The organism is Planomicrobium sp. CPCC 101079 (genome assembly GCF_007859275.1).
In the GTDB taxonomy this organism is placed as follows: Bacteria; Bacillota; Bacilli; order Bacillales_A; family Planococcaceae; genus Planococcus.
In genome coordinates this window covers 112,559-475,351 of the sequence record NZ_VOHC01000021.1, presented here as the reverse complement: position 1 = coordinate 475,351, position 362,793 = coordinate 112,559, and the positions used below count along the sequence as shown (strand labels likewise).

Annotated in this window: 355 protein-coding genes, 1 tRNA gene, 1 riboswitch and 3 other annotated features (1 of these 360 running past the window's edge); of the genes, 267 read left to right on the top strand and 89 right to left on the bottom strand. The window is 43.6% G+C overall.

Annotation, left to right across the window (positions count from 1 at the left end):
* Positions 1 to 627 precede the first annotated feature (627 nt).
* On the bottom strand, positions 628 to 1,656 hold the full coding sequence (locus FQV28_RS10275; RefSeq protein ID WP_146496182.1) for a LysM peptidoglycan-binding domain-containing protein: 1,029 nt from the start codon (positions 1,654 to 1,656) through the stop codon (positions 628 to 630).
* A gap of 259 nt (positions 1,657 to 1,915) precedes the next feature.
* Between FQV28_RS10275 and FQV28_RS10270 the strand changes: the two genes are divergently transcribed.
* Entirely contained in the window at positions 1,916 to 3,277 is a 1,362-nt protein-coding gene (locus tag FQV28_RS10270) for an APC family permease (RefSeq protein ID WP_146496181.1), read from the top strand.
* Positions 3,278 to 3,298: 21 nt separating this feature from the next.
* Complete coding sequence (locus tag FQV28_RS10265) at positions 3,299 to 4,063, top strand: SDR family oxidoreductase (protein WP_146496179.1); 765 nt, start codon at positions 3,299 to 3,301, stop codon at positions 4,061 to 4,063.
* 33 nt (positions 4,064 to 4,096) lie between these two features.
* Here FQV28_RS10265 and FQV28_RS10260 read toward each other — a convergent pair whose 3' ends face one another.
* The 4 genes from FQV28_RS10260 to tagD all read right to left on the bottom strand — a co-directional run bounded on the left by FQV28_RS10260 (position 4,097) and on the right by tagD (position 9,008).
* Positions 4,097 to 5,629, bottom strand: coding sequence for a glycosyltransferase family 2 protein (locus FQV28_RS10260; protein ID WP_146496177.1), 1,533 nt, complete (start codon positions 5,627 to 5,629; stop codon positions 4,097 to 4,099).
* Positions 5,630 to 5,771: 142 nt separating this feature from the next.
* Entirely contained in the window at positions 5,772 to 7,292 is a 1,521-nt protein-coding gene (locus FQV28_RS10255) for a glycosyltransferase family 2 protein (RefSeq protein ID WP_146496175.1), read from the bottom strand.
* A gap of 166 nt (positions 7,293 to 7,458) precedes the next feature.
* Positions 7,459 to 8,619 (bottom strand): CDP-glycerol glycerophosphotransferase family protein, encoded by a 1,161-nt coding sequence (locus FQV28_RS10250; RefSeq protein WP_146496173.1) that lies wholly within the window; start codon positions 8,617 to 8,619, stop codon positions 7,459 to 7,461.
* Positions 8,616 to 9,008, bottom strand: a complete 393-nt coding sequence (gene tagD, locus FQV28_RS10245) for a glycerol-3-phosphate cytidylyltransferase (RefSeq protein ID WP_146496171.1) — start codon at positions 9,006 to 9,008, stop codon at positions 8,616 to 8,618. The genes FQV28_RS10250 and tagD overlap by 4 nt, the downstream gene beginning before the upstream one ends.
* Before the next feature lie 1,416 nt (positions 9,009 to 10,424).
* Between tagD and FQV28_RS19665 the strand changes: the two genes are divergently transcribed.
* Entirely contained in the window at positions 10,425 to 11,540 is a 1,116-nt protein-coding gene (locus FQV28_RS19665) for a CDP-glycerol glycerophosphotransferase family protein (RefSeq protein WP_146496210.1), read from the top strand.
* A 167-nt stretch (positions 11,541 to 11,707) separates the two neighbouring features.
* Complete coding sequence (locus FQV28_RS10235; RefSeq protein ID WP_146496208.1) at positions 11,708 to 12,814, top strand: CDP-glycerol glycerophosphotransferase family protein; 1,107 nt, start codon at positions 11,708 to 11,710, stop codon at positions 12,812 to 12,814.
* A gap of 168 nt (positions 12,815 to 12,982) precedes the next feature.
* Here the strand turns inward: FQV28_RS10235 and FQV28_RS10230 are convergent, their stop codons facing one another.
* The gene (locus FQV28_RS10230; RefSeq protein ID WP_146496169.1) at positions 12,983 to 13,729 is read right to left on the bottom strand and encodes a WecB/TagA/CpsF family glycosyltransferase; all 747 of its coding nucleotides are present in this window, start codon (positions 13,727 to 13,729) and stop codon (positions 12,983 to 12,985) included.
* A 186-nt stretch (positions 13,730 to 13,915) separates the two neighbouring features.
* Here FQV28_RS10230 and FQV28_RS10225 point away from each other — a divergent pair, with 186 nt between their 5' ends.
* The 5 genes from FQV28_RS10225 to FQV28_RS10205 all read left to right on the top strand — a co-directional run bounded on the left by FQV28_RS10225 (position 13,916) and on the right by FQV28_RS10205 (position 18,556).
* A complete protein-coding gene (locus FQV28_RS10225) occupies positions 13,916 to 15,388 on the top strand; it encodes a glycosyltransferase (RefSeq protein WP_186763836.1) in 1,473 nt (490 codons plus the stop codon).
* A gap of 131 nt (positions 15,389 to 15,519) precedes the next feature.
* Positions 15,520 to 15,786 carry a DUF2188 domain-containing protein gene (locus tag FQV28_RS10220; RefSeq protein WP_146496165.1) on the top strand — a complete coding sequence of 89 codons (267 nt, stop codon included), beginning with the start codon at positions 15,520 to 15,522 and terminating at the stop codon, positions 15,784 to 15,786.
* Positions 15,787 to 15,922: 136 nt separating this feature from the next.
* Positions 15,923 to 16,387: an Lrp/AsnC family transcriptional regulator gene (locus tag FQV28_RS19215; protein ID WP_186763835.1), complete on the top strand. Its 465-nt coding sequence runs from the start codon at positions 15,923 to 15,925 to the stop codon at positions 16,385 to 16,387.
* Positions 16,388 to 16,607: 220 nt separating this feature from the next.
* The gene (locus FQV28_RS10210; RefSeq protein ID WP_146496161.1) at positions 16,608 to 17,684 is read left to right on the top strand and encodes a M42 family metallopeptidase; all 1,077 of its coding nucleotides are present in this window, start codon (positions 16,608 to 16,610) and stop codon (positions 17,682 to 17,684) included.
* Positions 17,681 to 18,556: a DUF1028 domain-containing protein gene (locus tag FQV28_RS10205; RefSeq protein WP_146496159.1), complete on the top strand. Its 876-nt coding sequence runs from the start codon at positions 17,681 to 17,683 to the stop codon at positions 18,554 to 18,556. The genes FQV28_RS10210 and FQV28_RS10205 overlap by 4 nt, the downstream gene beginning before the upstream one ends.
* A gap of 623 nt (positions 18,557 to 19,179) precedes the next feature.
* Here FQV28_RS10205 and FQV28_RS10200 read toward each other — a convergent pair.
* Both FQV28_RS10200 and FQV28_RS10195 read right to left on the bottom strand, forming a co-directional pair.
* Positions 19,180 to 22,365 carry an efflux RND transporter permease subunit gene (locus tag FQV28_RS10200; protein ID WP_146496157.1) on the bottom strand — a complete coding sequence of 1,062 codons (3,186 nt, stop codon included), beginning with the start codon at positions 22,363 to 22,365 and terminating at the stop codon, positions 19,180 to 19,182.
* A 14-nt stretch (positions 22,366 to 22,379) separates the two neighbouring features.
* Positions 22,380 to 23,198, bottom strand: a complete 819-nt coding sequence (locus FQV28_RS10195) for a TetR/AcrR family transcriptional regulator (RefSeq protein WP_146496156.1) — start codon at positions 23,196 to 23,198, stop codon at positions 22,380 to 22,382.
* A gap of 249 nt (positions 23,199 to 23,447) precedes the next feature.
* Here FQV28_RS10195 and FQV28_RS10190 point away from each other — a divergent pair, with 249 nt between their 5' ends.
* Positions 23,448 to 23,963 carry a GyrI-like domain-containing protein gene (locus tag FQV28_RS10190; protein ID WP_255472887.1) on the top strand — a complete coding sequence of 172 codons (516 nt, stop codon included), beginning with the start codon at positions 23,448 to 23,450 and terminating at the stop codon, positions 23,961 to 23,963.
* Positions 23,964 to 24,033: 70 nt separating this feature from the next.
* Here FQV28_RS10190 and FQV28_RS10185 read toward each other — a convergent pair whose 3' ends face one another.
* A complete protein-coding gene (locus FQV28_RS10185) occupies positions 24,034 to 24,492 on the bottom strand; it encodes a competence protein ComK (protein ID WP_146496152.1) in 459 nt (152 codons plus the stop codon).
* A gap of 236 nt (positions 24,493 to 24,728) precedes the next feature.
* On the opposite strand from FQV28_RS10185, the gene FQV28_RS10180 reads away from it, so the two are divergent.
* Positions 24,729 to 25,226: a sigma-70 family RNA polymerase sigma factor gene (locus FQV28_RS10180; protein ID WP_146496150.1), complete on the top strand. Its 498-nt coding sequence runs from the start codon at positions 24,729 to 24,731 to the stop codon at positions 25,224 to 25,226.
* 144 nt (positions 25,227 to 25,370) lie between these two features.
* On the opposite strand, the gene uvsE is transcribed toward FQV28_RS10180, so the two are convergent.
* Entirely contained in the window at positions 25,371 to 26,243 is an 873-nt protein-coding gene (uvsE, locus tag FQV28_RS10175) for a UV DNA damage repair endonuclease UvsE (RefSeq protein WP_146496148.1), read from the bottom strand.
* A gap of 112 nt (positions 26,244 to 26,355) precedes the next feature.
* On the opposite strand from uvsE, the gene FQV28_RS10170 reads away from it, so the two are divergent.
* Positions 26,356 to 26,841 carry an SRPBCC family protein gene (locus tag FQV28_RS10170; RefSeq protein ID WP_146496146.1) on the top strand — a complete coding sequence of 162 codons (486 nt, stop codon included), beginning with the start codon at positions 26,356 to 26,358 and terminating at the stop codon, positions 26,839 to 26,841.
* 44 nt (positions 26,842 to 26,885) lie between these two features.
* Here the strand turns inward: FQV28_RS10170 and FQV28_RS10165 are convergent, their stop codons facing one another.
* Both FQV28_RS10165 and FQV28_RS10160 read right to left on the bottom strand, forming a co-directional pair.
* Positions 26,886 to 27,644: an NRDE family protein gene (locus FQV28_RS10165; protein ID WP_146496145.1), complete on the bottom strand. Its 759-nt coding sequence runs from the start codon at positions 27,642 to 27,644 to the stop codon at positions 26,886 to 26,888.
* 170 nt (positions 27,645 to 27,814) lie between these two features.
* Positions 27,815 to 28,738, bottom strand: coding sequence for an LCP family glycopolymer transferase (locus tag FQV28_RS10160; protein ID WP_255472876.1), 924 nt, complete (start codon positions 28,736 to 28,738; stop codon positions 27,815 to 27,817).
* A gap of 425 nt (positions 28,739 to 29,163) precedes the next feature.
* Here FQV28_RS10160 and FQV28_RS10155 point away from each other — a divergent pair, with 425 nt between their 5' ends.
* The 12 genes from FQV28_RS10155 (at position 29,164) to ystJ (ending at position 43,397) form a co-directional block, all read left to right on the top strand.
* A complete protein-coding gene (locus tag FQV28_RS10155) occupies positions 29,164 to 32,385 on the top strand; it encodes an ATP-binding protein (protein ID WP_186763834.1) in 3,222 nt (1,073 codons plus the stop codon).
* A gap of 22 nt (positions 32,386 to 32,407) precedes the next feature.
* On the top strand, positions 32,408 to 33,103 hold the full coding sequence (locus tag FQV28_RS10150) for a response regulator transcription factor (protein WP_146496141.1): 696 nt from the start codon (positions 32,408 to 32,410) through the stop codon (positions 33,101 to 33,103).
* A 159-nt stretch (positions 33,104 to 33,262) separates the two neighbouring features.
* A complete protein-coding gene (locus FQV28_RS10145; protein ID WP_186763833.1) occupies positions 33,263 to 33,721 on the top strand; it encodes a DUF4870 domain-containing protein in 459 nt (152 codons plus the stop codon).
* A complete protein-coding gene (locus tag FQV28_RS10140; RefSeq protein ID WP_146496139.1) occupies positions 33,722 to 34,510 on the top strand; it encodes a YveK family protein in 789 nt (262 codons plus the stop codon). It abuts the gene before it with no gap.
* Positions 34,452 to 35,147, top strand: coding sequence for a CpsD/CapB family tyrosine-protein kinase (locus FQV28_RS10135; protein WP_146496137.1), 696 nt, complete (start codon positions 34,452 to 34,454; stop codon positions 35,145 to 35,147). Before FQV28_RS10140 ends, FQV28_RS10135 begins: the two co-directional genes overlap by 59 nt.
* Before the next feature lie 37 nt (positions 35,148 to 35,184).
* Positions 35,185 to 37,053, top strand: a complete 1,869-nt coding sequence (locus tag FQV28_RS10130; RefSeq protein ID WP_146496135.1) for a polysaccharide biosynthesis protein — start codon at positions 35,185 to 35,187, stop codon at positions 37,051 to 37,053.
* Positions 37,054 to 37,138: 85 nt separating this feature from the next.
* Positions 37,139 to 38,518, top strand: coding sequence for a phenylacetate--CoA ligase family protein (locus FQV28_RS10125; protein WP_146496133.1), 1,380 nt, complete (start codon positions 37,139 to 37,141; stop codon positions 38,516 to 38,518).
* A gap of 212 nt (positions 38,519 to 38,730) precedes the next feature.
* On the top strand, positions 38,731 to 39,921 hold the full coding sequence (locus FQV28_RS10120; protein ID WP_146496131.1) for an aminotransferase class I/II-fold pyridoxal phosphate-dependent enzyme: 1,191 nt from the start codon (positions 38,731 to 38,733) through the stop codon (positions 39,919 to 39,921).
* Positions 39,922 to 39,959: 38 nt separating this feature from the next.
* Complete coding sequence (locus FQV28_RS10115; protein WP_146496129.1) at positions 39,960 to 40,541, top strand: sugar transferase; 582 nt, start codon at positions 39,960 to 39,962, stop codon at positions 40,539 to 40,541.
* Positions 40,542 to 40,839: 298 nt separating this feature from the next.
* A complete protein-coding gene (locus FQV28_RS10110) occupies positions 40,840 to 41,169 on the top strand; it encodes a hypothetical protein (RefSeq protein ID WP_146496127.1) in 330 nt (109 codons plus the stop codon).
* A 120-nt stretch (positions 41,170 to 41,289) separates the two neighbouring features.
* Entirely contained in the window at positions 41,290 to 41,967 is a 678-nt protein-coding gene (locus FQV28_RS10105; protein WP_146496126.1) for a hypothetical protein, read from the top strand.
* 212 nt (positions 41,968 to 42,179) lie between these two features.
* A complete protein-coding gene (gene ystJ, locus FQV28_RS10100) occupies positions 42,180 to 43,397 on the top strand; it encodes an NADP-dependent malic enzyme (protein WP_146496124.1) in 1,218 nt (405 codons plus the stop codon).
* A 72-nt stretch (positions 43,398 to 43,469) separates the two neighbouring features.
* Here the strand turns inward: ystJ and FQV28_RS10095 are convergent, their stop codons facing one another.
* The 4 genes from FQV28_RS10095 to FQV28_RS10080 all read right to left on the bottom strand — a co-directional run bounded on the left by FQV28_RS10095 (position 43,470) and on the right by FQV28_RS10080 (position 46,079).
* Positions 43,470 to 44,576 (bottom strand): 5-methyltetrahydropteroyltriglutamate--homocysteine S-methyltransferase, encoded by a 1,107-nt coding sequence (locus FQV28_RS10095; protein WP_146496122.1) that lies wholly within the window; start codon positions 44,574 to 44,576, stop codon positions 43,470 to 43,472.
* Between the two features lie 88 nt (positions 44,577 to 44,664).
* A riboswitch (SAM riboswitch) is annotated at positions 44,665 to 44,769 on the bottom strand.
* A 170-nt stretch (positions 44,770 to 44,939) separates the two neighbouring features.
* Positions 44,940 to 45,302: a GNAT family N-acetyltransferase gene (locus tag FQV28_RS10090; protein ID WP_146496120.1), complete on the bottom strand. Its 363-nt coding sequence runs from the start codon at positions 45,300 to 45,302 to the stop codon at positions 44,940 to 44,942.
* A 113-nt stretch (positions 45,303 to 45,415) separates the two neighbouring features.
* A complete protein-coding gene (locus FQV28_RS10085) occupies positions 45,416 to 45,844 on the bottom strand; it encodes a hypothetical protein (RefSeq protein ID WP_146496118.1) in 429 nt (142 codons plus the stop codon).
* A 19-nt stretch (positions 45,845 to 45,863) separates the two neighbouring features.
* On the bottom strand, positions 45,864 to 46,079 hold the full coding sequence (locus FQV28_RS10080) for a hypothetical protein (RefSeq protein WP_146496116.1): 216 nt from the start codon (positions 46,077 to 46,079) through the stop codon (positions 45,864 to 45,866).
* A 453-nt stretch (positions 46,080 to 46,532) separates the two neighbouring features.
* On the opposite strand from FQV28_RS10080, the gene FQV28_RS10075 reads away from it, so the two are divergent.
* The gene (locus FQV28_RS10075) at positions 46,533 to 47,540 is read left to right on the top strand and encodes an LLM class flavin-dependent oxidoreductase (protein WP_146496114.1); all 1,008 of its coding nucleotides are present in this window, start codon (positions 46,533 to 46,535) and stop codon (positions 47,538 to 47,540) included.
* Positions 47,541 to 47,625: 85 nt separating this feature from the next.
* Here the strand turns inward: FQV28_RS10075 and FQV28_RS19210 are convergent, their stop codons facing one another.
* The gene (locus FQV28_RS19210; protein ID WP_186763832.1) at positions 47,626 to 47,796 is read right to left on the bottom strand and encodes a hypothetical protein; all 171 of its coding nucleotides are present in this window, start codon (positions 47,794 to 47,796) and stop codon (positions 47,626 to 47,628) included.
* Positions 47,797 to 47,959: 163 nt separating this feature from the next.
* On the opposite strand from FQV28_RS19210, the gene FQV28_RS10070 reads away from it, so the two are divergent.
* A complete protein-coding gene (locus FQV28_RS10070; RefSeq protein WP_146496112.1) occupies positions 47,960 to 48,760 on the top strand; it encodes a serine hydrolase in 801 nt (266 codons plus the stop codon).
* A 23-nt stretch (positions 48,761 to 48,783) separates the two neighbouring features.
* Here the strand turns inward: FQV28_RS10070 and FQV28_RS10065 are convergent, their stop codons facing one another.
* Genes FQV28_RS10065 through FQV28_RS10055 form a run of 3 tightly spaced genes read right to left on the bottom strand, consistent with a single transcriptional unit; the run spans position 48,784 to position 50,984 of the window.
* Entirely contained in the window at positions 48,784 to 49,506 is a 723-nt protein-coding gene (locus FQV28_RS10065) for an amino acid ABC transporter ATP-binding protein (protein WP_146496110.1), read from the bottom strand.
* Positions 49,499 to 50,158 (bottom strand): amino acid ABC transporter permease, encoded by a 660-nt coding sequence (locus FQV28_RS10060; RefSeq protein ID WP_146496108.1) that lies wholly within the window; start codon positions 50,156 to 50,158, stop codon positions 49,499 to 49,501. Before FQV28_RS10060 ends, FQV28_RS10065 begins: the two co-directional genes overlap by 8 nt.
* A 34-nt stretch (positions 50,159 to 50,192) precedes the next feature.
* Entirely contained in the window at positions 50,193 to 50,984 is a 792-nt protein-coding gene (locus FQV28_RS10055) for an ABC transporter substrate-binding protein (protein ID WP_146496106.1), read from the bottom strand.
* A gap of 176 nt (positions 50,985 to 51,160) precedes the next feature.
* Between FQV28_RS10055 and FQV28_RS10050 the strand changes: the two genes are divergently transcribed.
* Positions 51,161 to 51,766, top strand: coding sequence for a pyroglutamyl-peptidase I (locus FQV28_RS10050; RefSeq protein ID WP_146496104.1), 606 nt, complete (start codon positions 51,161 to 51,163; stop codon positions 51,764 to 51,766).
* A 45-nt stretch (positions 51,767 to 51,811) separates the two neighbouring features.
* On the opposite strand, the gene FQV28_RS10045 is transcribed toward FQV28_RS10050, so the two are convergent.
* Positions 51,812 to 52,471 carry an HAD family hydrolase gene (locus FQV28_RS10045; protein WP_146496102.1) on the bottom strand — a complete coding sequence of 220 codons (660 nt, stop codon included), beginning with the start codon at positions 52,469 to 52,471 and terminating at the stop codon, positions 51,812 to 51,814.
* Positions 52,472 to 52,630: 159 nt separating this feature from the next.
* Between FQV28_RS10045 and FQV28_RS10040 the strand changes: the two genes are divergently transcribed.
* The 11 genes from FQV28_RS10040 (at position 52,631) to FQV28_RS09990 (ending at position 62,704) form a co-directional block, all read left to right on the top strand.
* Positions 52,631 to 52,921, top strand: coding sequence for a hypothetical protein (locus tag FQV28_RS10040; protein WP_146496100.1), 291 nt, complete (start codon positions 52,631 to 52,633; stop codon positions 52,919 to 52,921).
* A 217-nt stretch (positions 52,922 to 53,138) separates the two neighbouring features.
* A complete protein-coding gene (locus FQV28_RS10035; protein WP_146496098.1) occupies positions 53,139 to 54,143 on the top strand; it encodes a LacI family DNA-binding transcriptional regulator in 1,005 nt (334 codons plus the stop codon).
* Positions 54,144 to 54,163: 20 nt separating this feature from the next.
* Positions 54,164 to 55,120 (top strand): sugar kinase, encoded by a 957-nt coding sequence (locus FQV28_RS10030; protein WP_146496096.1) that lies wholly within the window; start codon positions 54,164 to 54,166, stop codon positions 55,118 to 55,120.
* 98 nt (positions 55,121 to 55,218) lie between these two features.
* Entirely contained in the window at positions 55,219 to 56,229 is a 1,011-nt protein-coding gene (allD, locus tag FQV28_RS10025; RefSeq protein ID WP_146496094.1) for an ureidoglycolate dehydrogenase, read from the top strand.
* Positions 56,230 to 56,279: 50 nt separating this feature from the next.
* Complete coding sequence (locus FQV28_RS10020) at positions 56,280 to 57,284, top strand: TRAP transporter substrate-binding protein (RefSeq protein WP_146496092.1); 1,005 nt, start codon at positions 56,280 to 56,282, stop codon at positions 57,282 to 57,284.
* A gap of 67 nt (positions 57,285 to 57,351) precedes the next feature.
* Positions 57,352 to 57,849: a TRAP transporter small permease gene (locus FQV28_RS10015; RefSeq protein ID WP_146496091.1), complete on the top strand. Its 498-nt coding sequence runs from the start codon at positions 57,352 to 57,354 to the stop codon at positions 57,847 to 57,849.
* A complete protein-coding gene (locus FQV28_RS10010; protein WP_146496089.1) occupies positions 57,849 to 59,120 on the top strand; it encodes a TRAP transporter large permease in 1,272 nt (423 codons plus the stop codon). The genes FQV28_RS10015 and FQV28_RS10010 overlap by 1 nt, the downstream gene beginning before the upstream one ends.
* A 12-nt stretch (positions 59,121 to 59,132) precedes the next feature.
* Complete coding sequence (locus tag FQV28_RS10005) at positions 59,133 to 60,152, top strand: zinc-binding alcohol dehydrogenase family protein (RefSeq protein ID WP_146496087.1); 1,020 nt, start codon at positions 59,133 to 59,135, stop codon at positions 60,150 to 60,152.
* An 11-nt stretch (positions 60,153 to 60,163) separates the two neighbouring features.
* Positions 60,164 to 60,784, top strand: a complete 621-nt coding sequence (locus tag FQV28_RS10000; protein ID WP_146496085.1) for a bifunctional 2-keto-4-hydroxyglutarate aldolase/2-keto-3-deoxy-6-phosphogluconate aldolase — start codon at positions 60,164 to 60,166, stop codon at positions 60,782 to 60,784.
* 13 nt (positions 60,785 to 60,797) lie between these two features.
* Positions 60,798 to 61,856: a mannonate dehydratase gene (gene uxuA, locus FQV28_RS09995; RefSeq protein ID WP_146496083.1), complete on the top strand. Its 1,059-nt coding sequence runs from the start codon at positions 60,798 to 60,800 to the stop codon at positions 61,854 to 61,856.
* Positions 61,857 to 61,867: 11 nt separating this feature from the next.
* The gene (locus tag FQV28_RS09990; protein ID WP_146496081.1) at positions 61,868 to 62,704 is read left to right on the top strand and encodes an SDR family oxidoreductase; all 837 of its coding nucleotides are present in this window, start codon (positions 61,868 to 61,870) and stop codon (positions 62,702 to 62,704) included.
* A gap of 125 nt (positions 62,705 to 62,829) precedes the next feature.
* On the opposite strand, the gene FQV28_RS09985 is transcribed toward FQV28_RS09990, so the two are convergent.
* The gene (locus tag FQV28_RS09985; RefSeq protein ID WP_146496079.1) at positions 62,830 to 65,496 is read right to left on the bottom strand and encodes a phosphoenolpyruvate synthase; all 2,667 of its coding nucleotides are present in this window, start codon (positions 65,494 to 65,496) and stop codon (positions 62,830 to 62,832) included.
* A gap of 244 nt (positions 65,497 to 65,740) precedes the next feature.
* Between FQV28_RS09985 and FQV28_RS09980 the strand changes: the two genes are divergently transcribed.
* Positions 65,741 to 66,235, top strand: coding sequence for a cupin domain-containing protein (locus FQV28_RS09980; RefSeq protein WP_146496077.1), 495 nt, complete (start codon positions 65,741 to 65,743; stop codon positions 66,233 to 66,235).
* Between the two features lie 41 nt (positions 66,236 to 66,276).
* Here FQV28_RS09980 and FQV28_RS09975 read toward each other — a convergent pair whose 3' ends face one another.
* The 3 genes from FQV28_RS09975 to FQV28_RS09965 all read right to left on the bottom strand — a co-directional run bounded on the left by FQV28_RS09975 (position 66,277) and on the right by FQV28_RS09965 (position 69,793).
* Complete coding sequence (locus FQV28_RS09975) at positions 66,277 to 67,458, bottom strand: iron-containing alcohol dehydrogenase (protein ID WP_146496075.1); 1,182 nt, start codon at positions 67,456 to 67,458, stop codon at positions 66,277 to 66,279.
* Positions 67,459 to 67,473: 15 nt separating this feature from the next.
* Positions 67,474 to 68,322 (bottom strand): AhlS family quorum-quenching N-acyl homoserine lactonase, encoded by an 849-nt coding sequence (gene ahlS / locus FQV28_RS09970; protein ID WP_146496072.1) that lies wholly within the window; start codon positions 68,320 to 68,322, stop codon positions 67,474 to 67,476.
* Positions 68,323 to 68,428: 106 nt separating this feature from the next.
* Entirely contained in the window at positions 68,429 to 69,793 is a 1,365-nt protein-coding gene (locus tag FQV28_RS09965; RefSeq protein ID WP_146496202.1) for an aspartate kinase, read from the bottom strand.
* A gap of 122 nt (positions 69,794 to 69,915) precedes the next feature.
* On the opposite strand from FQV28_RS09965, the gene FQV28_RS09960 reads away from it, so the two are divergent.
* From FQV28_RS09960 to thrB, 3 genes are read left to right on the top strand one after another with little or no spacing between them, the layout of a single operon-like run.
* Positions 69,916 to 71,208 carry a homoserine dehydrogenase gene (locus tag FQV28_RS09960; protein WP_146496070.1) on the top strand — a complete coding sequence of 431 codons (1,293 nt, stop codon included), beginning with the start codon at positions 69,916 to 69,918 and terminating at the stop codon, positions 71,206 to 71,208.
* On the top strand, positions 71,205 to 72,266 hold the full coding sequence (thrC, locus tag FQV28_RS09955; RefSeq protein WP_146496068.1) for a threonine synthase: 1,062 nt from the start codon (positions 71,205 to 71,207) through the stop codon (positions 72,264 to 72,266). Before FQV28_RS09960 ends, thrC begins: the two co-directional genes overlap by 4 nt.
* Complete coding sequence (thrB, locus tag FQV28_RS09950; RefSeq protein WP_146496066.1) at positions 72,263 to 73,168, top strand: homoserine kinase; 906 nt, start codon at positions 72,263 to 72,265, stop codon at positions 73,166 to 73,168. The genes thrC and thrB overlap by 4 nt, the downstream gene beginning before the upstream one ends.
* 57 nt (positions 73,169 to 73,225) lie before the next feature.
* On the opposite strand, the gene FQV28_RS09945 is transcribed toward thrB, so the two are convergent.
* Entirely contained in the window at positions 73,226 to 74,650 is a 1,425-nt protein-coding gene (locus FQV28_RS09945) for an NAD-dependent succinate-semialdehyde dehydrogenase (RefSeq protein ID WP_146496064.1), read from the bottom strand.
* A gap of 337 nt (positions 74,651 to 74,987) precedes the next feature.
* Between FQV28_RS09945 and FQV28_RS09940 the strand changes: the two genes are divergently transcribed.
* The 10 genes from FQV28_RS09940 to FQV28_RS09895 all read left to right on the top strand — a co-directional run bounded on the left by FQV28_RS09940 (position 74,988) and on the right by FQV28_RS09895 (position 85,484).
* Positions 74,988 to 76,184 (top strand): hypothetical protein, encoded by a 1,197-nt coding sequence (locus FQV28_RS09940; protein ID WP_146496062.1) that lies wholly within the window; start codon positions 74,988 to 74,990, stop codon positions 76,182 to 76,184.
* Between the two features lie 18 nt (positions 76,185 to 76,202).
* Positions 76,203 to 77,378 carry an amidohydrolase gene (locus FQV28_RS09935; protein WP_146496060.1) on the top strand — a complete coding sequence of 392 codons (1,176 nt, stop codon included), beginning with the start codon at positions 76,203 to 76,205 and terminating at the stop codon, positions 77,376 to 77,378.
* Positions 77,379 to 77,388: 10 nt separating this feature from the next.
* Positions 77,389 to 78,693, top strand: a complete 1,305-nt coding sequence (locus tag FQV28_RS09930; protein WP_146496058.1) for a M20 family metallo-hydrolase — start codon at positions 77,389 to 77,391, stop codon at positions 78,691 to 78,693.
* A 164-nt stretch (positions 78,694 to 78,857) separates the two neighbouring features.
* Positions 78,858 to 79,157 carry an RPC34 RNA polymerase subunit family protein gene (locus FQV28_RS09925; RefSeq protein ID WP_146496056.1) on the top strand — a complete coding sequence of 100 codons (300 nt, stop codon included), beginning with the start codon at positions 78,858 to 78,860 and terminating at the stop codon, positions 79,155 to 79,157.
* A 1,148-nt stretch (positions 79,158 to 80,305) separates the two neighbouring features.
* Entirely contained in the window at positions 80,306 to 80,989 is a 684-nt protein-coding gene (locus FQV28_RS09920) for a YveK family protein (RefSeq protein WP_186763831.1), read from the top strand.
* A complete protein-coding gene (locus tag FQV28_RS09915; protein WP_255472875.1) occupies positions 80,989 to 82,032 on the top strand; it encodes a GNAT family N-acetyltransferase in 1,044 nt (347 codons plus the stop codon). Before FQV28_RS09920 ends, FQV28_RS09915 begins: the two co-directional genes overlap by 1 nt.
* A gap of 52 nt (positions 82,033 to 82,084) precedes the next feature.
* A complete protein-coding gene (locus tag FQV28_RS09910; RefSeq protein WP_146496051.1) occupies positions 82,085 to 82,558 on the top strand; it encodes a Rossmann-fold NAD(P)-binding domain-containing protein in 474 nt (157 codons plus the stop codon).
* 35 nt (positions 82,559 to 82,593) lie between these two features.
* On the top strand, positions 82,594 to 82,914 hold the full coding sequence (locus FQV28_RS09905) for an MGMT family protein (RefSeq protein ID WP_146496049.1): 321 nt from the start codon (positions 82,594 to 82,596) through the stop codon (positions 82,912 to 82,914).
* A gap of 132 nt (positions 82,915 to 83,046) precedes the next feature.
* Positions 83,047 to 84,108, top strand: coding sequence for a calcium/proton exchanger (cax, locus tag FQV28_RS09900; RefSeq protein ID WP_146496047.1), 1,062 nt, complete (start codon positions 83,047 to 83,049; stop codon positions 84,106 to 84,108).
* Between the two features lie 74 nt (positions 84,109 to 84,182).
* On the top strand, positions 84,183 to 85,484 hold the full coding sequence (locus FQV28_RS09895) for a glucose-6-phosphate isomerase (RefSeq protein ID WP_146496198.1): 1,302 nt from the start codon (positions 84,183 to 84,185) through the stop codon (positions 85,482 to 85,484).
* 55 nt (positions 85,485 to 85,539) lie between these two features.
* Here FQV28_RS09895 and FQV28_RS09890 read toward each other — a convergent pair whose 3' ends face one another.
* Both FQV28_RS09890 and FQV28_RS09885 read right to left on the bottom strand, forming a co-directional pair.
* Positions 85,540 to 85,926: a hypothetical protein gene (locus FQV28_RS09890; RefSeq protein WP_146496045.1), complete on the bottom strand. Its 387-nt coding sequence runs from the start codon at positions 85,924 to 85,926 to the stop codon at positions 85,540 to 85,542.
* A 12-nt stretch (positions 85,927 to 85,938) separates the two neighbouring features.
* On the bottom strand, positions 85,939 to 87,228 hold the full coding sequence (locus FQV28_RS09885; protein ID WP_146496043.1) for a helix-turn-helix transcriptional regulator: 1,290 nt from the start codon (positions 87,226 to 87,228) through the stop codon (positions 85,939 to 85,941).
* Positions 87,229 to 87,750: 522 nt separating this feature from the next.
* Between FQV28_RS09885 and FQV28_RS09880 the strand changes: the two genes are divergently transcribed.
* Both FQV28_RS09880 and FQV28_RS09875 read left to right on the top strand, forming a co-directional pair.
* Positions 87,751 to 88,302: a YflT domain-containing protein gene (locus FQV28_RS09880; RefSeq protein WP_146496041.1), complete on the top strand. Its 552-nt coding sequence runs from the start codon at positions 87,751 to 87,753 to the stop codon at positions 88,300 to 88,302.
* A 222-nt stretch (positions 88,303 to 88,524) separates the two neighbouring features.
* Positions 88,525 to 89,445 (top strand): YflT domain-containing protein, encoded by a 921-nt coding sequence (locus FQV28_RS09875; protein WP_146496039.1) that lies wholly within the window; start codon positions 88,525 to 88,527, stop codon positions 89,443 to 89,445.
* 231 nt (positions 89,446 to 89,676) lie between these two features.
* On the opposite strand, the gene FQV28_RS09870 is transcribed toward FQV28_RS09875, so the two are convergent.
* Positions 89,677 to 89,868: a CsbD family protein gene (locus tag FQV28_RS09870; protein ID WP_106534212.1), complete on the bottom strand. Its 192-nt coding sequence runs from the start codon at positions 89,866 to 89,868 to the stop codon at positions 89,677 to 89,679.
* 93 nt (positions 89,869 to 89,961) lie between these two features.
* The gene (locus FQV28_RS09865; RefSeq protein WP_146496037.1) at positions 89,962 to 90,246 is read right to left on the bottom strand and encodes a hypothetical protein; all 285 of its coding nucleotides are present in this window, start codon (positions 90,244 to 90,246) and stop codon (positions 89,962 to 89,964) included.
* A 394-nt stretch (positions 90,247 to 90,640) separates the two neighbouring features.
* Here FQV28_RS09865 and FQV28_RS09860 point away from each other — a divergent pair, with 394 nt between their 5' ends.
* Positions 90,641 to 91,717 carry a glycosyltransferase family 4 protein gene (locus tag FQV28_RS09860; RefSeq protein ID WP_146496035.1) on the top strand — a complete coding sequence of 359 codons (1,077 nt, stop codon included), beginning with the start codon at positions 90,641 to 90,643 and terminating at the stop codon, positions 91,715 to 91,717.
* A 62-nt stretch (positions 91,718 to 91,779) separates the two neighbouring features.
* Here FQV28_RS09860 and FQV28_RS09855 read toward each other — a convergent pair whose 3' ends face one another.
* Positions 91,780 to 92,829, bottom strand: coding sequence for an LCP family protein (locus FQV28_RS09855; RefSeq protein WP_146496033.1), 1,050 nt, complete (start codon positions 92,827 to 92,829; stop codon positions 91,780 to 91,782).
* 118 nt (positions 92,830 to 92,947) lie between these two features.
* Positions 92,948 to 93,583, bottom strand: coding sequence for a YigZ family protein (locus FQV28_RS09850; protein ID WP_146496031.1), 636 nt, complete (start codon positions 93,581 to 93,583; stop codon positions 92,948 to 92,950).
* Between the two features lie 160 nt (positions 93,584 to 93,743).
* On the opposite strand from FQV28_RS09850, the gene FQV28_RS09845 reads away from it, so the two are divergent.
* The 5 genes from FQV28_RS09845 to FQV28_RS19485 all read left to right on the top strand — a co-directional run bounded on the left by FQV28_RS09845 (position 93,744) and on the right by FQV28_RS19485 (position 98,354).
* A complete protein-coding gene (locus FQV28_RS09845; RefSeq protein ID WP_146496029.1) occupies positions 93,744 to 94,889 on the top strand; it encodes a sensor histidine kinase in 1,146 nt (381 codons plus the stop codon).
* Positions 94,890 to 94,916: 27 nt separating this feature from the next.
* Positions 94,917 to 95,591 (top strand): response regulator, encoded by a 675-nt coding sequence (locus FQV28_RS09840; RefSeq protein WP_146496027.1) that lies wholly within the window; start codon positions 94,917 to 94,919, stop codon positions 95,589 to 95,591.
* A 118-nt stretch (positions 95,592 to 95,709) separates the two neighbouring features.
* Positions 95,710 to 96,270: a nuclear transport factor 2 family protein gene (locus tag FQV28_RS09835; protein ID WP_146496025.1), complete on the top strand. Its 561-nt coding sequence runs from the start codon at positions 95,710 to 95,712 to the stop codon at positions 96,268 to 96,270.
* Between the two features lie 93 nt (positions 96,271 to 96,363).
* Positions 96,364 to 97,698, top strand: a complete 1,335-nt coding sequence (locus tag FQV28_RS09830) for an ATP-dependent helicase ComFA (protein ID WP_370455125.1) — start codon at positions 96,364 to 96,366, stop codon at positions 97,696 to 97,698.
* A complete protein-coding gene (locus tag FQV28_RS19485) occupies positions 97,695 to 98,354 on the top strand; it encodes a ComF family protein (RefSeq protein WP_255472874.1) in 660 nt (219 codons plus the stop codon). Before FQV28_RS09830 ends, FQV28_RS19485 begins: the two co-directional genes overlap by 4 nt.
* Positions 98,355 to 98,388: 34 nt before the next feature.
* Here FQV28_RS19485 and FQV28_RS09820 read toward each other — a convergent pair whose 3' ends face one another.
* The gene (locus FQV28_RS09820; RefSeq protein ID WP_146496021.1) at positions 98,389 to 99,096 is read right to left on the bottom strand and encodes an SDR family NAD(P)-dependent oxidoreductase; all 708 of its coding nucleotides are present in this window, start codon (positions 99,094 to 99,096) and stop codon (positions 98,389 to 98,391) included.
* 124 nt (positions 99,097 to 99,220) lie between these two features.
* Between FQV28_RS09820 and hpf the strand changes: the two genes are divergently transcribed.
* The 12 genes from hpf (at position 99,221) to FQV28_RS09760 (ending at position 112,019) form a co-directional block, all read left to right on the top strand.
* Positions 99,221 to 99,790: a ribosome hibernation-promoting factor, HPF/YfiA family gene (gene hpf / locus FQV28_RS09815; RefSeq protein WP_146496019.1), complete on the top strand. Its 570-nt coding sequence runs from the start codon at positions 99,221 to 99,223 to the stop codon at positions 99,788 to 99,790.
* A gap of 262 nt (positions 99,791 to 100,052) precedes the next feature.
* On the top strand, positions 100,053 to 102,572 hold the full coding sequence (gene secA / locus FQV28_RS09810) for a preprotein translocase subunit SecA (RefSeq protein WP_146496018.1): 2,520 nt from the start codon (positions 100,053 to 100,055) through the stop codon (positions 102,570 to 102,572).
* Positions 102,573 to 102,638: 66 nt separating this feature from the next.
* A protein-coding gene (gene prfB, locus FQV28_RS09805; RefSeq protein ID WP_146496194.1) for a peptide chain release factor 2 occupies positions 102,639 to 103,740 on the top strand; the annotation gives its coding sequence in 2 pieces (ribosomal slippage) (positions 102,639 to 102,710 and positions 102,712 to 103,740; 1,101 coding nt in all).
* Between the two features lie 149 nt (positions 103,741 to 103,889).
* The gene (locus FQV28_RS09800) at positions 103,890 to 104,765 is read left to right on the top strand and encodes a YitT family protein (protein ID WP_146496016.1); all 876 of its coding nucleotides are present in this window, start codon (positions 103,890 to 103,892) and stop codon (positions 104,763 to 104,765) included.
* A gap of 52 nt (positions 104,766 to 104,817) precedes the next feature.
* Positions 104,818 to 105,162 carry a cytochrome c551 gene (cccB, locus tag FQV28_RS09795; RefSeq protein ID WP_146496014.1) on the top strand — a complete coding sequence of 115 codons (345 nt, stop codon included), beginning with the start codon at positions 104,818 to 104,820 and terminating at the stop codon, positions 105,160 to 105,162.
* 263 nt (positions 105,163 to 105,425) lie between these two features.
* Positions 105,426 to 106,112 carry a cell division ATP-binding protein FtsE gene (gene ftsE, locus FQV28_RS09790; protein ID WP_146496012.1) on the top strand — a complete coding sequence of 229 codons (687 nt, stop codon included), beginning with the start codon at positions 105,426 to 105,428 and terminating at the stop codon, positions 106,110 to 106,112.
* Positions 106,102 to 106,986, top strand: a complete 885-nt coding sequence (gene ftsX, locus FQV28_RS09785; RefSeq protein ID WP_146496010.1) for a permease-like cell division protein FtsX — start codon at positions 106,102 to 106,104, stop codon at positions 106,984 to 106,986. The genes ftsE and ftsX overlap by 11 nt, the downstream gene beginning before the upstream one ends.
* A 187-nt stretch (positions 106,987 to 107,173) precedes the next feature.
* Entirely contained in the window at positions 107,174 to 108,490 is a 1,317-nt protein-coding gene (locus FQV28_RS09780; protein ID WP_146496008.1) for a murein hydrolase activator EnvC family protein, read from the top strand.
* A gap of 322 nt (positions 108,491 to 108,812) precedes the next feature.
* Positions 108,813 to 109,388, top strand: a complete 576-nt coding sequence (locus FQV28_RS09775; RefSeq protein ID WP_146496006.1) for a peroxiredoxin family protein — start codon at positions 108,813 to 108,815, stop codon at positions 109,386 to 109,388.
* A gap of 12 nt (positions 109,389 to 109,400) precedes the next feature.
* Positions 109,401 to 110,507: a trans-sulfuration enzyme family protein gene (locus tag FQV28_RS09770; protein WP_146496004.1), complete on the top strand. Its 1,107-nt coding sequence runs from the start codon at positions 109,401 to 109,403 to the stop codon at positions 110,505 to 110,507.
* A 180-nt stretch (positions 110,508 to 110,687) separates the two neighbouring features.
* Entirely contained in the window at positions 110,688 to 111,749 is a 1,062-nt protein-coding gene (locus tag FQV28_RS09765) for a PDZ domain-containing protein (protein WP_255472873.1), read from the top strand.
* 12 nt (positions 111,750 to 111,761) lie between these two features.
* Positions 111,762 to 112,019 carry a CsbA family protein gene (locus FQV28_RS09760; RefSeq protein ID WP_146496002.1) on the top strand — a complete coding sequence of 86 codons (258 nt, stop codon included), beginning with the start codon at positions 111,762 to 111,764 and terminating at the stop codon, positions 112,017 to 112,019.
* A gap of 42 nt (positions 112,020 to 112,061) precedes the next feature.
* Here FQV28_RS09760 and FQV28_RS09755 read toward each other — a convergent pair whose 3' ends face one another.
* Both FQV28_RS09755 and FQV28_RS09750 read right to left on the bottom strand, forming a co-directional pair.
* Entirely contained in the window at positions 112,062 to 112,370 is a 309-nt protein-coding gene (locus FQV28_RS09755) for an AzlD domain-containing protein (protein WP_146496001.1), read from the bottom strand.
* Entirely contained in the window at positions 112,370 to 113,062 is a 693-nt protein-coding gene (locus tag FQV28_RS09750; RefSeq protein WP_146495999.1) for an AzlC family ABC transporter permease, read from the bottom strand. The genes FQV28_RS09755 and FQV28_RS09750 overlap by 1 nt, the downstream gene beginning before the upstream one ends.
* A 359-nt stretch (positions 113,063 to 113,421) precedes the next feature.
* Between FQV28_RS09750 and FQV28_RS09745 the strand changes: the two genes are divergently transcribed.
* From FQV28_RS09745 to FQV28_RS09715, 7 genes are all read left to right on the top strand, one after another.
* On the top strand, positions 113,422 to 114,051 hold the full coding sequence (locus tag FQV28_RS09745) for a TVP38/TMEM64 family protein (RefSeq protein ID WP_146495998.1): 630 nt from the start codon (positions 113,422 to 113,424) through the stop codon (positions 114,049 to 114,051).
* A gap of 74 nt (positions 114,052 to 114,125) precedes the next feature.
* Positions 114,126 to 117,605, top strand: a complete 3,480-nt coding sequence (gene addB, locus FQV28_RS09740; RefSeq protein ID WP_146495996.1) for a helicase-exonuclease AddAB subunit AddB — start codon at positions 114,126 to 114,128, stop codon at positions 117,603 to 117,605.
* Positions 117,583 to 121,194, top strand: coding sequence for a helicase-exonuclease AddAB subunit AddA (gene addA / locus FQV28_RS09735; protein ID WP_146495994.1), 3,612 nt, complete (start codon positions 117,583 to 117,585; stop codon positions 121,192 to 121,194). Before addB ends, addA begins: the two co-directional genes overlap by 23 nt.
* Before the next feature lie 10 nt (positions 121,195 to 121,204).
* Complete coding sequence (locus FQV28_RS09730) at positions 121,205 to 122,383, top strand: DUF418 domain-containing protein (protein ID WP_146495992.1); 1,179 nt, start codon at positions 121,205 to 121,207, stop codon at positions 122,381 to 122,383.
* Between the two features lie 43 nt (positions 122,384 to 122,426).
* Positions 122,427 to 123,326: a fumarylacetoacetate hydrolase family protein gene (locus FQV28_RS09725; protein ID WP_146495990.1), complete on the top strand. Its 900-nt coding sequence runs from the start codon at positions 122,427 to 122,429 to the stop codon at positions 123,324 to 123,326.
* A gap of 70 nt (positions 123,327 to 123,396) precedes the next feature.
* Positions 123,397 to 123,777 (top strand): YisL family protein, encoded by a 381-nt coding sequence (locus FQV28_RS09720; RefSeq protein WP_146495988.1) that lies wholly within the window; start codon positions 123,397 to 123,399, stop codon positions 123,775 to 123,777.
* 241 nt (positions 123,778 to 124,018) lie between these two features.
* On the top strand, positions 124,019 to 125,473 hold the full coding sequence (locus tag FQV28_RS09715; RefSeq protein ID WP_146495986.1) for an alpha-amylase family glycosyl hydrolase: 1,455 nt from the start codon (positions 124,019 to 124,021) through the stop codon (positions 125,471 to 125,473).
* 39 nt (positions 125,474 to 125,512) lie between these two features.
* On the opposite strand, the gene FQV28_RS09710 is transcribed toward FQV28_RS09715, so the two are convergent.
* Positions 125,513 to 126,364, bottom strand: a complete 852-nt coding sequence (locus FQV28_RS09710) for a DegV family protein (protein WP_146495984.1) — start codon at positions 126,362 to 126,364, stop codon at positions 125,513 to 125,515.
* Positions 126,365 to 126,384: 20 nt separating this feature from the next.
* Positions 126,385 to 127,191 carry a Cof-type HAD-IIB family hydrolase gene (locus FQV28_RS09705; RefSeq protein ID WP_146495982.1) on the bottom strand — a complete coding sequence of 269 codons (807 nt, stop codon included), beginning with the start codon at positions 127,189 to 127,191 and terminating at the stop codon, positions 126,385 to 126,387.
* Between the two features lie 229 nt (positions 127,192 to 127,420).
* Between FQV28_RS09705 and FQV28_RS09700 the strand changes: the two genes are divergently transcribed.
* The 3 genes from FQV28_RS09700 to FQV28_RS09690 all read left to right on the top strand — a co-directional run bounded on the left by FQV28_RS09700 (position 127,421) and on the right by FQV28_RS09690 (position 130,839).
* Positions 127,421 to 128,188 (top strand): prolyl oligopeptidase family serine peptidase, encoded by a 768-nt coding sequence (locus FQV28_RS09700; protein ID WP_146495980.1) that lies wholly within the window; start codon positions 127,421 to 127,423, stop codon positions 128,186 to 128,188.
* 65 nt (positions 128,189 to 128,253) lie between these two features.
* Positions 128,254 to 128,562, top strand: a complete 309-nt coding sequence (locus tag FQV28_RS09695; protein WP_146495978.1) for a metal-sulfur cluster assembly factor — start codon at positions 128,254 to 128,256, stop codon at positions 128,560 to 128,562.
* A gap of 132 nt (positions 128,563 to 128,694) precedes the next feature.
* Positions 128,695 to 130,839 (top strand): ATP-dependent Clp protease ATP-binding subunit, encoded by a 2,145-nt coding sequence (locus FQV28_RS09690; protein ID WP_146495976.1) that lies wholly within the window; start codon positions 128,695 to 128,697, stop codon positions 130,837 to 130,839.
* Positions 130,840 to 130,857: 18 nt separating this feature from the next.
* Here FQV28_RS09690 and FQV28_RS09685 read toward each other — a convergent pair whose 3' ends face one another.
* Entirely contained in the window at positions 130,858 to 131,043 is a 186-nt protein-coding gene (locus FQV28_RS09685) for a YjzD family protein (RefSeq protein WP_146495974.1), read from the bottom strand.
* A gap of 187 nt (positions 131,044 to 131,230) precedes the next feature.
* Between FQV28_RS09685 and FQV28_RS09680 the strand changes: the two genes are divergently transcribed.
* From FQV28_RS09680 to FQV28_RS19470, 11 genes are all read left to right on the top strand, one after another.
* On the top strand, positions 131,231 to 132,166 hold the full coding sequence (locus FQV28_RS09680) for a beta-ketoacyl-ACP synthase III (RefSeq protein ID WP_146495972.1): 936 nt from the start codon (positions 131,231 to 131,233) through the stop codon (positions 132,164 to 132,166).
* 27 nt (positions 132,167 to 132,193) lie between these two features.
* Positions 132,194 to 133,435 carry a beta-ketoacyl-ACP synthase II gene (gene fabF / locus FQV28_RS09675; RefSeq protein ID WP_146495970.1) on the top strand — a complete coding sequence of 414 codons (1,242 nt, stop codon included), beginning with the start codon at positions 132,194 to 132,196 and terminating at the stop codon, positions 133,433 to 133,435.
* 185 nt (positions 133,436 to 133,620) lie between these two features.
* Complete coding sequence (locus FQV28_RS09670; protein WP_146495969.1) at positions 133,621 to 134,673, top strand: ABC transporter ATP-binding protein; 1,053 nt, start codon at positions 133,621 to 133,623, stop codon at positions 134,671 to 134,673.
* A complete protein-coding gene (locus FQV28_RS09665; protein WP_146495966.1) occupies positions 134,670 to 135,680 on the top strand; it encodes an ABC transporter ATP-binding protein in 1,011 nt (336 codons plus the stop codon). Before FQV28_RS09670 ends, FQV28_RS09665 begins: the two co-directional genes overlap by 4 nt.
* 27 nt (positions 135,681 to 135,707) lie before the next feature.
* Complete coding sequence (opp4A, locus tag FQV28_RS09660; RefSeq protein ID WP_146495964.1) at positions 135,708 to 137,426, top strand: oligopeptide ABC transporter substrate-binding protein; 1,719 nt, start codon at positions 135,708 to 135,710, stop codon at positions 137,424 to 137,426.
* Positions 137,427 to 137,580: 154 nt separating this feature from the next.
* Positions 137,581 to 138,546, top strand: a complete 966-nt coding sequence (gene opp4B, locus FQV28_RS09655; RefSeq protein ID WP_146495963.1) for an oligopeptide ABC transporter permease — start codon at positions 137,581 to 137,583, stop codon at positions 138,544 to 138,546.
* A 15-nt stretch (positions 138,547 to 138,561) separates the two neighbouring features.
* On the top strand, positions 138,562 to 139,479 hold the full coding sequence (gene opp4C, locus FQV28_RS09650) for an oligopeptide ABC transporter permease (RefSeq protein ID WP_146495961.1): 918 nt from the start codon (positions 138,562 to 138,564) through the stop codon (positions 139,477 to 139,479).
* A gap of 300 nt (positions 139,480 to 139,779) precedes the next feature.
* The gene (locus FQV28_RS09645) at positions 139,780 to 141,489 is read left to right on the top strand and encodes a peptide ABC transporter substrate-binding protein (RefSeq protein ID WP_146495958.1); all 1,710 of its coding nucleotides are present in this window, start codon (positions 139,780 to 139,782) and stop codon (positions 141,487 to 141,489) included.
* On the top strand, positions 141,413 to 141,781 hold the full coding sequence (locus FQV28_RS19480; RefSeq protein WP_255472871.1) for an ABC transporter substrate-binding protein: 369 nt from the start codon (positions 141,413 to 141,415) through the stop codon (positions 141,779 to 141,781). The genes FQV28_RS09645 and FQV28_RS19480 overlap by 77 nt, the downstream gene beginning before the upstream one ends.
* A 24-nt stretch (positions 141,782 to 141,805) precedes the next feature.
* Complete coding sequence (locus FQV28_RS19475) at positions 141,806 to 142,018, top strand: hypothetical protein (RefSeq protein WP_255472870.1); 213 nt, start codon at positions 141,806 to 141,808, stop codon at positions 142,016 to 142,018.
* A gap of 12 nt (positions 142,019 to 142,030) precedes the next feature.
* The gene (locus FQV28_RS19470) at positions 142,031 to 142,174 is read left to right on the top strand and encodes a hypothetical protein (protein WP_255472869.1); all 144 of its coding nucleotides are present in this window, start codon (positions 142,031 to 142,033) and stop codon (positions 142,172 to 142,174) included.
* Between the two features lie 105 nt (positions 142,175 to 142,279).
* Here FQV28_RS19470 and trpS read toward each other — a convergent pair whose 3' ends face one another.
* Together trpS and FQV28_RS09630 are read right to left on the bottom strand one after the other, a co-directional pair.
* Positions 142,280 to 143,269 carry a tryptophan--tRNA ligase gene (trpS, locus tag FQV28_RS09635; RefSeq protein WP_146495940.1) on the bottom strand — a complete coding sequence of 330 codons (990 nt, stop codon included), beginning with the start codon at positions 143,267 to 143,269 and terminating at the stop codon, positions 142,280 to 142,282.
* Between the two features lie 44 nt (positions 143,270 to 143,313).
* Positions 143,314 to 143,526, bottom strand: a binding site (T-box leader).
* A gap of 42 nt (positions 143,527 to 143,568) precedes the next feature.
* Complete coding sequence (locus FQV28_RS09630) at positions 143,569 to 143,910, bottom strand: DUF3899 domain-containing protein (RefSeq protein WP_146495938.1); 342 nt, start codon at positions 143,908 to 143,910, stop codon at positions 143,569 to 143,571.
* A gap of 245 nt (positions 143,911 to 144,155) precedes the next feature.
* Between FQV28_RS09630 and FQV28_RS09625 the strand changes: the two genes are divergently transcribed.
* The 10 genes from FQV28_RS09625 (at position 144,156) to pepF (ending at position 156,024) form a co-directional block, all read left to right on the top strand.
* Positions 144,156 to 145,862, top strand: coding sequence for a peptide ABC transporter substrate-binding protein (locus tag FQV28_RS09625; RefSeq protein WP_146495936.1), 1,707 nt, complete (start codon positions 144,156 to 144,158; stop codon positions 145,860 to 145,862).
* Positions 145,863 to 146,053: 191 nt separating this feature from the next.
* A complete protein-coding gene (gene opp3b, locus FQV28_RS09620) occupies positions 146,054 to 146,989 on the top strand; it encodes an oligopeptide ABC transporter permease (RefSeq protein WP_146495934.1) in 936 nt (311 codons plus the stop codon).
* Complete coding sequence (opp3C, locus tag FQV28_RS09615; protein ID WP_146495932.1) at positions 146,989 to 148,008, top strand: oligopeptide ABC transporter permease; 1,020 nt, start codon at positions 146,989 to 146,991, stop codon at positions 148,006 to 148,008. The genes opp3b and opp3C overlap by 1 nt, the downstream gene beginning before the upstream one ends.
* A 15-nt stretch (positions 148,009 to 148,023) precedes the next feature.
* Positions 148,024 to 149,079, top strand: coding sequence for an ABC transporter ATP-binding protein (locus FQV28_RS09610; RefSeq protein ID WP_146495930.1), 1,056 nt, complete (start codon positions 148,024 to 148,026; stop codon positions 149,077 to 149,079).
* Positions 149,079 to 150,017 carry an ABC transporter ATP-binding protein gene (locus FQV28_RS09605; protein ID WP_146495928.1) on the top strand — a complete coding sequence of 313 codons (939 nt, stop codon included), beginning with the start codon at positions 149,079 to 149,081 and terminating at the stop codon, positions 150,015 to 150,017. The genes FQV28_RS09610 and FQV28_RS09605 overlap by 1 nt, the downstream gene beginning before the upstream one ends.
* 103 nt (positions 150,018 to 150,120) lie before the next feature.
* On the top strand, positions 150,121 to 151,323 hold the full coding sequence (locus tag FQV28_RS09600) for a putative glycoside hydrolase (protein ID WP_146495926.1): 1,203 nt from the start codon (positions 150,121 to 150,123) through the stop codon (positions 151,321 to 151,323).
* 371 nt (positions 151,324 to 151,694) lie between these two features.
* Positions 151,695 to 152,090: a transcriptional regulator SpxA gene (gene spxA / locus FQV28_RS09595; protein WP_181313694.1), complete on the top strand. Its 396-nt coding sequence runs from the start codon at positions 151,695 to 151,697 to the stop codon at positions 152,088 to 152,090.
* 248 nt (positions 152,091 to 152,338) lie between these two features.
* On the top strand, positions 152,339 to 152,995 hold the full coding sequence (gene mecA, locus FQV28_RS09590) for an adaptor protein MecA (RefSeq protein WP_146495924.1): 657 nt from the start codon (positions 152,339 to 152,341) through the stop codon (positions 152,993 to 152,995).
* A gap of 26 nt (positions 152,996 to 153,021) precedes the next feature.
* Positions 153,022 to 154,155: a competence protein CoiA gene (locus FQV28_RS09585; protein WP_222433259.1), complete on the top strand. Its 1,134-nt coding sequence runs from the start codon at positions 153,022 to 153,024 to the stop codon at positions 154,153 to 154,155.
* Between the two features lie 60 nt (positions 154,156 to 154,215).
* Entirely contained in the window at positions 154,216 to 156,024 is a 1,809-nt protein-coding gene (pepF, locus tag FQV28_RS09580; RefSeq protein ID WP_146495920.1) for an oligoendopeptidase F, read from the top strand.
* Positions 156,025 to 156,426: 402 nt separating this feature from the next.
* Here pepF and FQV28_RS09575 read toward each other — a convergent pair whose 3' ends face one another.
* From FQV28_RS09575 to FQV28_RS09565, 3 genes are all read right to left on the bottom strand, one after another.
* On the bottom strand, positions 156,427 to 157,224 hold the full coding sequence (locus FQV28_RS09575) for a ClpXP adapter SpxH family protein (protein ID WP_146495918.1): 798 nt from the start codon (positions 157,222 to 157,224) through the stop codon (positions 156,427 to 156,429).
* Positions 157,221 to 157,619 (bottom strand): globin domain-containing protein, encoded by a 399-nt coding sequence (locus FQV28_RS09570; RefSeq protein ID WP_146495916.1) that lies wholly within the window; start codon positions 157,617 to 157,619, stop codon positions 157,221 to 157,223. The genes FQV28_RS09575 and FQV28_RS09570 overlap by 4 nt, the downstream gene beginning before the upstream one ends.
* Before the next feature lie 124 nt (positions 157,620 to 157,743).
* On the bottom strand, positions 157,744 to 158,325 hold the full coding sequence (locus FQV28_RS09565) for a CYTH domain-containing protein (protein ID WP_146495913.1): 582 nt from the start codon (positions 158,323 to 158,325) through the stop codon (positions 157,744 to 157,746).
* Positions 158,326 to 158,560: 235 nt separating this feature from the next.
* On the opposite strand from FQV28_RS09565, the gene yjbM reads away from it, so the two are divergent.
* Genes yjbM through FQV28_RS09550 form a run of 3 tightly spaced genes read left to right on the top strand, consistent with a single transcriptional unit; the run spans position 158,561 to position 160,922 of the window.
* Positions 158,561 to 159,238 (top strand): GTP diphosphokinase, encoded by a 678-nt coding sequence (gene yjbM / locus FQV28_RS09560; RefSeq protein WP_146495911.1) that lies wholly within the window; start codon positions 158,561 to 158,563, stop codon positions 159,236 to 159,238.
* Complete coding sequence (locus FQV28_RS09555; protein WP_146495909.1) at positions 159,235 to 160,035, top strand: NAD kinase; 801 nt, start codon at positions 159,235 to 159,237, stop codon at positions 160,033 to 160,035. The genes yjbM and FQV28_RS09555 overlap by 4 nt, the downstream gene beginning before the upstream one ends.
* 11 nt (positions 160,036 to 160,046) lie before the next feature.
* Entirely contained in the window at positions 160,047 to 160,922 is an 876-nt protein-coding gene (locus FQV28_RS09550) for an RluA family pseudouridine synthase (RefSeq protein ID WP_146495907.1), read from the top strand.
* On the opposite strand, the gene prpE is transcribed toward FQV28_RS09550, so the two are convergent.
* Positions 160,919 to 161,656 carry a bis(5'-nucleosyl)-tetraphosphatase PrpE gene (gene prpE / locus FQV28_RS09545; protein WP_146495905.1) on the bottom strand — a complete coding sequence of 246 codons (738 nt, stop codon included), beginning with the start codon at positions 161,654 to 161,656 and terminating at the stop codon, positions 160,919 to 160,921. The two genes, FQV28_RS09550 and prpE, sit on opposite strands and share 4 nt — an antisense overlap.
* Positions 161,657 to 161,757: 101 nt before the next feature.
* Here prpE and mgtE point away from each other — a divergent pair, with 101 nt between their 5' ends.
* Together mgtE and fabI are read left to right on the top strand one after the other, a co-directional pair.
* Positions 161,758 to 163,128, top strand: coding sequence for a magnesium transporter (gene mgtE, locus FQV28_RS09540; RefSeq protein WP_146495903.1), 1,371 nt, complete (start codon positions 161,758 to 161,760; stop codon positions 163,126 to 163,128).
* A gap of 88 nt (positions 163,129 to 163,216) precedes the next feature.
* Positions 163,217 to 163,987, top strand: coding sequence for an enoyl-ACP reductase FabI (gene fabI / locus FQV28_RS09535; RefSeq protein ID WP_146495901.1), 771 nt, complete (start codon positions 163,217 to 163,219; stop codon positions 163,985 to 163,987).
* Between the two features lie 320 nt (positions 163,988 to 164,307).
* On the opposite strand, the gene FQV28_RS09530 is transcribed toward fabI, so the two are convergent.
* The 3 genes from FQV28_RS09530 to FQV28_RS09520 form a co-directional block, all read right to left on the bottom strand.
* Complete coding sequence (locus FQV28_RS09530) at positions 164,308 to 164,739, bottom strand: GNAT family N-acetyltransferase (RefSeq protein WP_146495899.1); 432 nt, start codon at positions 164,737 to 164,739, stop codon at positions 164,308 to 164,310.
* Complete coding sequence (locus tag FQV28_RS09525) at positions 164,740 to 165,258, bottom strand: YjcG family protein (protein WP_146495897.1); 519 nt, start codon at positions 165,256 to 165,258, stop codon at positions 164,740 to 164,742.
* Positions 165,259 to 165,334: 76 nt separating this feature from the next.
* Positions 165,335 to 166,057, bottom strand: coding sequence for an alpha/beta hydrolase (locus FQV28_RS09520; protein ID WP_146495895.1), 723 nt, complete (start codon positions 166,055 to 166,057; stop codon positions 165,335 to 165,337).
* A 102-nt stretch (positions 166,058 to 166,159) separates the two neighbouring features.
* Here FQV28_RS09520 and FQV28_RS09515 point away from each other — a divergent pair, with 102 nt between their 5' ends.
* From FQV28_RS09515 to FQV28_RS09500, 4 genes are all read left to right on the top strand, one after another.
* Positions 166,160 to 166,744: a phosphatidylglycerophosphatase A family protein gene (locus tag FQV28_RS09515; RefSeq protein ID WP_146495893.1), complete on the top strand. Its 585-nt coding sequence runs from the start codon at positions 166,160 to 166,162 to the stop codon at positions 166,742 to 166,744.
* A gap of 226 nt (positions 166,745 to 166,970) precedes the next feature.
* Positions 166,971 to 167,966 carry a TAXI family TRAP transporter solute-binding subunit gene (locus FQV28_RS09510; RefSeq protein WP_146495891.1) on the top strand — a complete coding sequence of 332 codons (996 nt, stop codon included), beginning with the start codon at positions 166,971 to 166,973 and terminating at the stop codon, positions 167,964 to 167,966.
* A gap of 72 nt (positions 167,967 to 168,038) precedes the next feature.
* Positions 168,039 to 168,563, top strand: a complete 525-nt coding sequence (locus FQV28_RS09505) for a DUF1850 domain-containing protein (protein ID WP_146495889.1) — start codon at positions 168,039 to 168,041, stop codon at positions 168,561 to 168,563.
* Entirely contained in the window at positions 168,553 to 170,586 is a 2,034-nt protein-coding gene (locus tag FQV28_RS09500; RefSeq protein WP_146495887.1) for a TRAP transporter permease, read from the top strand. The genes FQV28_RS09505 and FQV28_RS09500 overlap by 11 nt, the downstream gene beginning before the upstream one ends.
* A gap of 128 nt (positions 170,587 to 170,714) precedes the next feature.
* Here FQV28_RS09500 and FQV28_RS09495 read toward each other — a convergent pair.
* The 3 genes from FQV28_RS09495 to FQV28_RS09485 all read right to left on the bottom strand — a co-directional run bounded on the left by FQV28_RS09495 (position 170,715) and on the right by FQV28_RS09485 (position 172,181).
* Positions 170,715 to 170,787 (bottom strand) — tRNA-Val (locus FQV28_RS09495).
* Positions 170,788 to 170,930: 143 nt separating this feature from the next.
* On the bottom strand, positions 170,931 to 171,452 hold the full coding sequence (locus FQV28_RS09490; protein WP_146495885.1) for a 2'-5' RNA ligase family protein: 522 nt from the start codon (positions 171,450 to 171,452) through the stop codon (positions 170,931 to 170,933).
* Between the two features lie 15 nt (positions 171,453 to 171,467).
* Positions 171,468 to 172,181 carry a thermonuclease family protein gene (locus FQV28_RS09485; RefSeq protein ID WP_146495883.1) on the bottom strand — a complete coding sequence of 238 codons (714 nt, stop codon included), beginning with the start codon at positions 172,179 to 172,181 and terminating at the stop codon, positions 171,468 to 171,470.
* Positions 172,182 to 172,276: 95 nt separating this feature from the next.
* Between FQV28_RS09485 and FQV28_RS09480 the strand changes: the two genes are divergently transcribed.
* Positions 172,277 to 173,113, top strand: coding sequence for a DNA-3-methyladenine glycosylase family protein (locus FQV28_RS09480; protein WP_146495881.1), 837 nt, complete (start codon positions 172,277 to 172,279; stop codon positions 173,111 to 173,113).
* A gap of 86 nt (positions 173,114 to 173,199) precedes the next feature.
* On the opposite strand, the gene FQV28_RS19205 is transcribed toward FQV28_RS09480, so the two are convergent.
* Complete coding sequence (locus FQV28_RS19205; RefSeq protein ID WP_186763829.1) at positions 173,200 to 173,343, bottom strand: hypothetical protein; 144 nt, start codon at positions 173,341 to 173,343, stop codon at positions 173,200 to 173,202.
* A 122-nt stretch (positions 173,344 to 173,465) separates the two neighbouring features.
* Here FQV28_RS19205 and FQV28_RS09475 point away from each other — a divergent pair, with 122 nt between their 5' ends.
* The 18 genes from FQV28_RS09475 to FQV28_RS09390 all read left to right on the top strand — a co-directional run bounded on the left by FQV28_RS09475 (position 173,466) and on the right by FQV28_RS09390 (position 193,371).
* Positions 173,466 to 174,401: a Gfo/Idh/MocA family protein gene (locus tag FQV28_RS09475; RefSeq protein WP_146495879.1), complete on the top strand. Its 936-nt coding sequence runs from the start codon at positions 173,466 to 173,468 to the stop codon at positions 174,399 to 174,401.
* Positions 174,402 to 174,417: 16 nt separating this feature from the next.
* Positions 174,418 to 175,806 carry an aldehyde dehydrogenase gene (locus FQV28_RS09470; RefSeq protein ID WP_146495877.1) on the top strand — a complete coding sequence of 463 codons (1,389 nt, stop codon included), beginning with the start codon at positions 174,418 to 174,420 and terminating at the stop codon, positions 175,804 to 175,806.
* Positions 175,807 to 175,868: 62 nt separating this feature from the next.
* Positions 175,869 to 176,567: a response regulator transcription factor gene (locus FQV28_RS09465; protein ID WP_146495875.1), complete on the top strand. Its 699-nt coding sequence runs from the start codon at positions 175,869 to 175,871 to the stop codon at positions 176,565 to 176,567.
* Entirely contained in the window at positions 176,551 to 177,918 is a 1,368-nt protein-coding gene (locus tag FQV28_RS09460) for a sensor histidine kinase (RefSeq protein WP_146495873.1), read from the top strand. Before FQV28_RS09465 ends, FQV28_RS09460 begins: the two co-directional genes overlap by 17 nt.
* Positions 177,919 to 177,920: 2 nt before the next feature.
* A complete protein-coding gene (locus FQV28_RS09455; protein ID WP_186763828.1) occupies positions 177,921 to 178,604 on the top strand; it encodes a PepSY domain-containing protein in 684 nt (227 codons plus the stop codon).
* Between the two features lie 138 nt (positions 178,605 to 178,742).
* Positions 178,743 to 179,387: a PepSY domain-containing protein gene (locus FQV28_RS09450; RefSeq protein ID WP_186763827.1), complete on the top strand. Its 645-nt coding sequence runs from the start codon at positions 178,743 to 178,745 to the stop codon at positions 179,385 to 179,387.
* Positions 179,338 to 179,526 carry a hypothetical protein gene (locus FQV28_RS09445; protein ID WP_222433257.1) on the top strand — a complete coding sequence of 63 codons (189 nt, stop codon included), beginning with the start codon at positions 179,338 to 179,340 and terminating at the stop codon, positions 179,524 to 179,526. Before FQV28_RS09450 ends, FQV28_RS09445 begins: the two co-directional genes overlap by 50 nt.
* Before the next feature lie 119 nt (positions 179,527 to 179,645).
* On the top strand, positions 179,646 to 180,698 hold the full coding sequence (locus FQV28_RS09440) for a M42 family metallopeptidase (protein ID WP_146495865.1): 1,053 nt from the start codon (positions 179,646 to 179,648) through the stop codon (positions 180,696 to 180,698).
* A 14-nt stretch (positions 180,699 to 180,712) separates the two neighbouring features.
* Positions 180,713 to 182,185 carry a UDP-N-acetylmuramoyl-L-alanyl-D-glutamate--2,6-diaminopimelate ligase gene (locus tag FQV28_RS09435; RefSeq protein ID WP_146495863.1) on the top strand — a complete coding sequence of 491 codons (1,473 nt, stop codon included), beginning with the start codon at positions 180,713 to 180,715 and terminating at the stop codon, positions 182,183 to 182,185.
* Positions 182,186 to 182,277: 92 nt separating this feature from the next.
* Positions 182,278 to 183,846, top strand: a complete 1,569-nt coding sequence (locus FQV28_RS09430; protein WP_146495861.1) for a peptide chain release factor 3 — start codon at positions 182,278 to 182,280, stop codon at positions 183,844 to 183,846.
* Between the two features lie 156 nt (positions 183,847 to 184,002).
* Positions 184,003 to 187,068, top strand: a complete 3,066-nt coding sequence (locus tag FQV28_RS09425; RefSeq protein WP_146495859.1) for an efflux RND transporter permease subunit — start codon at positions 184,003 to 184,005, stop codon at positions 187,066 to 187,068.
* Between the two features lie 96 nt (positions 187,069 to 187,164).
* Positions 187,165 to 188,244, top strand: coding sequence for an SDR family oxidoreductase (locus tag FQV28_RS09420; protein ID WP_146495857.1), 1,080 nt, complete (start codon positions 187,165 to 187,167; stop codon positions 188,242 to 188,244).
* A gap of 220 nt (positions 188,245 to 188,464) precedes the next feature.
* Positions 188,465 to 189,232, top strand: a complete 768-nt coding sequence (locus FQV28_RS09415) for a TerC family protein (RefSeq protein ID WP_146495855.1) — start codon at positions 188,465 to 188,467, stop codon at positions 189,230 to 189,232.
* A gap of 182 nt (positions 189,233 to 189,414) precedes the next feature.
* On the top strand, positions 189,415 to 190,161 hold the full coding sequence (gene sigI, locus FQV28_RS09410; RefSeq protein WP_146495853.1) for an RNA polymerase sigma-I factor: 747 nt from the start codon (positions 189,415 to 189,417) through the stop codon (positions 190,159 to 190,161).
* The gene (locus FQV28_RS09405) at positions 190,161 to 190,664 is read left to right on the top strand and encodes an anti-sigma-I factor RsgI family protein (protein ID WP_146495851.1); all 504 of its coding nucleotides are present in this window, start codon (positions 190,161 to 190,163) and stop codon (positions 190,662 to 190,664) included. Before sigI ends, FQV28_RS09405 begins: the two co-directional genes overlap by 1 nt.
* The gene (locus FQV28_RS19200; protein ID WP_186763826.1) at positions 190,655 to 191,365 is read left to right on the top strand and encodes a hypothetical protein; all 711 of its coding nucleotides are present in this window, start codon (positions 190,655 to 190,657) and stop codon (positions 191,363 to 191,365) included. Before FQV28_RS09405 ends, FQV28_RS19200 begins: the two co-directional genes overlap by 10 nt.
* 122 nt (positions 191,366 to 191,487) lie before the next feature.
* Positions 191,488 to 192,837, top strand: coding sequence for a TrkH family potassium uptake protein (locus FQV28_RS09395; RefSeq protein WP_146495849.1), 1,350 nt, complete (start codon positions 191,488 to 191,490; stop codon positions 192,835 to 192,837).
* A gap of 90 nt (positions 192,838 to 192,927) precedes the next feature.
* Positions 192,928 to 193,371, top strand: a complete 444-nt coding sequence (locus tag FQV28_RS09390; RefSeq protein WP_146495847.1) for a MarR family winged helix-turn-helix transcriptional regulator — start codon at positions 192,928 to 192,930, stop codon at positions 193,369 to 193,371.
* Between the two features lie 125 nt (positions 193,372 to 193,496).
* On the opposite strand, the gene FQV28_RS09385 is transcribed toward FQV28_RS09390, so the two are convergent.
* Positions 193,497 to 194,114, bottom strand: coding sequence for a CPBP family intramembrane glutamic endopeptidase (locus FQV28_RS09385; protein WP_146495846.1), 618 nt, complete (start codon positions 194,112 to 194,114; stop codon positions 193,497 to 193,499).
* Between the two features lie 227 nt (positions 194,115 to 194,341).
* On the opposite strand from FQV28_RS09385, the gene FQV28_RS09380 reads away from it, so the two are divergent.
* The 5 genes from FQV28_RS09380 (at position 194,342) to FQV28_RS09360 (ending at position 198,899) form a co-directional block, all read left to right on the top strand.
* Positions 194,342 to 194,530 carry a hypothetical protein gene (locus FQV28_RS09380; protein WP_146495844.1) on the top strand — a complete coding sequence of 63 codons (189 nt, stop codon included), beginning with the start codon at positions 194,342 to 194,344 and terminating at the stop codon, positions 194,528 to 194,530.
* A 36-nt stretch (positions 194,531 to 194,566) separates the two neighbouring features.
* A complete protein-coding gene (locus tag FQV28_RS09375; RefSeq protein ID WP_146495842.1) occupies positions 194,567 to 195,502 on the top strand; it encodes an AAA family ATPase in 936 nt (311 codons plus the stop codon).
* The gene (locus FQV28_RS09370; RefSeq protein ID WP_146495840.1) at positions 195,503 to 196,657 is read left to right on the top strand and encodes a DUF58 domain-containing protein; all 1,155 of its coding nucleotides are present in this window, start codon (positions 195,503 to 195,505) and stop codon (positions 196,655 to 196,657) included. It abuts the gene before it with no gap.
* On the top strand, positions 196,654 to 197,871 hold the full coding sequence (locus FQV28_RS09365; protein WP_146495838.1) for a hypothetical protein: 1,218 nt from the start codon (positions 196,654 to 196,656) through the stop codon (positions 197,869 to 197,871). Before FQV28_RS09370 ends, FQV28_RS09365 begins: the two co-directional genes overlap by 4 nt.
* Before the next feature lie 143 nt (positions 197,872 to 198,014).
* Positions 198,015 to 198,899: an NAD(P)-dependent oxidoreductase gene (locus FQV28_RS09360; protein ID WP_255472885.1), complete on the top strand. Its 885-nt coding sequence runs from the start codon at positions 198,015 to 198,017 to the stop codon at positions 198,897 to 198,899.
* A 37-nt stretch (positions 198,900 to 198,936) separates the two neighbouring features.
* Here FQV28_RS09360 and FQV28_RS09355 read toward each other — a convergent pair whose 3' ends face one another.
* Positions 198,937 to 199,398, bottom strand: coding sequence for a YkyB family protein (locus tag FQV28_RS09355; RefSeq protein WP_146495834.1), 462 nt, complete (start codon positions 199,396 to 199,398; stop codon positions 198,937 to 198,939).
* A 138-nt stretch (positions 199,399 to 199,536) separates the two neighbouring features.
* Between FQV28_RS09355 and fadH the strand changes: the two genes are divergently transcribed.
* The 14 genes from fadH to FQV28_RS09285 all read left to right on the top strand — a co-directional run bounded on the left by fadH (position 199,537) and on the right by FQV28_RS09285 (position 217,164).
* Complete coding sequence (gene fadH, locus FQV28_RS09350) at positions 199,537 to 200,304, top strand: 2,4-dienoyl-CoA reductase (RefSeq protein ID WP_146495832.1); 768 nt, start codon at positions 199,537 to 199,539, stop codon at positions 200,302 to 200,304.
* Between the two features lie 105 nt (positions 200,305 to 200,409).
* Positions 200,410 to 200,859 (top strand): cyclic-di-AMP-binding protein CbpB, encoded by a 450-nt coding sequence (cbpB, locus tag FQV28_RS09345; RefSeq protein ID WP_146495830.1) that lies wholly within the window; start codon positions 200,410 to 200,412, stop codon positions 200,857 to 200,859.
* A gap of 64 nt (positions 200,860 to 200,923) precedes the next feature.
* Positions 200,924 to 202,402, top strand: a complete 1,479-nt coding sequence (locus tag FQV28_RS09340; protein WP_146495828.1) for an MDR family MFS transporter — start codon at positions 200,924 to 200,926, stop codon at positions 202,400 to 202,402.
* Positions 202,392 to 203,267 carry a transcriptional regulator CcpC gene (locus FQV28_RS09335; RefSeq protein WP_146495826.1) on the top strand — a complete coding sequence of 292 codons (876 nt, stop codon included), beginning with the start codon at positions 202,392 to 202,394 and terminating at the stop codon, positions 203,265 to 203,267. The genes FQV28_RS09340 and FQV28_RS09335 overlap by 11 nt, the downstream gene beginning before the upstream one ends.
* 65 nt (positions 203,268 to 203,332) lie before the next feature.
* A complete protein-coding gene (gene dapD, locus FQV28_RS09330; protein WP_146495824.1) occupies positions 203,333 to 204,046 on the top strand; it encodes a 2,3,4,5-tetrahydropyridine-2,6-dicarboxylate N-acetyltransferase in 714 nt (237 codons plus the stop codon).
* A gap of 12 nt (positions 204,047 to 204,058) precedes the next feature.
* On the top strand, positions 204,059 to 205,174 hold the full coding sequence (locus tag FQV28_RS09325) for an N-acetyldiaminopimelate deacetylase (protein WP_146495822.1): 1,116 nt from the start codon (positions 204,059 to 204,061) through the stop codon (positions 205,172 to 205,174).
* 260 nt (positions 205,175 to 205,434) lie between these two features.
* Positions 205,435 to 207,795: a hypothetical protein gene (locus FQV28_RS09320; protein ID WP_146495820.1), complete on the top strand. Its 2,361-nt coding sequence runs from the start codon at positions 205,435 to 205,437 to the stop codon at positions 207,793 to 207,795.
* A complete protein-coding gene (locus tag FQV28_RS09315) occupies positions 207,792 to 208,727 on the top strand; it encodes an ABC transporter ATP-binding protein (RefSeq protein ID WP_146495818.1) in 936 nt (311 codons plus the stop codon). Before FQV28_RS09320 ends, FQV28_RS09315 begins: the two co-directional genes overlap by 4 nt.
* Positions 208,724 to 209,566, top strand: a complete 843-nt coding sequence (locus FQV28_RS09310; RefSeq protein ID WP_146495816.1) for an ABC transporter permease — start codon at positions 208,724 to 208,726, stop codon at positions 209,564 to 209,566. The genes FQV28_RS09315 and FQV28_RS09310 overlap by 4 nt, the downstream gene beginning before the upstream one ends.
* A gap of 12 nt (positions 209,567 to 209,578) precedes the next feature.
* Positions 209,579 to 211,000 carry a hypothetical protein gene (locus tag FQV28_RS09305; protein WP_146495814.1) on the top strand — a complete coding sequence of 474 codons (1,422 nt, stop codon included), beginning with the start codon at positions 209,579 to 209,581 and terminating at the stop codon, positions 210,998 to 211,000.
* A gap of 15 nt (positions 211,001 to 211,015) precedes the next feature.
* Entirely contained in the window at positions 211,016 to 212,008 is a 993-nt protein-coding gene (locus tag FQV28_RS09300; RefSeq protein WP_146495812.1) for an AAA family ATPase, read from the top strand.
* Positions 212,005 to 212,865 carry a DUF58 domain-containing protein gene (locus FQV28_RS09295; protein ID WP_146495810.1) on the top strand — a complete coding sequence of 287 codons (861 nt, stop codon included), beginning with the start codon at positions 212,005 to 212,007 and terminating at the stop codon, positions 212,863 to 212,865. Before FQV28_RS09300 ends, FQV28_RS09295 begins: the two co-directional genes overlap by 4 nt.
* 11 nt (positions 212,866 to 212,876) lie before the next feature.
* A complete protein-coding gene (locus FQV28_RS09290; RefSeq protein WP_146495808.1) occupies positions 212,877 to 214,610 on the top strand; it encodes a vWA domain-containing protein in 1,734 nt (577 codons plus the stop codon).
* A complete protein-coding gene (locus FQV28_RS09285) occupies positions 214,597 to 217,164 on the top strand; it encodes a VWA domain-containing protein (RefSeq protein WP_255472884.1) in 2,568 nt (855 codons plus the stop codon). The genes FQV28_RS09290 and FQV28_RS09285 overlap by 14 nt, the downstream gene beginning before the upstream one ends.
* 34 nt (positions 217,165 to 217,198) lie before the next feature.
* Here FQV28_RS09285 and FQV28_RS09280 read toward each other — a convergent pair whose 3' ends face one another.
* The 6 genes from FQV28_RS09280 to FQV28_RS09255 all read right to left on the bottom strand — a co-directional run bounded on the left by FQV28_RS09280 (position 217,199) and on the right by FQV28_RS09255 (position 222,837).
* Positions 217,199 to 218,389: an MFS transporter gene (locus FQV28_RS09280; RefSeq protein WP_146495804.1), complete on the bottom strand. Its 1,191-nt coding sequence runs from the start codon at positions 218,387 to 218,389 to the stop codon at positions 217,199 to 217,201.
* Positions 218,390 to 218,496: 107 nt separating this feature from the next.
* A complete protein-coding gene (locus FQV28_RS09275) occupies positions 218,497 to 219,576 on the bottom strand; it encodes an ABC transporter substrate-binding protein (RefSeq protein WP_146495802.1) in 1,080 nt (359 codons plus the stop codon).
* A complete protein-coding gene (locus FQV28_RS09270) occupies positions 219,573 to 220,379 on the bottom strand; it encodes an ABC transporter permease (protein ID WP_146495800.1) in 807 nt (268 codons plus the stop codon). Before FQV28_RS09270 ends, FQV28_RS09275 begins: the two co-directional genes overlap by 4 nt.
* A complete protein-coding gene (locus tag FQV28_RS09265) occupies positions 220,363 to 221,184 on the bottom strand; it encodes an ABC transporter permease (protein ID WP_146495798.1) in 822 nt (273 codons plus the stop codon). Before FQV28_RS09265 ends, FQV28_RS09270 begins: the two co-directional genes overlap by 17 nt.
* Positions 221,174 to 222,280 (bottom strand): ABC transporter ATP-binding protein, encoded by a 1,107-nt coding sequence (locus tag FQV28_RS09260; protein ID WP_146495796.1) that lies wholly within the window; start codon positions 222,278 to 222,280, stop codon positions 221,174 to 221,176. The genes FQV28_RS09265 and FQV28_RS09260 overlap by 11 nt, the downstream gene beginning before the upstream one ends.
* Before the next feature lie 17 nt (positions 222,281 to 222,297).
* The gene (locus tag FQV28_RS09255) at positions 222,298 to 222,837 is read right to left on the bottom strand and encodes a helix-turn-helix domain-containing protein (RefSeq protein WP_146495794.1); all 540 of its coding nucleotides are present in this window, start codon (positions 222,835 to 222,837) and stop codon (positions 222,298 to 222,300) included.
* A 286-nt stretch (positions 222,838 to 223,123) separates the two neighbouring features.
* Between FQV28_RS09255 and FQV28_RS09250 the strand changes: the two genes are divergently transcribed.
* Together FQV28_RS09250 and FQV28_RS09245 are read left to right on the top strand one after the other, a co-directional pair.
* Positions 223,124 to 223,420, top strand: a complete 297-nt coding sequence (locus FQV28_RS09250; protein WP_146495792.1) for a hypothetical protein — start codon at positions 223,124 to 223,126, stop codon at positions 223,418 to 223,420.
* Between the two features lie 115 nt (positions 223,421 to 223,535).
* Positions 223,536 to 224,195 carry a potassium channel family protein gene (locus tag FQV28_RS09245; protein ID WP_146495790.1) on the top strand — a complete coding sequence of 220 codons (660 nt, stop codon included), beginning with the start codon at positions 223,536 to 223,538 and terminating at the stop codon, positions 224,193 to 224,195.
* Between the two features lie 40 nt (positions 224,196 to 224,235).
* Here the strand turns inward: FQV28_RS09245 and rnjA are convergent, their stop codons facing one another.
* Together rnjA and FQV28_RS09235 are read right to left on the bottom strand one after the other, a co-directional pair.
* Positions 224,236 to 225,903 carry a ribonuclease J1 gene (gene rnjA / locus FQV28_RS09240; RefSeq protein WP_146495788.1) on the bottom strand — a complete coding sequence of 556 codons (1,668 nt, stop codon included), beginning with the start codon at positions 225,901 to 225,903 and terminating at the stop codon, positions 224,236 to 224,238.
* A gap of 2 nt (positions 225,904 to 225,905) precedes the next feature.
* Positions 225,906 to 226,118 (bottom strand): DNA-dependent RNA polymerase subunit epsilon, encoded by a 213-nt coding sequence (locus FQV28_RS09235; RefSeq protein ID WP_146495786.1) that lies wholly within the window; start codon positions 226,116 to 226,118, stop codon positions 225,906 to 225,908.
* Between the two features lie 278 nt (positions 226,119 to 226,396).
* Between FQV28_RS09235 and FQV28_RS09230 the strand changes: the two genes are divergently transcribed.
* Positions 226,397 to 227,167 carry a Cof-type HAD-IIB family hydrolase gene (locus tag FQV28_RS09230; protein ID WP_146495784.1) on the top strand — a complete coding sequence of 257 codons (771 nt, stop codon included), beginning with the start codon at positions 226,397 to 226,399 and terminating at the stop codon, positions 227,165 to 227,167.
* A 15-nt stretch (positions 227,168 to 227,182) separates the two neighbouring features.
* Here FQV28_RS09230 and def (FQV28_RS09225) read toward each other — a convergent pair whose 3' ends face one another.
* Positions 227,183 to 227,749 (bottom strand): peptide deformylase, encoded by a 567-nt coding sequence (def, locus tag FQV28_RS09225; protein ID WP_146495782.1) that lies wholly within the window; start codon positions 227,747 to 227,749, stop codon positions 227,183 to 227,185.
* Between the two features lie 144 nt (positions 227,750 to 227,893).
* Here def (FQV28_RS09225) and FQV28_RS09220 point away from each other — a divergent pair, with 144 nt between their 5' ends.
* From FQV28_RS09220 to FQV28_RS09195, 6 genes are all read left to right on the top strand, one after another.
* On the top strand, positions 227,894 to 228,532 hold the full coding sequence (locus FQV28_RS09220; RefSeq protein ID WP_146495780.1) for a YkyA family protein: 639 nt from the start codon (positions 227,894 to 227,896) through the stop codon (positions 228,530 to 228,532).
* A 260-nt stretch (positions 228,533 to 228,792) separates the two neighbouring features.
* Positions 228,793 to 229,905 carry a pyruvate dehydrogenase (acetyl-transferring) E1 component subunit alpha gene (gene pdhA, locus FQV28_RS09215; RefSeq protein WP_146495778.1) on the top strand — a complete coding sequence of 371 codons (1,113 nt, stop codon included), beginning with the start codon at positions 228,793 to 228,795 and terminating at the stop codon, positions 229,903 to 229,905.
* A gap of 3 nt (positions 229,906 to 229,908) precedes the next feature.
* Positions 229,909 to 230,886, top strand: coding sequence for an alpha-ketoacid dehydrogenase subunit beta (locus tag FQV28_RS09210; protein ID WP_146495776.1), 978 nt, complete (start codon positions 229,909 to 229,911; stop codon positions 230,884 to 230,886).
* A 28-nt stretch (positions 230,887 to 230,914) separates the two neighbouring features.
* Entirely contained in the window at positions 230,915 to 232,300 is a 1,386-nt protein-coding gene (locus tag FQV28_RS09205; protein WP_146495774.1) for a dihydrolipoamide acetyltransferase family protein, read from the top strand.
* Positions 232,301 to 232,304: 4 nt separating this feature from the next.
* Positions 232,305 to 233,714 carry a dihydrolipoyl dehydrogenase gene (gene lpdA, locus FQV28_RS09200; RefSeq protein ID WP_146495772.1) on the top strand — a complete coding sequence of 470 codons (1,410 nt, stop codon included), beginning with the start codon at positions 232,305 to 232,307 and terminating at the stop codon, positions 233,712 to 233,714.
* Positions 233,715 to 233,937: 223 nt separating this feature from the next.
* Positions 233,938 to 234,792 (top strand): polysaccharide deacetylase family protein, encoded by an 855-nt coding sequence (locus FQV28_RS09195; RefSeq protein ID WP_146495770.1) that lies wholly within the window; start codon positions 233,938 to 233,940, stop codon positions 234,790 to 234,792.
* Between the two features lie 47 nt (positions 234,793 to 234,839).
* On the opposite strand, the gene FQV28_RS09190 is transcribed toward FQV28_RS09195, so the two are convergent.
* Entirely contained in the window at positions 234,840 to 236,309 is a 1,470-nt protein-coding gene (locus tag FQV28_RS09190) for an aminotransferase class I/II-fold pyridoxal phosphate-dependent enzyme (protein ID WP_146495768.1), read from the bottom strand.
* Between the two features lie 136 nt (positions 236,310 to 236,445).
* On the opposite strand from FQV28_RS09190, the gene FQV28_RS09185 reads away from it, so the two are divergent.
* Positions 236,446 to 237,408 (top strand): NAD(P)H-dependent flavin oxidoreductase, encoded by a 963-nt coding sequence (locus tag FQV28_RS09185; protein ID WP_146495766.1) that lies wholly within the window; start codon positions 236,446 to 236,448, stop codon positions 237,406 to 237,408.
* Positions 237,409 to 237,426: 18 nt separating this feature from the next.
* The gene (locus tag FQV28_RS09180; protein WP_146495765.1) at positions 237,427 to 237,705 is read left to right on the top strand and encodes a UPF0223 family protein; all 279 of its coding nucleotides are present in this window, start codon (positions 237,427 to 237,429) and stop codon (positions 237,703 to 237,705) included.
* A gap of 188 nt (positions 237,706 to 237,893) precedes the next feature.
* On the opposite strand, the gene FQV28_RS09175 is transcribed toward FQV28_RS09180, so the two are convergent.
* Complete coding sequence (locus FQV28_RS09175; protein ID WP_146495763.1) at positions 237,894 to 238,514, bottom strand: YktB family protein; 621 nt, start codon at positions 238,512 to 238,514, stop codon at positions 237,894 to 237,896.
* A gap of 163 nt (positions 238,515 to 238,677) precedes the next feature.
* Between FQV28_RS09175 and FQV28_RS09170 the strand changes: the two genes are divergently transcribed.
* A complete protein-coding gene (locus tag FQV28_RS09170; protein ID WP_146495761.1) occupies positions 238,678 to 238,872 on the top strand; it encodes a hypothetical protein in 195 nt (64 codons plus the stop codon).
* A gap of 87 nt (positions 238,873 to 238,959) precedes the next feature.
* Positions 238,960 to 239,751 (top strand): inositol monophosphatase family protein, encoded by a 792-nt coding sequence (locus FQV28_RS09165; RefSeq protein ID WP_146495759.1) that lies wholly within the window; start codon positions 238,960 to 238,962, stop codon positions 239,749 to 239,751.
* A gap of 37 nt (positions 239,752 to 239,788) precedes the next feature.
* On the opposite strand, the gene FQV28_RS09160 is transcribed toward FQV28_RS09165, so the two are convergent.
* Positions 239,789 to 239,974 carry a YlaF family protein gene (locus tag FQV28_RS09160; RefSeq protein WP_146495757.1) on the bottom strand — a complete coding sequence of 62 codons (186 nt, stop codon included), beginning with the start codon at positions 239,972 to 239,974 and terminating at the stop codon, positions 239,789 to 239,791.
* A gap of 109 nt (positions 239,975 to 240,083) precedes the next feature.
* On the opposite strand from FQV28_RS09160, the gene typA reads away from it, so the two are divergent.
* Both typA and FQV28_RS09150 read left to right on the top strand, forming a co-directional pair.
* The gene (typA, locus tag FQV28_RS09155) at positions 240,084 to 241,931 is read left to right on the top strand and encodes a translational GTPase TypA (RefSeq protein WP_106534659.1); all 1,848 of its coding nucleotides are present in this window, start codon (positions 240,084 to 240,086) and stop codon (positions 241,929 to 241,931) included.
* A gap of 28 nt (positions 241,932 to 241,959) precedes the next feature.
* Positions 241,960 to 242,289 carry a YlaH-like family protein gene (locus tag FQV28_RS09150; protein ID WP_146495755.1) on the top strand — a complete coding sequence of 110 codons (330 nt, stop codon included), beginning with the start codon at positions 241,960 to 241,962 and terminating at the stop codon, positions 242,287 to 242,289.
* On the opposite strand, the gene FQV28_RS09145 is transcribed toward FQV28_RS09150, so the two are convergent.
* From FQV28_RS09145 to FQV28_RS09135, 3 genes are read right to left on the bottom strand one after another with little or no spacing between them, the layout of a single operon-like run.
* On the bottom strand, positions 242,283 to 242,732 hold the full coding sequence (locus FQV28_RS09145; protein WP_146495753.1) for a hypothetical protein: 450 nt from the start codon (positions 242,730 to 242,732) through the stop codon (positions 242,283 to 242,285). The genes FQV28_RS09150 and FQV28_RS09145 overlap by 7 nt on opposite strands.
* Positions 242,732 to 242,935, bottom strand: a complete 204-nt coding sequence (locus tag FQV28_RS09140; RefSeq protein WP_146495751.1) for a YlaI family protein — start codon at positions 242,933 to 242,935, stop codon at positions 242,732 to 242,734. Before FQV28_RS09140 ends, FQV28_RS09145 begins: the two co-directional genes overlap by 1 nt.
* A gap of 11 nt (positions 242,936 to 242,946) precedes the next feature.
* Positions 242,947 to 243,453, bottom strand: a complete 507-nt coding sequence (locus FQV28_RS09135; RefSeq protein ID WP_146495749.1) for a peptidyl-prolyl cis-trans isomerase — start codon at positions 243,451 to 243,453, stop codon at positions 242,947 to 242,949.
* Between the two features lie 165 nt (positions 243,454 to 243,618).
* Between FQV28_RS09135 and FQV28_RS09130 the strand changes: the two genes are divergently transcribed.
* The 3 genes from FQV28_RS09130 (at position 243,619) to pyc (ending at position 248,591) form a co-directional block, all read left to right on the top strand.
* On the top strand, positions 243,619 to 243,900 hold the full coding sequence (locus FQV28_RS09130; RefSeq protein ID WP_146495747.1) for an Fpa/YlaN family protein: 282 nt from the start codon (positions 243,619 to 243,621) through the stop codon (positions 243,898 to 243,900).
* Positions 243,901 to 243,968: 68 nt separating this feature from the next.
* Positions 243,969 to 245,135, top strand: a complete 1,167-nt coding sequence (locus FQV28_RS09125) for an FtsW/RodA/SpoVE family cell cycle protein (RefSeq protein WP_146495746.1) — start codon at positions 243,969 to 243,971, stop codon at positions 245,133 to 245,135.
* A gap of 15 nt (positions 245,136 to 245,150) precedes the next feature.
* The gene (gene pyc / locus FQV28_RS09120; RefSeq protein WP_146495744.1) at positions 245,151 to 248,591 is read left to right on the top strand and encodes a pyruvate carboxylase; all 3,441 of its coding nucleotides are present in this window, start codon (positions 245,151 to 245,153) and stop codon (positions 248,589 to 248,591) included.
* A 30-nt stretch (positions 248,592 to 248,621) separates the two neighbouring features.
* Here the strand turns inward: pyc and FQV28_RS09115 are convergent, their stop codons facing one another.
* Positions 248,622 to 249,539, bottom strand: coding sequence for a COX15/CtaA family protein (locus tag FQV28_RS09115; protein ID WP_146495742.1), 918 nt, complete (start codon positions 249,537 to 249,539; stop codon positions 248,622 to 248,624).
* Positions 249,540 to 249,887: 348 nt separating this feature from the next.
* On the opposite strand from FQV28_RS09115, the gene cyoE reads away from it, so the two are divergent.
* From cyoE to FQV28_RS09080, 7 genes are all read left to right on the top strand, one after another.
* Positions 249,888 to 250,811 (top strand): heme o synthase, encoded by a 924-nt coding sequence (gene cyoE / locus FQV28_RS09110; RefSeq protein ID WP_146495740.1) that lies wholly within the window; start codon positions 249,888 to 249,890, stop codon positions 250,809 to 250,811.
* 53 nt (positions 250,812 to 250,864) lie between these two features.
* A complete protein-coding gene (gene coxB / locus FQV28_RS09105) occupies positions 250,865 to 251,950 on the top strand; it encodes a cytochrome c oxidase subunit II (RefSeq protein WP_146495738.1) in 1,086 nt (361 codons plus the stop codon).
* A 32-nt stretch (positions 251,951 to 251,982) separates the two neighbouring features.
* The gene (gene ctaD, locus FQV28_RS09100) at positions 251,983 to 253,863 is read left to right on the top strand and encodes a cytochrome c oxidase subunit I (protein WP_146495736.1); all 1,881 of its coding nucleotides are present in this window, start codon (positions 251,983 to 251,985) and stop codon (positions 253,861 to 253,863) included.
* Positions 253,853 to 254,479: a cytochrome (ubi)quinol oxidase subunit III gene (locus FQV28_RS09095; RefSeq protein WP_146495735.1), complete on the top strand. Its 627-nt coding sequence runs from the start codon at positions 253,853 to 253,855 to the stop codon at positions 254,477 to 254,479. The genes ctaD and FQV28_RS09095 overlap by 11 nt, the downstream gene beginning before the upstream one ends.
* A gap of 1 nt (position 254,480) precedes the next feature.
* Positions 254,481 to 254,813, top strand: a complete 333-nt coding sequence (gene ctaF, locus FQV28_RS09090; protein WP_146495733.1) for a cytochrome c oxidase subunit IVB — start codon at positions 254,481 to 254,483, stop codon at positions 254,811 to 254,813.
* Positions 254,814 to 255,286: 473 nt separating this feature from the next.
* Complete coding sequence (ctaG, locus tag FQV28_RS09085) at positions 255,287 to 256,210, top strand: cytochrome c oxidase assembly factor CtaG (protein WP_146495731.1); 924 nt, start codon at positions 255,287 to 255,289, stop codon at positions 256,208 to 256,210.
* A gap of 24 nt (positions 256,211 to 256,234) precedes the next feature.
* Positions 256,235 to 256,696, top strand: a complete 462-nt coding sequence (locus FQV28_RS09080) for a DUF420 domain-containing protein (protein ID WP_146495729.1) — start codon at positions 256,235 to 256,237, stop codon at positions 256,694 to 256,696.
* A gap of 75 nt (positions 256,697 to 256,771) precedes the next feature.
* Here FQV28_RS09080 and FQV28_RS09075 read toward each other — a convergent pair whose 3' ends face one another.
* Positions 256,772 to 257,137, bottom strand: a complete 366-nt coding sequence (locus tag FQV28_RS09075; RefSeq protein WP_146495727.1) for a YugN family protein — start codon at positions 257,135 to 257,137, stop codon at positions 256,772 to 256,774.
* 142 nt (positions 257,138 to 257,279) lie between these two features.
* Here FQV28_RS09075 and FQV28_RS09070 point away from each other — a divergent pair, with 142 nt between their 5' ends.
* Complete coding sequence (locus FQV28_RS09070) at positions 257,280 to 258,344, top strand: CAP domain-containing protein (protein WP_146495725.1); 1,065 nt, start codon at positions 257,280 to 257,282, stop codon at positions 258,342 to 258,344.
* Positions 258,345 to 258,356: 12 nt separating this feature from the next.
* Here the strand turns inward: FQV28_RS09070 and FQV28_RS09065 are convergent, their stop codons facing one another.
* The gene (locus FQV28_RS09065; protein WP_146495723.1) at positions 258,357 to 258,836 is read right to left on the bottom strand and encodes a PaaI family thioesterase; all 480 of its coding nucleotides are present in this window, start codon (positions 258,834 to 258,836) and stop codon (positions 258,357 to 258,359) included.
* Positions 258,837 to 258,912: 76 nt separating this feature from the next.
* Between FQV28_RS09065 and FQV28_RS09060 the strand changes: the two genes are divergently transcribed.
* On the top strand, positions 258,913 to 259,359 hold the full coding sequence (locus FQV28_RS09060) for a YlbF/YmcA family competence regulator (RefSeq protein ID WP_146495721.1): 447 nt from the start codon (positions 258,913 to 258,915) through the stop codon (positions 259,357 to 259,359).
* Positions 259,360 to 259,473: 114 nt separating this feature from the next.
* Here the strand turns inward: FQV28_RS09060 and FQV28_RS09055 are convergent, their stop codons facing one another.
* Positions 259,474 to 260,385: a glycerophosphodiester phosphodiesterase family protein gene (locus FQV28_RS09055; protein ID WP_146495719.1), complete on the bottom strand. Its 912-nt coding sequence runs from the start codon at positions 260,383 to 260,385 to the stop codon at positions 259,474 to 259,476.
* Between the two features lie 267 nt (positions 260,386 to 260,652).
* On the opposite strand from FQV28_RS09055, the gene FQV28_RS09050 reads away from it, so the two are divergent.
* Positions 260,653 to 260,925 (top strand): YlbG family protein, encoded by a 273-nt coding sequence (locus tag FQV28_RS09050; protein WP_146495717.1) that lies wholly within the window; start codon positions 260,653 to 260,655, stop codon positions 260,923 to 260,925.
* Here the strand turns inward: FQV28_RS09050 and FQV28_RS09045 are convergent, their stop codons facing one another.
* Entirely contained in the window at positions 260,926 to 261,306 is a 381-nt protein-coding gene (locus FQV28_RS09045) for a DUF7147 family protein (protein WP_146495715.1), read from the bottom strand.
* 81 nt (positions 261,307 to 261,387) lie between these two features.
* Between FQV28_RS09045 and rsmD the strand changes: the two genes are divergently transcribed.
* The 3 genes from rsmD to FQV28_RS09030 are packed head-to-tail and all read left to right on the top strand — an operon-like array spanning position 261,388 to position 263,516.
* On the top strand, positions 261,388 to 261,963 hold the full coding sequence (gene rsmD / locus FQV28_RS09040; RefSeq protein ID WP_146495713.1) for a 16S rRNA (guanine(966)-N(2))-methyltransferase RsmD: 576 nt from the start codon (positions 261,388 to 261,390) through the stop codon (positions 261,961 to 261,963).
* Positions 261,956 to 262,435 (top strand): pantetheine-phosphate adenylyltransferase, encoded by a 480-nt coding sequence (gene coaD, locus FQV28_RS09035; protein ID WP_146495711.1) that lies wholly within the window; start codon positions 261,956 to 261,958, stop codon positions 262,433 to 262,435. The genes rsmD and coaD overlap by 8 nt, the downstream gene beginning before the upstream one ends.
* A 55-nt stretch (positions 262,436 to 262,490) precedes the next feature.
* Positions 262,491 to 263,516, top strand: coding sequence for a SepM family pheromone-processing serine protease (locus FQV28_RS09030; protein ID WP_146495709.1), 1,026 nt, complete (start codon positions 262,491 to 262,493; stop codon positions 263,514 to 263,516).
* Here the strand turns inward: FQV28_RS09030 and FQV28_RS09025 are convergent.
* Complete coding sequence (locus tag FQV28_RS09025) at positions 263,504 to 264,703, bottom strand: nucleotidyltransferase (protein ID WP_146495707.1); 1,200 nt, start codon at positions 264,701 to 264,703, stop codon at positions 263,504 to 263,506. The genes FQV28_RS09030 and FQV28_RS09025 overlap by 13 nt on opposite strands.
* 127 nt (positions 264,704 to 264,830) lie before the next feature.
* On the opposite strand from FQV28_RS09025, the gene FQV28_RS09020 reads away from it, so the two are divergent.
* The 9 genes from FQV28_RS09020 (at position 264,831) to FQV28_RS08980 (ending at position 272,129) form a co-directional block, all read left to right on the top strand.
* Positions 264,831 to 265,364 carry a YceD family protein gene (locus FQV28_RS09020; RefSeq protein ID WP_146495705.1) on the top strand — a complete coding sequence of 178 codons (534 nt, stop codon included), beginning with the start codon at positions 264,831 to 264,833 and terminating at the stop codon, positions 265,362 to 265,364.
* Positions 265,365 to 265,388: 24 nt separating this feature from the next.
* Positions 265,389 to 265,562: a 50S ribosomal protein L32 gene (rpmF, locus tag FQV28_RS09015; protein WP_106534910.1), complete on the top strand. Its 174-nt coding sequence runs from the start codon at positions 265,389 to 265,391 to the stop codon at positions 265,560 to 265,562.
* A 78-nt stretch (positions 265,563 to 265,640) separates the two neighbouring features.
* On the top strand, positions 265,641 to 266,402 hold the full coding sequence (locus FQV28_RS09010) for an enoyl-CoA hydratase/isomerase family protein (RefSeq protein ID WP_146495703.1): 762 nt from the start codon (positions 265,641 to 265,643) through the stop codon (positions 266,400 to 266,402).
* Between the two features lie 164 nt (positions 266,403 to 266,566).
* Positions 266,567 to 267,481 (top strand): hypothetical protein, encoded by a 915-nt coding sequence (locus FQV28_RS09005; protein ID WP_146495701.1) that lies wholly within the window; start codon positions 266,567 to 266,569, stop codon positions 267,479 to 267,481.
* A 167-nt stretch (positions 267,482 to 267,648) separates the two neighbouring features.
* Positions 267,649 to 268,998 carry an acetyl-CoA carboxylase biotin carboxylase subunit gene (locus FQV28_RS09000; RefSeq protein ID WP_146495698.1) on the top strand — a complete coding sequence of 450 codons (1,350 nt, stop codon included), beginning with the start codon at positions 267,649 to 267,651 and terminating at the stop codon, positions 268,996 to 268,998.
* On the top strand, positions 268,995 to 269,210 hold the full coding sequence (locus FQV28_RS08995) for an acyl-CoA carboxylase biotin carboxyl carrier protein subunit (protein ID WP_146495696.1): 216 nt from the start codon (positions 268,995 to 268,997) through the stop codon (positions 269,208 to 269,210). Before FQV28_RS09000 ends, FQV28_RS08995 begins: the two co-directional genes overlap by 4 nt.
* Before the next feature lie 30 nt (positions 269,211 to 269,240).
* The gene (locus FQV28_RS08990) at positions 269,241 to 270,791 is read left to right on the top strand and encodes an acyl-CoA carboxylase subunit beta (protein WP_146495694.1); all 1,551 of its coding nucleotides are present in this window, start codon (positions 269,241 to 269,243) and stop codon (positions 270,789 to 270,791) included.
* Between the two features lie 80 nt (positions 270,792 to 270,871).
* Positions 270,872 to 271,729, top strand: a complete 858-nt coding sequence (locus tag FQV28_RS08985; protein WP_146495692.1) for a 2-dehydropantoate 2-reductase — start codon at positions 270,872 to 270,874, stop codon at positions 271,727 to 271,729.
* Position 271,730: 1 nt separating this feature from the next.
* Positions 271,731 to 272,129, top strand: a complete 399-nt coding sequence (locus FQV28_RS08980) for a DUF3397 family protein (protein WP_146495690.1) — start codon at positions 271,731 to 271,733, stop codon at positions 272,127 to 272,129.
* 108 nt (positions 272,130 to 272,237) lie between these two features.
* On the opposite strand, the gene FQV28_RS08975 is transcribed toward FQV28_RS08980, so the two are convergent.
* Positions 272,238 to 272,420 carry a hypothetical protein gene (locus FQV28_RS08975; protein ID WP_146495688.1) on the bottom strand — a complete coding sequence of 61 codons (183 nt, stop codon included), beginning with the start codon at positions 272,418 to 272,420 and terminating at the stop codon, positions 272,238 to 272,240.
* A gap of 291 nt (positions 272,421 to 272,711) precedes the next feature.
* Between FQV28_RS08975 and bshC the strand changes: the two genes are divergently transcribed.
* The 32 genes from bshC to FQV28_RS08815 all read left to right on the top strand — a co-directional run bounded on the left by bshC (position 272,712) and on the right by FQV28_RS08815 (position 306,439).
* On the top strand, positions 272,712 to 274,331 hold the full coding sequence (gene bshC / locus FQV28_RS08970) for a bacillithiol biosynthesis cysteine-adding enzyme BshC (protein ID WP_146495686.1): 1,620 nt from the start codon (positions 272,712 to 272,714) through the stop codon (positions 274,329 to 274,331).
* 148 nt (positions 274,332 to 274,479) lie between these two features.
* A complete protein-coding gene (gene mraZ / locus FQV28_RS08965; protein WP_146495684.1) occupies positions 274,480 to 274,911 on the top strand; it encodes a division/cell wall cluster transcriptional repressor MraZ in 432 nt (143 codons plus the stop codon).
* Positions 274,912 to 274,932: 21 nt separating this feature from the next.
* Entirely contained in the window at positions 274,933 to 275,871 is a 939-nt protein-coding gene (gene rsmH / locus FQV28_RS08960) for a 16S rRNA (cytosine(1402)-N(4))-methyltransferase RsmH (protein ID WP_146495682.1), read from the top strand.
* A gap of 12 nt (positions 275,872 to 275,883) precedes the next feature.
* Positions 275,884 to 276,243, top strand: coding sequence for a cell division protein FtsL (gene ftsL / locus FQV28_RS08955; RefSeq protein WP_146495680.1), 360 nt, complete (start codon positions 275,884 to 275,886; stop codon positions 276,241 to 276,243).
* Positions 276,240 to 278,498 (top strand): penicillin-binding protein, encoded by a 2,259-nt coding sequence (locus FQV28_RS08950; protein WP_146495678.1) that lies wholly within the window; start codon positions 276,240 to 276,242, stop codon positions 278,496 to 278,498. The genes ftsL and FQV28_RS08950 overlap by 4 nt, the downstream gene beginning before the upstream one ends.
* Positions 278,499 to 278,546: 48 nt before the next feature.
* Positions 278,547 to 279,515, top strand: coding sequence for a phospho-N-acetylmuramoyl-pentapeptide-transferase (gene mraY / locus FQV28_RS08945; protein ID WP_146495676.1), 969 nt, complete (start codon positions 278,547 to 278,549; stop codon positions 279,513 to 279,515).
* Entirely contained in the window at positions 279,516 to 280,880 is a 1,365-nt protein-coding gene (murD, locus tag FQV28_RS08940; RefSeq protein WP_146495674.1) for a UDP-N-acetylmuramoyl-L-alanine--D-glutamate ligase, read from the top strand.
* 19 nt (positions 280,881 to 280,899) lie between these two features.
* Complete coding sequence (locus FQV28_RS08935; RefSeq protein ID WP_146495672.1) at positions 280,900 to 281,685, top strand: cell division protein FtsQ/DivIB; 786 nt, start codon at positions 280,900 to 280,902, stop codon at positions 281,683 to 281,685.
* A complete protein-coding gene (locus FQV28_RS08930) occupies positions 281,663 to 282,388 on the top strand; it encodes a DUF881 domain-containing protein (RefSeq protein ID WP_146495670.1) in 726 nt (241 codons plus the stop codon). The genes FQV28_RS08935 and FQV28_RS08930 overlap by 23 nt, the downstream gene beginning before the upstream one ends.
* Before the next feature lie 16 nt (positions 282,389 to 282,404).
* Positions 282,405 to 283,121, top strand: a complete 717-nt coding sequence (locus FQV28_RS08925) for a DUF881 domain-containing protein (protein WP_146495668.1) — start codon at positions 282,405 to 282,407, stop codon at positions 283,119 to 283,121.
* Between the two features lie 2 nt (positions 283,122 to 283,123).
* Positions 283,124 to 283,489 (top strand): small basic family protein, encoded by a 366-nt coding sequence (locus tag FQV28_RS08920; RefSeq protein ID WP_146495666.1) that lies wholly within the window; start codon positions 283,124 to 283,126, stop codon positions 283,487 to 283,489.
* Between the two features lie 101 nt (positions 283,490 to 283,590).
* A complete protein-coding gene (gene ftsA / locus FQV28_RS08915) occupies positions 283,591 to 284,880 on the top strand; it encodes a cell division protein FtsA (RefSeq protein WP_146495664.1) in 1,290 nt (429 codons plus the stop codon).
* Positions 284,881 to 284,934: 54 nt separating this feature from the next.
* On the top strand, positions 284,935 to 286,113 hold the full coding sequence (ftsZ, locus tag FQV28_RS08910) for a cell division protein FtsZ (protein ID WP_146495662.1): 1,179 nt from the start codon (positions 284,935 to 284,937) through the stop codon (positions 286,111 to 286,113).
* 162 nt (positions 286,114 to 286,275) lie between these two features.
* Positions 286,276 to 286,941, top strand: coding sequence for a YggS family pyridoxal phosphate-dependent enzyme (locus FQV28_RS08905; RefSeq protein WP_146495660.1), 666 nt, complete (start codon positions 286,276 to 286,278; stop codon positions 286,939 to 286,941).
* A gap of 2 nt (positions 286,942 to 286,943) precedes the next feature.
* Positions 286,944 to 287,417, top strand: a complete 474-nt coding sequence (locus FQV28_RS08900) for a cell division protein SepF (protein ID WP_146495658.1) — start codon at positions 286,944 to 286,946, stop codon at positions 287,415 to 287,417.
* Positions 287,418 to 287,437: 20 nt separating this feature from the next.
* The gene (locus FQV28_RS08895) at positions 287,438 to 287,701 is read left to right on the top strand and encodes a YggT family protein (protein WP_146495656.1); all 264 of its coding nucleotides are present in this window, start codon (positions 287,438 to 287,440) and stop codon (positions 287,699 to 287,701) included.
* Between the two features lie 63 nt (positions 287,702 to 287,764).
* Positions 287,765 to 288,550, top strand: coding sequence for a YlmH family RNA-binding protein (locus tag FQV28_RS08890; RefSeq protein ID WP_146495654.1), 786 nt, complete (start codon positions 287,765 to 287,767; stop codon positions 288,548 to 288,550).
* Between the two features lie 94 nt (positions 288,551 to 288,644).
* Entirely contained in the window at positions 288,645 to 289,166 is a 522-nt protein-coding gene (locus FQV28_RS08885) for a DivIVA domain-containing protein (protein WP_146495652.1), read from the top strand.
* A 71-nt stretch (positions 289,167 to 289,237) separates the two neighbouring features.
* Positions 289,238 to 289,453, top strand: a binding site (T-box leader).
* A gap of 44 nt (positions 289,454 to 289,497) precedes the next feature.
* On the top strand, positions 289,498 to 292,260 hold the full coding sequence (gene ileS, locus FQV28_RS08880) for an isoleucine--tRNA ligase (RefSeq protein WP_146495650.1): 2,763 nt from the start codon (positions 289,498 to 289,500) through the stop codon (positions 292,258 to 292,260).
* Positions 292,261 to 292,533: 273 nt separating this feature from the next.
* Positions 292,534 to 293,010 carry a signal peptidase II gene (lspA, locus tag FQV28_RS08875; protein ID WP_146495648.1) on the top strand — a complete coding sequence of 159 codons (477 nt, stop codon included), beginning with the start codon at positions 292,534 to 292,536 and terminating at the stop codon, positions 293,008 to 293,010.
* Positions 293,010 to 293,921, top strand: a complete 912-nt coding sequence (locus FQV28_RS08870; protein WP_146495646.1) for an RluA family pseudouridine synthase — start codon at positions 293,010 to 293,012, stop codon at positions 293,919 to 293,921. Before lspA ends, FQV28_RS08870 begins: the two co-directional genes overlap by 1 nt.
* 189 nt (positions 293,922 to 294,110) lie before the next feature.
* A complete protein-coding gene (gene pyrR, locus FQV28_RS08865) occupies positions 294,111 to 294,650 on the top strand; it encodes a bifunctional pyr operon transcriptional regulator/uracil phosphoribosyltransferase PyrR (protein ID WP_146495644.1) in 540 nt (179 codons plus the stop codon).
* Positions 294,651 to 294,673: 23 nt separating this feature from the next.
* A complete protein-coding gene (locus FQV28_RS08860) occupies positions 294,674 to 295,960 on the top strand; it encodes a solute carrier family 23 protein (RefSeq protein ID WP_304608783.1) in 1,287 nt (428 codons plus the stop codon).
* 125 nt (positions 295,961 to 296,085) lie between these two features.
* Positions 296,086 to 296,955, top strand: coding sequence for an aspartate carbamoyltransferase catalytic subunit (locus FQV28_RS08855; protein WP_146495640.1), 870 nt, complete (start codon positions 296,086 to 296,088; stop codon positions 296,953 to 296,955).
* Between the two features lie 2 nt (positions 296,956 to 296,957).
* Positions 296,958 to 298,238 carry a dihydroorotase gene (locus FQV28_RS08850; protein ID WP_146495638.1) on the top strand — a complete coding sequence of 427 codons (1,281 nt, stop codon included), beginning with the start codon at positions 296,958 to 296,960 and terminating at the stop codon, positions 298,236 to 298,238.
* Positions 298,235 to 299,329, top strand: coding sequence for a carbamoyl phosphate synthase small subunit (locus FQV28_RS08845; RefSeq protein WP_146495636.1), 1,095 nt, complete (start codon positions 298,235 to 298,237; stop codon positions 299,327 to 299,329). The genes FQV28_RS08850 and FQV28_RS08845 overlap by 4 nt, the downstream gene beginning before the upstream one ends.
* On the top strand, positions 299,322 to 302,510 hold the full coding sequence (gene carB, locus FQV28_RS08840) for a carbamoyl-phosphate synthase large subunit (protein ID WP_146495633.1): 3,189 nt from the start codon (positions 299,322 to 299,324) through the stop codon (positions 302,508 to 302,510). The genes FQV28_RS08845 and carB overlap by 8 nt, the downstream gene beginning before the upstream one ends.
* Positions 302,507 to 303,274, top strand: coding sequence for a dihydroorotate dehydrogenase electron transfer subunit (locus FQV28_RS08835; RefSeq protein ID WP_146495631.1), 768 nt, complete (start codon positions 302,507 to 302,509; stop codon positions 303,272 to 303,274). The genes carB and FQV28_RS08835 overlap by 4 nt, the downstream gene beginning before the upstream one ends.
* Positions 303,271 to 304,185, top strand: coding sequence for a dihydroorotate dehydrogenase (locus tag FQV28_RS08830; protein ID WP_146495629.1), 915 nt, complete (start codon positions 303,271 to 303,273; stop codon positions 304,183 to 304,185). The genes FQV28_RS08835 and FQV28_RS08830 overlap by 4 nt, the downstream gene beginning before the upstream one ends.
* The gene (gene pyrF, locus FQV28_RS08825; protein WP_146495627.1) at positions 304,182 to 304,871 is read left to right on the top strand and encodes an orotidine-5'-phosphate decarboxylase; all 690 of its coding nucleotides are present in this window, start codon (positions 304,182 to 304,184) and stop codon (positions 304,869 to 304,871) included. Before FQV28_RS08830 ends, pyrF begins: the two co-directional genes overlap by 4 nt.
* Positions 304,868 to 305,503 (top strand): orotate phosphoribosyltransferase, encoded by a 636-nt coding sequence (gene pyrE, locus FQV28_RS08820; RefSeq protein WP_146495625.1) that lies wholly within the window; start codon positions 304,868 to 304,870, stop codon positions 305,501 to 305,503. Before pyrF ends, pyrE begins: the two co-directional genes overlap by 4 nt.
* A gap of 390 nt (positions 305,504 to 305,893) precedes the next feature.
* Positions 305,894 to 306,439, top strand: a complete 546-nt coding sequence (locus FQV28_RS08815) for a Type 1 glutamine amidotransferase-like domain-containing protein (RefSeq protein ID WP_146495623.1) — start codon at positions 305,894 to 305,896, stop codon at positions 306,437 to 306,439.
* 188 nt (positions 306,440 to 306,627) lie between these two features.
* On the opposite strand, the gene pabB is transcribed toward FQV28_RS08815, so the two are convergent.
* Both pabB and FQV28_RS08805 read right to left on the bottom strand, forming a co-directional pair.
* Positions 306,628 to 308,376, bottom strand: a complete 1,749-nt coding sequence (gene pabB / locus FQV28_RS08810; RefSeq protein WP_146495621.1) for an aminodeoxychorismate synthase component I — start codon at positions 308,374 to 308,376, stop codon at positions 306,628 to 306,630.
* Positions 308,351 to 308,965: an anthranilate synthase component II gene (locus tag FQV28_RS08805; protein ID WP_146495619.1), complete on the bottom strand. Its 615-nt coding sequence runs from the start codon at positions 308,963 to 308,965 to the stop codon at positions 308,351 to 308,353. The genes pabB and FQV28_RS08805 overlap by 26 nt, the downstream gene beginning before the upstream one ends.
* A 103-nt stretch (positions 308,966 to 309,068) precedes the next feature.
* On the opposite strand from FQV28_RS08805, the gene FQV28_RS08800 reads away from it, so the two are divergent.
* From FQV28_RS08800 to FQV28_RS08785, 4 genes are all read left to right on the top strand, one after another.
* Positions 309,069 to 309,242, top strand: coding sequence for a hypothetical protein (locus tag FQV28_RS08800; protein ID WP_186763824.1), 174 nt, complete (start codon positions 309,069 to 309,071; stop codon positions 309,240 to 309,242).
* A 134-nt stretch (positions 309,243 to 309,376) separates the two neighbouring features.
* Entirely contained in the window at positions 309,377 to 310,705 is a 1,329-nt protein-coding gene (locus FQV28_RS08795; RefSeq protein ID WP_146495615.1) for a D-serine ammonia-lyase, read from the top strand.
* 95 nt (positions 310,706 to 310,800) lie between these two features.
* Complete coding sequence (locus tag FQV28_RS08790) at positions 310,801 to 311,004, top strand: hypothetical protein (RefSeq protein WP_370455126.1); 204 nt, start codon at positions 310,801 to 310,803, stop codon at positions 311,002 to 311,004.
* 138 nt (positions 311,005 to 311,142) lie between these two features.
* Complete coding sequence (locus tag FQV28_RS08785) at positions 311,143 to 311,901, top strand: hypothetical protein (protein WP_146495611.1); 759 nt, start codon at positions 311,143 to 311,145, stop codon at positions 311,899 to 311,901.
* A 351-nt stretch (positions 311,902 to 312,252) separates the two neighbouring features.
* On the opposite strand, the gene cuyB is transcribed toward FQV28_RS08785, so the two are convergent.
* The gene (cuyB, locus tag FQV28_RS08780) at positions 312,253 to 312,987 is read right to left on the bottom strand and encodes a cysteate racemase (RefSeq protein ID WP_146495609.1); all 735 of its coding nucleotides are present in this window, start codon (positions 312,985 to 312,987) and stop codon (positions 312,253 to 312,255) included.
* 3 nt (positions 312,988 to 312,990) lie between these two features.
* Complete coding sequence (locus FQV28_RS08775) at positions 312,991 to 314,214, bottom strand: carboxylate--amine ligase (RefSeq protein WP_146495607.1); 1,224 nt, start codon at positions 314,212 to 314,214, stop codon at positions 312,991 to 312,993.
* 553 nt (positions 314,215 to 314,767) lie between these two features.
* Positions 314,768 to 314,975, top strand: a binding site (T-box leader).
* A 45-nt stretch (positions 314,976 to 315,020) separates the two neighbouring features.
* Here FQV28_RS08775 and argS point away from each other — a divergent pair.
* Together argS and FQV28_RS08765 are read left to right on the top strand one after the other, a co-directional pair.
* Complete coding sequence (gene argS, locus FQV28_RS08770) at positions 315,021 to 316,709, top strand: arginine--tRNA ligase (RefSeq protein ID WP_146495605.1); 1,689 nt, start codon at positions 315,021 to 315,023, stop codon at positions 316,707 to 316,709.
* A gap of 84 nt (positions 316,710 to 316,793) precedes the next feature.
* The gene (locus FQV28_RS08765) at positions 316,794 to 317,219 is read left to right on the top strand and encodes a VOC family protein (protein ID WP_146495603.1); all 426 of its coding nucleotides are present in this window, start codon (positions 316,794 to 316,796) and stop codon (positions 317,217 to 317,219) included.
* A 320-nt stretch (positions 317,220 to 317,539) separates the two neighbouring features.
* Here the strand turns inward: FQV28_RS08765 and FQV28_RS08760 are convergent, their stop codons facing one another.
* The 3 genes from FQV28_RS08760 to FQV28_RS08750 all read right to left on the bottom strand — a co-directional run bounded on the left by FQV28_RS08760 (position 317,540) and on the right by FQV28_RS08750 (position 320,977).
* Positions 317,540 to 318,217: an amino acid ABC transporter permease gene (locus tag FQV28_RS08760; RefSeq protein ID WP_146495601.1), complete on the bottom strand. Its 678-nt coding sequence runs from the start codon at positions 318,215 to 318,217 to the stop codon at positions 317,540 to 317,542.
* A gap of 21 nt (positions 318,218 to 318,238) precedes the next feature.
* Complete coding sequence (locus FQV28_RS08755; RefSeq protein WP_146495599.1) at positions 318,239 to 319,087, bottom strand: transporter substrate-binding domain-containing protein; 849 nt, start codon at positions 319,085 to 319,087, stop codon at positions 318,239 to 318,241.
* Between the two features lie 225 nt (positions 319,088 to 319,312).
* Positions 319,313 to 320,977 (bottom strand): Rqc2 family fibronectin-binding protein, encoded by a 1,665-nt coding sequence (locus FQV28_RS08750; protein WP_146495597.1) that lies wholly within the window; start codon positions 320,975 to 320,977, stop codon positions 319,313 to 319,315.
* A gap of 108 nt (positions 320,978 to 321,085) precedes the next feature.
* Between FQV28_RS08750 and FQV28_RS08745 the strand changes: the two genes are divergently transcribed.
* The 13 genes from FQV28_RS08745 to FQV28_RS08685 all read left to right on the top strand — a co-directional run bounded on the left by FQV28_RS08745 (position 321,086) and on the right by FQV28_RS08685 (position 333,698).
* Positions 321,086 to 321,370, top strand: a complete 285-nt coding sequence (locus FQV28_RS08745; protein ID WP_146495595.1) for an extracellular matrix/biofilm biosynthesis regulator RemA family protein — start codon at positions 321,086 to 321,088, stop codon at positions 321,368 to 321,370.
* A gap of 1 nt (position 321,371) precedes the next feature.
* Positions 321,372 to 321,992, top strand: a complete 621-nt coding sequence (gene gmk / locus FQV28_RS08740; protein WP_146495593.1) for a guanylate kinase — start codon at positions 321,372 to 321,374, stop codon at positions 321,990 to 321,992.
* Positions 321,992 to 322,216, top strand: coding sequence for a DNA-directed RNA polymerase subunit omega (gene rpoZ / locus FQV28_RS08735; protein ID WP_146495591.1), 225 nt, complete (start codon positions 321,992 to 321,994; stop codon positions 322,214 to 322,216). The genes gmk and rpoZ overlap by 1 nt, the downstream gene beginning before the upstream one ends.
* Positions 322,217 to 322,290: 74 nt before the next feature.
* Complete coding sequence (gene coaBC / locus FQV28_RS08730) at positions 322,291 to 323,496, top strand: bifunctional phosphopantothenoylcysteine decarboxylase/phosphopantothenate--cysteine ligase CoaBC (RefSeq protein ID WP_146495589.1); 1,206 nt, start codon at positions 322,291 to 322,293, stop codon at positions 323,494 to 323,496.
* The gene (gene priA / locus FQV28_RS08725) at positions 323,486 to 325,882 is read left to right on the top strand and encodes a primosomal protein N' (RefSeq protein WP_146495587.1); all 2,397 of its coding nucleotides are present in this window, start codon (positions 323,486 to 323,488) and stop codon (positions 325,880 to 325,882) included. Before coaBC ends, priA begins: the two co-directional genes overlap by 11 nt.
* 18 nt (positions 325,883 to 325,900) lie before the next feature.
* Positions 325,901 to 326,425 carry a peptide deformylase gene (gene def, locus FQV28_RS08720; RefSeq protein ID WP_146495585.1) on the top strand — a complete coding sequence of 175 codons (525 nt, stop codon included), beginning with the start codon at positions 325,901 to 325,903 and terminating at the stop codon, positions 326,423 to 326,425.
* On the top strand, positions 326,422 to 327,354 hold the full coding sequence (fmt, locus tag FQV28_RS08715) for a methionyl-tRNA formyltransferase (RefSeq protein ID WP_146495583.1): 933 nt from the start codon (positions 326,422 to 326,424) through the stop codon (positions 327,352 to 327,354). The genes def (FQV28_RS08720) and fmt overlap by 4 nt, the downstream gene beginning before the upstream one ends.
* Positions 327,351 to 328,688: a 16S rRNA (cytosine(967)-C(5))-methyltransferase RsmB gene (gene rsmB / locus FQV28_RS08710; RefSeq protein WP_146495581.1), complete on the top strand. Its 1,338-nt coding sequence runs from the start codon at positions 327,351 to 327,353 to the stop codon at positions 328,686 to 328,688. Before fmt ends, rsmB begins: the two co-directional genes overlap by 4 nt.
* A 44-nt stretch (positions 328,689 to 328,732) precedes the next feature.
* Complete coding sequence (locus tag FQV28_RS08705; RefSeq protein ID WP_146495579.1) at positions 328,733 to 329,482, top strand: Stp1/IreP family PP2C-type Ser/Thr phosphatase; 750 nt, start codon at positions 328,733 to 328,735, stop codon at positions 329,480 to 329,482.
* Positions 329,483 to 329,484: 2 nt separating this feature from the next.
* The gene (gene pknB, locus FQV28_RS08700; RefSeq protein WP_146495577.1) at positions 329,485 to 331,470 is read left to right on the top strand and encodes a Stk1 family PASTA domain-containing Ser/Thr kinase; all 1,986 of its coding nucleotides are present in this window, start codon (positions 329,485 to 329,487) and stop codon (positions 331,468 to 331,470) included.
* Between the two features lie 38 nt (positions 331,471 to 331,508).
* Complete coding sequence (gene rsgA, locus FQV28_RS08695; RefSeq protein ID WP_146495575.1) at positions 331,509 to 332,405, top strand: ribosome small subunit-dependent GTPase A; 897 nt, start codon at positions 331,509 to 331,511, stop codon at positions 332,403 to 332,405.
* Positions 332,398 to 333,063: a ribulose-phosphate 3-epimerase gene (rpe, locus tag FQV28_RS08690; protein ID WP_146495573.1), complete on the top strand. Its 666-nt coding sequence runs from the start codon at positions 332,398 to 332,400 to the stop codon at positions 333,061 to 333,063. The genes rsgA and rpe overlap by 8 nt, the downstream gene beginning before the upstream one ends.
* Positions 333,060 to 333,698 (top strand): thiamine diphosphokinase, encoded by a 639-nt coding sequence (locus FQV28_RS08685; RefSeq protein WP_146495571.1) that lies wholly within the window; start codon positions 333,060 to 333,062, stop codon positions 333,696 to 333,698. The genes rpe and FQV28_RS08685 overlap by 4 nt, the downstream gene beginning before the upstream one ends.
* A gap of 139 nt (positions 333,699 to 333,837) precedes the next feature.
* Here the strand turns inward: FQV28_RS08685 and rpmB are convergent, their stop codons facing one another.
* On the bottom strand, positions 333,838 to 334,026 hold the full coding sequence (rpmB, locus tag FQV28_RS08680) for a 50S ribosomal protein L28 (RefSeq protein WP_106531973.1): 189 nt from the start codon (positions 334,024 to 334,026) through the stop codon (positions 333,838 to 333,840).
* 220 nt (positions 334,027 to 334,246) lie between these two features.
* On the opposite strand from rpmB, the gene FQV28_RS08675 reads away from it, so the two are divergent.
* From FQV28_RS08675 to sucD, 25 genes are all read left to right on the top strand, one after another.
* On the top strand, positions 334,247 to 334,609 hold the full coding sequence (locus FQV28_RS08675) for an Asp23/Gls24 family envelope stress response protein (protein ID WP_146495569.1): 363 nt from the start codon (positions 334,247 to 334,249) through the stop codon (positions 334,607 to 334,609).
* An 18-nt stretch (positions 334,610 to 334,627) separates the two neighbouring features.
* Positions 334,628 to 336,280 (top strand): DAK2 domain-containing protein, encoded by a 1,653-nt coding sequence (locus tag FQV28_RS08670; protein ID WP_146495567.1) that lies wholly within the window; start codon positions 334,628 to 334,630, stop codon positions 336,278 to 336,280.
* 160 nt (positions 336,281 to 336,440) lie between these two features.
* On the top strand, positions 336,441 to 337,103 hold the full coding sequence (sdaAB, locus tag FQV28_RS08665) for an L-serine ammonia-lyase, iron-sulfur-dependent subunit beta (protein ID WP_146495565.1): 663 nt from the start codon (positions 336,441 to 336,443) through the stop codon (positions 337,101 to 337,103).
* 15 nt (positions 337,104 to 337,118) lie between these two features.
* Positions 337,119 to 338,018, top strand: coding sequence for an L-serine ammonia-lyase, iron-sulfur-dependent, subunit alpha (gene sdaAA, locus FQV28_RS08660; protein ID WP_146495563.1), 900 nt, complete (start codon positions 337,119 to 337,121; stop codon positions 338,016 to 338,018).
* Complete coding sequence (gene recG, locus FQV28_RS08655; protein ID WP_255472855.1) at positions 337,987 to 340,050, top strand: ATP-dependent DNA helicase RecG; 2,064 nt, start codon at positions 337,987 to 337,989, stop codon at positions 340,048 to 340,050. The genes sdaAA and recG overlap by 32 nt, the downstream gene beginning before the upstream one ends.
* A 91-nt stretch (positions 340,051 to 340,141) precedes the next feature.
* Complete coding sequence (gene fapR, locus FQV28_RS08650) at positions 340,142 to 340,726, top strand: transcription factor FapR (RefSeq protein WP_146495561.1); 585 nt, start codon at positions 340,142 to 340,144, stop codon at positions 340,724 to 340,726.
* Positions 340,723 to 341,718, top strand: coding sequence for a phosphate acyltransferase PlsX (gene plsX / locus FQV28_RS08645; RefSeq protein ID WP_146495559.1), 996 nt, complete (start codon positions 340,723 to 340,725; stop codon positions 341,716 to 341,718). The genes fapR and plsX overlap by 4 nt, the downstream gene beginning before the upstream one ends.
* A complete protein-coding gene (gene fabD, locus FQV28_RS08640; RefSeq protein ID WP_146495557.1) occupies positions 341,711 to 342,646 on the top strand; it encodes an ACP S-malonyltransferase in 936 nt (311 codons plus the stop codon). Before plsX ends, fabD begins: the two co-directional genes overlap by 8 nt.
* Positions 342,643 to 343,389 carry a 3-oxoacyl-[acyl-carrier-protein] reductase gene (fabG, locus tag FQV28_RS08635; RefSeq protein WP_146495555.1) on the top strand — a complete coding sequence of 249 codons (747 nt, stop codon included), beginning with the start codon at positions 342,643 to 342,645 and terminating at the stop codon, positions 343,387 to 343,389. Before fabD ends, fabG begins: the two co-directional genes overlap by 4 nt.
* Before the next feature lie 40 nt (positions 343,390 to 343,429).
* Positions 343,430 to 343,663 (top strand): acyl carrier protein, encoded by a 234-nt coding sequence (acpP, locus tag FQV28_RS08630; RefSeq protein ID WP_146495553.1) that lies wholly within the window; start codon positions 343,430 to 343,432, stop codon positions 343,661 to 343,663.
* Positions 343,664 to 343,999: 336 nt separating this feature from the next.
* The gene (gene rnc, locus FQV28_RS08625) at positions 344,000 to 344,755 is read left to right on the top strand and encodes a ribonuclease III (RefSeq protein ID WP_146495551.1); all 756 of its coding nucleotides are present in this window, start codon (positions 344,000 to 344,002) and stop codon (positions 344,753 to 344,755) included.
* Between the two features lie 4 nt (positions 344,756 to 344,759).
* A complete protein-coding gene (smc, locus tag FQV28_RS08620; RefSeq protein ID WP_146495550.1) occupies positions 344,760 to 348,308 on the top strand; it encodes a chromosome segregation protein SMC in 3,549 nt (1,182 codons plus the stop codon).
* 15 nt (positions 348,309 to 348,323) lie between these two features.
* A complete protein-coding gene (ftsY, locus tag FQV28_RS08615; RefSeq protein WP_146495549.1) occupies positions 348,324 to 349,340 on the top strand; it encodes a signal recognition particle-docking protein FtsY in 1,017 nt (338 codons plus the stop codon).
* A gap of 67 nt (positions 349,341 to 349,407) precedes the next feature.
* Positions 349,408 to 349,731 (top strand): putative DNA-binding protein, encoded by a 324-nt coding sequence (locus FQV28_RS08610; protein ID WP_146495547.1) that lies wholly within the window; start codon positions 349,408 to 349,410, stop codon positions 349,729 to 349,731.
* A 12-nt stretch (positions 349,732 to 349,743) separates the two neighbouring features.
* A complete protein-coding gene (gene ffh / locus FQV28_RS08605; RefSeq protein ID WP_146495545.1) occupies positions 349,744 to 351,105 on the top strand; it encodes a signal recognition particle protein in 1,362 nt (453 codons plus the stop codon).
* Positions 351,106 to 351,324: 219 nt separating this feature from the next.
* Positions 351,325 to 351,597, top strand: a complete 273-nt coding sequence (rpsP, locus tag FQV28_RS08600; protein WP_084245140.1) for a 30S ribosomal protein S16 — start codon at positions 351,325 to 351,327, stop codon at positions 351,595 to 351,597.
* Positions 351,598 to 351,610: 13 nt separating this feature from the next.
* Positions 351,611 to 351,844: a KH domain-containing protein gene (locus FQV28_RS08595; protein WP_106531959.1), complete on the top strand. Its 234-nt coding sequence runs from the start codon at positions 351,611 to 351,613 to the stop codon at positions 351,842 to 351,844.
* Between the two features lie 71 nt (positions 351,845 to 351,915).
* Positions 351,916 to 352,434: a ribosome maturation factor RimM gene (gene rimM, locus FQV28_RS08590; RefSeq protein ID WP_146495543.1), complete on the top strand. Its 519-nt coding sequence runs from the start codon at positions 351,916 to 351,918 to the stop codon at positions 352,432 to 352,434.
* Positions 352,431 to 353,159, top strand: a complete 729-nt coding sequence (gene trmD / locus FQV28_RS08585; RefSeq protein ID WP_146495541.1) for a tRNA (guanosine(37)-N1)-methyltransferase TrmD — start codon at positions 352,431 to 352,433, stop codon at positions 353,157 to 353,159. The genes rimM and trmD overlap by 4 nt, the downstream gene beginning before the upstream one ends.
* Positions 353,160 to 353,292: 133 nt before the next feature.
* Positions 353,293 to 353,637: a 50S ribosomal protein L19 gene (gene rplS, locus FQV28_RS08580; protein WP_146495539.1), complete on the top strand. Its 345-nt coding sequence runs from the start codon at positions 353,293 to 353,295 to the stop codon at positions 353,635 to 353,637.
* A 160-nt stretch (positions 353,638 to 353,797) separates the two neighbouring features.
* On the top strand, positions 353,798 to 354,355 hold the full coding sequence (lepB, locus tag FQV28_RS08575) for a signal peptidase I (protein ID WP_146495538.1): 558 nt from the start codon (positions 353,798 to 353,800) through the stop codon (positions 354,353 to 354,355).
* A gap of 11 nt (positions 354,356 to 354,366) precedes the next feature.
* On the top strand, positions 354,367 to 355,239 hold the full coding sequence (gene ylqF, locus FQV28_RS08570; protein WP_146495536.1) for a ribosome biogenesis GTPase YlqF: 873 nt from the start codon (positions 354,367 to 354,369) through the stop codon (positions 355,237 to 355,239).
* Positions 355,240 to 355,313: 74 nt separating this feature from the next.
* Positions 355,314 to 356,096, top strand: coding sequence for a ribonuclease HII (locus FQV28_RS08565; protein ID WP_146495534.1), 783 nt, complete (start codon positions 355,314 to 355,316; stop codon positions 356,094 to 356,096).
* 112 nt (positions 356,097 to 356,208) lie between these two features.
* Entirely contained in the window at positions 356,209 to 357,369 is a 1,161-nt protein-coding gene (gene sucC, locus FQV28_RS08560; RefSeq protein ID WP_146495532.1) for an ADP-forming succinate--CoA ligase subunit beta, read from the top strand.
* A gap of 17 nt (positions 357,370 to 357,386) precedes the next feature.
* Positions 357,387 to 358,289, top strand: a complete 903-nt coding sequence (gene sucD / locus FQV28_RS08555; RefSeq protein ID WP_146495530.1) for a succinate--CoA ligase subunit alpha — start codon at positions 357,387 to 357,389, stop codon at positions 358,287 to 358,289.
* 88 nt (positions 358,290 to 358,377) lie between these two features.
* Here the strand turns inward: sucD and FQV28_RS08550 are convergent, their stop codons facing one another.
* From FQV28_RS08550 to FQV28_RS08545, 3 genes are all read right to left on the bottom strand, one after another.
* The gene (locus FQV28_RS08550; RefSeq protein ID WP_146495528.1) at positions 358,378 to 359,571 is read right to left on the bottom strand and encodes a tyrosine-type recombinase/integrase; all 1,194 of its coding nucleotides are present in this window, start codon (positions 359,569 to 359,571) and stop codon (positions 358,378 to 358,380) included.
* Positions 359,572 to 359,676: 105 nt separating this feature from the next.
* Positions 359,677 to 359,853 carry a hypothetical protein gene (locus FQV28_RS19195; protein ID WP_186763823.1) on the bottom strand — a complete coding sequence of 59 codons (177 nt, stop codon included), beginning with the start codon at positions 359,851 to 359,853 and terminating at the stop codon, positions 359,677 to 359,679.
* 18 nt (positions 359,854 to 359,871) lie between these two features.
* Positions 359,872 to 360,333, bottom strand: a complete 462-nt coding sequence (locus tag FQV28_RS08545) for an ImmA/IrrE family metallo-endopeptidase (RefSeq protein WP_146495526.1) — start codon at positions 360,331 to 360,333, stop codon at positions 359,872 to 359,874.
* Positions 360,334 to 360,505: 172 nt separating this feature from the next.
* Between FQV28_RS08545 and FQV28_RS19190 the strand changes: the two genes are divergently transcribed.
* Positions 360,506 to 360,667, top strand: a complete 162-nt coding sequence (locus FQV28_RS19190) for a hypothetical protein (RefSeq protein ID WP_186763822.1) — start codon at positions 360,506 to 360,508, stop codon at positions 360,665 to 360,667.
* On the opposite strand, the gene FQV28_RS08540 is transcribed toward FQV28_RS19190, so the two are convergent.
* The 3 genes from FQV28_RS08540 to FQV28_RS08530 all read right to left on the bottom strand — a co-directional run.
* Positions 360,651 to 361,616, bottom strand: a complete 966-nt coding sequence (locus tag FQV28_RS08540; protein WP_146495524.1) for a DUF6414 family protein — start codon at positions 361,614 to 361,616, stop codon at positions 360,651 to 360,653. The genes FQV28_RS19190 and FQV28_RS08540 overlap by 17 nt on opposite strands.
* Before the next feature lie 107 nt (positions 361,617 to 361,723).
* Complete coding sequence (locus FQV28_RS19185) at positions 361,724 to 362,452, bottom strand: PH domain-containing protein (RefSeq protein WP_186763821.1); 729 nt, start codon at positions 362,450 to 362,452, stop codon at positions 361,724 to 361,726.
* A 54-nt stretch (positions 362,453 to 362,506) separates the two neighbouring features.
* Positions 362,507 to 362,793: the 3' portion of a helix-turn-helix domain-containing protein gene (locus FQV28_RS08530; RefSeq protein WP_146495522.1), read on the bottom strand. Its footprint extends 61 nt past the window's final position; the window shows 287 of its 348 coding nt (coding positions 62-348); its start codon lies off the right edge, out of view; it ends in the stop codon at positions 362,507 to 362,509.

Below are 362,793 nucleotides of genomic sequence, written 5' to 3'. Positions count from 1 at the left end.
GAGCCGGTTTCCTGGTTCGGATTCGACGATCCACGCGTCCGCACGACTTCCCTTCACTTCTACAAAAAAAGAGTAGCACAAACCATGGCCATGGTTTGTGCTACTCATGTTAGTATGTTTCCGCGGGGTGCGGCCTAAGCCTCCTCGCTCGCTGGCGCTCCCTGCGGGGTCTCAGGTCTCGTACCATTCCCGCAGGAAAAAACGGTGCTCCTGCATCGCTTCGCTGCTTCGTCGCAAACAAGTTGGTCGAACTGCCTTCGCCCAACTTGCTCGCCGCCTTCCGCTGCATGTCGCTTCTTTTCAGTCGCTTTGGAGATGCTCTACACTCATGATCGGTTGAGCAACTTCGCTGGTGGTGTTTCCAGCTCTCTAGATGGGAGCCAAGCGGCGGAGAAAACCGTACTGCTCCTGCGCAAGCTCGTCGCAAAGTAGTGGCCGAATGCGGTTCGGCCATTACTTGCCTGCGGGGCAGCGCAAGCTCGTCGCAAAGCTATTGGCCAAAATAACTTCGGCCAATAGCTTCGCAGCTGGTTGGCGAACTATCGGTTAAGGAATCCTCGCTCATACAATGTTAACTTTTTCACCTAACAAAACCGGACAAGGGAATAGACCCCTTGTCCGGTTTTGTTAGTTTGGGATGGTTAAAACTTGGCCGACCCGAATCAAGTTGTAGTTGGTGATGTTGTTCGCTGCCGCCAGTTTGGCTACCGTAACCTTGTGCTTTTTCGCGATGCTGTAAAGCGTATCGCCAGCTTTTACTGTGTATTTAACAGTGGCTGCCGGTGGAGGTGAGGCGTTTTTTGAAGGTATGATCAGTACTTGCCCGACACGGATCAAGTTATAGTTGGTGATCTTGTTCGCTTTTGCAAGTGCCGCTACCGTTACGCCATGTTTTTTCGCGATGCTGTAAAGTGTGTCCCCGGCTTTGACTGTATATTTTGCGCCAGTTGAAGGAGGCTGTTTCAATTTTAGGATTTCAGAAACAGTGACAAATGAGTAGCCTTTCGCTTTCAGCTTGGAAATCATGCCAGGAAGCGCTCCGGGAGTACCGGATGCCCCAGCTCCAGTATGCATCAATACAATGGTGCCCGGCACAACGTTGTTAACCACTTTGTTGGTGATGGAAGCGGCAGAAACGCCTTTCCAGTCCACTGTATCGATGTTCCAGTGGATGGTATGGGTATAGCCGGCATTGCCGACCGCGGCCAATACTGCGGCGTTAGTTGTGCCAAAAGGTGCCCTAAAAAGCGGTTTGGTCGACTTGCCGGTGATTTTCTTGATCGTTGCTTCCGTCTTATCTAGTTCGGCTTTTATTTTGGCGGCTGACAGTTTGGTAAAGTCGGGATGTGAAAAAGAATGGTTGCCGAGCTGGTGGCCTTTCGCGACGATATTCTTAATGGCTTGAGGGTGTTTTTCTGCTCCGGAACCGGTTAAGAAGAACGTAGCCTTTACGTTATTGGCTGATAAGGTATCCAAAATTTTTTGAATGTTGGTGCCATCGGATCCGTCATCGAACGTGAGCGCAATTACTTTGCTTGTAGTAGTGCCTTTTGTGACCCATTTTGAAGTGGCTGCTTCACTTTGGCTGGAGAAAGAGAAAAAGGTGAATAAGACTAACATAAGGACTGCAATCAACTTAACTAGCTTTGAACTCATTTTGCACACCCCTTATTCAAGTTACACCGATGAAAATAGTGTATGTATAAGCCATAGGTATATGAGCAAAAAGTAACAGTTAAAGAGGATTTATAGAGTTTTATTTTAATTTAATAGTATATTTTTATTATAGCATAATGTATTATTATAATGCTATCTAATTATTTTTTATATTCTAACAACTGGTAAATGCATTGCTTCAAGGTTCTAAAATCCAAGATCTTCCTTCTCACTCATTCCAAAAAGGAGGTATGAAAAAATGGCGCAGAGCAGCAATGAAAAGGGCAGTGAAACTGGGTATAAGCAGGAGTTGAAGCGGTCGCTGACTTTTTGGGATTTAATGATCTATGGGCTTGTTTTTATGGTTCCGATTGCACCTTTTGGAATTTATGGTGTAGTGGCGCAAGGTTCAAACGGGATGGTGGCGCTGGCATACTTGATCGGCATGGTGGCGATGATTTTCACAGCGCTCAGTTATGCGACCATGTCCGAAGCGTTTCCGATTGCCGGATCTGTTTACTCCTACGCACAACGGGGAATTAACGATTCAGCAGGATTTTTAGCTGGCTGGCTGATTTTATTGGATTATATTTTTGTACCCGCACTTTTATATTTGGTCAGTGCGGCGGCTCTTCATGATATCGTCCCGGAAATTCCCTTGTTGGTATGGCTTGTGTTATTCATTGCAATCAATACAGTGATCAATGTCATCGGAATTGAGTTTACTGCAAGGGCCAATAAAATCATCATCGTGCTTGAATTAATCGTCTTGGCAATTTTTGTAGCTGTCGGGATTTTTGCCATTGTCCAAGGTGTAAATGGAGCAGAGTTTACGTTTAAGCCGCTATATGATCCAAATCAGTTTAGCCTTGGACTTGTAATGGGCGCGGTGAGCATTGCGGTTTTGAGTTTCTTGGGATTTGATGCAATTGCAACGCTTGCGGAAGAATCGAAAGGCGGCAGAAAAGCGGTCGGCAATGCTATCATTGTTTCTCTCCTTGTAGTCGGCGTGCTATTCATCATTCAGACATGGGTGGCAGCGCTCATATGGCCCGACTATACGTCGTTTGAAAATGCCGATGTGGCATTTTATCAGATTGCCGAAATTGCTGGCGGGGCATGGTTAAAATGGCTGACGATTATTGCTACTGCCGTTGCATGGGGGATTGCGGACGCGTTGGTGGCTCAAGCAGCCATCTCAAGAGTTCTATACAGCATGGCACGCGACCGGAAACTGCCAAAAATATTGGCGAAAGTGCATCCGAAATACCGGACGCCTTATATCAGCACAATTCTAGTCGCTGTGATTTCGCTTCTCGTCACTTCTTTTTTTGCGAACCGGATTGGGGAACTGGCATCTGTCATCAATTTCGGGGCATTGACGGCATTCTTGTTTTTGCATGTTTCGGTAGTTACCTATTTTCTGGGGAAAAAGAAAAGCAGAAATTACTTGAAGCATTTAGTTTTGCCGGTTATCGGATTTTTAATTATCGGTTATGTTTGGTACAATTTGGATGCTTTATCAAAGCAGCTGGGGTTTGTTTGGCTCGCAATTGGTATTGTCTATTTAAGCTTCTTGAAGTTGACAAAAAGGGATACAAAACTCGATCTGGGAGAATAAATTCATCAAGGGGGAACTCGGGTGGAATTGACAGGCAACACAATATTGATCACTGGAGGAGCATCTGGAATCGGCCTGGCGCTTGCAGTGCGCTTTTTGCAGACTGGCAATAAAGTCATTGTTGCAGGACGAGGGGAAGAAAGGCTTAAAGCGGCGCAAAAGTTGCATCCGAAGCTTCATACAATGGTTTGTGATGTGTCGAAAGAACAAGAGCGGTTGGAACTTGTGGCCAGGCTTTTGAAAGAATTTCCTGAAGTTAATGTGCTAGTTAATAATGCAGGGATCCAACAACGTGTAAACTTGTTAGAAGCCAACGAAGATTGGGCACACTACCAAAATGAAATTGCAATTAATGTTGAGGGGCCAATCCATCTTAGCATGTTGCTATTGCCACAATTAAAAAAGCAGAAAAAAGGCGCCGTCATTAACGTATCTTCAGGCTTGGCAATCCGGCCTGGCGCATGGGTTCCTATATACAGTGCGACGAAAGCGGCAATCCATTCATTCACTCAATCGCTGCGGCTTCAATTGTCAGAAACCGATGTTACCGTGATTGAGATTTTGCCGCCCGCTGTAAATACCGATCTCGGAGGCGCCGGTGTCCATCAGTCAGGGGCACCACTTGATGAATTTACTGACGAAGTGTTTGAACGCTTGCGGCAAGGAGACCTTGAAATCGGATACGGCGACTCGGAAAAAAGGCTGCATCTGTCCGGAAAGGAAACCGATTTGGGCGCGAAGGAGGCTTGGGAAAATTTTAAGAAGAACAACTCGGATTTTCAGTGACAAAAAACCCGGTCAGCCTAAGCTGATCGGGTTTTAGGTTGATTTGGAAATTTTGAACCCTAAATTGGAATTGATGGTCGTGTAGAAATTGAACAGCCGGTTCTCGAATTCAACTTGTTCTTGTTTGAGGATGTTGAGTTTCCGGTAGCCATTATACCGGATGAACATCTCATAGCTGCCTGTCGGTAAAGAATCCAGTTGTTCAGTATCGATAACGGCATTTGTCCCGCCAGTATTATTCACGCGGAAATCAAATATGTACTCCTCATTGACATTTTTGCGGCTTCTGAAAACCAATTCACTTATGCTCTCTGTATAGTCGCCAAAAACTTGGGCTTCCAGCTTATATTGGCCGCCTTCGAATGTGCCATTTCGAAAGAGTGCGAGCATGGGGACACGAATATGCCTAAACTCGCCATGAAAAATAGGGACAATCAAGTAAGGCATATTTTCTTTTATGATGTATTGCTTGTATTTTTCGGTGCGGTTCCACCGTACGAGAGCTTCAAGGCCCTGATAATCTTTCTGCATGAAAAGTTGGTAAATGACTTTGTTGATTGGATAAAAGAAGTTTTCAGTAAAATCATACCGAAGATCATGGGCAATATCCAGGACTTGCTGGAATTTCTCATAATAGCCTTTTTTATTCTTGCTTTTTAGAAAATGCTGCCGTTCAAAAAGCCGGGTGATGGAGTCAAATTCAATCAAGCGATTCATGACTGCTTGTTCCTGCTCAACTGGCAGTTTTTTTTGTTTTACATATTCAATCACTTTAATATTGGAATCCATCTTTTCGAAGATATCGGTTTGCTTTGTTAGTGACTCCGCGTTTTCATCCAGCCGATTCAGATAAGAAACCACTTGTTTTGTTGTTGAAACCGTCCTGCAATTAGTTAGCACATCGATGAAAAACTGTTTATCTTCAGCAAATTTCATCTCGGGAAAGCGGATATTATGATCCAATAGGAGCTGTCGGCGCAACATTCGCGCGTTTGGCGCCAAATGCTGAAACATGCTAGGCACGTCGTACGGGGAGACGCTTCTTCTTTCTGCAACAGACTGGTGTTCGCCGATAATTTTCTGTTCTTTAGATGTTTCTTTCATCGTACGGCCGACTGCGTAATCATCGCCGGTTTCTTCTAAAATAGCATATAGCGTTTCAAGTCCTTCCGGTTCAAGGCGGTCATCAGCGTCCAAAAAGGTGATGTATTCGGAACTCGCAAGCTCAATTCCTAAGTTTCTTGGTTTGGAAGGAGAACCGCTGTTTTCTTTTAGAAAAACGATGACGATGTTTTTGTGCTTTTTGGCATAGTCCCATAAGATTTCCCGGGAAGAGTCACTGGATCGGTCGTCTACTAATATATATTCAATGTTATCAAAGTGAAGTGTCTGGTTGATGACTGATTCAATGGTATTGGCTAAAAAGGAAGCGGCGTTGTAAACTGGCGTAACTACGGTTACTTTAGCTTTTTTGGGAGATTTTCCTTTGTTTTTCACGAAATATCCTTCGCTATTATATGCCACATCTTTTTCTTCGTTAAATTTCCGTGTACCAAACCCAAACATGCTATCACTCCTTGTAAGGACTAGTAGTTCCAATATACCATCAAATAACTGAATTTTAAAACATTTAATCGAAGGAATGCTGTCAAATTAGAAGTGAAAAAAAAGGCATTTTGACTAATCAAAATGCCTTTTGGTCAAATGCTTATGAAAGTTTTGAGTCCATTGATAAGGGGCTATCGATATACGTGCTATAAGTTTCTTGAATAAATTTGACTTGTTCCGGGAGGACAAATCGAAGTTTCCGGAAACTGTCGAATTGGATAAACTTTTCAAAATTAGAGGAAGGAAAGGCTTTTAATGGAATTATTGCCGTAAACGAAATTTCTCCTCCGGCGTTTTCAATTTCAAAATCAAAAATGTATTCCTCATTCACGTTTTTTCTATTCCGGAAAACCAAGCCGCTTACTTGATGTGTGTAATCGCCAAAAACTTTAAATTTCAAACTGTCTCTCTTCCCGGAAAGATGTTCATTTATATAGATTGCAAGCATTGGCACGCGGATATACTTGAAAGTTCCTTTGAAGAAAGGGACGACCATATAGGGTAAATTGCCTTTGATGATGTACTGTTTGTTTTTTTCGTTCTTATTCCATTTTACTAATGCCTCAATGTGCGAATATTTTCCTTGCTGAAAGAGTTGATAAATAGTTTTGCTAAGCGGATAAAAGAAATTTTCCGAGATATCATAGTTAAGATCTTTGGCGGAATCAAGTGCTTCTTGAAATTTAGCATAATAGGCTGCTTTGTTTCGACTCTCAGAAAAGTGGGCAGGATCGAAAAGCTGGATGATGAAATCAAACTCATAGAGACGGTTAAGAACCATCTTTTCTTGCTCAATTGGCAGGTTCTTTTTCTTAATATGGTCAATGACTTTCAAATTGGTATCCATTTTTTCAAAAACGTCGGTTTGTTTTGTCAGCGATTCACCGTTTTCATCCAAACGGTTCAAGTAAGAAATGGCGTGTTTCGTTGTAGAGACCGTTTTGCTATGGATGATAACATCCATGTAAAATTGCTTGTCTTCGGCATACTTCATATTGGGAAAACGGATTCCATGATCGATCAATAGCTGCCGCTTCATAATCTTGGCGTTTGACCCCATATGATGGAACATATCTGGAACGGAGAAAGGCGAAACGCTTCTTCTTTCCATGCAAGATTGATGTTCGCCGACAATTTTGCTGCCTTTGGAAGTTTCTTTAATGGTTTTGCCCACTGCATAATCATCGCCTGTTTCTTCTAAAATAGCTGCCAGGTTTTTCAAGCAATCTTCTTCTAGCCAGTCATCAGCGTCTAAGAAACAAATAAATTCAGAGCTGGCCAGTTCAATTCCTAAATTTCTAGGTGTTGAGGGAGAACCAGTATTTTCTTTTAAAAAAACCGCAACAATATTCTCGTATCGTTGGGCATAATTCCACAAAATGGACCGAGAGGAATCGGTGGAGCGGTCATCCACCAAAATAAATTCGATGTTTTTGAATTGGAGAGATTGGTTAATCACTGAATTGATGGTTTTCCCCAAAAACTTTTCAGCATTATAGACGGGAGTGACAACAGTCACCTTGCTTTCTCTGGATAGCGTATCCCTATTTTTTATAAATTTCCCTTGTATATCGTAGGGAACTTCTTCTTCGTTAAATATTTTATTGTGCAGTTTTTTCATTTAATCATCCTCCTTCGTATTGCTAAATATATCACATAATTGTTAGAAAAAATAAAAAATTCAGATAAATTAATATAAAGTGCTGAAAAAATGTATTCATGACATATAAAAAAAGGGAACCTAACACCATAGGATTCCCTTTATCTCGTACTATTAAACTAAAAAGTTAATCACGATAAATCGTTGAAATTAAATTTTCCGTGGATTTTCCAGTAGAAAATGTGTTCCAGTGGAAACGGAACTGTTCAATTTTTTCAAAATCAATTTGGGGATTCATGATTTCTTCAAGGACTTCTTGCGTATTTTTAGCAATTGGTCCGGGAAAGTAAAGGCTGGTTTCAGCCCATAATCCTTGGCTTTGGCCATAAGATTCCAGGTCATATGTAAAGAAGATCATTTTTTTGTTGAGCAGCGAAAACTCAAATGGGATAGAAGAATAATCGGTGATCAAAATATCGCTGGCAACCAATAATTCATTGATATGTGGGTAATTATTAACTACTAGAATCCGCGGGTGGTCCGGCACATGAGTAGCTTCATGAACAGCCGGATGCAGCCGGATTAACAACATGTAGCTCTCATCTAATGCTTCGGTGAATTTTTCCATATCCAATTGGAGGTCCATTTGATGAAGAGATCCTTTTCTAAAAGTCGGAGCGTACAGTACGACTTTTTTGCCTTGGATAGCAGGGTAAGTTTCCGCCACATTTTGAAGGCTACGGGCTTTGGCTTCTGCATCAAAGTAAAAATCAGTTTGCGGAACGCCTGTGTAAAGAAAATGGCCCGCATCTAAGTGGAAGGCTTCTGAAAAGATATCCGCCATCTGTTGTGAAGAAACGGGAATGAATTGAAAACGATTGTATACCTGCTGGAACCGTTTTTTTGCCCGTTCGCTTCTGGTATGAGTTTCTGGTTCGCTCCAGCCGAATTTTTTTATGGCGCCTGCTGCATGCCAAAGCTGGATGCATTTTACTTTCTGCCGAAATTGAATGGCTGCTAAAAAGCCCATGTAGTTATCGATAAAAACATATTTGGATGTAGCCAAATGGTAGATGGATTTTACAAAATGAATTAAATTGGTTGTTTCAAACGAATAAATGGTTTTGTTATCCGAAGGAATCTCGGAAAAATCGATTTTGCATTTTTTTTGATTGAGAAAGATGAGGGGATGAGTTTCCTTGAGCGCCAGTTGTTGTGCGATGAAAAAGGCATTATCTCCGAATGAAGAAACAAAGACCGTTTTATCCCGCAGCGGAAACAGCTTGAAAAAAGCGAAAGCGATGCGGAATAGTAAAAGGTAAAGTGTGATGAAAGCTTCTTTTATCATTGGTTATTCAATAAGTCCATCTTAATCTTCGTTGTAGAAATGCCATCTGTTCTTGGCAAGTACACCACTTCGCAATATTCTTTCAGTTCGTCGAATTTTCCTTCCCAATCAGAACCCATCACAAAAAGATCGATATCGTATTTTTGAATATCTTGGACTTTCTGCTCCCAATTATGTTCAGGAATCACTTCATCGACATAGCGAATTGACTGAAGGATCATTTTCCGTTCTTCGTATGCGTGATAGGCGGCCTTGCCCTTCAATTCATTGAATTCATCTGAAGATAGGCCGACAATCAGGTAATCCCCCTGCTCTTTAGCTCTTCTTAAAATATTGATGTGTCCATGATGGATCAAATCAAATGTTCCGTAAGTAATCACTTTTTTCATATATGCCTTCACTCCACAAAAGGTATTTTCTTTGACTTATTAAAATGTTGCGATTGTTTATTATATGTTATCATCTTTTATAACTAATGAAAATATTAAGCAGAAAAGGAGAAGTCTATGATTGTATATTCCGATCATGTTCAACTGCTTGCTCATTCCACGGATGAAATAAACTTTTTTCTGACAGGAAGTACCCAGGTGTTTAATATTGACTTGAATCAGATTACAATCAACAAACCTTTTGCCATAGGAGAGTATTCATTAGAAGATCAAGTGTTGATCAAGGTTGAGGCCTGCCGCCATGATTTCATAATTTATATGAAAACTGGAAAGGTATTTATAGTGAGAGTCAGCCATGAACCTAACCTTGACTTTCAGCCGAGTTCCAATTCATACAAGCTGATTTTGGAATGCTTTTCTGAGGAGGTTTCCTTCAAGCAGACTAGCGAAACTTCTTTTTCCTTGTTCAATCAAAAAGGTGTATATTTATTTAGTATACACGATATTGTAACACAACAGGCTCCGGAATACATACACCCCGTAGACCTTGGCTTAACCACAATAGAATATCGCTATCTGCTAGTGGGAAAAGCCAGTTATGATAAGTTCTGCACTTTTGTTATGTACGATTTATTCAGAAAAGAATTATCTACTAAAAACATTGTATTCGAAGTGGAGTCAAACGATGCGGATTTGGAATACCGCTTGTTAAGCCCGGAGTTGTTGGAAATTTCTTCTGAAATTGCAAAGGCGGTTTTCGACTTTAGAAAGGTCAGCGCGAAAGGGAGTAAGCTCTTTGAATTTTATGAAATGGAACTTCATCGCGATAAACACCTGCTTGGGTCATTCAATATAAATGGTGCAAAATTCTTTTTGCACAATAGACAAAGCGGCGTTTACTTGACGCGTGAGAACGCAGCAAAAGTTACAGGCTATCGTTCAAAGATGAAGGTGCGCTTTTTAGGAAAGCATCTCTATATTTTCGGAAGAAGCACCCATTATGCCTATAAAGCGAGTGGGAAATACGAGTTCCTTTATAAAGGAGAACAGGGAGAACCGATTGCAAGATTCCATAGGCCGGTAAAAGTCAGATTTTTTAAAAGATATGGATATTTTAAAGTGCCGCTTGATGCATTAAAGACGGAGCTTGGGGAGCCTGTACGGTTTTTTCTAGGAAATTCAACTACACCGATGCATACGTTAAAACTGACCCAAGGCCGCAGGAAAGCTAAACTTTTGGCTTTTAAAAAGTTTGACGGCCAAGCAGCTTTAATTACGACAAGTTCTTACAATACTGTTTCTTGCTCGAATACTTCGGAAACAGAAGAACTTAAGTTCTCTAAGCGGATTGAAAAGAAGGCGGCAAATTTCAAAAACGGCAAACTGGTAATGCTGCTGATCCGACTGTTTTTCGGTATGATGGGACGCATGCGGCGCAAAGAAAAACTGGTGATGTTTGAAAGCTTCCATGCCAAGCAGTATAGCGATAATCCGCGCGCCATCTATGAATACATGAAAGAATACCATCCAGAGTATCGCTTGCTTTGGAGCATTGATAAACAAGCAGAGCCATTATTTGGCGATTTTGGGGTCCCGTATGTCCGGCGTTTTACGCTGAGTTGGTTTTTGACGTTTCCCCGTGCGAAATATTGGGTAAACAATGTTCGGCTACCTGCATGGATGCCTAAACCACAGGAAACGATCTTCGTCCAAACATGGCACGGAACTCCTCTCAAAAAGCTCGGAATCGATATTGAAGAAATCCACATGCCGGGCACTAAAACAAGCACTTACAAAAAGAATTTTGTAATTGAATCTTCTAAATGGGATTATCTTGTTTCACCGAACGCCTATTCAACAGAAATCTTCAGAAGAGCTTTCCATTTCAAAGGCAAGGTTATCGAATCCGGATATCCCAGAAATGATGTATTGGCAAATGCTTCCCCAGAGAACATTGAACACATCAAGAAAAACTTGGGAATCCCCGATGAAAAGAAAATCATGCTGTATGCGCCGACTTGGCGGGACAATGAATTTTACCAAAAAGGGAAGTACAAATTCCAATTTCAATTTGACTTGGATAATTGGAAAAAAGAATTTGGGGAAGAATGGGTTCTGTTGTCGCGAATGCATTACTTAGTGGCAGAGAACTTTGATTTTTCCGCTCATGCCGGAACAGTATACGATGTCTCGGCATATCCCGATATTCGGGACTTATACCTAGTTTCCGATATGATGGTTACGGATTATTCATCGGTGTTTTTTGATTATGCCATTTTGAATCGGCCAATCATTTTCTTTATGTACGATTTAGAAAAATACCGGAACGAACTGAGAGGCTTTTATATTAATATTGAAGAAGATGCACCAGGACCTATTGTACAGACCGAAGAAGAGTTATTTCGAGCAATGCGCGAACTCATGCATTCCAATGTCCAATTGAATCCGAAATTCGTTGCTTTTAGAAACAAGTTTGCTTCTCTAGAAGATGGCCATGCGTCTGAACGCGTGGTTAAAAGTTTTTTGGAGTAGTGCAGTGAAAAGATTCATGATATGATACTTTCTTCAAGGAGTGCTTATTGTAAAATTTTAACATATTTTATAATGAAATTGCTATGATGCAGAAATGAGGCCGCGCAGTGATAAAAAATCTAATTAAGAAAGCTAACAAACAAAATAAACGGCGAATGCTTTTCGCCATGATGAGCCAGTTGCCGCGTAAACAGAAATTGGTAATGTTTGAAAGTTTCCATGCCAAGCAGTATAGCGACAACCCCCGTGCGATTTATGAGTATATGAAGGAAAACCATAAAGATTATGAATTGCTATGGAGCATCGATCCGTCTGCTGAACAGATGTTTATCGACCTGAATGTCCCTTACGTTATCCGATACACGTGGGACTGGTTTAAAACTTTCCCTCGAGCCAAGTATTGGGTTAATAATGTCCGGCTGCCCGGTTGGATGCCAAAGCCGAAAGATACGGTTTATGTCCAAACTTGGCACGGTACCCCTTTAAAAAAATTGGGTGTTGATATTGAAGAAGTCCATATGCCGGGGACGCAGACAGATACCTACAAAAAGAATTTTATCGCTGAAACCCGGAAATGGGACTATCTTGTATCGCCGAATCCATACGCGACGGAAATTCTGACGCGCGCGTTTGCTTTTCGCGGCAAAGTCATTGAATCAGGATATCCACGAAATGACGTGTTGGCTCTTCCATCCGAAAGCCTCATTCGCAGCTTAAAAGAAAAGTTAGGAATTCCTGCCGAAAAGAAAGTCATGCTCTATGCACCAACGTGGCGGGATGATGAATTTTATCAGCGAGGAAAATACAAATTCAAATTCCAATTTGATATGGAAAAGTGGCAACAGGAATTTGGTGATGAATGGGTAATGTTATCGCGTATGCATTATTTGGTTGTTGAGAACTTTGACTTTTCCGCATATGACGGAATGGTTTATGATGTTTCCTCTTACCCCGATATCCGGGACCTCTACTTGATCTCGGATTTGATGATTACAGACTACTCTTCTGTTTTCTTTGATTATGCAATATTGAATCGCCCGGTAATATTCTTTATGTATGATTTGGAAAAGTATCGGGATACGCTGCGGGGATTTTACATAGATATCGAACAAGAGGCGCCAGGTCCGATTGCACAAACGGAAGAGGAATTGTTCCAGGCAATTCGCCAATTGATTCAATCGCCGCCGCGTTCCAACGCTTTTAAAGAAAAATTTTCATCACTAGAAGATGGCCAAGCAACCAAACGGGTCGTCGAAGCCTTTCTAAAGTCGTAAAGTTTCTGAAGAAAAAAATCCCGAAAGCACCAAGCGGATGCTTTCAGGATTTTTTAGCTATATGTTGAATAAAAAGGGGCGATTGCATAGATTTCGGCTTTTGGCGAAAATCATCTTTAAAACGGAATTTAGAAGATGATTCTTTTTTCGGCTTATAAATGCAGCGCTTTATTTACTTCTGTGTTGGGATGTCCATTTTTGCCTGTAGACTTCAGCTACGAAAATTGGCAATTTCAACATCCGTTTTCCTCGAGTCGGTTGTGTGATCAAACGATGGAACCATTCCAAATTCCGGTCGAGCCAAAATTTTGGTGCTCTTTTCACATTGCCAGACAATACATCAAAACTGCCTCCGACACCCATTAACACTGAATGAGGAAATAAATGCCGATAAGAAGTGATCCATTTTTCCTGCAAGGGAGCACCAAGGCCAACGAAAACAAAATCAGGATTTGTAGAGGCGATTTCTTCAGCGACATTTTGCGTTAATCCTGCATAGCCGTGCTTTGTTCCAGCGACTAGCAGATTCGGATAAAGCTCTTTCGCTCGATTGATTGCCTCAACAGCGATTCCTTCTTTTGCACCGAAAAAATAAACGGATTTCCGGTTTTCACTCGCATATGCCAAGAACGTATGGACAAGGTCATAGCCTGTAATTTTTTCCTGAAGCGGTTTGCCCAGTATATTAGAAGCTTTTATCACTCCAGAACCGTCTGGAATGATGTAATCTGCTTGTAAAAGGGCTTCCCGATAAGAAGGAGAATTTTTTGCATTCATAATGATTTCAGGGTTTGCGGTAACAATGAAGACGTTTTTCTGTTTTTGGTCAAGCTCCTGGTAAACAAGCTTGAGAAATTCTTCTCTTTTTAAATTGTCGATCGGTATGCCGACAATAGTTAATTTTTTGTGGGCCAAAAAATCTCACCTCCTAAAAGACTGGCATGAACCAAAATTATAGCTTTCCAACATTGCTTTATCAAGATGCAATAAGAAAACTTAGAACTAAGTTTTGTACTGCTTATAAAATATTTCGATGAACTTTGAAGCAAACTAGCAAATTACAGGTTTTAAATAAGGATTTACAAGAAGGGGATGGTGGAAATGGTTACTGAAAACAAGATGAACTATGTAGTTACATCCATTTTGCGTGCGGAATTTGGAGGCAGGACTAAAGCGTTGATTCAGAGGACCAAGAATTTGAACGAACATTTCGGCCTGGAATTTACTCTAGTGACCACCAATTACAATGCGAATTATAATAATATTTACGACCATTATTATGAAAAAGGCTATGCCAATGAAAAGATAGGGTTTGAAAACGTATATGACTATTTTTCCGGCAGAAACTACAAAAATAACGAAATAGTGGAGCATCCGATTGAAATTCCAGGTTATAATGTCCGGCCAAATGAAAAAAACCATACATATAAATATTATAAGAACGGCCAATTTGTGCGTTTGAGAACCTATGATCAAACAACGGGAAAATTGAAATTTGATGACATTATCGTGCCTGGTTCTTCGCAGCGGAGAATCCGTTATGAATATAACGATTTTGGACTATGCCATAGAAAGATAATGTACAAGCCTAATACTTTAAATAAAATCGAAGAAATTTTTTATGACGATCAAGGCAAAATCTATCTTTCTTTCAGCCATACTGGAGAAGATGAAAATTCCATATGGCGCGGGCATCTCCTGCATAACAACACTATTATCGCTTTAAAAGATGAAAAAGATTTTTTCCGTTATGCTTTTGACCATATCCTGCAAGCCGGGGGTGTGACATTCTGCGATGCAAGAATCTTGGACCAGTCTTTGCTGAACTGCAGTATCGCTACAAAAAAATACTTCATTTTGCATAATTCCCATAATGTCACAGGAACAATTGCCAAGACCTATCAGTATTTGATCGAGCATGCAGACAAAGCGGATAAAATAATTGTCTTAACCCGTGAACAACTGAGTGATTTACTGGATTTGGGGATTGATCCCGCCAGAATGACTGTCATCCCGCATAGCATGGATGATGCGGAAACGGTGGATTTTGCTTCTCGAAAGCCTGAGAAAAAATTTGTCTTTATCGGCAGAATCGTTCCGCAAAAACAAGTCCACCATATTGTCCGTGCCTTTAGCCAAGTGGCTGAAAAATATCCGGACTACTGGATGGAAATTTACGGAGACGGAAAAGAGACGGGAGATGTTTCACAGCTTATCGATGAACTGGGGCTCGGGGAAAATGTGAAGATGATGGGCAGGACCGACAATATTCAAAGTGTTTTCCGAAATGCCATCGCTTCTGTAATATCAAGCCATTATGAAGGATTTGGACTGGTCATTATGGAAAGTCTCCATTATGGATGCCCTGTTATATCGTATGACTTCAAGTATGGCCCGAAAGATCTTCTGACGGACGGAGAAAACGGCTATATCATTGAAAAAGACAATATTGATTTGTTGGCGGATACAATCATCAAAATGATTGAAAATCCGATTACAGAAGTAAAACTATCAAACGACTATTACTTGTCCAGTACCATCGAAAAATGGGGCCGCTTATTAGAGCAGCAGTAATCATAGAAACCGCTCTCTGAGAGCGGTTTTTCCATTTGGGTTATAGGTGCATTATTTTTTGAAGATTGGGTAAAGACAGATTGTAAGATGTTTCGCTAGGTGAACCTATACTCAATAGAGGAGGCTTTCTGATGGCAGACAACAATAATGGCAACGAAGAACGCGACCAGTATTTTGAAGACCGTGCAGGCACTGAAAACGCCAGATTCCATGCAGTCCCTTATGAAGGCAGCTGGGCAGTGAAAAAAGAAGGGGAAGACGATCCAATATCCACCCATGATTCGAAATCTGAAGCTGCGGAAGAAGCTAAAAGACAAGCTCAAGAAGCAGGAACAATGGCAATTCTGCATGACGAAGACGGCCAGATTGAAACACAGGAGAATTACCAGGAAGAATGAGATGTGCGAGCCCGGAAGGAGAGATAGTTCTCTTCTCCGGGTTTTTCTTTCTTTAAAATTCTTTTGTAACTATCTAAAGTTGTGCTATTCTTTTTTTAACATATGGAAACAGCAAGGAATGTGGGGGGAGATTGGCATGACGGGAGAACAGGTTGAAGGAATTGATGAATTGGATTTAAAGATTTTATCGTTTTTGCAAGATGATGGACGGATGACATTCAAAGAGATTGCCACTAGGATCGGTGTTGCAGAAAGAACGGTCAGGCTGCGTGTTTCAAGCTTACGGGAAACCGGAGTCTTGTCGATAGTGGGTGTAGTGAGTCCCATGAAAGTCGGATTAAATACCATGGCCGTTGTTCAAATTGTTGCCGAGCAGCAAAAAATCCAGCAATGCATTAATGAGTTGGTTGAACTCGATGAGGTGCGTTTTGTGTCATTGACAACTGGCGAATATCAAATCTTGTTAGAAGTTTGTGTTAGTTCCCAAGAAGAGCTTGGTGGATTTATCGAAGGAAAGCTTAGCGGCATAACTGGCATTCTCCGAATGAATAGTATTTTAGAATTAAAGATCTTCAAGAACAAATTCAATTTTATCCGCTAATAGCAGGGAAAATTCCATACATGTTCTAGCGCATTTATTGTTAATAAATGTGCTGCTTTTTTTGTTCAATAGATTATGTATTTTGAAAATTTAATTGATTTCTAAAAATTCCTTCGGTATAGTTTAAGGGTAAGTAGGTTGCATAAAAGTAATAATATAGATATTTTTTACTTTAAAAAACAAAAAAAGTCAATTTCATTACTATATTAGGAGGGTTTTTGTGAAAGAATTATTAGAAAGATTAACGTCGATACATGGGCCATGCGGTTATGAAGACGAAGTTGCCATATACATCGCCAACCGCTTGAAGGGGCAAGTGGATTCAATCGAAATCGATAATGCCGGAAACTTGATTGCCATCAAAAAAGGGCAAAAACCCGGTCCAAGAATTATTGTCGCTGCCCATATGGACGAAGTCGGCTTTATCGTAAAAAAGATTGAGGAAAACGGGTTGATCCGTTTTGAGAAATTAGGGGGGCATGATGACCGGATTCTGCTCTCCCAGCGTGTGCAAATAAAAACAGCAACGGGGCTGCGGACAGGAGTAATTGGAACAATTTCCGCGCATATGGTGAAATTTGATGATCCTGCAAAAGTGCGAATCCATCGGAACTTGTATATTGATGTCGGAGCTGCAAGCCGGGAGGAAGTTATGGAGTTAGGCATCGAAATCGGCGACTCGATTTCTTGGTTCCCGCATTTCGACTTTTTGACGGAAACACGTATTGCCGGCAAAGCATTTGATGACCGGGCAGGATGTGCAATTTTGGTAAAGGCGCTTGAGGATCTTGATCCAGCCGATTTTGCAGGAGAAGTAACCGCTATCTTCACGGTGCAAGAAGAAGTAGGCTTGCGCGGAGCGCGTGTAGCTGCCCATCAGTTCGATGGTGATGTTGCAATCGCGCTCGATACGACAGCCGTCAGTGACACACCCGAGGAAATGATGGACAAAACTTTAGAGCTAGGTGCAGGAGTCGGGATCAAAGTTATTGATTTCAGTTTGATTGCCAATAAGAAAGTGAAAAACCATTTGGTGAAAGTAGCGAAAGAACAAGGATTGGCTTACCAATTGGAAGTGTTTCCAGGAATCGGGACGGATGCGGGCGAGTTGAGCGTCGCTCAGCATGGCATACCAGCGGGGGTTTTGTCTATACCGTCCCGTTATGCGCATTCCTCGATTGAAGTGGTTGACTTGAATGATGTAGAAGCGACAAGGCAGCTATTAGTGGCATTTATTAAAGACATGAAGTATGCGGCGGATTACCGAGTGAAACTGGATTTGGAGGAAGCAAAATGACCCGAACAGTAAAAAAAGACCAATTGGTTGCGACATTTTCCATCGTCGGGGCAGACCCGAATACTGGAGAAGTGGGTGTTGCGGTCCAATCGAAATTTTTAGCAGTTGGTTCTGTTGTGCCTTGGGCCAAAGCCAATGTTGGAGCAGTTGCAACTCAATCATGGGCAAATACAAATTATGGTCCGAGAGGCTTGGAGCTATTAGAAAAAGGGCTGTCGCCTGAAGAAGCCATTTCAAAGCTTGTGGAGGATGACCCGGGAAAAAATTTGCGCCAAGTGGCCATCATCAACCATAAAGGTGAAGCAAGCGCTTTTACAGGAGAAGAATGCTTTGACTGGGCGGGCCATAAGGTCGGTAAACACCATTCAAGCCAAGGCAATATCTTGGTCAGTGAAGAAACGGTGACCGCCATGAGTGAAACGTTCGAACAAACGAAAGGGACGCTTACAGAGCGACTGCTTAATGCACTTTCTGCGGCACAAAATGCTGGAGGCGATAGCCGCGGCAAACAATCAGCGGCAATTTACGTCTTGCAAGAAGGAGCGGGTTATGGCGGCTACAATGACGTCAAAGTCGACTTGCGTGTCGATGACCATCCGGAGCCGATCGAAGAACTGCGGCGGCTGTATGAACTCCACAAGATTTACAATATGCCAACCGAGGAAGTTGTAGAAATAGAAGGGGAAGTCTTTGAAGAAATCAAGAGTAAGCTAGTGCAGCTTGGCTTCTTGAATACGGCGGATCAACTTGAATATGAAGGTGAAGTAAAAGAAGCGTTCAAAGCTTTTGCGCTTGGTGAGAATTTTGACGATCGCTGGTCGGAAGAATCCCAAGTCGATGTATTAGTACTGGAGTTTTTGAGAAAAAAATAATGCTGTAAAGCCGCTCATTGGGAGGGGCTTTTTTGCTGCCGCTGGGATGCGCTTTAATACACATGATGTATATGCCTTTTACTGGTATGTATTTTGAACATAACAAAGCATGCCCAACTAAAAAACAGCACTCTCATAAGAGAGTGCTGTTACCAGGCTTTCGAGAAACTCTTGTTGCTCTTTTCACATGGACGCTTTCCACGGGGTGCGGCCTAAGCCTCCTCGCTCGCTGCGAAAACCTTGTGCTCCTGTCTCTGCATCGCTGCGCTAGCTTCGTCGCAAACAAGTTGGTCGAACTGCCTTCGCCCAACTTGTTTGCGACGAAGCTGCATGTCACTTCTTTTCATTCGCTTTGGAGATGCTCTACACTCATGATTTTTTGGGCGAATTCGCTGGTGGTATTTCCTGCTCTCCCGGTAGGGAGCCAAGCGGCGGAGACGCCTGCGGGATAGCGAGACAGCCGAGACCCCGCAAGACGCGAAGCGGCTGAGGAGGCTTGGCGCTCGCCCGCGGCAAGCGCAGCTGGTTGGCGAAATATCGGTTAAGAAATGCTCGCTCATATACCATTAACTTTCTCAACAAGCTGAAAACAGCACTCTCATAAGAGAGTGCTGTTTCGTTATCTATTGATTTGCTGCTTTTCTCCGGAACTTGGAGAATACTTCATATACGATCGGTACAATAACAAGCGTCAGCAATGTTGAACTGATCAAACCGCCGATTACCGTAATGCCAAGTCCTTTTGAAATCAAACCGCCGCCTTCTGCGCCAATTGCGAGAGGGATCAACGCGCCGACTGTAGCAAGTGCTGTCATTAAGATAGGACGCAGACGTGTAGAACCTGCTTCAAGAAGCGCTTCGCGTGTTGTGAAACCTTCTTTTTCTTTATGGATAACGCGGTCGATCAATACGATTGCATTTGTTACCACAATCCCAATTAACATCAAGACACCAATCAATGCGTTGACGCTTAATGGCTCATTTGAAATCCAGAGCGCTACAAGCACCCCAATCACTGTAAATGGCAGCGAGAATAAAATGGCCAATGGCGCAAGGGCACCGCCGAAAGTTACGACGAGCACGAAGTAAACGATGGCAATCGCCGCAAGCATGGCAAGGCCAAGCTGTGTAAACGATTCATTGATTTGTTCGGTAACACCGCCGTGATCGATTGTCACGCCGCTCGGCAAGTCCAATTCGCTTACTTTTTCGTCAAGATTGGCCGAAATTTCTGCCGCATTATTTCCGATCACTTCAGCGGATAAAGAAGCGTACATTTTGCCGTCTCTTCGGTTGATGGTATCCGGCGATTTACCTTCTTCAACTTCCATCAAATCGCCGATGGAAACCATAAATCCTAAAGCCGTTGGAACTTCGACGTCCGTCACATCATCAATTCCACTGTATTCTGTCTCTTCAACTTCCACATAAACGTTGACGTCTTTGCCTTCGTGTTTAACAGTTGTTAGAACCGGTGCTTCCCCGGCGTTGCTTAATGCCATGCCGATTTGCGCAGATGTCAGCCCGGCATGCCCCAGCGTTTCTTGATCCGCGACTAATGTATATTGATCATAAGCTTCAGAGAGGCTCGATTCTACTTTCTCAAGGCCTTTGTCTTCTTCCATCAAAGGCTGAATATCGTCAATAGCCGACTGGATGTCTTCTACATTGTTTCCATAGACATATAATTCAAGCCCTGAAGATCCCGTAGAAGCAAAGTCCATCGTCTGCCATTCGCCGGCACCTGTTTCGTTGTTCAGTTTTTCAATCAGTTTGCCGCCTTCATCGCTGAAGTTTTCAAACTCGCTGTCGTACTCGATAAAGAAAAGTGCGGAATTGTCGCCTCCTCCTCCCATGGCAGCCATCGAGTTGCCGCTGCTGCCGATAGAATATTGATAAGAGGTGACGCCTTCCCGAGCATCGACCAGTTCTTCTGCATCCTGGGCAATCTGTTCAACATCTTGGCGTGTTTGGCCTGGTTCCGGGCTATATGTCGCCATAACCATTTTTTGTTCTTCTTCCGGCAAGAAACTAACCCCAATAATAGGAACAAGGAAGAAGCTTGCTGCTAAAAGAACGGCAGCTCCGCCAAAAGTGATGATTTTATGGTTCAATGTCCATTCCAGGATACGTTTATAGCCATTGGCCATTTTCCCTGGTTTTTCTTCGTGGTTTTTATTTTTCTGTGCCGATAGGTTTTGAAGCTGCTTGCCGTACATTGAATGGGCAAGCATCGGTACGATGGTTACCGCTACAAGCAGGGAGGCCGAAAGTGCAAATACCACTGCGAGAGCAAATGGCAAGAACAACTCACCGATTTGCCCGCTGACGAGCGCAAGCGGCAAGAACACCGCAATTGTCACGACAGTAGACGAGAAAATCGGGACAAACATTTCCCGTGTCGCTTCTCGGATCAATTCTTTTCCTCGCAATTTTTCTCCTGGCAGAGCCATGCGGCGATAGATATTTTCAATGACAACAATCGAATCATCGATAACCCGTCCGATTGCTACAGTTAACGCGCCTAATGTCATGATGTTTAAGGTAATATCCATTTGGTTCAATAAGAAAATCGCGATTAACAGCGATAATGGAATGGAGATGATGGAAATAATCGTCGTCTTAAAGCTGCGCAAGAACACCAAAATAATGATCACCGCAAATAAAATACCGAACAATGCTTTGCTGAGCATCGTTTCGACCGATTGCTCAATCGGCTCGCCTTGGTCGAAAGTAGAGGAAATTGTAACCCCGTATTCTTCTTCGAGGTCTGCTGAAATGTCCTTAACGGCATTAACCACTTCTACTGTGTTGGCATCTGGTGCTTTAACGATCTGCACCCCGATTGATTCTTCGCCATTGGTGCGGGAAATGGATTCGGCTTCGCTGACCAATTCGATAGTAGCCAGTTCACTTAATGAGACTGTTGGAACTTCAGTTGGTGCAGCGGCCGCGGGAGTTGTAGCAGCTGGATTTTGAACAGTCCCATTAACAGGTTGTGTTGAAGCAGAAGCAATATCTGCACCAGGAGCTGGCATTGCCCCGCTAGCTGGAGTTTCAGCCTGAGGAACAGCCGGAATTTGTATATTTTCCAAGTCCTCGATAGTTGAAATATTGCCGTCAATGACTAGATTTTTCAATTCACCATCAAAGTCAGTCAATCCAAGCGGGAATGAGACGTTTGAACCTTGAATCATCTGTTGGATCGTTTCTTGCGTCAATCCGTATTGAGCTAACTTATCGTCATCAAATGCCATAGTGACTTTTTGGATGCGCTGGCCGGATACTTGCGCTTCCGATAAACCTTCAACTCCTTCAAGTTCTGGAAGGATATTGTCTTCAACCAGCTTCGTCAATTCTTCGGAAGAACGATCAGGATTACTGATGCTTAGCGCAAGAACAGGAAAGGCATCCAAACTGATCCGCGATACTTGCGGCTCATTTGCCGCTTCAGGAAGTGAAACTTCAGCAAGCGCAGCTTCCACTTCACGCGTGGCTTCATCCATATCGGTATCAAATGTAAACTGGATTTGAAGCGTGGAAGCGTTGGCCATTGAAGAAGAGGTCACCAAATCCACGCCATTCAAGTTTTGGACTCTCTGTTCTAATGGAATCGTTACTTCTTCAGCAATTTCATCTGGTGCTGCTCCAGGATATGTAGTGATGACAGTGACGGCGGGGATGGTGATGTTTGGAATCGATTCTTGTTTCATCGTCAATCCGGCGTAAAGACCAGCCACTACAACCATTATGGTCAATATCCATATGGCGAACTTATTTTTCAAGGAAAAATCAATGATTTTTTTCAAGTCTTACACTCCTTCTATATCAGCTTTTCTAAGCGATTGACATCATGTTCCAATTGCTGTTCTTGTTTCAAATAAACAAGCAAGGCTTCAACCAAAAAGATTTTTGGTTCCTTTTTGCCAAGTTCTTTTTTTAGCAACTCAAAGGATGGCAAAAGCCTGTCATTTTCTGAAGATAGTCTTTGTATCTTGTCTTCAATGCCTTTTAAAAGTTCATTTCGCTGGTCAATAAATGTCTGTTCTTCTGAAAGTACCGGGTCCAGCTCATCCAATTGCTGAACAATTGCATGGATGCTCCCAGTAATAAAAGCACTCAATTTTATTGGAGACACTTGTTTGCTTTCAAAAATCAATGTTATGAAATATTCCCGCAGCATACCGCCGAGCACAGTGGCCAAGTCAAGCAGGAAGGGCTCCACTTTAGATCCAAATGCTTCAAGTATGCTTTTTTTGTGAGAAGCCATTGCAGACGTTTGAAGTTCTTGGAAAAGAGCCGCTATTTGTTCACTTTCGCTGGGCGGAAAATCTTTGAAGACCATAAGGAAAAATTCATGATTATCTAAGACCCTTTCAATTTCAATTGCTATTTTCCGATTGAACACTTCCAGCGGATCTAAGTGTTCCAAGAAATGTATCGCGGATGTTTCAGAAATAATTTCCTCATGGTGCTGCTTGATAATTTCGATAAACAAGCTTTCTTTTGAATCAAAATGTTTGTAAAACGCTCCTTTAGAGATGCCGGAAGCTTGTGCAATTTCTTGAACAGACGTCTGATGAAAGCCTTTCATTGAAAAAAAATGCACCGCTTGTTTCATCAATTCTCTTCTTTTATCCATTTCATCCTCCTCGAAACCGATTGGTCATAAAAAGTAACCACTTGGTCACTGCCTTAGATTAAAGCTTTTAGAGGACTACTGTCAATTTGTATAACGCTTTTTAATATGTCAATATTATGGCTGCGAAATAGAAGTGGGTGTAGGCTTAGATTTATCAGTTAGGCGTAATGGAAAACTGTTTGGGGTATTGATTTTATAAAGCAGCAAAATCCATTAAAGCAGAAGAGAAAGGGGGAATGCGTGTTGGTGATGAGGTATATCAGTGAGCCATTTGTAGAAGAACTGCTTGAAACTCCTTATTTGGGTATTGCAATTCAGGCAACGCTTCTGGAGTGGGGCAAAGTGATCGAACTTGCAGAAGAACTGGTTGATTGGCTTGAGAAAAGGGGAGTCGAACCTGCCGGGCCGCTGTTTTACAGGTATTGGATCATAGGCAATGAAAAGGAAGCGTATCATTTAGAAGTGGGAATTCCAGTCGAGCGGCCCATAGCAGGAGATGAACAGATCCTTTCGAGTATGATTCCAGGCGGATCGTACGTTACGGCAGTGCATCAGGGGCATCCAGATCATTTGGCAAAATCGCTTAACGAATTAGAGATATGGGCGAAAAAAGAAGAATTGGAGCTGGACAAGCGCTGGGAAGGCGAGATCGAGATTTGGAATGGCCGATTTGAAAGCTATTTGACAAATCCGGACACAGAACCTGATCCGAATAAGTGGGAAATCCGAATTTCCTACTTGTTGCTGCGTGATGACGCAGCATAATAGCAAAGACACCTCTCTATAGGCTGGCATTAGCCAGCCTATAGAGAGGTGTCTTTTTTTAAGATTTATTCTAACCTCGGACTCTCATGTAATAATACAGCATTTCATACATCCGCGTCCGTTGTTTTTGCAAAGTATGCATAGAAACATTCACTTCTGCTGCCACTTGGTATTGATCATAGATGAGACGAGTCTTGGTTGAGGTGAGCGATTCCATTCGATAATCTTGATTGAAAATCCATACGCATTCAGGATGAGTCGGAGACTTAGTGGGATATGCCGCTACTCCATCTTCCGAAATCAAAAGAGTGGTCTTTTTGTATTGGTGAAGATTGTGCCGTGTAGCTTTTACGCGCCCTTCATAGGTCGATGCATAAAGCATGCATGCTTTGTTCATAAGCGTAAGAGCAGAGTAAGAAGAATAATACACGCCATTTTTTGTAACAATTTTCGACTTGCAGCCGTTCTCAAAAGAAGACACTACAAATAACACAGACCGATCAATTAATCTTTCATCTGATTGCTTCAATAAATTGCTCCCCTTTCTTTATTCTAGAAAAGTGTATCATTTGAACTATTCTAAATCAACGAATTTTTTTGAAATAGGATATTTATTTACAAATAAATAGATTATATTACCCGTTTAGTGGGTTTAAAAGGGATTTTTACTAGACCAAATAGCACAAAAAGCAATTGGCATATTCAATTGAGGTATTTTATATTGAACAAACCCGGGAATAAAACGAACGTTCAGAAGGAAAAAAAGTGGATCATTTTGAGAAAGTGTTGGAACAGTATACGCCCATGATTTCTGCTATTATCCGTAAACTTCATATTTATCGCGATTTTGAGGTGTATCGGCAAGCGGGTAAGGTGGGGTTATGGCAAGCTTACAACAGATTCAATGATACGAAAGGGAATTTCACACCTTTTGCTTATAGGAGTATTTACGGAGCCATACTTGACGAGTTGAAACACGAAGCTCGTTTCACATCCCAGGTTACTGTAGTGGAAAACGAAAATTTCGAAGAACTGATAGATTCCCGCTGGACTGATGAATTGCCTGAATGGCTTGATCGTATCACGTTGACTGCAGAAGAACGTAAATTATTGGAGGTGTTATTTGTAGAAGGCAGAAGCCTATCGGAACAGGCTGTTCTTTACTCGTTGTCTTTGGCTGGCATGAAAAAACGGAGAGAGCGTTTATTAAAAAAAGTGAGAAGGCAATTGCCAAAAGATAAAGCGGATATCTTTAGAGTGTAATGCCGTTATGGAAACTGGCAGCGGACCGACAAGGAGAAGGCGCTGTTTTCATGCTGCTTGTTATAGCCAGCCATACTCTCACAGTCATCGATAGTAGAGTTCCTCAACAAATAAAAAGCGGCTGCCCAATCAGGCAGCCGCTTTTTATTTGTTCAACAATTTACGGACAAAAGGGAGCACCGCTTGTTCTTTCAGTTTTGCTTCAAACATGATATCCGCGTCCGTTCCTTTTAATACTAAGAGCAGCTGTTCGAAGTCCTCTGCTGAAACTAAATCGTGATGGCGCAAATCGGTAAATCCTTCCTTGCCAGTACTAATGTGTATTTTGGGGGTGCCGAATCCTTTCCAGGTTGCCAAAATTTCATCAAAATCAATTGGCTCTCCATCGTTTTTAACGTTGTGATGGTGGATGTCCAAACAAATGGGAACACCGCACATTTTACTGACATCAAGGACGTCCCGAACAGTAAACGTTTTGTCGTCATTTTCGAGCCGAATTCTTCTTCGCAAGCTATCGGACAACTTTAAATAATTTTCTGCAAAACGTTTTTTTGCGGCTTCTTTGTCGCCATAAGCGCCGCCTGTATGCACAATGATGTCATTTCCTCCAAGCAGCCGGATCAGTTTGTCGTGGTACTCAAGATCCTCAATCGATTTTTCCAGCACTTCCGGCTTTTGGGCATTTAACACCGTATACTGGCCTGGATGGACAGATACTCTCATCTGGTGGGTTTCCACCAGCGCACGGATTTTGTCCGCCAGCGCCAGAAAGTCTGGATCTTCCCACCATACCCAATCGTTCACCGGATGGGTTGATAATGGAACAATTGTGCTTGATGCACGGTAAAATAATATATCATTTTCGATGTTCCATTTAACAACTTCAAGTGTGGTTTCCATATTTTTTAAGGTTAATTCTTTTATTTTTCCCGTTCCTTCCGCTTGCGCAGTTGCAAGCCGCAAAGTTTTAAAAACGGTTTTCAGTTCAGTATTCATGCAGGCATAGCCAAGTCTCATGATGTTCAACTCCTTCGTTATGCTATACCCATCTCAAGCAGCCTGCATTCCTCCTCGACAGATCTTTCCTGTATAATGTAAAAGAGAAATACCTTAAGGAGGAATGGATGCGATGCGAGCAGAAATTATCCAGGTAGAATATGGCTATTCAGCAACTTTTCAGCGGCAGTTTGAACAAAATGCAGAACAGGTATGGACAATGCTCACAGACAATGAAAAATTGCAGTTATGGTTTCCTGAGCTGAGGGTGGAAAAGTTAGAAAAAGGCGGATTTCTTTCGTTCAATATGGGCGACGGCACATTTGACAACATGACCATTACGGACTATCAAGAGGGCAAAACATTGGCGTTCGAGTGGGGGGAAGATGAGGTGCGTTTTGAACTTGAAGAGGAAGGCGGCGGTACAAAACTTTGGCTGATTGAATTCATCAGCCGGTTTACTCCTCATACAGCTCGTGATTTAGCCGGGTGGCATGTCTGTCTGGATGTGATCCAAGCGCTTTTAGATAAACAAGCAATCGAGCGCGAAAAAGAGTGGGAGCGCGAATATCCAGAATACAAGCGGCTGGTAGACAGCATGGGTGTTACGTTCGATTAAATATTTTATAAATAAATCCATCCTTTCTTGATGAAGGGATGGATTTATTTTACTTTAAAATTAAAGATTTGCTCATCATTCTGTTCGCCATTTTTGAATGTCTTCTCTGCAAAAGTAATGGTGCCGTCATAGTCAACCAATACGACAGAAGCAGAACGCGTGCCATAGTCAGGGGTTTTGATAAACATTGCCGATAGCTTTCTTTCGAATTCCAAGCCGATTCCCGTACGTGGCAACTCTGAATCAGAAGCTTGCTCTGAATTTGCCAGTATGTTGAAAAGAGAATCGAGTTCCACTTCTTCGTGAGAAGAAAGGTAGTCATACAGGTACTTTTTGCCTTTGATTACCTTGGGCCATGGTGTATCGAGCAGATGGTTGCTAAGGCCATACGTTCCTGGTGCAATTTCGGTAACGGCTGGTTGAATATTATTATAATAAAACAAACGGTCAGCATCACCGACCAATAAATTAAATCCGGTATAGTCAGTAGGATTGATTGCAGCCAAAAAATCAGTGGGCGACTGGGTCCCCGCAAGATAATCCCTTACCAAAGCCCCTCTTGAAATTTTGCCGGCTTCCGGTTTAGAAGGGTCACGAAAATTCGTTAGAGCGGCAAACTTTCCTGTTTTGTCGACTCCTAGCCATGTGCCGCCTTGCTCTAAATCCCGGCCTGCCAATATGGAAGGGGTGTCTTCCCAAAAATGCGCAGATTCTGTAGGACGGCCATAGAATTCATCCCGGTTAGCCGCCACAACCAGTTTGTATTTGGGATGCTTCTGGAATTGAAAATTAATCAAACACATAAAGTGAACCTCCTTTTTCCGTAATTATATAGCAGGGAAAGAAATGTGGACAGAATTTAGAAAAGCTGAACCTAAAGGAATTCCTGTTAGTAGGGAAAGTGAATGAAGGAATGGCAAAAAAAGAACAGGCATCAATTTTCCCTGCTCTTTTTTTGATAGATAAGTTTTAATTACTTTATTTCCAGATGTTCTTTTAATTTTCGTTGAACGGATTCAAGCTCATGCGGATTCATTTTGTAATACCAAATATTATCGATGGTTACGCCTGTGCCTTTTTCAAAATGAATTTGATCGATAGTTTGAATCGTACCCCGGTAGTTTTTTTGAATATCCATCAATTCACCGAAACTGATGCTCATTTTGACGTTGTCTCCCAACGCATTAAAAATTTTTTTGTAATTGACCAAGGTGTTTGCTGAAGCTGTTTTTTCCATTATGCTTTTAATTACTTGTTTTTGCCGGTCTTGTCGACCGAAATCTCCATTTGGATCTTGCTTTCTCATCTTCACGTAGCGCAATGCTTGCTCGCCATTAATGGTTTGTTCTCCTGCCTTAAAATCCTCGAAAGCAATCGGGCTGTCGACGGTTACCCCGCCTACTGCATCAACAATGTCCTGGAACCCTTCCATATTCACCTGCACAGCATAATCGATAGGGATATCTAATAAGTTTTCTACCGATTCCATTGACATCATCACTCCTCCAAAAGCATAGGCATGATTGATTTTATCCTGTATTCCGTAACCTACAATTTCTGTATAAGTGTCTCTCGGGATGCTGACCATTTTTATAGAATGTTCTTTCGGGTTCAAAGTTAAGACAATCATAGTATCGGACCTTCCTCGATCATCTTCGCGTTCATCTACTCCAAGAAGCAAGAAAGAGATGGGGGGCTTCTCTTTCAAAACAACTTTTTCAGGACGCTTAACGGATACCTCCCTGGCAATTGGCTCGTGGATTTCATTTAGGGTGCTGGTGGCATCCGGAACCAAAAAGAACAAATAAGCGGCTGCGGCAATAAGAGTGAGTGCTATAGCCCAACTCGCCCCTCGTATCAATCTTCTTTTAGGGTTTTGTAGATTCCTTTTTTTCAATTATTTCAGTCCTTTCTAGGTCCATAAAAGCATACGTTAGGAAATTATAGGTAGTGTGAACCTTCTATTGTATTTTCTTTATACTAAATGCTTCTAATTAATAGGTCAATATATTTAATTGAATTTTCAGATATAAAAATGTTTAAATATTCTATGATAAATGATATGATTTCAATAAATCTATTAACCCACTTGATTTAAATTATTTAGGTTTTAATGCCTAGTTGTTTTTGAAAATTATTGTTTTTTAAATTTTTAAAATTAAAAAGGCTATTCCAGTAAGGCCTAATCATGCTTAATTTTTTGTTTTACAGAATTTTGAATAGTAGAGGTGTATACATATGCCCGTTTTCTATCGCAATTTCCCGACAATAGTAAAATTTCTTTTTATCTTTTTTGTTTTATTGTTTTTTGGCGGAACAGGGATGAAAAATACTGGTGTTGGGGCAGGAGAAGAATTGCTGCAGCTTCAAGAAAACACGGAACGATTGAAAGTCAACGGGGAAATTAATATTTTGGAAGATCCTGAAGGAAAGTTCACAATCGAAGAAGTAACCCAATTGACTTTAGATCTGCAATTTTTCCCGACTGAAAACCAGATCCTCAATGAGGGTTATACCTCTTCAGCTTATTGGGTAAAACTTGAGGTGCAAAACAAAGCGCCGGGCAAAAGTTGGTTGCTTGAATTAAGTGAACCGTCAATTGACAGTGCGGTTCTTTACTCGCCAAATATGTCTGGTGGCTATGATGCTGAAAAAGCCGGACGCGAAACTTCAATAGACGCCAGGGAACATTTTCATAATAACTTCGCATTCAATTTGAATTCTGATTCAACTGCTACTGAAACTTTTTACTTGCGTGTCCAATCATCAGGACCGCTTCAACTTCCGCTCACTATATGGGAGCAAACAGCTTTTGAAGAACATACCCGCAATATGACTTTATTAATTGGATTATTCAGCGGAATTGGTGTTGGTATTTTGTTTTATTATTTTATGCAATTTCTAAAGCATCGGGAAAGCAGCTATTTTTACTTTGTCTTTTTCGTCCTGTCGATGTTTTTTACCGTAACTTCTATGGCTGGACTTAATTTTTCTTATATTTGGCCGGAATGGACTTGGTGGAGCCGCCATTCCACATTATTTTTTATAGGAATGAGCAGCATTGCCATTTTGCTTCTGACCAAAAGCTTTTTAGATACCCAGCGCCGATTGCCTAAATCAATAAAATTCTTTCATCTCTTGATCGCCATAAACTGGGTGCTTCTATTCATCCTATTTTTCTCTTATGAAGCGGTCCGCCTGCTATTGCCGATTTCCTTGCTGGCTTCGGCCTTTACAGTTTTAGCTTTGTCTTCCGTACTTTGGAAGAGTGGTATTGTGTATGCCCGTTATTTTGCAGTCGCTTCTATTTTATTGATAATTGGCATTGGAATTTCTATTTTTATGACAGTTGGAATTTTTCCTTTGATAATAAGAAACCAGTTGGGATCTAATTTAGCAGTTCTTGCAGGAATTCTGCTTTTTGCTTTTGGATTGAATGACAAGGCCTACGTAAAAGAGAGAGAACAAATTGAGCGAGAACGAAAAGCGACTGAGCGGCAACGCCTCGCAATGGAGTCGTTGAAGCATGCGACTGAACGAAAAGATGAGTTGTTGGCTTTTACTTCTCATGGATTGCGTACACCGCTTTATGGAATGATTGGCATTGCCGAATCGCTGCAGGAGGTTACAGCAGGACGCTTGCCGCCTGCTATAAATAGCCAATTAGGCATGATTGTTTCAAGCGGCAAAAAATTGGCGCATATGATCAATGATATTTTAGACTTTTCAAAGTTAAAGCAAAACAACTTGAATATTCATGCAGAGCCGGTCGAATTAAAAAAAGTTGCCGACAATGTACTTGCTGTTTGTGGACCGCTTGTAAAAAATGAAGAAATCCAGCTTTACCATACAATTCCTGCAGAGTTGCCGAAAGTCATCGCAGACCCCGAACGGGTTGAACAAATTTTCTATAACCTGATTGGAAATTCGATCAAATACACTTCGGCTGGGGAAATTACCATTTCTGCAAAAAAAATTGGAAAACAAGTGGAAATTTCAGTGAGAGATACCGGGACGGGAATTCAAGAAGACCGGCTTTCACATTTGTTTGAACCTTTTCATAAAGAAACAAACGGCAGTGAAGAGGAAATTGAAGGGTTTGGAATCGGATTAAATATTACAAAACGCCTTGTGGAATTACAAGGGGGCTGGCTGGATGTTGAATCAGAAGTCGGAGTCGGTTCAACTTTCAGTTTTACGTTGCCATTATATATCGAAGAAAATATAGAAGAGACGAAGCCGGTTAAAGAGCCTTTTATCGAGGAATTGACAGCTTCCCAGCTAGCGAACACGTTAGTCAACCGGAAAAGCGGAAAAAGGCATATTCGCATTTTAGTCGTTGAGAACGACGAAGTTAACCGGCAAATGCTGACTTACCAATTGATTCAAGCTGGCTATAAAGTCTCTTCGGCAGCAGAAGGAAAAGATGTGCTTCAGCTATTGGAAGATGAGCAGATGGACTTGATCGTTCTGGATGGGTCTTTGGCAGATATGGACGGAGATGAGCTGTGCCGGCAAATACGTATGAAATATACATTGACGGAACTGCCGATATTGATGTTATCCGATAAAACAGGATTACAGGAAAAGACAAATGCATTTACTGCTGGAGCAAACGATTATTTGATCAAGCCATGCGACAAAGAAGAATTTCTTTTGCGCATTGAAACACTCGCGAATTTGAGAAGCCTAACTCAAGAAATCACCAACCTCAATTACTTTCTTGAGCGAAATGTCAAAGAGCGGACGATGGCGCTTGAAATTACCAATATGAATTTGGTGACAGTTAATGATGAAATCCAAGAAATTGAAAAGGCAAGAAATGAAATGCTTTCAACGATATCACATGAACTTGGAACACCGATCACACTGATCCACAGCTATATCCAAGCGGTTAAGGAAAGTCTGATTGACGAAAAAAACCCGCGCTATTTGGACATGATTCACAATAAACTGCTGCTTTTAGAGCGTCTAACAGAAGATCTGGTGGAACTTGGAAAGTATAAAACTGGGAATATGACGTTGCGGTTTCAACAAGTCCGGCTTGGCGATTGGCTAGAACGCCTCATTCAAGGGATGGAATCGGATGTTAAGCAAAGCGGTCGTTTCTTTGAACATATCAAGAAAGAACGCAATAGTTGGCAAAATGATTTAATGCTATCTATTGATGTAGACCGCGTTGACCAAGTTTTTTCGAACGTTCTTTGGAATGCTGTAAAACATACTGATTCTGAAGACGGCAAGATTACCATATCAGCAGAAATTTTTTCGTCAGGAAAAGAAGGGGCTGTGCTGGAGCATGAAGGGTTTGATGCAGAAGTGATCATAAAAGTAGCTGATACGGGCTGTGGCATCGACGAAGAAGTACTTCCTCATATTTTTGACCGTTTCTTCAAAAAGGGCGATTCTTCCGACTATAAAGGCAGCGGGCTCGGACTGGCGATTGCGAAAGAAATCATCCTTTCCCACAAAGGTGAAATCTGGGCTGAAAGTGAAATAGGAAAAGGCAGCATTTTCTACATTGCCTTGCCATTAAATTTTTAATGCGAGAATTGGAGGAAAGCTTATGAAAACCGCTACTGTATTAATTATTGAAGATGAAGATGGAATCCGTGAATTGATCCGGTTGTTTCTGGTGAAAAAGGGGTATCGGGCAATTGAAGCGGAAGATGGTTATAAAGCGTTGGAAATATTGGCTAAAGAAACGCCGGATCTAGTTTTACTTGATATAGAAATGCCGGGAATGAACGGACTTGAAGTGTGCGAGCAAATACGTCTGCAAACAAAGCTGCCCATTCTTTTTGTCAGCTATAGGAAAGAGCTGACATATAAGATTCAAGGGCTTGAAGTGGGTGGAGATGATTATATTACAAAGCCATTTGATTTCAATGAACTGGAGGCTCGCATAAGAGCCATACTGAGACGAAATGGCTGGACAAACGGGGAAGAAGAGAAACTTTCCGTGCTGGAATTCAAAGATATGCATATCCATATTGATGCAAGAGAGCTTTACATCGATGGAAAGCCTGTAAGGTTATACCATAAAGAATTTCAATTGCTGTTGCTTCTTGCTCAAACACCTAACCGTGTGTGGACGGCAGAACAACTATACGATCGGGTTTGGGGTTATTATTCAGATGGAGATATGCAAACAGTGAAAGTGCACATAAGCAATTTAAGGCGCAAGGTAGAAAAGGATCCATCGAATCCAATCTATATACAAACTGTACGTGGCTTCGGTTATAAATTTTCATTCAGCTAAAAGCTGAAAAGTCTCTTCCTTTCTGTCAAGAATGACAGAAAGGAAGAGACTTTTTTTGTCCGGAAAATAATAATTCTAACTATTTAAATAATTTAACTTCTTTTTAACCTCAACACCTTAGCATTAGATCAAATGATTTTTGAAAAGGAGGAAGTAAAAATGGTTGGAAATCATATTAAAATACCAGAGAAAAAAAACCTTGGCAGTTTAGAAAAACAAACTGTATTTAAAAGAACTGAAGAATTGAATACTACAAACTCTCAAGGAACTTCATTAGGTTTGTCGGAAAACATCACTGGATCTCTAACATATTTGTTTGGCTTTATAACAGGTATCATCATTCTGTTATTTGAAAAGGAAAATCGCTTTGTCAGATTCCATGCAACACAATCCATTTTCGTATCGCTTATTTTTTTCGCCTTGTTTACAGTTTCGGGAATGGTACCGATTGTGGGCTGGTTGTTCGAAGCTATCCTTTTGCCTATTGGTTTAGTGCTCTGGATTATCATGATGTTGAATGCCTATGAAGGAAAATATTCGAAGATTCTTTACGTCGGAAACTTTGCTGAAAAGCAATTTCAAAGAAAAGTAAATAAAAAGAAACTTGAGGTGAATTAAATGGAAGGTTCGTTCAATACTAAAGATTTTTTTAGCAAATTAAAGAAAAGGCTCCCAATAATAATCGTTATAACCTTATTGTGCACAGTGTTAAGTGGTGTCTTAAGCTACAAGTTCCTTCAGCCGGTTTATCAAGCTTCCACTCAAATTCTTGTTAATCAGGCCGCAGGTGCAGCAACAGAAGGACAAGCTTTAGATATTGAGTCGAATATTCAATTGATTAGTACGTATAACGTCATTATTAAAAGTCCAGTGATTCTTACGGCAGTTATTGAAGAACTAAAGCTTGAAGATACTGTGGCCACATTGAACGAGCGAATTACAGTCAGCAGTACAGAAAAATCTCAAGTTCTTCAAATTGATGTTGAAGACGGGTCTATGGAAAATGCTGTTGTCATTTCCAATACTATAGCGTCTGTTTTCCAAGAAGAAATTAAAAATCTAATGAATACAGATAATGTCAGAATCCTGGCTCCTGCAGAAATACCTGCTGTTCCAAAGCCTATTAAACCCGATCCTTTATTGAATATGGCAATTGGTGCGGTTGTTGGGTTTATGTTCGGCTTAGGGCTTGTTATTTTACTAGATCAAATGAATACAACAGTTCGCACAGAGGAAGATATTGAAGAGATTATCGGCCTTCACGTACTCGGAGTTGTCAGTTCTTCTAAAGCAGAAAAAGCAGTGAGAAAAACCACTACGTTAAATAATGAAAAGGGGATGAAGGACCATGTTGAAATCGAAAAAAAACAAGCCATTAGCAACTCGAAAATTGGTGGCTCGTACTAATCCTAATTCAATCGTAACTGAACAATACCGTACTATTCGCAGCAATATCAATTTTTCGCTTCCAAGCGCTGATATGAAAACATTGCTTTTCACATCAGCTTCAAAAGAAGAAGGAAAGTCAACCACTTCCGGAAACATTGCAATTGTCTATGCAGAATCAGGAAAAAAAGTACTGCTGGTTGATGCCGATATGAGACGTCCGACTTTACACCATACATTTCGGATGAGCAATAAAGTAGGTTTGTCAAACCTGCTTTTAAATAAAGGGAGCCTGCAAGACGCAATAAAGAAAAGCGGGATCCGCGGGTTAGACCTTTTGATGAGCGGCCAGATTCCATCAAATCCAGCAGAGCTTCTTGATTCAGAAGCGATGAATAGACTGATTGATGAACTTAGGGAGAAATATGACCTTATTATATTTGACTCACCGCCAATTCTAGCGGTAACCGATGCGAAAATTTTAGCAAACAAATGCGACGGAACGGTATTAATCGTTAATACAGGAAAGACAGAAAAAGAAAGCGTAACTAAAGCACGGGATGCTTTGGCTACAGCAAAAGCTTTTATCCTGGGAGTCGTGCTGAATAATTATCCGAAAAATAAAAACAGTGAATACTATCAAAGTTATGAGAGTTGAAACTTTCTAAATTGAAGAATGAGAAGGGGTAATTCAATTGACTATTAGAAAGAGGATTATGTCATTATTTATCATTGATTCGTTGATCATTCTTTCTTCGATTTATGCTTGTGCGTTATTTTTATATCCCTTTGAGAATGTGTTAAGGGATCGAATGCTTTTAATAAGTACCATTACTCTTTTCATTGCCCATCATTCTTTTGCTTGGCATTATGGTTTATATCGAAAATATTGGTCTTATGCTTCAGTCGAAGAGGTAAAGTCAATTGCCAAAGCAGTTACGCTTACTTTATTTGTTGCCCTTGTTATGCAATATGTTTATTCAGAAGTTTTATATCTGAGAACTTTGCTATTAACTTGGATGCTGCTTATTTTGCTGCTCGGGGCTTCCAGACTATCCTTAAGAGTTTTTAATGAGAGCTCAATCAAACGAAAAAACATTCAGTCCAGCAGAACAATGATTATCGGAGCAGGGCAAGCAGGGAGAATGATCGCTCAACAAATGAAGCAAAATCCACTTTGGGGAAAGAACCCTGTGGTTTTTGTAGATGATGATAAGAGAAAATGGCAATTAGAGATTTATGGTATTGAAGTAGTGGGAACAATGAAGAATATTTCGGATCTTGTACTTCAGTACCACATTGAAGAAATCGTAATAGCAATTCCATCTTTATCCAAAAAAGAAATGGCCGAACTAACTAGAGTTTGTATTGATACGGGCGTCAAAACACAGACAATACCTCGCCTCGAAGACCTGATATCTGGAAAAATCACTGTTAATGATATTCGAGACGTCAAAATTGAGGATTTGCTTGGCCGTGAAGAAGTAAAACTGGATATGGCAAAAGTAGAAGAGAAACTAGCAAATAAAACAATCATGGTTACTGGTGCTGGCGGGTCTATAGGTTCAGAATTATGCCGGCAAATATCTGTATTGAAACCAGCGAGAATTCTATTACTGGGGCACGGAGAAAATTCTATATACACAATCGATAAGGAGCTGCGCGGAAAATTGTTGAATGGTACAGAAATTGTACCTATAATTGCTGACATTCAAGACCGCGAACGTATTTTTAAAATAATAGAAGAGCATAGACCAGATATTATTTATCATGCAGCTGCACATAAACATGTTCCGCTTATGGAAGCCAATCCATTTGAAGCTGTTAAAAACAATATATTTGGAACAAAAAATGTTGCAGAAGCTGCACATAAATATAATGTAGGAAATTTCGTCATGATATCAACTGATAAAGCAGTCAATCCACCAAATATTATGGGTGCTTCAAAACGCTTTGCTGAAATGATTATTCAAAACTTAGCGACATCAAGCAAAACGACATTTGCGGCTGTTCGATTTGGCAACGTTCTTGGTTCCAGAGGAAGCGTAGTCCCTCTGTTTAAAGAGCAAATTGCAAAAGGCGGCCCAGTAACGGTGACAGATCCAGAAATGACTCGTTATTTTATGACAATTCCAGAGGCTTCTCGATTAGTAATTCAAGCGGGGCTGCTTGCCAATGGAGGAGAAGTATTTGTATTGGACATGGGGGAGCCAGTCAAAATTGTCGATTTGGCTCGTAATATGATCAAACTTTCTGGTTATGAAGAAAGAGAGATTAAAATTCAATTTACCGGTATGCGCCCTGGAGAAAAAATGTATGAAGAACTTCTTGATGCGAGCGAAATTCAATCCGAAAAAATATTTCCGAAGATTTATATTGGAAAATCAACCCCAATCAGTATTGGGGAAATGAATATGGTTCTGAAAGATCTTCCATATATGTCCGAGAAAGAAATAAAAGAGAAATTACTCAGTTTAGCCAATAGAAAAGTCAAAAGAACTGAAATGGAAAAAGAAAGATGGCAGAAGAATTGGAAACAAGAAGGAGAGTTACACAGGATATAAAACAAACAAATTTCTACTGAAAGAGAGAGATATCTCTAATTATACTCACTTGATGTAATCGAAATCCAATTAGGAGGATATGTGGATGCATAACTTGCAGAGACGAGTATATGAAAAAGCTCCTGTTTTTTTACAAAATATATTACTTAGTCTTGAGGGTTATAGAAAGACAAAAAATGTGTACGGCGATGTTTATTATTCCCATTTAATTGAACTTGCCAATAAAAATCATTTAAAGGAAGAAGAGGTTCGCAAGTACCAAGAGAAGGAACTGCGCAAACTTATTCAGCATGCTGTAAATAATAGTCCTTTTTATAAAGAATTCTATAAAGGAATTGATATAGCAGAAATACAAACAATAGAAGATCTAAAAAAGCTGCCAGTTCTTGATAAAGAAACATTAGAGAAAAACATTAATTTTATCCATACGAATCATAGAAGTTCAATAATTAGGATTTTGGCATCTAATAAAACGGGTAAACCACTTAAATTTCTTTTTACTAAAGAGGATATTCAAAAAAGAATAGCACTTCGTGATTTTTTCAGAAAACAGCACGGTGCTATTAATTTGGAAATGAAACGTGCTTCATTTAGTTCGAGATGGCTCATCCCTACGAAACAGCAAAAAAATTTGCTGTGGAGAAATAACTTTTATATGAAGCAAAGACTGTATTCAGCCCATTACTGTTCAGAACAAAATGCTGAATTATTTGTTTCGGACTTGGAGGAGTACAAGCCCGACTTTATCGATGGTCTACCCTCAGCTCTTTTCGAAATTGCTAAATATATCAACAAAAACAAAGTCATTCTATCATTTAAGCCTATTGCTATCTTTACTGTTTACGAAAAACTCTATTCGCACCACCGAAGGGAAATTGAAGAAGCTTTCGGATGTCCCATCCGTGATCAATATTTTTCGTCGGAAGGTGTGCCCCTTATCTCGGAATGCGTTAAAGGAAAACTGCATTATAATCTATTTTCCGGAGTATTAGAGTCTTCAGTAGAAGGAGATATGATTGTTACTTGTTTCACTACTCAAGGTACACCACTTATTCGCTATAACATTGGAGACGAATTAAAGCTAATAAAGAATCAGACAAAATGTGAGTGCGGCTCAATACACCCAGTTATCGAATACATTAATACCAGTGTTCCTGAGTATCTTCAATCAAAAAGCAACGGAAAGCTCACTTCAATATACTTCTCTAGGATCTGGAGCAATTTCCCTGAAGGGATAAACAAAATTCAGTTTATACAAAATTCAGAGGAATCAATTGATGTGCTTATTGAAGGAACAGAAAATTATACAAATGCTATTACTGAATCGATACATAACACCATGGAATATCTTTTCGGAAGAGATATGACTTTCAATATTCGTATTGTTGACGAAATTCCATATCTAACAGAAAAAGATTTTCACTTGGTTGTAAACAATGTGGCGAGTAGAAAGTATCTTTGTTAGTGATAGGCATTTACCATGTTCGCGGATTTATTGCAGAAGTTATAAAACCTGATTTCTATTTTCTGAAAATTAAGATAAGTAATCAGTCTTCTCATAAAGTTAAATTCACTAGGTTAAAATAACTGACTTAATGATTTTTAAATCATCAATACGATTTGCCCAAATGACTATGAAGGAGAGAAAAAAATGAAAAATGACTTGAGGGATGTATTATGAAACTATTGCCGATAGATCAAAAAACAATCTATATATCTAAAAGCGAAACCAAAGAACATATCTCCTTATCAATTCCTCATATGACAGGAAAAGAAAAAAAATACATCAATGAAGCTTTCGATACAAACTGGATTGCTCCTATCGGTCCGAATATCAATCACTTTGAACAAGAACTTGCAGCGTATGTTGGAGTAAAAGGCGGAGCGGCACTTTCTTCTGGGACTGCAGCCATCCACCTCTCTTTGCAGCTGCTCGGTATAGGCAAAGGGGATCTGGTGTTTTGTTCGAGCTTAACTTTTGCAGCAAGTGCTAACCCCATCTTTTATGTTGGAGCTGAGCCAGTATTCATTGATTCGGAAGATGAAACCTGGAATATGTCTCCTATAGCTTTGCGAAAAGCGTTTGAGCAGGTTGCTAGAAAAGGGAAAATCCCAAAAGCTGTTATTGTCGTGAATTTATATGGCCAAAGTGCCAAAATGGACGAATTGCTTGCAATATGCGATGAGTATGAAGTGCCGGTTATCGAAGATGCGGCAGAGTCTTTAGGGTCAACATATAAAGGGAAGAAAAGTGGAACCTTAGGAAAATTCGGCGTCTTTTCTTTTAATGGAAACAAAATTATTACAACTTCAGGCGGAGGCATGCTTGTTTCGAACGATTTAAATGCAATTGAATACACAAAGTTCTTGGCATCTCAAGCAAAAGATCCAGCTCCTTATTACCAACATAGCAAAATAGGCTTTAACTATCGCATGAGTAATATCCTAGCAGGGATTGGAAGGGCGCAGTTGGAAGTCATAGAAGACCGAGTTGCCGCAAGAAGGAGCGTCTATAGGGCATATGAAGAGGGATTAAGCGGAATTAGGGCTATAAAATTCCAGCCTGAACTTGAAGGAACTTATTCCAACAGGTGGTTGTCCGTTCTGACAATAGATCCCCATTTGTCTTCAGTGACACCAAGCGACGTCATGTCTGCATTAAGTGCCGAAAATATTGAAACGCGCCATGTCTGGAAACCGTTGCATCAGCAGCCGATTTTCAAAGACTGTTTATTTTTCACAGCAGGAGATGAAAAACCGACTAGTGATGTACTGTTTGAGCAAGGACTATGCCTTCCTTCTAGTTCGAGTTTGAGCAAGGCGCATCAAGATCGAGTAATAAACAATCTGAAAAAATTATTCTCCTGAGATGAACGCATTTATTTCTATTATTGGGAGAGGATAAAATGTATGGAATCTCTAAAAGGGTATTTGATCTTTGCATATCATTGATTGCACTCACTCTCCTCAGTCCACTTTTTTTTACTATAGCGCTTATTATTAAAGTGGACTCTAATGGCCCTGTTTTGTTCCGGGAAAAACGGATTGGCAAGGAAGGTAAAACATTCGAAATCTACAAGTTCCGCACGATGAATTTGCATACGCTTGATGGATCAACAGAGAACCCTTTAAACATGAAAGATGATGTTACACGGTATGGCAGGTGGCTGCGCAAAACAAGCTTGGACGAATTGCCTCAACTTATGAATATACTGTGTGGCGAGATGTCTTTTGTTGGTCCGCGACCCGCGCCTTATGACCAATACGAACTCATTCGAATGCGGGAAGAAATGGGTGTGAACAATTTGGTGCCAGGCCTCACAGGCTTTACTCAAGTGAAAGGACACGATTTTATTTCTAATTTTGAAAAAGTGGCTTTTGATTCTTATTATGTGAGAAATAGGAGTTTTCAATTGGATATGAAAGTTCTTTTGTGGACAGTTCGGTATGTGATGAAAACTGAAAGTGTACGGGTTGATTTCGAATAACCACACAGTCTGATAAAAGAATAAAGTTCTTTGTCCTGTGTAGATATTTTTCTATACAGGTTATTTTTTTAGCTGCTAATGTGTTTAAAAAAGACGAAACGCTATAGATTATATGAAATGAGTCTTCAAGATTCTTTAAATCTTGAGAACGCTAAAGTGCCAAAAACAATTTATCTATGAAGCTCCACATTCTGCTTTCACTTGTTTTTCAGAAAATGCGGTTTAGTAAAATTTTCGCCAGGTCTAATTCTATAAAAAAACGGGTAAAAGAGAAAAGAGATCAAAGGAGGAGATTACTGTGGATATTCAGGCGAAAAGGGATTTATTGAAAGATAAGTTTGGAAATTATTACATCATTTCTAATGCGTCTGGAGAGGAGCTGACAGTTATCAATGTGGCGGTTTATTACGCGTTCAACCAAATGCTGGATGAATCGTTGATTGCGAAAGTGAAAGAAAAGTATCCAAACAAAGTGGCAATCGGAAAATACTTGGCTGACTTGGCTGAAGAACACATTGAACGGCTTGAAAGTTCAGAGAGTGAAGGCCGCATTTACGATTTTAAAGAAGTGCAAAAACATTATAAGCTTCATGTGAAACCGATCTACGATAAGTCGCTGCATATGTAAAGGCGCTTGGCATCAAAGAATTTTTGCTTTGGTGCCAAGTTTTTTATTTTATAATTCATCATTTTTTGTGTAACTCCGGTTTATTGGTATACGTCTACTTTGAAAAAGGAGCGGGGAAAAATGAAACATTTGATGAAAGCAGGCATTTTAGTAGTCGTCTTGTTTTTAAGTGCTTTTGTCGGCATGCCTTCAGCGGCGTCAGTGGCAAAAACAGATGTTTCCACAGCAGCAGTTCAGCCAGCCAGCAATGATATCGGCACAGTGGCCAAGAAATCTCATCGCCTTCAAGCGTATGACTATTTTATGAAAGATGGAACAACCGCCCATTTTGAAGGCAAAGGAAATGAATATGCTGATCTCACTATCCGCACAGAATATTTGAAAGAAAATCATGTGGCGCTTTATGAAGATAATGGAGGAACGGTCGTATTGCGGGTTTACCGCCTAAGCAAAAACCGAGTTGAACTAGTCAAATGGGAAGCGGAGTTTTATAAAGAATATAATCCGACAGTAAAACAATTACGAGCGTTAAAGCCGATTTCCGTCTACTTGAAATTCCCGATTAAAAAGGGGGAAACCGTAGATGGCCGCAAGATTGTAAATACAGATGCTGCTGTTTCAACTCCCTACAAAAAATTCAAAAAAGCTATAGTGTTTGAGAGCAAAAGCAAAGATGGCGCTATTAACAGAACGTATTTTGTGAAAGGCTTTGGTGAAGTGAAACGCGAATTCATCATGAAAGAAGGAAAAAACACTTTCAAGGTCACATCAAGCCTCGAATCCATTAAAAAACAATAGAGAAGAAAAGTGTACCCGCGCAGCTTTGTGCGGGTTTTGTGGTGAATAAAATAATAGAAGAAAAAATATCGGCAAGATGGAAAGCCCAATTATTGACCTGGCTTTTATATGTCTCATACTAAAGTCTGAAAAGTTTAAAAAATTTGTAAATTATCTTTTATTTCTGATTTTATTCGTTATAATAGACAAATATGAAAAAGGGAGATGAGGCAATGTCTAATTTGAAAAACGATTCTCTTCAACTGCATCGCAAGCATCAAGGGAAATTAGAAGTTCGTTCGAAAGTGGCAGTAAAGAATCAGAGTGATTTAAGCTTGGCCTATTCTCCTGGCGTTGCAGAACCATGCAAGGAAATTGCCGAAGAACCGGAAAAAGTTTACGAATATACGATGAAAGGAAATACGGTAGCCGTTGTGACAGACGGTACGGCAGTCCTTGGGCTCGGCAATATAGGGCCAGCAGCGGCATTGCCGGTCATGGAGGGGAAGGCGCTGCTTTTCAAAACCTTTGCGGGTGTGGATGCATTCCCGATCTGTCTTGATACAACGGATCCGGAAACCATCATCCAAACAGTTAAAATGCTGGAACCGGGATTTGGCGGAGTGAACTTAGAAGATATTTCAGCCCCAGCATGTTTCATCATTGAGCAGCGCTTGAAAGAGGAGATGAATATTCCTGTGTTCCACGACGATCAGCATGGAACAGCGATAGTCACACTTGCTGGACTTGTTAACGCGTTAAAGCTGACAAAGCGGAAAGTAGCCGGGACGAAAGTGGTAGTGAACGGAGCGGGGGCAGCCGGCATTGCAGTCGTCAAACTTCTGCATTCCTACGGTTTTTCCGATATGGTAATGTGCGATACGAAAGGCGCGATTTTTGAAGGGAGAACCTATGGAATGAACCCATATAAAGAAGAAATCGGCAGAATGACAAATCGTGAGAAGAAGAAGGGTTTATTGGATGAAGTTATCCAAGGAACTGACGTTTTCATCGGGGTGTCGGCTGAAGGTGCCTTGAAACCTGAAATGGTCAAATCGATGAACAAAGATTCAATTATTTTTGCCATGGCCAATCCGAATCCTGAAATTTTGCCTCATCTTGCGAAAGAAGCGGGCGCAAAAGTGGTTGGTACAGGGCGTTCGGATTTTCCCAACCAAGTCAATAATGTATTGGCTTTTCCAGGGATATTCAGAGGAGCGCTTGACGTGCAGGCAAGCGACATCAACGACGCTATGAAAATTGCTGCGGTCGAAGCCATTGCCGAATTATTGAACGATCAGGAAATTCGCGAAGATTTTATCATTCCACCGCCATTCGATGCGCGTGTAGCGCCAGCAGTTGCAGAAGCGGTTGCCAAAGCCGCCGTAGCAAGTGGCGTTGCGAGAAACCGGCATTCTTTCGAAACAGTAGCACAGCCGCTTCAAACTTAAAACAAACAGGACTGATGGGCTTTCACTAATAAAGAAAAAAATCCCTTTTCGTAGTGAAAAGGGATTTTTTCTTTATCCGTTCAAAATTTCTTTAGAAAGGTCGACGATGTATTTTAATTTATTCCATTGCTGCTCTTCTGTCAGAAGATTGCCATGGTGCGTTGAAGCGAATCCGCATTGCGGCGACAAACAAATTTGTTCAAGCGGCACAAACTGGCTTGCTTCCTTTACGCGGGATTTGATTAGTTCTTTGTCTTCCAATTCACCGTGTTTCGAAGTGAAAACTCCAAGAACCACTTTGGCGCCACCTTTAGGGACATGTTCAAGAGGCTGGAAGCTGCCAGAGCGTTCGTCGTCATATTCCAGGAAAAAGCCATCAACTTGTTCTTTTGCAAACAACGTCGGTGCTATCAGTGCATAGCTTCCTTCAAAAGCCCAGTCGGATTGGTAGTTGCCGCGGCAGAGATGCGTAGTCACGCTCAAGTCTTCAGGCTTTCCTTCCAGTACGCCGTTAGCTACCCGCAATGCCAAATCGATCAAGTATTCGCGTGAATACTGCTTGTCGTTAAAAGGAATATCAGGCGAAGAAAGCCCGGCAATGTAAACGTCATCCAACTGGATATAGCGAGCGCCTGCATCGTAGAAAGTTTTGATAGCATCTCGGTATGCCTGAATCACGTCTTGTGCATATACTTCGATATCCGGATATAAGCTAACGTCTCGAATGCCTTCATTGAAAAATTGGTTAGGGCTTGGAATTGTCAGTTTTGCGACGGCTCGGTCTGCGACAATTTCTTTAAATTCAATAAAATCTTTAACAAAAGGGTGATCCGGAGAGAAAGAGATTTTTCCGATATTCCGTACATCGTACGCTTCCGTTTCAACATGTTTAAATCTGTAACCGTGGTCAGGAGTATATCCCTCAAACCCATTGATGTGAGCCATAAAGTCTGTATGCCAAAAAGTACGGCGGAATTCGCCATCCGTTACGGCTTGAAGGCCGACTTCAATTTGCTTGTCAACAATCCGTTTGATTTCTCTTGTTTCCACTTCCCGCAATTGTTCTGCTGAAATGGTGCCTTCTTTAAATTCCTTCCGAGCTTTATGTATTGAATCTGGGCGGAGCAAACTTCCTACGTGGTCTGCTTTGAATGGTGCTTGAGTGACGATAACAGTCATGAAAGATTCCTACTTTCTTTTTTAGGTTTACAAAGACAAAACAGGGGCTTTCTTCAAAAGAAGAAAGCCCCTGTTACGGTAAGCGTCCTTCTCATCTTCTAGGCATACGCCTATTGGAATTAGCACCGTGGCCTATTCAGGCTGGTTGCTGAGACTTCACCGGGCCAAATCCCTCCGTCTCTCTTGATAAGAAATAAGCTATGAAATTGTCTGTGTACTTAATATATTTAAGCTTAAAGTATATTGTTGAAAAGTGCAATAGAAGAATTGAAATAGTACAAAAACTTAATTTATTTGATGGATTCCTGGCTTGCCGAATGAGAAAAGGCTCCATTGAAAATGGAGCCTTTTAAAAGAAATAGATTATATTAACGCTAATTTTGCTTCAGAACATTTTTTCAAGAAGGCCTCGGTACACGTTGTGCCGCGCATTTGCTGGGCCGGCATTAATTGCTGGATTTTTTCTACCATGGCGTGGCCGATTCCTTCGCCATGGAAAGATGGGTTTACGGAAATATGCTGAAGCGTAAAATGGCCATCAGCTACTTCAATACCGACTAAGCCAACAAATGCTTCTCCTTCTTTCCAAAGGAATAGGTGCCAATTTGGATTTGTTTGATATATATTCATCGTTTCTTTTAGCTTTTTCAGTTCTCGCTCTTTGGGCATAAAAGATAACAATCCCATAGCGATTTTTTCACATGATTTCTTATATCGAACCAACATAATTGAACGTTCATCTCCATCTCAAGAGGTTTCATCCCGTTGTCATTATAACCAATACAAAGTATTCCCGATTTTTTTCGGAATAAACATAAAAACTCGAAGAAAATTATTTGTCAGTAAAGCGATATTATATGGTTTTCGAGAGGCTCTATCGTTTTAAACGCTGCTGAAAGGCGGCTGGCGAAATGTTCAGGAGGCTCCATTGTTTCAATGCGGTACGATATGAGCCGAAGGTTTGCCGTCAATTTCTGGTGGCAGTCAGCAGGCAGAGGAATGGCATGTTCTTTTAATGTAAAGGAGAAAGCAAGAAGTTCTTCAGGCAAAAGAAGGATTTCGGCTTTGTTGTGGGCGTTTCCGTTGTCTGCCAATTCCTCAAATGAAATGGCTGAGTCCAATGTGCAAGTGAGGAGTGCTTGGTCTACCAAAATATCGAATGTCCGATTTATGATGAGTTGGCATTTTTGGGCTTGTAAGTTAAAACTTGCTTGCATCAATTCAGCGACTTTTGCAGCGGTTTGAGTGATCCGTTCTTTTTCAGGCATGCCTCTGTTCTCCTTTCAACTATGCTTGTACATTTGAGTGCGCTTTAACGGTTAATTGAAGCGATTGGCAATACGGGCATTTTTCATAAGATTCCTCTTTTTCCAGCTGCTCGATATACTTCTCACAATCGATAAACTCTCTTTTATCCGTGGGAGTCCCTACAAATCCACAGCGATCTCCAGCATATTGCCTCTTATGGATTCGCTTTTTCTTATGGTCTACGAAGTAATTCAAAGCGATCGCTTCCTTTCTTTGTGAAGAAATAAGCTGTTTTACAAATTCTTAAATTATTAATGCTTGTATGAACGGACTAACAAATTCCCAAATACAGTTGTTGAAAAAGAAAATAACATGGTAAACGACAAAAACCGAAAAGAGCTCTATTTGAGAGGATTCTTTTCGGCTTTGTTAGCAGCACTATTGTCTGCAACATGCGACCAAATGCTATAAACTTTAGTAATATAAGGGATTAAGTTTTAAATTTAACGTTTATTTTTGGATTCGGATGCAATTGGAAACGCTAGTGTTTTCCATTGACCTTTAGCATAATCGATTTTTATCAAAAAGTATATAAATTTATTTCAATTTTTATAATACTTTTATATATATTTTAATGTACACCATAAGCATAATACATGTATCCAAATGGAAAAATCGCTACAATGGAACATACAAGGAGTGAAGAAGATGCAAACTAAGAAATTTGAACATATACCTTTATCGGTTCTTGATCTGGCTCCGGTAAATGAAGGAAGCGATGCGGCGCAATCGTTTAAAAACAGCGCTGAGCTTGCGCAGCATGTAGAGGGATGGGGGTTTACCCGTTACTGGCTTGCTGAACACCATAATATGCCTGGCATAGGCAGTTCTGCAACAGCGGTTTTAATCGGTCATATTGCGGGAGCCACAGAGACCATACGTGTCGGTTCGGGGGGCATCATGTTGCCCAACCATGCGCCGTTAGTAATTGCTGAACAATTTGGTACGCTCGAAACCCTTTATCCAGGCAGAATCGACTTAGGTTTAGGGCGTGCGCCAGGAAGTGACCAGGCAACAGCCTACGCACTCCGCAGAACGCTGCAGAGCAGCGGGGATGATTTCCCGGAGCAAGTGGCAGAACTTGAAGAGTATTTTTCCGACAACACGTCAGCTCGTGTTCGGGCTTATCCAGGAGTTGGTTTGAACATTCCACTTTGGCTGTTAGGTTCGAGCGGATTTAGTGCACAACTTGCAGCTTTCAAAGGATTGCCATTTTCATTTGCAAGCCATTTTGCACCGGATTATACCATGCAAGCGCTGCAGCTTTATCATCAAAATTTCAAACCATCTGCTGTATTAAAAGAACCATATGCAATGGTTGGGGTCAATGTTATTGCGGCTGATTCGCAAGAACGTGCGGAATGGCTGGCGACTTCACAGCAGCAGCAAATGTTCTCGCTTATGCGAGGAATGCCGACTATGTTGAAAGCGCCGATTGACCGATTAGAGGATGTATGGTCAGAACGGGAAATTTCAATGTTTCATGAAAAATTAGAAACAGAATCAATGATTGTCGGAACTCCGGATGTGGTTCGAGAAAAATTGAGAAACTTCATCTTGAAAACGAGAGCCAATGAAGTAATCATCAACTCTCAAATTTATCATCAAGAAGACCGTCTGCGCTCTTATGAAATAGTGGCAGAATTAATGGAATAACATCAAATCCCCCGCTCTTTAGAGCGAGGGATTTTTCCTGCCATGAAAAACACCTTCTATAAATAGAAGGTGAGGGAGTCAGATATTATTGAAGATTTTTTGCCTTTGCTTCTTCACGTTTGTTTTCTTCCAGAAAATCGTCTTCCTCGACAGCCGCATATTCAGGCCCGCCTTCGCCAATCATATTGAGGGCAGCAATGTAGTCTTCGTCTAGTTGACGGACAACTTCTTTTGGGAATGCACGTGCACGATCCATAATTGATAACCTCCTTGTGTGAATTGCGTAAAAGCTGTGCAGAAGGAAGGCAATCTCTATCTAAACTTATTATACGGAATTATTAAATAATTTTAAAGTGGATAAGCTTGAAGGATTTTATTTTCACTTGTCGAACTACATAATTAGGAAATGAGGGTGAGAAATGGCGTTTACAACATTAAAAAAGAAAATTGAAGAACGGCTTTTAAATGTTGATAGCAATTATAGTATGTTCATTGAAACGGAAGGACAATCCATAAGCATCAATCCTGACAAAAAAATGCGGGCTGCAAGTGTTATCAAGTTGCCCATATTAATTGAAGGCTATCGGCAAATTGACAACGGTGAAATCAACGCTAAGGTTGGAATTGTCTGGAGCGAAAAGGACTTGGTTGGAGGAAGCGGAGTTTTAGCCGATTTGACTTCAGTCCATGAATTATCGCTGCCAGATATATTAATGCTTATGACCATTGTGTCGGACAACACGGCTTCTAACTTGGCGATCAAGCATTTAAGCATTGAAAAAATCAATAGGCTTTCTGAAGTGCTTGGATGCACAAACACAATATTAGGGCGTCAATTTATGGATTTCGAAGCGGCTGAAAAAGGGCTTGATAATTATACTTCTGCCAGGGACATGGTTCTTTTCCTAAAAGAAGCGGAAACAGGAAAAATACTATCGGAAGAAAGCAAACAGCAAGTCAAACATGCATTAAGCCAGCAGCAATTTGTGGCCAATTTACATGGCCGCTTTGATGAAAACAGTGAAGTGATAATCGCAAGTAAATCGGGAAGTTTGGAAGGCGTGGTGAATGACGTTGGCATATTTGAGTACAGAGGCATGAAAGTGTATGCTGCAGTCTTGCTGGACAACTTGCCTGACAACCATACGGGACAGGAAATCATTGCGGACATTGGCTGGTATGTATATGAATACTTGCACGAAACAGATAAAACCCGCTAAGCGTTTGCTTTAGCGGGAATTTTTTATAACACTTTTTCAAGAAAATCTCGGGCACGGTCGGTTCTAGGGTTATTGAAGAATTCTACCGGATTGCCTTCTTCCACCAATACGCCATGATCTAAAAACAAAACGCGGTCTGCCACTTCACGGGCAAAACCCATTTCGTGGGTGACAACTGCCATCGTCATTCCCGATTTCGCTAGATCTTTCATAACATCAAGCACTTCCTTAACCATTTCAGGATCGAGTGCAGAGGTCGGTTCATCAAAAAGCATTAGTTCCGGTTCCATCGCAAGCGCCCGTGCAATGGCGACACGTTGTTTTTGGCCGCCGGACAAACTGCTGGGATAGGCTTTTTCTTTAGGGGATAAGCCGACACGCTTCAACAAAACGCGTGCCTTTTCTTCAGCGACCGATTTTTTTTCGCCTTTTACTTTAATCGGCGCATAAGTCAAGTTCTCAAGAACTGTCATATGAGGAAACAAATGAAAATGCTGAAAAACCATCCCGATTTGCTGGCGGATTTTTTGGTTATCTTTTTTAGATTCCATCAAGTTTTGTCCACCAATCAAGATGGTTCCGGATGTAGGTGTTTCAAGCAGATTCAAGCAGCGAAGAAAGGTTGATTTTCCGGATCCCGAAGGCCCGATAATCGATACCACTTGGCCTTTTTTTATTTCAGTTGTAATATCTTTCAATACTTCATGATTGCCAAAACTTTTGTGCAGCTTTTCTACCTTAATCACTCTTTTTCAGCCTCCGTTCGAACATTCTGCCGATTACTGTTAACCCCATGACGAGACACCAGTAGATGACGCCGACAAAGAGCAGCGGTTCGAAATTGCGGAACAGATCAGCCCCGACCACTTGTGCACGGCGCATCAAATCCAAATAGCCAATGGTCGATACGATGGCGGATTCTTTTGTTAACGTGATAAATTCGTTCATCAATGCAGGCAGGATGTTTTTTAAAGCCTGCGGCAAAATAATGTCTTTCATCATCGCCCGATAAGGGATTCCAAGAGCATGGGCGGCTTCCATCTGCCCTTTATCAACTGCCTGGATTCCAGCGCGGATAATTTCTGAAATGTAGGCCGATGAGTTTAGCCCGAATGCCAAAATGGCAGCTAAAAATGCGTCGATATCATAGCCCGTCAATTGCGGAACCGCATAGTAAATAATCATCAACTGCAAAATGAGCGGCGTTCCACGGAATACAGAAGTATACGCGTCTGCAGCCCATCTTAACGGTTTGATATGGCTGATTTTACAAAGCGCCAAAAGGGTGCCGAAAATGGCTCCCAGAATAATGGCGAAAAAAACAAATTTTAATGTAACCCAAATCCCTTCAAGCATGAAAGGGATATAGGGCACCATTTGCGAAAAATCCAAATTCATAGTTTACATCTCTTTTCCGAAATTATAATGATGGTTATTCAGTCAATTCTTCTGAAAGCCATTTGTCTTTCAGTTCTTGAAGTTTGCCGCTTTCTTCCGCTTTTTTCAAGACTTCATTGACATCATCCACTAATTCGCTGCCTTTAGGGAAAGCAACAGCCATACCGGGTGAACTTGTTGTTGGATCATCAAAATGGGCCAAATCCTGAGCTTCTGTATAACCGAGCCCTGCTGCCTTGTCCATATAAACTGCATCGACGCGGTTGCTCAAAAGTTCTTGGATTAAAGCGCCCGATTCATCCAGTGCTTTTATCTCGAAGTTAATCCCTTCATCTGCTTTGATTTGGTTAGCGCCTTCTTCTTGAATAGAGCCAAGCTGGACTCCAAGCGTCTTGCCTTCCAAATCTTCCAGAGATTTGATGGAAGAATCTTTTGTAGTAATAAAGATTTCACCTGAACGGTTGTATTCGGTAGAGAAGTCAACGTTTTCTTTGCGTTCGTCAGTTGCTGACATTCCTGATAACACCATATCCACCCGGTTATTTTGTAAAGCACCGATCAATCCGTCAAATTTCATATCTGTAATTTTCAATTCGTAGCCAAGTTCGTCTGCTATATGATTCGCGAGGTCAATATCAAAACCGACAAATTCGCCTTCAGGATTACGTGATTCAAAGGGTGCAAAATCTGCTGAAGTAGCCATTTCCAATACTTTTTCCTCTGAAGAGCCGCCAGAACTTGATTGGCTTTCTTCTGCGCTGCCACAGGCCCCCAAAAGTAAAGCGAGTGATGCACACATTGCGATAAAGGTATTATTCTTTTTCATTTGTTTTTCCCCCAATAATATATTTATGGATATTTATTCGATAAAATGAATTTTAACAGATATATATTCATTTGTGAAGATTATTTATGCGAGAAAACCGTTTTTTATAAATTAAATAAATTCTGGATATTTGGTAAAAAAACGTCGTATAATGGGATAAAGTAGGAGGAGATAATGTGAAGAAGTTATTGCTGACAGGATTTGAGCCTTTTTTGGATTTTACAGTAAATCCAACGATGAAAATAGTTGAAGAGTTGGATGGAATGGAAATCGGGGGATATACCATAATCGGCAAAATAATGCCTGTTGATTTTGGATCTTCCGGTGCTAAACTTTTAAGCTTTATAGAAAAAATAAAGCCAGATGCCGTCATTTCGCTCGGCTTGGCTGCAGGCCGCTATAAAATGACGCCCGAACGGATAGCCATCAACTTCAAAGATGGCCCTGTAGACAACGAGGGCTATAAACCAGTGGATGAACCGATCAAGGAGGAAGGGGAGCCGGGGTATCTATCAACTCTGCCTATCCGCAAAATGGTGGAACGGCTAATAGAAAATAACTTGCCTGCTGAGATATCAAACACTGCTGGTGCATATTTATGCAATAATGTAATGTATGAGGGCTTGCATTATGCTAAAACCCGTAATCCGGGTATGCCATCAGGCTTTCTCCATATTCCGGCTTCCCATGAATTAGCGATTCAGCACGGACGGATTCCGAGTTGGTCCCACGATGACTTAGTACTCGGTGTAAGGATTTGCATAGAAGCTTTAAGCGAATAGAACAAAAAGAGCGCTGCAGTACATTGCAGCGCTCTTTTTTATTTTTTATAAAATTTCCCAATTACGCTGCTTTGCTACAGTAAGGAGGCGTGGCTCAGGCTGAACAGCTACAGGATGGCCGACAAGTTCCAAGACAGGCAGATCAGAATGGCTGTCGCCATAGGCAAAGCTATTTTTCCAATCGATATCTTTTCCTTTTAGAATCTCTTTTATTTTTTCAGTTTTTAAGGGGCCTTGTATGTGTGAAATAGAAGCCTTGTGATCCAACACATTGTTTTTATACGGAATTTCAGTGCCAATGATCGTTCTGATAGGCATCTGCTGAGTTGCGGCATATAAAAGAGGTGTGAATGCGCCTGAAACAAGCATTACATAATCATCGTTTGCGACGTGCTCCTTAAGCCGCTCGACCACATGCTGGTTCATGTCTCCGTGCATTTTAGCGGCAATTTCTCCAAAAAAGTTTTCCAGATCGTTTTGGGAAAAAGTCTCAAGGGCTTCTAAATAGGCTTGGACAGAACGCGCTCGCATTTTCTTTTCGGAGTAAATTTTCAGCTTGCTGCCAATATAAGGAGGCAAAATGGATCGGAAAAATTGGCGATAGCGGCTACTGTACTCAGGATGATGCTTCAAATGGTCCATCATCAATTGAAAAGTTTCTTTTGAATATAAAGTTCCATCAAAATCAAATATGGCAACGCGCATTTTTATCACTCCAGTTCTTCAAAAATTCTCTTGATCTCATCATATCTAAAAAGGGGAGTCTCAGCTAGTCATTGCTATATATGCTGCCAGGTTTATCCAACTTCTTCCTTTGGGTATAGAAAAGAAAATTAGCCAGCATCAGAACTAGGAGGATGAACCATGCATAAACAGCGAATTACAGTAGGGTACGTGGAGCTGACAGAAGAAGAAAGTGACCGACTTTTCCAAGAAGTGAAAAAAGATAAGGAAGTAGAAAATTACAGCGATCTTCAAATTTTGATGAATGACTTTGATTCCCGGATTATTGAACCGGAGTTTAAGCCTTTAGCAGATGTGTTGGCAGAAGAAGCGCCAGAGGAAATTGACGGTCCGACTGAACGGTATATCGAGATATTCAACAAACTTGAAAATGATTCGCGATACCGAATAAAATCATCCAACCAAGAATAAAGGAGACCGTTCGAGCTGAAGCTTGAACGGTTTTTTTGTTCGGGAGAAGCTCCATCATTTCGTGTTTCTTCTTGTAGATAGTTTCCAGTTTAAGGGTGTGAAAAATTGCAATCTTTCAAAACATTATTTTTTTGCAAATAAGCCATTGACTTTGAAAAGGCTTTCATTTAAGATTTTACTAAATCGATTTACTAAACCGGTTTTGTGAGGAGAGCCCATGAAAAAAATAACTATGCAAGACGTAGCGTTAAAAGCAGGTGTTTCAAAAAGTACGGTCTCACAATATATAAACAACCGGTATGAGTTTATGGGTGTTTCGACCAAATTGAGAGTGGAAGAAGCGATTAAAGAACTTGGCTATATACCCAACCATGTAGCAAAAAGTTTGAAGCAAAAAAGATCCGGTACGATTGGCGTGATCGTTGCGAATATCCTGCACACTTTCTCGACAGAGATCATTCGGGCAATAGAAGATGTCTGTGAAAGAAATAGCTGTCATTTATTTGTCTGCAATGCGGATGATCAACCAGAAAAAGAACGGCTTTACATTAATATGCTTTTGGCAAAGCAAGTGGATGGCCTGATTATCTTCCCTACAGATGGCAATCAGGAATATTATAAGCAGTTGAAAAGAGAAGCATTTCCTATTGTATTTGTCGACAGAATGATAGATGAACCGATTTACCCGACGATTTTGCTCGATAATGTAAGCGCTTCTAAAATAGCTATTGAAAAGCTGGTCGAAAAAGGCAGGAATAAAATCGGTCTCGTATCGACATCCATAGCTCAAAAGGTAACACCCCGAGTTGAGCGAATAAACGGATATAAAAGTGCGTTATCGCTAAATGGACTAACCGGTGAAGCGGATTGGATAGTTGCAGAAGAACGCCACTTGATTGAAAAAAATTTAGAAGCTCTATGGAAAATGGAAAATCGTCCTAATGCTTTTTTTGCCACCAATGATTTGGCGCTGATTGAACTACTAAAGTTCGTTAAAAAAAATAACCTAGCTATACCAGAAGATATTAGCATTATTACAATAGATGATTCGCCTTTTCTGGAAATTGCCACTACCCCTATCTCGGTGATCAAACAACCAACTTTTGATATGGGAAAAGATGCAGCTGAAATGCTGCTGCGGATGATCGGAAGCAAAAAAGTCGATGAAGTCTATGAAGAGCGCAGGTACCCACCTGTTTTAATCGAAAGAGAGTCAATATAAAGTCACTGGAGGGGAACAATTTGCCTAAGGAATTTGGTGTGTTAACAATTGGGGATGCCATGATTACGATGAACCCAAAAACAACAGGGCCATTGCGCTATGTTGACCAATTCGAGCGAAAAGTTGGCGGAGCTGAAATGAATTTTGCAATCGGATGCGCTCGTTTAGGTTTGAAAAGCAGATGGATCAGCCGCCTTGGAAAAGATGAATTCGGAAAAGTAATTTATAATTTTGCACGCGGAGAAGGTATTGATGTTTCAGCAGTCGAATTTATTGAAGGAATACCAACATCATTAAATTTCAAAGAAATACATGCAAGTGGTGCTGGAAAAACTTATTACTACCGAAACCCATCACCTATTGTTGAACTTAAAGAAGAAGATATCTCAGAAGAAATGCTCGATGGTATAGATGTAGTGCACTTGACTGGTGTTTACTTGGCAATTGCCGAAAAGAATTTGCTCATCGCACAAAAAATAATCAAACTCGCCAAACAAAAAGGAATTCTTATTTCTTTTGACCCGAACATCCGGCTTAAGCTTTGGAGTATCGAAAAAGCCAGACAAGCTTATGAAACCGTTTTCCCGGAAGTCGATATTTTACTGACGGGGCTTGATGAAATCCAAATGATTTCAGGCAAGCAAACGATTGAAGAATTAGTAGAATACGTAGAGAATTTTGGTATTCGTGATTTTGTCATTAAAGATGGCGAAAAGGGATCGAAATTGTTTAGAAGCGGCCGATGGACTGAATCGCCAGGATTTGCCGTTACGCCAATTGATACGGTTGGGGCAGGGGACGGTTTTGATGCGGGTTATATTTATGGAATATTGAACGAATTGAACGAAGAAGACTTGCTCCGTTTTGCTAACGGCGTTGGAGCGCTAGTCACAACCGTGACCGGAGACAATGAAGGGCTTCCATATTTAGAAGAGGTTCAAGACTTTGTCAGCAACAAAAAAGTTGTGGAACGCTGATTGAATGTGGCCAGTGTTGACGGTGCTCTAACTGCCTATTGATATATTACAGCAAATCCATAGTAAGCAATAGACCAACTTAGAATAGGGGAGAAGTCATGGCTACGGTCAAAGTGCCTTTTGAGGAAGTCGAAAGTTTAATTGAAAAAAAGTTAATCAAAGCAGGGGTCTCAGCTGAACATGCTGCAAAAGTGGCGCAAATCTTGATCCATGCCGATCTGCGTGGGGTTAACTCCCACGGGGCTTTGCGGACAGAACATTATATAAATCGGCTCGAGGCTGGGGGAATAAATCCGAAACCGGAAATTTCTTTCAAACCCACTGGTCCGGTGACCGGCATCGTTGATGGTGATGACGGATTCGGGCATGTGATAGCAGATAAAGCCATGGGCCATGCTATAGAAATGGCAAAGGAGAACGGCGTCGGAATGGTGACTGCTATGAACAGCAGCCACTGCGGTGCACTTAGCTATTTTGTTCAAGAAGCGACCAAACATAATTTGATCGGCATCGCGATGACCCATACAGATAAAATCGTTGTGCCATTCGGCGGTAAAGAGGCTTTTCTAGGAACTAACCCTATTGCATACGGAGTACCTGCGAAATCGGAAAAACCATTCATTTTAGATATGGCAACATCAAATGTGGCCTTAGGAAAAATCTTGCAGCATAAAGAAGAAGGCAAGGAAATTCCATTAGGCTGGGGGGTGGATGAACAAGGAGCTCCTGTTACCGATCCAGCAAAGGTGGTTTCTTTATCACCTTTCGGCGGCCCTAAAGGATCGGGATTATCCATGATTGTCGACATCTTTTCCGGGTTGCTGGCAGGGATGGCCTTTGGACCACATGTCAATAAAATGTATGATGATTTGGATAAAAAAAGAAAGCTTGGCCATTATTTTTGTGCCATTAACCCATCTTTCTTTACAGATCAAGAAAACTTTTTAACGCAGATGGATGCAATGATCCAAGAAATACGGGAAGTTCCTCCGGCGGAAGGCTTTGCAAGCGTCTTGGTTCCTGGAGAAATCGAGCAAAGAAATGAAGAGCGAAACAAGGAAACGGGCGTTCAAATTGCAGCTACTACGTATAATTACTTGAAAGCGTAAGCTTTCGAGTGGTGATAAAGCAATACACTATATTTAAAGGGGAGAATAACATGAAGAAGAAATGGTTAACAGGAATTTTCGCTTCGGTTCTGGTTTTAGGGGCATGCGGTTCTGATAATGCAAGTGAAAGTGAAGGCGGTTCTGGGTCTGGAGAAACCATCCAATGGGAGTTCGGCCATTTGGCTGACGAAAACCACATTTGGCATAAAACAGCTCAAAAATTCGAGGAATTAGTAGAAACAAACTCAGATGGACAAATGGAAATCACTATTTACCCGAACAACTCGCTAGGTGGAGAAACAGATACCATCAACTCGATCCAAGCTGGAAGTGCGGATATGGTAATTTCTGGAGAAACTTTGCAAAACTGGGCTCCAAACGCCGCATTGATGGCAGTTCCTTATGCTTTCCGTGATTTAGAGCATGTTAAATCGGTGGTTGAAGGAGAAATTGGTGAGCAGATCAAACAAGAAATCAGCGATGAAGCGGGATTGACTGCTCTTTACTACCATACACGCGCACCAAGAAATCTAACATCAAATGAACCAATTGAAACACCGGAAGATTTGGCAGGGTTCAGCATGCGTGTACCGAACGTGCCGTTGTTCTTGGATGTTTGGCAAGCTGCTGGCGCATCCCCGCAAGTAATGGATTTCAATGAAGTATTTACTGGATTGCAGCAAGGGGTTATTGACGGGCAGGAAAACCCGGTCGACTTGATCCAAAGTGGTGGATTGGCTGAAGTCCAAGATTACGTAAACCGTACAGAGCACGTATATTCATGGATTTACATTTTGGTAGGGAATGAACAATACAATGCGCTTTCAGATGAATTAAAGCAAGTTGTCCAAGATGCTGCTGCTGAAGCCCAAACATATGGCGAAGAATTATATGAATCAGAAATTTCAACGATTGAACAGGAATTGCAGGATGAAGGAATGGAATTCGTGGATGTTGACCAAGATGCATTCCGTGAAGCGATGACTCCTGCTGTCGAAGCTGCTTTGACACCTGAACAATTGGAACTGTACAACCAAATTTTAGCTGTTGAATAATATGTGAGTAAGGCACCTTTGGCTAATTAGCCAATCGTGCCTTTCCATTAGGAAAGGGTGAAATCGAATGTCGCTGTTCCGAAAATTGATAGACCGGACGCTCGCTTTCTTAACGATTGCCAGTTTCTCAGGTGTCATTATTGTTGTTACAATTCAAATCATTTCTCGTTTCGCTCCATTCTCATTTATCTGGACGGAAGAATTGACGCGTTATTTATTTCTTTATGGAATAAGCTTTGGCGCCCCTTTAGCATTAATGCGAAATGAATTTATCAATGTGGACATGCTCCTCAATAAAATGCCTGATAACTTCCGCAGATACTATGAAGTGCTTATTTATTTAACAATTATTTTGTTAAGCTTGGTAATGGCAAGAGAAGCTTATGGCTTCACGTTGCTTGGCAGCAACCAAAGATCGGCAACATTGCCATTCCAAATGTCGGTGGTCCATGCATCATTGCTGATTTTAAGTGTGTTCATAGCTTTTTATGCAGTGATAAAAATTATCGACCTGTTGAAAAACAAGCAAGATTACAGCCAGAACTTTGGAGGCGATGATTACTAATGGCAACTATGCTGTTTTTATCTTTTATTGTACTTATCTTTTTGGGAGTCCCAGTTGCTTTTAGCTTAGGGCTTGCCTCATTGCTTTATCTTTTCCTTGCTGATATACCGCTCAATATCATCCCGCAGCGCATGTTCGGCGGCTTGAATTCATTTGTCTTGCTTTGTATACCAGGATTTATCCTGGCAGGCAACTTGATGAATGCAGGAGGCATTACAGAACGCATCATCAAATTTGCCAATGACCTTTTCGGCCATATCCGTGGCGGTCTTGGCCTTGCAAACGTAGGGGCTTCGATGGGATTTGCAGGAATTTCAGGAACTGCTCTTGCCGACACTGCGAGCATCGGATCAATTTTAATACCTGCAATGAAAAAAGAAGGCTACGGAGCCGGGTTTTCAGCAGCAGTAACGGCGAGTTCTTCTACAGTAGGACCGATTATCCCGCCTTCTTTGCCGATGATCATCGTCGGGACGCTTGCTTCGTTATCGATTGGCGACTTGTTCTTGGCGGGTGCAGTTCCAGGCATTCTTTTAGGCCTCGGTTTGATGATTCCAACTTATTTTATTTCAGTTAAACGTAACTATCCCAAAGGCGAGCGGCAATCGCTAAAGACGATCTGGAAAAGTTTCATGGGTGCCTTCTGGGCAATATTGATGACTGTCATCATACTCTATGGAATTTTGGGAGGCTTCTTTACACCGACTGAAGCAGCGGTTGTTTCCGTTCTTTACGCTTTTGTTATCGGCATTTTTGTATATAAAGAATTGCCAATCAAAAAAATACCTGAGATTATGTTGTCATCTATGACAGCCACTGCTTCCATCATGCTGCTTGTTGGATTTGCAAACCTTTTCGGCTGGATTATGGTGCGAGAACAGATTCCTCAATTAGTGGCAGAGTCCATCTTAGGTATTTCGACAAATGCTATTATTGTTATTCTTTTGATCAATTTGCTCTTGCTGTTTGTCGGAACATTTATGGAAACTATTGCGGCTCTGGTTATTTTGTTCCCGGTTCTTCTGCCAGTCGCAATTACTGTCGGCATGGACCCTATCCAATTCGGAGTCATGATGGTATTGAATCTGGTTATCGGACTGGTTACGCCGCCGGTCGGCGTCTGTCTCTTTGTCGCTTCCCAGATCGGCAAAGTTTCGATTGGGAAAACAGCAAGAGAGCTTCTGCCATTTTTAGGTGTAAGCTTAGCCGTTTTGATGCTGGTTGCATTTATCCCGCAAATTACATTGTTCTTGCCAAGTTTATTTGAATAAGGAGGTCATTTTATGAAAGCTGTTCAAGTTCCCACAGCACACGACTTACAGATTATCGAACAGGAACGTCCAACGATCAAAGAAAATGATGAGGTTTTAGTAAAAGTGAAACGAGTTGGGATTTGTGGTTCTGATATGCATATTTATCATGGAACAAATCCTTTGGCTACATACCCGCGGATTGTCGGCCATGAAGTGGCGGGCGAAGTGGTTGAGGTCGGAAGTTCAGTAGAAACTCTGCAAGTAGGAGATCATGTGGTCGTTGAACCGATCAACTACTGCGGCGAATGCTATGCATGCCGCAAGGGCCGGCCCAATGTCTGTGAAAAATTATCGGTCTTTGGTGTCCATGAAGACGGCGGCATGCGCGAATACGCAGTTCTGCCTGAAAAACAGCTGCATGCAGTGAGCAAAGAGTTGAGCTGGGATGAAATCGTATTGGCGGAACCTTATACGATCGGTGCGCAAGCTGTATGGCGCGGAAACGTAGAAGCAGGCGATACGGTATTGATCCAAGGCTGCGGCCCAATCGGCATTTGTATTTTAAAGCTTGCAAAAATTGCTGGTGCAACGGTCTACATGACTGATTTGAGTGAAGAACGCATGGCTTTTGCGAAGGAAAGCGGTGCGGATGTCGTAATCAATGCCGGCAAGGAATCAGTAAAAGACCGCATTCTTGAACTGACGAATGGGGGAGGCCCGAACGTCGTTATTGATGCAGTCGGAATGCCGGCTACTGTTGAACTAAGCATCGATTTGGTTTCGCCTGCTGGATATGTAGTGGTTCTTGGATTTGATGAACGTCCATCGGCTATCCCGCAATTGCCAATTACAAAAAAAGAAGTCACAATTGTTGGTTCAAGGCTCCAAACAAACCAGTTCGGGAAAGTAGTCGAATTAATGAATAGCGGAGAATTGAAGTCCGATGGCTTAACAACTCATAAATTTGCGTTGGCTGATGTTCAGGAAGCCTTCACATTTGTTGAAAAAAATCCGGACAAAGTGCGTAAAGCATTGGTTGTCTTTGAATAAGGAGCAAATTCATGATTCCTAAAATGGAGATTTACCAACGATTGCTTGAATCGAAAATCGTTGCAGTTATTCGAGGGAAAGATGCAGAAGAAGCTGCGGCAATTACAGAAGCTGCTGTTGCTGGAGGCCTGGACGCAATTGAGCTGACATACACAACTCCTAATGTTGCGCGCGTGTTTGAAAAGTTGGCCGATTCAGAAGTGTTGATCGGTGCAGGGACCGTATTGGATGCTGAAACAGCACGCCATGCAATATTGCACGGTGCAAAATTCGTAGTCAGCCCACATTTTGATCCCGCAATTGCAACTTTATGCAATCGTTACAGCACGCCTTATCTTCCAGGCTGTATGACGATCAAGGAAATGGTGCAGGCAACCGAATGGGGCTGTGATATTTTAAAATTGTTCCCAGCCAATGGCTTTGAACCTTCCTTTATCGGCTCGGTTAATGGCCCCCTCCCAAATGTTCGTATTATGCCAACTGGCGGCATCAACATCAACAATATGAATGCATGGTTGGATGCCGGAGCTGTTGCAGTCGGAATCGGCAGTGATTTAACAAAGACATATCGGGCATCAGGCGAAGAAGCTGTGAGCCAATTAGTGAAAGAATATCTTGGTAAACTATCTTAAAAGGAGCGGTTACATGAATATCACGTTTCGCTGGTACGGGCGCGGAAATGACAGCGTCCAATTAGAACAGGTCAAGCAAATTCCGGGAACAAAAGGAATTGTCTGGGCACTTCATCATAAACCGGCCGGGGAAGTCTGGTCTAAAGAAGAAATTCAATCAGAAGTGGAATATATCCAATCCTTTGGTTTTCATACAGACGTCGTCGAAAGCGTCAATGTGCACGAGTCGATAAAACTGGGCAATGCTGAACGAGACCAGTATATCGAGAATTACAAGGAAACGATCCGCAATCTTGGAGAAGCTGGAGTAAAAGTAATTTGCTATAACTTCATGCCGATTTTTGACTGGACGCGTACCGCTTTGTATCATCCGCTGCCGGATGGTTCAACTGCATTATTTTTTGAAAAACAAAAAATCGAATCGTTGGACCCTGCAGAATTGATCGAAACGGTCTCTGCGGCTTCAGATATGACTTTGCCGGGATGGGAACCGGAAAAGATGGCTCGTATCCAAGAATTGTTTGCTGCGTATGAAGGCATGGATGAAGAGCAGTTGTGGGAAAATCTCGCTTATTTCCTTAAGGCGATTTTGCCTACTGCGGAGGCAAATGGCATCCAAATGGCTATCCACCCGGATGATCCACCTTGGTCGATTTTTGGCTTGCCACGCATCATGACGGGTGAAAAGAGCTGGGAAAGGCTTATCACCATTTCAGATTCTCCTTCGAACGGTATTACGTTTTGTACTGGTTCAATGGGCGCTAATCCTGAAAATGATATGGTCGACCTTGCTTCAAAATATGCCAAGCATTCTCCGTTTGCCCATCTCCGCAATGTGAAAATTTTTGAAAATGGCGATTTCATTGAGACTTCCCATTACACACAAGACGGATCGATTGATTTGAATGGAGTAGTCAAAGAACTTTCAAAGCAAAATTACACTGGCTATGCACGTCCCGACCATGGCCGCCATATTTGGGATGAGAAATGCAGACCAGGGTACGGTTTATACGACCGTGCGCTTGGAATTATGTACCTTCTAGGGCTTTGGGATGCACATCAAACAAAATAAAGGAGGATTTTATGTTTTCTTCTCATGAAAATCTCGCTGGGCGAGTAGCTGTAATTACGGGCGGAAGTGGTGTGTTGTGCTCAGAGATGGCGCGGCAGCTTGCAGCTCAAGGTGTAAAAGTTGCAATTTTAAACAGAACGGAAGAAAAAGGCCAAGTTGTAGCGGAAGAAATTCAAAAGCAGGGCGGCGAAGCTTTAGCGGTTGCTGCTGATGTTTTGGACCGCAACTCTTTAGAACGCGCAAAAGCGCAAATACTAGAAGCTTATGGCAAAATTGACATCTTGATTAACGGGGCTGGAGGAAACCACCCTGATGCGATTACCGATACTGAAATCCATGACGATGAAGCGCAAGGAAAATCATTTTTCGACTTACAAGAAGATGGATTCTCAAGAGTGTTCGCAAGCAACTTCACTGGATCCTTCCTTGCGAGCCAAGTGTTTGGAAAGGAATTATTAAAGCGGGAAGCTCCTGTGATTCTTAATATCTCGTCCATGAGCGCTTATTCGCCGATGACGAAAGTTCCGGCTTACAGTGCAGCCAAATCTGCAATTAATAATTTTACAATGTGGATGGCTGTTCATTTTGCTGAACAAAACTTGCGTGTGAATGCCATTGCACCTGGATTTTTCTTAACTTCACAAAACAAAGACTTGCTGACTAAACCAGACGGTTCATTGACGCCCAGATCAGAAAAAATCATGGCTAGTACGCCGATGAAGCGGTTCGGTGAACCAGTGGACCTGGTGGGCACTATGCTATGGTTATTGGATGAAAACTATTCCCGTTTTGTAACTGGCGTCACTATTCCAGTTGACGGAGGATTTCTTGCCTATTCAGGAGTATAAAATATAGAATAATGATAGAAAAAAGGTTGCTGCTACCAATACTTCTTGGTGTCAGCAGCCTTTTTTTATTTCTTTGACAAGACTAAAAATCAAGGCAGCGAAGCATTTTACTGGAAAGAAGAACATTACTCGCGGTGGAGGATTTCTACAAAACCATGGGTTCCGTCTACACGAAGCCGATCACCATTTTTTATGGACTGGGTTGCGCCATCGACGCCGACCACAGCGGGAATGCCGTATTCCCGAGCTACAACAGAACCATGCGTCATCATGCCGCCAACTTCTGTCACCAGCCCGATCGCTGATGTGAATAAGGGGGTCCATCCGGGATCAGTAAATGGAGCTACCAAGATTTCTCCAGGCTTGAGCTGGGCGTCTTCCGGATTTAGAACAACTCTCGCCGTACCTTCAACAAGCCCAGCAGAAACGCCAGAACCATTTAATGCCCCTTCCGGTCCGCCAAGACTGGCCGGTCTGCCGTTAAGCATTTCGCCATCACTTGTCAAGATGCGTGGTGATTGCAATTTATGGTCTAGTTGATGCTTTCTTTCCCGGGTTTCTATAATGCCTTTTTTCAGCACAGCGTTGTTATTTTCAAGTAACAAGATAAGTTCTTCCAGGCTCAAATAAAAAATTTCCTCCGTTTTTTTCAGTACTCCTTCTTCTACAAGAAAACGGGCGTCTTCAAGCATGGCACGTTTGTACAGATACAGGAGCCGTATAAGCGCAAATTTATGGTGTTCGCGCATACCCATAAAGTTTCGATAAGCCTTCAACAGCCTTGCCGTCCATCTTTTTTCAATGGAGTTATATTGAGAAAGAATGTACCGACAAGTTTCTTCCGCGTCCAGCTCGCCTTGGTAAAACTTATTGCGGTGCTCACCAGGAGCAGTGGTCTGAATATGGCTAATGATGGAAGGGACGAGCAGTGCCGGTTCTTCAGCCCAGCGAGTTTTCGTGATATCAATTTCTCCAGCACAGCGGGAGCCATATATGCTTAAAAAACGTTCAAGCCGTAATTTAAATTTATCTCCGCCTGGCACATCGCTCAATCCCTCGTAAAAATGGCCCTTATTGAAACTTTGCAAATAGGCGACAAGCTCTGGCTGGCTTCTGGCTTCGTCGGCCAGATCGCCAAGTTCAATACCCATTTCAGTGGTCACATTGCCAGGAAGCGATTTATACAGTTTACTGAGCAGAACCGCAGCTTCTGGCTCCCCGAACTTCTGTTTCAGTTTTTTTTCAAGTTTTCCAGATGCAAGCATTCCCGCAATCACATAAGGGACAATTTTCGTTAGAATATCTGGAAACATATTGCGCATATTGCGCTGGATCAAGCGGATTCGTTCAGCGCCCGACAGCATAGCCAGCATGTTTTCGTGTTCTTTAACTTTCCTATTGATAAAGATAATTGCTTTCTTGTTTGCTTTTGCCGGATCGCTGAATAAGAGATTTCTGCCGGCTTTTAGCATAACCGGAGCAACATGCGGTGCCATTCTGAATACAGTTCGGGCGACGGCTTTAGGAGCCACAGTTATTTGTTGGAATTCCTGGCGGTTAGTGGTTTCAGCTAAAGCGGCTGCCATGGCCGCATCCATCCCGCCCATAAGCTTTAAAATACGGCGGCGCAAAGGGGGGAGGGATAAGGCTTTGCTGAAATCGGCAAAAGCTCTGCCTCCCGCTTCGCGCAATACCCGTTCAGCAGTATCCGCAGGAGTAGGCGTCAAAAAGTCCGTTACATTGCTGAGCAGTGAAATCCCCAAAGGTTTCATCGGTGCCGTCATCATCTGGATATAGCCGAAGTTAATAAAAACGTGAAAATCCGTATCAGCAACTGCTGGCAGAGGAAATAACGACGTAATTGGACGGCTCTGGAGAATGAAAAACTGATCGTCTGCAAAAGCCCATTCGATATCTTGTTCAGACCCGTAATGATTTTCGATTTGCTGGCCAATAGCAGCGAGCTCTAAAATCTGTTCATCTGTTAATGCTTGCGCTTCCTGTCGTTCAAAGGGAAGGGGATGAGTAATGGTACCGCCTTCGGGCAAAGGGAATATCGCGAGCTCTTTTTTCGAGATTTGTTTATGGATAATTCGGCCGGCCCGCACTTGATACAAGTCAGCGGTGACGAGACCTGCAACTAGCGCTTCGCCAAGGCCATAGCTTGCGTCAATAGAGACGGTATGACGATGGCCTGTAACCGGGTCCGCGGTAAACAGGATGCCGGAAACTTGGGGAAACACCATTTCCTGAATGACAACGGAAAGATAGACCGTGCGGTGTCCGAAGCCGTTTTTCGCACGGTAAGAGACGGCGCGGTCAGTAAAGAGGGAAGCCCAGCAGTCTTGGACAGCTTTTAAGAGCGGCTCTTGTCCGACAATATTCAAGAAAGTATCTTGCTGCCCGGCGAATGAAGCGGAAGGCAAATCCTCAGCTGTCGCACTGGAGCGGACTGCAAATGATTTTTGGTCACCGGTTGAACGCCAAGCGGCAATAATTGCGTCTTTAATATCACCTGGCATATTAAGGGAAGAGAGGTGAACGCGTATTTGTCGGGCGACTTCGCTGATTTGCTGCAAATCGTCAAAGCGAAGTCCATCAAGTTGATCGAAAAACCCTTCCATTTCACTGCTTGTCTGCAAAAAAGCTTGATAAGCAAAAGTAGATACGCAGAATCCTTGTGGCACCGGAAATCCGGCTTTTGTCATTTCACCTAAATTTGCGCCTTTTCCGCCAACATAAGGCAAATGGGTTTTGTCAATTTCACTAAAGTCCAGTACATACGGCTCCATGCTCAGCACCTCCGTGGATGACTTATTCACAATGATTCTTCTACTTCTGTCCGGCCAATACCTCTTTCTCAAATGTAAATATCCTTCATAAAACATTTTTTAGCAGCTGAAGAATTTTTCATTGCTCTATGGGCATAAGTAACGAAATGTGTAGTATGGACAGCTGCTTGGCTTAGGATAAAACACGCTTGTTTTATCAGGTATCAGCAGGGTAAACCTTCTATATACAAAGGAGTGATTGAAAATGGAAAATGCAAGCTTTCATCATTTTGAAGACGACGGGAACATTCCGAACAACCCGACACTTCCAGTAATTATTTATTCGGGTGTTTTTGCTGCTGATCCTGAAAAAATCGAATCTGTATTCAATCAAAACAATTGGACAAATAGCTGGACGGATGGCGTTTTTGATTACCACCATTATCACAGCAACACGCACGAAGTGTTAGGCGTGAAATCGGGAACTGCTGAAATTCAACTAGGCGGGGAATCGGGCGAAAGTTTTAACGTTTCTGTAGGGGATGTCGTGGTGTTGCCGGCCGGGACGGGACATAAAAAGCTCTCAGGAAGCGATAATTTTCAGGTGGTCGGAGCCTATCCGGACGGTGCTGAACCGGATCTTAAGACCGGGGAACGGGAAGACCGCCCGGACGTATTGGAATCCATTCTGGATGCTCCATTGCCTGCAAGTGATCCGGTTTTCGGAAAAGAAGGCCCTGTTGTAAACAATTGGACATAAGAAGACACCCGGATTGCCAAGCAATCCGGGTGTCTTCCGATTCAAGCAGGTTCAGTTGCGATTCCGTCAAAAGCTGATTGATAAATTTTGCGGATATCCGCTTCAAGCAAGGGAAGAGGGCTTCTTGCTAAAATTCGTTTTTGCTTGACGCCATCAGCGGTCAGGCTGTCAAGGGCAGTTTCCGGAATGTTGAAACCAGCTAAAGTAGAAGGAATGCCAACATCTTGGACGATACGCTTCAGTTCATCGACGCATTTATATGAAGCTTCTTTGTCAGATAAGAAACTGGAGTTGCCGCCAAGTGCGTCCAGTATGTCTGCCATACGTGTTTCACAGCTCTTGCGGATATAACTCATAACGTATGGCAAAAGAACCGCATTCGAATCTCCATGTGCAATATGAAATTGGCCTCCAAGCGGGTAGGCGAGCGCATGTACTCCAGCTACGCCTGCATTAAAGAATGACAGGCCAGCAAGAAAACTTCCATGGCTCATATCCGTCCGGGCTCCTTTGTCTTCGCCGTTTCGCACTGCGGTTCGGAGCGACCGCGCAATCAAGCGGATTGCTTGAAGCGCCAATGCATCGGTAGCCGGGCTCGCATTCACTGAAATATATGCTTCAACTGCATGGGTCAAAGCATCAATGCCAGTGGCTGCTGTGACTTTCGGCGGCACCGAAACAGTCAATTCAGGATCGACGATGGCAACGTCGGTCAACAGAAAATCATGCGTCACCACATCTTTTGTCGTCTCCAAAGAAAGCACCGCGATATTGGTCACTTCTGAACCAGTCCCGGAAGTAGTTGGTATTAAAACGAGCGGCAATCCTTTTCTTTCGACGCTGCGGCTGCCAGTCAAATTCAAATAATCAGCGACTGCACCTTCATGCGTCGCCAATACGGCGGCAAGTTTCGCCAAATCAAGTGCACTGCCTCCGCCCACGCCGATGACCATATCGAATCCGTTATCACGGGTGAATGCCACCAAACTTTCTCCTTTTTCAAGAGGCGGTTCGGGAACGACATCGGTATAGACTGTCACTTCGTAGCCGGCGTTATTCAAAGGACCTGTCACCCGGTCGGTCAAGCCAATCTTTGCAAGCATAGGGTCTGTTACCACCAGTATTTTTTTTGGTGCGTATTTTCCAACTTCAGGCAGGAGCTGTTTAAGGGCCCCCCATCCCGTATAACTCAACGGGGCGAACACCAGTTTTGAAAAACTCATCTATTCCCACCTCCGTTATTCGTAATAGCCTTCTGTCGATTTTCGGAATCTCTTGAACTGCTCGGCATCATGGCCAAACCAGACATCCGAATTTGTTTCATTGGCAATTCGGCGGATTTTCTCCACTGTGGCATTATAGCCGACAGAATCGTATAAAATTCCTGGTGGTTTGATTGGAGGACCGTAGCTTTCTGCTGTGTAGATAGCATCGGAAGCCAGGATAATGCCGCCGGTTTCCGGCATATTGATCTGAAGGCCGAGCATACCCCAAGCATGGCCGCTGCCAAAATTCAGCAGATGAATGCCTTCTGCCAACTTCAAGCCGTCTTCGGTCCGTTTGACAGTCTTCCATTGAAGATTGTTTTTGATCCAGGCATCAATATCGCCCCATATGTAAGCTCCTTCTTTCTGGTTGCGGGCATAAGTTTGCAACGCGCCATTAAGTTCATCTTCGTGAACAATAATCGTCGCGTTAGTGAAGAGTTCGAGACATCCTGCGTGGTCTAGGTGGAGGTGGGAAGCTACGACATATTTAATATCTTCGGGCCGAACATTTAATTCTTCCAAACGGTGGTGCAAATAGCATTCTTCCGGCATATCAATCGGAAACAGGGACTGTGTAGCCTGTCCCCAGCGGCCGTTTACCCCCATGGCTTCCGGATTGCAAGCCGTATCGAACAGTATTTTGCCTTCAGGATGATCGATTAACACCGTATAGACGGGAAAAGTCACCATTTCGCTAGGGGGATTAGGGTTTTCGATGCTTGCCGGATTATGCATGGAGATTAAATAGTTCTTATCCATGCTCAGCGTGCCATTGTCCATCACGTACAACTTCGGATTCGCCTTAAGTATTCCTGTCATTCTTTCTCCTCCTTTCAGAATGACTTTATGATATCACAATTTTCTGATAACTAAACGATTTAAATCAAGAAAAAAAACCGTTTGAGAAAAAATACTCAAACGGCCTTCAATGGATATAAGCGGGGGAAAAAAATTCCTTATACAATTCTTTTAAAATTTTCTCTTCATCATGTTTCAGAACGCCAAATACAAGGCTGACTTCGGATGATCCCTGATTGATCATCTCGATATTGGCACCTGTCCGAGCTATGGCATCAGTGGCGCGGGCAGCAAGCCCGACTGTATGGTTCATGCCTTCTCCAACAAGCACTACCATGGAAAAGCCTCCGCGTATATGGACATCATCTGCTTCTAATTCATTTTTTACTCGGTTGATGATTCGTTCTTCTTTATCGGCAGCCAACTGATGGTTGCGCAAAATAACTGAAAGATTGTCAATTCCTGAAGGGATGTGTTCATAAGAGATTTCTTCATCTTCAAGGATTTGCAGCAGCTTTCGCCCAAATCCAATTTCCCGGTTCATCAAATATTTACTGACATATAGAGTCGAAAATCCGTCGGCGGCTGATATGCCAGTAACAGGATTTTTGGAATGGCTTCTTTCGGCAACAATCATGGTGCCAGGAGCGTTAGGATTGTTTGTGTTTTTAATGCATACAGGTATGGATTCTTTAAAAGCCGGCATAAGTGCTTCGTCGTGAAATACAGAAAAACCGGCATAGGACAGTTCCCGCATTTCCCTGTAGGTCATTTGCTGGATCTCAATTGGGCTTTCGACAATCTTCGGATTTGCCGCGAAGACACAATCGACATCTGTAAAGTTCTCATATAAATCAGCTTTTACCGCTGCTGCAATAATCGATCCGGTAATGTCGGATCCGCCTCGTTCGAATGTCCGCAATGTTCCAGTTTCCGTGAAGCCAAAAAAACCAGGAAAAACACAGATGAGTTCTTTTTGGCGTAAAGAAGCTAAATGGCCATAAGATTGCGGCAATACCCGTGCGCGTTCGGGGAAATCAGCAAGTAGAAGGCCGGCTTCACGGGGATCAATATACTCTGAGCTCATTCCCAGGTCATTAAGGTAAGCTGCGAGCACTTTTGCTGAATTGTCTTCTCCGCCCGCTTTTAACCGATCCGAAAATAGTATAGGATCTGATTTATCGAAGGAGAGCCTTTCGATAAAATCTTGTTCAATTGTTGCCATGATGCTGTCTCCCAGATTCAAATCATCTGCAATTTGCTTATACCTATTTAGAACGTTAGTGAGCGGCTTTTCTATATCTTCGCCGGAAAGGGCGGCAGCGGAAAGGGTAATCAGCAAATCAGTGACTTTGGTATCGCTGTCATATCGCTTTCCAGGCGCGGATACGACGATAATTTTTCTGGAGCTGTCTGTTCGGATGATATTTGCAACTTTTTCTAGTTGTTGAGCGCTTGCAAGGGAAGTTCCGCCAAATTTGCACACTTTCATCATATCAAATCCCATCATGTAAATTCTTTAAGGGTTGTTTTAATTGGGAGACAATACTATAATGTCTCTATGCAATAAACAACTGTATTTACACAGTGTACAAAGTTTAGGAGGAGTCGTCAATGCACAATGAGATTTCAATCGGATTATTAGGTTTGGGAACAGTCGGCAGCGGAGTGGCTACAATTCTACAGCAGCATCAAGAAGATCTGCGCCATAAATTAGGGACCCAAGTCACCATCAAAAAAGTTCTAGTTAAGGATACCACGAAAGAACGAGTTTCCCCTTTGGATTCAAGCATTTTCACCGATGATATTGAAGAAGTACTTAATGACCCTTCTTTGGATATTATTGTGGAAGTGATGGGAGGCATGGATGGAGCAAAACAAGCGATTGAGAGTGCTTTGCGTGCAGGCAAGCAGGTAGTTACTGCAAATAAGGACGTCATGGCTGAACATGGCCACGAGTTGCTGAAGTTAGCCGATGAAAAAAAATGCGATTTGTTTTATGAAGCCAGTGTGGCAGGCGGTATTCCAATCATCCGGACTTTAGAAGATGGCTTGGCTTCTGATCGGATTGCGGGGTTGATGGGAATTGTCAACGGTACGACAAACTTTATCCTAACAAAAATGAAGCAGGAAAATATGAGTTATGAAGAAGCTCTGGCGAAAGCTACTGAACTAGGTTTTGCAGAGGCTGACCCATCATCTGATGTAGACGGATGGGATGCAGCGCGCAAAATGGTCATCTTATCTTCGCTCGCTTTTTCTACAGAAGTCCGATTAGAAGATGTATTGGTCCGAAGTATGAAAGAAATCCAGACGGGAGATCTTGAAATTGCTGAAGGATTTGGCTATACGATCAAGATGGTCGGCTCTTCAAAAAAAGACGAAGATGGCATTGAAGTGGCTGTCGAGCCGATTCTCCTGCCGAATTTGCACCCGCTCGCTTCTGTTAATAATGAGTTCAATGCTGTGTACATATACGGTGAAGCCGTAGGAGAAACAATGCTTTATGGACCGGGCGCCGGTTCGCTTCCTACAGCTACTTCTGTAGTTTCGGATATCATCGCAGCTTGCCGGAATCTGCTGCTGGAAGTGAATGGCAAACGATTGCATGCAGCCCAGCATGCCCTTATCATAAAAGAAGAGAAGTTCCGGTTCGCCAAATACCTGCATCGTTTGCTCGTCAACGATGAAGTTGGCGTGCTGACGCAATTGACGGCGATATACAGCAAGCACGGAGCAAGCCTTCAATCGGTCATGCAGCATCCCGTGGAAAAAGATGGCCAGGCAGAGCTTGTGTTACTGACCCACAAGATTTCACGTGAGCAGCATTTAAACGTTATTGATGATATCAAAGGATTGGCAAGCGTGATCAGCCATTACCGAATCGAAGGAGAGAGTTCTATATGAATTGGCCAGGATTGATTGAACAGTATAAAGAGTGGCTTCCGGTAACAGAAAAAACGCCGGCATTAACACTTCAAGAAGGCAATACGCCGCTCGTGCATTTAGAAAAACTATCCGAAAAATGGGGGATTAACCTCCATGTAAAGTTAGAAGGCGCCAATCCTACCGGTTCTTTCAAGGACCGGGGCATGGTCATGGCCGTTGCGAAAGCGAAAGAAGAAGGCAAAACAATTTTGGTTTGCGCATCAACCGGCAATACATCCGCTTCCGCGGCAGCATATGGTGCGAGAGCAGGTATGCGGACCATTGTTGTCATTCCGGAAGGACGCATTGCACTTGGAAAGCTGGCGCAAGCGAAAATGTACGGTGCGGAAATCTTGGCGATCAAGGGCAATTTTGACGAAGCATTGAAAATGGTTCGTGAAGTTGGACAAGAAGCAGGCATTGCCTTAGTCAACTCTGTGAATCCTTACCGTTTGGAAGGGCAGAAAACAATCGCTTTTGAAATCATCGATCAGCTTGGAAGTGTGCCGGATGTTCTGGCACTGCCGGTAGGCAACGCCGGAAACATCTCGGCCAATTGGAAAGGCTTTACTGAATACGCTGGCAAATACGGCGGAAAGCGTCCTTCACTGCTCGGTGTCCAAGCTGCAGGAGCGGCTCCGATTGTCAATAATGCTGTTGTTGAAAATCCTGAAACAGTAGCTACGGCCATACGGATTGGCAACCCTGCGAGCTGGCAGCTGGCACTTAATGCACTTGAGGAATCGAACGGTTCTATTTTAGCTGTAACAGATGAAGAAATACTGGAGGCTTATCAAATGCTTGCTTCTCAAGAAGGTGTTTTTGCAGAGCCGGCATCTTGCGCTTCAATTGCTGGTCTAAAAAAACAAGTGGAAAACGGAATAGTGAAACAAGGGGCTACAGTAGTCGCCATTCTTACAGGCAACGGCTTAAAAGACCCGGAAACGGCCATTTCAGTCAATGAACACAAAGCTCAGCTCGTCCCTGAAGATATGGAGCGTTTCTGGCAGTCCCTAAAAGAAGGCGTCAAGCTATGAGCTGGAAAGAGTTTTCAGTCACAGTTCCCGCTTCGACCGCTAACCTCGGTCCTGGTTTTGACTCTATTGGGCTTGCGCTTGATTTGCATTTGACGATAGATGTATTGAAAGCTGATGAATGGTCAATCGAGTATAAGCAAAATGATTATCAGGCATTTTCCAGTGTCTCAGATAATCTGATCTTGAAAGCTGCAAAAACAGTAGCTCAACAAGCTGGGCGTAAGCTGCCGTCTGCCAAGCTCCTCGTAGATACGGACATCCCGCTCGGCCGTGGGCTTGGAAGCAGCGCGTCGGCCATTGCGGCAGGCATTGAAATAGCAGACCGATTGCTAAACCTCGGCTTGCCCATGCAAGAGAAGGTGAAGCTGGGCAGTAAAATGGAAGGGCATCCGGATAATATATCCGCATCTTTTCTTGGAGGATTAACGATTTCTTATTTTGAAGGGGAAGAACTTGAAGTGGTGCATATCCCTGAAGTGCAAATTGGCGTCATCATCCTAGTACCCCCACAACAATTCTTGACGGTTGAAGCAAGAAATCTATTGCCGCTATCGCTGGAATATCCAGTAGCGGTTCGCGGCAGTGCAGCGAGCAATGTGCTGTCTGCAGCTCTTGCCACAGGTGACTGGGAGAAGGCGGGCAAGATGATGCAAAGGGATGCTTTCCATGAGCCATTCCGCAAAAGTAAGTTTATTGATTTTGATAAGATTCAAAGTTCATGTAAAGAAAACGGGGCGTATGGTTCTGCAATCAGCGGAGCCGGCCCCTCATTATTCATTGCTGTTCCTAAAAAGCGGGAAAGAGAAATAGGCGACAGATTGAAAAATGAGTTTCCTAATTACGAATGCCTTATAACACGCCCAGCCTCTTCAGGAATACAAATTAACGAAAAGGTAATGTAAAGCAAAAAAAAGGTGCAGGAATGAACTTCCTGCACCTTTTTTCTATTCTATTGCTTTTTATAATTTGATGGAAACATATTTAGTTTCTAAAAAAGCTTCCAACCCTTCCTGTCCGCCTTCTCGTCCGATGCCGCTTTCCTTCATCCCTCCAAAAGGAGCTTGCGCAGTAGAGGGAGCACCATCATTCCAGCCGACAATGCCGTATTCCAAGTTCTCTGCAATGTAAGTTCCGCGAGATAAGCTATCGGTAAAGAAATAAGCTGCGAGGCCAAAACGAGTGTCATTTGCTAATCGAATCGCTTCTTCATCTGTATCAAATGCCATGATGGGAGCAACTGGCCCAAACGTTTCCTCATTCATGACGAGCATTTCCTGAGTCGCATTGATCAGTACAGTCGGATTGTAGAAGAAAGCGCCGTTTTCAGCTTTGCCATCCCCGCCGACTAAAACTTTCGCGCCTTTTTCCACTGCGTCCTGTACATGGCGCTCAGATTTTTCATAGCCGTCCTGGTCGACGAGCGGCCCGATCTGGACCCCTTCATCCATGCCGTTGCCAACCTTGAGCTTAGCGGTCGCTTCCTGCAGCCGTTTTGAAAATTCGTCTACGATTGCCCGCTGAACATAAATTCGGTTTCCGCATACACATGTTTGGCCGGCGTTCCGGAATTTCGAGGCCATAACACCTTCAACTGCCAAGTCCATATTAGCGTCGTCGCAAACAATGATTGGAGCATGGCCGCCAAGTTCCAGTGATAAATTCAGCATGGAATCGGCGCTTTGTTTCATCAATTCTTTGCCGATTTCAGTAGATCCTGTAAAGGTCAATTTCCGTACAGCGGGATGGCTGGTGAAGACCTTGCCGATTTTGCTGGCGCTGCCGGTCACTAAATTGATGACGCCTTTTGGAAAACCGGCTTCTTCTGCCAGCTCATACATGCGTACTGCAGTCAGCGGCGTCAGTTTTGCTGGTTTTGCAACAAATGTACAGCCGGCTGCTAATGCAGGTGCCATTTTTCTGGCCATCATAGCCGCAGGGAAATTCCATGGCGTGATGGAAACCACTACTCCGACCGGCTGTTTTAAGACTTGGATCCGTTTGCCTTCTTTTGTTGCTGGAACAAGGCGCCCATACGAACGCTTCACTTCTTCAGCAAACCATGAAATGAAGGAAGCGGAGTATTCGATTTCACCAATCGATTCAGCCAAAGGTTTTCCCATTTCCTTTGTCATGATTTCTGCGACTTCTTGTTTATGCTCCATTAAAAGATCATGCCATTTCATCAAAAGGGAAGCGCGTTCGTAGACTGTTGTTTTTGACCATGTGGCGAAAGCGGCTGAAGCAGCTTCAACGGCAGCCGTTGCTTCTTCCTCCCCGCCATTTGGAATCGTGCCGAATTTTTCCCCGGTCGCTGGATTCATGACGTCAATTACGCCATTTCCTGAAGTTGACCATTCACCGTTAATATAATGTTTTCCTTCCATCTTGCAACTCCTCCTTAGAATAAATTACTATCCTATTCAAGTACCTCCATAGAAGAATACGTAAACTCTATAGGTTTTTTTAAGAGACAAAGACAATGAGATGCCAAAAAAAAAAGATTTTTTAATCGATAATTCTATTTTGCGGAATATGCAATATATAGCCTTTGGTATCGTTTTCAATATACAGCAATGGATTCATAATATATCATAATTTCTAAATTGTCATTTTATTCTATTTATAATGAAACGCAACTGTGATACTATTATTCAATCACTTTATCACAATAGAGAAAGAGTGAAAAAAGAAAATAGTCAGGGGAAAGAGGAGGAAGAAGAAATGGCTCAAATGCTAGCTTTTTCGATTTTGGTCTTAATTTTATTTATTGGAGAAATTGTCTCTATACGGACACGAGCATGGATTCCTTCCATATTCATAAGTGCAATTTTGTTCTTGATAGGATATTGGACATTCTTCCCTGCAGATATCGTGTCGTTGGCAGGAGTGCCGCCAGCTGTTGCAACGCTTCTAATTTATTTATTGATCACTAACATGGGTACGTTATTATCACTTAACGAGTTAAAAGCCCAATGGAGAACTATTTTAATCGCATTAGCAGGGATTGCAGGAATTGTTGCTGCGCTGTTTAGCATAGGCACGCTGCTCTTCGACTTTCAAACGGTTGTTGTTGCGATTCCGCCATTGGTTGGCGGTGTAGTTTCGGCATTGATTATGTCAGAAGGTGCGGAAGCTGCCGGATTGCCGACTTTGGCCGTCTTTGCGATCGTTATATATGTTATGCAAGGTTTCGCTGGGTATCCGTTGACTTCTATCATGCTAAAAAGAGAAGGCAAAAACTTACTGAAAAAATACCGCAACAACGAACTGACGGAGCGGAAGCTGGTAGAAGAGCAGCCGGCAACTCCTGAGGGAGAGCTGCGGGAACCAAAGATGTTTGCAAGGATGCCAGAAAAGTACAATACAGACTTTTTCAAGTTTACCCGTTTAGCATTTGTCGGTTATTTAGCTTATTTAGTTTCAACGTTAGTAGCGCCAGTTGTTGAAATCAGCCCGTTCGTCCTTTGTTTGTTCTTCGGAGTAATCGGGCGCAGCATCGGATTTCTGGAGCGGCATCCATTGCAAAAAGCGAATGCTTTTGGATTCGCGATCATGGGACTATTGCTGTTTATCTTTGATGGCCTAAAAAATGCAACGCCGAGCATGATGCTCGAAATTGTCTATCCGCTTGTCGCTTGTATTGTAATCGGCGTTGCCGGCATGTATGTTTTCTCCTTTATCATGGGGAAAATCCTGAAAGTAAGCAAAGAGATGGCGTTTGCAGTATCCTTGACGGCATTATACGGGTTCCCTGCTGATTACATCATTACTGTAGAGGTTATTAACGCCTTGACAAAGGACGCAAGGGAACGGGAAGTGTTGATGAGCCATATGCTGCCTCCAATGCTTGTTGCCGGATTTATCACTGTTACCATCGTATCTGTCATATTAGCCGGTATTTTTGTCGGTTTCTTATAAAACGGGAGGGAATATATCTTGATAAATGAAACAATCAAAAAAGCAATCAAAGAAAATAGCGAAGAAATAATTAAGATTCGCCAAAAGCTTCACAGTGAGCCCGAATTATCATGGGAAGAATATAAAACTTCACAGTATGTGTATGAATATTTGCAAAGTCTTGGCATCGAATGCCGCAAAACAGAACCGACAGGTGTCATCGGTGAACTGGCCGGAGGAAAACAAGGCAAGACTGTAGCGCTTCGCGCAGATATGGATGCTTTGTCGGTGGAAGAGTTGAATGAAGATTTGCCGTATAAATCTGGAGAAAAAGGAAAAATGCATGCATGCGGGCATGATGCCCACACAGCCATGCTTCTGGCTGCTGCTAAAGCTTTGGCAGAAGTGAAAGAAGAGTTGCCAGGAACTGTACGTTTTATATTCCAGCCTGCGGAAGAAGTGGCAACTGGAGCTAAAGCGATGGTGAAGCAGGGAGCTGTAGATGGTGTCGATAACGTTTTCGGCATCCATATTTGGTCTCAATCGCCAACCCATAGTGTTTCTTGTTCACCCGGGCCATCTTTTGCATCTGCTGATATTTTTAAAGTGAACTTTAAAGGAAGAGGCGGGCACGGAGCGATGCCGCAAGCGTGCATTGATGCAGCAGTCATCGCTTCATCGTTCGTCATGAATATACAGTCTGTCGTTTCACGGACAATCGACCCGGCACAGCCAGCAGTAATAACGGTCGGCAAAATGGTTGTCGGCACACGTTTTAATGTAATTGCTGAAAATGCGGAAATCGAAGGCACTGTGCGTTGTTTTGATCCAGAGGTTCGCGATCATATTGAAAAGCAGCTTCAAATCTATGCCGACCATACAGCTTCAATTTACGGGGGAACGGCCGAATTGGAGTATATCCGGGGAACGCAAGCAGTTATCAATGGAAACGAAAGCGCGGAACTTGTGCAGCAAGTGGCGGTTGAAGCATTCGGTGAAGACCGTCTATACGATGAAAAACCGACAATGGGCGGTGAAGATTTTTCCTTTTACTTGGATGAAGTGCCAGGCAGTTTTGCTCTTGTCGGCAGCGGGAATCCGGAAAAAGATACGGAATGGGCCCATCACCATGGAAGATTTAATGTTGATGAGGAAGCGCTGGAAACCGGTGCTGAACTTTACGCCCAATATGCTTGGGCTTATTTAAACAAATAGGAGGGACAATATGACTGTTAGCGAAACAAATCCGGTTTATGAAGACTTGATGAAGGACTATGACAGCGGTTTAACTCACTCAGGAGTAAACGGTGAACGTTTAGCCAGACGGCTTCATGAATTATCATTTATCGGTTACACGCAAGTAGGCGGAGTGAAGCGTCCTGGCTTATCAGATGAAGAAAAAAAAGCGAAAGAACTCGTAAAGACGTGGATGGCTGAAGCGGGCTTAACCGTATCAGAAGATGGTGCTGGTAACGTAAAAGGGCGGCTTGCAGGAAGAGATGAAAGCAGCCGCGCGATTGCTTCAGGATCCCATGTTGATAGCGTCCCAAATGGCGGCAATTTCGATGGGCCTCTCGGCGTCTTATCAGCTTTAGAAGTTGTGGAGTCCTGGAAGGAAACTGGCTATGTACCGCCGAAACCCTATGAAGTCATTATTTTTACTGATGAGGAAGGTTCACGTTTCAACAGTGGCTTGAGCGGAAGCCGGGCGATGACCGGCGCGCTAAGTGAAGAGGAAATGGACCAGTTGCGGGATTATAATGGAGAAACGTTAGAACAGGTACTTTCAAAGTATGGCAGTTCCCTGCAAGCATTCAAAGACGCAAAGCGAGATGTTAGCGAGCTGGAGCTGTTTGTGGAAGTTCATATAGAGCAAGGTAAAAAGCTGGAAAAAGCGGATCAGCCCGTTGGAATTGTCAGTGGAATTGCAGGACCGGCTTGGCTGGAAGCAGAATTCAGTGGAGAAGCCGGGCATGCCGGCAACACTCCGATGGCCGGCAGGAGAGATCCCCTAGTAGCGGCGGCAGCTTTCATTTCAGCAATTCCAGACTTTCCTGAACAAGTAAGTGAGACAGCAGTAGCTACTGTCGGTAAACTCGAAGTGTCACCGAACGGCATTAATGTTATCCCTGAAAAAGTGACGCTGCATGTGGACATTCGAGATATTTATGAAGACCCTCGTGATCATCTACTGGAAATGATCCGAAAAGAGGCGGAAGCGATAGCCGATACCCGGGAAATTCAATTAAATATCAAACAAAATACAAAAATCCAGCCTGTTCCTATTGCAAAGGATTTACAAGCTAACCTAGCCGATTCTTTAGAGAAATTCAATATCTCACCGACTTATATACCAAGTGGCGCTGGGCATGATGCGATGATCCTTGGAAGGCATATTCCAGTGGCTATGCTCTTTGTAAGAAGTAAAGAAGGCATTAGCCATAATCCAAAAGAATGGTCTTCTTTGAATGATTGTGTAACTGGAGTCCATGTATTGAAAGATTTTATAGAAAAAGCAATGGATCAATGAAAACGGCCGCCCTCAAAAGGGGCGGTTTTTTATTTGCAAAAAAAGAGAAGATGTTTTATTAGAATTGTTAGACTAATTTCATTTTTAATGTATATTTGATATAAATGTGGGTATATATGTAAATATAGATGAGGTTGAAAGTAAAAAATTAGGAGGTAATTCTAATGATATCAGTTAAGAGAAACGGTGAATATGGCTCTGTGCCTTTTTCAGACACGAAAACCATAGATATATGGAGGGAAAGTTTCTCTTCAGAATCAGAACGAATAGCGGAATTAGGGGAAAAGTTTATGCGATATTTTATGAAGAATGCTACAAGAGAAGGCGTGCTCTTTAAAACTATTAAAGAAATAACAGGAGATTTGAACATGCCGCACCAAACTTTATCAAAAATATTAAAAACCCTGGAAGATCAAAAGATTATTTATCGCCGAAATGGAATTATTGGATTATGGAAAGATTAAAATAAAACCTCACTCCTAAGAGTGAGGTTCTTTTTTCAGGCTGACGAGAAACTCTTGTTGCTCTTTTCACATTTCGCTCCAGGCGGACGCTTTCCGCGGGGTGCGGCCTAAGCCTCCTCGCTCGCTTTGAAAACCTTTGCTCCTGCATCGCTGCGCTAGCTTCGTCGCAAATGAGCTGGACAAATTACTTTTGCCCAACCCATTCCCTGCGGGGTCTCAGGACTCGCACCATTCCCGCAGGAAAAAACGGTGCTCCTGCATCGCTTCGCTGCTTCGTCGCAAACAAGTTGGTCGAACTGCCTTCGCCCAACTTGCTCGCCGCCTTCCGCTGCATGTCGCTTCTTTTCATTCGCTTTGGAGATGCTCTGCACTCCTGATTGTTTGGGTTAATTCGCTGGTGGTGTTTCCTGCTCTCCCGATAGGGAGCCAAGCGGCGGAGAGAACCGTACTGCTCCTGCAGCTGCGCTTCGTCGCAAAGACTTGACCTCGCTTGCTTCGGTCAATGTCTTGCCTGCGGGATAGCGAGACAGCCCAGACCCCGCAAGGCGCGAAGCGGCTGAGGAGGCTTGGCGCTCGCCCGCGGCATTTAAAACATATGCTCCTGCGCAAGCTCGTCGCAAAGCTATTGGCCAAAATAACTTCGGCCAATAGCTTCGCAGCCGGTTGGCGAACTATCGGTTAAGGAATGCTCGCTCATACAACGTTAACTTTCTCAACAAGCTGAAAAAAGAACCTCACTCCTAAGAGTGAGGTTCTTTTATTTGTTCAAAACTATCGAGCAATAAAAACTAAAGTATATAAAATAATAAACTAAATATTTTGAAAATAGTTCATAAGTCTATTAAAGAAGAAAATAATCCCATATTTTAATATATCGCCTATGAATACCCTTGAAATTAAGAGTGATAAAGATTTGATTACAAAAACAATTAAATACACGGAATGATCGAATATACCTAGTCTTGTAATATTTGTAACTATAGTAAATATACTGATAGACTATATGCTTATTAAACGTAAAAAAACATATGATTTTTTCGTAAAAAGAGTAGATGGAACTAAAAATATATGATATAAATGAACTACAATTATCTGAATTTTTAGAAATGGTATTCAACTCCCAGCTAATTTGGAAGGAGGCAACGGGAATGGGCGAAGAAGTTAATATCCTAAATATCATAAAAAGTTTGAAAAAACGCTTGAATTTGATTCTTTCTGTAACTTTTTTATCAATAGCGACGGTTTGGCTTCTTCTTGTTTTTGTTATAGCACCGGATTTTCAAGCTACTACGCAAATTTGGATGGAAGAACCGGCCGCTGAAACACCAGAGGAAGAAGTGAGCAGTAATAAGGCTGATCCGGTATTGATAAATGCTTATGGCCAACTCTTAAAAAGCAGGGATGTCCTTGATCTGACCATTAAGGAGTTAAATCTTGAGTATTCAATACACGAGCTGAATGAGTTGATTACTGTTACGCATGCAACAAATACCCAGGTATTGAATATTACAGTCAGCAGTAGTGACAGTAGAGAAGCAGTGGAAATTGCCAACGCTTTGACCAGCATACTACAGGAAATGCTAATGGAATGGTTGGGAATGGATAATGTAACCATTATTGCCAAAGCATCAGAAGAAACTGTGGTTTCTTCATTGGATGAAAATTTAATCTTCGGTCTTGGCTTGGCAGGGGCGTTTGGCCTTATCGTTGGGGTCTTGATCGCCTTCATCATCGAAATGTTGAATATCTCCTTGAAAAATAATAACCGTGGATTAAGAAGAAAAAGAAGAAAGAAAGACGAAGAAGCGACATTGCAAACTGTGTTTAAATGATGCCGCAGCTGAAAACAGGGGTGAAGAGTATGTACGAGCTAGTGTCCGTAAGTGAACATATACGGTGGCAAAAAATTCTGGATATGTTCCAGCTTTCGGATATCTATTATACGGTCCAGTACTTTTTAAGTGCCACCAAGCTGGATCCTGGTGAACCTCTGCTTTTCTATTATATAGACGATGAAGGAGAAGTTGCCTACCCGTTTATCAAAAGGCTGATAGACGAAGAGGATGCTGCTTACTTTGATGCCACCACCCCTTTCGGCTATGGCGGTCCATTACTGAAGATAAAGGGAGACGCAACCAAGTTAATAGAAAATTTCAGAAATGCTTTCATAAAATTTTGTTCGGAAGAAAAAATTGTTGCGGAAACAATCCGTTTTCACCCTTTGAATGATAATGCTTCTTTTTTTAAAGAATACCTAACTCTATATCCAATGTATGCTACCTATACGTTGAGCCTTAAACAGCCATTACAAAATTTGCTAGATTATAAAAGCGGTATTTCCGACAATCCGACTGCGGACAGCCAAGTAGTTATAAAAAAACTTGGAACTGTACGGCACATGTTCGAATTTCTTGTCTTGTATTATTCATCAGCGCGAAGAAGAGAAGAAGCTGACAGCTATTATTTTTTTACCAACGATTATTTTGAAGCACTTATAAGTTCATTAGGATCTAATTTACATTTGTTTGGCGCTTACCGTGGAGAGAAGTTGATTTCTGCTTGTTATGTATTGGCCGAAGGCGACACTATATTTCACCACCTGGAAGGAAGCATTTCAGAGCAGGAGGCTGGAGCGGCTTGGAAATCTCTGCTGTTAAAAATTGCGGAATGGGGAAAAGAAAATTATTTCTCGTATTTTCACTTAGGTGGAGACTTTCACAGTGACGATGACCACATCAAAAGATTAAAACAAGAAATAAGCAATATGGAGCCGGATATATTCTATATCGGACACTATGTACATGACACTGCTGCATACAATAGATTGCTTTCTTCTAAAGAAACGGATATGGCCAAACGATATAGGTATGGATGATTACAGAAATCAAAATAGGACCTAATTAATATAATGCCTAGGAGGTACATATATGAGATACTTGCAATATAAAGGGCTACTAGAAAGGGAAAATAAAAAATCTTTAAAGAAGATCATGTATGAAACGTGTGTTACTGAGGGCTTGAACGCTTCTTTAGGAGCCAAGAAATTAGGAATTGCGAAAGAGGTTTTCGTCTATTGGCGCAAACATTACCGATTAGAACAGAGACAAATTTTATTTGATCAAACAGTGGAAGATATAAAAAAATACAAATCTCTTTATGCCGATGAAGCAAAAAGCATCGATTTGGATCGTCCGTTACTTCATCAAGACGAAAAATCGCTTCAAGGTTTAAGCGAAGCAATTGAACGAACAGTCGAGTATTATAAATATCTTCATTATAAAAGCGAAGGGTTGGCCCTTGAAACAGCTAAATTGCCTTTGTACAAATTTAGCAGGAATGTGGTGGACTCGTATTATGATGGAAAAATTCTGGATGGCTTGAATCAACCGTCTAATACTTAATGGATGAAATTAAAAGAAGTTAGGATTGAACACGCATGCAGCCGTTTACAGAAAAAGCGATACACATTATTCGAAATGTCCCTGTTGGAAAAGTTATGACATATGGCCAAGTTGCCAGATGCGCTGGAAGCCCGCGGGGAGCCAGGCAAGTTGCCAGGCTGTTGCATAGCATGAGTGAGAAGAATGGTTTGCCGTGGCACCGGATAGTCAACGCCCAAGGAATCATAGTGCTTGCTGACGAAGAATCCCGATACGCGCAACGCGCTCTTCTTGAGGAAGAAGGGGTGAAAGTCAGTCGGCATGGGCAGATTGATTTGGACATTTATCGATACGATCCAGAAGAAAATAATACATAATCTTGGTTCAGTTTTAACATTTTGAACAATTTAATCTTGATGACTACTAAAGCCCATAACTTTATGGGCTTTTTTAGTTAGAGAACTTTAAAGCGGGGGTATGAGATACTATGAAATTTTAGGAGGGGTTTTATGAATAGAATATTTGGCATTTTAGTTTTGGTCAGCGTACCCCTGGCAGTTATTGGTTCACTTATGCATTGGTCAAGTATTGTGATGTTTGTCATTTGTTCGATAAGTGTTGTGGCATTGTCCAGTTTTATGGGAAGAGCGACTGAGAGCTTAGCAATTGTAAGCGGACCAAGAATTGGCGGGCTTTTGAATGCCACTTTCGGGAATGCAGTAGAACTTATTATTTCTATATTTGCGCTTAAAGCAGGACTAGTCGGAGTTGTATTAGCTTCTCTGACAGGTTCCGTCCTAGGAAACTTGCTTCTTGTGGGTGGACTTTCCTTCTTTCTTGGCGGCATCAAGTTTAAAAGGCAAAAGTTCAATGTTCACGATGCATCACATAATTCCGGTTTGTTGATATTTGCGGTAATCGTCGCTTTTGTTATTCCGGAAATCTTTACGATGACCATGAACGAAAACGAAACCCTTTATTTGAGTGTCGGTATATCAGTCATTTTGATTTTGCTATATTTGGCAGGTTTAGTATTCAAACTGGTTACTCATCGTGGCGTTTATGCACATGCTGATGTAGAAAATGAAGCGGGGCCATCCCATGAAGAACCTGAATGGTCCAAGGGAAAAGCTTTAATCATTTTGTTTGCTGCTACTCTGGTTGTTGCCTTTGTTTCAGAAAATCTGGTCCATACGTTTGAAGATGTAGGAGAGCAATTTGGTTGGTCAGAATTATTCATAGGAGTTATTATTGTAGCGATTGTAGGGAATGCAGCGGAACATGCTTCCGCACTTATAATGGCGATGAAAAACAAAATGGATATCGCAGTCGAAATTGCAATTGGCTCCACGCTTCAAGTTGCGATGTTTGTCGCACCACTTCTCGTAATCATTTCCCTTTTTATGCCTCAAAAAATGCCGCTCGTATTTACCATGTCGGAACTCGTGGCTATGATAACAGCTGTTTTTCTAGCGATCAATATTATGAATGATGGCGAATCCAACTGGTTTGAAGGGTTAACTCTGATTGCCGCATATCTTATTATGGGCATCGGTTTTTATTTCTTATAAGTTATTCAAATAACTTTCATTGTATATGACAACTCATGGTAAAATAAAGTAAATAAAAAAAGGCGGTGGTCCACATAAAAACAGTAGATTTGAACGATAAGTATGTAAAGGGCTTTGTAGAATCAGAAGAGTTGGCTGCATTGCAAGCGTTTGTCGAAGTTGCACACGAAAGAATGCAAAACAAGACAGCTTTGGGATCTGATTATTTAGGTTGGTTGGATTGGCCATCTGAAATGGATGAAGCAGAGCTAACGAGAATTGAAGAAGCGGCTCAGAAAATACGGGAAAAGGCAGATGTTTTAGTAGTTATTGGCATTGGCGGTTCGTATTTAGGGACAAAAGCTGTCAACGAATTGCTTGGCTCTTCGTTCGGATTTGGCGAAACTGAGATAATTTATGCTGGCCAGAATATAAGCGGAAAGTATATGGAAGATCTTTTGACATATATCAAAGGCAAAAATGTTGCCCTGAATGTTATTTCCAAATCAGGAACTACTACGGAACCGGCAATTGCTTTCAGAATGCTGCGCACTTGGATGTATGAAACTTATGGCGAAGAGGCGAAGGATCGAATTTTTGCCACCACAGATGAGACAGGTGGGGCACTTCGGAAAAACGTCGATGCCAACGGTTATACTTCTTTTGTAATCCCTGGAGATGTCGGCGGAAGATATTCTGTATTGACTGCGGTTGGATTGCTTCCATTAGCAGCGGCAGGAGTCGATATCCGAGCATTGCTCAAAGGTGCGGAACAAGCGGAACAAGAGTTGCAGGCAGTTGACTTGTCTTCAAATGCTGCATATACATATGCGGCTTATCGCCAAATTTTAAACAGCCGCGGATTTTCAGTGGAAGTTCTTGCAAGCTTTGAACCTTCAATGAGTGCATTCCATGAATGGTGGAAGCAATTATTCGGTGAAAGCGAAGGCAAGCAAGGAAAAGGTATTTTCCCGGCATCGGTAGTCTACTCAACTGATCTTCATTCAATGGGCCAATATATGCAAAATGGCCGTCGGATGCTATTTGAAACGATGATCCGTTTTACGGAAGACCAACAAAAGAGCCAAATTCCTTTCGATGAAAATGACGAAGACGGCTTGAATTATTTAACGGATAAAACTTTGCATGAAGTTAATATGCAAGCATTGGAAGCGACAGCATTAGCTCATGTTGAAGGCGGCGTCCCAGTCATCACATTGGATGTAGGGAAGATCGATGCCCATCATGTAGGATACTTAATTTATTTCTTCATGAAATCATGCGCCATGAGCGCCTATCTGTCTGGGGTCAATCCATTTGACCAGCCAGGAGTAGAGCTTTACAAACAAAACATGTTTGAACTGCTTGGGAAACCAGGTTACGAGAAAAAAGACTGAGCTATAAAAAAAGCCCGTTACTCTAGAAAAAGAGTAACGGGCTTTAAATTTCATATTAAACTGTGAAGTTTTTAATGGACCAAGGCTCAGGAATGCGGTCAGCAACTTGGTATTTAGCAGCCCAAGGCTCAGGAATGCGGTCAGCAACCTGGTATTTAGCAGCCCAAGGCTCAGGAATGCGGTCAGCAACCTGGTATTTAGCAGCCCAAGGCTCAGGGATGCGGTCAGCAACCTGGTATTTAGCAGCCCAAGGCTCAGGGATGCGGTCGGCAACTTGGTATTTAGCAGCCCAAGGCTCAGGGATGCGGTCGGCAACTTGGTATTTAGCAGCCCAAGGTTCAGGGATGCGGTCAGCAACTTCACTACCTTGCTCCTTATTTAATGTTGTAAAAGTAGTGACAGTTAATAAAACGGCAAGAGAAAGAGTAACAATTTTCTTCATTTTTTCCACTCCCTATTTAATCATTAATAAATTTTTATAAGCTTTCTTTGAATGTTGGAACATAAGGGCAGCTTCCTTATATTTTCCTTGTTCAAAGTAAGTATTACCCAAATAACCATAATAGAAACCTATTTCATAATGCTTATTGTTGGCTTTTAACAGAGGGACTAACTTCTCTACAACATATTCTTCAAAATTAGCAATTTCCTCTTCGATATAAAAAGACAAACACATAAATTCAACATAAACTTCTTTAAATCCAGTGTTTGAAGGGGTTTCTAAACTTAAGTTCTTTTCCTTAATAATATTATGTCCTTTATCTAATAAAGCTTTTGCATTTTCTAGGTTATTTAGTTCAAGATGACACTTTATTAGAATACAATAACTTAATAATAAATCGGAAGTATATTCTTTAGGAAGATACTCTATAGCATTTTCCACATGATGAATAGCTAATTCGTAGTTTTGAAAGTTAAAATACAGATATCCATAATTATACTCAGTAGTAAATTTAAGTATATCAACATCTAACTTATTGCCAATAGTAACGGCATGTTTAAAGTGTTCTTCTGCTTTTTTATAATTGCCCATTCTTCTTTCATTAATAGCAATGTTTAAATGACATTCGACTATTCTTTTTGGTATAAATTCTTGTTGATAAATCTTTAAAGCAAGCTCTGAGTATTTTGAAGCTACTGTAAGCTCCCAGCATTGAGCAGCAGATATACCAATAGAATAATACAAATCACCTAATTCAGATGTAGAGATAGAAGGGGGCGAAATCTTTTCTGCCATTAAATAGGTTTTTAATGCCTGTTCAAAATCATTCAAAATATAGTTATAGTTCCCATTGTATTTATGAAACAAATAGAATTGCTCTTGATTCATAAATTCTTTAAAACGATCCATTTCTTTAATTTTTTCTTCTGCGCTATCCAAATCACCAGTAATAATAAAATAGCGAATTTGCTGAATGGAATATTCTAATTCTATATCTTCATCTACATGCAATAATGGATGATCATGAATATCGGCATACTGCTCCATAATTTTACCTTTATTTTGTGGATGTAATAAGGATGATTTAAAGTTTTTTACAAGAACTTTTCCAATAGGGTTGTCTTTTGGTGCTAAAGAAATTTCTAATTTTTTGCATAGAGCTTGCAAATCCTGTAAAGAAGGAGCTTTAATGCCAGCTTCAATCTTTTTTAACTCCTTTGGAGAAATGATTCCGGATGCAAGTTCTTCTAAGCTGATTTTCTTTTTAATGCGATGATATTTAAGCCGTGATCCGATTTCCATTGATTCTCTCCTTTCCATTTGCATGGGCAGTACGTCAATCATCCATGTAGGAGAGTTACTGTCTGGGGTTATTGATTTTTCTTCAAAATAAGAAAAAGTGGATTTGTTGAGTACGATTTTCTTCGCCCCCGTTATTCATAGTATGCTTTTTAATAAATCTTTTATTCATAATATCATCAATTTTCAAAATAGACTGCATTTTATATGGTTATATTTTCAAAAACATAAAAAAAGTAAAAATTACCTAGTTTAAAAAACATAACCGCAAGAAGGCCCTATTTTATAATAGTCGATGAAATCCGATTTTCGTAAAAGCATACGAGGAGAAGAATAGCGCTCACATTCGTAAATGCTCTTTTTTATATTATATGTACGTAATGGTAAATTTAACAAGAGGTTTTTATTATTTCCAATGAACTAATTATTTTAAGGAAAAATACAGGAGTTACTGCTTACGTTTAAGGGATCTTCTATTACGGGTAATGTAATTAAAATAGCGATTTTTAACTGGAGGTTTCGTATATGGATAAAGATAAACAAGTTGTTGCAGTGGTCTACTCTGAACAGGAAGCATTATCAAAAATTGAAGACCTTAAACTACAAGGTTATGATGAAAATAGAATTCACGTAATGGCAGAAGATCAAAATCATTTCGATCGTATTGAAAATGAATCTGGTGTTGATGGCGAAAAGGCGGGATCGTTCAAAGATTCGTTTAAAGGGATTTTTTCCGGAGGCGCCAAAGCCCTTGATGGAGTTAAGTCGCTTGGGTTAAGTGAGTCCGAAACAGAACGGTACTCTGAAAATGTTTCGCAAGGCGGTATTCTGATTTACGTGGAGAATGAGCGAAAACGGCCATTGGATGTATTGGAGGAAGGTGGTTTTCGCGACCGGGAAGGAAATCGCGTAGAGCCTTCTACAAATGAATTTGTAAATTCAATTGACAATGAATACGATGAACAAGAAGACCGTTTTGAAAGAGGAGAAAGTTTTCAAGAAGACCCGAAACTTGTTAAAGACCAGGAACATCTAACGTTTTCTTCTATTGACAATAAGCCCGGCGCTAGAAAATAATATACGAGCAAAAGCCCAGTCAGTATTTTTGACTGGGCTTTTTATGTGATTACGCGCTGCTTGTATATGGTTTTAGCTATTTTGAAAAGAATATTATACTGGTTTATTTAGAATATTGATGAAGCTTGTGTAGTTATGAAGTTGCATATTAGTACTCTATGTTTTAGGGTTCGGTTTGTTCGGGTAAACAAACCTTAAGACAGTTTACAGGAGGCTGAACAAATGAATCAATCAAATTATGAATTTCAAATGCTTTATAGCCAAGAAGAACTGATTAACAAAATCAAAGATCTAAAAGCACGCGGATACCATGAAAGTGATTTACATGTTCTTGTGAATGATTCTTCTGTCATCAACTTGGTCGATGACGAAAGTGATCTTCACACTCATGAAGCGAACTCAATGGGCAGCAAGTTCAAATCAATGTTTAGTGGAGAAGATGCGGTACGCACGGAACTAGGAAAACTTGATTTGGATAGTGAGACGAAGGATGCGTATCAGCGGGATCTTGAAAACGGGGCGATTCTTCTCTATACGGATCGACACACCGAAGGAAGAGAACCCCATACTTCAGCAACATATGCTGAAGATACTCGCGTGATTCGAAGCGATGAAGTAGGGAGGAATACAGCTATTGCACCGCTTGGAAGAGATCTTGAACGCGATGACTTGAGGCATAATGATGCTAAGATAGTAGATAAAGACGTGGATTCTAATGTATCCAGCAATCGTTATTCAGATGAAATCTACACGAGCGAAGTGCCAAGAGAAGAACAGCACGGCGATACGATGAAAGACTCCCGTGTGAAAGGGGAAAATATTCACCCTACAGGAGGGGCAGCCCCTAAAGATGAAGGAGTTCCTGAAGAAAAGATCATGGATCATGAACCGGGCCTGCAAACAACAGAAGGACAAGACAACCTAAATCGTGAAGACGGCGTTAACCGCCGACAGGACGAGCAATCTCCGGGTGTTGATCCTAATTTGGGACCGGCGCCGTTCGGCCGCGATTCAGAGGAAGAACATTTGTTGAACGATCGAAGAGATGGTTTTGGCCAAGAGCAAAATCCTAGAGATGCGCGTCCTTTGCATGAAGATGCAAATAAAAAGACGGGAACTCCACCGACTCCAAGATTGTTTTAAATTACCGCAGCCTCAGAAATGAGGCTGTTTTTATATGGTCTTTCTTTAGATGGGATTTTTCATCGCTGCAACCAAACGTATGGGGAACTAGAACTTGGTTATTACAAGGGAATGTCGAGTGCGGAAACCTCAAAGTAAGTTTATGAAGCGGAAATAGATTTTCTGCAATAATGTGGGAAGGGCTGTTTGCTGCTCAAGGACAAAATAAAAACCGGTCAAATGACCGGTTTTTTAATGTTTAGGTTTAGTAGCGTCTTTAAATTCGCCAACGGTTTTTTGGAACTCGCCTTTAGCTTTGTCCATTTTACCTTCGTTTTGCTTTTGGCGGTCACCAGTAGCATTGCCCACTTGGTCTTTAATCTCGCCTTTGCCTTTGCTTACAGCACTTTTGAGTTTGTCAGAAAGTCCTCCATTGTCGCTCATTGAAATTTCCTCCTTCTTGTTATCATACCTTACCTTCTGTTTAACCTAATTTTTGAATTAGTAAACCTAGAGCTCTATCTGATAGGAATTAAGCTAGGAAGTCAGAGCGATTAAAGTAGTTTTCGCGGCGTCTTGAACACTGCTGCAAAGATCCTGTTCAGCTAATCTTCTGAGTGTAGTAATTGGTGTATGAGAATTTTGCGCAGCACCTTTTCTCACTATTGCGTGTTGATCCATGGACAAGTCGACTAATAATCCTACGCAAGTGATCGTTTTGGCCAATTCGGCTCGCAGTTCGTACCTCATTTTAAGCACAGCTGCTTCATCCCAAGGAGACCATTCGGTTTTCACTGCATAAAATTGCAGATCGCCATTCATTCCGGTTTGCACCTCTAGTCGAATTAATTATAATATTCTAACTAACAATATTATATCATAACGAAAGAAAAATACTAGATGACGGTCGGCCGATAACAGATTTTGATCTGGCTGAATTTAAAATTTTATGTATTGCTACCGATGGGTGGATTTTTTAGAAGAAGCAGTAAATTAAGCGTGCGACGGTGCACTTTTCACTTGCAGTAAAATTAGGCATAGGCCGAAATTTTTTCAATATGAGGTAAAACTAACGAAACCTTCTGCGATAATGCACGTCTAAGTACTCAAAAGATTGAACAAAATGGATATAGATAAGGTTTTATTTTATACTGCGAGGTGGTATAATCAACTAATGGATTCTTATGTATATTGATGAGTTCGAAGGAGGATAAATATGCTATACCTTACTATGGTTGTGGCATTCATCGCTTCGATTGTTCTGACTCCGGTTGTTAAGCGACTTGCTTTTCGTTTAGGAGCAGTCGACCGTCCCAATTTTCGAAAAGTGCATGCAAAAATTATGCCGCGTTTAGGCGGTTTAGCTATATTTGGATCGTTTTTAATCGGGTATTTTATCTTGCGCCCCAGTGAACCGGCATTCGGACCGGCGGAAGCGGGATTTATCCCTCTTGATTCAGCGATATTGATCGGTGCTTTTCTGATTATCATTACAGGTGTTTTAGATGATATATTTGAAATAACAGCCAAAGCAAAATTGGCGGGACAGTTTTTAGCGGCCAGTATCATAGTTATTGGCGGCGGTTTGGAAATTTCGTTCATTAACTTGCCGTTTGGCGGGGAGCTGGATTTCGGTTATTTCAGTATTCCGTTAACCCTTATTTGGATTATCGGGATCACAAACGCCATTAATTTGATTGATGGGCTTGATGGCTTAGCGACGGGCGTATCTTCTATTGCGCTGATGACCTTATCGGTAATGGCCTTTATCATGGGAGATATGTTTGTCATGACACTCGCGGCATTGCTTGCAGCTAGTTCGCTTGGGTTTTTATTTTATAATTTCCACCCGGCAAAGATTTTTCTGGGGGATACAGGGGCGTTGTTCTTAGGATTCATGATTTCTGTTTTTGCCTTGATGGGCTTTAAGAATGTCACGATTGTCGCCCTCATTATTCCGATCATCATGTTAGGCGTTCCGATTTCCGATACTTTCTTTGCAATTGTCCGCCGTTTGCGCGAAAAACAGCCGTTGTCAGCAGCTGACAAATCGCATTTGCATCATTGCTTGTTGAATATCGGTTTTTCGCATAGCCAGACGGTATTAATCATTTATGGGGTAGCCATTTTGTTTGGGCTTGCTGCGTTGTTATTTTCACAAGCGACATTATGGGGAGGCATTTTGCTGGTCAGCCTCATATTGATCGCAATTGAGTTGTTTGTAGAAGTGGTTGGATTAGCAGGAAAGAATTATCGGCCTCTTATTAATTTTGTTAAAATGTTCGGGAAATAACGGATTGGACAAATGCTTTTGTCCAATCCGTTTTTATATTGCCAAATAAAAAACCTCACAGTTTACTGTGAGGTTTCATTGCTTTGCTGATTTTCTGCAAGTTCAGTATCTCCGTTATCGGATAAACTCGATGTGTCTGGCTGTAAACCTAAGTGGCTGCGTAAAATATCCTGTACTTCTACAAGCGATTCTTCGTTAAGCTGCCAGTAGTAGATGCCGGTCGACATATCATCGTACCCCTCGACAGTCAACGTTTCCACATCCGGCTTGCCGCCTTTAGCATATTCGAAAAATGCCTGCATGTCTTGGAATGATAAGTTGGTTTTCATATTATCGCCAACGGCTTCAATCACATCGTCGTACTTGGTGATAGAACCAGCTGATAAAGCTTTATCCATTATCGCCTGCAAAATCATTTGCTGGCGTTTTCCGCGTTCGATATCATTATCGTAATGGCGCGTTCTGGCAAGTGCAAGAGCTTCACTGCCGTTAAGGTTTTGAACGCCTTTTTCAAGGACAATCGCATTTTTCTTGTCGTTTTCATCTTGTTCTTTCAAGTCATATGGAACTTCAGCTGTAATGCCGCCGAGTGCATCAACAACATCGATGAAGGCATCAAAGTTCATATTGACATAATAATCGACAGGCACAGCCAATAATTCTTCCACTGCTTCAATAGTAGAAGAAGGCCCGTTAAATCCGTATGCATGAGTAATTTTATCTTCATAACCTGCATCTGGAATGAGTGTATACGTATCACGGGGAATGCTGACAAGCTTTACGGATTTATCGGCGTTGTTCAACGTGGCAAGCACCAAGGCGTCTGAACGTGTATTGCTAGCGGCTGCGCCGCGTTTTGCACTATTATCCACACCGATGAATAAAATGGAGATGTCATCATGCAGTGGTTCAACTTGTTCTTCGCGAAGTTCAGACATTTCTCGGTCTTCAAGTTGTTGAAATGCTAAATTTGCGGCATTTTCTGCTTTTTTTACAAGGTATATTCCATAAGCGGATCCACAAATCAATAGTGAAATAGCCAATGTCAAAAGAACTTTAATAGTCGTACGTTTTCTGCTCGACTTAGTCTTTCGATAATTTTTACGGTTCATGGTTAAAGCTCCTTTTTTAGGGATGGCTAACCGAGTATTCAATTCGATTTTTCCAATTTGTCCTTAAACTTTTAAAATCTATTATACAGCTAAATCCCCACGGCGTAAACGAAAAGTCTCATGTTAATTTAAATTCCAGAAATTCTTTTTCGAAACAGCGAACCTCCGCTTGTCCATTGGTAATTTCGTTTATCCAATCGATAAAGATTGGCTCTTTTTCTGAAGGAATGTGAACATAAAGGTCAACCCCGTCTGTATATTGGATTTCTTTAAGTAGGTATTCAGACTGGCGAATTTCATTTTCTACCTTGCCAAGCCAAGTATAATCGATGGAAATTTTCATCAGGTGATGAAGCTTGCGCTCGACAATGCCGGCAGCATTTAAAGCTTCTGTGGTCACTTTTCCGTATGCCCGGATCAAACCGCCGCCGCCCAATTTAATGCCGCCATAATAGCGGGTTATAACAATCACTACATCTTTCAACCCTTGTTTTTTCAAAACTTCCAAGATTGGGACGCCCGCTGTTCCACTTGGTTCCCCATCATCATTTGCTTTTTGGATAGAGTCATGTTCGCCGATCAGGTAAGCGGAGCAATTGTGGGTGGCAGAGCGGTGAATGCTTTTTATGGAGTTAATAAATTCAATCGCTTCTGTTTCAGTTTCCGCTCTTGCGGCATGGCCGATAAACCGTGATTTTTGAATAATAATTTCCGCTTCTGCTAATTCGCCTACGGTTTTGTAATTCTCTCGCATTTTAATTCCCCCTGTAGTAGAATATAATCAGATAATTAGTAATATGTTTATTTATACGACTTTCCTCATATAGTGATATACTTGTTAACATTATAGCAGGCATAAAGAAATAAAGTTTATTCACTTTAGCATAGTGGAGTCCAGCTAAGGCGGTTATAAAATGGCTAATAAAATGAATGGAAAAGCGTTAGATTCCATTTTTGATCATTTGATTGCAACTATGGAGCAGTCAAAACAGGAAATTTTTTCAATTAGTGAACAAAGCCGGCAAAGTTACGAGGAAATGAAAGATCAGCTTGAAGAAGTGCGTACTAATATTTCTCGTGTCATTAAAGCTGGAGACTTATTAGAAGAAAAAACACGCACTGCCCGCAGACGGCTTGCCGAAGTTTCCCGTTCGTTTGGATCGTTCACTGAAAACCAAGTCAAGCAAGCGTATGAACAAGCAAACGATTTGCAGATTCAATTGGCGTTAAATCGTTCCGAAGAAAAGCAGCATCGAAAGAAAAGGGATGGTCTGCAGCGCCGTCTGCAGACTTTGCTGCAAACGATTGAACGGGCTGAACGCTTAGTCAACCAAGTTAACGTTGCAACAAACTACCTGACATCCGATTTGGAAGATGTAGGAGAGGCCATTGATAATACAAAGCTAAAGCAAGATTATAGCCTGCGTATTATTGAAGCGCAAGAAGATGAGCGAAAACGGCTGTCACGGGAAATCCACGATGGCCCAGCCCAAATGATGGCGAACGTTCTTCTTCGTTCTGATCTCATCGAGCGGACGTACCGGGAAAAAGGATCTGAGGCAGCTTTTCGGGAAATATCTTCTTTAAAAGAAATGGTTCGTGATGCTCTTACCGAAGTCAGAAGAATTATTTATGATTTGCGACCGATGGCGTTAGATGATTTAGGACTTGTGCCTACATTGAAAAAATATCTTGAAACTATTGAAGATTATAATCAAAACATAAAAATTTCGTTTCAATCAAATGGCATGGAAGTCAGATTGCCTGCCAATCATGAAACGTCAATTTTCCGGCTGGTGCAAGAAGCTACATCGAATGCGATTCGGCACGGCAAGGCAACAAAGATTGAAGTTAAAGTGGAATGGCTGAAAGACCAAGTAACCATCGTTGTAAAAGACAACGGCTCTGGGTTTGACCAAAGCATTGTGAAAAATCAATCATTCGGCTTAATCGGCATGAAAGAAAGAATCGATTTAATAGAAGGTGATTTTTTCATCAACTCTTCTCCAGGAAATGGGACAGTTTTGATGTTTCAAATCCCTTTTAAACGGGGTATATAAGATACGGTATTCAAGGAGGACAACATAATGACAAAAATAATTATTGTAGATGATCACCAACTATTCCGTGAAGGGGTTAAACGGATTTTAGATTTTGAAGATTCTTTTGAAGTCGTCGCAGAAGGCGGAGACGGAAATGAAGTCCTCAAGTTGTATGAAGAATACAAACCGGATGTGGTATTGATGGACATCAACATGCCACAGAAAAACGGAGTAGAAGCGACTGGAGAATTGATGGAGAAATATCCGGACGCTAAAGTCATTATGCTGTCAATTCACGACGATGAATCATACGTGACACACGCATTAAAAACAGGCGCGCTTGGCTATATGTTAAAAGAAATGGACGCTGAAGCGATTATTCAGGCGATCAAAGTGGTAGCAAAAGGCGGTTCTTATTTGCATCCGAAAGTCACACGCAACTTGGTAATGGAATTCCGCCGTTTAAGCGAGCGGGAAAACAAGGGTTCTTTCCATCAAACAGAAATCCGTCGCCCTTATCATTTGCTGACAAAGCGTGAAAGTGAAGTTCTTCAATTATTGACAGATGGCCAAAGCAACCGGGTAATCGGCGAGACTTTATTCATTTCAGAAAAAACGGTTAAAAACCACGTTTCCAGCATTCTTCAAAAAATGCAGGTGAATGACCGGACTCAGGCGGTTGTAACAGCTATTAAAAATGGCTGGGTAGAAGTACGCTGATTTAAATAAAAACCTTGCTGCATTAGCAGCAAGGTTTTTTATATTTTCTATGGTCACAGTTTCTTCATTTGAATTACAATTCCTGCTGTGGCAAAATGAAACGCAGGAGGAATGATGGATGAAAAAAATGATGGTAATTGCAGGCTTGGCGTTAGCGTTAGCTGCGTGTTCGGATTCAGCAGCGCCTTCGGTAAATGAAAATACGGTCGAAGACGGCAATTCGGCAAACGAAAACAATGCAGTCGACCATGGAATAGAAGATGAGTCAGTAGGTTTTACATTAGGTGATGACGGAGAAGTGGTGGAAGCGGATGTTCCGAAAGAAGCAGCGGATGAAATACTAGCGGCTTACAAAGAATACATTGATGCTTTCAATGAAGAAGACTTAAATCGGTATATGAATGTAATTGCTTCAAAACCTGATGGCTTTGACCGCGAGGAAGACGAAGCTTCACTAAAAGAAGCATTTAAAGCTTATGATACCAGTTATAAAACAAGCAATGAAACAATTGTTGGATATGAGGAAAACCGGGCAGAAGTTTTCGCGGAAATTGATGTCTTAGTGGAAGAACCTGAAACGGATAGAAGTACGAAACAATCCGGACGACAAGTTGTTGTATTTATAAAAGAGGATGGAAACTGGAAAGTTACTAGCCTTCATTTTATCGGCAACCAATAAAAACTTCTCGCTTTTAAAGCGAGAAGTTTTTTCGTTTTTCTTGGAAGAATTCTGGTAAACTGGCAAAGAAGGCAGAGAACATTAGAAAGGAAGATGCTGGTGACAGAATTGGAACAATTTTTGACAGGCCGCATTTGGCTTAGGGACTTTATGCCATTTGCACAAAAAGAAGTGGACGCCGCAATTTCCGCTGGAAAAATAGGTATTAAAAAGGGCATAACAGAAAACAAAGAATGTGCCCGTTGTCTGGAAAAATCCCCCCAGAAAATTATTTCGTTTTATTGTGCAAACTGCCAAGGAATTTGTTATTATTGCCGGCATTGCTTGAAAATGGGCCGCATCAGTTCTTGCACGGAACTGATTTATTGGGCGGACCCCTCTCCAAACCCTCAATCTCCGCATTCGTTTACATGGAATGGTGTGCTGACAAATGCTCAGCAACGTGCTTCTGATGAAGTGCTGGAGAGCCTCTCCCTTAATCAATCCCATCTTGTGTATGCCGTCTGCGGCGCCGGAAAAACCGAGTTATTGTTTCCGCCGCTTGCCAAAGCTCTGGAGAAAGGGCAGCGCGTCTGCATTGCCGCTCCCAGAACTGATGTCGTTTTGGAGTTGTCGCCGCGTATAAAAGCGGTTTTTCCAGATACTGTCGTCCATACACTATATGGCGGTTCTCCGGAAGAAACCGGTTTTGCAACTATTGTCGTTGCGACTACCCATCAGCTGTATCGATTCGAAGACACTTTTGATGTCATCATTGTTGATGAAGCGGATGCTTTTCCTTATTCTTGCGATCCATCTCTCGAACGCGCCGTGATGAAAGCAAAAAGGAGCGAAGCGCCAATCGTTTATGTATCGGCGACGCCTTCTGACCGTTTACTGAAAGAGATTTCGAAGCAATCTCGAATTTTTAGCAGGTTCCATGGCCATCCTTTGCCGGTTCCGAGGTTTCAATCGTTATGGAACTACAAAAAAACCTTTGCCAGAAATAAAATACCCATATTGTTAACTCGTTGGATAGAAGACAGGCTTGCCAAGAAAGAGCCTTTCCTGGTATTTTTCCCGACCATCGAGTTGATCGAACAAGTAGTCCCGCTTTTTAAGATGTTGAATGAACGCATTGAAGCTGTCCACGCATCCGATCCAGGGCGGAAAGAAAAGGTGATGAAACTGCGTAAAGGAGAGCTTCCCGGAGTTCTTACTTCCACAATATTGGAACGGGGAATTACAATTCCGAATATCCAAGTTGCCGTTGTAGGGGCGGATGAATCGATCTTTAATGCTTCGGCATTAATTCAAATCGCAGGAAGGGCCGGGAGAGCACCTGATTTTCCGGCTGGTGATGTCGTATTTTTTCATAATGGCATTGTGCGGCAAATGGACAAGGCGAAGCGGCAAATCATTTCCTATAACAGAGGAGAGTTTGTATGAACTGTTATTTATGTGAGCGTGTGCTGCCATTTTTGCCTTCTTGGAGAGGCTTGTTTTTTAATGATTTTCAACAAGTGATTTGTGAAAAGTGCAAAAGCGGATTTGAACGGATCAGCGGTGTGGTTTGCCCGATGTGTGGATCGGCAAGCGAGGGTCTGTGCAAGGATTGTCTTTACTGGGAAACGACAGAGTATGCGGGCCTTCTGCGGAGCGGCACGAGTTTGTACTATTATAATGAGGCGATGAAAGACTACTTGCATCAATATAAGTTTTTGAAGGACATTGTACTTTCGGAAGTGTTCGTGAGTGAACTGCGCAATGAACTAAGCCGAACGAAAGCAATTATTGTTCCAGTCCCCATGCATCCGCACAAAATGAAAGAGAGGACGTTTTCTCAAGTGGATTGCATATTAGATGCTGCGGGTCTGAGCTATTCACATTATTTGACGAAGAGCGAACAAGTCCAAGGCAAAAAGACAAAAAGAGAGCGTATGTCTACTCCGGATCTTTTCTTTTGGAATGGCAGAGCCGTTCCGGAAAAAATTCTTTTAGTGGACGATTTGTATACTACCGGAACAACGATACGCCACGCTGCAAAAGAGTTGAAAAAAGCGGGTGCTGTGGAAATTTCATTTTTCACCCTGATTCGAGGCTAAGAAAACAGCCGTCCGGAATTCCGGACGGCTGTTTTCAATGTTCATAAATCATTTTCCGTGTCATGCCGCCATCGATGTTCAGGCATTCACCGGTGATAAACGAGTTGCGCGGATCACATAAGAAAAGGCAGGCGCGTGCAATGTCGTCCACCTTACCGACACGCCCACTCCAATGCTGGCTATGGTCGACTTCTCGCAATTCGTCTGTTTCACCAGTATGAATCCAGCCGGGAGCGATGGAATTGACCCGGATTTCTTTTTCGCTCAAAGTAGCGGCCAGCGAATGGGTCAGCGCGTAAATGCCGCCTTTTGAAGCGGAATATGTTTCAGTGTTCGGTTCTGACATAAAAGCACGGGTTGAAGCCATATTGACAATTGCACGGATATCCCCAGTCATATAGCGTGCCGCTTCGCGGCTGCAGATAAAGACGCTTTTTAAGTTGGTGTCAAGAACACGGTTCCAATCCGCTTCTTCAATCTCCCAAATAGACTTGAATTCCGATACGCCAGCATTATTGATCAACGCGTGAATTTCCCCGTAATCTTGCTGGATTTGCGCAAATACGTCTATTACTTGCTGAAAGTTTCCTACATCGCAGTGCCTGGCATCTACTCCTTCAAGAGTAAACATTTCTAGGTCCAACCCGATCACACGGGCATTTTCAGACACGAAATGCTGGGCTATACTCTTCCCGATGCCATTTGCGGCTCCTGTTACAACGATGGTTTTATCAGTAAACATCCTATCATCTCCTTCCATTTAGTTTACCTGTTTTATCATACTGCAAAACTTTTTTACGTTTTAAGGAGGAGCGGAAAGGGAAGATATAGAATTGTATAGATAGATACAAGAAGGAGGAGTTAAGATGCTACAATTTAATATTAAAGCAGACAACGTAGAAGCAACTCCAGCGGTTCGTGACTATATTGAGAAAAAAATAAGCAAGATTGAGCGTTACTTCCCCGAAGGAACGAACGCTACAGCGATGGTTTATTTGAAATCAATCAACCACAGCCAAACAAAAGTGGAAGTTACGATACCGATGAAGAACTTAACCCTACGAGGCGAAGAAAGCCATATAGAGTTATATGCGGCGATCGATTTGATTGTAAGTAAATTGGAGCGCCAAATCCGAAAATACAAAACAAAGGTAAACCGTAAATTCCGTGACCGAGATGGCATTGGTGTTGCATTTGCGGCAGCTGAAAATGAATTGAGAAACCAAAATGAAGAAGCGGAAGAAGAAGATGATCTGACAATCGTCCGCACAAAACAATTTGATTTAAAACCGATGGATGAAGAAGAAGCGGTTTTGCAGATGAATATGCTGGGCCATGATTTCTTTGTGTTCACCGATGCAGAGTCGAACGGAACAAATATTGTCTATAAACGCAAAGATGGCAGCTATGGTTTAATTGAAACAAGTTCTTCATAACCGATAAATGAAAAGCCTCTCGTGATGAGAGGCTTTTTTGTTTGGCTTAAATTCATACGCTTCGACGCGGAACTAAACACTCCCGGATATTTGCACCGATGTATATGCAGTGTTAAAATAGGAAGTGAGATTTTTCGAAAAGACATAGAACGTGCAAGGGAATTAGGGGATTTTAAAAGCATTGCGTTAAAAATTATACTATTATAGCAAAGGCGATCCGGCCATTTTATCAGGCCAGACACTATGCAGGGAGCGGTTATAAATGCTTGGAGTATTGAATAAAGTATTCGACCCAAATAAACGGGACTTAAAAAGATTTGAAAAAATAGCGGATGAAGTAGAAGCGCTGGCTTCAGACTTTGCTGCTCTTTCTGATGAAAAGCTTCAAGGGAAAACGCCAGACTTAATGGAGCGCTACCAGAAAGGCGAAACTTTGGATGCGTTATTGGTAGAAGCGTTCGCAACAGTGCGCGAAGCATCAAAGCGGGTCTTGGGCATGTTCCCGTTCCGTGTCCAAATAATGGGGGCAATTTCCCTTCATGAAGGCAATATTTCCGAGATGAAAACAGGGGAAGGTAAAACATTAACTTCCACTATGGCAGTATATTTAAACGCTTTATCAAAAAAAGGCGTACATGTTGTAACTGTCAACGAATATTTGGCAAGCCGGGATGCTGAAGAAATGGGCAAGCTATTCCAATGGCTTGGTCTATCGATTGGCTTGAACTTGAACAGCCTAACGAAAGAAGAAAAAAGAGAAGCTTACGCTTCTGATATCACATACAGCACAAATAATGAGCTTGGCTTTGATTATTTACGCGACAATATGGTTCTTTATAAAGAAGAGATGGTTCAGCGCGAGTTGAATTATGCGGTTATCGATGAAGTCGATTCAATTTTGATTGATGAAGCGCGTACGCCTCTGATTATTTCTGGACAAGCTGCAAAAGCTGCGCAGCTTTATATGCAGGCAAATGCTTTTATCCGTATCTTGACTAAAGATACCGATTATACGTATGACGAAACCACTAAAGGCGTCATGTTGACGGAAGATGGCATTGAAAAAGTGGAAAAAGCCTTCGGAATCGAAAACTTATTCGACATGAACCATGTGCGATTGAACCATGCTATCAATCAGGCTTTAAAAGCGCATGTAACAATGCACAAAGATGTTGATTATGTTGTCCAAGATGGTGAAGTGATTATTGTCGATCAGTTTACAGGGCGTTTGATGAAAGGCCGCCGCTATTCGGACGGACTGCATCAAGCGATTGAGGCAAAAGAAGGTCTGGAAGTGCAAAACGAATCGATGACCATGGCAACAATCACTTTCCAGAACTATTTCCGTATGTACAATAAGCTCTCCGGTATGACAGGGACAGCGAAGACAGAGGAAGAAGAATTCCGCAACATCTATAATATGAACGTTATTGCAATTCCAACAAACAAACCAATCATCCGGGATGACCGTGTTGATTTGATCTACGCAACGATCGCCGGGAAATACAAAGCAGTGGGCGATGATATCGCAGAACGCCATAAAAAAGGCCAACCGGTATTAGTAGGTACAGTTGCCATTGAAACTTCTGAAATCATTTCGGACTATTTGACGAAAAAAGGCATTAAACATTCTGTCTTGAATGCTAAGAACCATGCTTTCGAAGCAGAGATCATTTTGAACGCAGGCCAAAAAGGCGCCGTAACAATTGCGACAAACATGGCGGGACGGGGTACCGATATTAAACTTGGTGAAGGTGTTCGGGAAGTCGGCGGTTTGGCCGTTCTCGGTACGGAGCGCCATGAATCTCGCCGGATCGATAACCAGCTTCGCGGACGCTCAGGCCGTCAAGGGGATCCAGGGGTTACTCAATTTTATCTGTCTCTTGAAGATGACTTGATGCGCCGTTTCGGTTCTGATGCAATGCGCAACATGATGGGGAAACTTGGAATGGACGATTCTCAGCCCCTGCAGTCGCGCATGGTTACGCGCTCTGTAGAATCAGCTCAAAAACGCGTGGAAGGCAATAACTTTGATGCACGGAAACGCTTGCTCCAGTATGATGATGTATTGCGCCAACAGCGCGAAATCATTTATAAAGAGCGTATGGAAGTAATTGAGACGGATGACATGCGCGCCTTGGTCGAGAAAATGATCGACAGCACGATCGACCGGATGGTAGCGGTGCATACGGCAGAAGAAAAACAAGAAGAGTGGCACCTGAAGTCTCTTGCTGACACAATTGCTGCTAATTTGCTGCCGGAGAATACAATTACCGAAGCAGATTTACAAGACAAATCTCAGGAAGAAATTACCGATTTGATCAGATCGGAAGTCACGAAGCATTACGATGAAAAAGAAGCGGAATTGACTTCGGAGCGCATGCGCGAGTTTGAAAAAGTTGTTCTTCTTCGTTCAATCGATTCTAAATGGATCGATCACATCGATGCTATGGATCAACTGCGCCAAGGAATTCATTTGCGCGCGTACGGTCAAAATGATCCACTCCGCGAATACCAGAATGAAGGATTTAATATGTTCGAAGCAATGGTTGAAGCCATTGAAGAAGATGTAGCCAAATATGCCATGAAAGCGGAAATCCGCAATAACTTGGAGCGACAAGAAGTGGCTAAGGGCCAAGCAGTCAATCCGAAAGAGGATGGGCCGCCTGTTAAAAAGAAAAAAGAGCCGGCTCGCAAAAATGTTGAAATCGGCCGGAATGATGCGTGCCCTTGCGGCAGCGGCAAGAAATACAAAAACTGCCATGGGGCAGCAGCACTATAAGAAGCATGAACAAGGCCGAAGAGCATTAAGCTCTTCGGTGTTATTTTGAGGAGGAACATATACATGATGGATTTAGCAGACATCCGCAATGAGCTCGACAAATCAGCCAAGAAATTGGCGGACTTTAGGGGGTCTCTTTGACTTAGAGAACAAAGAGGCACGGATTCAAGAATTAGATGAAATGATGATTGACCCTGATTTCTGGAACAATCAAGAAAAGGCTCAAATAGTCATTTCCGAATTGAATGGTTTAAAAGAGATTGTTAATACGTATCATGGGTTTGTCGAGACGCAGGAAAACCTGGAAATGACACTCGAACTTCTTCGCGAAGAAACGGATGAAGATCTGCACGAAGAACTTAGTTCCGAAATGAAGTCATTCATGTCCGAACTAAGTGATTATGAATTACAAATGCTGTTAAGCGAACCATACGATAAAAATAATGCCATATTGGAATTGCATCCAGGAGCCGGCGGCACGGAGTCGCAAGACTGGTGTTCTATGCTTTTGCGCATGTACACACGCTGGGCTGAAAAACGGGGCTTCAAAGTAGAAACACTCGACTATCTTGCAGGCGATGAAGCAGGAGTCAAATCCGTAACGTTAGGCATTAAAGGCCATAATGCATACGGTTATTTGAAAGCTGAAAAAGGCGTTCACCGTCTTGTTCGTATTTCTCCGTTCGATTCATCAGGGCGACGCCATACATCTTTCGTGTCATGCGAAGTTATGCCTGAATTCACAGGGGAAATCGAAATCGATATCCGCACAGAAGATCTGAAAATTGATACGTACCGGGCAAGCGGAGCCGGTGGTCAGCACATTAACACGACTGATTCTGCTGTTCGGATTACGCACTTGCCGACTGGCGCAGTTGTGACATGCCAGCAAGAACGTTCTCAAATTAAGAACCGCGAAAAAGCAATGCAAATGTTAAAGGCGAAATTATACGCACTTAAGATTGAAGAGCAGGAAGCGCAATTGCTCGAAATCCGTGGTGAACAAAAAGAAATCGGATGGGGAAGCCAAATCCGTTCTTATGTGTTCCATCCGTATTCAATGGTAAAAGACCATCGCACCAATTTCGAAACAGGCAATTTGCAAGCTGTCATGGATGGGGACATTGATGGGTTTATCAATTCTCTTCTTCGTTCTAAAATGCAATGATTTAAAAGGCTCGGAGCAAATAATGCTCCGAGCCTTTTTCTTATTGGTTTAAAGCTGTACTTTAGCTGGATGAAGTTCACAAGAAGCGCGCCATTTGCTATACTCTGACAGGGTTGATACGAACATATATGGAAAGAGGCATTATAGACATGAAGAAGAAAAAACAACAACGTGTATACAACGAACCGCATCCAGTATTATCCGCTGTAAGGGATTATCTTGGAGTTCTTATCGGATCTGCTATTGTGGCCATTGCCTTCAACGTCCTTTTGCTGCCTAATGAAGTGGCATCAGGAGGCGTCAGTGGAATCAGTACTATTTTATATGGGCTTTTTGAATGGAAGCCGGCTTTTGTGCAATGGACATTCAATATACCTTTGTTTATCGCAGGAGTCATTCTCTTAGGCAAGCATTTTGGCATTAAGACAGCAGTTGGAACCCTATTTCTGCCGTTCGTCGTGTTTATGACAGAGGCATGGGAGCCGTGGACGCTTAATCCATTGCTTGGTTCTTTGTTTGGCGGCATCATGGTTGGCCTTGGTCTGGGCATCGTCTTCCGGGCAAAAGCTTCAACCGGCGGCACGGATTTGGCCGCACAAATCATTACAAAATATACTGGCCTTTCGCTGGGAACAAGTATTGCTTTGATTGATGGCTTGATCGTTTTGGCAGCAGCTTTTGTCTTCGATATTGAAAGTGGGCTTTATGCCTTGGTCGGTTTGTTCGTCACAACAAAAACAATTGATCTTGTTCAAATCGGCTTTGGCCGTTCCAAGTTGGTTTATATTATTACCAATAAACAAGCCGAAGTACGAGATGCTATTTATGAAGAAGTAGATCGAGGAGTTACCAAGCTTGCCGCAACCGGAGGTTATACGGATACCGAGAAGCCGCTGCTGATGGTTGTCGTCCATCAAACTGAATTTACTCGCTTGAAGCAAGTGGTGAAATTGATCGATCCTTCTGCCTTCGTGATTGTTTCAGATGCTTCTGAAGTTCTTGGTGAAGGTTTTAAACGTTCTTAAACTAGGTATACTTTAATTAACTTGAAAAAACATCTTGGAGGAGGCAACATACATGAAAAAAGGATTGTTAACATTGATGTTAGGCTCTGCGCTTGCGTTAGGGGCTTGTGGCGGCGGCGGAGGCGGAGAAACTACAACTGAACCTGCGCCTGCAGAAGGCGGTTCAGGCTCATCTTCAGTAGATCCCGAACAAGTCGTACAACAAAATTGTATTTCCTGCCATGGTGAAAATTTAGAAGGCGCGGGAAATTTTCCAGCATTAAATAACGTAGGCTCTCGTTTATCCCAAGAAGAAATTCGCAGTGTAATTGATAATGGGCAAGGAGCCATGCCAGCGGATATTATTGAAGGCGAAGAAGCAGATGCAGTTGCGGAATGGTTAGCAAGCAAAAAATAAACCGGCTGATAAGCCGGTTTTTTTGTGCGCAGGAATTCAAATAATAGACACATTTTAACCATTTATAGTAATTATATATGAAAAAAAGCATGTTTTATTGCAATAAATAGAGCCTTAAGGCATTATTTTTTGAAAAAAACTAAAAACAATTGAAACACAACTGTAATACAAAAACAGGTTTAAGGTGATATAATAAGTCAGTCGGAAATTTTCAGCGGAAATGCAAATTGGAGAAAATCCAATAACTATAGGTGGTTAAGTACATGATTCAAATGAAGAATGTTTATAAAAAATATCCGAATGGCATCGTTGCTCTCAACGGGCTAACAGTTGAAATCGAGCAAGGTGAATTCGTGTATGTAGTAGGGCCAAGTGGTGCAGGGAAGTCGACGTTCATCAAAATGATGTATCGTGAAGAACGCCCAACTTCAGGCCAAATGTTAATCAATAATGTAGATATTGCTACATTAAAAAGCAAAAAAGTTCCAATGCTTCGCCGTCAAATCGGCGTTGTATTCCAAGATTTCAAGCTTCTTCCGAGATTGAATGTATACGAGAATGTTGCGTTTGCTCTGGAAGTCATCGAAGAAACACCTGAAATGATTCGGAAACGGGTTATGGAAGTGCTGGATTTGGTAGGATTGAAACATAAAGCACGGATGTTCCCGACAGAGTTGTCTGGCGGGGAACAGCAACGGGTTTCCATTGCACGTTCGATCGTCAACAAACCGAAAGTGGTAATTGCCGATGAGCCTACAGGTAATTTAGATCCTGAGACTTCTTGGGATATCATGGATTTGTTTGAACGAATCAATGCGACAGGAACAACTATATTAATGGCTACTCACAACCGTGAAGTGGTTAATAAAAGAAGACATCGTGTTATTGCAATTGAAGGCGGCTTGATTGTTCGCGATGTAGCTGGAGGTGACTACGGCTATGAAGGCTAGAACATTAACGCGGCATTTCAGGGAAAGTTTGAAAAGTTTAGGGCGCAATAGCTGGATGACTTTTGCTTCTGTCAGTGCAGTTACTGTGACATTGCTTTTAGTCGGTGTGTTCGTCTTAATCATGATGAACTTGAACAAAGTGGCCGATGATTTGGAAAATGATGTGGAAATTAAAACTTTCGTTTCTTTAGAAGCGGATGATGCTAGAATAGAAGCAATACAAGCAACAATACAATCCATGCCAGGCGTTGAATCCGTAGAATTTTCGACAAAAGAAGAAGAGTTGACAGATTTGGTTCTTGATTTTGGTGATGAATTGAGTTTGTTCCAGCAAAGCAACCCGTTGTTTGATGTTTTCTATGTAAAAGCAACGGAACCTCAACAAACAGAGCAAGTAGCGATTGAAATTGCAAAATTAGACAATATTGAAGACGTGAAATACGGTGAAGGCAAAATTGAAAAGTTGTTTAACTTTTTGAATTTGGGACGGAATGTTGGCTTGGTGCTCATTCTGGCATTGCTGTTTACTGCAATGTTCTTGATCTCCAACACAATACGCATTACGATTGTAGCTAGACGTCATGAAATAGAAATTATGAAATTAGTAGGCGCAACCAACTGGTTTGTCAGAGTTCCGTTTATCTTGGAAGGTATGTGGCTGGGCTTGTTGGGATCGATTCTTCCAATCGCGCTCGTTTCTATGCTTTATTACCAGGTAACTGATTTTGCGCAACCGAAGCTTAGTGGTGAAATGATTCAATTGCTTGACTTGACTCCGTTCATTTATCAAGTGAGCGCATTGATCTTAGTGATGGGTGTGTTTATCGGAATTTGGGGAAGTTTCATGTCCATCCGTAAATTCTTGCGCGTCTAAAGAAAGAAGAGTGCTCTGTTAAAGGTTATTGTTGATTTTTTTAGAAGGAACAAAGGATACGCGCTCTTGTCGAAAAGAGCGCGATTCCCTTCAAAATCAATAAATTCGTTTAACAGAGTTTTTTAATAGAAAAAACTAGATAGAGAAAGATAGGCAAAGAACGTAAAGCCGAAAGGGGAACACGAACTTGAGCACGAAATCGAAATGGATGTTGTCAGGTATTTCATCTGTGTTAGCATTAACCATATTGATGCCAACAGTTGCAAATGCGGACAAATTGAGTGATTTGGAGCAGAAGCAGCAAGAAGCGCTGCAGCAAAAAAATGAGTTGACTTCCGATATCAGCAAAAAAAATGAGAAAATGACTGAGAATGCTTCGAAGCTAGAAAAGCTTATGGCAAAAATTGAGGACTTGAACCGCAAGATTGAAGAAACAACCGCAAAAATTGATAGCGTCCAAGCGGATATCGACTATACGAAAGCTGAAATCGATGAATTGAAAAAATCAATCGAAGAGCTTGAGCGTAAAATAGCGGAACGCGAAGCGCTGCTTGAAGAACGTGCCCGGGCGATTCAAAAAAGCGGAGGCTCAGTAGATTACGTCGATGTGCTTCTTGGAGCCAACAACTTTGTCGATTTTATCGACCGTTTCTCAGCGGTTAACACGCTGATCGAAGCCGACCGTGAAATCATGCGCGAACAAGCAGCCGATAAAAAACTATTGGCGGAACAAAAAGCGCAAGTGGAAACAAAGCTGGCTGAACAAGAGCAGCGACGTGCAGAACTGGTTGCCCTCAACGATAAATTGAACGGCCAAAAGAAAGAACAAGCCGGATTTGTAGAAGAATTGAAGGCTGAACAAAAGCGGCTGGCAAAAGAAAAATCGAAATTGGTTCAGCAGCGCAACGAAGCTATCAACGTTAGCTCGAAATTAGAAAAACAGATTGAAAAAGAACAAAATCGCCTAGCGGAATTAGCCCGCAAAGCGGAAGCAGAGCGCCAGCGCAAACTTGCGGCTGAGCGCAAAGCAGCTGCCCAAAAAGCGCGAGCTTCAAATTCTATGTCTTCTTACACGGCTCCAGCGAAAGTTTCAAGTTCAGGATTCATCACACCGACTTCTGGCCGATTTACATCTAAATTCGGTTGGCGCAACATTGGTGATGGCCCTGAATTCCATCAAGGAGTAGATATCGCGAACAGTGTCGGCACAAATGTTAAAGCAGCAGCAAGCGGCTATGTTTCATTTTCAGGCAGCATGGGCGGTTATGGCAATGTCGTCATCCTTACACACTCGATCAATGGACAAACTCATGCCACTGTTTATGCACATTTGAATTCGATTGACGTTTCCGCTGGACAAGAAGTGTCGCAAGGCCAACGCGTCGGCGGAATGGGCAACACAGGCCGTTCAACTGGATCCCACCTTCATTTTGAGATTCATGTCGGGCCATGGAATGGCGCCCGTACGAATGCAGTCAATCCTGCATCATTTGTATCGCTATAAGTTGAAACAGCCGGCATCTTCTAAGATGCCGGCTGTTTTATTTGTTAGGCATCTTTTTCGATAACACGATAAAGTGGAACAAAGGGGCCATTCTGTAAAACAGCTTCGCTAATCCGCTTGCCCAGAAAAATGAAGATTGGCCGCCCCCAGAAAGCACTCGTATTTTACATCTTACTGACTGAAGAGCAAAGCGTCTATTTGAAGCAAAAGAAAGAGCTAGCGAGAATTTTTCTGCCGGTTTTAAGTAGGAAATTCATTGCTTCATTAGTGGAATATTGAGTGTGTTCTATCGTATGATGAACAGGAACGGAGTGAAGAGGAAATGCCGAAAAAAATAATAGGCTTGTTGCTGATTGCGGTTATGATCGGAATCACGGTTGCAGGAGTTGTTAAAAATAATATTGAAGAAAACGAATCACTTGAAACAATGTCTGTTGGCACTGAGGTAGATTTTTTGGCTACAAAAGAAGGACTGGCACCAGGGGAAGTCGCACCTGATTTTGAGTTAACCACTTTGTCGGGGGAAACGGTCAAGTTATCGGATTATAAAGGGAAAAAAGTGATTTTAAATTTCTGGGCTTCATGGTGCCCGCCTTGCAAAGCAGAGATGCCGCTCATGCAAAATTATTATGATGGAGCGCAAGAGGAAAACGTGGAAATCTTAGCTGTAAATTTAACGACAGAAGATCGTGGAATGACTAAAGTCCAGGAATTTGTAAGCGCCAATAACCTGACGTTCCCTATTCCACTTGATAAAGAAGGCGATATCGGTTCCATCTATCAAGCTGTTACGATACCAACTTCTTATATGATCGATACGGAAGGCCGGATTCAAAACAAACACCTCGGGCCGATGGACGAAAAAGCTATGAAAGATTATATTGCCAATTTAAAATAAGGAGTCGGGGCCATGAAGTCGCTTGAAACGATGTCGGTGCATACGGCGCGAGCAGAAGAACGGATTATCCAACCGAAAGTTATGCCGATTTTTCAAACATCTGCTTTCTCTTTTTCTTCTTTAGAAGAAATGGAAGGTTATTACGAAGGAAATGGAACTTATCTGTATTCCCGGACTGCTAATCCAAATACCGATGCTCTAGGGCAGACAGTGGCTGAGCTAGAGGGCGCACCCAAAGGGGTAGCTGCAGCTTCGGGGATGGCGGCCATACTTGCAGGCATCCTATCAGTCGTTCAAACGGGAGACCGTGTGCTGGCTGCTGAAGATGTTTACGGAGGAACATTTTTTTTGTTGAAACAAGAACTTATACGAATGGGAATAGAAGTCCATTTTGCCGATTTTTCGGATAAAGCTTCTATTGAACAGCATCTTATCGACTACCCGGAAGTGAAACTGATGGTCAGTGAATCTATCACGAATCCATTCTTGCGGGTAGAAGATGTCGCCGGGATTTGCAGATTAGCAAGGCAGTATGGCGTGAAAGTGATGATCGACAATACATTTGCAACACCATATACTGAAAGACCATACGCTAGTGGCGCTGATTTAGTCGTCCACAGCGCGACAAAGTATTTAGGCGGACATGGAGATGTTACAGCGGGGGTTCTAACAGGGCATGCGGATTTGATTAAGCAAGCAGAAGCGCGTATCGTCAGCCTTGGCATGAACTTAAGCCCGTTTGAAGCTTGGTTGGCGATTAGGGGCATCAAAACATTGGCGCTCCGCATGAAAACTCAAACGGAAAATGCCAAGGCGATCGCAGCTTTTTTAGAAGGAAAGGCGCGCGTCTGGTATCCGGGCAAAGGAGCGATTGTAACATTCGAACTTCCGGAACATGTGGACGTATATCGGTTTTTTTCTGCTCTCGGTTGGATTGATATTGTGCCGACGCTTGCAGGAGTTGAGACAACCGTCTCCTATCCGTATAGTACGTCACACCGTGAGCTTTCAGAGGAAGAAAAACAGAAAATCGGCGTGACTAAACAAACGGTCCGTTTGTCAGCAGGCATAGAAGGAATCCATGATATTTTGGATCAACTTAGTGCTGCATTCAATTAACTGAAAAAGAAGTGCAGAATACGGCATTTCTTTGGTACAATGATAAGAAACGTGTGTTGCCGGTGATGGGAAGGTGTTTAGAACGTGTTAATGGATATTGTGCTTGACATAGGTAGGTTTTTTATTAATCCCGTTTTTTACATATCGCTAATAGCCGCAGTTCTTCTAGGGTATTTTCGTGTGAAAAAAGAGCGGAAAGCATTTAGGACGCGTATTGTTTGGGGATGGACAGAGCTGGTTGGTTTGCTGAAAGACGGCTTTTTGTTTGCAGTTATATTGTCCATTCTAATTGTTGGGATCGGTTTAGTGGTTCCGATGGAATGGACGATTGCGTTGAGCATTGTCAGCATATTGATGGTGGTGTCCGGTTTTTATTACTTAGGGTCATTTGTTTATTTGTCAGCAGCGGCTGTGTTTCTTGGTTGGCTGATGGGCACGAATGGCTGGTCTGTTGATTTCGGCTTTTTCCAATATGATGGCCTTTTCTTCTCCTGGAATTGGCTGCTTCCAGTTGCTTTGATCACAGGAGCAATTGTTCTGATTGAGGGATGGCTTGTCAGAAAACACGGCGCTGTTTCTGCTTCACCAAGATTGGAAAAATCGTCGCGGGGATTAATGGCAGCCTTCTACAACTCAAAGCGGTTATGGCTTCTTCCTGTGTTGCTGGTCGTACCGGGATCATTAGTGGAATCGTATGCTCCATACTGGCCGCAACTGCCGATTGGGGAAAGTGTGTTTTCATTTATTCTGTTTCCAGTTGTTTTTGGTTTCCAAAACCGTGCGCGGAAAACTTTGCCGATCTATTTGTTTCCACTTATCGGAAAATCCATTATGATTGCCGGAGGTTCGATCATCGCTTTGGCTTTAGGTGCCTTCCTATGGCAGCCGATGGCTTTAGTCGCGTTGCTGGCCGGTTTGCTGGCACGTTTAGGAATCTCCATATTCTATACAGTCAAAGAGCGCCAAGGCAATCATGCGGTCACTCCTCAGGCTCTAGGAGTAATGATTGTCGATGTGCTCCCGGACTCGCCTGCCGACAAAATGGGCTTGATTCGCGGAGAAGTAATCCGCAAAGTGAATGGGTTGACGGTATCAAACGAATCGGAGCTGTATGAAGCGATTCAAGTTAATGCTGCGCATTGCCGCTTGGAAGTATTGGACCACAACAAGGAAGTCCGGCTTCGCCAGCATGTCATTTTCCGTCACGATCATCACCGCCTCGGATTAATCGTAGTGAAATAAGGAGACAGGAAAATGGAATCGATGTTTACAAAATTTTTATTGTCTTTATTAGTGCCTGGCCTGCTTGTGGTGCTTTTCACGCGAGTGACTTTCCATCATATTGTTGGTTTGGTTTTGACGGTTGCGCTGATAGCCGCCGCAGTTTATGCGGGGTATACGAATACGTGGTTTTTATACGTTGTCAACGCTGCATCCTTAACTATAGGGTTTTGGTATGCGACTAATATGTATAACAAACGCAAAAAAGCCGAAACTCATGAAAATGAGTGACGGCTTTTTTGCTTTGCATCTTTCTGAATTCTATAGAAGAAATTAAAAAATCAAGCTGTAAATTGCCAACACGGCGATCGAACCGAGTACAACTACCATAACATTGGCACCAGCAAAGGCAAAGCCGAATGCGGCAGCTGTGCCAATAATGCCAAACCAAATATTTTCTTCCTGAACAAAAAAAATAGCTGGAAAAATTAATGCACCAAGAACTGCATAAGGAATATTCCGAAGCACGTGCTGCACGGAAATGGGAAGCTCCCGCCCTTCTAGAAATGTTAGCGGGATTGCCCGCGGAAGATAAGTCACTGCCGCCATTCCAAAAATCATCCACCAATACCATCCACCCATTAAGATTTCACCTCTTTTGGAGAAATAAGTTCGACGAAGACTGCTGAAACCAAAGTTGAAACCATAATGGCCCACCCGGTTGAAAGCCAGCCAGTAAAATAAAAGAATGAATTGGTAAGAGCAGCAATGGCTGCAAGGCTCACCACTTTGCGGTTGCCGCGCATTGAAGGAACAAGAAGTCCGACAAACATAGCGTATAGCGCAATCGACATCGATGCTTGAAGAAATTGCGGCAGATTGGCGCCAATCAAATGGCCGATTGCCGTGAAAATGACCCAGCTGCCGTATGAAATGAGTATGACGCCAGCTGCAAACGCCGTGCGTAATCTGCCCCCTTTTTGGGTGGCCAATACTGAAAACGATTCATCGGTAACGCCAAAAGCATATAATGCTTTTTTCCACCGGGCATCCGGCTGCATCTTTTCGTTGAGTGCGGCCGTCATTAAGAAGTGCCGGATGTTGACGATAAATGTATTTAAGACGATGACTGCTGGAGCGACACCAGCGGCAATCAATGAAAGTGATATGTATTGCGCAGCTCCTGCAAAAACAAAAATGCTCATGGCAGTCGCTTCAGTAATGGAAAGCCCTGTTGTTTTTGCGAGCAAGCCGAAAGTGAGGGCTATCGGAAAATAGCCGATTGCTATGCTGGTGCCGGCTTTTAGTCCTGCAGTAAATCCACGTGTATCCAATTGCCTCTCTCCTTATGCATAAGTATTTCTCTTTTCCAAATCCGAGGAAAGAGTGTAAAGTAATGATAAACGTACATCATGTATTTTTTTATATCAGAAAATCCAAGCTGAAATCAAGAGTTTCTGAAATATTCGCTTTTACCCCATTTTTACCCCGTATTGTAAAAAGTCTATAGTTTCAGTGTATCATTTGATTTCTATTAAAAAAAGAAACTGGAAAAATAAGCATTCTTGCTGAGCTCTGGTTGTGTTAATGCAGTCCACCTTTGGTTTCCACGCAGTAATAAACCTACATTGAAGATAAAAGAAAGCTGGCTTGTTGGCGAGCTAGATAAATTTATGAATAAGGGATGGACAATATGACAGATATCGTTTCTTGGGAAAATATATATGAGTTAACTCAATCGTACCGTGCGTTAGGGCCAATTATAGGAGTGCTGCTTCCATTTCTTGAATCGTTTCTTCCTTTTTTGCCTTTGTTTGCTTTTGTTGTGGCAAATGCGACGGCTTATGGGTTTTGGATCGGTTTTCTTTTATCGTGGGGAGGAACGGTGGCAGGGTCATATGCGGTATTTTTGATAGTCCGGAAATTTGGCCAAGCCCGTTTTTTAAATTTCATGACCCGGCATAAAAGGGTGCAGAAGCTTATCCATTGGGTAGAGCGAAATGGTTTCGGCCCGCTTTTTTTATTAATTTGTTTTCCTTTTACTCCTTCTGCACTGGTGAACCTAGTGGCTGGCTTAGCAAATATACGCAGGCATTATTATTTGGCGACATTAATGGCAGGGAAATTTGTCATGGTCTTTGTCGTCACTTTTGTCGGGCATGATATTCGTGCGCTCTTTAATCAGCCAATCCGTACTGCTATTGTTGTTTTGCTTATTGCGCTGCTGTATATTATTGGGAAAGTTCTCGAAAACCGGATGAATAAAAAAGCGGAAGCTGAGTTTCGCCGAGTAAGGGCAGAACGGAGAAAAGAACAGCCGTAAGAGAGCTGCAGTGGATTTTATAGTGATTTTCCTTTAAAATAAGAACAGATGTTCCTAGTGGGAGAGGTGATTTTGTGCCATTACGAGTTGTATATGGACGTGCAGGTTCTGGAAAAACCCGGTTCATGCAAAATGAAATTGTAGAGGAATTAAAACAACGGGCAGACGGCGATCCAATCTTTTTGATCGTACCTGACCAAATGTCTTTTTCAACTGAGTATCGGTTATCAACAACAGATGGCATGAGAGGAACGATCCGAGCACAAGCCATGACTTTCAAACGCTTAGCATGGCGGGTGTTGCAGGAAGTTGGAGGCATTAGCCGAAAAGAAGTGGATACGTTTGGCTATCGCATGCTGATCCGCAGTTTACTGGAAGAACACCGGGAAGATTTTCAACTGTTCCGGCGGGCTGCCGGAAAAAGAGGGTTTACTGACCAAATCGAACAATTGGTCAAAGAGTTTTCAAGATATTGTGTGGCATGCGACGAATTGACGAACATTCGCTCCTCGCTGTCTGAAGCGGGAGCTCCGCGGACCTTGCTTGATAAAGCGGAAGATCTGGAACTGATCCTTACAGAAATTGAAAGTCGCCTTGGAAAAGTGTTTGTCGATTCGGAGGGGCATTTAGCATTGCTATCGGAAAAAATAAAGCATTCCGAAATAGTAAAACATGCTGAAATTTACCTGGATGGGTTTGTAACGTTCACTGCACGAGAATTTGAAATTATTGGTGAATTAATGAAGTATGCGAAATCAGTGACGATTGCATTGCCGTTGGATGATCGGACAGATCCACATGATGAACAGGCGCTGTTTTATCAATCGGCAAATACTGCTCAGCGATTGGTTGAGCAGGCCAAAAAAGAAGGAGTGGCTATTGAGCCTTCCGTCCGCATGCATTCTTCACGCCGTTTTAACAATCCGGAGCTTTCCCATCTTGAGCAGCATTTTGATGACTATCCTGTGAAAAAAATAGCATCTGATGGAAATGTCTCCATTATTGAATCTTCCAATAGAAGAGCGGAAATGCATGCCATTGCTAGAAGCATTCGCAATCAAGTGAGAGAGGGCATGCGGTATAACGAAATTGCCTTGTTGTATCGTGATCCTGAGGTCTATGATGAATTGATCAATACGATTTTCCCGCAGTACGATATTCCTTATTTCATCAGCCGAAAAAAATCAATGCTCCATCATCCATTGATTGAGTTTAGCCGATCGGTATTAGAAGCTGTACTGTCCAATTATTCGTACGAACCGGTTTTCCGGGCTGTTAAGACAGACTTGTTCTTTCCAGAGGGAAGCGTTTTAAAATGGCGTGAAAGAAGCGATGTGTTAGAAAACTTTATCATTGCGAATGGCATTTACGGTGAACGGTGGTTTGAGGAAAATCGTTGGTTTTACAAGAAATACCGGGGATTGGAATTTCATACGGGCATCCAAACCGATGAGGAATTAGCGCTGCAGATGGAATTGCATGCTGTCCGCGATTTGGTGCGGGAGCCGCTTGCACGCTTGAAAACGGACTTGGAAGATTGCGTTACAGGAAAAGAAATCGCTCAAGCCCTGTTTTTATTCATAGAAGAGATGGAAGTCTATGCAAAAATTCAGCACCTTAAAGAGCGGGAGGAAGCTGAACACCGGTTGCTTGCCGCGACAGAGCATGAGCAAGCTTGGAACCAATGGATCGGTGTGCTGGACCAGTTTGTTTTAATGTTCGGCGATAAGGAACTTGAACTTGCTACTGCAGTAAAAATTTTGGACGAAGGATTTGAAACGCTGGAATTTTCGCGTATCCCAACATCCCTTGACCAAGTGACAGTATCAAAAATTGACTTGGCGCGTTTGATGGACATCAAATCAGTTTTTGTAATTGGAGCCAATGACGGAGTCTTGCCGAGAAGAGTCGAACAAGAAGGTTTGTTGACAGACGCAGACCGGGATTGGTTTGCCCAAATCGGCATCGAATTGGCGCCGTCTTCCAGAATGAGGCTCATGGACGAAACCTATATGGTGTACCGGGCATTCACTTCGGCATCCGATTTGCTGACAGTGTCTTACCCAATTGCGGATGAAGAAGGAAAGGCGCTTCTGCCTTCGCTTTATATTCAAAAATTGGTTGATATGCTTGGCGTCGATATTCTTCCAGCAGTTATAGATCCTGAAGAGTTGAGTGAAGGGGCGCATCTGGATTATATTTCACATCCACGGGCGACTTTAGCCTATTTGACTTCTCAATTGCGCGGCGGGGGCGAATTGCCGGCAGAATGGAAGGCTGTACTCGCTTATTACCACAGTGATCCGTTTTGGTCTTCAGTGGTGGATCGAATTCTTACGCCGATCAAATCGAATAAAGCTGATGAACTGCGTGAAGAAATTGCGGAACCTTTATACGGAACTCCCATTTCTTCGAGCGTGTCACGTGTTGAAACCTATTTCAGCTGCCCGTTTGCCCATTACGTGCAATATGGACTTCGGCTTGAAGAGCGAAATCAGTATAAGTTGGCTCCGCCTGCAATGGGGGATTTGTTCCATGCGGCCATCAAGTGGATTTCAGATGAAGTAAATAGACTGGATGTTTCGTGGTCTTCACTGACGCGAAAACAGTGCCAAGAGCTGGCGAAGCAAGCGATGGAACAGTTGGCGCCTTATTTTGTCAATCATATTTTAATCAGCTCCCACCGTTACCGCTATATTCAGCATAAGCTGGAAGGCATTATCCGCCAAACAGCCTTTATGCTGAGCAAGCACGCGAAAGTGACGGGATTTGCACCGGTCGCATTGGATGTCGGATTTGGACCGAAAGAAACCATTCCGCCGCTGGACATTGATTTGAAAAAAGGACGCAAAATGAATGTGCGCGGACGGATCGACCGCATCGATTCGACAAAGATCAACGACAAACCGTATATCCGCATTGTCGATTACAAATCATCAAAACAAGGGCTTGATTTAAGCGATGTGTATCACGGCCTTGCGCTTCAGACTTTTACTTACCTTGATGTTGCGTTGACTCATTCAGAGCGCTGGCTGGGTGAATCTGCTGAACCGGCGGGCGTCCTTTATTTTCATATGCACAATCCGATGCTGAAATTGACTAAGTTAATGACTTCCGAGGAGCTTGAAGAAGAAGTGGCCAAGTCATTCAAGATGAATGGTCTTGTAGTGGAGGACCCGGCGGTTATTTATGCGATGGACGAAGAGATTGAAGGGTTCTCGAACGTCATTCCGGTACGGATGAACAAAAAGGGCGAAATATCGAAATCCCAATCCAAAACAGTCATGAAAGACGATATGGAAGTGATCCGCAAATTTGTCCGCAACAAGCACCAAAGTGCCGGCAATGGCATTTTGGAAGGGGACACGCGCATCATTCCTTATAAAGTGAAAGACGATACGCCGTGCCAGTTCTGCTCGTACCGTTCAATCTGCCAGTTTGATCCGGCAGATCCCGAGCAGTCGTATCGGAAGCTTCCGGCGCTGCCAGCCGATAAAGCGGTGGAATTGATACGAAAGGAGACGACAGACAATGATTCCGACAAAACCAGCTGATGCCACCTGGACAGATGAACAATGGCAAGCGATATGGGCAAAGGGACAAGACATGCTCGTTTCCGCTGCCGCCGGTTCGGGGAAAACCGCAGTCTTGATCAATCGGATGATTGAAAAAGTGCTGGATGAAAAAAATCCAATTTCGGTCGATGAGCTGTTGGTTGTAACATTTACCAATGCCTCAGCCGCAGAAATGCGCCATCGTATGTCAAATGCGCTCGAAAAAGCAGTGGCTGCTAATCCCGAGTCCAAACATTTGCGCAAGCAGCTTCGTTTAATCAACAAAGCTCAAATTTCGACACTGCATTCGTTTTGCCTGCAGGTGGTCAAGCAGTACGCTTATTTGCTGGAAATTGATCCAGGTTTCCGCATTGCCAATGAAACGGAAGCAGCGCTGCTGCGCGATGATGTGATGGAAGCGGTTCTTGAATCGGCTTATGAAGGCGAAGGGGCGGATGAAGTCTACCGCTTGGCGGACAGCTTCACATCCGACCGAAACGACCAGGCGATGGAAGTGCTGATCAGCAAACTATACGATTATTCGCGTGTCCATCCACACCCAGAGCGTTGGCTTGGGCAAGTTCCGGCGCTATACGATGTGCCGCTCGGCGCGTCCATCGACAGTTTGCCGTTTATCGGCGATTTAAAAATGACCATCCGCCATGCGCTAGAAGAAGCGATGCAAGTGACGCGAGAAGGCGAACGGATTGCCAATGCTCCAGATGGACCAGCCGGGTTGGCGGCAACTTTTGAAATGGACGCTGCTGTTATCCAAACCGCAATCGAAGCGCTTGAAGAATCGTGGGAAAGCGTTTATTCCCTAGCTAGGACGTTCTCATGGGCAAAAGCGGCAACCATACGGAAAGACTCATGCGATCCTGAGTTGGCTGAAGAAGCAAAAGCCAAGCGCAATCAAGCGAAGAAAATCGTCAAAGATGTGTTTGAAGCATATTTCGTACGGACGCCGAAGCGCTTACTGGATGAAATGCGTGAAATGGCGCCTTTGATGAAAACGCTTGTCCGATTGACGCAAACTTTTGCGGAACAATACAAGGCGCTGAAAATCGACCGTGCGCTTGTCGACTTTTCCGATTTAGAACATTACGCGCTGCAGATTCTATCGGATGAGGGAAAACCTTCCCCTATTGCTTTAGACTACCAGAAGCTTTTTAAAGAAGTTCTCGTAGATGAATATCAAGATACCAATATGCTGCAAGAAACAATTTTAAACCTAGTAAAGTCAGGGGATGAAGAAACGGGCAACCTCTTTATGGTAGGAGATGTTAAACAATCCATTTACCGTTTCCGCTTGGCTGAGCCGATGCTGTTTTTGGGCAAGTACTCCCGCTTTACGAAAGAGGCAGTACAAACTGGACTGCGCATTGATTTAAATGCAAATTTCAGAAGCCGCAAAGAAGTATTGGATGGAACGAATTACATTTTCTCTCAAATCATGGGAGAACGGGTCGGTGAGATTGATTACGATGAAGCGGCCGCCTTGAAAGCGCTGGCGCCGTATCCAGATCAAGATGTGCCGATAAAGCTCACATTGATCCATGAACCGGAAGCTGAAGATGAAAATGCTGTCGACGATGATTTGGAAAAATCGCAGTGGGAAGCCCGTTACATTGCAGGCAAAATTCGTGAGTTGATGGAAAAAGAAACGTTTATTTACGATCCTTGGAAACAAGCGCAACGGAAATTGGAGTACAGCGACATTGTTGTGCTGATGCGTTCAATGACCTGGTCAGGCGATTTTGCCGATGAATTTAAAAAAGCCGGTATTCCACTTTATGCTGAACTTACGGGCGGTTATTTTGACGCCCTTGAAGTCATGATCATGATGAACACCTTGCGCGTGATCGATAACCCGTACCAAGACATTCCGCTTGTCTCAGTGCTTAGAGCTCCATTTATTGGATTGGCGGAAAATGAGCTGGCGGAAATTCGATTAGCCGCACCGCAAGCTTCGTTTTATGAAGCGGTGAAAACATTTATTCGCGGCGGTTCTGGAATCGATCCGGCTGCCGCAGAGAAGCTGCGCCGCTTTGTCGTTCAGTTGGAAGACTGGCGCAATTTGGCTCGAAGAGGTTCGCTGGCTGAATTGATTTGGCAAGTCTATCTTGATACGAATTATTACGAGATGGTTGGTGCCATGTCGAATGGCAAGCAGCGCCAAGCGAATTTGCGCGCTCTGCATGACCGTGCGCTGGAATATGAGAAAACATCGTTCCGCGGGTTGTTCCGCTTTCTGCGCTTTATTGACCGGATGCGGGAACGAGGAGACGATTTAGGGACGGCCAAGTCTTTAAGCGAAAAAGAAAATGTTGTCAGGCTGATGACGGTTCATAAATCGAAAGGTCTGGAGTTTCCGGTCGTCTTTTTCGCTGGGCTTGGAAGATCGTTCAACGAAATGGATTTCCGGAAATCGTACTTGCTTGACCAAGATTACGGACTTGCCGTAAAAGCGGTGAATCCGGAAACGCGCATTGAGTATACGTCTTTGCCGTTTTTAGCGGTCAAGGAGGTAAAGGAATTGCAGATGAAAGCAGAAGAGATGCGGGTCTTGTATGTGGCGATGACACGTGCAAAAGAACGGCTGTACTTAACTGCTTCTGTTAAAGAGATCGATAAGCTGTTTGAAAAATGGAAAGTGGCAGCAACGGACGTGCGGCTCCCAGAATTTGTCCGGTCGCGTGCGAAAGGCTATTTGGACTGGATCGGGCCAGCATTGTCCCGCCATCCGGATGCTGCTGCTATCTTTAATTTGAACGGCAATGTCCTGCCGCACCACTCGCGCTTTCATATTTCGGTCGTGGAAACCCGTGATCTTCTTTCAGCAACAGCGAGTATAGAGGATTTGCTGCACACGAAAACCGGAGAAAAAGATTTTACAGAAGAAGTCGCGAACCGCTTCGACTTTCGTTATCCGCATCAACACACTGTAGAAAAAAGATCAAAGCAATCAGTTTCTGAGATGAAACGGCTGCAAATGCTGCAGCGTTTGGATGAACCTGAATCTTTTATCCAAACCGCTACTGCTGAACGACGCACCATTTTCAATCGGCCGGATTTTATGCAAGATAAACGATTGTCTGCAGCCGATATTGGGACAGCCGTCCACGCGGTCATGCAGCATATTCCACTAGATCGAAAATTGTCAGCTGCAGAAATCAAGGAATTCATCGAAACATTGGTCGGCATGGAAATTTTGTCGCCAGATGAAGGCAAAGCCATCAAGGTCTCTGAAATTGAACGTTTTTATGAAAGTGAAATTGCTGAGCGTCTGATGAAAGCAACGAACATTAAACGGGAAGTTCCATTTACGTATGCCAGAGAGGATGCGGAAGGTGACCGACAAATCATCCAAGGGATTGTTGATTGTTTGTTTGAAGAAGCGGATGGTTGGGTATTGCTCGATTACAAAACGGACCGGATCCGGCAGCTTTCGGATGTGCCGCGCGAAATGTCAGCTAGGTATACAGTACAGCTGACGGTTTATCAAGAGGCAGTCGAAGCCATTTTGCGCATTCCAATCAAAGAACGGTTGTTGTATTTGTTTGCCGCTGGCCATGAAGTGAAAATATAGGAGGATTTATGTGAAATTACAACCCGTTGCGTTGAATGAACGGGTGGAAGCGATTGATATGATGAGGGGCTTTTCGCTTCTCGGCATATTAATCATCAATATGTTGACCTTCCACTCTCCCTTATCATACGTGAATCCGTATACGTACTATACCCGGCCATATGATGCTGAAATTTACGGGTTTATTGATATTTTTATCCAAGCGAGCTTCTATCCGCTATTTTCTATGCTCTTCGGATACGGTTTAGCAATGCAATTTTTAAAAGCCCAAGAAAAAAAACAGGCATTCGCACCACTGGCTGCGAGACGATTGTTGGTATTGCTTGGCATCGGCATTCTGCATGCGTTTCTTCTCTGGTATGGCGATATATTAATCACTTATGCAATAATCGGCTTGTTGCTGATCGGTATGCTGCATCTTCCATCCAAGCTGCTGGTAGGGCTGGCAGCCCTGATTTATACAGTGCCGCATGCCCTGATTCTTGCCTTGATGTTTATTGCGGTATCAGTCAATCCGAATTATTATGCCGGCATACAGGCCGTACAAAGTTCAATTGACGCTTACGCAAACGGAACTTTTATTGATATTTTTGGTCAACGTCTGTCAGATTGGGTATACAGCAATAACCCGTTCAATTTTATCGTGTTGATTGCGACCATTTTGCCATTTATGATGGTTGGTGCAGCCGCCGCTAAGTGGCGGTTGATTGAACGTGCCAAACAATATCGAAAGGTGTGGATCCTCCTTGCTCTGGTACCGCTCATAATCGGGTTGCTGCTAAAAGCTACGCCTCAATTGGTCGACAAGAATCTCGCATTTATTTATTTGCAAGACATTTTTGGCGGACCGCTAGTCGCAACCGGTTACGCGGCAATTATTGCTTTGCTTGCTCAAAACTCCAGCTTCCGGAAACTTTTGCGGCCACTTGGCCAAGTCGGGCGCATGTCGCTGACTGTTTACATTATGCAATCACTGATTGCGACATTTATTTTTTATTCGTATGGATTTGGTTTGTACGGAAAAGTGGACTTATTGACAGGGACGCTGATTGCTCTTGGAATTTTCGCCATTCAGTTGATTTTTGCGGAATTGTGGTTGTCCAAATTCAATCAAGGGCCACTTGAAAAAATATGGAGAAGATGGACTTATGGGAAAAGTTTCGAAAAAAATAGCAATTCAAAACCTTGAATGTGTATAATGAATGGAATCAAAGAAAAGGAGTGTTTAACGAATGAAGCTGTTATCGTTTCGCTATGGAGAAAAAGAACGTTTTGGACCGAAAGTGAAAAAAGAAGAAGCCGTATGGGATGTACTTGAAATACAACAACAATTAGAGGTTTTACCATCTTTTCCGGCACAGCTGATTGAAGGGATCTCGCAGGGTATGGAATTTGTGGAACAAATCCGCAAATTAGTGGAGGCTGCTTCCCAATCTGAGCGACCTGAAGATTTCAAACACTCTTATTCGGAAATCGAATGGCTGGCGCCTATTTCAAGAACTCCTAAAAACATTATTGCGATTGGCAAAAACTATGCGGATCACGCTAAAGAAATGGGGGCAGAAGCTCCCGAGGATTTAGTGGTTTTCACCAAAGCGCCGAATTGCATTGTGCCGGATGAGGCAACAGTGCCAGCCCATAGCGAATTAACGGATTCATACGATTATGAAGGTGAGTTGGCGGTAGTTATCGGAAAAGCAGGCAAGTCGATTCCGAAGCAATTGGCTTATGATTATGTTTTTGGTTATACGATTGCCAATGATTTAACGGCTCGTGACATTCAAAGCAAGCATCAGCAGTACTTCCTTGGCAAAAGCTTAGAAGGATCTTGCCCAATGGGACCGTATTTGGTAACGAAAGATGAAATCCCGGAGGCGCAAAATCTATCGATTGTTACAAAAGTAAATGATGAAGTCCGCCAAAACGGCAATACTGATGACATGATCCGCCGTGTTGATGAAATCGTCGCTGAAGTGTCAAAATACGTTGCGCTTGAACCGGGCGATGTTATCTTGACTGGAACGCCTGCTGGTGTCGGCAAAGGCTTTACTCCACCGAAATTCTTAAAAGCTGGCGATACGGTGAAAGTTTCCATCGAGTCAATCGGAACACTCGTCACACATTTGTCATAACGGCAAGTTTGTCATTTAGTCCCTCGGTTATGCTAAACTGAGAAGGACTAAATTATAAAGAGGTGACGTTTTGGGAATTTTAACTGATTCGACTCATTTACACATTACGACTTGGGTCATTGCGCTTGTACTCTTCTTGGTAGCGGCGTTTATGGACCGAAACAGCAAAGGGCGCAAAATCACGCATATGATCCTTCGCTTGTTCTACGTCCTGGTCATCATCACAGGCCTGGCATTGTTTATCGAGCATTCTTCATTTGACGCGATGCAATACGGATTGAAATTCCTATTTGGAATATTGACAATCGGTATGATGGAAATGGTTTTGGTTCGTTCGAAAAAACAAAAACCGACAACGCTTTTCTGGGGGTTGTTCGTGGTATTCTTATTCGTAACAATGTTCTTCGGCTTCAAATTGCCGGTGGGCATCAACTTTTTAGCAAACTTATAAAAAACAAGCGCATTTGCGCTTGTTTTTTTTACTTGCCCGAAATTTTACATTTCATACATCGGTTATGGGCTAAAGTGAAGCCCGAAGAAAAAGCCTGCTTTCGCGAGGAATTCACAGTTTAGACGAAACCTCCCGAAAGAAACTCGACTTTCTTGAACTTAGCGTAGCAGCAAAACTTGGATTTTGTTAAAATGAATCGGGTGTAACAGAATCTAGTTGCCTCATTGAAGGAGGATTTAAATTGAAAGCAAAGTGGATCTTAAGCATTTTTATCGGAATGCTGATCATAAGCATGGCAAGTCCGGCAACAGCAGCAGACGATTCGCTCGAGCTGCAAGATGAAAGCATATATGATGTTTTGGTTGACCGTTTTTTCAACAAACAAATCCAAAACGATTATGAAGTGAACGGAGCAGACCCAGCCGCATTTAATGGGGGAGACTTTGCGGGATTAACTGGAGAAATCAACCACATTAGTGAAATGGGCTTTACAGTCCTATCGATTGGACCTGTTTTTTCTTCTGCTAGTTATGACGGCAAAGAAGTTCTCGATTATAGTAAGTTAGAGCGCCATTTTGGAACAGAAGAAGAATTGAAAGCATTAATTGATACAACCCACGAAGTGGGCATGAAAATAATAGTGGATGTTCCGACACAGCAGGTAAGCGCAGATCATGTGTGGGTGAAAGAAAATCCAGAATGGTTTATAGAAAATGAGGACGGAACCTTTGCTTTGGATATGGCCAATCCCGATGCGCAAGCAGCTTTGACTGACTTTACCACGGGCTTCATTTCCAACTATCAAGTTGACGGATTGCGTTTACAGCAAACAAGCTCCATCAACCCAGAGTTTATTGGCTCTTTCTCAAAAGCTATAAAAAGTGTTCGGGATATTTACTTGTTGAGCGATCAGGAAATGGAAGCTATTGAGGGGCTTGATGCTACAGTTTTGCCTGGCATAGAAGACGCGCTCCGCAGCACTTACAAAAACTTCGACCAAGAATCATCAGCTTTGTTTGACTTGATGAAAACAAGTGAAGGAAACTTGATTCGAGTTGATTCAATTCCCAATTCTCGTTTCACATCAGATATCGTTGCTGAAAAAGGATATCCGCCTACACGCTGGAATCTGCTATTTACGCAATTGTTTACAATGCCAGGAATTCCGGTTATGCAATATGGCTCTGAAATTGCTATGAATGGTAAACAGGCTCCTGAAACGCACCAAATCATGGATTTAGGAGTAGACCCGGAAATGGCCGAGCACATCACCAATCTCAATACATTGCGCAACACGTCTGAAGCATTGCGGACCGGGGATTTGGAAGTACTGCACGAAGAAGATGGATGGCTCGTCTATAAACGTTCCAACGATGAAGAAACGTGGATCATTGCCATCAACAATTCTTCCGAAACTAAAAATATCTCCTTGCCGGCAGATGTTATCGGCAGCGATAAAGAAATGCGCGGCTTGTTTGAAAATGATATCGTTCGCCAAGAAGCAAATGGCGAATATTTGATCACGTTGGATAGAGAAGTCGGAGAGACGTTCAACGTTATTGATGAACGTGGATTCAATAAAGCCTATATTGCAGCTTTGATAGTCCTCTATGTTGTCTTTATGATTTTCCTGCGCATTGTATGGAAAAAAGGCAAACAGCGAAAGGCCGATGAAGCCGCAAAAGCAACCGCATAAAAAAAGCACCTATCCCCAAGGATAGGTGCTTTTTACTTTTTACAGTGCCCGGTTTAAGAAGAAAACAGCGAGTGTCCCAGGTCCGGTATGGGCAGCAATCACTGAACCAATCAAATAAGTCTCCACATTTTTTGGACGAAAATGCTCTTCAATTTCTTTTTTTACGAAATTGGCGAACTCTTCATCGTCTCCGTGGCTAATGGCAATTGTCTGGTTTTTAAGCTGCTCGCCGCGTGTTTCCATGAGCTCGATCATCCGCTTGACAACTTTCTTGCGACCGCGCAGTTTTTCAATAGGCACCAATTTGCCTTCCTCGACATGAAGCAGGGGTTTGATGTTCAACAAGCCGCCGACAAAAGCGCTGCCTTTGGAGATGCGCCCGCCTCGAGCCATATAATCCAAATCTTCTACGGTGAACAAACTTTCCATATGGTCGGCCATAGTACGCACCCGTTCAATAACTTCACTGAGCGGCTGTCCGGCATCCCGAAGTCTAGCCGCTTCTTTCACTAGAAGTCCATACCCGAGTGATGCAGCTTTCGAATCCAGAATGGTCAACTTTAATTCCGGGAAGTCTTCACGCACTTGGTCGGCTACCATAACAGCAGTATTATACGTACCGGACAATTCGGAAGAAAAAGCGATATAAAAACCTTCATCTCCGTCTTTTGCGAGTTGTTCGAACGCCGCCAGCATTTCATCGGGCGATGCTTGAGAAGTTTTAGGCTGAACGCCCGAGCGAATCGCATCATAGACTTTTTTAGAATGGATGGTTCGGATGTCTTCATATTCCTCCTCGCCGATATGGACGCGCAGCGGAAATAAAACCACTTGTTCTTTTTCGAAAAACTCTTTTGGCAAATCTGAAGCGCTGTCCGCAAATAATCTCATTTAGATCCCCCAGTTTCTACTTACAGTTTTAAACGGTCAATTAGTAATTCAGCAATTCCATCTTCATTGTTTGTTAAAGTGATTTCATTTGCAATATTTTTCAGCGGCTCAATGGCGTTGCCCATGGCGACTCCTAAACCTGCATATTCCAGCATCTCCAAATCGTTGTCTTCATCGCCAAAAGCGATAATGTTTTCTTTCGGTATACCAAGGGATTTGGACACCCGATCGATGCCGACTGCCTTGCTTAGTCCGCTTTTGACTATTTCAATAACATGCCAAGGAGCGCCCCATCTTCTATGGTCGATCACTTCGGCATGGACGGAAGACAAATGCTCATGGATGGACTGCACTTTTTCAACCGGCGCATGGATGAGCATCGACGTCGGGTCCACTTTTAAATAACTTCGCAGGTCACCGGTAGTGATGCTTGGATCGCCGAATCGGAAAATATCCATAAGCTTTTCATCGTGATAATGAACATACACATCATCTAACACTTCCGCTACAATGTTATAAAAGTCAAACTCGTGCATCGATTCGACCACTTCATGGACAACATCAAGTGAAATCGGGGTATGGTGGGTTCCCCAGTTTGTATCAGTTGGATGGTGGACAAAGGCTCCATTAAAATTAACAATCGGTGTAGTCAGTCCAAGTTCTTTATAATAAACTTCGCTCGAACGAAAAGGGCGCCCTGTAGCGATCATTACTTGATGGCCGGCATCTAAAGCTTTTCCCAATGTGCTTTTCGTTTTCTCAGAGATGACTTTTTGATCAGTCAATAATGTGCCGTCCAAATCAAGGACGATTAAATGTTGTTTCATAAATAGCCGTCTCCTTTCTCTACATGTATAGTGTAGCGATAATTAGCGCCTTCCGTCAAAAAAATATTGAGAAAAAGTAGAATCAAGAAAGAGAAAGAAAAGAGGAGTGCCCTGCCTTCCTCGATTTTACATAAATATCACAAAGGGATTGTTTGCCGGCTGGCAGGAACATTGGTACGATTGTTAATAGTAAATAACAGTTAAAGAGAGTAAAAGGATGTGGAATAAGGTGAAAGTAGAACATGAAGTGTGGAGAGGAATTCCCTTGCTCCATGTAGCGCCGGAACAGCAATGGAGCGAGCCGCTGCCAACAGTGGTATTTTTTCATGGCATAACAAGTGCGAAAGAACACAATCTGCACTATGCGTACCAGTTGGCGGAAAAAGGAGTGCGTGTACTTTTGCCCGATGCACTTTTGCATGGCGAACGGACTGAGAATTTATCAGAAATGCAGCTGATTGTCCGCTTCTGGGAAATTATATTGAACTCTATAAAAGAGTTGGACTACATAAACCAAATCGCCCATGACAAGCAATTAGTCAAAGGGGAGATGGCAATTGGGGGAACGTCGATGGGCGGCATCACGACGCTTGGCGCATTGGCAGCTTACCCATGGATTAAAGCGGCATCTGTTATGATGGGCGCCGGCAACTACGTCGAGCTTTCGAAAGGGCAAATTGTCCAATTTGAGTCGCGGGGTTATCAGCTGCCGTTTTCAGAGCAGCAGCGCGAAGAGTTGTTTGAGACATTGGGCAGTTTTGACAGCACGAAAAATTTGGAAGCTTTCAATCAGCGCCCGGTTTTCTTTTGGCACGGGGAACAAGATCCAGTTGTGGCTTTTGAACCGACATTCAACTTATACAACCAGTTGAAAGAATACTACCGGGAAGCACCTGAACTTCTTTATTTTATGAGGGAAAGGGAAGCGGGGCATGCAGTCAGCCGCCAAGGAATGCTGGCTGCGACCGATTGGCTGGCCAAGCATGTAAAAGCTTAAGCAAGTAAATTTCAATTCAGCAAAAAGTTTGCTAAGATTAAAAGACAGAAAAGGGAGGGGATTTTATGGATCAAGATATGCGCGATAGCATCATGGGTGCTTTAGAACAAGTCATTGACCCGGAGCTTGGTGTTGATATTGTTAACTTAGGATTAGTATATGATGTCGATATGTCCGAAGAAGGCTTTACGGTTGTAACGATGACATTAACTTCAATGGGATGCCCAATGGGGCCGCAAATTGTAGATATGGTTAAACATGCTTTATATGAATTGCCAGAAGTGAGCGAAGTCGATGTTAAAATCGTCTGGCAGCCGGTTTGGGGAAAAGATAAAATGTCCCGTTACGCGAAAATGGCACTTGGCGTTCGCTAAAAATATTTTTACAAGCACCTGTCCAGTTATACTTTGGACAGGTTTTTTCATGCGTTTTAATTGCCATTGCCCATAAAATCTCTTATAATTGAATTAGTCAAATAAGGTCAAACTCTTGAAGGAGTGATTTTAATGGTTCGATTCAATACAGAAGAACAAAAAAAGCCGCTCGAACAATATGGGCGTAATATGGTGGAAGAAGCCCGGTCTGGAAAAATGGATCCGGTCATTGGACGAGACCAGGAAATCCGCAACGTAATCCGGATTCTATCCCGAAAAACGAAAAATAATCCGGTGTTAATTGGTGAACCAGGGGTTGGTAAAACGGCAATCGTTGAAGGACTGGCACAGCGCATTGTCCGAAATGACGTGCCGGAAGGCCTTAAAGAAAAGGTCATTTACGAGCTGGACATGAGCGCATTGATAGCAGGCGCAAAATACCGTGGGGAATTTGAGGAGCGGCTAAAAAGCGTCTTAAAGCAAGTGAAAGACAGCGAAGGCCAAATCATCTTATTTATCGATGAAATCCATACAATTGTCGGCGCCGGGAAAACGGAAGGTGCGATGGATGCGGGGAATATGTTGAAACCGATGCTTGCGCGCGGGGAATTGTTCTGCATTGGCGCAACGACGCTTGATGAATACCGGATGCACATTGAAAAAGATCCGGCACTTGAGCGGCGCTTCCAGCAAGTGATGGTGCGGGAACCTTCTGTCGAAGATACGGTTTCGATTTTGCGCGGATTGAAAGAACGTTTCGAACTTCATCACGCCGTGCGCATCCATGACCGTGCCATCGTGGCGGCAGCGGCCATGTCCGACCGCTATATCACAGAGCGGTTTCTGCCGGACAAAGCGATTGACTTGATTGACGAAGCCTGTGCCATGATCCGCACGGAAATCGATTCGATGCCGCAAGAACTTGACGAAGTAACAAGACGCCTCATGCAGCTGGAAATTGAAGAGCAGGCGCTGATGAAAGAAAAGGACGCTGCAAGTAAAACGCGCCTTGAGACGTTGCGCAAGGAAATTGCTGATCTAAAAGCAGCTTCAGGAGATATGCAAAAGCAATGGTCGGAAGAAAAAGATTCATTGAAGAAAATCCAGGCTATGCGTGAACAGCTGGACCAGTACCGCAGACAATTGGAAGATGCAGAGAACAAGTACGACTTAAACTTGGCCGCTGAACTTCGCCACGGCAAAATTCCAGCGCTGGAAAAAGAACTGGCGGGGTTAGAAAAAGAATTGGAACACGAAGGGGCAGAACGCCTTCTGCGGGAAGAAGTGACAGAAGAGGAAATTGCGGGCATTGTGGCGCGCTGGACAGGCATTCCAGTTACAAAGCTGGTGGAAGGCGAACGCGAAAAATTGCTGCGCTTGGGTGAAACGTTGAAACAACGGGTCATCGGCCAGGACAATGCTGTGCGTTTGGTTACGGAAGCAGTATGGCGCGCACGTGCAGGCATTAAAGATGAGCATAAACCGATTGGATCGTTCATCTTTTTAGGACCGACCGGAGTGGGGAAAACCGAACTGGCAAAATCCTTAGCCGCGAACCTTTTTGATTCCGAAGACCATTTTATCCGCATCGATATGTCTGAGTATATGGAAAAGCATAGCGTATCCCGCCTCGTCGGGGCACCTCCTGGATATATCGGCTATGAAGAAGGTGGCCAATTAACAGAAGCGGTGCGGCGTAATCCGTATTCTGTTGTCCTGTTGGATGAAATCGAGAAAGCGCATCCGGATGTAGCCAATATCTTGTTGCAAATTCTTGATGATGGACGCATTACAGACAGCCAAGGGCGCCTCGTCAACTTCTCAAATACCGTTGTTATTATGACCTCCAACATCGGCTCTGCATTTATTGGAGACGAAAGCGATGAACACGATATTGAAGATATTGTGATGGCTGAACTGCGCCGGCACTTCAAGCCGGAATTGTTGAACCGCATTGATGACATTGTCATCTTCCATGCCTTGAACAATTCGCATTTCTATGGCATCGCGAAAAAGATGCTTTCAGAACTGGCAAGCCGGATGCGCCAACAGCAAATCGACTTGTCGGTCGATGATTCAGTGGTCGAGTATATTGTGGAAGCGGGTACTGATGCAGTTTTCGGTGCACGCCCATTGAAACGCTTTATCCAGCGGGAAATTGAAACGAATATTGCCCGGGAACTGATCAAAGGCGATATAACGCCTAATTCGTTGCTCCAGTTAACGATGGAAAACAAAGAGTTGAAAATCAGCAAAAAAGAAGCGCAATCCGATTGACGGATTGCGCTTCTTTTATTAATGTTTTTCAGGTGCCGGACTGTCCGGGATGATTGAAGAAATTACAAAGATCAACACGGAAACAACCAAAGAAATGTAAAGTCCATTCATAAAATCGAAGTGAACGTTTTGTACAGCGCTTACTACATAGTTGAGCAAGGAAATCAATAAAAATGACCATAAGAAAGTTCCAATAAATCGCATCTAATTTCACCTCTACATAAAATATCTTCATTCATCATATCATACGCGCCCTCCGACAGAAAGAATGTTTCATTTTTTTAGCGATATTTTGTCGGAAGTATGTCAATCAGTTGAAAAAAAGGCAGCATTGACGTATTATTAATACCAGGTACTAATAAGTGATGATAAGCGAAAAGAGGGGCTATCGATGAATGCAGGAATAATCGGTATCGGCAGATGTCTGCCAGAAGATAAATTAACGAATTTCGACTTGGAAAAACGTATGGATACTTCTGATGAATGGATACGTACGATGACAGGGATAGAAGAACGCCGGATTGCCAAGGACGAGCAAGATACGTCGCATATGGCGAGAGCAGCTGCTCAAAAGGCAATTGAAGATGCCGGCATCGATCCAGCAGAAATCGGTTTGATTTTAGTGGCTACAGTTACTGGAGACCAGCCGTTTCCATCCATGGCTTGTATGATCCAACAGGAAATTGGTGCTGTCAATGCAGCTGCAATGGATCTTTCGGCAGCATGTGCCGGGTTTATGTATGGCGCAGTTACGGCAAAACAGTTTATCGAATCGGATGTATACAAGTATGTGCTGGTAGTCGGCGTGGAAAAACTATCTAAAATCACCAACTGGGAAGACCGCAATACTGCAGTGCTCTTTGGCGACGGAGCGGGGGCAGCAGTCCTCGGCAAGGTTTCAGAAGGCAGAGGGATTTTGTCGTTCGAACTTGGAGCAGATGGCAGCGGCGGAAAACATTTGTACCAGGAAGAGAAATTTTTAATGATGAATGGCCGGGAAGTTTTTAAGTTTGCAGTGCGCCAAATGGGCGAATCGGCTGAAGCGGTTATTGAAAAAGCGGGGCTGACAAAAGAAGACGTCGACTTCCTGATCCCTCATCAAGCGAATATCCGCATTATGGAAGCTTCGCGCCAGCGTTTGGATCTTCCAATCGAAAAGATGTCAAAAACAATCCATAAATACGGCAATACATCCGCCGCATCAATTCCAATTTCACTTGTAGAAGATGTGGAAGAAGGCCGGATCAAAGATGACGATTTGGTCGTCATGGTAGGATTCGGTGGCGGATTGACTTGGGGCGCAATTGCAATGAGATGGGGCAAATAATAAGATATGAGAAAGGAAGAAAATAGAATGTCGAATCGTCGTGTAGTCATTACGGGTACGGGTGCTGTGACGCCACTAGGAAACAATATAGAATCCACATGGGAAGGCATAAAAGCGGGGAAATCAGGTATTGGCCCTTTAACAAGGCTTGATACAGAAAAATTCCCTGCAAAAATTGCTGCGGAAGTAAGAGATTTTTCTATTGAAGATTACATTGAAAAGAAAGAAGCGCGTAAAATGGACCGTTTTACGCATTATGCACTCGCAGCTTCAATTATGGCCATGAAAGATTCCGGACTTGAGCTGGACGAAGAAACTGCTCTCCGGACGGGCGTCTGGATAGGATCCGGAATCGGCGGCATGGAAACTATCGAAAACCAAATGGATGTGCTGAACGATCGTGGCGTTCGCCGCATCAGCCCATTTTTAATTCCGATGATTATTCCGGACATGGCATCTGGCCAAGTATCCATTTACTTTGGAGCCAAAGGCATCAATTCATGTTCAGTAACGGCATGTGCTTCTGGAACAAATTCCATCGGGGATGCTTTCAAAGTGATTCAGCGTGGAGATGCCGATGTGATGATTTCTGGCGGTGCAGAAGCGCCGATTACCAGACTTTCAGTTGCAGGCTTTACCGCAAATACAGCACTAACTACGAATGAAGACGTGGCTACCGCTTCACGTCCTTTTGACAAAAACCGCGACGGATTTGTTATTGGCGAAGGAGCAGGCATTGTTATTTTAGAAGAGTACGAACACGCAAAAGCGCGTGGCGCTAAAATCTATGCTGAAGTGGTCGGCTATGGTTCAACTGGAGATGCTCACCACATCACTGCGCCTGCACCAGGTGGAGAAGGTGCAGCGCGTGCCATGGTTCAAGCCATCGAAGATGCTGGGATCAACAAAACGGATATCGGTTACATTAATGCCCATGGTACAAGTACGCCATACAATGATTTATTTGAAACAATGGCCGTCAAATCGGTATTTGAAGAACATGCCTATAAGCTTGGCATGAGTTCGACCAAATCGATGACTGGCCACTTGCTTGGCGCAGCTGGTGGAATTGAAGCGATTTTCACAGCGCTGGCACTGAAAGAAGGCATCATGCCTCCAACTACAAATTATGGTACGCCGGACGAAGAATGCGATTTGGACTATGTGCCAAACGAAGCGCGAAAAGCCGATCTTGCTTACGCTATGAGCAATTCCCTTGGCTTTGGCGGACACAATGCGTCATTAGTAATGAAAAAATTTGAAGAATGATTTTTATGCACCTTGCCGTCCCGGCAAGGTGTTTTTTTGTGCGATTATACAAAAAAACGGCAGTGAAAAGTAAGAATACAAAGAAAATTTATAAAACTTTATAAAAACATATTGCAGTTGTAATACTTTTGTAATAAAATTTGAATTAGTAAGAATTGCCAGAAAATAATCCAAGAGGTGTTCAAATGTCTGCTAACTATGCATCAACTCACAAGACACCCCTTCTTCAAGTAAAAAATCTCCAGACGGGGTTTAAGATTGATGGAGATTACTTCAATGCAGTAGAAGGTGTTTCATTTAATGTTCAACGAAAACAGATTGTAGGCGTCGTAGGTGAATCTGGCTGTGGAAAAAGTGTCATGTCCTTATCGATCATGCAGCTTTTGCCGGAAGGAATAGGAAAAATACGCGGCGGAGAAATTGAATTTGAAGGTGAAGCCATTTCAAAGCTGTCTGATAAAAAAATGAACAAAATCAGAGGCAAAGATATTTCAATGATTTTTCAGGAGCCAATGACTTCGTTAAATCCCGTTTTTACCATCGGTTATCAAATACAGGAAGTCATTTTAAATCATGAAAAAATTTCGAAAAAAGAAGCTCGCAATCAGTCAATCTCCCTTTTGAAAAGCGTAGGAATTCCACGTGCCGATAAAATTGTAGACGAATATCCTCACCAATTGTCTGGCGGAATGCGGCAGCGGGTGATGATTGCAATGGCAATCGCTTGCCAGCCGAAACTATTGATCGCTGATGAGCCGACTACAGCATTGGACGTTACCGTACAGGCCCAGATTCTCGAATTATTAAAAAGCATCCAAGAAGCCAATGATATGTCAATCATTCTAATCACACACGACTTGGGAGTTGTAGCGGAAATTTGTGATGAAGTATTGGTGATGTATGCGGGAAAAATAGTTGAACGGGCGACTGTTGAAGAGCTTTTCAATAACCCTAAACATCCATATACCGATCTTCTGATGAAAGCCATTCCCAAAATGGATGAAGACGTTGAAAAATTAGCGACGATAGATGGGTTAGTTCCTTCGATTACAAAAATGCCGCAAGTCGGCTGCCGTTTTTCAAACCGTTGCCCAAGAGCGATGCCGGAATGTATGACGATCACTCCACAGCTTGGGGAAGTCGCTGCCGGACATGAAACAGCTTGCCTATTATACGATGCAAGCTGGCCAACTGAAGAAAAACGCCAACGAGAAAGAGAGGGAGCATCTGCTGTATGACAACAAGAGACTTTATACAAGAACGAATAGACAGCCTCCAGAACCGTGATGTGTTGCTAGAAATACAGAATTTAAAGACCTATTACCCTGTCACGGGCGGCTTTTTTAAAAGGGTCGTCGGCAACGTGAAAGCAGTGGATAATGTTTCGTTCGCTATCCGAAAAGGGGAGACCCTTGGTTTGGTCGGTGAATCCGGATGCGGAAAATCGACTACCGGCCGCACCATCTTGCGGCTCTTGAAACCGACAGATGGGAAAATTTTGTTTGAAGGCAAGGACATTACCAAACTTTCAGGTTCTAAGCTTCAACAAGCACGCCGCGATTTTCAGATGGTTTTCCAAGATCCTTATGCGTCGTTGAATCCAATGCAGATGGTAGGGGATATTGTTGCCGAACCAATTCTCAATTATGAGAAGCGCAGCAAAAAAGAATTGGAACCGGAAATCAAAAAGTTATTGACGCGCGTCGGCTTGCCAGAAGAAGCCTACTATAAATACGCGCACGAATTTTCTGGTGGCCAACGGCAGCGCATAGGGATTGCCCGCGCGTTGGCTTTAAACCCCAAATTGATAGTAGCGGATGAACCTGTTTCTGCACTAGATGTTTCTGTGCAATCCCAAGTTTTGAACTTGCTGAAAGAACTGCAAATCGAATTCGATTTGACTTATCTGTTTATCGCGCATGATCTTAGCGTAGTAAAGCATATGAGCGATCGAATCGGAGTGATGTATTTGGGCAATCTCGTTGAGCTTGCTTCAAATAGAGATTTATACAGAGAGCCGCTTCATCCTTACACACAAGCCTTGATTTCTGCGATTCCAGAACCGAATACGGCAGTCAAGAAAGAACGGATTGTGTTGAAGGGCGATGTGCCGAGCCCGCAAAACCCGCCGACTGGCTGCCCGTTCCATACGCGCTGCCCGATGGCGATGGAAGTTTGTTCTAAAGACAAGCCTCTATTGACAGAAGTGCGGCCAGGCCATCACGTAGCTTGCCATCTGTATTGATCAAAAAAATTTTTTAGGGGGAACAACATGAAGAACAAATCCTTATTTTTGCTTTTGGCTATGCTTCTTGTAGTGTCTGCATTTTTAGCGGCATGCGGTGGAGGAAGCAGTAGTGAAACATCAAATGAGTCAGACACGAAAGAAAAAGCAGCAGAAGGGGAACCGCAAAAAGGCGGAACATTAGTTTATGGTATTGATGCACCGCCAGAAGGACTGTTCAATGCAGCGTTTTATGGCATTCAAACAGATGCAGAAGTTATTTCTCTCTATGATGAAGCACTGATCGAATATAACGAGAAGTTAGAGCCTATCCCGAACGTTGCATCTTGGGAAACAGAAGACAATAAAGTATTTACATTCACATTTAAAGAAGGCGTAAAATGGCACAATGGCGAAGAATTGACAGTAAATGACTGGGTTTTCGCATTTGAAACTATTGCAAACAAAGACTATGACGGACCGCGCTATACAAATGTCCAAACTATTGAAGGCGCTGAAGCATTCCGCAACGGCGAAGCAGATTCAATTTCAGGGCTTGAAGTAATTAGCGATTACGAAATCAAAATCACTTTTGATGAAGCACGCGTTAACAACTTGACTAACCTTTGGGCATACCCTCTTCCAGAATCAGTTTTAGGGGATGTACCAGTAGCTGAAATGTCAGCATCAGAATGGGTGCGTACAACTCCGATCGGAATTGGGCCATTTAAAGTGGACAAAATTGTTCCTGGTGAGTCAGTGGAATTCTCTCGAAATGATGAGTACTGGAATGGCGATGTCAACCTTGACAAAATCATTTTGCGCGTTATCGACAACACATCTGTTGTAGGGGCTTTGCAAAATGGCGATGTGGACATGATCTCCCTTCAACCGGTAACTGCACCAGAAGTAAAACCGCTTGAAAACATCAATATCACCACTTATCCAGGGCTTACTTATTATTATGTAGGATTTAAGCTTGGCAAGTTTGATAGCGAAAAACAGACGATTACAGAAGAAGTTCCAAAATACCAAAGCAAAGAATTGCGCCAAGCAATGATGTATGCGATGAACCGCCAAGAATGGGTAGATGCCTTCTTCTTCGGCTATGCGAACGTTGTCAACAAGCCAGTACCGTCTGCACACTGGAACGCTGCTGATGACAGTGAGTTGAACACTTACGAATACGATCCAGAAAAAGCAAAACAAATTTTAGATGATGCAGGCTATGTCGATACAAATGGCGATGGCTTCCGTGAAGATCCGAATGGCGACGAGTTTGTTGTGAAGTTCACTCATTATGCTACAGGGAATCCAACATTTGAATCACGTGCCCAAGCAATTACACAATACTGGGAAGCTGTTGGCCTTAAATCTGAACTTGAAATGGTAGAAGTCAACTTGTACTACGAAATGGTAGAAAAAGATGATCCAGCTATCGAAACGTTCTTTGGCGGTTGGGGAACTGGCGTAGATCCAGATCCATCCGGTTTGTGGAAAGCGGATCAATTGTGGAACTACCCACGTTACAATAATCCAGAATCCGACAAGTTGCTTGATGATGCATTAAACATTGAGATTGTTGGAGATGATCAAGAAAAACGCAAAGAGTTGTATGTTGAATGGCAAAAAATTGTGAACGAAGATCTTCCAATGCTGTATATTGCAGAACTTGAAGAAATTGTAGCGTTGAACAAGCGTGTCGGCGGGGCTACTTATGACGTTTCTGGTCAAAATAACCCGGCTGAATGGTATGTAACAGAATAATAATAGCAAAATTTTCAACGATGGGTTTCAAACCCATCGTTGAAAATAATTTTAAAGCTCTTATGCACGGTAAGGAGTGTTTGGCAGCAAGATCAAATAACTCTTGCCGTGCCGGAGAGCCCAGCTAAGAACGATACAGACAAGGAGAGTATACATGCTGAAATATTCATTGAGACGATTACTTGGAATGATTCCTATGCTCATCCTAATATCCATAGTGGTTTTTTCTTTAGCTAAAATTATGCCTGGGGATTCATTGAGCGGAGAAATAGATCCGAATAATACGAATCCGGAATATATTGCAGAGATGAGGGAGAAATTAGGCTATAATGATCCTCTTCCTGTACAGTATTTCAATTGGATCACAGGATTTATGCAAGGCGATTTTGGGAAATCTACAAAATACAAAACGCCTGTTGCGGATGTAATTATAGAAAAACTTCCGAATACGCTTTTTCTGGGAATTATGGCGCTCGTTATCACATATATATTGGCATTTTTAATGGGGATGTATTCCGGAAGAAAGCCATATACGATCGGAGATAACGCAATAGCGGGAATCAATTATGTCATGCTTGCAATTCCTTCTTTTGTTGCCGCAGTATTCGCTATTTACTTTTTTGCTTTCCAATTAAACTGGTTTCCTTTCGGCGGCTCGGTGGATATTATCGTTGAAGAAGGCACTCCCGAATACTGGTTAAGCAGATTGCATCATGTTTTGCTGCCGGCAATTGTTCTTGGAGCCATGAGTACGGCTTCCTATACACAATTTTTGCGCAACGATATTATCGAAAATTCACGGAAAGATTATGTGCGGACAGCCCGTGCAAAAGGGACGCCGATAGCTAAAATCTACAATGTCCATATTTTGCGCAACTCCATTATTCCACTTGTTACGTTCCTAGGTTTTGATTTTGCAGCTTTGATCGGCGGAGCAATTATTACGGAAACTATCTTTACGTACCCTGGCATCGGCCAATTGTTCTTGGATTCTGTCAGTTCGAGAGACTATCCGACCCTAATGGCACTGACTATGCTATTGTCGTTCTTGACGTTGGCTGGTAACTTATTGGCAGACTTACTGTACGGAATTGTAGATCCACGAATTCGAATGGACTAAGGAGGAAGCAGGAAAATGGCCACAACATCAACTCTAACGCAGCAAAAGAAGCCGGAAAGAAGCTTATCTCCTTGGCAAATAGCTAGGAAAAAATTCTTTAAAAATAAACTAGCCATGATTAGTTCGGCCTTTATCATTATAGTAACGCTCTTATCACTAGCCGCTCCATTTTTAGCGCCTTATCTATCTCCAATTCCGGATGTATCTAAAGTCAATATCAGTTCTATGAATATCACACCAAACAGTGATCATTGGCTCGGGACAGATAAAAGCGGAAGAGATGTTTTGACAAGACTGTTATATGGCGGCCGGATTTCATTATTGGTCGGTTTTAGTGCCACTTTGCTAGTCATTTCAATTGGGACAATCGTTGGTTCGATTGCTGGATTTTTTGGTGGATTTGTCGACAGCATGTTAATGAGATTTACTGATTTTGTTCTAAACTTTCCGTTTTTAGTATTTGTTATTGTATTGAACACCATATTAATGGGGATTATCGATGGGCTTTGGGTGCTGATCATTGTTATTGGCGTCTTGAGCTGGGGCGGTGTTGCCCGCCTTGTACGAAGTAAAGTGTTAGCGGAAAAAGAAAATGAATATATTATGGCAGCTTTATCTATCGGTTGCTCACCATTTAAAGTTATCGTAAAACACCTGTTGCCAAACGTTATGTCGACAATTATTGTCCAGGCGACATTGATTTTTGCCAGTATGATTGTCGTAGAATCTGCTTTGAGTTATTTGGGCTTCGGCGTTCCGCAATCCACGCCAAGTTGGGGGAATATGCTTTCTTCTGCGAATGAGCCGGATGTGCTTCAAGGCAAGCAATGGATTTGGATGCCGCCAGCATTGATTATCATTTTTACAATTTTATCGATTAACTTTATCGGAGAAGGATTGAAGGATGCTTTAAATCCAAAATCATTGAGGTAATAATTTCGCTTAAAAGCAAAAATGAAATCTAAAAAAGCATAGGTAAGTTTTGCCTTAACGTTGCAGTGTATAAATCCAGTTCTTAAATTTTGGGATAAAAAGAAGGTGCAGGAAACACTGCATCTTCTTTTTTTATATATTATAGAAGAAACTTTATTTAACTAGTGAAACAGAGAAATTCAAGTATCAAATAAATAGTATAAAATTAATATATTAGCGGATTAATACTATTAATACCGGCTTATAAGAGGTAAAATGAAAGTAGATTTAATTTTCTGAAAAAAATAGGAGGTTTTACAAGTGAAGAAAGGCAGAATGATGCTTTTGCTTGTCCTCGTTTTGGTGTTTGGAGTCTTTTTAGTGGCTTGCAGCGGCAGTGGCGATACCACTACCGGGCCGGCAGAAAGCGGAGGAGAAGAAGCTGGGGGAGGTGGGGCAACAGGGGAACCGGATGCAATCCAAGAATTGAATTTGATGGAACGCGCAGAAATTCCAACAATGGATTCGACAATTGCTGAGGACGAAGTGGCGTTTAACATTTTAAACAATGTAAATGAAGGGTTATTTCGTTTGAACCAAGAAAATGTTGCAGAACCAGCAATTGCTGAAAGCGAGCCGGAAATCAGCGAAGACGGATTGACGTACACGTTCACGTTGCGTGATGCAAACTGGTCTGATGGCAGCCCGGTTACAGCCCATGATTTCGTGTTTGCTTGGCAAAAAGCTGTGGATCCGGAAATAGGTTCTCCTTATGGCCCTTATATGATGGGCGGAACAATCAAGAACGCTACAGAAGTTGCAGCAGGTGATATGGACAAAGTAGAACTGGGGGTAGAAGCCATAGATGACAAAACATTGGTGGTTACATTAGAACGTCCCGTCCCTTACTTTATCTCTTTAATGTCATTCGGTACCTTCCTCCCGCAAAAAGAAGACTTTGTTACGGAAAAAGGCGACGATTATGCTACGAATTCAGATAATATTCTCTACAACGGTCCTTTTATGATGACAGATTGGGACGGCACCGGCCTTACATGGTCACTGGAGAAAAATCCGGAATATTGGGATGCTGAAACGGTGCAACTTGATAAAATTAATTATGACGTAGTAAAAGAACCGAGCACGGCAGTTAACCTTTATACATCAGGTGAAAAAGACCGAGCTGGCTTGACCGGTGAATTCGCTATGCAATATGCGCAAGATCCTGAAGTGGTTAGGGAACTCGATCCAAGTACGTTCTACTTGAAATTCAACCAAGAGCGCAATGGAGAAAGAACTCCCTTAGCAAATGCCAATATCCGGAAAGCTCTTGCAATGGCTTATAACAAACAAGACTTGACTGATGTGGTCCTTGCAGATGGTTCGCTTCCTGCCAATTACTTGGTTCCAGCTGAGTTTGCTTTTGATGAAAATCAAACGGATTTCAGGGAAGTGAATGGCGACATGCTAGCTTTTAACGCAGAAGAAGCCCAAACATTATGGGCACAAGGGTTAGAAGAAGAAGGATTGACGGAACTGACCTTGGAACTGCTTGGTGGAGATACAGAAACTGCAAAAAGCGCAGATGAATATATGAAAGCTCAGTTAGAAGGAAATTTAGAAGGATTAACAGTTGAACTTAAAGCAGTTCCTTTCTCAGTACGGTTAGAACTGGATGAAGCTCAGGATTATGATTTACAAAGCGCTGGATGGGGACCGGATTATCAAGACCCAATGACATTTCTTGATTTGTTTACGACAGATTCTCCTCAAAACAAAATGTCTTACTCGAATGCAGAGTTTGATGCGCTGATTGAATCTGCAAAAGGGGAACTCGCACAAGATCCAGTTGCACGTTGGGATGCAATGGCTCAAGCAGAAAGAATTTTACTTGAAGAAGACGCTGCCATTGCTCCGACCTACCAGCGAGGCCATATGTCACTTCAAAAACCATATGTTCAGGGAATTGTCTCTCACCCGTTCGGAGGGAATTACGGATATAAGTGGGCATATATTTCAGGGAAGCAATAACGATATACAAGAGCCTGCAATTGCTGCAGGTTCTTTTTTTGGGGTAGATATATTTATCAATGTTAATGAAGGGCTTTTCCGTCTGAATCAGGAAAACACTGCTGAACCAGCCATTACACAAGGAGAACCAGAAGTAAGTGAAGACGGATTGGTCTATACATTTAAATTGCGTAAAGCCAATTGGCATGATGGAAATCCAGTAACTGCAGATGATTTTGTTTTTGCTTGGCAATGGGCAATCGATCACGAAACCGGTTCGTCTTATGAGCCTTACATGATTGCGGGTTTATAAAGTTTAACCTTTAATTGAAAGTCCGTGCCATTCAATGTTCGCCTCGAATTGGATGAAGCTCAAGACTATGAGCTGCAAAGTGCTGTTTGGAGGACAGATTACCAAGACCCGATGACATACTTGGATTTGTTTGTGACGGATTCCCTGCAAAATCGGATGTCTTATTCTAATAGCGAGTTTGATGCTTTGATTGATCTAGCATTAAACCCAACAGTCCGTTGGAATGCAATGGCATAAGCTGAAAGAATATTGATTGAAGAAGATGCTGCTGTTGCGCCGGTTTACCAGTTTGGTTTCACCGTTCTTCAGAAACCGTACGTAAAAGGAGTTGTCAAGCATCCATTTGGCGGACAATTCGGCTATAAGTGGGTGTATATCTCAAGGAAAGAGTAGAGTTTTTCAAACCAATCTTTACTCTTTGGATTAGTGACAACGATAGATGAGGGACGGAAAAAATAATTCAATAAAAAAAGAGGCTGCAATATGCAGCCTCTTTTTTTATTTGCGCTTACGGCCAAGGCCCATCGCATTTTCCATTTTTTTGAGTGTTTTACTGGCAATAGCATTGGCTTTCTCAGCGCCTCTATCAAGAATAAGATCCAATTCTTCAGAGTCCAGCAACTCTTTATAGCGTTCCTGGATCGGAGCAAGGTGTTCGGTCACGGCCACAGCCACAGCGGCTTTAAAATCTCCATAGCCAGAACCTTCATATTTTTTCTCAAGTTCTTTGATAGTCGTATTTGTAAGAGCTGCCTCGATAGTCAACAGGTTCGAAACCCCAGGTTTGTTTTCTGGATCAAATTTCACAATGCCTTCTGAATCTGTAACCGCGCTTTTGATTTTCTTTTCAATTGTCTTCAAATCGTCCAGCAGCGAAATGACTCCTTTTTTATTGGAATCGGATTTGCTCATTTTTTTGGTTGGATCTTGCAGAGACATAATGCGAGCACCATTTTTGGCAACGCGGATTTCTGGAATAGTCAAAACATCATTGAATTTCTTATTAAAACGCTCCGCTAGATCACGCGTCAGCTCAATGTGCTGTTTTTGGTCGTCCCCGACAGGAACTATGTCTGTTTGATACAAAAGAATATCCGCAGCCATTAATGGCGGATAAGTTAACAACCCAGACGAAACGGAAGTGTTTTTAGCGGATTTGTCTTTATACTGGGTCATCCGTTCAAGTTCTCCAATTGTTGAAATGCATTGCATCATCCAGCCGGCTTGGGTATGGGCTGGAACTTCGGACTGAATGAATAACGTTGCTTTTTCCGGATCGATGCCCACCGCAAGATAAAGAGCAGCAAGTGATTTAATAGTTTTTCTAAGTTCGAGCCGGTCTTGCGGCATCGTAATTGCATGCAAGTCCACAATGCAAAAAATGCAGTCAAACTCGTCTTGGAGTTCCGTAAATTGTTTAAATGCGCCGATATAATTTCCGAGTGTAACGGTACCGGTAGGCTGGACGCCTGAAAAAATTTTTTTCATCCAAATTCCTCCTCATAATAAAAAACACAGCACACATCCCAGAAAAAAGGGACGAATGATGTGTTTTCCGCGGTACCACCCTAGTTGCCAATTTATGGCCACTCTTCTTCGTAACGTGAAGAACACGGAATCGGCTACTGCAAGTTCACCCATTCAGCTCAAAAGCCCATTCAATGCAGCACTTCATCTGTTTCCACCAGCCACAGACTCTCTTTATAGAAGGAACTGCATTTACTCTTCTTTCTCATCGCTTGATTATATTTGCTATTATAATACACAGAAGTTTTTTTTCGCAACGTTTATAATTCGTAAATTACAAGCATTAAACCCATTACGGCCAGTGTGATGGATCCGATAATCAATAAAGGGGCACTCGAAAAATCGAGGAGTTCTGAAGGCGGCCGCATTTCTTCGTCTTCAATAGTACTTTTGGCTTTAAAAACTTTTCTCATGCTAATGGTAAATATATCGAAAACGCCTGTTCGTATAACAAATATCCATAAGCCTATAAATACTATAATGCCACCATAAATAAAAGAGTTATTAATATAGGACAATAATGTTAAATTTTCGGCTCTAAAAAGAATGGTTAAAAAAATAAGGAGTTGAACGGCAACTATTCCAATTATTGTTTTTTTCACTATTTATACACCTCAGTTCCCTTCTAGTTTAGAAGAATTTTTAGGAAAAATCAAAAAAAACATTAATTTTTTTTAAAAAGTCAAGTGCTTATAAATCCCATAATCACGCGACTTTTACTTAACATGATTGTCATACTATTGTTACAATAGCGATTATGATTTCAAAAAAGTACTGTACAATAAAAAAAGAATATGTATAATTAACTGTGTACCAAGTTTTCAGAAAATTTAAGGGGGACAATCAAGTGAAGAACAGCAAGTTATTTTGGCTACTTAGCCTAGTTTTAGTTCTTAGTGCCTTCTTAGCTGCCTGCGGCGGCGGAGGAGATTCTAGCTCTGAAACAACTACAGAAACAGAAGAAGGAACATCAGAAAGCGGTGCTTCAGGCGAACCAGACGCAGAGCAAGTATTGAACTTGATCGAGAGTGCTGAAATTCCAACTATGGATTCGGCTATCGCTGAAGACGCTGTAGCATTTAATATCTTGAACAACGTTAACGAAGGCCTTTACCGTTTAAACCAAGAAAACGTAGCTGAGCCAGCACTAGCTGAAGGCGAACCAACAATCAGCGAAGACGGCTTGACTTACACTTTTAAACTGCGTGACGCTAACTGGGATAATGGCGAGCCTGTAACTGCTCAAGATTTCGTATTCGCTTGGCAGCGTGCGATCGATCCTGCAACTGGATCTCCTTACGGTCCTTATATGATGGGCGGCACAATCAAAAACGCTGCAAAAATCGCAGCTGACGAAATGGAAAAAGAAGAACTAGGAGTTAAAGCGGTTGACGAAAAAACTTTAGAGGTGACTCTTGAGCGTCCAACTCCATACTTCCTTTCATTGATGTCATTCGGTACATTCTTGCCACAAAACGAGAAATTTGTTACTGAAAAAGGCGACGACTATGCTTCAAACTCTGATAACTTGCTTTCTAACGGACCATTCAAACTTACAAACTGGGATGGCACTGGCCTTACTTGGTCAATGGAGAAAAACCCTGAGTACTGGGACGCAGAAACAGTTCAACTTGAAACAATCAATGTCGATGTTGTAAAAGAACCTGCTACTGCAGTTAACCTTTACAACTCTGGCGAAAAAGACCGTGCTGGACTATCAGGCGAATTTGCATTGCAATACGCTGACAACGAAGAAGTAGTAAAAGAATTAGAACCAACAGTTTTCTACTTGAAATTTAACCAAGAACGCAACGGAGAAAAAACTCCACTTGCAAACGTTAATATCCGTAAAGCCATTGCTATGGCATTCAACAAACAAGATTTGGTAGATGTAGTTCTTGCAAACGGATCACTTCCTGCTAACTACTTAGTGCCAACTGAATTTACTTTTGATGAAAACAAAGCAGATTTCCGCGAAGTAAATGGCGACGTACTTTCTTTCAATGCTGAAGAAGCGAAGAAACTATGGGCTCAAGGCTTAGAAGAAGAAGGCGTATCAGAAGTAACGCTTGAACTTCTTGGTGGAGACACTGAAACTGCTAAGAGCATGGATGAGTACTTGAAATCACAATTAGAAGAAAACCTTGAAGGTTTGACAGTTGAACTTAAGGCTGTTCCTTTCCAAGTACGTCTTGAACTTGATCAAAACCAAGACTATGAAATCCAAACTGCTGGATGGGGTCCTGACTATCAAGATCCGATGACATTCATCGATTTGTTCGTAACAGATTCTTCTCAAAACAGAATGTCTTACTCTAATGCAGAATATGATGCATTAGTTGAATCTGCAAAAGGTGATCTTGCACAAGATGTAGCTGCTCGTTGGGATGCAATGGCTCAAGCTGAAAAACTTTTGCTTGAAGAAGCTGCAATCGCTCCAATTTACCAGCGTGGGTTGATGTCACTTCAAAAACCATACGTACAAGGAATTGTTACTCACCCATTCGGTGGAGATTACAGCTACAAGTGGGCTTACATTTCTGGAAAACAATAATTTAACTTTGCCACTGTAAAAAAATAGAGAGAGAGTATATCACTGCTGAAGTGCATATACTCTCTTTTATAATGTATGAAAATTCACGGAAAATTACACATTTTCTGCTAACTAGAGAAAAAAACATGCGGAACTGTTTTATTAAACAGAATGCTTGTATAATAGAACTAATCATTTTTGGAGGTGCTATTATGGCACGATATATTGGTAAGCGCTTAATATATATGTTTATCACTTTAGCGTTGATCGCAACATTCACTTTTTTCCTAATGAAGATTTTACCAGGTTCCCCCGTCGCTTCCGCAGATAAATTATCTCCTGAACAAAGGGCAGTTGTAGAAGCAAGATATGGTCTTGATAAACCTCTACCGGTTCAGTATTTTGACTATATGTTCGGTCTTGCGCAAGGTGATTTGGGTATATCCATCAACCAATTCAAAGGCGCAAACGTTACAGATGTCATCCAGAGCCGTATGGGGCCGTCAGCGCAGATTGGTTTCCAAGGGATGCTTTTAGGTACTTTTTTAGGTGTTTTGCTTGGAATGATTGCAGCGTTGCGCCAGAATACTTGGGTGGATTATTCTAGCACCTTGGTGGCCATCGTAGGAATATCAATTCCATCATTTGTTTTTGCATCCATGCTCCAGTATTTCTTTGCTTTAAAATTAGAGTGGTTCCCGGTAGCGCTATGGAAAGACGGTTTTATGTCGAGCGTATTGCCATCCATTGCCCTTGCTATGTTCCCGCTTGCGACAGCAGCCCGTTTTATTCGAACGGAAATGATTGAAGTACTTGGTTCCGATTATATAACACTTGCCCGTGCAAAAGGTGCAAGCGGTTCGGAAATCGCGTTCAAACACGCATTCCGTAATGCTTTGATTCCTCTTATTACGGTTCTTGGACCGATGGCGGTTGGTATTTTAACCGGTTCTCTAGTAGTTGAACAGATTTTCGCCATCCCTGGAATTGGGGAACAGTTTGTTAAATCCATCATGGTTAACGACTTCTCAATTATTATGGGCACAACTATTTTCTTCTCGGTATTCTTAATTGTTGTAATATTGATTGTCGATATTTTATACGGCATCATCGATCCTCGGATTCGTCTTTCAGGAGGTAAAAGTTAATGACTCAAAATCTCGAAAAATTACCAAAAGGCTCTTTTGAACGCATTACTGTCAGCGCAGAACAAGCCGAACGCATTTCAAAGCCGAGCGTCAGCTTCTGGCAGGATGCCTGGTACCGTCTCCGCAAAAATAAGGGAGCTCTTGTCAGCTTAGTGCTGTTTGCTTTAATTGTGATCATGTCTTTCTTAGGGCCGGTTATCAGCCCTTATGAGCCAAATGCTCAAACAATTACACATGCGAATTTGCCGCCAAAAATCCCGGTCATTGAAAACTTAGGCATTTTTGATGGAGTGGGTACACTCGGCGGTAAAGAAGTTGATTTATATGAACTGAAAAAAGTTGAAGTCAACTATTGGTTTGGTACAGATGGACTTGGCCGCGATATGTTTTCGCGTGTTTGGAAAGGGACTCAAGTTTCCTTGTTCATTGCTTTTGTGGCAGCAGCAATTGATATGATAATTGGGGTAATTTACGGAGGGATTTCCGGTTATTTTGGCGGACGCGTGGATGACATTATGCAGCGTATTGTTGAAATTCTTACTGGTATTCCAAACCTTGTTGTCGTAATTCTCTTTATCCTAATAATGGATCCTGGTATTTTAGCGATCATTATCGCCTTGACGATTACCGGATGGACTGGAATGTCCCGGGTAGTGCGTGGGCAAGTGCTGAAATATAAGAGCCAGGAGTTTGTGTTAGCTTCTAGAACTCTAGGGGCGAGCGACAGCCGCATTATTTGGAAGCATTTAATGCCGAACGTTCTTGGCATTATCATTATTAACACAATGTTCACGATTCCTAGCGCCATTTTCTTTGAAGCATTCTTAAGCTTCATTGGATTAGGATTACAGGCACCTGACGCATCGCTTGGTACGTTGATCAACGATGGTTACAAGTTGATTCAATACCAACCGCATATTCTTGCGATTCCGGCTGTTGTCTTGAGCTTAATCATGATTGCCTTCAACTTGATCGGTGATGGCCTTCGTGATGCTCTTGATCCTAAGATGAAAGATTAAGGAGGAAAGACTGAAATGGAGAAAATTCTACAAGTTAAAGATCTGGAGCTTTCCTTCAACACGTTTGCTGGTGAAGTAAAAGCGATCCGTGGAGTTAACTTTGATTTATATAAAGGTGAAACGTTGGCAATTGTAGGAGAGTCGGGTTCAGGTAAATCGGTTACTACGAAATCCATTATGCGCCTGCTGCCCGAGAACTCTGCTGAATTTAAAAATGGGGAAATCCTGTTTGGTGGCCGTGACTTAACGAAACTGTCGGATAAAGAAATGCAAAAAATTCGAGGAAAAGAAATTGCGATGATTTTCCAGGATCCAATGACATCTTTAAATCCCACAATGCCTATCGGCCGCCAGTTGACAGAACCACTTTTGAAACACCAAAAAATCAGCAAAGCTGAAGCGAAAAAAGTGGCAATCGATTTGTTGCGCTTAGTAGGTATGCCAAAACCGGAACTTCGGATGAAGCAATATCCTCACCAGTTTTCAGGCGGACAGCGCCAGCGGATTGTTATTGCAATCTCATTGGCGTGCAATCCTCAAATCCTGATTGCTGATGAACCGACTACAGCATTAGATGTAACAATCCAAGCACAAATTCTGGAGCTCATGAAAGACCTTCAGAAGAAAATTGACACGTCGATCATTTTCATTACTCATGACCTTGGTGTAGTTGCGAACGTAGCTGACCGTGTGGCCGTTATGTATGGAGGGAAGATCGTAGAAATCGGTACTGTAGATGAAATCTTCTACAACCCTCAACATCCATATACATGGGGATTGTTGAGTTCGATGCCGTCTTTGGATGCGGCTGATGAAAAACTATATGCTATTCCAGGAACACCGCCAGATTTGCTTGCTCCGCCAAAAGGAGATGCATTTGCGCTTCGGAGCGAATATGCAATGCAAATCGATATGGAGCAAAACCCTCCATTTTTTAAAGTCAGCGATTCCCATTATGCAGCTACATGGCTCTTGCATCCGGATGCGCCTCGAGTAGAGCCGCCGGCAACCGTTATTGAGCGCATGAAAAAGTTCCCAGGAAGCAGATATTACGAAGGGAGCAGAGTATAATGGCTGAAAAATTACTGGAGATTAAAAATTTAAAACAGCATTTCAACGTTGGAAAAGCAAACGAAGTGCGTGCAGTAGACGATATCAGTTTTGATATATACAGAGGTGAGACCTTAGGGTTGGTTGGCGAATCAGGCTGCGGAAAGTCGACGACTGGACGCTCAATCATTCGTTTGTATGACGCGACTTCAGGAGATGTGTTTTTTGAAGGCGAAAACGTCCATGGCAAAAAGTCTAAAAAGGACTTGAAAAAATTCAACCGCAAAATGCAGATGATTTTCCAAGATCCATATGCATCGTTGAACCCACGTATGAAAGTCATGGATATTGTTGCTGAAGGAATTGATATTCATGGTTTGGCAAAAAATGCGGCGGAGCGAAAGCAAATGGTTTTCGATTTGCTGGAAACTGTCGGATTGAACAAAGAACACGCGAACCGCTACCCTCACGAATTTTCGGGCGGTCAGCGCCAGCGTCTTGGGATTGCGCGTGCTCTAGCAGTTGATCCGGATTTCATCATTGCCGATGAGCCGATTTCTGCTCTTGATGTGTCGATCCAAGCTCAAGTGGTTAACTTGCTAAAAGAACTGCAAGAAGAAAAAGGGCTGACCTATCTATTTATCGCGCACGATTTATCAATGGTTAAATACATTTCTGACCGCATTGGTGTTATGTACTTTGGGAAATTAGTTGAACTTGCCCCGGCAGAAGATTTGTATAAAAATCCTATGCATCCTTACACTCAATCTTTGCTGTCGGCGATTCCGCTGCCAGATCCAGATTATGAGCGCAACCGGGTACGGAAATCGTACGATCCAGCAGTCCATAATTATGCAGAAGGCGAAGATGTGCGTATGAGAGAAATTACACCTGGCCATTTTGTGCAATGTTCAGAACGTGAATTTGAATCGTTAAAAGCAACTTCAGCACGTATATAAAAAGAAGCAATGCCATTTATTTGGCATTGCTTCTTTTTATATGTTTCAATCTATTAAAATAGTGCTAAAATGAAAGGAGAAAACTAGAGAGGATGAAGGCATCATGAAATGGACCATATGGACCACTGCCGGCGTACTGGCTCTAAGTATGCTGAGCATGCCTACTGCTTTGGCAGCAGAAGGGGAGGCGTCAGATTTTACACCCCGTACATACGATGCTATAAGCATCGACACCAACTTACTGGCTGTTTCACAACTGTACAAATACGACTCTGGCCTTTCTTTTGAGTATCCTGATGCAGTCCGCGGCATTTTTGTTACTGCTCATTCTGCAGGCGGTGAGCGGTTTGATACGCTAGTGGATTTAGTGGATTCGACTGACCTAAATGCAATGGTCATAGATATTAAAGAAGATCTTGGTTATCTAACCTATATACCAAAAAAGGATTCCGAATTGGCTAAATTAGATATCGGCCAGCCGTTTATGAAAGACCCCCGAAAAATTCTTGAGGTGTTGGAGGAAAAAGAGATTTATCCAATAGCACGTGTAGTAGTATTTAAAGATTCTGTGCTTGCTAAAGAAAGGCCGGATCTGTCGTTTGTGGACGGAGCTTCGGTATGGAAAAACAACAGCGGAGATTCGTTTGTAAATCCATTCTTAAAAGAAGTATGGGATTACAATGTCCAAATCGCCATTGAGGCCGCAAAACTCGGTTTTAAGGAAATTCAATTTGATTATGTTCGTTTTCCTGAAGGGTTTGAAAAGCGAGCAGAAACACTTGAATATTCAATGGGGGATTATGAAGATTCCAATCTTGATCCGGTTCAGCGCCGTGTAGAAGCAGTGACTGATTTTGTCGCATATGCACGCGAGCAATTAAAACCATACGATGTGGAAGTTTCAGTGGATATTTTTGGTTATTCAGCGACGCTGCCTGAAGCGCCTGGCATCGGACAAAACTTCTCGAAAATCTCGGAAAATGTGGACGTTATCTCTTCAATGATTTATCCAAGCCATTGGACATCATATTTCGGTATTGCGAAACCCGACTTAGAACCATATAAATTGGTTTCGGAATACGCAAAAGTCGAAAACAAAAAGCTGAGTGAGCTGAAAAGCCCTCCAACTTCGCGCCCGTGGCTGCAAGATTTTACCGCCTCATATCTTGGAAGCGGCAATTATATGAACTATGGAAAAGCGGAAGTGGAAGCACAAATCAAAGCGCTTAAAGACAACGGAATTGATGAGTATTTGCTGTGGAATGCCGGCAATACGTACTCAAAAGGCGTAGACTATACCCCTTAATTGTCCCAGCATAAGAAAAAGAGCCGATTCAACCGAATGGGCTCTTTTTCTATGGAACCAAATGGGTTTAAAAACGTACTATAAGTATAAGAATAATTTTCAAGAAGAAAATGTAATTGAGAATAAAAAAATACAGAAATATGTTTAAATGCGGATTGTCCGGGGTAAAAAAAAGTATACTAACATTTGTTAATGATATTTAACGATAATGTGACAATCCCTATAGCATTTCTAAATTTTTTGTCAATAGTGTATTTATTTTTCGATAAGTATTGTATAATGAATGTAAAGCCTCTAGATTATACTGATTCTAATTTGATAATAGATAAATTTGTATTTTCTTGATACTCGAAAGGAAGTGTTCAATTATGATGGTAACTTTATTTACTTCACCAAGCTGTACTTCTTGCCGAAAAGCTAAAGCATGGTTGGAAGAACATGAAATTCCATATACAGAACGCAATATTTTTTCTGAACCATTAACTATTAGTGAAATTAAAGAAATTTTGCGTATGACAGAAGATGGAACAGACGAAATCATTTCGACTCGTTCGAAAATTTTCCAAAAACTGAATGTGGATGTTGAAAGTTTACCGCTTCAACGTTTATACGAATTGATTCAAGAGCATCCTGGATTGCTTCGCCGTCCAATTATCATGGATGAAAAGCGGCTGCAAGTTGGTTACAACGAAGATGAAATTCGCCGTTTCCTTCCACGCAAAGTACGAGCATACCAGTTGCTTGAAGCACAGCGTTTGGTAAACTGACACATATGCTAAAAAGCTGTCCGGTCTTTATGGCACCTCATAATGGATCTTAGGACAGCTTTTCTATATTTATTGCTGTTGCAATTATCTGTGAATTAAACTAAACTACTATATACTTGAAGCAGAAGATGATTTCAAGCAGAACCTTTTTCTTTAAACCCTAAAGGCGATATAATGAGAAGAGCAACATTGCACGACTTATGAGGAAATCCTCTTAGTCCAATTCGAAAGGAAAGGAGAGGTGTAAAATGGAAATAGAACGCATAAATGACAACACAGTGAAATTTTACATTTCCTATCTAGACGTAGAAGAGCGTGGGTTTAGTCGTGATGAAATCTGGTTTAACAGAGACAAAAGTGAAGAGCTTTTCTGGGAAATGATGGATGAGGTCAACGAAGAAGCTGACTTTGTCATGGAAGGCCCTCTCTGGATTCAAGTCCAAGCAATGGATAAAGGACTTGAAGTAACGGTAACTAAAGCTCAACTTACGAAAGATGGGCAGAAACTGGATTTGCCCGATGATATAGATGATCGTCGTAAAATGTTTGCAAGTGAAGATGCAGTTGCGCCGGAATTTGATGAGTTTGAACCAGTGTTTGATGAACCTGATTTTAAGAAATTGGAATACACATTCGTGTTTTCGGAAGTAGACGAATTGTTGCCAATTGCTCGTAGGTTGATGTACGTACCGATTGAAACAGCTCTTTACCACTTCGAGAACAAATACTATCTGTATACTAGCTTCGATGAAATTTTGCATTCGGATGAAGATGTTAAGAACAATGTAAGCGTCTTTACTGAATACTTGCAAATGTCTCCTGTTACTATCCATCGATTAGAAGAGTATGGAAAAGAGATTTTCAAAGAAGATGCACTGTCAAATGTGCTCCATTATTTCGGATAAGGCCTCCTTTAGGAGGTCTTTTTTTATTGTCTTTTTGCTGGAGGTTTTTTACAATAGAAAAAAGGAGAGTGATTTGTATTTTAGTGGCAGCTATAAAAGACGGTGACTTGTTTTACTTGACGCGGCCGTACATAAAAGAAGAGCTAAAGGCAGTTAAAAGCAACATGCAGTTTTTTTGTCCCACATGCGGTTCGCCTGTCATCCTGAAAATTGGAGAAGTTAAACTTCCACACTTTGCGCATAAAACCCTTTCTTACTGTGACTCATACAGTGAACCTGAATCCTCTTTACACCTTCAAGGAAAAACCCTGCTTTATCAATTCTTCTCATCAAAAACCTCCACAGTTGAACTCGAAAAATATTTTCCTGCTATCCGCCAAAGGGCCGACCTGTTAGTCGATCGGCATACCGCCATTGAATTCCAATGCAGTCCTATTCCAGCGGCTCAAATCGCCGCAAGGTCTCTTGGATACACACAAGTGGGTGTGCCCTCTGTTTGGATAGGGGGATTGGGAAAACCGCTGGCAGAGGGCATCCAGCAGTTGAAATTAGCTGAATGGAAAAAAGAAATGTTGCAGCGAAAGCAGCAGTGTCCCTATCTTATTATGTACGCGCCAGAAGAAAACCGTTTCTATTACTATTCCAATTTGATTTTTATTAGCGGTACACAGTGGATTGGAAAAGTAAAGTCTCTTGATGCTTCGCGTCAGCGATTTCCTTTTGCGGTTCCTAAAAGAGTGACAGAAAAGGAATTTGAAACGATATATAGTTTGTTTTATCAAACGCGAAAAAAATTCATATCTTCTCAGTATTATGCTAAAAATAGAATGCAAAATCCTTTTTGGCGAAGTTGCTACGAATTGCAGCTGGATATCAGAAGATTGCCAGATGCAATTGGTGTTCCGGTGAAGAACGCTGAAATCATTTTTTGCAATTCGGTGTTGTGGCAAATGCAAGCTATCGAAGCAACCCAAAAAGGAATATCCGTAACTTCCTTGGTTCAATCAGGAAAAATACCGGTTCATCATCGAGCTGCGGCCAAAGAAGCAGAGGCACTTCTGGAGTCATACTTGTCTTTGTATGATAAGTTAAAAGGGAAGTCTAATGGACAAGCTGGCTTCATGAATCTTTTATATGATTCTTATTGCAAAACCTTATGAAAATTGAGAAAATATAAAGTAGTTCGATTCCCTAAAGAAAGGGAAAAAGGAGGAAATAGAATGTCGAATAAAACATTGACACGAAATGAAGTTCCAACTGAATTAACTTGGAAATTAGAAGATATTTTTGCAACGGATGAGCTGTGGGAAGCAGAGTTCAAAGAAGTAGCCGAACTGGCTGAAAAATCCGCTTCGTACCAAGGGAAGTTAAAAGAAGGCGCAGAAGCATTGTACGAGGTATTGGTATATAGAGATGAACTGTACGAGCGTGTTCAAAAACTTTATACATACTCGCATATGCGCTATGACCAAGACACAACCAATTCAAAGTATCAAGCGATGGATAGCCGCATGAAGTCATTGTACGCAAGAATTTCGGCAGGCTTGTCATTTTTAACGCCGGAAATTTTGGAACTGGACGAATCGGTGCTTAACGGCTATATAGAGGGCCATGAAGGCTTGAGTTTGTACAAGCAAGCATTGGCTGAACTGAACTCCATGCGGCCTCATGTGCTGCCTGCCGAGCAGGAATCCTTGTTGGCGCAGCTTGCGGAAGTGGGCGGTGCATCTTCAGAAACGTTTGGCATGCTGAACAACGCCGATTTAGAATTTCCAACTATTGAAAATGAAAAAGGCGAACAAGTGCAAATCACGCACGGGAACTATAGCAAATTGTTAGAGAGCAAAGACCGCCGCGTCCGGGAAGCAGCTTTTAAAGCGGTATATGACACATATGGAAAATTCCGCAATACGTTTGCTTCTACACTTTCCGGCAACATTAAGCGTGATAATGTCAACGCGCGTATCCGTAAATTTGAGTCTGCCCGGCAAGCTGCTTTAGCAGATAACCATATTCCAGAAACTGTTTACGATAATTTGGTTGAAACGGTAAACGACAACCTGCACTTGCTTCATCGCTATGCGGCGCTCCGCAAGGAAGTGTTAGGAGTTGATAAAGTCCATATGTACGATATGTATACACCGCTTGTCCAAGAGGTGGAGATGGAGATTCCTTACGAAAAAGCGACTGATCTGGTGCTTAAAGGACTAGATGCTCTGGGTGAAGAATATACAGGCATTGTTGAAACTGGCATAAACAATCGCTGGGTGGATGTGAAAGAAAACAAAGGGAAGCGCAGCGGCGCATACTCTTCAGGTGCATACGGAACCAATCCATACATTTTGATGAACTGGCAAGACAATGTGAACAATTTGTTTACGCTGGCCCATGAATTCGGTCATAGTGTCCATAGCTATTACACACGCAGTTCCCAGCCTTTCGTTTATGGAAACTATTCTATTTTTGTTGCGGAAGTAGCTTCTACCTGCAACGAAGCGCTATTGAACGAATATATGGTCAAGACAACCGAGGATGACCAGGAACGCATTTATCTCTTGAATTACTGGCTGGACGGTTTTAGAGGAACCGTATTCCGCCAAACGATGTTTGCAGAATTTGAACATTTGATCCATCAGATGGACCAAAACGGGGAAGCCTTAACAGCCGACCGATTGACAGAAGTCTACTACGGGCTGAACAAAAAGTATTTTGGCGAAGATGTGGCAGTAGACGAAGAAATCGGATTGGAATGGACGCGTATCCCGCATTTTTACTATAATTACTATGTTTATCAATATGCGACTGGGTTTAGTGCAGCAACTGCATTGAGCAAGGGGATTTTGGAAGAAGGGCAGCCTGCGGTCGATCGATACATCAACGAATTCCTGAAGGCAGGAAGTTCGGATTACCCAATTGAAGTGTTGAAAAAAGCAGGGGTCGATATGACTTCTTCTGGACCAATTGAAGAAGCGTGCCAGGTCTTTGAACAGAAGCTGAATGAATTGGAAAAACTATTGTTGAAAAAATAATTGGGGAAGAAGAAGCGTCGGCATTCCTTCGCTTCTTCTTTTTTTGTTTTTCTGAAATAATAAAAATGGATAAGTTGATTTTAAAAAGCTTTTCATTTTGACAATTTTGTGAAAATGTATGTGAAAGATTGTATTAACTATTATTTCGTGATAAGGTTATACTGTGAAATAAATCACATACAAACATACACCCCTTTGTTTGAGCGTGAACATTTCTCCCATCCCCTTTGTGTAATAGAAAAGGCTCCTTCCGGACGTGGAAGGGGCCTTTTCTCATTAATAAAGTTTTATGAATTTTTTGTGCAGCCCTTTTTAAAGGGAAATCCTAAATGATTCAAAATTAAAATTAAAATTATGCAAGCTGTGAAACTAAAATAACCTATCCGCCAATTGGCGGATAGGTTATTTTAGTTTCCATAATGTATCGTCAGCTAAACAAATGCGTTCTAATTTTTGCTGAAGCATTTGTTTCTTTAATTCGCGTTCTGCTGTCTGTTCGGAAATATTATAGATTGATGCTATTTCTCTTGTTGCCAAAGTAGAATATTTAGAAAAAAGTTCCTCCATAGATGGCGGATTCTGCTTGTTTAAGCTTTCAGTGCCAAGCATTTCCTGCAAGATGGTTTGGTATACGTTATAAGGATAAAGACCAGATACTTTTACACCTTCGTCTTCGATGCATTCATTGAAAAACACGATACTTGGAACTTCGTTAACTTCCATTTCACGGGTAATTTGCAGATCGCATTGAAAAGCTTTCGCTGTATGTACCGAGTGGAAGTCACGTTTGAATTCTTCCTGGTCCAGCTCCGCTTCTCCTGCAATTTCCAATAAAACTGAATAACAAGCTACATCTTTTGTCTTCAACAATAAGTTTTCCTGCAACTTATGCAAAAAACGGTTTCCTGCCCGCTTTCCTTGAAGTTCAGCAGCCTTTACTGCCACAGAAGCTAGTACCGGGTGGGAAAGATTGTCGATATCGATAATTGACGTTTTGCCGATGGAATTCAAATTAGCCAATTTGGTGCTAAGTACAATTTGCATTGAAAAATAATGGCCATATTCGATTTGTAACTTGCGTATAATGGATTGAAGTTCCCAGCACTGAGAATTGAGCGGGTCCATGAAAATATACAATTCCAACGGTTTGAGCGTGCTCGATTTTTCAGGAGTTTCCGGGACAAACTCTGTATTGCTCACTCCAGTTCCTCCTCACTATCTTGTTCATTGACCATATGGTGCGCAGTCAAAACAAGGCGATTATAGAAGGTCTCACGAAACTTGCCTGATAGACCCACTTCATCCATCGCTTCGCTCATACACTCTAGCCATGCTTGGGCACGGTCGGGAGTGACAGGGAATGGATGATGGCGCATTTTCAATCGTGGATGCCCATGTTCTTCTGAATATATATTAGGTCCGCCTAAATATTGTGTCATAAACTGTTTTTGTTTTCGTGCGGTTTCGGTTAAGTCGTTAGGAAAGATCGGCTGCAGCTTTGGATGCTGTGCCACACGAGCATAAAATGCATCGATTAACTGTGACAGGCGTTCCGCACCAATTTCTTCGTACGGAATAATCGGTTTTCCAGTCATCATTGTGTCTCCTTTGCTTTAGCTGTAAATTCATTCTAACAACGGAGAGGAAATTTCTCAAACAAATCGACTGAGCCATGAGAGGCAAAACAGCAAATATTGTAAATTTCCGATCATTAAACGTTTAAAATTGCGATTTAGCAGCTTTCATGAAACGGGCAATTTTTTTATCTGCAGGATGGACAGGTATGTCGTGTTCAGTTAAAAAACGGTTGAATTTTTGCTGCCCAGCGGCTGCATCCGTCACTTCGTACTCAACCTCGAAATCTTCTTGGCCATTGTAAAGTGAATGGTCCAGTACCAGCAAGCCGCCATTATATTCGAATTCTATGCGGTGAGTGACCAATGTGCCGATGGGGCGAAGCGCTTTCCAGTCAATACCTTGTTCAGTTAGCGCTTGCAGCACTTCAATGGCATCAAATGAAACGGCGTGTTGGATGTTTTGCGCTTCTTGTGCAGTCAAAAGATCTGTGATCTCAAAATTTCCTTCTTGAGCCGGAATTTTCAGTGTGCATTCGTACCGGTCCGATTTCTTCCGAATGCGAAGAGCGCAGCGCTTTTCTTTCAATTGAAAATCGCGTGTATCAAAATACTGGTTTTCTTGGGTCACAGCATTGCTTGGCTGAAACTTAAAAAAAGATAGAAGTTCTTCGTATTTTTCCTGAGTCAGCATATTTTTAAATTCGATTTCAAGTTCTTTTGTCATTTTACACACCTCTCTGTTAATTTTATTATCGGATAGTTTTCGGCAAACTGCAACGATGCAAGAGCTGTGTTAAAATATTACTAGCGTCAGCTATAAAAGAGAATACTTTGCAAAAACTGATAGAAGTAAAAACAGGCTTGCCGAAGAGTGTGTAAAGGCAGGCAGCTGCGAAGCAGCAGAAATTTTCATGAGGCACTTGCTTCACGAGCGTAAAAAGAAGCGGGGAGGACCACCTATGGGTCAATGGGATCGTTTTTTAGCACCATATAAACAAGCGGTAGATGAATTGAAGATAAAATTTAAAGGCATGCGCGGGCAATTTGAAACTGAAAACACAAATTCGCCGATTGAATTTGTCACGGGCCGCGTAAAGCCATTGGCAAGCATTTATGATAAAACACTTGAAAAAGGCATTCCCTTTGAACCTTCAGAAAAACTTGCCCATGAACTTCAGGATATTGCAGGAATTCGGATGATGTGCCAGTTTGTCAGCGATATTGAAACCGTGGTTGGACTGCTGCGGCAACGGAACGATCTTCGGATTGTAGAAGAGAAAGATTATATCTCCCAGAAAAAGCAAAGCGGATACCGTTCTTACCATGTTATTGTCGAATATCCCGTGCAAACCATTAATGGCGAACAGCAGATTCTGGTAGAAATCCAAATTCGTACATTGGCAATGAATTTCTGGGCATCAATCGAGCATTCGCTCAATTACAAGTATAAAGGTGTTTTTCCGGAAGAGATCAAGCTTCGGCTGCAGCGAGCAGCTGAAGCTGCATTTCAGCTGGATGCAGAAATGTCGAAAATTCGTGATGAAATCCAGGAAGCCCAGGCGTATTTCAGTGAATACAAAGAATCGGCGAAGAAGCATTTTCCAACTGACAGGGAAGGGGAGCAAACTAACAAATGAAATTTTTTATCATATCCAGAACTGATGACCTTTCAAATGATTTAATGGCGAAAGCACGTGCTTATCTAGAAGATTTTGATATGGCATGGGACGAAGAAGCGCCGGATGTAGTCCTTTCAATTGGTGGGGACGGAACGTTGCTTCATGCCTTCCATAAGTACAAAGACCAGTTGGATACCGTAGCTTTTGTCGGTATACATACCGGACATCTCGGATTTTATGCAGATTGGAAGCCTATTGAGATCGAAAAGCTGGTATTGTCTATTGCCAAAAAAGATTACGAAGTTATTGAGTATCCATTAGTGGAAGTGAGTGTCCACTACCAGAATTCCGAAAAGCCGGCCGTTTATCTTGCTTTAAATGAATCTACAGTGAAGTCTCCTGAAGTGACGCTTGTTATGGATGTCTTTTTGAATGAAAGCCATTTTGAACGTTTCAGAGGCGACGGCTTATGCATGTCAACTCCTTCTGGAAGCACGGCCTACAACAAAGCTTTAGGCGGGGCCATTATCCATCCGTCCCTGCAGGCGATGCAGCTGACCGAAATGGCGTCCATTAATAATCGAGTGTTCCGTACAGTGGGATCGCCGCTAGTCTTGCCTGCTCATCACCGATGCGTGCTGCGCCCAGTAAAAGCACCTGATTTTATGGTGACAATCGACCATATCCAGTTGCTTCATAAAGATGTTAAATCGATTGAGTATAGAGTAGCTGATGAAAAAGTCCGATTCGCTCGCTTCCGTGCGTTCCCGTTTTGGAAACGGGTCCATGATTCTTTCATTGACAACGATAAATAAAGGTGGAAAAAATGAAACCATTTCAATTAACTTATGTCGCCGCGGATTCCATACTCCTTCGGGAAGCATTAAGCGGCTGGGGGATTTCCAAGCGGACGCTGGCATCTGTCAAGTATAGCGGCGGCCGAATTTTAGTGAACGGCAAGGAAGTAACGGTCCGGCATGTCTTGGAAAAAGATGATGCCGTGACCGTTATTTTTCCGAACGAAGAACGTGGAGAGGGATTGATTGCAGAGGAAGGGCCGCTAAAGGTCGTGTATGAAGATGAAGCCTTGCTGATCATCGATAAGCCGCCGGTCCAAAATACGATTCCGTCGCGTGAACATCCGACAGGAAGCCTTGCCAATATTGTGGCGAAGTATTTTGAAGACCAGGGCATTCCCGCAACCCTTCATATCGCCACGCGCCTTGACCGTGATACTTCGGGTCTTGTGTGTATCGCAAAAAACCGCCATATTCATCATATGCTTTCCATGCAGCAGCAGGAAAAAAAGATGAAACGGCGGTATCAAGCGCTTGTCCATGGCCAGCTAGAGAAAACGGAACTTGTCATTACAGAACCGATCGGCAGAAAAAGCACCAGCATCATTGAAAGAGAAGTGCGCCAAGACGGCCAATTTGCAGAAACGCAAGTGCAGGTATTGCGCCATTTTGATGGCTATTCGCATGTGAAACTCCAGCTTAACACTGGCCGGACCCACCAAATCAGGGTTCATCTTTCCCATATCGGCCACCCGCTGCTCGGTGATGATCTTTACGGCGGCAAGCGGGATCTGATAGCCCGCCAAGCGCTTCATTGCGGTGAATTGGAACTGATCCATCCGACGACCGGAAAGCTGTTGAGCTTTGCTTCACCGTTGAATGGGGATATGGCAAAGCTGCTTTAAGTGAATTTATGGAAGCGGTCGGGCTGATATGGTTGAAAGGAAGGGACGGCAGCAATCGTTTTCTCAGGATACCGGAATGCAGTAAGGGAGCCGCCGAACACGCAGCCGGTGTCAATGTTTGCAGTATTGTTTAGGATATATGGTTCTTCTGTAGGTGTATGTCCATAAACAATCCATTTGTCCCCTTTATAGGATTGTGCCCAATCTCTTCTGACTGGACGGCCGAATGCATCGACTTTTCCAGTTGTATCGCCATATAGCACAAAAGCGGCAATGTTTTTGCTGATAGGCTTACCTATCATGTCATCTTTGATGCCAGCATGGGCGACAACCAGGCCGCCTTCAAATTCCAGGTATAGGGGCAATTCTTCATAAAACCGCAAATAGCGGGAGCGGAATTGCTGTTGTTCTTTTTTGGGCAAGCGGTGCCATTCATTGATTGTCGTTTCTAACCCATGGGTTAATTGGACGCGGTTGCCTTTAAAAAAACGATAAAGTTTATTGCAATGATTGCCGGGGCAATAATAGAGGGTGCGGTTATCTTGCATTGAAAACAATAAACGCAGTACGGCAAGCGAGTCAGGTCCCCGATCCATTGCGTCGCCGACAAAAACAAGCTGGCGCCCTTCCTGATGGACAAATTGGCCTTTCCTTTTTTCATAGCCTAGTACGTGGAGAAGCTCGAGAAGTTCGGCATAACACCCATGAATATCGCCAATGATGTCGTATTTCAATCGAATCACCTCATAGATCAAAATTGCCTCTGTACATAGACATAGTGTAACGTATAGAATACAAAAGCAGGAAGTTAAACACTTGAAAGGAGGGAGCATACATGATTGAAGAAAAAACAGTACGCGATGAAGAATTGAACGAAGAACTGTTGATGGAGTTATTAGAACGCGGGGAAGTTGAAGCGTTCAGGGAAGAGTTTTTATCATACCATCCATACGATCAAGCTGTATTTTATGAAAAAGCCGAACCGGAAATGCGCGAACTGCTGTATCAGTATCTCTCTCCGAAGGAAATGGCCCTCATTTTTGCGGCCATTGATCTGGACGATGAAGAATACGAAGAGTTTTTTAAAGAACTCAATTCGATATACGCTGCCGATATGCTTTCGAATATGTCGACAGACGATGCAGTGGACGTTCTTAATAACCTTAACAAAGAACAAGTGGCCACTTATTTGTCGATCATGGATAAAGAGTCTGCCAGACAAATAAAAGACTTACTGCATTACGAAGAATATACAGCCGGATCTATTATGACGACAGAATTTGTGGCTATCCCACAAAATTCCACTGTTCGATCAGCTATGAACATCCTGAGAAATGCTGCGCCAAATGCAGAAACTATTTATTATGTTTTTGTTATTGACGGCGAGCGCAAATTGACAGGGATTGTCACATTGCGTGATTTAATCATCGCAGATGAAGACACGCTCATTTCTGCCATCATGAGTGAACGAGTTGTTAGTGTTTCGGTTGGAGAAGACCAGGAAGAAGTTGCCCGGATGATCAAAGATTATGATTTCTTGGCAATGCCGGTTGTGGATTTCCAAAATCATTTGCTGGGCATCATCACGGTCGATGATATTATTGACGTTTTGGATGAAGAAGCATCTGATGACTATTCCAAACTTGCTGGGGTCACTGATATGGACAACTTTGATAAAGGACCCTTCACTGCTGCGAAAAAACGATTGCCTTGGCTGATTTTATTGACATTCCTGGGTATGCTTACTGCTAATTTGATGGGGCTTTTTGAAGCAACGTTGGATCAAGTGGCGCTGCTTGCGGTTTTTATCCCGCTTATTGCCGGCATGGCCGGAAATAGCGGTACACAAGCACTCGCCGTAGCAGTCCGCGGTATTGCTACAGGAGATATTGAAGAGGAAAGCAAGGTCAAACTGCTGTTGAGAGAAGCCGGAACGGGATTGATCACGGGTGTAGTTTGTGGAATAGTGGTCATTGGCCTCGTTTACTTCTGGAAAGGCGAATTGCTGATCGGTGTGTTGGTCGGCACAGCTGTCATGGGGTCTATTTTTGTGGCGACGCTTGCCGGTTCTTTTATCCCGTTGTTGATTCACCGGATGAAAATTGATCCAGCTGTCGCTTCGGGACCTTTCATCACGACTTTAAATGACATCATTTCAATTTTGATTTATCTTGGCTTAGCGACCACATTTTTAAGCCAGCTCTAGAAAAGTGCGAATTGCACTTTTCTTTTTTATAAGGTAATATTAGCACCAGGTAATAAATTGAGATAATAATAGTGCAGGAGGAATCGGAATGTCGATATCATTAGCAGGAAAAACTTTTGTTATTATGGGTGTTGCAAACAAACGCAGTATTGCATGGGGAATTGCCCGGTCACTTGACCAGTCAGGTGCTCGCCTAATTTTTACATATGCCGGGGAGCGCTTTGAAAAATCAGTACGCGATTTGGTTGCGACGCTTGATGGCAACCACGACCTCGTTTTGCCGTGTGACGTAACGAGCGATGAGGATGTAGAACGATGCTTCGAAACCATTAAAGAAGAAGTCGGGACGATTCACGGCCTGGCTCATTGCATCGCCTTTGCTAAAACGGAAGAATTGGCTGGCAACTTCTCGGATACATCAAGAGACGGATTCTTGCTTGCGCAAAACATTTCTGCATATTCTTTGACAATCATTTCGAAATACGCGAAGCCGCTTATGGCAGAAGGCGGAAGCATTGTAGCGTTAACGTATATCGGCGGCGAGCGCGTTATGCCGAACTACAACGTGATGGGTGTTGCAAAAGCATCTCTTGAAATGTCAGTTCGTTACTTGGCAGCAGATCTTGGCAAGCATAACATTCGCGTAAATGCCATTTCTTCTGGCCCAATCCGGACTTTATCTGCAAAAGGGATCAGCGACTTTAACACCATCCTTCATGAAATCGAAGAAAAAGCACCGCTGCACCGTAACACAACTCCAGAAGAAGTTGGGGATACGGCAGTGTTCCTATTTAGCGAAATGTCACGCGGCATCACAGGAGAAACCATCCACGTCGATAGCGGCTACCATGTTCTTTAAGATTTAATAAAAGCAGCTCTGCCGATGAGGCAGAGCTGCTTTTATCTTATCGAGGAACTTTATGAATAGTTGAGTTGGTATTATGTCGCCTGGCTGCACCGCTGGCGTCTTCGCTGCTTGCTCCCTTAATGGAGCAGAAAGCTGTGAGCCGTCATGCCAAAGAATTCAACCATGTAGAGGAGAAACAGGGAGGAAGCCAGCTGCTTGTTCGATTCTTTCTTCCATTTCCACTCGTTGTTTTGCCAGGTTTGAGCCTAAACCTTAGGCGGTGGGAATACTGAAATAAAAAAGCAGATCAGCCAATAAAGCTGATCTGCTTTTTATAATATATTTTTTTCCATAGAACGATGGGAGATGCCAGCTTCAAAAAATTCTGGTGAAGTGATGGCATAGCCCAGTTTTTCGTAAAAAGGAATTGCGTATGATTGCGCATTCAATTTTAATTTGTTCATTCCAATAGTACGTGCATGTTCTTCCATTGCTTCCATGACCAAGACACCGATGTGCTGCCCTCGGTATTCAGACAAGACACAGACGCGTTCAACTTTGCCGGTGCCTGGCTCCAGTTCACGGATGCGGCCAGCAGCTATCGGCTGTTCAAGCTGATAACCGACAAAATGGACCGCTGTTGCATCGTTCGCATCCATTTCAATAGTTGCCGGAACACCTTGTTCTTCAATAAACACGGTTCTCCGGACTTCCATGGCTTGTTCTTTTTCTAAAGGGGTAGTGGCTACTTTAACTTTTTGCAACTATTGCTCATCTCCAGTTAAACGGAATGTATCAAAAACTGTCCAAGAACCATCTTCCAATTGATAAAGCAGGTGAATCCGGTCGATGATTTCTTCGTGGTCAACTCCCGCCATTTTTAATTGCCCAAAAACATCAGCGTGTTCTGCATCAGACATTTTTTGTGCAATGGTTATATGCGGCACATACGTATACTTTGTTTCTTTGCTAAAAGGCTCTGAATGCAAATCTTTATGGATCGCCAAAATTTCTGGGGTTGGATCAACCTTGAAAAACAACGTGTTGGTCAATGGTGAAAAAGAACTGACGCGGGAAGCACGCAATTGGAAAGGTCGATGGCGTTTTGCAATCTTTGCAATTTCATCGGATATTTCTTTGATTTGGTTATCATCCGCTTCAAATGCATCTTTCAATGTCATGTGAGGGGTGATCTGCTCATAATGCGGATCATAGCGTTTTCGATAAGAATTGGCTAAATCCTGTAATTTTTTTGATGGAAATGCAACAACGCCATATTTCATAAAATAGCCTCCTAATCAATTGAAATCATTTACTGTTTTCATTATAACAAAGTGTCGAAAGATTGGAAAAGCACAATCAATGCCCGAAGTTTTGAATGAGGGCCCGCTTCAAGTCAGGCTGCCAGTGCTTCCATGTATGGTCGCCATCGAACTCATCGTAAAAAATAGAAAACCCTTTTTGCTGCATCAACGAATTCAATTGCCGATTTGGCTCTAAAAAATCAGCTGTTCCGCCACTAGTCAATTTGACAGCGGTTTCCCCTTTGCCGATAACATGGTAGACAGTGAACGAATTGGCTGACTGGAAATTGCGTACCTTTTCAAGCAATTCATAGCTTACTTTAGGTGACTGTAAAATGACACGGCCGAATATATTCGGGTATTTCAGGGCGGCAGCAAGAGAAACTGTAGCAGCCAGGGAATCGCCAATCAGTGCTCGACCCATACCGACCTGGTAAGTGGGATACTTTTCGTCGAGGAAAGGCACGAGTTCATGGGCCAAAAAGCGCAAATAAGCTTCGTGCTGTTCGCCGGCCGGTTCGTATTTTCGGCTGCGGTCTTTGACACTCTTATACGGGACGCCGACAAAAATAATATTCTCAATTTCCTTATTTTCCAGCAACTCATCCGCCACCCGCGGCACACGGCCAAGCTGAAAATAATCCTTGCCATCTGAAGCAATGACTACCGTGTACTTATATAAAGGCGAATAGTTGGATGGAAGGTAAACAAGCAGCTGCATTTCTTCCTGCAATTCGTTGCTGTAAATGGATAAGTCTTGCACTGTTCCTCTGTTCATGAAAATCCTCCTAGATGGGTTTGTACGAAAATTGTAACATATTCCTTCAAGAGGGGTATAATGGGGGAAGAAGGCAAACCAATAGAGAGAGGGGTTTTATCTATGGATGGAGGAAAATTTCGCGTTCATTCAGACGATGTGACAAAAGCGACACACGAAGCTTTAATTCGAAGAGGCGTTACTAATGAAGATATCGCCAAAATCGTTTTGGAAATGCAATTGCCTTATAACGAAGGTTTGACGATTGAACATTGCATCGAATCTGTGGAAAGCGTTTTGCGCAAACGTGAAATGCAGCACGCGCTTTTGGTTGGTGTGGAACTTGACGAACTTGCTGAACAAGGAAAACTTTCACGTCCGCTCCAATCGATTGTCGGTACGGACGAAGGACTGTTCGGTGTCGATGAAATGATCGGCCTCGGTGCGGTACTGACATATGGCAGCATTGCTGTCACAACGTTCGGCCATTTGGATAAAAACAAAATCGGCGTTATCCGCAAGTTGGACACCAAAGCGGGAGGCGCTGTCCATACGTTCTTGGATGATCTTGTTGCAAGTGTAGCCGCTTGCGCATCAGCACGCATTGCTCATCGTACCCGCGATTTGGAAGAGCAAGGCAAGACGTTCGAAGATCTGGCACCTGAAGAAACGGCGCCGGAAACGAAGATCGAGGGAACGGAAACTTGAATTTCAACTAGACACAAAGCTTTAAGGAATCCCAGCAGCAAGCGAAGCATTTGCTGATGGGATTTTTTATATGCTCTATATTTTTACAAGTTAAAATACGGAAGTTCAGAGCTTGCTTTTCCAAGCACATAATTATAATCAGAAAAATTCGTGTTTCAATAGATAGAAAGTAATGTTATGATAAAAAAGAGAAAAAATGAAATTATCAAAAAAGGGGGAGCTATTAATGACTAAAAAGAAATCAGGTTTATTTGCGACATTTGCTTTAGCGGGAACTTTACTTCTTGCAGGCTGCGGTGGCGGTGAAGAATCCACGTCTAGCGGCGGTGGAAGCGAAGGCGGCGGCGAAGCGGCAAATCCGGAATTCCTTAGCGTGTTGACTGGTGGTACGACAGGAACTTATTATCCGTTGGGTGGAGCCATGGCTCAAATTATTGAAACTGAAACAGGCATTGACACTACAGCAGAATCTTCCCAAGCTTCGGCAGCTAATATGACTGCCCTTGCAGACGGTTCGGGTCAGATTGCGTTTGTGCAAACAGATACTGCTTTTTACGCATCTGAAGGAACGAATATGTTTGAAGGCGAAGTAATTGATACCGTTTCCGCAATCGGCGCCCTTTACCCTGAAACGATCCAATTGGTCACGACTGAAGGTTCGGGCATCACTTCATTTGAAGATCTTGCCGGCAAAAGCGTTTCAGTTGGTGCACCGGGTTCAGGCACTTATATTAACGCAGAGCAGCTTTTGGAAATCCATGGCATGACAATGGAAGACGTTGAAGCGCAGAACTTGGATTTCGCTGAGTCCCAAGAAAGCTTGCAGTCAGGCCAGATTGAAGCTGCGTTCATCACAGCAGGGACGCCTACGGGAGCGGTTGAGGGCTTGAGCGCTACTGCAGATGTTGCAATTGTGCCGGTAGCACAAGACAAAGCTGATGCACTGATTGAGAAGTATCCATACTATGCTCATGATACAGTGCCGGCAGACACTTACGGCATCCCAGAGGAAGTTCCGACGGTTTCCGTATTGGCCATGTTAGTTGTCCAAAATGACCTTTCAGAAGATCTTGTTTATGACATTACCAAAGCGATCTATGAGAACACGGATCAAATCCAGCATGCTAAAGCCGCGTTCATCAAACCTGAAACAGCCCTTGAAGGAATCGGCATCCCGGTTCATCCAGGAGCTCAAAGATACTTTGACGAAGTAAATCAATAAGTGTAAAAAATAATGACGATAAAGCGCAAGCTTTATCGTCGTTATTTATGTTTGTGAAAAGGAGAAAAAGTAATGGAACTCAAGCGGGAAAATTGGATTTTTATTTCCATATTCGCTCTTCTTTTGACAGTTTCTGCAGCTCTATTTGCTCCGCTGCAGAAAAATTATGTGTTTATAAACAATAAAAGCGATAAAGTTGCAGCTTATATTCCCATGGTGGACACTGCTTTCCAAATAAAGTACACTCATTCGATTCATCTTTCCGACGTTTTGGAAAGTTACAAAACACTTCCTGACAATACTTTAGTAGCAACGGAACTGGAGTATGAAGATTTTAATATCGGGATGCCTTCAGATGCAGGAGAAGGAGAGGAATTTGTCGAAAAAGACGGGAAATACTTTATCAAAAATATGGAGAGGAATATGCCGGAATTTAGGATGCTTGTCGGAGATGTGGATGCGGGATTGTCTTTTTTGATCCAAAAAAAAGAACTTGATTTAAAAGCGACACTTGAACGGGGAACCTCTTATACATTCCGGGTCCAACGTTTATCTTTTTTTCAGCTATTAAAAGGAGTGAACATCTATGAGCAATAAAATGCCGCCAGAAGAAAGAGAAGAAATGAAGCTTCCTCATGATGAGGACAATTTTGTTTCTGAAGAAAAACAGAAAGAGATTTTACAGAAATACGATCCTGAATCAAACACACGAGACTTGGTAGGCATTGCAAAACATGTAGTGTTTTATGGGTTATTAGCTTTTTCATTATTTCAATTGTATACAGCTATATTCGGACAGTACACTGCGTATATCCAACGTTCTATCCACTTAGGATTTGCGCTCTCGCTTATTTTCATATTGTTCCCAGCACGCAAAAGAAAAGGGGAGCGCCATAAAGTTGCTTGGTATGATTATATTTTATCCTTACTGGCTATAGCTGTGGCCTTGTATTGGCCAATCATGTATGAAGACCTGGTTTTCCGGGTTGGACGTGTAAGCGAAATGGATTTAATTGTAGGGATTTTGGCCGTTCTGCTGACGCTTGAAGCGACGCGCCGAGCTGTCGGACTTCCGATTACAATTATTTCTTCCTTGTTTTTGGCATACGCCTTTTTTGGCCCTTATTTTCCTGGATTCTTGCGGCACCGCGGACAAGATCTCGATTCAGTAATTCAATTGATGTTCTATACAACAGACGGGATTTTAGGTACGCCGATCAGTGTTTCCGCAACGTTTATCTTTGTCTTTTTATTGTTCGGGGCGTTTTTAGTGAAAACCGGTGTTGGCCAGTACTTCAATGATCTGGCCGTATCATTAGCCGGCCATTTGACTGGTGGGCCTGCGAAAGTCGCAATCTTTTCCAGTGCGCTTCAAGGTACGATTTCCGGAAGTTCGGTCGCCAACGTCGTAACTTCAGGATCTTATACCATCCCAATGATGAAAAAGCTAGGATATAAAAAGGAATTTGCAGGGGGAGTTGAAGCGGCAGCATCAACTGGAGGGCAAATCATGCCGCCGATTATGGGAGCCGCCGCTTTCCTGATGGTCGAGTTTATCGGTGGTGTAACTTATTGGGAAATCGCGAAAGCTGCTGCGATTCCAGCCATCTTGTATTTCTCTGGGGTTTGGATCATGACCCATTTGGAAGCGAAACGGACAGGATTAAAGGGATTGTCGAAAGAGGAAATGCCTGACCGGAAAGAAGTACTGAAAAAATTATATTTGCTTCTTCCAATCGTGGCTATCATTTATTTCCTGTTTATCGGCATTCCGACCATGCATGCGGCCTTATACGGAATCGTGCTGACGGTAGTGGTCAGTGCGTTCAATAAAGAGACGCGCCTTGGCTTTAAAGATATCGTCCATGCGCTAGTTGATGGTGCGCGAACAGCATTGGCTGTTGCTGCTGCAACGGCGGCGGCAGGAATCATTGTCGGGGTCGTTGTCAAGACGGGACTCGGATTAGGCTTGGCAAACGGCTTGGTTTCCGCATCCGGAGGCAATATTTTGCTGACGCTCTTCTTTACAATGCTTGCTTCGATCGTATTGGGAATGGGTTCGCCTACAACGGCAAATTATGTTATTACTTCAACTATTGCGGCACCGGCAATCATTGCATTATTAATGATTGACCAGCCTTTCGGAGCCGCTGTGCCATTAGTTGTTGCATTGTCTGCCCATTTATTTGTTTTCTACTTTGGAATCATTGCAGATATTACCCCTCCAGTGGCACTTGCAGCTTTTGCCGCATCGGGAATATCGGGCGGAGAGCCGATAAAGACTGGATTTATTGCTGCAAAGCTTGCAGCTGCAGCGTTCATCATTCCGTATATGTTTGTACTAAGCCCCGCGCTTTTGATGATTGATACAACTTGGTCGGAGCTCATATGGGTGCTAATCACCGCATTTACAGGAATGATAGCAATCGGTGCTGGTTTGATCGGATTCTGGTACCGGAAACTCAACTGGATTGAACGGATTATTGCGTTTGCAACCGGTTTGGCCTTGATTTACCCGGAAGGCACATCTGACGCAATCGGAGCGATTGTATTCGTTATTCTTTTTGTTATTCAATGGATATCACGCGAAAAGAAAGTGCCGCGCACTTCAGAAGCGTAATAGAAAAAAGGCGGGAGCAATAGCTCCCGCCTTTTTATGCAACAAAGATCATTTTAATATATGTGAAGAAATACTCGGAAAAGCAAAGAAAAAACCGCCTGAACTTTTGTTCAGGCGGTTTTTAAATATGATTCCTACTGGGCTCGAACCAGCGACCTCTACCCTGTCAAGGTAGCGCTCTCCCAGCTGAGCTAAGGAATCTCATTTCCAGGACAAATATTATTATATATTGTGTGCTGGAAGGAAGTCAACAAGTTTTTTGGATTATAAGAACCTTGTTGAGTAAGAGCGGAAGGCATCCACCTGGAGCAACTCTTATAAATCACCCGATAAGTTCAACTTCTCTACTCTGAAAGAAATACGCTCCATTCCGTTTGGGCACGTCCATTTGCGATGGACCAGCATTCAATGGCCGTGGCGGTTCCGTGGAACGGCTCGAATTCCAGGGCAAGGCGAGCAAACAATGGACCCCAAAAAGGCGCCGCAACATTGTTCATGACAGTAACGTGCGGAACCCAGTTGTCTGGCAAATAAAGTGTGTCTTGCCCGGTAAACTCACGGGTCGACAAGTTGAGGGAACGGTGCAGATCGGCCAAATCATGGGTTATAACGGGCGACAAATAAAAAGTCCCTTTTTGCTTGAAAAAACCGAGAGAGGCAAAAGATATTGGCAACTGCTTGAACAATTCAGCCCACGGTTCTACCGCTTTTTTCAGGTCAAGCGGTTTGGTTTGAGAGAAAGATTGCAGCGTAATATGGGGAGGCAAGGACGTTTCATTTTTTAAACTTGCCACTTTCCCCTGTTCTTGCATCGTTTCAATTTTAGTAGATGATGCGTAATCAAACCGCAATACGATAACTTGCATTTCAAATCCTCCTCTTCACTGGCCAGCGCTTCTAAAGCCGGCATCGCGTGCTTCTTGTTCTGAACAGAACCATTCTTCCGGATTGGTTTGTTCATAAGAGCCGCTTCCCGGTAAATGATAGATCTTATTTCCATTTCGATTGATATTGCCTTTAATGTCGCATTTGCCGCTGCTTTCTTTTTTAGGGGAGTTAGTTGCACCGTAAGCATCGGCATTAAATCCTCTGTCAGTTGAGTAATTTTCGAATTCCCAGATTCCGGTTCCGGCGTCCCGCGCTTGTTGTTCCGCTTCTTCAAATTCATCAACATACCGTGTGTTCGGCGGATATACATACGCTACTCGCGCAAGGCCGGACTTGAGCATTTGTTCCTGTACGCTTTCGCCATCGACATAAATGTAAGCGAGCAGCCTGCCGTAATCATCAAAGCGGTCGCCAACATCAAACTCGATCGACACATCGCCAGATTCGATGATTCGCTTGTTTTCTTGGGTAGCATCTTTGCCAAGAGGCTGTTCCCCAAGTGTCGGGTGATTGGTTTCCGGGGTATCTACCAACAAATAACGAACGGTTTCTTCTTTTCCTTGAAACATGATCTTAATGGTATCCCCGTCGATGACAGAGGTCACTTCTACGTCAATTTGGTCTGTGGAGCCGCCCGTGTCAGTCGATTCAATCAAGCCGCAGCCAGAGAGCAGCAAAAGGCAGAGCATCCCAATAACTTGTTTCATTATACATCCCTGCTTTCTGAGTTCATTATATTTTGTTGAAGTGCTGCTTGCAATCGAATACACGTTCGTTTACGGTTGAAGCAAGGGGGGAGAGCATGCTAATTTCATTGCCGTTTATGTATGATTTTGGCCGGGCACTGGATCGCTTATCTTTGGATCCGCTGCACGCTGTCGACTTGTCTGAAAACAGTGTCAAAGTACCAATGAGCGAAGGGAATAGTGTTACAGTCAAAGCACTTGGTACAACAGAAAAGCCGGTTTTTGCCATCGAAGGCGCGAAGGATGGGCAGGAAGAGAAAGTGAAGGAGCTTTTTCATTTTCACCGATCCTTAGAGCCGATCAACGAACATTTCAAAGGAACCAATCTTGGCCATCTTTTTGAAGAACATAGAGGCACGCCGCTGATCCGTGAATTTTCCCTATATGGCTCTTTGATGAAAAGCATTATCCATCAGCAATTGAATTTGTCTTTTGCCCATACGTTGACGTGCCGGTTTGTCCAGAAATACGGACAGGAAAAGGATGGGGTTTGGTTTTATCCAGAGCCGGACATTATAGCTAATATAGATGTACTGGAGTTGCGGGAGCTGCAGTTCAGCACAAGAAAAGCGGAATATGTGATTGGATTGTCGAAAGCGATTGCCGAAGGAAAGTTGAATATTGAAGGGATGGAAGCAAGAACAGATGAAGAGATTACAGCGGAACTGATTGCTTATCGTGGCGTTGGCCCGTGGACTGCCCAAAACTTCCTGTTGTTTGGGTTAGGGCGGCCCAATTTGTTTCCGCTGGCGGACATCGGCTTGCAAAATGCACTGAAAATCCAGTGGCAAATGAAAGAAAAGCCGAAAGCTGAAGAAATTATAAGGCACTTGCCTGACTGGTCGCCGTATTTGTCGTATGCGGCATTATACCTGTGGCGCAGTCTGGAATGAAAATCAATACAAAACGCCTTTTTCCACAAGTAAGCGAAAAGGCGTTTTTATGTACCTATGCAATTAGAGGCAAATTGTGCGCCCAATTATGCGTTTGACTCCATGTCGAAATGGGTTTCGCTAAAGTATAAGAAAGATTCTTGTTCGATGTCCTCCAATTTTTCTTTGTTCAAACCAATTTCAAGTTCTCCTGAGAAAATAGGTTCCCACCAGTTTGGTTGATTGTTCATGATGCATTCCTCCTCGAAATTTTTGATCTTAATTGTTTGACTATTCTATACCCCCAAAGGTTACACTATTAAACAGAGAAACGTAATTTAAGCCATTTGGCCATGAGGGGAAGAGGGGTTTCATGATATCAATCGGCATTATTGGAGCAGGCATTGTAGGCGAACGGATCATTAAACAGATTCAGCAAGAAAATGGTGTAGAGATATTGGCGGTATATGACGAACAGCAAGAACGCTTGGAAACACTTCACAAAACATATGGGGTGCCGATTGCTGAAACGCTGGAAGAAGTATTGAATTCACAGATAGACTGGCTGTATATCGGCACGCCGCCGTCTTCCCATTCGGCTATTGCCAGGCTAGCGGCAAACGCAGGCATCCATGTGTTAAGCGAAAAGCCGCTTGCGCATAATGTTGAAGACGGGGAAGCGATGGTCAAAGCGGCGCAGGATTCACGTGTGCAGACTGCCATGCATTTTCCGCTTATGTACAGCCCATCTGTCCGCGAGATGGCTAAAAGGATTCGAAATGGCAGCATCGGGAAAATCGTGCGAGTGGAGCTGCAGACGTTTTTTCCGGATTGGCCGCGTGCTTGGCAGCAAAATCCGTGGATTGCTTCACGGAGCCAAGGCGGATTTGTCCGGGAAGTGTTTCCGCATTACTTACAGCTGATTCATCGCTTGTTCGGCGAACTCGAAATCGAGTCGCACCACATCACCTATCCGGCCCAGCCTGACAAATGCGAAACGGGCGTTATCGCCCAGGCGGTCGCCCTGCAGGATGAAATTCCGGTTTTGCTAACGGGCTTGAGCGGCATCGGGCAAAAGGAATTGCTGGAGTTCAAAGTATACGGCGAAAAAGGCGTGTTGACTTTGGAGAATTGGTCGGCACTTTATGTTTCGGAAAAATATGAAGAACGGAAACAGCTTGCCGATTTAAAGCCTGTGCCTTCTTTGTTTGAAGAAATGAAAAAACATTCCGCATTGCTTGTGCCTTTTGAAGAAGGGCTGATCATTCAGCGCTATATCGATTTTTTATTGACTGATAAAAAAAGTTGAGCTGAGGAGGGAAAAAATGAATTTTACAGCAATTGATGTTGAACGGATGATTGAGGAACAACACGATTATTTTTATACCGGCGCAACAAAATCGGCGGATTTCCGGATCGACCAATTAGGCCGGCTGAAAGAAGCCATCATCGCCCGCCAAGAACGGGTTATCGACGCATTAAAGAAAGACTTGGGCAAAGGCGAGTTTGAGGCATACACAACAGAAGTTGGTTTTGTTCTAGATAACATCAGCAGCATGTCCAAAAATATTAAAGAGTGGATGGAACCAGAAAAAGTGAAAACCCCACTCCACCTTCAGCCTGCCAAAAGTTTTATCGTTCGGGAACCGTATGGCTCGGTACTGATCATCGGCCCTTTCAACTATCCTTTTCAGCTGGTCATGGAGCCATTGATCGGCGCAATCATCGGAGGAAATTGCGCTGTCGTTAAACCATCGGAAGCAACGTCGAATGTTGCAGCTGTTATTCGTGAGATTATTGAAGACACGTTTCCGCCTTATTACATCCGTGTCGTTGAAGGCGAAAAAGACGAAGTGACCGCATTGATCCATGCATCGTTCGACTATATATTCTTCACTGGCAGTGTTAACGTCGGAAAAGTCATTATGAAAGCAGCTGCTGAAAAGTTGACGCCAATTACGTTGGAGCTTGGCGGGAAAAGTCCAGCCATCGTCGACCAGACAGCCAATCTGGAATTGGCAGCTAAACGGATTGCTTGGGGCAAGCTATTGAATACCGGCCAAACGTGTGTAGCTCCCGACTATGTGTGCGTCCATGAATCTGTAAAAGAAGAATTTCTGGAAAAGCTTCAAAAAACGATTGTCAGCTTTTACGGGAAAGATGCCCAAAAAAGCCCCGATTATGGCCGCATCGTCAATGAACGCCATTTTGACCGGTTAGCAGACATCATCCAGAAGGAATCCTCACATATTATTTATGGAGGTAAACTGGACCACAAAGATTTGTATATCGAACCGACCATTTTGGACAATATTGGTTGGAACAGCCCATCGATGGAGGATGAGTTGTTTGGTCCCGTTTTGCCTGTTATCACATATACAGATCTGCCAAAACTGTTAAGCCAGATTCGCAAATTGCCAAAACCGCTTTCTGCTTATCTGTTTTCCGAAAACGAACGCGCCATCCAGTTTTTCTTGGATAAATTGCCGTTCGGTGGTGGATGCATCAATGATACGGTCTCTCATGTGGCCAGTTCGTATTTGCCGTTTGGAGGAGTCGGCTCTTCCGGCGTCAATTCTTATCATGGAAAAGCGAGCTTTGAAGTATTCACACACGGAAAAGCAATATTGAAAAAATCAACAAAGTTCTCGACTGATTTGTTGTACCCGCCATATAAACGAAAAGTAAAACTTGTCCGAACAGTATTGAAATAAGCGGCCCTCGGGTCGCTTTTTTCTTTTTACTCCTGCTATGATGGAGGCAAGAGGTGATCGGAATGGCAGAGCGCATACTTATCGTGGAAGATGAAAAAAGCATTGCCCGCGTATTGGAACTTGAACTTACATATGAAGGATATGAAACGGCAGTAGCCTATACGGGAGCAGAAGGGCTGATCAAGTTCCGGGAAAATGACTGGAATTTAATCTTGCTCGATTTGATGCTTCCGGAAATTCATGGCTTGGATGTGTTGAAACGCATCCGGTCCTCAAATCTCGATACGCCGGTTATTTTGCTGACAGCTAAAAGCGACGTCAAAGACAAAGTGGCCGGACTGGATTTAGGCGCCAACGATTATGTCACAAAGCCGTTTGAAATTGAAGAGCTGCTGGCTAGGATCCGTGCATGCTTACGTCTCAATAATGGAACTAACAACAAGGATGTGCACCGTTTCGAGGAGCTGGAACTGAATGAAAGCACGAGGGATGTTTCAAGGAATGGCCGAGTCATTGAGCTGACTCCCAGGGAATTTGATTTGCTCTTGTACTTGATGCAGCATCCGCAGCAAGTGCTCAGCCGCGAACAAGTGCTGAATGCGGTTTGGGGTTATGATTATTATGGCGACACCAATGTCATCGACGTCTATATCCGCTATTTGCGGAAAAAAATAGATGCCGGAGAAACTTCAACTTATATTCAGACTGTCCGAGGGATAGGCTATGTGCTGAAGGAGCATCCGAATGAAGCTGAAAAATAAAATTCATCTATGGTCGACGCTCCTGATGCTGGTCATTTTAATCGTATTAATGGCTGTTGTTTATATCACATTCAGCCGCCTGGCCATTTCAACAGAAGTCAGCCAGCTGGAAACAGAAGTCGAGGCCATTGTCACTACTTTCAATGCCAACCCGACAGACAATCCGAGTGCTGTATTGCGTGCATTCGTGCCGTCTTATGGTTTGATCAAAGTGGTCGATGGCAATGTGGAGCTGATCCGGGAAATCCGGGATCCGCAAACGACGGGTGAATTCCCTATTGAGGCGCAAGAAAACTCAGGGACACTCCAAGTGGACAATAACCGGTTTGCTTATGTCCAAACGCCAATCATCTGGACAGACGGTGAAATAGCGACGCTCCTTGTTGCGCAAGAACTGCGCGACGTCTCCAGCAATTTGCAGACCCTCCGGCTCGTATTGATCACCGTTACTTTGCTGGCGATGATTCCGATTGTCCTTTCCAATGCAGCTCTCGGCCGGCTCATCACCAAGCCGATCACCAATTTGACAACTACAATGACACGGATACAGGACAGCGGACAGTTTGAGAAGCTGCCGATCGATCAAGAGACGGATGATGAAGTCGGACAAATGGGCAAGACATTCAACGGAATGATGGATCTTCTAGAAGAAAACTACCGAAAACAGGAAGAATTTGTTTCGAATGCATCCCATGAACTGAGAACGCCGTTAACCGTTATCGGCAGCTATGCGAAGTTATTGCAGCGCCAAGGAATGGGCGATGAACAAGTTGCCGAAGAAAGCCTGAATGCCATCCAAGCTGAATCCGGCCGGATGAAGAACTTGATCGAGCAATTGCTCCATATCGCTCGGCGCAGTGAAGCCCAGTTAGAACTCACGGAAGCTGATTTGATCGAGATACTGAATCAAGCCACAACGGCACTGCGGACTTCTTATAACCGGGAATTAGTGTTGTTAACCGATGAATCCCATATAAATATCAAAACGGACGTTTCAAAACTAAAGCAATTGCTCTATATTCTTTTAGACAATGCATTGAAATACAGCGCTGGCCGAATAGAGGTGGCTGTTCGGAACAAAGAGGATTTGGTGATTCAAATCCGTGATTATGGCATCGGCATTCCGAAAGAATCGCTGCCTTATGTTTTTGACCGCTTTTACCGGGTCGATAAAGCGCGCAGCCGTGAAACCGGCGGATTTGGCCTTGGCCTATCCTTAGCCAAGCAACTCGCTGACGGTCTTGGGGCCAAGCTGGAAATTGAAAGCGTAGAACACCTGGGCACAACAGTTTCGATCATTTTCTCATCGGATTTTAATGTTAAGGCGATACAATTGTCTGAGGAGGGATGATGATGCGGAAATGGATCATTATGGCTTTGGCCACTGTTTTTCTTGGTGCCGTTGTTTTGGGCTTGCTGCTGAGCAGGCAGACGGGCGGCGAAGAAATTAATGCCGAAGAAGCCGGAGCTAAAGTGGAAGAGTTATATGACGGAAAAGTGGAAGAAACGCGCACTGCCGGTGATAGTTATGAAGTGAAGTTTGCCCGCGAAGGCGGCCAGTATGCAGCGGTAGTCGATAAAGAGAGCGGACAAATTAGGTCTGTAGAGTTGATCCGAAAATCGGAAACGCCGCAAAAGCTGACTGAAGATGAAGCGGCCGCCATTGCTCTACAAGAAGCGGAAGGGGAAGCGGGGAAAGTAGTCTATTCAAAAGAAAGCAATGAATTTCAAGTGGAAGTCAAAGGGGCGGAGAAAATTTCGACCGTTTTTGTGTCCGCTGATACCGGAGAAGTCCGGAAAATAACAAATGAAGCTGTGGAAGCAAAACCTGCGTCAGAACCGGTTATTACCCAAGACAAAGCAATCGGGATTGCGAAAAAAACTTTAGATGGAGAAGTCGGGGAAGTGGAATTTGTCGCTTCTGAAGACGGCGGCTACTACTTGGTGGATATCGAAAACGAAGAAACCGAACAAGAAGTGCTCGTTCAAGTCCATGCCATTCGTGGTGAAACGATGACCGTAGAGTGGGACGACTGATAAATTCCGCTAAAAAACAAAAAGCGAAAACCTGAGAAACATTTCATGGTTTTCTCATCATTTTCTCATAAAGCCTTAACGGTCTTCTCAGAAGCGGGGGCTATAGTAAAGGCATACCGAAGAAGGAGGAGATCAATGATGAAAAAAACCATTTACGCTGCAACGACTGCCGGAGTTCTAGGTTTTGGAGGAATTGTTTTTGCAAATGTAGATTCAGCGGAAACTTTAACAAGCCAACCCGCAAATCAACCGCCAGCCGCAGAGAGCCAAAATGCAACAAGTGAGAAATTGCTGTCATTTGAAGAAGCATCAAAGAAAGCATTGGAAATCGCCAATGGAACCATCACGGACATCGAACTTGATGACGATAAGAACAAGCCACATTACGAAGTAGAGATCCGCCATGAAGGATATGAATATGATTTGAAATTGGATGCCGTCAGTGGAGCCATTTTAAGGCAAGATCGTGAGAAAGAAGATGAGGACGACGGCGCTGAAAAACCTGCTGACGGCATCATCAGTTCTAATGAAGCGGTCGAAGCTGCGCGTACCGTAGCAAAAGGACAAGTAAAAGAAGTCCACTTGGATGATGATGATGATGATGATAACGGATCGGTAAACTATGAAGTCGAGCTGAGAGATGGCAAGACAGAACATGAAGTAAGCGTCAATGCGATGGATGGTTCAGCGGCTTTACAAGCATCAGGTAACGATGATGACGATGACGACGATGATGACAAAGACGATAACGATGACGACGATGATGACAACGACGATGACTGAATTTAAGAAACAAAAAAGGAGCCGGCCGGCTCCTTTTTTGTTTCATTGCCGCCAGACAATTGCCGCTTGCATATTGGCGTTTGATACAGACACGGCCTGTCTTCAAATTCATCCGGATGTTTTATTCAGACGGGGATAATCGTAAAACGCTCCGCAGAGCAGTTTTCTTTCGATAGATTTCATCCATACAGCTATATATTTGGCTGTCAGAAACCGTTTGATTTTGATATGATTAAAAGATCAGGGGGGCGTTCGGAAATGGCGTATGAATGGAAACAAAGCGAAACGATTGAACTCTTAAATAGATTGGTCGATATTCCAAGTCCGTCGGGTTATACACAGACGATAATGGAACTCATCCGTGAATTGTTGTCAGAATGGAAAGTCGAGTACACGACGACTAGAAAAGGCGGCGTCATCGCCACTATCAAAGGGCAGGATCAAGAACGCCACCGTTTATTAACAGCGCATGTTGATACACTTGGAGCCATGGTCAAAGAAATTAAACCAAGCGGCCGTTTGAAATTGTCATTAGTCGGCGGGTTTAAATTTAATGCGGTTGAAGGCGAAAACTGCCTGATCCACAAAGCGGACGGTTCTGTTGTCTCAGGAACCATTTTGCTGCATCAAACGACGGTTCACGTATATAAAGACGCAGGCTCTGCAGAACGCAATGAAAACAACATGGAGGTCCGGTTGGATGAAAAAGCTTTTTCTGAATCGGAAGTCCGTGCTCTCGGCATAGAAGTCGGAGATTTTGTTTCTTTCTCGCCGCGCTTCAACACAACAGATTCGGGTTACATTAAATCACGCCACTTGGACGATAAGGCGAGTACGGCATTATTGCTTCAATTGGTAAAAAGCTTGAGTTCTTCTGATGAAATACTGCCGCACACTACCCATTTTTACATATCAAACAATGAAGAAATAGGCTATGGCGGAAATTCCAACATCCCGCAACAAACAGAAGAATACATTGCGGTTGACATGGGAGCGATTGGAGACGGCCAAGCATCAGACGAATACACAGTTTCCATTTGCGCCAAAGATTCCAGCGGGCCGTACCATTACGGTTTGACGCGCCACTTGGTCGACTTAGCGAAAACAAATAAAATACCATACAAAGTGGACATCTATCCGTACTATGGTTCTGATGCTTCTGCAGCTATCAGTGCTGGATATGATGTCAAGCACGCGTTATTTGGTCCGGGAATTGAAGCTTCGCATTCATATGAACGGACACATACGGATTCACTAAAAGCTGCGGCAGCATTGCTTCATGCGTATGTATTGTCGCCGCTGGTTCCCTAATTAGGAGGATTTACATGAACATCAAGCACTTACTAGAAAATATTCCCTACACAAAAATAGACGGCGTTTTGCCGGAAAATATTTCTCATATCACGATGGATTCCAGAGATGTTAAAGAAGATTCTCTGTTTGTCTGTATCAAAGGGTATACGGTCGATGGCCATAATTTTGCTGAATTGGCTGCAAAGAGCGGGGCTACAGTCATCCTGTCAGAAAAGCCCCTCACAGTTCAGAATGCAGCAGTGGTTATTGTTGAAGATACTGTACGCGCGCTTGGAAAGTTGGCTGCTGAATTTTACGGTTATCCTTCTAAAGAAATGCAGATGATTGGCGTTACCGGCACGAATGGCAAAACGAGCGTAGCTGGCATGCTTCATGCCATGTTGATGGAATTGGGCAAAAAATCGGCGCTGACTGGAACTATCGGTTTCAATTTGAATGGAGAGCTGTATCCATCGGCGAACACCACAAGCGATGCGCTGACCACACAGCAAATGATTTTCCGTGCCAAAGAAGAAGGTTGCTCTCATATGTCGATGGAAGTCTCTTCGCATGGGCTGGTTCTCGGCCGCTTGGCGGGCGTGGAGTTCAATACAGCAATCTTTACGAACTTGACGCATGACCACTTGGACTTCCACGGAACGATGGAGGAATACGGCCATGCAAAAGGGCTATTGTTTTCGCAGCTCGGCCAAGATTTGGCTGAAAAAAAGCAAGCCGTGTTGAATGCAGATGATCCTTGGTCCGAACAGTTTGCTAAAATGACGCCGCATCCGGTGTATACGTACGGTGTCCACAGCGATGCCCAGTTCAAGGCCGACAATATTGAAATGGACCACAAAGGAACTACGTTCACGCTAACGTGCAGTGAAGGCGAATTTCCGGTAGCCATGCGTTTATTGGGCCATTTTAATGTTTCTAATGCACTTGCAGCCATTACGGCGCTTTATGCAGAAGGCTTTGCGCTAGAAGATATTTTGGCAGCTTTAGCAGTTATTCCGCCGGTAGAAGGGCGCATGCAAAAAGTCGAAGTGGACGCGCCGATTACGATTTTTATCGATTATGCGCATACGCCGGATGCGATTGAAAAAGCATTGAACGCGGTTGAAGATTTCAAAAAAAATAAAGTGATTTTTTTAGTGGGGACAGGCGGCAACCGCGACAAATCCAAGCGCCCAAGCATGGCTGAAAAAGCTTCACTTGCGGACTATGTCGTTCTCACAACAGACGATCCGCGCTATGAAGAGTACGACAGCATTTTAGGCGACTTGAAAATCGGGATGACCCATGACAACTTTGCATGCATCGGTGACCGTGCGGATGCAGTGCGGCATGCTGTACAGCAGGCGGAGCGGGGAGATATAATTATCTTAGCCGGTAAAGGGCATGAAGATTACCAGATTATCGAATCGACCAAATATCCGCACAGTGATAAAGAGATTGCTATTAGAGAAGCAAAGAAAAAATTCCAGGAAAAAGAGGCCTAAGCGGCTTCTTTTTTTGTGCGAAAGCTTATAATTCTTGTTTTTTCCGACCGCGTTCTCTAATATGAAGAGAGTAGATTAAAGGAGCGTAAATGATGTCAGATCAATTAAAAAATGAAATTCAAAATAGAAGAACTTTCGCTATTATTTCCCACCCGGATGCAGGGAAAACAACGTTAACCGAAAAATTGTTATTGTTTGGCGGCGCAATTCGCGACGCCGGCACAGTAAAAGGCAAGAAAACCGGGAAGTTCGCTACTTCCGACTGGATGGAAATCGAGAAGCAGCGTGGAATCTCCGTTACTTCCTCAGTAATGCAATTCGATTATAGCGGCCACCGTGTCAATATTTTGGATACCCCGGGACACCAAGATTTCAGTGAAGATACTTACCGTACATTGATGGCAGTAGACAGTGCCGTCATGATCATCGATGTTGCAAAAGGGATTGAAGCGCAGACTGTGAAACTGTTCAAAGTTTGTAAAATGCGCGGGATTCCGATTTTTACTTTTATCAACAAAATGGACCGCCAAGGAAAAGAACCGCTTGAATTGATGGAAGAACTTGAGGAAGTTCTTGGCATCGAATCGTATGCTATGAACTGGCCAATCGGTATGGGCAAAGAGTTTTTGGGAATCTATGACCGCTACAACAAGCGTGTAGAACCGTTCCGGACAGAGGGCGAACGTTTTCTGGCAATTGACGAAGACGGCGAGCTAATCGAAGACCATGAAATGAAAAAAACTTCTTATTATACACAAGCGATGGAAGATATTGCGCTGCTTGATGAAGCAGGCAACGATTTTTCTATTGACCGTGTGAAAAAAGGAGAACTTACGCCGGTCTTTTTCGGCAGTGCACTTGCCAATTTTGGCGTCGAGACTTTCTTGGAAACATACCTTCAGTTTGCTCCTTCGCCGCAGCCGCGCGAAACAAAAGAACAAGAAGAGATCAATCCAGTGGATATGCCTTTCTCAGGATTTATCTTTAAAATCCAAGCCAACATGAACCCGGCCCACCGAGACCGGATTGCTTTTGTGCGCATCGTGTCCGGCAAGTTTGAACGCGGCATGAACGTTACGCTTGCACGTACAGGAAAGTCGTTCAAACTGTCCCAGACCACACAGTTTTTGGCTGATGACCGTGAAACGGTAAGCGAAGCTGTAGCAGGTGATATTATCGGTTTGCATGATGTGGGGAATTATCAAATTGGTGATACACTTACAAGTGGAAAAAAATTCCAATTCGAGAATCTTCCGCAATTCACACCTGAGCTTTTTATGAAAGTGACAGCGAAAAACGTCATGAAGCAAAAACATTTCCATAAAGGAATCCTGCAATTGGTGCAAGAGGGCGCCATTCAATACTACAAAACTTTGCATCTGGAAGAAGTCATCCTTGGCGCAGTCGGCCAGCTTCAATTTGAAGTGTTCGAACACCGAATGAAAAACGAATATAATGTTGAAGTTCGGATGGAGCCAATTGGCTCCAAAATCGCACGCTGGATCGAGAACGAAGAAGATGTTAAAGAATCGATGTCGAGCGGACGTTCAATGCTCGTAAAAGACCGCTTTGACAATTTGGTGTTTTTGTTCGAAAACGAATTTGCCACTCGCTGGTTCCAAGACAAAAACCCGGAAATTCGCCTGTATAGTTTGCTGTAATCGAAAAACCTGCGCAAGCAGGTTTTTTATTTGTCCAAATTAAGAAAACTGCCTGTTATTTTCTTCTAGTTCTCAAACACTTGATAGATTAAAATTTGCGGTTCTATTTATTTTTTTTTATGATTAAAGGACGAGACAAAGAGAGGTTTGGGGCAAATGCATATTAGTGATTTTTCAATAAGAAGACCAGTCTTTACCATCGTCATTATGTTTTTGATTATTATTCTAGGCGCGGTTTCTTTTTTTAAGATACCGATAACGCTTATACCGGAATTGAATCCACCGATTGGTGTGGTTGTGACCAATTACCCAGGGGCAAGCCCCACAGAAGTAAATGAAAAAGTGACCAAGCCCTTAGAAGCAAACCTTTCCACCCTTCCAGGAATCGATTCTTTGCAGTCTTCTTCGGAAGAAGGATCAAATTTCATCTTGCTGGAATTTGATTGGTCAACGAATATAGAGGATGTGCAGGCGGATATTATGCAGCGGATCGATCAAACTATAATTCCGGAGGACTCCAACAAGCCTCAGTTTTTCAAATTTGATCCTGCCCAGTTTCCAATCATTCAATTGGCCATTCGCGCTTCAGGAAGCGGAGAAGATGTCCGTGTATTGGCGGAAGAACTGGAAACTGAACTTCTTCAAACAGAAGGAGTTGCGAACGTTAATGTTTCAGGTTCTTTGATCGAGGAAATTCAAGTATCGTTAGACCAGGGAAAACTTGAAGACCGGGGACTGCAGCAATCGGACATTGTCCAACTGATTCAATCGAATAACATCTCCATGCCTGGAGAAACCATTGAGACCGAAGATGGGCGGCAATTGACCACCCGTGTTCTCAGCTCTTTGACTAGTGCAGATGACATTCGCGATTTAGTTGTGACGGTTAATCCTATGGACGGAGAGAATATCACGATTGGAGACGTAGCGGAAGTTTCCGTAGCAGAACAGGAAGCCAGCAGCGAAACGCGGGCCAATGAGGAGCCGGCGGTATTGCTATCTGCTTTACAGGAATCAGGCGCCAATACAGCAGATGTCTCCCAAGCTTTTCAAGAAAAGCTTGATGAATTGCTGCAGGAGGATCGCTTTGAAGGTGTAGAAGCAGATATTTTGTTTGATCAAGGGGATTATGTGCAGCTTGCGGTCAGCAATATCGGCCAAACTCTTATTTATGGCGGGATTTTTGCAATGCTCGTGCTCTTTTTCTTTTTGCGGGGCATCAAGAGCCCGATTATTATTGGCGTAGCCATTCCATATTCGGTCATTGTGACATTTGTGCTTATGTACTTTGCAGATTTTGCGCTAAATATCATGACACTCGGGGCGTTGGCTCTTGGCATCGGGATGCTCGTTGACAACGCAATTGTCGTGATTGAAAATATCGAACGGCACCTTTCAATGGGAAAAAATCCTAAACAAGCTGCTTCAGAAGGAACGAAAGAAGTGGCAGGAGCCATCACGGCTTCCACGCTTACGACTGTTGCTGTTTTCGTGCCGGTCATGTTCATCACCGGATTGATCGGGGAAATTTTCTTTGAATTTGCCGTAACGATATCTTTCAGTTTGTTCGCCAGTCTCGCTGTCGCTTTAACTGTTATCCCAATGCTTGCTGCCCAGTTGTTGAAAAAGCCGAGAGGCAATATAGAAGCAAGACAGCGGCGTTCAAAAGGGCTTAAGAACTTCCAACGCTCTATTGTATGGGCATTGGCGCATCGTTTTATACTGTTAGCGGCTGCACTGTTATTTTTAGCTTTGGGATCCTTCGGCGTTTACCAAGTAGGTACCGAATTCCTGCCAGCAACAGATGAAGGTTTTATTAGTGTAGCGGTTGAATTAGAAAATGGTTCATCCCGCAACGCCACTGATGAAGTCGTAAATGTAATTGAAGAAGAACTGGAAAAAGAAGAAGATGTTGAAGTGTTTGTCAGTTTGATCGGAAATACTCAACAAGGACAGGCTCAAGGCACATCCCAAGCCAATATAGCTGAAGTCTATATTAAAATGCTGCCTCTAGAAGATCGTGAACGCTCGGTTTTTGAATTTGTGGACGAAGTTCAGCCCCGGGTGCTGGAAAAAGTAGGCGAGCGTGCTGAAGTGAATTTCAACCTTCAGACTGCAGCCGGATCTTCGCCAAACACCTTATCGTTCACAGTGACAGATACAGATAAAGAACGCCTTGATGAAGCGGTCAGCAAAATCAGTACGGCTTTACGCGAAGTTCCGGAAGTTACCGAATTAACAAATGACCGGGAAGACACAATCGAAGAAATTCAGATGGTGATCAAAAAAGATGAAGCGACAACAAATGGGCTTGCTCCTGCCCAAATTTCCCAAACTGTCAATAATATGACCAGGGGCGTGTTGGCTACCCAAGTGTTAGCTGAGAACGATGATATATTGAATGTCTATGTGGAACTGGATCCAAATGATAGAGACAGCGTGGAAAAGTTGCGCAATCTTAAGCTGCGGGCTCCTGCCGGCCAATTTGTGGAACTTCAAGACTTAGCTGAAATTGATGTTTTGGAAGGTCCTGTAGACATAAAGCGCACAAACCAAGCGGATAGCGTAGCTTTTACCTTACAGCATAATTCAGATGTGACGCTTGGCGAAATGTCTGATGAAGTGGACAAAGCACTAGAAGATCTCAACTTGTCTGAAGATACTTTGATTCAATTTGGCGGTGACCGGGAGTTATTGGACAATGCGAAAAACGATATGATTTTGGCTGTTGCATTAGCGGTTGTCCTAGTTTACATCGTCATGGCTGCTCAATTTGAGTCGTTCAAGTATCCATTTGTTATTATGTTTACTGTTCCCTTAATGGTCATTGGCGTATCAATCGGCCTATTCGTTACACAAACTCCGATAAGTATTACGGCAGTTATCGGCATACTTGTCTTGGTAGGGATTGTAGTCAACAACGGGATCGTTCTCGTCGACTATATCAATCAAAGGAAAGCCGCCGGAATGGAATCCTATGAGGCCATTATCACATCTGTACGTGACCGGTTGCGGCCAATTCTGATGACAGCATTAACCACCATACTAGGGTTGCTGCCTCTTGCCCTAGGGATTGGAGAAGGAACTGAAATCAATCAGCCTATGGGTATTACTGTAATCGGCGGATTGATAAGCTCGACCTTCTTATCGTTGTATATTGTGCCGATTGTCTATAGTCTTTTTGATCGGCAAACAAGAAAAATGAACCGAAAACGTGCATAGTAAGAGTTCCGGAATGTCTAATTCCGGAACTCCTTTGATTTGCTCCCCCTTTACTATTCGAATATTTAGTATGATGGAACAAAGGGGGGGAACGAGATGAAAGAAATCGTTTTTACAGGTTTTCCAGGGTTTATCGCCAGCCAATTGATTCGCAAATTCGCAGCTGATGTTGCTCAGGTGACAGCTATTGTTTTACCTTCCGAGCGCTGGAAAGCCGAACAGGAGGCAGCCCGAATCCAAGTGGAAACAGGAAGCGAACCAATCCGTTTGATCGAAGGGGATATTACAAAAGCGGGTCTCGGTTTGAGCCAAAAGGACAGGGCTGAGTTTGCCGGCAAGAAAATCATTTTTTGGCACTTAGCGGCAATATACGATTTAGCTGTTCCAAGAAAACTGGCCTGGAAAGTGAATGTAGACGGCACTAAAAATGTGAACGATTTTGTCAAAGAGCTGCCAAGCCTCGAACGGTATATGTACTTCAGCACCGCTTACGTAGCGGGCATGCGGGAAGGCTGCTTGCTTGAAAATGAATTGATTCGACCTGATAAGTTCAAAAATTTTTATGAAGAGACAAAATTTGAAGCAGAAGTATTGGTCAATCAAATGAAAAAAATGCTGCCGGTTACAATTATCCGGCCAGGCATTGTCAGGGGCCATTCCAAAACCGGGCAAACTGTGAAATTCGATGGTCCGTATTTTTTCCTGAATCTGATCGACCGCGCCAGTAAGCTGCCAGTCATTCCGTATATTGGGCATTCTACGGCTTATATTAATGTTGTGCCGGTCGATTACATTATTGAAGCTTCGGCATACCTCAGTACATTAAAAGAGGCAGAAGGAAAGACAGTCCATTTAACGGATCCCCATCCGCATCCGGTAGAAGAAGTATACCGTTCCATGGTCTTTCATATGACTGGGAAAATACCGAAAAACCGCATTCCCCACAAACTGGCTGCAGCTTCACTTGCTTTATCTCCGGTACGGAAATTACTTGGAGTAGAGGCGGAAACCTTAGATTATCTGACATGGCATGCTTCTTTTGATACGCGTATCGCCGAGAGCTTGCTTTCTGGCAGCGGCATTTGTTGCGCGGATTTTCTTGAAACAATGCCGGAGATGGTATCTTTTTATCAGCGCCATAAAAAAGATAAGAAACGCCACGTTGCCATTCATTAGTAAAATGTTTAAAAGATTTGAAACGATGGTATACATGCATTACAACTCAATAACTTTTGGCGTTCAGTCAAAGGGGAGTAGCTGTGGGGAAACCTATTTCATAGTCGTCAAGACATGGCTAAACGCCATCGGTTATGATAGCAATATTACTTGCTTAGCGAGACCTTTGCCTCTTTAGGGGCAGAGGTCTTTTTGCTGGCGAAATTTAGGAGGAGAATAGGTGGAAGCCATATTATTAGAATATGCCTGGGTTTTGCTGGTCCTCGTAGGTTTAGAAGGCCTGTTAGCCGCAGATAATGCGGTAGTAATGGCAGTTATGGTAAAACATTTGCCGAAAGACAGACAGAAAAAAGCATTATTTTATGGTTTGGTTGGCGCTTTCGTTTTCCGGTTTTCAGCTTTGTTCATGATTACATTGCTCGTGGATATTTGGCAAATTCAAGCTTTAGGAGCTGCTTATTTGTTGTTCATCTCCATTAAAAACGTCTGGGATCAACAAAAAGGCAAAAAAGATAACGTGCTTGATGAAATCAAGGAACCGAAAAAAGGCTCCAGCTTCTGGATGACCGTTTTGAAGGTGGAATTGGCGGATATTGCGTTTGCTATTGATTCTATGTTGGCGGCTGTAGCTTTAGCGGTAACACTGCCGCATTTAGGCGGATTTGACATTGGCGGAATCAATGCAGGCCAATTTATTGTAATGCTAGCTGGCGGTTTGATCGGTGTGATTCTCATGCGTTTTGCCGCCCATAAATTTGTTCAGCTTCTGGAAAAATACCCGCAGCTCGAAACAGCTGCTTTTGTTGTTGTCGGCTGGGTTGGCGTCAAGCTTTTGGTCATTACGCTGTCCCATGAAAACGTCGCCGTCTTGCCTCATGAATTTCCTCATTCCACAACATGGAATATCATTTTCTGGACTGTATTGGTCGGAATCGTAGTCATTGGTGGAATTTTAGGCGCCAGACAAAACAAACAAGAAAATGCATAGTTTTGAAAGGCTTCCATTATGGAGGCCTTTTTATTTGCCTGTAAATCGTGGAGACGGACAGAAAAAGCAGAGAAGGCTCGAATAGTTATATAGTATTGCTTAAAAAATATTAAGGCTCTTTTCAATTCCAAATTCTGCCGTTACAATCAGTATTAATGCCAGATTGAAAAGAGGTGAACAGCATGCTGCTGTCGATTATATCGGGAGTTTTTGGACAAGGAGAAAAATCAGATGCTGAAGTGCTAGCGGTGCAAGCACAAAAAGGCAATGAAGAAGCAATGCAAGATTTGCTCTATTTTTACACTCCTTTTATGAAAAAAACGGCGGCTCAAGTATGCAAGCGGTTCATCGATGACCACGATGATGAATATAGTATTGCTTTGACAGCATTTCATGAAGCTGTTGAGAAATTTGAAGAAGGGAAGAATGCTTCCTTTTTAACGTTTGCTCATATGGTTATCCGGAGAAGGATGATTGATTTTATCCGAAAAGAAGCAGGGCGCCATGAGTATAGCCATGATTTTAGAAACAATAGCGAAGAAGAGACAGGGAGCCGTATTTCAGATGGGGAAGCGTTGGAGCGTTTCCATGTTCAGCAGCAAGCTGAAAAAAGACGCGATGAAATTCTTCTTTTTGATAAAATGCTCACTGAATATGGGTTGTCATTCCAAATTTTAGCGGACGCTTCTCCTGCACATGAAGATGCCCGCAGAACTGCAATTCAAATTTCCCAGTTGGTTGTAGAGACTGATGAATACAAAACGTACTTGCTTGAAAAAAAGAAATTGCCAGTGAAAGATATCGAGCAATTGGTCAAGGTTTCACGGAAAACGATTGAACGGAACCGAAAATACATAATTGCTATAGCGTTACTATTAATGAGCGATTTGCATTATCTAAAAGATTATTTAAAGGAGCGGTTAAACTGATGCAGATGCAAAAAGGTATTTGTGTAGAACTGAAGGATAACCGTTCTGTCTTCATCCTGCCAAATGGGCGGTTTGTTAAAGGGCGGCCGGCTGCAGACATAGGCATAGGCGAAGAAGGCTATTTTTATCCAATGGCTAAAAAGAAAAGTGCTTTAAAAATAGCTTGGGCACCGGTTCTTGCTGCTGCTGCAATTTTTGCTATCATCTTTGCACTTCTATCCCCGCCTCAAGAAGCATACGCTTATATTCAAGTGCAGATTAATCCAGGTGTGGAACTTGGAATTGGCGAAGATGGAAAAATCATATCTTTGCGCGGTCTAAACAAAGACGGTGAAGAGCTTGCAGACAGCCTAAAAGGGTGGAAAAACCAGCCGCTCGACTATGTTTTGGACAAGGTGATTTCTGTTTCCTTGACCAATTCCACAAAGGAGATCACTATTACGACTGTAAATGGGACAGAAACTGACTTGCCGCTGGAAAGACGGTTAAAGCTGTGTCATTGAAAGTTGCAAAAGATGATGTGGCAGTCCAATTAAAAAAGGCAACAAAAGCCCAATGGAGAAAATCAGTTAAAGAGAAAGTTCCGGTCAGCCAGTTGGTTTCTGACTCTACACTGATACAGCACAAAAAAACAGAACCGAGCAATGAAACCGAAGATGAAGCAAAGAACACAGGCGGCGAAACAAACAAAGAGGAAAAAGCTAAGAATAAAACTAAAGAAAAAGACCAGGCTAAAGAGCCAAAAAAGACTAAAGAAAAAGAAAAAGCTAAAGAAAAAGCTAAAGAACAAGCTAATGAAAAGGCTAAAGAAAAAGCTAAAGAAAAAGCTAAAGAAAAAGCTAAAGAAAAAGCTAAAGAAAAAGCTAAAGAAAAAGCTAAAGAAAAAGCTAATGAAAAGGCTAAAGAAAAAACTGAAAGCAGAAAAAACGAGCCTTCCGGTGAACCAAGAAAAAAAGAGGGAAAATCTCTTCAATTGAAAAAGAAAGAAGATGAAACAAAAACCAAATCAAAAAACAATTCCGATTCCAAGGCAATAGATCAAAAAGACAAGAGTCCAAAAGTTAAAGAAAAGCAAAAAGAACAACCAAAGCAAGCTAAGAAAAACAATGCAACTAAAAAGGAAAATACAAATGCCTCCAATAAGAAAGAAAAAACCGAAAAGCAGCCAAAGGAAAAGCGGAAAAGTAACAAGAAAAAAGAATAAACTATCAAAAGCAGTTGTTTGATGGAAGACAAAGGAAAGAGATTTTCACGAATCTCTTTCTTTTTAGTGATTCTTTTCTTAAAATGGGTAGAGGACGAAAGCTGAAAGGAATAATGATCATCATGAATAAAACGTTTCAAAGAATCCGCAGCGCAACTCCTGCACAGGCTATCGTTGCGTATTATTTTATAGCGACCGCTATTTCCTTTCTTTTGCTTAGGCTGCCAAATGTGCACCGGCCTGGCGTAGAAGTGTCTATAATTGATACGCTTTTTACCGCTGTAAGTGCTGTGAGTGTTACAGGCTTGACCGCAGTGAACATTGCGGAAACTTATTCGGTATATGGGATTATCGTAATTATTTTCATTTTGCAGTTAGGCGGAATCGGCATCATGTCGATTGGTACGTTTTTTTGGCTGATAATCGGGAAACGAATTGGCTTAAGAGAACGGCAGCTGATCATGGTAGACCATAATCAGCTGAATATGTCAGGCGTCGTTATGCTCATCCGGAACATCATCAGTATTTTGCTGATTATCGAAGCTACAGGGGCTATCATTTTTACATTATATTTCACCCAATATTATGATACATTCAATGAAGCATTGCTCCATGGCGTTTTTGCTGCTGTTTCTGCGACGACCAATGGCGGCTTTGATATCACAGGGCAATCTTTAGTACCTTATTTTAATGATTATTTTGTGCAGATTCTGAATATGATATTAATCATTCTAGGAGCTATTGGTTTTCCGGTTTTAATCGAAGTGAAGGAGTTTCTTTCAAACAAAAATAAGAATTTCCGTTTTTCTCTGTTTACCAAAATCACCACTTCTACTTTTGCTATTTTGCTGGTGATTGGCACATTGGGGATCTTATTGCTGGAAATGACGAAAGCTTTTAAAGGCTTGAACTGGCACGAAATGCTTTTTGCCTCCATGTTCCACTCGGTTTCTACCCGCTCAGGCGGCTTGGTTACGTTTGACGTCACCCAGTTCAGTGATGCAACAAGCACATTCCTGAGCGCAATGATGTTTATCGGCGCATCTCCAAGTTCAGTCGGCGGAGGGATTCGTACAACCACTTTTGCAATCGCCATACTGTTTTTGATCAATTTTGCGCGAGGAAAAAACACCATCCAGATTTTCAAACGGGAAATTCAATTAATAGATGTTTTTCGTGCTTTTGCTGTTATCATATTGGCTATTTTTATCGTACTAGCAGCTACAATGGCTTTACTAATTACCGAACCGAATGCTTCTTTAGTGGAAATTATATTTGAAATCACTTCTGCTTTCGGAACATGCGGGATGTCGCTCGGCTTGACCAGTGATTTATCGGTCACCGGGAAATTGATTATTATGATTCTAATGTTTATCGGCCGCGTCGGCTTGATTTCTTTCCTGTACACAATAGGAGGAAAGACAGATGCGACAAACTTCCATTATCCGAAAGAACGCGTAATTATCGGATAACATTTTAGGGGGAGTAAAGCCGTGCCATTTCAGCCAAAAAGAGCTATAATTAGAGTATTAAAGGTTAACAAGTGGAAAAGAGTGGTTAATGTGAATGAAGAAGTAAAGCAATCCTTAAAACTATTTATCGTTTTATCCAGAGCCCATAAAGCGATTTCCGAACAGACCAATCATTTTTTTCAAGAGAACGGAGTCAACCCGACTGAATTTGCTGTGTTGGAACTTCTTTACCATAAAGGGAAACAGCCGCTCCAAAAAATCGGCGGAAAAATTCTGTTGGCCAGCGGATCGATTACATATGTTATCGACAAACTGGAAAAACGAGGATTTATCACCCGCGTAAATTGCCCGACTGATCGCCGTGTCACATATGCGGAGATATCAGAAAAAGGCAAAGAGTTTATGGCAGAAATTTTTCCTGAGCATGAGAAGAAACTGCATGAATTGACAAGCGCATTATCGCACGATGAAAAAGAACAGGCGATTGAATTGATGAAAAAGCTTGGCCTTTCGATTAAAGACTTGTCTTACTGAACATACAAAAAGACGTATTGGATTTTTTCCGATACGTCTTTTTTGTATGTTTTGGCCAGAAATATTATTGTAGAAAAACCCGTACAGAAGAATGCTGCACGGGTTGGCGTTGAACCATTGGCTCATTATGGCATCGGCAATGGTTGGACTAAAAACAGCAGGACAATCATGACAAGATGCGCGATGATAATGAGCGGCATGCTCCGTTTCCATTCGTACAGCGCCCCTAAAACTAGGCCTGCCGCGAGTCCGGCGAATTGACCGGGCCAAAATCCGCCGACCCCAAGGGCAAGTCCAAAAAGAACAGAAGACAAAAGAATGGCGGTAAATGTTGGCATGTACCGTTTCAGTTGCTGTTGGACAAAACCGCGCCAAAAAACTTCTTCACCCGGAACAATGATGAACATTAGGAGCAAATAATGCCAAATGGATGTCGGCGCCAAGACTGCCAGAAAATTTGATACGCTGTTGTCAATATGTATGGGAAAGAATTGAAGCAGGCGATAACCAAGGGCGATGATTCCATATATGAGTGTGCCATAGCCAAGACCGAAAATCAGTGATTTCCAGGTAGGCAGTTCATCGGAAATTTTGCTGAAAACAATCGAAGCTGACATTAGAACGAGTATAGCAAATGGATACATGTACCAGAAAATTGCAGTATTCTCAAATGACCAGTTGTAGAGCCAAAAAGCCAATGGAATAAAAAGAATGAGTTTATGGCTTTTAAAAAATCTGAACATAAAAATCCTCCTAAATATAAAAACCGAACTTCTGCATCGAAAGAACGGCAAGAACAAAGATGGTTCTCCTCTATAGTTATTGTATAATAATGGAGAGTCCTTCTATTGCAAATGGGGAAGTAACCACTTCAAGAGAGTGATTTTTATTGAATGGACGGAATCTTATTCGTTCGTTGATTATTATAACAGAATTTGCTGCATTATATGAAAGCAAAAGGAGAATTGAGATGACAGATTACAACAGAATGCTCGACCAGTTAAAAGCTGGGGAGATATCCTCGGCTACTATCCAGAAAGAAGAATTTTTGGATTTTCGTGCGGTGTTGATCACCCGCCCCGACTTCAAGCATTTCAGGGGTACTGCATTCCATCATGGCACAACCGTTTATACGTACACCGAGGATCCAGCTAAATAAATCGTGGAGAATTAGCAAAAACAAGGGGGAAATATTGTGGGGAGTCTAGCCAGAGTAAAGGCACATCTAAATGAATTGGTTGTAGGCAGAGAGAAAGAAATCGATTTTATGTTAATTGCGTTAATCCAAGAAGGGCATGTCTTGCTTGAAAGTGTGCCAGGATCAGGAAAAACATGGATGGCAAAAGCATTTGCAGGTTCTTTCCAAGGCCTTTTTCAGCGCTTGCAATTTACACCGGATGTGCTGCCTTCCGACGTTACAGGCATCCGTTTTTTTAATCCGAAATCGCAAGAGTTCGAACTCCGTCCAGGCGCAGTCTTGACTAATTTGCTGCTGGCAGATGAAATTAATCGCGCTACGCCGCGGACCCAATCCAGTTTGCTTGAAGCAATGGAAGAAAAACAGGCAACGATAGACGGGGAAACAGTGCAATTACCCAATCCATTTATCGTAATTGCAACACAAAATCCAGTGGAATCGCAACAAGGCACATTTCCACTTCCAGCAGCACAATTGGACCGCTTTCTGTTTCGACTGGAAATCGGTTACCCGAATTTTGAAGAAGAAATGGCGATTATCCGCAATTTCCGCGATAACGTATCCCATAAAAAAGAAATCCGCTCTGTCGCTTCAATCGAAGAAGTCCGGGAATGGTCGGCATCGGCGAAAAAAGTGGCGGTTCATGAAGACATTGAGAAGTATATTGTGGCACTTGTGCGAGCTACCCGGGAGCACCCGATGATCGAGCTTGGATTGAGTTCGCGTGCTGCATTAGCACTTGTCCATGCGGCTCAGGGAAAAGCATTTATCGATGGCCGTGCTTTTGTGACACCGGACGATGTTAAATACATATTTGAACCGGTGGCAATTCACCGGATTTTACTGAATCCGGAAGGCATGCTCATCCATGACCCTGCCGACGTGCTGCGAAAAATCGCTCTAACAATAGCTTCGCCGGTTGAGGCGCTTTGAATGGTCTGGATACGCCATGACTATAATGCTAAAAGCATAAAAGGCCTTTTCGGATTATTGGCTGTATTCTTTTTCTTATTGGTGATCTTCCTGCAATTTTCTGCTGCCGCAATCATAGCGTCTGTCTTGGTTGTTGTGGGCCTGCAACTGCTTTATTTCAAGCATGTCGGCAAAAAATTGGAATTCCGAAATATTAAAAGCCGAAAACGTATTTTAAACGGCGGAGAAACTTCGTGGGAACTTGAATTTGAAAATAAGGGCCTTCCGATTTGGGGAGGAATATTAAAACTTTCCTTTCACGATGCCGTTACACCCCTAGGGAATGATACAAGCAACTTTACAGAAACGCTTGAAATGGATGTGCCGTTTACGATTGGACTAAATCAGAAGGTGGTTGTGCGCATTCCATTGATCGGGCGAAAAAGAGGTTTATCAAGGATTCACAAAATGGAACTCATCATTCCGCATCCTTTTGCAGAAGGAAGTGCGACTCTTGAATATCAGCCGATGGTTTTGCAGGAACTTCTTGTCTATCCGAAATTGGGGAATATTTCGCTGGCATATATTCCAGCGCGCCAAAAACCGGGCCAATTCAACCTGAAACATTCACTATTCGATGATGTATTCCAGCCAGTTGGCACGCGGGATTATGTGCCGACCGACCAGTTCAATCAAATTCACTGGAAAGCAAGCGTGCGTGCCCAGACGCTTCAAACAAAAATTTACGCCAAAGTGACGAATGAATCGATGCTATTTATTCTGGATGCGGCAAGCGGATATGCGACAATCCACAATTTAGAAGAGCGCATCGAAGAACTGGCTGGCTATATTGAAAATTGCTACGCTGAAAATATTCCATACGCTATCGCCATCAATATGCGCTCAGCCGGCAAATTCCCATACTTTTATCTAGCGGCTGAAGCAGGAACCACCCAACGGCAAAAAGCTTTAGAGATGTTGTCGGTTATATCGAAAAATCATTCAACTATTCCGCTTCGTTCGATGCTGGCACATCTGGATGTCCATATCGACTTGCCGTTCAGTACGTATTTATTGACCGATGAATTGGCAGATGCAAGCCGTTTTATCGCAAAATGGCAGGCACGGACCAATTTAGGCATTTTAGAAAGCCATAAAGGAGGGGAGACGGCATGACCCAGCGTTTTCTTGCAGCTTCGAATTTCATGCTCGATGCCTTCCTGCTTTCATTATTTCTTGTTTTTATCGATATTAAGATGGATGCCCCGCCGCCGTTTGTTTGGCTTGTGCTTAGTGGAGTTGTGGCGTTCGCAGCGTTTTTTACATTTCTAAAAGTTTCTTACAAGCCGGGCCTTGCATTGTTAATCGGGGCGGGATTAATGTGCTCCGCTTTTTTTGCCGGCGCTTCTATGATTGCTGTACTGATTTTTATACTAGCAGCTGTTTATCGGCTGCATATGCGGTTTTCGGCTAATGAAGAAGAGATTGAATCAGATAGCAGGTATCTGCTTAAATTTATTTTGCTGTTTGGGGCTGTGCTGTTTATCAGCCTGATCAATCCGGCAGGCGGAAAAAGCGGCATTCTTTATACTATCGCCATTACCGCCATTTCTTTTTATGTAGTATCCCGGTTGCTGCACCGCTATATGAAATACAGAAACGATGGTGCTTCACTCAAGCAGCTATTGCTTACGGCCATCGGTATTTTGGGGTTGTCTGCCGCTGGAGGCGTGATGGTCTATTCCATAATTGATGACACGAGATATGCGTTGGGAGCTTTGCTAGGCGGGCTATTCCGCATCGCTTTGTGGCCGCTGGCTTTTTTGATGGACAAACTGGTGGTTTTTTTGAATGGCTTGTCGAGCGAAGAACAAAAGCAGCAAAATATTGAAAACATGGATACACAAGATCCTGTGGATTCGCTGGCTGATGGAGCGAATCCTGCAGCAGCCGATCTTCCTTTTGAACTTATTTTCACTGGAATTTTGCTTGTTCTGCTTTTTTCGCTTTTTCTTTGGCTGCGCAAAACAAAAAACGAAAAAGAAGAAAAGAAGGAAGCAAACAATATTGAGATTGAACGATCTGCTGTTGCTCCTCTCCAATCTTCAACGGCAACTCCAGAACTTCGGTATGCAATTGTAGAGTTGGACATTGTCCGTGAAGCGTTCCGTGATTTCGAGCAGGCTGCAAAACGAGCGGATAAAGGGCGGGACAAACACGAAACTGTTCGGGAATGGCTGAAACGAATGGAATGGACAACAAACGACCAGTTTTTCGAAACTTATGATTTTGTCCGGTACGGCAATGGACAGATTTCAGAAACAAAAGCGCTGCCATTTTTGGAAGAAATACAAAAAATAAAAGAAAAATATTTGAAATTAAATGTTTAAAGAGGTGCCTTAGGGGTATTGTATATTTGAACACAGCAACATTCTCATTTCCCCCTTTTGTGGTCGGTCCGTTCTACGGATCGGCTTCTTTTTTTGTTTTAAAACAGACGGTGAATTAACTGAAGATTTTTGATAAACTGAAGATAAGCGGAAGGGGAGGATCTCAGATGAAATTAGGATTTATTGGAACAGGAGTTATGGGCAATAGTTTAGTGAAGCATTTGCTGGACAATCACCACGAAGTGGCCATCTATACACGCACAGCCAAAAAGGCTGAGAACCTAGTGGAAGCAGGAGCAATGCTTTTTGAATCGCCGAAGCAAGTGGCAGACAAAGCTGACGTGATTTTCACGATGGTCGGCTATCCACAAGATGTGGAAGAAGTTTATTTTGGAGAAAATGGTTTGTTGCAGCACGCTAAAGAAAATGCGGTCTTGATTGATTTGACGACGTCAAAACCGAATTTGGCACAGCGAATTTTTCAAGCGGCAGCTGAAAGAGGAATACATACACTTGATGCTCCTGTCTCTGGCGGTGATATCGGTGCACAAAAAGGGACGCTATCCATCATGGTAGGCGGCGAACAGCCGACATTTATCAGCGTGCTGCCTTTACTGGAACTGTTTGGCGAGAACATCATTTATCAAGGGCCGGCCGGATCCGGCCAGCATACCAAAATGTGCAACCAAATCAACATTGCGTCCAATATGATCGGCGTGTGCGAGTCTCTCATCTATGCAAAAAAAGCAGGGCTTGACCCAGAAACGGTTTTAAGGTCAATTTCCACAGGGGCAGCCGGTTCTTGGTCATTGTCGAACTTGGCTCCGCGGATGATAAAAGAGGATTTTGAACCTGGCTTCTACATCAAGCATTTTATCAAAGACATGAAAATAGCGGCGGAAGAAGCAGAGGCGTGGGGATTGGATCTGCCCGGCCTGCGTTTATCGCTTCAAATGTACGAAAGCTTAGCGGCCGAAGGCTATAATGACAATGGAACACAGACACTCATCAAGTATTTCGACAAATAAAAAAGCTAGAGACTGCAACAGTCTAAAGCTTTCAGGTTTAGTCAAAATATGACTTTTTGGGTGTGTAAAACCGGTCTGTCTGCCGAGTGGTATAGGGCTTCGGGATTGCTGGCACTGGCGATTTTTTCTTTTCCGGCTGCAAACCCGTCAATTCACTTAGAATTTCTTTCGCCACTTTTAAATTCATGCGGCTTGGTGGATTGCGGTACGACTCATCCAAGTGGCCCAAATGGTCAAGTTGCTCAAAGTCTTCTTTTTTCGGTAGCATATGAAAGTAATATTCACCGCATTTGACGAGGACTGAAGATTGCTGTTGACTTTTCCGAGGGTTTTTACTGAAGTGTAGGCCGATTTTCTTAGCGCGGCCTTGAAGAATCATTGCCATGAGCGCTTCTTTTTTCAAAGCGTACAAGTATTGGTTATCGGGTGCAGTTTTTGCATGCCTGTTGACGGTGAAAATTGCTTGTGCAATATCCGCTTCCGATTTTCGAACTGCCATGAACTCATTCCTTTCTAAGAAAATAAAATAATTTTCTGCTTCTTTATCATATCAAAATTTTCTGTAAGTGTATACCGAACAAGAACATAGGCAGCTAGTATTTTTTCTTCAGAATTATAATGCAGAGGGGGATATGAAATGTATTCAGACAAAACGATTATTGTCACAGGCGGTTCAAGCGGAATAGGGCTGCATATGGCAAAGAAGTTCGCTTCAGAAGGAGCAAACGTTGTCATTACGGGCCGTGATATGGAGCGCTTAAACGAAGCGGTCGTCCAAATAAAAGGAGCGCGTGGATCAGTCGAAGTATTCCAAATGGATGTCCGCGAGCCGGAACATGCCAAAGCGATGGTAAAGTTTGCACATGATACATTTGGAAGAGTGGATGGTCTAGTGAATAATGCCGCCGGGAATTTCATCGTCCATGCGGAGAAGCTATCGCCAAATGGCTGGAAATCCGTTATCGACATTGTCTTGAACGGAACGTTTTTCTGCTCGCATGCCGCCGGAAATTATTGGATTGAAAATGGCATAAAGGGGAATATTCTTAATATGCTAGCTACATACGCTTGGAATGCGGGGGCGGGTGTAGCTCATTCGGCTGCCGCAAAAGCGGGTGTCATGTCGTTGACACGGACATTGGCCGTCGAGTGGGGCACTCAGTATGGTATTCGGGTAAATGGCATTGCCCCAGGGCCGATTGAGCGGACAGGCGGAGCTGATAAGCTGTGGGAATCTGAAAAAGCTGCCAAACGCACGCTTGAATCGATTCCGCTGGGGCGTTTAGGCAAGCCGGAAGAAGTCGCGGAACTTGCTGCATTCATCATGTCTGATAAAGCTTCGTATATGAACGGCGAAATTGTGACACTTGATGGCGGACAATGGCTGAATAAATTTCCATTTTAAGAAAAGATAGCGCTCACAATTAAATAGTTTCAGTTAAGATGTTGTGTTATGATGAAGGCGAATCGTTTAAATTCTTTATCACGGGCAGCAGAAGGAGTAATGCACATGATTTCATTACCGAGCAGAGATTTTCTTGAAACTCGAATTGAAGATTACATCATTTCGTCTGAAAAAGTTGCTCATGTTCAATTAGGCAATAGTGCTGAACATGCATTGCTTGTATTAACGAAAACAGGTTATTCGGCAGTACCCGTTCTAGATTTGAAATACCGGTTTTGCGGTTTGATCAATGCGCAGCGCATAACGGAGTCAATTTTAGGCATGAATCACATCGAATACGAACGTTTGCCGGAAATACGAGTCGAAGAGATTATGCAGACGGATCTTACCTTAATTAAAATAAACGACCGCTTCCAGCGGGCATTGGATTTGTTGATCAACCAGAACTTTCTTTGTGTAGTGGACGATGAAGGCATGTTTATGGGGATTTTAACTCGGCGCGTCATCTTGAAGCAATTGAAAAAGCAAATCTACCAAATCAGAAACACTCAATAAAGGATGATGAAAGGTCTCTTTAAAGAGGCCTTTTTTCTGTCGGCGGGAAGAAGGTACATAACTTATGAAAAAAACGAATCGCCCTCTTGTGTTGGCATCGGTGATGCTTGCCATGTTTATTGGAGCTGTTGAAGCGACTATCGTTTCCACCGCAATGCCAAGCATTTCAGCGGATCTTGGAGGGTTTTCCAAATACAGCTGGGTTTTTTCGGCTTATCTTTTGATGAGCACAGTAACAGTGCTCTTATACGGGAAATTATCTGATATTTTCGGCAGGAAACCGGTCTTTACTGTCGGAATTTTGCTGTTTTTGGCTGGTTCTTTAATATGCGGTTTTGCCACATCCATGGAAGAACTCATTTTTTACCGTTTTATACAAGGGGTTGGCGCTGGGGCGGTCTTGCCAATTGCAACTACCATAGTCGGAGATATTTATTCGGCAGAAGAGCGTGCAAAAATTCAAGGGTATTTATCGAGTGTATGGGGCATATCTGCAGTGACCGGCCCAGCGATTGGCGGGGTGTTAGTCGCTACGATTGGTTGGGAATACGTTTTTTGGGTAAACATTCCGCTTGGCATTTTGGCGTTGCTTGGGGTTATGCTGTTTTTAGTAGAGCCGCCAAAACATCAAAAGCCTTCGATTGACTATGCGGGCGCTTTAATGTTAACGGTGTCGCTTACTTGTTTTCTTTACTGGCTCGTTGAAGGCGGAGTCGGATTCAATTGGATTTCTAACGAAACGCTGCTGTTATTAAGCGGCACTTTGGCCAGCGCAATTATTTTTGTGATGATCGAGCGAAGAGCAAAAGATCCGATGATGCCTTTTGATATTTGGAAAAACAAGGCGATTCTCTATGCAAATTTGGTGTCATTAGCGACCGGGATTATTGTCATCGGAGTTACCAGCTATTTGCCTACTTACGTTACAGGTGTGATGGAACAGCCTGCAGCAATCGCGGGATTTACGTTAACGGCTATGTCGATCGGCTGGCCGGTGGCTGCATTTTTTTCGGGAAGGCTGTTGATTCGGATCGGTTATTTTCGGACGACGCTCGCTGGTTGTATTTTTCTGGTGATCGGCACCTTGCTATTTGTTTTTATGCGCCCGGAATCTGGGCCTTTTTGGGCTGCAACTTCCAGCTTTTTCGTCGGTGTCGGCATGGGGCTCACAAGCACAGCGTTTATCGTATCGATTCAGGCGGCAGTTTCCTATGAACAGCGCGGATCGGCCACGGCATCATTCATGTTTATGCGGAACTTGGGCAGCACCATGGGAGTGGCGCTTCTTGGAAGCATCTTAAATTCATCGCTATTAAATTACTTTAATGACCGGGGCGAAAACATGTCAGTCGAAGCCATCAATGGCTTGCTGACAGAAAAAAGCCGATCCAGCATTTCAACTGAAACCTTGGTTTTTTTGCAGGAAGGACTGTCCTCATCGCTTCAAAATGTCTATAGTGTAACGGCGTTGTTTGCGGCGGTCAGCTTAATGCTGATTTTCGGCTTGCCAAGAAAGAAAGGGGCGAAAAGCAATGTCAAATGAAGAACTGATTATAAAAGTGCTTGCTGAAGAAGGAAATATGAGAAAAGCGGCTGAACGCCTCTTCCTGTCCCAGCCGGCTCTTTCTCAGCGGCTTCAATCAATTGAAAAAGAGTGGGGGGAACAATTGTTTATCCGCTCTCAAAAAGGGTTGACTCCGACGCCGGCAGGGGAATTGGTCATTGGCTATTCCAATGAAGTGCTGCAGCGCAAAGAAGAAGTATTTGAAGTGCTGCATACCTTAACATCAAAAGTGCATGGCACATTGAAAATCGCCTGTGCGACAATCATCGGCCAAAATTGGCTGCCCAAAGTGCTTAAGGACTTTGTCACCCTTTATCCTGAAGCGAAAATTCAACTCATAACCGGCTGGAGCTCGGAGATTGCAAGGGCGCTCTATGAAGGGGAGGCGCATATCGGCATCGTTCGGGGCCATACCGATTGGAAAGGCCCTAAAATCCATTTGTTCAGGGATATCTTATATTTAGTGGATAAAGAAATCGATTCACTGGACCAAGTAATGGAAACGGAGCGGCCATTTATCCAATTTAAAAGCGATTCCAATTATTACGAAGAAATTCAGCAGTGGTGGCAAAAACATTTCGATTCCAACCCCAAGCGGCAAATTACGGTTGACCAAATCGAAACGTGCAAGCAGATGGCCGTCAATGGAATCGGATACGCTATATTGCCGTCGATTACATTGAATGGTACAGAAAATGTCCACACTGTACCGCTTTCAAGCAATGCAGAAGAACTGGAATTAACAAGAGACACTTGGCTGATCGGCTATGAGTCGGCTTTTCATTTGCGGCAAGTGGAGGCATTCGTAGAAATTGTAAAAAAACACGCCGCTTTATTTGAGTGAAGTGGATGAATTTTTATTCAACTTCCGATATAATTGATTCATTACTTATAGAAAGAGGTTTGATGATGAAACAAATGGATGCAAATGAAATTATCTCGTACATACAGAATGCGAAAAAGACGACGCCTGTAAAAGTCTATGTAAAAGGCGAGAACGTGGCATCGCTTGATTTTGGCGCTTCTGCCAAAGTTTTTGGCGAAAACAACAGTGCAACAGTATTTGGTGAATGGTCTGAAATCCAACCTGTATTGGAAGCAAACTCATCCGCTATTGAAGACTATGCTGTGGAAAACGACCGCAGAAATTCTGCCATTCCGTTGCTTGATATGAAAAATGTCAACAGCCGAATTGAACCGGGCGCTTTCATCCGTGAAAATGTTGAAATTGGAAATAACTGTGTAATCATGATGGGTGCTGTCATCAATATCGGTTCAGTGATCGGTGATGGAACCATGATCGATATGGGCGTAGTCCTTGGCGGCCGCGCAACTGTCGGCAAAAACTGCCACATTGGCGCAGGTGCTGTCTTGGCTGGTGTTATCGAGCCGGCTTCAGCCACGCCAGTTATCGTAGAGGACGATGTCATGATCGGCGCTAATGCAGTGGTCCTTGAAGGCGTCCGCATCGGCAAAGGGGCTGTTGTTGCAGCAGGTGCAGTTGTTATCGAAGATGTTCCTGAGAACTCAGTGGTCGGCGGAACTCCGGCACGAGTCTTGAAGCTGATGGATGAAAAAACTCGCTCGAAAACAGAAATCAAACACGAACTAAGACAGCTTTAATTGGTGCTTCACATGGATTTAGTGAAAATCAGAAGAGACTTGCACGAAATTCCGGAAATCGGCTTCCAAGAAGTTAAAACCCAGCACTATTTACTTGAACGCATTTCTTCGCTTCCACAGGAAAAGCTGGAAGTAGCCCAATGGAGAACTGGAATCGCAGTGAAAGTTGCAGGAGTGAATCCAACGAAAACCATCGGATGGCGGACGGATATCGACGGCTTGCCGATTGCTGAAGAAACGGGTTTGCCATTCAGTTCAGTGCATCCAGGTTTTATGCACGCATGCGGACATGATATCCATATGGCGACGGCGCTTGGTCTTTTGGAAAAATTGATCGAAGAGCCACTTGAGAACGACACAGTAGTTTTGTTTCAGCCGGCAGAAGAAGGTCCAGGCGGTGCGTTGCCGTTATTGGAATGGCTAAAAACCGATAAGCAGGATTTTTTGCCGGACCTGATTTGCGCCTTGCATGTGGCGCCGGAACATCCGGTTGGAACAGTGGCGACAAAACCAGGCTTGTTATTCGCCAATACGTCTGAGCTGTTCATCGATCTGCATGGCAAAGGCGGGCACGCCGCTTATCCCCATTTAACGGAAGACATGGCGGTCGCAGCGGCATCGCTGCTGATGCAGCTGCAGACGATTGTCAGCCGCAACATCAATCCGATGGACAGCGCGGTGCTCACGGTCGGCAAGCTAAGCGCCGGTACTGTACAGAACATCATTGCCGAACATGCAAGGTTAGAAGGAACAATCCGGACGTTGAACAACGAGTCAATGGCAAAGGTTAAAAAGCGCATCGAGGCAATTTGCCGGGCAGTTGAAGAAGCTTACAATTGCCGTGTGTCCATCGATTATGGTTCCAGCTATCTTGAAGTTGATAATGATGCGGTGCTTGCCGAAGAATTTTTGAAGTTTGCGGAAACATTTGATGGCATTAAAGCCATAAGAAGCGAAGCCGCTATGACCGGTGAAGACTTTGGCTATTTTACAGCTGAGATTCCAGGGGTGATGTTTTGGGCAGGTGTAGATTCCGAATTTGGCCTCCACCATTCAAAGCTTAATCCTGATGAAGCGATTCTTGGAATCATGCCAAGCTTTATCCATCAATTTTTTAAAACACTTTAACAGAAAGGCTGTCGAGATATTATTTCTCGACAGCCTTTCTTGTCGTTCTATGCACTTTTCATACCTTCAGTAAGTGCAGCTATGCAGAAGGTGTTTTGCGAAAAGGCCTGATGCCTGTTCAGCATTTCTATGCGAAGAAAAAATGCCGTCAAACAGCAAACAAACTGCTGCCGAGTGGCTAACTTTTTTTCTGTGAAGAAGGAACTATTTAACATGCGCAACGTACTAATTGGAAGAGAGTATAAAAAGGGGGATACATTATGCATAGTCGCTTGGTAGCCATAGTGGCAAGCGCAATTTTATGTGGATTATTTTTGTTGCCGCAAGCTTCGCTTGCTGCTCCGAATATAACCGTTGATGCAAGTGCCGGGCTGCAAAATAAAGTGAAATACGAGAAAGGCTTGCCGCTTCAATTCACATTAACGAACAATGGGTCGGCTTTTTCAGGCGATTTGGTGCTCAGCTATTCTGAAAGCTATTCATTGGGGGCAGGATTAGCTGTGCCGATTGAACTAGCCAGTGGAGAAACCAAAACCATACAGGTGGCATCAACAGGATTATCCGACATGTCATATATGGCTAGCATATCCAGCCAAAATATATTTTTATTTGAAGGTGGTTGGAAGGAAGGGAAATCCATCAAGTATAATGGATCAAAAACATTAAAGCCAAATTACTTCACACCGATGGATCTTTTTATAGCCAGTTTGACATCCAATTCCGACCGCCTTCAACAACTGAAAGAAGTCTCGGCAGGCAGCAGTGGAACTCCACAATTGTTCCACTTAAACCAAATGAACCAATTTAAGTTGCCGACAGAAGCGGTGGCTTGGGAAATTGTTGATTATTTAGTGATTGATGAATTTGCGTATAGCGACTTGCCCGATGCGGTTCAGCAAGCTGTTCTTCAGTGGGTTCAGCAAGGCGGCCATGTGGTGGTCGGCTCGACTGGGAATCTGTCCGCGGAACTCGGCAACTTAAGTGAATTTTTGCCGCTGGATATAGGTGGACCTTTAGAAGCCGCAGTTCCAGGCTTGGAAGAGCAAGTTCCGGCATTTGAAGCTACAACGAAAGATGGCGCAAAAATTCTTTTGGAAGACAAAGGGCAAGTGCTCGCTGCGAGCCGACAAATCGGCTCTGGGACATTGACGCAAACCAGCTTTTCTTTAGGGGATGAAAGTGTTTCATCTCAAAAAGGGTATCCTAAACTTATGAGCGGGTTTCTTCAAAACACCAGCACTTTGAATGCAAACTTCCAAGGCGAAACTTTGTCGGAAAGGATGGCTTACCAAGTCGGGGAAGTCAACGAATTGTTTGAAAGCTTTGCGGTATCGAAAACATTGATCATGGGTATTATCATTCTTTATATTCTACTAATTATTCCAGTGCTTTATGTCATATTAAAGAAAAAGGACAAGCGTGAATATGCTTGGTTCATTATCCCGGCAGCAGCAATCCTGACTTCTATCGGCCTTTTTGCACTTGGCGCAAAAGATCGCATCGGCAATGCCCAAATTCAGCAAACTGGATTTTTTGAAGTGGATGCAAATAATGGATTGAATGGCTATTACATTAATTCTTTGTTATCGAATCGAGGCGGAGATTACCAATTCAAGGCTCCTGCTTCTACGACGATGAGCTACCGCCTGAAGTCGCAAATGACAGAGGAAGAGCCTCATCAAGCGGCAATATTAGAGCGGCAGGTTGCCGGCAATAGTATGACTTTGCGCGATATGCGTTATTGGTCTGTATCTTCGATCATGGGCGAATCTTATATTGAAAATACCGGAGATTTTGATGTCCAGTTAAATGTGGCGAATCGTACAATAGCGGGAACCATCACCAATAACTTCCCATTTGCAATAGAAGACGTTTCAATCTGGACAGGAACCCGCTTAATGTCGCTAGGGAATTTAAATCCTGGCCAAGAACTCCAAGTTGAGGAAACGATCAACTCGGATATATTGGCTCCTGCATCTTCCGTTGGCCAGCCTTACGGTTATCAGCCGATTGCCGATGCAAAAGCTTTAGCTCAGGCAAGGCGGCAGTCGCTCGTTACAATTTCGTACGATGAACTTGAAGACAAGGGTACAGCTCCTTACGTAATCGGCTATACAAAAGATGCTATTGTACCAATTTCATTGGAGGAGCAACGGGCTTCCGTTTCTTCACTTCATTTGATTGCTCAAAGCTTTAAGCCAGAAACGGCATTGAGCGGAAATATTACATTGGATGCAGAAACGTTCAATATGGAAGTGACAAGTGTAAACCAGCAGGCATATTTCGAGAACGTTTCAGACGACCCTTATTACTACTATTTCGATGACGGCGACTATGAAATAACCTATCAAGTAATTGAAGCGATTGATACGAAACAGGCAAAATGGGAAGAATTAGGAGTTAGCTTGGCGACATCAGGACCTGCAATTTCCATCTTTAACGCCAAGACCAATAAATACGAAGAAATCACAGGCAGCCGCCATACATTAGATAAACAAGTGGAACAATATATTTCTCCGGAAGGCACCATCAAATTTTCACTAGAAATGAGAGCTGGGGCTTCAAGTGCACCGGAAGTCGCATTACCGAAACTTAAGTTGAAAGGAGAGGTAGCGCCATGATTGAAACGGTAGGATTAACGAAAAAATACGGCTCTTTCTATGCCTTGAAGGATTTGAATCTGACTGTGGAAGATGGAACTGTGTTCGGTTTTGTCGGAGCTAACGGCGCCGGAAAATCTACAACCTTCTCCATATTGGCTACACTTCTACAACCAACTGCCGGTGATGCTTTTGTCAACGGATTAAGTGTCATTAAACACCCGCATGAAGTAAGGAAACAGATTGGGTATATGCCGGACTTTTTTGGCGTTTATGATCAGCTAAAGGCTGATGAGTACTTGGATTTTTACGGTGCCAGCTACGGTTTGAAACCGAAAGAGCGGGAAGTGCTAATCCCGAAATTGCTGGAGCTTGTCAACTTGGAGCATAAACGCTACGAATATGTCGATTTGCTGTCCCGCGGAATGAAGCAGCGGCTTTGCCTCGCGCGGGCATTGATCCATGACCCGAAAATCCTCATTTTGGATGAACCGGCATCTGGGCTGGATCCGAGGGCACGCGTAGAAATGCGTGATATTTTAAAAGAATTAAAAGCTATGGGCAAGACAATTTTGATATCTTCCCATATCTTGCCTGAACTAGCGGAAATGTGCGACAGCATCGGAGTCATCGATTCTGGGGAACTGATTGCCACAGGTTCGGTCGCTGATATCCAAGCACAGCTCCAAAGTGAAAAAGTGATGCGCGTAAAGATAGCGGGACCGGCCAAAGAGGCGATGTTGTTCTTCGAAAATGATCCATATGTTTCTAAAATTGTTGAAATACCCGAAAAAAAGCTTATACAATTTCTTTATAGAGGAACAGAAGAAGACCAGTTAATATTATTGCAAAAAGCAGTGGCCCGGCAATTACCGATTTTATCTTTTGCAGAGGAAGAAACTGACTTAGAAGATGTCTTCATGGCAATCACGAAAGGGGCGGAAGTCAAATGAAAACGCTCCTGGCAAATCCCGTGCTAGTAAAGGAGATTAAATTGCGGTTCCGCAATATGAAGAGTTTTACTGGGATTTTGTTTTATCTGATCGCGATGAGCATCTTTGTTTTTGGCTTTATTCTTTTGACGACTTCCTTTAGCGGAAGCGGTTATTTCCGCCCGGATGAAAGCTTTATGCTGTTTAGCATGATGACTTATATCCAATTAGGGCTCATTCTCTTTATTACGCCTGCTTTGACAGCAGGAACGATCAGCACAGAACGGGAAAAGCAGACGTTGAATATTTTGCTGACAACGTCGCAGACATCCTTCCAAATCATATTTGGGAAAATGACCTCGTCTATCGCTTTCTTGTTATTGATGATCATTTCTGGGCTTCCTATTTATAGTTTAGTATTTTTATATGGAGGCGTTTCACCCAACCAGCTTTTTGTCATTTTCTTGTTTTACTTGTTGACGTTATTGACAATCGGAAGCATTGGTGTGATGTTTTCAACCCTTATCCGAAAAACGATCGTCGCGATTATTGCGACCTATAGCGCAATGATATTCCTTGTAGCGGTAACAGGCTTTTTTATGATCATTTCAATGCAAATTTCACAAATGGGCATGGGCGCTGCAAGCTTTTCGCCATTCACGCATTTTTGGGCCAGCATCAACCCGGCGGTAGTTATGTTCACTTTGCTGCAGCCGGCATATGCCAATGAAATTCAGGGAATGACATTAGTGCCTTTGCCGCTTTGGGCAGGATATTTTATTGTTTATGCTGGGCTGGCGGCCTGCTCTCTTTTGGTAGCGGTGAAACGTCTGCGGGTAAATATGAATAAATACAAATAAGGAGGAGAAGATATGGACAGCCGGGAAATTAAGAAATACGTAGCAAAAACCAACCGGTTTTTAAAAATCGTGCATATCGGCAAAGCATTTCAAAAAGCTCTGTTCTTTGGATTGGCTGCTGCCATATTAATGCTTTTCATATCCCGGCTGTTTATCCTTCCTTATTATGAATTTTATTCATATGGAATAGGCATCCTGCTTTTTCTAATGTGGCTCTTCACTGCACTTTACCATTTGCCGAAACGGAAACAAGCAGTCCGCACGCTTGATCGGTTCACGCCTCATAATCTGCTTTTGACGGTTTGGCAGTCTGGAGAAGACAATACATTAACAAAAGCTCTAGCCACAAAAACAGAAGAGATTCTGCCGTTCAGCTATCAGCTATTTCAAAAAGAGCCGAAAAACTGGCTGCTCGGCAAGTGGCTGGCAGGTTCATTGCTTAGTGGAGTTCTGCTTGTGCTGTTGATTGTTTTTCCAGGCACGCTGCAGCAGCAGGCAAAGGAAATTGAACGCGAGCAGGAATTGATTGAAGAAATGGAAGAAAAAATTGCAGAAGTCGAAGAAAAAGCGGAAATCGGACAAGTGAAAAAGGAATTGGAAGAGCTGCAGGAAACGGTCAAAAAGAGTGAAACGGCAGAACAAGCTTTAAAGGAAATGGTCAAAAAGCAAAAAGAATTGAATTTACAAAAACAGCAGGCAAATGGAGATGCACAAGATACTCTGAAGAAAGAACTGGAAATTGCCTCCGGAGAGTTAGCAGAACAAGCTGGCAAAACCCAGACATCCTTAAGCAATATGGGGAAACCAGTTCCTTTTCCTCTTGAACAAACCATAGCCAATAGCAACTCATCGGCTGTTGCCGAAGGTTCCGGATCTTCATCTTCCGAAGCATCAGGAAATGCTGGAGAAAGCGGTTCTTCAAATAGTGACGGTTCGGAACAAAGCCAAGGACAGAGCCAGGGCCAAGGACAGGGAGAGGGACAAGGACAGAGCCAAGGTGAGGGCCAAGGCCAGGGACAGAGTCAAAGTCAGGCCCAAGGACAGGGACAAGGACAAGGACAAGGACAAGGACAAGGCCAAGGACAAGGACAGGGCCAAGGACAAGGACAGGGTCAAGGACAGGGACAAGGACAAGGACAAGGTCAGGGGCAAGGAGCAGGACTTGGGCAGGGCAGTCGGGAGCTCTTGACAGTTCCTTCAAGAATTGGCGGCTCAGGTGGAACCGAAGTAGACAACGGTGAGCTTGGCGAGGGGCAAGCGGCGAGCGAACAGCAAGGGGCAGTGCCGACTGAGAAAGGCGAGGCACGCCCTTATTCAGAAGCTGTAGGTGATTATTCAGAATCATATTTTTCAAGCGCAGAGCGAATGCAATTGCCTCAGGATCTGCAAAAAGTTGTGGAACAATATTTCACTTCAATAGAAACTGAAGAGTAGAAAGCAGGGGAAGACATGACATTGACACCAGATCAATTTACAGAAATGAGTAAACGGCTACAAGAAGTTCGGGAGGAAATTGGCCTCTTTATTGTTGGGCAGGAAGAAGCAGTCGAATTTTCCTTATACGCCATTTTGGCTGATGGCCATGCCCTTCTCGAAGGATTGCCGGGGCTTGGAAAAACGATGCTGATCCGGACCATTTCCGAAGTTTTGGATTTATCATTTTCACGTATTCAATTTACCCCGGATTTAATGCCCTCGGATATTACAGGAACCAATTTAATTGAGCGTGATGCAGACGGAAAGCAGCATTTTTCGTTCAGGGAAGGCCCAATTTTTCATCAGATGGTTTTAGCCGATGAGATTAACCGGGCGACGCCAAAGACACAAAGCGCCCTTTTAGAAGCGATGGGCGAAAAGACGGTGACCATTTTAGGAGAGACCAAACCGATGGCACGTCCGTTTTTTGTCTTGGCAACACAAAACCCGATAGAAATGGAAGGAACGTATCCATTGCCGGAAGCGCAAATGGATCGCTTCCTCTGTAAAATACTAGTTGCTTATCCCAATCGGGCCGAGCTGGCGGAAATCAGTAGGCGGACAACTGGAGCGGAAACAATTCAACTGGAAAAGAAGATGGCGGCGCATGAATTGCTGGAAGCCCAGCAATTGGCCAAATCTGTCATGATTGCTGAAGATATATTAATGGTGGCTGTTGATATCATTCAAAACACCAACCCGCTTGAAAGTGAAGTCGGCCAGATTCAGGAATTTGTGCAATACGGAAGTGGCCCCCGGGGCTTGCAGAGTTTAATTCGATTGGCGAAGGCGCGAGCATTGGTGGATGGGCGTTTTCATGTATCAATTGGCGATTTAAAGCATGTAGCCAAACCGGTTTTGCGGCACCGATTGCTGCTGAATTATGAAGGGGAAGCATCCGGCGAAAGTGTTGACGAATTGATCGGGTTAATTTTAGAAAGTGCTGGGAAAGGCGTATTGAGATGACAGTGCTGCAGTTGCCAAGTGATTGGATAAGCCGTTTGAGCCGTTATTCGATTGGTACAAAAGCAAAAATTCGCGGCCATCACAAAGGGTCGCACCTTTCTATGCGTTTTGGTTCTTCATTGGATTTCTCGGATTTCCGGGAATATCATCTTGGAGATGATGTCCGCCACATCGATTGGAACGTTTATGCCCGCACTGAAAAAGTTTACATAAAACGTTTTTTGGACGAGCAGGAAATGCGTGTTCATTTGCTGGTCGATAGTTCAAAATCGATGCAGCAAAAATGGCTGTTTACGAAACAACTGGCTTTTTCGCTTGGCATGATGGTATTGTCGCGAGAAGACCGGTTGACAGTTTCTGCCGGGCAGAAACAAGTTGCGCCATTTCGGAAAAAAGGGAAATCGGCCAGGAAGTTGTTTGAACATTTTATTTCGAATTTGCCAGAGCCGACTGCTTTGTCGTTTGCCAAAACAGCAAGTTTTCATGCAGCTAAAGACTCGACTGTTTTATTTATCTTGTCAGATGGATTAGAGCCTATTGAAGATTGGCAGCAGTTTTTCAAACAGGCGCCCAAATACTCGCATGACGTCCGTTTTTTGCATATCCTTTCAGAAAATGAAAGGATGCCTGAGTATGCCGGAGATGTACGATTTATTGATGATGAAACAGGAGAAGCCATCAATGTAACCCTGACGCCAAGCGCTTATGTCAGTTACCGGGAAAAAAGGGAACTGCACGAAAAGGGGTTAGAGGCACTGTGCCGAAAGCATGGCATTCATTACTTGCAAGTTTCTATTGAAGAAGGAATACAGCATGTATTGTTTCAGCAGATGGCTCGAAAAAAATGGATCGAATGAGGTGAAGCGGCGTGAGTTTTTCAGGATGGGGATATGTATGGACTGCAGTTATGCCGCTTGCTGTACTGTTGTATTACTTTTTCCGCAAAAAATACAAAGACCAGCGGGTTTCCTCGACATTATTTTGGCGAGAACTGATGAAAGAAATTCGGGCATCGCCTTATTTGAAAAAGCTGCAGCATCATGCATTGCTTTATTTGCAGTTGGCCGCGTTAATGATTTGTGTTTTTGCGCTTTTAGGTCCGCATTTGAATTCAAAAACATTGGAAGGCAATGAATTCATCTTTGTTGTCGATACTTCTGCTACGATGCTCGCAGGGGAACCTAACGCTTTTAAACGTCACCAAGAATTGATGAAAAGCTTGAGCGCCCAAACCGGTGGTAAACCGATCACCGTTGTAACAACGGGAGCAAATCCGGAAATAATTGCGAGAAAAGAACAGAGTACCAAAAGATTGGAAAATGCGATAGGCGAGTTAGCGGTCACCTATGAAAATGCGGAAATCGAGCAAACCTTACTTTTCGCTGAAACGCTTGTCGATGACGAATCTACTGTAATCCATGTATTTACAGATGCGCTGGACCGTTCCCTCCTAGCCAACAAAGTTGACCAGGTTTACGAAGTTCATGCTATCGAAGAACCTTTGCGAAACGCTTCAATACGCCAATTCGGGTTATCTGAAACGGCGGAAGGCACTCGGGCGATTGTCCAAGTTGTTAACGAAACCGAGCAAGCTATTTCCGGCAAACTCATCCTTACCGGTGGGGATGTGGAGAAGACGGCCGATATTCAATTAGAAGCTCAGGGAGAACTGTTGGTGCCATTTGAACAATTGTCTAATCAACCAATCTGGCAAGCGGAGCTGCAAATTGAAGACGATTATCCCGCTGATAATACCATGGCAGCATTTGCCAATGAAGCGGTAAATGGCGTCGCGGTTGATTCTTCGCTCCATGAATTGGTCGGCACCGGTTTTAGTTCGCTGAATGTCGAAGTGAATTTGATGGAACCTGGACAATTGGCGCAAGCCGGTGCCATGCCGCTTGTCACCAATCAAACCGAATTGCTGGAAAGCGAAGTGCCGCTTTTGCTTATTGGGCGAAATGATGAAAATACCCATCCGGTGGCGGGTACAATTGAAACCGTTCCGCATGCACTTTTCACATATGCACCACTGGATGATGTATATATATCGGAAATCTATCCGCCATTCAAAGGTTATGAAACTATTGCATCAATTGATGGCGAGCCGTTGGTACAGTTGTCTCCGGAAGGGGATATTGCTGTATTGACCGATATACAACTGACAGATTGGCCACTCCGTCCATCATTTCCGCTGTTTTTATGGAGCGCAGTCGAAGAATTGTCTGGAACAGAGGATTTTCTGGGATTTTTCCAGCCGAATGAGCAGCGTGCTGTGTCACTCGCTTCAAAAAGTGGAGAATGGGAAATTTATAAAGACGGTGAATATCTCCATTCCTATATGGAAGGGCAAGGGCCGTTTACCGCGCCAAGGCAACCTGGATATTATGATGTTGTAGGAGACGGAAGAACATTGAAATTGATTGTGCAATTGAGCAATGAGGAAAAAACAATAGCAGGAGGATCCAGCTATAAAATAGGGCAAGCGGAAACGACGACTGAAACAGTAGAGTTTTCAATTGTTCCATGGCTGCTTTTTTTGGTGTTGTTTCTTCTTGTAGCGGAATGGGAGGTGTATCGCCGTGGAAATGCGCATCGATAATCCCATTTGGCTTTGGTTTTGTCTGCCGGCGTTGTTGTATTTTGGAGTTATTGCCATCAAAACATGGCCGGCAAGTTCCCTGCTATACCGCACCGTCTACGGATTGCGTGTGGCGGCTGTTGCGTTATTGATTTTTGCGCTGACTGATCCTGCTCTTTATCGGGCAGAAAAACAAGAACAAATCATTTTCTTAATGGACCGTTCTGCTTCAATGGCAGGCCTGGAAACGGATATGTCTACAACAATTAATGAGGCAATATCTAAAAAAGAAAACAATCAACTGGCAGGTGTTTATACGTTTGCGGAAGATTTCCAAGCCTTGGTCCCTATATCGAAAGATCAGCAGCCATTGCCTGTGGATGTTGGTATCAACCAAAACAAGCATACCAATATCGCCCAAGCACTCGAACTTGCCGCGAATAGCGGAAATAAGGATTTAGCAACTCGGATTGTATTGCTGACCGACGGCAATGAAACACAAGGATCAGCTCTTGAGAGTCTGGAAAGGCTGCAATCCGAACGTTTGCAAGTGGATGTTTTCCCGCTAAAGCAGCAAGCGGAAGCCGATGCGGCAATCAGCCGGTTTGAAACTCCGGAACGCGCATTTCTAGGAGAAGCACAAGCATTTTCCGTAACCATTCAAGCAGAAGCCGAAACTGCAGCTCGCTTGGTTTTTTCTGTAAATGACCGGGAATTTGATCAAAAAGAGATATTTTTATCAGCAGGAAATAATGCATTTTCCTACTCTTATCCTGCTGAAGAGGAAGGACTTGTAAAATACGAAGCGCGGATAGAGGTCGCTGAGGATGCTTTTTTGGAGAACAACGAATTGGCCAGCATTACAGATATAGGGGGAACGCCGGAAGTGCTGGTTGTCAGCGGCGAAGAACAAAGTCCAATACCGTCGATGCTCGATACACAAAGAATCAATGTTTCGGAAATGCCGGCACCAAAACTTCCGCAAAATTTGTCATCGATTCTCGGCTATGATGCTATTATTTTTGATAATGTACCCGCGACTTCGCTTGGCGAGCAACAAATGAAAGTCATCGAACAAGCGGTAAAGCAATTTGGACTTGGCTTTATGATGGTGGGCGGCGACCAAAGCTATGGCCTTGGCGGATATTTCAAAACGCCTATTGAACAGCTGCTGCCCGTCGAGATGGAAGTAAAAGGCAAGCATGAATTGCCTTCTCTTGGGCTTATCATAGTCATGGACCGTTCTGGCAGTATGGCAGGCGGCAAAATGGAACTTGCGAAGGAGGCAGCTGCACGTTCTATAGAGTTGCTGAGGAAAGATGATACGGTCGGTGTAATCGCATTTGACGACCGTCCGTGGGAAATTGTTCCGACTGAAAAATTGAGTGATCCAAAAGAAGCGACGGATAAGATTTTGGCCGTGACACCGGGCGGGGGGACGGAAATATACAAGTCGCTCGAGGAAGCTTACAACCAGCTGGAAGGCTTGGAACTGCAGCGCAAGCACATTATCTTATTAACCGATGGGCAGTCAGCCACTACCAAAGATTATGGTGCATTGATTGAAGAGGGCATAGAAAGCAATGTTACGTTATCGACCGTTTCAATCGGGCAAGATGCTGACAAGAGTTTATTGGAAGGATTGGCTGAGTCTGGGAACGGCCGGTTTTATGATGTAACTGACGCTACAACCATTCCAGCTATTTTATCCCGAGAAACCATTATGATGTCGCGTACCTACATCGTTGATGAACCGTTTTATCCGACTGTCTACGCTAGTAAATGGGATCCGCTTTTTGCAGAAGGCGTTCCGCAGATGAACACATACATCGCTACAACTGCAAAAGGAACCGCTTCAGTTGCATTAGAAAGCGAAGAAGAGGATCCCGTGCTTACAACCTGGAATTACGGGCTTGGGAAATCAATTGCCTATACATCAGGCAGCGGAGCATGGAGCGGCGGCTTCCAAAGCTGGGAAAACTGGCCAGCTTTTTGGAACCGCAGCGTTTCCGAGCTGCTCCCGGCTTTTGAAGAAGTGCCGTTTTCAGTAACAAAAAAAGCTCAGGGCGTTTATACAGTAGAAGATCCATCACATTTATCAGCTATATTGGATGTAACCGTAGTAGATGAAAAAGGCGAAGAGCTGCCGATTCAAATTCAGCCGATTGCCCCAGGAAAAGTGGAGGTTATGCTTGATGCTGAACCGGGGTTAGTGTTTTTTAGCATTTCCAATGAAACTGGGGCTGCCTATAAAACCGGGCTGACTGTTCCGTACGGCGATGAATATCGGATAGATGAGCCCAATATGGCCATGCTTACGACAATTGCAGAAAGAACGGGCGGAACACTAGTGGACTCGCTAGAGGGGGCGTTCCGGGATATCCCATATGAAAGTGGAACAAAGGAGCCGATCCGGCAACAGTTGCTTTTAGCTGCAATGATTTTATTTTTCATGGACATTACATTGCGGCGTTTTGGCTTGAGGCTGCCGAAAAAGCCGCCTAAAAAAGTTGAAGAAGCTGAAACCGTCCCGCAAACAGTGGAACAATTGATAAAAGCGAAAAAGAGAAGTTAGTCTCTTTTTCGCTTTTATTTTTGTTATAACAAGTTTAGGTTCTGCTTAGTTCCAATAAGTGCTGCTTTTTTAATGACCAAATATTAGCAAGGAAGAAGCAGCCGAGCAATATGACGGTTCCGGCGATATAGGGGAAGCTGATATTGACGTCAAATAAAATTCCAGCCAGAGTAGGGCCAATCATAGTGCCCAAGCTCATATAAGCATTGTTCATACCAGCTGCAAAGCCTTGCTCATCGCCCGCAAGTTTCGATATCAACGTGTTGATCGCTGGTCGAAGAAGCGCAGCGGCGGTAAAGAAGACGGAAGATACAAGCAAGATTGTCCAATAAGTATCGACGAACAAAACGGCAACCATCGTAATCGACAAAATGATTAAATTTACCAGAATGATCTTCATTTCGCCATAGCGCTTGAACAATCTTTCGATGATGAAAGTTTGCACTATAACTCCTGCAAATCCGCCGACTGTCATCAATACGGCGATATCTGTCGGCGTATAATTATATTTATGGTCGACATAAAGAGAAATGGTCGACTGAAAATTTGCGAGTCCGAAGGAGAAAAGCAGCATAACAAGCAGCATAATAAAATACGGTGTTGCAGTAGAACGTTTCATCTGCCGGAAAAGATTTTCCCGTTTCTCCCTGTTGTTTGGAACAGAAGGTACAATGTTCGGCAGGACAAAGAATGATATAGCTGCAGCAATCAATGCAACAGATGAAGCGACATAAAAAGGGAATTGCAAACTGACTCCTGCCAAGAAACCGCCGACTCCTGGACCGATTGTAAAGCCAAGCGACATGGAAGCGCCAAGCAACCCCATGCCTCTTCCGCGTTCTTCATAAGTAGTGATATCCGCGACAAAAGCCATCATCGGCGGAATTAAAAATGCTGAACCAAGGCCGGTGAAAAAACGTGCCAAATATAGAATCCAAAGGTCAGTGGCCAGTCCAAAAACAAGCTGAGACAGTCCAAAAACAATCAATCCAAAAACAATCAAATTTTTTCGGCCGTATTTGTCCGATAATTGTCCGGAAATGGGGGAGAACAAAAATTGCGCAAGAGCAAAAGTAGCGATTAATGTTCCAAGTGCTTGTCCGGCAACGCCGAAAGTTTCTAGGTAGGCGGGCATGATCGGAAGAATCAGACCTATTCCGCTCATTGCGATAAACATATTAAACATCAACACATAGAGCGCAAAGTTATTTGATTTTGTTGCCATCGGCAATCCTTCTCTCTTCGTTGTTTCGTGTTCCTAAAGTTTAGCATATCTGACTGAACAACTATACCCGAATTTCAGCAAAAAAAACAAGCAGGAAAACCTGCTTGTTAATTTTTCATATCCATTTTAAACTCCAAAAACAATTCGTTGTAGACTCCAAGCATTTCAGGACCTAAATTTTTGTAAACCTCCAGCCGTTCGCGAAGTTCCTCCGGCGGATAGAAACGCTCGTCTTCTATGACTTCCGCGTCCATAAGCTCAGTAGCGGCTTGGTTTGGCGTCGAGTAGCCGACATAACTAGTGTTTTGTGCTGCCACTTCAGCTTCAAGCATGAAGTTGATAAACTCGTGCGCGCCTTCTGCATTGCCGGCCGTTTTTGGAATAACCATGTTGTCGAACCAAAGGTTGGAACCTTCTTTTGGAACAGAATAATCGATGTTCTCATTGACGAACATCATATCAGCTGCCTGACCGGACCAGGTAAGGGCAATGGCTGCTTCTTCACGGCGCATCATTTCGACAATTTCATCGCCGATTACGGCCTTGACATTTGGTCCGAGCGTTTTCAATTTGTCCGTCGCTTGCCGCAACTCGGAGAGGTCCGTAGAGTTCAGGGAATAGTTTAAACTGTTCAGGCCCATGCCAATTGCTTCCCGTGCACTATCGACAATAATAACTTCTTCTTTTAGGCTTGGATCCCATAAATCGTTCCAGCTTTCAAAAGACTGCCCCTCTAATAAGGCAGGATTGTAGGCAATTCCAACTGTTCCCCAGAAATAGGGGATAGAGTACTTGTTGCCGGGATCAAAAGGCAAATCCAGAAAATAAGGATCAATGTTCTTTAGATTCGGTATTTTTTCATGGTCGATGGGAAGAAGCAATTCACTTTCTTTCATTTTTTCAATTGCATATTCAGACGGCATTGCAACATCATAGGAAGTGCCGCCTTGTTCAATTTTTGTCATCATTGCTTCATTTGAATCAAATGTTTCATAAATCACTTTTGTGTTTGTTTCTTCTTCAAACCGGGCAATCAGTTCAGGATCGATGTATTCTCCCCAATTAAAGACCGTTATCGTTGTACCCCCAGAAGTAGTGGCAGAACCTTTTTCCAGCAGGGAAACGCCATAGAATAACAGCGCAACTATCAGCAGAATTGCGATACTCGCACGCAGGATTTCTTTCATAATTTGTTCCCTCCTGTTTCCACGGGCTGGCGGCTACGTTGATTAAAGAAATAATAACCAACGACCAATAAGAGAGTTATGATGAAAATTAATGCAGACAGTGCATTGATTGTCAGTGTGATCCCTGCCCGAGCCATCGAATAAATTTCTACGGAAAGGGTAGAGAAGCCGTTGCCTGTGACAAAAAAAGTCACTGCAAAATCATCAAGCGAATACGTCAACGCCAGAAAAAAGCCGGCAAAGATTCCTGGTTTGATGTATGGGATAATGACCCGTGTTAAAATGTCTCGCTTAGAAGCGCCGAGATCCGCAGCTGCATCGATCAAGGAACTGCTCATTTCCTGCAATTTCGGCAGAACCATAATGACAACAATGGGAATGCTGAAGGCGATATGCGAAATCAGGACCGAAGCAAAGCCCAGCTTGACGCCGACCATAGTAAACAAAATAAGAAACGAAGCACCGATGATGACATCGGGGCTGACGATTAAAATTGTATTGAGCGATAAAACGGCGTTGCGCATATTGCGATTGCGCAAAAAGACGATGCCAATTGCACCGAGAACACCAATTGCCGTCGCAATCAGGGAAGACAGCAAAGCCACAATGACAGTGTTCAGCAAAATAATAATAAGCCGGGTATCGTTAAATACCGCTGCATAATGCTCCAGTGTAAATCCTTCATAGCTTGACATTGTACCGCCGCTATTGAACGAATAAAAAATCAAATAAAAAATTGGCGCATACAAAATGAAAAAAACTAATGCTAAATATAACTTCGCGACCTTACTTAGTTTTCCCACTAATGGCACCTCCTCTATCTTTTTGTCCTGTAAGCATCATGACGATGATCATAAACAAAATCAGAAAGACGGCGATGGTCGACCCCATACCCCAGTTTTGTGTAACCAAGAATTGCTGTTCAATTGCTGTGCCCAGTGTGATAACTTTGTTGCCCGAAATAAGGCGGGTGATCACGAATAGGGACAAAGCAGGGATAAAGACAGCCTGTATCCCTGATTTAACGCCATTTAGCGTCAAGGGGAAAATAACACGCCGGAATGTCACCCATGATGATGCGCCGAGGTCGCGAGATGCATCGAACAATGCAGGATTCAACTTATCCAGTGAATTGAAAATCGGCAATATCATGAATGGAATGAAAATATAAACGGCTACAAAGATAAAACTGAAGTCGGTAAACAAAATCTGCTGCCTGCTGCCAAAAGTGCTAATCACTTTGTTGACAGGGCCGTACAAGCCAAAAATCCCGATAAAAGCATAAGCTTTCAGCAGCAGATTGATCCAGGAAGGGATGATGATCAGCAACAGCCACAACTGCTTATTTTTTGTTTTAGTCAGCCAATAGGCCGTTGGGTAGGCAATCGCTATTGTAATCAAGGTGACAAGAAACGCATACCAAAAAGAGCTTAGCGTCATCCGGAAATAAACAGATGAAAAGAAGTTTTGGTAATTGGAAAATGTGAAATCACCTGTGATATTGAAAAATGAATAATATACAACTAACGCAATAGGTGCAACAACAAACAAAACTATCCAAAGATAGTAGGGGATCATATAGTAAAAACGAGGGGCTTTAGTTTTCATAATTCAGCACCCCATAAGAATCTAGTCTCGCATCAAAAGCTTCTTCAGATTCGTTCAACCGCATAACATGAATATCCTCAGGATCGAAGTCCAGTCCGATTTTTGCGCCAACTTCCGCTTTTTTCGTAGAGTGGACAAGCCACTCATTGCCGACAGCATCAATTGTAGAAATTTCATAATGTACACCTCTGAATAATTGCGTATCAACGGTTACAGCGATTTTTCCGCGTGCTAAGTCTGTGATTTCCAAATCTTCTGGGCGGATGACGATTTCTACTTGTTCATGGGGATTCAAGCCTTTATCGACACATTCGAATTCTTGGTTGGCGAAACGTACCCGGTAATCAGAGATCATTTCGCCGGCCACAATATTGGATTCGCCGATAAAATCTGCGACAAATCGGTTGATCGGCTCATCGTAAATATCCATGGGCGTTCCGCTTTGCTGGATTTCGCCAGCGTTCATAACAAAAATCTCATCTGACATTGCCAATGCCTCTTCCTGGTCATGTGTAACAAAGACAAATGTTTTGCCGAGACGCTGCTGAAGCTCGCGCAATTCGTATTGCATTTCTGTGCGAAGCTTTAAATCCAAAGCAGATAAAGGTTCATCAAGCAGAATCACTTCAGGGTCATTGACAATCGCTCGGGCAATGGCAACGCGCTGCCGCTGTCCGCCCGACATTTCATGGATTTCACGTGTTTCATATCCTTGCAAATTGACGAATTCCAGCGCTTCTTTGACACGCCGCTCAACTTCCGGTTTTTTGATTTTTTTGATGCGGAGGCCAAATGCGACATTGTCGAATACGTTGAGGTGAGGAAATAGTGCATAGTCTTGAAACACCGTGTTGACTTGCCGTTCGTTGGCTGGTATGTTGTTCATTTGTTTTCCTGCCATGTAAATATTGCCGCTTGATGGTGTATGGAAGCCGGCAATCAGGTGTAAAATGGTAGTCTTGCCGCATCCTGAAGGACCAAGTAAGGTATAGAATTTCCCTTTTTCCAATTCAAACGAAACGTTATTTAAGACAACGTCTCCTCCTTCATAAGTGTGACTAACATTTTCGAAATGGATAATTGAGTTTTTTGGCATTCCAGTTCCCTCCTGCGTTATAAATATGAATGTGTGGCAACAACGATCAATTCGGATTTTCCGGCATGTTCATTGACTACTCGGTGGCTATGCGAAGCGGAATAATAGATTGAATCACCAGTACGAGCGAAATATTCATTTTCACCTAAAATCAGACGGATTTTTCCTTCAATTACGTAAATGAAGGTTTCTGCTAAAGAAGGTTCAAATGCTCTGAATTGGCTTTTCTCTCGCAGGGTCAAATATACCGGTTCCATTTCTTTCTTATTGGAAGTGGGGATGAGCCAGTCGATTTCATATCCAGCGTCCTCATCAATGTGAACGGTATGGTCTTCAGCCGAATAGACGACTTTCATATCCTCTTCATCATCGAAGAATTCTTTTGGACTGGTCCCAAGAACTTCTAATAGAGAAAACAAGGTTTCAATGGAAGGCGAGTTCATATCCCTTTCCAACTGGGAAATAAATCCTTTGCTGAGGTCTGTCCGTTCACCTAATTCTTCCTGGGTCAATCCGTTTTTCAAACGCAGGCGCTTTATCTTCGCTCCGATTTGCATCCGTTTCTCCTCGATTCGTTTATTGATAGTAAACTTTCAAGCAAGTAAGTTTAGTTAAAATATACTTACAGTTTACTTTAAGAGTGTTTTAACTTGCAAACAAAATGCTATTATTCAGATGAAAAAATATTTTGCAAATCTGTTCATATTTATTGCAATTTTTCTTCAAAAATCTCTATTATAGAGGGACGGCATAAAGTATTTTTGCCGCAAATTCAACTTTTGATGCTATTATGATAGAGGTGCTTTTAAAAGAAGCTTAACCATTACTTTGGGAGTGATCCGCTTGAACGGGAAAATGAATTTTTTTCTGGACCCAACAAAAAGGGTAATCCGAAAATCTTCAATCATGAATTATAAACAAGACCAACAAGGCCTTTATTTAGTTGCCAATAAAAAATTTATCAATTGGATGGAAGTCCATACGTATTGCCATACATGCTTAGACGCGCTTACATTTGATGATGAGTTTGATGCTAGCTACTGTGCAACATGCAACGAATGGCGTGAAGAACAATGCAGTGACAGCAGCTGCGAATATTGCGAAAATCGGCCGACAAGGCCTTTGGATCCCCGCCGATAAGGCGGGTTTTCTATTTTGTGTAGAACACGCAACTTTAAATACGTAAAACTATTCCTTTTTTACGGGAAGAGAAGTAAGGTAAAATAGAAGTAGTAAAGGATGTGGAGGAAGCACAATGAAAAAGGAATTTGTAGTAATTGGACTGGGGCGTTTCGGCGGGAGCATTGTCAGAGAATTGATCGAACAAGATGCTGACGTGATGGCGATCGACAAAGATTCAGAGCGTGTGGATGAGTTTGCCACAATTGCCACTCAGGCAATCGTTGCGGACACGACTGATGAAGCTGTGCTGAAATCTCTTGGCATCCGAAATTTTGAGCACGTTATTGTTGCAATCGGCGAAAATATCCAAGCGAGTATCTTGACAACATTGATGCTTAAGGATATTGGTGTAAAAGAAATCACAGTAAAAGCCCAAAATGACTATCATGCAAAAGTGTTAAGCAAAATCGGAGCGGACCATGTCGTCCATCCAGAACGTGATATGGGGATTCGGATTGCCCACAATATGTTATCGAATAACGTGCTGGATTATCTGGAACTTTCCGATGAGCATTCCATCATGGAAATCCGCGCCAATGAAAAACTGTCCGGATACACATTGATCCAACTCGATATACGCGCAAAGTACGGCATCAATATCGTCGCCATCAAACGTGGCGGAGACATTATCGTATCGCCGCAAGCAGATATGGAAATCCAATTGGAAGATATTTTAATCATCATCGGCTCCGATGCCGACATCAATCGTTTTGAAAAAAAAGTCCTCAACTAAAAAAGGAAGCCCCGATATCGGGGCTTCCTTTTTGTATGACTTAAACTTCCATGATGATCGGCAATACCATCGGACGGCGCTTTGTTTTTTCATACAAATACGGTCCAAGCACGTCAGAGATTTCACTTTTCAGCTCGGCCCATTCGGTGTTTTTGCCGTTGATTTTTTTGTTCAGGTGGCGGTTCAGCATTTGCTGCGCTTCATAAATCATTGTTCCGGACTCGCGCATGTACACAAAGCCGCGGGAAATGATATCTGGTCCTGACACCATTTTGTTCTTCTCCATGTCAACGGATACTACAACAATAACCAAGCCTTCTTCAGAGAGGATGCGGCGGTCGCGCAGCACGATGTTGCCGATGTCGCCGATGCCGCTGCCGTCAATATAAACATCTCCGGAAGGAACGCGGCCTGCAACTGAAGCTTCATCTTGGCCTAAAGCAAGAACTTCGCCATTTTCCATGATGAACGTATTTTCTTCTGGGACGTCGCAATCAATGGCAAGTTGAGAGTGCATTTTTAACATCCGGAACTCACCGTGGATTGGCATAAAGTACTTTGGTTTGATCAATCGAAGCATCAACTTTTGCTCTTCTTGCGAACCATGGCCAGATGTATGGATGTTGTTGAGCGATCCATGGATAACATCTGCTCCAGCGCGGAACAATAAGTTAATGGTACGGTTCACGCTGCTCGTATTGCCCGGAATCGGGGAAGACGAGAAAACGACCGTATCGTTCGGCTGGATCTGGATTTGGCGATGTGTACCGTTGGCGATGCGTGAAAGGGCAGCCATCGGTTCACCTTGTGAACCTGTGCAAAGAATCAATACTTCATTTGCTGGAAGGCGATTCAAGGTTTGTGTATCGACAAAGGCATCTTCCGGTGCATTGATATATCCAAGCTCGCGGCCGATTGTGATGGCATTGTCCATGCTGCGGCCAAAAACTGCGATTTTGCGGCCTTGTGCTACAGCTTCATCCGTCACTTGCTGAAGACGATATATGTTTGAAGCAAACGTCGCGAAAATCAAGCGCCCATCAACTTTTCTCATAATGTCCCGAATTGTGTCTCCAACTTTACGTTCCGACATGGTGAAATTCGGAACTTCAGCATTAGTGCTGTCAGATAACAGACACAAGACGCCTTCGCTGCCGATTTGTGCCATTTTCAGCAAGTTAGCTGGTTCGCCGACCGGCGTAAAGTCGAACTTGAAATCGCCTGTATGCACAATATTGCCGGGAGGCGTTTTAACGACAACGCCAAAAGCATCCGGAATACTATGGGTAGTGCGGAAAAAGCTGACTGCTGTTTTACGGAACTTGATGACGTCATCTTCTTCGATTTCGGTCATTTTTGTTTGGCGCAAAAGTCCATGTTCTTCAAGCTTTTTGCGAAGCAAGCCAAGGGCCAGTTTGCCGCCGTAAACAGGAATGTTAATTTTTTTCAGCAAGTAAGGAATACCGCCGATGTGGTCTTCGTGGCCATGGGTAATGAAAAGGCCTTTGATCTTATCCATATTCTTAACTAAATACGTGTAATCCGGAATAACGTAATCGATTCCGAGCAAATCGTCTTCCGGGAATTTAATGCCGGCATCAATCAGGATGATTTCATCCTGGAATTGGACGCCATACGTATTTTTGCCGATTTCGCCCAGTCCGCCAAGTGCGAAAACAGCTGTTTGGTCATTTTTTACGAATTTCATATTTAGTTGATGCTCTCAACTTCGTAATTTTGGCTCGCTTGTTCATATTCCAAGTGGCTGCCCTCAAGCAGCTGAACAAACTCGATATTATAGTTGCGGTCTTTCAAGTGCTGGCGCACTTCACGCTCGGTAGATGCTTCAACATAGAGGCTCTTAGTGTTTTCGCGAACTGGTACCTCAAAACGGTTTTCTTGATAATAAACTTTAAAAATCATAATTTGCTCTCCTTTTTCCACGTTCAAATAAATTCACTTTCTTTATATTATCATGTCATTGTTTTAAAATAAAGAATAGCCCTCCTTTTTATCATGGAGGGCTACCAAATTATGCAATTTTCTTTTTGTTCATGATGCCATTAAGCTGTCTAACAAGTTTTCTTTTTAAACGCTTTAACATGGCTAATCACTCCTTGTACATAGTATACTGTATTTTCAGAAAAAAGTAAACCAGGTCAGCATTTGGCTGCAAACTGAAGAAGAATGGAGAATGAGAAATGGGAAAATTATTGCTATTGGACATTGATGGAACTTTACTGAATTCGAAAAAAGAATTGCCGTCATCAGCGAAAGAGGCGCTCCTTGAAGCCAGGGCGAATGGCCATGAACTTGCCATTGCTACCGGTCGAGGCCCTTTTATGGCGAAAAAAGTATTAGAGGAACTTAAAATCGATACGTATATTACATTTAATGGGCAGTACATAGTTCATCAAGGTGAGCCGATTTATAGGGAAGCGCTCAATCCTAAAACACTTTCCGATATTGTTGAATACGCGGAAAAACGGGACCATCCGATTGTTTTTTTGACACATGAAAAAATGGCATCGAGCATCGATTATCATCCGGATATTGATGAAGGCATCAAGACATTAAAATATTCTCATCCAGCCATGATTGAAGATTTTCATTTGGAAAACGATATCTACCAAGCCTTATTGTTTTGTGAGCAAGAAGAAGAGCCGCAATACAAAGAGACGTTTACGGATATGGACTTTATCCGTTGGCACCGTGTTTCGTGCGATGTCGTGCCAAAAGGCGGCACGAAAGCGCGCGGCATTGAACGGCTGATCAAAATAACAGGGCACTCGATCGAAGACACTATCGCGTTTGGAGATGGTTTGAACGATGTCCAAATGATGGCTACGGCAGGTTTTAGTGTATCGATGGGAAATGGAACCGAAGAAACAAAGAAACAGGCTTCCTATGTAACGGATCACGTCGACAACGATGGCTTGGCGAAAGCATTCCGCCATATCGGATTGATTTAAAAAGAGCTTCGGGGATTATTCCCCCGAAGCTCTATCTATTGCTATGGCATTTTCAATTTCGGCAAACGGATTTTTCGGATTGATATGGTCAAAGAACATGATGCCGTTCAAGTGGTCCAGTTCATGCTGAAAAGCAATGGCCGGCAATCCTTTCAAGCGCATCTTGTATTCCTTGCCTTCAAGGTCAAACGCTTTGACTGTAACACGGGCATAACGAGGAACATAACCGGGTACAGGGCGGTCCACGCTCAAACAGCCTTCTCCTGCTGATAAATAAGCTTTTTCAACAGAATGGCTGACAATTTTCGGGTTTATCGCAATCAGGCTTAAGTTTTCTCCGGAATTTTCATCAAAGTGGAGGGCGAATATGCGTTTCGGCACATTGACTTGAGGCGCAGCAATCCCGACACCAGGACGTAAATCATATTTTTCGATCATTTCATCTTTTTGGCTGTTAATTACATATTCCAGCAAATCTTCGCTGAGTTTTCGGTCTTCTTCGGATAGTGGAAATGTAACTTCTTTTGAACGTACGCGAAGAGTTGGGTGGCCTTCGCGAATAATGTCTTTCATAAGTATCAAGTTGTTTCATCCTTTCATTGGTCTTGCCATTCCCATTAGTATAGCGCAATAAAAGCGAAGGAGAAAGAAAAAAACCTAGAGAGTCAGTTGTGTTTTTTTGGGCGAAAGACTATAGTTAATTCATGTATGTAAGGAGGGTTTTGATTGAAAAGGACTATGATGATTACATTGTTTTCAAGTGCATTGCTTTTAAGCGCCTGTTCAGGACCAACTCCTGGTGAACAACTGGATACTGTGCTGAAAGATACGTTTGAAGCGGAACAAGACTATCGAAACACCCAAGGTGAAATGGAAAAGCTGGAGAAAAACGAGCAGCAATTATTTGAGTCGATCATGGCTCTTACTCAAGAGCAGCAAGATGAAGTAAAGGCCCAAGCAGAAGAAGCATTGGCTTCAGCAGAAGAAAGGCTGGTTCTTCTTGAGAAGGAAAAAGACTCTATGATCAATGCCGAAGAAACTTTCAAAGAAATCGATACAGTTATCGAAGAAGCGAAAGAAGATAGTGTTAAAGCAGATTTGACAGCGCTAAAGGAAAAAATGCAAGAACGTTTTAATTCGCATGCCGAGTTTTCTGCTGCTTATGAAGAATTGACCAATCTGCAAAAAGAATTGTACGAGATGCTCCTCAATGAGGAAACCGATCTTTCCATGCTTCAAGAAAAGACGGCAGAAGTAAATGAACAAAACGCAAAAGTTCAGGAAGCTGTTACAGTGTTCAACGAACAAACAGAACAGTTTAATGAATTGAAAAATAGTACAATTGACAAATTAGCTGAAAAGTAAGGAGACGGCAGCCTATAGGCTGCTTTTTCTGTGCTATAAAAGATGGGATACAAGAGAACTGTTTTATAATACAGGCCAAGAGAATCTACTGATACAGATTTTATTTGAAGGAATAGCTTTATATTAAGCAATCCTTGATAATTATAGGTTCGCTATGATTGACCATGTAAATTTACTAACGTATACTGAGTAAGGAAATGCAATTGTATTACTAAATTAATAGTATAATTTTAATACAGATAAAAAGGAGAGTTGCTTTTATGGCTGAGAAAAAATCACTGTTGTTCGATCCAGTGGAAACGCTTCACTCAATCGAAGAAAAGTTTGAAATGGTCCAAGTTTTGAACGAAGAAGGCGAAATTGTCAATGAAGAGGCAGATCCGAAACTATCGGATGAAGATCTTCAGGAATTAATGAGCCGTATGGTATACACAAGAATTTTGGATCAACGTTCTATTTCGTTGAACCGCCAAGGCCGACTTGGCTTCTATGCTCCAACTGCTGGACAAGAAGCTTCTCAATTGGCTTCTCAATTTGCTCTTAAAAAAGAAGATTTCATTTTACCGGGGTACCGTGATGTGCCGCAATTGATCTGGCACGGCTGGCCGCTGCACCAGGCATTCTTGTTCTCACGCGGACATTTCATGGGCAACCAAATGCCTGAAGGCCTAAACATTTTGCCTCCGCAAATCATCATTGGGGCACAGTACATTCAAGCTGCCGGTGTTGCGCTTGGCATGCAAAAACGCAAAAAAGAAGCGGTTGCCATTACCTACACTGGAGATGGCGGTTCTTCACAAGGCGACTTCTATGAAGGCATCAACTTTGCCGGATCTTACCGCGCACCAGCAATTTTCATCGTACAAAACAACCAGTACGCGATTTCAACTCCGCGTGAATTGCAGACATCTGCAAAAACCATTGCCCAAAAAGCAGTAGCTGCAGGGATTCCTGGAGTATTGGTTGACGGCATGGATCCACTAGCGGTTTATGCAGTGACACGTGACGCACGTGAACGCGCAATAAAAGGCGAGGGCCCGACTTTGATCGAGACGCTTTGCTATCGCTATGGCCCGCATACAATGGCTGGGGACGACCCGACTCGCTACCGTACTTCGGATATCGACAGCGAATGGGAAAAGAAAGATCCGCTCGTACGTTTCCGCAAATACTTGGAAGCAAAAGGCTTATGGAGCGAAGAGAAAGAAAACGAAGTAATTGAAAGAGCGAAAGATGAAATAAAAGCGGCTATCAAAAAAGCTGACAGCGCACCAAAACAAACTGTTACAAATATGTTGGAAATCATGTATGAAGATGTTCCGTTTAACGTGAAAGAACAGTTGGAAATCTACAAAGCGAAGGAGTCGAAGTAAGCAATGGCACAAATGACGATGATTCAAGCGATTACGGACGCTCTGAGAACAGAGTTGAAAAACGACGAAAACGTTCTAGTTTTCGGTGAAGACGTCGGGAACAACGGCGGAGTTTTCCGTGCTACTGAAGGTTTGCAAAAAGAGTTTGGCGAAGATCGTGTATTTGATACACCACTTGCGGAATCTGGTATTGGCGGCCTTGCAATTGGCTTGGCTTTGCAAGGTTTCCGTCCAATTCCTGAAATTCAGTTTTTCGGATTCGTATACGAAGTAATGGATTCGATCAATGGGCAAATGGCTCGCATGCGTTTCCGCAGCGGCGGCAGCTTGAACGCACCTGTAACGATCCGTTCACCATTTGGCGGCGGTGTCCATACACCGGAAATGCACGCCGATTCGTTGGAAAGTTTGATGACTTCACAGCCTGGTTTGAAAGTGGTTGTTCCATCAACTCCGTACGATGCAAAAGGTTTGTTGATTTCTTCAATCCGCGACAATGATCCGGTAGTTTTCCTGGAGCATCTGAAACTTTACCGCTCAGGCCGTCAAGAAGTGCCTGAAGAGTCATACACAATTCCGTTAGGAAAAGCTGACGTAAAACGCGAAGGAAAAGACCTTTCAATCGTGACTTACGGCGCTATGGTCCAAGAAAGCTTGAAAGCGGCTGAAGAACTTGAAAAAGAAGGCTATTCAGTGGAAGTCGTCGACCTTCGTACTATTCAGCCTTTGGATATCGAAACAATCATCGCTTCTGTTGAGAAGACAGGACGCGCAATGGTCGTTCAAGAAGCACAAAAACAAGGCGGCATTGCTGCTGGCGTCGTGGCTGAAATCATGGACCGCGCTATCTTAAGTTTGGAAGCGCCGGTACTGCGTGTTACAGCACCGGATTCGATCTTCCCATTCTCGCAAGCTGAACAAGTTTGGCTGCCGAACTCGAAGGATATAGTAGAAACAGCGAAAAAAGTTCTTACGTTCTAATAGTTGCGTAAAAGAAAGGGTGAAACTAATGGCTTTTGAATTTCGTTTACCGGATATCGGAGAAGGTATTCATGAAGGTGAAATCGTAAAATGGTTCGTTGGAGTTGGAGACACAATTGAAGAGGATGACATTCTGTTTGAAGTGCAAAACGACAAATCGGTCGTTGAAATGCCTTCGCCAGTGACAGGAAAGATTCTGGAAATCCTTGTTGAAGAAGGAACTGTAGCAGTTGTCGGAGACGTATTGGTTCGCATCGATGCAGAAGGCGCAGATGACATCCAATTTAAAGGCAGCCACGCTGGACAGGATGGCAACGTCCAAGAAGTTGAAGAAAGCACAGAAGAATTGGTTCAATCCGGCACTTCTGAGTCTAGCCAAAAAGTCGACAAAGCTCCTGTTAAAGAAGAAGTCCCGAATGTAGGAAACACTGGAGCCGGCGCTCAGCCTCAAGTCGAAACTGAAACAGATTCAAATGCACGCGTCATCGCAATGCCATCGGTACGCAAATTTGCTCGTGAACAGAATGTTGACATCAAGCAAGTTTCGGGTTCAGGCAACAATGGCCGCGTCACAAAAGAAGATGTAGAAGCGTTCTTGAATGGCGGCCAACAGCCGGCAGCTGCTCCTGAAGAAGCGAAAGCGGAAGCTCCGGCTGCAGCACAAGAAGAAACACCAAAAGCTGCAGCAGCTGCTCCTGTTCCAGAAGGCGAATTCCCAGAAACTCGCGAGAAGATGTCTGGAATCCGTAAAGCAATCGCTAAAGCGATGGTACACTCGAAACATACAGCACCACACGTAACTCTTATGGATGAAGTGGATGTTACAGAACTTGTTGCGCACCGCAAAAAGTTCAAAGATATCGCTGCTGAAAAACAAATCAAGTTGACGTATTTGCCATACGTGGTAAAAGCGCTAGTTAGCACGTTGCGCGAATTCCCGGCATTAAATACATCACTCGATGATGCAACAAGCGAAATCATCCAAAAACATTACTTCAATATCGGCATCGCGGCAGATACTGACAAAGGCTTATTAGTGCCGGTTGTTAAAAACGCTGACCGTAAATCTGTTTTCTCGATTTCCGCTGAAATCAACGAGCTGGCTGAAAAAGCCCGTTCAGGAAAATTGTCTCCAAACGAAATGAGAGGCGCATCATGTTCAATCACCAATATTGGATCTGCCGGTGGACAATGGTTCACGCCAGTTATCAACCATCCGGAAGTTGCAATTCTTGGAATCGGACGCATTGCAGAGAAGCCGGTAATTAAAAACGGTGAAATCGTAGCGGCTCCTGTGTTAGCATTATCATTGAGCTTCGATCACCGCATGATCGACGGAGCAACTGCACAGCATGCATTGAACCACATTAAACGCTTGTTGAGCGAACCAGAACTATTATTAATGGAGGCGTAAACTTATGGTAGTAGGAGATTTCCCAATTGAAACAGATACGCTCGTCATCGGCTCAGGCCCTGGCGGATATGTTGCAGCGATCCGTGCTGCACAAACAGGTCAAAAAGTAACGATCGTTGAAAAAGAATACATCGGCGGCGTGTGCCTTAACGTTGGATGTATCCCTTCAAAAGCGCTGATTTCAGTAGGCCACCGTTTTGAAGAAGCAAAGCATTCAGATGATATGGGTGTGGTTGCAAACGAAGTTACGCTTAACTTTGAAAAAGCCCAGGCTTTCAAAAACGGTGTTGTTAAAAAATTGACTGGCGGTGTTGAATCGCTGTTAAAAGGCAACAAAGTTGAAATCGTACGCGGAGAAGCTTACTTTGTAGATACGAATACGATTCGTGTCATCACTGAAAACGCTGCTCAAACGTATAAATTCAAAAATGCGATTATTGCTACTGGCTCACGCCCTGTAGAAATTCCGACATTCAAATTCTCTAAACGCGTCATCAACTCAACAGGCGCTTTGAATCTTGATGAAGTACCGGGCAAACTAGTAGTTATCGGCGGCGGCTATATCGGAACGGAACTAGGAACTGCATATGCTAATATGGGTTCTGAAGTAACGATTCTTGAAGGCGCTCCAGATATCTTGGCTGGATTTGAAAAGCAAATGACAGCTATCGTTAAAAAAGGTTTGAAGAAAAAAGGCGTTGAAGTTATTACAAATGCTTCTGCAAAAGGCGTTGAAGAAACTGAAACAGGCGTTACAGTTACTTATGCTGCAGGCGGAGAAGAAAAAACAGTTGACGCTGACTATGTATTGGTGACTGTTGGCCGCCGTCCGAACACAGATGAGATGGGACTTGAAGAAGTTGGCGTCGAATTTGGCGAACGCGGTTTGATCAACGTCGACAAGCAGTGCCGTACAAACATCCCGAACATTTATGCAATTGGTGATGTTGTTGCTGGTCTGCAATTGGCACATAAGGCATCATACGAAGGGAAAGTTGCTGCAGAAGCGATTGCTGGCGAATCATCAGTAGTCGATTACTTGGCAATCCCTGCAGTTTGCTTCACAGACCCAGAACTTGCTAGCGTCGGTTTGACTGAAGAGCAAGCAAAAGCTGAAGGATTTGAAGCAAGTGCTGCTAAATTCCCATTCGGCGTTAATGGGCGCGCGCTTTCATTGAACGCAACTGAAGGTTTCGTGAAATTGGTTTCACGCAAATCAGATGGTTTGCTTCTTGGCGCTCAAATCGTTGGAGCTGGCGCATCAGACATGATCGCTGAACTTGGCCTTGCAATCGAAGCAGGAATGACTGTTGAAGATATCGCAATGACCATCCACGCTCACCCGACATTAGCTGAAGTTACGATGGAAGCTGCTGAAGTAGCAATGGGAGCACCAATCCACATCCTTAAATAAGTAGAAAAGAAGCCGCAAAATTTGCGGCTTCTTTTTTTGTTTATTTATTCTGCAAAAAAGTTAATTTTTATTGTGCACGAAGAATAGCTTGTCAATTTTCTAAACAATCGGTATTCTATCAGCAGTGACAGGCTCTATTTGTTCGTTGTGCTCCTGCTATTATATGTAATAAATGCTTGATTTATGCTAAACTGAACTTCGAAAGGGCTATGGTGATGCAACAATGATACATATGAAAATTTTCATGGCTGCTGCAAGTTTGGCTTTACTGACAGCATGCAGCAGCGATGCTCAGTCTGCTGAAGAACCGGCCGAATCTGTGGAGCAGCAAGAAACGGAAGCGGCTGCAGAAAAAGAGAAAGTTGAGAAAGAAGCTGCGGAAAAAGCTGAAAGAGAAAAAGCTGAAGCAGAAGCAGAAGCGAAAGCGAAAGCAGAGGCTGAAAAACCAGAGTATAAGCTTAATCCGGCATTTTGGGGATTCGAGCCTGTCAATGGCGCGAGCGAAGAAGCTGTCCTCATTACAATTGATGATGCACCGGATAAGCGGTCGCTCGAAATGGCTGAAACACTGAAAGAAAAGGGCATTCCCGCTATTTTCTTTGTTAATGGCCATTTTTTGGATACGGATGAGGAAAAAGAAACATTAAAGAAAATACACGATATGGGCTTTGCGATTGGCAATCACACGGAAACGCATGCCATCCTGCCAACTATTTCTGAAGAACAACAGCGTGAGGAAATTTTGGCTGTCAGCAAGACAATTGAGGAAACAATTGGCGAAAAGCCGAAGTTCTTCCGTGCGCCGCAGGGGGCCAATACAGACTTCAGCCGAGAGCTTGTTGCAGAAGAAGGTATGCTGCTTATGAACTGGACATATGGCTATGACTGGGAACAGCAGTATATGGATGCAGCTGCATTGACCGATATCATGGTCAATTCTGAGTTTTTGCAAAACGGTGCCAATCTTTTAATGCATGACCGTGAATGGACTGCCGAAGCACTGCCGGACATAATTGACGGCTTAAGCAAAAAAGGCTATAGCTTTATTGATCCGTCTAAAATTGAAGGTGTGGAATAATAAAACGGCCCGGAAGCTTATTGCTGCCGGGCCGTTTGTTAAGTTTTTTATCTAATAGCTTGCTGTTCTTTGATAACACGCAGCATTTGTAAAGTATCGTCTTCCGGACCTTGCACAGGCAAGCCGGCTTCGACGTTCATACGGATATATTCTATGTTTTCCTGGGTAATGATCTCTCCAGGGATGAAAATCGGAATGCCGGGCGGGTAGACCATGATGAATTCTGCTGAGATGCGGCCGACTGCCTCGGCGATCGGTATAACTTCTGTTGTCGCGTAAAACGCGTCACGAGGCGTCATAGCAAGGCGCGGAATGTCCGGAATAAGAACAGTCGGCTCAACAATTGCAGCCTCAGAATCGAACGTTGCACTCATTCTTTGGAGGGCATTTACCAACAGGTTCAATTCTTTGCGCGAGTCGCCGATAGTTATCAAGCATAAAATATTGTAGAGATCCGACAACTCCACTTCGATATTGGCTTTTTCTCTCAGCCATTCCTCCGCTTGGTGGCCAGTGATACCAAGGTCTTTGACGCTGATCAATAATTTCGTTGGATCCATATCAAATGTCGCTGACGTTTTCAGTAATTCCTTGCCAACACAACGCAAGTGCGGAATTTTATTGATGCGCTTGCGGGCATCTTGTGCCAGCCGGATTGTCTGGTCGATCAAGTCGTAGCCGTGGACGGCAAGCTGTCTGCGGGCAGTGTCAAGAGATGCCAATATTGGGTACGATGTTGAAGTGGTGGTCAACATTGAAAGTGTTGATTGCACGCGCTTGGGCGAAACTAGGCCATCACGTACGTTCAAGACAGAGCTTTGCGTCATAGATCCGCCTAATTTATGGACAGAAGTTGCCGCCATATCCGCGCCAGCCGCCATTGCCGACACTGGCAATGATTCATGGAAATGGATATGGACACCGTGGGCTTCATCAACTAACACAGGGATGTCACGGGTATGGGCAATATCGACAATGCGTTTCAAATCGGCAGCTACGCCGAAATAAGTTGGATTGATTACGAGCACCGCTTTTGCATCAGGATATTCATTTAACGCTTTTTCTACCGCTTCAGCAGAGATGCCATGTGAGATTCCAAGGTCAGGGTCGACTTCAGGATGAATGAAAATCGGAATTGCTCCGGCAAAAACGATGGCAGACATAATGGATTTATGTACGTTTCTTGGCACGAGGATTTTATCGTTCGGCCCGACAACGCTTAAAATCATCGTCATGATGGCACCGCTCGTTCCTTGTACAGAAAAGAAAGTATAGTCGGCGCCGAACGCTTCAGCTGCCAGTTCCTGCGCATGTTTAATAGCTCCTTTAGGCGAGTGGAGATCATCCAAAGGTGCTATATTGATCAAATCGATGGATAATATATTGTCGCCGACAAATTCCCGGAATGCGGGATCGACGCCTTGGCCTTTTTTATGGCCGGGAATGTGAAATTGGATCGGGTGCCGGTTTCGGTGCTTTAGCAGCGCATCGAATAACGGAGTTTCTAATTGAGACAATGGGTAGAACACCTCGCTTTATAAAAATGAAAACAAAAAGAATTATAGCATGATGCTACACGCTATACTATAAAAATAAAAGGATTTTGCTTTTTGCCATCGAATACAGAAAATATGGGGAAAAGGAGAGGATAGCATGAGGTTTACCACAAGAGTTTCTGAACTGCTTGGAACGCGGTTGCCGATTGTGCAGGGAGGGCTTGCGTATTTGGCTTATGCAGAACTTGCAGCGGCTGTTTCAAATGCGGGCGGCCTTGGCCAAATCACAGCGATGAGTTTGGCAACCCCAGAGCAATTGAGGGAAGAAATCCGGAAAGTTCGCAGGTTGACGAATCAGCCATTCGGCGTTAATTTTGCAATAGGGGAGCACGGGCGTGCGTTTTCTCATATGCTTGAAGTGGCAATCGATGAAAATGTTCCGGTCGTCTCAATGACTGGCGGCAATCCTACTCCTATTTTTGATCAGCTGGCAGGAACTTCAATTAAAAAATTGGTTTTGGTGGCTGCCAGACGGCAAGCCGAGAAAGCTGAAAAACTTGGTGCAGATGCAGTCATGGTGGTTGGCCAAGAAGGGGGCGGACATTTGGGGCGCGATGATGTCGGCACGATGGTGCTCATTCCTCAAGTTGTAGATGCCATCTCAATCCCGGTTATTGCTTCTGGAGGCATCGGTGATGGACGAGGCTGGATGGCTGCCCATGCGCTAGGAGCAGAAGGAATTGAAATGGGAACTCGTTTTATTGCGACCGAGGAATGCGTGCATGCTTCTGAAGCGTATAAAAGGGCTTTGATCAGCAGTTCGGAGAGCGAAACCGTCGTTATCAAGCGGAGCATCGGTGCACCCGCCAGAACGCTTCACAACAGCTGGACAGACCAGATTTTGCAAATTGAAAAGGAAAATCCAAGCTACGAAGCGCTTCGGGAATTTATTAGCGGAGAAGCCAATAAGAGGTTTATCTATGAAGGAAATGTGGAAGAAGGATTTGGATGGGCTGGCCAGGTGACTGGTTTGATCAAAGATGTGCCAAGCGTCCAGGAGCTGCTAAATAGAATGGAGAAAGAAGCAATTACTATCCGCACGAAATGGGCGACTCTATAAGGAAAGCAGGGAATCGAAATGGAATATTCTTATCCATTTTCAATAGACTGGTCAACAGATGAAATTATTGATGTGGTTTCTTTTTTTGAAGGAATTGAAATGGCTTACGAAAAAGGGATTAACCGCCAGGACATGTTCGCGCGCTACAAAAAATTCAAGGAAGTGGTTCCTTCAATGTCAGAAGAAAAAACTTACTTTCGCGAATTTGAAGAAGAGAGCGGTTATGCAAGTTTTCCTGTCATCAAAGATGTAAAATCGAAAAGTGATGGCGACTTTATAAAGCTCGAAAAAAAATAAAGCAACCCCCGCAGTTTTTCGCTGCGGGGGTTTGCTTTAAAACCTAAAACATTCAATATCAAGATAGTTCTTTTGCGGAAAGATTGAATTTGGTGCTCTTGCAAAAGCGATAAGGCGTATTTTAAGAGTCTGGATAATGACATTTAGAGAACCGAAAATCAATATTCAGAAAAATCACACGTTTCTCTTTACTTTTGTATCAATATATTATATAAAGGAAGCAATTCCTCGAATGTTTGGTCGACAAGTTCTTCAAAGTCTTCTTCGGGCATTGAAACAGCTTGTTCTCTTGGAAGATGCCGGCCGATGACAAACTCCCCTTTTTTTACATCGCGAAGCCGGATGACCAGTTTTTCAATTTCTTCTTGGCTCAGCTGATCCAAAGAAGTCGCCTCCGGTTTCATATGATCCCCTGCAATAACAAAATCGTCTGGAAGCGAGTGGATGATTTCAGTCTTCAACAGTTGTTCAGCCATTTTGCTTTTTCCCGGTGCTTCGTAAATGACGGCTAGAATGATGAACACATGGCTTTCCCATAAACCGATCTGGAAGTGGGGAACCGCTTTATAGCCTCTTTTATATGGAGCAAATGCCACCCAGCTGTCTTTTGGCGGATTTACTGTTCTCCGTAAGTGTTTTGCGACGTGAGGGAAAAATTCATCGCCGGTTTTGCCGGAGAAAAAAGACGAGTAATCTTTTCCCAGCTCTTCAAATTTAGGGCGCACACGTTGGATTAACGCTTCCATCCGTTCCTCTAACCCTGGTGTTTCAAAAACTTCAAAGTCGTATTCATTCCAAAAAGTTGTCACGGTTATTTCCTCCTTAATTTCACAATTCATGTTTCATCTTACCCGACTTTGGGAAGAAAGAGTATAAATACACTTTCTTACCAAAAGCCACTGGTTAACCGTTTCTCTTGCTCTAATAATATGTCAGAATTATTGAAAAATAGGACGGGAAGGAGTGCTCAATATGAAACAGATGATACAAATAATTCGTAAGGCAGATGTCGAAAAAGAATATATTTCTGTATTGAAACTTGAACTAGATTATGAATTAGCTTCTTTATTCGACGCCTTGAAAGTAAACGAAAGCCGAGAGATAGAGAAAAGCAAAAAACGGCTTTATGAGATTCATGCGGAACTGGAGGCACTTCATGCGTTCTAATTTATTTATCACATAAAGGCACCTACTGGTTCAAGACAGTAAGTGCCTTTCTCGTTATAATGGAGAAAATGGAAAGGAGGTGAAAGGATGGAATTGCATACGATGGACCTGTACATAAAATCTTTGATCAAAGAAGCAGGCCACATAATCCGCAATTCGTTTGTAACTGAACTGGTCGTCGAAGCGAAATCGAATGCCAATGATTTGGTGACGAATATGGATAAAGAAATAGAACAATTTTTCATTTCTCGGATTCGCCGTGATTTTCCAGGCCATCGAGTATTTGGTGAAGAAGGGTTCGGAGACGTTATCGAAAGCCTGGAAGGGACAATTTGGATGTTGGACCCCATTGACGGCACAATGAACTTTGTCCATCAAAAAAGCAATTTTGCCATTTCATTAGGAGTTTACGAAGATGGAATCGGAAAGCTTGGATACATATATGATGTCGTCAATGACAATTTGTATCATGCAGTCCATGGAGAGGGCGCCTATTGCAATGATGAACGGCTGATGCCTTTGACAGAAACTTCTTTGGAAAAGTCAATTGTGGGCATCAATGCGACTTGGGTTACTCCAAACAGATACATTAAACATGAAGACAGCATCCGGCTGATACAAGATGTGAGAGGTACACGTTCTTATGGTTCTGCTGCTCTGGAACTGGCATTTGTTGCCACAGGCCGAATCGATGCTTATCTTTCAATGAGACTGTCTCCGTGGGATATTGCCGGGGGCATTATCATCGCACAGGAAGTAGGGGCGATTGCCACTAACTTTAAAGGCGAAGCTGCCAACTTGTTGCAGCAAGATTCATTTATCGCTGCCAACCCTTCAGTGCATTCGAAAATCTTAAATGAATACATCAACCTTAAATAAGAAGAAGGCGCAGAAAAATCTGCGCCTTTTTCTTGCTCTATAATAATCCTGCGTCCATCATTTCTTTCTTTTTCTTAAAGCCCATTCCCATGATCACACATAAGGCCAAAACAGCAAACAAAATTCCTGGAATGCTTCGAAGACCTACTGCCGCACCGATTCCAACCATTGATAAAATAGCTGCCAGCGAATATAACATGAAGATCCACTTTATATTTTTCAATCGATTTGCCTCCCGCCGATTTGCTCGAAATAAAATCTTAGGGTTTTCCCCCTATATGTGCTATACTAACACAGTTATAGACATGAAAAAAGAATATTGGAGTGAAAGTATGACGAACTTACGTAATGACTTAAGAAACATTGCTATTATTGCCCACGTTGACCATGGTAAAACAACTCTAGTGGATCAGCTTCTTCAACAGTCAGGGATTTTCCGTTCAAATGAACATGTAGAAGAGCGCGCAATGGACTCAAATGACATCGAAAGAGAACGCGGAATCACGATTCTTGCGAAAAACACTGCGATTCAATATAAAGACGCTAAAATCAATATTTTGGATACTCCAGGACACGCCGATTTCGGTGGAGAAGTAGAGCGCATCATGAAAATGGTTGATGGTGTTTTGCTAGTTGTCGACGCTTACGAAGGCTGTATGCCACAAACTCGTTTCGTATTGAAAAAAGCTTTAGAGCAAAACTTGAAGCCAATCGTTGTTGTTAACAAGATTGACCGCGATTTCGCGCGACCTGAAGAAGTGGTTGACGAAGTCATCGAATTGTTTATCGAACTTGAAGCGAATGACGAGCAATTGGAATTCCCGGTTATTTTTGCCTCAGGCATGAATGGAACTGCCAGCCTTTCATCTGACCCTGCTGACCAAGAAGAAAACATGCAGGTTATTTACGATGCAATCATGGATCATGTACCAGCGCCAATCGATAACAGAGATGAGCCACTTCAATTCCAAGTAGCGCTTCTTGATTATAGTGATTATGTTGGGCGTATCGGGATTGGCCGCGTATTCCGCGGAACTATCGAAGTAGGGCAATCTGTTGCTTTGATGAAACTGGATGGTTCGGTTAAGAATTTCCGGGTTACAAAAATGCATGGATTTATGGGTCTTAAACGGATAGAAATTGAAAAAGCCGAAGCCGGTGATTTGATTGCTATTTCAGGGATGGAAGATATCAACGTCGGAGAAACGGTTTGTCCGGCAGACCACCCAGAAGCATTGCCTGTTCTTCGCATTGACGAGCCGACACTGCAAATGACTTTCCTTGTTAACAACAGCCCGTTTGCTGGTAAAGAAGGAAAATGGATCACTTCTAGAAAAATCCAGGAACGTTTGGATGCACAATTGCAAACTGACGTTTCCCTGCGTGTAGATCCGACAGATTCACCGGATGCATGGATTGTATCTGGACGCGGAGAATTGCATTTGTCGATCTTGATCGAGAACATGCGCCGCGAAGGATTTGAACTTCAGGTGTCAAAACCGGAAGTTATCGTCAAAATGGTTGATGGCGTCCGCTGTGAACCTGTTGAACGTGTGCAAGTTGATGTTCCGGAAGAATATACAGGAGCTATCATCGAATCCCTAGGAGAACGCAAAGGCGAAATGCTTGATATGGTCAACAACGGAAGCGGCCAAGTCCGTTTGGTATTCAATGTGCCAGCACGTGGTTTGATCGGTTACACTACTGAATTCTTGACGCAAACTCGTGGATACGGAATCATCAACCATACGTTCGACAGTTACCAGCCGGTTGCTTCAGGACGTGTTGGCGGACGCCGCCAAGGTGTGCTTGTTTCCATGGAACGCGGTAAAGTTTCAACTTATGGCCTAATGGGCATCGAAGATCGTGGAACGGCATTCGTAGAAGTCGGCGCTGAAATTTATGAAGGCATGATCGTTGGCGAACATAACCGCGACAGCGACTTGACAGTGAATATTGTTAAGATCAAAGCTGCAACAAACATTCGTTCAGCTAACAAAGATCAGACAACTACGTTGAAAAAAGCCCGTTTAATGAGCCTTGAAGAAGCGCTTGAGTATTTGGCTGATGATGAGTATTGCGAAATCACTCCACAGACAATCCGTCTGCGCAAGAAAATTCTTGATAAAAACGAACGCGAGCGCATGGCTAAGAAAAAGAAAGTTGCTATTGAAGAATAAATAACAGAATGGGAAGGATGTACAATCCATGGGCGATCAAGCTTTTGTCTATGATAGAATGTATCCGTTAGCCCGGTTTTTATATGAGACAATGCCAAACTATGAGATTGCGGGTTATGCACTTTTTGCCGCAATCTTCCTGTTGTCGGCATTTGTCTATAAATTAGGCTTTGCCAAAAAATTATCAATCGGTAAAAATGCTGTAATTGCATTGTTTCTTCTAGTCGGTGGGCTAGGGCTGACTTTCTTGGCTCTTTTCTTGCCGGTTGTCGAAGGACTTATCATCGCAGCGCTGATTTTGATTTTGTATAAAATTCGATTATGGCGCGAAAAACGCGAAAACGCTGCTTCTCATTGAGAAGCAGCGTTTTTTCGTTCAAAGGCTTTATACAGAATCGGCAAAGCCAGAGCATAGGCAAAGTGGGCGAATACCCAATAAAGAAAGGCTTCGCCGTCAGCCGCTCCAGGAATTTCGGGATTCACTGCAAGGATTGCCAATGGGAAATAAAGCAGATAAAGCGGGACGCATAAAATCAAACTGAGAAGCGCCAATTGCCCAAAGGAATATGGCCGCCGTTTTGCAATGTAGACATAGACAACGCCAAGTATCAGCGATGTGGCGACGTGGAACGCAAACTCGACAGGTTCCGACCAGTCGACCGCTCCGACAAGCGGAATAAAATCAACATTCAAAAGAAGGGAATAAACGTTAACGCCGGTGATCGATTGAATCCACTTTAATAGGAAGCCCATCATGAGTCCGCTCCAAAGCCCGATCCATATACCTTTAAGCAGTTTCATCAGAAGTCATCCTCTATTCTGCGGGAGCTCCGATAGAAACGGAAAGACCCGGTCGCAAGACGTTCTTTTGTCCGTTCCGTAATCCGTTCATGGCACTCATCGCACATATGTGTATGAATGGGCCGGTTCCGCAAACGCTTTGCTTGGAGTGTATCGTCATTAAGTTCTTCAATTTTGTCACAGATTACACATTGTACACGCATTTTGATCTCTCCTATTCGACCCGGATCGCCGTAACATTCGTTATCGGATTTTGCTGGTTCGATCCATCCGGCAATAGCACATGGACGGGGCCATCTTCTTTTAAAGGCTTGCCATCCTGGCTGAATTTGAAAATCAGCTTCTTGGCTTCTTCAATGGAAAAAGCTTGTTCGCTGTCCGTTGTTTCTATCACAACGGTGCGCGCATGTTCTACCGGTTCTGCGTTTTCGAGAAATGGTTTAAAGACCATACCGAATGTGCCGTTCATCATTTCGTTTTTTTCTTTTCTATTATATGTCTTCTCCGAATTTAGTGTCGGAGGGACAATTGCGCCTTCCATGATTTCCCGTGACCAATGTTCACCCATGCCGCGCTTGTATTCTTCAAGTTCATCTCGCTCTACTTTTGTTTCAACAAAGTACGTATCAAGATCGAGTTTACGGTCGTCAAAAATCCACACTGTTGGATCAATTGTAATTTTATACTTTACTTCGCCTTTAAACGGTATGATAAATTCCATTTCAAACCCTCCATTAATTATCCATCTTTATTCAGTATACCGTTTCATTGTAAATTCCCAAAGGGATTAATTCTCAAGAGGATAGAGGCTTGCAATTTTACTGTCTAGCATATACACTTTAAACAAGTCACTGACATGAAATATCACTTAAATGGGGGAGTCCTCATGGAACATACAGAAGAACAAACTTATCAACTTAAGGCTTTAGAACTCCTCAGAGCAGATGCAGAAAAAATCGAGCAATTGATCAAAGTCCAAATGGACAATCTGACATTGCCTTCATGCCCACTATATGAAGAAGTTCTTGATACTCAAATGTTCGGCTTATCGCGTGAAATCGACTTCGCCGTTAAACTGGGCTTGATTGAACGCGAAACCGGCAAGAATTTAATAGATACGCTAGAAAAGAAACTGTCGATCCTGTTAGAAGCGTATACCAATAAATGACTTGAAACTCAAACGAACTTTGTTTGAGTTTTTTTACTAATCCCATAAAACAAACGAGGTAATAGGCAATGAAACAATACATCAAGAGATATGCGAAAAATTTGGATTATCCACTGTTATTTACATACATAGCGTTATCGATATTCGGTTTGGTGATGATTTACAGTGCAAGTATGGCATGGGCTGTCAATGTTTATGGATGGCAAGCTGATCATTTTTATAAACAGCAACTGGTCAACTTATCCCTGGCTTTTCCGGTCTTTGCGATCGCTGCCCTGTTCCCATACAAGCATTTCAGCAGAAAAGGCATGATGAAGCTCATATTGGCTGTCATTTTTATTGGTTTGGTTCTAGTTCATATCATCGGCTATGCAGGAGGCGGTGCCCAAAGCTGGATCAATTTAGGATTTGCCAGCATACAGCCTTCAGAAGTAGCGAAGGTAGGTATCATCCTTTATTTGGCAGGTGTATTTTCTAACAAGAATAGAAAAGGCATGATCAACAATTTTAATGAATCGATTGCGCCGCCGGTGATCGTCTTGACGCTAGTTCTATTTTTAGTTTTCCTGGAACCGGATTTGGGTTCCATGCTAATCATTGGAGCAGTCGGCCTGTGTGTCATGTTGGCGAGCGGCATTCGATTTAAGCTGTATCTTAAACTGGCTTCGATTGTAGTTGCAGGAGCGGCGTTATTTATTTTGCCAATGGTGTTCTTTGCACAAGACCAGATTTTCACCGAAAAACGTCTTGGCCGATTGGATGCATTTTTCAATCCTTTTAAAGATGAATTGGGTTTCGGAATGCAGATCGTCAATGGGTATTTGGCGATAGGCTCCGGGGGCTTAAGCGGGCTTGGACTTGGACAGTCTGTCCAGAAGCTGGGCTATTTGCCGGAACCGCATACAGACTTTATCATGTCCGTTATTGCTGAAGAGTTAGGAGTTTTTGGGGTTGCTTTTGTTTTGGTCGGTTTGGCCTTTATTGTGCTTCGCGGCCTGACAATTGCCATGACCACAAAAGATCCATTAGCCAGAATGCTGGCGGCTGGCGTAGCAAGCATGATTGGCATCCAGACATTTGTCAATCTAGGCGGATTGACGGGGATAATTCCACTGACAGGAGTTACGCTTCCATTTATAAGCTATGGCGGAACGTCTGTTATTTTGTTATCTTTAGCTATGGGAGTATTGATGAATGTTTCCATGTTCCACAAAGTTGAAAAATTGAAAAAGTAAAGGGTGTGCTGCGGAGTGAAGACGATTAACAAAATCTTAGTGGCAAATCGTGGGGAAATCGCTATCCGGGTTTTCCGCGCTTGTACAGAACTGAATCTTCGGACAGTTGCAATTTATTCACAAGAGGACAGCGGATCTTATCATCGCTTTAAAGCGGACGAGTCTTATTTGGTCGGCAAAGGGAAAAAACCGATCGACGCGTATTTGGATATTGAAGACATTATCCGGATTGCCAAAGATTCGGATGTTGACGCTATTCATCCAGGATATGGATTTTTATCAGAAAACGTTCATTTTGCCCGCCGGTGCGAAGAAGAGGGAATCGTCTTTATCGGCCCTACATCCCGCCATTTGGATATGTTTGGGGACAAAGTTAAAGCGCGTACACAAGCAATTGCAGCCGGAATTCCAGTAATTCCAGGTACAGACGGCCCCGTGGAATCGCTCGAAGAAGTGATTGCTTTTAGCGAAAAAGCCGGGTTCCCATTAATGATTAAAGCCTCCCTGGGCGGCGGTGGACGCGGCATGCGCATCGTCAGAACACCGGAAGAACTTGCACAATCATACGAACGGGCGAAATCTGAAGCTAAAGCAGCTTTTGGTTCTGATGAGATGTATGTAGAAAAGTTCGTTGAAAAGCCAAAGCATATCGAAGTGCAGATCCTCGGGGACACTGACGGCAATGTCGTCCACCTTTACGAGCGAGATTGTTCTATTCAGCGCCGCCATCAAAAAGTGGTGGAAATTGCGCCATCCAACTCAATCAGCAACAAACTGCGGAACGAAATTTGTGATGCAGCAGTCAAATTAATGAAAAATATCGACTACATAAATGCAGGCACCGTAGAATTTTTGGTCGCTAATGATGAATTTTATTTCATAGAAGTGAATCCGCGGATTCAAGTGGAACATACGATTACTGAAATGGTAACAGGGATTGATATTGTCCATGCACAAATCAATATCGCCCGTGGCTATACACTGCACAGCAAAGAAATCAACATTCCGCTTCAAGAGGATATTCCGTTGTTCGGTTTTGCCATCCAATCGCGGGTAACAACCGAAGATCCGTTAAATGACTTTATGCCGGATGCCGGAAAATTGATGGTATACCGTTCTGGGGGCGGTTTCGGCGTTCGTTTAGATGCCGGCAACGGATTTCAAGGAGCCGTTATTACGCCATATTATGATTCTTTGCTCGTCAAGTGCTCGACATGGGGAGTTACATTTAATGAAGCGGCTGCAAAAATGGACCGCAATCTTCAGGAGTTCCGGATCCGAGGCATCAAAACCAACATTCCGTTCCTTGCGAATGTTGTAAGGCATTCTAATTTCTTAAAAGGTGAATTTGATACAAGCTTTATAGATTCAACACCCGAATTGTTCATTTTCCCGGTACGCCAAGACCGCGGCACCAAGTTGCTCAGTTATATTGGCAACGTCACCATCAATGGTTTTCCAGGCATCGAAAAGAAAAAGAAGCCTATTTACTCACACCCAAGAAAACCGGAAGTGGATTTAACTTCTCCTGCACCGAGCGGTACAAAGCAAATTTTGGATGCCCATGGAGCAGAAGGTCTGGCCCAATGGATCCACGACCAAAAAGATGTGCTTTTAACGGATACTACGTTCCGCGATGCCCATCAATCGCTTTTAGCTACTCGTCTGCGGTCGTATGACATGTTCGAAATTGCAAAAGAAACAGCGCGCCTGCAAAGCGATCTTTTCTCACTTGAGATGTGGGGAGGCGCAACTTTTGATGTGTCTTACCGCTTCTTAAAAGAAGATCCATGGCAGCGGCTGATCAAACTCCGCAAAGAAGTGCCGAACGTTTTGTTCCAGATGCTTTTCCGCGGCGCCAATGCAGTCGGCTATAAAAACTATCCTGATAATGTAATCAGGGAATTCGTCCGCAAGTCGGCCGAAGCGGGGATTGATGTCTTCCGGATATTCGACAGCCTGAACTGGATCAAAGGGATGGAAGTAGCCATCGACGAAGTACGCCAATCAGGAAAAGTAGCAGAAGCAGCGATTTGCTATGCAGGAGACATCCTTGACCCAAGCCGAGACAAGTATACCGTGGAGTATTACAAGAAAATGGCGAAAGAATTGGAAGCGTCAGGCGCCCATATCTTGGCAATCAAAGACATGGCGGGTTTATTGAAGCCTGAAGCAGCCTACCGTTTAATATCCGAACTGAAAGATACCACTTCTTTGCCGATACATCTTCATACGCACGATACAAGCGGCAACGGCATCTACCTATACGCGAAAGCAATTGAAGCGGGAGTTGATATTGTTGATACGGCTCTTGGCTCAATGTCCGGTTTAACTTCCCAACCGAGCGCTAACTCTTTGTACTATGCAATGAGCGGAAGCGAACGAGAAGTAAGAACAGATATTCAGTCACTCGAACAAATTTCACATTACTGGGAAGATGTCCGCAAATATTATTCGGATTTTGAAAGCGGCATGAATAGCCCGCATTCTGAAATATATGTCCATGAAATGCCTGGCGGCCAGTACAGTAATTTGCAGCAGCAAGCAAAAGGCGTAGGATTAGGCATGCGCTGGGATGAAGTGAAGTCAATGTATTCCCGTGTCAATATGCTCTTCGGTGATGTTGTTAAAGTAACGCCTTCATCAAAAGTTGTTGGGGACATGGCACTATTCATGGTTCAGAACGATTTGGATGAATACACTGTTTTAACAAAAGGAAGAGCAATCGATTTCCCGGAATCCGTTATCGAGTTTTTCGAAGGGTATATCGGCCAGCCGTATGGCGGATTCCCGAAAGAACTGCAGGAAGTCGTGCTGAAAGGGCGACAGCCGATTACAGTTCGTCCTGGTGAACTGTTAGAGCCAGCGGATTTTGACGAAATCAAGAGAACGTTATACGCCAAGCTTGAGCGTCCCGTTACAAGCCATGAGATGCTGGCACATGCTCTTTATCCGAAAGTTTTTGAAGAGTATACGGCAACAGTCAAGCAGTTTGGCAATGTGTCGGTTCTTGATACATTGACTTTCCTTTATGGCATGAGGCTTGGGGAAGAAATTGAAGTGGAAATCGAGAAAGGGAAGACCTTGATGATCAAACTGGTTTCCATTGGAGAACCACAGAAAAACGGTAAACGGACAATCTATTTCGAATTGAATGGCCAGTCGCGTGAAGTGGACATTCAAGACATGACGGTGGAAACGGATGTAACAGCGAAACAGAAAGCGAATCCGACCGATGAATCCCATATTGCAGCGACCATGCCGGGAACAGTTTTGAAGGTGGTTGCTGAAAAAGGAATGAAGGTAGACCGCGGCGACCACTTGCTCGTTACAGAAGCAATGAAGATGGAAACGACTGTCCAAGCTCCTTTTGATGGTACGGTAAAAGAAATCTATGTCAGCACAGGTGAAGGCATTTCTACCGGAGACTTGTTGATTGAAATGGAACGACATTAAAAAAAGCAGATGCCTCTGGGCATCTGCTTTTTATTTTGTTTTTGCTGATATGCTTCGTGAAACGAGGAGCACCATATAACAGAGCAACCCGAACAGCATAGAAATGAGCAGTGAGTGGAGAAGTGCCACTGTTAAATTCAATTTGGTCAGAACAACCAGCATACCGGTTGTCGCTTGAAGCAAAACAATAATGAACGCGGTCAGCCAGCCCATATATATGACTTTCTGGTCTCTATAATGTTTAAATGCATGCCAGGCAATGTAACCGAGCCAGATGACAATCAATCCTGCTGCCGCCCGATGTCCCATTTGCACCCACTCATACATATTATTCGGCAAAGAGAATTGGTCATTGCGGCATAAAGGCCAGTCAGAACAAATCAAGCTGGACTCTGTATGGCGCACAAGCGCTCCGGTGTAAACGACGATGTAGGAATACAAGGTAACCCCGATGGTATGGAATTTCAATTTGCCGCCGATCTTTACGCGCTCTGCATCAAACTTTTGGTCTACTTCGAAAATCAGTAATGTCAATAACAAAACCGACGCAAACGATATCAGAGAAATGCCGAAGTGAAGTGCGAGTATAAAGTCACCTTGCCCCCATTTGACTTGGGCTGCTCCAATTAAAGCTTGAAGAATTAAAAAGAAAATCGCCATGACGGCTAAGAATTTTGTTTCACGAACATGGCCGTATTTCCGCCAAGCCCATACCGCCAACACGACAATTAAAATGCCGACAGTCCCTGTAACAAGCCGGTGAGAGAACTCGATCAAGACTTCGGCCGTAATTTCATCCGGTATCAGCTGTCCATTGCAGCCGGGCCAATGGCGTCCGCACCCCATGCCGCTGTCTGTCTTCGTAACGAGGGCTCCTCCAAGAAGGATCAGGAGCATCCCGATGGTCGCTGCTACTGCAAACCATTTGATATATTTACTTTGCTGCAAGTATGCCACCTACTTTTTCTATATGGAACTTTTGTAACGTCCGTAACCTGCATACTAGATGATAGCGAAAGTTATCTTAAAACACAACGGAAAATCAAGAATACCGGAAACTTTCAAGATTTAGACATAATAAGGCATGCCTTCACAAACTGTTCAAAAACAATTATTTTTCTATATTAAAAAAATGCGGACACTCATGTATGATAGGAAGAGCGTATTTCTGAGTTCGTTTACTTGAATATCATTGCTTTTATCAGGAAATTTCAGTTGGCGGTAGAAAAAAAACTGGAATTTAGATATAGTTATGGTTAGCGGAATATGCTTACAACTTTGAAAGGAGGGGATAATATGTCAAACGGCCGGTCATTGTCTGCGGAAGTTCATCAGACACCGGAAACAACGACATTCCTAAGTGACTTTTTAGCGCTCATTAAAATTGGAATTGTAAATTCGAATTTAATAACTGTGTTTACTGGAATGTGGTTGGCGTTTCAATTTTCCGACAGGCATTTCCTGCAAGAGCTGGACATCCTCGCCTACACCTTGGTCGGTTCAGCATTAATCATAGCAGGTTCTGCTGCGATGAATAACTACATTGACACAGATATCGATCCGTTGATGGCGAGCAAAAAGTCGCGTCCGACCGTGACTGGAAGATTTAAGCCATCTGCTGTATTGGCACTCGCTTTATCTTTCATTGTTTTAGGCGAATTATTTCTGTTCTCTGCATCAGTATCAGCTGGCTTGTTTGGAATAGCAGGTATTTTTGCTTATGTCGTCCTGTATTCCATGTGGTCGAAAAGAAGACACGTCAGCAATACAATTGTGGGGAGCATTTCGGGAGCAATCCCGCCGCTTATTGGCTGGGCTGCAGTTGAGCCGGCACTCGGTATGGGCGCATGGGCGTTGTTTTTGATTATGTTCGTATGGCAGCCGCCTCATTTCTATGCGCTAGCAATGAAACGAACAGAAGAGTATCGTGCTGCAGGCATCCCGATGCTTCCAGTGGTGAAAGGATTCCACCGGACAAAAAAATCAATGCTTGCATGGGTTTTACTGCTGTTCCCTCTGCCATTCCTGTTACTGGATCTTGGAATGGGCTTCATCATTCTTGCTTCCTTATTGAATCTCTGTTGGCTAGTGCTTGCAGTACGTGGATTCAAAGTGCAAGATCAAGATGATTTGAAATGGGCGAAGACAATGTTTATCTACTCATTGAATTACATGACCATCCTTTTCGTTTCGATGATCATCTTCGCAGTCTTCGTTTAATTTCTATTATTTCAGTACAAAATTTTTTACTTGAGAGAGGGGTATGAAAAGCTATGATAAATGGGCTTAAAAAGTGGCGTCTTTTTACATTGATGGCCGCCTTGATCTTCTTTCTTGCGGGATGTGGGCGAGAAGAGATCTCCACATTGATACCGGCCGGCGGGGTAGCTCAAGACCAGTTCAACTTGCTGCTCTTGTCTTCTGCGGTCATGCTATTTGTTATTATTGTCGTTACGATTGTTTACGTTTTGGCAATAACGAAGTTCCGCCGCTCAAAACTTGGGGATGAAATGATTCCTGAACAAGTGGAAGGAAGCGCTAAACTTGAATTCCTATGGACAGCAATTCCAATTGTCTTGATCATTATTATTGCGATTCCGACTGTCTACCAAACTTTTGATTTGGCAGATACACGCACAATGGACGTTGAAGCGGAAGATGGTTCTATGACCAATTTGACAGTTAACGTTGTTGCAAAACTTTACTGGTGGGAATTTGAATATCCTGAGCAAGGAATTGTCACTGCTCAAGAATTGGTTGTTCCAACCGATCAACGCGTTTATTTTAACGTAGTTTCTGCTGATGTTAAGCACTCTTTCTGGATCCCTTCAATCGGCGGTAAAATTGATGCCAACCCTGAAAACACAAATACGTTCTATTTGACGTTTGACCAAGAATCTTCTGAGTTGGAAGATGGCGTGTTCTACGGAAAATGTGCTGAGCTCTGCGGACCTTCACATGCATTGATGGATTTCAAAGTTAAAACGATGAATGCGGAAGACTTTGAACAGTGGGTAACGGCAATGCAAGAAGAGCCTACTTCGCCAAGCGATGAACTTGCTCAAACCGGTGAACAATTGTTTACTGAAAAAACTTGTATTGGCTGCCACGCGACTTCTGGGGTCGGTACTACCGGTGGAGTTGGACCAAACTTAGCTACTTTCGGTGACCGCAACCGTGTTGCCGGCATCTTGGAGCATAACGAAGAAAACTTGAAAGCTTGGATTCAAGATCCACAACAGTTCAAACCAGGCAACCAAATGCCAGATCCTTCATCATATAACAATGGTGAACCATTAACAGAACAGGAATTGGATGCACTTGCTGCATATTTAATGAGCTTGTCTGTTGAACAGTAAAGAATCGAAGCTAAAAAAAGGAGGTATACATTGTGAGTTCTAACGCTCAGAAAAGTGGCTTCGGTGCTACCGTATGGGATTACATAACGTCTGTAGACCATAAAAAAATTGCTATCCTTTACCTCATGTCAGGTGGACTTTTCTTCCTGATCGGCGGAATCGAAGCGATGATGATCCGAATCCAGTTAATGAAGGCCGGAAATGATTTCCTTAGTGCCGGAACATATAACGAAGTTATGACCATGCATGGAACAACAATGATTTTCTTGGCAGCTATGCCGCTATTATTAGGATTTATGAACGCGATCATGCCTTTGCAAATCGGCGCGCGTGACGTAGCTTTCCCATTCTTGAACTCTCTTGGGTTTTGGCTATTCTTCTTCGGAGGAATCTTCCTAAATCTTTCGTGGTTCTTGGGCGGAGCTCCAGATGCAGGTTGGACGAACTACGCTTCACTTGCACTTGCTTCTGAAAGTCATGGTATTGACTTTTATGCACTTGGATTGACTATTTCTGGTTTTGGTACATTGATTTCAGGGATTAACTTCCTTGTTACTATCATCAATATGCGTGCGCCAGGAATGACTTATATGAGAATGCCTCTATTCACTTGGACAACTTTTGTTGCTTCTGCGTTGATTTTATTGGCTTTCCCTCCACTTACAATCGCTATTTTCTTCATGGTCTTTGACCGTTTGTTCGGCTCTCACTTCTTTGATGTGGCTGCTGGCGGTAACACCATCATCTGGGAGCATTTGTTCTGGATTTTTGGTCACCCGGAAGTTTACATCTTGATTTTGCCCGCTTTCGGTATTTTCTCTGAAATTTTCGCGATTTTCTCTCGCAAGCGCTTATTCGGTTATACTGCACTTGTGTTTGCGACAATTTTGATTGGTTTCTATGGCTTCATGGTTTGGGCTCACCACATGTTCACAGTTGGTCTTGGACCTACAGCTAACGCGATTTTCGCTTTGGCAACTATGATCATCGCTGTACCCACAGGGGTTAAAATCTTTAACTGGTTATTGACTATCTGGGGAGGAAGTGTTTCCTTCGCAACTCCAATGTTATATGCTGTCGGATTTATTCCTTCATTCGTAGCAGGCGGAGTAACGGGTGTCATGCAAGCAATGGCTCCACTAGATTACCAATTGCACGATTCTTATTTTATCGTAGCGCATTTCCACTATGTAATCGTTGGTGGGGTAGTCCTCGCAATTTTCGCAGCCACTCACCTATACTGGCCGAAAATGTTCGGAACTATGCTTAGCGAAAAATTAGGGAAAGTGACTTTCTGGTTATTCTTTATCGGATTCCACTTAACATTCTTCATCCAGCATTTCCTTGGGCTGATGGGTATGCCACGCCGCGTTTATACGTTCGGGGCTGACCAGGGCTGGGATTTGTTCAATGCCATCAGTTCGGCTGGGGCAGTATTCATGGCACTAGGTGTAATTATTATGCTGGTGAACGTGGTCTTAACTACAGTTAAAAATGAGCGCGTTGGAAATGATCCATGGGGAGACGGACGTACGCTTGAATGGGCGATTCCTTCACCACCGCCATTTTATAACTTTGCACAAACTCCTCTAGTACGCGGACTTGATACGTACTGGATCGAAAAAATGGAAGGCAACAAAGAAGGCATGATCTACGCAGAACCGCTTGGCGATATCCATATGCCTAACAATTCGTTTCTTCCTGTAGTAATGTCGTTCGGTTTGTTTGTTGCTTCTTTCGGAGCGCTGTATCATCCAGATGACCTGCCATGGACCATTCCTGTAATTGTCCTTGGTTTGTTGATAACTTTCGGTTCGATGTTGCTTCGCTCATTGAAAGATGATCTTGGGTTCCACATCCATAAAGAAGATTTGATCAAGGATCGAGAAGGGGTGAAAACCGATGGACATTAATAAAAAATACACCCCTCAATCGTGGCCGGATCATCCCGAGACTGCTACAATGGAAGGGAAAAATAAGTTTGTCGGTTTCTGGCTGCTTCTGGCTGCTGAATCGGTAACGTTTGCTTCTTTGTTTGCAACATATCTTGCATTGAAAGATAAAGGGCCAAGCGGCATGGAATTTACAGCTGCTGAACTTTTTGAACTGCCACTTGTATTTGCGATGACGATGATTCTGTTAACTTCATCTTTGACAAGTGTTTATGCGATGTACCATATGAAAAACCACAATTTCAAATCAATGCAGGCCTGGCTTATGATTACAGTTTTGCTTGGAGCCTCTTTTCTAGGCTTGGAGATTTATGAGTTTTATCATTATGTACATGAAGGCTTTGGCTATACAAACAGTGCTTTCAGTTCTGCGTTCTATACGCTTGTTGGAACACACGGAGCACACGTATTATTTGGCCTTGGCTGGTTTATCGCTTTAATGGTCCGAAATGCGAAACGTGGATTGAACACTTATAACGCTCCAAAATTTTTCCTAGTTTCGTTATACTGGCATTTTATTGACGTAGTATGGGTATTTATCTTTACTGTAGTCTATTTGATGGGAGTGATCGGATAATATGGCACACGACGTTCACGATTACGTAAGAACAAAAGAAGAGTATGAGTATGTAAGACGTCAAAGAGCACAAGAAATGCGCCACATGCTGACTTCGTTTGCAATGATGATCTTTTTGACATTGATTGCATTCACGGCAGTAGCGGCAGGCTTCTCTACGTACTTGATCGTGCCAATCATCCTTTTATTGGCGGCTATCCAAGTAGTGCTCCAGCTTTATCATTTCATGCACTTAAGCAATAAAGGTTCTGGCACAATCGCATTCTTCATGTTTAGTGGGATGTTTGTTGCTTTTATCGTAATTCTTACTTTTGTAACTATTATTTGGTGGTGAGCAAAAAACCCTTTACCTCTCGAGGTGAAGGGTTTTTTCTATTGATAAGCAGATGTGACAGGCATTTTCACTTTTCTGTTTGTCTAGTTCCAGCGCCTAGCCCCTCGAGGTCTTAACTCAGCCCACTTCGGAAGTCAGGATTTCCTGCGTGTTCTGCCTTAAGCTTGTCGGGGCAGAGCAGGCGCTTATACTTTTCTGTGTCTAGCTGCAACGGCCAGGCTCTCGGGTCATAAGCCAACCCGGCTGTGCGGCAAAAAGCACCGCTTCACCGGATCGTCTTAAAACCTTGTGCTCCTGCATCGCTACGCTGCTTCGTCGCAAAGAAATGGCCCAATTGCCTTTGGGCTATTTCTTGCCTGTCGAGCCTGAACGGCCGTTTTCGCTTTTCTGTGCAATTGTCATAGTTCGTTCATTGATATGCCAAGGTTCCGCCTATATAATGAGGGTACCTAAGAAAAAGGAGGCACGTAAGCATGCCAATTAGCATCTTCGGGTTCCAAGCATTATGGAGTCCGGTATATTTAGGGGTTCTCGTTCTTATTACGATGTTATATTTTTTAGTAATGGTAAAGTGGAGAGGGAAGTTTAAAGAAAGTGAACCATTAAAAATGAAGGAAGCGGGCTTATTTGTGTCGGGCATGGTTTTATTGTATGCGGTTAAAGGCGCGCCGACCGATTTGCTTGGCCACATTCTTTTTAGTTTTCATATGGCTCAGATGGCAATCTTGCTTTTGCTTATTCCGCCGCTCTTTATTATGGGGATTCCGGCTTGGGCATGGAGAGCATTTATTGAACTGCCCGTAGTCAAGCCGCTTTTCAATTTTTTCAGCAAACCAATGCTGGCTATCATTCTATTTACCATGATATTTTCTTTCTATCATATCCCTTTGATTTTTGATTTTGTGAAACAAGGGGTGCTTATCCATGGCATCGTAAATATTCTATTGTTCACTTCTGCAATTTTTTACTGGTGGCCGGTTGTTAACAACTTGGAAGGAACGCACAAATTTCATGGTTTGAAAAAACTTGGCTATCTTTTTGGATTGAGTGTAACATTAACACCTGCATGTGCATTAATTATTTTTGGCGGTAATCCTTTTTATGCCACGTATACAGACGGTGAAGCATGGCTGCAAGCTATGGCTTTATGTGTGCCGACTGGAACTTTATCACAATTGGGTTTATCCGGGCCAGAAATGTTTTCAAGTATGACGCCGCTCGAAGATCAGCGGACCGGCGGAATTGTCATGAAAGTATTGCAGGAACTAGTTTTCACTGTATTCCTTTGGCTTGTTTTTTATGAATGGCTGCGCAACGAAAACGATAACGCAGACGAAATTACTGCCAAAGCTTTACGCGACCGTGAATCTATGGCCTATCACAGACATAACGCTTAATGAATTTAAAGGGGATTTAATGAGATGAACTTGCCGCTATTACCAACAATTAGTACATTTTTTATTGTTTTAAGCGCTATATTCGTAGCGATTGGGTGGAACTTGATCCGCCGCCGCAAAATAGAGTCCCATAAAAAGGCTATGCTGGCAGCAGGGGTTTCCGCATTGATCTTTTTCATTATATATGCATCCCGGACGGTATTCATCGGGAATACTGCATTTGGTGGACCGGACGATATCAAAATCTTCTATACAATCTTTTTGATTTTCCATATTATCCTGGCCACTACAGGAGGGATTTTAGGCGGCTACAATATTTGGCTCGGACTGAAAAACAAGTTGGCACAGCACCGTAAACTAGGACCAATTGCAAGTGTTATTTGGTTTTTTACCGCAATTACTGGTGTAATGGTTTATTTGCTTCTTTATGTTATTTACGAAGGCGGGCATACAACATCTGTCTTTAAAGCGATATTGGGCAATTAAAAAAGAGAACCTTTAAAGGTTCTCTTTCTATTTATAATAGTAAAAACTGCAGTTCAACTAGGAACTGCAGTTTTTTTAAGCTTTTACTTCGTAAGCTTGCACTTCTGATTTGATTGTTTTCAAAATTTCAGCGCAACTTTTAATTAAATGTTCCGGGAAATGCTCATCTTCTCCGTACTCTACGCCAAACGGGTAATAGTATTTTCCAAGCACTGGCTTCATGACATTAAGGATGGCATCATTTGAATCGATATCGCCTTCAACAGCATATGCGAATACACGCAAGTAGTAAGTGCCTTCGCGAATGATGAATTTACGGTCGTATGTAACCCGTTCGTAATCCCATTGGCCTTCCTTAGTCAAACCGTGCTTGCTCATGATGTGATCGAGTAATGTAAAGTCTACACGAATGTTTTCGAGTCCTGTATTTTCAAAATACATTGGATCTCCTCCTCTATATCATAACTGGCTAAACGCTCTTTTAATAATAGAGCAATTTCATGGTTGTTGCAATGGCAAGATTGTGTCAGAATGCAGACGGCTGTTATAATTATATAATAACACCAATTAAGGAGCTGATCGATTGAAAGACTTGTTGCGCATTATGATTTTTCTATCGATTATTCTTTTGGTATTTTTCTACTTTGATTCACCTATTAGTGAAAATGAAACACTGGAAGCACCAAAAACGGTGGATCCGTTGCCTGCTCAAGATCTTGTAGAAAAATCGCTTGGTGTGGAGCGTCCATCAGAAGGAATATCTGTTTATATTGGAAAACCGACGGAAACCTGGACTGCCGACTACGGCAAACCAGATCGAATAGAACCGTCAGCATTTGGCTATGAATGGTGGGTTTACAATAGCTCGTTATCCCACTACACTATGGCAGGTGTGAAAGAAGGCGAAATCGTTCAAGTCTATACTGCTGGAACTGCAACGGATGCCTCGCCTTTTCATATTGGGCAATCGCTGGATGAAATATACCGATTTACCATTATAGAAAACGAGATCACAGTAAAGTATGGCACAAGCATTTACACTTTCAGCTTGCGCGGTGAAGATATAAACAAACAGCTTCTCGTCAGTTTTGAAGGCGTTTATGCCCAACTATATTTGGATGAAGAAAGTAAAACACTGCAAGCTGTAAGGTTCATGAACGCCGAAACCCTAATCCGGCATCGCCCATACGATATGATGTATTCGGGTGATTTATTGACAGAGGAAAACCCATCCTCCAGTTTGCAGCGATCCATCGATGAAGCAAATGCTAAACAAGTTATCGACTTGACGAACGTCTACCGGCTGCATCACCAAAGAAAGCCATTGGTGGAATATCCAGCTGTTACTATGATTGCAAGAACGCATAGCCAAGCTATTGCAAAACAGCAATTTTCCTCGGAAGAAACTGAATTGCCGGATTTGGAAAAACGGCTCGCTGATGCAAGAATTGGCTTTGAGGAAGCGGGAGAAAATACAGCTACTCAATATTTTGATGCGGCAGAAACGGTCCATGGATGGAGTAATTCTGATGGCCATAAGGACACATTATTGTCGGACAGTTTCAATAAAATCGGCGTTGGTGTGTTCGGTAAATTTTATACCCAAATCTTCCTTTATCAAGAACCGACGAATGGTAAAACTCAGTAATAAGAGCGCGTGTTATTTTGGCACAATAAAAAAAGAACCGATAGCCGTTGCGACATGTGTGCCGTCTTGCTGCACAATATTGCCCTCAACCACTATCGTGTGCCTGCCTTGTCGCACAATCCTGGCTACTGCCTGGATTGCCGCTTCGTCGGCCACCGTTAAATAATGAATAGTTAAATTTGTCGTGACTGCCCCAAAACCGGGAAGGCATTTGCTGTTTGCAAGAGAGCCCATAGCGGTATCAAGCAATACTGCTAATATGCCGCCATGAGGAATAGCCATATTGTTTTGGATATAGGATGTGTTGGGAATGGTGACAGTACTTGCATCTTCCATTGTTTCCCTCTTCATGTTCAAACTTGCGCTCAAATAAGTAGTAAATTTGCCTTGTTGTTTTTTTTCGAAGTTATCGATAAAATCGGATAAAACAGCTAAATCTTCTTCAGTGCTGTTGCTAAGAATGTGTTGGAATTTTTCGGTTAGTTGTTTCATAACGTGATTCCTTTCTATATGGTATTAAAATAAATAACTTTCTGCTAAGATGAATATCGTAGAGGAGGAAACTAATATGTTTATGACCTATGAATGGTCCTTAATTACTGACTCTGCTGATGAGCTGAGTGAAATGATCATCCAATCGGAGCAAGCTAAGCAGTATCAAGAAGCTTACAGCACCGTTTACAATAACAAAGATCTTGCAAATCGTATTTACGATTTTGCCAGGTTGAAAGAGCGTTACGAAGAAGTTCAGCGGTTCGGCAAATACCATCCGGATTATCACAGAGTAATGAAACAAATCCGTATTGACAAGCGGACGCTAGACTTGAATGAACACATTGCAGCGCTGCGCCTTGCTGAAAATGAACTTCAGGACTTGATCGATCAAGTCAGTTTCATTATCGGCCGTTCTGTATCCGAAGCAGTCAAAATTCCATCCAGCAACCCATTTTTCTCCTCCGATTCTTCCTGCGGAGGCAGCTGTGGAACAGGCGGTGGCTGCTCCTGCTCGGCATAAAGAAAAGCGCATGCGCTTATGTAGCCCTGACAAGCCCGAAGCGACCTCGAGGGGCTGGGCGCCCAGAGAAACTTTTATATACAAAAAATGTGCAAGGATTTCCTTGCACATTTTTTATTTTTCTTCAGTTTTAGCAATAGCAGCGACAGCTAAATCCGGCCGGTCGGTGACGATGCCTTTTGCACCAGCTGCGATTAATGTTTGGATGTGTTCAGGTTCATTCACGGTCCAATAATGGACGGGAACGTTCAAATTGCCGAGAAATGAAATGAAGCGAGGCGAATCGAGACGGAACACGGAATGCCTGACTGGAATTTGAAACACATCGGCACGCGGTTTGTATAAATGGCCAAACTGGCTATTAAAAGCAGCATAGGCTTTCTTTACTTCATTTTCGCCTGCACCGATGGCCACGCGATTTTGCGCGTATAAATTGAAGCGGTCAATTTGTTCGTCGTAAAAGCTTGTAACAACTACACGATCCTCGGCCCCTTGGGCTTCGATTAACCGCCAAAGTTTTGAAGGGATGAGGCTTCCTTCATATGTTTCCGGAGAATCTTTTATATCAATATTGACGTACATATCAGGGAAAGCTTCAAGAAGTTCTTTCAATAAGACGACTCTTTCGCCCATGCCGCGGAAAGAGCGCTCTCCTTTAGCATCAACAAAATGATAGCCAAGATCAAATGTCCGAAGCTTGCTGAGTGACATATCGGCTACTCTGCCTGCGCCATCAGTTGTTCGGTCGATATATTCATCATGGAATACGAGAATTTCTTCATCGCTTGTTAACCGGATATCAATTTCAAAGCCGTGCACGCCTAATTCTGCGGATTTAGAGAAAGCAGCCATCGAATTTTCAGGAGCGATGGCTAATCCGCCGCGGTGTGCCAAGATAAGTGGAACGTCGTAGCTTAAAACTTTTTTCTCGGGCCGGATTTGCGGATTAGAGAGGGCTTTGGAACCCGCCCAAGCAGCTGCACTTACGGCCACCGCAGCAATCCCTAGTTTTGTTTTTTTGCCCATGCTATAGAGTACCTCCTTGAAAATAGAACTAAAGCCATTATAGCGAATTGTTTTCTTTTTTGTTAGTTAAAAATTATTTGGATAAAGCAAGCAAATACCTCTCAAAGAAGAAATTGATGCTCTATGAGCAGTGTGGAAAAAGCGAGCGCAACAAAGCGACCGCAATAAACTGCCGTGTGAAGATGAGCCTCGCGGACAGCTGATTTCCCAGGTTGCGGCATTTTTCTTTCCTATGGTATTCTAGAAACTAAGAAAAGAGGGATAGTTATGCGTGATCGCCAAGGCCTTATTGTCTATGTGCATCATTTAAAGCAAGCAAAATCGCTGCGTAAATACGGACATGTACACTTTATTTCGAGAAAGTTGAAGTATGTTGTTCTTTATATGGACCAAGAAGTAATTGAAAGCACAAAAGAAAAACTGATAAAATTGCCGTACGTTAAACAGATTCTTGAATCACAGCGTCCATTCTTAAAAACCGAATATGAAAATGCCAAACCGGATAAAGCGAAAGAATACGATTATAAGATTGGTTTGTGATTACTGCATAGGTGGGATAAAGTGATTCAAGCGCAAGATTGCGATTAAATGGCTAAAGTAAAATTGCTTTTCTGTATAGACGGAAGAATGTTTTACTTCCATTGTAATTGGTTGATGTCCGAGTCCCTCAATGGCTTTCGTAAAAATCGCCAATCTCTTGGAATTTTCAGGAATTCCTTCTCGGCATAAGTAAATGGGCATGAAATTGCCTTCTTCTGTTGGCTTGAAAGCCGCAGCTACAGACAGCACGGATTTACCGCTCGAATCTTTGGATACGAAGACAAAGCCATGCAAGAAACGGTGTGAATTTGTTAAGATGAGTTCACGGAGTTCGAAGATGTCTCCGTAGCCTTCTCCTAGTTCAATAAAACGCTGTATCATTATGTACACGTCCTTTCCATGTTTTATTTTAGCATATGAGGATTTTTTTCATAAGAAAATAGTAAATAAGAGGCGATAAAATTGCGGGTTGTAGCAGGAACAGCAAAAGGGCTGCAGTTAAAAGCAGTCCCGGGCATGACAACAAGGCCCACTACAGATAAAGTGAAAGAATCTGTTTTTAATATGATTGGCCCTTTTTTTGATGGGGGAAATGCATTGGATTTGTTTGCGGGCAGTGGAGGCCTTGGCATCGAAGCGTTGAGCCGCGGGATTGACCGGGTGATTTTCACGGATAAAGACCGGAAAGCGGTTGAGACCATCCGTACCAATTTGGATAAAACACGTCTAAAAGACCAGGCGGAAGTGTACTGCACGGATGCTGACAGGGCATTGAAAGTTTTGAAGAAAAAAGAAGTGCAGGTCAGACTGATGTTTTTGGATCCGCCTTACCATATGGAAAAAGCATATGAACTTATGGATAAGGCTGCAGAACTGGGCATCATGACTGATGATTCCATCGTGGTCTGCGAGCATGCCAAAGAAGTGGACTTAAAAGACAGCACGCGCTTTTACAATCGCTTCAAAAAAGAATTATATGGCAGCACCATCATTTCAATTTACCGCCATCGCGGGGAAGAGGGAGCAGAATTTGAATAAAATTGCTGTAGTGCCAGGAAGTTTCGACCCGATTACAATGGGTCATCTCGATATTATTAAAAGAGCTTCAACTATTTTTGACGAAGTGAAAGTGGTTGTCATGAACAATTCGTCAAAAAATCCGCTGTTTAGTGTAGAAGAACGAAAAGCGCTTATTTCAGAAGTGACCGATGACATTCCGAATGTTGAAGTGGATTCGTTTTCCGGTCTGCTGATTGATTATGCGGTAGAAGTGAAAGCAAACGCAATCATCAGAGGCTTGCGTGCGGTCTCTGATTTTGAGTATGAAATGCAAATTACGTCAATGAACCGTTTCTTGAATGAAAATATTGAAACTTTGTTCATGGTGTCGAACAACCACTATTCGTTTTTAAGTTCGAGCATTGTCAAAGAAGTGGCCAAATACAAAGGCAATATCACCGGATTGGTGCCAGAAGCGGTAGAAAATGCATTAAAGTTGAAATTCCAATAAGTCACGGCATCGTGGCTTTTTGTTATTGTGCTGAAAAGGAAAAGAGGAGAATTGGATGAAAAACAAAAAAGCGCTTTTTCTAGTTGCCGTCCTGGCCTTGTCTGTTTTTCTTTCGACTTATCGGTTGGATCTCTACATCTCAAAACCTGGCGGTGCCTATGAACTTGCACCATTGGTTGAAGTGGCAGGCGGAGACGAAGACGACCAAGGAAGTTTAAGTTTGATGACCGTTTCCATGATGACGGCAACACCGACGCTATACTTGTATTCGAAATTTCAAGATGGCTATAAGGTGCTGCGGCCGGAACAGGTGCGGAGCCCTCATGAAAGCGATGACGAATACAATGTCCGCCAATTGAAAATGATGTCGGATTCGCAAATTAATGCACTGCAAGTTGCTTTTGAAGAAGCTGAATTGCCATATGAAGTGAGCAGCAACGGCGTTTTTGTATTGAACGTTATAGAAGGAGGGGCAGCCGACAAAATTCTCGCTCCTGGTGACCGGGTATTATCGATAGACGGCAATGCGTTTGAAACAACAGAACAATTTGTTGGCTATTTATCCGGCAAAAAAGAAGGCGAAAGAGTTGAAGTGGTCTTTGAACGGGAAGATAGGGAAATTACGGAGACAATAGAATTGGCCCCTCTGCCTACGGAGCCGGAACGCATCGGGCTTGGAATATCATTTGTGGAAGATAAAAAAATCACAACTGATCCAGACGTGAAAATCGATTCGGATCAGATTGGCGGCCCTTCGGCTGGGTTGATGTTCACGCTCGAAATTCTGAACCAGCTGCTCGATGAAGATATTACCAAAGGATATAATGTTGCAGGAACTGGCACAATGGAAAGCGATGGGACCATTGGCAGAATCGGCGGAATCGACCAAAAAATTATCGCCGCCGATAACGATGGCATTGAAGTTTTCTTCGCGCCTGATGACGAAGTGCACGAAGGTGTGGAAAGCAACTATGCAACCGCGAAAGAAACTGCAGAAAAAATCGGCACAGACATGAAAGTCGTGCCGGTAAAAACGCTCCAAGACGCTTTGGATTATTTAGAAGAGCTTCAACCAAAGTAAAGGGGCGGCGTAGTATATTCCTTTTTTAAAGCCGTTTGGCCAAGGCCAAGCAGGTACATGCTGGTAGCATGAATATCGAGTTTCCCCATGGAATCATCCAAGCTTGCTGCTCGGCTGATGAGGGGAAGCCCGATATTCTTTTTTTGATGGTTCAAAAAGCTTCTGCCAGCCGCGGACATGCCAAGAAGCCGCAAATAGCTTGGAGAATCAAAAGAACGTTGCTTGTGCCATGTAAAGCCTGTATAGATGTGGGACAGCATCCGCTGCACACGTGTCCGTGTAAACCGTTTGGATTTTATCCTTCCGATAAACCGTTCAAAAGAATCTTCTGTTTTTGCAGCTTCGTAGATCAGATTTTCAATGCCTTCCGTTACTTCTGCGAATTTCTTCAAGCCCTCAGGACGCTCCCTTAAAATGGTGAAGCGAAGAAGAGGATAAAACTGTTCCCAGCTGCCAAAAGAACCGGTTTCTTTTTGGAAGCGTTTTAAAGCCACAACAGACGTTTTTGGCATAAAGGCGGATAATTCTTCAATGGAAGCATCGTCAAAAAACGCTTTCCGTATTCCGGTGGCGCTTGCAATGGCTGTTCCGGTTTGGATCGGGTCGTGGTAATTGGCGCCGATGCGCTGTATGGTCAATGGCTTAATAGAAGAATTTAGTTTTCTGGCAGCCTCTATATAATGAAAGCCAAGAATATTATTAGGCTGTGTTAAATCAGCAAAACCTGCCTCATTGCCGTTTAGTTCCGTATAGGCTTTATTCAGCGCCCTAGGGTAGCTGATCCCTGTTTGAATTGCTTCATGGATAAGTTGCTCGTAATCATGTCTTCGATCGTCTAACAGCTTGTGTGAGCGAAAGAACGGCTCGATATCGCCTTGTTCACTGCCAAAGCAAAACGACTCACAGCCGATTGCTTCTAGAAGTGCAATGCCGCCTTTTGCAAAATCAGAAGCTTGGGCTGTGGCATAGACGTAAGGCAGTTCGATGATTAAGTCGATGCCGGCTTTTAATGCCATTTCCGTTCGCGTCCATTTGTCTGCAAACGCCGGTTCACCGCGCTGCAAGAACTGGCCGCTCATCACTGCAACAAGCACATCCGCTCCCGCTTTTTCTTTTGCCATAGTCGCGTGATAGAGATGGCCGTTGTGGAATGGATTGTATTCGACAATAATGCCTGTAGCTTTCAATTAAACCTCTCCTTTGATAAACTTACTTATAAGTATATAGTTGCCGGGAATCGTCTGACAAGATTTTATCTTGACATCTTTTTCCGTACATTATATAATCAACTTTGTTGTCTTGAGGTGATTACTTATGAAAATGGCGATTCAACAGCTTCAAAAGCATCGCAAAGACGGAATGCCAATTGACGAAACTGTCCAGTTGGATGCTGTGAAAAAACGGAATAGCGATATTCGGGAAATTTCACCCATGCACGTCACAGGACATTGTACGATTGGTTCGCAACAAATAACGTGCAATATTCATCTTGAAGGCATGCTCATATTGCCTTGCGCAAGAACTTGGGAAGACGTTGAGTTCCCTATTAACATTGATTCGGTTGAAGTCTTCTCTTGGTCTGAAAAAGACAAAGGAAGCAAGGACGATAACGTTCATTTTGTAGAGGCGGAAACAATTGATTTGAAGCCGGTGCTTGAAGAACTTATTTTGCTTGAAATCCCGATCCAGGTTTATAAGGAAGACGCTGATCAAGCCGTTATTACAGGCGGCAATGACTGGTCTTATTCAACAGATGAGCAAGTGGAAGCCGAGAAAGAAGAAGCACCGAAAAAACCGGATCCAAGACTTGCTGATTTAGCCAAGTATTTTGATCAGTCAGATGAATAGAATCATTGTAAGGAGGTGTCACCAATGGCTGTACCAGCTAGAAGAACGTCCAAAACCGTTAAAAGAAAACGCCGTACACATTTCAAATTGTCAGTGCCGGGCATGGTAACTTGCCCAAGCTGTGGCGAATCGAAATTGGCTCACCGCGTCTGCAAAGCATGCGGATCATACAAAGGGAAAGAAGTAGTTAGCAAATAAAACAGTATTTGCTTCTAAAGGCTATTGAGAGGCCATGGCTCTCGATAGCCTTTTTCTCTATCAAAAAGGAGTGGTTGGATGTCCTATAAATTAGAAATATCCGAACAAATCATGACTTTTACAATCGACCGTCCCGATATTCGAAATGCCATAAATGATGAGGTAATGGCTGGATTCGAAGAATTGGTAAAAAAAGCGGAAGAAGGGGATATCCGTTATGTAGTGATAACCGCTTCTGGAACGAAAGCTTTTTGTTCAGGCGGCGATCTTTCCGTCTTCCATGAATTGAAAACGGAAGCTGAAGCCTATCCGATGTTGAAAAGAATGAGCGATGTGCTGTATCGCATCAAAACCTTGCCTGTTCCGGTCATTGCACTCTTGAATGGCGCTGCGGTAGGGGGCGGCTGTGAAATCGCCACAGCCTGTGATTACCGGCTTGTCAGAGAGCATGCAAAATGCGGATTCATTCAAGGGACGCTTGTCATCACAAGCGGCTGGGGTGGCGGAACATACTTATTTGAAACATTGTCGCATGAGCGGGCGCTTCAAATGCTGACAGAAGCGCGAGTTTATACAGCCGCTGAGCTGTTGGATAACGGCTGGGCGACAAAAATAATCCATGCTGAGGAAGATATACATAATTTTTTTAAAGCGATGAACAAAATCCGGCCAGAAGTGCATGGTGCCTATAAATCCATTGCAATCCGCAAATGGGAGGCAACCGGTTTAAAGGGACGAGTGGAAGCTGAGGTTCGAAAATGTGCTGAATTGTGGGCAGAAGATGCACACCATGAAGCGGTCGATTCCTTTTTAAATAAAAAACAAGAACGAATGAAGTAGCCACGACTGATAAGTTGTGGTTTTTTTGTGGCATCTTTTATAACAAACTGTAAAAAAAGGTTTAAGTTAATGTAAAGAAGGCTGAAAAATAGTGCTTTAATCACAATGGACTAGTATAATGGTAATGGTGTTCTGCCAATAGTAAAAAGAAAAGAGGAATTTACTTGAAATCTGTAATTAAAACACTTTCCGCGAGTGCCGTCTTATTCAGCTTATTGGCGGCAACAGTTCTGGCCGGAGGCGCGGAGAATGTTTCGGCAAATGAACCGGCAACTGATACGAGTTTCTCAGCATACGAAACGCAAGCTGTTGAACAAGGCGCTAAATATTCAAAGAAAGTTATGGAAGCAATACGGGTTGAGCTGGGGGTGGATGCAAAATCTGTCCAAGCAGATGGCGTGATTGAACAAATGCCGAAGGTACAAGTGATGGATCTTTACTTATCTTCATTCGGCAAAAAAGTGAAGGGAAATGAAGTTCGGCTAGCGGTGGAAGAAGTCTTCACCATTGACCTAGCGTACATTTCGAAAAAAAATTATGGCAGCCAGCTGGCGATTTATCCAGCGAATGTAATGGAGAGTCTGCGCAGTTCTTTCAATGTGCAACCTGATTCCACGGAGCAAGATGGACGAGTCATGGACCTGGCGAAAAATGAAGTGATGGACCGTTATATTAAGGTGCATAATTACCGGTTGACAGGAGCGGAAATCCGTATACTGATCAATCAAATTTTCGGTGTTAATTTAGATGGCATCTCTACATTGGAGCATGCACAATTAGCAATCAGCTCTAAAGGGCAGTGGATTGTGAAAAGTGATACGGATTTGTTCGTTCTCGAATCCAGTTTGGACGATGTGGATGTGTCCGTCTATGCGACGGATTACTTTAAAGAGGCAACAGGCAGCAAACAACTTCCGGAATCATTGAAAACCAAACTGATGGATCTTGGATTTACTTATAGCGAAGAAGCAAATCTTCTCTATTATAAAAATCCAACCAACGAATCTGTACCTGATGCTTTTAAAGGACAAGTGCTGGGAATCATTGTAGGCACTATCTCAACGGAATACCAAAATTGATTGAAGCGGACCGAGAGGAGACTCTTGGTCTTTTTTTATTAGGAGCAGAAATTAAGAAATATAATAGCGATTTAGCTATAAGTAAAAAAATTCGATCAACAGTTGAAATCGCTTACAAAATTCGTATATGCTATAAGGGGGAGAAAATCACAGGGGGTACTCCATACATGAAAAAAATTCTGATTGCGAACCGCGGTGAAATTGCAAGGCGAATTATTCGTACCTGCAATAGGCTAGGGATCGAAACGGTTGCTATTCATTCTGAGGCTGATGGGGATCTGCCTTATGTTAGTGAAGCGACCGAAGCTGTTCTGATCGGACCAAATCCGGTCGTGCAGTCATACCTGCAAATGGAAAAAATTATTGAAGAAGCAAAAAAACGCAATGTAGAAGCGATTCACCCAGGGTATGGGCTATTGTCCGAAAATGCCCAGTTTGCCCGCAAAGTAACCGAAGCGGGGATGGTATTTATTGGCCCTGAAAGCGAGATCATCGAGAAAATGGGCGACAAAATCGAATCGCGCAAAACGATGATCCAAGCAGGAGTGCCGGTAGTTCCCGGAACCGAAGAAGGCACGAGGACGCTTGAAGAAGCTATAGAAGCAGCTGAAGGGCTTGGGTATCCGGTCATGCTGAAGGCGAGCAGCGGCGGGGGCGGAATCGGCATGGTACGCTGTGAAAATGAGCAAGCGCTCAGTCAGCAATTCGCAGGGGTGAAAAATCGGGCTAAAGCTTATTTCGGGGATGATGTCGTCTTCTTGGAAAAATTTATTGCTGATGCCCGGCACATCGAAGTGCAAATTTTCGGCGATCGCCAGGGAAATATTGTTCACCTGTACGAGCGCAATTGCTCGGTACAGCGGCGCAACCAGAAAGTGATCGAAGAATCGCCGTCACCTCATCTGCCGCAGGATGCGAGGGAACGTTTATGCGCTGCTGCCGTAAAAGCAGCAAAAGCAGTCAATTACACCAATGCTGGAACGGTTGAATTTATCGTTGACGCAAATCATGATTTTTACTTTTTGGAAATGAATACACGCCTGCAAGTCGAGCATCCTGTCACAGAAGAAGTGACTGGCTGGGACTTGGTCGAATGGCAGCTGAAAGTGGCTGCTGGAGAAACGTTGCCAGAGCAGGCTGCGATTCAGTCCAAAGGCCATGCAATTGAATATCGCATTTATGCGGAAGATCCAAAAACCTTTTTCCCATCACCAGGAAAGCTGGAAAAAATTGAATGGGGCAAAAATGCCCGCATCGAATCGGGGTATGAGGAAGGCAATACCGTAACACCGTTTTATGATCCGATGATTTCAAAGATCATCATAACAGGCGGCGACCGGGTGGAGGCATTAACAAAGTCACAGAAATTTTTTGGCCACGCCGCGATAACCGGGGTAAAAACAAACATTCCATTATTTAAAGAGTTTGTAGAATCGCAGGAATTTGTATCCGGAGAATACGCAACAGCCGTATTGCCGAACTGGATGGAAAAAACAAAGGAGGAAAAAAGAGTATGACAGAGTTAAAAGCATCAATGGCAGGGACGGTATTGAACGTATTGGTGGCAGAAGGTGACGCAGTAACAGCGGGGCAGGCGGTTGTGACGATTGAGTCAATGAAAATGGAGATACCGATCGAAGCTGAAGCCGGAGGCAAAGTCGAAAAAATCCATGTGGAAGTCGGGAGCTTTGTCAACGAAGAAGACACGCTGTTAACGCTGGGAGAATAACTGCGAAGCTTATGCAAAGGGGTGCCAATTATGACGAAAACAAGCGAAACGACAGGCTATAATGAACGCTTGGAACAGAAACTGGCGACGATTTTCGCCGGTGGCCATCCAAAATATCATGAAAAAATGAAAGAAAGCAAAAAGCTTTTTGTTCGTGAGCGCTTAAATTTATTGTTTGACGGCGGAGAGTATGTGGAAGATGGCAGATTTGCCAATGTTGAAGCTGGAGACCTTCCTGCAGATGGTGTCGTAACAGCGATCGGAAAAGTGAATGGTGAAACTGTCTGCGTCATGGCGAATGACTCGACTGTCAAAGCCGGATCTTGGGGTTCACGCACTGTTGAAAAAATTATCCGTATCCAGGAAACTGCTGAAAAAATGCAAGTGCCGATGCTGTACCTTGTAGATTCGGCAGGTGCTCGAATTACAGACCAGTTGGATATGTTTCCTAACCGTAGGGGTGCCGGGAGGATTTTTCATAACCAAGTGAGGATGTCTGGAATGGTTCCGCAAATTTGCTTATTGTTCGGTCCTTCGGCAGCGGGCGGCGCATACATACCGGCGTTTTGCGATATTGTTATCATGGTCGAAGGCAATGCTTCTATGTATCTGGGGTCACCGCGTATGGCTGAGAAAGTCATTGGCGAAAAAGTAACACTCGAAGAAATGGGCGGTGCCCGTATGCATTGCACAGTGAGCGGCGTTGGCGACGTGCTCGTTGCCACAGAAGAAGACGCGATTGCTGAAGCGCGCCGCTATTTGACGTACTTCCCGGCAAACTTTGCGGTAAAACCGGAAAGAATTGCAGGCACAACGGTAAAAGCGGGACGCTCGCTTGAAGCAATTATTCCAGAAAACCAAAATGCTCCTTTTGATATGTACGAACTGATTGATCAATTGGTTGATGAAGGCAGTTTCTTCGATATCAAAAAGCTCTTTGCAGGCGAATTGATAACTGGGCTTGCCCGAATTGATGGGCAAGTGGTCGGTATTTTGGCGAACCAGCCAAAAGTCAAAGGCGGCGTGTTGTTCGGAGATTCCGCAGACAAAGGCGCAAAATTCATCAATTTGTGTGATGCTTTTTCAATTCCGCTCCTGTTCTTGGCTGATGTGCCTGGATTCATGATCGGAACGAAAGTCGAACGTGCAGGAATCATCCGCCACGGCGCGAAGTTCATTGCAGCGATGAGTTCTGCAACAGTGCCTAAAATTTCGGTAATCGTCCGTAAAGCTTATGGAGCCGGACTTTATGCAATGGCAGGTCCGGCATTTGAGCCGGACGTCTGCATCGCGCTGCCGACAGCACAGATTGCTGTTATGGGGCCGGAAGCAGCAGTCAATGCAGTTTACTCCAATAAAATCGAAGCGATCGAAGATCCAAAAGAACGTTTAAAGTACGTTCAGCAAAAACATCAGGAATACAAAGAAGAAATCGATATCTACAAATTGGCTTCGGATTTGATCATTGATGAAATTGTGGCACCGCATGAGTTGCGGAAAGTTCTCTCGCAACGCTTTGCATTTTATGAAACAAAAGATTTGCCAATGCCGTATCGAAAACACGGAGTTTTTCCGGTATAATGAAACTGATCGAGAAGTCTGCCTTTTTCGGGCAGGCTTTTTTTATAGCGAAAAAATAATAACGTCGAAGGAGGGAGCTTATGAAATTTGCCATTATAGGAGCAGGAGCGGTCGGTTTGCTGACAGCTTGTTTTTTAAAAGAAGCAGGCAACGAAGTGCAGCTCGTTACGCGAAGAGCCGAGCAGGCAAAGCTGATTAATGAACAAGGTGTACTAAAAGGAGCGGTCCATTACGAGATAACAGCGGACAGGGATTGGAAATCCATTTCACCTGAAGCATTCATCATTGTAGCTGTTAAATATGACGGTTTAAAGACAGTGCTCTCTCTCCTTCAAAATCAAGCGCTAACCAATCCGGTAATTTTTTTGCAAAATGGCATGCTTCACCTCAAAGCTATTGAAAAGCTGCCGCAACCCAATATTGCAGCGGCTAGTGTAGAACATGGAGTAGTAAAGTTAAGCGACAATAAAATTCGCCACACGGGACATGGAGTATATAAATTTGCTTTGCTAAAAGGGGAAGAAAGTGTTTTCCGCCCGCTTGCAGTGATGCCAGGAGTCCAGGCGGAGTGGCATAACAATGCGGATCAATTGCTGTTTCGAAAAGTGTTGCTCAACACATTGATCAATCCGCTCACTGCGTTAATGGCTCTCAAAAATGGAGAACTATTATCTAATCCTTATGCTTTTAACTTGCTTGAGAGTTTGTACGGTGAACTGGCTGGCTCGTTTCCGGAAATGGAATCTTTATTGCCCTTTGAAGAAGTGGCTGCCCTTTGTAATTCAACAGCCGAAAACACGTCTTCCATGCTTGCTGATAAATTAGCGGGCAGGAAAATGGAACTGGATACAATTTTATTGTACACGCTCAACCGTTCCAAAAAAGAATTGCCGATATTGCGTTCGTTGTATCAGTTATTAAAATCAACCGAGGTATAAGATGATGATTATCGTACAAACCATAGGAGCGGTTTTTATCTTTGCTCCATTTATCGCATTTCTTTTAATATTTTTTGCGGCCCGAAAAACTTTGAATCGCAAAGCTTTCGAGGCTGCCGCCGATTTTACGACGCTTCTGCTCTTTTTTGCTATCCCTGTGATGATTTACGCGATATGGAATTATCAAGCATCCTCCCTTATGGGATATGCCGCAATTTCGCTTGCTATCGGATTTCTAATAGTTGAATGGAAAAGAACAAAGGAAATTAAAGTCTTGGTTTTCTTGCGTAAAACTTGGCGCATGTATTTTCTGGTCTTAACTGTCGCGTATTTCATCATTTGGATTGCCGGCTTTACATATACTGTAAGTGGCTTTCTATTGGATAGCTATGGAGCTTGAAAGTTGGAATAGGCATTCAGATATGCGCTTGCCGAATTTTAGCGCCATAACTCCTTGTAATCGCTTTGGTCTTGCCTGTCATGGCAAGCCCTCCAGCTCTTGTCAGGTCTACATAGGCGCCTGCGCTTGTCGATTGTCCAGACTCCAACGGCCAGTTTCTCGGGACATAAGCCACCCCGGCTGTGCGGCAAAAAGCGCCGCTTCGCCGGTTCGTCTTATGCCTGTCGAAACTGAACGGCCGTTTCCGCTTTTCTTATTGTCCAGACTCCAACGGCCAGTTTCTCGGGACATAAGCCACTCCGCCTATGCGGCAAAAAGCGCCGCTTCGGCAGATTGTCTCACGCTTGTCGGAGCTGAACGGCCGTTTCCGCTTTTCTTGATGTCCAGCTCCGTCGCCTAGCCCCTCGAGGTCGCTTCGGTCTTGCCGCTCATGGTGAAAACCGCCATGAGCGGTAAGCCCTCCAGCGCTTGTCGGGTCTACATAGGCGCCTGCGCTTTTCTTTGTAAGCCAAATATTTTTTCAAGTTTGTTTTGGTCTGCTATAGTAAAAGTGAATGTAAAGGGAAAAGGGGACTTTTTTTCATGAGGTTAGAACAACACTATGCAGCTTCACCAAGCAAGTTGATGAGGGATTACATAAATGGCGAACATACGATTCGTCGTTATTTTTCATATGAACCACTCCAGTCGCAATTTGATGTTCGTTTGGAGAAGCTTCGTACACATGCGGCAGACAGAGAAAAGCTAAGCGCGATCATCCGCAGCTTTATGGAACCAAATGGCATTTCTGAAGCGGCAGCGGTTCATTTGAACGATTTTGAAAATGGTGCACCCGTTGTGGTTACTGGACAGCAGGCGGGGCTTTTGTCTGGGCCGCTCTATACTGTACATAAAGCCATTTCCGTTATTGTTTTGGCACAACAAGCTTCTGAGCAGTTGAAGACAAAAGTTGTCCCGGTCTTTTGGATTGCTGGTGAAGACCATGATTTGGCTGAAATTAGCCATTTGTACAGAGAAGTAAATCATCGGGTGGACAAGTTGAATTTCCCGCATGCGGAATATGGAAAAAATTCCGCCTCGACCGCTGTGTTGAACAAAGAGAAAGTCCGGTCTTTTTTGGAGGAATATTTCCGCAGCTTGCCAGAAACGGAACATTCGAGAAATCTTCATCAGCTTGTCTTCTCTTATTTGGACAAAGCATCGACATTTACCGATTTCTTTTCCGCGATCTTAAATTATTTCTTCCACGAAGAAGGTTTATTGTATATTGATGCGGCCTATCCACAGCTCCGTCAATACGAATCGCCCTATTTTGTGCAAATGATCGAGCGGTCAGAAGAAATTGCAGCTAGCGTTTATGAGACGGAGCAAGCTTTAACGCAGGATGGTTATAGCGCAGTAATCGGTGCTGAGAAAAACGCCGCCAATCTTTTTGTGGCAGTTAAAGGAGAACGAATTTTGCTTCAGCGTGAAGGAAGGAAGTTCTCTGGCAACAATGGGGCAATATCGTTTACTTATGAAGAATTAATGGATATCGCCAAAACGGCTCCAGAGCGGTTGAGCAACAATGTCGTGACCCGCCCAATCATGCAGGAAATGGTTTTCCCTGTTTTAGCGTTTGTCGGGGGACCAGGAGAAATTGCTTACTGGGCAGCGTTTAAAGGGGCATTTAGCTTGTTGGAAATGGAGATGCCTGTAGTGATGCCGCGCTTGAATATGACTTTAATCACCCGTCAAACCGAGGCGCTGCTGAAAAAATACAGGCTCACTGTCATGGATGTCATCAATGAAAAAAAAATAACCGCTTTAAAAACTGAATTGGAAGATGCGATTCGGGAGAAGAAGGCGGAATTATTGATTGATAAGCTGAAAGAAAAATTAGAAGCCGAATACACAGAAATTAATGAGCAATTCACGCAAGTTAGCAGAGGTTTGGCTCCGATAGTCGAGAAAAATTTGCAAATCCACTTGAAGCAGCTGACTTTCCTAAAGCATAAGCTTCAAGATGAAGTGATGCTGCAACATAGTACACAGTTCAATCACTATGCATTTATTGAAAATGAACTGCTGCCTAATAATGGATTCCAAGAACGAGTATATAACCCATTCCCTTATCTGAATCTTTACGGTTTAGACCTGGTAAAAGATATATTGAAATTACGAATTTCATATGACAAAAATCACAAAATAATCTACTTGTAACTCGCTAAAGTCTGCCTCGGCAGGCTTTTTTTTGTCTCAAGAAGACATAATGAGATGAAATTATGTAACATTCATGAAATATTTCAAAAACAAGTGGTGAGAAGTGGGGGATTGTGGTACATTAATTACATTAAGTGGGGTGAAGGGAATGTTCATGGGCGAATATCAACATAGCGTTGATGCAAAAGGTCGATTGATTATACCGGCTAAGTTCCGTGAACAGCTCGGAGAAAATTTTGTCATTACCCGAGGCCTTGATCAATGCTTATTTGGCTACACAATGGATGAATGGAAGAAGATCGAAGAAAAGCTGCGAGAGCTGCCGGTCACTAAGAAAGACGCACGTGCTTTTACACGATTCTTTTTCTCGGGAGCTACGGAAGTGGAGCTCGATAAACAAGGGCGCGTCAATATTCCTTCAACATTGCTTTCATATGCGCAACTTACAAAAGAGTGTGTCGTCCTAGGAGTGTCCAATCGTTTTGAAATATGGGCAAAAGAATCTTGGGAAGACTATTTCGCTGAATCTGAGGATTCTTTCAATGACATTGCAGAGAATTTGGTGGATTTTGATTTTTAACAATTGAACGGAGGGATTGGATTGTTCGACCACACTACGGTTTTACTCAAAGAAACTGTTGATGGACTGAACATTCGCCCTAACGGTATTTATGTGGATTGCACGCTTGGCGGAGCAGGGCACAGTGAATATTTGGTACAGCAACTTTCAGACGAAGGTCATCTTTATTGTTTTGACCAAGACACAACAGCGATTACACATGCAAAAGAGAGACTGCAAAACTACTTACATAGGATCACGTTTATTCACGCGAACTTTAAATTCATTAAAGAAGAGCTTGCCATGCGGGGTGTAGAGAAAGTGGACGGCATATTGTATGACCTCGGCGTTTCTTCTCCCCAACTCGACACTCCAGAAAGAGGATTCAGTTACCACAATGATGCCCCTCTTGATATGCGAATGGATCAGTCAGCTGAATTGAGCGCTTATCATGTTGTTAATGATTGGCCGTATGAAGACCTAGTGAGAATATTTTACCGTTATGGCGAAGAGAAGTTTTCAAAACAGATTGCACGAAAAATAGAAGCGGCAAGAGAAAAGCAGCCGATTGAAACAACCGGACAATTGGTTGACTGCATTAAAGACGGAATTCCTGCTTTTGCAAGACGGACAGGCGGACATCCGGCAAAACGGGTATTCCAAGCAATCCGCATTGCAGTAAACGATGAGCTGGGAGCAGCTGAAACTTCATTGCAAAATGCCCTTGATTTGTTAGCGGTAGGCGGAAGAATTAGCGTAATTACGTTTCACTCACTTGAAGATAGGCTTTGCAAGACGATTTTCAAGGAAGCGTCATCGCTGCCTGATTTGCCACCCAATATGCCGATGATTCCAGCAGGAATGGAACCGCTTTTAAAGTTAATCACAAGAAAACCCATACTTCCTTCTGAAGAAGAACTGGCGCAAAACAACCGATCGCGATCGGCAAAACTACGAATTGCAGAAAAAATAAGAGAGTAAGGACGTGTTCAAATGGCGTTGAATGCTATCAAAGAAACCTACATACAACAGCCGGCCGTTCCTCAAAGCCCGGATCGGCAACCGGTACGAAAAAAGAGTTCCATCACAAAAGGCGAGAAAATATTGTATTTTTCATTTCTGGCGGCAGTTGTCCTGTGTGCGTTGTTGGTTCTTCAAAACCAATCCGCCATTCAATCATCTACGCAAGAAATTCAAACAATCGAACAATCAGTTGACGAAATAACGAAACAAAACACAGATTTGTCTGTACAAGTGAAAGAAAACTCTACATATGAGCGCATTATGGGTATAGCTAAAGAGCGGGGCCTAAAATCAAATGAGCAAAATGTAAAGGTAGTGCCAGGACAATGAAAAAAAAGTTTCGATTTCAATGGGGAGCCTTTCTGCTATTTTTGTTATTTGCAGGGCTCTTTTTCCTTTTATTCGCCAGAATTGTAACTATTCAGGCAACGGGACAAGTGGAAGGCCAGGAATTGGCAGCTAAGGCGGCAGCGAAATACAGCCAAGAACAAGTGCTGAAAGCTGAACGCGGGAAGATTCTTGACCGGAACGGGGAAGTCATTGCGGAAGATACATTGACTTATCGTTTGGTCGCCGTGTTGGACGAATCGGCGACACAGAAAGCAAGCGATCCACGGCATGTCGTAGATATTGAAAAAACGGCTGATGTGCTGTCGGAGCATTTAGGCACTGAGCGCGAAACCATTTTGGCGATATTGAAAAACGGCGTAGAAAAAGACTTGTATCAAGTTGAATTTGGGTCTGCAGGGCGGGAAATTAGCCATACCAAAATGAAAGAAATGGAAGAAGAAGAGCTCCCAGGTATTTTGTTTGTCAAAGATTTAAAGCGACTTTATCCGAATGGTGCGTTTGCTTCTCATTTGATCGGCTTTGCTATGAAAGAAGAGCTTGACGATGGGCAAATGGTTACAAAAGGAAAAATGGGTCTTGAAGCGATCTATGATGAGGTGTTAACTGGGAAGAACGGAAAAATGGAGTTTGATACCGATAAGTGGGGTTATTTGCTTCCTAATAGCGAATCTGCAGTAACACCGGCAGTCGATGGATCAGACGTACAGTTGACCCTTGATAAGACATTGGAGAATTTCCTTGAAGATGCCATGTCGACTGTGCAAAAAGAATATGAACCAACAAGAATGATTGCAGTTATTGCAGATCCGAAAACCGGTGAAATCCTGGCTATGTCCCAACGGCCGACTTTCAACCCGAATACCCGTGAAGGTTTGTCCGACAACTGGTTGAACGAAAGCATCGAGCTGACGATCGAACCAGGTTCTCCGATGAAAATGTTCACAGTGGCTTCGGCGATAGAGGAAGGGAAATGGGATCCGGAGGCTACATACAAATCGGGCACATATACACTGGGCCCTGATGTGATTGGGGATCACAATTATGGGGAAGGGTGGGGGACAATTACCTTCTTGGAAGGAATCCAGCGCTCTTCAAACGTGTCCATGGCTTATTTATTGGAACGCATCGGAAAAGAAAATTTCTTGAAATATATAGATGCCTTCGGCTTTGGCGAAAAAACAGGGATTGACTTGCCTCACGAGGCATCAGGGAAAATCCTCGACGAGTATGCGAGCAACGTGCTCACTCTAACGTACGGTCAAGGATCGACTGTCACTCCGATTCAATTGATTCAGGCTGCATCCGCCATCGCCAATGATGGCGTCATGATGAAACCGTATATTATCAATCAAATAAAAAATCCGGATACAGGGGAAGTAACAGTGAAAGGCGAGCCAGCAGAAGCCGGGCAGCCGATTTCTGCAGAAACGGCAAAAGAAGTCCGTGAAATACTCGCATCAACGGTTACTTCAGAACATGGATCAGCTGCAGGCTTTGCGCTGCAGGATTATACCATTGCCGGTAAAACCGGAACTGCCCAAATTCCAGGGGCGGATGGCCGCTATATGACTGGCCGAAACAATTATCTTTTCTCTTTCCTCGGCATGGCGCCAGCGGAAGATCCTGAACTGCTTATTTATATCGGTGTTCAACAGCCGAATTTGCCGGCGAATGAATATGGTTCTGTACCTGTTTCAAAAATCTTCACTTCTGTTATGGAAAATGGGTTGAAGCATTTGAACATAGAGCCAGAAGATGTGAAGACAGCGACGTCGGTGGCATTGGAAGATTATAGCGGGCGTCCTTCGAAAGAAGTTGCGAAAGAATTGGCGGACAAAGGTCTTAAAGTCGTACTAACTGGATCAGCTTCTGAAGTTGAAGCACAATACCCGTCTGCAGGAGAATCGGTGCTGGAAAACGGGACAGTCATCCTGAAAACGGGTGGAACAGCTGTATTGCCGGACTTCACCGGTTGGTCCAAACGTGAATTGCTTGCCTACCAGTCGCTTAGCGGCTTGTCGATTGAAATTGCGGGGCAAGGATTTGCGGTAAGCCAAAGCTTATCAAAAGGCGCTAAAGTTTCACCGGAGGATCCAGTTGTCATCCAATTGCAAACACCTGAAGATTCTTACAAAGTGAAAATGGCCGATGGGCCAGAAGGAATTCCAGAAGCCGCTGATTCCGAAGGCGAAGCAAATACAGAAGAAATAGCAGAAGAAACAATAGAAGAATAAATAATAAAATACACATCTGGTTGATACCGTGTTAAAAGGAGCTCTCAAATGAACGCTGATATGTTGCTTGGTTTTGGTTTTGCCTTAGTTTTAACTGTCATTTTAATGCCGCTTTTCATTCCTTTGCTCAAAAGGATGAAATTCGGGCAAAGCATAAGAGAAGAAGGGCCGCAATCCCATATGAAAAAAACGGGTACCCCGACAATGGGCGGCCTTGTGTTCTTGATTGCGATTATCGCCACTACATTGATTGTGGCACTCATCACAGATTTATTGACATCGGAAATTATGATTTTACTGTTGGTCCTGTTTGGCTTCGGCTTGATCGGATTTTTAGATGACTTTATCAAAGTTGTATTAAAACGCAACTTGGGATTGACATCCATTCAAAAATTGGCCGCGCAAATTGTTATAGCCGTTGTATCGTTTTTCTTGCTAAACAACATTGATTTTGACACGGCTTTAACAATTCCCTTTACTTCGGTTTCAATCGAATTGTCTGGATTATATGTGTTATTCCTCATTTTTTGGCTAGTCGGCTTTTCAAATGCGGTCAACTTGACGGATGGCCTCGATGGTTTAGTAGCTGGTACAGCTTCCATCGCATTTGCGGCATTTGGCGTTTTAGCCATTTTCCAAGATAAAATGGGAATCGCTCTTTTCACTTTTACTGTAGCTGGAGCGCTAATAGGATTTTTGGTTTTCAATAAATACCCTGCAAAAGTCTTTATGGGGGATACGGGATCACTTGCGTTAGGCGGTGCACTGGCTGTCGTTTCCATTTTGCTGAAGCAAGAATTTTTGCTGTTGATCATCGGATTGGTTTTTGTCCTTGAGACATTATCCGTTATTCTGCAAGTGGGCAGTTTCAAATTAAGAAAAAAACGTATTTTCAAGATGAGCCCAATTCACCATCATTTTGAATTAAGCGGTTGGTCAGAATGGAAAGTCGTTACTGTCTTTTGGTTAGTTGGCCTTGTAGCTGCAGTTATCGTCGTTTCGTTGGAGGTAGTGTAAATGAAAGAATTAAAAGAAGTATATCAAAAGAAAGTATTGGTTCTTGGTCTTGCAAAAAGCGGCTTTACAGCTGCGCGCCTGCTTCATAAATTAGGGGCATTTGTCACAGTCAATGATTCAAAGCCATTTGAAGAAAACCCGGAAGCCCAAGAATTATTGAATATGGGCGTAACTGTCATTTGCGGCAGGCATCCTGAAGGGCTTCTTGAAGAAGGTTTTGAAATTGTCGTGAAAAACCCAGGGATTCCCTACACAAACATCTTAATCCGATCGGCGCTGGAAAAAGAAATACCGGTATGGACAGAAATCGAACTGGCCTATTTGATCAGTGAAGCGCCGTTTATCGGCATAACTGGATCAAATGGCAAAACGACAACAACAACTTTGCTTTTCCATATGTTGAACCAAGATAGCAAAAAACCGCTGATTGCCGGAAATATTGGAACTGTGGCAAGCGGAGTCGCTGAAAAAGCAACTCCAGCACACGTCATAGTGACGGAATTGTCTTCTTTCCAGCTGAAAGGGACCTCAACTTTCCGTCCGCGCATTGCTATCATTACCAATTTATATGAGGCTCACCTTGATTATCACGGCACAATTGAAGATTACAAAGCTTCTAAAATGAAAATTACGCAAAATCAAACAGCGGAAGATTATTTCATTTACAATGCTGATCAGCCTGTGCTAGCGGCTCATGCCGCTACTTGCCAAGCGCAAGGCGTGCCATTTACATTAAAAGGCAGAACAGAACACAGCATCAGCGCTGACGACAAATTTGTTTATTGGCAAGGAGAAAAACTGATTGAGCGATCAAAAATTATGCTGGGCGGCCAGCATAATTTAGAAAATATACTGGCTGCGACTGCCGCTGCTCTTTTATGGGGCGGCACAAAAGAAACCATTCACCGTGTATTGACGTCCTTTACCGGGGTGAAACACAGGTCGCAATTTATCGTTAATTGGAAAGGGCGCAAGTTTTACAATGATTCGAAGGCAACAAACGCACTGGCGACAAAAAGTGCTCTTGAAGCTTTCCCAGGCGAAATCGTGTTGCTGGCTGGCGGATTGGAGCGCAACCACTCACTTGAAGAATTGCGTCCGTACATGGACCGTGTGAAAGTATTGATTACGTTCGGGGAAACGGCAGACCGCTTTGCAGCATTTGCTGAAGATTGCGGAGTGCCGAAAGTTGAAAAGGCTGGCATTATGCATGATGCTGTTGAAAAAGCGATTCGCCATTCAGCAAGCGGAGATACTATTTTGCTTTCCCCCGCATGTGCAAGCTGGGATCAATACGACAGCTTTGAAATCCGGGGCGATGCTTTTATCGATGCAGTGAAAAAGTTGACAGAAGCGAACGAATAATAGATAAGGAGCAGCAATTATGGACAAAGTGATTGATATCGAAGAACGCATCCCGACGCTTCGTGAGCGGCGGAAAAAAAGAACCAATCGCAAGTTCGTGGCTCTGCTTGTTATTTTTCTCGTTTTTCTTGCTATTCTCTATTACAGCCAGTCGAAATACAGTGAAATACAGGATATTGCAGTTGCTGGCGCTGCTGTTTACGAAAAAGAAAGTTACGTGGAAGCCAGTGGATTGGCGGTCGGCCAATCGATGTGGTCTTTTAAAGAGTCGACGGTTGAAAAACGCTTGAACGATTTGGAATGGGTCGAGAATGCGACGGTAGAGAAAAAGTGGCTGACTGGCGTAGATATCAATATCGTTGAATATGAAAAGGTCGGATATCTGGAGCGGGAAAACGGTTTTCAAATGGTCTTGTCAAATGGCTTTGCAGTGGAAAAACCGGTTCCGACTATTGACGGTCCAATTTTTACAAATTTTGAAAACGATGAAGCCCGGACAAAATTAGTTTCCCAATTAGCTGAGACCGATAGTGAGGTTTTCAACTTGATCTCGCAAGTCATACTGGCTTCTGAAGAACCAGAAACCTCCTATGTTACGTTGTACATGAATGACGGCAATGAAGTCCGCACCATCTTGAGCACGCTTGCCGAAAAGTTAAATTACTACCCATCGGTAATTGCACAGCTCAAGGAAACGCAAAAAGGCGTGATTGACATGGAAGTGGGAATCTTCTTCCGTTCCTATGATGACGTATACGGTCCTCCGAAGGAAGGGGTCGAAGATGAAGAACCTACACCGGAATAACCGTTCCAAGTTCAGTAAGTCCATCATCTTTTCACTCGTATTTTTAGTCCTCGGCTTTATGTTTTCTTATTCGTATAGCCTGTCTAAATCACAAGAAAGATCGAGTGAGTTTACCGGCGGGGCTTATTTTGAACAAGAAGAACAATATCGAAAAGAATTGATCGAACAGCAGGAGCGCAACAAATCACTGCGCGAAGAACTAGAAGAAAAACAAGCGGCAATCCAGGAATTTGAGCAATCCTTCTCGGAAGGGGAGAGCCGCAATACTGATTATGCCGAAGAAGCTGAAGAGCTTCGGCGTGTTCTTGGCTTGCTGCCAGTCGAGGGCAGCGGCTTGACTGTCACCTTGCAAGATGGTGAATATAATTCGGATTCAGTTAATCCAAATGATTATATTGTCCATGAAAGCCATGTTTTCCAAGTTATAAATGAACTATATATTTCTGGGGCGGAAGCTATTTCAATAAACGGACAACGCATACACGCTAATTCGCATATTGTCTGTACGGGTCCTGTCATTGCCGTGGATGGAGTGCAGCATCCGGCTCCGTTTACAATTGCAGCTATTGGAAAGCCGGACGTCTTGGCTTCGTCCATCAAATTGTCAGGCGGCGTCATGGATCAATTGGTCAATGACAATGTAGTGGTCACTTTGGATGAAGGGCAGGTCATTTCCATGCCGGCATTCTTGACAGAAACGTAATTGAGGGAGGAGTTGCATGAGAAAGAAAATCTTTTCCCGATTTTCAATCATCTTATTTATTATCGGTATGATGATAGCAGTCCAATATAATACCGTCAATGAACCCGATTCCCGGGATACGCGGGACGTCTGGGAAATTAGGCAGGAACTTTCTGTTGAAAAGCAGCGCCACTCTGAGTTATTATCGGAAATTGGCCAGATGGATAGTACGCTGGACAAATACGAAGCTGCATCTAAAGAAAGTCCGGAACAGGCTTTGAAAGAGACAGTTGATGAGCTGAGAAAATTGGCTGGACTGACGGAAATAACTGGGCCGGGAATCGAAGTTGCCATTGAACCTTCTCCTGAAGCTGTGGCAATGGGGCAAAATATTGAAGGCGTATCACCGGACTTATTGATTCGGTTTGTCAACTCGATCAACTCGTTCAATAATCTGGTAGTATCGATTGACGGGAACCGGCTCGTCAATACGTCAGCGATACGTGATATCAACGGCCAAACTACTGTCAATACACAACCAGTTCAAACGCCGCCTTTTGCAGTCAAAATCGTTGCAGGTTCTATGGAAGATGCAGAAAAGCTGTCTAATTACTTGTTATCTTCTCCGCTGCTGGATGATTTTTATATTGATGACTTGGCTGTCACAGTTTCAGAACCAAAAGCCGATTTGACGGTTGAAGCATACGATGGCAAAATCAGCAGCCAGTATTTGAAAGACGCAGAGGAGGAATAACGATGTGGTTGTCGGTATTGGGCTTATTATTGGGTATTTCGCTCGGGCTTTTGACGGATATGCAAATCCCGCCGGAATATGCCGATTATTTATCCATTGCTGTTCTTGCCTCTTTAGATACTTTGTTTGGAGGAATCAGGGCGCATTTGCAGCATATGTACGATGATAAAGTGTTTGTTTCAGGATTTTTCTTTAATATAGTGCTAGCCGCGGGTCTTGCTTTTCTTGGAGTCCATTTAGGCGTCGATCTGTATTTGGCGGCAATTTTTGCCTTTGGTGTTCGGCTATTTCAAAATATTGCCGTTATTCGCCGGCTTTTACTGGCAAAATGGACCAATAAAAAAGAAGCTCGAGAATCACTTGGATAAATTGAAGGAAAATTTATAAACTTACACTATTATACTTAGACAAGGTGTAAAATTTACAATAGAATGTAAGTAATTGCAGTTTAATAAGGAGGTGCTACGAATTGAGTCAATCAGAGTTGTATGTAAGTTTGGATATCGGGTCGTCATCGGTTAAAGTTTTAATCGGGGAAATGGCCAATAAGTCGTTGCATGTCATCGGCGTTGGAAATGTAAAATCCAATGGAATCAAAAAAGGTGCGATTGTTGATATAGATGCGACAGTGCAATCCATAAAAAAAGCTGTCGACCAAGCAGAACGAATGATTGGAAGATCGATACAGGAAGTTGTTCTAGGAATTCCAGCCAGCAAAGTGGCCCTTCATCCCGTTAAAGGCGTCGTAGCAGTTAATAGCGAGAACCGTGAAATAACGGATGAAGATTTGGACCGCGTGCTAGAATCGGCCCAAGTCATGTCGATTCCACCAGAACGGGAATTGGTGAATGTTATTCCAGAGCAATATATTGTAGACCATCTGGATGAAATTAAAGATCCGCGGGGTATGATTGGGATTCGCCTTGAAATGGATGGTACAATGGTGACGACATCAAAAACAATGTTGCACAATGTTTTAAGATGTGTAGAAAAGGCTGGTCTTCAAATTCGTGATATCTATGTACAGCCATTGGCTGCTGGTTACTATGCGTTGACAGAAGACGAAAAAAACCATGGCACAGCCTGCATCGATATTGGCGGTGGCTCCACGTCCATTGCCATTTTCCAAAATGGTCACTTGTCCGCATCGTCAGTTATTCCGGTTGGCGGCGACCATGTTACAAAAGATTTATCTATCGTTTTGAAAACACCCACAGATCAAGCAGAAAGAATTAAAGTCGAATATGGGCATGCTTTTTATGATAACGCTTCTGAGGACGAGTTGTTTGAAGTACCTGTCATTGGATCAGATACAAGAGAACAATACAGCCAAAAATACATATCTGAAATAATCGGAGTTCGCCTGGAAGAACTTTTCGAATTGATTTTAGATGAGCTTTACCGTCTTGGCGTTCAGGACCTTCCAGGAGGGGTCGTATTGACTGGAGGCATGGCCAAGCTAGAAGGACTGCCAGAACTTGCAAGAAATATTTTGCAAACCCGCGTCCGCTTGTTTACGCCGGAATTTATCGGTGTACGGGAACCACAATATACTACTGCTGTCGGCCTTATTCAATACGCTTATATGGAAGACGTATTTTACGGGCGCATCGGAAGCGGAGTGGCATTATCCGAATCGGTGAAAATTGAACAAGAACCACAACCGCAAAAAGTGCAAAAACAGCCGAAACAACCAAAGCAAAACGGTGAAGGTGTCGTTACAAAAGCCAAGAAAATGTTTGATAGATTCTTTGAATAAAATGAACGTTGCATCGGGCTTATCAAAAGCTATGCAATTTTAGGAGGAAAAAGAATGTTGGAATTTGATACTTCAATTGATTCGTTGGCAGTAATAAAAGTAATTGGCGTTGGCGGTGGCGGAAACAATGCGGTAAACCGTATGATTGAACATGGTGTCCAAGGCGTTGAGTTTATCGCGGTAAACACCGATGCACAAGCTTTGAATTTATCTAAAGCAGAAGTCCGCTTACAGATTGGCGGAAAATTAACGCGCGGCTTAGGCGCAGGGGCAAACCCTGAAGTCGGCAAAAAAGCAGCGGAAGAAAGCAAAGAACAAATCGAAGAAGCCTTGCGCGGAGCAGATATGGTATTTGTTACTGCCGGTATGGGCGGCGGCACTGGTACTGGTGCAGCGCCAGTCATCGCTGGAATCGCAAAAGAGCTGGGAGCCTTGACAGTTGGGGTAGTAACTCGCCCGTTCACGTTTGAAGGCCGTAAGCGTTCAACCCAAGCAATCGGCGGGATTGGAACAATGAAAGAATCGGTTGACACATTAATCGTCATCCCGAATGACCGTTTGCTTGAAATCGTTGACAAGAGCACTCCAATGCTGGAAGCTTTCCGTGAAGCGGATAATGTTCTGCGCCAAGGTGTACAGGGTATCTCTGATTTGATCGCAGTTCCTGGATTGATCAACTTGGACTTTGCCGACGTGAAAACGATCATGTCGAACAAAGGCTCTGCTTTGATGGGAATCGGGGTTTCTTCAGGTGAAAACCGTGCCTCAGAAGCAGCTAAGAAAGCGGTATCGAGCCCATTGCTTGAAGTTTCCGTTGATGGAGCTAAAGGCGTATTGATGAATATTACAGGTGGCTCTAATTTGAGCCTTTACGAAGTGCAAGAAGCAGCTGATATTGTTGCTTCAGCTTCTGATGAAGAAGTAAACATGATTTTCGGTTCTGTTATCAATGACAATTTAAAAGATGAAATTGTTGTAACAGTTATCGCAACAGGCTTTAACGAAGAGCAACTACAGCCGAGAACACCGAGAGGATCTGGCTTGAACTCCAGCCGGGTACAATCGATCCAACAGCAGACGCCTCCACCATCTTATCGCGAATCACGCCGCGAGGAGCAACGCCGTGAAGAGCAAGTCCCTTCTTATCAACAAGAACCGGTACGCCAAGAAAAACAACAGGATGATGCTTTAGATATCCCGACTTTCTTGCGCAATCGCCAAAGAAGACGTTAATCCAAACAGCTGCCAAAAGGCAGCTGTTTTTTTAAAATCTTTCCTTGTTCAAAAAATCGTTGCTTTTTGAGCGAGACTAGTGCTTGAACTGAAAGGGATAATTGATATATTAGGCTTTCCTTGATACAATAAGTTGAACATGCAAAGAAAAGTTGTGAATTTATGAAACCGATAAAACCTGTTTTTGAACAGATGACTAATGATATTAAAACCATACAAAAAAATGTCCAGATCATTGCAGTTACCAAGCAAGTAGGAATTGAGCGGACTAGAGAAGCAATTCGTGCAGGCATCCGGCATTTGGGTGAAAACCGGCCCGAAGGATTGGCGGCTAAGCGTGCAGCCATTACAGATGAGGTCAGTTGGCATTTTATCGGGACGCTGCAAACTCGAAAAGTCAAAGAGGTCATTAACCAAATCGATTTTTTGCATTCGCTGGACCGGATGAGTTTGGCAAAGGAAATACAAAAGCGGGCAAATCATCAAGTTGACTGCTTTGTGCAAGTAAATATTTCTCAAGAAGAGTCGAAAAGCGGACTTGCCCCGGAAGAAACGCTGCAATTCATCAAATCCTTAGAAGATTTCGATAAGATACGCATTGTTGGTTTGATGACAATGGCTCCTAATACAACTGATGAAAATACCATTCGGCAGGTATTTAAAGGGTTGAAAGCTCTCCAAATGGAAGTTGAAGCTAAAAATTGGCAACATGCGCCGTGTACGGAATGTTCAATGGGCATGTCTAATGATTATTTGATTGCAGCCCAAGAAGGAGCAACTTTTGTCCGAATAGGAACCGCATTAGTGGGAACGGAAAGTGAGGCATAAAGATGAGCATTAAAAACAAGTTTAAAAACTTCTTTTATTTAGAAGAGTACGAAGATGAACAACCGCAGCAACAGCCACAACCTCAACAAACTCCGCGCTATGAAAAACCGGCATCGGTGCAAAAGATGCGAGAAACGCCGAAAGAGCGCCGTGAAAAAGCGGTTGATGCGCCTATTTCAAACATAGTAAGCCTGCAAAGTGCGATGAAGTCTTCAAAAGTTAACCTTGTCGAACCAAGAGTTTACGCTGAAGCACAGGATATTGCAGAACATTTGAAAAGCAAGCGCGCGGTCGTTGTCAATCTTCAAAGAATCGAGAAAGACCAAGGCCTTCGCATCATTGATTTTTTGAGCGGAACGGTCTATGCACTTGGCGGAGATATTCAGCGCATTGGAACCGACATCTTCCTTTGCGTACCTGACACTGTAGAAGTGGACGGCGCCATTTCCGATTTTTACTATGATGATCAACAATAAAAGAGGTGGAATGAGAGTAAATGGCAGAGATATTGGGAATTCTACTAACAGCTATTAATATTTATTCATATCTGCTAATTGCCAGCATTTTAATGAGCTGGCTGCCTAATGCAAGAGAGTCTAGCATTGGTCAAATGCTTGCAAAAGTAACAGATCCTTATTTGGATATTTTCAGGAAAATCATTCCTCCACTTGGCATGATTGATTTTTCGCCAATAATCGCTATTTTTGCTCTGAACCTTGCAAGCCGGGGCTTAGTGGTTTTGTTTACTTCTTTCTTATGATAACCTCACTATGCGTGAGGTTTTTTTCTTGAGAGCTATTTCAACCTAAAGGAGGCAGGCATGTTGGAATCTTTGCTGCAACATTTTAGAAAAGACGAACAGCAGTTTATTGAACAGGTTTCCGGATGGATCATTGATGTGGAAGACCGCTATGCCCCGAAATTGACCGATTTTCTTGATCCGCGCGAACGTTTTATCGTTCAAGCGGTTATTGGGTCGAGCGATATCCAAATGGCTGCTTCTGGAATGTTTGAAGGGGCTGAGCGCCAACGGGTTTTACTGTATCCCTCTTATTATGACCCGCAGCCGGAAGATTTTCAGGTTACGATGTTCGAGCTGAAGTATCCGGTGCGCTTTGTTACGCTTAAACATCCAGACATTTTAGGCTCATTGATGTCCATCGGCCTTGGACGCGGGAAATTTGGTGATATCCGGATCGAAGGAGAGCGTATCCAGTTCGCGGCAGCGGAAGAAGTAAGCACCTATTTGCAGACGAATTTTGTCTCGGCGGCGAAAGTGAAAGTCCAGCTGAACGCGGTCGAGGATCCGGCCAATTTTTTGACGGCAGTCGATGAATGGACAGAAGAGACGTTTACAGTCAGTTCGATGCGTTTGGATACGGTCATCAGTTCGGTATACAACATTTCCCGTCAAAAAGCGGTGTCTTTAATCCATTCCGGAAGAGTGCGTGTCAACTGGACAGCCCAAGAGCATCCATCATTTGAATTGCACGAATCCGATTTGATTTCCTCAAGAGGGTTTGGCCGGATCAAAGTTGGCATGATTGAGGGACGGACGAAAAAAGATAAAATCCGGCTGCAAATTGGGCGTTTGGACATGAACAAGTAGGCGACTTTGAAAAAATACAAAATAATACTGAAATTTGTTCTATTGAACTGTATAATGTATAGAAACGACGATAAGTTAAGGAGAGGTGCACGTAATGCCATTATCCCCGCTGGATATACATAACAAGGAATTTGGGCGAGGTTTTCGCGGTTACCAAGAAGATGAGGTAAACGAATTCCTCGATCAAATCATTAAAGATTATGAGTTGCTGCTGAAAGAGAAACGGGAACTTGAAGAACGTTTAAAACAGACTGATGAACGGGTCGGCCATTTCACTACGATTGAAACGACGCTTCAAAAGTCGATTCTCGTGGCACAGGAAGCGGCAGAAGAAGTGCGCCGCAATGCGCAAAAAGAAGCGAAACTTATTGTGCGTGAAGCAGAAAAGAATGCAGACCGCATTGTCAACGAATCATTGACAAAAGCTCGCCGCATCGCGATGGAAATCGAAGAGTTGAAAAAGCAATCCAAAGTATTCCGCAACCGATTCAAGATGATTGTTGAAGCGCAATTGGATTTGATCGACACAGACGATTGGGATACATTGATGGAATATGATGTGGATACAACGAACCTAGACAAGCTGGAAGATGAGAAAAGCGACTCCCGTTCTTGACGCAAAGGGATTCAACTTCTATAATTATTTAATATTCAAGGCAGTGAAGGCGAAAGCCTGAGCTATCGATAATAAAAGCATGGACAGAGACAGTACTTTAATTGATGCGACAAAGCGATCCAGGGATAGTGGGAGCCTGGTGAAGAATCGTTAAAGGAAAATCACTCTCGAGCTGGATTGGGGAACCCGAGTATCCAATCCCGTCTACACCACGTTACGGTGATCGAGTGGCAGCGGTCTAGCTGCAACAAGGGTGGTACCGCGAGTTTAAGCTCCTCGTCCCTTTACCAGGGATGGGGAGCTTTTTATTATGCCTACAGGAGGAATTGAAATGGATTATAAGGATACGTTATTAATGCCAAAAACAGATTTCCCAATGCGCGGAAATTTGCCGAACCGGGAACCGGAGATGCAAAAGAAATGGGAAGAAATGGACATCTATCGTCAAGTTTTGGACCGGACGAAAGATCGCCCTCATTTTATCCTTCATGATGGACCGCCTTACGCCAATGGCGATCTTCACATGGGACATGCCTTGAATAAGGTTTTGAAAGACATGATCGTCCGTTCTCGTTCGATGATGGGCTTCCATGCTCCATATGTGCCGGGCTGGGATACGCACGGTTTGCCGATTGAACAGGCATTGACGAATAAAGGCGTTAACCGCAAAGAATTGTCGCTCGCTGAATTCCGTAAACTGTGTGCGGAATATGCTTATGAACAAATCGATAACCAGCGGACGCAGTTCAAGCGCATTGGAGTGCGCGGCGATTGGGACAACCCATATGTCACGCTAAAACCATCATACGAAGCACGCCAAATCGAAGTGTTCGGATCGATGGCCAATAAAGGCTATATCTATAAAGGGCTAAAACCGGTATATTGGTCCCCTTCAAGCGAATCTTCTTTAGCGGAAGCGGAAATTGAATACCAAGACAAGAAATCTCCTTCAATTTACGTATCGTTCCAAGTAACTGATGGAAAAGGCGTTTTAGCGGAAGGGACGAAAATCGTCATCTGGACTACTACACCATGGACGATTCCAGCCAATCTTGGAATCACTGCACATGCAGATTTGCCGTATGTGGAAGTATCGCTAAACGGGTCGTTATATGTAGTAGCCCAAGCTTTACTGGAAGAAGTTGCAAAAGAGCTTCAATGGACAAATTATGAAGTAGTCCGTGAAATTAAAGGTGCAGCACTTGAGCATATTCTGACAAAACACCCGCTTTACGACCGGACTTCTCTAATGATGCTTGGCGAACACGTAACGACCGATTCGGGCACTGGATTTGTCCATACGGCACCAGGGCACGGGGAAGACGACTTTTTGGTCGGCAAGAAATACGGCTTGGACGTTTTATGCCCAGTCGATGAACGCGGCGTCATGACAGAAGAAGCGCCTGGATTCGAAGGCTTGTTTTATGATAAAGCGAACAAGTCGATCACGGAAGCATTGGATAACGCCGGAGCGCTTGAAAGCTTGACGTTTATCACACACTCGTATCCGCATGACTGGCGGACGAAGAAACCGGTCATCTACCGTGCGACGGCTCAATGGTTCGTTTCTATCGAAGCGTTCCGCGACCAGATCCTAAAAGCGATCAATGAAACAACATTTACTCCTGCATGGGGTGAAACGCGTTTGTTCAATATGCTGCGCGACCGCGGCGATTGGAATATTTCCCGCCAGCGCGTCTGGGGCGTTCCAATTCCGGTATTTTACGCGGAAAACGGCGATGCCATCATTACCAACGAAACGATTGCACATATCGCGAACATGTTCCGCGAACACGGTTCAAACGTCTGGTTCGAGCGCACGGCTGCGGAATTATTGCCGCCAGGCTTTACGCACCCGAGCAGCCCGAACGGCATTTTCACAAAAGAAACTGATATCATGGATGTTTGGTTTGACTCGGGATCCTCTCATCAAGGCGTTTTGGTTGAACGCGAAGATTTATCGTATCCAGCTGATTTATACTTGGAAGGATCTGACCAATACCGCGGCTGGTTCAACTCATCTCTTACAACAAGTGTTGCCATCAACGGCATCGCGCCTTATAAGAGCATCTTGAGCCACGGCTTTACGCTTGATGGCAATGGCCGGAAAATGAGTAAGTCACTCGGAAACGTCATTGTTCCTGCTAAAGTGATGAACCAAATGGGAGCGGATATCTTGCGCCTATGGGTAGCATCAGTGGATTATACGGCAGATGTGCGTGTATCGGATGATAACTTCAAGCAAGTATCGGAAGTTTACCGCAAAATCCGCAATACGCTGAAATTCCTTCATGGTAACTTGGCAGATTTCAACGAGCAAGAACATCGCGTTGCATTTGAAGACATGCGCGAAATGGATCAATACATGGCCATGAAGCTGCAAAAAATGGTGGAAACAGTCCGCAAAGGCTACGAGACATACGAATTCTCGTCCATCTACCATGCTTTAAATGGGTTCTGCGCAAACGATTTGAGTTCATTCTATTTGGATGTAGCGAAAGATGTTGTCTATATCGAAGCACCGAATCATCCGCATCGCCGCGCGATGCAGACGGTCATGTTCGATTCATTGATGGCGCTGTTGAAGTTGGCATCACCGATTATTCCGCATACAGCTGATGAAATGTGGGGCTATTTGGATTTTGTGGACGAAGCCAGTGTGCAGTTGACAGACTTCCCTGAAGTTCAGGAAAACCCGGCATTCGCCGATCTTGAAAGCAAATGGACACAGTTCATGACAATCCGTGACGATGTGCTAAAAGCCTTGGAAGAAGCACGGGCAGCGAAAACAATCGGCAAATCGCTTGAAGCGAAAGTGACGGTTTACGGAAGCGAAGAGGCGAAAAACTTGTTGGCGTCTGTTGACAGCAATGTCGGCCAATTGTTTATCGTATCGCAGTATGAATTCGGCGGAGCCAAAGAAGCGGCTCCTGAACATGCACTTCAATTAGGCCAAGTTGCTGTAGTGGTCGAAAAGGCAGAAGGCGAAAAATGCGAACGCTGCTGGACCATTTCTGAAGAAATAGGCAAAAACGAAACGCATCCAACGCTTTGCCCGCGTTGTGCATCGGTTGTTGAAACTCAATACGCTTGATTTTTTAAACCCCCGAAGAACTGTTTCCCAGTTCTTCGGGGGTTCTTTTCTTTAGAAGAAGGAACTGCATTTTTGGCAACTGATTTTCCGAAAACTAGCTTCACTTCCCTCAGGAAGTGAAAAAGCGCTGGAGCAATTTCTTCAGTTCAATGATATTTTGTTCAATTTATACACTTATCGCTTCAACTTAGTACAGGCAGCTTTTCGAGGTGCTTACTCTTTCACCCAGTATGTGTTAAAATGGATTGACTGATGAATTGACGGAGGATACACATGTTTATTTATTATGGGGTTGCTTTACTGATCATTGCGATAGATCAGTGGACGAAATGGTTGGTTATGAAAAATATGGAGTTGGGTGAACGCATAATATTGGCGGACCCTTACCTGGCTTGGCTTTCGCACAGAAACCGCGGGGCGGCTTGGGGAATGCTTGAAGGGCAGATGTGGCTGTTTGGGATTATTACCGTTGCAGTGATAATCGGCATCCTGTATTATTTCCACAAGCATGCACAAGGAAAGCCTTTGTTTCAACTAAGTTTGATGGTGATTCTCGGCGGGGCGATCGGAAATTTCATCGATCGCATGTGGCGCGGAGAAGTGGTGGACTTTGTAGATGTGCTTATACCAATCATCAATTATGAATTCCCGATTTTTAACGTTGCGGATGCAGCTTTAACGGTCGGAGTGGTTCTCATGATCATTTTTATCATTTATGACGAAAAACAAGAAAAGAAAAAGGTGTCTTAATGGAAGATTTAACAATAGAAGTTACAGAAGAAATGGCTGGGGAACGAATCGATAAAGCAGTTTCTTCGATTGATGAAGACTGGTCGCGTTCGCAGATCCAAAACTGGGTCAGAGAAGGCGCAGTGAAAGTTAATGGCGAGACGGTCAAGCCGAATTATAAAGTTCGATTGGATGATGTCATTATCGTTACGCCTCCTGTTCTAGAAGAGCTGGATGTTGTGGCGGAGAATTTATATTTGGATGTTGTTTATGAAGACCAGGACGTCCTGGTTGTCAACAAACCGAAAGGGATGGTCGTCCATCCTGCACCAGGGCATTCTACCGGTACGCTGGTAAACGGTTTGATGCATCATTGCAGCGATCTTTCAGGCATCAATGGCGTAGTGCGTCCGGGGATAGTCCACCGGATCGATAAAGATACATCTGGCCTTTTGATGGTCGCTAAAAATGATGCTGCGCATACGTCGTTAGTAGACCAATTGGTGAAAAAGAGCGTTACGCGAAAATACTTGGCTTTGGTCCACGGACATATTCCGCATGATAAAGGCACAATTGATGCGCCGATTGCACGCGATGCGAAAGAACGCCAAAACATGGCGGTTGTAGATAAAGGAAAGCATGCTATCACGCATTTCCGCGTTTTGGAGCGTTTTGGCAATTTTACACTTGTGGAATGCCGTCTTGAAACGGGGCGTACGCATCAAATTCGTGTCCACATGAAGTATATCGGCTTCCCGCTTGTCGGTGATCCGAAATACGGACCGAAGAAAACGATGGACATTGGCGGACAAGCGCTTCATGCGGAAGTGATCGGCTTTAACCATCCGAGAACTGGTGAATACATGGAGTTTTCTGCAGAGCCTCCGGAAGAATTTTCGGAGCTTTTGGAATCTCTTCGAAAGAATGATTGACAAACGGCTGATTCTATCTATATACTAAAAACAACTAAACGAATACAGCAACACCTTTAAGACAGTCCAGAGAGGCTGAGAAGGTATTTACGCAAAGCTGGAAGTCTGTCTTCCGAGCCTAATTTTCTGCGCATAAAACCTCTTGCCCTCTGGCAAGAGGTTTTTTATTTTGTAAAAGGAGTGGAACTCATGGTTGAAAAAGCGGATATTTTGGACGATAAGGCAGTGGCTCGGGCTATTACCCGGATTGCCCATGAAATCATCGAACGCAATAAAGGAATCGACGATTGCATTTTGGTCGGGATTAAAACAAGAGGTGCGTTTATCGCCAAACGCCTTGCTGAGAAAATAGAGAAAATCGAAGGCAAGCCAATTATGACTGGTGAACTGGATATTACATTGTATCGAGACGATTTAAGCGTCAAAAGCAAAAACCAAGAACCGCTCGTCCAACAAGTGGATATTGCCCATAACATCAAAAACAAAAAAGTGGTGCTGGTTGATGATGTCCTGTATACAGGCAGAACCGTCCGCGCCGCAATGGACGCAGTGATGGACCTTGGCCGGCCGGCGCAGATCCAGCTCGCTGTGCTGATTGACCGGGGGCACCGCGAATTGCCGATCCGCGCCGATTATGTCGGGAAAAACATTCCTACATCAAGCGATGAACGAATTGTCGTGAAAATGCAGGAAAGCGACGGCAAAGACCAGGTTGCTATACACGAGTAGAGAGAGAATGGAGAGAACCAATAGTGAATGAAGCAGTATTAGATGTACAGGACAAACCAAAAGCGGGGCAATGGATTTCGTTAAGTTTGCAGCACATGTTCGCCATGTTCGGTGCGACAATCCTTGTACCGCAGTTAGTCGGCTTAAGCCCGGCAATCGCGTTGCTTACGAGCGGCATTGCAACAATCATTTTCATCTTGATCACCCAGTTTAAAGTGCCGGCATACCTCGGCTCATCGTTCGCCTTTATCGTACCGATCACCATCGCAACAGAAACAGGCGGAATCGGGTCGGCCATGATCGGCGCCATGTTCGTATCGCTCGTTTACGCCATCGTGTCGCTGGTCATCTGGAAAACCGGCTATCAATGGCTCATGCGCTTGCTTCCGCCAATTGTTGTCGGGCCGGTCATCATTGTCATCGGTTTGGCATTGTCGGGTACAGCGGTCGACATGGCGATGAACATTACAGTCGACGGCGTGAAACAATACAGCTTGATCCATTTCTCAGCAGCGCTTGTGACGCTATTGACTGCGATCATCTGTACAATCTATTTTAAAAACATCATCTCTTTGATGCCAGTCCTGATCGGCATCATCGTCGGTTACCTTTACTCGGCGCTTGTGGGCATTATCGATTTTGCTCCGATTGCAGCGGCCAACTGGATTGCCGCTCCAGACTTCTTGATTCCTGGCGTTGATTATTCATTCCAAGTGACGCCGACGTTGCTCTTCGTCATGGTGCCGATTGCGATTGTTACCATCTCAGAACATATCGGACATCAATTGGTGCTTGGAAAAGTAGTAGAGCGCAACTACATAAAAGATCCGGGGCTTCACCGTTCGCTTCTTGGGGACGGACTTGGAACTTTCATTTCCTCCCTAGTCGGAGGGCCGCCGAAAACAACATACGGCGAGAATATTGGTGTTCTTGCCATCACGCGGGTTTACAGCATTTACGTTATCATCGGCGCTGCCGTGTTCGCCATCTTGTTTTCATTCTTGGGCAAACTGATGGCGGTCATTGCAACCATCCCTACTGCTGTCCTTGGCGGTATCTCAATCCTGCTTTTCGGGATTATCGCATCATCGGGCTTGCGGATGCTGGTGGATAATAGCATCAACTTCGGCGACAAGCGCAATTTGGTCATCTCATCGGTCATCCTGGTCATCGGGATCGGCGGAGCGAAAATCGAATTTAGCGAAACGTTCGAAGTGGGCGGTATGGCGCTTGCAGCGATTGTCGGTGTTATCCTGAACCTGGTTTTGCCAGGACGCAATAAAGCCGAAATAGATGACGGAACTAAATAATACACCTTTTAATGAATTGTCCAGAGAGGCATGGAAAGGGATGAATAGGGGCGCAATATGCCCTTATTTCCTCACACCTTCCTGTCTCTGGGAAGGTGTTTTTTTATAGGAAAGGGTGGATCAACATGCCAAACTTAGTGGCGATGAACGACTTAGACAACAAGACAATCATGCATCTGCTCGAACGGGCGGGAGAATACCAGCGCGGTGAACGAGCACCTGTGGCCGGAACGGTCGTCAATTTGTTTTTCGAACCAAGTACGCGCACCAAGATGAGTTTTGAAATGGCTGAACATAAAATGGGCCTTACGGTTTTGCAGTTCGACACCGCCTTTTCAAGCGTATTAAAAGGAGAAACCTTGTACGATACAGTGAAAACGCTGGAAGCTATTGGGGTAAGCGGAGTGGTCATCCGCCATGAGGAAGAAGAATATTATAAGGAATTGGAAAACTGCAAGCTCTCAGTCATTAACGGGGGAGATGGCTCAGGCCAGCATCCGACACAGTCATTGCTCGATTTATTCACCATTTACCAAGAGTTCGGAAAAATCGAGGGCCTCCATATCACCATCGTTGGAGATATCGCACATAGCCGGGTCGCAAAATCGAATGCAGCAGCTCTGAAAATGCTCGGTGCCCATGTTTCGTTTGTCTGTCCGGAAGTATGGAGCGGTGATTATGAAACTTCGGAAAACATCGATGACTATATCGAGTACACGGACGTCGTCATGCTGCTCCGGGTTCAGCATGAGCGCCATGCAGTATCTGCGTTGTTCTCAAAAGCGGATTACCACAAGCAATTTGGCCTAACAGAAGAACGTGAACGCAAAATGAAGCCATCGGCGATCATCATGCACCCAGCTCCGATTAACCGTGGAGTGGAAATCGCCGACTCGTTAGTGGAATGTGAGCGCTCAAGAATTTTCAAACAAATGGCAAACGGTGTGTTTGTCCGAATGGCAGTACTTGAATATGCATTGAAAGGGAGAGAATAAGAATGAATTTATTTTTAAAAAATGTAAACATGCTGACAAACGGAGAATTGGCACCAACAAATATTCGAATTTCAAATGGACAAATCGAAGACATCGGCAGTGGGCTCACCCCGCAAGGAGAACAAGAAATTGACGGCAACGGCCGGATGATCGCACCGGGATTTGTAGATGTTCACGTGCATTTGCGTGAACCAGGCGGCGAGCAAAAAGAAACGATCGAAAGCGGTACGAAATCGGCGGCAAAAGGCGGCTACACGACAATCTGTGCGATGCCGAATACACGTCCAGTGCCTGATTCCATCGAAAATCTTGAAAAAGTCAACGCTTTGATCGAAAAAAATGCGCTCGTCCGGGTTTTGCCGTACGCTTCCATCACCATCCGGGAAGCAGGAAAAGAACGAACAAACTTAACTGAGTTGAAAGAACATGGTGCATTCGCTTTTACAGATGACGGAGTCGGCATCCAACAAGCAGGCATGATGTATGAAACAATGCAGGATGCAGCAAAACTCGATATGACGGTTGTGGCACATTGTGAAGACAACTCATTGATCTATGACGGCGTTATGCACGAAGGAAAACGCAGTGCGGAACTCGGTCTCAAAGGAATTCCTTCCATCGCAGAGTCGGTGCACATCGCACGCGACATACTGCTTGCAGAAGCGGCAGGCGCACATTACCATGTCTGCCACATCAGCACGAAAGAATCGGTCCGGGTTGTCCGGGATGCAAAACGTGCAGGCGTGCGCGTAACGACGGAAGTTTGCCCGCATCACTTGTTGCTGAGCGAGGACGATATTCCCGGAGACGATGCCAACTGGAAGATGAACCCGCCGCTTCGTTCAAAAGAAGATGTCGAAGCGCTTCATGAAGGATTGCTTGACGGAACAATCGATTTTATCGTGACAGACCATGCACCGCATACACTGGAAGAAAAATCGAACGGCATGGATAAGGCGCCTTTCGGAATCGTCGGGTTGGAAACGGCATTCCCGCTGCTTTACACACATTATGTGGAAACCGGAAAATGGACTCTTCAACAATTGATTGACTGGATGACGGTCAAGCCGAGCGAAACATTCAACTTGCCTTACGGGAAAATCGAAATAGGGCAAACTGCAGACTTGGTGCTGCTGGATTTGGAAAAAGAGCAGGAAATCAACGTGGAAGACTTTTTATCAAAAGGCAAAAACACCCCATTCGGCGGCTGGAACTGCAAAGGCTGGCCGGCAATGACGATTTTTGGCGGGCAAATAGTATGGCAGGAGGAGACAAACCAATGAAACGTTATTTGATCTTAGAAGACGGAACGGTATTTGAAGGAACGGCATTCGGCAGCGAAGGGGCTTCAGTAGGTGAAATCGTCTTTAACACGAGCATGACCGGATATCAGGAAATTTTATCCGATCCTTCCTACTGCGGACAGATTGTTACGATGACTTATCCATTAATCGGCAATTACGGCATTAATAGCGATGATTTTGAATCCATCTCTCCTGCAGTAAAAGGGCTGGTTGTGCGTGAATTGGCCGAGTTCCCTTCCAACTTCAGAAGCAATTCGACGCTCGATGAGCTTTTCCAAAGAAAGAACATTCCAGGTATATCAGATATTGATACCCGCAAATTAACCCGCTTGATCCGCTCAAAAGGCGCCATCAAAGGCATCTTGACGGCCGCTGGAGAAGAAGTGGATGTTCAAGAAGTAGTGCAGAAACTGGCGGTGACAGAGATGCCGAGAGACCAAGTGGCCCAAGTTTCTACAGTCCGCCCATATCCGAGCCCAGGCCGCGGAAAACGCGTTGTCTTGATTGACTACGGCATGAAGCACGGCATTTTGCGTGAACTTAACAACCGCGATTGTGACGTGATTGTTGTGCCTTACAACACAACTTCAAAAGAAATTTTGGCGTGGGGGCCAGACGGTGTCATGCTGTCGAACGGACCTGGGGATCCAAAAGACGTAGAAGAATGCGTCCAAGTCGTGCGGGAACTTCTTGGCGAAGTGCCGGTTTTCGGAATCTGCTTAGGCCATCAATTGTTCGCCCGCGCATGTGGGGCGGAAACTTACAAATTGAAATTCGGCCATCGCGGCGGAAACCACCCGGTGACCGACTTGACGACTGGACGCGTCGAAATCACTTCCCAAAACCACGGTTACTCTGTGGATGAACATACATTGCAAGGCACACGGTTAACGGTAACGCATACCGCATTGAATGATAGCACCATTGAAGGCCTGGCGCATATGGATTATCCAGCATTCACTGTCCAATACCATCCGGAATCGTCGCCTGGACCAGAAGATTCAAACTACTTATTTGACCGTTTCATCGAAATGATGAGCGCAAACCGAAAGGAGCAGCAATATGCCTAAAAGACAAGATATTCAAACTATACTCGTAATCGGATCAGGGCCGATCATCATCGGGCAAGCTGCCGAATTTGACTATGCAGGGACGCAAGCATGCCTGGCGCTGAAAGAAGAAGGCTACCGCGTTGTGTTGATCAACTCGAATCCAGCGACAATTATGACGGATACGGAAATTGCCGATAAAGTATATATCGAGCCAATTACGCTGGAATTTGTCAGCCGCATCCTTCGCAAAGAACGCCCAGATGCTTTGCTGCCGACTCTTGGCGGACAAACAGGTTTGAACATGGCAATTGAGCTGCACGAATCGGGCATCCTCGACGAACTGGGAATTGAAATTCTTGGAACGAAACTGGAAGCGATCCATAAAGCGGAAGACCGGGAGTTGTTCCGTACATTGATGAACGAACTAGGCGAACCAGTGCCGCCGTCAGATATAATCCATAATATGGAAGAAGCAAAAGCGTTCGTGGCGCGCATCGGCTATCCGGTCATCGTACGCCCGGCATTCACGCTTGGCGGAACAGGCGGAGGCATTTGCCATAACGATTCAGATCTTCAGGAAATCGTAACAAGCGGCTTGAAATACAGCCCGGTAACACAGTGTTTACTCGAAAAATCGATCGCAGGCTTCAAGGAAATTGAATATGAAGTGATGCGCGATGCAAACGATACGGCAATTGTTGTCTGCAATATGGAAAACATCGATCCGGTAGGCATCCACACAGGCGATTCGATCGTTGTTGCACCGAGCCAGACCTTATCAGACCGGGAGTACCAGATGCTGCGCAATGTTTCGTTGAAAATCATACGGGCATTGAAAATCGAAGGCGGCTGCAACGTCCAATTGGCTCTTGACCCGGACAGCTTCAACTACTACATCATTGAAGTGAATCCGCGTGTCAGCCGTTCATCGGCTCTTGCTTCAAAAGCGACAGGCTATCCGATTGCCAAGCTTGCTGCAAAAATCGCTGTAGGATTAACGCTTGACGAAATGATCAACCCGGTAACAGGACGAACTTACGCTGCATTCGAACCTGCGCTTGATTATGTAGTAGCGAAAATCCCGCGCTGGCCATTTGACAAATTCGAATCAGCGAAACGCAATTTGGGCACACAAATGAAGGCAACCGGCGAAGTTATGGCAATGGGACGCAATTTCGAGGAAGCGATCTTGAAAGCGGTCCGTTCTTTGGAAACAGGCCAGTACCATCTGGAACTGAAAAATGCCGATTCGATGAGTGATGAATGGATCGAAAAACGCATCCGCCGTGCAGGCGATGAGCGCCTATTCTTTATCGGTGAAGCGCTGCGCCGCGGTGTAACAATCGAGACAATCCATGACTGGAGCCAAATCGACTTGTTCTTCTTGATGAAGTTCCAGAATATTGTACAATACGAAGTGGTTTTAGCGGCAAATCCATTCGATTTCGCAACTGCTAAAAAAGCGAAACGCATCGGCTTTGCAGACCGTACCATCGCAAAACTTTGGAACGTGTCAGAACAGGAAGTTTACAACTGGCGCAAAGAGCAGAAGCTGGTGCCGGTCTATAAAATGGTTGATACGTGTGCCGCTGAATTCGAATCGGAAACGCCATACTTCTACGGCACCTATGAAGAAGAAAACGAATCAATCCGTACGGAAAAAGAAAGTGTCATCGTATTAGGATCCGGCCCTATCCGCATCGGACAAGGGGTGGAATTCGACTATGCTACAGTACATTCGGTGTGGGCCATTAAAGAAGCAGGCTACGAAGCTATTATCATCAACAACAATCCAGAGACTGTATCAACAGACTTCTCGATTTCCGATAAATTGTACTTTGAGCCGCTGACGATTGAAGACGTCATGCACATCGTGGATCTGGAACAGCCGAAAGGCGTAGTGGTCCAGTTCGGCGGACAGACAGCAATCAACTTGGCGGAAAAACTGGAGCAAAATGGCGTCAAGATTCTTGGTACATCATTAGAAGACATCGACCGTGCGGAAAACCGCAATAAATTCGAAGCGGCTTTGCATGAAATCGGCATTCCTCAGCCATTAGGAAAAACAGCAACCAATGCTGAAGAAGCGGTAACAATCGCTGAAGAAATCGGCTACCCGGTACTTGTCCGCCCTTCATATGTATTAGGCGGGCGCGCAATGGAGATTGTCTATAAAGAAAAAGACTTGCGCTATTATATGGAACACGCAGTAGAAGCAAGCCCAGAACATCCGGTGCTCGTCGACCGATACTTAACAGGGATTGAACTTGAAGTGGATGCCATTTCTGACGGAGAAAACGTTCTGATCCCTGGAATTATGGAACACATCGAGCGCGCAGGCGTCCATTCTGGAGACTCCATTGCGGTTTATCCGACACAGAACATTTCACAAGAGCAGTTGAATACGCTTGTCGATTATACAACGCGCCTCGCCAAAGGATTAAATGTTATCGGTCTTCTGAATATCCAGTATGTCATCTCTAAAGGTGAGGTTTTTGTTATCGAAGTGAATCCGCGGTCGAGCCGGACGGTTCCGTTCATGAGCAAGATAACGAATATCCCTATGGCCAATATCGCGACAAAAGCGATTCTCGGACAAAGTATTGTCGAACAAGGTTTCACGCCTGGACTTGCGCCGCTGTCAAAAGGCGTTTACGTAAAAGTGCCGGTGTTCTCGTTTGCGAAATTGAGAAGAGTGGACATTACGCTTGGACCTGAAATGAAATCAACCGGTGAAGTCATGGGGAAAGACATCACGCTAGAAAAGGCATTGTATAAAGGCCTGGCTGCTGCCGGCATGGAAGTGAAAGACCATGGCTGCGTGCTGATGACCATTTCAGATAAAGATAAAGAAGAAGCGGTCGGCTTGGCGAAGCGCTTTAAAGCAATCGGCTACCACATCATGGCAACAGAAGGAACAGCGAAAGCGCTGGAGCAAGCGGGTATCCGCGTGACACAAATCGGAAAAATTGGGGCAGAGGGCAAAACCTTGCTTGATGTCATCCAAAATGGCGAAGCGCAAATCATCATCAACACTTTGACAAAAGGCAAACAGCCAGAGCGGGACGGTTTCCGCATCCGCCGCGAATCGGTTGAAAACGGCATTCCGTGCATGACATCACTCGATACGGCACAAGCGATGCTTCGCGTCATTGAATCGATGACATTCTCAGCTGAAGAAATGGGGGCTGGTGTATGATCCGACAAGAACGCATGCAAGTGGTGGGGCAAAAGGAAATCGCACGCCATATTTTTGAACTGACGGTTCAAGGCGAACTTACAGCGGAAATGACAGCACCAGGACAATTCGTGCACGTGCGGGTAGCGGACAGTTTTGAGCCGCTGCTGCGCCGTCCGATTTCGGTCGCGGCCATCGATCCGGTACTTCAGCAGTTCACGATGATCTACCGTGCTGAAGGGCGGGGCACGAGCTTGCTTTCTGAAAAGAAACCAGGAGACACGCTTGATGTCCTTGGTCCGCTCGGCAATGGATTCCCGGTCGAGCAAGCAGAGAAAAAAGCCTACTTGATTGGCGGAGGCATTGGAGTTCCGCCTTTGTACGAACTTGCCAAACAGCTGAACGAAAAAGGCATCCAAACGGTCCATATATTAGGATTTGAAAGCAAGCAGGCGGTTTTCTACGAAGAAAAATTCAAAGAACTAGGCGACACGCATATTGCGACAGTCGATGGCAGCCACGGTACACAAGGTTTCGTGACGCATATCCTCAATGAATTGCCAAAGGACTTTGACACCTATTTCAGCTGCGGGCCGACACCGATGCTAGAGGCGGTCCAGTGGGCGTATCCTGAAAAGCGCGGTTTCTTATCTTACGAGCAGCGGATGGGCTGCGGCATCGGCGCATGTTTTGCCTGCGTCTGCCGCACGACAAAAAGTGAAACGGATTATATCAAAGTTTGTTCCGACGGACCGGTATTTCCAGCGGGAGTGGTGATTGCATGACCAATTTAACAGTAAACTTACCAGGGCTAAACTTGAAAAATCCGATTATGCCGGCATCCGGCTGCTTCGGTTTCGGCAAAGAGTACGCTCAATTATATGATTTGTCCGAGCTGGGTGCCATCATGATCAAAGCGGCAACGGTCGAAATGCGTTTAGGCAATCCGACGCCGCGCGTTGCTGAAACGGCAGCCGGCATGCTGAATGCCATCGGTCTGCAAAACCCGGGTCTGACAAAAGTGACCGGCGAGGAGTTGCCATGGCTTGAAAAGTTCGATGTGCCGATCATTGCGAACGTTGCAGGAACGACGACCGAAGATTACGTGGAAGTCGCACGTGAAATTTCCAAAGCGCCGAACGTCCATGCACTTGAAATCAACATCTCCTGCCCGAATGTCAAACAAGGCGGCATTACGTTCGGTACGGATCCATTGGTTGCACAAGAATTGACACGTGCAGTCAAAGACGTGGCATCGGTTCCGGTTTATATCAAATTGTCGCCGAACGTTACAGATATCGTCTCAATCGCAAAAGCGGTCGAAGAAGGCGGAGCGGACGGCATTACGATGATCAATACGCTGCTCGGCATGAGGCTGGATCCGAAAACCGGACGCCCGATCATCGCGAACATTACCGGAGGATTGTCCGGTCCCGCCATCAAGCCGGTTGCGCTTCGCATGGTTTATGAAGTACGCAAACAAACCGATTTGCCGATCATCGGCATGGGCGGAGTCGCGACAGTCGAAGACGCCATCGATTTCATGTCTGCAGGCGCCAACGCTGTAGCGGTCGGGACAGCGAACTTCGTCAATCCGTTTGTCTGCCCGGAAATCATCGCACAGCTGCCGGAAAAATTGCATGAACTTGGATATGAATCAGTAGAAGAATTGGTCGGAAGGAGCCACCGCCTGTGAGTAAACCCATCATCGCTTTAGATTTTCCGTCAAAAAAAGAAGTGGAACAATTCCTTGCCCATTACGAAGAGCCGCTTTTTTTGAAAGTCGGCATGGAACTTTATTTTCAGGAAGGGCCAGAATTGGTCCGATACATAAAATCACTTGGCCATAGCGTCTTTTTGGACTTGAAGCTTCACGATATCCCGAATACAGTCCAGTCGGCGATGCGGGGTCTAGCAAAACTAGGCGTCGATCTGGTTAACGTCCACGCGGCAGGCGGCGTTGAAATGATGAAAGCTGCCAAGCGCGGGCTTGAAGGAAGCGAAACAAAGCTCATCGCGGTCACGCAACTAACTTCTACAAGCCAAGAACAAATGCACAGCGACCAGCTGATTCCAGTAAGTTTAAAGGAATCGGTGCTTCACTATGCGAAAATGGCAAAACAAGCAGGACTCGATGGAGTTGTGTGTTCAGTGCTCGAAGCAGAAGCGATCGAGGCGGAATGTGGGGAAGATTTCTTGCGGGTCACGCCGGGAATCCGGCCGGCAAACGTTTCAGCAGATGACCAAAAACGTATCGCGACGCCAAAGCAAGCAAGGCAAAAAGGCTCGACGCATATCGTTGTGGGGCGTGCAATCACGAAAAGTGAAAATCCGGCCGAAAGCTATCAGCAAATCAAAAACGAATGGAGCGATGCCGAATGAAAAGAGAAATAGCGAAGCACTTATTGAGCATTGGAGCGGTTGAACTCCGCCCACAAGAGCCGTTTACCTGGGCATCAGGCATCAAATCACCGATCTACTGCGACAACCGTTTGACAATGTCGTATCCGGCAGTGCGCAAAGAAATTGCCAAGGGCTTGGCTGAATTGATCGAGCAGTACTACGGAGAGTGCGAAGTGGTCGCGGGAACCGCGACAGCGGGCATTCCCCATGCGGCGTGGGTGAGCGATCTGCTGAACTTGCCGATGGTCTATGTGCGTTCAAAAGCGAAAGAGCACGGGCAAGGCAATATGATCGAAGGAAAAGTGGTTGCCGGGCAGAAAGTGGTCGTTGTTGAAGATTTGATCTCTAAAGGCGGTTCGGTTTTGCAGGCAGCACAAGCGCTGGAAGCTGCAGGATTTGATGTGCTTGGCATCGTTGCCATTTTCACGTACGATTTGCCGCAATCAGTCGAAGCCATCACGGAAGCGGGCTTTATGTTCCATACACTTACGGATTTCCCGTCGTTGGTTGAAGAAGCAATTAGCACTGGCGCCATCCGTGAAGAAGATATGCCAATGCTTGCTGATTGGCATGAGGGTTTGAAGGCAGGCACGTTGAAGAGCGAGACGTAAGGGAATTTCAAAGTGTATAGCAAAAAGCACATGGCTATTTTTAGCCGTGTGCTTTTTTAGTTATATAAATATTAAGTAGCCTAGTTGCTATTCCGCAAAACAGCTGCGCTTGCCGCGGGCGAGCGTCAAGCCGCTTCGTCGCTTCGCTCCTGTTTCTGCATCGCTTCGCTAGCTTCGAAACATGAAAGAGCATTGCAGGGTCTCGACTGTCTCGCTATTCCGCAGGCGTCTCCGCTGTTTTGCTCCATAGCAGACAGTTCTCTATTTTTTAGTTAGAGAGAATTTGTAAATTTATGTTAAAATAGCAGAAATAGAAATAGAAATAGAAATAGAAATAGAAATAGAGCCAGTTTTGTTTAAATACAAATATACATATAAGAGGTGTTGTAAATGGGGAAGTTGTTCTTTTATAGCGACCAAACACTTGAGTTATCCGACAATGAAAGGTTGGATCGTATTCTTTTGGATGGCCGGGATTCTATAAACACTACAATAGGCTATATTCCTTCTACGGAAGATAGAGAAAAAACGCATTTCAATACAAAAGTACATTATTACCGTAATTACGGGATTAAAGAGCTTATGTTTTTTGATCTTTACAGTGAGTTTGATTCTTCCAAGATCGGTGAATTGCTAAAATGCGATATTATTCATCTTTCTGCAGGAAATCCGGTTGAGTTTAGGAATGCTATCAAACATCGTGGCATGGACAAAATACTAAGTAATTATTTTAATGGAGGAGGAACGATTGTAGGAGTTAGCGGGAGAGCTGTTCAATTCGGTATGTCTATAAATTTATTTCAATTGTTTACAGGGGATCTTGTTCAAGGTTTAGAAGCCTTGCAATTTGTGGATTTTGAGTTTTGCCTCACTTTAACCGTTGGAATGATGAATATAAAAAAGAAGTTTATACATATGCTGAAACAAACGGAATAACCGTTTATGCAGAAAATGATGGGGATGGGCTTATTGTAGAAGACGATAGAGTTCATATGATAGGAGAAATTATTGTGATTAATGGTCATTAAGGGTTAAGTAAGAATAAAAGCGCTTGGTGGGTGAAGTCCAAGCGCTTTTGTGTATTATTTAGTCTTCAATTTGCTGGCTGCAAAAGCATCCATATTCTATTGCTTCAACAAATCCACCTTTAGCCAGCCGCGAACGCCATTGATGAACCAAATGGCGTCCACGTCATCCAATTCACTTTTGTATATGCGTTTTTCTTCGATGTGCCCGGTATCAAGCAAGTGCTGCTGGAACGTACCCGGCAATAAACCGCAAGAGACGGGAGGAGTGTAGAACTTGCCACCTTTTTCGACGACCACATTGCCGATCGTAAATTCGGTCAGCTCTTCGTTTTCATTCCACATTAAGACTGAAAAAGCTTCCGCGGGTGCGGCTTTTTGATGCTCCTCGTAAACGAGCCGGTGCGTCGTTTTGTGGAACAGGAATGGATTTTTACTATCAACAGGAGTTGCCGCTATCGAGCAGGCAACAGGTCCTTCAACCGGAGAAATAGCTTGCGCCTCGATTGAAAGGACTCCGTTCTTTTCCATCAATAAGCGTACTTTAAATAAACCTTTTGGCCGGTCTTTGGCTGTTTGCTCCAGTATCTTTTCAAGAGCGGATTGGTCATATGCGAAACCGAAATATTCAGCAGAGTCGCGAAGTCGCTCCAAATGATAAGGGAGTAGCGGGTATTTGCCACCTTCCAGTTTCAGCGATTCCAGCAACTCGAATTCCGGGCGTCGGGCGGATAACACCTGTGCTTTGGTAAGGAGCTCTTCGTATTCACCTTCAGACGTGGAATCCCATGTGACCCCGCCTCCTACGCCGTAGCTTGCCGTACCGTCTTCGCTGTCAATGATGACGGTGCGGATCGGCACGTTGAAGATGGCATTTTTCTCTGGTGTGATAAAGCCAATAGCTCCGCAGTAAACTTCGCGGGGAGACTGCTCTAATCCAGCGATAAACTCCATCGTGCTGATTTTCGGAGCACCGGTGATCGATCCGCAAGGGAAGAGGGCTTGAAACCAATCAAAAACCGTCGATTCCTTGTCTATTTCAGCTTGCACCGTGGACGTTAATTGGTGAACTGTCGGATATTTTTCCGCTTCAAACATTCGGGGAACAGTGACTGTTCCGGACTTGGCTAGTCGGCCGATATCATTGCGAAGCAAATCGACAATCATCAGGTTTTCCGCACGTTCTTTTTCAGAAGCGAGCAGCCGCTTTACGTTTTCTTCATCTTCTGGCGTTGTGCGGCCGCGTGTGGCAGTTCCTTTCATCGGTTTGGCGGTGATTTTCTCGCCGTCAATCCGGAAAAATAGCTCCGGCGATGCGGAAAGAATGCGGTGTTTTCCTAAATTCAAATAGGCATTGTAGTCGGACTGCTGGTTCCTGGAGAGCTGCCGGTAAAATGATCGGTCGCTTCCTTGAAAATCGGCATGCAGGCGTTCGGTGTAATTGACTTGATACGTATGGCCTTCTTCAATCGCATGTTTGATCTGGAGGATTCCGTCTTGGTATTGCCGGATAGAACCGGCCATCTGCCATTCGGAAACCGTGTATTCCTCTGTTGCTTCAACGTTTTCCGCGGGAATTTGAGGTTTTTCGAATATACCGAACCAGACTAAAGGAAGTCTTGGCTGCGGATGGACTTTCATCTTCGGGTTAAATGCTGGCGCCGCTTCGTACGATACATAGCCGGCAGCATAAAAGCCGGCCATTACTGCTGATTCGAGAGAGTCCATTATGCGCGGGATTTCGTTAAGGTCCATAGTTTCTAATATTTTTACTGGCTTGGAAAATGCGAGCGGCTGGATAGTTCCTTGCTCATCTGGAAACTCAAACAGCAGATAAGGATTCGCCATGTGCTAGACCTCCAACAGAATTCTTTTTCCACTGGACGGCTTGATCATATGCATTTCTCAGCATTTCAAATCCGTCTCGAGTCAATATGGACTCTGGATGGAACTGGATGCCTGCTACCGGCAGAGTCTTATGCCGCACCGCCATGATAACTCCGTCTTCGGAACGGGCAGTCACGGCAAGTATTTTTGGCATCTTTTCATCATCCGCTGCCAATGAATGGTAACGGACGACGGGCGTCGGATTAGGAATGCCGGCAAATAAGCCGTCACCCTCATGGTGAACAAGCGAAATTTTGCCATGTACAGGCTGCTGGCCTTTGATCACTGTGCCGCCGAAATGCTCAACAATCGTTTGGTGGCCAAGGCATACACCTAAAATAGGGAGGCATCTTGAGAGCTTTTGCAAAATTTCAGATTGCCGCGGTTTGCCAGGGCCTGGAGACAAGACGAGCAGATCTGGATTCAGCTTTTCAATGGCCTCAGTTGAAATCTCACCATCCTGGTACACCAAAACAGCCGAATCTATTTGCAGAAAATATTGGACTAAATTATAAGTAAAAGAATCGTGGTTATCGATAATGACGATCACGCTCAGCACCTCTTTGGATAAGATATCAGGTAAGCTTTATTATACTGTGTTTTCTATTTCCCGCGTTAATTATATTTCTTGCAAATTTCCCAAGAGACTATTATTGAAGAAAAAGCAGCGAAATATGTATTGGAAAGCAGGAATATATGGCGGATTGTCATTTGCATTGATATTGGCGGTTGTCTGGGTGGTTTCGAAATTCGGACCGGAACTGCAAATCGCATGGTGGCTTATGTGGCTGCCGGTTTGCTTCTTTTGGCTGCCGGGAATTTGCTAATGCGCCGAAGAAATTAATATTCAAAAAGCTGGCCAGCAGGACGGCTTTTTTTGCACATTATTTTGCCTATCTTTTTTAGGCGGTTCTTGTATGATGAAACTAACAGGAAAACTTTCGTAGAAAGGATGATTGCTATGGTGATTGGACAACAGGAAAAAGAAAAATGGATGCGAGAAGATCCATTGATTAAGAAAGTTGTGGACTTAGAACCGGTGGTTTGGCTGAATCCAAAACGGAAGTTCATGTATGAGGCGAACTTGCAGCTTTCAAGAACAGATATGGAAGAAGCGGAAGCGTTGTGGCAGCGTTTTGCACCATATCTGGCAAAGGAATTCCCGGCTACACAAGAAATGGGTGGAATCGTCGAATCGCCTTTCCGCCCGATTGATAATATGAAAAAAGCGCTGAATGGCTATTATCAAATTCCCCTTGAAGGCAAACTTTTTTTAAAATGCGACAATGAACTGGCGATTGCCGGCTCCATTAAAGCGCGCGGTGGCGTTTACGAAGTATTGTACCATGCTGAACAATTAGCGCTTCAGGCGGGGCTGATTTCAAAAACCGGCAATTACGAGTTGTTTGCAAGTGATAAGTTTAAGTCGTTCTTTAGCCGGTATGCAATCGGTGTCGGCTCGACTGGGAATTTGGGATTAAGCATCGGCATTATCAGCGCGAAGTTAGGCTTTGATGTGTCGGTTTACATGTCGGCTGATGCCAAGCCTTGGAAAAAAGACCTGTTGCGAGAAAAAGGCGCGACGGTCCATGAAATTGCCGGCGATTTTGGAGAAGCCATCAAAAATGGCCGCAATCAGACGCAGGCAAATCCAAACTCATATTTTATCGATGACGAAAAGTCGAAAGAGTTGTTTCTCGGCTATAGCACAGCTGCCTTCCGGCTTCAAAAGCAGCTGGAAGAACAAAAGATAGTTGTTGACCAAGACCATCCTTTATTCATTTACTTGCCATGTGGTGTGGGCGGTGCACCGGGCGGCATTGCATTTGGAGTAAAGCAGTTATTCGGCGACCATGTCCACTGCTTTTTCGTTGAACCGACCCATTCGCCGGCTGTCTTGCTCGGCTTGATGACCGGTCTAAAAGAAAAAGTTTGTGTCCAGGATTTTGGCATAGACAATTGCACTGAAGGCGATGGCCTAGCAGTCGGCAGGCCATCGAGCTTTGCTTCTGCCATTAGCGAACAACTGGTAAGCGGAGTTTATACGTTGGAAGATGATGAGTTGTTTAAGCTATTGGCGTTCCTTGCCGATAGTGAGAAAATTCACGTGGAACCATCGGCCGCGGCAGGTTTAAGCGGACCCCAAAAAATTTTGCAATCCGGTTATTATAAAGCAAACGGAATCGATGCGGAAAACGCTGTTCATATTGTCTGGGCGACAGGCGGATCGCTTGTGCCCAAAGAGGATATGAAAAAATTCTACGACAAAGGAAAAGCACTTATAGAATAGGAGGGGGGAGTTCCATGGAATATGTCTGGATCATACCTATTGCCGGTATCGTACTCGGTGCCGTTTACGGCTTTTACTTGTCAGTAAATGGGCGCATGAAAATGCTGGAATTGCGCATCGAAAACTTGAACGAGAGAATTTTACAGATAACTAAAGGAGAAGGCGGCCGTGAGCCGGAAGTCAACAACTTGCTGCGGGAGCTTATGGAACAGGGAGAAACGGTCAAAGCTGTTAAAGAAGCCAGAAAAGCCCTTGGTTTGTCGCTTTTGGAAGCGAAACAATATGTTGACGCCTTATAATATGGAATACTCTTTTAGCAAAGGACTTATTGGCAACTCGTGACGGCTAGCCCGGTGAGCGGTAATAGAAACCAGGTACAAAACCGGGCGAAGTTTGATGCCTCGCTCGGTTTCTTTAACGGTAGGAGGATTCATTTCATGTGTTTGCAGGAAAAAATAATTTTCACAAGTGACTTGGCCATTATTGATGCGGATTGCAAAAAAGATGATGTCATCGTTTTGTTAAAGGGCAGAGGCGAAAATATCGTCCGGTTAAACGGCAACCTGATTCTTACCAGCCCAACTGGCCATTCTAAAATTCGTTTTACAAAAGCGCATTTTTGTCTATTGAACGATCTGACCTTATCTTTTTATAAATTGACAGGTGAATTTGTTTCCAAGTGCGATGTCGGCAATGACCTCTATGAGTTATTTCCCTATAGAGAAGGCATTCTTTGCATTTATGGCGACGAAGGCGTTTTCGGGGAAAAGATTGGAAAGAACCGGTTAAACTACGCTTCGCCATTCCAGAAACCTGATTCCTATCATGGTGTTGCCGTTCAAAATAATCTTTTGTATGAAGCTCTCTTTGCCCGTTACAAGCCTCATGCATGTCTTAGCTTTAAAACCAATGAATTGCTCTTTTTAAACGATCAGCTTGAAAGAGAAAAAACGATGGAAGTTCCATTTGAGACGGGCAATGTCCTCGCTTTTGCCTTGACTCATGAATTTGGGGTGTTTATTGAAGAAAACAAGCTGAAATTATGGGGATTTGAAACAACAGGACATGTTTTAGAATATCCTGGAACGTTCTCCCATAACACAAGGGCGATTTTTCATCGCCATGAATTTTTGTTTCTTGCCGTTTCTGACCATGAAGTACGGTCTTTTAAACCATTAGCGAACATATATCCATAAAGGCGGATGCTAAAGAAAACGAAGAGCCGAAAATAGCTGATAAAAAGGACTAGATGATTGAAAGTCATTGTTTTTGAGACGTGAGTGGCTTTAGTAGTCTGTTCCTAAAAGCTTTTATTCTTTTTTCGCCTGTAAAAATGCCCTTTTACGAACGGATTGCAAAGCAACATTAATAAATAAGGGGGATGAAATTTTTCTCATCCGCTGCACCTGCCGGTATATATTCCAGCTGCCACAAGAAAAGGTGTCTCTCTTGTGGCAGCTAATTGAAGGCAAATTAAAAGACATGTGCCGGATTATTGCCCGGCACATGTCTAAAAAGCTGATTACGTTATTGTGAAACTTCTACAGTCAGTTAGAAACAGGAAAACGTATTTTTTCCTCTTGCATTGCCAATTTATAGCCGCATGCTAGTATTGCAGTTTCTGCCAGAACCATCAAGGAATCCAGATAGAAGTCAGGTAAATCCAATTCTTTTTTGATAATGGACAATTCTGTGCATCCTAAAATAATGCGATCACACGATTGGGATTTCATGAATGCTACGATATCAGCCCATACTCGCATATCCGCCGGTTTTCCAGCTTTTACATTCTCATAGATAATCGACATTACTTTTGCCTGTATTTTGTCATTCGGCAAAACAGCCACCAGCCCAAATTCTTCTGCTGCTTGTTGATAAATTTCCGAGGTGACAGTTCCTGTAGTTGCGAGAATCCCTACTCTCTCAGCACCTTCTATAGCAGCCCTCTTCATCGTTTCATGAATCATATGAATAACGGGCACCGGAGAACCGTTTTGCAATTCTTCGTGGAAACTGTGAGCGGTATTACAAGGGACGATAATCATCTCTGCTCCCAAAGATACAAGCTTATGGATATCCGAAATCATAACAGGGACAGGATTTTCTTTAGAGCGGTCCATAATATAGGCGGTCCGGTCTGGAATTCCGGTGTTATTAAAGATTATTGAATGGACATGTTCCTGGTCCGATGCTGCATTTGTGCGGCGAACGATCATTTCGCCGATGAACATTGTTGCAAGCGGCCCCACGCCCCCGACAATTCCAAGTATTTTCTTTTCCATTGTTTAAGTCAGGCCTTTGTTATTAAAATGTTTTTTGTATTTCCGATGATAGTTCATGTTATTTAACATCAGTTTCAGCCAGCGTTTCGGATTCAAATCTTCTTTATAGAAAAGTGAATTTGTCATTTTACCTTCTTTGATCAAACGCTTGGCTTCTTTATTCAGCACGTCGTTCTGCGAATATTTGAAAAGGACACTTTTAGGGATGATCATCCAAAGATGTTTGTCCCGTGCATAGGTTAGCTTCATCGGTTTATTGAAAATGTGATCGTCTGCTACGTATTTCATCAAATTATGGCCCGCCGCCGTCACATAATAACTGCTTCGTCCATTTCTTAAGTTGATTTCAAATAATTTGTAGGAACCATCCCGCGCATCATACTTCATATCAAAGTTCGCAAAACCGGTATAGCCGATATCTTCAAGAAAGAAGCGGACTTTATCAAGCAGCTTTTCATCAAAAGTATTGATTATTGCTGCATAACTGCCGATGCCTTCCGGGGAGTGTTCTTCCAGAATCGGATTGCCGAGAGACATCAATTTTACTTTTCCATCTTTGCCGACATATGCATTCAACACGCGCATAAAAGAATCGTCGCCTGGAATAAATTCCTGAATAGTGAGATTGTCTTTATAAGAAGATTTATAGATTGCCTCAAGAATTGCATTCTTTTCTGCTTCGTCGTTAGCTACAAAAACTTTTTTCTTACCAGGGAATGATGCATTCCAGTAAGCTACAGAGTTAGAGGCTTTGATAATGATCGGATAGCTGAAATCGAATTTAAATGTCTTGTAATTAGCAAAAGTGCAAAGCTCCGTTTGGGGATAACTGAAACCGTATTGTTCACAAATATTATAGAAATTCTCTTTTAGAACGATGCGGTCCATCAGCTTTTCATCAATATAGGGAACGGCGAAATAAGGAACCAGGTTCTCTTTGTTTTTGACGATCAATTTTGCGTAATCATCGCCGCAAGCGAGCAGTAATAGCTTTTGTGCTTTGTGTTCTTCTGCAATTTTTAATAAAGCGGGAAGAAACACATCATCTTCATTCAGGTTAGGAATTACTTTGAATGTTAAAATTGAACTATTTTGGGTTGCTGTAAGATTTGCACGTCCTAGAACAAGGGGTTTAATTCCATATGCCTCGTGGAATGCGCGCGCCATACCGTATGCGTTCATATCTGAACCAAGCAGTATCGGCAAAAATGATGGAGTTTTAGACAAAGTAAACAGCTCTCTTTCTTATAAAAAGAATAATTTTTTAGAGTAAAATATTAGTTTTTAATTCAATTGGGTTGTTTCATTATACCCAAGCTGCACGAGCTTCAGTATAGTATTATAGCATTAATTATCAGTTTTTACCAAATATTTTTTTATTGTTAAAAAATGATTTTTAAGTTAAACACAATGAACTATCGCTTATAGGGGATATATTGGATTTTATGTGGTCAAGATGAATTTGATTCCGAACAAAGTTATTATTGCAAGTCTCCCGCTGACCTATTGGTTTCCATTTCCTTATTTACAGAATAAGAAGGAATGGAACGTATCAGCATAAGAGCATCGTCATTATTTTTCAAAAATATTTTTCAATTATGTTGTTTTTAATACTTCTATAGGGCGAACCATAATAGCTTTGCGTTTAAAATTGATGTTTAGAGAAAAGCAGACTGGATAAGGTTCTGCACCGAATTGTATATTGACGGTTTTAACAGCAGATTATCTTGCGAAAAACTTTGACATTTAATTTCCATTCGTATAAACTGACAAAAATACACAAAATTCTGTGAAGAAGAAAGTAGGGAAGAGGATGGCATAAGCGAGCTGGGGATGGTGAGAGCCCGGCTGCCTACTCTTTTTGAAGCGCACTTCTGAGAAGCGGCCCGAAAAATTCAGTAGGGTTTTGCCGGAGAAATCCGTTATCTTTTTAAGCTGGTCCGACAACGGACAATCAGAGTGGTACCGCGGGAAATCCCGTCTCTAATAATTTAGAGACGGGATTTTTTATTTTCAAATATGGAGGGGAAAGTATGACAAAAGCCATTTATGCCCAAGTGATTAAAGAGAAAACAAATGGATCTTTAACGATGGACGCTGTTATCGACCTGATTGAAAAGCCGAAATTCAAAGAACAAGGAGATTTGGCTTTTCCTTGTTTTGCATTAGCCAAAACGATGCGCAAAGCGCCACAAAAAATCGCTCAAGAGCTTGCCGTAAAAATAGAGCATCCATTATTTGAAAAAGTCGTTGCGGACGGTCCTTACGTCAATTGTTTTTTAGACAAACAAACCGTCAGTAAGCAAATCGTCGATGCCGTTCTAACTGCAGGTTCTGCATACGGGTCCCGGTCTTTTGGGGAAGGATGTAGCATTGCCATCGATTTTTCTTCGCCGAACATTGCAAAACCTTTTTCGATGGGCCATTTGCGTTCTACCGTTATCGGCAATTCTCTTGCCCGCATTGCAGAAAAATGCGGCTATTCGGCCATCCGTATCAATTATTTAGGAGATTGGGGAACTCAATTCGGCAAGTTGATTGTCGCATATCAGCTTTGGGGCAGTGAAGAAAAGGTAAAGGAAGCGCCAATCAAAGAATTGCTTGCTCTATATGTGAAATTCCATAAAGAAGCGGAAAAGGATCCTGGCTTGAACGAAGCAGGGCGTCTCTGGTTCAAAAAGCTTGAAGAAGGAAATGAAGAGGCGCAAGAGTTGTGGAAGTGGTTCCGCGATGAATCGCTTCAAGAATTCTCGAAAATATATGAGCTGCTGGGGGTGGACTTTGATTCGACTGCCGGCGAAGCGTTCTATAACGACAAGATGGAAAATGTGCTCGACCTGTTAAATGACCAAAATTTGCTTGCACCTTCCCAAGGTGCGGAAGTGGTGGACTTAACTGAATATAGAATGCCGCCACTACTGGCGAAGAAAAGCGACGGTGCCACGTTGTACGCCACTCGGGACCTTGCGGCTGCATTGTACAGGCAGGAGCAATACCGATTCTCGAAAGCTTGGTATGTGGTCGGTTATGAACAAACACTCCATTTTCAGCAATTGTTCTTGGTGCTCCAGAAGATGGGCTTCAAATGGGCACAAGAGATGGTTCACATCCCGTTCGGCTTTGTGCTGAAAAACGGGAAAAAAATGTCGACACGGAAAGGGGAAGTGGTGTTGCTGGAAGAAGTGCTGGCTGAAGCAATCCGTCTGGCTGAAAAGAACATCACAAAGAAAAATCCTTCTTTGGCAAACAAACAAGAAGTGGCCGAAAACGTCGCAGTAGGTGCAGTCATTTTTCATGATTTGAAAAACGATCGGCAAAATAATGTGGAATTTTCGCTTGAAGATATGTTGAAATTTGAAGGGACAACCGGCCCTTACGTCCAGTATACCCATGCACGAGCTTGTTCGATTTTGCGGAAGTCTGCCAAAGAAATCGGTACAGAGTCTTCAAGGGGATTAGCGGATGAAGCAAGTTGGCCTGTTGCAAAGTTGCTCATGGAATTCCCGGTTGTCATTGAAAAAAGTTTCCATGAAAATGAACCATCGGCTATTGCTAAATACGTGATTGAATTGGCGCAGGAGTTCAATAAATATTATGCCCAAGTTAAAATTTTGGCAGACGACGGAGAACAGGAAAGCCGGTTGGCCCTTGTAAAAGCTGTAACTGTTGTTTTAGCTGAAGGTTTAAGGTTGCTGGGAATAAAAGCGCCGGATGAAATGTAAGAAATAACATGATTCATGGCAGGATTCTCCGGTAGTTAAGCGAATAAGTAGGTGGTCGTACAAAACTAGAATGGAGGAGAATTAATGGCCTTACAGGCAAAAGAAATTTACGTGAATTTACCTGTGAAAGACTTGGACAAATCAGTGGATTTTTTTACCCAGCTTGGTTTTGATTTTCACCCTGAAATGACAGATGAAAACGCAACATGCATGATTGTCGGCGAAAACATTTTTGTTATGCTGTTGACAGAGCCATTCTTCAAAACCTTTACTAAAAAAGAACTTGCGGATTCGACGAAAAACACAGAAGTGATTCTGGCGATTTCCGCAGACAGCCGCCAAAGCGTCAACGACATCGTTAACAAAGCGTTGGAAGCTGGGGGCACAGCATCAAATGACCCGATGGATAATGAATATATGTACGCTTGGAGCTTCCAGGACCTTGACGGGCATCTTTGGGAAGTGATGGCGATGCCGGAAAACAATGATTTGGATAAGAGCGGCACTTGAAAGCGGAAAAAGCATTCGGCGTTTCACCCGAATGCTTTTTCGTTTTTGGTTGAAGTATATTGTTTTATAAGTTGTCGGGACTTTCACTTTACTTCTGTTTCATTTTTAGCAGTAGAATGTGTGAATTTGAATATTTTATCAAATTGTTCCGAATAAATAAGAAAGCCGTAATCTGGATGCGTCAAAATTGAAGTGGCTGCCCTGCATGGCAAAGGCTGCCTTTTTGCTTTAGGCAATACCGTTAAGGCGATCTGGTTTTAGTAATGAATATAATTAAAGTTAAAATAAAAAGCTCGAGGATTTCTCCTCGTGCTTTTATCCTATAAATAATCAGCATATCGCTTTTCAAGATAATTTTGCAATAGTGTCATAACTGAACAAATCGCCCAGTAGATGAGCGCCACCAAAATCAACAATGTCAGCAAATCATATTCCCGTGCACCGACAATGCGCGCTTTTTGGAAAATTTCCGGTACAGTGATCATCGCGGCTAATGAAGAAGCTTTGATGAGATCCAAATAAACATTCGATAAGGGCGGCACGGCGATCCGGATCGATTGCGGCAGAATGATGCGGCGCATCGTTTGCCAATAAGTCATGCCAAGTGCTTTTGAAGATTCCCATTGCCCTTTATCGACCGATGCCAAGGATGAACGGAAAACTTCCGCAATGTATGCAGCGCTGTTGATCGAAAAACCGATCAAAGCCGCTTGCACCGCTGTAAATTCGATGCCGATGACCGGCAGCGCGAAATACAGCAAAAACAAAATGACCAAAATTGGAATGCCGCGCATAAATGAAATGTACAAGCGGGCCGGCCATTCAAGAGCTTTATATGGTGCGGTGCGCGCCAATGCCAAGAAAAATCCTATAATGATGCCGATGGCCATGCTGACGATGGAAATCAACAAGGTATACCAAATGCCTTCCATGACATACCAAAACGATTCGATAGCTAACGCGGGGTCAAACAGCAACCCCCATTCTATATCATTCAAGGATGACCCTCCAATTCTGTTTTACTCGACATCGGGTTTCTGGGAAACATCTGCTCCTGCAAAAAATTCTGCGGAAATTTCAGAGATGGTGCCATCGTCCAGCATTTCCTTCAGTACGCGGTCGACATTTTCTGCGAGTTCTTTGTTGTCTTTATTCATCACAAGCCCGACTTTTGAAGGGCTGTATTTAATGTCGGGGTGAATAGTGATGTTCAGCTCAGGGAAGGCAGCAACCCCAAAGGTGGACAAGTAGTAGTCATTCAAAATAACATCTGTGCGCCCAATAGATACATCGCGCAAATAAACTTCGTTCGAGGCATTGTCATAAGTCACTTCTTCAGCTCCGTAACTACGGGCAATCTCCATGTAAATCGACGTGGACACGCCGGCAGCTTTTTTGCCTTTGATGTCTTCTAAAGTTTTAATGCCGGACAAGTCGTCTTTGCGGACAACTGCAGTACCATAAGAATATTTAATTGGGGTCGAGAAGGAGAAGTTGTCTTTCCGGTCTTCCGTGATTTCAATGTCGTTTGCGGCCATATCGATTTGGCCTGTCGAAACGCTTGTCAACATCTCATCAAAACCGAGTTCTGTGAATTCGATGTCCAAATCCAGTCGCTTGCCGAGTTCACGGACGACTTCAACTTCAAAGCCGGTCAGTTCATCCGTTTCTGCATCATGGAAAGAAGTTGCAAGAAGCGTGCCTGAAGTTGCGACTTTCATCGAGCCTTGTTCTTGGATTTCGTCCCAGGCAGTCTTCGGCTCTTCCGCAACTTCTGAGGAATCGCTGTTGCCGCAAGCGGCAAGCAATAAAACGGAAATGGCGCCTGATGCCATGAAAATTCGTTGTTTCGAGAAAAGTTTTTTCATTATAAACCTCCAAATAAGTTAGTCCTTTAAAAAGATAGCATTTACTGCCTTTCAGGGCAATAAAATATTATAGGAATAATAGGATTTAAAAGAAAAGATAATAGCATATATGTATTATGTTAACAAAATGCTTTTAAATGCAACAATTCGTTGCAGCAGGGGATTGCCGCTGTTTTCCATTAGAAGAATAGCCGGAAAGCATCAAAGCTTCCCGGCTATGCATGTTCATTTTCTTAACTTAATAACTAAATCTTCATCAGGTGTTACGAAAAGGGTTTTTTGCTCAAAATAAATGACAAATCCAGGTTTTGCGCCGTTCGGTTTTTTCACCTGGCGGGCTTCCGTGTAATCTACCGGCACAGAAGACGACTCGCGCGCTTTGCTGAAGTAGGCAGCGATGGCGGCGGCTTCTAGGAGAGTGGTTTCGTCAGGATCGTTATCGTGGATGATGACATGCGAACCTGGGATATCTTTTGTATGCAGCCACGTATCCGATTTAGCGGCTACTTTGAATGTAACGTAATCGTTTTGTTTATTGTTTTTGCCGACGGAAATCGGTGTTCCGGTGCTTGAAATATATGATTCGACGGACGGCTTTGTCGGTTTTTTCTTTTTCTTCGATTTTTGTGCTTTCATGAAGCCCTGTTCAGCCAGCTCTTCACGAATTTCTTCAATATCGGAGATACCGGCTTGCTGGACTTGCTGCATGAGCGTCTCAAAATAATCGATATCTTCGATTGTTTTCTCAATCTGTTCTTGCGTTTTAACAAGCGCCGTTTTCGCTTTCTGGTAGCGCGAATAATAGCGTTGGGAATTCTCAATCGGCGTCTTCCGCGGGTCAAGCGCAATCGTCACTTTTTCATCGGTGTAATAATTGTCCACTTCGATTTCTTTCATGCCTTTTGTTATACGGTGCAAATTGGCCATGATCAATTCGCCGTTCAATTGGAGCAGATCGCGCTTTTCAGCCTGGTCCTGTTCTTTTTTCAATTTCTTCAGCTTCAGCTTCAACTTTGCAATTTCATTCTGCAGCCAGCGTTCCAAGTCTCCAGCCTGCTGTTTGACGCGGTCGCGTTCCGCTTTGGCAAAATACATGCGGTCGAGCAGTTCACCGAGCGACGGGAAAATCATTTCTTCGTTGCTTATATGAGATAATTGTGTAGCGGAAAAATAACTTTTGCCATCTTGCTCGATGTAATGGCCAGCAGGATTAGCTGAAAGGAAATCATTTAGAAATTGCTGCGCTGCTGCATTCTTGTCGGCAGCTTCTTTAATGCGGAAATGGAGTTCCCGGGCATTGAGCGGCGAGAAGCCGGCAAATGTCCCGACGATTTCTCGCTCCTCCAGTTCCATTGCTTCTTCAATGGAATGGAAAGGATCTTTTTTTTCTTGTGAAGGCGGAAACACATACGGTTGCCCAGGCAGAACGGTGCGGTATGAATTGACGCTTGGAGGCAAATGCTTCAAGCTGTCAAGAATCATCATGCGTTCCGAATCGACCAATATCACATTTGAATGTCGGCCCATTATTTCCACATGGAGTTCCCGTTCGATGTCATCTCCGATTTCATTTTTCGATCGTATTTTCAATACGATGAGCCGGTCCATTTCGTGCTGAGTTACTTCGGTAATGACGCCGCCTTCAATATGTTTGCGGAGCAGCATGCAAAACATCGGCGGTTCGGACGGGTTAACATTTGCCATTGCGGTCAGATGAATCCGTGAATAAGACGGGTGGATCGAGATTAATAATTTATGGTTGTGGCCTTGTGCACGAATATGTAGCAATAGTTCAAGCTGGTTAGGCTGATGAACTTTTGAAATTCTGCCCGACACGAGGCTTTGGAGTTCCCGTGTCATTGCTTTTGTAAATAATCCATCAAATGCCATGAAAAAATCCCTCTTTCAAATCGTTTTGTTCCATCTTATCATTTTCCCGGTGTATTATGATATAATAAGACAGTTAGTTAGAAAACGAAGAACAACGATCAGTTGCAAATGGCGGTGGTTCAGGTGAAAAAAGCGGTGAAATTCATTTCTATCGGCAATGGCAGCGCTGTTTCCGCGAATCGGATTATCTCTATTATCACTCCAGATTCCGCGCCGGCTAAGCGGCTGATCCAGGAAGCCCGCAGCAAGGGGCTGCTCGTCGATGCCACTGGCGGGAAGAAAACCAAGTCCATTTTCATTATGGACAGTGACCATGTGGTGATTTCCTCGGTGTCTGCCGAGACAGCAATTGCACGCGGTGAAGAAAACGATGCTGAGATGAATGAGGGATAAAATGAGAAAACAACGCGGACTGCTGATAGTTTTATCAGGGCCTTCGGGTGTTGGAAAAGGCACAGTAAGAAAAGAGCTGTTTTCACAGCCAAACACAAACTATGAATATTCGATTTCGATGACGACAAGGTTGCCGCGCGAAGGAGAAGTGGATGAAGTCGATTACTTCTTCAAGACGCGCAATGAGTTTGAAGAATTGATCGAACAGGACCAATTGTTGGAATGGGCTGAGTTTGTCGGGAATTATTATGGCACGCCGCTGGAATACGTCAACAAAATGCGGGATGCTGGCCGCGACGTGTTTTTGGAGATTGAAGTTCAAGGGGCAGCGCAAGTCCGCGCGAAAGTTCCCGATGGCTTGTTTATTTTTCTAGCGCCGCCGAGTTTGACCGACTTGGAAGAACGTCTAGTGGGCCGCGGCACTGAAACAGACGAAGTGATTGCTTCGCGCCTTCAAGCAGCCCGCCAAGAGTTGGAAATGATGAATTTATACGATTATGTAGTGGAAAACGATTTGGTTGAGCATGCGTGTGAACGCATCAATGCAATCATTATCGCGGAGCATTGCAAGCGAGAACGCGTCGAAAAACGATATTTTGATATGCTAAAGGAGAATGTCTAATGTTATACCCATCCGTTGATAAACTAAAAAGCCAGATTGATTCGAAATACTCATTGGTGGCACTAGCCTCAAAACGCGCCCGCCAATTGCATGAACATGGCGACGAAAGACTTCACCGCTATGTTTCTACAAAATCAGTCGGCAAAGCGCTTGAAGAAGTGGCAGCCGGTGTTTTGCAAAAAGAAGACCAAGATGCATCTGCTATCTATGAAGACGAAATTTAACCATTAATCGCAACAGACGACTCCCAGAGCAAACTTGTTCTTTGGGAGTTTGTTGTTTAGAAAGGGTGTTTAGGTTGTTGGCGAATCGTAAAATTCTATTGTGTGTAAGCGGAGGAATCGCCGTTTACAAAGCGGTTGCGCTTGTCAGCAAACTGTCTCAGGCAGGAGCTGCCGTCAAAGTGATCATGACCCAGTCAGCGACAAATTTTGTCCAGCCGCTATCGTTTCAAGTGATGTCGAAAAACGACGTTTACTATGATACGTTCGATGAAAAAGACTCTTCTGTTATTGCCCATATCGACTTGGCGGACTGGGCGGACCTTGTAATTGTCGCACCGGCAACGGCCAATGTAATCGGCAAATTGGCAAACGGCATCGGGGACGATATGGTGACAACAACGCTGCTTGCTGCCACTGCGCCAATTTGGATTGCTCCAGCGATGAACGTCCATATGTATGACCATCCGGCAGTAAAGCGCAACATCCAGCGTTTGCATGAAGACGGCATCCGGTTCATTGAACCATCCGAAGGTTTTTTGGCGTGTGGTTACGTTGGGAAAGGGCGTTTGGAAGAACCGGAAAAAATCACGGCGCTTGTCGCGGATTATTTCTCGCGCCCCAAAGTATTAGCGGGGAAGAAAGTAATAGTAACGGCAGGGCCGACGCGTGAACGCATCGACCCGGTGCGCTTTTTAACGAATTTCTCCAGCGGCAAAATGGGCTATGCAATGGCTCAGGCAGCTGCAGAAATGGGAGCTGAAACTGTTTTGATCAGTGGTCCGGTTTCATTGCCGGTGCCAAGCGGCGTCCGGCGAATTTCTATCGAAAGCGCGGAAGAAATGCTGAATGCGGTAAAAGCGGAATATGCCACATCGGATGTGGTGATAAAAACAGCGGCAGTGGCCGATTATCGGCCGATTACAGTCGAACCGCAGAAAATGAAGAAAAAAGAAGGCGGATCAGTAATTGAACTTGAGCGGACAGTCGATATCCTGCAGACATTGGGGCAGGAAAAAACACATCAACTGCTTATTGGTTTTGCGGCAGAAACGAACGACGTTGCCCATTATGCAAAAGACAAACTGAATCGTAAAAACACCGACTATATTATCGCCAATGATGTCAGCGAAGCGCAAGCCGGATTTGAGTCGGACACCAACCGCGTCACTGTCTTCGGCAAAGGCGAGTTTCAATATTCATTTGAGATGATGCCGAAAGATGAATTGGCACGCCGCTTGCTTGAACTGATTGTCGAAAGGGAAGCTTTGCATGATCGCTGAAGTCATTGTCGATGTTGCAGCCCACCCTATTGACCGGCCATTTGACTATGCAATCCCGAAACATCTGGAAGTATTGGCGGAACCCGGCATGCGTGTCAAAGTACCGTTTGGCAACCGCAAAGTGCTTGGGTTTATTACGCATTTAAAAGAAGCATCGGAATTTGATCCAGCCCGCCTAAAACCGGTCCATGAATTGATGGATGTCGTGCCGGTATTGAATAAGGAAATGCTCGAAATGGCAAAATGGATGAAGGAACAAACCGTCTGTTTTGAAATTGACGCTTTAAAAGTGATGATTCCGGCTGCTCTTCGCGCGAAATACGAAAAACGCTTCGTACTGAATGCGCCTCTTGAAGAATTGCCGGAACTGCTGCGGCCCCATTTTAAAGACAAACCGTTTTTACGGGACCAGGAAGCGGTCGAGCTGTACGCTCTGTTAAAAAAAGAAATGGCAAACGGCACGATTGTCGCCGATACGGATATTTCCCAGCAAACCGCCGTTAAAAAAGTGAAAATGGTCCATATAACAGATTCGCTTGAAAAGCTAGAAGGGGTCGCTGTACGCGCCAATGCCAAGCAGCAACTTAAACTATTAGCGTTCTTCAAAAAAAATGCAGGACGTGCAATTGAGGCATCCCTGCTTCAAAAAGAAGCCGGCGTTACATTGCCGACTGTCTATAGTCTAGTGGAAAAAGGTTTGGCAGAAATATCTAATATGGAATCTTACCGGGACCCGAGCCTTTTATCTGCCATTGAGAAAAAAGGTTCTTTGCAATTAACGGACGCCCAGCAAACGGCCTTCGATGCGATTGAGGCATCTCTCAACCAAACAAAAACGTTCTTGCTCCATGGCATCACTGGAAGCGGGAAAACGGAAATATACTTGCAGACAATCGACCAAGTGTTGAAAGAAGGAAAAGAAGCCATCATGCTGGTGCCGGAAATTTCGTTGACACCACAAATGACCGTCCGCTTTAAAGAACGGTTCGGGGATATGGTGGCGGTCCTCCACAGCGGCTTGTCTGCTGGAGAAAAATACGACGAATGGCGAAAGATCCAGCGCCACGAAGTGAAAGTGGTGGTCGGAGCAAGATCGGCCATTTTCGCGCCTTTTGAAAACTTGGGCTTGATCATTTTGGATGAAGAACACGAATCAAGCTATAAACAAGACGATTCGCCGCGCTATCATGCACGGGATATGGCAATCTGGCGCAGCGAATACCACAATTGCCCGGTCCTTTTAGGCAGTGCGACCCCGTCTCTGGAATCTTACGCCCGTGCGCAAAAAGGCGTTTATGAGCTGCTTGTGCTCGAGCAGCGGGCAAAAAACCAGCCGCTTCCGACAGTCGAAATCGTCGATATGAGGGAAGAGCTGAGAAGGGGCAACCGGTCGATGTTTTCTGTACAGTTGGCAGATGCCATCCGCGAACGACTTGAACGAAAAGAGCAAGTTGTGCTGTTCCTGAACAAGCGCGGATATTCTTCATTTGTTTTATGCCGCGACTGCGGCACGGTCATGCAATGCCCGAATTGTGACATCTCCCTTACGTATCACCGCTCGAGCGAATTGATGAAATGCCATTATTGCGGCTATGATGAGCCTGTGCCGCACACATGCCCGGAATGTACGAGTGAGCATATTCGTTTCTTTGGGACAGGTACACAAAAAGTCGAAGAAGAATTGGCAAAAGTGGTCCCTGGTGCCCGCGTGCTTCGCATGGATGTCGACACAACCCGTAATAAAGGTGCGCACGAAAAAATTCTGACCGCTTTCGGGGAAGGGAAAGCCGATATTTTACTCGGCACCCAGATGATCGCCAAGGGGCTTGATTTTCCAAACATTACATTAGTGGGTGTGTTGTCGGCGGATACAACGTTGCATTTGCCGGATTTCCGTGCCGCCGAAAAAACCTATCAATTGCTGACGCAAGTCAGCGGGCGCGCGGGACGTGACAAATTGCCGGGCAGTGTCTATGTCCAGTCGTATACGCCGGAGCACTACGCCATCACGCTTGCGAAAGATCAATTATACGAACCGTTCTACGAACAGGAAATGGCGATGCGCAGAGCTAGCGGCTACCCGCCGTATTATTATGTGGTTAACATTCAGTTTACGCACGAAGATTTAATGACCGTCGCTGGCTATGCGGAACAAACAGTGCGTTATTTGACGAGCCAGTTGTCTTCAAGCACCTTGATCATCGGGCCATCCGCCTCGCTTATTGCCCGTGTGAACAATAGATATCGCTATCAATGTCTGATAAAATACAAAAAAGAACCGAAACTTGCTGAAGTCATGCAACAATTGATTAAAATTTATCGAACAGAATGGATCAAAAAAGGCGCCACTTTGTCGATTGATATGAATCCGACTTCAGTGATGTAAAAGAAATGGGGATTAACAATGGCAATTCTAGATATAGTGAAACACCCGAATGCAGTATTGGAACAAAAATGTGAAACAGTTACTAAATTTGATAAAAAGTTAGGGGCATTATTGGACGATATGCACGACACCATGATAGCTAATGATGGTGTCGGCATCGCAGCACCTCAAGTTGGAAAAGCGATCCGTGTAGCAATCGTCGATTTCGGGGAAGGGCAAGAACCGATTGAAATGATCAATCCGGAATTGGTTTTATATGAAGGGTTGGATACAGATGTTGAGGGATGCTTGAGCTTCCCGGGAATTTTCGGGGAAGTCGAGCGCCATGACCATGTGAAAATCAAAGCGCAAGAACGCGATGGATCTTGGTATGAGCTGGAAGCTGAAGGCTACGAAGCACGGGCTATTTTGCATGAAATGGATCACTTGGATGGCGTATTATTTACAAGTAAAATCACCAAGTACGTAACGCAGGAAGAACTGGATGCCATGATCGCAGAGGCTGAAGCACAAGCACGCGCCGAAGAGGAGGAGCAGGTTTGACGAAAATCGTCTTTATGGGAACTCCAGCCTTTTCAGCACCGATTTTGCGCATGCTCGTCGAAGAAGGCTATGAAGTAATTTCAGTTGTAACCCAACCGGATCGCCCGGTCGGCCGCAAAAAAGTGCTGACGCCGACACCGGTAAAAGAAGAGGCAATTCGCCTTGGCTTGCCGGTTTATCAGCCTGAAAAGCTGAAAAATGCAGATGAATTGCAAGTGGTGCTCGATATGGAGCCGGACTTGGTCATCACTGCGGCTTTTGGCCAGATTTTGCCGACTGCATTGCTCGAAGCACCGAAGCTCGGGGCGATAAACGTCCATGCTTCGCTGCTTCCTGCATACCGCGGCGGCGCACCGATCCACCAAGCCATCATCGATGGAAAACAAGAAACCGGCGTCACAATCATGTACATGGTCGACCGTTTGGATGCCGGAGACATCATTTCCCAAACGGCTGTGCCAATCGAGAAACAGGACCATACCGGAAGCATGTTCGAGAAACTGAGCGCTGCAGGAACAGACTTGCTAAAAGCGACACTGCCTTCCATCATTGCCGGCACAAACGATCGGATTCCGCAAGACGAAGAGCTGGTAACGTATGCCCGCAACATCTCGCGGGAACAAGAACGCATAGATTGGTCCAAGTCGGCATATGCCATATACAACCAAGTGCGAGGCCTTCATCCTTGGCCTGTTGCATATACCGTATATAATGAAGCAAATATAAAAATTTGGTGGGCGGAAGAACGTTCAACCAGCAAAAACGGGAAACCAGGCGAAGTGCTCGAATTGGCGGATGACGCCATTTTGGTTCAGACGGGCGACGGTGTACTGGCGATTACAGAATTGCAGCCAGCCGGAAAAAAACGCATGGCGGCGAAAGATTATTTAAAAGGACCTAAAATCCAGGCAGGAGATTACTTCGAATGAAAAACAAAAAACTTCAAGGCAATGTACGGGATGCAGCATTTTCTATCCTGTGGGCTGTTGAAAACAAGCAGGCATACAGCAACCTTCTCTTGAACCAAACCATTCAAAGCTATGGCATTGCGGACAAGAACAAAGGCTTGCTGACAGAGATCACTTATGGCACATTGCAGCATCAAATGACGCTCGATTTTTATTTGGAGCCGTATTTGAAAGGCAAAATTGAACCATGGGTAAAAACTTTGCTTCGCTTATCGCTTTACCAAATCGTCTATTTGGACCGGATCCCATCTCATGCAGTTGTGCACGAAGCGGTCGAAATTGCGAAACGCCGCGGACATGGGGGAGTCGCCTCCGTTGTCAATGGTGTTCTCCGGTCCATCCAGCGCAACGGCGTCCGGTCGTTTAACACGATCAGCGATCCAATTGAAAAAATTTCTATTGAGACGAGCCATCCCGCATGGATGATCAGACGCTGGTCTGAACAGTTCGGCATGGAAAAAGCGCGTGAAATGGCGCTGGAAAACAACAAAATTCCAGCTCAGACCGTACGCGTCAATACCGTCAAAGCAACGGTTGAAGAAGTGATCGAAATGCTCGAGTCAGAAGGCCTTGAAGCAACGCCCAGCAATTTAGTTCCTGAATGCCTCGTTGTGACAAATGGCCAACCGGCTCGGACTGCAACTTTTGAAAAAGGTTTTATCACTATTCAGGACGAGAGCTCCATGCTGCCTGTTTACGGGCTTCAACTAAAACCGGGCATGAAAGTGCTGGACATGTGTGCCGCTCCAGGCGGCAAAACAACGCATATTGCCGAAAAGATGAACAACCAAGGTTCGCTGTTTGCGATGGACCTTCACGAACATAAAGTTAAACTGATCGACGAAACAGCGGCCCGTCTTGGCCATACCATTATTGAGACAGCAGCCGGCGACAGCAAAGAAAGCACTGAGCGTTTCGGCATGGAGCAGTTTGATCGGATTTTGGTAGATGCACCATGCAGCGGCCTAGGCGTCATCAAACGAAAACCGGATATCAAATACACAAAGAAGGAAGAAGATTTCGCGCGCCTTCAGGAAATCCAATACGCACTGCTTGATCAAGCTGCGCAATTACTGAAAAAAGACGGAATTGTCGTTTATAGCACTTGCACCGTGGATGCAGTGGAAAACAGAGGGACGGCAGAACGCTTTTTGAAAGAACATCCGGAAATGGAGAAAATCCAAGTCTCATTACCGGAAGCGCTGGGCAAGAAAAACACTGGATTTGTGCAGATTTTCCCGCAGGATTTCGGAAGCGATGGCTTTTTTATTGCCGCATTCCGCAAAAAAGCATAAACAGAGCAAACGGCAGCTAAAGAACAGAATTGGGGTGTGAGAAGTTGTTTCAGTATGTAGTAGAAACTGATACCGGGAAGAAGCGGGAAATCAACGAAGACCGCGTGGCAGTCCTGAAAAGGCCGGAAGGTTTACTTTTGGTCTTGGTCGCTGATGGAATGGGCGGACATAATGCTGGAGATGTAGCGAGCGAGATGACCGTCAGTTCATTAAGTGCTCATTTTTTGGAGGAAAAGGCGGAAGCTTTTTCTTCTATTGAAAGTAAAAAAGAATGGCTTTCCCATCATGTGCAAACCATCAATAAGGAAGTGTATGATTATGCCAGGAAACACCCGGCCTGCAAAGGCATGGGTACGACCTTAATCGCTGCGCTTGTTGATAATACCGATTGCGTCATGTGCCATATTGGCGATAGCCGGGCTTATGTGATTGACGAAACCGTCGCGCAACTGACCCGGGACCATTCGTATGTGAATGTGCTGGTCGATAACGGCGAAATCAGTGAAGAAGAAGCGGAAGATCACCCGAAGAAAAATTGGATCGTCAAAGCGCTTGGAACAGAACCAGGCATCGAAGGCGAATTCCTGCACTTCACATTAACTCCGCCGTTGTATTTATTGATTTGTTCCGACGGACTGAGCAATAAAATCACAAAAAACGATATTGCCACCATTGTCTGTTCGTCAATGCCGCTTTCCAAAAAAGGTGAAGAGCTGGTCAAACTTGCAAATCATCTTGGAGGAGAAGACAATATTTCGTTTGTTCTTTTATCCTCACAGGTTGAGGAGGTGTAGCCATGTTGATCGGCAAAAGAATTAACGGCCGCTATAAGGTTATGGAATTGATCGGCGGCGGCGGAATGTCTAACGTCTACTTGGCGCACGATATGATTTTGGACCGTGATATCGCGATTAAAATTCTGCGATACGATTTTTCAAATGAAGAAGAGCTTCGGCGGCGGTTTCAAAGGGAAGCGCTCTCAACGACAAGTCTCGCCCATCCGAATATCGTCAATATTTTTGATGTAGGTGAAGACGGCTCTCTTCATTATCTGGTAATGGAATATGTACCGGGAAAAACATTGAAAGAATACATAATCGAACACTCACCGGTAGCGCCTGAACGGGCGGTTGAGATTATGAAACAATTGACTTCAGCCTTGGCACACGCTCATCATAACCAAATTGTACATCGTGACATCAAACCGCAGAATATCCTGATGGATGAAGCTGGCAATGTGAAAATCAGTGATTTTGGAATTGCCATGGCGTTAAGTGCGACTTCGTATACCCAAACCAATTCCGTGCTTGGTACAGTGCATTATTTGTCTCCGGAACAGGCGCGCGGAGGCACCGCAAACAAGAAATCGGACATTTATTCGCTTGGAATAGTCATGTACGAATTATTGACCGGAAAATTGCCTTTTTCCGGCGAATCAGCGGTTTCCATTGCCTTAAAGCATCTACAGACGGAAACTCCGTCTCTTCGGGAAATTGTACCAACCCTCCCGCAGAGTGTGGAAAATGTTGTGCTGAAAGCTACTGCGAAAAAAATGCAGTACCGTTACCAGTCCGCCGACGAAATGGAAGCAGATTTATCGACGGTATTATTGCCGGACCGATTGAATGAACCGAAATTTAAAGTTCCGGAAGACCAAGATGAAACGCGGGCTATGCCCGTCATCAAAAATGCAGCTGCCTATGGAAATGCGGAAGACACCAAAACAGTCATTCCTTTCACAGCCAACTCTGCTGATAAACCAAGGCCGGTTCCAGCCAAGGAAGAAAAAAATAAAAGTAAAAATAAAGATAAAAAGAAAAAGTGGCCATGGCTGCTAGCTATTCTAGGATTTTTGCTTATTTCTGGCCTTGTTGTTGCCCTGGCGTTTCCTGGATTATTTGGGCCAAGGCAAGCGGCGGTTCCAGATGTTTCCGGAATGGAGCGGACAGAGGCAATTGAAGAACTGACAGCTGCGGGCTTTGTTTTAGGAGAAGAAACTGAAGCTTTTTCGGAAGAAATCGAAGAAGGGGATGTTATCCGGACGATACCTGAAGCTGAGAAAATGCGCGACCGGGAATCGGAAATCCAGCTTTTTGTCAGCAAAGGGAAAGAGACAGTTGAGTTGGACGATTATGTAGGCGAAATGATTGATGAAACAGCAGAGCTATTAGAAGAACAGAATTTCCAATCAATTGAGCGGACGGAAGAATTTTCTGATGAACCCGTGGGCACCATTTTAGAACAGACACCAAGAGCCGGAGCTGAAATCGTCATAAGTGAAACTGAAATCGAGTTCACCGTCAGCAAAGGTAAAGATATGAGGGAAGTAGAAGACTTGACCGGCTATACAGAAGAGGATCTTAATCAATATGCCCGCTCATCCGGTTTTAATATTCGAATCGTCGGGGAATCGTCCTCAGACAGCGCGGAAGCAGGTACGGTGATTGCACAAAGTCCTGCAGGAAGTGAGCAACTCGAAGCCGGCAGCACCATTGAAGTGACCTTGTCTTCCGGGAGAGCGGCATTGCCGTTGAAAACGTATATCAAATCCATTGAAATTCCATATGATGCAGAAGCGGATAGTGAAGAGCAGACGGTGCAGATTTACATCCAGGATCAGGACGATACTATGGCAGAACCCGTCGAAGAATTCACGATTACCGAAACCGAAACAAGGGAAATCGAATTGCAGATAGCAGAAGGTGAAAACGCCGTTTACCGGATTTTCCGAAATTCTACTGTAATCCTAGAAGAGACTATTCCGTACGACAGTGTAGAGTGATAAATGCCAGTTAACGTGATTATAAAAGGAGTGAAAGCATGCCGAAAGGTCAAATTAGAAAAGCATTAAGCGGATTTTACTATGTCCAGGATCAAGATGAAAAACGCTATATTCAATGCAGGGGACGGGGTGTATTCCGGAACCGGCAGATTTCGCCGCTGGTCGGGGATTTTGTAGATTATGAAGCGGATAACGATTTAGAAGGAACTATCACGGTAGTTCATGAACGGAAAAATGAACTTGTGCGCCCGCCAATTTCAAATATTGACCAAGCCATTCTTGTGTTTTCAGCAAAACAGCCGGATTTTCATCCGCTATTGCTCGACCGGTTTTTGACTGCGATTGAATCTCATTTCATAAAACCTGTAATTTGCCTGACCAAAATGGACTTGCTGACAGAAGAGGAAAAGGAACGATTGCAAAAGTATGTAGCAGATTACGAAAAAATCGGCTACGAGGTCATCCCGACGTTCAAAGGGGATCCAGAACTAGCACAGCGGCTGATGCCAGTTCTGGAAGGGAAAACGAGTGTTTTGGCCGGGCAGTCAGGGGTCGGGAAATCGACGCTTTTGAATACCATTTTGCCTTCGCTGGAGCTAAAAACGGATGATATTTCACAAGCACTGAACCGGGGTAAGCATACAACCCGCCACGTTGAGCTAATTAAAGTGAACAATGGGTTGTTGGCTGATACGCCGGGGTTCAGTTCATTTGATTTTGAAACAGTCGAAAAAGAAGAGCTTTCCGACTGTTTTCCGGAATTCGCTGAGCGCTCAGGCAAGTGCAAATTCAGGGAATGCCTGCATTTAAACGAACCGAAATGCGCCATAAAAGCTGCTGTAGAAGCTAATGAAATCCCAGCTTACCGGTATAAACACTACTTGAAATTTTTGGAAGAAATTATGACGCGAAAGCCGAGGTATCCGAATGATTAAAATCGCACCGTCTATATTAGCAGCAGATTTTTCCAAGTTAGGAGAAGAAGTACTGGAAGTTGAAAAAGCAGGAGCAGACTGGATTCATATCGATGTCATGGACGGCCGTTTTGTGCCGAACATCACGATGGGGCCGATTGTTGTGGATGCATTGCGGCCAGTGACGAAGCTGCCGCTTGATGTCCATTTGATGATTGAAGATCCGGACCGGTATATTGAGGATTTTGCGAAAGCTGGAGCTGATTGGATTACTGTACATGTAGAAGCGGCGCCGCATCTGCACCGTACGATCCAGTTGATTCGATCGTTTGGCGTTAAACCGGGCGTGGTGCTGAACCCACATACGCCTGTCGAAAGCATCCAGCACATTTTAGAAGACATCGACATGGTTTTGTTCATGACCGTCAATCCTGGATTTGGAGGACAAAAGTTCATCCATTCCGTCATTCCGAAAGTTGAGCAGCTGGCTAAAATCGTTAAGGACCAAGGCTTATCGATTGAAATTCAAATCGATGGCGGCATTAATGAAGAAACGATTGTTCTTTGTGCGAAAGCCGGTGCTACTGTCTTTGTTGCCGGTTCGGCCATTTATGGCAAAGAAAACCGCGCTAAAGCGCTTCAGTCCATAAAAAGAGCTGGAGAAGAGGCGGTTTTGTGAAAGTCGTCCTGGTAGCTGGAGGGCCGGCGGCTGAATTGCCCGATTTAGCGTCGTGGCCAGAAGCTGTATTCATGGGCGTTGACGCTGGAACTGTCAGGCTGTTGGAGCAAGGCATCACGCCAAGCTGCGCTGTTGGGGATTTTGATTCGGTTTCAGAAAAAGAGTACGAAGAAATCGAAAGGTTGGTTCCGGATATGGTCCGGGTAGCTTCAGAAAAAGACGAGACAGACACAGAGCTGGCGCTCGAGAAAGCGATGAGCATCCAGCCGGAGACAGTCGTCATCACCGGAGTGACGGGAGGGCGCCTCGACCATTACATGAGTGCTTTGCATGCCATCTATTCTTATCAGCAAAAATTTCCGGAAGTCCAATTTTTTTTAGTTAACCACCAGAACCGCATTCGGTTTTTAGATCCTGGAAGCCATCTGGTAAAGCGTGATGAACGGTACCGTTTCATCTCATTTTATCCTTTCGCCGAAGAGGTTGAGGGGTTAACGCTGGAAAGCTTCAAATATGAAGTGCAAAACGAATCGGTAGCGTTCGGATCCACACGCTTTATCAGCAACGAGCTTCAAGGTGAAGGAACGGTTTCTTTCACAAAAGGAAGCTGCATTATGATCGAAAGTGCCGATTAAACCAAAACCGCCCTTGCCGAAATTTCCGGCAAGGGCGGTTTTGCATACTTGAAAGGTTAGTCGATGAATATGGAAAATCATAAACAAACGAAAAAATGCCAGGCTGACGGGTGTCAGACCTGGCATTATTCATGAGCGATTATACGCGCTCAACTTTTCCTGATTTCAATGCTCTCGCAGAAACCCATACACGTTTCGGTTTACCGTCTACAAGGATGCGAACTTTTTGAAGGTTTGCTCCCCATGTACGTTTTGTCGAATTCATCGCGTGTGAACGGGCATTTCCAGAACGAGCTTTGCGTCCACTAACTGCACATACTTTTGGCATGTAAGTCCCTCCTCACAAGTGAAGCTGAAAATTATAATAGAATTTCAGTTCGTTTTTCATTTCACATACTTTAATAATTTAACATAGACATAAGGGGTTTGCAACTAATTTTCCTGCCCTTTCAAGAAAAAAACCTTTACACCCTTAACGCCTGCTTTTCTTATAGTATGGTTTCATGTAGAATGAAACTAGTGAAATAGGACTCAAGGGGGAATTTTGAATGTCGATTGAATTAAAAAACGACTATGGCCAAATCGATATTTCCAATGATGTGATTGCACAAGTAGCTGGCGGAGCGGCAATTGAATGCTACGGCATTGTCGGAATGGCTACCCAGCACCAGATCCGTGATGGCTTGACCGATATTTTGCGCAAAGAAAATTTCGCAAAAGGCGTGATCGTCCGGCAAGAAGAAAGCGATTTGGTGATTGATATGTACGTGATCATCAGTTATGGGACAAAAATTTCTGAAGTGGCATATCAAGTCCAATCTAAAGTCAAATATACGCTGACAAAAACTATAGGCATGCCTGTTAAAGCCGTAAATATTTATGTTCAGGGAGTTCGTGTTACGAACCCGTAAGAGGAGGAAGAATTGGTTATGAAGTCATTGAACGGTATTCAGTTCGCCGAAATGGTGCAAATGGGGGCTCATCATTTGTTCCAAAACGCGGATTATGTAGATGCATTGAATGTTTTTCCAGTGCCAGACGGCGATACGGGCACGAATATGAACTTATCGATGTCATCCGGAGCAAAAGAAACAAAAGCAAACGCTGTAGAGCATATCGGCAAGACTGCCGGAGCTCTGTCAAAAGGCCTATTAATGGGCGCGCGTGGGAATTCGGGAGTTATTTTATCCCAGCTGTTCAGAGGGTTTAGCAAGCACATTGAAAGCAAGCCCGAATTATCGGCTGCCCAATTTGCTGAAGCTTTGCAGCAGGGTGTTGAAACCGCCTATAAAGCAGTGATGAAACCGGTAGAAGGAACTATTTTGACGGTCGCCAAAGATTCGGCTGCAAAAGGAATGGAATTGGCTAAATCAGAAGAAGATTTGATTGTTTTATTTGAAGGGGTCGTAGCGGAAGCGCAAGCCTCACTCGAGCGTACGCCTGACTTGCTTCCTGTTCTTAAAGAAGTTGGCGTTGTCGACAGCGGCGGACAAGGGCTCGTTTATGTATACGAGGGCTTTTTAGCATGCTTAAAAGGCGAAAAGCTGCCTGAAAAACACGCTCACGGCACCATGACAGAACTTGTCAGTGCAGAGCACCATAAGAACATTGCAGGATTTATGGACACGGCCGATATTGAGTTCGGTTACTGCACAGAATTTATGGTGAAATTTGAAGAAGGCAAACAAGAATTCAACGAAGCTTCTTTCCGCAGCGATTTAAGCGCTTACGGAGATTCCTTGCTTGTGATTGCGGATGATGAAGTGGCGAAAATCCATATCCACTCCGAAGAACCGGGGAAAGTCCTTACATACGGCCAACAATACGGCAGTTTAATCAGTATGAAGATCGAAAACATGCGCCAGCAGCATAGTGACATCGTCGGAGAAGATTTTAAAAAAGACACAGCTAATGCAAACACTAAACATCCTTATGCAGTTGTAACTGTGGCAATGGGAGAAGGCATTGCTGAATTGCTTCGCTCTATCGGCGCTTCATATGTGATTGAGGGCGGCCAGACGATGAATCCATCAACAGAAGACATTGTCAATGCGGTCAAAGAGATTGAAGCCGAGCGTGTATTGATCCTGCCTAATAATAAGAATATCATCATGGCTGCTGAACAAGCGGCTAAATTGCTTGATATCGAGGCGGCTGTGGTCCCGACAAAAGATGTGCCGGAGGGCATGACAGCTTTACTTGCCTTTAATCCTTCAGTATCAGTCGAAGAGAACTGTGAAATGATGGCAAGCGCGTCGAAAAATGTGAAATCGGGTTCTGTCACTTTTGCTGTCCGTGATACATCGATTGATGGAATTGACATTAAGAAAGATGATTTTATGGGCATCTCACAAGGCAAAATCGTCGTTTCAGATTCCAGTCTCCAATTGGTAACAGAACAACTTGTTAAAAAACTGATTGATGAAGATGCGGAAATCGTCACGATTCTTTACGGTGAAGATGTTAATGCAAGCGACGCTGAAAAACTGGCCGAATTTATCGAGTCACTCAACGAAGATGTTGAAGTGGAAATCCATAATGGCAAACAGCCGCTCTATCCATATATTTTGGCAGTAGAATAAAAACCATCCTTTTTATATGGCATGGGTTTGGCGAAGCCTTGATAGGCAGGAAAAAAGACAGGAGGCGCATGCAATGGGCATGCGTCTTTTATTTTTGTTAAATGTGGCAAATTCATGTAAACTAGTACTATACGCACCCAGAAAGAAAGGGGTTTGAGCAATGAAGTTCAAATCTGTATTCGATATAATCGGTCCTGTTATGATCGGGCCATCTTCTTCACACACAGCGGGAGCAGCCCGCATCGGGCGAGTAGCGAGAGATCTGTTCGGGCGTCAGCCGGAATGGGCAAAAATTCATTTATACGGATCGTTCGCAGAAACATATAAAGGGCATAGCACAGACGTCGCTATTATCGGCGGCCTACTCGATTACGATACATTTGATGAACGGATTAAAACGTCTTTTGAAGAAGCTGAAAAACTTGGTATGGCGTTTGAATTCATACCGGAGGTCGGAAATGTCGAGCATCCAAATACTGCACGAATTGTATTAGGAGACGAACGCTCGGAAATGTCGATGATGGGCATCTCCATCGGCGGCGGTAAAATCGAAATTACAGAACTGAATGGTTTTCCATTGAAGTTATCCGGTGAACATCCGGCAATCCTAGTGGTCCATGAAGACCGATCAGGGTGTATTGCAAACGTTTCCAATTGTTTGTATAAATATGATATAAACATCGGCCATATGGAAGTTTCCCGAAAAGAAAAGGGGCATATGGCGTTAATGGTAATTGAAGTGGATCAAAATGTTGATAAAGAAGTAATGGATGAGTTGAGAGATCTGCCAAACATTACGCAAGTCACGAGAATCGCAGATTAAATGGAGGAATAAACCGTGGAGTATCTATTTCGCAACGTACGGGAATTAGTAGAGCGCGCTGAACAGGAAAATAAGCTGATTTCTGAAGTCATGATTGAACAAGAAATGCTTGTAACTGACCGGTCCCGTGAAGAAATAATGAAACAAATGGACCGCAATCTGACAGTAATGGAAGAAGCGGTGGAGAAAGGTTTGAAAGGCGTGCACTCGGTATCCGGATTAACGGGAGGCGACGCGGTCTTATTGCAGGAATACATGGCAAAAGGCAATTCATTATCAGGGGATCTACTATTAGACGCTGTCAGCAAAGCAGTGGCGACAAATGAAGTGAATGCGGCAATGGGGACAATATGTGCCACGCCTACAGCAGGCTCTGCAGGTGTCGTTCCTGGCACCCTGTTCGCTGTTAGAAACAAGTTGAATCCGACGCGTGAACAAATGATCCGTTTCTTGTTCACGTCTGGCGCTTTTGGTTTTGTTGTAGCAAACAACGCTTCGATTTCAGGCGCGGCAGGCGGCTGCCAGGCGGAAGTTGGTTCAGCAGCGGCGATGGCTGCAGCGGCAATTGTTGAAATGGCGGGCGGTACGCCTCAGCAAAGTTCAGAAGCGTTTGCTATCACGATGAAGAATATGCTAGGCCTCGTCTGCGATCCGGTGGCGGGATTGGTGGAAGTGCCTTGTGTTAAACGGAATGCGATGGGAGCGGCAAACTCTGTCGTGGCAGCCGATATGGCGCTTGCAGGCGTGAAGAGCCGGATTCCATGTGACGAAGTGATCGGCGCGATGTTCGAAATCGGCCAGTCGATGCCGAGTGCACTCCGCGAAACGGCAAAAGGAGGGCTAGCCGCTACTCCGACAGGTAAATGGCTGGAAGCGAAAATTTTTGGCGGGGCAGTGGTTGGCAGTGGACGTTAAAACGCCGGTTACCGCATTGAAAGGGGTAGGCAAAACAGCGGCTGAATCCTTGCAGGAAATGAATATTGAAACGCTCCATGACCTTATCATGACGTTTCCGTACCGCCATGAAGATTTTCAGCTGAAAGATTTGGCTGATACGCCGCATAACGAACGGGTCACCGTGGAGGGAAGGGTCGAAAGCGAGCCTTCCGTCCTTTTTTTAGGGAAAAACAAATCACGGACGCAAGTGCAAGTATTGGTCGGCAGGCATTTGGTGAAAGCCATCTTCTTCAACCAGCCTTACGTGAAAGCGAAATTGCGCATCGGGGAAGTCCTGACTTTATCCGGAAAATGGGATAGGGGGCGCCAAGTAATTACAGTACAAAGCCATTCTATCGGCCCGAAAACTGACGGAGCGGATTTTGAACCGGTATACAGTTTGAAAGGCTCAATCTACCAAAAAACATTTCGGAAACTTATGAGGCAAGCATTGGATTTGGCAAAAGACGATTTGATTGATTGCTTGCCGCAACGCTTTTTGGACGGCTATCACTTGCCGTCTTTTCACGATGCTTTGGAATGGGTTCATTTTCCGCCAGATGGAGAAATGCTCAAGCAAGCGCGCCGGCGTTTTGTCTATGAAGAGCTTTTGATGTTTCAATTGAAAATGCAGTCACTGCGGAAAAAGAACCGTGAAGAAGAAGGCGGCTCGTTCATCAATTACGATTTGGAGAAATTGAAAAAATTCATTCAATCGCTGCCATTCGATTTGACTGCTGCACAAAAACGCGTAGTTAACGAAATATGCAAAGACATGCGAGAACCTTTCCGCATGAATCGTCTGCTGCAAGGGGATGTAGGCTCCGGGAAGACTGTAGTAGCCGCGATTTCGTTGTATGCGGCAGTTACCGCAGGGTTACAAGGGGCTTTAATGGCACCGACAGAAATTTTGGCAGAACAGCATGCCAATACGTTAGCGCAGTGGTTCGAGCCCCTCGGCTTGAATATTGCCTTGTTGACCGGTTCCGTCAAAGGCAAGCGGCGCCAGTTGATTTTAGACCAATTGGCTGCAGGGGAAATTCAAATACTGATTGGGACCCATGCGCTGATCCAGCCTGACGTACAATTTAACAAACTTGGGCTCGTCATAACTGACGAACAACACCGCTTTGGCGTTGATCAGCGCCGCGTTCTGAAAGACAAGGGTTATAATCCGGATGTCTTGTTTATGACGGCGACTCCGATTCCGCGGACGCTTGCCATTTCGGCTTTTGGGGAGATGGACGTTTCCGTTATTGACGAAATGCCGGTAGGGCGAAAAGAAATCCAGACATTTTGGATGAAGAAAGAAATGTTCGGCAAAATTTTAGGGCGCATGGAAAAAGAATTGGCTGCAGGACGGCAGGCGTATGTGATTTGCCCGCTAATTGAAGAGTCGGATAAACTGGATTTTCAAAATGCCGTCGAACTGTTCCAGCAACTTTCGAGCCATTTCCATGGAAAGTATACGGTCGGTTTGATGCACGGCCGTTTGCATTCGGACGAAAAAGAAGAGACGATGCGCGCTTTTACTGAAGGCAAAATTTCTGTGTTGGTATCGACCACCGTGGTTGAAGTCGGCGTGAACGTGCCGAATGCTTCATTCATGCTTATTTACGACGCTGAACGTTTTGGCTTGTCCCAGCTCCACCAATTGCGCGGACGCGTCGGACGGGGAAGCGAGCAATCGTATTGTGTGCTGTTGGCTGATCCGAAAACGGAAATGGGTAAAGAGCGCATGGCTTCGATGACTGAAACGAATGATGGTTTTGTGCTTGCTGAAAAAGATTTGCAGCTTCGCGGTCCGGGAGACTTTTTCGGGCGAAAGCAAAGCGGGGTGCCGGAATTCAAGATGGCCGATTTGGTGCATGATTACCGTGCGCTTGAAACCGCGAGAAAAGATGCGGAAAAACTGGTCAATAGTGAAGAATTTTGGAACGGTGATGAAACGAAATGCCTGCGGGAGCACCTCGAAGAATCCGGTGTTCTTTCAAGTTCCCGTTTAGATTAAGAATGCAGGGATTGCGAATAATCCTTGCATTCTTTTTTTGTTATTTATATACTCGTATTAGTACCAAGTGCTAATAGCGGGCGGTGACAAAGTGAGAAGACTGAAAAAAGAACGGCAGCAAGCGCTTAAAGATTCGATTCGAACCAACCCATTTGTTACAGACGAAGAGTTGTCGGCTAAATTCGATGTCAGCGTCCAAACAATCCGCCTGGACCGGATGGAGCTGGCTATTCCTGAGTTGCGGGAACGCATTAAGCACGTAGCTGTGAAAACTTATGAAGATGAAGTGAAATCTTTGCCGATTGACGAAGTGTTCGGAGAGATTATCGATATTGAATTGGATGAACGGGCGATTTCGATTTTCGATGTGAAACCGGAACACGTTTTCCAGCGCAATAAAATTGCAAGGGGCCACCATTTATTCGCACAGGCAAACTCACTTGCGGTTGCGGTCATGAACGACGAATTGGCGCTTACCGTAAAGTCGGAGCTGCAGTTTTTGCGGCCGGTGACTGCGGGCCAACGCATCGTGGCAAAAGCGCAAGTTGTGGAACGCAATCCGGAAAAAAACCGAGCGCATGTCAAAGTGGTGTCTTCAGTAGATCAAGCAACGGTTTTTGTCGGTACATTCGAAATGTACCGAATGACGGAGCAAAGCGAAGGTGATGAACAGTGAAAATAGCAGTAGATGCAATGGGCGGCGACAACGCGCCAAAAGAAATAATTGAAGGTGTATATAAGGCACTGGAAGAATTCGGTGATTTGGAAATTCAACTGTACGGCCATGAAGAAAAAATGGGGCCATACTTGCGGGCACAAGACCGGCTTAGTGTGATTCATTGTGAAGAAATCATCGGAGCGGAAGACGATCCCGTACGAGCTGTGCGGCGCAAAAAAAATGCATCGATGGTGCAGATGGCGCAAGCGGTGAAAGACGGCCGGGCAGATGCTTGTGTATCGGCTGGCAATACAGGCGCTTTGATGGCGGCCGGACTGTTTGTAGTGGGCCGCATCGAAGGTGTCGACCGGCCGGCACTTGCGCCGACATTGCCGACAATCGACGGCAAAGGATTTGTTATGCTCGATATGGGGGCGAACGCGGAAGCGCGTCCGGAGCATCTTGTTCAGTACGCCGTCATGGGCAGCATTTACGCGGAAAAAGTCCGCGGCATCCAAAATCCGACAGTCGGATTATTGAACATCGGAACCGAAGAAAAAAAAGGGAATGAATTGACGAAAGCCGCTTTCCCGTTATTAAAACAGGCGCCGATCAACTTTATTGGCAATGTCGAATCCCGTGACTTGCTGAATGGAGCGGCAGATGTGGTGGTCACGGATGGCTTTACCGGCAATATGGTCCTGAAGACGATCGAAGGAACGGCGATGAACGTTTTTGCGATGATCAAAGATGTTTTCATGGCTTCCACTAAAACGAAAATAGCAGCGATGCTTGTGAAAAATGATTTGAGCGGACTTAAGGGCATGCTTGACTACAGTGAGTATGGCGGTGCCGGATTATTCGGCTTGAAGGCACCTGTCATTAAAGCCCACGGCTCATCAAATGCCAACGCCTTATTCAATGCCATTCGCCAAACTCGCACAATGGTAGAAAATAACGTGACAGGCACGATTCACAGTACATTGGAAAAGGAGCAGCAAAATGAATAAAATCGCCTTTATCTATCCTGGGCAAGGTTCTCAATCAGTAGGAATGGGAGAATCGTTTCTTAATGATAGAACGAGCCGCCAGTTTTTTGAAGGAGCAGACCAAGCGCTTGGCTTTAAGCTGTCTGACTTGATGCTGCAAGGCCCTCAAGAAGAATTGACCCTTACATATCACGCACAACCGGCTCTTTTAACTGTAAGCGCCATGATCACTGAACGATTGAACCGTATGGGAATCGTCCCCGACTATACCGCTGGGCATAGCTTAGGTGAATATAGTGCGCTTGTGGCTTCAGGTGTTCTGCCATTTGAAACGGCGGTCAGCATTGTCCATAAACGCGGCTTGTTCATGAACAGCGCAGTGCCTGCTGGCCAGGGCTCTATGGCGGCAATACTAGGCATGGACAGTGAAGAACTTGAAAAAGTAACGAACGATGCGACGGATTCATCCGGTGTTGTACAGCTTGCCAATTTAAATTGCCCTGGGCAAATCGTCATTTCCGGAACAAAGGCAGGGGTGGAAGAAGCTTGTCGCCTGGCGAAAGAACGTGGTGCAAAACGCGCGATTCCGCTAGACGTGAGCGGGCCATTCCACTCAGAATTGATGCGCCCCGCTTCACAAGATTTGTCGAAAGTGTTGAGCGAAGCTTTTCTTGAAGATGCAGTTGTTCCTGTCGTGACGAATGTGACGGCGAAGAGCGAAACAAATGCGGTACAACTGCAAGATTTGCTTATCCGCCAGCTATATTCCCCGGTTCTTTGGGAACAATCGGTCAGAGAAATGATTGAGCTTGGCGTAACGGTATTTGTCGAAATCGGACCAGGAAAAGTTTTGAGCGGTTTAGTGAAAAAAATCGATCGCTCGGTTACTACTTTGCCGATTTTCGATCAGGAATCTTTTGAAAAAGCGGTAGGGGAGCTGAAAAAATGACCAAATTGACAGGAAAGACAGCCATTGTCACAGGAGCTTCACGCGGAATCGGCGCTGAAATCGCACGCAAATTGGCTGGCGCCGGAGCGAAAGTTGTGGTCAACTATAGCGGCAGCCAGGAAAAAGCAGAAGCAGTCGTTGCTGAAATTCAAGCGAATGGAGGGGAAGCGATTGCTGTAAAAGCAAACGTTTCAGATTCGGAAGCGGTTAAAGCAATGGTCGATGAAACGATGAAAGCATTCAGTTCTGTCGACATTTTAGTCAACAACGCAGGCATCACCCGCGATAATCTTATGATGCGGATGAAAGATGACGAGTGGGATGATGTTATCAACACGAATTTAAAAGGCGTTTTTATCTGCACAAAAGCGGTGACCCGCCAAATGATGAAGCAGCGTTCAGGCCGCATTATCAATATTGCATCGATCGTCGGCGTTATGGGCAATGCTGGACAAGCAAATTATGTTGCTGCAAAAGCAGGCGTCATCGGCTTGACGAAAACGACAGCACGGGAACTGGCAAGCCGCAATATTACGGCGAATGCGGTCGCTCCCGGATTCATCACTACAGACATGACAGACAAGCTGAGTGAGGATATCCAAAAAACGATGCTTTCCCAAATCCCGCTTGGCCGTTTTGGCAAACCGGAAGAAGTGGCGAAAGCGACTCTTTTCCTTGCATCAGATGATTCTTCCTATATGACTGGCCAGACACTTCATCTAGACGGCGGCATGGTCATGTAACAAGAAATTCTGTATACTGATTTGAGGGGAGGTGACGACATTGGCAACAGTATTAGAGCGAGTAACAAAAGTAATCGTGGATCGTCTTGGAGTTGAAGAAAGCGAAGTGAAGCTTGAATCTTCATTTACAGGCGACCTTGGTGCAGACTCACTAGACGTAGTTGAATTGGTTATGGAACTTGAAGATGAATTCGATATGGAAATTTCCGACGAAGACGCTGAAAACATGTCTACAGTAGGCGACGCGGTTAAGTATATCGAAAGCAAGCAATAATCTATAAAAGTTGAACTAATTTATAAAACTATTGGTATTCCGCAAAACAGCTCCACCGTTTTGCTCCATACCGAGAGATATCTTAGCACCGGCGCGTCCACGGGCTAGACGACGCGATAAGATGAGTGTTTTTCTCGGCTTATTGCGAGAGTCATGCCCAAAGCGGTCGAAGCGGTGTTTAACAGGATGATTCTTTAATTCAACTTCTATAGCCTATCAATCCAATTGACGCACAAACGCTTTTACTACGAGCGGTTGTGCGTCAATTCTCTTTTTGCACAATGCAGGAAAACAAGGTAAAATTAGAAGAAGAACAGCAAAGGAAGGCAGATAAAAATGGCCATGAAGAAAAAAGCGAATCATCAAAAAACAGGAGTCCTAAGAGAAAGTGAACGAACAGCTTTCGGACAGCTCCAGCAAGAACTGAATATAGCCTTTAAGCAACCTGCATTGCTTTATCAAGCTTTTACCCATTCATCTTATGTGAATGAGCATCGAAGAAGACATTACACGGATAATGAACGTTTGGAATTTTTAGGCGATGCTGTTTTGGAATTGTCAGTATCCCACTATTTGTACATGAAGTACCCTGAAATGAGCGAAGGGGAGTTGACGAAGCTGCGTGCGGCAATCGTCTGTGAGCCGTCACTTGTCATTTTTGCCAATGAATTGAACTTCGGCAAATACATCTTGCTTGGAAAAGGCGAAGAACTGACAGGCGGAAGAACACGGCCGGCGCTATTGGCGGATGTGTTTGAATCGTTTATCGGTGCTTTGTATTTAGACCAAGGGTTAGACTCTGTAGTGGCATTTTTGGAAGTGGTGTTGTTTCCAAAAGTGGAAATCGGTGCTTTTTCGCATGTGATGGATTATAAGAGCCAGTTGCAGGAACTGGTGCAGCAAAAAAATAATGGTGCTTTGACTTATGAAATTATTGATGAAAAAGGACCTGCACATAGCCGGGTTTTTGTGACGCGCGTTTCACTCGCCGACAAAGAACTGGGCATTGGAAACGGCCGGTCGAAAAAAGAAGCGGAACAACAGGCTGCTCAGCTGGCAATCCGTAAATTGCAGGAAGCCGTGGAGGATTGAAAAAATGTTTTTGAAAAGATTAGAAGTAATGGGATTCAAGTCGTTTGCCGATCGCATCGGAATTGACTTTGTCCCGGGCGTAACCGCAGTGGTCGGACCGAATGGCAGCGGAAAAAGCAACGTCACCGACGCTATCCGCTGGGTGTTGGGTGAACAGTCGGCAAAATCGCTTCGCGGAGCCAAGATGGAAGATGTCATCTTCGGCGGCAGCGATTCCAGAAAACCCCTGAATTTTGCAGAAGTAACGTTAATATTAGACAATACAGACGGACGGATCCCTCTTGATTACAGCGAAATCAGTGTAACTAGGAGGGTTTTTCGCAGTGGCGAAAGTGCCTATTTGCTGAACAAGCAAAACTGCAGGCTAAAAGACATTACAGATCTATTTATGGATTCTGGTTTGGGAAAAGAGGCATTCTCGATTATTTCGCAAGGCCGAGTCGATGAAATCCTGAACAGCAAAGCCGAAGACCGCCGTTCGATTTTTGAAGAAGCGGCAGGAGTTTTGAAATACAAACAGCGAAAGAAAAAAGCGGAAGTGAAATTGAACGAAACTGACGATAACTTGAACCGCGTACTTGATATTTTGCATGAACTTGACGGCCGTATGGAACCATTGCAAATACAGGCGTCTGCGGCGCGGGACTATTTGGAAATGAACGAACAGCTAAGGGATGCAGATATCGGTTTATTGGCGTTCGATATTACACAATTGGAACAAGAACTGAACCGGCTGACTGCAGAGGCTGCTGATCACGCGGAAAAAGAAACGCGGTTAGCTTTGGAAATTGATGGACAGGAAAAACAGATCCGCGCAATCCGAAAAAATTTAACAGGGCTCGACAGTCAGATTGATGAAGCCCAGAATCATTTGGTCGAGGCAAGCAGTGAAAGTGAAAAATGGGAAGGCCGCAAATTGCTCATGTCCGAGAAAAAGAGCAATGCCCATCGGCAAGCTCAGCAATTGCAAGAAATTGTGGCTGCAGAAAAGCTGGAAAACGATTTTTTGCAAAAAAAGTATACCGAACAAGCAGCGCTGCTCGAAGAACGCAAAACAGAACAGCAAAAACTCCGCTCAACCATCAAACAGCTTGAAGACCAATTGAATCGGACGCCAGCTGACATCGATGAAGAAATCGATTCGCACAAATCGGTCTACATCGATTTGATGAACGAACAAGCAAGCGTGAAAAACGAATTGAAAAACATCGATTTGCAAGAACAGCAATTGTCTGAATCGAGCAGCCGAATCGCCGTGCAGCAAACGGATTTTGCGGCGGAAGTGGCAAAAATGGAAGCTGAGAAAGCTGCAGCCGAAGCGAAACTCAAAGACATTCAGCAGTTGCTGGAAGAAAAACGCGCCAAGTACCGGACGACAGAGACGGTATATATTAAACTGAAGGCGGCATACGACGAGAAGCAGTCGATGCTGTTCCAAGCTTATCAATCACAGAAGCAGCTGGCTGCTCGAATTGAAACTTTGCAGGAGTTGGAAGCGGACTTCTCTGGCTTTTTCCAAGGGGTGAGGGAAGTGCTTGTAGCTCGGCAAAATGGCCAGCTTCAGGGCATCGCCGGGGCAGTTGCTGAAATGGCGCAGGTGGACCAAGCATACGCTAAGGCGATTGAAACCGCTCTTGGCGCTTCCAGCCAACATATCATTACTGAAACCGAACAACATGCCCGCGAAGCGATTGATTTCCTCCGGAAAAAGAAAGCGGGGCGTTCTACGTTCCTGCCGATGACCGTCATGAAACCAAGAAAAATTCCGGAACAAACGCTTGCTTCGATTCAAAAGCATCCCTCCTTTGTGAAAATGGCTTATGAGCTCGTGGCATATGATGCTTCTTACCAAATGATTTTTGAAAATCTGCTTGGCAATGTCATCATTGCCAAAGACCTTAAAGGGGCAACAGCAATCGGGAAATTGACTATGAACCGTTACCGCGTCGTGACGCTCGAAGGGGACGTAGTCAATGCAGGAGGATCAATGACCGGGGGCGCCAATAAAACCCAGGCCTCTTTCTTCACCCGGAAAGCAGAGTTGGATCAGTTGATCATACAAGCCGGGAAAATGGCTGAAACGATCAACCAAGCAGAAAAAACGGTGAAGAAAGAACAGGCGGAAGTGCATGAAACGGAACAACAATTAAATAACTTGCGTTCTGAAGGCGAGAAATACCGTGATCTGGAATCCGAGCGAGCCATCATCTTGCGTGAAATTGAAGCGGTATTGAAAACGACAAGAGAACGGTACCAGATTTTCCTGGCAGAGCAGAAAAACAAAGAGTTGGACCTGACGGATGTAACCAGCCGAAAGAAAACAGCGGCCGGCCGCCTGGAAGAGATCGGCGTCGAGTTATCGTCCATTTCTGCACAAATTGATGAATTGACTGATTTTAAACAAAAGAACGAATCTGCACGTGATGCAATTCTGGCAAAATTGGCTGAACAAAAGTCTGCTCTGGCGGTTATGAAAGAGCGTGTGGCGCAGCTTATCGAAAGTGAAGCTGAACTTGCTGAACGGAAACGGAAAAGCGACCGCAAACTGCTTGAAAACCAAAAAGAGCTGGAATGGATTCAATCAGAAGAAGCGTCGAAAGTGTATTCGGATGAAGAAATTCTGGTGGAAATCGCCAAATGGACAGGCAAGAAGCAGGTGGAACAACAAAAAATACAAGACTTGAAACAGCTGCGTTTTGAAAAGCAAGAAAAGTTGGATGTGCTTGAAGTCGAACTTAAAGAAACGCAGCGTTTGTATAAAGGATTTGTTGAAGCGATCCGCATTTGCGAAGTCCAATCGACTCGGGTCGATGTGCAAATGCAAAGCTTTATCGACCAGCTGGAAAATGACTACCAGCTGACGTTAGAAGAAGCAAAACAAGTCGAACTGGCAGACGAAGAATCGGTTGTCCGGAAAAAAGTGAAATTGCTGAAACAATCGATTGAAGAGCTGGGACCAGTCAATGTCGGTGCAATTGAAGAGTATGAACATGTAGCCGAGAGGCACAGTTTCTTGACAGAGCAACGAAATGATTTGAATGAAGCGAAGGATACGCTCCGCACGGTCATTGAGGAAATGGATGAAGAAATGACCAGCCGTTTTGACTCGACTTTCCATGCAATTCGTGTACAATTTCAACGGGTGTTCAAAGAGCTGTTCGGCGGCGGGTCAGCGGATCTGCTCTTAACCAATCCTGCGGACCTGCTTTCAACTGGAGTTGAAATCGTCGCACAGCCACCAGGCAAAAAATTGCAGACTTTAAGTTTGTTGTCTGGCGGTGAACGGGCGCTGACGGCTATTGCTTTGCTGTTTTCGATTTTGAATATCCGTCCGGTGCCATTCTGTGTGCTTGATGAAGTGGAAGCGGCACTTGATGAGTCGAATGTAGTCCGCTATAGCCAATATTTGAAGAAGTTCAGCGAAGACACTCAATTCATTGTCATTACACATCGCAAAGGGACAATGGAAGGCGCAGATGTTCTGTATGGCATCACCATGCAGGAATCTGGTATTTCCAAACTGGTGTCTGTTAAGCTGCAAGAAGAAATGTAAAAGAGGAGTGGACATATGAGTTTCTTTAAAAAACTAAAAGATAAATTCGCCGGAAACCAGGAAGCGGAACAATCGACTGAGAAATACAAAGAAGGGTTAACAAAAACCCGTACAGGCTTTACATCAAAAATCAACGACCTTGTTGCACGATACCGTAAAGTGGACGAAGACTTCTTCGAAGAACTTGAAGAAGTCCTGCTGCAGGCTGATGTCGGTTTTGAAACGGTGATGGAGCTGATGGACCAATTGCGTTTTGAAGTGCAGCGCAAAAACGTTAAAGATACATCCAACGTCCAATCGGTCATTTCCGAAAAATTAGTGGAAATTTACGAAGCGGGCGAAGCTGAAGTGAACGAATTGAAATTCAATGATGAATTGACCGTGATTTTGTTTGTTGGGGTCAACGGTGTCGGCAAAACTACATCGATCGCCAAACTGGCGCACCGCCTGAAAAACGAAGGAAAATCGGTCCTGCTTGCTGCCGGCGATACATTCCGCGCTGGAGCGATTGAACAGTTGGATATCTGGGGCAAACGAGTAGGCGTAGACGTCATTAAGCAAAGCGAAGGATCAGATCCTGCAGCGGTCATGTACGATGCAGTGCGCGCTGCCAAATCACGTAACGTGGACGTTTTGATCTGCGATACAGCCGGCCGTCTGCAAAACAAAGTCAATTTGATGAACGAATTGGAGAAAGTTCATCGCGTGATTTCCCGTGAAATTCCTGGTGCACCTCATGAAGTGCTATTGGCGCTTGATGCTACGACAGGACAAAATGCGCTTATCCAAGCACAGACATTTAAAGAAGTAACCAACGTTACAGGCATCGTCTTGACAAAACTAGACGGTACTGCAAAAGGCGGCATTGTGCTGGCCATCCGCAATAAATTAAAAATTCCAGTAAAATTTGTTGGCCTAGGCGAACAAATGGATGATCTTCAGCCGTTCGATGCCCAAAAGTATGTGTACGGATTGTTTGCTGAAGGGCTTGATAAAGAAGAGGAGCTGGAGAACGCAGAAACAGACAAGTAAAATTACTTGACGCTTGTCCCTGTTTTTTGTATGGTTGTCAGTAGAATAAGCGAGGTGAGCAGCTTTGATGGGATTGGAAAAAACGACGCGGATGAACTATTTATTCGACTTCTATCAGGAATTGCTGACGCCTAAACAGCGCAGTTATATGATGCTTTATTATCTGGACGACCATTCATTGGGAGAAATTGCCGATGAATACAACATTACGCGCCAAGCGGTGTATGATAATATCCGCCGGACAGAAGCGATGCTTGAAGAATACGAAGAAAAACTTCAGTTGTTCGAGAAATTTCAAAAACGGCAGCAACTGGTTTCCTCTTTTGAAAATCAACCGTTTACTGAAGAACGGGTCATGAAGTTTCTGGACCAATTAAAAGAATGGGATTAGGAGGCGGAAAGTGTGGCATTTGAAGGATTAGCCGAACGCCTGCAAGGCACCATCCAACGGATCAAAGGAAAAGGGAAAGTGTCTGAAGCAGACGTCAAAGAAATGATGCGCGAAGTCCGTTTTGCGTTAATCGAAGCGGACGTCAACTTAAAGGTAGTAAAGGAATTTGTGAAAAAAGTAAGCGAACGGGCAATCGGCCAGGATGTTATGGACAGCTTGACGCCTGGACAGCAAGTCGTGAAGATCGTTAAAGATGAACTGACGAACTTGATGGGTGGAGAACAAAGCAAAATTGAGTTTTCTACCAAACAGCCAACAGTCATCATGATGGTTGGTTTGCAAGGCGCCGGTAAAACGACGACTTCCGGGAAACTGGCTGGCATGCTGCGGAAAAAGCACAATCGTAAACCGCTGCTTGTAGCGGCTGACGTTTATCGTCCGGCTGCTGTTCAGCAGCTGGAAACTATCGGCAAACAATTATCGCTTCCAGTCTTTTCGAAAGGGACGGATTTGTCTCCAGTTGAAATCTCCCGCCAAGCGATCGAGTATGCAAAAGCAGAGCATATGGACACCGTGATCATCGATACGGCAGGACGCCTTCATGTTGATGAAAACTTAATGCAAGAGCTAAAAGATATCCGCGCATTAAAAGAGCCGGATGAAATCTTTTTGGTCGTCGATGCCATGACTGGGCAAGACGCCGTCAATGTTGCCCAAAACTTCAATGAAGCGATCGGCATTACCGGCGTTGTCTTGACGAAGCTTGACGGCGATACACGAGGCGGTGCAGCGCTTTCTATCCGTTCCGTTACCGATAAACCGATTAAATTTGTCGGGATGGGCGAAAAAATGGACGCGCTTGAAGCGTTCTACCCAGAACGCATGGCTTCCCGCATCCTTGGGATGGGCGATATGCTGTCGCTGATTGAAAAAGCGCAGACGAACGTTGATGAAGCAAAAGCGAAAGAGCTGGAAGAAAAATTCCGGACTTCTTCGTTTACATTTGATGACTTTTTGGATCAAATGAACCAAGTCAAGCAAATGGGGCCGCTTGATGAGATTTTAAAAATGCTTCCGGGCGCCAATAAAATCAAAGGCATCGAAAACGCAAAAGTGGATGAAAGCCAAATGGGGCGCGTCGAAGCGATTATCCAGTCGATGACCACACAGGAGAAAACAACACCTGAAATCATCAACTCCAATCGCCGGAAACGCATAGCCAAAGGCTCTGGTACAACAATTCAAGACGTAAACCGATTGCTCAAGCAGTTTGAAGACATGAAGAAAATGATGAAGCAAATGTCAGGCATGGCGAACAATAAAAAAGGCAAGAAAAAGATGTCAATGCCGGGATTGGATTCGCTTTTTAAATAAAAATGGTGTGAGTCTTAATTATTGATGACCTACTCTCTCTTAATATGGAGCAAATCGGCGCAGACTCCCGCAGGAAAGCGGAGCCGTTTTGCAGAATATTAATCCAGTCATTTTTTATTTTAAATTATTTTTCAGGTGTTAAGAAAAAATACTTTACAAACTATTTAAAGCTTGCTAATATAATATCTTGTGTGAAACTATTCGGAGGTGCTTTAAGAAATGGCAGTAAAAATTCGTTTAAAACGTATGGGAGCTAAAAAATCTCCTTTTTATCGTATCGTAGTAGCTGATTCACGTGCTCCACGTGACGGCCGTCAGATCCAAACAGTAGGTACTTACAACCCGCTAACAGTTCCAGCTGAAGTTAAAATCGACGAAGAATTAGCGTTGAAATGGCTTCACGATGGCGCGAAACCATCTGATACAGTACGCAACTTGTTTTCTCAAAAAGGCATTATGGAGAAATTCCATAACGACAAATTAAACAAGTAAGGGAGATTTTCTTATGAAGCAGCTGATTGAGACCATTGTGAAACCGCTGGTTGATTATCCGGAAGAAGTTCGAGTTGAAACAGACGAAAATGCAAGCCGAATTGTCTACAAGCTTTCCGTGCATTCAGAAGATACAGGGAAAGTCATCGGTAAACAAGGGCGCGTGGCGAAAGCCATCCGTTCGATTGTGTATTCAGCAGCCGGCAATTATCATAAGAAAAAAACGTTTCTCGATATTGTGGATTAAAAAAGGAAGGAGCCTCGGTTCCTTCCTTTTTTGTCAGCCAAAACAGAACAGAAGTGAAAGGATGTTTGCAAGTGGAATGGTTTAATGTGGGAAAAATCGTCAATACGCACGGAATCCGCGGTGAGGTCCGGGTGATGTCACGCACTGATTTTCCGGAAGAACGTTTCGCAATTGGCACGAAACTGGGACTGTTCAAACCGGATGCGAAAAAACCGATCATGGTGAAAATTGCAAGTCACCGCCAGCATAAAAACTTTGAATTGCTGACATTCGAAGGTTATCCGACAATCAACGATGTGGCCGAATTCAAGGAAGCTTATTTGAGAATCGCTGAACACGATTTGACCGAACTTGAAGAAGGCGCTTTTTACCATCATGAAATTTTGGGCTGCACCGTCTTTTCAACTGAAGGCCAGGAAATTGGTGTTGTCAGCGAAATTCTTGAAACAGGTGCAAACGACGTTTGGGAAGTCAAGCCGAAAAAAGGGAAGATGCATTATATTCCTTATATCGAAGATGTGGTTAAAGAAATTGACATCAACGAGAAAAAAGTGGTCATCGAAGTGCTGGAAGGTTTGTTGTCAGAATGAACATAAACGTTCTTTCAATATTTCCAACTATGTTTGATGGAGTATTTCAGCAATCGATCATGAAGAAAGCACAAGAAAAAAATGCGGTTACGCTAAACGTGGTGGATTTTCGTGAATTTGCCAATAACAAGCGTCAAGTGGATGATTATCCATTTGGCGGCGGGGCCGGAATGGTCTTGAAACCAGAACCGATTTTCAACGCCGTCGAATCGCTGACGAAAGACAAAAAGCCCCGGGTCATTTTGATGTGCCCTCAAGGGGAGCGCTTCACGCAGAAAAAAGCGGAAGAGCTGGCTGGGGAAGAAGAACTGGTATTTATTTGCGGCCATTATGAAGGTTATGATGAACGAATCCGCGAGCATTTGGTGACGGATGAAATTTCTCTCGGTGACTTTGTATTGACTGGCGGGGAATTGGCTGCAATGACTATTATCGACAGCATCGTCAGACTGCTTCCTGGCGTCCTAGGGAACGCTGATTCATCTGTAAGGGATTCTTTCTCAACCGGTTTGCTTGAGCATCCACAGTATACCCGCCCGGCAGATTTCCGCGGTTGGAAAGTGCCAGCTGTACTGACTTCAGGCAACCATGCCCACGTGGATCAGTGGCGTGAAGAGCAGACGCTTAAACGGACATTGGAGCGCCGTCCGGATTTGCTCGAACAAATTGAGCTCACAGCACAGCAAAAGAAAATCATCAGCGAATTAAAAAAACAACAAAGATAAACGGATTTTCCCTTGCACAAGCTGTTGTTAAATGATACTATGGAGTCTGTACTTTTATGTGAAGTACAGGATCACGGTGTTCCGCTGCAACAGGTAAAAAGGTGTAAGAACATCTGTAGAAGGAGAGAAAATGATGCAAAACATTATTTCAGAAATCACTAAAGAACAAATTCGTACAGATCTTCCGGACTTCCGTCCTGGTGATACTGTCCGCGTCCACGTGAAAGTTGTCGAGGGAACACGCGAACGTATCCAAATGTACGAAGGAGTCGTAATCGGTCGCCGTGGGGGCGGAATCAGCGAAACTTTCACTGTCCGCAAAATTTCTTACGGTGTTGGTGTTGAACGTACTTTCCCTGTACACACACCAAAAATCGCACAACTTGACGTTGTCCGTCGCGGTAAAGTTCGTCGTGCGAAACTGTACTACTTGCGTGATCTTCGCGGTAAAGCAGCTCGCATTAAAGAAATTAGATAAGAGTGCATTTAGGAAAGAGGGCGCATGCGCCCTCTTTCTTTTTTTGCCGGACAAACGCACTAAGCAAGTGTTTTGAGGCAGCCTGTTCATCTTCACTATTCTTTGCTAAAAAGACAAAATCCTTGTACAATTAAACGAGAATGTTCGAGGAGGAACGTGCATGGAAACAGAACCAAAGAAAAAAAACGAAGTGTGGGAATGGTCCAAAGCCTTGTTGATTGCCTTCGGACTTGCGGCAATTATCCGCTTTTTCTTTTTCACACCCATTGTCGTAGACGGGGAATCGATGATGCCGACGCTAGAACATGGCGACCGGATGATTGTCAATAAAATCGGTTACAATGTCGGTGAACCTGATCGATTCGATATTGTCGTTTTTCATGCGCCAGAAGAAAAAGACTATATTAAACGGATCATCGGCTTGCCGGGAGATCACTTGGCATACGAAGATGACCAGCTGTATATAAATGGCGAACCGGTGGACGAACCTTATTTGGATTCTTACAAAGAAGGAATTACTGGGACATTAACTGAAGATTTTACTTTAGAAGATATTATTGGGGAAGAAACGGTTCCAGAAGGCCATGTGTTTGTTATGGGCGATAACCGCAGAGCAAGCAAAGACAGCCGGATGATCGGAGCTGTGCCGATGGAAGAAGTGATTGGCAGCACGAGTCTGGTATTTTGGCCAGTGGCTGAAGCTGGAGTTGTGAATTAAGGAGTGTTTTTATGACGATACAATGGTTTCCGGGACATATGGCGAAAGCGCGGAGAGAAGTTACAGAAAAGCTGAAGCTGGTCGATATCATTTTCGAACTAGTGGATGCCAGATTGCCGTTATCTTCGCGGAATCCAATGATTGATCAAGTGATTCAGCAAAAGCCGCGATTGATTATTTTAAACAAAATGGACATGGCGGATGAAGTTGAAACGAAAAAGTGGATCCGCTATTTTGAAAGTGAAGGAACACGGGCAGTTGCCATCAACTCCCTTGAAGGCAGAGGCCTGCAGCTTGTGACAAATGCATCAAAAGAAATATTGGCGGAAAAATGGGACCGGATGATTGCCAAAGGCATCAAGCCGCGCGCCATTCGTGCGATGATCGTCGGCATCCCGAATGTCGGGAAATCGACACTTATCAACCGCCTTTCAAAGAAAAGCTTGGCGAAAACCGGCAATATGCCAGGGGTGACCAAAGCGCAGCAATGGATCAAAGTTGGAAAAGAAATTGAGCTTTTGGATACGCCGGGAATTCTCTGGCCAAAGTTCGAAGATCCGGAAACCGGATTGAAATTGGCGGTGACCGGAGCTATCAAAGATTCAGTTATTCAAATGCAGGAATTGGCGATTTATGCGCTTAAATTCCTGGAAGAAAGATATCCGGAACGCTTGAAGGAACGGTACGGGTTGGATCACATCGACGAAGACATCGTTCATGCGTTTGACCATATTGCCAAAAAGCGCCATATTGCCAATGTAAATGGAGAAGTCGATTACGAAATGGTGGCGGAAATTATTGTGCGCGATATTCGCAATCAGCATCTTGGCCGGGTGACATTTGATTATAAAGATGAAATGATCCTGGATGAAGAAGCCAACTGATTCAGGTGAAAGAGGTTGATCCCGTTTACAGGATCAACCTCTTTTTTAGTTAATAGCGAAAGTGGGGCAAGCAAATGAAAACAGTAACTGAAGTAAAAGACGCCTTAAAACAGGCCGCTCACTGGGCGCCGTGGATGGAAGAATTGCAGCAGGATGAACGAAAAAGTGTGCAGACGCTGTTAAAGCAGTGGATGAAGAAAAAACGGCTGGCGGATGAACTCTTACATAATCACGAATTGAAACTGGCATTTGATCAATCCTTTAAAGAACATCCCGGAAGTTTAGTTGCCGGCATAGACGAAGCGGGAAGAGGGCCGCTAGCGGGACCGGTTGTCACCGCAGCGGTCATATTGCCCCAGGACTGTTCGTTGCTTATAGGCCTGGACGATTCCAAAAAATTGTCCAAAGAAAAGAGGGAAATGTTCGCAAAGCTAATCCGGGAAGTGGCGGTCAGCTATTCAGTCCATGTTCAGCCGCCAGAGGAAATCGATCGCCAAAATATTTATCAGGCGACAAAAACGTCGATGACTGAAGCTGCGCTGGCGCTCGAGCCAAAGCCGGATGTTGTCCTGGCTGATGCAATGAAGCTGGAAATTCCAATGCCTTGTGAATCGATCATAAAAGGCGATGCAAAAAGCTTGGCGATCGCTGCGGCATCCATCCTGGCGAAGACGCAAAGAGATGCCATGATGGAAGCGTATGCTGAACAATATCCCGTTTACGGTTTTGACAAGCACGCTGGGTATGGCACACCTGTACATGTAGAGGCTTTGCGGCAATACGGACCTTGTCCGATTCACCGAAAAACATTTGAACCGGTCAAGTCGATTCTGCATATAAACCGCCAATCCATCTGAATATTGTAAGTTTTTGAAGTATACTCGACAACGGTGGACTTTTTAAGGCAACTTTAATACAATGGTAGAGGCAATAAAATTAAGAAACAGATGTTTGATTGGAGGATGACAGATGAATATCCATGAATATCAGGGGAAACAGATCCTTAAACAATATGGAGTAGCGGTTCCTGAAGGCCATGTTGCTTTTTCTCCAGAAGAAGCAGTTAAAGCGGCTAAAGAACTTGGTACAGATGTTGTTGTGGTGAAAGCCCAAATCCACGCAGGTGGCCGAGGAAAAGCAGGCGGAGTTAAGCTTGCTAAAAATTTAGACGAAGTGCGTACATATTCAAAAGAGCTTTTAGGAAAAGTGCTCGTTACGCATCAAACTGGTCCTGAAGGCAAAGAAGTTAAACGCCTGTATATCGAAGCAGGAAGCGACATCCAAAAAGAATACTACTTAGGATTGGTTCTTGACCGTGAAACTTCTCGCGTGACTCTTATGGGGTCTGAAGAAGGCGGAATGGATATTGAGGAAGTAGCAGCTAATACACCGGAACGCCTTTTCTATGAAGAAATTGATCCGGTTGTAGGTTTGACTGGCTTCCAAGCTCGCCGTATGGCATTCAACATGAACATCCCAGCTAAATTAGTGAACAAAGCATCAAAACTTATGCTTGGCTTGTATCAAGCATACACAGATACAGATGCAGCGATCGTCGAGATCAACCCTCTGGTAGTGACTGGAGATGGACAAGTAGTAGCATTGGATGCGAAATTCAACTTCGATGCAAACTCTTTATACCGCCACCCAGAAGTTATGGAGATGCGCGATTACGATGAAGAAGATGCAAAAGAAATCGAAGCTTCCAAGTATGACTTGAGCTACATTTCTTTGGACGGGAACATCGGCTGTATGGTTAACGGCGCCGGCCTTGCTATGGCAACAATGGATACGATCAACTACTACGGCGGATCACCCGCTAACTTCCTTGACGTTGGGGGCGGTGCCACTGCTGAGAAAGTAACGGAAGCTTTCAAAATCATTCTTTCAGATCAGAATGTAAAAGGAATCTTCGTTAACATTTTCGGCGGTATCATGAAGTGCGATATCATCGCAGAAGGCGTTATCCAAGCGGCTAAAGAAGTCAGCTTGAGCGTTCCTTTAGTGGTGCGTCTTGAAGGCACGAACGTTGAACTAGGCAAAAAACTGCTGAACGAATCAGGTCTTGATATTGTCGCTGCTGGCACTATGGCAGAAGGCGCTAAAAAGATCGTAGAACTTGTAGGCTAAGAAGGGCAGGGACAAAAATGAGTGTATATATTAACAAAGACACGAAAGTACTTGTACAGGGAATTACAGGGTCAACTGCCCTTTTCCACACAAAACAAATGCTTGAATACGGAACGAAAATCGTTGCTGGCGTAACACCCGGCAAAGGCGGAACTGAAGTTGAAGGCGTACCTGTCTTCAATACTGTTGAAGATGCTGTTAAAGCTACAGGTGCTAACGTATCTGTAATTTATGTACCGGCACCTTTTGCTGCTGACGCAATTCTTGAAGCTGTTGAAGCTGAACTTGATATGGCGATCTGTATCACTGAGCACATTCCTGTTTTGGATATGGTCAAAGTGAAGCGTTATATGGAAGGCAAGAAAACACGTTTAGTTGGACCGAACTGCCCAGGCGTTATTACTCCTGACGAATGCAAAATCGGCATCATGCCTGGATATATCCATAAAAAAGGACATGTTGGCGTTGTTTCACGCTCTGGTACATTGACGTATGAAGCGACTCACCAATTGTCTGAAGAAGGAATCGGCCAATCTACAGCAGTAGGTATCGGCGGAGACCCGGTCAACGGCACAAACTTCATCGATGTGTTGAAGGAATTCAACGAAGACGAAGATACTCTTGCGGTTGTTATGATCGGTGAAATCGGCGGAACAGCTGAAGAAGAAGCTGCTGCGTGGGTTAAAGCCAACATGACGAAGCCTGTAGTAGGCTTTATCGGCGGCCAAACAGCTCCAGAAGGAAAACGTATGGGCCATGCCGGTGCGATCATTTCTGGCGGTAAAGGAACAGCTGCAGACAAGATCAAAGCGATGAACGAAGCTGGAATCGAAGTTGCAGACACTCCATCCGTAATCGGCGAAACGTTGATCAAAGTGATCAAAGAAAAAGGCCTTTACGACGCTTGTAAAACCCATTAATTAAAAATAAGACCCAAAACGTTGATATACCGGCGTTTTGGGTCTTTTCTTTTTGCCCTTTTTCAAAAAGTCTCACCAAAGTCTCACATCACCCCTCGATTTTGTAATTCAGGAGCTCACCAAAGTGAAAACTGATTCGTTCAGCAGCATCTTTTTTCTTGTTCTTGGTGATGTGGGTATAGATGTTTTTGGTGGTCTTGGAATCTTCGTGGCCGACTCGGTTCATGATGGCATCGAGTTCGACTTTCGCTTCCGTCAACATCGTGATGTGCGTATGACGCAAAATGTGCGCACCTTCAATTTTAGACAAGCCGGCCTTCATGCATAACCGCCTGGTTCGCTTGTACAAAAACTTGGTCGAATACGGATAGCCGTTCTTCGGCCGGCTGAAAACAAAATTTTCTTCGTGATAGTTTTCGTTATCTACCCGGTATTTCAAAAGGGATTCATTCTGCTTCGCCTTCAAGCGTTTCAGAATCGCCATGATTTGCGAATCCACATCAATGATCCGGATCGCCTTCAAGGATTTCGGCGGCGTCAGCTCATACGATTGCATGTCTGCAATGTTGTCCATCGTCTTGGTGATGCGGATCTGATTGGTATCAAAGAAAACATCGGTCCATTTCAAGGCACACAGTTCGCCAGCGCGCATTCCGGTAAAGGCGAGAAGGGGAAACCATTCCTGGTCATGTAACAAGCCATGGGTTTCGGCAGCCTTCAAAAATTTCTCCAATTCATCCACTTCGAAATACTTTTCGCTAATTTTCTCGTTTTCAATTTCTTCAACGGATTTTCGTTTTCTCGGCACGATTGTTTCGGTCACGGGGTTGTCCATACGCAGCTTCTGTTTCTTGGCGTGCTGAAAGACAAAACGGGTCGTCACTTTAGCATGATCCAATAAGGATTTCGAATAGCCTTTCTCGTACATATCCAGCAGCATGTCTTGAATCATTTGGTGCGTGATGCGACCAACGACAACATCCCCGAAATATCGATTAATATTCTTCAAGGACGACTCCCTGCTGCGGACCGTGGATCTTTTTACGCCACTTTTCTCGTAAACGCGCATCCAATCCTCAGCCACTTCCGCAAAGGTGATGTGTTTCGCTTTGATGCGGTCGATGCCTTTCGCCAAATCCTCCAAGGCTTCCTTTACTTTCTGTTGAGCCAACACTTTCTTCTTCGCTTGTTTGCGGATCGTTTTCCGTTTGTTCGTGATCGGATCACGCGGCCCTTCTGCGTAACATTCCCAACTTCCGCTTGCGGTTTTTTTGCAATTCATGGCATACACTCCTCCGGTTCACCATATCATCAAAAGGCACCCCTTTGCGGTACAAAGTGAATGATTTAAACATGGTTTTGGTACGATTTTACCCTTTGTAGCCGATTAATGGTACATTTTTTCGATTTGAACCGGTTTCCCGTATTCATCGCTGTAGCTTTTAACCTCACCAACCAGCTGGCCATCAATTTTCGTGATTCGGCTGAAAACGGGGAAGAGGCCGGGCTTTTTTTCGTGCAGATCCGATAATTCTTTGAGTGCTATGTATGTTTTCTTTTCCATTGAAATTCCTCAATTCCATTATTGGGCCATCCAATTTCGTATGTATTGTTCCAACCGTTTCTCGGCAAACTTACGCTCAACTGCAAACTTCTCCATGATCATCCATACCGCGTCACGCTCGTAAGCTGGCAAGTTAATGTTGTTTAACATGAAAGAGGGGATACAGAGGTTCTGAGCGAAGTTATCAGCTTTCCATTCTTGAAACTCTCGCATCATAACGGAAATTAACGCTTGGTCCCCGGCATGCCAGCGAGCATGACATAATTCGTGTCCAAAATCTTCCCATTGCTTGGAATCGGATTGACGGATGTCTAAAAAAATATTGCCATCTACATACATAGCATCATGCGGAATGTAATGAACTGTTAATCCTAATCGCGATGAAACTGTTTCGATATTCAATTGATGCGGATGAAAAATGCTGATGTTGTTTAAGAGTTGTCGGATGTACTCTTCTAAATGATTGTATGTATTTCCCATAAGACCACTCCTTTTTTAGAACGCATGTTCCCTTATATTGTAAAAGAAAAACCCACTTATGGGAAGTGAGTTTTAGCAAACAAGTTTAAGGGGAATTAAAAAGTAAATATAAAATTAATTCATTGCTAATAATTTTTCTTTGATATAACATAAAACCCAAGGAGGGGTGTATATGTCAGCTGAAGAAAAATTCTTTGATTATGCTTTGAAAAAGTTACTTCTAGAAAAAAAGAAGCATGATGAAGAATATCAACGTGTTTCAGATGCTATCGATGCAACCCAGGAACGAATGAAAGAAAATCGAAAAAAGTTTGACCTTATTCGAAATAAATAGCTATTGGTGAGACAAGAGTGTCATTTGAAGAAACGAGGCCAATCTCAATTAATAGAGTATCTAAAATCATAGGTATTGAATAAAGGTTAGAATAGTCGGGCGTTTCTTGCGGAACGCTTATTTTTCTTGTCTTTTTTCCTATTATTGTGACTTTTAAATCCGATGATAGCGCAGGGTATTTAAACATTAAAACTTTAGGATCTTCTCTAAGGAAAGCTGGTTTCAAATAAGTAAATGAATTCTCAAGTTTAGCAAATGTCGAGGTTGGAAGGAAACTCTGTAAGTATGTAATCATTTCTTGGATACCAGTAAACTTTGCAGTTGTTAAAGCAAGTTGTACTTCTCCTTCTTGAATAGTATCGTTTATCTTTTTCTCCTCTATTTTTCTTTGAGCCGAATTCGCAATACTTTTTAACTGGAAGTCCTTTTGGATTTTAATGTTTTCTAGATTACTATACAAATCAAAAAAAGATACTTTGCTTAGTAAATCTGGATTCATAAGGCCATGCAAATAGTCGGTATCAAAAAACTGAAAAGAAGTTTGAAATTCAATGTATTCATTTTCATTAGCCTCTTCAAAATTTTTGATTAAATCTTTTTCTTTTAGATGCTTTATCAATTGAAAAAGAGCATCATCATGCAATTTTTTTGTAATTAATTCGCGTCCTGTTTCGGTCTGAGTAAGAGAAGTGGTTTCTGACCATCCTTTCGTCAAATCTAACTTCACTTCAACTTTTCCTGAGGGAGTATCTAATAAAAAGGGAACAGATATCTTGCCAGAATCCACACTTGCATTTGAACCGAAAAGTGAACTTTTATTTTTAGATTTTTCAGAAGCGTCTGCAACTGATTGCTCTCTTTCGTTCGCGGTTTCTCCTGGCAGTCCTTCATTAATTTGAGATAAAAACGAATGAATTAAATCAGTATCTAAGTACAATATTTCTTTCACAATAATTCCTCCTTATTTTTTCTTCGATGTACTTAATCTTTCACTTTTAACAATTATAGGAAAACTTTTTTGCTGTTTAAAAGAAAACCCTGCGAGAAGCAGGGGGGTTAAGTGTTAAGTATTTTAGTTTTTTCAACTTGGAATTCAGCTTCTGTTAAAATGCCTTGTTCCTTCAATTTGGATATTTGTTCAAGTTGTTGATATTTATCCAGTTGAGGAGCTGCGGCATGAGGTTGTGTAGATGAGCCAGAATGAGCTGATGCTATTTGTTTACGGACACTATCCAATAGCTTTGTCAAATGTTTATCGTCCTTAATATCATCAAAGACTCGCTTTTCACGACCAGAAGTTACATGCAATTCTTTCTTTAAAAACCCATCGGCAGCCAACGAAATGCTACTCATGCTTTTGTAATCCATAATTTCTGTAAATTCTTTATTAATTGAGTTTGAAGAGTAAACTAATTTCTGATCTGTTGCAATCAAAACTCCTTTAACTTCTTTGCCTCCAGCCATATCGTATTCAACAGGAACAGTAGCGAACACATTTTCATCTTTGCCAAGTAATTGGTCTCTTATGCGATTTATAGCAACAGAATAAGCAATTCTATTCATCTGTTCATTATATCCAGAATCAGAACCGAAGAATCTTTCTAGATCTGTTTGCTCTGCTAATTTCTTCGCTTCTTTCTTCTCGGTGCGGGCTGCACTGTCAATTGCACGTTGTTTTTCTCTCGCTGCTGCTTTTTCTTGTCGCAAACGCTCTCTTTCAGCTTTATCTGCATCCAACTTTGCTTGTTCTTCTGCGCTTACTTCCTTTTTCTTAAAGAAACCCATACTAACATCCCCTTTAGTAGATAGATTTAGTAAAACAAAAATTGTAATATCTTACTATTTACCTTGCTTCTTCAATATCTCCCACACTGCTAAAAGAGCTTCTTTTCGCTCTTCCGGGCTTTCTTTGAATTCTTTATAGAATTTGTCTACTTTTGGATCGCTAACCCATGCCTCAAAAGGGTCTTCGGTAAAGACAGGAGGAGGTATTTCATCCCGACCTAACAAATAATCAGTAGAAGTATCTAGAACATCAGCTAACAGAAGGAGCATGTCATTTGAAGGCGTACTATGCCCATTTTCGTAGTTACTGATTGTTGCTTTTGTGGTATTAACGCGTTTAG

Excerpts from the sequence above, each read along its gene's own strand:
- FQV28_RS10275 (WP_146496182.1), bottom strand. The coding sequence starts at position 1,656 with ATGAGTTCAAAGCTAGTTAAGTTGATTGCAGTCCTTATGTTAGTCTTA.
- FQV28_RS10270 (WP_146496181.1), top strand. The coding sequence starts at position 1,916 with ATGGCGCAGAGCAGCAATGAAAAGGGCAGTGAAACTGGGTATAAGCAG.
- FQV28_RS10260 (WP_146496177.1), bottom strand. The coding sequence starts at position 5,629 with ATGTTTGGGTTTGGTACACGGAAATTTAACGAAGAAAAAGATGTGGCA.
- FQV28_RS10255 (WP_146496175.1), bottom strand. The coding sequence starts at position 7,292 with ATGAAAAAACTGCACAATAAAATATTTAACGAAGAAGAAGTTCCCTAC.
- FQV28_RS10250 (WP_146496173.1), bottom strand. The coding sequence starts at position 8,619 with ATGATAAAAGAAGCTTTCATCACACTTTACCTTTTACTATTCCGCATC.
- tagD (WP_146496171.1), bottom strand. The coding sequence starts at position 9,008 with ATGAAAAAAGTGATTACTTACGGAACATTTGATTTGATCCATCATGGA.
- FQV28_RS19665 (WP_146496210.1), top strand. The coding sequence starts at position 10,425 with ATGATGGGACGCATGCGGCGCAAAGAAAAACTGGTGATGTTTGAAAGC.
- FQV28_RS10235 (WP_146496208.1), top strand. The coding sequence starts at position 11,708 with ATGATGAGCCAGTTGCCGCGTAAACAGAAATTGGTAATGTTTGAAAGT.
- FQV28_RS10225 (WP_186763836.1), top strand. The coding sequence starts at position 13,916 with ATGGTTACTGAAAACAAGATGAACTATGTAGTTACATCCATTTTGCGT.
- FQV28_RS10220 (WP_146496165.1), top strand. The coding sequence starts at position 15,520 with ATGGCAGACAACAATAATGGCAACGAAGAACGCGACCAGTATTTTGAA.
- FQV28_RS19215 (WP_186763835.1), top strand. The coding sequence starts at position 15,923 with ATGACGGGAGAACAGGTTGAAGGAATTGATGAATTGGATTTAAAGATT.
- FQV28_RS10205 (WP_146496159.1), top strand. The coding sequence starts at position 17,681 with ATGACCCGAACAGTAAAAAAAGACCAATTGGTTGCGACATTTTCCATC.
- FQV28_RS10195 (WP_146496156.1), bottom strand. The coding sequence starts at position 23,198 with ATGGATAAAAGAAGAGAATTGATGAAACAAGCGGTGCATTTTTTTTCA.
- FQV28_RS10190 (WP_255472887.1), top strand. The coding sequence starts at position 23,448 with ATGAGGTATATCAGTGAGCCATTTGTAGAAGAACTGCTTGAAACTCCT.
- uvsE (WP_146496148.1), bottom strand. The coding sequence starts at position 26,243 with ATGAGACTTGGCTATGCCTGCATGAATACTGAACTGAAAACCGTTTTT.
- FQV28_RS10170 (WP_146496146.1), top strand. The coding sequence starts at position 26,356 with ATGCGAGCAGAAATTATCCAGGTAGAATATGGCTATTCAGCAACTTTT.
- FQV28_RS10165 (WP_146496145.1), bottom strand. The coding sequence starts at position 27,644 with ATGTGTTTGATTAATTTTCAATTCCAGAAGCATCCCAAATACAAACTG.
- FQV28_RS10155 (WP_186763834.1), top strand. The coding sequence starts at position 29,164 with ATGAAAAATACTGGTGTTGGGGCAGGAGAAGAATTGCTGCAGCTTCAA.
- FQV28_RS10150 (WP_146496141.1), top strand. The coding sequence starts at position 32,408 with ATGAAAACCGCTACTGTATTAATTATTGAAGATGAAGATGGAATCCGT.
- FQV28_RS10145 (WP_186763833.1), top strand. The coding sequence starts at position 33,263 with ATGGTTGGAAATCATATTAAAATACCAGAGAAAAAAAACCTTGGCAGT.
- FQV28_RS10140 (WP_146496139.1), top strand. The coding sequence starts at position 33,722 with ATGGAAGGTTCGTTCAATACTAAAGATTTTTTTAGCAAATTAAAGAAA.
- FQV28_RS10135 (WP_146496137.1), top strand. The coding sequence starts at position 34,452 with ATGTTGAAATCGAAAAAAAACAAGCCATTAGCAACTCGAAAATTGGTG.
- FQV28_RS10125 (WP_146496133.1), top strand. The coding sequence starts at position 37,139 with ATGCATAACTTGCAGAGACGAGTATATGAAAAAGCTCCTGTTTTTTTA.
- FQV28_RS10120 (WP_146496131.1), top strand. The coding sequence starts at position 38,731 with ATGAAACTATTGCCGATAGATCAAAAAACAATCTATATATCTAAAAGC.
- FQV28_RS10115 (WP_146496129.1), top strand. The coding sequence starts at position 39,960 with ATGTATGGAATCTCTAAAAGGGTATTTGATCTTTGCATATCATTGATT.
- FQV28_RS10105 (WP_146496126.1), top strand. The coding sequence starts at position 41,290 with ATGAAACATTTGATGAAAGCAGGCATTTTAGTAGTCGTCTTGTTTTTA.
- ystJ (WP_146496124.1), top strand. The coding sequence starts at position 42,180 with ATGTCTAATTTGAAAAACGATTCTCTTCAACTGCATCGCAAGCATCAA.
- FQV28_RS10095 (WP_146496122.1), bottom strand. The coding sequence starts at position 44,576 with ATGACTGTTATCGTCACTCAAGCACCATTCAAAGCAGACCACGTAGGA.
- FQV28_RS10090 (WP_146496120.1), bottom strand. The coding sequence starts at position 45,302 with ATGTTGGTTCGATATAAGAAATCATGTGAAAAAATCGCTATGGGATTG.
- FQV28_RS10085 (WP_146496118.1), bottom strand. The coding sequence starts at position 45,844 with ATGCCTGAAAAAGAACGGATCACTCAAACCGCTGCAAAAGTCGCTGAA.
- FQV28_RS10075 (WP_146496114.1), top strand. The coding sequence starts at position 46,533 with ATGCAAACTAAGAAATTTGAACATATACCTTTATCGGTTCTTGATCTG.
- FQV28_RS19210 (WP_186763832.1), bottom strand. The coding sequence starts at position 47,796 with ATGGATCGTGCACGTGCATTCCCAAAAGAAGTTGTCCGTCAACTAGAC.
- FQV28_RS10070 (WP_146496112.1), top strand. The coding sequence starts at position 47,960 with ATGGCGTTTACAACATTAAAAAAGAAAATTGAAGAACGGCTTTTAAAT.
- FQV28_RS10060 (WP_146496108.1), bottom strand. The coding sequence starts at position 50,158 with ATGAATTTGGATTTTTCGCAAATGGTGCCCTATATCCCTTTCATGCTT.
- FQV28_RS10055 (WP_146496106.1), bottom strand. The coding sequence starts at position 50,984 with ATGAAAAAGAATAATACCTTTATCGCAATGTGTGCATCACTCGCTTTA.
- FQV28_RS10045 (WP_146496102.1), bottom strand. The coding sequence starts at position 52,471 with ATGCGCGTTGCCATATTTGATTTTGATGGAACTTTATATTCAAAAGAA.
- FQV28_RS10040 (WP_146496100.1), top strand. The coding sequence starts at position 52,631 with ATGCATAAACAGCGAATTACAGTAGGGTACGTGGAGCTGACAGAAGAA.
- FQV28_RS10035 (WP_146496098.1), top strand. The coding sequence starts at position 53,139 with ATGAAAAAAATAACTATGCAAGACGTAGCGTTAAAAGCAGGTGTTTCA.
- allD (WP_146496094.1), top strand. The coding sequence starts at position 55,219 with ATGGCTACGGTCAAAGTGCCTTTTGAGGAAGTCGAAAGTTTAATTGAA.
- FQV28_RS10020 (WP_146496092.1), top strand. The coding sequence starts at position 56,280 with ATGAAGAAGAAATGGTTAACAGGAATTTTCGCTTCGGTTCTGGTTTTA.
- FQV28_RS10015 (WP_146496091.1), top strand. The coding sequence starts at position 57,352 with ATGTCGCTGTTCCGAAAATTGATAGACCGGACGCTCGCTTTCTTAACG.
- FQV28_RS10010 (WP_146496089.1), top strand. The coding sequence starts at position 57,849 with ATGGCAACTATGCTGTTTTTATCTTTTATTGTACTTATCTTTTTGGGA.
- FQV28_RS10005 (WP_146496087.1), top strand. The coding sequence starts at position 59,133 with ATGAAAGCTGTTCAAGTTCCCACAGCACACGACTTACAGATTATCGAA.
- FQV28_RS10000 (WP_146496085.1), top strand. The coding sequence starts at position 60,164 with ATGATTCCTAAAATGGAGATTTACCAACGATTGCTTGAATCGAAAATC.
- uxuA (WP_146496083.1), top strand. The coding sequence starts at position 60,798 with ATGAATATCACGTTTCGCTGGTACGGGCGCGGAAATGACAGCGTCCAA.
- FQV28_RS09990 (WP_146496081.1), top strand. The coding sequence starts at position 61,868 with ATGTTTTCTTCTCATGAAAATCTCGCTGGGCGAGTAGCTGTAATTACG.
- FQV28_RS09985 (WP_146496079.1), bottom strand. The coding sequence starts at position 65,496 with ATGGAGCCGTATGTACTGGACTTTAGTGAAATTGACAAAACCCATTTG.
- FQV28_RS09980 (WP_146496077.1), top strand. The coding sequence starts at position 65,741 with ATGGAAAATGCAAGCTTTCATCATTTTGAAGACGACGGGAACATTCCG.
- FQV28_RS09975 (WP_146496075.1), bottom strand. The coding sequence starts at position 67,458 with ATGAGTTTTTCAAAACTGGTGTTCGCCCCGTTGAGTTATACGGGATGG.
- ahlS (WP_146496072.1), bottom strand. The coding sequence starts at position 68,322 with ATGACAGGAATACTTAAGGCGAATCCGAAGTTGTACGTGATGGACAAT.
- FQV28_RS09965 (WP_146496202.1), bottom strand. The coding sequence starts at position 69,793 with ATGAAAGTGTGCAAATTTGGCGGAACTTCCCTTGCAAGCGCTCAACAA.
- FQV28_RS09960 (WP_146496070.1), top strand. The coding sequence starts at position 69,916 with ATGCACAATGAGATTTCAATCGGATTATTAGGTTTGGGAACAGTCGGC.
- thrC (WP_146496068.1), top strand. The coding sequence starts at position 71,205 with ATGAATTGGCCAGGATTGATTGAACAGTATAAAGAGTGGCTTCCGGTA.
- thrB (WP_146496066.1), top strand. The coding sequence starts at position 72,263 with ATGAGCTGGAAAGAGTTTTCAGTCACAGTTCCCGCTTCGACCGCTAAC.
- FQV28_RS09945 (WP_146496064.1), bottom strand. The coding sequence starts at position 74,650 with ATGGAAGGAAAACATTATATTAACGGTGAATGGTCAACTTCAGGAAAT.
- FQV28_RS09940 (WP_146496062.1), top strand. The coding sequence starts at position 74,988 with ATGGCTCAAATGCTAGCTTTTTCGATTTTGGTCTTAATTTTATTTATT.
- FQV28_RS09930 (WP_146496058.1), top strand. The coding sequence starts at position 77,389 with ATGACTGTTAGCGAAACAAATCCGGTTTATGAAGACTTGATGAAGGAC.
- FQV28_RS09925 (WP_146496056.1), top strand. The coding sequence starts at position 78,858 with ATGATATCAGTTAAGAGAAACGGTGAATATGGCTCTGTGCCTTTTTCA.
- FQV28_RS09920 (WP_186763831.1), top strand. The coding sequence starts at position 80,306 with ATGGGCGAAGAAGTTAATATCCTAAATATCATAAAAAGTTTGAAAAAA.
- FQV28_RS09915 (WP_255472875.1), top strand. The coding sequence starts at position 80,989 with ATGCCGCAGCTGAAAACAGGGGTGAAGAGTATGTACGAGCTAGTGTCC.
- FQV28_RS09910 (WP_146496051.1), top strand. The coding sequence starts at position 82,085 with ATGAGATACTTGCAATATAAAGGGCTACTAGAAAGGGAAAATAAAAAA.
- FQV28_RS09905 (WP_146496049.1), top strand. The coding sequence starts at position 82,594 with ATGCAGCCGTTTACAGAAAAAGCGATACACATTATTCGAAATGTCCCT.
- cax (WP_146496047.1), top strand. The coding sequence starts at position 83,047 with ATGAATAGAATATTTGGCATTTTAGTTTTGGTCAGCGTACCCCTGGCA.
- FQV28_RS09890 (WP_146496045.1), bottom strand. The coding sequence starts at position 85,926 with ATGAAGAAAATTGTTACTCTTTCTCTTGCCGTTTTATTAACTGTCACT.
- FQV28_RS09885 (WP_146496043.1), bottom strand. The coding sequence starts at position 87,228 with ATGGAAATCGGATCACGGCTTAAATATCATCGCATTAAAAAGAAAATC.
- FQV28_RS09880 (WP_146496041.1), top strand. The coding sequence starts at position 87,751 with ATGGATAAAGATAAACAAGTTGTTGCAGTGGTCTACTCTGAACAGGAA.
- FQV28_RS09875 (WP_146496039.1), top strand. The coding sequence starts at position 88,525 with ATGAATCAATCAAATTATGAATTTCAAATGCTTTATAGCCAAGAAGAA.
- FQV28_RS09870 (WP_106534212.1), bottom strand. The coding sequence starts at position 89,868 with ATGAGCGACAATGGAGGACTTTCTGACAAACTCAAAAGTGCTGTAAGC.
- FQV28_RS09865 (WP_146496037.1), bottom strand. The coding sequence starts at position 90,246 with ATGAATGGCGATCTGCAATTTTATGCAGTGAAAACCGAATGGTCTCCT.
- FQV28_RS09860 (WP_146496035.1), top strand. The coding sequence starts at position 90,641 with ATGCTATACCTTACTATGGTTGTGGCATTCATCGCTTCGATTGTTCTG.
- FQV28_RS09855 (WP_146496033.1), bottom strand. The coding sequence starts at position 92,829 with ATGAACCGTAAAAATTATCGAAAGACTAAGTCGAGCAGAAAACGTACG.
- FQV28_RS09850 (WP_146496031.1), bottom strand. The coding sequence starts at position 93,583 with ATGCGAGAGAATTACAAAACCGTAGGCGAATTAGCAGAAGCGGAAATT.
- FQV28_RS09845 (WP_146496029.1), top strand. The coding sequence starts at position 93,744 with ATGGCTAATAAAATGAATGGAAAAGCGTTAGATTCCATTTTTGATCAT.
- FQV28_RS09840 (WP_146496027.1), top strand. The coding sequence starts at position 94,917 with ATGACAAAAATAATTATTGTAGATGATCACCAACTATTCCGTGAAGGG.
- FQV28_RS09835 (WP_146496025.1), top strand. The coding sequence starts at position 95,710 with ATGAAAAAAATGATGGTAATTGCAGGCTTGGCGTTAGCGTTAGCTGCG.
- FQV28_RS09830 (WP_370455125.1), top strand. The coding sequence starts at position 96,364 with ATGCTGGTGACAGAATTGGAACAATTTTTGACAGGCCGCATTTGGCTT.
- FQV28_RS19485 (WP_255472874.1), top strand. The coding sequence starts at position 97,695 with ATGAACTGTTATTTATGTGAGCGTGTGCTGCCATTTTTGCCTTCTTGG.
- FQV28_RS09820 (WP_146496021.1), bottom strand. The coding sequence starts at position 99,096 with ATGTTTACTGATAAAACCATCGTTGTAACAGGAGCCGCAAATGGCATC.
- hpf (WP_146496019.1), top strand. The coding sequence starts at position 99,221 with ATGCTACAATTTAATATTAAAGCAGACAACGTAGAAGCAACTCCAGCG.
- secA (WP_146496018.1), top strand. The coding sequence starts at position 100,053 with ATGCTTGGAGTATTGAATAAAGTATTCGACCCAAATAAACGGGACTTA.
- FQV28_RS09800 (WP_146496016.1), top strand. The coding sequence starts at position 103,890 with ATGAAGAAGAAAAAACAACAACGTGTATACAACGAACCGCATCCAGTA.
- cccB (WP_146496014.1), top strand. The coding sequence starts at position 104,818 with ATGAAAAAAGGATTGTTAACATTGATGTTAGGCTCTGCGCTTGCGTTA.
- ftsE (WP_146496012.1), top strand. The coding sequence starts at position 105,426 with ATGATTCAAATGAAGAATGTTTATAAAAAATATCCGAATGGCATCGTT.
- ftsX (WP_146496010.1), top strand. The coding sequence starts at position 106,102 with ATGAAGGCTAGAACATTAACGCGGCATTTCAGGGAAAGTTTGAAAAGT.
- FQV28_RS09775 (WP_146496006.1), top strand. The coding sequence starts at position 108,813 with ATGCCGAAAAAAATAATAGGCTTGTTGCTGATTGCGGTTATGATCGGA.
- FQV28_RS09770 (WP_146496004.1), top strand. The coding sequence starts at position 109,401 with ATGAAGTCGCTTGAAACGATGTCGGTGCATACGGCGCGAGCAGAAGAA.
- FQV28_RS09760 (WP_146496002.1), top strand. The coding sequence starts at position 111,762 with ATGGAATCGATGTTTACAAAATTTTTATTGTCTTTATTAGTGCCTGGC.
- FQV28_RS09755 (WP_146496001.1), bottom strand. The coding sequence starts at position 112,370 with ATGGGTGGATGGTATTGGTGGATGATTTTTGGAATGGCGGCAGTGACT.
- FQV28_RS09745 (WP_146495998.1), top strand. The coding sequence starts at position 113,422 with ATGACAGATATCGTTTCTTGGGAAAATATATATGAGTTAACTCAATCG.
- addA (WP_146495994.1), top strand. The coding sequence starts at position 117,583 with ATGATTCCGACAAAACCAGCTGATGCCACCTGGACAGATGAACAATGG.
- FQV28_RS09725 (WP_146495990.1), top strand. The coding sequence starts at position 122,427 with ATGAAGCTGTTATCGTTTCGCTATGGAGAAAAAGAACGTTTTGGACCG.
- FQV28_RS09710 (WP_146495984.1), bottom strand. The coding sequence starts at position 126,364 with ATGAGATTATTTGCGGACAGCGCTTCAGATTTGCCAAAAGAGTTTTTC.
- FQV28_RS09705 (WP_146495982.1), bottom strand. The coding sequence starts at position 127,191 with ATGAAACAACATTTAATCGTCCTTGATTTGGACGGCACATTATTGACT.
- FQV28_RS09695 (WP_146495978.1), top strand. The coding sequence starts at position 128,254 with ATGGATCAAGATATGCGCGATAGCATCATGGGTGCTTTAGAACAAGTC.
- FQV28_RS09690 (WP_146495976.1), top strand. The coding sequence starts at position 128,695 with ATGGTTCGATTCAATACAGAAGAACAAAAAAAGCCGCTCGAACAATAT.
- FQV28_RS09685 (WP_146495974.1), bottom strand. The coding sequence starts at position 131,043 with ATGCGATTTATTGGAACTTTCTTATGGTCATTTTTATTGATTTCCTTG.
- FQV28_RS09680 (WP_146495972.1), top strand. The coding sequence starts at position 131,231 with ATGAATGCAGGAATAATCGGTATCGGCAGATGTCTGCCAGAAGATAAA.
- fabF (WP_146495970.1), top strand. The coding sequence starts at position 132,194 with ATGTCGAATCGTCGTGTAGTCATTACGGGTACGGGTGCTGTGACGCCA.
- FQV28_RS09670 (WP_146495969.1), top strand. The coding sequence starts at position 133,621 with ATGTCTGCTAACTATGCATCAACTCACAAGACACCCCTTCTTCAAGTA.
- FQV28_RS09665 (WP_146495966.1), top strand. The coding sequence starts at position 134,670 with ATGACAACAAGAGACTTTATACAAGAACGAATAGACAGCCTCCAGAAC.
- opp4A (WP_146495964.1), top strand. The coding sequence starts at position 135,708 with ATGAAGAACAAATCCTTATTTTTGCTTTTGGCTATGCTTCTTGTAGTG.
- opp4B (WP_146495963.1), top strand. The coding sequence starts at position 137,581 with ATGCTGAAATATTCATTGAGACGATTACTTGGAATGATTCCTATGCTC.
- opp4C (WP_146495961.1), top strand. The coding sequence starts at position 138,562 with ATGGCCACAACATCAACTCTAACGCAGCAAAAGAAGCCGGAAAGAAGC.
- FQV28_RS19480 (WP_255472871.1), top strand. The coding sequence starts at position 141,413 with ATGTTCAGGGAATTGTCTCTCACCCGTTCGGAGGGAATTACGGATATA.
- trpS (WP_146495940.1), bottom strand. The coding sequence starts at position 143,269 with ATGAAAAAAATTTTTTCAGGCGTCCAGCCTACCGGTACCGTTACACTC.
- opp3b (WP_146495934.1), top strand. The coding sequence starts at position 146,054 with ATGGCACGATATATTGGTAAGCGCTTAATATATATGTTTATCACTTTA.
- opp3C (WP_146495932.1), top strand. The coding sequence starts at position 146,989 with ATGACTCAAAATCTCGAAAAATTACCAAAAGGCTCTTTTGAACGCATT.
- FQV28_RS09610 (WP_146495930.1), top strand. The coding sequence starts at position 148,024 with ATGGAGAAAATTCTACAAGTTAAAGATCTGGAGCTTTCCTTCAACACG.
- FQV28_RS09605 (WP_146495928.1), top strand. The coding sequence starts at position 149,079 with ATGGCTGAAAAATTACTGGAGATTAAAAATTTAAAACAGCATTTCAAC.
- FQV28_RS09600 (WP_146495926.1), top strand. The coding sequence starts at position 150,121 with ATGAAATGGACCATATGGACCACTGCCGGCGTACTGGCTCTAAGTATG.
- spxA (WP_181313694.1), top strand. The coding sequence starts at position 151,695 with ATGGTAACTTTATTTACTTCACCAAGCTGTACTTCTTGCCGAAAAGCT.
- mecA (WP_146495924.1), top strand. The coding sequence starts at position 152,339 with ATGGAAATAGAACGCATAAATGACAACACAGTGAAATTTTACATTTCC.
- pepF (WP_146495920.1), top strand. The coding sequence starts at position 154,216 with ATGTCGAATAAAACATTGACACGAAATGAAGTTCCAACTGAATTAACT.
- FQV28_RS09570 (WP_146495916.1), bottom strand. The coding sequence starts at position 157,619 with ATGACTGGAAAACCGATTATTCCGTACGAAGAAATTGGTGCGGAACGC.
- FQV28_RS09565 (WP_146495913.1), bottom strand. The coding sequence starts at position 158,325 with ATGACAAAAGAACTTGAAATCGAATTTAAAAATATGCTGACTCAGGAA.
- yjbM (WP_146495911.1), top strand. The coding sequence starts at position 158,561 with ATGGGTCAATGGGATCGTTTTTTAGCACCATATAAACAAGCGGTAGAT.
- FQV28_RS09555 (WP_146495909.1), top strand. The coding sequence starts at position 159,235 with ATGAAATTTTTTATCATATCCAGAACTGATGACCTTTCAAATGATTTA.
- FQV28_RS09550 (WP_146495907.1), top strand. The coding sequence starts at position 160,047 with ATGAAACCATTTCAATTAACTTATGTCGCCGCGGATTCCATACTCCTT.
- mgtE (WP_146495903.1), top strand. The coding sequence starts at position 161,758 with ATGATTGAAGAAAAAACAGTACGCGATGAAGAATTGAACGAAGAACTG.
- fabI (WP_146495901.1), top strand. The coding sequence starts at position 163,217 with ATGTCGATATCATTAGCAGGAAAAACTTTTGTTATTATGGGTGTTGCA.
- FQV28_RS09525 (WP_146495897.1), bottom strand. The coding sequence starts at position 165,258 with ATGAAATATGGCGTTGTTGCATTTCCATCAAAAAAATTACAGGATTTA.
- FQV28_RS09520 (WP_146495895.1), bottom strand. The coding sequence starts at position 166,057 with ATGAACAGAGGAACAGTGCAAGACTTATCCATTTACAGCAACGAATTG.
- FQV28_RS09515 (WP_146495893.1), top strand. The coding sequence starts at position 166,160 with ATGGATGGAGGAAAATTTCGCGTTCATTCAGACGATGTGACAAAAGCG.
- FQV28_RS09510 (WP_146495891.1), top strand. The coding sequence starts at position 166,971 with ATGACTAAAAAGAAATCAGGTTTATTTGCGACATTTGCTTTAGCGGGA.
- FQV28_RS09505 (WP_146495889.1), top strand. The coding sequence starts at position 168,039 with ATGGAACTCAAGCGGGAAAATTGGATTTTTATTTCCATATTCGCTCTT.
- FQV28_RS09500 (WP_146495887.1), top strand. The coding sequence starts at position 168,553 with ATGAGCAATAAAATGCCGCCAGAAGAAAGAGAAGAAATGAAGCTTCCT.
- FQV28_RS09490 (WP_146495885.1), bottom strand. The coding sequence starts at position 171,452 with ATGCAAGTTATCGTATTGCGGTTTGATTACGCATCATCTACTAAAATT.
- FQV28_RS09485 (WP_146495883.1), bottom strand. The coding sequence starts at position 172,181 with ATGAAACAAGTTATTGGGATGCTCTGCCTTTTGCTGCTCTCTGGCTGC.
- FQV28_RS09480 (WP_146495881.1), top strand. The coding sequence starts at position 172,277 with ATGCTAATTTCATTGCCGTTTATGTATGATTTTGGCCGGGCACTGGAT.
- FQV28_RS19205 (WP_186763829.1), bottom strand. The coding sequence starts at position 173,343 with ATGAACAATCAACCAAACTGGTGGGAACCTATTTTCTCAGGAGAACTT.
- FQV28_RS09475 (WP_146495879.1), top strand. The coding sequence starts at position 173,466 with ATGATATCAATCGGCATTATTGGAGCAGGCATTGTAGGCGAACGGATC.
- FQV28_RS09470 (WP_146495877.1), top strand. The coding sequence starts at position 174,418 with ATGAATTTTACAGCAATTGATGTTGAACGGATGATTGAGGAACAACAC.
- FQV28_RS09465 (WP_146495875.1), top strand. The coding sequence starts at position 175,869 with ATGGCAGAGCGCATACTTATCGTGGAAGATGAAAAAAGCATTGCCCGC.
- FQV28_RS09460 (WP_146495873.1), top strand. The coding sequence starts at position 176,551 with ATGAAGCTGAAAAATAAAATTCATCTATGGTCGACGCTCCTGATGCTG.
- FQV28_RS09455 (WP_186763828.1), top strand. The coding sequence starts at position 177,921 with ATGCGGAAATGGATCATTATGGCTTTGGCCACTGTTTTTCTTGGTGCC.
- FQV28_RS09450 (WP_186763827.1), top strand. The coding sequence starts at position 178,743 with ATGAAAAAAACCATTTACGCTGCAACGACTGCCGGAGTTCTAGGTTTT.
- FQV28_RS09445 (WP_222433257.1), top strand. The coding sequence starts at position 179,338 with ATGACAAAGACGATAACGATGACGACGATGATGACAACGACGATGACT.
- FQV28_RS09440 (WP_146495865.1), top strand. The coding sequence starts at position 179,646 with ATGGCGTATGAATGGAAACAAAGCGAAACGATTGAACTCTTAAATAGA.
- FQV28_RS09435 (WP_146495863.1), top strand. The coding sequence starts at position 180,713 with ATGAACATCAAGCACTTACTAGAAAATATTCCCTACACAAAAATAGAC.
- FQV28_RS09430 (WP_146495861.1), top strand. The coding sequence starts at position 182,278 with ATGTCAGATCAATTAAAAAATGAAATTCAAAATAGAAGAACTTTCGCT.
- FQV28_RS09425 (WP_146495859.1), top strand. The coding sequence starts at position 184,003 with ATGCATATTAGTGATTTTTCAATAAGAAGACCAGTCTTTACCATCGTC.
- FQV28_RS09420 (WP_146495857.1), top strand. The coding sequence starts at position 187,165 with ATGAAAGAAATCGTTTTTACAGGTTTTCCAGGGTTTATCGCCAGCCAA.
- sigI (WP_146495853.1), top strand. The coding sequence starts at position 189,415 with ATGCTGCTGTCGATTATATCGGGAGTTTTTGGACAAGGAGAAAAATCA.
- FQV28_RS09405 (WP_146495851.1), top strand. The coding sequence starts at position 190,161 with ATGCAGATGCAAAAAGGTATTTGTGTAGAACTGAAGGATAACCGTTCT.
- FQV28_RS09395 (WP_146495849.1), top strand. The coding sequence starts at position 191,488 with ATGAATAAAACGTTTCAAAGAATCCGCAGCGCAACTCCTGCACAGGCT.
- FQV28_RS09385 (WP_146495846.1), bottom strand. The coding sequence starts at position 194,114 with ATGTTCAGATTTTTTAAAAGCCATAAACTCATTCTTTTTATTCCATTG.
- FQV28_RS09380 (WP_146495844.1), top strand. The coding sequence starts at position 194,342 with ATGACAGATTACAACAGAATGCTCGACCAGTTAAAAGCTGGGGAGATA.
- FQV28_RS09370 (WP_146495840.1), top strand. The coding sequence starts at position 195,503 with ATGGTCTGGATACGCCATGACTATAATGCTAAAAGCATAAAAGGCCTT.
- FQV28_RS09365 (WP_146495838.1), top strand. The coding sequence starts at position 196,654 with ATGACCCAGCGTTTTCTTGCAGCTTCGAATTTCATGCTCGATGCCTTC.
- FQV28_RS09355 (WP_146495834.1), bottom strand. The coding sequence starts at position 199,398 with ATGGCAGTTCGAAAATCGGAAGCGGATATTGCACAAGCAATTTTCACC.
- fadH (WP_146495832.1), top strand. The coding sequence starts at position 199,537 with ATGTATTCAGACAAAACGATTATTGTCACAGGCGGTTCAAGCGGAATA.
- cbpB (WP_146495830.1), top strand. The coding sequence starts at position 200,410 with ATGATTTCATTACCGAGCAGAGATTTTCTTGAAACTCGAATTGAAGAT.
- FQV28_RS09340 (WP_146495828.1), top strand. The coding sequence starts at position 200,924 with ATGAAAAAAACGAATCGCCCTCTTGTGTTGGCATCGGTGATGCTTGCC.
- FQV28_RS09335 (WP_146495826.1), top strand. The coding sequence starts at position 202,392 with ATGTCAAATGAAGAACTGATTATAAAAGTGCTTGCTGAAGAAGGAAAT.
- dapD (WP_146495824.1), top strand. The coding sequence starts at position 203,333 with ATGAAACAAATGGATGCAAATGAAATTATCTCGTACATACAGAATGCG.
- FQV28_RS09325 (WP_146495822.1), top strand. The coding sequence starts at position 204,059 with ATGGATTTAGTGAAAATCAGAAGAGACTTGCACGAAATTCCGGAAATC.
- FQV28_RS09320 (WP_146495820.1), top strand. The coding sequence starts at position 205,435 with ATGCATAGTCGCTTGGTAGCCATAGTGGCAAGCGCAATTTTATGTGGA.
- FQV28_RS09315 (WP_146495818.1), top strand. The coding sequence starts at position 207,792 with ATGATTGAAACGGTAGGATTAACGAAAAAATACGGCTCTTTCTATGCC.
- FQV28_RS09310 (WP_146495816.1), top strand. The coding sequence starts at position 208,724 with ATGAAAACGCTCCTGGCAAATCCCGTGCTAGTAAAGGAGATTAAATTG.
- FQV28_RS09305 (WP_146495814.1), top strand. The coding sequence starts at position 209,579 with ATGGACAGCCGGGAAATTAAGAAATACGTAGCAAAAACCAACCGGTTT.
- FQV28_RS09300 (WP_146495812.1), top strand. The coding sequence starts at position 211,016 with ATGACATTGACACCAGATCAATTTACAGAAATGAGTAAACGGCTACAA.
- FQV28_RS09295 (WP_146495810.1), top strand. The coding sequence starts at position 212,005 with ATGACAGTGCTGCAGTTGCCAAGTGATTGGATAAGCCGTTTGAGCCGT.
- FQV28_RS09285 (WP_255472884.1), top strand. The coding sequence starts at position 214,597 with ATGCGCATCGATAATCCCATTTGGCTTTGGTTTTGTCTGCCGGCGTTG.
- FQV28_RS09280 (WP_146495804.1), bottom strand. The coding sequence starts at position 218,389 with ATGGCAACAAAATCAAATAACTTTGCGCTCTATGTGTTGATGTTTAAT.
- FQV28_RS09275 (WP_146495802.1), bottom strand. The coding sequence starts at position 219,576 with ATGAAAGAAATCCTGCGTGCGAGTATCGCAATTCTGCTGATAGTTGCG.
- FQV28_RS09265 (WP_146495798.1), bottom strand. The coding sequence starts at position 221,184 with ATGAAAACTAAAGCCCCTCGTTTTTACTATATGATCCCCTACTATCTT.
- FQV28_RS09260 (WP_146495796.1), bottom strand. The coding sequence starts at position 222,280 with ATGCCAAAAAACTCAATTATCCATTTCGAAAATGTTAGTCACACTTAT.
- FQV28_RS09255 (WP_146495794.1), bottom strand. The coding sequence starts at position 222,837 with ATGCAAATCGGAGCGAAGATAAAGCGCCTGCGTTTGAAAAACGGATTG.
- FQV28_RS09245 (WP_146495790.1), top strand. The coding sequence starts at position 223,536 with ATGAAAAAGGAATTTGTAGTAATTGGACTGGGGCGTTTCGGCGGGAGC.
- rnjA (WP_146495788.1), bottom strand. The coding sequence starts at position 225,903 with ATGAAATTCGTAAAAAATGACCAAACAGCTGTTTTCGCACTTGGCGGA.
- FQV28_RS09235 (WP_146495786.1), bottom strand. The coding sequence starts at position 226,118 with ATGATTTTTAAAGTTTATTATCAAGAAAACCGTTTTGAGGTACCAGTT.
- FQV28_RS09230 (WP_146495784.1), top strand. The coding sequence starts at position 226,397 with ATGGGAAAATTATTGCTATTGGACATTGATGGAACTTTACTGAATTCG.
- pdhA (WP_146495778.1), top strand. The coding sequence starts at position 228,793 with ATGGCTGAGAAAAAATCACTGTTGTTCGATCCAGTGGAAACGCTTCAC.
- FQV28_RS09210 (WP_146495776.1), top strand. The coding sequence starts at position 229,909 with ATGGCACAAATGACGATGATTCAAGCGATTACGGACGCTCTGAGAACA.
- FQV28_RS09205 (WP_146495774.1), top strand. The coding sequence starts at position 230,915 with ATGGCTTTTGAATTTCGTTTACCGGATATCGGAGAAGGTATTCATGAA.
- lpdA (WP_146495772.1), top strand. The coding sequence starts at position 232,305 with ATGGTAGTAGGAGATTTCCCAATTGAAACAGATACGCTCGTCATCGGC.
- FQV28_RS09195 (WP_146495770.1), top strand. The coding sequence starts at position 233,938 with ATGATACATATGAAAATTTTCATGGCTGCTGCAAGTTTGGCTTTACTG.
- FQV28_RS09185 (WP_146495766.1), top strand. The coding sequence starts at position 236,446 with ATGAGGTTTACCACAAGAGTTTCTGAACTGCTTGGAACGCGGTTGCCG.
- FQV28_RS09180 (WP_146495765.1), top strand. The coding sequence starts at position 237,427 with ATGGAATATTCTTATCCATTTTCAATAGACTGGTCAACAGATGAAATT.
- FQV28_RS09170 (WP_146495761.1), top strand. The coding sequence starts at position 238,678 with ATGAAACAGATGATACAAATAATTCGTAAGGCAGATGTCGAAAAAGAA.
- FQV28_RS09165 (WP_146495759.1), top strand. The coding sequence starts at position 238,960 with ATGGAATTGCATACGATGGACCTGTACATAAAATCTTTGATCAAAGAA.
- typA (WP_106534659.1), top strand. The coding sequence starts at position 240,084 with ATGACGAACTTACGTAATGACTTAAGAAACATTGCTATTATTGCCCAC.
- FQV28_RS09150 (WP_146495755.1), top strand. The coding sequence starts at position 241,960 with ATGGGCGATCAAGCTTTTGTCTATGATAGAATGTATCCGTTAGCCCGG.
- FQV28_RS09145 (WP_146495753.1), bottom strand. The coding sequence starts at position 242,732 with ATGAAACTGCTTAAAGGTATATGGATCGGGCTTTGGAGCGGACTCATG.
- FQV28_RS09140 (WP_146495751.1), bottom strand. The coding sequence starts at position 242,935 with ATGCGTGTACAATGTGTAATCTGTGACAAAATTGAAGAACTTAATGAC.
- FQV28_RS09135 (WP_146495749.1), bottom strand. The coding sequence starts at position 243,453 with ATGGAATTTATCATACCGTTTAAAGGCGAAGTAAAGTATAAAATTACA.
- FQV28_RS09130 (WP_146495747.1), top strand. The coding sequence starts at position 243,619 with ATGGAACATACAGAAGAACAAACTTATCAACTTAAGGCTTTAGAACTC.
- FQV28_RS09125 (WP_146495746.1), top strand. The coding sequence starts at position 243,969 with ATGAAACAATACATCAAGAGATATGCGAAAAATTTGGATTATCCACTG.
- cyoE (WP_146495740.1), top strand. The coding sequence starts at position 249,888 with ATGTCAAACGGCCGGTCATTGTCTGCGGAAGTTCATCAGACACCGGAA.
- coxB (WP_146495738.1), top strand. The coding sequence starts at position 250,865 with ATGATAAATGGGCTTAAAAAGTGGCGTCTTTTTACATTGATGGCCGCC.
- FQV28_RS09095 (WP_146495735.1), top strand. The coding sequence starts at position 253,853 with ATGGACATTAATAAAAAATACACCCCTCAATCGTGGCCGGATCATCCC.
- ctaF (WP_146495733.1), top strand. The coding sequence starts at position 254,481 with ATGGCACACGACGTTCACGATTACGTAAGAACAAAAGAAGAGTATGAG.
- ctaG (WP_146495731.1), top strand. The coding sequence starts at position 255,287 with ATGCCAATTAGCATCTTCGGGTTCCAAGCATTATGGAGTCCGGTATAT.
- FQV28_RS09080 (WP_146495729.1), top strand. The coding sequence starts at position 256,235 with ATGAACTTGCCGCTATTACCAACAATTAGTACATTTTTTATTGTTTTA.
- FQV28_RS09075 (WP_146495727.1), bottom strand. The coding sequence starts at position 257,137 with ATGTATTTTGAAAATACAGGACTCGAAAACATTCGTGTAGACTTTACA.
- FQV28_RS09065 (WP_146495723.1), bottom strand. The coding sequence starts at position 258,836 with ATGAAACAACTAACCGAAAAATTCCAACACATTCTTAGCAACAGCACT.
- FQV28_RS09060 (WP_146495721.1), top strand. The coding sequence starts at position 258,913 with ATGTTTATGACCTATGAATGGTCCTTAATTACTGACTCTGCTGATGAG.
- FQV28_RS09055 (WP_146495719.1), bottom strand. The coding sequence starts at position 260,385 with ATGGGCAAAAAAACAAAACTAGGGATTGCTGCGGTGGCCGTAAGTGCA.
- FQV28_RS09050 (WP_146495717.1), top strand. The coding sequence starts at position 260,653 with ATGCGTGATCGCCAAGGCCTTATTGTCTATGTGCATCATTTAAAGCAA.
- FQV28_RS09045 (WP_146495715.1), bottom strand. The coding sequence starts at position 261,306 with ATGATACAGCGTTTTATTGAACTAGGAGAAGGCTACGGAGACATCTTC.
- FQV28_RS09030 (WP_146495709.1), top strand. The coding sequence starts at position 262,491 with ATGAAAAACAAAAAAGCGCTTTTTCTAGTTGCCGTCCTGGCCTTGTCT.
- FQV28_RS09020 (WP_146495705.1), top strand. The coding sequence starts at position 264,831 with ATGAAAATGGCGATTCAACAGCTTCAAAAGCATCGCAAAGACGGAATG.
- rpmF (WP_106534910.1), top strand. The coding sequence starts at position 265,389 with ATGGCTGTACCAGCTAGAAGAACGTCCAAAACCGTTAAAAGAAAACGC.
- FQV28_RS09010 (WP_146495703.1), top strand. The coding sequence starts at position 265,641 with ATGTCCTATAAATTAGAAATATCCGAACAAATCATGACTTTTACAATC.
- FQV28_RS09000 (WP_146495698.1), top strand. The coding sequence starts at position 267,649 with ATGAAAAAAATTCTGATTGCGAACCGCGGTGAAATTGCAAGGCGAATT.
- FQV28_RS08995 (WP_146495696.1), top strand. The coding sequence starts at position 268,995 with ATGACAGAGTTAAAAGCATCAATGGCAGGGACGGTATTGAACGTATTG.
- FQV28_RS08990 (WP_146495694.1), top strand. The coding sequence starts at position 269,241 with ATGACGAAAACAAGCGAAACGACAGGCTATAATGAACGCTTGGAACAG.
- FQV28_RS08985 (WP_146495692.1), top strand. The coding sequence starts at position 270,872 with ATGAAATTTGCCATTATAGGAGCAGGAGCGGTCGGTTTGCTGACAGCT.
- FQV28_RS08980 (WP_146495690.1), top strand. The coding sequence starts at position 271,731 with ATGATGATTATCGTACAAACCATAGGAGCGGTTTTTATCTTTGCTCCA.
- FQV28_RS08975 (WP_146495688.1), bottom strand. The coding sequence starts at position 272,420 with ATGTCCCGAGAAACTGGCCGTTGGAGTCTGGACAATAAGAAAAGCGGA.
- bshC (WP_146495686.1), top strand. The coding sequence starts at position 272,712 with ATGAGGTTAGAACAACACTATGCAGCTTCACCAAGCAAGTTGATGAGG.
- mraZ (WP_146495684.1), top strand. The coding sequence starts at position 274,480 with ATGTTCATGGGCGAATATCAACATAGCGTTGATGCAAAAGGTCGATTG.
- ftsL (WP_146495680.1), top strand. The coding sequence starts at position 275,884 with ATGGCGTTGAATGCTATCAAAGAAACCTACATACAACAGCCGGCCGTT.
- FQV28_RS08950 (WP_146495678.1), top strand. The coding sequence starts at position 276,240 with ATGAAAAAAAAGTTTCGATTTCAATGGGGAGCCTTTCTGCTATTTTTG.
- mraY (WP_146495676.1), top strand. The coding sequence starts at position 278,547 with ATGAACGCTGATATGTTGCTTGGTTTTGGTTTTGCCTTAGTTTTAACT.
- murD (WP_146495674.1), top strand. The coding sequence starts at position 279,516 with ATGAAAGAATTAAAAGAAGTATATCAAAAGAAAGTATTGGTTCTTGGT.
- FQV28_RS08935 (WP_146495672.1), top strand. The coding sequence starts at position 280,900 with ATGGACAAAGTGATTGATATCGAAGAACGCATCCCGACGCTTCGTGAG.
- FQV28_RS08930 (WP_146495670.1), top strand. The coding sequence starts at position 281,663 with ATGAAGAACCTACACCGGAATAACCGTTCCAAGTTCAGTAAGTCCATC.
- FQV28_RS08925 (WP_146495668.1), top strand. The coding sequence starts at position 282,405 with ATGAGAAAGAAAATCTTTTCCCGATTTTCAATCATCTTATTTATTATC.
- FQV28_RS08920 (WP_146495666.1), top strand. The coding sequence starts at position 283,124 with ATGTGGTTGTCGGTATTGGGCTTATTATTGGGTATTTCGCTCGGGCTT.
- ftsZ (WP_146495662.1), top strand. The coding sequence starts at position 284,935 with ATGTTGGAATTTGATACTTCAATTGATTCGTTGGCAGTAATAAAAGTA.
- FQV28_RS08905 (WP_146495660.1), top strand. The coding sequence starts at position 286,276 with ATGAAACCGATAAAACCTGTTTTTGAACAGATGACTAATGATATTAAA.
- FQV28_RS08900 (WP_146495658.1), top strand. The coding sequence starts at position 286,944 with ATGAGCATTAAAAACAAGTTTAAAAACTTCTTTTATTTAGAAGAGTAC.
- FQV28_RS08895 (WP_146495656.1), top strand. The coding sequence starts at position 287,438 with ATGGCAGAGATATTGGGAATTCTACTAACAGCTATTAATATTTATTCA.
- FQV28_RS08885 (WP_146495652.1), top strand. The coding sequence starts at position 288,645 with ATGCCATTATCCCCGCTGGATATACATAACAAGGAATTTGGGCGAGGT.
- ileS (WP_146495650.1), top strand. The coding sequence starts at position 289,498 with ATGGATTATAAGGATACGTTATTAATGCCAAAAACAGATTTCCCAATG.
- lspA (WP_146495648.1), top strand. The coding sequence starts at position 292,534 with ATGTTTATTTATTATGGGGTTGCTTTACTGATCATTGCGATAGATCAG.
- FQV28_RS08870 (WP_146495646.1), top strand. The coding sequence starts at position 293,010 with ATGGAAGATTTAACAATAGAAGTTACAGAAGAAATGGCTGGGGAACGA.
- pyrR (WP_146495644.1), top strand. The coding sequence starts at position 294,111 with ATGGTTGAAAAAGCGGATATTTTGGACGATAAGGCAGTGGCTCGGGCT.
- FQV28_RS08855 (WP_146495640.1), top strand. The coding sequence starts at position 296,086 with ATGCCAAACTTAGTGGCGATGAACGACTTAGACAACAAGACAATCATG.
- FQV28_RS08850 (WP_146495638.1), top strand. The coding sequence starts at position 296,958 with ATGAATTTATTTTTAAAAAATGTAAACATGCTGACAAACGGAGAATTG.
- FQV28_RS08845 (WP_146495636.1), top strand. The coding sequence starts at position 298,235 with ATGAAACGTTATTTGATCTTAGAAGACGGAACGGTATTTGAAGGAACG.
- carB (WP_146495633.1), top strand. The coding sequence starts at position 299,322 with ATGCCTAAAAGACAAGATATTCAAACTATACTCGTAATCGGATCAGGG.
- FQV28_RS08835 (WP_146495631.1), top strand. The coding sequence starts at position 302,507 with ATGATCCGACAAGAACGCATGCAAGTGGTGGGGCAAAAGGAAATCGCA.
- FQV28_RS08830 (WP_146495629.1), top strand. The coding sequence starts at position 303,271 with ATGACCAATTTAACAGTAAACTTACCAGGGCTAAACTTGAAAAATCCG.
- pyrE (WP_146495625.1), top strand. The coding sequence starts at position 304,868 with ATGAAAAGAGAAATAGCGAAGCACTTATTGAGCATTGGAGCGGTTGAA.
- FQV28_RS08815 (WP_146495623.1), top strand. The coding sequence starts at position 305,894 with ATGGGGAAGTTGTTCTTTTATAGCGACCAAACACTTGAGTTATCCGAC.
- pabB (WP_146495621.1), bottom strand. The coding sequence starts at position 308,376 with ATGGCGAATCCTTATCTGCTGTTTGAGTTTCCAGATGAGCAAGGAACT.
- FQV28_RS08795 (WP_146495615.1), top strand. The coding sequence starts at position 309,377 with ATGGTGATTGGACAACAGGAAAAAGAAAAATGGATGCGAGAAGATCCA.
- FQV28_RS08790 (WP_370455126.1), top strand. The coding sequence starts at position 310,801 with ATGAAAATGCTGGAATTGCGCATCGAAAACTTGAACGAGAGAATTTTA.
- FQV28_RS08785 (WP_146495611.1), top strand. The coding sequence starts at position 311,143 with ATGTGTTTGCAGGAAAAAATAATTTTCACAAGTGACTTGGCCATTATT.
- cuyB (WP_146495609.1), bottom strand. The coding sequence starts at position 312,987 with ATGGAAAAGAAAATACTTGGAATTGTCGGGGGCGTGGGGCCGCTTGCA.
- argS (WP_146495605.1), top strand. The coding sequence starts at position 315,021 with ATGACAAAAGCCATTTATGCCCAAGTGATTAAAGAGAAAACAAATGGA.
- FQV28_RS08765 (WP_146495603.1), top strand. The coding sequence starts at position 316,794 with ATGGCCTTACAGGCAAAAGAAATTTACGTGAATTTACCTGTGAAAGAC.
- FQV28_RS08755 (WP_146495599.1), bottom strand. The coding sequence starts at position 319,087 with ATGAAAAAACTTTTCTCGAAACAACGAATTTTCATGGCATCAGGCGCC.
- FQV28_RS08750 (WP_146495597.1), bottom strand. The coding sequence starts at position 320,977 with ATGGCATTTGATGGATTATTTACAAAAGCAATGACACGGGAACTCCAA.
- FQV28_RS08745 (WP_146495595.1), top strand. The coding sequence starts at position 321,086 with ATGGCGGTGGTTCAGGTGAAAAAAGCGGTGAAATTCATTTCTATCGGC.
- gmk (WP_146495593.1), top strand. The coding sequence starts at position 321,372 with ATGAGAAAACAACGCGGACTGCTGATAGTTTTATCAGGGCCTTCGGGT.
- rpoZ (WP_146495591.1), top strand. The coding sequence starts at position 321,992 with ATGTTATACCCATCCGTTGATAAACTAAAAAGCCAGATTGATTCGAAA.
- priA (WP_146495587.1), top strand. The coding sequence starts at position 323,486 with ATGATCGCTGAAGTCATTGTCGATGTTGCAGCCCACCCTATTGACCGG.
- def (WP_146495585.1), top strand. The coding sequence starts at position 325,901 with ATGGCAATTCTAGATATAGTGAAACACCCGAATGCAGTATTGGAACAA.
- rsmB (WP_146495581.1), top strand. The coding sequence starts at position 327,351 with ATGAAAAACAAAAAACTTCAAGGCAATGTACGGGATGCAGCATTTTCT.
- pknB (WP_146495577.1), top strand. The coding sequence starts at position 329,485 with ATGTTGATCGGCAAAAGAATTAACGGCCGCTATAAGGTTATGGAATTG.
- rsgA (WP_146495575.1), top strand. The coding sequence starts at position 331,509 with ATGCCGAAAGGTCAAATTAGAAAAGCATTAAGCGGATTTTACTATGTC.
- rpe (WP_146495573.1), top strand. The coding sequence starts at position 332,398 with ATGATTAAAATCGCACCGTCTATATTAGCAGCAGATTTTTCCAAGTTA.
- rpmB (WP_106531973.1), bottom strand. The coding sequence starts at position 334,026 with ATGCCAAAAGTATGTGCAGTTAGTGGACGCAAAGCTCGTTCTGGAAAT.
- FQV28_RS08675 (WP_146495569.1), top strand. The coding sequence starts at position 334,247 with ATGTCGATTGAATTAAAAAACGACTATGGCCAAATCGATATTTCCAAT.
- FQV28_RS08670 (WP_146495567.1), top strand. The coding sequence starts at position 334,628 with ATGAAGTCATTGAACGGTATTCAGTTCGCCGAAATGGTGCAAATGGGG.
- sdaAB (WP_146495565.1), top strand. The coding sequence starts at position 336,441 with ATGAAGTTCAAATCTGTATTCGATATAATCGGTCCTGTTATGATCGGG.
- fabD (WP_146495557.1), top strand. The coding sequence starts at position 341,711 with ATGAATAAAATCGCCTTTATCTATCCTGGGCAAGGTTCTCAATCAGTA.
- fabG (WP_146495555.1), top strand. The coding sequence starts at position 342,643 with ATGACCAAATTGACAGGAAAGACAGCCATTGTCACAGGAGCTTCACGC.
- rnc (WP_146495551.1), top strand. The coding sequence starts at position 344,000 with ATGGCCATGAAGAAAAAAGCGAATCATCAAAAAACAGGAGTCCTAAGA.
- smc (WP_146495550.1), top strand. The coding sequence starts at position 344,760 with ATGTTTTTGAAAAGATTAGAAGTAATGGGATTCAAGTCGTTTGCCGAT.
- ftsY (WP_146495549.1), top strand. The coding sequence starts at position 348,324 with ATGAGTTTCTTTAAAAAACTAAAAGATAAATTCGCCGGAAACCAGGAA.
- FQV28_RS08610 (WP_146495547.1), top strand. The coding sequence starts at position 349,408 with ATGGGATTGGAAAAAACGACGCGGATGAACTATTTATTCGACTTCTAT.
- rpsP (WP_084245140.1), top strand. The coding sequence starts at position 351,325 with ATGGCAGTAAAAATTCGTTTAAAACGTATGGGAGCTAAAAAATCTCCT.
- FQV28_RS08595 (WP_106531959.1), top strand. The coding sequence starts at position 351,611 with ATGAAGCAGCTGATTGAGACCATTGTGAAACCGCTGGTTGATTATCCG.
- trmD (WP_146495541.1), top strand. The coding sequence starts at position 352,431 with ATGAACATAAACGTTCTTTCAATATTTCCAACTATGTTTGATGGAGTA.
- rplS (WP_146495539.1), top strand. The coding sequence starts at position 353,293 with ATGCAAAACATTATTTCAGAAATCACTAAAGAACAAATTCGTACAGAT.
- lepB (WP_146495538.1), top strand. The coding sequence starts at position 353,798 with ATGGAAACAGAACCAAAGAAAAAAAACGAAGTGTGGGAATGGTCCAAA.
- ylqF (WP_146495536.1), top strand. The coding sequence starts at position 354,367 with ATGACGATACAATGGTTTCCGGGACATATGGCGAAAGCGCGGAGAGAA.
- FQV28_RS08565 (WP_146495534.1), top strand. The coding sequence starts at position 355,314 with ATGAAAACAGTAACTGAAGTAAAAGACGCCTTAAAACAGGCCGCTCAC.
- sucC (WP_146495532.1), top strand. The coding sequence starts at position 356,209 with ATGAATATCCATGAATATCAGGGGAAACAGATCCTTAAACAATATGGA.
- sucD (WP_146495530.1), top strand. The coding sequence starts at position 357,387 with ATGAGTGTATATATTAACAAAGACACGAAAGTACTTGTACAGGGAATT.
- FQV28_RS08550 (WP_146495528.1), bottom strand. The coding sequence starts at position 359,571 with ATGAATTGCAAAAAAACCGCAAGCGGAAGTTGGGAATGTTACGCAGAA.
- FQV28_RS19195 (WP_186763823.1), bottom strand. The coding sequence starts at position 359,853 with ATGGAAAAGAAAACATACATAGCACTCAAAGAATTATCGGATCTGCAC.
- FQV28_RS08545 (WP_146495526.1), bottom strand. The coding sequence starts at position 360,333 with ATGGGAAATACATACAATCATTTAGAAGAGTACATCCGACAACTCTTA.
- FQV28_RS19190 (WP_186763822.1), top strand. The coding sequence starts at position 360,506 with ATGTCAGCTGAAGAAAAATTCTTTGATTATGCTTTGAAAAAGTTACTT.
- FQV28_RS19185 (WP_186763821.1), bottom strand. The coding sequence starts at position 362,452 with ATGGGTTTCTTTAAGAAAAAGGAAGTAAGCGCAGAAGAACAAGCAAAG.